Below are 366438 nucleotides of genomic sequence, written 5' to 3'. Positions count from 1 at the left end.
AGGCCGCACCAGCGCGCAGCGGTGCGGCGCAGGCCCTGCCCGGGACGGCTGTGCCTTCCGGGCAGCAGGCACGGCATGGCGCGGCTTTGAACGCGCCGCTGCCGGATGCTTCCGCCGCCGCTACGACGGCTTCTATGGCGGCGGATGAGCCGGCGGCCGCGATACGCGAGACGCTGAAGAGCGTGCTGATGCAGGTGCTGGATTCGGGGGACATGCCGCCGCAGCTTCAAGAGACGGCAAAACAGATGGTGAACCAGCTTACCGGTCAACAGCTGCTGATGAATACAGACCGGACAGCTCCTTTTGCCCAGTTCACAATGTTCCTGCCTTTTACTGGACCGGATGGGGATCAGACCGCTTCCGTGCATATTCAATCACGCCGGGGTAAGCGTGGGGAGCTGGATGCTGCCAACTGCCGGTTGTGGTTTGATCTCCAAATGAAACATTTAGGACAGGTCATGGTCGATGTTCAGGTCGCAGACAAGAAGGTCATTTTAAAGGTGCACAGCGATCAGGAAGCCGTGGGGGCTTTTATCGAGAGCAGACAAGATGAGATTAAGTCAGCTATTGAATCCTCCGGATATCGGCTGTTATCGCTAAAGGCAGAAGCGATGGAAGCTGCTTCTAAGGCAGGAGGGAGCGAGGCGATCCCACCACTGTATGTTCCGCAAGCCTATAAAGGAGTGGATTACCGGATATGAATCAGAAGCCTGAGGATCGAACTCCATCTATGAAGAGAGCGGTAGCCCTCAAGTATGAACCATCCGAGCATGAAGCACCAGTTATCGCGGCTAAGGGGACGGGGCTTCTGGCAGAAAGAATTCTTGAGAAAGCAAAGGAGCACGGCATCCCGGTCCAGGAAGACCCGGCTCTGGTAGAAGTCCTGTCAAAGCTCGACTTGGACCAGCAGATTCCCCCTGAGCTGTATGCCTTGGTGGCTGAGATTTTAAGCTTCATTTACCGCTCGGACCGTGCTGCTGAGAAAGGGCTGAACCGTGGAACATAAACGGGAATATAAGGCAGTCCGCAAGGACACACGCAAGGAGCAAGGGCGGTATGCGGAAGAACTGGCTGCCGACTACTTGAAGAATCAGGGCTACCGGATTTTAGCAAGGAATTGGCGCTGCCGGACTGGTGAACTCGATTTGATTGCGGAGTATAATCACGATATTATAGTGGTAGAGGTCCGCAGCCGAAGCAGCCGTTCTGTTGTTTTTGGCACAGCCGCTGAATCTGTGACCGCGAGGAAGATGAATCAGGTGAGAACGACAGCAGCTGTGTACCTGCACCGTGTGAACCGCTCAGATGCATCGGTCCGATTTGATGTCATTGCCGTTCAGTTCGGACAAGCCGGGCAGCTCGAATCACTTGATCATCTCAAAAATGCGTTTTGACAGGAACATACTCTGTTTGGCAAAGGAGCTTAGTGATCATGTTTACAACGATTAAAGCTTTTGAAGAAACCTGGCAGCGGGAGAGTGGGCTTACGCAGGCTATTCTGGATGTGCTCACGGATCAGTCGCTGTCGCAAGCCGTAACTTCTCAGAACCGCACTTTGGGACGTGTGGCATGGCATTTGGTTACTTCCCTCCATGAAATGCTGTCCCGTACCGGTCTTGACTTTGACGCCCCCCATCACGATGCGCCGCTGCCGGATTCTGCTGAGTTTATCGCACAGAGCTATAAGAAGGCCAGCAGCGCTCTGCTTCAAGCCATTTCTGAGAAATGGACAGACAGCAGCCTTCAAGAAAAGAACGATATGTATGGAGAGCAGTGGCGTAATGGCGCAACTCTTACGGTGCTGGTCTATCACCAGATTCATCATCGTGGACAAATGACTGTATTGATGCGTCAGGCAGGTCTGCCAGTTCCGGGCATTTATGGTCCTTCTCTGGAGGATTGGAACACCATGGGAATGGAGCCGCCGGAAATTTAATTGAAGTTCCTTGAAGGAAATCAAATTACATAACTGACGAATAAGTTGAAATAGAAGAGGCTGCCTACAGGTGGTCTCTTTTTGATATTCTAATCAAGATAGAATCACGGGTTGCACTGCTCAGTTCCTATCATCTATTAGATAGAACGGGGTATACTTCCTCGCTTCTCCAGAATCAATTCACCCTTTTGCTTATTCCTCGAACCTTCTTTAGTTCAACTTTATTAGTTGGGGAAAAGATAGAAATAGACCATTCACGGTGAATGGTCTGTTTCTATTTCTATTCTTAAGCTCTGATCGATGAAATGAGGGAGCTGGTTAATATAGATAATGCGTACCAAAAGGTCTTGAAATGTATCGCGGAATGCTGACCGGCAGATTCTGATTTAGCGATTAAGGCCGTTTTGGGGAGTGACGTGTTCTTTATTAGAACGATAGGCTGCCGACCATGAACAGACCTACAGTCCTGCCTGCGGTTCTTGTTAGCTCCAGCTCTAGCTTGTACTTCTTCTGTCGAGCTGCCTGTACTGAATAGCCTCAGCCACATGAACGGAAAGAATCTCCTCCGAGTTCTCAATGTCGGCAATCGTCCGGGACAATTTCAGAATACGATCATAAGCGCGCATGCTCAGTCCCAGTGCTTCAAAGGTTGCTTTCATCATCCCCTCTGCTTCCTTGTTAAGCCTGGTGAAGCGTCGCAGCGTTCTTCCTGACAGCTCGCTGTTCCAGGAGATGTTGTGCCTCCGGTAACGGTGCTGCTGCAAAGCTTGGGCAGCCAGAACCTTCTCTCTCATTGACGATGAAGAAAGAGGAGAGGGATCATACGGCCAATCCCCGGGCCTGGGCACTTCAACCTGCAGATCAATCCGGTCTAGTAGGGGACCGGAGATTTTGTCGCGGTAGCGCAGAATTTTGCCTGGTCCGCAGGTGCACATTGGCAAAGGCGGTTCAGCCCCTAAAAATCCACACGGACACGGATTCATCGAGGCAGCGAGGATGAAATGAGCTGGGAAAGTGAAGGCTGCCCTCGTCCGGCTTATAGTTACGGCCCGGTCTTCCAAAGGCTGTCTCAGTACTTCAAGCGCACCGCGTGAGAATTCGGGAAGTTCATCCAGGAACAGAATGCCTTTGTGGGCGAGGCTAACCTCACCCGGCTTGGGAATGGTGCCGCCGCCGACAATGCCTGCGGCTGAGATCGTATGATGCGGAGAGCGGAAGGGTCTTGTACGGATAAGCCCGGCCTCAGGCTCCTTAAGTTTGCCAGCCGCACTGAAAATTTTGGTTACTTCGAGTGACTCCTCTTGCGATAGAGGCGGGAGGATGGTGGGAAGACGGCGGATCAGCATGGTCTTCCCTGTCCCTGGGGGACCGATCAAAATGATGTTGTGCATGCCTGCGGCTGCAATCGTTAAGGCCCGTTTTACATGAAGCTGGCCTAGCACGTCGCTGTAATCCTCTTGCGCTGAGGATTGAACAGCCAATTGGGCTGGCGGAGCGGGGAGTGCTGGCACCTCCAGGTGCCGCATTGATTCCAGCTGATACGTTCCGCCTCCACTCTTCGAGAGCAGCAATTCCTGGTGGTCCTCGGGAACCAGCTCTCTTAAATGGCGCAGCCCATATACCTTAATCCCACCCAGCAGATGGGCTTCCTCCGCGTTTTCTCTCGGGAGCAGGACTGAAGTGAAGCCTTGGCGCTTCGCTAAGTCTACCATCGACAGCACGCCCGATACCGGACGGAGACGGCCTTCAAGGGACAACTCTCCTATCATAAGAACTTTCTCATCTTGGGGAAGCACGATTTGGCTGCTTGCAGACAGTAGGCCGAGGGCAATAGCCAGGTCAAATGCGGAGCCTTCTTTCCGCAGATCGGCAGGGGCCAGATTAATCGTGATTCGCTGGAGCGGAAACGTGAATCCGCAGTTTCTGACGGCCGAGCGGACACGTTCCACGGATTCGCGGACAGCTGAGTCAGGCAAACCAATGATGGAGGTCTGGGGAATTCCGCTCGACAAATCCACCTCAACTTCAATCAACACGCTGTCAATCCCGTAAAGACAAGCGCTGTATAGTTTGCTGTACATAACAAAAAAACACCCTTTCTCTGTTCATAATCAGACCTGCAGTGCAGACTGATATCTGAGGAAAAAAGGTGCTTCCTTAATATTTCCATATGTAATAAATTCTAGTTGGTTTTGGTTATAAGTCAAGATTTATTTATGGACTTTGCTACATAACTATAAAAATGCCTCGTATGATTTGGACACGCTGCTTCCACTGCCATATCAACTAGGTCGATGATGCATAGTGGTCTAAGACGTATTCGCGTCTGCACGTCTCAAGATATCAGGAAGTCGTAAAATGTAAAGGCAGTACTATCAGCATATCCCGAAAGGCATGTCCGTGTGTCTTATTACTTGTAAATTGACATGTAGTTTGGTTTTAAAAGTGCAGCAAAGTTCTTGAAGCAGCTGCAGTAAATTCATCATTGCCTTAACATTCGTGTTGGCCTTTTTGTGATGGCTGGGAAATTAGACTGGACTGGTAAATACCCCCTGCAGAAGCCTGTTTTTGCTCAAGATAGCCGTTAGTCTAGCAGGCTATAGTTATCCGTCCAAGCGAAACTTTAAGTAGACCCGTATTCTGTAGACAAATCTACAGGAGGTGTATATCATTGGATTGCTTAAAAAAGCGCCGCAAATGTAAAGTTGTTGTCCATCATCATAAAAAAAAGAAACGTCGCATCATTAAAAAAATCGTAAAGGTAAACTGTCCTCCCCCAAAGGTTAATGTTACGGCCCCGGCAGGTCCCCAAGGTCCTGCAGGTCCCCAAGGTCTCCCTGGAGCACAGGGCCTTCCCGGAGCACAAGGCCCGCAAGGTCTTCCTGGAATACAAGGCCCTGTAGGTCCACAAGGCGTGCCGGGACCCCAAGGTCCAGCAGGTCCAGCAGGAGTCGCTTCATTTGCGTTCTTATGCAGCACAGTTGATCAAACTGTTGCCCCAGCCCCAACTCCCGGAGGCCAAGGGGGCGCCGTCACCTTTAATGATTCTCTAATAAACGGACCGGCAACCTCCTTCACAAGTCCTTCTACCGTCAATATCCTGGAAACCGGCTTCTACAACATCAGCTGGGAAGTGTTCCCTACTGCCGGAAACAGTGCATTCGGCCTGTTCTTTGATCCGGATGCCGCCGGACCGCTGCCTGCCACACTGGTTCTTTGCAGCAACTATGGCTCCGGTGCAGGCAATAACCCTTATCAAGGTCAAGTTGTAGCGAGGTTAACGGCCGGAGGTACTCTGACTTTGAACCGGATTGATAATATGGGCACACAAACCCTTCAGGCAAGCATAGGCGGGGGAACGCCTACGGTGAGCGCTTCGATTGTTATAGAACAATTGGCGACGGCTTAAACAAGTTACTGACAACACTCAAAGATTATTTGTAGTATATGTACAAAAAATCGCTCTGCTACTAGCACAGCGATTTTTTGGCATTTGGTAGGGGATTTTCTTTTGATTCTTAAGGCGCTTTCCCAATATTTCCGTATGTAATAAATGCTAGATGGTTTTGGTTTTAAGTTAAGCTCTATTTCTTTATAGCCAGGGTATCGGCAACGAAATCATGCAGGGTCTGTTTCTTCGATGTCCAAATACACAACAAAAGCCCGATCCCTAGAGTTAGTAAAGAGAGAGGGGTGGAGAACGTTCTGGCAAGGGCTCGCAAAAAAGAAATACGTTGTCCTTTTGTATCCGTAATTTTGATTGACATGGCCATTTTTCCCAGTGTTCCTTGCGTTGAAGACGAGATCATCAACGCTTCGTAGAGTGTCAACACGGCTGACAGAATAAGATCGTACGGATTAAACCAAGAAGCTGTTGTCGAAGCAGGCTGATGTTCGAATAAATAACTAGAAGGTACGACTGGAGACGGAGTGCTTTTAAAGTAATTAAATATGATAATCAGAGGCAAGAAGACCACGAAGTAATCAATTAAGCTGGCCGCCACTCTCCTCCAAAATCCCGCGTAAGGGGTTCTGGATTTGTTTTTAGCAGCGGAATTAGGTCTTCTGATGTTACTCCCTTGGCTCTCAGAGCCTTTTGGGATTGCCGCCATTAAATCATTTGCGGTGTGGCTCGCAAACCGCCCGAATGGTTTAACATCTCCCTGATGAGTCTTTTTGGATTTAACATGGTTATACAGTTTAGTTTGATCTTCAGACAAGATCGCTTTTTGTACACGTTTAGGTTTAGGCTCAAGTAATGGCTCAGGTATAGGCTCATGCTCAAGCAGTTCTCGCTCATCACTTAAATCCAACGGCGCAGCACAGATCATACACAATTCATTGGATTGATCATTTTGGCCGCCGCACTCAGGACAAATTTTCATAGATTCCTCCGGACAATGACTTATAGAAGAGATTTCCTAAGCACATTGTACTATGGAACCAGGAATACGAATAGAAAAAAAGTCTTAAATCATTCTCAACACGCGATGAAACCGATATCAAAAACAGTGTAGAATTTATGAACTTTTTAAGGAAAGCGTTTTAAAAACATGATACAATATTGTGGGTTTGAAATTATATGGAATTTTCGTACCCTTAATAACCGCCCGTTGATAGGAGGATTCTAGAGTGAATATCCATGAATATCAAGGAAAAGAAGTCCTAAAGCAATATGGAGTGACCGTTCCGCAAGGACGGGTGGCATTTACGGTGGATGAAGCCGTGGAAGCAGCCGAAGCACTGGGCAGCCCAGTGGTCGTGGTCAAAGCTCAAATTCATGCAGGTGGCCGCGGTAAAGCCGGCGGTGTCAAAGTAGCCAAAAATTTGGATGAAGTGCGGACCTACGCAAGTGAAATTCTCGGCAAGGTGCTGGTAACCCACCAGACTGGACCGGAAGGTAAGGAAGTCAAGCGTCTCTTGATTGAGCAGGGCTGTGACATCCGTAAAGAATATTATGTCGGCGTGGTCGTTGATCGTGCTACAGGCCGTGTAGTCCTGATGGCGTCGGAAGAAGGCGGCACGGAGATTGAAGAAGTTGCAGCTGCGACACCGGAGAAAATTTTCAAGGAAGTTGTGGACCCGGCTGTAGGACTTCAGACGTTCCAAGCCCGCAGATTGGCTTATGCTATCAATATTCCTAATGAACTTGTGGGCAAAGCTGTGAAGTTTATGCAGGCCCTTTATACGGCATTTATAGAAAAAGACTGCTCCATCGCCGAGATCAATCCGCTTGTCGTAACAGGCGACGGTGAGGTTATGGCCCTGGATGCGAAGCTTAACTTTGATTCCAATGCGCTGTTCCGCCACAAGGACATTCTGGCGCTCCGCGATCTGGAAGAGGAAGATGCCAAGGAGATCGAAGCATCTAAATTTGACCTGAGCTACATTGCGCTTGATGGCAATATCGGCTGTATGGTTAATGGTGCTGGCCTTGCCATGGCAACGATGGATATTATTAAATATTACGGCGGAGACCCTGCCAACTTCCTGGATGTTGGGGGCGGTGCGACGGCTGAGAAAGTTACGGAAGCTTTCAAGATCATCCTGTCTGACAGCAAGGTGAAGGGGATCTTTGTTAATATCTTCGGCGGAATCATGCGCTGTGATGTTATTGCAGAAGGGATTGTTGAAGCCGCGAAGCAGGTGTCCTTGGACCGTCCGCTTGTGGTCAGACTCGAAGGCACCAATGTTGAACTCGGCAAAAAAATCTTGGCTGAATCGGGACTTGCTATCGTCTCTGCGGATTCCATGGCTGATGGAGCCCGCAAGATCGTAGAGCTCGTATCATAATACGGAATTTAGAAGGAGGCTTTGGATATGAGTATTTTGGTCGATAAAAATACAAAAGTTACCACCTCAGGTATTACGGGAGCAACCGGTCTTTACCATACAAGAGGGGGGCTTGAATACGGCACGCAGATGGTCGGCGGCGTAACTCCGGGCAAAGGCGGTACAAGCCTGGATATCACCCTTGAGAATGGCGAGACGGTAACCCTGCCGATCTTCAACTCGATTCGTGAAGCCAAGGCGGCTACAGGAGCAACCGCACACGTGATCTATGTGCCGCCAGCTTATGCCGCAGATTCCATTATGGAAGCTGTGGATGCGGAGATGGAACTGGTCATCTGTATAACAGAAGGTATTCCTGTACTCGATATGGTTAAGGTTAAACGTTACATGGAAGGCAAGAAGACTGTTCTGATCGGACCGAACTGTCCTGGAGTGATTACTCCTGGCGAATGCAAGATCGGAATCATGCCTGGATACATCCATACGCCGGGTCATGTTGGCGTAGTATCCAGAAGCGGGACCTTAACTTATGAAGCCGTTCACCAGCTTACTACCCGCGGGATTGGACAGTCCTCGGCGGTAGGTATCGGTGGTGACCCGGTTAAGGGCTCGGAGTTCATCGATATCCTGTCCCGGTTCAACGAGGATCCGGACACCTATGCTGTAATCATGATCGGTGAAATTGGGGGTACAGCTGAAGAGGAGGCTGCTGAGTGGGTTCGTGACAACATGAAGAAACCAGTTGTCGGATTCATTGGCGGAGTGACCGCGCCTCCAGGCAAACGCATGGGCCATGCGGGTGCGATTATTTCCGGTGGCAAAGGAACGGCCAAAGAGAAGATCGAGAAGCTTGAATCCTGCGGCATCAAGGTGGCTCCAACTCCAGCGGAGATGGGCTCCACTTTGGTCAGTGTTCTTGAAGAGCGCGGGCTTCTCAGCCAGTGCACAACACACTAAGATAAGATTGCCACGCGATATGGTTGAATACCCTGTATAACGGGTCACGAATCATAGAGTTTGGTCTTTTAAGGTAAGCAACCTTTTTCTCCTTCTGGAGAGAGAGGTTGCTTTTTTACATAAATACGAATTATTGGGCTGACTGCTGTGTTTAATAGAAGGAAGGAGCTTAGGATGAAACTAAATAGAAGAAGGATACTGCTTGGACTGCATGAGAGCGCAGGGCTCGGATGGAGAAGTATTGAGAAAATATTATTGGGGAACCAGGATTGGGAGCATGCGGCAGAATTTTCGGCCCGGGATTGGGTTCACTCAGGACTGACGGAAGTACAGGCGAAGCGGATGACAGAAAATTTCACTAACGAATGGATGGAACAAAGAGAGCAGCAGCTGCGTAATAAAGGAATAGACTGGATCACCTGTTTGGATGAAGATTATCCTATGTTAATGAAGGAAAGCAGCAGACCTCCTTGGGTTATGTACTTGCTTGGGCGCAGAGAACTGCTGTCCTCCTTCTCCATAGCCATGGTCGGAACCCGGGTGCCGACTGCTTATGGCCGCAAGGTGGCGGAGCAGCTGGCTGCCGATTTATGTCATAGTGGGGTGACGGTTGTCAGCGGACTGGCAAGAGGAATCGACGGGGTATGCCATGACTCGGCACTCCGCTGCGGAGGTCCGACAATTGCTGTGCTGGGGACTGCGATTGACAAGGCTTACCCTCCCGAGCATAGCGGGTTATACCGGAGAGTTGCGGAGAAGGGGCTGATTGTGTCAGAATATCCTATTGGAACGCCTCCTCATCCGGGATTATTTCCCCAGCGGAACCGCATTATTGCGGGACTTACCCGCGGGACCTTGGTCGTTGAAGCCGATGTCCGGAGTGGATCGCTGATCACTGCTGATGCGGCAATGGAAGCGAACCGGGATGTTTTTGCTGTTCCGGGGCAAATCACCTCGCCGAAGAGCTGCGGAACCTTGAATCTGATTAAGCAGGGGGCCAAAATGGTTACTTCTGCTCAGGATATTCTGGAGGAATACGGCAGAGTGGACCAGTTGAATGTGACGGGCTTAGCTAGTATGAACGAAGGAAACAAGTTGACAGAACCGGAGCAGCGCATATACCATATGTTGGAGCAGGGGAGCGCAAGCTTCGACGCCCTTCTGTTGGCGACAGGCTGGGACTTTGGACTTTTGCACTCAGTTCTGTTATCTTTAATCATAAAAAAACAGGTTGTGCAATTACCTGGTTCAATTTACAAATTAATATAGTTTAGACACAGGTGAGGATTACGTAATTTAACTATATATGGTGTGAACTTAAATAAGATGCACCCACATGGCTCTGCTGAGCCTCTAACTCTTATTTAGTAATGTTACGGAGCTTGTACCCTATGGAATGGATTTAAGTGGTTGTTTATTGTTTTGAGAGGAGGATGAACCTATGGCGGATTCACTTGTTATTGTCGAGTCGCCCGCGAAAGCGAAGACGATCGGCAAGTATTTAGGCAGTAAATATATCGTGAAAGCGTCAATGGGTCATGTTCGGGACTTGCCTAAGAGCCAAATCGGTGTAGAGGTTGAGAATGATTTTAACCCGAAATATATTACGATCCGCGGCAAAGGTTCTATATTGAAGGAACTGAAGGATGCCAGCAAAAAAGTTAAAAATATCTATCTGGCGGCTGACCCCGACCGCGAAGGAGAGGCGATTGCCTGGCATTTGGCGCATGTGCTCGATGTGGATGCATCCAAGAGCTGCAGGGTCGTCTTTAATGAGATTACTAAACAGGCGGTCAAGGATGCCTTTAAGACACCGCGCAAGATTAATATGGATCTGGTCAATGCCCAGCAGGCACGGCGTATTCTCGACCGTCTTGTGGGATATAAGATCAGCCCCTTGCTTTGGAAAAAGGTAAAGAAGGGCTTGTCTGCCGGGCGTGTTCAATCGGTTGCGGTCAAGATTATTCTGGACCGGGAGAATGAAATCTCCGAGTTCGTTCCGGAAGAATACTGGAGCATAACCGCTCTGCTGCAAATAGACGGCACCACCTTTGAAGCGAAATTTCACCGCTTCAAGGGAGAGAAGATGGACCTGTCTAATGAGGATCAGGTCAATGAAGTGCTTCAAAGCATTAAAGGAGCTTCTTTTAAGGTTAGCGAAGTTAAGGAGAAGGAGCGTCTGCGCCATCCTTCGGCACCCTTCACCACCAGCTCCATGCAGCAGGAGGCTGCGAGAAAGCTTAACTTCCGCGCTTCCAAGACCATGTCGGTTGCCCAGCAGCTGTATGAGGGGGTTGAGCTTGGCAAGGAAGGAACCGTTGGTTTAATCACCTATATGCGTACTGACTCGACACGTATAGCGGTTTCCGCCCAGGAAGAGGCCAAGGAATATATTGTAGGTAAGTTTGGCGAACAATTCGTTCCTGAATCACCCCGCCAGTATTCTAAGAAGGCGGCGAATGCGCAAGAAGCGCATGAAGCGATCCGGCCGACATCCGCACTTCGGGATCCAGAGTCTATTAAATCTTTTTTGAGCAGAGATCAATATAGATTATACAAGCTGGTATGGGAACGTTTCATGGCCAGCCAGATGGCTTCGGCTGTTCTGGATACGCTTTCCGTAGATATTGCCGCAGGGGAGGCAACCTTCCGGGCTGTCGGGTCTAAGGTGAGATTCCCCGGGTTTATGAAGGTATATGTGGAAGGCAATGACGACGGAACGACAGATGACGATAAGTTCCTTCCACCACTAAAGTCTGGAGATGATCTTAAGACTGAGAAGATTGAACCTAAGCAGCATTTCACCCAGCCGCCTCCAAGATATACGGAAGCACGCTTGGTGAAGACGCTGGAGGAGCTTGGCATTGGACGTCCAAGTACCTACGCTCCAACACTTGAGACGATCCAGAAGCGCGGTTATGTGGCCATTGAGGACAAGAAGTTCATGCCAACCGAACTCGGTGAGCTCGTTATTGAGCAGATGGAGCAGTTCTTCCCTGAAATCCTTGATGTGGAGTTCACCGCTCATATGGAGGGGGATCTCGACCATGTGGAAGAGGGCGAGGAAGATTGGGTCAGAGTCCTCAGTGAATTCTATGAGTCTTTTGAGAAGAGACTCGAGGTCGCTGAGGAAGAGATGAAGGAGATCGAAATTGAGGATGAGGTATCCGATGAGATCTGTGAGAAGTGTGGGAAGCCGCTCGTCTACAAGCTTGGCAGATTTGGCAAGTTCCTGGCCTGCTCGGGCTTCCCGGATTGCCGGAATACCAAACCGATCGTTAAGGACATCGGGGTAACCTGTCCTAAATGTAAGGAAGGTCATGTTGTGGAACGCCGAAGCAAGAAAGGGCGTGTGTTCTACGGCTGTGACCGTTATCCGGAATGCGATTTCGTCTCCTGGGATAAGCCGTCACCAAAGCCATGTCCAAAATGCGGCTCCATGCTGGTGGAGAAGCGTAACAAGCAGGGGACCAAGCTTCAATGCACGGGTTGCGACTATGTTGAAGCTGTGGAAGACAACGAAGACGAAGCATCCGAGTAACCATACACTTCTCTTAGTGGGTGGCTTGGGAATTATCTAGGAGGTTATGAATTTGACAGATCAGACAAGGGTTACCGTGATTGGAGCCGGTCTTGCAGGCAGCGAAGCAGCCTGGCAGATCGCCAGCCGCGGTGTCCCTGTGACTCTATATGAAATGCGCCCGGTTGTGAAGACACCGGCCCACCATACAGACAAGTTTGCTGAATTGGTGTGCAGTAATTCACTTCGGGCTAATGGCTTGACCAACGCTGTGGGTGTTCTGAAGGAGGAGATGCGCCGTCTGAATTCCCTGGTGCTGAGCTCAGCCGACAAGAATGCGGTTCCCGCGGGCGGCGCGCTTGCGGTAGACCGGGATGGGTTCTCCGGCGATATTACAAGAACTTTGCATGAGCACCCGCTGGTTACAGTCGTGAACGAGGAGCTCAAGGAAATTCCTTCTGAAGGGATTGTGGTGATCGCGACAGGACCGCTGACCTCACCTGCCTTATCCGAGCAGATCAAAGCGTTGACTGGTGAGGAGTATTTCTATTTCTATGACGCTGCGGCTCCTATCGTAGAGAAAGATTCCATTGATATGGATAAGGTATACCTGGCCTCCCGATATGATAAAGGGGAAGCGGCATATCTTAACTGTCCGATGAATGAGCAGGAGTTCGATGCCTTTTATGAGGCCCTGATCTCGGCAGAAGTGGCTCAAGTCAAGGAATTCGAGAAGGAAATCTACTTTGAGGGCTGCATGCCGATTGAGATCATGATGAGACGCGGCAAGCAAACGGCCTTGTTCGGTCCAATGAAGCCGGTTGGTCTGGTTAACCCGCATACCGGGACGCTTCCGCATGCGGTTGTGCAGCTCCGTCAGGATAATGCCGCCGGAACCCTGTACAATCTGGTCGGCTTCCAGACCCATCTGAAATGGGGCGAGCAGAAGCGGGTATTCTCGATGATTCCTGGACTGGAAAATGCAGAGTTTGTCCGCTATGGTGTAATGCACCGCAACACATTTATAAATTCCCCTACTTTGCTGGAGCCGACCTATCAGTCCATGAAGCGGCCTACGCTGTTTTTTGCCGGTCAGATGACTGGGGTGGAGGGTTATGTGGAGTCTGCGGCTTCCGGGCTTGTTGCCGGCATCAACGCGGCCAGAGCGGCACGTGACCAGGAGGGGATTGTATTCCCTGAGGATACAACCCTTGGCAGCATGGCGAGGTATATCACCACCGCTGACTTTAAACATTTTCAGCCGATGAATGCCAATTTTGGTCTATTCCCTAAGCTTGAGGGGAGATACCGGAAGAAGAGCGAGAAGAATGAGGCGCTTGCCCGCCGGGCCCTGAACAGCCTTGAGCAGTTTATAACTAGCCAATCCATATAAATACTATCCGGTTGCCGTCCTAATTCATTAGGACGGTGTATCTGTTTTGCGGTGTTGAAAGTATACATGTACTCATAAAGTAAGATGAGGTGATAACCATGGAAATGTCTTTTCATGCAACTACGATTTGTGCCGTTCGCCATAACGGTCAAGGGGCGATAGCCGGAGATGGCCAGGTTACTTTTGGTGAAAGTGTCATTATGAAACAGACGGCCAAGAAGGTAAGAAGGTTATACCGGGGGCAGGTATTGGCCGGATTTGCCGGTTCCGTGGCGGATGCCATTACGCTATTCGAGAAGTTTGAGGGAAAATTGGAGGAGCATCACGGCAACCTGCAGCGGGCTGCTGTCGAGCTGGCCAAGGACTGGCGTCAGGATAGAGTTCTGCGCAAGCTGGAGGCGTTAATGATTGTGATGGACAAAACCGGTATGCTTCTCATATCCGGAGGTGGAGAGATTATTGAACCGGATGATGACGTGCTTGCAATCGGTTCAGGGGGGAACTTTGCCTTGTCCGCGGCGCGGGCCCTTAAGCGTCACGCTGCGAGTCTGAGCGCTTCGGAGATGGCTAGAGAGTCGCTCAAGGTGGCTTCGGAAATATGTGTGTACACCAATGGTAACATCATCGTCGAAGAACTATAAGAACTTGAAGAGCCGGGAGGGAAATCGATGACAAATCAGGCTTTAACCCCAAGACAGATTGTAGCTGAATTGGATAAGTATATCGTCGGCCAAAAGCAGGCCAAAAAATCGGTGGCGGTCGCTCTGCGCAATCGGTACCGCCGGAGTCTGCTGGGTGAAGATGTCAGGGACGAGATCGTACCCAAAAATATTCTCATGATCGGGCCGACTGGGGTGGGGAAGACAGAGATTGCACGCCGGCTGGCGAAGCTGGTTAATGCGCCTTTTGTCAAAGTGGAAGCCACAAAATTCACCGAGGTTGGTTATGTGGGCCGTGATGTGGAGTCTATGGTGCGTGATTTGATTGAGACGTCCATCCGCATGGTCAAGCAGGAGCGTACAGAGAAAGTCAAAGACAAAGCTGAGGAGCTTGCCAACGAGCGGCTGGTCCAAATTCTGGTGCCGTCTCCGAGCAAGAACAAAAACCAGCGCAATCCGTTTGAGATGCTGTTCGGAAATCAGCAGGGGGGGACGCAGGCGCAAAGCAGCCAGGATGATTCTGAGGTGGAGAGCGGTGTAGCCGAGAAGCGAAGACAGGTGAGATTCAAATTGCTGGCCGGTCAGCTTGAGAATGATACCGTTGAGATCGATGTGGAGGACAATGCGCCTAACATGCTGGATATGTTCGCTGGCCAAGGCAACGACCAGATGGGAATGAACATGCAGGAGATGTTTGGCTCCCTCATGCCAAAACGGACCAAGCGCCGCAAGCTGACCGTTAAGGAAGCTCGTAAAGTCCTCACGCAGGAGGAAGCTAACAAGCTCATCGATCATGATGATGTGGTTCAGGAATCCATCAGCCGTGCGGAACAGTCAGGCATTATCTTCATAGATGAAATCGACAAGGTGGCCAGCCGTGGGCAGGGCTCGGGGCCAGACGTATCCCGTGAAGGGGTACAGCGTGATATTCTGCCAATCGTGGAAGGTTCCACGATTATGACCAAATATGGCCCCGTCAAGACGGATTACGTGCTGTTTATCGCTGCCGGTGCCTTTCATGTCTCCAAGCCTTCGGATCTGATTCCCGAGCTTCAGGGGCGTTTTCCAATCCGGGTAGAGCTCAGCAGCTTGTCCCTGGAGGACTTTGTATCTATACTGACCGAGCCGCAGAATGCGCTTACCAAACAGTATATTGATCTGCTTCGGACCGAGGACATCGAGATTGAGTTCTCCAGCGAAGCGATCCGGGAAATCGCCAGCATTGCGGCTTCAGTGAATGCGAGCACCGAGAATATCGGCGCGAGAAGACTGCATACGATCCTGGAGAAGCTGCTTGAGGACCTGAGCTTTGAAGCTCCGGAACTTACCCTGGATAAAATGGTAATTACCCCGCAATACGTAAATGAAAAGCTAGGGGATATTGCCAAAGACCGAGATTTGAGTCAATATATACTATAGTTCTTTTTTACAAGCAAGTTACCGACCAAGGTCCTGCACTCAGGACTAAAGGGTCGGTTTTTATTTTGCCGAAAAATGAAGGACTAGATATGTCAAAAATTAGCGATAAAGATAGAATTCCGATAAATTATAGCTATTATTATATTAAATTACCAAATTTTTTAAAAAAATAGGGCTTTTTTCTCATTGTATTCTAGGCCATTCTCTACGAAACTTAGGATATATGACATTATTGGATGTTTTGTTATAATAGGCCAATAGAAATAGCAGTAATTCAGATGATTTTGTCGAAAAAAAAGGAAAAATGACGTAGAATATGGTAATAGAATGTGGTAATAGATATACATGAAGATTACATCGATCTGGGGGGACATTAACGTGCAGTTATTAAATGGTGCAGGATTCGAACGATTGGAGGGGGCTCTGAAGGCAGCTAATACTAGACAAAGTGTTGTTGCCAACAACATTGCCAATGTGGATACACCCTACTTCAAAAGATCTGAAGTTTCTTTCGAGAGCTTGCTGCAAAGTCAGATGGAAGACGGTACAATGGTTCTTCGGGGGAGACAGACAGATCCGAAGCATTTTGCAATCGGTCCTGTAAATAATGTGCCTGATGCACTAGTCACCACAGACCAATCGACTTCTATGAACAACAACCTGAACAATGTGGATATTGACTCCGAGATGTCCTCACTCGCTGAGAACCAGCTTAGATATAATGCATACATTGAGCAGCTTAACAGCAGAATCAAAATGATGCGAACTGCCGTGGAAGGGAGAGCTTAAATTTGAAACTTAACAACAGCTTTGGAATTAGTTCTTCAGCACTAACTGCCCAAAGGCTCCGGATGGATGTAATTTCCTCGAATATTGCCAATGCGGAGACCACCCGGGCTCAGGTGGTAAATGGTCAAGCAGTCCCATACCGCCGGAAGATGGTAGTGATGAGTCCCAACGAAACCGAGTTCGGGCAGACGTTGAATACAGCTATGAACGGACAAAGCAAGGTAGGTCAAGGTGTAAAGGTAACCGCCATTCAGGAAGACCAGACAGCATTTAAGCCAGTATATAATCCTTCGAGTCCAGATGCGGATAAAGATGGTTATGTATATATGCCAAATGTGGACGTACTTAAAGAAATGGTAGACATGATCTCGGCAACCCGTTCTTATGAAGCTAACGTGACCGCGCTAAATGCTTCTAAATCCATGGAAACGAAAGCACTGCAGATTGGGAAATAGACAAAATAGAACAGGTTAGGAGAGTGTCACATGATTCAGAATACTGTAGCAAGTGCAATTAAGCCTCTGGAACTAGTCCAACCCCAAGCAAAGTCCACACCGGCTACTCCATCAGAGACGGTCAAGGACTTTGGATCCTTCCTCAAAGACGCCATAGACGGTGTCGCCAATCAAGAACAAAACGCCCAGAAGATGGGAGATAAGTATCTTACAGGCCAAGTCGACGTAGATCAGGTCATGATCGCCTCTGAACAAGCTCTATTGAGTTTACAGCTTACTTCGCAGGTCCGTAACAAGGTGATTGAAGCTTACCAGGAGATTATGCGAACGCAAATGTAATTCAATTTAGCAAAAGTTTCGGATGAGGTGACGATGTGAATGAGAGAATTGCCCAGTACAGAGATAAAATAAGCCAGTACTGGAACCATTTTACCAAAAAACAAAAAATCCTATTAATATCTACCGTTTCCATCATTCTGCTAGCCATCATTCTACTCACGATGCAGTTCTCGAAGACTCAATATGAGGTAGCATTTACTAATCTGGATTCAACGGATGCAGCAGGGATTATTAATTACCTAGAGACAAGTAAAATTCCGTACCAGCTGAGCGCGGATGGCAAGAGTATCTCAGTGCCAAGCACACAGGCTGCCCGTGCCAAAGTGGATGTCGGCTCACAGGGAATTGTGAAGAACGGATCCATCGGCTTCGCCGGGACGTTCGGATCAAGCTCATCTCCGATTGGAATGACGGACAATGAGTTTAATGTAAAGTATAAGACTGCCTTAAACGGTGAAGTCGAACAGCTGCTCACCAACATGCAGGGAGTAAGCGGGGCAAAGGTGTTAATCAACCTTCCTGCCGAAAACGTGTTTGCAAGCCCGGATGAGCAGGAGAAGGCTTCAGCATCTGTAGTGCTGAGTTTCAAACCAGGTTTTCGCCCTGATCAGAGCGCGGTAGACGGTTATTATAACTTGATTAAAACCGCGGTTCCTAATCTGCCGATTGATAATATCACGGTGACCAGCAGTGACGAGAATGAGCTTCTTGCCACAGGAAAAGGCGGTAAGGCGGGCAGCCTGACCGGAGCCGTGCAGGAGAATATGCAGCTTCAGAAGAAATTTGAAAACGATGTGCGCCAAAGCGTCCAACAGTTTCTTTTAAAGCTTACAGGACCTGACAAAGTAAACGTTCTAGTGGCTTCCAAGCTGAATTTCGACCAAGTGAGCCAGAAAGAAAATCTGGTGACTCCGGTAGATACGGAGAACATGAAAGGGATCGAGATCAGTGCTCAGAAGATCCAGAAGAGTTACACAGGTCAAGGCAGCCCCAACGGAGGGGTTGCAGGAACGGGTCAAACAGACGTACCGGCTTATCCTGGAACTTCAAGTTCCTCGAATACCTCATCAGATGAAAGCACATCAACAATCAACTATGAGGTTAACCGAATTAGCAAGGAAATTGTGCAAAGTCCCTATACTGTAAAAGATTTAACCATTAATGTGATGGTTGAACCACCTGCCGGGAAAAATTCTTTGGATACGACTACCCGGGATGCGATCCAAAATGTACTTAAGAATATTGTAGCCTCATATTTGGCTGATTCTGGTATTACTTATACAGACGCTGATTTGATAAAAAAAGTTTCGGTCTTCTCGCAAGCATTTGGTACAGACGCCGCAACAGCCAGTGGTTTAAGCTGGTCAAGCCCGATCGTATGGGGCATAGGTGCAGCTCTTCTTCTCGCCGGAGCAGGAATCGGATACTTAATTTATCGGCGCCGCCGGGCCAATCAGGAAGAAGAGATCGAAGAAGATGTTCCTCTTGCCATGCCAACAGAGTTTCCGTCCATTAATTTGGAATCTGTTACTAACGAAAATCATGTTCGCAAACAACTGGAAACGTTGGCGAAGAAAAAGCCGGATGAGTTCGTCAACCTACTTCGGACCTGGCTGGCTGATGAATAGAGGTGAGCGTAATGTCAAAAACACTTAATCAAGGAATGAACGGGAGACAGAAGGCGGCCTTGCTTCTGATCTCACTGGGACCGGAGGTCTCCGCCCAAATCTTCAAACATCTGCGTGATGATGAAATCGAACAGCTGACTCTCGAAATTGCGAACGTTCGTAACGTTAGCAGTACAGAGAAGGAAATGATCCTTGCTGAGTTCCATCAAATCTGCATGGCTCAGGAATACATCTCCCAAGGTGGTATCAATTACGCCAAAGAGATTCTGGAGAAAGCACTGGGCACACAGAAAGCTTACGATATTATCAACAGACTGACGGCCACGCTGCAGGTAAGACCTTTCGATTTTGCCCGCAAGGCTGAGCCGAACCAGATTTTGAACTTTATACAAAATGAGAACGCTCAAACTATAGCATTAGTTTTATCTTATTTGCAATTTGAACAGGCTGCTGTCATTTTATCTTCTCTACCTCAGGAGAAACAAGCAGAAGTGGCCCGCAGGATCGCTGTGATGGATAGTACTTCACCGGAGGTTATTGCTCAGGTTGAGCGTGTGCTGGAGCAAAAACTGTCGGCAACGGTAACTCAGGATTACACAAGCGCAGGCGGTATCGAATCGATCGTTCAGATTCTGAACGGTGTAGACCGCGGAACCGAGCGGACTATTCTGGATTCTCTGGAAATCCAGGACCCAGAGCTTGCGGAAGAAATCAAGAAGCGGATGTTCGTATTCGAGGACATCGTCAACGTGGACAACCGTTCTATTCAACGTATTATCCGGGATATCGAGAACGCGGATTTGCAGCTTGCGCTTAAAGTGGCAAGTGAAGAGGTTCGGGAAGCTGTATTCCGCAACATGTCGAAGCGGATGTCGGATACGTTTAAGGAAGAAATGGAATATATGGGCCCTGTAAGGCTGCGTGACGTTGAGGAAGCTCAGACCCGAATTGTAGCAACGATCCGCAGACTTGAAGAATCAGGTGAAATCATAATCGCCCGTGGCGGAGGAGATGACATCATTGTCTAATCTGATCAAATCTACTCAGTACGTTCCTGTCGAGATGCTGAAGCAGCTTGATCTATCCAAGCATTACCCGCATCCGGCGGATCAGGATTCCGTGGACAGTCAGCCGTATTCCTATGCGGCTGAGCTGAACCGCCTGAAGAATGAGGAAGCCGAGGAAACCCGCAGAGTAATGCTGAACGATGCCAAGGAATTTGCGGAAAGACAAATTCGGGAAGCGTCGGAGGAAGCGGAGCGGATTCTTGCTGAAGCCAAAGAACAGATTGAGCTTTGGTGGCAGGAACGCAGGGAGCAGGATGAGCATTTGGTCGAGGCTGTGAAGGCAGAAGGATTCAATCAAGGGTATGAGGAAGGCAAGGAACATGCGTTAAGCTCACTTGAGGCGGAAATTAACGGCATGATGGAAGAGGCTCGCAGTGTTCTGGAGCAGGCCTATCAGGCCAAAGAGCAGATCATTCAGGAAGCCGAACCATTCCTCGTCGATCTCAGCACTTCGATTGCCGAGAAGGTCATTGAGAAACAGCTTAGTCTGGAGCCTGATTATATGATGGATCTGATTAGGAGAAGTTTGGCAAGGAAGCGGGATCAGGGCATTCTGACCCTGTGTGTGGCTCCGTCACAGTTCAACTTTATCCAGAGCGCCCGCGAGGAACTGAGTCTTGCGATTGATTCCCAGGCCGAACTGCAGATTCTTCCGGATTCAACGGTGAAGGATCGTGGATGTGTAATCCGCTCCTCATTCGGAAGCATCGACGCAAGAATTGATACCCAGCTCACCGAGATTAAGAAAGAGCTGATGCGGATTTCACTCCAGGGAGATGAGCGGGGACAGCAGCATGAAGAAGCTTAATTCCGACCGGTATATCGAACACTTGAAGCAGTTGGATCCCGTAAGAGTTAACGGGAAGGTAACCCAGGTCATTGGGCTGATGGTTGAGTCTGAAGGCCCTGACGCCAGCATTGGGGATGTTTGTTACATCTATCCGACGAAATCTTCTGTCCCGCTTCAGGCTGAGGTAGTCGGCTTCCGGGACAATAAAGTGCTGCTTATGCCACTTGGGGAACTGCAGTCCATTGGTCCAGGCTGTGATGTGGTAGGGACTGGCAAACCGCTGAGTGTTCAAGTCGGTTCCGAACTGCTGGGAAAAGTGCTGGATGGTCTTGGACAACCGCTTGACGGTTCCATGCTGCCTTCCAGAATGGGTCATTATTCTACGTATAACAAGCCAACCAACCCTCTTAACAAGCCCAGGGTCAAAGATCCGATCAGCATCGGAGTCCGGGCGATCGACGGGCTGCTGACTATAGGCAAAGGACAGCGTGTAGGTATTTTTGCCGGCTCTGGGGTGGGAAAGAGTACCTTGATGGGCATGATTGCGAGAAACACTTCAGCGGATGTCAATGTTATCGCGTTAATTGGAGAACGCGGTCGCGAGGTGCTGGACTTCATTGAACGTGATCTCGGACCGGAGGGTCTGGAAAGGTCCGTGGTGATTGTGGCCACGTCCGACCAGCCTGCTCTGATCCGGATGAAGGGTGCCCTCATTGCAACGACCATCGCTGAGTACTTCCGTGACCGGGGAATGAACGTCATGCTTATGATGGATTCGGTGACCCGGTATGCGATGGCGCTTCGTGAGGTTGGGCTTGCAATCGGCGAGCCTCCGGCGATGCGTGGATACACACCATCCGTTTTTGCGGCGCTGCCGAAGCTGTTGGAGAGAGCGGGAACTGGGCCGACGGGTTCGATTACTGCCTTTTACACGGTTCTGGTCGATGGGGACGATATGAATGAGCCTATCGCTGACGCTGTGCGGGGGATCCTTGACGGGCATATTGTACTCAACCGGAATATTGCGAACAAAGGCCACTTCCCGGCGATTGATATTCTTGCAAGCATCAGTCGGGTGATGAAGGATATCTCTCCTGAGGATCAAATCGAGGCGGCCGACAATCTGAAACGTCTAATGTCGGTCTACAAGGATTCAGAGGACTTGATTAACATCGGTGCTTACCAAAGGGGCTCGAACGCGGAAATCGATGAATCCATTGATGCGATTCAGAGTATATGGGATTTCACCAAACAAAAGGTGCATGAGAAAGTTACGCTTGAGGAATCTGTGGAACGTTTGATTTCAGAATTTGTGGGGAGATGACCGTAAAACATGAATTTCAAGTATATGTATCAGAAAGTGGTCGATTTGAAATCGAATGAGAAGACTCAAGCGGAATGGATGCTGTCCGCAGCGATTGGTGAACTTCAAGCCGAACAGCGCACTTTGGAGCAACTGATGGAAGACAAGGCAAGAGCGAATGAGGCCATGCTGTCGGAAGGCGGATCCTCGATGCTTCGGCTGCAGGAGCTGCAGCGTTATGTGGAGCATTTGGACCGATGCATTAAGAAGAAGCTTGAGGATATCGAAAGTGCTGAGATCAATGTGGAACACAAGAAATCGCAGTTAAGCTCCCGGCTGCTCGACGAGAAGGTGTGGCTCAAGGCAAAAGAAAAAGCGAAAACCGCATTTGAGCAGCAGATCCTGCTCCGGGAACAAAATGAGCTCGACGAGATGGCCACCGTCCGCTTTGCCATGAAAGCCCGGTAAGACGGGCAGACTTGACTCAGGTAAAGGAGGGATAGAGTTGGCAAAAGTGGTAGTAGAAGAAGAGGAGAAGGAATCCGGCGGCAGAGGCTTTGCAAAATTTCTGTTTATCGTTACGCCGATTCTGTTCACTGTGGTTCTGGTTGGAGTTCTGCTGACCCTGTTTAATGTGAACTTTAAGAATGAATTTCTTAGAATCGGCAACAGTATTCCAATTGTGAAGGACTGGATTCCTGATCCGAGCACCAGTGCGAAACAGGCAGAAAGCTCAGAGGAAACAATCAAAGGACTCAAAGAGCAGGTATCCGAGAAGGATGCGAATCTCAAGAAAGCTAACGACGAGGCGAAAGCCCAGGCAGATAAGGTTAAGGAGCTTCAGGCCAAACTGGACGAAGCGAATCAGTCGGTCAGCGATAAAAAGGCCGAAGAGGCTGTTAAGCAGGCCAGTGATTATGACAAAGAAGTGAAAAAGCTGGCTAATCTGTATGGATCTATGAATCCAGGCAAAGCCGCAGCGATTCTAAATAATTTGACAACCGAAGAGACGGTTCAAATGCTTTCGGTCATGAGCAATGAGAGCAAGGCAGCGATCTTGGAGAAGATGGATCCTCAGAAGGCGGCTGATGTCTCCATTCTGCTTAAAGATGTCAAGCCGTCAGAGGACATGGCCATCGCAGCGCTTCAATCGAGATTGAAGAAGGATGCAGCCAATACTACAGACACCACAGCTAAGAGCACAACCGGACTCACGGATGACCAAATCGGCAAGACGTTTGCTGCAATGACACCAGATAGCGCCGCCAAGCTTCTGCTTGAGACGGATAAGACAAGTCCCGATAAGACACTGAAAATTCTCAGATCGGTGGATGATGCTTCCAGATCCAAAATTTTGGGAGCCATGAACGACGCGGATAAGACCCGGGCAGCCAAGATATTGAATAAGCTGTTGACCAAATAACAAATCATCCAAGACATCCAAATTGTTGAAAGGAGGTGAAAAATTACATGAGCTTAATTATGAATTCGTCTATGGGAAATACAGCACCTGCGTCAGCCCAAGGTCAAGCAGTTGGAAAGGCAGCCCAGGCAGCAGGTGGCAGTGATCAACCAGCGCAGGGAGCAGCTCCTACCTTTAATCAGACACTTGTTCAAATGCTGCTTGGAGCCTTAGGCGGACAAGCGGTACCTGTTCAGGCGACCAACACTGCCAGTCCCCAGGGGACGATGTCCTTAGGTACAGATGCCGCTGGACAGAGTGACTCTGAATCTGCGGCGCAGAATACAGGACTGCAAATGCTGTCGGACCTGCTTCAGGGAGTTGATAGTTTGGATGAGGCGATCGCTGCCGATCCATCTATGATGGCTATGCTCCAAGGCTGGCTTCAACAGCTGCAGAGTCTAATCCAGCAGATGGCCTCAGCAGGTGATCAATCAGCCAGTGGGGAATCTGATGCTTCGAATCAGGAACTTCCGGTTATTGCCCAGCATGCGGAAACTTTGCGGTTTGCTGTTCAGGATGGTTTGCAGCAGCTATTTGCGCAGATGCAAATGCAGCCGGAAACCGCCGGTAAAAATCTGCCACAGATCCAGACGCTTCTACAAACTCTTGGCAATGTACTGCCACAGAATTCGGGATTGAAACAGGGAACTGGCACTCAAGCGACAAGCTCATTAACTGGGCCAGCTATAACAGCAGCTGATCTTTCTAAAGTACTCCAAGGTTTAAAGGACCCGGCGAATGCGAACATGCAGGGCCAGACCAGCTCTGATATGGATTCTCAGGCTGCACCTGCTGTTGTCATGAACATGAGCAAGAATGCGGTTCACAAAACGGATAACGTTAATGCTGTGTCAGCTAAGGCGCAAAGTTTGACTTCTGCCGAAGAAGACTCTGCTGCGGAAGGCGTGGATAAAACCACGGATGCCAATGCCGTTGTAACCGCAGGACAGCTGCAGATGAAGGATAGCGGCGTTCAGCTTGCCAAGCCCGTGCAGGCGGCGGTGCATGTAGAGCAATTTGCCAAGGAAATGAGCGGCTTTGTGGTAAACAAGCTGGAGTTTGTGAAGCAGCATGGAATGACCGAAGCGACCATTTCTCTTTTCCCTGAGCATTTGGGTCAGGTTGATGTGAAGATTACGATGCAAAACGGACATTTGATTGCCCAATTTGCAACAGAGCATGCTTTTGCCAAGGATTCGCTGGAACAGCAGATGAATCAGCTTCGCTCCGCGCTTCAAGCTCAAGGCATCCAGGTCGAGAAGCTGGAGGTTACGCAGAACCAGTCTTTATCCTCCCATATGTATCATGATGGAAGACAACCTGGAAGCGGCACGGGCCAGCAGAAGAATAACGGCAAACAGCGTGAAGCCACAGGAGAAGATGCACTTGCTGCTGCAGATATGACCGAAGAGTGGAACGAGTGGATCCGCGAAGTCCGTTCCAAGGAAGAGGATTACGGAAGCTCTTTTGTCGCCAGAGCATAATAAGTCAGCACCCATCACACAGAAAGGAGGCATAACATGGCAGACATCACCCAGACCAATGTAACTTGGCCCAATTATTCCAAGGAAAATGTAGCAAAGGCCGCAACCAAGAACAACCAGACTATGGGCAAGGATCAGTTCCTTAAAATTCTTGTTACCCAGCTTGGCAATCAGGACCCGATGCAGCCTCTTGAGGACAAGGAGTTCATTGCCCAGATGGCGCAATTTACTTCCGTGGAGCAGCTGATGAACATCTCGGGCCAGTTAACCGCCATGAATCAGAATCTTGGCAACTTATCCGGGTTAATCGGTAAAGAGGTAACTTGGCTGGACAGCACTGAAATGGGCGAGTATGACATCGAGACAGGAAAGCCGATCGTCTCCACCACGACGTCCAGCGGGACTGTGGATTCCATCGTGATCCGAGGCGGTGTACAGTACGCTAAGGTTGGCGATAAGGAAGTGGCCATAGACAAAATCACCAAAATCAACAACGCAAAAGAGACGACACCGGCAGCAAATGCCAACGGGTCGGGACAATCATGAATGATCCGATTTCGGTAGGGCGCTTATACCCGGGCAAAATCCCGCCAAGTACGCTGCAGCGAAGCAAACCGGCAACGGGTGGCGGACAGCAGCAGGTATCGTTCCAGAATTTACTGAACGACCAGATTGTGAAGTTCAGCAATCATGCCGTCAAACGGCTGGAACAGCGGGGAATCAAGCTTAAACCTGAACAGTTGGAGCAGATTGGCTCTGCCATTGACAACGCGGCTGCGAAAGGATCGAAAGATTCATTGATTCTTATGAAAGATATGGCGCTGATTGTCAATGTAAATAACAGGACTGTAGTTACGGCCATGGATGGCAGCAGCATGAAAAACAATGTTTTTACACAAATCGATAGTGCCGTGATTATTCAATAGTCAACTGACTTGGCTGGCCCGGATTCGGAAGCCAAGCTAAGCTGCCGATCGACTGAAGCAGCTTACAAGGTCCAACACTTAAGGAGGAATTATTTAATGTTAAGATCCATGTATTCGGGTGTATCAGGTATGCGCGGTTTCCAAACCAAGCTTGATGTGATTGGTAACAATATTGCGAACGTAAATACCGTAGGTTTTAAATCGGGCCGGGTTATGTTCAAAGATATTATGAGCCAGACCGTGTCGGGGGTTACTACTCCAGAAGCTGGAACTAAGGGTGGGGTTAACTCCAAACAAATTGGTCTTGGTACTTCCATCGGTTCAGTGGATACCCTTCATACCGGGGGGAGCGCGATGACCACCAACAACCCGCTTGATATGCGTATTGATGGAGATGGTTTCTTTGCAGTGAAATTAACGGGTTCCCAAACTGATTTCTACCTCACCCGTGCTGGTGACTTTCACCTGGACGCTACCAGAAACCTGGTTACTTCGGACGGTATGCTGGTATGCAATTCAGATGGGGAGCCGATCAAGCTCGAAGATAACACAACTGCATTCACCATCGGGCTGGATGGAACGATTCAGCAGAAGCTGGATGACGGTACCACCAATGGCGATGTCAAAATCGGCGTTGTAAAAGTAACGAATCCAGAAGGGTTGGAGAAAATGGGTGGAAGCTTGTATCGTTACACACCAAATGCGAATGTGGATTTCCCTACCGCAGGTGTAGCTAACGATTCAACTACAGGCACCGGCGCAATTGTAGCCGGACAACTGGAAATGTCCAATGTGGACCTGACTGGTGAGTTCACCGAGATGATCGTCGCTCAGCGCGGCTTCCAGGCTAACTCCCGCATTATTACCACTTCCGATGAAGTGCTGCAGGAAGTAGTTAACCTGAAACGTTAATCTTAAGTACCGGGGGAGGGCACCCCCCTCCTTCGGGAACTTTTTATGGAGGGTCGCCATGATTGCTGTCACACGTTTAAACGGTTCACCCATGTGGCTTAACGCACTGTTGATTGAGACCGTTGAAGAAACCCCCGATACTTATATCACACTGGTTACAGGGAAACGGTTTATCGTATTGGAGAAGTCAGCCGAGATTGTGCAGATGGTGAAGACGTACTACTCGGAAATCGGCATCCATGCGGCAACAATTAAAGTGCAACAAACGGAGGAATTATTATGAAGAAAATGGCGCCATGGATAATCACGATTCTGCTTGCTTTGATTCTGGTCGTGATGGCAGCCTACCTGGTAATGACGATGAACAACAACAAGAACAGCAGCTCGTCAACTAATGCCGCTTCGAAGACTGAAGAGAAGAAGACCTTAAGTGCGGATGAACTCGTTGAAGTGACTAGCACGATGGAGGATGTTAAGACAAATCTTTCAGACCCGAACTATGTTGTAGTCATGAATTTTGCATTTCAAATGAATAATTCCAAGACTAAGGTAGCCTTCGACAAAATTAAAGATTTTAATGCTAAATCCATAATTATCAAAACGCTGGCGGATACGAAGCCGGCTGACCTGACTGGTGCCAAGGGAAAAGACCAGTTGGCTAACAAGCTTATGAATCTGATTAACCAGACACTCCCGGAAGGGAACATAGTTCAAATCGATATTACTAATTTTATTATGACCGCCATCTAGCATATCGATAGAATAGATCCTTAAAGGGGGTGAGATAGTTGGTAGATGTACTGTCCCAGAATGAGATTGACGCCTTGCTTGCAGCACTCTCTTCCGGCGAGATGGATGCAGAAGAACTTAAAAAAGAAGATACGCAGAAGAAGATCAGGGCTTATGATTTCAAAAGAGCCGTCAGGTTCTCCAAAGATCATATTCGCAGCTTAACCAGAATACATGAGAATTTTGCAAGGTACCTTACCACCTATTTCTCCGCCCAGCTAAGAACCTTTGTGCAGATCAATGTTGTTCAGGTCGAACAGCTGCCGTACGACGAGTTCATCCGCTCGATTCCAAAAATGACGATTTTGAACATTTTTGAAGCGGAGCCGCTCGAGGGCAGAATGGTGCTGGAGGTTCATCCCAACGTGGCATTTGCCATGCTGGATAGGCTGCTCGGAGGAATTGGAACGGCTCCTTCCAAAATTGGCAATCTGACAGAAATAGAAACGATCATTATGGAACGGATTTTCAGCAGAGCCTTTGAAAGTCTGCAGGAAGCCTGGAAGACGGTCATTGATATTTCACCGCGAATGGAAGCACTTGAGACCAACCCGCAATTTATGCAAATTGTGTCACCCAATGAGACCATTGCGCTGATCTCGCTGAGCACCAAAATCGGGGATACCTCGGGAATGATTAATCTTTGTATACCTCATGTTGTTATTGAGCCTATCATGCCGAAGCTTTCTGTACACCATTGGTTTGTATCACAGAAGAAATCCCGGGCTCCGGAAGAAGTAGATGCGTTGAAACATCGGGTTAGCAAAGCTGAATTACCGATTATTGCCGAACTAGGGGAGTCTCAGCTGTCCATACGTGAGTTCCTGGGACTTACGGTGGGTGATGTAATCACACTGAACAAACCGGTGCAGGAGGGGCTTTCCATCCGTGTTGGTGAGAGATTGAAGTATATCGGCAGTCCTGGCACACTGAAGGACCGTGTCGCCGTTCAAATTGATGAGATTGTCAATGAAGGAGTTGAAGGTTTTGACGAGTAAAGACTATTTGTCCCAGGAAGAGATCGATGCTCTGCTGAAGCAGGCTGGGCAGGGTGGTTCTGATGAGAAGTCGGTGGACGATTATTTGTCAGCACTTGAACAAGACGCATTAGGCGAGATCGGGAACATCACGTTTGGCAGTGCGGCTACCGCATTATCCACACTGCTAAGCATGAAAGTGGATATTACAACGCCTAAAGTTTCTATTATTACCAGAGAGCGCTTTGAGGCCGAGTTCCCTAAGCCGCATGTGGCTGTCCATGTTAATTATGTGGACGGATTCGAGGGGATTAACTCTTTGGTCATCAAGACCAGAGATGCCCAGGTTATAGCCGATCTTATGCTTGGAGGCAGCGGGAATCCGGCAGATGAAGAGCTTAATGAAATTCATGTGAGTGCCGTGCAAGAAGCGATGAATCAAATGATGGGCTCTTCAGCGACTTCCATGTCAACGATATTCAACCGGTTTGTTAATATTTCGCCGCCGGGTATTGATATATTGGACATAGAAAGTGGAGATGGAGTTAACAGCCTTCCGCCCGATGAGACGCTGATAAAAATATCTTTCCGGCTCACCATCGGAGATTTGATTGATTCGACGATCATGCAGCTTCTTCCGGTACAGTTCGCCAAGGATATGGTTAACAGCCTGATTGGCGGTGGATCATCCGAGTCAGCTCCGGCTAAGAAAGAAAGCGCACCTGCGGCCGAGGCTCCATCCGCACCCGTGAATCAAGCGCCGCCAGCCGCATATCAGCAGCCTGCACCTACAGGCCAGCCGCCAATGCAGCAGCAGCCGGTACAGCCGCCTTATCAGCCGCCGATGCAGCCGCAGCAGGATTATTACCCGGGGCCGCAGTATCCGCAGGACCGTCCTTATGCGGAGCCTCAACATTATGGCGGTGTACCGAACCGGAATTACAATGTGCAGCCTGTTCAATTCTCGAATCTGCAAGCGCCTTCCATGGGACATGTAGACGAAAATAATTTGAACTTACTGATGGACATTCCCCTTAAAGTCACCGTAGAATTAGGAAGGACCCAAAAACAAATAAAGGATATCTTAGAACTTTCACAAGGATCCATTATCGAATTAGACAAGCTGGCTGGTGAACCTGTCGACATCTTGGTGAACAACAAACTAATCGCTAAAGGTGAAGTAGTCGTTATTGATGAGAATTTCGGCGTACGCGTCACAGATATCGTAAGCCAGTGGGACCGCATTCAAAAATTACAATAGAGAAGGTTAGGGAGGATTTAAATCAATGGCAAATCGAATTCTTATCGTGGACGATGCTGCATTTATGCGTATGATGATCAGGGACATCCTGACTAAAAATGGTTTTGAGGTAGTAGGTGAAGCTCAAGATGGCGCTCAAGCCATTGAGAAGTACAAAGAGCTTCGTCCAGACCTGATTACTATGGATATCACGATGCCTGAAATGGACGGGATTGCCGCTCTTAAGGAAATCAAAAAGATGGATGCAGGCGCAAAAGTGATTATGTGCTCCGCGATGGGACAGCAGGCTATGGTTATTGACGCCATTCAGGCCGGCGCCAAAGACTTTATCGTTAAGCCTTTCCAATCCGACCGTGTGGTGGAAGCAATCAACAAAACACTGGGCGTGTAGGAACGGCCTATGAACCTGGCTACTCCGAATCAGACGGGTTTTGACAGCGGCAATTTCTACTCGAGCTTAATCACGGTCATTGTTGTGCTCGCCATTATTATCGTTCTGATTGTATTATTGATTCGTTTTTTGGGAAGACGCAACCGCTTCTTTTCCAAGACCCGCTCAATCCGTACGATTGGTGCTGTAGGTCTTGGCCCGAACAAATCTCTTCAGGTTATCGAGATCGGAAGTACTGTTTATCTTGTGGGTGTTGGTGAGGATATTTCATTGCTGGATAAAATTTCCGATCCCGATGAGGTTGCTGTTCTCTTAAGCTCCTTCGAAGAAGAGACGCAGGAGTTCGGCAGCCTCTCATCCGCCCTTTCCGGCTTAGTATCGCGGTTCCGTAAAGAGCCTCCACTTGAAGGGGAAGATTTGGAGGAGACGCCTTTTCACGAGGTATTCGAATCCAAGCTTCGCAAACTGCCCAACCGGAAGCAGCAAATGGAAGATCTGCTGCAGGACGACCAAACTAAAGATCGGTAGAGGGTTACATGAAGAAAAAGGTCATTATTATAGCTTTGCTTATGATGGTTCTAAGTGTTTTTTTCGCCACGGTAGCGTCGGCGGCTGATCCAATTCCTAATATTAATGTACAGATTGGGGATTCCGACGGCACGAAGCCAAGCACGAGCTCCCTATCCATCCTGTTGATCATTACGATACTCAGTGTGGCTCCGGCCATACTGGTATTGATGACAAGCTTCACCCGGATTGTGATTGTGCTCGGATTTGTAAGAAGCTCGCTGGGGACGCAGCAGATGCCTCCAAACCAGGTGCTTATCGGACTGGCCTTATTCCTGACTTTGTTTGTAATGAGCCCAACATTGTCGCAAATCAATGATGTGGCCCTTCAACCTTATCTGAAGGGTGAGATTTCACAGACGGTGGCTCTCGAGAAAGCGGCGGTGCCTATGAAGAAATTCATGTACTCCCACACAAGGAATAAGGATCTTCAGCTGTTCATGAGTTACACCAAAACGGAAAAACCGAAATCCTATGAAGACATTCCTATCACAGTTCTTGTTCCGGCTTATGCGATCAGTGAACTGAAAACAGCTTTTCAGATGGGGTTTATGATTTTTATACCATTCTTAATCATAGATATGGTAGTTGCCAGTACACTTATGGCAATGGGTATGATGATGCTCCCTCCGGTAATGATCTCACTGCCGTTTAAGATTCTGCTGTTTGTACTCGTGGACGGATGGTATTTGGTCGTCAAATCTCTATTAATGAGCTTTGGAACATGAGAACTCTATCAGTCGAATTGGCAGATTAACGCATACTAAGAGAACAAGGAGGACGGTTATGAGTTCGGAGTTTATTATCGGGCTGGCCGGACAAGCCGTATACACAGTCCTTAAGGTTAGCGCACCGATGCTGATTTTAGGATTGGTTGTCGGTCTGATCATCAGTATTTTCCAAGCTACGACCCAAATTCAAGAACAAACGCTTGCGTTTGTTCCTAAGATCGTAGCGGTCCTGCTGGCACTCTTGTTGTTTGGGCCCTGGATTCTAACAACCCTGGTAGATTTCACTTCTGGAATTCTAAGTAATCTGTCCAGTTATATTGGTTGACCGGTATGAACACGGATATGCTGCTGCAGGGTTTTTCTGTTTTTATGCTTATCTTTTGTCGAATCGCATCGTTTTTTGTGGTAGCGCCGATATTTGCCTCCCGGTCGGTGCCGGGAACCTTCAAGATTGGGCTCTCTGCAATGATTGCATTATTAGTGTATCTCGTAAGCGGAATTACACAGACTGTGCCGACAGACTTAAGCTATATCCTTTTAATTGTCCGGGAAATAATGATAGGTTTACTGATGGGCTATACGGCGTTTCTGATGTTCACGGTGATCCAAATGGCCGGAGCCTTTATTGATATTCAGATCGGGTACAGCATAGCGAGTGTCATTGACCCTATGACAGGGGCTTCCTCGCCAATCATCAGTAATCTTAAATATATGATCGCAACTCTATTATTCTTAAGTATTAACGGGCATCACTATCTGCTCCAGGCAATTATGCGAAGTTACAGTTGGATTCCACTGGACAACCAATTTTTTAACAAAATCTATAACGGGAATATATCTGAATTTTTAAGCAGAACTTTTAGTGAATCTTTTGTTCTTGCTTTTCAGATGTCCGCTCCTTTAGTAGTAGCTTTATTCTTAACCGATGTGGCACTTGGATTTCTGGCGAGAACGGCGCCGCAGTTTAACGTGTTTGTTATCGGGGTGCCGCTCAAAATTATTGTAGGGCTTCTGCTCATGGTATTCCTGATGCCAAGTTTGATCTACGCATTTGAATATTTGTTTCAAGTACTATTTAAATCACTGGAGAATCTGATGGGTGCCATCGGTCAAAGACCAGGTTAAACAAGGGGGAGGGAGTCACTTGCAGTTAAGGTATGCACTTGACCTGCAGCTGTTCGCTGGCGACAAGACAGAGAAAGCCACCCCGAAGAAAAGGCAGGATGCCCGTAAGAAAGGGCAGGTCGCCAAAAGCATGGACATCTCGGGAGCGCTGATTCTGCTCACTTCCTTTCTATGTTTAATGGCCTTTGGCGAGTTTATGAAAACAAGGATCTTAGCTCTATATACCGACGTTTTTATTAACCGGTTATCTATGGATGTCACAAAAGAGAATGTGATGGCCCTGCTGGGGGATTACGGGGTTCAAATTTTGCTCCTGCTTGCGCCGGTGTTTGTTGTAGTAATTATCGTTGGACTGGTCGCGAATTTTGCCCAGATCGGTTTTATGCTTAATGGTGAAGGCCTTAAGATGAAGTTCAGTAAATTGGATCCGATAAAAGGATTCAAGAATATCGCTTCAATGAAATCGCTTGTCGAGTTTCTGAAATCTATTCTTAAGCTCACTGTTATCACTTACCTAGTGTACACGACGATTTGGGGAGCCAGAGGGGATATCGCCAAGCTTGGGCAGCTGCCCGTGGAGGACACGTTTTCTTTTGCCGTCAAGCTGACTGTTGAGCTGGGGATTAAAACCGCATTTGGCCTTTTTATCCTCGCTGTCCTGGACTATGTGTATCAGAAATATGAGCATGAGAAAAGTCTTAAGATGTCAAAACAGGACATCAAGGATGAATATAAGAAAATGGAAGGCGATCCGCTAATCAAAGGAAAAATCCGTGAACGGCAGCGCCATATGGCCATGCAGCGGATGATGCAGGAAGTTCCCAAAGCGGACGTGATCATTACGAACCCGACCCATTTTGCGGTTGCGCTCAAATATGACGGCACGCAGATGGAGGCTCCACAGGTAGTCGCCAAAGGGCAGGATTTTGTCGCCTTGCGAATCAGGGAGATTGCCAAGGAGAATGGGGTTACTATTATGGAAAACAAGCCGCTCGCACGAGCACTGTTTCAAAGATCTGAGATCGGGGACAGCATCCCGGCGGATTTGTTTCAGGCCGTAGCTGAGGTACTGGCATATGTATATAAGCTTAAAGGAAAAGTCAAATAAATGGGGATCGGAGGCGGGACTACATGAAAATTAAAGATATTTCGATACTGCTCGGAATTATCGGCATCGTGCTGATGATGATCCTCCCGATCCCAACATGGCTGCTCGATGTGCTGCTCGTGATCAATATTTCACTAGCTATGATGATTCTCTTGGTTGCTATGAATACAAAGGAAGCTCTGCAGTTCTCCATATTCCCATCGATGCTGCTGATCACCACCTTGTTTCGTCTGGCGCTCAACGTGTCGACGACCAAGCTGATTCTGGGACAAGGCGAAGCAGGGCACGTCGTGGCAACGTTCGGAAGCTGGGTATCCCAGGGGCAGCCGGTTGTTGGATTTATCGTCTTTCTTATTCTGGTTGTCGTCCAGTTCATTGTCATTACGAAAGGGTCTGAGCGGGTTGCCGAAGTAGGCGCAAGATTCACACTCGATGCGATGCCAGGGAAGCAGATGAGTATCGATGCGGATCTCAATGCAGGATTGATCAATGAACAGCAGGCCCGGGAGAGACGCCGCAAAATTGAACGCGAAGCGGACTTCTATGGAGCTATGGATGGAGCCAGTAAATTTGTAAAAGGGGATGCCATCGCGGGCATCATCATCCTGGTCATTAACCTGATCGGGGGGTTCATTATTGGTGTCGCCATGCACGGGAAGCCGTTTATGGATGCTCTATCCACATATTCGCTGCTGACCATCGGGGATGGTCTCGTGAGCCAAATTCCAGCGCTCCTGATTTCAACTTCAGCGGGCCTTATCGTGACACGTGCTTCTTCGGAAGGCAATTTGGCTGACGACATTACGGGACAGCTCTTTATTTATCCAAAATTGATTTACATCGTTTCAGGTACAATCACCGCATTAGGTCTCTTTACACCGATCGGAGTTCTTTCTACTGTACCTCTGGCAGGACTCCTGGCTTATGCGGCTTGGCGTATGCAGAAGAATATGACTCAAAAACAGGTGGCACAGGAGCAGCAGGAGGAGGAACAGCAGATCGAGGAAGTACGCAGTCCGGAAAGCGTGATCAATCTTCTTCAGGTCGATCCGATCGAGTTCGAATTTGGTTATGGATTGATCCCTCTGGCAGATGCCCAGCAGGGCGGTGATCTGCTTGACCGGATTATTATGATCCGCCGGCAGTGCGCTCTGGAGATGGGGCTTGTCGTTCCGGTTATCCGCATCCGGGATAATATCCAGCTTAGGCCTAATGAGTATGTGATCAAGATCAAAGGCAATACCGTAGGCGGTGGTGAACTGCTGCTTAATCACTACCTGGCGATGAGCCCGGGTTATGACGACGATTCCATTACGGGCATTGAGACACAGGAACCGGCGTTTGGACTTCCGGCACTTTGGATCGATGAACCAACGAAGGAACGTGCTGAATTGTCCGGTTACACTGTGGTGGACCCTCCATCCGTTGTGGCCACACATCTGACCGAGATGATCAAGCGGCATGCGCACGAGCTGCTTGGACGCCAAGAGACGAAGACGCTGATCGACAATCTCAAAGAAAACTATCCTATTCTCGTGGATGATCTGATTCCATCTGTTCTTTCAGTGGGTGATGTTCAGAAAGTGCTGGCCAAGCTGCTTCGGGAGAAAATATCGATCCGCGATATGGTCACAATTTTTGAAACGCTTGGGGACTACGGCACTTACACCAAGGACCCGGATGTGCTCACCGAGTATGTAAGGCAGGCACTGTCCAGACAGATCACCCAGCAGTTTACCCAGCAGGGGGAGACAATGAGGGTAATTACCGTAGGTCCAACGCTTGAGAAGAAGATTGCCGAAAGTGTACAGCAGTCTGATCAGGGAAGTTATCTCGCGCTTGATCCGGTATCCACACAGACCGTATACCAGAAGCTTACAGAGCAAATCAACCGTCTTATCCAGTCGGGACAGCAGCCGATTGTGCTGACCTCTCCAACCATCCGCATGTACCTGCGTCAGGTGATAGAGCGGACGATGCAGGATATTCCGGTTCTGTCCTACAGTGAGCTGGAGCCGAATGTTGAAATCCAAAGTGTCGGAGTGGTGAACCTATGAGAGTAAAGAGATATATCGTTGAGACTATGCCCGACGCGATGCAGAAGATTAGAACCGAGCTTGGGAAGGATGCGGTGATTCTAAGCACCAAGGAGATGAAGGTGGGCGGCTTCCTGGGTCTGTTTCAGAAGAAAAAAATTGAAGTCATCGCGGCTACGGAGACGACGGATTCCGCACAGCAGCCGGCTGAAAGCAAACCGCGCCAAGCGGCTTACCCTACCGCCGCTCCCGTTGCAAGAGCTTCTGTTCCGGCCGCTTACCGCAAGTCGGCACAGATTCTCACTGAAGACAGAAGAAAGCAGCCGCCTGCTGTTCCGTCCACGCAGCCTTTAAGTGTAAAGGCTCCGTCGCAGATGGAAGCGGTGCCGGAGGAGTTCAGAAGCGGGACTTCGGAGATTGCGGCTGAAGCCTTGATGGCAGAGCGGCATGAGGAGTCCAAACCGATGGTCCAGATTGCCGCACGGGATGGATCTCATCTTCAGTCATCACCAGCCAAAGAGGACAAGCTCTTGGAGGAAATCCGGCAGATGAAAGCCATGATGACCAAGCTCACAGCACAGGGCAGCGGTGAACCCGAACTGCCTGAGCCACTGCTCAAAGTTCAGCACCGTTTGCTGGAGCAAGGGGTGTCATCCGAACTCGCGGAGGAATGGATTTCCAACGCGTTTTTGAACTGGACTGAGGATCGGCCGATGGAAGACCAAGACGCATTTGCGCTCATCCGTGAACAGGTTAGAGCTTTCCTGAATGGACGGGTCAGTGAAGGTATCTCAGATTCCACAAAAATTGTGTATATAGCAGGTCCGACTGGTGTAGGAAAGACAACGACCATTGCCAAGCTGGCGGCGGATCAAATTTTCCGTAAATCCAAAAAGGTTGGCTTCATTACGGCGGATACTTACCGGATTTCTGCCATTGAGCAGCTTCGTACCTACGCTTCCATTCTCAATGTTCCGATCGAGGTGGTTCAGTCTCCTGGGGATGTGCACAGAGCCGTTCAACGTTTCCAGCACTGTGATCTGGTTATTATGGACACAGCAGGCCGCAACTACTTAAATGAACTGTTCGTTGCAGAACTCCACAGCCTTCTCTCCACGGATGAACAAAGTGAAACTTATTTGGTGCTGAGCCTTACCTCGAAGAGTCAGGACATGATGAAAATCACCGAGAACTTCAGCCGGTATGGTCTGGATAAAGTGATTTTCACCAAACTTGATGAAACGGAGAGCTGCGGATCGATGTTCAATCTGGTTCGGGAATATCCGATGGAGTTTAGTTACCTGACTAATGGTCAGAACGTACCTGATGATTTGTTAATGGCCACGCCCGAATTGTTGATTGAAGAGCTTCTGGGAGAGCGATCCGAATGAACGATCAGGCCGAATCACTCAGACAATTAGTATCGTCAATGGAGCAGCAGGACACGCCGAGGACCCCAAGAAGCGCAAGAATCATTACCGTCAGCAGCGGAAAGGGCGGCGTTGGCAAATCCAATTTCACTTTGAATTTTGCCCTTGCACTGCAGGCTCTGAACAAAAAAGTACTTCTCTTTGATGCAGACATCGGAATGGCGAATATTGATGTGTTAATGGGGGTAAGGCCCAGATACAATCTCTATCATCTGTTAAAGGGTGAGAGAAGCATTCGGGAAATTATGGAGAATGGCACGAACTCGCTTCCCTTTATTGCGGGAGGTTCTGGACTGACGGAGCTGTTCAGCCTGTCCGAATCGGATCTGAACTACTTTACAAGCCAGATCGAATCGGTTTCGGACGAGATGGACTATATCATTTTTGATACCGGAGCAGGCCTGTCGAAGGAGACGCTGAAATTTATTACTGCGGCTGATGAGTGCCTGGTGGTGACAACACCTGAACCTACTTCTATCACAGATGCTTATGCGCTGATCAAGGTGGTAGGGGGAATGGAAGCTGCGGTGCCGTTCCAATTAATGATAAATCGGGTTGAGAATGAGAAAGAAGCAAGACAGGTTGCAGACAAAATATCCCTTGTTGCGCGTAAATTTCTGAATATCGAGATTCCGATGCTCGGGTTTATGAGCGACGACGCCCATGTTGTTCAGGCGGTGAAAAAACAGGTTCCGTTTTCGATCGCTTATCCTAACTGTTATGCGTCCCGCGATGTTGAGCGGATTGCAGCAGGTTACATTGCTAGCGGTACAACGCAAGATGCAGGTGCCTTGACGGGAATCAAAGGATTTTTACACAAATGGCTCAAGCGGACAAAATGATTCTTCAAGATGGGAACAGGAGGAGACGACATGAGGCCCTATCGCATTTTAGTTGTTGACGATTCGGCATTTATGCGCAAGATTATCTCGGATTTAATTGAGCAGGACCCCGATCTTAAAGTGGTGGGAACTGCGCGAAACGGACAAGAGGCCTTAAAGCGGATTGCTGAACTTGAGCCTGATCTTGTAACGATGGATGTGGAAATGCCGGAGATGAACGGGCTTGAAGCGCTCAGGCAGATTATGTCGGCAAAGCCGATTCCCGTGATCATGCTGTCCGGTATCAATGAAGAGGGCATGCGCGAGACGATTATGGCGCTTGAACTGGGTGCGTTTGATTTTATCCGCAAGCCTTCCATAACAACAAGCTCTCAAGGGGTTGGCGAGGTCGGGCAGGCGCTTAGAGAACAGATCAGGACGGCCATGCAGGCTGAGGAACGAAGACAGGCGAGAAAAGAGGCAGAGGCATCTGCCTTGAAGCAGCTTTCAAGCCCAGTCAAGCCATCCGTTCAACCACCGGAGAGCCGGCAGCGAATCGAATTATCCTCATCCGAGGCGGGTTCTCAACCCGTGCCGGATGGCTTGAAGACGGATAGCCTGAAGGAGCTTAAGGAGAACCCACCATGGCCGCCTGTGGCTGGAACATCCAAGCCGGCAGATTCCCAGGCATCGGCTGCGAAGCCCCCGGCGGTTCCAAAGCCGGAGCCTGGTAAACCGGCACCCAATCCATCAGCGCTTAGTCCTAAGCCAAGATCAAATAAGGATAAGCAGGAACCTGCACTTCCAAAGAGCAGACTGCCTTCTGTGGGAAGCGGCACGGCAGCTCAAGATCCCGCTGCTGTGCAGAACGGCAAATCATCTGATCTTCAGCCTGACGCCGCCAAGTTGGATAACCGGCCATCTAAGACGCAGAAGCGGACTTCGAGCTACAGTGATATCGTGGCCATCGGTTCTTCCACAGGCGGCCCTAAGGCGTTAAAGACCGTTTTAGAGATGATTCCAGCAGACTTTCCCGCACCCATTATCATTGTGCAGCATATGCCACCGAACTTCACACACTCCCTAGCCCAGCGGTTGAACAGCTTAAGCCCGCTTCAGGTAGTGGAAGCCAAGGATGGGATGGAGCTTCAGAAGGGCTGGGCCTATATCGCACCGGGCGGTTATCACATGACCGTCAAGGCGGGTCAGGGGAATGGATACAAGATTGTCTTGAACAAGGATGAATTGCGTAATGGTCATAGACCTTCCGCCGATGTTATGTACGAGTCACTTCTTCCCCTGGAAGCTCTCAAGAGGCATATCGTCCTTCTGACAGGGATGGGAAGTGACGGAGCTAGAGTCATGAAGCAGCTTTATGACGCTGGAGTGACCTCCACCTTTGCAGAGAGTGAGGAGACATGTGTTGTTTATGGAATGCCGCGATCTGCGGTGGAGTTGAAATGCGTAAGTTATGTTTTACCGCTTTATGAGATAGCACCGAAACTGGTACAGGTAGTGAAATAACGGGAAGATATCCTTGAGGAGGTGTCTCACGATGGACATGAATCAATATTTATCCATGTTTATTGATGAGTCGAATGATCATCTGCAATCGCTAAATGAAAAAATGCTGGAGCTGGAGGAAAGCCCGGAAGATATTTCGATCGTTCAGGTTATCTTCAGATCGGCCCATACACTCAAAGGGATGGCTGCAACGATGGGGTTTGAGGACCTTGCATCCTTGACCCACCAAATGGAGAACGTGCTTGACCTGGTTCGTAACGACAAGCTTAAGATGCAGGATTTCATTTTTGATACGTTGTTTAAAGGGCTGGATGCACTCCAATCCATGGTTCAGGATATTACCCAGGGCGGAGAGGGCAAGGAGGATGTGAGCTCAATTGTGGCGGCATTGCAGGCCATCGTCCGCGGGGAGAACCCGAACGCCTCATCGTCTGCAGCGCCCGCGCAAGCAGGCAGTGGGGCTGCCGTTGATAATTCCATTCAACTGGATGAATTTCAGTATTCCGTCCTCGAACAATCCATTTCTGAAGGGCACCAAGTGCTCTATATTGAAGTGTCCATCCGTGAAGATTGCCAGCTCAAGGCCGTGAGAGCCTACATGGTGTTTGACCTGTTGGAGCGGTTTGGCGAAGTGGTCAAATCCCACCCATCAGTCCAAGATATTGAACAAGAGAAGTTTGATCACAGTTTCTCGCTCTACTACATAACGCAGAAAGAGCCGGCTGAGCTGGAATCCATGATCCTGAACTTGTCCGAAATTGGCGGAGCGAAGGTCGTTGCGCTGGATTCGGAATCTCTGAGTCAAATGTCTCAAAGCGGTGCCGCTGAGGCCGCAGCTGCAACAGAAGCCCCGTCAGCAGCAAAACAAGAGACTGCGGCGCCTTCCACGTCCGAAGCATCTGCGGCCTCCAAACCGGCTGCCCCCGCTGAGAAGTCTCCGCGCAAGGCGGCAGCAGCGCCTTCGAGAACGATCCGCGTCGATATTGACCGGCTTGACGTTCTTATGAATCTATTCAGCGAGCTGCTGATTGACCGGGTCAGACTGGAGCAGCTTGCCGGTGAGATCAAGAGAACGGAATTGACTGAGACGGTTGAGCACATGAGCCGGGTCAGCACCGACCTGCAGAATATTGTCTTAAAGCTTCGTATGGTGCCGGTGGATACGGTGTTCAACCGCTTCCCGCGGATGGTCAGAGACCTTGCGAAGTCCTTGAACAAGAAGATCGATCTTGTCATTCTTGGCGCCGAGACCGAGCTTGACCGTACTGTCATTGATGAGATCGGGGACCCGCTGGTTCACCTTCTCCGCAATGCCGTCGACCATGGTGTAGAGACCACAGCTGACCGCCTGGCGGCAGGCAAGTCTGATACGGGAACGGTTCAGCTGAAGGCCTTCCACAGCGGCAACCATGTGTTCATCGAGATTGAGGACGATGGATATGGGGTTAACCGGGAGAAGGTCGTGGCCAAAGCCATCAAGAATGGGGTTATCCGTGCGGAAGAGGCCGATTCGCTTACCGATGACGAAGTGGCCCAACTTCTGTTCGCCCCCGGCTTTAGTACTGCGGAAGTCATTTCCGATATTTCCGGCCGTGGTGTAGGTCTTGACGTTGTCAAAACGAAGATTGAATCGCTGGGCGGCACAGTTGTCATTACTTCCAAGTGGGGCCAAGGCACGAAATTTTCAGTGCAGCTGCCGCTCACATTGTCGATTATCTCCGCCATGCTGATCAAGCTGGGCAGTGAGAAGTATGCAATTCCGCTCTCTTCCATTGTGGAAACGGGTCTTATCAAGCGGGAGCAGATCCGTTCTGTTCATGGCTATATGATGGTTCCTTACCGGGATGCACACATTCCGCTTTTGTCTCTGGCAAACATTTTCGATGTGGCTGATTTTGATGAGGATGCTGAGGAAGAGACAGAGATTGTTGTTATCCGCAAAGGGGAGCGTCTTGCGGCGTTAACGGTAGAGGAATTTATTGGCCAGAACGAAATCGTCATCAAAAACTTAGGCAAGTATCTTCCTTCCATACCTGGTGTTGCCGGTGCAACTATACTGGGTGACGGACAGGTTGCACTCATTATAGATCCGAATACATTTATTAAGTAACGGTCAGTCAAGCAGAGGAATACCGGACACCATCTAAGGAGGAAATCAACCATGGGACAAGACATTAAAGTAATTGTATTTAAGCTGGGACATGAGGAATACGGGATTGAAGTGGACAAGGTTCAGACCATTGAACGAATTATGCCAATTACACGGGTTCCTAAGACATTCGCGTTTGTAAAAGGGGTAATCAACCTTCGCGGGGTGGTCATTCCTGTCATTGACCTGCGCGGACGCTTTGGACTTCCGGAGGCTGAATTTACCGAGCAGAGCCGGATTATCATTGTGAACGCGGAGGAGCTGGAGGTTGGCTTCATCGTGGATTCTGCAAATGACGTCATTGACCTGAACACAGATATTATCGATTCCCCGCCAGAGGTCGTGGGTGGCATTAAGGCCAAATACCTGGACGGGGTGGCCCGCATTTCCGAGGAGCGTCTGCTGATTATGCTGAACCTTTCCGAAGTGCTTAACCGGAGCGAAATCATTCAATTGGAAAGTCTTGAGGGCTAAACTGTGGACTTGTTCAAGGATTTTGCCGAATTTAAAATGGATATTCTCAAGGAAATCGGCAATATCGGAGCGGGTAACGCCGCTACCGCATTGTCATGCCTCCTGGACAAGCCGATTGACATGGCTGTGCCAAAGGTCCAAATGCTTCCATTTGAAGCCATTGCGGAGAAGGTTGGGGGAGCAGAGACGATCGTCCTGGCGATTTTCTTCCGGGTTGAGGGGGATGCCCCTGGGAACCTCTTCTTTATCCTGAGCCCGGAGGCTGCCAAAAAGCTGCTTCACCGTTTGTCTACCCTCGAAGTGGAGAACGATGAGGAGTTTACAGAGATGGAGTGGTCGGCATTGTCCGAGATCGGGAATATCCTTGCCGGCTCTTACCTTTCTTCCCTTGCTGATTTCACACGCTTATCCATGTCTCCTACTGTACCCGCCCTGGCTATGGATATGGCTGGAGCTATTCTTAGCTACGGACTGCTGCAGTTCGGGGAAATGGGGGATGATGCCCTGCTGATCGATACGACCTTTATCGAGGGGCACCAAGAGGTGGAGGGTCAATTTTTCCTGATCCCTGACCCTGAATCCTTTGATCAAATTTTCACCGCGCTGGGAGTGCCTAAGAACCATGATTGACCAACAGCGTGTTGTTAAAGTGGGTATGGCCGAATTTGACGTCATTGAAAAAGAAGGGTTGATCCGCACGACTGGACTTGGTTCCTGTGTGGGAGTCACCCTTTATGATCCTCAGGTGAAAATTGGAGGCTTGGCCCATGTAATGCTTCCTTCATCGGATATTGCCCGTGAGGGAGCGCTAAACATCGCCAAATATGCAGATACAGCAGTTCCTGCAATCTATCAGAAGCTGATTGAACTCGGAGCATCGCCTAAACGTCTTGTGGCCAAGATGGCCGGGGGCTCCCAGATGTTCAGCTTCGCTGGTAAAGGGGATGCGCTGCGGATTGGTCCAAGAAATGTGGAATCGTGTAAATTGAAGCTGGATGAGCTTGGGATCCCTCTGATTGGGGAAGATACCGGAGGGAATTATGGTAGAACGATAGAAATGGATTGTGAAACGGGTATATTATTCATACGAAGCGTACAAATGGGTAAAAAGGAATTGTAGCCATGGCTGGAAAAATAGGGTTTAACTGGTTGTTTGGAGCAATAGGATTTATAATTACCTTTATAGTATCTTTTTCAAATAATATATTAGTTACGAGTGTGGTGCGCAGCTGCATTGCCTTTGTTGTATGGTTTGTATTGGCATTCGCCCTGCGGTGGCTTCTTGGGTTTCTAGCCTCTCCGCCCGCCGAGCCTGAGCTGCCTGTGATGGAGGCTGAGCAAGAGGAGGAGACGGACCGCGGAACCGTTCTGGATATGACTACGCCGGACGAAAGTGAAGAGTTGAATGATCTGTTGAAGCAAAAGCCGGATGCTCCTAGCGAACCCAGCGGATTCTCACCTTTGAACCCGCCGAAGCTCGTCAAGACATCGGAGCAAGATCCTGAAGAGCTGGCTAAGGCTCTTCGTCACCTGACAGAAAAATAAGGAGGGTGAGACCATTGAACGAGCGCAAATCCATGCCTCTGAACAACGCTGATCTCTGGGAGAGATGGAAAGAACACGGCGATATTGAGGCCAAGAAAATGTTGATCGAGAAACACCTCCCTATTGTTGACTATGTGTCGGGCCGCCTGGCTGTTGGACTCCCAAAGAATATTTCCAAGGACGACTTGGCCAGTAACGGTGTAATGGGACTTATCGATGCTGTTGAGAAGTTTGATTACAAGCGCGGACTGCAGTTCGAGACCTATGCCTCATGGAGGGTCCGCGGTGCCATATTGGACGGGCTGAGACAGGGGGACTGGGTTCCCCGATCTGTCCGGGAGAAAGCAAAGAAGATTGAAGAAGGATATCAGCAGCTGGAACAGCAGTATCTGCGCTCGGTATCCGATGCCGAAATGAGCCAATATTTAGATGTTACCGTTCAAGAGTTTCAGCACATGCTTCAGGAAGTTGCGGTAATGACCCTCTGTTCGTTGGAGGACCCGATACGGGAGGAAGACTCGGAAACCCGGTTATCCGTTCTCGTTGATGAAAAAGCCAAGAACCCGGACTATAAGGTTCGAGAGTTCCATTTAAGAGAATCATTGACTAAGGGAATCGAGAAATTGACTGAAAAAGAACGTACAGTCGTTTCTTTACTTTATTATGAAGATTTATCACTAAGTGAAATTGCGGAGGTTATGTCTTTATCCCCTTCGCGGATTTCTCAGTTACATTCCAAAGCGATCCTTAGGCTTCGTGGCACCTTGGATAAACAGCGGGATCTGTTGATGCAAGATGACTAGAGTATTGTATATGAAGGAATGGGGGACTTGGGATGGGCGAGCAGGTTGGTATAGATTTGAAGCAGTATGTAGGTTTGAGTTTTTCTAATGACAAAAGCGAGGCGTTCCTGCAGCTGATTAAGGATGAAGAAGGCTTAGCCTGCAGCCCGGAATCACTGGAACAGTTTTTGCTGGCGAATGGTGTGAATTTTGGTATCCAAAAGGATGCTCTAGTACGGTTTGCGGCCAATCCAGGAGGATATGCTTTCACGCCTCTGCGGGTAGCAATAGGTCAACCCCCGGTCAGCGGCGAGGATGGTTTCATCCGCTATGCCTTGTCCATCGATCAAGAACAGCACCGTCCCAATGAGAATGAGGATGGAAGCGTGGATTATAAGGATGTTATCCGGCTTAATAACCTGCAGAAAGGCCAATTGATCGCGGAGCTGGCGCCTCCTGTGCCAGGCAAGCCGGGCAGAGCGGTAACCGGTGAAGAAATACCTTGTAAACCCGGTAAGGAAGCAAGATTTAAAGTTGGCAAGAATGTCGTTCTGAACCCGGAACAGACGGCGATGTATGCCGCCATTGACGGATTGGTCACCAAAACGGACAAAGGGAAGATCAATGTATTCCCGATCTATGAAGTGAACGGGGATGTGGATTACACTACCGGGAATATAAGCTTTATCGGTACTGTAATTGTTCGTGGGAACGTGTTGACCGGATTTCGCGTTAGCGCCGCAGGAGACATCAGGGTTATCGGCGGTGTGGAAGGTGCGGAGCTTGAAGCTGGAGGCTCCATCGAAATTACGGGCGGTATTATCGGTTACAACAAAGGCCTTGTCAAAGCAGGCCACAATGTCAAAAGCTCCTTCATTCAAGATGGGAACGTACATGCAGCCGAGGACGTGATTGTATCTCAGAGTATTATGCACTCTAATATCCGTGCCGGACGGGACGTTCTCTGTAATGGAGCCAAAGGACTTATTGTCGGCGGCAACATTCAGGCCGGAGAGAAAGTAACCGCAAGGATTATCGGCAACCCGATGTCCACCACGACAACGGTCGAGGTAGGTGTCCTTCCGGAGCTCCGCAATGAGCTTGCGGACTTGAGACTGGCATTCAAAGAGAATATGGGAAGTCTCGATAAGACAGACAAAGCACTTGCTATTCTGGATCAGCTGGCTTCGGTTGGAAAACTGACAACGGAGAAGATGCAGATGCGAGCTAAGCTGAGCCTGACCAAGAAGCAGCACCTGAGAGAGCAAGCTGAACTTAAAGAGCGGATGCTGGAGATCGAAAAGTCTCTTGAAGATACGAGCAAGGCCAAGGTACAGGTGTTAAAGATGATTTATGGTGGCTCCAAAATAGTTATCGGCAGATACACGAAATTTATTAAGGACCCAGTCTCCCATATGACTTTTTATTACAGCGAGGGAGATATCTCGATGTCCTCTTATGTCTAGGCCTCCAATTTTAATAGTGGGGTGATTTCATGGATTTTAAAGCGGTTGAACTGCAAATTGCCGTCCCACGGACCAGTGAAGCAAGCCGGATTCAGCAGGAGGCTCAGCATAGTCCAATGCATCACCAGCATACTTTAGAGGGCCAGAATATGAAGCGCAGTGACCGCGAACGTAAGCGCAGCGCTCAAGTGGACGAATCGTCGCAAGCGGTGGTTCGGGACGGCCGTCAATCCTCTTCTGGGGAAGCAGGCCAGCAAGACAAGCAGGAAGCTTCCTCAGAGCAGGTTAAGGAACACCCTGCTGAACACCCGTTCAAAGGACACAACTTTGATCTTTCTTTATAATTTATTTGAACATGCTGATGATTAACTTATGTAAAGGCACCTAACGGTGCTTTTCTTATAACTACAACATAACAATAAAACGGGTGAACATTTATGCCATTAGGAAATGCATGGGTTTATATAGTCCTTCTAGGAGCCGCGGCGATTGGTTACGCTCTCTTTCTGCCAAAGCGCAAACCAGCGGCAGATCAGGCTTCGGGAGCTGCCGACGTGGAGGCCGCTCTTGAGCACTATATGTCTGAGATCGAACGGGAGAATAACGAACTCATCGAGCTTGTAGCCCAAATGAAGCAGGAGACGGCTTCCAAGATGATGTCGCTGCAGGAGCAGGTGGCTGAGCTCAGAGGACGGCTGCTTGATGTTGAGAAAACGGCTTCGCTGCAGGAAGCGAGGATGGAAAAGCTGGAATCCGTGCCTTCAGTACCTTCAGTGCCCGTCACATTAGAAGAACCGGGTGAAGTCCCGGTAGAGGAACCGAAGGCTCCTGCTGTTCCACGGAACACCGTGCGTGACCGGTATCCCGAGCTGTTTAATTTCTATGAGCATGGGAAATCGATTGACGCCATTGCGAAAGCGCTGGATATGCAGCGCGGTGAAGTTCAGCTGATTCTTCAACTTGCCAGCAAGGAGGAGAAGGCGGAATGAAGAACCGCACATTTTTGCTCGGACTAGGTGTCGGACTCATTGCCGGTGCCCTGCTGCTTCAGATCATGCTGATCGGACAGGGGACGGCGTCCAGCCAGCTTCTTACCGCGCAGCAGGTGAAGGAGGCTGCCCAGAGGTTTAACCTGAAGGTGTATGACGAAGCGGAAAAGGTGTACACAGCCCAGGAATGGGAAGCCAAAGCAAAGGAAGCAAAGCCGGGAGAACAGGCTTCTTCTGAAACCAAGAAGCCGGTAGAACCAAAGACACCGTCTTCCACCACGGACCCGGCTAAGCCGGATTCGGCATCAGCTCCGAAGGAGCCAGCCGCGCCAGACGGAGCGGACAAGTCTTCCACGGCGCCTGATACGCCTAAGACGACTACTCCTAAGCAAACGGAAGCTCCCAAGAAGCCGGAGACGATCTCTTTTAAAATTTCATCGGGGGACACCCTGAGCAAGGTCGCGGACAATCTTAAGAAATCAGGCATTATTGACGACAAGAGCGCCTTTATCCAAAAGGCAGTAGATAAGAAGTCCAATTACAGATTGCAGACCGGAACTTACAGCTTCGAAGAGGGGGAGTCCGCAGCCTCCATTATCTCCAAAATCACCTCAAAGCCGTCCGGGAAATAACATTCCCGGTGCGGCTTTATTCGTTTACCGAGATTTTATTGCAACGCTAATCTAATTGTGATATATTAGTTGACGGTGTTAAAACACACGCTGACTGATTCTGTTAACGGTGCTTCCTGCGGGAAGTTTTAATGGGAGATGACATCAGCGGAGGGCATCATACTAAAAAACCAACTAGGAGGTGTGTGAAGATGGGAGTTATCTCCATGAAACAACTGCTTGAAGCAGGGGTTCATTTCGGTCACCAGACACGTCGCTGGAACCCAAAAATGGATCGTTATATCTTCACTGAAAGAAACGGTATTTACATTATTGACTTGCAAAAGACAGTCAAGAAAGTAGAAGAAGCTTACAACTTCGTAAAAAGCGTGGCTGAAGAGAATGGTACTATTCTTTTCGTCGGCACGAAGAAACAAGCTCAAGATTCTGTTAAAGAAGAAGCTGAGCGCGCTGGTCAATTCTACATTAACCAACGTTGGCTCGGAGGTACTCTGACTAACTTCCAAACCATTCAAAAACGTATCGACCGTTTGAAGACATTGGAAAAATGGGAAGAGGATGGCACTTTCGCAGTTCTTCCTAAGAAAGAAGTTATCATTCTCCGCAAAGAGAAAGATCGTCTTGAGAAATTCCTTGGCGGTATCAAGAACATGAAGGGCTTGCCAAGCGCACTCTTCATCATCGACCCTCGCAAAGAGCGTATCGCGGTTGCTGAAGCCCGTAAATTGGGTATCCCAATTGTTGGTATCGTAGATACGAACTGTGATCCGGACGAAATCGACTATGTTATCCCAGGTAATGATGACGCGATCCGCGCTGTTAAATTGCTGACAGGTAAAATGGCCGATGCTGTGATCGAAGCGAACCAAGGCGAACAAACAACAGCGTAAGATAGAACGTTTAGACATGATCTGAATGAGATTCATTCAGGATGCATGACACAAACGATGAATTAAATGAAAAGGGTGGTTGGTAGGTGCTAAAACCTCTCACTACCCTTTTTTTAAAGGATAAAATTAAGGCTACACCCCAACTATACAATTGGAGGTAATACAAATGGCAGTAGATGCAAAATCAGTAAAAGAACTACGTGAAAAAACAGGCGCAGGGATGTTGGATTGCAAAAAAGCGCTGGAAGAAGCAAACGGAGATTTGACAAAAGCGGCTGAGCTGCTTCGCGAGAAAGGTCTTTCTGCTGCAAGCAACAAAGCAGGACGTATCGCAACTGAAGGTGTGGTTCAATCCTACATCCACGCTGGCGGACGTATCGGCGTACTTGTTGAAATCAACTGTGAAACTGACTTCGTAGCTATGACAGATCAATTCAAAGAGTTCGCGCGCGACATCGCTATGCACATCGCAGCTTCGAACCCTAAATTTGTCCGTCGTGAAGAGGTGCCTGCTGAAGAGATCGAAAAAGAAAAAGAAATCTTGAAAGCTCAAGCGCTTAACGAAGGCAAACCTGAGAAGATTGTTGAAAAAATGGTTGAAGGCCGTATCGGTAAATACTACGAGGAATACTGCTTGCTTGAGCAATCTTTCGTAAAAGATCCGGACAAAACCATCTCCCAATTGCTTAACGAGAAGATCAGCACGATCGGAGAGAACATCTCCATTCGCCGCTTCGCTCGTTACGAGCTTGGTGAAGGTCTTGAGAAGAAAGTCGACAACTTCGTTGAAGAAGTATTGTCCCAAGTTAAAAACTAATTTTTGTTTGCGGAGCTACCTAAAGAACATTAGTATGTTAGATCATTCCGCAAGAGCGTATAATATAACTAAATGCATGAACAAAAAGATTGGAACACGCCGTGTTCCTTCTTTTTTAACCAAATGGCCTTTAGAAATCGGTGATTTAAAGTGGAGGGTTTGCAATTGGAACAGCCTGTATTTAAACGTGTTGTCTTAAAGGTCAGCGGAGAGTCTTTAGCCGGACAGAACGGCTACGGTATAGATGCCGAAACCATTACCTCCATCGCAGAGCAGGTTAAGGAAGTTGTGGAGCTTGGCGTGGAAGTTGCGATTGTGTGTGGAGGCGGAAACATCTGGCGGGGGATTGCAGGCAGTGCTAAAGGAATTGACCGTGCCACTGCGGACTACATGGGGATGCTGGCTACTCTGATGAACTCGCTTGCCCTGCAGGACGCACTCGAACAGATTGATGTGCCAACCAGAGTTCAGACGTCTATCGCAATGCAGCAGATTGCTGAACCTTATATTCGCCGGCGGGCAATCCGCCATCTTGAAAAGGGACGTGTCGTCATCTTTGCGGCAGGTACGGGTAACCCGTTCTTCTCCACCGATACGACCGCGGCTCTTCGCGCAGCAGAGATTGAAGCTGAAGTGATTCTTATGGCTAAGAACAAAGTAGACGGTGTCTACTCTGCTGATCCATTTGTAGATCCGACTGCCGAGAAATTCGAGCAGCTGACTTATATGGAAGTGCTCAGCAAGAACCTGGGAGTTATGGATTCCACCGCTTCTTCGCTGTGCATGGACAACAACATTCCACTTATCGTATTCGCGATAACGGAGCAAGGAAACATTAAACGTGTCGTTCTTGGTGAGAGAATCGGCACAATCGTTAAAGGGAGTGTAGACTAATGCCACAATCGGTTAAGAAAAATGCCGAAGAACGCATGGAAAAAGCCATTCAATCTTTGAAAAGAGATCTGCTTACGCTTCGTGCAGGCCGTGCGACTCCGTCCCTGCTGGACCGGATCCACGTGGACTACTACGGTGCATCTACCCCGCTTAATCAATTAGCGAATATTAATACACCGGATTCCCGCACACTGCTGATTCAGCCTTGGGACAAATCCTCCCTGGCGGATATCGAACGTGCGATTCAGAAGTCGGATTTGGGATTAACCCCTGCCAATGACGGGTCAACCATTCGTTTGTCGATTCCTCCTCTGACAGAGGAGCGCCGTGTAGAGCTCGTGAAGACAACCAAGAAATATGGCGAAGAAGCGAAGGTTGCAATCCGCAATATCCGCAGAGACGCCAACGACGATATCAAAAAGATGGAGAAGACGGACATCTCTGAAGATGAATCCCGCCGCCACCAGGATGATATCCAAAAAACGACAGATAAATTTATCGCGGAAGTCGACAAAGTGCTCGCTGCGAAAGAAAAAGAGATTATGGAAGTTTAAGAGACGTGAGCGGCCCCTCCTTTTATGGTGGGGTTTGTCTCTTTTTCATCACCGCTTGGAGGAAAAGGAATGATCAAAGTATTTCAATCCTTGTGGAATAAAAAACAAGAGAAAACTCTTCCGAGCTTGTCCAAGGACAATGTTCCAAGTCATGTTGCCATCATTATGGATGGCAATGGGCGTTGGGCTAACCGCCGCGGTCTGCCGCGGATTGTCGGGCACCAGACCGGAATGAAGGCCGTTAAGCGTGCGGCGATCGCTGCGGACGAGATCGGTGTTAAATATTTGACGATGTATGCCTTCTCAACAGAGAATTGGAAACGTCCCAAGGACGAAGTGGACTTCCTGATGCGCCTGCCCGAGGAGTTCCTGGCGATTGAGCTCGAAGAGCTGATTGAGAAGAACGTGCGTATCCATATGATGGGGCATCCGGAGGATCTTCCTCCTCATACGATTGCCGCGATGGAGGAAGCGATCAGCCGTACCCGGAACAATACGGGGCTGGTGCTTAATTTCGCGCTTAACTATGGAAGCCGCCGTGAGCTCAAGGAGGCCTTCAGGAAAGCCGCGGAGGATATCGCTGCCGGAAGGCTGTCACCCGAGGTGTTCACGGAAGAATGGATTGATTCCCACCTGCAGACATCAGGAATCCCTGACCCGGATCTTTTGATTCGTACGGGCGGTGAACTCAGGCTTAGCAACTTCATGTTATGGCAGTTGGCCTATAGTGAGCTGTGGTTCACAGATATCTATTGGCCGGAGTTTGGGCGCGATCACTTCTATCAGGCGATTGCGGAATATCAGAGACGAACACGCCGGTATGGGGGACTATCTTAAGCGGACGGAGGTGGACATCAGTGAAGCAGCGCATCATTACCGGTTTAGTCGCAGCAGTTCTTTTTTTAGGACCTTGTTTGGCAGGTGGATTATGGTTTCATGGTTTGGTTCTAATTATGTCGGTCATTGGATATTATGAATTTGTCCGCATGACCAAGACATCACCTTGGAGCGGAGCGGGTCTCTTAGGCTTCATCGGTGTCATTTTACTTGTCTTCCCGTGGAAGCTGCTGGGCAGCCCTTTTGTTCCAGATACGCTTCAGCTGATATGGCCGCTCATGCTGTTATTTCTGTTTGTCACCGTGGTGTCGAAGAACCAAATTAATATTAACCAGGCTGCACTGCTGTTCTTAGGCGCGGTGTACATTGGCATCGGATTTTCCTACATCGCGGAGTCACGGAATACACCGGACGGACACGGCCTGTTCTGGACTTTTTTGCTCTTGTTCTCAATCTGGGCGAGTGACGCGGGAGCGTATTTCACAGGCCGGAGATGGGGACGCAATAAACTATGGCCGGCCATTAGCCCGAACAAAACCGTGGAAGGCGCATTGGGCGGTGTGCTGATTGCCATCGTTGTTGCGGTTCTGTTCGCCATTTTCTCAGGCGGGCTTCTTTCTATCGGACTAGCCATACTGCTTGGAGCTTCTTGCGCAGTGATCGGCCAAATGGGCGATTTAGTTCAGTCTGCTTACAAAAGAGTGTATGGTATCAAGGATTCCGGCACACTGCTGCCGGGACATGGCGGTATATTAGACCGGTGCGACAGCTGGATCACCGTATTTCCTTTTGTACATATATTGATGCTTCTTCCTTTTTACTAAGGAACAGAGATGAATGACAAGAGATGAGAGGGTAAGTGATGAAAAAACTGGCGGTCATCGGTTCAACCGGTTCGATAGGAACACAAACACTGGATGTGGTTTCGGCCCGTCCTGAGCATTTTCAGATTGAAGGGCTTGCTGCAGGCTCCAACCTAAAGCTGTTTCTGGAACAGGTGAAGCAGTTCAAGCCTAAAATAGCTTCTGTGGGAAGCAAAGCGCTAGCAGATGAAATCAAACCTTTCCTGCCCGCTGGGGTACAGCTGTGTTATGGCCCCGAAGGGCTTGTTGAAGTGGCGGCCGGGACGGATGCCGATACGGTAATTACCGCTGTTATGGGCAGTGCCGGTCTTCCAGCAACGCTGGCAGCGATAGCTGAAGGCAAGACGATTGGTCTTGCCAACAAGGAGACGCTTGTTACCGCTGGTCATATCGTGACCTCGCTGGCCAAGGAGAAAGGAGTTCCACTGCTTCCGATCGATAGCGAGCACTCGGCTGTCTTCCAGTGCCTAAATGGGGAGAATAGATCCGATGTTGCTCAAATTACATTGACGGCTTCCGGCGGCTCGTTTCGCGACTTAACTCGTGAACAGCTGGCCGATGTGACGGTAGAGGATGCGCTTAAGCACCCGAATTGGTTGATGGGAGCCAAGATCACTATTGATTCCGCCACCATGGTGAATAAGGGGCTGGAAGTCATTGAAGCTCATTGGCTGTTTGACGTGCCTTACGAGCAGATCGGCGTTTTGCTTCATCCGGAAAGTATTATTCACTCCTACGTGGAGTTTCAAGACAGCAGTATCATTGCACAGCTGGGCAATCCGGATATGCGGGTACCCATTCAATACGCACTGACTTATCCAGACCGCTGGACTTCTCCTTCACGAAGATTGTCACTTGCCGAGGTTGGCAGCTTGCATTTCCAAGAGATGGACTTCGTCCGCTTTCCGTGTTTAAGACTTGCCTTTGAATGTGGTAAAATAGGTGGTACCGCAACTTGTGTGTTCAATGCGGCCAATGAAGTCGCCGTTGCACGATTTTTGAGCAGGGAAATTCCGTTCCTGAAGATTGAATCCATCCTGGAAGAAACGGTATCCCGGCATGTTCCGGTGATGAATCCGGATTTGGATGAGATTCGTGAAGCGGACAGTTGGGCACGGGATATGGCTGCCCGCTTGTAAGCAGCTGCGCAGCGGGCTGGTAGTAGAGCGCGTGTACACTCTGATCCGGAAATAGTATGAATCAAGACAGGAAGACGAGGCTATCATACACGGCGACCTGTTAACCAAAGGAGGATGCGCTCGATTGGAAATGCTGCAAATTATAATTTTAACGGTGCTGATGTTCTTTCTCATCGTGACCGTTCATGAATGGGGACACTACTATTTCGCAAAACGCGCCGGAATTCTGGTGAGGGAATTTGCTATAGGCTTCGGTCCCAAGCTGTTCTCTTACAAAAAGGACGAGACTCAATTCACCCTCCGGCTGCTGCCTTTCGGTGGATATGCCCGGATGGCTGGAGAGGATCCAGAGCTGGTTGCCGTGCAGCCCGGTCAGACTGTGGCTTTGCGGCTGGTCGATAACGCTGTAACCAAGATCTATCTGGACCGGCTGGATAACCGTAAGAATGTTATTCGCGGAGAGGTTCAGTCCGCCGATCTGGAAGATAAGCTAAACGTGGTGCTGGATGTGGACGGAGAGAGTCAATCTTACAATGTTCACCCGAAAGCGGTTCTCGTCGCCAAGAATAAGGATACGCAGATCGCCCCGCGTGACCGGCAGTATGGTAGCAAGACGGTGGGGCAGCGGGCCTTGTCCATTTTTGCAGGCCCTTTGATGAACTTTATTCTTGCTTTTGTGTTGTTTGCGCTGCACACCCAAATGGCTGGGATTCAAATTGAGAACCCGTCCTATCTGGAGATCGGCGAGGTGACCAAAGGCATGCCTGCGGATGAAGCCCATCTGCAGAAAGGCGATATCATCGACACGATTAACGGGGTTAAGGTGGGTGCCGACCGTGACAATATGATCAAGCTGATTTCTGAATCCAAGGATAAGCCCATGAACTGGACGGTAATCCGGGAAGGGAAACCGCTTGAGGTTACCCTCACTCCAAGGTCAATGGCTGGCCAGGAAGGCGGCAAGGTAGGGGTAAGCCCGGTATTTCCGACCCGGAGTGCTGGGTTTGGGGAGACGTTTACAACAGCAGGCAAGGACATGGTAAATACAACGGATATGATTTTCCTCGGGTTCAAGCAGCTGATTAATAAATTTTCCATGAACGATCTTGGCGGTCCGGTCCGCACCTTTGAATTAACAGGACAGATCGCGAAGCAGGGCATTGAACAGCTTACGTATTGGGCGGCGATCCTGAGCTTGTACTTGGGGATTTTCAATCTCTTGCCGATTCCTGCACTTGATGGAAGCCGTCTGGTATTCTTGGGGGTTGAAGCTCTAAGAGGCAAGCCGGTGGACCCCAACCGGGAAGGTATGGTGCATTTTATAGGCTTTGCAATGCTGTTCCTGCTTATGATTGCGGTGACGTACAATGATATTTTACGTCTGATTAATGGATAGATAGATAATTTAGGGTTATTAACGGGAGGACAACGTTTCTTATGGCGAATGAAGATAAGCAGTTTGTGACTGAAATTACACCTCAGCAGGAGGATTTCTCCCGCTGGTATATTGACGTAATTAAGAAAGCCGATCTGATGGATTATTCACCGGTCCGTGGCTGTATCGTATTCAAGCCGGACGGGTATGAGATTTGGGAGCATATTCAGGATGAGCTTGACCGGCGCTTCAAGGAGACCGGACACCGCAATGCCTACTTCCCATTGTTCATCCCGGAAAGCTTCTTCCAGAAGGAGAAGGAACATGTGGAAGGCTTTAACCCCGAGCTGCCTTGGGTGACTGAAGCGGCAGGGGAGAAGCTGGAGGAACGCCTAGCGGTTCGCCCGACTTCCGAAACCATGATCGGACATATGTACGAAAGATGGATTCAGTCATACCGTGATCTTCCGGTCCTGATCAACCAATGGGCGAACGTTGTCCGCTGGGAGAAGCGGACCCTGCCTTTCCTTCGCACAAGTGAATTCCTGTGGCAGGAAGGCCATACGGCACACGAGAACGAACAGGAAGCCCGTGAAGAAACGATGAAGATCCTGGAAATATATCGCGACTTTGTGGAGAATTATCTCGCGATACCTGTAATCGTGGGACAGAAGACTCCTTCCGAGAAATTCGCCGGCGCGGTCGATACGTTCTCGATTGAGGCGATGATGAAGGATGGACGTGCCGTTCAAGCAGGCACATCGCATTACCTTGGAACGAATTTTGCCAAGGCTTTTGAAATTAAATATTTGAATCGTGAGAATGTGCAAGAGTATGTGCACACCACTTCTTGGGGCGTAAGCACACGCCTGATCGGTTCACTGATTATGGTGCATGGGGATGACCGGGGGCTTGCTCTTCCTCCGAAGGTGGCTCCGAAGCAGGTGATGATTATTCCGATTGGACCTCCTAAAACCCGTGATCAAGTGGTGGGAAGAGCCGATGAGCTGTTCAACGAGCTGAAGAAGGCCGGCATTCGCGTCGGCATAGATGACCGTGCGGATGTGCGTCCAGGCTGGAAGTTCAACGAGTATGAAATGCGCGGCGTACCTGTGCGGCTTGAGATTGGACCACGGGATATGGAGAACGGCGTATGTGTTCTCGTCTCCCGGATCAGCGGAGAGAAGAAAGTGATTCAGCAGGAGAATCTGGTCCAAGAGGTTGAGGCCATGCTGGATCAGGTTCACCATGAAATGTATGAACGGGCCAAGACGTTCCGTGAAGAGCATTTCTATTCCGTGGACACTCTCGATGAGATGAAGGCGAACATTGAAGAGCAGCGCGGATTCACGTTGGCTGGCTGGTGCGGATCTGAGGCCTGTGAGGATACAGTCAAGAAGGAGACGGGAGCTACAAGCCGGAACATCCCATTTGAACCACAGGTGAAGAAGCATACTTGTCTGGTGTGCGGGGAGAAAGCCGAGCATACCGTAGTATTCGCCAGAGCCTACTAAGCTGGCTGCTCTGTGAAGCGGGCAGACCGCTAAGAGCAACGATCGCATCACATATACGCCAAAAAAGGAGGCTTCCGGCAGTAGGTTGATAGGGCATCATAGGCCCGCAACTATCCGTCTGGAAGCCCTTTTTATTCCTTTTTTATAGAGGCAAAAGGGTGAAATGATTCCGGAGAAGCGCAGCGTCCGCCTTTGTCTCCGAAATGCCCCTACTTGGATATCTAGTTCAAGCATTTCGGAGACAACAGCGGCCTTAAAGAACACTCGGTATCGCAGCCGTCCGAAAAGAAATCCGTGCACAACAGTGACATTAAAGAACGTTTCACCTGGATGCCTTATTCGTACAATCATTTTTTCAAATTTATATAAGAAGGCAGTATGAGGGGGAGGGGAATATGAGCCAAGCGGGGGACAAAAGAACACGGTTTGAGCTCTTGATGAAGCAGACGGAAATTCCGGGCGCTTTAATTGATGCCCATTTCCTGGATGGTGTAATTGAGCAGGTTGAAGTAAGCCGGAGCAACCGGGCTTGGAAGATTGTAATCCATAAGGAAACCCTGGTACCTGGCCAGGTATACCGTACATTTTGCCTGCAAGTGCAGGAGAAGATGCAGCATATTTCCAAGATATCGTTTGAGTTCCGGTACGCCGGGTCGGTCACGAGTAATCAGATTGTCTCCGAGTACTGGAAATTGTTTCTCGAATGGGTGCAGCGTGAAGTACCGTCGGTCAATGGATGGATGTCCAGAGCCACCTTCGAGGTGGAGCAGGATCTGGTTGTCATCTCTATGACCGATGCCACCTCGCTCGAGCTGGCCAAGAAGAAGGGAATTGACCGTGCGGTGGTGACGTTCTTTGAAACGTATTTTGCCCTGCCGCTTAGAGTGAAGCTTCAGACTGCAGAAGGTCCAAATGAGGCGTTTGAAGAGTTCCAGCAGCGGATTGTTGAGGAGGAACGGGAAGTCATCCAGCAGATGATGACCAGCATGGAGCCGGAACCCGAGGAAGTCGACGAGAGCGGCGAAGTGGTCAAGCTGCAGGTGGGTTATGAGATCAAGGAACAACCGGTACCGCTTAAAGATATTCAGGATGAAGAGAAGAAGATCACAATCCAAGGCACGATCTTTGGCCTGGACAGCAAGGAGTTGCGTAACGGTAGCACGTTGTTCACCTTCTATCTTACCGATTTCAGCGACTCGCTTCAGATGAAGATGTTTGCGAAGACCAAGGAAGACTTGAAGATTATGAGCCTGCTGGCGAACGGCAAATGGGTGAAGGCACGCGGCCGGGTTGAATATGACCGGTTCATGCAGGTTCCCGAGCTGGTCATGATCCCTTCAGATCTGAGCGAGGTTAATGCACCTCCTGGACGCAAAGACAATGCGGCGGAGAAGCGGGTGGAGTTCCATCTGCACACCACGATGAGCACGATGGATGCCGTTACACCGATTGACCAATATGTGAAAATGGCTGCGAAATGGGGCCATAAGGCGATTGCGGTCACGGACCATGGCGGCGTTCAGTGTTATCCGGACGCGGCCAAAGCGGCCAAGAAGAATGGCATCAAGATGATTTACGGGCTGGAAGCAAACGTGGTGAATGATAATGTGGCCGTTGTGCTGGAGCCGCGTCCGATTGAGCTTAAGACAGCTACTTACATTGTGTTTGACATCGAGACCACAGGTCTATCCGTAACACAGAACAATATCATTGAGATTGCTGCGGTAAAGATGGTGGAAGGCAAGGAAATCGGCAGATATGCAACGTTTGTGAATCCGCATGAGCGAATCCCTTACAATATCCAGCAGCTGACGAATATCAATGATGAAATGGTGAAGGACGCTCCTGATGTGGAGCCGGTACTGAAGGAGTTCATAGAGTTCGCCGGCGATGGGGTGCTTGTGGCCCATAATGCCAGATTTGACGTGGGCTTTGTGAATGCTAAGCTGAAAGACCTCGGCATGGAGCCAATGCAAAATTCTGTGCTCGATACATTGGAGCTGGCCAGACTGCTGCATCCGACACTTAAGAATCACAGGCTGAACACGCTGGCTGCTAAATATAAAGTTTCGCTTGAGAATCATCACCGGGCGATTGATGATACCGTAGCCCTTGCAGAGATCCTGGTTGGTCTGCTTGAGGATGCAGCCAAAATCAAAGGAATCATGATGCTTGATCGCTTGAATGATCATGTCGGCAAGGACTTGTCCAACGTCCGTCCGTTCCACTGCAGCATCTATGCGCTGAACATGACAGGCAAGAAGAACCTGTTCAAGCTGGTCTCCATGTCCCATACCGAGTATTTCAAGCGGGTGCCTTGCATTCCGAAATCCAAGCTGGTGGAAATGAGAGAGGGCCTGTTGATCATCTCCGGCTGTGAGAAGGGCGAGTTCTTCGAAGCCGTGCTGAATAAGTCGGTGGAAGAGGCTGAGGAGGTTGCCCAGTTCTATGACGTGCTGGAAATTCAGCCGATCACGATGTATATGCACTTGGTAGAGAAGGGACTGGTCGGCAGTACAGCCGAGCTGGAAACCGCCATTCGCAAGGTGTGCGAGATCGGCCGCAAGCTCAGCAAGCCGGTCATTGCTACCGGCAACGTGCATTATCTTGAGCCACGTGACAAGCTGTACAGGGACATTACGATACACGGTATCACCGGCTTCAGTCCGCTGAAGGATATCCGCAAGCCAGATGCCCATCTGCGGACAACGGAGGAGATGCTGAAGGAATTTGAATTCCTGGGCGAGGATAAAGCCTACGAGGTCGTGGTTAAGAACACGTCGGAGCTTGCAGATTCCTTTGAAGAACTTGAATTGTTCCCTTCCAAGCTGTTCACTCCGATTATTGAAGGGGCGGATGAAGAAATCCGCCAGACCTGCTATGACACAGCGAAATCTTTATATGGGGAGGATCTGCCCGAAGTTGTAGTGGCTCGGCTGGAGAAAGAGCTGGAGCCGATCATCAAATACGGGTTCTCCGCCAACTACCTGATCTCCGAACGCCTGGTGAAGAAATCAAACCAGGACGGCTATCTAGTCGGTTCCCGGGGGTCTGTCGGCTCCTCGGTAGTGGCGACTTTCCTGGGTATTTCGGAGGTTAACCCGCTGCCTGCACATTATCTATGTCTTAATAAAGAGTGCAAATACAGTGAATGGTTCCTGGACGGAAGCATTCCGAGTGGATTCGACCTTCCCGATAAGCCTTGTCCGAAATGTGGGGAGAAGCTGAAGGGAGAAGGACAGGACATTCCGTTTGAGACGTTCCTGGGCTTTAAAGGGGATAAGGTTCCCGATATCGATTTGAACTTTTCCGGTGAATATCAGCCTCATGCCCATAATTACACCAAAGAGCTGTTTGGGGAGAAAAGTGTGTTCCGGGCGGGGACCATCGGTACGGTGGCGGAGAAGACCGCTTTTGGGTTTGCCAAGAAGTACGAGGAGGAACATGGAAAGAAATGGCGGGGGGCTGAACTCAACCGGCTCGCATCGGGCTGTACCGGGGTTAAGCGGAGTACGGGGCAGCATCCTGGTGGTATTGTTGTTGTACCGGATTATATGGAAGTCGACGATATCACGCCTGTCCAGTATCCGGCGGACGACACGTCTTCGGATTGGAAAACCACTCATTTTGATTATCATGCCTTTGATGCGAACCTGCTTAAACTCGATATTCTGGGACACGATGATCCGACAATGATGCGGATGCTGCAGGATTTGACGGGTGTGGACCCAACCACGATTCCGATGAATGATCCGAAGGTGATGAGCATGTTCAACTCGACGGAGGCGCTCGGTGTGACCCCGCAGCAGATTCGTACGCCGGTAGCCACTTACGGGGTTCCGGAAATGGGAACCAAATTCGTACGTCAGATGCTGGTGGAGTCACAGCCTTCGTCCTTTGCCGATTTGCTTCAGATCTCTGGACTCTCCCACGGGACCGGGGTATGGCTCGGAAATGCCCAGGAGCTGATCAAGAACAATACCTGCAACATCAAAACAGTTATTGGTTGTCGTGACGATATTATGCTCTATCTGATCTACAAAGCAGGTATGGACGCGAGTCTGGCTTTCAAAATTACGGAAAGCGTGCGTAAAGGGAAGGGGCTTCCGCCCGAGTGGATTGATGAGATGAAGAAATGCAAGGTGCCTCAGTGGTATATTGATTCCTGTCTCAAAATCCAGTACATGTTCCCGAAAGCCCATGCGGCCGCCTATGTTATTTCGGCTGTACGCACGGCTTACTTCAAGCTGTATCACCCTATTGAATTTTATGCCACATATTTCTCAGTCCGGGTCGCGGACTTTGAACTTGAGCTGATGTGTCAAGGGTATGAGGCGATTTACCGGAGAATCGAGGAGATTGAGCAGAAGGGGTTCCAGGCGCTGCCGAAGGAGAAGAATATGCTCCCGATGCTGGAAATGGCTTTGGAGATGACTGCGCGTGGCTTCCGGTTCAAGAATATCGACTTATACCGTTCAGATGCGCTTAAGTTTATCGTGGATGGGGATTCCTTGATTCCGCCGTTCTCCGCCCTGGCGGGGATTGGGGATAATGCGGCGCGCAACATCGCTGCTGCCAAGGAGCAAGGGGAGTTCCTGTCTATTGAGGACTTCCAACAGAAATCCAAAGCGAGTAAGACGGTAATTGAGCTGCTCAGCCAAATGGGCTGTTTCCGCGGATTGCCTGAAAGCAACCAGCTTTCCCTCTTTTAGGAAGAAATATCTGTGTATGGTCGCGGCTCAGACTGGAGCCTAAATGCGTACAAGCTCATGTGCCGCAAGGACTTTGGGCGGGTACAGTCAGGGTATCTTACTTGTCAGTGTTATCCGACTATGTTATAATTTTTTTGGTAATCATGAAGATAGAACCGTTGTGTAAAGAGTGGGGAAACCCACTCTTTACTCTTTGGTATATAGGAATGAAGTTTCTCTTGGAGGTATGAACGCTTGAGCACACCTAAAATCAAAGCGCATGTTGAACAATTGGTACAGCCTTTTCTGGAGGATAACGGCTTTGAATTGGTAGACATTGAATACGTGAAGGAAGGCAGCAACTGGTTCCTGCGTGTATTCGTCGATAAGGAAGGCGGCATCGATATTGATGACTGCGGCCGCATCAGTGAGTATCTCAGTGAGCAGCTTGATGCTAATGACCCGATTCCGACGGCTTATTTCCTGGAAGTGTCTTCTCCTGGAGCGGAACGTCCACTGAAGAAGCCTGAAGACGTGGCTAAAGCTGTTGGCAAAGATGTATTTGTGACTACATACGAGCCGATTGATGGTCAGAAGGAATTTGAAGGCAAGCTTCTTTCTTTTGAGAACGAGGAGCTGGTTGTGCAGTCGGGTAAGAAACAGACCGCCATTCCGTATTCGAAGGTTGCCAGTGCGAGACTGGCTATTATTTTCTAGAACAAATAGATGGGTGAATTATTGAAAGGGGGAGCTTGAGGCAAATGAGTATGGATTTTATCGAAGCTATGAATGAATTGGAAAGAGAGAAAGGAATCAGTAAAGACATTTTGTTTGAAGCCATTGAAGCTGCACTGATCTCCAGTTATAAACGCAACTTCAATACAGCACAGAATGTTCGTGTGGACATGAACCGTCACACCGGCGCAATCAAAGTGTTCGCCCGCAAGCTGATTGTGGATGAGGTGCTCGATTTGCGGACGGAGATTTCTCTCCAAGCTGCGCGTGAGATCAACCCGCATTTCCAACTGGATGACATTGCGGAGATTGAGGTGACTCCCCGTGACTTCGGGCGCATTGCGGCACAAACGGCGAAGCAGGTGGTAACCCAGCGGATTCGTGAGGCGGAACGCGGCCTCATTTATAACGCTTTTGTAGATAAGGAAGAAGATATTGTAACTGGAATTGTGCAGCGCCAGGATGCACGGAACATTTATGTGGACCTCGGCAAGGTTGAAGCGCACCTTCCGCTGAACGAGCTGATGCCTAATGAGAAGTTCAAGCACGGCGACCGTATCAAAGCTTTTATCACCAAAGTGGAGAACACGACAAAAGGGCCGCAAATTCTGCTCTCCCGTACACATCCGGGGCTGCTGAAGCGGTTATTTGAACTGGAAGTTCCTGAAATTTTTGATGGGGTTGTTGAAATTCGTTCAGTTGCCCGTGAAGCTGGCTTCCGCTCCAAAATTGCCGTATATTCCCGTAATCCTGAGGTGGATCCGGTCGGTTCCTGTGTTGGACCGAAGGGGCTTCGCGTTCAGACGATTGTGAACGAGCTGCGCGGGGAGAAAATTGATATTGTCCGTTATTCGGAGGATGTGCAGGAGTATGTAGCCAACGCGCTAAGCCCATCCAAAGTGCTTGAGGTTGAGGTGTTTGAAAACGAGAAGATGGCCCGCGTGATTGTGCCTGATTATCAGTTGTCGCTGGCTATCGGTATCAAAGGCCAGAACGCGCGCCTTGCGGCCAAACTGACCGGCTGGAAGATCGATATCAAGAGCGAGAGCCAGGCGGAGCAGGAATTTGGCAGACCTAAAACCGCAGCGGAAGAGCTGCCGCAAGATTCGGTTTCCATAGATTAACGCAAAGGCGGGGACATACAGATGAAGCCAAGAAAAGTACCGCTTCGTAAATGCGTCGCCTGCCAGCAGATGATGCCTAAGAAGCAGTTGATCCGCGTAGTAAGAACGCCTGAAGACGAGGTTCTGATTGATCTGTCCGGCAAAAAATCAGGCCGCGGTGCCTATCTCTGCGGCCAGGTGTCCTGCTTCAAGCTGGCGCATAAGAACCGCGCGCTTGACCGGGCGCTGAAGGCTCCGGTCAAGCCTGAAATTTATGAGCAGCTCGCCCGTGATTTCGTTGCAGTGGAAGAGGAATTCACCGCAATGGCAAATCAGGACGGCGGTGACGATGAGTAAAGTATTCTCCCAGCTCGGATTGGCCATGCGGGCAGGGAAGCTCGTTACCGGAGACGAGATCGTATTAAAGGCCATTCGTTCTTCCGAAGCTAAACTAGTCATTCTTGCCGGGGATGCGTCCCTGAACACACAGAAGAAATTTCGCGACAAATGCGGGACATATAAAGTCCCTTTAATCATCGGATTTAAACGGGATCAGCTGGGTACAAGCATAGGCAAACCGGAGAGGATTGTGCTGGCTTTGACGGATCAGGGTTTCGCAGCGATGATTCGAAAAACAGTGAGTAATTTGTCGGAGGTGGAGTATATTGAGTAAACAAGATAACAAGGATAAGCTCAGAGTATACGAATATGCTAAATCACTAAATATGAGCAGCAAAGAAATTATTACCATTCTTAAACGGTTGGACATTCCGGTCAACAATCACATGAGTGTGATGGAGAATGACGCGGTTTCCCGGGTGGAGAAATTCTTTAAGGATATCAAGACGAATGCGGCTGTCAAAAAGGAAGGTTCCGATTCCAGGGTTGCTCAGGCCAAATCGCCGGCCCCGGTCTCCGCAGGAGGGGACCCTAAGCCGAACACCCAGACTAGAGAACAAGGTGGACAGCGTTCCGAACAAGCTGTTCAGAGAAATGAAGATTCAAACAAAAATCAACAGGAAAAGCAGGTACGCATGAATAATAATAAATCCCAAAATCAATCGAATAGAAGTGCACAAGCGACTCAAGTCCGCAATAATCCGTCTTCAGGCGGAAGAGAACAGAACCAAGGACGTCCCCAGCAAGGAAACGGTGGACGCAATCAAACTTCTGCCGGCGGTCAAAGCCGTCCACAGGGCGGAGGACAGCATACTGCGAGTACACCGCGCCCTCAGCAGAACCAGAACCGCAGTTCCCAGCCGCAGGCGAGAACCGCATCTTCAGGCAATGATAACTACTCTTCGAACCGTGGCCAGGGTCAAGGTCAGGGGCAGAAGAGAAACAACAATAACGGCAGACCTGGACAAAAGCGGTTTGACGATAACAAACCAGGCGGTTATAAGAATAACCGCGGCGGGAAGAATAACCGTGGCAGAGGGCCTCAGCAGCCTGAACGCCGTGAGAAAATCGATAATACACCGAAGAAAATTATCGTTCGTGGTGAGATGACGGTTGGGGAAACCGCCAAGCTTCTTCATAAGGACGCTTCCGAGGTCATTAAGAAGCTGATTTCCCTTGGAGTAATGGCTACGATCAACCAGGAGCTTGATCTGGATACGATCCAGCTGCTGGCCGGGGATTATGGAGTAGAAGTCGAAATCAAGATCCACGTGGAAGACGACCGCTTTGAGAATGTCGAGGAGACGGATGATGAGGCGGATCTGAAAGAACGTCCACCAGTCGTTACCATCATGGGTCACGTTGACCACGGTAAAACGACCTTGCTTGATGCGATCCGTTCCACGAATGTAACTGGCGGCGAAGCCGGGGGGATTACCCAGCATATTGGTGCTTATCAGGTCGAGATCAATAACAAGAAAATCACCTTCCTTGATACACCGGGTCACGAAGCGTTTACAACGATGCGTGCCCGTGGTGCCCAGGTTACGGATATCACAATCATTGTTGTAGCTGCGGATGACGGCGTTATGCCACAGACGGTTGAGGCGATCAGCCATGCCAAAGCGGCTGGTGTTCCAATCATCGTGGCTGTCAACAAGATCGATAAGCCGGAAGCCGATCCAGACCGCGTCAAGCAAGAACTGACCAACTATGAGCTCGTGCCCGAGGAATGGGGCGGTGACACGATCTTCGTGAACGTATCCGCCAAGCAAAGAATCGGTCTGGAAGGACTGCTTGAGATGATCCTTCTGGTAGCTGAGGTCAATGAGTACAAAGCGAACCCGGACAAACGCGCACGCGGCACAGTTATTGAGGCTGAGCTTGACAAGGGCCGTGGCCCGGTTGCCCGCGTACTTGTCCAGCACGGCACACTCAAAGTCGGCGATGCTTTCGTGGCAGGTAACTATTTTGGCCGTGTCCGCGCTATGGTTAATGACAAAGGACGCCGTCTGAAAGAGGCTGGTCCATCAACTCCAGTTGAAATAACAGGTCTGACGGAGGTTCCGCTTGCCGGTGATCCGCTGATGGTGTTTGAGGATGAGCGTAAAGCCCGTTCTATTGCAGACAAACGTGCGATTACCCAGCGTCAATCCGAGATGGGCGCGAACTCCCGCGTAACCCTTGATGATCTGTTCAAGCATATCAAGGAAGGCGAGATCAAAGACCTGAACGTTATCATCAAAGGTGACGTGCAGGGCTCTGTTGAAGCCCTTAAAGGCTCCCTTCAGAAGATTGAGGTTGAAGGAGTCCGGGTTAAGATTCTTCACAGCAGTGTAGGTGCGATCACCGAGTCGGATATTATCCTTGCGGCGGCTTCCAATGCGATTGTGATCGGCTTCAACGTCCGTCCAGAGCCGCGTGCTAAATCCGTGGCTGATGAAGAGAAGGTTGATATTCGCTTGCACCGGGTAATTTATAATGCAATCGAGGAGATCGAGCAGGCCATGAAGGGAATGCTGGATCCGGTTTATAAAGAGAGTGTGATCGGCCACGCTGAGGTCAGAAACACGTTCAAGATCAGCAAAGTGGGTACGATTGCCGGCTGTATGGTAACCTCCGGCAAAATCACGCGTTCGGCTGAAATACGCCTGATTCGTGAGGGTATCGTTGTATTTGAAGGCAAGATCGACTCCTTGAAGCGTTTTAAAGACGATGCCAAAGAAGTGGCCCAAGGTTATGAGTGCGGGATCACAATTGAGGGTTATAATGACCTCAAAGAAGGCGACGTTATTGAAGCCTTCGTGATGGAGACAGTAGAACCGAAGTAAGTGAGGTGGCAGCATGGCTAAGAACCGTACAGGCCGCGTAGGCGAACAGATTAAGAAGGAACTCAGCGTCCTCATTCAAACGGAAATGAAAGATCCGCGGATTGGTTTCATCACCGTAACAGGCGTGGATGTGACAAACGATTTGTCCCAGGCTAAAGTATATTTGAGCGTATTTGGGGATGAGGAGCAGAAGAGCTCCTCCCTGAAAGGTCTGGAGAAGGCCAAAGGCTTCCTCCGGTCCGAGCTCGGCAAACGGATTATGCTCCGGCATACCCCGGAACTGATCTTTAAAATTGATGAGTCGATTTCATACGGCAGCCATATTGAGAAGCTGCTAGGGGATATATCTCACGAAGATAAATAAGAAGGTGACGGCCATGCAGACCCATGAACGGGAGCTCCAGGATGCCCATGCATTCCTGATGGAGCATGATGATTTCTTGGTAGTATCGCATGTACAGCCGGACGGAGACGCAGTCAGTTCCACCCTTGCGGTGGGCTGGCTTCTCTCATGTCTGGGTAAAAATTACGTGATGGTCAACGAAGGGCCGATTCCGCGCAGAATGTCTTATCTCTGGCATGCGGATCAGATCCTTGACTTGTCAGTGACGCCCCTTGAAACTACATACAAACATGTGATTTGTGTGGATTGTGCGGATTATCAGAGGGTGGGGCATACACAGAAATATTTTGCCAAGGATGCACTTATACTCAATATTGATCATCACCCGACCAACGATGCCTATGGGACCGTTAATCTTATTCATCCCCATGCGGCGGCGACGGCTGAAATTTTGCTTGACCTGGTTGAGTATATTGGAGTTGAAATGACAGAAGATATCGCTACAGCGCTGTATACAGGGCTGCTTACCGATACCGGAGGCTTCCGTTATTCCAACACAACACCAAAGGTTATGGCAGCAGCTTCCAAACTGCTTCAGCACGGGGTGGATGGCCCAGGTCTGTCTGAGCTTCTCCTTGAGCAGCTCACCTATCCTCAGCTGCTTATCCTGACCAAGGCCTTGAACAAGCTTCAGATGAGTGAAGACGGGAAGATAAGCTGGGTAAGCATTACTCCCGAAGATATGCTGGAGACTGGCGCAGCCAATGAAGACCTGGAAGGCATCGTGAACTACCCGCGCAATATTCAGGGTGTGGAAGTAGGCATGCTCTTTAAGGTGATTAACGATCAGGCGGTGAAGGTGAGCCTGCGTTCTGCGGGCAAAGTGGATGTGGCAGCCGTGGCTCAGAGCTTCGGAGGAGGCGGACATGTCCGTGCAGCCGGCGCCCGTATTGAAGGAGCTCTGGAGGATATTATTCCAAGGGTGTTAGAACGGGTGAAAGAGCAGCTATGAGTGAGTATGAAGGCGTACTGCCCATCCATAAACCGGCAGGGTTTACTTCACATGACGTGGTGGCCAAAGCGCGCGGCATATTGAAAATGAAGAGAATCGGCCACACAGGCACGCTCGATCCCCAGGTAACGGGAGTGCTTCCCCTCTGCCTTGGCCGGGCAACCCGTGTGGTTGAATATATGCAGGAGATGCCTAAAGAATATGAAGCTACCCTTGTTCTCGGCATTGCCACAGATACCGAAGACCTCACCGGAGCTATAGTTCAGGAGACGGAAGAAGTTCCGGTCACTAAAGATCAGGTACTTGAAACGCTTCGGAAATTTACGGGTACGATCTCGCAGGTCCCCCCTATGTACTCCGCATTAAAAGTGGATGGCAAGCGTCTGTATGAGCTTGCGAGGGAAGGCAAAACTGTAGAGCGCAAGTCCCGCAAGGTGGAGATCTATGAACTGGAGTTGACCGGATTTGAGCTTGATCTTCCAAGGCCAACCATTTCGTTCCGTGCTCTTTGCTCTAAGGGAACCTATATCCGTACCCTGTGTGTGGATATAGGCCGGGAACTAGGGGTTCCGGCCTGCATGTCTGAGCTTAAACGGACGATGTCTGCCGGAATTCCGCTTTCCCGGTGCCTGACACTGGAAGAGGTGGAACTGTGTGTCCGTGAAGGGAATCTGCAGCAATATTTGATTCCTGTTGATCAGGCGGTCTCTCACCTGGCTTCCCACCAGGTGTCCGCTGAGAAGGTCAAAGCTGCACTTCAAGGCCAAAGGCTTAGCTGGACAGCCGTTAAGCCTCAGGTAATGGGGAACGAACCAATACGCTTGTATGATCCTGATGGCAATTTTCTTGGGATTTTCCACAAAGAGCCTGAATCAGGAGCCATTGCTGCGGTAAAGGTTTTTCTGCCAGGACTGTAACAGGCGGCGAGCCGAGTGTCCGGCTTGAACCTGAATGAACACCAGGGCGCTTGGTAGTTCGAAGTAAGAGTAATTTAGCGGAAAATGCAGGTGAGAAATTTGGAGACAGTACACATATCCTATCCACTATCCCAGGATATTATTGAACGATATTCAGGTCCGCAGGTGTTAGCGCTCGGGCAGTTTGACGGTGTGCACCTGGGACATGCCAGCGTGATTCAGATGGCGATTAAGGAAGGGGCCTCACAGGGAATTCCTGTTTCGCTGATGACCTTTCACCCTCATCCCAAAGAAGTTATGAAGAAGGGGGATTATGAGGGGTACCTGACACCAACCCGCGAGAAAGAAAATCTGCTTCGTTCCATGGGGGTTGATTATCTCTACGTCGTTGAATTCAATCACGAGTTCTCGAAGGTGAGCCCACTGGAATTCGTAAACGAAATGCTCTTCCCGCTGCGGATTCATGCGGCAGTTGCAGGCTTTGACTTCCGCTTCGGCCATAAGGGAGAAGGGGATGTTGATATCCTTAAGCGTCTGGGGGAAGGGAACTTCCAGGTCTATACGGTCCCTCCTTTTGTTATGGGCGGGGAGAAGGTTAGCAGTTCAGGCATCCGCAAGCTGCTTCAAGAAGGGGATATCGCTCTGGCCAATGAATGGCTGGGACGCCGGTATGCTTTGTCCGGAACGGTCATCAACGGGGAGAAGAGAGGACGCACCATCGGCTTCCCTACAGCCAATGTCGAGCTTTCCGAACATTATGTCCTTCCCAGAAAAGGGGTCTATGCTGTAACGGTGGACTACGAGGGGAAAGTACTTCACGGCGTGATGAACATTGGTGTGAAGCCCACATTCCACAGCGGAGTCAGCAAGCCGTGGTTCGAGGTTCATCTATTTGACTTCAGTGGTGACTTATATGGCCGGACCTTAAGGGTTGAGCTTGTTTCTTACATCCGGGAGGAGCGCAAGTTCGGTTCGATCGATGAGCTGATCGCCCAGATCACCAAGGATGCCGACACAGCCCGCAGGTTGCTTGGAAGCCTTGGAACTGTAAGGTAGCTTCGGGTATTTGCATGATGATCTGAGGCAGTATATACAATGAACTTTAGACTTAACCGGTCTCAGCTTCGATCCCGAGTGATTCTGAAGAAGCGTAGCGTTCGCCTTTGTCTCCGAAATGCCCCTGTTTGGATATCTAGTTCAAGCATTTCGGAGACAACAGCGGCCTTAAAGAACACTCGGCATCGCAGCTCCACAAAAGCGTAACCTTCATAAGTTCATTTTATATAGAGTATAAGTTTACTTTTGTCCCAGAGGTATGATATACTAATTAACGTTATTCGCAGGCATGGCCTGTGTGATGACTATAACCTTGGCTTGGTTGTACGTTCTCACCGGCGGCAACGAGGCTGATGGCGATTATAATGAAGGAGGTGAAACAGGATGGCATTGACTCAAGAGCGTAAGCAACAATTGATCGACGAGCACAAAACTCATGAATCCGATACAGGATCACCTGAGGTGCAGATTGCTATCCTTACGGAGAACATCGTCAATTTGACGAACCATTTCCGTTCGCATAAGAAAGATCACCATTCACGTCGTGGTCTTCTGAAGATGGTAGGTCAACGTCGTAAACTTCTTGCTTATTTGAAGAAGAAAGACGTTCAACGCTACAGTGCGCTGATCGAAAAACTCGGCCTGCGTCGTTAATTTAATCTTGTTTAACACCCAAAGCAGCCTGGTTGCCGCCGGATGCGCTTAATCAAAGCGAATGGTGGCAGTCGGGTTGCTTTTTACGATAAAGCGTTTTCGTGAGGAACAGCTCATCATCTAATGTAAGTCTGCTCCAGAACGGAGCTTTTTGTTCTCTATGATCATCATGAATCAGGGACAAGCAGGAGATAATGAGAGATATCCCGAACATATATTTTTAGGATGAAGACAAGGAGGAATCTCATGGAAAACCATGTGAAAATGCAGCTCGGAGGTAGACCCCTGAGCCTCGAAACAGGCCGGCTTGCTAAGCAGGCTAATGCTGCAGTAACCGTTCGTTACGGGGATACGGTTGTCCTGTGTACCGTTACGGCTTCCAAAGAGCCAAAGGACCTGGATTTCTTCCCGTTGACGGTGAATTATGAAGAAAAGCTGTATGCGGTAGGGAAAATTCCAGGCGGATTTATTAAACGGGAAGGACGTCCAAGCGAGAAAGCGATTCTGGCCAGCCGTCTTACAGACCGCCCGATCCGTCCATTGTTCCCGGAAGGCTTCCGCAATGATGTACAGATCGTCAACTATGTAATGAGTGTGGACCAGGACTGCGAACCGGAAATTGCGGCAATGATCGGAACTTCCGCAGCACTCAGTATTTCTGACGTTCCATTCAACGGACCTATCGGCGGTGTTGCGGTTGGGCGTGTTAATGGAGAGTTTGTAATTAATCCGGATATTGCCCAGCAGGAAAGCAGTGACATCTATCTTGTGGTAGCCGGAACGAAGGACGCCATTATGATGGTTGAAGCTGAAGCAAATGAAGTTCCTGAGGAAATCATGCTGGAAGCTATTATGTTCGGACATGATGAAATCAAGAAGATTGTGCAGACCATTGAAGAGCTGGTTCAGATTGCAGGCAAGCCTAAAATGGAAGTTAAGCTTCATGCTGTCAACGCAGACGTGAACCGGGAAGTTCGTGAATATGCGGCCAAGCGCTTGGTTGAAGCGGTAAAAGTGGCCGAGAAGCACGCACGTCAAGAAGCAATTGATGCGATTAATGATGAGACTGTGGCCTTTTTTGAGCAAAAGTACATAGAATCACTGGAGCTCTTAAAGGATGTAAAAGAAGTTCTGCATGATATCGTGAAAGAAGAAGTCCGTCGTTTGATCACGCATGACAAAGTGCGTCCGGACGGTCGTAAGTTGGACGAAATTCGTCCAATTGAATGTGATATCAACCTGCTGCCTCGCACACACGGCTCCGGTCTGTTCACACGCGGCCAGACTCAAGCTCTCAGTGTATGTACACTTGGCGCCTTGGGAGATGTGCAGATTCTCGACGGGATTGATCTGGAAGAATCCAAACGGTTTATGCACCACTACAATTTCCCTCCGTTCAGCGTAGGTGAAGCGCGTCCGCTTCGTGCTCCTGGACGCCGTGAGATTGGACATGGTGCGCTTGGTGAGCGTGCCTTGATGAAGGTCATTCCTTCAGAAACGGAGTTCCCATACACGATCCGTCTGGTATCCGAGGTTCTTGAATCCAACGGTTCCACGTCTCAGGCAAGTATCTGCGCAAGCACACTGGCCATGATGGATGCTGGGGTGCCAATCAAAGCGCCGGTAGCCGGTGTAGCCATGGGTCTGATCAAAGATGGGGAGCATGTCTCCATCCTGACCGACATTCAAGGTATGGAAGATCATCTCGGCGATATGGACTTTAAGGTAGCTGGAACCAAGGAAGGCGTTACCGCCATCCAAATGGATATCAAGATTGACGGTATCGACCGCTCTATTCTTCAAAATGCGCTGGGACAAGCAAAGGAAGGCCGGATGTTCATCCTTTCCAAAATGATGGAAGTCATCCAAAAGCCAAAGGAAACTTTGTCGCCATATGCGCCTAAGATTCTGACCATGAACATCAACCCGGACAAAATCCGTGATGTCATTGGTGCAGGCGGTAAAATCATCAATAAAATTATTGAAGAAACCGGCGTAAAAATTGATATCGAGCAGGATGGACGTGTCTTCATCGCATCTGCCAACCAGGAGATGAATGAGAAAGCCCGTTCGATTATCGAAGGCATTGTTAAAGAAGTTGTCGTAGGTGAAATCTACACGGGTACGGTCAAGCGGATTGAAAAATTCGGGGCCTTTGTGGAAATTTTGCCTGGCAAAGACGGTCTGGTGCATATTTCACAAGTATCTACTGAGCGCGTGGCTAAAGTGGAAGATGTCCTGGCAATCGGCGATGTCATTACGGTGAAGGTAACGGAGATTGACCAGCAGGGCCGGGTTAACCTGTCCCGTAAAGCCGTACTTACAGCCGAAGCAGCTAAGTAAAATAAATAAATAAAGCTCCCTTTGATAAGGGCTAGCATGAAAAAAGAGGCAGAGTGAAATTGTTCTGGCTCTTTTTTTGTCTTTCCATCCAAGTGAGGTGTACAGGCGCATAATCTGAAGGCTATTCACATATGATGAGGACAAACTGGTTTGGAAGGATGAGCCTGTATCATGGATCGGAAAAAAACAACGGTGATCATCGTAACACTAAGCTCTATTTTGGTGCTGGGTCAGCTAAGCGGAGTCCAGTCCTTTGTGGACCGGTACGGGCCTGCCGCCAAGGGGCAGTATGCTTTCGAGCTGTTTGGAAGCGGCCAGGAGGATGGGGCACTGCTCTCTATGATTAAAGTGGAAGCTGAGAAACGCAGAGTCCCTCCTGTTGATGCGGTGAACGACCGGGTCTGGAAAGCCATTCCCGGTTATAATGGCCTTGAGGTCGATATTGATAAGACCTACCAGCGGGCACTCGGTTTAAAGAAGGAATCCGCGCGAGGGAACCTAGCCGTAGATCAGATCCCATTTGTATATAAAGAAATTCCGGCCAAGATCACACTTGATGATCTGGGTCCGCTGCCGATATACCGGGGAAATCCCAACAAGAAGATGGTCTCTTTTATGATCAATGTGGCCTGGGGGAACGAATTCATCGTTCCGATGCTGAATACACTGGATGCGGCAAAAGTGAAGGCCACCTTCTTCTTGGATGGAAGCTGGCTGAAGAAGAACGTGGAGCTTGCTAAGGAAATTCAGAAACGGGGGCATCAGATTGAGAACCATGCCTATTCCCATCCAAATATGAGCCAGTTAAATGAGAGCAGAGCTACCTTGGAAATCACCAAAACCAAAGACCTGCTCAAAGAATCGCTGGGGGTAGACAATAAGTGGTTTGCTCCGCCTTCAGGAGATTTCAATCAGAACACGGTTCAGCTTGCTGCCGCTCAAGGTCTGAGAACGGTGCTCTGGACGGTTGACACGGTTGACTGGATGAACCCGCTTCCGTCCAGTGTGGTCACCAAGATTGGCAAGAAGGTAGAGGCGGGTTCTCTCATTCTTATGCATCCGACCAAGTCTTCCATGAATGCTCTTCAAGGCATGATTGACGTGGTTCGTCAGAAGGGGCTGCAGCTTGGCACCGTGGAGGAGACTCTGTCCCCGGCAAGGCTTGGCAAGCCGCAGAGTTGAGCATTTTGCCTTTTTTTGATAGGATAATGGTGCATTTATAGAACTTGATTATAACCGCCTAACGGTGGTATGGATGTTTAGGAGGGCCTATCGTGAGAAGATTACAGCTGAAAAACGGCCTTCGGGTGGTTTTGGAGAAAATCCCCACTTGCCGCTCCGTCTCGTTTGGCATATGGGTGAAGACAGGATCGCGCAATGAAACGGCAGGGATTAACGGGATTTCCCACTTTATTGAGCACATGCTGTTTAAAGGCACGGAACGCTTTAGTGCCAAGGATATAGCAGAGCAGTTCGATGCAATTGGCGGGAATGTTAACGCATTTACATCCAAGGAGTACACCTGCTATTATGCCAAGGTACTTGATGAGCATCTGCCCATCGCTGTAGATGTACTCTCGGACATGTTCTTCCGTTCATTATTTGATGAGGGGGAGCTGGCCAAGGAGAAGAATGTCATTTTGGAGGAAATCTCTATGTATGAGGATACTCCGGATGATATGGTGCACGATCTGGTGACCGAGGCAGCCTACGGGAGTCATCCGCTGGCTTATCCGATTCTCGGGACAGAGGAAAGATTGTCTGGAATGGGACCCCGTGATCTCAGAGACTATATGAAAGAGAAATACACCATTTCGAATACGGTCATCAGTGTAGCGGGCAATTTCGACGATCAGCTGATCACCGAATTGCTTGAACACCATTTTGGCGCGTTCTCAGAAGAAGGCAGCCCCTCGGTCTTGGAAGCTCCTGATTTTCTAGGCGGACTTCGCTACCACAAGAAGAAGACTGAACAGAATCATATCTGTCTGTCCTTTCAGGGACTTCCGATCGATGATGACCGGCAGTATGCGATGGTTCTGCTGAACAACGCCCTCGGCGGCGGAATGAGCTCTCGCCTTTTCCAGGAAATCCGTGAGAAGCGCGGCTTGGCTTATTCGGTATATTCTTATCACAGCTCCCATGCGGACAGCGGATTGTTCACGGTTTATGCAGGAACGGCGCCGAAGCAGACCAAGGATGTGCTTGAGCTGACTAAAGAAATTCTGCATGAGACGGCCGTTAAGGGGCTTAGCGAGAGTGAGCTGAAGAAAGGCAAAGAGCAGCTTAAGGGCAGTCTGATCCTTAGCCTGGAGAGCACCGGCAGCCGGATGAACCGGCTGGGTAAGAACGAACTGATGCTCGGCAAGCACTATTCACTGGATCAGATGATTGAGCGGATTGAAGCTGTGCAGATGAGTGACATTCGCTATGTGATTGACAAAATGTTTGAACATCCGTACTCCCTGGCTATGGTGGGAGGATCGGACAAGGTAATACATGGATTGAGGAGAGATGAACTTGTCGTATCTGGTACAAATTAACCGTCTTCCAGGCAATGAGGACGTGGAGCTTCCGAAGAAAATGTCTGAGCTTGCTTCGGGTTTTGATCTGCATGCCGCAGTACAAGAACCCGTGGTTCTGGCGCCTGGTGAGCGTAAGCTGATCCCGACAGGAATCGCTATCGCGATGCCCGGCGGATTGGAGGCACAGATCCGTCCCCGCAGCGGACTGGCCTTTAAGCACGGGATTACGTGCTTGAATACTCCTGGGACTATTGACGCCGACTACAGGGGGGAAATTAAAGTCCTGCTGATTAATCTTGGACAGGATGCTTTTGCTATCAACCGGAATGAGCGCATCGCCCAGATGGTCTTCCAGACGGTTCCCGAGGTGGAGCTGGAGCAGGTGGATCAGCTGGATGATACAATCCGCGGTGCGGGTGGTTTCGGACATACAGGGAAATAGAAGTATATGGATGTTAAGAGCTTGCATGCCACGGTTATAACCTGGCTGCAGGCTTTTTTTTGCTTTCGGGCTTAGACGGCTTTCACCCCTTTCCCGGCAGGTGCATAAGATGCTCTATATGTGCTGTTAGGAAAGGAGTGATCTCCTTCATGTTTACCGGGCTGACTATTGTGTTCCTCGGTGGAGATGCGCGCCAAATCGAAGTGATCCGCAAATGTGCGGAGCTTGATGCCAATGTGAGAATTGTGGGTTTCGACCAGCTTGAGGAGCCTCCAGGAGGCGTCACTCTGGAGACACTCACCACCGGGCTGCTTGCATCTGCAGACGTGATTGTGCTGCCGGTGGTTGGAAGTGACGAGAAGGGATCGGTCCCGGTTCATTTCTCCAAGGACCCGATTATTCTTCTTGAAGAACATTTTGCGGCAATGCCAAAGGATGTCATGATTTACACCGGTATGGCCAAGGAGTTCCTGCGCAGGCATACGGCCAAGTATGGGCTGCAGCTGTTTGAGCTGCTGGACCGCGACGATGTCGCGATCTATAACTCCATTCCAACGGCTGAAGGTGCGTTAATGATGGCGATCCAGAATACGGATATCACCATTCATGGTTCCAATTGTGTGGTGCTTGGACTTGGCCGGACCGGGTTTACTTTAGCCCGGAATTTGCAGTCATTGGGTGCGGTAGTTAAGACAGGAGTCAGGCGGCACGACCATTTCGCCAGGGCGGTTGAGATGGGCTGGAAGCCTTTTATGACAACGGATTTGGCCGACCAGGCCTCGGATATCGACTTGATTTTTAATACAATTCCGACTATGATAGTCACAGCGCAAATCATTGCACAGATGCCCCGCCAGGCAGTCATTATCGACCTTGCTTCTGCTCCCGGAGGAACGGATTTCCGTTACGCGGAGAAGAGAGGCGTCAAGGCGCTCTTGGCTCCCGGCTTACCCGGAATCGTCGCTCCTAAAACGGCTGGAATTATTATGGCAAATTGTATTTGTCAGTCGATCATGGAACAGAAGATACGGGGGGATGTTCAATGAACTTGCAGGGAATAACGGTAGGTTATGCCATAACAGGCTCACACTGCACATTTGCGGAAGTGATGCCTCAAATTCAGCGTTTAGTGGATAGCGGGGCAAACGTGATTCCCATTGTGTCACAGTCGGTAATGACTACGGATACGCGTTTCGGCACTTCTGAGAGTTGGCAAAAACAGTTGAAAGATATTACAGGGAATGATATCATTTCTACAATTGTCGAGGCTGAACCGCTGGGTCCTTCCAAGCGGTTGAATGTGCTGGTCATTGCGCCGTGTACGGGCAATACTACCAGCAAGCTGGCGAACGCCATGACAGACAGTCCGGTCCTGATGGCGGCCAAGGCACAGCTTAGAACCGGCAGACCGGTGGTTCTGGCTATCTCCACGAATGATGGTCTTGGCTTCAATCTGGCCAACATCGCCAAGCTGATTGTAGCCAAAAATGTTTATTTCGTACCTTTCGGGCAGGACAATCCAACCGGAAAGCCAAATTCGCTTGTATCCCGTATGGATCTGGTCCCTGAAGCGTGCTACGCAGCATTGCAGGGGCAGCAGCTTCAGCCTGTCATCATTGAACACTCACAGCAAGCCTGACTACTGTAATAATGACTTATTATATATAGTAACGATTAGAGAAGGGGAGACGTGCCAGATGAGTAAAACGAAATTGAATGTCGCGGTTGTAGGCGCGACGGGTGCTGTAGGAGAACAAATTATCGGACTATTGGAGAAGAGAGATTTCCCGATCGATAAGCTGAAGCTCTTATCTTCGGCCCGTTCTGCAGGAACCCGCGTGACTTTTAAGGGACAGGAGATTACCGTTGAAGAAGCTGGCCCGGACAGTTTTGAAGGAATCGACATCGCTTTATTCAGCGCAGGCGGAGATGTGAGCAAGGAGCTTGCTCCCCATGCTGTACGCCATGGAGCTGTAGCTATTGATAATACGAACGCATTCCGTATGGATCCAAATACTCCATTGGTTGTCCCTGAGGTCAACGCAGACCAAATTGACGAGCATCAGGGAATCATTGCGAATCCGAACTGCTCCACAATCCAGATGGTAGCGGCGCTAAAGCCGCTGTATGACCGTTACGGTATTTCACGCATTATTGTATCGACTTACCAGGCGGTATCCGGCGCGGGCAGCCGTGCTATCGACGAGCTTCACCGTCAGACTGGTGAAGTTTTGAACGGAAATGCGGCAAATCCGGATATTTTGCCTGTAGGTTCCCTTCCTGTGAAGCATCAAATTGCTTTTAACGCGATCCCGCAAATTGATAAGTTCCAGGATAATGGATACACATTGGAAGAAATGAAGATGGTCCGTGAAACCAAGAAAATTCTGAACGATGAGTCCGTGCTTGTTACAGCGACCTGTGTCCGCATACCGGTTGTTTATGGGCACTCGGAGTCTGTCTATGTGGAACTCAAGGAAGATTACAACCTGGAGGAAGTCCGCTCTCTGCTCGAAAATGCGCCAGGGGTAACTGTTGTGGATGACCCGGCTAACCAAGTGTACCCGCTTGCGACGGATGCCGCAGGGAAGAACGATGTCTTCGTTGGACGTCTCCGCCGTGATCTTACCAATGAGCGCGGTCTGAATCTGTGGATCGTGTCCGATAACCTGCTTAAAGGCGCCGCTTGGAATGCGGTGCAGATTGCAGAGGTTATCGCTGCAAATAAATCGAAGTAACCTTATGTCATACGCTCCTTTCTTCGGATAGGTGGCGTATGTCTTCTTTTGACAACATACTGGAGGAATAGCAATGCGCATCATGGTGCAGAAATTTGGAGGCACATCTCTTGCAACTGCGGAAGCAAGGGAACATGTCGTACGTCATATCCGCAGAGAGCTGGAGACAGGATACCGTCTCGTCGTCGTTGTATCCGCCATGGGCCGGAAGGGAGACCCTTATGCGACGGACACCCTGCTGGAATGGGTAGCGGAGAATGGGGGGGATCTGCCGGTACGGGAGAAGGATCTGCTGCTGATCTGCGGTGAAATCATCTCTGCAACAACACTGTGCGGGCTGCTTGAACGGGAGTCGATCTCTTCTGTAGTTCTCACAGGAGCTCAGGCTGGATTCCGCACGGATGAGCAGTTCGGCAATGCACGTATTCTGGATGTGGTCCCGGCACGAGTACTCGATGAACTCAGCAGCAAGGATGTCGTGATTGTAACCGGCTTCCAAGGGCAGAGCCTGAACGGAGATTTCACAACCCTGGGCAGAGGAGGAAGCGATACTTCGGCAACCGCGCTGGGTGCGGCTCTGCATGCGGAGATTGTGGATATTTATACGGACGTTAATGGGATTCTGACAGCTGACCCCCGGATCGTAGAAGATGCCAAGCCTCTATCCTATGTGAGTTATGCGGAAATCTGCAACATGGCCCATCAAGGGGCCAAGGTCATTCACCCTCGGGCTGTAGAGATCGCTATGCAGTCCAGTGTTCCTGTACGTGTCCGCTCGACCTTCTCAGATAATGTGGGTACCCTGGTGGCAAATCCGGAAGGCTTCAAAGATGTTCAGACCGGCATTGTGGACCGTTTTGTGACAGGCATCGCCTATGTGAGCAACGTGACCCAGATCACGGTAGAAGCTGGCGAGCAGGGACCGCATCATCTTCAACTGGATGTGTTCAAGGCCATGGCTGAGAACTCCATTAGTGTGGATTTTATTAATGTAACCCCTGCGGGGGCAGTTTATACGGTATTTGACAGCGACAGCATCAAAGCGGTTGCCGTGCTTGAAGAACTGGGGTTCAAACCGAAGGTGCTGAATGGGTGTGCCAAGGTCTCGGTCATCGGCGGCGGAATTAACGGAGTACCGGGAATTATGGCCAAGATCGTTGAAGCCTTAACAGAGCATCATATCCAAATCCTTCAATCGGCAGATTCGAACACGACGATTTGGGTACTGGTTCACAAAGAGGATATGGTTCAGGCGCTCCGTGCCCTGCATACGAAATTTGAGCTTCATCGGTAGTTAACGTGTATTTCAGGCTGCATGCTTGTTAAATAATGAAGGCTTCATAACAATGCTTAAGGAGGAGTTAAGGTGGATTACGGAAGACTAATCACAGCCATGGTCACCCCATTTGATGAACAAGGGAATGTCAGCCTGGAACAAACGGCTAAGCTTATAGACTATCTGATCGAGGAACAAAAGTCGGATGCCTTGGTGGTATGCGGAACTACAGGAGAGTCTCCTACGCTCAGCGATGAGGAGAAGCTGCAGCTTTTTGAATTCACGGTCAAACATGCGGCGGGCCGCTGCAAGATCATAGCTGGAACAGGCAGCAACAATACGGCGCATTCTATCCATCTTACCGCTAAGGCTGAGAAGCTTGGTGTTGATGGAGTGCTTCTGGTTGTTCCTTATTACAGCAAGACCAATCAGGAAGGCTTATACCGGCATTTTGAAGCTGTTGCCGCTTCGACTAAGCTTCCAGTGATGCTCTATAATATTCCTGGCCGTTCAGTCATTAATATGACTGCTGAGACGATCCTTCGTCTGGCTGAAATTCCTAACATCACTTCGATCAAAGAATGCGCCCCGCTCGACCAGCTGGCCGAGGTGGCTGGCCTGGCACCAGAAGGCTTCAAAGTATATTCTGGCGATGATGCGGCTACACTTCCGGCACTTGCCGTTGGTGCATATGGAATTGTGAGTGTCGCGAGCCATTTTATCGGCGAGCCGATGCAGCAGATGATCCATGCTTACCTTGAGGGTGAGACTGCTGAGGCAGCCAAGCTCCATCAGAAGCTCTTGCCTATTTTCAAGGGCTTGTTTGAATGCCCAAATCCCGTTCTCGTCAAATCCGCTCTGAACGAGCGGGGAATTGAAGTCGGCTCTGTTCGCCTTCCTCTTGTGCCACCGACAGACGCGGAAGCTGCCCGTTTACGTGAAATTCTGTAGTCTTAGGACCGTTAAATCCGGTCTCAAAAGTTAAATAATTACCCGAATGTTAAAAACCGCTGCGCTCTTTCAGGCATCGGTTTTTTTGTTGTTGTGCAAGGTAACGTTAACGGGTGATCCTTGACTGACTTGTTTTTTGCCAATTTGATCATGTATAATGGGGTCAAGTGACTGGGTGCGGTATATTTTTGAATATTAATTATGTGCGGATTTGTTCTAAAGAGAATCTTTAGGATTTAGTTCAGTCTGCATAAATCGAAATGATACGACGTCCAATACATTTAGGAGGGTTAGATTCACTTGTCTAAAAAAAATAACATCGATAAACTAACGATCTTTGCACTGGGCGGCGTTGCAGAAATCGGGAAGAACATGTATGTGGTTCAGTATGCCAATGACATCGTTGTCATTGATGCCGGCCTTAAGTTCCCAGAGGAGGATATGCTGGGGATCGACATCGTAATTCCTGATATTACTTACTTAACGGAGAACCGTGATAAAGTAAGAGGCATTGTCCTGACTCACGGGCATGAAGATCACATTGGCGGATTGCCTTATGTTTTGAGGCATCTGAATGTTCCTGTGTACGGAACGAAGCTGACTTTGGGATTGGTGGAGAATAAGCTTAAAGAAGCCAACCTTCTCGGGGATACAAAGCGTATCCTGATCAACGCGGATTCGGAAATCCAACTGGGCTCAACACTGAAAGCCACTTTCTTTAAGACGAACCATAGTATTCCGGATTCCGTAGGCGTCTGCATCGAGACACCGGAAGGTAATGTTGTGCATACCGGGGACTTTAAGTTTGATCATACACCAGTCAATGGTCAATTTGCGGATTTGCAGCGTATGGCTGAAATTGGACAAAGAGGCGTACTTGCCCTGCTGTCCGATAGTACAAATGCGGAGAAACCGGGCTTTACGCCTTCGGAGAAGAATGTCGGCGTTGTTCTTGGAGATATCTTCCGTCAGGCACAGCAGCGTGTTGTAGTTGCAACGTTTGCGTCAAATGTCCATCGTATTCAACAGGTATTTGATGCCGCTTTCGCAACCGGCCGCAAGGTGACGGTTATCGGACGCAGTATGGTGAATGTGGTATCCATCGCATCTGAACTTGGATACCTGGATGTGCCAGACGGCATTCTGATTGAGCCTGAAGAAGTGAACAAGATGGCCAGCGACCGGGTTGTTATCCTGTCTACAGGAAGCCAGGGCGAGCCCATGTCTGCGCTGACGCGGATGGCCCGTTCCACACACCGCAAGGTTGACATTCTGCCGGGGGATACGGTAATTATTGCAGCTACACCGGTGCCAGGTAATGAGAAATATGTTGGACGCACAATTGATGAGCTGTTTCGTCTTGGGGCAGAGGTGATCTACAGCGGCTCCAACTCCGGGGTTCACGTCTCCGGTCACGGCAGCCAGGAAGAGCTTAAGCTGATGCTTAACTTGATGAAGCCGAAGTACTTTATACCTATCCACGGTGAGTATCGTATGCTTCGCAAGCACGCTCTGCTTGGGGAATCTGTTGGGATTCCGCGTGAGGATATTTTCCTGATTGAAATCGGGGATACGGTAGAAATCCAGAATGGTGTGGCACGCAAAGCCGGTAAGGTTCCTGCAGGCAATGTCCTGATTGACGGACTAGGCGTTGGGGATGTCGGCAACATCGTACTTCGTGACCGCAAGCTGCTCTCCCAGGATGGTATCCTGGTTGTAGTAGTTACGCTAAGCAAACAGGATGGCACAATCGTATCCGGTCCGGATATTATCTCCCGCGGATTTGTATATGTAAGAGAGTCGGAAGGTCTTCTTGAAGAAGCGAACCGCATCGTAACCAGCACCCTTGTACGGTTGATGAGCGAGAACGTCAATGAATGGGCTTCTCTCAAAACGAATGTGAAGGATGCGCTGGGCCGCTTCTTGTATGAGCAGACCCGCCGCAGACCTATGATTCTTCCAATTATTATGGAAGTATAATACAACTGATTAGACGGGCACACAGTCGCCCCCTTTCCTGCCGGTAATATTGGACGGTTCCTAGTGGGAAAGGGGGCTTTTCTATGCCCACAGCCGGGGAAGATGGGCCATGCATAGGGTGGTAAAGGTTGACGGCATACTACTCAGGAGACTGTAGATCATGCATACAGCAAACCAACAGAGCGGAAGGATGAAGATAATGTACAAACCGCAATTATCCCATGGTTATTCTGAGTTCCGGATGGAGCTTCCTCCACAGGAAGCCCCGGCTGAGAAGAAGCCACCCGTCATGGATTATATTCAGCAGTTAGGACAGACCTCGGTACCGGTAGCTGAGGTATCCAATCTTTATTGCCTTACCATAATCGGGCAGATTGAGGGACATATTGTGCTCCCTCCGCAAAATAAAACGACCAAGTATGAACACTTGATCCCTCAGCTTGTCGCTGCTGAACAGAATAGGCAGATTGAGGGCATTCTGATTATCCTCAATACTGTTGGCGGAGATGTGGAGGCAGGACTTGCCATAGCCGAGATGATCGCTTCGCTATCCAAGCCCACAGTCACGGTGGTGATTGGAGGCGGACACAGCATCGGAGTGCCTATTGCGGTTTCTTCGGACTATTCTTTTATCGCGGAGAGCGCCACGATGACGATTCATCCGATCCGTATGACGGGTCTGGTCATTGGGGTACCGCAGACCTTCGAATATATCGAGAAAATGCAGGAGCGGGTGGTGCGGTTTGTGACTTCACACTCCAGAATCTCTGCAGAGCTCTTCAAAGAACTGATGTTTAAAACCGGAGATCTGAACCGGGATATCGGCACCGCTGTCGGAGGGGCGGATGCGGTGAACTATGGTCTGATTGACGGCCTTGGAGGAATTGGTGAGGCTTTGAATCACTTAAATAAACTAATTAAGGAGCGTAAAGAAGTTCAGGCAGGGGGCTTGACCCAATGACCCATTATACTGTTATCCCCTGGGAGCTGATATGGGAAAATGCGGACGTGGAGGAGGTCTTCACCGAAGTAGAGATGAACGGAGTGCTTCTTCAGGTCCGTTTGGAACCCGGCAGCAGGGCGACCATTGTCCGTATCCTTCGTGGTGGTCTGGAAGATTATCTCAATCCCTGTTATGCGCCCGGCCAGGAAATTGTCTACCTTCCTACACTCCTGAATCGACGCTAAGCGACAGCTTATTTCTATAGGTAGCCCCGGAGGATTATGGTATAATAATCTTCTGGGGGTGGTCCTTTTGGCCAGAAAAAGAAAAAAGAAAAAAGCCACACTGGGCAGTGTGCTGAAGTATGAAATCTACGGGATCATCCTGATCACATTATCAATCATCGGACTTGCTGGAGAAGCCGCTGTTGGACATACATTGTTTAAGATGTCCGCGATGGTGCTTGGCAAGTTTTACTTTGTCATTCCCCTGATAGGAATATATGTAGGGCTTACCGTAATGATTCACCGGAAGTGGCCATCCAAATGGAGCTCAAGACGAACCGGGGGAGTTCTCCTCGTTCTTGCTTTTACATTGATGAGCACGATTTCGGCTATGCAGACCAAGCTTGCTCCTGTGCTGCCTTTGACTCCGACTAACATCTTACGTCAGATTCACCATGATCTTCAGTTTGCGCTGACCCAGGTAGGCACGGGAGTAGCGTCCATGTTCAATTTGGATATTAGCGGAGGTTATGTTGGGGCGCTGGAATTTATCTTGCTTTATGTTTTGTTTGGGATCACGGGCGCCAAGTTAATGATGCTGGTGATGTTTGCGATCAGTTTCATGTTAATTACGAACTTATCCTATGTTGAGCTGTTTAGTATCATTAAAGATCGTACAAGCCGCACGGCAGCACTTCTAAGCAAGAAGTATCGGCTGCTTCGCCCAACCCCGGTTGCTCAAGGCACTAAATCTAAGGAACGGCCGGTCAAAATTACTCCTGCTGTTGATGAGATGGAGGAAGATGAGGATCACTTCCCTGAGCAGGAACAGGAGGGCGTTCGCAAGAAGCCGGTGTTCTTCCAACTGCTCGGATTTAAGGAGAAGAACAAGCAGGAAGAGACGCCAGCTGCGGAGAACGGGACATCTGGGGATGCGCCTGAGGATGTGGACTGGGACGGGGTGTATACCTCGGAAAATGCGGGGCGGTCTCCTCTTGAAACGGAGACCGCCCATCAGAATCAGGAGCCGAGTCTCATCATCCGTGACTTCTTTGACCAGATTAAACGCGAGGATGTCCGGGAGGAAGACAAGGACGACCAGACGGCAGACATGGATGATAGGGAAGATTCCCATTCCTATACTCCATTTGATCCGGATGCTGGCGGATCGCCCTCTGCCCATGCGGAAGAGGGGCCTGAGAACGGTGATTTGCCGGGTGCGGTCCAAGGCCTTACCCCAATTCCCACACCACCTCCGAAGCCTGTACCTAAGCCGTACAAGCTTCCTTCCTTTAAACTGTTGTCTAAAGGCGTAAGCGGAGCCAAAGCAGGAGACCAGGCGGATTATATGCAGACGGCCCGCAAGCTCGAGGCTACACTTGAGAGCTTTGGGGTACGTGCCAAGGTGCTCGAGGTAGTTCGGGGTCCGGCAGTAACCCGTTATGAAATCCAGCCTGATATCGGGGTAAAGGTAAGCCGGATTGTGAACTTAACCGACGATATTGCGCTTGCTCTCGCGGCTAAGGATATTCGGATGGAAGCGCCTATCCCGGGTAAATCGGCGATTGGGATTGAGGTTCCAAACAGCGAGGTGTCGGTGGTCACCATGCGGGAGGTAATGGAAACTCCAACCTTCCAGGATGCGGAGTCCAAAATGTCCATTGCGTTCGGAAGGGATATTTCAGGTCAGACGATCGTTGGCAATTTGGCCAAGATGCCCCATCTCCTCGTTGCCGGTGCCACGGGTTCAGGTAAATCCGTGTGTATTAACGGCATCATCACAAGCATTCTGTACAAAGCCAAGCCGGATGAGGTTAAATTCCTCATGGTAGACCCGAAGATGGTTGAACTTAATATGTATAACGGAATTCCCCATCTGCTGGCTCCAGTCGTCACCGATCCCAGACGGGCTTCGCTGGCTTTGAAGAAGATCGTTGTTGAGATGGAGAAGCGCTACGAGATGTTCTCCAAATCAGGGGCACGTAATGTTGAGGGGTATAACAATATGATGAAGGACAATCCGGCAGCCGTTCTCCCTTATATTGTAGTCATTGTTGACGAGCTTGCCGACTTGATGATGGTGGCCGCCAATGATGTGGAGGATGCTATTGCCCGTCTGGCCCAGATGGCGCGGGCGGCTGGAATCCATTTGATTATTGCGACTCAGCGTCCTTCTGTAGATGTTATCACAGGGGTGATTAAGGCGAATATTCCATCACGTATTGCGTTTGGCGTGTCTTCGCAGGTTGATTCCCGGACGATTCTGGATATGGCGGGAGCGGAGAAGCTCCTGGGACGCGGCGACATGCTCTTCATGCCGATGGGCGCTTCCAAGCCGATTCGTGTACAGGGTGCGTTTATGAGTGATCAGGAGGTTGAAGCCATTGTTGATTATGTTCGCGGCCAGGCGGAAGCGGAATACGATGAGACTTTAATCCCTGAAGTGGACGACTCTGTCCAAGAACCTGAGGAACAGCTTGATGAACTGTATGATCAGGCGGTTCAAATCGTGCTGGAGGCGAAGCAGGCTTCCGTCTCCCTGCTTCAGAGACGCATGAGGGTAGGATACACACGTGCGGCCAGATTAATTGACTCCATGGAAGCCAGAGGCGTTGTAGGGCCATATGAAGGAAGTAAGCCGAGAGAAGTGTTAACCTCTATAGAGCAGTACAAACAGCAGAATAGAGTGAGCTCATAGGCTTGTATATCTAAGTTAGAGTGCGCATGAAGATGCGCGCTCTTTTTTTGCATATTCTTTATTTGCGAGAGCAGAGCCTAAGTCAGTGCATAGGAAAAGGCAGCTGTTGTCATACTAAAGTTACCATCTTACCAAACAAGAGAAAGGCGGACTTGACGTATGAACAACAAGAAAATCTGGTTGACAGCCGGGTTGGTCTTTTTATTGGTTTGCACCCTGTATGGAACCTACCAGCTTAGAAAGACAAATATGACACCGGCTGCGAGTGACAAGCAGGAGAATACCCTCCCGGCATTCAGCTCCCAGGTGATTAAGCTGGGGTCGTTCGGGCAGGATGTATATGAGCTGCAGGGCAGGCTTGCCTTCCTGGGATATTATCATGGGGAGCTTGACAGCCATTTTGGTGAAACCACCAAAAAAGCTTTGAAATGGTTCCAATCCGAATTCGGAATGACTCCGGATGGCTTGGCTGGTGCGAAAACAAAGCTGATGCTGTACAATGCGACCAAGGATTGGGTGCCGAAGGCGTCCTCCTACAATCCGAACCCAGACCAGAATACAAATGAGAATACGGAAGAGCAAAATGCGGGCAACAATCAGACAGGCAAGAACACAAGTAATAATGAGAGCAGCACAAGTAATAAGGAAAGCAACACGGGTGAGCTTTCTTCTTCCAACCCGCTTGGGCTTTCGGAGAATGACCTGAAGATTATGGCAAACGCGGTAAACGGAGAAGCCCGTGGGGAACCCTTTGAAGGACAGGTTGCGGTGGCCGCGGTTATTTTAAACAGGGTAAAATCCCCGAGTTTCCCGAATACCGTATCGGGTGTTATTTTTCAACCCGGTGCCTTTACAGCCGTGGCAGATGGACAGATCTGGCTTGAGCCGAACGAGTCATCACGAAAAGCTGTAAGGGAGGCCTTGAACGGCATGGACCCATCCGGAGGATGCCTGTATTATTTTAACCCGGAAACGGCTACATCGAAATGGATCTGGACAAGACCTCAGATCAAAACGATCGGCAAACATATTTTCTGTATGTAAAAGTAAAGCTTGACAACGAAGAGCAGCTCAGGGTTCCCCTGGTTGCTTCTTTACTTTGGAATGGTATAGAATGGATTTAAATTTGCCGTTATTATGCAGATGATGTGACAATATACTTCATCAACAGTCTCTCGTAAAGGGGTTTTGTCCTTGAATAAGATTTTGTTTGAGCGCGGAAGCGTAAACCATATCCGAATTCATGTAATGCCGACAAAAAGGTTTAAAACGTTTGCGATTTCTGTATATGCCGGGATTCCCCTTGAAGAAAAGACGGTGGCAACAACCGGTCTGATTCCGTTTGTTCTCCGCAGAGGTACGGTGTCCTATCCGGAAACAACACAATTCAGGGAGCGGCTTGAGAATCTGTATGGCGCCGGCTTCGGTTTCGATATTTACAAGAGAGGCGATCACCAGATCGTGCAGCTCCGCATGGATACGATTAATGACAGCTTTGTACAGAGTAATGAATCGTTATTGGAGCAGTCCTTCTCCTTTCTGGGAGAAGTGCTGACTGAGCCGGTAACTGAGAATGGAAGCTTCCGTGCCTCTTATGTAGCAGCAGAGAAGGAGACCGTGCGTAAGAAGCTGGAATCGATTATCAATGACAAGATCCGCTACGCGGCCGAGCGCTGTCTCGAAGAGATGTTCCGGAATGATCCTTACCGTCTGCATCCGCTTGGCAGCAGGGAAGAGTTGGCCGCCATTACACCGGAAAGCTTGTATTCCGCCTTTGGCAGCTGGGTGGAGAACGCAAATCTGGATCTCTATGTGGTCGGGGATACAACGCTTGAAGAAGTTACCCGGCTTGTGGAGAAGAGCTTTAAGATCAAACGGACGGAAGCCAGACAATACACTCCAACGAATGTGAGCTTTGAGACAGGGGATGTGCATACGGTCGAAGAGCGTCTTAACGTGAATCAGGGCAAGCTGAATCTTGGACTCAGAACCCCGATTACATACGGGGACGACAAATATGCTACCGCCTTGCTGTATAACGGCGTTCTTGGCAGTTATCCGCATTCCAAGCTGTTCATTAATGTGCGGGAGAAGGAAAGCCTTGCTTATTACGCCTCCTCAAGATATGACGGTCATAAAGGAATGGCGACGATCCAATCCGGGATTGAAATTGCCAATTATGAGAAGGCGCTTGAAATTATTAAGAATCAGCTTGAGGCTATGCGCCAAGGGGAAATCAGTGATTTGGAGCTGAATCAGACGAAAGCGATGATTCGGAATCATATTGTGGAGATGCAGGATTCCGCTTTTGAAATGATCGCTTATGATTTTAACAGGGTCATTTCAGGTAAGGAACGCAGCCCGGAAGAGCTGTTGGCCCAAATGGAGCAGGTTACAGCCAGCGATGTGAAGGAAGCGGCTCAAACGTTCCACTTAAATACGGTATACTTCTTAAAAGGCGAAAAGGAGGAATAGGCTGTGGACAAAATTCATTACGAACAGCTTCAAGAGACACTGTATCACGAAGTCATGGATAACGGACTTCAAGTCTACGTCCTTCCGAAGCCGGGCTTCAAGAAGACCTATGCCACATTTACAACTAAATACGGCTCTATAGATAATCATTTCCGGGTGGAGGGGCAGGAGGAAATCTCCGTGCCTGATGGAATCGCCCATTTCCTGGAGCACAAAATGTTTGAGGAGCCTGAAGGTGATATTTTTGCCACGTTTGCCTCTCAAGGCGCTTCAGCCAACGCATTTACCAGCTTCGACCAGACCTCTTATCTGTTCTCGGCCACTGAGAATATCCCGGCTAATCTGGAGACATTGATTAATTTCGTTCAAAACCCTTATTTCACAGACCAGAATGTGGAGAAGGAAAAAGGAATTATTGGCCAGGAGATCGGGATGTATGCGGATAATCCGGATTGGCGTGTATACTTCGGACTAATCGAGGCGATGTATAAGACGCATCCGGTTCATATTGATATCGCGGGAACGGTGGAGTCGATTGGTACGATTACCAAGGAAACTTTGTACACTTGTTATAACGCCTTTTACCATCCAAGCAATATGCTGCTCTTCATCGTTGGGGGAGTGGAGCCTGAGGAAGTATTCGAGCTGGTAAGAACTAACCAAGCGAAGAAAAACTATCAGCCGCAGGGCGATATCGATCGTCTGTTTGAGGATGAGCCTGCCGGAGTAAATGAGCGTCGCCGTGTTACCCGTCTCCCGGTATCACTTCCGAAGTGTCTCTTCGGGTTCAAAGAAACCCGCCTAGGGATTACGGGGGAAGAACGAGTCAAGCTGGACCTGACCACCAAGCTGGTGCTGGATCTGCTATTCGGTTCAAGCACGGAGCTGTATCAGAAGCTGTACGATATGGACCTGATCTCAGACAGCTTCGGCCACGAGTATAACAGCGATCCGAATTATGCCTTCTCCGCTATAGGAGGAGATACCCGTGATCCGGATGAATTGCTCCGCGTGGTGACTGAGGAGATCAATACATTGATGGAAGCCGGATTTAAGGCAGAGAACTTCGAAAGGGCCCGCAAGAAGAAGATCGGCGGTTATTTGCGGATGATGAATTCTCCGGAAAATATTGCTCATGAGTTTACCCGCTACCGGCTGCGGGGTGGGGACTTTTTTAACGTGCTTCCACTTTATGAGTCGATCACGCTTGAAGATGTTAATCAGCGCTTGAGAGATCACATTAATTGGGATCAGCTGGCGGTGTCGCTTGTGGTGAGTCCGGAATGATTTTGGAAGCTGGGAGAGAGAAGAGCATCAAGAATATGACCGTATTAATTACGGGAGCAAGTCGGGGAATTGGCGCGGCCATTGCTGAACGATTTGCCATGGAAGGATTAAGTGTGATTATCCACTATGGCAAGTCCCATGAGAAGGCGAATGAAACCGCCCGCAAATGTATGGCCCATGGAGTAAAGGTACTTACCCTTAGTGCTGACTTAAGATCGAAGGATGATATCCTGCGGATGAAAGAGAAGCTGGATGATCATGGTCTATACCCGGATATTCTGGTCAATAATGCAGGAATTGCGGGGTATGGCATGCTGGAGGACTTAACGGAAGAGCAGTGGGACGAAATGATGAAGGTGAATTTAAAAGGTGTTTTTCTGTGCACACAGACATTTATGCCTTTTATGATTCGGCAGCGGTTTGGAAGAATTATTAATGTATCCTCAATTTGGGGGATGTCGGGAGCATCCTGCGAGGTTGCTTATTCTGCGGCCAAAGGTGGCGTGAATGCATTCACCAAGGCGCTGGCCAAAGAGTTGGCCCCTTCGATGGTCACCGTGAATGCTGTAGCTCCGGGTGCGGTCCGCACGGATATGATGAACAGCTTTGAGGAATCCGAGATCCGCCGGCTGGAGGAAGAGATTCCGGCCGGCCGGCTTGCTGACCCAGATGAGGTTGCCTCGCTGGTGTATTTCCTGGCTCTTCCCGAATCAAGCTATATTACAGGACAGATTATCAGCCCTAACGGGGGCTGGATTACATAATCATATCCAGCCCCCGCATTGCATAATTAGGTTCCAAGAATCACATATTACAACTGTTGATCTTAAATCTTAACGCAGTGCGAAGGAGGATTTATCATGTCAACAGTGCTGAGCAATTTCGATTCATGGAAGAAGTTCCTTGGTGACAGGGTGAAACATGCGGAAAGAGCAGGTCTAAGTGAGGACAGCATTTCCAACTTGGCCTATGAAATCGGCGGATTTCTTGAAGAGAAGGTCGATCCTCAGAATGCATCCAACCGGGCTCTCAAAGAGATCTGGGATGTTGGTAATGAGGAGGAGCGCAGAACCATTGCCCGATTGATGGTGAAGCTTGCCAAGAAATACTCGTAGTTCAGCATTGGAAAAGCTCCCATTTGGGGGCTTTTCTGCCATATACTGAGCTGCACTTGCCTTTCATTTTTATTTTATATATCATTAACAAGTATATGTGTTCAATCCAAGATGGTTAGGAAATGAGCCATCGTTTTTGGCTGTTTTTAGCGATTGATGTAGAGATGGCAGGATTTGAATTAGGTTTTGTCGAAATATGCAGCAGTATGGATAGGGAGAGGTGAAGCCGGTTGAAACAAACTCAATGGTACATGGAGTACAAAATACATAGAAATCGGCCGGGACTTTTGGGGGATATTGCATCCATGTTCGGTATGCTTGGAGTAAATATCCTGACGATTAACGGGGTAGAAGGACAGACCCGCGGTATGTTGTTGGAATGTGAGGATGACGAGAAGATTGCGCTTCTGGGCCAGATGCTTGCGAAGGTAGAGAGTATCACGGTGTTAGCTTTGCGCAGTCCAAGGCTTGTGGATATTTTGGCTGTGAGACACGGCCGTTATATAGATAGGGACAGCGACGACCGCAAAACCTTCAGGTTTACCCGCGATGAGCTTGGGTTGCTTGTTGACTTTTTGGGTGAATTATTTAAGAGGGATGGACATCAGGTTATTGGCCTGAGAGGTATGCCCCGAGTGGGCAAGACGGAGTCGATTATCGCTGGCAGTGTGTGTTCGATGAAGAGATGGACATTTGTCTCGTCAACCCTGCTGAGGCAAACGGTTCGGAGCCAGTTGTCTGAGGATGAGAACAATCCTAACAACGTGTTTATTATCGATGGGATCATCAGCACGATCCGGTCCAACGAGAAGCATTACCAGCTGCTTGAGGATATCATGTCCATGCCTTCCACGAAGGTTATTGAACATCCGGATATTTTCATTAAAGAATCCAAGTATGAATACAGTGATTTTGACATTATTATTGAACTTCGAAACAATCCGGAAGAGGAAATCGTGTATGATACGTTCACCACACTCTATTCGGTTGATGAATAACAGCTTGATCAAATATTTACAGGAGGTGATGGCATGTCGGATCTGGGCCAGCAATTGAAGGAGGCCAGACTTCAAAAAGGTTTGTCGCTGGACGATGTTCAGGAAATGACAAAAATCAGGAAGAGATATCTCGAAGCCATCGAGGCTGGAGATTATAAGGTTCTTCCAGGAAGCTTTTATGTGCGTGCTTTTATTAAGACTTATGCGGAAACAGTTGGTGTGGATGCCGATGGGCTGCTAGAAGAACACCGCAAGGATGTGCCGGTAACTGAGCCGGAACCAACCATGGAACCGGTGATTCAGAAAAGAAGAAGCAGTCATGCGGCAAATGAGCGGAATTCGAAATGGCTGTCAACGACACTGATGTGGTCTTTTGCGGCGATTATCGTGATTGTAATTTACATTGTAATATCAAGTAATTACAGCTCGAAGGATAACAAAACCCCGGACCCAACACCGGTGACGACGAATACGAAGACCCCTAACACCGCTACACCACCTAAGACAGAGACGACCACACCACCGGCTCAGGGCGGTAATCAGAATACGGGGCAAGGCCAGACCGGAACCAATAACCAAGGTCAGACCGGGGCTAACCAAGGCCAGAATAATTCAGGTACTGGAACAGGCGACGGGACAAATGGAAGCCAGACGGGTACTGGAACGGACACTACAGGTACGGGAGCCGTAACAGTAACACCTGATGGCAAGAAGGGCAGCACGACTGTGTTCAAGGTTGCAAATACCGGGAATACACCGGTTAAAGTGGAAATCAAAGCTTCCGGTAAAAGCTGGATGGATATCCGCAAAGGAACTTCCCGCGGGGAGAAGCTTTATTATAAGAGTATTGAGGATGGAGAAGTGCAGACCTTTGATCTGGGACCGGAAGGGCTCTACATCAAGTCGGGTAACTCGAATAATACAGTCATCACTGTCGGTGGCCAAGTAGTCACAGACGGGAAGAACACGACCAGAATTCAATTAAAACTCGATAATGGTACAGGGGATCAAGGTTCGGGCGATGGAAGTACCCAGACATCTAACTCCACAACCGATGGCTCCACAACAGATGGCTCCACAAACAGCACGAATAACGGCACTGGAGGAACTGGGACAGGTTCCGGTACAGAGAGTGGGACAAATACTCAATAATTTAGCTGCGCATAACGGTGCTGGCGGACGGATATCCTAAAGCTAAGGTTGGCCGTACACAACATCTTATATCGGTACAAGAGGGTGTCCCCTTCATATGACTATTAGCTGGATTATCACAGGTCTTGGTATTATTCTCACTTTGCTGGGGTATTACTTAACACCTGATGCGTGGGGGTACGGACTGTCAGGCTTCGGTCTTGCCCTCGTACTATGTGGAGTGTTTGATCTACTTCTACTTCGCGGGATATCTAGGCAGCAGAAATATTAATCAGAACAGGCGTCCTTCACGGCTTAAACCGGGGGACGCCTGTTTGTTTTTATAATGTAGCCGGTGAAGCGCAAGAAATACGACCTTAGGGGAAACGGTTGGACTTCAAATCCAGTTTTTGTTTTAGATGAACAAGCAAAGCCTCGAAGTGAAGACAACGAGTGAATCGCAAGAAAAACAACCAGGAGTATCGGTTGGACTTCAAATCCAGTTTTTGTTTTAGATGAACAAGCAAAGCCTCGAAGTAAGGACGACAAGTGAATCGCAAGAAAAACAACCTTAAGAGTATCGGTTGGACTTCAAATCCAGTTTTTCTTATAATATTAAAACATAAGAGTAAGAAGGAGTTGTGATCAAATGAGTAATGAGAGTTCTTTTGATATCGTATCCAAGGTGGATATGGCAGAACTGACCAATGCGCTGCAGCAGACCGAGCGGGAAATCGAGACCCGGTTTGACTTCAAGAACAGCAAGAGCTCCGTAACCGTGGAGAAGGATGTCCTTGTAGTAGTATCCGACGATGAATATAAGCTGGCGTCGGTTATCGATATTTTGCAGACCAAAATGATCAAACGCGGCCTGCCAATCAAAAACCTGGAATATGGCAAGGTGGAGCCGGCTTCACTAGGTACCGTTCGTCAACGGATCACCCTGAAATCCGGAATAGACCAGGATAATGCGAAGAAAATCAATGTGCTGATCCGTGACTCCAAACTGAAAGTGAAGAGCCAGATCCAGGGAGATCAAATTCGTGTAACGGGCAAAAGCCGTGACGACCTTCAAAGTGTTATCCAAATGCTTCGGAAGGCAGACCTGCCATTGGACCTTCAATTTACAAATCTGAAATAAAGTATGAGGTCTCTTGATATGCTGCTTTTGCATATTTATGAGGCCCTGCTTCATTTTGACAGGGTATAGACCGTATATTATACTTGTAGGGATTAAATCTGGAACGGCATCAGATCATTGGGGGTACAAAATGACAGATAGATACGGTTGTACTGTGCAAAGAATTGTTGAAGGGAACTTTGTTCATTTTTTTACATATTCAATCGATGACATGCCAGGGGAGGGTGTCCAATGAATTTGCCCAACCGGATTACGTTGGCCCGTATATTTATGATACCGATCATGCTGGTCTTCCTGCTTGTGGACTTCGATTGGTGGTCCTACCCGTTAACATGGGGTTCTTACACGCTTCCATTAAATCATCTCATTGGAGCGTTGCTGTTTATTATCGCTGCAAGTACCGATGGAATCGACGGTTATCTTGCCCGCAAGAACAATATGGTGACCAATTTGGGGAAGCTTCTGGACCCTCTGGCAGACAAGCTGCTTGTGGCGGCAGTATTGGTTTCGTTGGTGGCAATAGGCAAATGTGATGCCTGGATTGCGGTAGTTATAATCAGCAGGGAATTTGCGGTTACCGGGCTTCGGGAAGTGGCGCTTCTTGAAGGTTCTGTTATTGCCGCCAGCAAGTGGGGTAAATTAAAAACGATAACCCAGATCATTGCGATTTCAGCGCTGATGCTTAATAACTTTCCGTTTGCGTGGGTATCTTTCCCGTTTGACGAGATTGCGATTTGGATTGCAGCCTTGATTACGATCTATTCGGGAATCGATTATTTTATTAAGAACAAGAAAATCCTATCTTTCTCCAAAGTCTAAACCAATTCAGAAGCGGATATTTGTGTGCCCTTCTTATGAAGGAGTTGTGACGTTCAAATGAAAGCAGAAATTATTGCTGTAGGAACAGAACTGCTGCTCGGCCAAATTGTAAATACCAATGCCCGGTATTTGTCGGCGGAGCTTGCCGCATTAGGAATCGATGTGTACTTTCAGACGGTAGTCGGTGACAATCTTGATCGTCTCCAGCAGGCAATCCGAATTGCCGAGGAACGTGCGGATCTGATTATTTTCTCCGGCGGGATCGGACCGACCCAGGACGACCTGACCAAGGATGCCTTGGCGGCAAATCTTGGACGCGGGCTGCATATTGACCGTCAGGCTATGGATCATGTTGACCGTTTCTTTAAGGACAGAGACCGTCCAATGACAGAGAATAACCGCCGTCAGGCGCTCGCTATCGATGGGGGAACCCCGCTTCCCAATGAGACAGGCCTTGCTGTCGGAAATGCGGTCTCTCAGGCCGGGAAACACTACATTGTCCTGCCGGGCCCTCCCAAAGAGCTGATCCCTATGTTCGAACAGCAGGCCAAGCCGTGGATTCTGAGCCATGTGCTTACGGATGAGACCCCGCTTTATTCCAAAATGCTGAAATTCGCCGGTATCGGGGAATCGGCCCTTGAGACACAGCTGCTGGATTTGATTGAAGCCCAAGGCGATCTGACGATTGCTCCTTACGCCAAGGAGAGCGAAGTGACTATACGCCTCTCTACCAAGGCTTCGCTTGAAAGTGAAGCGCTGGACAAATTAGATGACATGGAAAAGATCATTGAGCAGCGCTTGCCTGAATTCCTGTACGCCAACCGGGACGTGCCTATCGAGCAGGTCATCGTTGAAATGATGACGGAGATGAATTTGACCGTTAGCGCAGCCGAGAGTTGCACAGGGGGGCTTCTTATGGAAGCGATCACCTCGATTCCCGGGAGCGCAGCCGTTTTCTTTGGCGGAATTGTCTGTTATTCCAATGAAATGAAGAAGAAGCTGCTGAATGTGCCGGCCGAGCTGCTCGAAGGTGAGAACGCGCCGGGGGCAGTGAGCAAAGAAACCGCGGAAGTGCTTGCCGAGCAGGTACGGATCATTACCGATACGGATTTCGGTCTTTCGGTTACCGGGGTTGCCGGTCCTGCTTATTCGGAACGCAAGCCTGTGGGACTGGTGTATATCGGCATCTCGGAACGGAATGGAGCGACGAGATCCATTGAACTCAACCTTAAAGGAAACCGAGATACGATCCGTTTGAGATCAGCCAAATCTGTGCTGTATCACCTGTGGCGCCGTTTGAAAGAATTGAACACCCAGGCTGAATAAGCTCAAGGAACAGGGCTTGCCCTTTTCTTGCAGACGAAGTCATTCTAAGTTATAATCTAGATACGGAAGAACCGTGGCGAACGAATAGCGATTGCTGCGGTTCTTTTTTGTTGTTTATTTGAGAAGTGCGGCATCAGGGAGAGAGGTGTCCATTTCAAAAAAAACGAATGTATGTTCTAAAAAATGCTTGGCAAACGCTTCTAAACACGATACAATTATATATGTAAAGCTTTCCTGTATTTATCATTTTGAAGGATGTGAGCTAATGTCAGATCGTCGTGCAGCGTTAGATATGGCGCTTCGTCAAATAGAAAAGCAATTCGGTAAAGGATCTATCATGAAACTTGGGGAATCTACCCATATGCAGGTGGAAATTGTTCCCAGTGGTTCATTGGCTTTGGATATAGCACTTGGCACGGGAGGACTTCCTCGGGGCCGGATTATTGAAGTATATGGACCGGAATCTTCCGGTAAGACAACGGTTGCCCTTCATGCGATCGCAGAGGTGCAGAAGACCGGTGGACAAGCTGCATTCATTGATGCGGAGCATGCCCTTGATCCATCTTATGCGGGTAAGCTGGGCGTTAATATCGATGAATTGCTTCTGTCTCAGCCTGATACAGGCGAGCAGGCGCTGGAAATTGCCGAGGCTCTGGTACGCAGTGGCGCGGTTGATATTATTGTTATTGACTCCGTTGCCGCGCTGGTTCCTAAGGCGGAGATCGAAGGCGAGATGGGGGATTCCCACGTAGGGCTTCAAGCAAGATTGATGTCCCAGGCGCTGCGGAAACTCTCGGGTGCAATCAGCAAATCCAAGACGATTGCGATCTTTATCAACCAGCTTCGTGAGAAGGTGGGCGTAATGTTCGGAAATCCGGAGACCACTCCTGGTGGGCGCGCTCTGAAATTCTACTCCACGGTTCGTCTTGATGTGCGCCGTATTGAAACGATCAAGATGGGCAATGACATGGTAGGTAACCGTACAAGAATCAAGGTCGTTAAGAATAAGGTGGCCCCTCCATTCAAGCAAGCGGAGATTGATATCATGTATGGTGAAGGGATTTCCAAGGAAGGAAGCCTAATCGATATCGGTGTCGAACAAGATATTGTTGATAAGAGTGGTGCCTGGTATTCCTTCTCAGGTGAACGTCTTGGACAAGGCCGCGAGAATGCCAAGCAGTTCTTGAAAGAACATCCGGAAGTAGCGGATGTCATTGAGAATAAAATTCGTGAGGCCAGCAATTTGACGAATGTGGTGCCTGCAGCTTCAGCAAGTGAACTTGAGGAAGAGAGCAAGGAAGAACTTGCACTGTTCGCAGACGAATAAATCATAAATAACGGCGCTCTGATCGAAGGTATCTACCGGAGACAGGGCGTCTTCTATTTAATTTCGGGGAGACAGACTTATGGATGAGCGATTCAAGACAAGAGGCTGCGGCCAACAATCTCCGGTCAGCCGGAAATCAGAGCCTTCGCTTACCGAGCGGGGGATTTACGATATTTCAGAATACCTTCCTGATAGTCCGGAGGATACTGTTGAGGAGGAGAAGAGGGACGGTCTTGCTGATTTTCCTGAAGACGAGGCTCTGAGCATAACCTCTGTTGAAAGCTTGAAGAAGCAGAAATACCGTTATCTTATCCGGTTTGGCCCGCATGATCTTGAGGTTCATGAGGATGTCATGATTAAGTATAGAATGATTAAGGGGAACTCCTTTACCAAATATGATCTGCTGGAAATTATAGCCGCCGATGAGAAGCAGCAGGCTTATGTGGAGGCCCTGAACTACCTAAGCCGCAAGCCCCGGACAAGCAAGGAGATTTCGGTTAGGCTTAAGGAGAAAGGCCGGGAAGAAGGCATTATACAAGAAACGGTTGCAAGGCTAGAGAAAGAGGGTCTGATTAATGATGCCCTATACGCACAGGAATGGGCTGCTCAGCGTGTTCGGAACCGGGGCAAGGGTAAGATGTGGGTCAGGCAGGAACTTCGCCAGAAGGGGGTTTCCAAGCCTCTGATTGAGGAAGCTCTCGGGGGTGTTCCTGAAGAGGAGGAATACGATAGCGCCTTGGCGATGGGTGCCAAGAAGTGGCGACAGACCAGTGGGGAAGTTATGGATCGGAAGCGGAAGACGGGTGCTTATTTAATGAGAAGGGGCTTCTCGGGAGCACTTGTTTCCAGGGTGCTGCGCTCATTGATACAGGATCAGGCGGATTCGGAGGAAGAAGATGCCGATTTGGACAGGTTCGATTGACTCTACAGATAGCCAAAAGCCTGTCATATGCTTGACAATTTCTTTCACCAAATAATAAAATGAACATGAATCTGTAAGCATAGAGTCCCTTTTTCCTTCCAAAGAATGTGACTTCTATATGAGGATTCTAGTTACCAATTAGGATAGTATACTGCCTGACAGGTTCTGCGGGTTTTCCGCAGAATTCAACATGAGCAGCTTTCTGAAATTGGCATGTGTACATCGTTTTATTTGTATGATGATGAATGGAACATTATTGACAACTGCACACATCCCAGGGAATGCCTTGGACTAATCAACGAGGAGGTGAACAGAAATGGAACCTTGGATTTCGATTATTCTCGTTGTAGCCGCACTATTCTTTGGGTTCGTGATCGGATATTTTATTCGCAAATCTCTTGCAGAAGCTAAAATTTCCAGTGCTGAACATGCTGCCAGTCAGATCTTGGATAACGCAAGAAAAGATGCAGAAGCGCTGAAGAAAGAAACGGTTCTTGAAGCTAAGGATGAAATCCACAAGCTCAGAGCCGAAGCTGATAAGGACATTCGTGAACGTCGGAATGAAACCCAACGTCAGGAACGACGACTGTTGCAAAAGGAAGAGTCGCTGGATAAAAAATTAGAATCACTGGAACGCAAAGAAGAACAAGTGGCTAACAAAGAGAAACGAATTGAGGAGACTCAACAGCAAATCGATTTGATCTACAAAAACCAGGTCTCCGAGCTTGAACGTATTTCCAATCTCACAATGGAAGATGCACGCAGCATTATTCTGACTAACGTGGAACAGGAAGTGCGCCATGAATCAGCTCAACTGATCAAAGATATCGAACAGCAGGCGAAAGAGGAAGCGGATAAGAAGTCCCGAGAGATCATTACACTCGCGATTCAGCGTTGTGCTGCAGACCATGTAGCTGAAACTACAGTATCTGTTGTCACCCTGCCTAACGAAGAAATGAAGGGACGTATCATTGGACGTGAGGGACGGAATATCCGGGCTCTAGAGACACTTACGGGGATCGACCTTATTATCGATGATACTCCGGAAGCGGTTATACTGTCGGGCTTTGATCCGATCCGCCGTGAAATTGCACGGACTGCACTTGAGAAATTGGTTGCGGACGGACGGATTCACCCTGCGAGAATCGAAGAAATGGTTGAGAAATCACGCAGGGAAGTGGATGAGCGGATCCGTGAATACGGCGAGCAAGCCACATTTGAGGTAGGAGTACATGCTCTGCATCCGGATCTGATCAAAATTCTTGGAAGACTGAAGTTCCGGACAAGCTATGGACAGAACGTGCTGAAGCACTCTATGGAGGTAGCTTATCTGACTGGACTTATGGCAGCAGAGCTCGGCGAGGATATCGTTCTCGCAAAACGTGCCGGACTTTTGCATGATATTGGTAAAGCGCTTGATCATGAAGTGGAAGGCTCTCATGTTGAAATTGGCGTAGAGCTGGCGAAGAAGTACAAGGAACATCCGGTGGTGATTAACAGTATTGCTTCGCACCATGGTGATGTGGAAGCTACTTCAGTTATTGCTATGCTGGTAGGTGCGGCTGACGCCCTCTCTGCAGCAAGACCTGGAGCCCGCCGTGAAACCCTTGAAACGTATATCCGTCGTCTTGAGAAATTGGAGGAAATCTCCGAATCGTTCGAAGGCGTTGAGAAATCGTATGCGATTCAAGCCGGACGGGAAGTCCGTGTAATGGTTCAACCAGAGAAAATTGATGATGCCGAAAGCTTCCGCTTGGCCAGAGATATTACGAAGATGATTGAAAGTGAACTGGATTATCCGGGACATATTAAAGTAACGGTCATTCGTGAGACCCGGGCGGTTGAATACGCAAAGTAAAGGATATGCTGAGAAGTGGCCCTGTATGGGGCCGCTTTTTCATTGAGGGGGACTTGAGGGGTGATTCAGGTCTTCCTACATAGAAGGGAATGAAGTACATGAAAGTGCTGTTTATAGGGGATATCGTAGGGAATACAGGCCGTAAGGCACTTAAGGAGACACTGCCTTCGCTGAAGACGAAATATAATCCCCACATCATTATCGCCAACGGGGAGAATGCGGCAGCTGGACGCGGAATTACGGAAGCCATCGCCAAGGATTTTTTTGATATGGGGATTCATGGCTTGACCATGGGGAACCACACTTGGGACAATAAAGAAATCTTTGATTTTATCGATGATGAGCCAAGAATGGTCCGGCCGGCGAATTTCCCTCCGGGTACTCCAGGACTAGGAAGCACGGTCATTAAGGCAGGGGGCAAAGAACTTGCCATTGTGAACCTCCAGGGCAGAACTTTTCTTCCAGCGATAGATTGTCCGTTCCGTGCGGCCGATGAAATCGTCGACCGGTTGAGACAGAAGCATAAGAACATTCTTGTGGATTTCCATGCAGAGGCTACCTCCGAGAAGATTGCGATGGGTTGGCATCTCGAAGGAAGAGCGTCCATGGTCGTTGGGACGCACACTCATGTGCAGAGCAATGATGATGTGGTTCTCCCCTTAGGAACAGCCTATATCACTGATGTGGGCATGGTAGGTTCGCGTGAAGGCATTTTAGGTATGGAGAAGGAGGCTGTGCTGCGCAAGTTCAAGACCCAGCTTCCGGTCAGATTTCAGGTGGATTCGGGAAAATGGCACTTCCATGCGGTCCTTGTTGACATTGACGATGCCAGCGGGCGGGCCGTCAGCATCAAGAAGATCCGTCTACGTGAAGATGAATGGGTGATGGATTAGAGAAGCCGCCTTGCGGGTAAGTACTTTACTGGAAATAATAGGATGAATAAAGAAGGAATTTTTTCACTTTACCCGAATAGGATTAATTAGTGGAAGCAAACCATCATTCCCAGGAGGTACTTACCATGGAGGTATTAAAAGTTTCAGCAAAATCCAATCCCAACTCCGTTGCCGGCGCGCTAGCAGGAGTGCTCAGAGAACGTGGCGCTGCTGAACTTCAGGCTATCGGAGCGGGTGCCTTGAATCAAGCCATCAAAGCCGTTGCAATTGCCCGGGGATTCGTAGCTCCTAGCGGAGTGGATTTGATTTGTATTCCCGCCTTTACGGATATTGTCATTGATGGAGAAGATCGGACGGCGATTAAGCTGATCGTAGAGCCGAGATAATCCGTACAAAAATTCGGCCTGTTTACATTCGTAGACGGGCTTTTTTGCGTTTTGGCACACCCTGGCCTTAGAGTATAGGGGAAAGCGCCTAAATTTTGAATGAAAGGCTTGTGATTCTATTGTCTTACGAAGTTATCGATTTTCATTGTGATGCACTTTACAAAATGCAGTTCGACTCCGGGATTTCCTTCAGCCAAGACTCCCGGCTTGATGTGGATTTGGACAAACTGATCAAAGGCGGTGTACAGATCCAGACATTTGCAATTTATATTTCAGAGAGGCTGGGACCCGCGAGATTCCATCACGTGCTTGATCAGCTTGATATTTTCAACAAAAAGGTTGCCGGGGCAGGGGTAAGGCCACTATGCTGGGGGGAGGATTTGGACCAGCTTCGTCAAGTTAATCAGCCCTTGGGGCTGTTGTCCATAGAAGGCGCAGACGGCTTGGAAGGAAATATGCAGTATCTGCGCATTGCATTTGAGCAGGGTGTCAGGTTCCTCGGGTTAACCTGGAACTTTGCGAACTGGGCCGCTGACGGCGTGATGGAGCGGCGGGGGGCCGGCTTTACGAACAAAGGCCTGGAATTGATTTCCGAGTGTCACAGACTTGGGATAACGCTGGATATTTCGCATCTGTCCGTCCAAGGCTTCTGGGAGCTGGTGGATATGGCAAACAAGGCACAGAAGCCGTTTATTGCATCCCACTCGAATGCCTATCAAATTTGCGCCCACCCGAGAAATCTGAGGGATGATCAGATCCAAGCGATTATTGAGATGGATGGGAGAATAGGCATAACTTTCGTCCCGTATTTTGTCAAAGCGGGCGGCTCAGTCCAGATTCACGATCTGATTCGTCACATCGAACACATCTGTTCCTTAGGTGGAAGCGGGCAGCTTATGTTTGGTTCGGATTTCGATGGGATAGACTCTTATATAACGGGACTTGAGAATCCCGGATGTTACCCGAGTTTGATCGGGGAATTGTTAAGGTATTACCCTGAAACATTGGTTAAAAGTTGGCTTTTTGGAAATGCCGAATCCTTCCTGCGGACCCATCTTCCCAAAAGAAAGAAAACGCTTTAATCAATCTTTTGTAGAGATCGTTTCGATCGAAAACAACTATATGAAAATGTCGAGAAAACGCTTGCTTTTTAAACGCGGTAGACATAAAATTGACATGGTTATGAAACAGAATTTTCATAACTGGCATAGGTCTTTAGATATACCAATGCCTCTAATTCTTTGAATCAAGCAAATTTATATCTCCTAGTGATACGATTGAAGGGGTGGGCGATCTTGATTAGTCAATTATCATGGAAGATCGGTGGACAGCAAGGTGAAGGCGTTGAAAGTACCGACCGGATTTTCTCTACAGCTCTGAACAGACTGGGATACTATCTGTACGGTTACCGTCATTTCTCCTCACGGATTAAAGGCGGACACACAAACAATAAAATTCGCATCAGCACAAGCCCGATTCGTGCAATTTCAGACGATTTGGATATACTGGTCGCATTTGACCAAGAGAGCATTGACTTTAATGCCCATGAGCTTCGCGATGGCGGAGTTGTCGTGGCTGACGCTAAATTCAATCCGACTGTTCCGGAAGGAACAACGGCTAAACTGTTTGCAGTTCCAATTACGGCGATTGCCGAAGAGCTTGGAACATCTTTGATGAAGAATATGGTGGCTTCGGGCGCATCCTGGGCACTGCTTGGACTGCCTCTCGAAGTATTTAATAAAGCGGTTGAAGAAGAATTCGGACGCAAAGGTCCGGCTATTGTTGAGAAGAATATCGAGGCAGTGCGCCGCGGAGCAGAATACGTTCTGGAACTTGCAGGCGGACCGCTGGAAGAGTTCAAGCTCGAGCCTGCTGACGGCAAGCAGAAGCTGTTCATGATCGGTAACGATGCGATCGCACTGGGAGCACTTGCTGCCGGATGCCGCATTATGAGTGCGTATCCGATTACTCCAGCTTCCGAGATTATGGAGTATCTGATCAAGAAACTGCCGAAATTTGGCGGTACGGTTGTTCAGACCGAAGACGAAATCGCAGCCATTACTATGGCGATCGGCTCGAACTATGCGGGCGTAAGAACGATGACAGCTTCAGCAGGCCCTGGTCTTTCCCTTATGATGGAAGCTATCGGCTTGGCTGGTATGACAGAGACACCAGTCGTTATTGTTGACACCCAGCGCGGGGGACCAAGTACAGGTCTTCCAACGAAGCAGGAGCAAAGTGACATTCATGCTCTGATCTACGGAACACACGGTGAAATTCCTAAGATCGTGCTGTCCCCAAGTTCTATTGAAGAGTGTTTCTACGACACCGTTCAAGCTTTCAACCTCGCTGAGAAATACCAGGTACCTGTTATTATCGCGACAGATCTTCAGTTGTCATTGGGTAAACAGTCCTGCGAAATGTTGGACTACAGCAAAATCGTAATCGATCGCGGGGATATCGTGACTGAAATTCCAGCCCGTGAAGACGGATCTCTCTTCAAGCGTTACGAATTAACGGAAAGTGGCGTTTCTTCCCGCTCCCTGCCAGGAACGAAGAATGGAATTCACCACGTAACCGGCGTAGAGCACGATGAGACAGGACGTCCTTCGGAAAGTCCGGTTAACCGCATCAAGATGATGGATAAGCGTCTTGGCAAACTGGATAATATAGAAGTGGAGAACCCGGTTCATGTTCAGGCGCCTTACGAGGATCCGGATCTTCTGATTATCGGAATGGGTTCCACCGGTGGAACGATCGATCAGGCCCGCACGCATCTGGAAGCCGAAGGCGTAAAGACTAATCATATGACTGTTCGCCTGCTGCATCCGTTCCCGGTAAAAGAAGTTCTACCTCAGATTAAAAAGGCTAAGAAGGTTGTTGTTCTTGAAAATAATGCGACCGGACAACTTGCCAGCCTGATTAAGCTTAATGTTGGACACGAGAAAATCAACAGTGTTTTGAAATATGACGGTAATCCGTTCCTGCCTTCAGAGGTTTATGCTGAGAGCAAGAAAGTGCTGAGCGATGGACCATCTGCTCAGAAATTAAGTGAGGAGTTGGTGTAAGATGGCAACTTTTAAAGAATTCCGCAACAACGTCAAACCGAACTGGTGCCCAGGATGCGGCGACTTCTCCGTACAAGCGGCGATTCAACGCGCAGCTGCAAACGTTGGTTTGGAGCCTGAGCAGCTTGCCGTAATTTCGGGTATTGGCTGTTCCGGACGGATTTCAGGTTACATCAATGCCTACGGTCTTCATGGTATCCATGGCCGTGCGCTGCCAATTGCCCAAGGTGTTAAGCTCGCTAACCGCGATCTGACTGTTATTGCGTCCGGTGGGGATGGTGACGGCTTTGCGATCGGTATGGGGCATACCGTACACGCGATTCGCCGGAATATCAACATGACTTACATCGTCATGGATAACCAGATCTACGGCTTGACTAAAGGCCAGACATCCCCGCGTAGTGGTGAAGGGTTTAAGACTAAGAGTACTCCAGAAGGTTCAATCGAGACGACGCTGTCACCGCTTGAAATTGCGTTGTCCGCTGGAGCGACATTTGTTGCCCAGTCCTTCTCCAGCGACCTGAAGCAGCTCACTTCCCTTATCGAGCAGGGAATTCAGCACGAAGGCTTCTCCTTGATCAACGTATTCAGTCCGTGTGTGACGTTCAATAAAGTGAATACTTATGATTGGTTCAAAGAGAACATTATCAATCTGGAGACCGTGCCGGATTACGATCCGAGCAACCGGGTGATGGCCATGACCAAACTGATGGAGACAAACAGCATGATTACGGGCCTGATCTACCAGAACAAAGAGAAGAAGAGCTACGAGAACCTGGTTCCAGGCTTCCGCGAAGAGCCGCTGGTTAGTCAGAACCTGCAGCTGAGCGAGAGCGATTTCGACAAGCTTGTGGCAGAATTCAAATAATATTATGGCAAAAGGCGGCAGAATTCTCTGCTGCCTTTTCCTTTTGTTTAAGAAAGTTGTATAATGGGTATCGATTTGAAAGACTATAGAGATAAAAAGAGGAGTTGGCACTCTACCATGAGTAAAACTGTATCAGTAGGTGTATCTGCACGTCATATTCATTTAACCCAGGAGCACATTGAAGCTCTATTCGGACAAGGCTACCAGTTGACGGAATTTAAGCCTCTATCCCAGCCGGGACAGTTCGCTGCGAACGAAACTGTAGCAGTCATCGGTCCTAAGGGCCAGTTCGATAAGGTTCGTATACTTGGGCCGGCTCGTCCCGCGTCCCAGCTTGAAATCTCCCGTACAGATTCATTCGCGATCGGTGTGAAGGCGCCTGTCCGTGAATCCGGTAAAATTGAAGGTACTCCAGGCATCACCGTCAAAGGACCAGCGGGTGAAGTGGAATTGGAGCAGGGAGTGATTGTAGCTGCCCGTCATATTCATTTCCATACTTCAGATGCGGAAAAATGGGGAATCAAGGATCAGCAGCTGCTTAAAGTTCGCTTAAGCGGTGAGCGTGGACTGATTCTGGAGAATGTGATCGCCCGCGTATCGGATTCCTATGCGCTGGACATGCATATTGACACGGACGAAGCCAATGCGGCAGGAGCCAAGACTGGCGATACGGCTGAAATTATCGAGTAGAATGGAGAAGACGGGACTTTAGTGTCTCGTCTTTTTGTTTTACGTAGAGGTGGTGAGGTAGGCGTCATTGCAAGACGGATTTGGGCTTCCGATCGCTGTTATCCTCCGATTTCCTGATTGAACCAGGATTAGGCAGCGGATGAAATCGGAGGATAAAGGCGACCGCTAGCGCTTCTTCAGTCCCAAATCGCCTCTCCATGACTTCCCTCACCGGCTTCGGTGGACACAAAGAACAGACAGACGGAGAAATTCCGTCTGTCTTTATGTGGGGAAGAGGTGGTGAGGTAAGCGTCATTGCGAGTCGCGTTTGGGCTTCCGATCGCTGTTATCCTCCGATTTCCTGATTGAACCAGGACTAGGCAGTGGATGAAATCGGAGGATAAAGGCGACCGCTAGCGCTTCTTCAGTCCCAATCGCCTCTCATGACTTCCCTCACCGGCTAAGGTGACACAAAGAACAGACAGACGGAGAGATTCCGTCTGTCTTTGTGTATGGGAAGATGGTGAGGTAGGCGTCATAACAAGCCGTGTTGGGGCACACTTAACTTTCCTGCCGCTCAATCGCAACCGCGTGGGCGATACAAGGAATCGTTTCTTTTTGCTGGGAGGATAGAGGGGAAAGCAGGGCTCCGGTCGCTACAACCAGAATGCGACGAAGCTCACCCCTGCGCATTCTTCTTAGCAGATGGCCGTAGGTTACTACCGCAGAGCAGGCGCATCCGCTGCCCCCGGCCTGGACATTTTGCTTCTCATAATCATAGATCAGCATGCCGCAGTCCTGGTATGTCGTTTGTTCGATCGGGAAATTATGCTTTTTAAACAGCTCATTGGCAATAGCGTATCCAACCTTGGACAGATCCCCGGTGACAATTAGGTCATAGTAACCAGGCTCAAGCTGCATATCGCGGAAATGGGCTTGTATGGTATCAACTGCGGCCGGAGCCATAGCTGCCCCCATGTTGAACGGATCGCTGATGCCCATGTCCACTACCCGTCCAATTGTAGCCGAGGTAATCGCAGGCCCGTCTCCCGACCCAGCTACAACAGCGGCACCCGCTCCGGTAACCGTATACTGCGCGGTAGGAGGTTTCTGTGAGCCGTACTCCGTCGGATAGCGGAACTGCTTCTCAGCACTCGCGTTATGGCTGCAGGTTCCGGCGAGCACATAGTTGGCTCCTCCGCTGTTCGCTACTAACGCTGCGAGCGCTAGTGATTCCATCGAGGTGGAACAGGCACCGAACAAACCGAAATAGGGGATGGATAGCGTACGGGCGGCGAAGCTGCTGCTGATGATCTGATTCATTAAATCCCCGCCGAAATGGAACTGAATATCCTCTTTGGTTAGACCCGCATGTTCGATCGCAAGCTTACAGGATTCCTCGATAAGGGTCTTCTCGGCTTTTTCCCAGCTGTCCTGACCCAAATACAAGTCCCCATGAACAATGTCGAAATCTTTGGCCAGTGGCCCTTGTCCCTCAAATGGACCTACAATGGTCGAGGTGGATATGATGCGGGGTTTGTTCTCGAAAACCCAGCTTTGATGGCCTTTTAGCATAATTAGGAACCTCCAGTCGATCCAGGTATGAACAGTAAGTGGATTAAGGCAATAACAAAGGCAGCAACAGTACCGAAGACAATAACGGAGCCGGCGAGCTTAAACATGCCTGTTCCGATTCCAAGCACAATACCTTCTCTGCGGTGTTCGATGGCCGAGGAGGCCATCGAGTTGGCAAATCCGGTTACCGGCACAGCAGTTCCGGCCCCGGCCCACTGGGCGATTTTGTCATAGAAGCCAAGGCTGGTGATGACAACCGAAATCAGGATAAGCACAGCGACTGTCGGATCACCGGCTTTCTTTTCATCAAAGCCTCCATAGTGGATAAATGCCTGACGGATGCATTCTCCAATAAGGCAAATGAGTCCCCCAACAAGAAATGCCCGAATACAGTTGCTGAATACAGGACGTTTGGGTTCGTGTTTGTCCGACAGTTTTTTGTAATCTTGCTGGACAGGGGTCAGTTTTTTGTTTTGGTTTTTTTGTTTGTGCTTTTTATTCGACATGATCTCTGACTCCTAACTTTTAAGCAGCGGTTTGGTGTTCTGGATAACCTTTTCAAGCTTTGCCGCACATTGCTCGAACATCTTCTTGCTTGTCTCATCCTTAGTAGAGAGAGCGAACAGCTCCAGATCCGCTTCGCATTTCTTCAGATTGGCAAGCAGGACAGGCTTCTCCTGGGGCTGTGGAACTTTAATCTGATCATCGTATAAATCGACATACAATTGGCCATATGCATCCACCTGGCCCAGAAACACGTTATCCAAGGATACGCCAAGCTTATCAAGCTCTGTCTTCAGCCAGCCCATGCTTTTCCCGATTGTGGCCAGCGGCTCTTCCATAGCTACACCATCAAGAATTACGGCCTGAGGTTCAATCTCCGGTGCAACCTTGATCCCCAGCATGGAAGGGGTGAGCGGCTGGTTTTCTTTCTTCAGCAAAGCGTTAATTTCCCCATTTGGCTCCATCACCGCAAATTCAACCTCGGCTGCTTTAAAAATGCTTTTCTTCCGAAGCTGTTCCATCAGCTCTTCATTCGTTAGCTTTTCTTTCTTCAGATTGTCTTCAAGTATTTTACCGTCCTTGATCAGAACCGTGCCGCTACTGTCTATAATTCCCCGTACTTTCTTGCTCTTCAGCTGGAGATATTCTATACCTAAAGACACCGCAACCCAGACCGATAACGAAATTACACCAAGAGACCAATGGCCATCCAGCTCCAAGGAAATAGTGGCGGCCAGGTCCCCGATAGTGATCCCGGTAATATATTCAAAAAAGGAGAGCTGGGATATTTGTCTCTTACCGAGCAGTCTGGTCAGGATAAAGAGGAAGATGACGGCGGCGAGCGTTCTAACTATAACTTGTAACCAATCTGGCATTACAGTAACTCCCTTCCTACTTATGGCGGTGTTGGACTCTTCCTTTGCATTATTTGTTTTTGGGCGGCTTTCTAACAAAGTATTAAGTGGGTATCCATCAACTTTTTTCCATGGGATGAAAAGATGGCCGAGGGGGTAAATTATCACCTAGAAGAAGTCAAGGAGGTGATTCTAGGTGACCGTAGCATCCCAGGTAAAAACGACTGTTGCATCGCTGAAAAGCGCTCAAGCCAACCTTGAGCAGTTCGCATTGAACACACAAAATCAGGAAGCCAAAAACTTGTTCACAGAAGCAGCTGCGCAGACGCAGCAGATTGTGAATCAAGTGGAAAGCCGCGTACAACAACTTGAAAATGAAGAGCCTCAATATAAAGGATTTTAATCCGAGAATATGAGTTACTGTTCCAAAGAGCCGCCCGGTCACCGGGCGGCTCTTTGACTTGCGCTTAGGGGCTGTAACCTAGATTAGCGTTATCAGATATGGTATAATTTGATGCAATGCTTTTTTGCAGTATGATCCCCTCAAACAGGAAAAAGATAGATGATTTAAAGGAGTGAACCGGAGCATGACAGAGAATAAGAAGGATTACTCCAAATATTTCGATTTCTCGGATGCCAAAGTGATTTCCGAAGACGAAACCGGGAAGAAGATTCGGATTCGCGGTCGTGAAATTCATATTATGTCTGAACCTAACCACCGCCAGGAGAAGCAGCGGGGTAAGGAAGAGGTTAAAGTTCTATATGAGAATACGGTTCCTGAAGGATTCAGGGAGCTGGGCAAAGGTAAGCATTATCTGATTTATACTTACGGCTGCCAAATGAATGAGCATGATACAGAGACGATCAAAGGGCTCTTGGAAGAAATGGGCTATATGCCAACCGAAGAGCGCAAAGAAGCGGACATTATTCTGCTCAATACTTGTGCAATCCGTGAGAACGCTGAGGATAAGGTATTCGGTGAGCTGGGTCATTTGAAGACGCTGAAGCTCGAAAATCCCGAATTACTGCTGGGTGTATGCGGCTGTATGTCCCAGGAGGAGAATGTGGTTAACCGCATCCTGCAGAAGCACGGATTCGTGGACATGATCTTCGGCACCCATAATATCCATCGTCTTCCCCACTTGATCCAGGAGGCCATGTTCAGTAAGGAAATGGTGGTTGAGGTGTGGTCCAAGGAAGGCGACATCATTGAGAATTTGCCGAAAAAACGCGAGGGTATGCGCGCCTGGGTGAACATTATGTACGGCTGCGACAAGTTCTGCACGTACTGCATAGTTCCGTTTACCAGAGGCAAGGAGCGCAGCCGAAGACCAGAGGACGTTATTGCCGAAGTCAGGGATTTGGCTAGACAAGGGTTCAAGGAGATTACTCTGCTTGGACAGAATGTGAATGCTTACGGTAAGGATTTTACAGATATCCAGTATTCCTTCGCCAATCTGATGGATGATTTGAGGCTTATTGATATTCCCCGTATCCGTTTTATGACCTCGCATCCGCGTGATTTTGACGATGATTTGATTGCTGTGCTTGCTAAAGGCGGCAATCTTGTGGAGCATATTCATCTGCCGGTCCAATCCGGCAGCACGGAGATTCTGAAGAAAATGAGCCGGAAATATTCAAGGGAACATTATCTTGAGCTTGCCCGCAAGATCAAAATGGCCATTCCCGATGTGGTGCTCACTACAGACATCATCGTTGGTTTCCCGGGGGAGACGGACGAACAGTTTGAGGATACCCTATCCTTGGTCCGCGAAGTGGGATATGACTCGGCGTATACCTTCATTTATTCTCCCCGGGAAGGTACACCGGCGGCTGTGATGGAAGACAATGTTCCGATGGATGTGAAGAAGGCACGCTTGCAGCGCTTAAATGAGGTCATCAATGAGAACAGCCGCAGAAGCAACGACAAGGTTGCTGGTACGGTTGTGGAAGTGCTGGTCGAAGGCCAGAGCAAGAATAACGCAAATGTCCTTGCGGGGAGAACCCGCAGCAACAAGCTGGTTCACTTTGAAGGATCTGCCGATCTGATCGGAACCTTTGTGCATGTCGAGATTACGGATTCCATGACCTGGTATATCAAAGGGCATATCGTTCCCGAACAGGTTGAAGCTGTTTAATGAGCTTTACGAGAATTGGATATATTTAAGTTGGGGGGAGTTGTATGATGGAACAGGCTAATAATGTTAAATACAACGATTGCGGAATGCCGACATACGATACACGGGATCTGGTGATCCGGGAAGATATTATGGCCAAAGCCAAAGAGCTGGCTGAGCTGATCGGCACAAGTGAAGAAGTTCAGCATTTCAAAAAGGCTGAAGAGAAGATACGTCAGCACGAGCGGGTACAAGGCCTGATCCAGAGCATCAAGAAGAAGCAGAAGGAAATTGTGGCTTTCGAAAGCTTTGAGAACAAAGCGATGGTGGCTAAGATCGAGAAGGAAATTGAGGAGCTTCAGGATGAAATTGACAGCATTCCGCTGGTAACTGAATTCCAACAAAGCCAGAGCGACATCAACTACTTGCTGCAATTGGTGGTATCTGTGATCCGTGATACTGTGTCGGAGAAAGTTAATGTCGAGGCGGGAAGTGAAGCTGCGCCAAGCAGCTGTGATTAAGGAAGGAATGTGCGGGAGGATGCTTCCGCACTTTTTTGGCTATTAGGGATGATCTGACAGCTGGAGGGATGACAACTTGGAATGGGAAGAGATCATACAGCGGAGTGAGGATTCGTTCTGGGGACTGCTGGGAGGAAGAGTGCTCAGTGTCAGTCCAAGCAAGGTTGAAGCGGCACTTACAGCGCAGCCCAAGCATTTGAATTCAGTGGGTATTGTCCATGGGGGAGTCTTGTCGTCGTTGATGGATCAGGTTATGGGCTTTGCCGTAATAGCGGCAAAAGGTGGATTGCAGGGAGTAACCACTCACTTGAATGTGAATTTTTTAGCTCCTTTGGGTGTGGGTGAGCTAATAATTACGGCCTATCCGGTACATGAGACGCACAGAACAATGACCTTGCACGCCGAGATCAGGAATGCGAAAGGGGAGCTTGGCTGTATGGCTACGGGCACCTTCCGGCTGCCCCGAAGTACACCGAAGAAGCAGCCTGAAGCTTAACAAATAAGATGACGTGGTGATTGTAATGATAAGTGAACAGGAACAGAATACGCCAGCCTATGATGCGAAGAAATATAGAACGCCTGACGGAATTCCGGCCGATATCGTCATGTTCACCCTGACGCGGCAGGAGAGGAGGGCAGCGACCAAATCGCTTCCGAAGTTCGATCTTAAGGTTATGCTGATCCGGCGGAAGAGCTGGCCTTTTGCAGGGGCTTGGGCACTTCCGGGAGGCTTTTCCCAGGAGGATGAGTCTTTGTATGAAACCGCGAGCAGGGAACTCGAAGAGGAGACGGGAGTTGAAGCCAGACATCTGGAGTACTTAGGCGTGTACAGCAAGCCGGGACGTGATCCCAGAGGATGGATCATCTCCCATGCATTTTTTGCTCTGGTTGAAGAATGGGTGCTCGAGAAGCGGAAGGCGGCCGATGACGCTCAGCAGGTGGGTCTATTCACTATGAAGGAAGCGCTGGAGGAGCTTGAGCTCGCGTTTGACCATCGTGAAATTTTGCAGGATGCTTATAAAAGAATTCAGCAGCAGATGCTGCAGACGACTATTGCCAAGCAGTTTCTTCCAGAGCATTTTACTCTAAGCGAGTTGTATCAGGTTATACAGACGGTTGTGCCGGATTTTGCCGAGCTGAATTTCATCCGCAAAATCACCTCAACCCGCAGCAGACAAGGGATTCTGGAGGAAGCCAGGGACGAGAACGGTGAACCCCTGTTGTCCAATCAGTATTCCCAGCGTCCTGCACAGCTGTACCGGTTTACCGGGTTCACCCCGCAGCTGTCCATTTATACTTAAAATATTTATGGAACGAAGGTAAAATGAAGGGGATTTCATTCCATAGGTTTAAGGAGATGAGAACATGAGGGCCTTAATCGTGATTGATTTCACGAATGATTTTATGGACGGAAGCCTGCCTGTTGGGGAACCAGCTGTGGTGATTGAGCCCGTTATTACCCGGTTGACAGAGCAATATATGAACCAGGAGGACTTCGTTGTTATGGCGGTGGATCTTCATGAGAATAACGACATTTACCACCCTGAAGCGAGACTGTTCCCGCCGCATAATCTTCGGGGGACGAAGGGCCGTGACTTGTTCGGTTCTTTAAAGGATGTATATGAGAAGAACCAAGACCGGATTTATTGGATGGACAAAACAAGATACAGCGCCTTCTGCGGCACTGATTTGGAATTAAAGCTGCGTGAACGGGGGATTACGGACGTTCATTTGGTGGGGGTGTGCACGGATATTTGTGTATTACATACCGCGGTGGATGCCTACAATAAAGGCTTTAACATCACTGTGTTTGAGGACGCCGTCGCCAGCTTTAACCCGGCAGGGCATGTCTGGGCGCTGGAGCATTTTAAAGGCAGCTTAGGAGCCGAAGTACGCCGAAGTCAGGATTAACCACTCATGAACTGCAACAAATGCAATGGAAGCAGAGAGGAAGAGATCGATGCAAACAACCAGCTTGGCACTGCATACCGATAAGTATCAGATAAATATGATTTATGCCCATTGGCTAAATGGAACCCATCTTAGAAAAGCGGTGTTCGAGGCATATTTCCGCAAGCTGCCGTTTGGCAACGGATATGCCGTGTTCGCCGGACTTGAGCGAATTGTAAATTATATTACAAATCTTAAATTTACGGAACAGGACCTCCGTTATCTGGAGAAGCAGGAAGAGAACTATAAACCCGAATTCATCGAGCTGCTCCGCAATTTCAAATTTGGCGGAAATCTGTATTCCATGAAGGAAGGCGCATTGGTGTTTCCAGATGAGCCTTTGATCCGGGTTGAGGGAAATATTATGGAGACCCAGCTCGTTGAGACCGCCATACTTAATTTCATGAATTATCAGACCTTGATTGCGACCAAGGCGTCCCGGATCAAGCAGGTGGCGGAGCAGGATAGTCTGCTCGAATTCGGCACACGCAGAGCTCAGGAAGCAGATGCGGCCGTATGGGGAGCCAGGGCGTCCTACATATCCGGATTCGACGCAACCTCGAACATGCTGGCGGGGGAGCTGTTCAATATTCCTACAAGGGGAACGCACGCCCATTCCTGGGTACAGCTGTTTGATAACGAACAGGAAGCCTTCGAAATGTACGCCAAGGCTATGCCGGACCAGGTGACCCTGCTTGTGGATACGTTTGATACTCTAAGAAGTGGGGTGCCGCACGCGATACAGACGGGCAAGCATCTGGAATCGATCGGCAAAAAAATGGTCGGAATCCGGCTGGACAGCGGTGACCTTGCTTACTTGTCGATTCAAGCCCGCAAGATGCTGGATGAGGCTGGACTGGATTATGTGAAGATTGTGGCCTCCAATGACCTGGATGAGAACACGATCTTCAACCTTAAAGCACAGGGTGCCAAGATCGACATCTGGGGGGTCGGGACCCAGCTGATTACAGCAGCGGACCAGCCAGCCTTGGGCGGAGTGTACAAGCTGGTTGAGCGTGAGAAGGACGGCCGGATGGAGCCGACCATCAAAATCTCCGGGAACCCGGAGAAGGTGACTACGCCGGGCAAAAAAGAAGTGTACCGCATCATCAGCAGCAACAGCAACAAAGCCATTGCCGATTATATCAATCTGCCTCATGAGGACAATCCCCGGTCTGGTGGCAAGCTGAAGCTGATTAATCCGCTTCACCCTTATATCCAGAAGACGGTCAAGCACTTTTATGCGGTAAAAATGCTTGAGCCTATCTTCGTGGAAGGCAAGCTTGTGTATAGTCTGCCGGATCTGGATCAGATCAGACAATATCATAAAGAACAGCTTCAGCTGTTCTGGCCGGAATATCTGCGCAAGCTCAATCCGGAGATCTACCGGGTCAGCCTGAGTCAGATGACATTGGATTTGAAGCAAAAGCTGCTTGAAGAGCATATGAGCCAGCTGGATACCGAGGAATAACATATATAAAATAAAATTAGCTAGATCAGCAGAGTAGCTTCTGCTGGTCTTTTCTTATATGTCCATGAAATATTTCTCGGGAAAGCGCAGGATCTGCGAAATATCGGGTTTAACCGGAAAACGTAAACTTGTCCTTGTGCAAAAAAGCACCAATAGTGTGATATATTTTATAAGTAACCAATAGCAAATATGTTAATTTATAGCTATTCAAATCCCTATAAACAGTTTAAAATAACATTTATTGTTGGTGATAATGTTACAAAATGAACTTTAGAATTTACCGATCTGGGTAACCATTATAAGTTCATTTATATAGATTATTGGGAAAGGAGCTTGTGACAAATGGTTAGGGCAAACAATAAATTTGCGATAACTATACTAGTTTTATTCTTTTTAACATCTATAGCTGAATTATTGTTGGGGAGTGAATCGAAGGGCTTTATATATGGAGCCTTAGTCTACTTGTTCTTTATTTATTCATCCCAAATTACAAAATATGACTATATTTTTGCAGGTAGTTTGGTATTTGGTCTGATTATATATGTCTCCACTATTTTTTATAAAAATATAGCTCTAAATAATTGGATTTCAGTATGGATTACGGGGTTGGCGTTATTTATTTATTTTAAAAAAGGTATGAATCATAAGTAAGGTGAAGTTAGAAATGAGCAAGGCGATATAGTATCCATGGGCACTCATGAGGAATCCTGCGGCAAGCAGTCATTATAAAGAATTAAGTGAGAGTGATACCCTGTTCGTGTCCGTTTCCAAAATTATGAATAAGATTAAGCAGGCCAGTAGATTAATTTCTGCTGGTCTTTTCTTATATGCCCAAGAAATATTTCTCGGGAAAGCGCAGGAACCCTGATTTACCGGGTTAACTCGGCAGGGAGGATGGAGAGTTCACTCGATATGCCGAATTTTATGGCGGTTTGTGTCATAATTTGATATAGAGATGGAGTGAATAATTATGATTAGGGGGTATGAGAGATGCAATCAGCTTTTCGCGCATTTGTGGTAGCTAAGGATGAATCAGGGTTTAGAGCGGGGGTTGAGCAGGTGGGGATCAACGCCCTGCCGGAGGGCGATATATTAGTCCGCGTTCAATACTCCAGTGTGAATTATAAAGATGGTCTGGCAAGCATACCCGAAGGCAAAATCGTCCAGCGATATCCGTTCATTCCCGGAATCGACCTGGCCGGCGAGGTAATCGAGTCGGCAAACGGTGAATTTAGTCCCGGCGACCGGGTGCTCTGCACTGGCTACGGGCTTGGGGTCTCCCATGAAGGCGGTTATGCCGAATATGCAAGGCTCCCGGCAGCCTGGCTGGTCCGGCTGCCGGAAGGGCTTACCGCGAAGGAGGCGATGACCATCGGCACGGCGGGGTTCACTGCCGCGCTCTCAGTGGACCGCCTGCTGCGCGCCGGACTTGCGCCGGAGAATGGCCCGGTGCTGGTCACCGGGGCCTCCGGCGGTGTGGGCAGCATGGCCGTCGACATTCTCTCGAAGCTGGGCTTCGAGGTGACGGCCAGCACGGGCAAAGCCCCGAAGGAGGCGCTGCTGCGGGGCCTTGGCGCGGCGGAGGTGATCAGCCGCGTGGATCTGGTTGCGAGCGCGGCGGCGGGCGCGCTCGGGCGCGAGAGATGGGCCGCCGTCGTAGACCCGGTCGGCGGGCCGGGCACCGGTGAGCTGCTCAAGGTGGTCCGATACGGCGGTGCCATCGCCGTATCAGGGATGACCGGCGGCGGGAAGTTCGAGTCGACGGTGTTTCCTTTTATTCTGCGCGGGGTGCAGCTGCTTGGGATCGATTCTGTCATGTGCCCTGCCCAGCTGAGACAGAGCGTATGGGACCGGCTTGCCGGGGAATGGAAGCCGATTCGTGCATTGGAGCAGGCCGTTACGGAGGTAGAGCTTGAACAGCTGCCTCAGGCGCTGGAAGCTGTTCTTGCAGGAAAGTCTGTGGGCAGGCAGGTTGTCCGCATAAGCTAAAACGGACCGCCGGAAAAGACTTCCGCACAGGATAATTCCCTGTTCTCCGGTTCATCCTAATCTTGATCAGGATTATAATAGATCCCGTGTAAAGAGGGAGGAGCCGAGATGAGGAAGAAGGCAGCCTTCGTGCTGTTTTTAATATGCATATGCATGCTGGCTGTCAGCCTGGGCTGCAGCAGCAAGGTCAAAAATATTGCCCAAAGCGAGAATAACCGCTACAATATGGCGGATTACCAGAAGGGCAACCAGAGAGCAAAGAATGCGGGACATGGGCTGAATACCGCATTCCTGTCCAAGCTGAAGAGCGAGTTCGGCAGGGAAGGCATGCCGCTTACACACGAGACCTATGCTGAAGGTACAAACGGCCATATCAGCTACAGCTATTTTATTAACGGAGATCCGCGGCATTTTGTGATTGCCCATGCCTTCCCGTCCGAAGAGTTGAGGGTACGCAAAATGGCGGAAATGTACAGCGGTCTGGAAGCGAGCGGGGATGCGCATCACAAAGCTTCCAATGCTTCCGTATTATATGCCCGGTCTAATACAGCTCTTGTGTACGCTTCCCAAACTGAGAAGAACGGTCCGTTCAGCAAGCGGATTGAGCGGATCTTCAGGTTGTTAATGGGTTCATCCTAAGTAATGTACAGGTCTGGTCTATATAAAAATTCAAAGCAAACCACCTCCTTGTCCAGGGGTGGTTTGCTTTGTCATGCCTCCGTGATGCCCCATGTTGCCTTCGTGATGCCCCGTGATGCCCCGTGATGCCTCCGCTCCGTCATGCAACTACTCGCGTGCTGGGAGCTGTGCTCTTGAACAAGGCTCAGTTCTGTCCTATTTCTTATAAATCTCCCGCATGACATGCCTCAGCTCCGGGAGAATAATGCGCTGCATGGCCAGCTTAACCGCTCCTTTGGAACCCGGCATGGAGAAGACGGCGGTATTCCCGATTGTCCCGGCAATAGCCCGGCTTAAAATAGCGGCAGAGCCGATATCCTCTGTGAAGCTGAGATACCTGAATATTTCCCCGAAGCCTGGCAGTTCCTTGCTCAGGAGGCTGCGTACGGCCTCATATGTGGTGTCGCGCGGAGCAATTCCAGTCCCACCGGTAAGCAGCACCGCCTCTACCGAAAGGTCTGCGGCCGCTTCACTAAGCAGCCGGCGGATGTCTTCATAATCATCCTGCACAATTTGGTAGCTGTGAATGATGTATCCCTGCTCTTCCAGCAGAGTCTTCATTAGCGAACCGCTGGTGTCGGTATCCGGGGTTCGGGTATCAGAAACAGTAATGACTTTGCATCTCACCGTGTCCGGGGCTTGGCTCCGGTGTTCGTCTACGGATCTTAGCATGATCGAGTCCCACTTTCTAAGAAAAGATGATTAATCTACCTCATTTTAACACATTCCTTTTTGTGCCCTCAAAAAAAGGAGGTTTCTGTCGTAAGGGGAGGGCCCGCTTGCATCCAAGTGCAGCATATAGTAAACTCCCTTTCAAGGAATTGGAATAGTAATGGGGGAACTACCAAATGCGTGAGCAAGAGCACAAGCTGCCTGTATATATTTTATCCGGATTTTTAGGGAGTGGGAAAACTACACTGCTTCAGCAGTTGTTAACCTTCTGGAAGGAGCAGGGGCTGCGTCCTGCTGTCATTATGAATGAGATTGGGGACGTGAATCTGGATGGGCTGCTTGTCCAGCAGGAGGTCCCAATGGCCGAGATGCTCAGCGGCTGCATCTGCTGTTCGATCCGTGCGGACCTGGCTGGTGAAATGGCCGAGCTGATTATGAAGGAGCGTCCGGATGTGATTGTGATTGAGGCAACCGGAGCTGCCAACCCGATGGAGATCCTGGATGGGGTGGCCGAGGTGGCCCTGTATCAGAAGCTGGAGATCAAACCGATGATCACGGTGGTGGACGCCCCGCACCTGCTTGAACTGGCAAGGTCACAGAAGGGTAAGACGTTCCGGTTAATGCAGGATCAGATCCGCTGTGGCTCCATCCTAGTGCTTAATAAGACAGACCGGGTTAGCAAGGAGGAAGCGGTAGAGCTTGAGCGCCAAATCCGGAGCTGGAACCCGTATGCAGAGATCCTCCCTGCGATTCATTGCCAGATTGATCTGGAGCAGGTGCTTCAAATGAAAGGGCAGATCAGTTCACACGAGAGTGCCTTTAGTGGGAGTCAGGGGAAGCAGGACGCTGGCTTCAAGGATGCGGGTTCGAGCTTGAATCACGAGAGGGGCGATTGGGCGGAGCGCAATAATGGCTACACCTCGAACGCGGACAGCCATTCACATGGGGATGACCCGTCATCGCACGGTCACAGCCATGCTACGCATGACCATGTTACTGTGTACACCCATTATTTTAACGGGCCCATTCACAGTGAACAGTTTGAACAGCTGATACGGGACCTGCCAAGAGATATATATCGGGGCAAAGGGGTGTTAACCTTCTCGGACACGTCAAGCCGGTTCTTGTTCCAGTATGCTTACCGGGAATCGGATTACATGAAGATTAACCCGCAAGGAGATATCCCGGATGTCGCCGTATTTATTGGCGAGCATTTCGATAAGCAGGAGCTGGCGGATAAGCTGACTGCGTTGGAAGCCAGGGAGCATGCGGCTGGGAAACAGTGACAACAGCCTGATTTTCGTTTCAATTCACGCAGAGAACGGTAATTAAATATATACGAAACCGAGCATGTTCGAGAATATGAACTTTTCAGGAGGATGAATACGATGACTCATGATCTGCAATATCGGGAATATATCGAAGCCAGTCTTCAGTGCATGAATGCTTGTAATTATTGCTATGTCTCCAGCTTGAAGGAATATGAATTGGCCTCATTAAGAGATTGCATTCGCCTGGTTCGGGAGTGCGCGGATATATGTATGTTTACAGCCGATTCTTTGTCCCGGGGAACCATCTTTGCCAAGGAGATTATGGAACTCTGTGCAAAAGCCTGTGAGGCATGTGTTGCCGAGTGCTCCAAACATGAGCATGACCACTGTCAGAAGTGTGCGGAAGCCTGCAGACGCATGATCGAACTCAGCTGCCTACATACCGTTTAATTGAACCTTATATGCAGCCGATAGCCTGGAACCCCCTGAAGGAAGCGGGGTTTCAGGCTATTGCTTTTATTTATGATTCCTAAATACACTCACGAGTTGTCATTCCGATTTATTACGCCAATGCTCCATCATCTTCAGGGTCAGCAGTCGAGGCGAAATGGTTGATAAAACGCCTTGCACTTTTAGTTAAATAACGTTCTTTCATCCATACGATTCCAACATCAGAATGGAAATTAGCGTCAGTCAAGCGGATTGTACTAATCTGCTCTATAGGAAATGCACGCATGACGGACTCAGGCAGGACAGTGGCACCGATGCCTGCGGCCACCAAGGCGATTATAATTGCAACGCTGGAACATTCGCTGATAATCTGCGGCTCAAACCCGTGCCGGCGGCACTCCTCAAGCACCTGCTTATGCATCCGGATCGTATGATCCGTCTTCAAGGTGAGAAACGGCAGGCCCGCGAGTTCCCGCATCTTCATGCCTTCGGACTCATCCCGGGTAAATGCGGCGCTTGGAACCACAGCCACATAGGGGTCGGAAGGAAGGGGCATAATTTCTACAGGTTCGGAAAGCTTTGCCTCAAAGGGGAGGCGTGCAACGATAAGCTCAATGGCACCGCGGATTAACTGTTCACCCAGAAGAAAATGATCTCCTTCTATAATTTTAAAAGTAACCTGGGGGTATTGCTCGCGGAAGAGTTCGATCGGTTTAGGCAATAAGGAAATACAAGAGACGACGGAGCCGATAGATAGCGACCCGTGGATTCCTTCGTCAAGCTCTCTCACTTCCTTGAGCACCTCACTGTATTGGTTTAGCAGCGACTCGGCACGCTGCTGGAGCAGCTCGCCGGACGGGGTCAAACGCAGATTCTTGCCGCTGCGGTCGAATAAGGTTACGCCAAGCTCTTGCTCAATAAGCTTGAGCTGCCTGCTGAGCGGAGGCTGTTCCATATTCAAGGATTTAGCCGCTTTTGTAATCTGGCCTTCCCTTGCAATGGCAAGAAAATAGCGCATTTGCCTCAAGTCCATAAGCATTCCCCCTTAATATACTTAAAAGGTATGTAAACCCGACAAAATTAATCCTTTTCAATATGTATAAAGTAATGATACCATTTAACTAACTAAAGTGCAGCAGTGAAGGAGCGTTAAGAATATGGCATATACAATCAAAATTGAAGAATCCCATAGCAAGAAGCAGAAGCCTGCAGATCATGAGCTCGGTTTTGGCAAATATTATACGGATCATATGTTTATTATGGATTATGATGCGGGTCAAGGCTGGCACTCACCGCGCGTGGTTCCTTATCAGCCGATTACGCTGGACCCTGCCGCCAAAATCTTTCATTATGGGCAAAGTGTGTTTGAAGGCCTTAAGGCTTACCGTGCCGAAGACGGCCGGATTCTTCTGTTCCGCCCCGACCGGAATTTCAAACGGCTGAATCTGTCCAACGTCCGTCTGAGCATCCCACAGCTGGATGAGGAGCTGGCGCTTGAGGCGCTGCTCAAGCTGTTAAACGTGGACCGGGACTGGGTTCCGTCCTCAGAAGGAACTTCCCTGTACATTAGACCGTTCATCATTGCAACGGAAGCGGCGCTTGGTGTTGCTCCGTCCACCCAGTATAAATTTATGATTATCCTCTCGCCAGTCGGATCTTATTACGAAGAAGGTATTCATCCGGTGAAAATCCACGTGGAATCCAGTTATGTCCGTGCGGTAGCGGGTGGTGTTGGACATGCGAAGACCGCCGGCAATTACGCGGCTGGCCTGAGAGCCCAGGAGGAAGCGACGGACAAAGGGTATTCCCAGGTTTTATGGCTGGACGGGGTTCATAGGAAATATATCGAAGAGGTTGGCAGTATGAACGTCTTCTTTAAGATTAACGGCAAAGTCATCACGCCAGCATTGAATGGAAGTATCTTGGACGGCATTACCCGGAATTCAATACTTGAGCTGATCAAGCAGCAGCAGATTCCGGTGGAAGAACGCCAGATTTCTATGGAAGAGGTTTATGAGGCTTACCAAAATGGCACTTTGGAAGAAGCCTTCGGTACTGGAACTGCCGCTGTGATCTCACCGATCGGCGAGCTGCAGTGGCGGGATGAGAAGCTTGTCATCCATAACGGACAGACCGGAGAGCTTGCGGCCAAGCTTTACGATTTGTTGACATCCATCCAATTGGGACGTATCGAAGGTCCTGAGGGCTGGGTGGTTGAGCTTCCAAACTCATAATAGGTTGGTGACCCGTTTGCCATGATGGCGGACGGGTTTTTCTTTATTGATAAAATCATACGTTTTTGAAAAGGATAGGAACGGCTTCTCCTTCCTGTTATGATTATAGAAACTCTTGTAATTTGAAGGATGGTTCGGTAATGAAGGATGTTAATGGGATGGACAGCAGCCAGGCCAAAGAATTATTCTCCTATTTCGGCCTTGCCGTATATTATTCCCAGGCCTTGGAGCACCAACTGGCCAACTTGATTATGCTGATGAAGGTGGCGGATGGCAAAGTCTTTACAGAGAAGGACCTCGAAGAGCTGTTTCAGCTTAAGCTGAGCAATTCACTTGGGCAGCTGGTGAGAGAGATTCAGCATAACTTTTCGTTCTCTACAGAAGAGACAGAGCAGCTTACAAGACTGTGGAAGCAGAGAAACTATATCGTGCATGATTACTTCAAGGAGCGGATTCATGACACATTCACGGCGTCCGGAAGAGCCGCTATGATTGAGGAGCTTAAGGCGTTCAAGGATGAGGCCCGTGCTCTGGAATGTAAGCTGCAGCAGTATTCGGCCCAGCTGTATGAACTTGTCAAGGTGGAAGATTAATGCAACCTTTTGAATGGAAAAGCCGTTAGGAGGGTGGAGGTGTTCATAATGAAAAATAAAACTAAAACCTTGGCGGCACTGATCCTCAGCTGTTCGCTGCTCACCGTCTCCTCGGCTTCCGCATTCTCGGATGTTCAGGGACAGGACTCTGAGGTGATCAAGTCCTTGCAAAGCCAAAATATTATTCAGGGCATTACAAAGGATAAATTTGCCCCACAAGGGAAGCTGACTACGGTTCAAGGCATTCATTTGGTAGTAAAGGCGCTTCAGCTTAAGCCGAAGCAGGATTCGGAACCGAAGAAAGGGGCCCCTTGGTACAGTGAATCGGTTCAAATCGCCAAGGATAACGACATTCCGGTGGATTTGGCCTCGAATCCTTCAGCTGAGCTTACTAAGGAACAATTTGCGCATATTTTGTATAAAGGTATTCGGGCTACAGGAAATTATCCGCTGATTAAGATGTATATTAAGGTGGCGGATGAGTCGGATGGAAATCCGGAGTATCAAGGAAGCATTCAGAACCTGCTGCTGTCGAAGATCACAACGCTTGATAGCAAGTTGAATTTCCACCCTAAGCAGAAGATTACAAGAATTGAGGCTGCTGTTATGGTTTATAAAGCGATTCAATTTGTAAACAGTCATAAGGAGAACCAGACTGGCGAACAGCAGGAGGTCACTTTTACTTCTGAGAAAGTTAATGATGGGGTGAATAAAATTGTTCTGTCCCGTGGGATGCAGCCGAATCCAGGATATGGAATCCATATCAATAAAATTGAATTCAAGGATGAAGCTAACGCGGTCGTATACTATGAACTGACCTCTCCTAAACCGGGCATGGTGTATCCGCAGGTGATAACGGAATCAAAGGCGGAGACGTATATCTCCAGTCAATATAAAGTTGAAATTGCGCCTTCCAAATAAAGATAAGCCGCTCCGGCATGACCGGAGCGGCTTATTTATTTGCATCAGCCCATTAATATTGTATGAGTGCTTCTTTATCTATTTAGACTCCGCGCGGGACTGTATTGAGGGCCACCGGTTCCGGCTGAGCTGGCTCGGTAGCCTTCTCTGCGGCTGCGCCAAGCTGAAGCTGGTACATCTGATGATACTTGCCGCCCATGGACAGCAGCTCTTCGTGGGTGCCGCGCTCGACAATCTCACCGCGGTGCAGCACGAGAATTTGATCGGCACTGCGGATCGTGGACAGCCGGTGGGCGATAATGAACGTCGTCCGGCCTTTCTTCAGCACCTCGAGTGCGGATTGAATGAGGGCCTCGGTCTCTGTATCGATGTTGGCCGTAGCTTCATCCAGGATCAGAATGGCCGGATCAAAGGCCAACGCTCTGGCGAAGGAGATCAGCTGACGCTCCCCTGCCGAGAGGGTGCTGCCTTTCTCAATTACAGGCTCATCGATACCTCCTGGAAGATGGGAGAGAATGCGCTCAGCTCCAACGTCGCGAAGTGCTTTTTGCACGGTCTCTCTGGAGATCCTTGCATCTCCAAGACTCACATTCGAGGCAATAGTGCCTGTGAATAGGTATGGATCCTGGAGCACGATGCCCATATGCTGGCGAATCCACTGCTTAGGCAGCTCGGTGACGGGCTTGCCGTCAATCGTAATCATACCCTTTTGAGGGTCATAGAACCGGAACAGCAGGTTGATGATCGAGCTTTTACCCGAACCGGTATGACCGACAAGGGCTACCGTCTGACCTTGCTTGGCGGTGAAATTGATGTTCTTCAGCACATAGTCTTTTTTATAAGCGAAGGAGACATCCTTGAACTCCACATTGCCCTTGTAGCGGGGCATTGAACCGTCCGTTACATTTTCTCCCGGCTCGTTCATGAGGGTAAAGACGCGTCCGGCGGACACCATGGAGGAATCCAGCGCAGCCAGTTGGTTAACCATGCCTGTAATCGGCTGGAACAGACGGCCCAGAATGTCGACAAAGGCATAGAGGACACCGAGAGACACCACGCTTGATGCGCCGAGTGCGGAAGAGCCGAAGTACCACAGGATAATCGCGAACGAACCACTGCGCAGCACATTCACAAGATTATGAGAGGTGAAGGAGTTCAGATTGAGCATTTTGTTCTGATATTTCATATAATCGTTGTTCAGGGCTTCGAATTCGGCCTTGGTCTGTTTCTGCCTGCGGAACACCCGAATGATGGACATCCCTTGGATGGATTCATTAATGATTGCATTAATCTCACTAAGTCTGGAGCGGATAATGGTATTGTATTTGGTGGCAATTTTACGATACAGCACGATCCAGCCGATAAGGATCGGCACAACGAACAGACAGACGAGCCCAAGCCGGGCATCGAGCAGGAACAGGGCGACGTATACCCCAACGATGTTAATAATGCCGGTAAAGAAGTTGGACAATACAGCGATAAACAGATCCTTTACCGCCTCGGTATCATTGGTCACTCTGGATACGACCTTGCCCGCAGGCAGGTTGTCAAAGAAATGAACCGGCAGGCGCTGGATGTGGGCATATACGTCCAGTCTCAGCTTCTGAATGACCCGGTTGGCGGAGGACTGCAGCCAGTAGGTCTTCCCGAATTCCATCACAATGGTTACAGCCAGGAAAGCCAAATACCAGCCGAGAAGCTGAAGGACACCCGGAAATTCCGGCTTGTAAAATGCAAAAATCTCCGACCGGCTTAAGGGTACGGCCGTATAGGTATCGGTCTGTGATCCGTGAACGATGGAAAGCTTGCCGTTCTCATAACTCCGTTCGCCGTCCTTGGTGCTGACTTGGCCTGTCACGGCAACATATTGACTGCCCACCTGAAGAATTTGAATCGCCTGCCCGGAGGCTTCCCCAGGGGCAAATCGGTCTTCCCGTTTGTACAGCTGTTGGTTGAACGAGACGGTATACGCATCTGCTTTATCCGTCTGCAGGTAAGATTTCTCAATGGCAAGCACATGATCATCGATCATGGTCCTGGCGATGAACGGACCGGCCAGGTCGGCCGCAACTCCGATCGCCAGCATAATCAAAGCCAGAATAAATGTTTTCTTGGCGGTCAAAGCATATTTAAAGAGTGATTTTCCCGTGCTAGTGTGCAATTAAGACACCTCCTTAGTCTGTAAGATTGGATTCCACCTGCTGCCTATCGTACTGTTCACGGTACCAGCCGTTTTGTGCGAGCAGCTCTTCGTGGGTTCCTTGTTCAGTAATTTGTCCTTTCTCCAGGACAATAATATGATCCGCATGCTCGATAGCCGAGAGGCGGTGGGTTGAGATTAAAGTGGTTTTACCGGAACGCTGGCTCCGGATATTCTCAATGATCCGTGCCTCGGTCCGCGCGTCGACTGCGGATAACGCGTCGTCCAGGATCAGAATCTCCGGATCTGCGATGAACGCTCTGGAGAGGGAGACGCGCTGCTTCTGTCCGCCGGACAAGGCAACGCCCTTCTCTCCGACAAGTGTATCCAGTCCGTCCGACAGCGTCTGCAGATCCTGATCGAATGCAGCGGTGCGGATCGCTTCCATGATCCGTTCGTCTGAAGCTTCATTAAGACCGAACTGGATGTTCTGGCGTACGGTCTTGGAGAACAGAATCTGCTCCTGAGGCACGTAACCGATCCAGGAATGCAATTGATCTGCAGCGATGTTCTGCAGCGGCTTCCCGGAAATCAGAATCTCACCGGTACCCAGGGGATACTCGTGAAGCAACTGCTTAAGCAGTGTGGATTTGCCGCTTCCGGTCCGCCCTACTACGCCCAGCGTCTCACCAGGGCGAAGCGTCAGGTGAATATGCTTCAGGTTATCCGTGGATGATGTAGGGTAGCGGAAGGTTACATCCTTGAACTCAATTCCTTCAGGCTGCTGGACCTCTGCAGGCTGGGGTTGATCTTCCACATCCGGTTTGGTGAACAGAATTTCGTTCACGCGGTCCAGGGAAGCCCCGCCGCGCTGCATGATATTGATCAGTTCGCCAATGGCGAACATCGGCCAGATCATCATCCCAAGATACATATTGAACGAGACGAGTTCGCCAAGTGTGAGCTCATTGTGGAATACAAGATAAATCCCGTAAGCAAGCCCAATAGCATAACTGATTCCGACACACAGCCGGATGGTAGGCTCGAAATAAGCATCAACCCGGGCGACAGCCAGGTTCTTCTTGTATACATCATCCGTGACCTCTTCAAACCGTTTCTCATCATTGCGTTCCTGTACATAGGCACGGATGACACGGATTCCGGCAACCGATTCCAGCACCTGGTCATTCATATCCCCGAAAGCGTCTTGGGCAACTGTATAACGCTGGTGGATGACTTTACCATAGATGCTCATGGCAAGGGCAATGAACGGCAATGGAATGATGGCTGCTAAAGTCAGCTTCAGGTTGATCACCGTACTCATCGCGATGAAGATCACGGCCAGAAAGACGGTGGAATCGGCAAGCGTAAGTATCCCGAAGCCGGCAGTCTGCGCCACGGACCGAAGATCATTTGTAGCGCGGGCCATCAAGTCCCCGGTACGATTACGCTCGAAGAAGGGAGGCGTCATCCGAAGCAGATGGTCCATGAATCTTGAGCGGAGCAGCCGTTCGACCAGGTTAGATCCGCCAAACAATTCGCGCATCCATATGTACGTGATCAGATAAATAAATAGAAGCATGCCAATAATCATTAGAATGTACTGAGTTAATGAGGACCAGGTAATCGATCCGTTAACAATTTCATCGATGGCGTTCCCCAGAAGGCGAGGTGGGGCAAGCTCGGCAATCCCGGCAATAATCAACAGCACAAGACCGATGGTATACCGCTTTTTTTCCTTTCGGAAAAACCAGCCCAGGTTTTTGAGAACTGAGAACATAGGGTTCCCTCCTTTGGTTCATTTGTAATTTTTGTTGGTTTGAACACTGCAAAACGACGGAAATTACACAAAAAAGGCATATCGTCCGTAAACGATATGCCTTCTTAATTTAAGGTCACATAGCATGCGTACGTCACTTGACAACAAGTAACCGCCGCAGAACTATTAAGATGCCCGTGAGATGAGCAGGACTCAAGTTCAGCTAAAGCCATTCCGATCCATTGCAGGGTTACTTCCGGTATTCTGTTTTGAGTTGCCCGCATGTACAAATGCGCTCATATGTGCAATTCTAAACACCGTGATCACCCTTTCTTTTTTGGAAATTTGTTCAAATTGCTTCGTATGCAGACGATTTTATCAGAAAATTTGCAAAACTGTCAAACTTATTTTGTGTGTTTTTTAAAAAAGGACGTTTGGCATTCTTATCCCGATGGTCTAGAATAGAGGGGGAAGGCGCATGTAGGAACAGTTAGGAATAGTTCCATTACAGAGTGAAAACGAAGGAGATGAACTGATGATCCACGTGACCGAATCAGCAGCAAAGTGGTACAAAAAAGAGTTGGAGCTTCAGGAGGGGCAGGCGGTCCGTTTCTTCGCCCGCTATAGTGCCGGCGGCCATATTCATCCCGGATTTTCCCTAGGTATTGGAGTGGAGAACCCGGATACGCCGGGATGTGAGATTGAAGCGGAAGGCATCAAGTTCTATATGGAAGAACAGGACTTATGGTATTTGGAAGGGTACGATCTGAAGGTTACTTACGATGAAGCTTTGGACGATATCGCCTATGAATATGTAAAAGTCAAGGACAAAACAGCCTGATTATATTCTCGAAGCAGCCTTAACAGGCCCGCAAGCTGCGGGCCTGTTATCATGTCTGGCGGCTGTCACCCCACCGGTTCCTCCAACGCAAAGTGAAAGTCCTGAATATCATAGACCTGAACCGGGATTTCCGCCTCGATGATGCGGCTGATCATTTCCGGCTGGTCTGTTAGAACCGGAATTCCTTCCCTTTGGGCGGTCAGAACAATGACGGTTTCAATCGGGTCAAGGAATTCGCCGTATTGCTCGTTGTCCAGTGCATGTACGATGGTTAAGGTAACCGATGGTCCGAGCAGAACGGAAGGGCTTTTGGACCAGGGAATGCTGAGGGCCCGTTCCAGCTTTTTACGGTTCAGCGGTTCTTCCAGATAGGCTGTCAATTCAGCAATCTTGTTCTTCACATACTGGTCATCGCTCAGGTCCCCCATTAAGGGCTCCGGACTGCTTTGGAATTCGTATAATTCCATAATGGTAGGGTAAGGCACAATATATTCGACTGCGGCGGACGGAGCGGTCAGCTCCCCGTAAATCGCCAGCATGACGGCTTCAATTACAAATCGATGTGACATGAACATCCTCGCATTCTTCAATTTATCGACTAGAGTATAACATAACCCCGCTTCAAAAACAGCCGTGCCCGCATTTCGCGGGAAAGGCAGCCATGAGGACAAGTTGTTTATATAAAATGAACTTTAGAATTAACCGATCTCAGCGGAGAGGACGATGTATTCTGAAGAATCAAAGCGTCCGCTTTTGCCTCCGAAAATGCCCCTACTTGGATACCTAGTTCAAGGATTTCGAAGACAACAGGGGCGTAAGAACACTCGGCATCGCAGCGCCCGACAAGGGTAGCCTTCATAAGTTCATTTTATATAGATGCGGGAGTCTTTTGAATTCATCATAATTTAATGAACCCGATAAGGGAATGGGCCTCTATATAATTGGGTAAGGGCTGGGAGGGGTATTTCGATTTGCACGGGATTAAAATAATTCAACTGAGGGAAGTGCGCACCTTTTGAGTCATTGGAAATCATATTTTAGATTTGTGAAGCCTTATACGAAATGGATTATTGTAACCCTATTGATTGGAATTCTGAAGTTCGGGATTCCCTCGCTGCTGCCGCTTGTGCTTAAGTATGTGGTCGACGATGTGGTGCTTAATCATGGCTTAAGCACCGGGCAGCAGGTTCAGCATCTGCTGATTGTGCTGGGGATAACCCTGTTTTTGTTCGTGATCGTCCGCGGGCCGGTTGAGTATATGCGCCAATATTTTGCCCAGTACATCACGGCCCGGATTCTGTATGACCTTAGAAATAAGCTGTACGAGCATCTCCAGCGTCTGTCTCTGCGGTACTATCAGAATACGAAGGTTGGGGAGATCATCTCCAGGTTCATCAACGATGCCGAGCAGACGAAGAATATTGTGGAAGTTGGGATGATGAACGTATGGCTGGACTTGTTTACGCTCATATTTGTACTCGGATTTATGTTTTACCTGGATCCGGTGCTTACGCTTGTATCCATTGCAATTATGCCCTTATACGCATTATCGGTGAAAGTGCTGTACAAGCGCCTTAAGAAGCTCACCAAGGACCGGTCTGCGGCGCTGGCCGGGATTCAGGCTTATCTGCACGAGAGGATTCAGGGAATCTCTGTGATCCGAAGCTTTGCGCTGGAGAATTATGACCGCAAGCAGTTTGGGGGTACGAACGGCGCTTTCCTGGAAAAAGGGCTTGCTCAAAGCCGCTGGAATGCCTGGACCTTCGCCATCATAAACACGCTTACCGATATTGCTCCGCTGCTTGTCATCGGTTACGGGGGATATCAGGTGATCCAAGGACATTTGACCTTAGGTACTTTCGTTGCGTTCTTCGGTTATTTGGACCGGTTGTATGCCCCGCTCAAGCGTCTGATCAATTCATCTACTGTACTCACTCAGGCATCCGCTTCGTGGGAGAGGGTGAATGAGCTGCTGAAAGAGCCTTATGATATGGTTGACGAACCTGGATCGGGTATGCTGAAGGCAGATTCCTGCAGTGTGGCCTTTAAGCAGGTCTGGTTCAAATACCATGAAGATGGCGAGTGGGTGCTGAAGGATATTTCGCTGAACGTCAATCCAGGTGAGACGATTGCGTTTGTTGGTATGTCCGGGGGAGGCAAGTCATCCCTGGTGGGATTGATCCCCAGGTTTTATGACATCCAAGAGGGCTCCGTACAGGTAAACGGGAGGGATGTTCGTGAGTATACAATGCAAAGTCTCCGCAGCCATGTCGGCATGGTGCTGCAGGACAATTTCTTGTTCAGCGGTTCTGTAAAGGATAATATCCTGCTCGGGAACCCCGGAGCTGGTGAGGAGGAAGTGATGGCTGCAGCCAAGGCGGCCAATGCCCATGAATTTATCCTTAAGCTCCCTCAAGGGTACGATACTGAGGTTGGGGAGCGTGGAGTCAAGCTGTCGGGCGGACAGAAGCAGCGGATCGCCATAGCCCGTGTATTCTTGAAAGATCCGCCGATTCTTATACTGGATGAGGCGACTTCGGCGCTGGATCTGGAATCTGAGCATTTAATCCAACAGTCCCTTCGGGATTTGTCCACCAACCGGACTACACTGGTGGTGGCGCACCGTCTATCCACCATTACACATGCTGACCGGATTTATGTACTGAAGGATGGCGAGGTAGTGGAGTCGGGGTCACACGAAGCGCTAATGGCTGAGAATGGCGTTTACGCCGGTCTTTACAGCATTCAGAAACTCCAGGCTTAAGAAGCCGGATACAACAACTGAAGTGGATTACAAATAGCCTTCTCTGGCCGCACTGCGGAAGAGAAGGCTTATTCACTTTTTATAATTAATCGCAATTAGGATCTATATTAAATGAACTTATGAAGGTTCCCCTTTCGGACGCTCCGCTTCTTCAGAATCCCTCGTCCTCTCTGCTGAGATCGGTAAATTCTAAAGTTCATTTTATATATCGCAATTTAAGCTTACCCTCTGCCAATCAGCAGGGATAATAGTCCCGCCGCGATCAGCGGGCCAACCGGCACGCCCTTGAAGAAGGCGACACCGAGGACCGTGCCAATCAGCAGACCGGCCACAACCGTAGGCTGTGTGGTCATGAGAGAGGCGCCGCGTCCGCCAAGATAAGCGACCAGAACACCGACCCCGATCGCACACAGTGACTTCCAATGGAAGAAGGAAGCCCACAGCATCTGGGGAGACAGCTTGCCGCTGGCTACAGGGGACATCACTCCTATGGTGAGAACAATGATGCCAATAGTCAGCCCGTACTTATCCAGCCAGGGGAACACTTGGTTAGCCTTGGTAACCCTGAGCAGCAGCAGGACAATCATCGCGATGGTGATCGGGGCATTTCCGCTGAAGATGCCCAGGGCTGCCATAAGAAGCAGCAGAAGCGCTGTGATATCAATCGGGGCCATTTTGTTAATCCTCCGTATTGCGAATGGATGTGATGTGGCTTGCGATGAGCTTGCCGTGACCGCGTCCGGTTTCGATAAACACTTCATTGGCGTTGCGGCCTGAAGCTACCACACCGGCGATATACAAGCCGCGGATGTTGCTCTCCATCGTCTCAGGATTAAAGACAGGCTTATCCATATCCTCGGACATTTCAACTCCTGCCGAAGCAAGCAGCTTGCGGTCCGGCCGGAATCCGGTGAGGGCCAGTACGAAATCGTTAGCCAGCTCTGTGGTTGTCCCGTCCTGCAAGGACTCAATGATGACCCGGTCAGGAAGGATGGATGTAACCCGGGAGGAGGTGCGCATTTGAATGCGGCCTTTCTCAATCATGGCTTCGAAGATAGGCCTTACCCACGGCTTGATATGGCTTGAAATGCCCTCTCCCCTATACACGATCGTGACCTCCGCCCCTACACGGATGAGTTCCATAGCTGCGTCCACCGCCGAATTACTGCCTCCAATGATGGCTACCTTCATTCCGGTATACGGGTGGGCTTCCCGGAAATAGTGGGTCACTTTATCCGTTTCTTCACCCGGAATTCCAAGAATATTAGGATGATCGAAATACCCTGAGGATAGAATCACATGTTCTGCCGCATACTCCAAATCCTCACCTGAGCGGGTTCTTGTGCGCACGATGAAGGTCCCGTCCTGCTGACGGTCGATCGACACGGCTTCTTCATAACAATTAATACGCAAATTGTAATGAGAGGCGACTCTCCTGTAGTAGGCTAACGCTTCGTGGCGAAAAGGCTTGTCTGCCGGCGTCACAAAAGGAATGTCGCCAATTTCAAGCAGCTCTGACGTACTGAAGAACTGCATATGGGTAGGGTACAAGTAAATGGAATGTACCACATTGTATTTCTCAATTACGCGTACAGATAAACCTTGACGTTGACATTCAATTGCGGCCGAGAGCCCACAAGGTCCGGCTCCGATAATAATTACATCTTCCAATGGAAGTCCTCCTTCTTGGGTAAGTCAAATTCTAAACGTACATAATGAAACACTCTAATCCTACAGCAATTGAAAATGAATTTCCAGCGTTGACAGCAGTATACCGTTTAGATTAATATCTAATTAGATATATATCAAATTAATTTGTAATTCCACAAAAGGAGGAACAGGTCCATGCAGCTTGATAAACTCGTAGCTTACCATAAAGCGCTCGGAGATCCGACCCGGCTGCGGCTGCTGATGCTGTTGTCTGAGGGAGAAGCCAGTGGTCAAGAGCTTGCGCGAAGATTGAATTTATCCCAGCCAACGATCACGCATCATGCTGCCAAGCTCCGGCAGGCTTCGCTTTTGAACGAGAGACGGGATAAGAATACGGTCTACTTCTCGATCAATGCTTATTTTATGGATAGCTTTGCTGAGGCTACACGTCAGTTCATCTATAACAGAAAGGAGAAGGTGGAAGGGATGGAAGAGAAGAACGAAGCCCTGAGAGATACCGTGCTGCGCAATTTTATCGAGAAGAACGGGCGTCTGAAGCAAATTCCAGCACAGCTCAAGAAGAAGCTGATTGTCCTTGAGCATATGGTGTCCAGACTTGAACCAGGACGCAAGTACACTGAGAAGGAAATCAACGAATATATTAAACCGTATCATGACGACTATGCCACATTAAGACGTGAGTTGATCATGCATCAGTTCATGTACCGGGAGAAGGAACAGTATGAGCTCAATCCGAAAGAAATGTGGGCGTCCTGGGAGTCCTTAAAGTAGTCATTTCGGTGAACGCCTGTAAATAAATGGGTGATTTCGTACAATTGTGAGAACAATGGTTACAAGTTAGTCATATACCATATCCAAAACAGCCATTTCAGGATACAATAATAATGTAAGCGCTTCCTGATCAGACTTTTAATACAGGGAGGTATCCATGATGCTATTTTGGAGAAATAAACGAAAATCATCCGATCGTGCCGTCATTCATGCGTCACTGGAAGACATAAGAAGAGCTGTATTGAAGTATGAAGACGAAATGCCCGCTCCAATTAACCGTATTTCCCTGCTTCAGAGTGATGGAACGTTGGACGTATCCAGATTAAGCAGGTATCTGGGCGGAGTGCCTGATCAGAAGTTTTATCTTTCTAGAGAGACCTATGAGATCTTCCCAGAGGAAGAACGTCATATCCCGTATTACCTGGATATGGTGCAGAACGCCGTGGATGATTATTTGAACGAAACGGGCAAAATGCCGGTGGTCGAAGGCTCCCCAGAGCTGGAGGTTGATTTCAAGGTTCTGATGCAGGAGCACTATCTCAAGGAAATGCCAACCATTCCCTTGTATGTGACTGAGCAAGAATTGATGCTGACCCATCGGCCGGAAAGAGCAGGGGTACAAGGGAATCAGCAGGATTCCTCGGTAACGATCCTCGAACTGTAGACTTTGGACTGCAGGATAAAAGAAGGCGCACATGAGCAGTTAACCCTGCTTGTGTGCGCCTTGTTTATGTCCTTAAATTTTGTTATTTATTATTCATCGGGAGCCATTTAAGAACATCTCTGATCCGGGCATCCCAGTAATCCCAGTTATGTTCGCCAGGTCCCTCTTCATAAATATAATCCATCCCCGACGTGCTTAAGGCATTACGAAATGCCACATTCTCTACATAAAGAAAATCTTCGGTCCCACAGGCCTGATAAAGCTTTGGCTTGACTGAAGCCGTTGACGAGGTCCGCTCCAGCAGGTGGAACAGATCATCTCCAGTTCCGGTAATATCCTTATCCCCGAACAACTGGGTATACAGCTCTGGCATGCGCTGCTTAATTGTCCTTATGTCAAGGGCACCGGATAAGCTAGCCGCTGCCGCATACCGTTCCGGATGGCTGAGGGCCAGCTTGAACGCGCCATATCCGCCCATGGACAGGCCTGCCACAAAATTATCCTCTCTTGCTGCCGATATAGGGAAGAAAGATTGAGCGATTCTAGGCACTTCTTCACTGATAAAGGTCCAGAAGCGTCCACCGCTGACCATGCCCCCATTTGTCATATTCGTATAAAAGCTGTGAAACACCTGAGGCATGACCACAGCGATGCCAAGACCTGCCACATAACGCTCGATTGCTGTCTGCCGAACCCAGGCTGTGTCATCATCAGATAGCCCATGAAGCAGATAGAGGACCCGATATGGGCCGGATTGCTGCGGTGAATCTGCCGGACCCGGTTCCGGCAGGATTACGGACATTGAGGTGTTTAGCCCGAGGACCTCGGAGAAGAAGCGGCATTGAATATAAGCCATGTATAATCAGCTCCTGTCTATAGTGTATGTACAGTTCCATTATAAATCCTTAGAGTGAAATCTACTATTGTGTTTCTATTCACGTTTATATATGTTTATTCAATACATTATTTAGAGAGAGGGTGAACCCGGAAATGAAGGAATGGATTGAAGAAATGAATTTGAATGCTTGGCCTGCGCTGCAAACTGTGTTGTACGACGGTTGGGTGCTTCGCTTTGCGGAGGGCTATTCCAAACGGTCGAATTCGGTCACGCCTCTATACCCTTCAAGGATGGAAGACATAGCAGCCAAAATTGACGAATGTGAGTCTATGTACCAGCGTAACAATCTTCCCCCTGTATTTAAAATCACGCCGTTTGAAACCTCGGAACTGGACATGGCTCTCCATGAACGAGGATATCAATCCGTGGATATTACCCTGGTATTAACCCGTGACTTGACCGAAAATACGATTAGGGACCGGTGGCTGGGGGAAACCTTGCGGAAGCATGTTACAATAGAGAGTAGAGTTAGTCATTCCTGGCTGCAGCAGCTGTGTCAGTTCAACAGCCTGAAGCAGGAATATATGGACACTGCCTATCGGATGCTCACGGCAAGCCCTCTTCAGCAGGGCTTTTTCACTTTGTATGACGGGGAAGAGCCGGCAGCTTGCGGCTTTTGTGTTCTACAGGCTGGGCATGCGGGTATTTATGATATTGTAACCGATCCGCGCCGAAGAAGACGCGGGTATGCTGAGGAGCTGATTCAGCGAATGCTGATTTGGGCACAGTCAAACGGAGTGTCACACGCTTATTTGTTGGTGGTGGAAGATAATCTGGCTGCAAGAAAGTTGTATGAGAAGCTTAATTTCAGTGAGTTATACAAATATTGGTACCGAGTGAAATCGTCTAACTGATCCCCATGTTAGAGTCTGATTGAACGAGGAACTGCGAACAGCAGGAAGATCACACCGAGGTGAACAAAATGGAGTTTTCGTGGAAAAAGAATCTGTACGTTCTATGGAGCGGCGTATTCTTTTGCAGTATGGCATATTCAATGGTTATCCCTTTCTTGTCTTTATTCATTAGTCATGACCTGAAGGTGAGCACGAACGTGTCTTTATGGTCAGGTCTCACCTTTGGAATTACCTTTCTGGCCGGAGCATTAATCGCGCCATATTGGGGTTCGCTGTCCGATAAATACGGCCGCAAGCCCATGCTGCTGCGCTCGGGGTTTTGTCTCTGCCTGGTATATGTTCTGACCTCCCTGGTACAAGACCCTTATCAGCTGCTTGGAGTACGTATTCTGTCAGGACTGCTGGCAGGGTATGTTCCTTCGGCGATTGCCCTGGTGGCGACCAATACACCGGAGAAGCAGGTGGGCTATTCCCTGGGCATCATGTCAACGGCAAGTGCGGCTGGGAATATCGTAGGCCCGATGATCGGCGGCTTCCTGAGCAAGTATATTGGTTACAGGGAATGTTTTCTGGTTGCAGGCGGGGTGGTGTTGGTCTCCGCGCTGATCGCCCTGTTTTTTGTCAAAGAAGAGAACTTCCACAGGGACCAAGCCCGCTCGCATGTACTTGATGATTTCAGAGAGGCTGTGGCCAACCGGCCGCTGATCAGGCATCTGACGGTCGTGCTGATTGTAACTACATCCGTCATGGTGCTTGAACCGCTGCTGACCCTGTATGTGCTGGATCTTGGCGCTTCGATGGGCAATGCGTCCCTTAGCTCGGGAATTATATTCTCTGCCGTAGGTATTGCCACGGTCATTGCTGCCCCGATATGGGGAAAGATCGGTCAGAAGATCGGCTACCAGAACACCTTGATTATCGGTCTGGTCGGCGGAGGACTGGGTAATTTACTGCAGCTGTTGTTCCACAATCTTTACGGATTTGGTATTCTCAGATTTATGTATGGGCTGTTTTTTGCGGCAGTATATCCTTCTTTAAATGCCTTGATTGTGAAGACCACAACCCCCGATTTCAGGGGCCGGGCTTTCAGTCTGAATCAGTCCGCCAACCAGCTTGGAGGCATGGCTGGACCTATTGCCGGTGGAGCGGCGGCTGGCTTCATTCCAATCTCCGTCGTCTTTGTGTTGAATGGGCTGCTGCTTCTGATGACCGCTGGGGTGCTTAAGCTGAATCATACCCGAAGAATGGTGCTTAAAAAGAATACGGCTGCCAAGTTGTAAAAGACTAAACATCCGCTAACCTGGATTTAACCGATCCCGCAGACCAAGGCTGCGGGATTTTTGGTATATTCTCAGGTGGCATTCAGGCTTTATTAAGGAGACTCCTCTACAATGAACTTATTCAGGGAATATAGCCAGCGAGAGGAGCTTGAATATGGCAAAGCACAATAAATGGACAAAGTGGAAAGCAAGCGCGGCTGGAATCCTTGCGGCAGGACTTGCCCTGCAGTGGGTCAAATCCACGGCAGCCTTCGATACCGCGCAGCAGGCGGCAGCCGCTGGGGCCACCAGCAGTACACCCGCTCAAAATGATTCATCAAGTGATACTGCGATCAACGATTGGGACCGCGGTTTTGAAAATAACAATCAGGATAGTGGGGCCAGATTCCATGGGGGGCACCATAGAGGCGGCGATTTCGGGTCTGGCAGCAGCGACTCTGGCCTCGGAGGAAGCGACTCCGGCCTAAGCGGAAGCGATTCTAGCACCGATAACGGGGATTCAGGCAGCTCATCTCAGGGGAGTACGCCTTCATCGAATTTTGAGACTCATTCGGGTGGTTCATGAGAGGTTTGCTTCCTCAAGTGAAAGCATGGAAGACGTCGTTTCGGGCCATGAATACAGCGGTGGAGGTTCATTTGGCCGTTAGGGATGAACAACGCTTTAGAGATTTGGTGTTCAAGGTACAACATTGGTTCGAGATCCAAGAGAAGAGATTCAGCAGGTTTCTGCCTGATAGCGAGCTCTCCAGGCTGAACGGCTCCAGCGGCTGGGTCAGTGTATCCCTGGCTATGAAGGAAGTATTAAGCCTGTCCAGACACTTCTCCAGCTTAAGTGAAGGGATTTATGAACCGGCAGTCCTACCCGAGCTAAAGCGAGTCGGATACACTCAAAGCTTCGAGCAGCTCTCATCAGCTGATCAATCCCAAGATGTGTATGACAGCGAAGAGACAAGATTTGGATACAGAGAGTGGGCGTTTGATGCGGGCAGCAGAATGTTCAGGAGGGGATCTGGAACAGCGCTTGACCTGGGTGGGATTGTCAAAGGCTGGTGTGTGTACGAGATCGCACAATGGCTGAAAGGGCAGGAGGACGTTCAGGCTGCGTGTGTCAATGCGGGCGGCGATCTAACCGTGTGGAGCCGTTCGAACCAGCCGGTGGATTGGAGCATTCGGATTGAGAACCCGTTCAAGCCGGATGAAGACCTCGGAGGGCTGCAGATTAGAAACGGCAGCGCAGCAACATCAAGCCGGCTTAAGCGGCGATGGGTAAGGCGCAGCGGCAGGGAGGCTCATCATTTAATTGATCCGAGAACGGGTTCTTCCGCCGAAAGTGACATTGTACAGTGCACGGTAACCGGGGGCCGTCTGCCCGAGTGTGAAGTTATTGCTAAGTGCATGTGCATTCTAGGGGAAGTGGAGGGTTTGGCTTGGCTTGACCGCAGGAATATAACTCACGAGATGCTTTGGATGGATCTTAAGCAGCGCCTTCATTACCGGGGCAGCGAGCAGCAATGCCAGATGGCAGCGTTCCGGGCGACACCTGATGTCGTTCACTTTTACCCGGAAATATAGGCAGGATTACAGCAGGGAGGTTATTTTACTATGGCAGATTGGTTTATGTCCTTGCCCCTTTGGGGGATCATCAGAGTTTCAGGAATTTTATCTTATTTGCTTTTGTTTGCGGGGATGATGCTCGGGATTCTTCATGGAATGCCGGGAAATAGCGGAAGGACGAGGGCGGCGATGTTTAAATGGCATACCCGCTGCACCTGGTCGGGATTCCTGATCGGAATTGCCCATGGAATGATCATCTATGTGGATCAATACAGTCCGTCTACCTGGAGGGAGATCTGGATTCCATTTACCGCCCACATCCACCCGGTAGCTTCGGGCCTTGGCACACTAGCTGTGTATGGCATGCTGATTCTTCTATTAACCAGTGATTTGCGGAATAAAATAAAAAAACCTCTGTGGTATATGATTCACCTTTTGTCTTATCCTGTATTTCTCATGTCCTTATTCCACGGACTATTTACAGGAAGCGACACTGGCTCGGCTCCCATTAAATTGATGTATGCTCTTACTGCCATTGGATTGGCAGGGGTTACCGTATACAGATTCACGCTCAAGAGTGGACGTTCGAAGCCTGTCAAATTGTCGAGATAACCCGGTTTTTCCTTGCCGGACAAGGCGTTTAAAACCTAATAAAACGGTTAAATAACAAATAACCGGGCGGAAGGAAAATAGTTCCTTTGCCCGGTTTATCTAACTATAAGGAGAGGGTTGACGTGGCTATTGACCGTTTTATACTCAGAAAGCTGGAGAGCTGTCATCATGAGTCAGTCCGCCGTAATTTACTCGCATTATTCCTGATCCGTGTTGAGAAAGCCTGGAACAAGGAAGAAGCCCATAGAACAGCGGTATAACCAGTAACCAGCTTATCTATGGGCCTGTCCACAATGTATGGGAGTTTCTTATCATGCAGGTTCTATTAGTTTTTTAATACAACGATAATGCCAGGGAGTCAAATTCGCTTTTGCTGTGCAAAATGGCTTCAGAGCCTTCAATTTCAATACTGATTAAGGAAGTTAAGCATTTTTTAAGGGCTCTCTTTCCTGTTGTGAACTTCTTCTCAAGTGCGCTTGTCAAAAGTCGAAGTGTTCTTTGAATAGGCTGTTTGCTTTCAGCAGCGAAATAGACGGGAACCAGATTGTTTTGGAATTTAATCAAGATTTTCATTCTAATCACCTCTATACAGTGGTTTCATAATACAATACTAATTCACGATTATTAAAATAAGCTTAAAAGAACCTTATAAGTTTCTAAATAAATTGTGATCATCTTGGGGACGGCTTGCCGCCTCTTTTTGCTGTTTACCCGCATGGGCTATAATTGACTCTTTTACCCGTCTAAGTAGTCAACGTTAAAGTCATATTAAAGGTTTCGTACCGTGTTGAAACTAAGAGGAATTACCCATTTTTATGGGCATTTTGTAACAATTGGAGTTAGAGCACCAAGCCAGGGGGTGGGGAACAGTGCTATGATTAGAACAATAGGATCTTTTCATAGATTTTCATTAAGGAAGGAAGGTTCTTAACCACGTGATATTGACCGTATGCAGCGGCAGGGACCAGGCAAATTGGTTCGATATTGAACTCTCTTTGGAGACCAAGGCCATTGACCTGATCAGAGAGCTTCAGAGCGAATCTGGGCTTTCAGGCATTCTAGATGATGAGAAGGTTGGATGTATCCTTGAAGGCAGGCATCCTGATGGTACATGGTTCCGGGTTCAAGGGGACTGTGAAATAGGTCTTAGTGGTCTTACCGACGGGGATTACGTCCGAATTCAGCGGACCTACGGCACGGTTGACATGGAGCCTTAGCACCAGGTTGAATCCTGCTATACAAATGTAAAATGCAGCCAGGAGGAGTGTCATGAGCACGCTCTATCAAAGATCACCCAGAATAAAAAAATCGCTTGAAGCCGCCCGGTACGAAATTGTAAAGCCACCGGATCTCCCTGCAAGGCCAGTAATGTCACCACTGCTTTTTGTAGGGCCTTCGGTCATTGCTGCAGCCGTACTTTCATTCATAATATATATTAATTTCTCAAGGTCAGAAATCAGCGGGATGATGGTCATATCCGAAATCCTCGGCATCCTGCTGGCTGGCTCCTTGTTCGCGGTGCCCTTTCTGGTGCACCGGTCACAGCTTCGAAGGTACGCCCTGAGCGCAGGCGAAAGAGAAGCCAAGTATAGAAGACGTCTCGATAAAATAAAGCTTGAGCTTGAAGCGCTTGCCGATGAACAAAGACAGGTTATGCTCGAGGTCCATAATCATCCGGAATCCGCGATCCTCGTTGCGTCCGAAAGATCACCGTCTCTGTGGGAGAGGTCTCCTAGAGATTCGGACTTCCTTGAAGTGAGAGCAGGCACAGGGGACGTGCCTTTTAAAGTAGATATTCAACCGCCCCAGAAGGACGGCTTTACCGAAGACCCCTTAACTCATCTTGCCGGGCAGCTCGCCAGGGGCTTTAGCGTAATCCCGGATTGCCCTGTTACCCTGCCGCTGCCGGAAGCAAAGGTAATCGGTATTGTCGGGGAACCGGAGGATACCAGCAACCTGATCCGGGCTGTTGTTGCCCAGATTGCCATCAGTCATTCCCCGGACGAGGTCAAGCTTGCAGCATTTATTAACGAAGGCTTGCTTCAGGAGTGGAGCTGGCTGCGCTTCTTTCCCCATGTATGGAATGAGGGCAAAAAGCGGAGATTTCTGGCGGGAAACCGGCTGCAAGCCCACGAGCTGGCTGAGAAGCTGTACCATTTGATCCAGCCGCGTATAAGACAAGATCAGCCGGTCAAAACGCTGCAGGACGCGGGTCCATGGTATGTAACGGTAATTACAGATAGCCGTCTTGTTGAGGATGAAGCACTTTACCCGCTGCTGCTTGATCAAGATGAATCCCTGCAGGCATGCACCATAATTATGGCGGATTCTACCGAGAATCTCCCTAGACAGTGCAGACTGATTATCGAGTGTGACGGGGCTGAAGCGGAGTATTTGTACCGCAATCCGGATGGTACGGTGATGAACCGGCGGATGATAGTCGACCGTTTGTCTGTACAGCAAGCAGACACCCTTGCGAGAACGATGGCTCCCATTGAGCTCAAAAAATCCGCGGCAGGTGAAATTCCTTCAACGGTTACGCTCTTGGAGCTCCTGGGTGTGCATGAGACCGATGGACATCAACTTGCAGATGTCTGGGAGCGTCACCGCTTTCCCCAGCTGCTTCCTTTGCCGCTCGGAGTCAGAGCGGGTGGGAAGGTTATGCAGCTTCAACTTCATGACAAAATTGAGCGTCAGGGCCATGGACCCCATGGTCTGATTGCTGGGATGACCGGTTCGGGCAAGAGCGAGCTGCTCCAGTCCCTAGTCAGTGCGGCTGCGATGAATTATCATCCGCATGATATTAATTTCCTGCTGATTGACTACAAAGGCGGGGGAATGTCCAACAGCTTGGAGGCTTTCCCCCATGTGGTCGGCACTTTGACAAATCTGGATAAGCGGTTGATTCATAGAGCGAAAATTTCACTGCGTGCGGAGCTCGTCCGCCGGCAGATGATTTTGAAGGACGCGGGGAATCTTCAACATATTGATGAATATTACCAACTGAAGAGAGAGGAGCCGCTCCCGCATCTTATCGTTGTCATTGATGAATTTGCCGAGCTTAAGCGTGATCATCCTGATTTTATGGATGAGCTGATCAGTATAGCCGCGATTGGAAGAACCTTGGGGCTTCATCTGATTCTTGCAACACAGAAGCCGTCTGGTGTGGTGGATGACAAAATATGGAGCAATGCGAGGTTTCGCATTTGTCTCCGGGTGCAGGACGAGAGTGACAGCCGGGATATGATCAAGCTGCCGGATGCAGCCTGGATTCATACTGCGGGTCGCGGTTACTTTCAAGTGGGAAGCGGAGAGGTGTTTGAACAGCTGCAGTTCGCGTGGGCGGGTGCGCCGTATGAGGGATCAGGCGCGCCGAAGCAGACACAAATATCCAAAGTGGCTTTAAATGGGGAAAAGCTTCCTATCGGAAGCCAGACAACCCGGGAGGCAAATGCAAATCCCGCGCCGAAGCAGCTTCAGGCCATTATCGATTATGTCCGGCAAACCGCCGACCAGCTGGGAATTCAAAGGCTGAAAGGACCATGGCTTGAGCCGCTTCCCGAGATGATTGGGCCTTTGGTTGATTCCGGGGAAGAGTCTGGGGACCAGCCCCTTACTGCGGTTGTTGGCTTGGCCGATGATGTTGCCGAGCAGCAGCAGATTGCAGCACGTCTTGCTGTAAGCGAAGGTCATCTTCTGATTTATGGAATGCCAGGTTCAGGCAAGACGACATTCATTCAGACTTTCCTGATGTCCCTCGCCAGACGTTACACCCCTGAGAAATGGTCCGGTTATATTGTGGATATGGGAAGAACGATGCGGGAGTATGGCAATCTTCCACACATCGGCAATGTAATCACTCCTGAAGACCAGGACCGGATGGCGAGACTGTTCCGTTATTTGGCCAAGGAGTCCAACGAGCGCAGACAGCTGCTTATGGAAGCCGGTGTGAAGACGGCGGCTGAATACCGCAGGCTTGTCCATCAACCGCTCCCTGAAGTTGTTACGGTGATTGACGGTTACTATATGTTCAAGCTTTCGTTCCCCGCTCAGAATGAGCAGCTTGATGTTCTTCTGCGGGAAGGGCCGGCCCTGGGGTTGAGTTTCCTTGTTAGTGCAAACCGGCTTGGAGATATTCCTGAGAAGTTCAGAAGCAGCATCTCCCGGACCGCGGCTTTCCAAATTGCAGATCCGCATGATTATCCTTATATGGGGCTCCGGATTGCTGGAGCCGGATTGGAGTCCGCTCAGCCTCCGGGCAGAGGGCATTTTAAATTGGACGGCAGGATCATTGAATTCCAGTGCTCTCTCCCTGCGCCGGGAGGCACAGAGTCGGAGGTTAACGAGCAGCTGAAGCAGCAGATTGCTGAGCTCGACAGCAGTTGGAGCGGGAAGCGTCCACAGCCGATCCGCGAGCTGCCGGCATGGATTGCCCTGCACGGCTTATTAGAACAAGGCGGGAGGAATACCCAGGCTTCTCTTGGAATCCGGGTGGAGGATTTGAGCCCGCTTGCAGTGGATTTGGACTCAGGTCCCCACTATATTGTCGGGGCTCCGATGGAAGCCGGCAAAACCACCTTCCTGATCTCGTGGATTTTATCGCTTGCGTGGAGTCACACACCGGAGGAAATTGCTATATATGCTGTCGATGGCCGTCATTCCAGCCGGGAGATCAGCGGGCTCTCGCAGGTGCCTCATGTTAAAGGCTGTGCAAGTGGGGACAAGGGACTCGCAGCCATTGTGGATGAATTGCTGGACAGCGGGGAGTCCAATGCAGCCCCGGATTCTTCCGAATTAAATTCACCAGCTAGAAAAGTGCTGTTCATCGATGATGCGGATGTGCTGGCACGCCAGATGCAGGACTTCGCCCTGAAGGACAAGCTGACCAGTCTGGTCCGGAAATCCAGGGAGCTGGGTGTGCATATTATTCTCTCAGGTGTACTTTCGGATTTCCCGACTTTCGGGGCCGACTGGTTCAGCGAAATCAAAAACTGTCAGAGCGGGTTCCTGCTTGGCAGCAGGGATGCCAATGATTTATCCTTCTTCCGCATTCCAATTGCCGAGGCTCAGGCTGTTCCAGGTGAGCTGCCGGTCCTGCCTCCAGGCCAAGGGTATTATGTGAGAAGGAAATATGAGAAGTTCAAAGCAGCCCTGCCATTTGACAGTGTCTGGACTAGAGCTGACTGGATCAAGGCAATAAGCGAAAGATGGAAAGTGTTAGTCGGAGAGGAGGTGGGATAGATGGTGACGGCAAATGCCTCACAGAAAGCTGTAATTACACTAGAGACCAAAGAGCTGTTTTTCCTTGCGGGAATTCTGGGCTCAGACAGGCTGCTTGGCATCGATGATCCTTTCCGTGGTTATCTGTCGGAGGAAATTGCCGAGGAGTGGGAGAGTGCGAAAAATTCGCTATTAAGCAAAGGGTACCTGACTCAGGTAAATAACGGGGTGGAATTGGAAATGTCTCCCCAAGTATTCTCCCAGGTGGCCATAGCAGGGCTCGCCGAGCGCGCTTGCTGGGTTAGGTACACGAACGAGGATGACAGCTTTGAGGGATACCTTCATGTGACCGATGAGAAGGTTGTGGAGGTGCGCAAACTTTCTGATGCCGCGCGGGAATATCAGCTTGTGGAGATCGGAAATGTCAGACAGGCCAGCGATGATCTGGTTAACCGGATGCGGTGGAATATCGGGTCTCCAGAGAACATGCCAGCCCTTCTGTTATCCCGGAAGCAGTTCAACGAGCTATATGAGAACAGCGAGCACTTGAGCGTTGAAGAAATCAGCTCGGAGCTGGCGGAGTCCACGGATGACCAGGAAGGAGCGTGGGCGCTTGCCAAGTGTCTCAAGACAAGAATATCCGACGGGGAGCTCCAGCTGTCTGTATGGAGTGGTACCGATTGGGAGACTCAGGGCGCAGCGTTTGTGGTGAATGAATCCATGAACTGGCTCATTCGTATGAGTACTAAAGATGATGAGGACTGGTTGATCGCTACGCCGACAACTAGAGAGCAGTTCCAAAATATGCTGCTGATGTGGTTTGAACGACCTTCTGAAACAGAGGAAAGGTGATTATGATGCGTATAAGAATGGAACCCGAGCAAATGCGGACGCTTAGCAAAAACTTGTACCAATCCGCTGAACAGCTGCGCCAGATGGCCGCGAGCCTGAATCAATTGCTGTATCCCCTCAATCAGGAGAGTGGAACTCTCGGAACCGTTTCAGAGCAATGGCAGCATGCCCATCGTATATCCGAGCAGGTTCATGCCGAGCTTTACCGGATTGGCCAGTTTGTAGAGACGAAGGCTGACGCATTCCAGAGCCTGGAGAATGAACCAGGCACGCTGCAGAATGGGGCTCAGATAGCGGCTGTAGGTAGTGCTGCAGCGATGTTCGCCGGACTTTTTGCTGTAAGAAATGTCATTCTTCCCGGAAACTATGAGATGCAGGGTGTGATATCCAACCCGGAGTCTGCCGTGCAGGCTGTCCGCAATGAGAAACATCAGAGTTCGCCCGCAGGTCAGAGATGGGAGGTTCATCCGTCCTCGGCAGGTCATTCAGCCGGACATAAAGGGAATTCAAGCAATTCGTCCCTGCCGCATCCAGGCTTATCAGGCAACAGCCCAGGTTCTATGGACCGGGAGGAGCAGGAGCTTTTGCAGGCCGCGGTGAATAACCCTCATGCCTGGAAGTTTCTGAATCCGGCGGCGGCAGTTCCCGGGCCCTTGAAGCTGCGCAGAATTAGAGTTGTTCCAGGCGGAAAGAGACAGACAAGCATCAGACATTTGGACAAGCTGTTGGGTAAGCTGAACTCCAGCAACTTAATCGAGGATAACCGGAGCTCAGATCAACAATAAATTTCTTTAAATAGCAAGGAGGAACACACATGGCAGGACGTATCACAATTAGCCCCGAACATGTGGAGCAAATCGCCAAGCAATTTAAGATGAGCAGTGAGGAGAGCAGGCAGATTGTGTCTAATCTCGCGAATGCGGTGCAGGGAATGGAGCATGAATGGGAAGGTGTAACCAAGCAGCGCTTTATCAAGGAGTTTCAGGAAGCGGACAAGCAGATGAAATCGTTCGTGCAAATTCTGGACTCCATCAGTGAGGAGCTTATTGCTATTTCGCAAAAGTTTCGTTCCATCGATCAAAGCCATAATTAAGAACAATTTATTATAATTTATACGGAAGAAAGAGGGAGTATTAATGTCGTTTCAGCCTAACCCGGGGGATGCAATCGTTATTAATCAAATAAAATACGTGGTCGATCAGCATCCTGCAGCCCCCGGCATGGCATACGCCCAAGCCGGAAGGCAGGGTACGGTCTATAAACTTATGCCCGAATCAGGGGATATCCAGGGGGCCAAGGCGCTTAAAATATTCTATCCTAAGTATCGCAATCCAGCCTTGGTGTACCAATCAGAGAAGATGGAAGTCTTCAGCACCCTTCCCGGGCTCAAGGTGTGCCGGCGCGAGGTGATTACGCCTGAGAGGAACGGGGAGCTGATTGCACAGTACCCGGATATGTTGTATGCGGTTCTTATGCCATGGGTGAACGGGTCTACATGGATGGATGTGCTGGCTCATGGGGACCTGCTCACCGCTAAGGAAAGCTGGGAGCTGGCCAAAGGTCTTGCCGCGGTAGGCTCAGGTATGGAGCAGAAGGGTCTTGCCCACTGTGACTTGTCATCCCCGAACGTGCTCCTTCCAAGGCTGCGAAGGGGGAGCGATCAAGAGGAAGGGTCCGCCGTGGAGCTGGTTGATGTGGAACAGCTGTACAGCGCCAGGCTCGATCCTCCCGATATTTACTTTGCCGGCTCGCCGGGTTATGCTTCCGGGCTTCCGGTTCACCGCAGTACAGGAGGACCCTGGCATGCCTATGCCGACCGGTTCGCAGGTGCGATCATTCTGGCCGAGATGCTGAGCTGGTCTGATCCGCAGATTGTCTCGAATGCCTGGGGGGAAAGTTATTTTGACCCGGATGAGATGCAGACCCCAAGCGAACGGTATACGCTGATGACCGAGAGCTTGGAGAGCCGTTGGGGGAAAGGGGCTGCAGAACTGTTCACACGGGCATGGCAGAGTGATGATGTACGGAGCTGCCCAACCTTCGGTGAATGGCTTGTTGTCATTTCGGGAATGACCCCGCAAGAGTTGGACGAGACGCCAATACTGGCTGAGCAAGCCGGGCCCCCGGCTTATGAGGAGCAGCCGCTGGTCCTTGATCATAGGCCATCAGAGGTTCCCGATGATCTGACGCTCCCTGAATTGATTGAATGGTCAAGAAATCAGGAGATGAACGGGAATACGGTGCTTGCCCGGCAGGGCTATCAACAGGCTTTAGCGGATTCTTCCGCAAGTGAGGAAGTACATATAGAGCTTACGGCTGCTCTAAGCCAGATTGCGGCTGCTCAGGAACCCGCTTCCCCCAAGCAGCAAGAAGCTGCCGTACCTGTCAGCACGCCCAAGAACCGCCGTTGGTATTATGCGTATGCGGCGGGTGCAGCTCTGCTGTTGATTCTGGCCGGAATTGTGGTTACTCGTCCCTGGGCAGGTTCAGGCACAGGGGATGGCGTCACGAATCAGGCGGAGCAGTCGGTGAAACGCCCTGTACCGGCCGCTCCGGCCGCTAAGCCTTCCGGGGACCAGGTGGCTAAGCCGAATGCGGATGCAGAGAAGATCGCCGAGGCTGCCAGGGCGGAAGCTGCCGCAAAGGCTGCCAAGCTGGAGGAAGAACGTAAAGCCCAGGAGAAGAAAAAGCAGGAAGAGGCGGCTAAACAAAAGGCCCAGCAGGCTGCGGCCCAAAAAGCACAGCAGGAGAAATTCGACCGCCAGCTGCAGTATGAGAAATATTTGATTTGGAAGAAGGACAGGGATGAGCGGCTGGCCAAAGAAGCCGCACAGGCCAAAGCAGAGGCAGCCGCGCAGGCTAAAACAGAGGCCGCCCGTAAAGCTAAGCTGGAGCAGCAGAAACGCGAGAACGCGAAGAAGGCCCAAGCCCTGCAGGCCAAGAGGGACCAGCAGTCGGTGAAGCTGAATGCTTCGTTCAATCAGGCTTATAATGCTTGGAAGGGTGGCAAAGACGAACTGGCCCGGGCTTATGCCTGGCAGTTCTTCGATATTTATAATAACGATTCCGCCTACTTTGGTAAGAACGCCAAGCTTGCCAAACGGGCATCCGGGCTTAAGAAGTATCTGGCGAAGAGCAGTGCGGGAATCCCCGATATTTAAGTCCTAACTTGGAACGACTAAAGGAGATATATGTAGTATGAAGTATACGGTTCAGGCTTCACAGCGAACCCCTGCCTTGATCATTTACCTGATTGACATCAGCGCATCCATGAACCTGTTAATGGAAGGCCGCCGCCGGATTGATATTGTATATGAGGCGTTGTCTCTTGCTGTTAGACAGATGGTGTTCCGTTCGACCAAAGGCAACCGGCTTACTCCCAGATACCGCATAGCGATTCTAGCCTATAGTGATGAAGTTTACGACCTGCTTGGCGGGGTGAAGGGCATTGATGAAGTAGCGCTGCTCGGCAAACTGCCGGAGCTTTCCCCGAAGAGATTCTCAGATTCGGCGAAAGCTTTTGCCCAGGCTGAGAAAATCCTTAAGGCTGAGCTGCCTGATATGCAGGGCTGCCCAGCTCCTCTGATCTGTCATATGACGGATGGAGTGACCACCGGTGATGATCCTGAGCCGATTGTGAAACGGATTATGAGTATGGGCGTCGAGGACGGGAATGTGCTGGTGGAGAATATATTCATCTCGGACCATGTGTTGGAAGAGCCTATTCAGGAGCCACGAAGATGGAAAGGAATAGGCAGGGACACCCGGCTTAAGGAAGGGGCAGGTCTGAAGCTGCGGGAGATGTCATCGGTGCTGCCGGAGAGTTACCGAGAAATGCTGACTGAGGCGGATTATCAGCTTGCCCCAGGGGCTCTAATGCTTCTGCCGGGGAACTGCGCAGAGCTGGTATCTGTTGGATTCCAAATGTCCGCAGCAACGCCTGTCCGGTAAGGATAGATTTTGATGAAAAAAAATGCCCAAACGGATACCGCCAATTTTGTATGGACATGCAATCAGGCTAAGCCATGTCCTCCAGCTGCTGTGGAAACACCAAGGTTCAACTGCCGATACTCGTTCAGCCCATCTGATGAGAGCTGGGAATCGGGTGAGAACAGCCAGGATTATCTGGCTGTCGGCGTTAGAGGGAACGTCTGCTGGTTTGTCTTATGTGACGGGGTCTCCCTGTCTTACCGGGGGGACTTTGCCGCCAAGTACTTGGGAAGCCGGTTGTTCGAGTGGCTGGGGGGTACACAGGAGCTGTCCAGGCATGCTTTTGACCAAGTTCTTACGCAAATGGTGCCCGATGCCGCTGAAGAGACGGACCGGCTCAAGCTTCCGGCCGATATGCCAGCCTTACTGAGAGAGGTTCTTGAAGAGAAAAGGCGGCGAGGGGCGGAGACGATGTACCTCTGCGGACGAATCGAACTGCCTGAAGCGGGAAAGTCTGAAGGAAAGGTCTGGCTGGCCTGGCAGGGGGACAGTCGGCTCAGGTGCTGGTTATCCGGCAGAGAGCTTGTGATGGACCCTGCCCGTTTCCTCACCGGGGAGAGGTGGTCCGCCAAAAGAGGGACCATCGGGGGTGGACCCCACTTCCACCAGCAGCCGCTCGCTGGGGATAACCGGGAGTACAGGCTTATGGTCTACAGCGATGGGTTGAAACGGCTTGACCACTGTGAGACCCTGTCGGATATTTACCGCCGGATACAAGCCAAGCTGCCTTTGGAGGACGATGCCTCCTGGCTGGATATATCTTGGATTGCATAAGCAGCAGCACCTATTCAGATGGGTGCTGTTTTTTTTTATTTCTAGAAATTAGTGGATTGTTGATTTAATCCCTATCGTTTTTGGGTAATCTTGTGACAGAAGCTGGATGCTAACTAAGTCCATTTACTAAACCCCAAAATATAGATAGAAGGAGTGCAGAAATAATGCCCCATAATCAGAACAATCGACAACGTTTTCAAGGAAAAACGGCTATAGTAACAGGAGCGGGTTCCGGAATTGGAAAAGCTACGGCAATCCGGCTGGCTCAAGAAGGGGCCAAGGTCGCACTATTCGACTTGCAAAACGACCGCACCCGGTCGACCGAACATGAGATTAACCAGATCTTTCGAGGTGTATCGCGCTCCTTTGACGTGGATGTCTCCGATCCGCAGCGGATGGAGAAAGCTGTAAATGAGGCTGCCTCCTACTTTGGAGGAATTGATATCGTATTTGCCAATGCCGGGATCAACGGGGTGCTTGCTCCCATCGAAGAAATGGGATTCGAGGATTGGGAGCGGACGCTGCGCATTAACCTGAACGGCACTTTTTTGACGGTGAAATACACGGTCCCTTACCTGAAGGAAAAAGGGGAAGGCAGCATCATAATTACGAGCTCCATTAATGGAAGCGACCGCTTTGCCGGGTTTGGCATGTCGGCATACAGCACCACAAAGGCGGGGCAGGTGGGTTTCGCGAAGATGGCTGCGCTTGAACTTGCCAAATTCAAGATCCGGGTAAATGTGATCTGTCCGGGTGCCATTGCAACGAATATTGACCAGACTACGGAAGCAAGTGATGAATTGAAGGAGATCGTCATCCCTGTGGAATATCCGGAAGGCAGCCAGCCGCTGGCTGACGGACCGGGGCAGCCCGAGGATGTGGCCGATCTGGTAGCTTTCCTTGCCTCATCGGAATCCAAGCATATCACAGGTGCAAGAATCGTAATTGATGGAGCAGAATCATTACTGTAACCTTTTATGAAGAGAGGAGCTGTGAGGTTTCATGTTCTCCTGGCTGGCGGAACAGAGAATAACAGAGGCGATCGACAAGGGAGAGCTGGATGATCTCCCTGGACAAGGACAACCTTTGCACGTTGAAGACTTGTCACATATCCCCGAGGATCTTCGGATCGCCTATAAGGTGATGAAGAATGCGGGGTATGTCCCCGAGGAATTGACTCTGAGAGGTGAATGCCTCCATCTTGAAGATCTGCTGCAGGCATGTGAAGATCCACAGGAAAGGCAGCAGTTGTACCGGAAGCTGAATGAGAAGACCGTGCGGCTGAGGATGATGATTGCCGAACGGGGTATGTCCGATAATCCGGCGTACAGGCAGTATGAGCCTGCATTAACCGAACGTATGAAGTAACATAGTTATCCTAGGGCCGCTGATGTTGGTATAACCGCAGCGGTCTTTTTACTGTTCATTTTGACAGTTGGGATAAGCTCCCTTTATGATTAATTGAACTTATGTTGGTTGTACAAGCCTACGGAATATCAAGGAGAAGTGATCGAAAGTGAAGTTACCGATAGATGAGGTCATCCCCGGGCTGCAAGCCGCGCTTGCAGGTAACAATTCAGCCGTGCTGGTGGCTGAGCCGGGTGCAGGGAAGACAACCCGGGTGCCGCTTGCGCTGCTGGATGAGCCTTGGCTTAAAGGGCAGGGAATCATCATGCTGGAGCCCCGCAGGCTGGCCGCGAGATCAGCGGCGGCGTATATGGCCCGGCAGCTAGGCGAGCAGGTAGGCGAGACGGTAGGTTACCGGATCAGGTTGGACAGCCGGGTGAGTCAGCGAACACGAATTACTGTCGTGACGGAAGGCATTCTGACCCGTATGCTGCAGGCGGACCAGGCGTTGACTGGGATTGGGCTGGTTATTTTTGATGAGTTTCATGAACGCAGCCTTCACGCGGACCTGGGGTTGGCTCTGACCCTACAAAGTCAGGGGATTCTAAGGGAGGATCTGCGTATTCTGGTGATGTCGGCGACCCTCTCGGCAGAGCCGGTGGCGAAGCTGCTCCATGAAGCTCCTGTTATCCGCAGCCAAGGAAGAAGCTTCCCGGTGGAAACCGTTTATCTCAGCTCACCCACGCGGGAGGGTGTTGAGGTGCTGATGGCAGACACCATCCGTACCGCCTTGGCTAAGGAGGAAGGGAGCATCCTTGCCTTTCTTCCCGGCATCCGGGAGATTCGTCGTGTCCAGGCGGCACTCAGCGGCAGGATTCCTGGGGATGTCGACCTTGTGCCGCTGTATGGGGGCATGCCGCAGCAGCTTCAGGCCGAGGCGATCCAAGCACCGAAGTCTGGGAGGAGGAAGGTCGTACTTGCCACGTCAATTGCGGAGTCCAGCTTGACGGTGGAGGGGGTTCGTGTCGTGATCGACAGCGGCCTCCGGAGAACGGAGCAGTTCTCGGCACGCACCGGGATGGGACGGTTGGTGACGGTGAGAGCCGCCAGGGATTCGGCTGACCAGCGGCGAGGCCGGGCAGGCCGGACAGCTCCCGGAGTGTGCTACCGGCTGTGGACGGAGCCGGAGGACAAACAGCTGGCCGGGAAGACGGCGCCGGAAATTCTGGAGGCGGATCTCAGCAGTGTGGCCCTGGAGCTTGCGGTATGGGGCGTGAAGGAGCCTGCAGAGCTGAGCTGGCTTGACGAGCCTGGTGAGGCGGCCTTTAATTACGCCCGACAGCTGCTTGAACAGCTGTCAGCCCTGGAGGAAGCCGGTGTTATTACTGCGCACGGGCGGCAAATGGCGGCTTTGGGCCTTCATCCCAGGCTTGCCCACATGCTGCTGATCTCCGCCGGAATCGGCTATGGCAGGCTGGCCTGTTATCTGGCGGCCCTGCTGGAGGAGCGGGACATATTTCCGCGAAGCCAGCAAGGCCTGGACGCGGATCTGAGGCCGCGTCTGGAGGTGCTGGTTCGGGAAGCCGCGAGGAAGGGAGCTCCAAGCGGAAGCGGGGATCTTCGCGGAGCCGGGCCGCAGGATGTCCAGCGGCTGTTGACCCGTGCCCGTCAGTGGGCGTCCCGGCTTCCGGGCCATGAAGGCGAAGACGAAGTGGCTGTGGAAGCAGTCGATGAGCTATGCGGGCTGATGCTGTCTTTTGCCTATCCCGACAGGATTGCACAGCGCCGCACTGATGGCAGGTATCTGCTCCGCAGCGGGAGAGGAGCAGCTGTTGCTGGCGATAAATCCGTATTCCGGGAGCAATATTTGGTTGCCGCCGAGGTGGATGATGATGGGCCGGAGACTGCGGTTCAGCTGGCCGCTCCCCTGACAGAGGAGCAGCTGAATGAGTATTACAAGGAAGAGATGACAAAGCACCTTGAGATCAGGTGGGATGACTCAACCGGCTCTGTACGTGCGAAGAGTCAGCTTAAGCTTGGAGCGATAATCGTCAGGGAGAACTCCAACGTTCAGCCTACAGAGGAACAGATTCAGCATGCGTTATTGGATGCCATTAAGGACGGGGGAATTGCCCTGCTTCCATGGAATTCGAAATCGCGCCAGCTGCAGGCTAGAATCCGGTTTATGAAGGAGCATGGGCGTGGTGACTGGCCTGATGTCTCTGACACGGCACTTGAGCGGGAAGTTCATGAGTGGCTTGCCCCGTACATCGCTGGCTTCCGGAGGAAATCTGATCTGCAGAGGCTGAATTTACATGCAGTGCTTGAGAGCCTGCTGAACTGGGAGCAGAGGCAGGAGCTGGATAGGGAAGCTCCTACGCACATTACAGTTCCAAGCGGATCACGGATTCCAGTCCAGTATGAGGGTCCGCAGGCGCCATATGTATCCGTCCGTCTTCAGGAGCTGTTCGGCCTGATGGACACGCCACTTCTGGCCTATGGGCGGGCAGCGGTTACTATGCACATCCTCTCTCCGGCTTCCAGACCGGTGCAGGTGACATCAGATTTGCGAAGCTTTTGGGAGAGTACTTATTTTGACGTGAAGAAAGATTTGAAAGGCCGCTATCCTAAGCATTACTGGCCGGACAATCCATTTGAAGCGACGGCGACCCGGCGGGTCCGTCCTCAAGGTGGGCACAAATAAGAGGTTGACCTGGTTGATTGCTGCCTGAGCCGGGTAATGATGGGGGAACGATCAAATCAAAGGAGGCAGTTAAGATGGCTAAAAAAATTGTTGGTGTATTTGATACCGATCGTGAAGCAACTGCCGCAATTGAATCCCTTCAAGCTCAGGGGTTCCGTTCGGATGAAATTTCAGTAGTAACCAAGAACCGGGATGACCAGACAGCAATCAGTGAGGAGACAGGCTCTAAAGCACCTGAAGGTGTAGCCACCGGAGCGGCTACGGGCGGTGTGGTTGGCGGTGTAGCCGGACTGCTAGCCGGATTAGGACTGCTCGCGGTTCCGGGTGTTGGCCCGATCCTAGCGGCTGGGCCGATTGCGGCAACATTGACTGGCGCGGCAGTGGGCGCTGGTGCGGGCGGTCTTGTCGGCGGTTTAATTGGTCTGGGTATTCCTGAGGATGAGGCGAAGGAATATGGAGACTATGTGGATAACGGCAAAATTCTTGTCCTAGTGGACGAGGATGACCGTGGCCGTACGGTCTATGATACATTCCGGACGAACCGTTCCTTGAACGCGTCCCGTTATAATAATTATACGGATACTAATCCGAGACTCTAAATTTACCAAGCACCAAGAGACCCCGGCATTCACTTACGCTGGAGATCATATGAATATACAAAAAGAGTCCACCTGAATCTTGGCGGACTCTTTTTTGTATAACATTAGTGAATAATCCCGCTTTTTTTGGCTTTGCTTACCAGTGGAGCGGCGAGGCGGTTGATTTGCTGCTTTAAGCCGAGCCCAAGTAATAAGGCCAGCATGGCATAGATGAGGAGGATAAGGATATCCCTTATCACCAGATCAGGCACCATGCCGCCGACGGCCTCTCTTAGCAGTCCGATTCCGTAAGTGAATGGGAGGAAGGGATATATTTTTTGGAAAAAGAGAGGGGTTACCTGGATGGGAAAGGTTCCACCCGACCCTGCAAGCTGGAGCACCAAGAGTACGATGGCCATCGCCTTGCCCACATTGCCGAAGACGGAGACCAGGGTGTAAATCATCAGCATAAAGACTAGGCTGAGCAGCAGGCTGAACAGGACAAAGGCAAGCTTTTCTTTGGCATAAGTCCCGAGAATGAAGAGATCCCCCGTAGACACAAAGACAGACTGCAGCAGAGCCAGAGTGCCGAAGGTAAGAAAACGTCCCAGATAAACTTGATAACTTTGGAATTCAGAAGGAGAGTGGACTTCCACAGTTAGCATCGAGACAAGAAGCAGCCCTCCCACCCATAATGAAAGGGTTGTGAAGAAAGGGGACATTGCTGAGCCGTAATTAGGAATCGGGAACAGCTTGTGCTCAGTCAAAACGACCGGTTCTGCAAAAAATTCGCTCTCCTTCTGGTAATTCAACTGGAGCAGCCGGATCAGATCTTCCAGCCTCCCGTCTTTCTCAAACGCTTTGATCCGCTCGCTGATCTTCTTGATGCTTGCTTCCGCTGACGGAAGCTGGCCTCTGACCAGCTCCGCATTTCTTGTGCCGACAGCAAGCCCCTTGGACGCATCCGTCAAAATTTTCTGTACCTTAGGGAGCGAGTTCTGGGCATCGGTCAGCAGGGAACGGCTGGTTGCTGCAGTTTCCTTCGCCCGGCCTACAGCTCCGCTGATGGCTGGTACAATTTCGCTGTCATAGCTGCTGACGAGCTGGTCCAGGTCCCCGGAGAGCCGGTTGGATGTTTGAATAAAAGAATTAACGAGATCGTCGGCATTCGCACTGCCATTTTGTACCGCCTGCTTGAGCTGGCCCAGCTTCGTTCCCAGGGACTGTACGCTGTCCGAAATGCCCCGCATATGATCGGCAACGCGGCTGAGCGGGCCGCCTGGATTCAGCTGGCTTAGCCTGTCTATCAGGGAAAGGAAGGTCCCGGCAGCATCTCTCGCCTTCGCGAGATCCTGCGAGGCTATCTCAAGCTTCGGCAGCTCCGCGCTTAGCTCTTCAGGCTTCAGGCCTTTAAGGTCAGCAGCAATCCTGCTGGCTGCTCCGAGGCTGTCTCTGGTCTGAACAAGCGCATTCTTAATTTGAGGGGCGGCTTGATCCAGTGCAGAGCCGGTCTGGTCAAGGAAGTGTATGAGGCTGGATGCGAAGTCAACACCTTGACCCGCAAGCCGTACCGCATCAGGGATTTTTTGCTGCACTTGAGCAACGATTTTCTGGCCTTCTGCCAAATCCCGAACCGCAGTATCTGCCGCCTGGTTAATTTCCGGGAACATGGAGACAAGCTGGAAGATCAGCCCTTTCATTTTGTTCATTAAAGGCAGCTCTTTTTCCAACTCCACACCAATTTCATTAAAAATTTTGAAGATGGTGCCGTTTGCGGTTTTTACAAAGTTGCGGTTCACTTCCTCTGTAACGGAGCTTGCCCCCTTGGAGGTGATCTTAGGCGCGACGGCATTGATCTTCTCGTTAACACTGTACAGAATTTCAGCCTTGACCGGTGCGGGAGTCAGGACACTGGCGATGTGTGTGGAGAAGTCAGCCGGAATTTCAAGGGCGGCATAGTAATCCCCGTGTCTAAGCCCCTTTTGGGCTTCATCATGGGGGACAAATACCCAGCCTATGTTGGTGTTTTCTTGAAGTGACTTTTTGATTTCATCGCCCAGATTGAGGTGTTTGCCTTGGATGACGGCCCCCTGGTCCAGTGTGGTTACGGCAATCTGAACCCCTTGCGTGGAGCTGTAAGGGTCCCATGAGGCTTCGATGTTGAACCAGGCATACAGCGATGGGAGCAGCACAAGTCCCAGAATAATTACTGCTGAAGCCCAATTGGTTGTAATATTACGGATGTCCTGTTCGTAGATCGACCATATTTTTGACATGCTGACCGCCTATTTAGTAAGAATTTTGCATAGTATTGCTGAAATAGCCCCAGATCATTCCAATGTGAATGAAAAAGAAATCAATCTTACTGAAAATGAAGAAAAGGAGTGAACCCATTGGGTATTTCCGTTAAAAAGATATTTCTGGCCGCAGCCGTTCTTGGACTGAGCGTGACTGTCAGCGGGTTTACTTCATATTCTCACGCTGCTGCGGAAGCGTCCGGCCTGTCTATGAATCATTGGACTAAGCCCTCGGAGAAGGGAAGCCTCCGTCCATTATGGAGCATTCCCGCAGCTTCGCCTATTCCGGAGAATAAGGAACTGCGGGAATCCCGGGCCGCAGCAGGAGATGGTCAGTTCTATATCGTTCAGCAGGGTGTGCTCAAGGCCTTGGATGCGGCTGACGGACAGTTACGGTGGAGCTATGGAACGGATTTGAATCCCAAAATTGTTTACAGCCAGGGGAGCTTGTACGGCAGCTCTGAGGACGGGACTATATTTGCGGTAAATTCAAAAGGAAAGAAACTATGGGAATCGGCAAGAACGGTCACCAAAGCGGGCAAGCTGGTGCCGGCAGGTGATACGCTTTACGTTCTTAGAGGAATTGATATTTTTGCTTTTAATATTCACACAGGCCAGCTCAGATGGGAGAATCACGACACGTTCGCTGCGGATGGAGGAATGGAACTTGCCGTGCAGGAGGGTGTCGTATTCCGTTCATATACAGGGGGGATTACCGGATCTGCGGGTACGTTAAAAGCATTTGATGCCAGTACGGGTGTCAAGCTCTGGGAGCGAAGCGGAGTTAAAGTACCTATTCTGATTCGGGATGATGCGGCCTATGCCGTATGTGAACCGGGTCCGTTTGCCGAACCTGAAGCTGAACTAAAGCTGACGGCGCTTAATGTTAAAAGTGGGGAGATCAAGAACAATTATCTGTATAACTGGTCACCAAGACCGTTGTCGGGGATGCGCGGTTATACGGCAGAGGCTGTTATAGAGGGGGATTTACTGTATGCGAGCCACAACGGCCAGACTGTGATTTATGCGCTTTCCCAATACACCGGGGCCGGGGATCAGCCGAAAGAAATGTTTGCCGGGCAATTTCAAGACATTGTACAGCCTTTGCCGGGCAGCTACAGTGACCGGATTTTTTATGAAGCCAGATCAAGTCTGCCTTATCTGTTATTAAAGTCGATCCATATTAAAGACAAAAGTGCGGTGACATACAATATTGACAATCCTGCTGCCCAGATCAGTATCTTCGGGAACGGAGTATATGTGGGGCAGATGGATGGGAAATTCCGGGCGTTTGAACTGGGCAGCGGTGCAGGGGTGTTTACTGTGGAGACTGACTCACGCAATTATGGCCCTGTTTTGTTTGAGAAAGGGTATATGCTAATCCAGACTGATAGTCAATTTCTGGGGATTAAGATACCGGATAAACTAAAATGAAACACCTATATAAAATGAGCTTTAGAATTAACCGATCTCAGCGGAGAGGACGAGGGATTCTGAAGAAGCGGAGCGTCCGCCTTGGTCTCCGAAATGCCCCACTGAATAGTTATTATTTTATATATTCGCTAAATATTTAGGGATAAATTTGACTAAAAACTCATAGATTATGGCGCTAAAAATAGAAATTTATCCTTTTTTAGACGGGTCAATTATGTTTAAATGAAGATGTAAAAGCTACCAAGTTGAAGTGATGAAAGTCCTTTTAACGTTCGTAGCTTTTTTTCTGCCTTAATAGTGGCTAAGGTAGAATGTAAACGCATTCATAGTGGATATGAAAGGAGGCAGATACCGGGACAGGCACAAGTTGCCCGTGCTGTGAACAGGTTTAAACCGCTGCCGTGATGAGGCAGCTATTTTCTAATGAAAGGTGAGTTAATAACGAGAGAAAAGACGGGTAGTACAAGCTATATTAGTTGAACCAAAGAAAGATCAGGGGAAGAGGCAAAAGGGTGAGATGATTCTTTTAAGACGTTGCGTTCGCCTATGGGAACAGGATCCTACCGTATTGAGATGTTTAGATCAAGAAATCGGTGAACAGCAGCGATCTTAAAGAACAGTTCACCCGGACGCCTTTAACCGTATTAATCACTGTTCAAACTCTAGGTTGGCTTGATAGTGGCTTCTTTTTGTGCGCATTTTTTGCTCTATGAAGTTCATTCGTCCATTCATTTTATAGTTTACAAGGAGGATTTTGATGTCAAAAATTAAAACCAAAGGCGCTAAAACGGGCCGCTTTTTAGCTATTCTTGCTTTGACGGCTGCCCTCGTAATGCCTGTATTGTCGGCAGGCCCGCAAAGGGCGGAAGCGGCCGGTGGTTATAAAGTCGTTGGGTATTATCCATCATGGGGAGCCTATGGACGGAACTTTAATGTAACGGATATCGATGCCTCCAAGGTGGATTTCATCAATTACGCCTTTGCCGATATCGCCTGGAACGGACGTCACGGAAACCCAGATCCGACGGGGCCAAACCCGACTACTTGGCCGACACAGGACGAGAAAGGGCAGACGATCAATGTTCCTAACGGCACGATTGTTCTTGGCGATCCCTGGATCGATACCCAGAAGAACTTTGCCGGAGACACCTGGGATCAGCCTATCGCTGGTAATATCAATCAGCTGAACGTCCTTAAGAAGAAGAATCCTAATTTGAAAACGATCATTTCGGTTGGCGGCTGGTCTTGGTCCAACCGCTTTTCGGATGTGGCTGCAAGTCAATCTACCCGTGAGACGTTCGCCAAATCGGCCGTTGATTTCATTCACAAATTCGGGTTCGACGGTGTGGATCTAGACTGGGAATATCCGGTGGGCGACGGACTTGCTGGCAACAGCGTAAGTCCTGCGGACAAGACAAACTACACTCTTCTGCTGCAGGAAATCCGCAATAAGCTGGATGCTGCAGGAGCCAAGGACGGCAAGCATTACTATCTGACGATCGCGTCCGGTGCAGGCCCTAATTTTTCCAATAACACGGAGCTTGGCAAAATTGGCGCTATTGTTGACTGGATCAACATTATGACGTATGACCTCAACGGTGGATGGGTGAAGGTATCCGCCCACAATGCACCGCTGTACTATGATTCGGCTGCCCAAGCGGCAGGTGTGCCCAATGCTGACACCTTCAACGTGGATGCTGCCGTTAAAGGTCATCTGAACGCTGGCGTGCCAGCGAGCAAGATCGTTCTTGGACTTCCTTTCTACGGCCGCGGCTGGGATAGTGTAGGTTCTGCGAACAATGGCCAGTATCAGACTGCGAGCGGCGCTTCGCAAGCTGGAACTTGGGAGAATGGCGTATTTGATTTCAATGACTTGGAAGCCAATTATATCAACAAAAACGGATACACCAGGTACTGGAACGATACAGCCAAGGTTCCTTATCTCTACAATCCGTCCAACAAGCGGTTTATTTCTTATGACGATGTGGAATCCATCGGTTACAAGACGGCTTATATCAAGTCCAAAGGACTTGGCGGCGGCATGTTCTGGGAGCTGAGCAGTGACCGTAACAAGACACTTCAAGCCAAACTGCGCGCAGATCTCGGCGGTCCTGTGAGCCCTGGCGACACCCAAGCTCCAACGGCTCCAACCGGGCTGAAATCCACAGCCAAGACAGCAAGTTCTGTTACTCTCTCCTGGTCCGCTTCGACGGATAATGTAGGGGTAACTGGTTATGATGTATACAACGGTTCTACCCTTGCCGCAAGTGTAACTGGCACTACGGCCACAATCATCGGCCTCAAGGCTAATACGGCATATTCCTTCACGGTAAAAGCCAAAGATGCCGCAGGCAATGTGTCCGCTGCAAGCGCGGCCGTAAGTGTGACTACGGACAACACAAATACACCAGGCGACACAACAGCTCCTACGACTCCAAGCAATCTGGCCTCCACTTCCGTTACAGCTAACAGTGTGAGCCTGAGCTGGACAGCATCCACAGATAACGTGGGTGTGGTAGGATACGATGTTTACAACGGCAGCACACTCGCGGCAACTGTAACTTCACCAAGTGCAATGATCAGTGGTCTTGCGGCGAACACGGAATATACTTTTGCTGTTAAAGCGAAAGATGCCGCGGGTAATGTATCTACAGCGAGCAATGCGCTTAAGGTGAAGACAAGCGATTCAGGCTCTGCCATCAAGGAGTGGGCTCCGTACACAGCCTATACAGCAGGTCAACTGGTAACTTACAACGGTAAAACGTACAAAGCGCTTCAACCACACACTTCACTTCAGGGCTGGGAACCTAGCAATGTTCCTGCGCTGTGGCAGTTGAACTAACGGTATTTTTATTCCTGTAGACCCTGGTATATTGCGGAATATAGGCAATAAGAACCGTGAAAATGATGAACGCTTACATTTTTCTGTTGACGGATATGAGCGATTGATTTATGATTAGCTCATAAAAGAAAAACACTTAAATGGCGTGTTACCGTAACGGGCATGAGCCAAGGAAAGTAAACCTTATTTTATATGGTCCTCTTTCCTTGGCTCTTTTTGATTTTTCGTAATAAGGAGGGTTTCAAGATCATGAAAGAACCGGAACTTCTCCAAGTTCAACGTGTAATCGGTAACAATGTCGTTATGGCTCAAGGAGGGAAAAACGGCAAAGAATACGTTCTCTTGGGAAAAGGTATCGGATTCGCAGTAAAGGGCACAGGGACTATTGAAGCAGATGATCCCCGGATTGAGAAGCGCTTTAAACTTGAGGACAGGGAACAATGGAGCCAATATGAAAGCTTGATGGAGGACTTTGACCCCAAAGTGGTGCATATCACGGATGAGATCATTAATTATATCTCCACAAGTCTTCCAGGAAAGCTCAATGACAAAATATACTTGGCTCTGCCAAGCCATATTCAGTTCACCGTGTACCGTCTTCGCAACGGAATGGACATTATTAACCCGTTTCTGCAGGAAACGAAGTTGTGCTTCCCTAAAGAGTTTGAAATCGCTTCCAAGGCGGCGGGAATGATTAGTGAAGCTTTTAATATTCATGTGCCTGAGGATGAAGTGGGGTTTCTGACTTATCACGTGTACTCTGCTGTGAGCAATGTGCCTGTCGGTCAGCTTGTGAAGGCTTCCAATATCGTCAATCAGCTGCTAGAGATCATTCAGCAGGAGAAGAAGATTACTTTTCAACAGGGCAGCATGAGCCATGTTCGCCTGATGCTTCATCTGCGTTATTCGCTTGAACGTATCCTGCTAAATACCAAGGTGGATAATCCGTTTGTCAATCATATCCGCCTCGAGTACAGGGAAGAATATGCAATGGCAAAGCGTCTGGGGAAAGTGATGGAAGATGAGCTCGGCAAGAAAGTACCAGAAGAAGAGATCTGTTATATTGCTATGCATTTGTACCGATTGTACCGGACTACTAACTAAACATAAATACATGAAGGTAGGGGACGCAATATGTTTTCAAAATGGAGAAAGAAACATACTGAACAGCAAGTTTTGGAGATTTTAGCACCAGTGACAGGAACGGCCGTTACTCTGGAATCTGTACCGGACGAAGCATTTGCTGGAGGACATATGGGGAAAGGGATTGCTATTGAACCTACCGAGGGCAAGCTGATCGCTCCGTTCGATGGAACAATCGCACATGTCATCAAGTCTAAACATGCGGTGATGATGGAGCATTCCTCAGGATTGCAGTTTTTATTTCACATCGGCGTCAATACCGTCTCTCTCAAGGGAGAAGGTTTTATAAGTCATATACAGACAGGCGATGCGGTAAAAGCAGGACAGACCCTGATCGAATTCGACATCGAAAAGATCAAGGAAGCCGGTTACCCTGTAGTTACACCAGTTATAGTAACAAACGCTGATGAGCTGACAGATACACTAGAGGACAGCCTCGGACCGGTACAGGCCGGCAGAGATGTCGTTCTGAAAGCGATTTTAAAGGCTTAGGCCAATATATTTGAAAGGGTGAAGTAAGATGTTGGCATTTCTTCAGAAAATCGGGAAGTCCTTGATGCTCCCGGTTGCAACGCTCCCTGCCGCAGGTATCTTACAGGGATTTGCAAACATTAACTATGTTAAAGATTTGCCGTTTGGTTCATTCGGTGAGTTCCTGAACCAGTACTTTGCACCGTTCCTGAATGCAGGGGCGGGTGCGATCCTTGGCAACTTGGGTATCCTGTTCGCCGTCGGGGTCGCGATTGGTTTGGCAGGAGACGCCGTAGCGGCTCTCTCCGCAGTAATCGCTTATCTGGTTCTGGGTAAAGTGCTCGCTCAAGTACCACAATCGTTTGAATTCCTGGGTAAAGACACCAAGCTTGATATGGGGGTTATCGGTGGTATTATTTGCGGTATGGTTGCCGCTGCGATGTATAAGAAATATCATAATATCAAAATGCCGGATTGGCTTGGATTCTTTGCGGGTAAACGTTTTGTGCCGATGGTTACGGCGTTTGCCATGCTCATCCTTGGTATTATTTTTGGTCTGATCTGGGGACCTATCCAGCATGCTCTGGATACTTTCGGCCAATGGCTGGTTGATCTTGGCGGCCTAGGAAGCTTCCTATTTGGTGTGGCTAATCGCTTGCTCGTACCGTTTGGTCTGCACCACGTATTGAATAACTTCCCTTGGTTCCAAATCGGAAGCTTCACGAATGCGGCAGGTGAGGTTGTACATGGTGACGTAGCCCGTTTCCTGGCAGGGGATAAGACAGCAGGTATGTTCATGGCTGGATTCTTCCCGATTATGATGTTTGCGCTTCCGGGTGCGGCGCTTGCTATCATTCACTCTTCAAAACCTTCAAAACGTAAAATTGTAAGTTCTATCTTCATCGGTTCTGCTATCGCTTCGATCCTGACAGGTATCACAGAACCTCTTGAATTCTCATTTATGTTCGTAGCTCCACTTCTGTACGGTGTTCATGCCATCCTTACAGGTGTGGCTGGCTGGGTTATGTATGCTCTGAATGTGAAGCTTGGATTCAGTTTCTCAGCGGGCCTGATTGACTACCTGGTTAACTGGAAGAATGAAACGAATCCACTCCTGCTGATTCCAGTCGGTCTCGTATTTGCAGTCGTGTATTATCTGTTGTTCCGCTTCCTGATCAAGGCGTTTAAGCTCAAAACTCCGGGTCGTGAAGATGATGCCGACGATGTAATCGCTGATGCTTCTGTAGACAACAATGCTGCAGTTGTTAGTCAGGGTGACAGCAAAGCGGCCAAAATCTTGGCTAACATTGGCGGTGCGGACAACATCCAATCCATAGATGCATGTATTACCCGTCTGCGTCTGGTTGTAAAAGACGAAAAAGCCGTAAACGATGCAAATCTGAAAGCACTGGGTGCTTCCGGAGTTATGCGCCTGGGTAAAGGCGCGGTACAGGTTGTATTCGGACCTCAATCCGAGGCGATCAAAGACGATATTAAGAAACTGATGTAAGTTGATATAGCAGGGTACTCGAGAAACAGGGCGGATCAGCTCCGCCCTGTTTTTTTCGCTTAATAGCTAAAACGTGTGAACGACAAATAAGTTTCATTTATTTATCTTGCTTCACCCCAGGCCATATCGTATATTCGGACGAGAAGGTTATTTATACACGGTTAGGCAGGGGATTTATGTGTCATACAGGCAGATTAAATGGATTATATTGATTGTGCCTTCCATTATTGTAGGGTTGTGGGAGTTTGTTAGACACCAATTTTTAATACCATATATCTCAATGGGACTGGGTAACTTTATTACCCCGGTTATTTTATTTGTAGTCAGTATTACGCTTCTGTACCGTCTGTTTGCACTGCTGGAGCGGGTACAGGAGGAATTGAACGTGGAGCGGGCCCAGAAGGCCGAACTGGAAGCCAGAGAGCAGCTTGCAAGAGAACTGCACGATGGGATCGCCCAGTCCTTGTTCCTGCTGTCGGTCAAGATCGACAAGGCTGAACGCCAGATGACCCAGGCAGGAGCCGCAGGAGGTCTGGATGAACTGCGCAAAACCGTACATGAGGTGAACAGGTACGTGCGTCAGTCGATCTCCAATCTGAAATATCCTGGAGACCGCAGCGAAGACGGTCAAGTAACGATGGGACACCGGGTTGGCCATTTAGCTGAAGAGGCCCAGGTCCAAGCACAGGTAAGCTGGAACCTTGATGAGGCTGGATTCACAGCGAGAGAACAAGTGGAGCTACTGGCGTGTATCCGGGAAGCTTTGTTTAATGTAAGAAAACATGCTTCGGCTAGCAAGGTCATTGTGAATGGGGAAGGGAACAGGCAGGCGTGGCATGTGGACATCAGGGATAATGGGACAGGATTCAGAAATAAATCCTATCTGGAGGACCGCGACAAGTATGGGATCAAGATTATGCGCGAACGAACAGAGGAGATGGGATGGAATCTGTCCATAAGCTCGGAAGAGGGAAGCACGCTGGTTCGAATTGAGAGCAGAAAGGGGGAATGATGATGAAAGCACGTGTACTGGTGGTCGATGATCATGCCCATGCGAGGGAAGGAATCTGTGATATTTTGGCGGAGGACTCTTCATTTGAGGTTATTGGAATGGCATCTAGCGGGAAAGAGGCCGTGGAGCTTACGGAGAAATACATGCCTGATCTTATCCTGATGGATATTCATATGCCTGGTATGGATGGGCTGGAGGCAACCCGGACGATCAAGCTCAGGTTCCCCTATGTCAAAATTGTTCTGATCACCGTATCGGATGATGCCGCCCATTTGTTTGAAGCTTTAAAGCAAGGGGCTCAGGGCTTTCTGCTGAAGAACTTGTCTCCGTCCACCTGGGTTGAATATTTAAGAGCCATTATGACGGATGAAGCACCGATGTCCAGGGATTTGGCACATCAAATTCTTCAAGAGTTTCCGGCAGCCCCTAGGCAGGAGGTAGGAGATCATCCACTGACCAGCCGGGAGAGGGAGATTTTAGACTGGGTAGCCAGGGGATTAACCAATAGGGAAATTGCAGGAGAATTACAAATATCTGATCAAACTGTAAAAAACCACTTGAAAAATATTTTACATAAGTTACAATTGGAGAATAGGGTTCAATTAACCCGGTATGCTCTGGAGCAGGGCTGGGTTACTAAACGTACGACTAACTGAATCACAGTTGCAGGACTTGAAAGCATCAAGTCGCTTCCTTGGGTACAAGGTGGCGGCTTTTTTTGTTTTTACAGATATAAGAAGGACTGTATGCCTAAGCCATAGAAGTAATAAAGTACTATCCTATAATTTTCCATTTTGTAACCCATTTGGCTGATTATTTGAGATGTGAATACATATTTGAGGAGTGTGCAGGTATGAAAAAAAGGTTGGCATTATCTCTGTTGGCGGTAGGGTTTCTTACATCAGGGCTCACGGCTAGCCCTTGGATTGCAGCAGCTGAGGGCTCTAGCGGCTTCAAGGACAAGCTTCCAGGATGGGCCAAAGCCGATATCGAATATGCTGCGGGAAAGGGGTATATGAAGGGGAATGAGAAAGGAAATTTTCGTCCGGAAGCTACGATAAGCCGGGCTGAGTTCGCGGCGATTCTCGCACGTGTCTCTAATAATATGCCAGATGAGGGGAAGACAGGCTTCAGCAGTATTCCCGGATGGAGTCAGAATGAGGTCAATGTGGCGGTAAGCAAGGGATTTATCTCTCCTGGCGATTATCCTAATGGCTTCAACCCGGACACACCGCTGACTCGCAGGGAGCTGGCGAAATGGGTTGCTTCCGGCCTTGCGGCGAAGGACGAAGACTTCAAAAAAGCCTTGGCCGATACAGCGGATACCCTTGTTCCGGTGGCGGAGTATTACAAGGGTGGGCTGAATAAGGCCGACAATCCGTATGTTTCTGTTGCTTTAGGAACAGGCCTGATGGCAGGCTATCCGGACGGCCGGTTTGGTCCTGGTCAGACGACGACCCGGGCAGAGGCAGCGGTGATCCTGCGGAGGTTTGAAGCGATTCAGGATAAGAAGCCGGAGGCATTTCAAGATTTGAAAGAGATGCGGGAGGTTGGGCTGACGGGCACGAATGCGATAAGTTTGGGGTTTAAATATGCGAAAGATCAAGATGGTAGAGAGGCTAATTTGAATAGAATAAGGAATGTTCCATATTCTTTACGAAACAACATCGGGACAATTAAGGTGAATAGATTTATTATTGCAAATGCTTTCAAAGCTATAGATGTTAAAAACTTGTATGGAAAGATGTTTATTGATAAGAGTTATGGTACTGCTTTTAGAATGAATACCGATCATTATGAGGTTTTTCTAGAATACTCCTTAACTTCTAATTTGAATAATATGGATGCTGAAACTTATTTAAGTTCGACGACTTCTCCGTTCCTATGTCTTCCTGGGTTTAAAAGTGGAACAGTTGAAAAGTACGGGATCACATCATTGCCAATACTAGGTCTTATCTCGAAAAATAAATTCTTCAAAAAAGGAGTTGAGACTAGATATTGGGGAGCAGGTTTTGTTAATAGTAAGGTTCTTAAAAATGGTGGAATGAACGGGGCAACTATAACGATAAATAATAAAAACTTCGGTATCTACATGGAATGAAGTATTTCCAAAGTTGAGGGGACTAAAAGTGAAATATTTTAAACGGAGCATATTAGTATATGTAGTTTTTTTAATGTTAGCCTCTTCTTTTCATATCCCATCCTTATTTTTAATTACACAAATTGCAAATGCAGGGGGGATAATAAAAGCAGAATTAAAAGATGCAGGTGATCTTAAAGAAGAAATTAGTGAACCGAGAAAAGCAGAACAAACTTGGGTTAGGGATGGAGAAGTTGATGCGGACGCAAACCCAGGGGTCTACCTTTATCAGAATGATGATAAGGATTGGATTGCAGAGACTTATAGAGGAACAGTCATTTATAAATCAGTAGGCTCCCCCAGTTCACCATATCCAGAAAAAGGCCCGTACTTTGAAAATAAAATCAATATGACAAAACCAGAGTATCTTCCCAAAAGTGATTATAGACTACTCGATAAAGAGTATAAGAATGCAACTAAAATGACCGATCCAAAAATAGTTGGTGCAAATAACATCACTTCCTTAGAGGACCAGACAAGTACAACGCGTTCATTAATAATTCCCGATGGTGCTAACTTAATTATTACTTCGTCTATAGGAGGGGATGCAGACAGGTACTCTCCACCTGATGCCTATATCTGGAATAAACACGAGAAGTTTTCAGGTAGCAAATGGAGTGTAGGATACACTACTAGAGTCCACGTCACTTGGCGAGCTAGCTATGTTGAGAAAAAGAAAATTACTCTCACCGGTGCAGATAGAATTGCCGTAAATAAATCAACAAAATATAGAGCAGGAGTAGCCACATCGGAAGCCAAAAAACCATATGGTACTCCTGCAGATGTGTCATCGAGAAGTGATGTGGATTGGAAATCCAGTGACACAAGTGTGGCTACAGTAAGTCCTTTGGGAGAAGTGAGGGGGATAGCTAAGGGGACATCTACGATCAGTGTGGACTGGAGAAGCGGGAAATACTGGCTTCATACCGAGAAAGTTATAGCTGTGGATGTAGATGATAACACACACCCTGGGCAGCCATCTGGCAGCGGCTCCTGCACACCAGTTATCAATCCGCCCTCTATGGGAGCGAACCCAACAGCCTCGTTCATGAATCCTAACTCTACCGGCGAGATTTTGAGCGATGATGCCGCGAACGGACGGCATTTTGACGCTGTTAAGGCTATCCCGACCAGTGAGCATCTATATGCACAGGCCTGGGGCCTGAATTATTTATTCCAAAACTCCTTCGCAAACATGAAGGGAACTGTGGATTACCGCTGCAAGGTAGATGTGAAGTATATTCGCAAGTGGAAAGAGAAGGTTCCAGACACCAAAGGCCCTGACGGGAAACCGGTCAAGCATGATGATAAAGACAGGAATGACGAAGTCAACAAGCCCTATACCTTTGAATTGACTCCCCGAAACTACGCCTACTGGGAGATCAAAAAGCTGGAGGTCCTAGGGATCAATCGAGCGAAGCTCAAGAACTATGCTCTGCCTGGGGATGAAGTGACTTTAACACCTTCTGGATACACACCTCCAAGCGTAGAAGTTGAGAATCACAGTGACGTGAACGATCATGTATTTCCTAAGGAAACGGGAGCAATTAGCTATACCCCTCCGGTGCTAGAGACGACGGGTTATGACCCACCAGATGTTCCTAATGACGAAGGTACATTAAAAGGAATAGCCGAAGCCCAGACCAGTGAGCCTGATGTTAAGAACGACAAGTTGATTTTTAACGGACAGACCATCATGAACGATACTACCGTGAGCGGTTCAGGACCGGCCCCTGGAACTATTCCTGCCCCAACAAGAATTCCGGATAAAGTACTTTACCAGGATCGGCTGTTAATCAGCAGCAGCTTGCAGAATAGAGCTAATACTGAGAGCAGCGGAACTATATTTTACGAGCTGCTTCCCGAAAACGTAGACGGTGGAGAAGATAGGGGATTTTCGATAGAGCGTATTAACAATGTAACCGTACATACACCTGTCGTTAACTATTCTTCTGTATCGGATGACCAGGCACATAATCAGAAGACCGTGCCGAGCAAAGATAAAGCAGCTATAATTCTGGATCGGCCTTTTGTCATACATATGCCCACATCGGGTCAGCACATTAATGAGCCTGGCTATGGGAATCGTGATTTCGCTAAATATTTCAAAGCCAAGCAGGCGAGATTCCCGTTTGATGTCTACGATGCAAACAAGATGAGCTATATTTACAAAGGCACATGGATAGACATCCCGATAACCCAAGAATATACGACATTCCAAATGCCCGTATGGGTGGATGAGGGAAGCTATAATGTGGAATTACGGAGTATTGCCGAGAATGCCCCTGCTTCTTTTACGGAACAGAAAAATGCAAACCTTGATCTGGCCCATCATACGGCTTCCGAACTTATTCCAGTCGAGGTAATCGGGAGGGTGTATGATTTCCATGTCACTGATATTGCCGACTATTTATGGGAACAAGTATTTCGACTGCAGAAAGGAAGCACTGTGCCTACGGGGAATTCCTATTGGGTTGGTCTAAATGGAATTGATGGGGAGCGTAGAGGGAACAGTCCTCCGTTCACACTTCCTATCCGTCCTGGTAGCCACCCCGATTGGGGATATAAGAATGCAGCCGTCAAGACAGGCTATCATTTCAAATTTGATTTGAAGAGTAAGGGAAATATGTTTGACGTAAGTGACTCGGTTCGTATAAAACCAACCTTTTACTATACGAGCGAGAATGGGGAGACAAGGTTCCCGGTAGATGTATATTATCAGAGTGATACCCAGAATTTTGTAAAAATAGGCTCGCCGGATGATAAGGTTGAACGGTACGTTATTCTGAACGAACGCCTGCGAAACGTTCCGGTGGAAGAGTTAAATGATACGGCAAGGTATAAATTTGATCATTATTACAATTTTGGACAGGTTGCCGATATTGGCAGAGAGCTATTCATTCAAGAGTACAGGACTAAGGTGTCCATGAAAAAAACACCGATTGGAGGGTATGGAGCCTTGATCCTTCCAGATGGAGTCCGTACATTTATTGGTCCTAAGGAGGGCATCCCTACCAGAGTTGACCCGGATAGAGCAAATGCCTCAGTACAGAAATGGTATGGGGAATATAGTCTTCCTGCTGATATCTACGCGGTACCAGCCGGTACGAATCTGGCTGAGTATGGGCGGACTCACGGCGGGTTGACGAACAGAAGTCCGATATTCTTAAAGCATGGTTATTTGATCGTCAACTTTGATATTGAAACCATTGACCAGGGAAATATTAAGGAACCACGTTTACAGTATATTCACGCTCCTCTTATGAATCAGTGGCAGCTGGAGGGATATTCGCGAAATATTGTTAATCCGTATGGACAACGGTATTCGCTGCTTGATGGAGATGCCCTGTTCTACCATGTGGACAAGTCAAGCCGGGATGATTTCTGGTCAAATGTTACCCATTAGTTGTGGTCATCCTGCTGCGAATATGCCTGCAGAGCTTGAACTACACACCCCTTTCCTTACGGGAGAGGGGTGTCTTTAGTGATGTACCAAAGAACCAAAGAACCACGAACGACGAACCGATAAAACCAACCAACCAACCAACCAACCAACCAACCAACCAACCAATACTCAAACAAACAAATAACCACAAAATGAAAATTACAACATGTGAAAAATTCACAATGGAAAAACAATTTTAATTCCCTCCCTACTTACTATCACTCCTAACCCAACCAATCCACCTCCTCAATCATTTTCAATAAAGAAAAACAGTGAATTGACCACTATTATGAAAATTTCATATAATAACTCTATAGAGTCTCAACACTTAGATAAGGAGGGGACAAATATGGCATTTATGATTGCTCAAAGAGCTTTTTTGAAACTATACTTAATCAAAATGGTGGAAGAGCGCCGTGGATATGGATATCAAATGTTAGAGGATCTTAAGCTGGAGTTTAAGCCTTACGGTTATGTACCGCCCCAAAGCGAGATTTACCGGGCGCTTCATGAGCTTGTTCAGGAGGGCGTGCTGTACCGGACCAAGAAGCTTAAAGGTAACGATCCCAGTGTAGATTTTCAGGAGATCGTTCTGTATCATTTCACAACGGATGGAAAAGACAAGGCGGATCTCTACCGCAAACAGGTCAAGACGGATCTCGACCGGTGCCTGGGGATACTCCATAAAGCGGAGCAAGATAATTTCAGTTAACGGGCAATAGCGGTGAGTGAGAGATTTGAGCTATTTGGTTTGTTTGATTTTGCCGCAGCGGTACATTTAAGGAGATATAAACGTGAACAACAAATTTATACTGCTCCGTGACCGGATTCACGGATTTTCGAGCCGCTATATCCAAGCTGCCTTGGTAGTTTTTCTTATGAAATGGATTCTGATTGCGGGCATGGTAGGAATTTTAGCAGGAAGCGCCTCAGCCCTATTCCTGGCAGGCTTGGAGCTGGCTACGGACAGCCGGATGAGTCATCCATGGCTTCTGTACCTGCTTCCAGTCGGAGGAGCCTTCATGAGTTATTTGTACTATAAATATGGAAAAAATGCCGGGAAAGGAAATAACCTCATTCTGGAGACCATTCACCACGGCAAAGAAACTATTCCTCTTCGCATGGCGCCTCTGGTGCTTGGCGGAACGATCCTGACCCATCTGTTCGGCGGTTCAGCGGGGAGGGAGGGAACTGCGATTCAAATGGGCGGCAGCTTGGCAGCCCGGCTTGGACGCCTTCTTCGTCTGGATGCCGTAGATACCCGCATCATTCTGATGTGCGGAATCAGCGGCGGATTCGGCTCCGTCTTTGGCACGCCCCTGGCGGGAACCGTGTTTGCCCTGGAAGTGCTCGCTATCGGAATAATGCGCTATGAAGCACTGTTGCCTTGTTTTATTGCCGGATTCGTTGGCAGCGTGGTGACTGATGCCTGGGGGATTCACCATGTGCATTTCAACATAGGAAGTGTACCGGCGCTGTCATGGCTTGTACTGCTTAAGGTGCTTATCGCATCGGTTGCATTCGGGCTGACCGCCCTTCTGTTCAGCACACTAACTCATCGGGTCAAAAAAGTCTATGCCCACTGGATTAAACATCCTGCCCTGCGTAGCTTTGTAGGGGGGATTGTTATCATCCTGCTGGTCTTTATTTTCGGAAGCCGGGATTATTTGGGGCTCGGCATCCCTTTGATTGAGCAGGCTTTTGGTGGACAAGTGCCGGATTTTGCGTTTCTGGCCAAGCTATTGTTCACCGCTCTAACGCTCGGGGCCGGCTTTCTCGGCGGGGAGGTCACCCCGTTATTCGTAATCGGGGCAACGCTGGGCAGTACACTAGGCGCAGTGTTTCATGAACCGTTCGGATTCTTTGCCGCACTCGGGTTTATTGCCGTATTCAGCGGGGCGGCCAATACGCCGCTGGCTTGTTTTGTCATGGGAATCGAATTGTTTGGTTCTGGGGCTTCGGTCTACATGCTGCTTGCCTGTATCGTCGCTTACTTGTTCTCCGGGCACACGGGAATCTATACCTCCCAGCAGGTGGGTGCGTCCAAGTCTAAGCTGTTCATCTTGAAGGGCGGGGAGACGCTGTCTGATTTAAATAGGAAAGAATGAGTAAAAATCAATTGTATTGTGCAAAAGGTTGATGTATAGTTAATCCAAGTAAACATAATTGGATAAAAGGGAATAGGTGTCTTAAGCCAGACGGTTTAAGACTTAATAGGGAAGTCCGGTGTAAACCCGGCGCGGTCCCGCCACTGTAACAGGGGAGTCAAATACAATTGTTGCCACTGGCTTATACCATGAAGCTGGGAAGGTTTGTATTTGATGCTGATCCTGAGAGCCAGGAGACCTGCCTATTCTAACAGCACTGATGTACCTACGGGAGATAGGGAGGTGTTAAAGTTCAGCCACCCTTTCGTGCACTTATGGGGCTTTCTTTAACCTACCCTTGGTTAGAGAGAGCCCTTTTTTGATTATGTTTAACTACAAATATTACATGATGGGGGTAGGACATGGGTAACTTACGCAGCGGTAATCTCGGTTTTCCGCGTATCGGAGAGAACCGGGAATGGAAGAAGGCCATTGAGGCTTTTTGGGCAGGCAAGACAGATGAACAGGAACTTCATCAGCAGCTTGAAGCAATCCGTCTTGGCAATTTAAAGCTTCAGCAGGACAAGGGCTTGAACATCATTCCTGTGAATGATTTTACTTATTACGATCATATCTTGGACACCGCTTCGATGTTTGGGGTTATTCCGGAGCGCTTTGGTTATCAAGGTGGAGAAGTTCCATTGTCGACTTATTATGCGGTTGCCCGCGGGAACAAAGAAGCAGCAGCTAGCGAGATGACCAAGTGGTTCAATACTAACTATCATTATATCGTTCCGGAATTATCAGGCATTAAACCTGAGCTGACTGTGAACCGTCCTCTTCAAGCGTACAAGGAAGCCAAGGAGAAGCTGGGGATTGAAGGTCGTCCGGTGCTGGTAGGTCTGTATACTTTCCTCAAGCTGTCCAAGGGTTATGATACGTCCAAACTTCAGGAAGTCATTGATTTATATCTTCCTCTCTACATTCAGGTGCTTACAGAGCTCAAGCAGGAAGGCGTACAGTGGGTTCAGATTGACGAGCCGATTCTGGTTACCAGTGTCGATGATCAGGACCTTGCCTATATAAAATATATTTATACTGCAATAAATCAGCAGGTAACCGGGTTGTCCGTGCTGCTTCAAACTTACTTTGGAGCCCTCGAACATTATGCCCAAATTACGGAACTCCCCGTTCAAGGGATTGGCCTCGATTTCGTTCATGATAACGGCCATAACCTTGATTCACTCCGTCAGGTTGGCTTCCCGCAGGACAAGACGCTGGGTGCCGGGATTATTGATGGACGGAATATTTGGCGTGCGGACCTGGATCAACAGGCCGATCTTCTGGCGGAAATTAAGACTTTGGCCAAGGATGCCGACATTATCGTACAGCCTTCAAGCAGCCTTCTGCATGTGCCGGTAACCCTGCGCACAGAGAACAAGCTGGATTCAGTTCTGCAGGGGGCACTGGCCTTTGCTGAAGAGAAGCTAACCGAGCTTGTCCTGCTGACCCGCGAGGCGAATGGGGAGAAGGTTGAGGAAGCGTTCCAGGAAAGCCGTAACGCATTATCCGCCCTGGCATCCTCCCCAGCACGTAATAAGCCAAATGTAAGACAGCTGCTGGAGCACATCTCTGAACAGCCTTCGAAGAGAGAGCATGAGTTCTCCGTACGGAGAGTGGCTCAGGAGAAAAGATGGCAGCTGCCGTTTCTTCCGACCACAACGATCGGAAGCTTCCCACAGACCTCGGAGGTTCGCGCTGCCCGTCAGAAATGGCGCAAGGGGGAGTGGTCTCAAGAGAAGTACAGCGATTTCGTGAAAGAGCAGATCCGCGACTGGATAGAGAAACAGGAAGAGATCGGAATCGATGTATTGGTGCACGGGGAATTTGAGCGGACGGATATGGTTGAATTCTTCGGAGAGAAGCTGGCCGGGTTCGCATTTACAAGTGGGGGATGGGTTCAATCTTACGGCTCCCGCTGTGTTAAGCCGCCAATCATTTATGGGGATGTCGACTTCCTGGAGCCGATGACGCTGGAAGAAACCGTGTATGCCCAATCCTTGACCAAGAAGCCGGTCAAAGGAATGCTCACCGGTCCGATTACGATCCTGAACTGGTCCTTCGTAAGAAGTGATATCAGCCGCCAAAACGTCGCATATCAGATCGCTTTTGCCCTACGTCAGGAAGTAGAGGCATTGGAGCAAGCTGGCATTGAGATGATTCAGGTGGACGAGCCGGCTCTTCGTGAGGGTCTGCCGCTGAAAAGATCTGACTGGGACAGCTACCTGGAGTGGGCAGTACTCGCATTCCGTCTAAGCACATCCACGGTCAAAGATACAACTCAAATCCATACCCATATGTGCTACTGCGAGTTCCACGATATTATTGATTCCATTCGGGCTCTGGATGCGGACGTTATCTCGATTGAGACTTCACGCAGTCACGGGGAGCTGGTTCATAGCTTCGAGGAACACACCTACCCACTGGGAATTGGCCTCGGGGTATACGATATTCACAGCCCGCGTGTTCCTTCCGTGGATGAGATGGTTTCCATGATCGACCGGGCGCTTCAAGTGCTTGATCCGATGCTGTTCTGGATCAATCCGGACTGCGGACTCAAGACACGGGGGGCGGAAGAGACCGTCGCCTCCCTGCGGAATATGGTAGCCGCTGCCGAGAAGTTCCGCGAATCTTATGCGAAGGTTCAATTATAGAACCGCAGATGTGATCGTCCAGTATTACCGGCAGCGAAGCATGGCTCACTCAAGAGCCATGCTTTTTTACATTAACCAAGCCTACTACACCCGAATATCCGGGCAGGTTAAGGGCAAATTACTAAAGATGCTAATGAGGGCAAATTCTTTTGTTGACAAAATAGTAAAAATAACAGATACTTTATTTATGAAAGTTACATTATAAAGTTCAAGTTGTTGAACACATACATTTAGGAGGTTATTCGTAAATGGCACATGTATTATTTATCAAAGCAAACAACAGACCTGCCGAACAGGCTGTAACTGTAAAGCTCTATGAGAGCTTCGTGAAATCTTATAAGGAAAACCATCCTGACGATCTGGTTACTGAGCTTAACCTGTTTGAGGCAAATCTTCCTTACTACGACAACGATATGATGACAGGTCTATACAAGCTCGCTAACGGCTTTGAACTGACAGCTGAAGAGCAGCGTCTGGCTGATCTGGCAAATACTTACCTGGACCAATTCCTGGGTGCCGACAAGGTGATGATCGCCTTCCCGCTTTGGAACTTCACAATCCCAGCCCAGCTGCTTACTTACATGTTCTACCTGAACCAAGCTGGCAAGACGTTTAAATACACAGCAGAAGGTCCAGTCGGACTTGTTGGCGAGAAGAAGGTTGCGCTGCTTCAAGCACGTGGAGGCGTGTATTCCGAAGCTCCAATGAACGCTGTAGAAATGTCTATGAACCTGGTGAAGAATACGCTGGCGTTCTGGGGAGTGAAAAACCCTGAGTCGGTTATCGTGGAAGGGCATAACCAATTCCCTGACCGTGCGGAATCCATTATCCAGGATGGGGTAAAAAGAGCCGCTGAGCTTGCTGCGCAATTCTAATCATTTTCTAATCCCTAGCTGAATAGATTGATCATGAAAAAGAGCCGCTATGGCTCTTTTTTGTGTTTCAAATGACGTTGGGAGGTTTGAATTCAAGGAAGCATAACATGCTAATGAGCAAGAAGTGAAAGCGTATTAATTTCAGTTGCCAAAGTGACTTAATGACCGTATACTCTCACTATACCAACGAAGGGAATGCACACATATGACTGAAAGTGAAATGATAATTAAACTGTGTCTTGCGCTGTTGTTCGGTCTGTTTATCGGGATCGACCGCCAACTTAAACAGAAGCCGCTGGGGATCAAAACGAGTATGGTTATCTGCGTGGCGAGCTGCCTGGTGACGATTGTATCCATAGAGTCCTTTGAACGTTTTGCCGGTCCCAAACATCCGAATATGGACCCGATGCGGCTGGCCGCGCAGATTGTCAGCGGAATCGGTTTTCTGGGTGCCGGTGTAATCTTAAGAAGAAGCAATGATGCGATTTCAGGCCTTACCTCGGCAGCGATGATCTGGGCCGCCTCAGGGCTTGGAATTTCTGTCGGGGCCGGATTCTATGTTGAAGCGATAGTTGCCGTGATTCTACTCATCATTGCGGTGAACTTTGTGCCCTATCTTATCAAATCAATTGGACCCGAGAAGCTGAACAAGCGCGATGTCTCTGTCAAAATTGTGATGGAAACCAACGACTATATGACCGACCTGATCCGCTGCATTGAGCGCAAGCGGGAACGGGGCAAGCCCTCCGAAGGCCCCATGCACAAGATTAGACGTCTGCGGATTAAGGACCTTGAGGACGGCAGACAGCGGATTGATATGGTGATTGCCGCACCCGAGAAGGAGTACACAACGGAGATCTACTATTTTATTAAGAAGATAGATCATGTGGTTAGTGTGGAGATTGAGCAGTTGTAAGCTTGGGGAAAGCCAAGGTTTAAGTTCAGTTAATATTGATCGGTTATTCTTTTCCTGTGGGGGACCAGGTGCCTCCTGTTATGTGTAGGAAAGGAAGAGAGTTATGAACGATACAACTACAGTTCTTAAGAAAAAAAATTCATTGATGGGATTAATCCGGGAGACCAAACCTTCCATCCCCGCACTGACTTTTGCGATTATGCTCAGTGTTATTTCTACCTTGGTAGGGCTTGTTATCCCAATGTTCACCAAAAATCTGGTTGACGGCTTCTCGCTATCTACCATCAGTCCTGTTCAGATTGTGCTGATTGCCGCCGCTTTTATCGCCCAGACGATTGCGGGAGGCGTCTCCATCTTCTTGCTGAATTATGCCGGCCAGAAAGTGGTTGCCACACTTCGGGACAGGCTGTGGAAGAAACTGCTTGTCCTCCCGGTTTCTTATTATGACAATAACCGGACTGGCGAGACAAGCAGCCGGATGACGAATGACACCCTGATCCTCAAAACGTTGATTTCCGAGCATGCCACATCGTTTTTTAGCGGAGTCATTTCGATTGTGGGATCGATAGGCGTACTATTATACCTGAACTGGCGGATGACGCTTATTATGTTCACAGTGATTCCTATTGCTGCTTTGATTTTGGTGCCTTTGGGACGACAAATGTACAAAATCTCCAAGGGGATGCAGGATGAAACGGCTGATTTTACATCAACGATTAACCAGGTGCTGTCCGAGGTCAGACTGGTAAAGGCATCCAACGCCGAAGGGCGTGAGTATGCCAACGGGAAGGAAGGCATTAATAACCTGTTCCGGTTCGGGGTGCGTGAAGGCAAGGTCAGTGCCTGGATTGGCCCTGTTATTTCCCTTGTCCTGATGATGCTGCTTGTGGTCATTATTGGATATGGGGGCATGCAGGTATCCAGCGGCGCATTTACCGCAGGGGATCTGGTAGCTTTCATTCTTTACCTGATTCAGATTGTGATGCCGATGACGCAGCTCACCACATTTTTCACCCAGTTTCAGAAAGCCAAAGGGGCAACAGAACGGATCATTGAGACTTTAAATGCTGAAGAAGAAGATTACACCCAGGGCAAGGAGATTCTCGATGCTAACCAGCCGATCCGGGTGGAGAATGTGTCTTTTGGCTATAATGCCGAAGAGACCATTCTGTCGAATGTTTCTTTTGAAATGGAGCCTGGGAAAGTGACGGCCATTGTTGGGCCAAGCGGAAGCGGCAAGACGACCATGTTCTCCCTTCTGGAGAGGTTCTATATTCCGAGTGGGGGAAGAATTCGGCTTGGAGAGCAGAATATTGATGAATTCTCGTTAAGCGCTTGGCGCAGACAAATTGGATATGTGTCACAAGATAGTCCGATGATTGCCGGTACCATTCGGGAAAATCTGTGTTACGGCATTGAACGCGAGGTAAGCGAGCAGGAAATATGGCATGCCGCTGAGATGGCTTATGCAGATCAGTTTATCCGGGAGCTTCCCGACAAGCTGAATACCGATGTGGGGGAACGCGGGGTTAAGCTGTCAGGCGGCCAGCGGCAGCGCCTGGCTATCGCCAGAGCTTTGCTGAGAGATCCCAAGCTTCTGATGCTGGATGAAGCCACCTCAAGCTTGGACAGCCAATCTGAGGTTGTCGTTCAGAAAGCTCTCTTAAATCTCATGCAGGGGAGAACAACCGTAGTAATTGCCCATCGTTTGTCCACTGTGGTCAGAGCGGACCAAATTCTGTTCATCGATAAGGGCAAGCTGACAGGGAGAGGCACGCACAATGAATTGCTCGAGACACACAGCAAGTATAGAGAGTTTGCTGCCCAGCAGTTCCAGAACTCCCGTCTGGATGAGGAACCAATTACCGGGAAGACAGGTGAGTAATGATGGCACGGATTATGGTCGTTGATGATGACCCTCATATCAGGGAGCTGGTCAAGGTCTTTCTTGAAGCAGGAGGCATGGAAATTGTGGAGGCCTCGGACGGGCTTGAAGCATTGGCTCTCCTGGAGAAGGAAAGGATTGATATGGTCATTTTGGACATCATGATGCCGAATATGGATGGCTGGCAGCTGTGCAGGGAGCTTCGGGCTCACTATGATTTTCCGCTGCTTATGCTCACAGCCAAAGGAGAAACCTCTCAGGTTGTGCGAGGCTTTGATCTGGGGACAGATGACTACCTGGTCAAGCCTTTTGAGCCTCCTGTACTGGTAGCCAGAGTGAAGGCGCTGCTGAAGCGGTATCAAATTTCAACCTCCCAGGTGGTTGCCGCCGGCCGGGTTCAGATGAACCGGAGAACCTATGAGGTTACTTTGGGGAATGAGCTGTTGACGCTGCCGCTCAAAGAATTCGAACTGCTGTTCAAGCTTGCAAGCTACCCGGGAGTCACACTGACCCGGGATCAGCTGATTGAGGAAATCTGGGGGTACGATTTCGAAGGGAATGAGCGGACGCTGGACGTGCATATCAACCGGCTGCGGGAGAGGTTCGACGAAGAGAAGTGCGGTTTCAAAATACGCACGATTCGCGGGCTTGGCTACCGCCTGGAGGTTATAGATTGAAAAAGTTCAAACAAGTTATGAAGGACGTTCTCGGGTTAATTTTATTAGCAATATTGGCCGCCTGCTCAGCGACGGTCGCTCATTATATTATTGCAAAGTACGAAGGCCGGCCCTTTATTGAGGGATATGTGCTTGATTTAATCTTTTTTGGCTCGGGTTTATTCTTATTTATTATCACGATTGTTATCATCAGCCTCTTCTTCCGGAGGCGGGAGATTCGCAAGTTGAATAAAATTATTGAAGCAATGAAGCGTTTATCCAAGGGGGACTTCTCTGTCCGGCTGGACAGCAAGGAATATCATGATGAAGGATTCGAAAAAGTGGTTGAGATGATCAATGAGATGGCCAGCGAGCTGGGAAATATGGAGACTATGCGGCAGGACTTCATTTCAAATGTCTCTCATGAGATTCAATCCCCGCTGACTTCTATCGGAGGGTTTGCAAGGGTCCTTCTGGAACAGGATAAGATTAGCAGCGATACGAAACGGCATTATCTGGACATTATAGAGTCGGAGAGTCAAAGACTATCCAAGCTTAGTGATAATCTGCTTAAGCTGACTGCTCTGGAATCGGCAGAGCCTATTTTTGAGAAGATCCCCTATCGCCTGGATAAGCAGATCCAGCGGGTAGTGCTTGCATCAGAGACGCAGTGGAGCGCTAAAGAGCTGAATGTGGAGCTTGATCTGGAGGAAGCTACCATCAAGGCCGAGGAGGACCTGATGAGCCAGGTCTGGATTAATCTTCTGCACAACAGCATCAAGTTTACGAAGCCAGGCGGATGGATCAGAATTGAACTGAAGAAAACAACCGGTTCGATCAAAGTGAAGATATCTGATAACGGGGTAGGCATTTCGCCTGAGAATATGCCTCATATCTTTGAACGTTTCTATAAAGCGGACAAATCCAGAAACCGTGAAGCGGGGGGGAGCGGGCTGGGACTTTCCCTGGTGAAGAAAATTGTGGAGATTCACGAGGGAGAGGTGTCAGCAGCAAGCGTCCTGGGGGAAGGGACTCAATTTACAGTAACGTTATACAAGTAACAAGGCAAAAGAAGAGGGATAACCCTCGGCAAGCACACAAGCACCGAACGGTGCTTTTTTTATTGTTCCCATTGTTCAATTTTAGAAAATTGAGGGTTGTGTTTTCTGGATTAAGGAGATACAATTAGCTCATCATTAACTTGTACGTACAAATAGGTTATTTAATACATAATAAAATTACTTGTACGTACTTTCAGGGAATGACTTTAGCTATTTAAATGACTAGTAGGAGGCGTTAGTGAATGGCTTTGAAACCGCACTCATTTTGGTTGGTTACAGGTAGTCAGCATTTATATGGGCCCGAGACCTTAAAGGAGGTCGCCGAACATTCCCGAATCATTGCGGAGCAGCTCGACCAGGATCCAAGGTTCACCTTTCCCATCGTGTTTAAACCAATTGTAACTACACCGGACGAAATATATAAGCTGATTCTTGAAGCGAACAGCGACGAGTCTTGTGCCGGAATTGTGACCTGGATGCACACCTTCTCCCCGGCGAAGATGTGGATTGCCGGACTATCCCAGCTGCAGAAACCGCTGCTGCACTTCCATACCCAGTTCAACCGGGATATTCCTTGGGAGACGATGGATATGGACTTCATGAATCTGAATCAATCAGCCCATGGGGACCGGGAGTATGGCCACATTGGGGCAAGGCTGGGAATTACCCGCAAAATCATAGTTGGACACTGGGAGGACGATGAGGTCCGTGATGGAATCGCGGGTTGGATGCGAACAGCGGCCGCCTTTGCGGAGAGCCGCAAGCTCAAAGTCGCCCGGTTCGGAGACAACATGCGTGAAGTGGCGGTTACAGATGGCGATAAGGTAGAGGCTCAGATTAAGCTCGGATGGTCTGTAAACGGATACGGTGTTGGAGATCTGGTGCAGGTGCTGAATGACGTTAGTGATGCAGAGATCAATTCCCTCCTTGGCGAATATGCGGACCAATACTCGATTACCCAGGCGGGCTTAACTGCGGGACCCGTAAGGGATTCAATTGCTTATCAGGCCAAACTTGAAATTGCGCTGAAGCGGTTTTTGACAGAAGGTGGATTCGGAGCTTTTACCACGACGTTTGAAGATCTGCACGGACTCAAGCAGCTTCCTGGTCTTGCTGTGCAAAGGCTGATGGAAGCGGGTTACGGATTTGGCGGAGAAGGGGATTGGAAGACAGCCGCTCTGACACGAGTACTCAAAGTGCTGTCAGGCAACAAGAGTACATCCTTCATGGAGGATTACACGTACCATTTCGAGCCCGGCAATCATATGATCCTTGGTTCTCATATGCTTGAGGTATGTCCTACCATTGCAGCGACCAAGCCTTCTATCGAGGTTCATCCACTTGGAATTGGCGGCAAGGAAGATCCTGCGCGCATCGTCTTTGACGGACAGGATGGGCCGGCGGTCAATGCTTCCCTGGTGGATCTGGGACATCGGTTCCGTCTGCTCGTCAATGTTGTGGATGGTGTCAAAGTACAGCAGCCGATGCCAAAGCTTCCGGTTGCACGGGTGCTGTGGAAGCCGCAGCCGTCCCTTCGTGAATCGGCGGAAGCCTGGATTCTGGCCGGCGGTGCTCACCATACCGTTCTCTCGTACGCGATTAGTGCGGAGAATCTAAGCGATTTGGCAGATATGGCAGGAATCGAAGCGGTCATTATTGATAAGAACACAACGGTTCAGCAATTTAAAAAAGAACTGTTATGGAGTGACGCAGCCTACCGTCTGCAGCGATGAAATCTGCTTCGTTCACCCAGTCTGTGTTACAATAACCGGTAGATAACTAGAGCGGTGGCTGAGGTGACGTAATGAGTAATAGACGAATTCCTAAGTATTTGCAGTTGAAAGATGAACTCCTGTCCTGGCTGGAGTCCGGAAAGCTGGAGCCAGGCAAACAGTTCCCTTCGGAGAACGAGATCTCCGAACAATTCAATCTTAGCCGTCAGACTGTCCGTCAGACGTTCGGGGAGCTTGAGAAAGAAGGCTGGCTTGAGCGGATTCAAGGCAAAGGGACCTTTGCAAGAAATCCCGGCAGGCGTGAAGGGGAACAAGTCAAGACGATTGGGATTATTACAACGTATATATCAGACTATATTTTTCCGCACATTGTCCGTGGAGCTGAGGCAGAGCTTCGTAATCATGGATACCGTCTTTTACTGTCGAGCACAGACAATAAGAAGGAGAAGGAAATGGAGAGCCTTCAGCTTATGACAAGCCAGCCCTTAAGCGGGCTGATTATCGAACCGACGAAGAGCGCGGAAGGCAATCCAAATCTAAGTTACTTTCTGGATCTGCAGCAGAAGAACATTCCGTATCTCATGATCAATGAGAAGTATAGGGAACTGGAGTGCCCCAGTCTGAGAGTGAACGATGAGGCCGGAGGACATAAGGCCGCACTTCACTTGCTGGAGAACGGGCATACCCGGATTGCGGGTTTCTTTAAGAGAGACGACCTGCAGGGTGTCAACCGGTTAAAAGGCTTCCTGTCCGCTCACCGCGAATATGGAATCACCGTTTCTCCGCAGTGGGTAGTGACATACACGACAGAGCAGAAGCAGGATTTTCCTTTTCAAAAAGCAGTGGAGCTGCTGCAGAGCGGGGAACAGGACCGGCCCACAGCTATGGTGTGTTATAACGATGAGCTGGCTGTGAGTTTAATGGAGGCGGCAGTCTCGTGTGGGTTGCGCATTCCGGAAGATGTTTCTTTCATTGGCTTCGATGATTCCAGTCTGTCTTCGGGTACAAGGCTTACAACTTTAACTCATCCCAAAACAGCGATGGGGGAACTGGCCGCAAGACAGTTGATTGCTATGATTGAGCATGGAAGCTCATTTGAGGATACCGTATTTGACCCGGAGCTGGTTATACGGCAGTCGGTATATAAAAGGAACTAAATGGTTAACGAAGAAGTCCCGATGCGGACTTTTACACCAACTTGTACGTACAACATTTTAAGATAAAGGAAGTGTCTGTACATGCTTGAATCACTGAAACAACAGGTCTGGGAAGCCAACCTGGAATTACCGAAACACGGTCTGGTGACTTTTACCTGGGGAAATGTAAGCGGGATCGACCGGGACAAGGGACTCTTGGTTATTAAACCGAGTGGAGTGCCTTATGAGGAGCTCCGGCCAGAACATATGGTTGTTGTGGATTTGGAAGGTCGTGTGGTAGAAGGGAGCCTGCGCCCTTCCTCTGATACACCTACTCATGTCGTGCTGTATCGCTCTTTTGCGGATATCGGCGGTATTGTGCATACCCATTCTCCTTGGGGAACAAGCTGGGCACAGGCAGGAAGAGCGCTGCCAGCCTATGGGACTACGCATTCGGATTATTTCTATGGGGAAATTCCGGTAACACGTCCGATGACCAAAGCGGAAATCGAAGGGGAATATGAGCGGGAGACCGGAAATGTCATTGTGGAAAGATTTAAGGATCTTGACCCGAACCAGGTACCTGGGGTGCTTGTTCATGCCCATGCCCCGTTCGTATGGGGGAAGGATGCCCATAATGCTGTACACAATGCAGTAGTGCTGGAGGAAGTAGCCAAGATTGCCGGACGTATGCTTGCGTTGAATCCGGATTCAGCGCCTATGGATCAAGCCTTGCTGGACCGTCACTTTCTGCGTAAGCACGGGGTGAACGCTTATTACGGTCAGAAGTAGCTGTTATTATAATCTGTAATTTGTGAGGAGGAAGCCGACATGGGAACAAAATATACCATCGGAGTTGACTACGGGACACAATCCGGGCGAGCTGTTCTCGTTGATCTGTCGAACGGTAACGAAGTTGCCGATCATGTCACACCGTATCCGCACCATGTCATTGACGAGTACCTGCCTGGTTCGGGAATCAAGCTGCCGCATGACTGGGCGCTCCAGCACCCGGATGACTATCTGGAAGTGTTAAGAAAATCAGTGCCTGCGGTGCTTCAGCAATCAGGAGTCAATGCGGATGAGGTTATCGGGATCGGGATTGACTTTACGGCCTGCACGATGCTGCCAGTTGATGAGGCAGGGAAGCCGCTGTGCTTCCATTCGGAATATGCGGACCAGCCTCACAGCTGGGTGAAGCTGTGGAAGCATCATGCTGCGCAGCCTGAGGCAGACAAGATCAACCAGATTGCCGCTCAGCGGGGGGAGGCCTTTCTGCCGCGGTATGGCGGGAAGATATCCTCGGAGTGGATGATCGCGAAAATTTGGCAGATTCTGGATGAAGCTCCGGAAATTTATGACAAGGCAGATCTTTTTCTGGAGGCAACGGATTGGGTCATTGCTCAAATGACGGGCAAGGTGGTCCGCAACAGCTGTACAGCCGGTTATAAAGCGATCTGGCACAAGCAGGACGGATTCCCAAGGAGGGAATATTTCAAGGCGCTTGATCCACGGCTTGAGCAATTAACGGATACGAAACTTCGTGGAGAGGTGGTCCCGCTAGGATCTTCAGCAGGTGGACTTACGGAAGCCATGGCTGAGCTAACAGGCCTTAAGAAGGGGATTGCGGTTGCGGTCGGAAATGTGGATGCGCATGCGGCTGTCCCAGCCGTAGGCGTTGTAACTCCGGGCAAAATGGTGATGGCGATGGGCACCTCGATCTGCCACATGCTGCTTGGGACCGAAGAGAAGCAGGTGGAGGGAATGTGCGGTGTTGTTGAGGACGGCATTATTCCAGGATTGTATGGATATGAAGCCGGTCAATCCGCGGTGGGCGATATTTTCGAGTGGTTCGTAGAGGAATCTCTTCCGGCATATGTCCAAGAAAGTGCGGAGAAAGAAGGCATTGGAGTACATCAATGGCTTGAACGGGAGGCTGCGAAGTATCAGCCGGGCGAGACAGGATTGCTTGCGCTGGATTGGTGGAACGGGAACCGCTCTGTCCTGGTTGATACCGACCTGACTGGTCTTATTGTGGGCCTTACTCTGCTCTCCAAGCCGCAGGAAGTCTATCGTGCTCTACTTGAAGCTACAGCGTTCGGAACCCGTAAAATTGTGGATGCCTTCCACTTTAATGGGGTTCCGGTGGATGCTCTTTATGCATGCGGTGGACTGCCGCAGAAAAACCGCTTACTCATGCAGATTTATGCCGATGTCACGAACCGCGAAATCTTTGTTGCGGATTCCAAACAGACGCCGGCCCTCGGCGCCGCGATGTTTGCTGCAGTTGCAGCGGGAGCGGAAGCGGGCGGTTATGACACCATTCTTGAGGCTGCTGCAAGTATGGCCAGAGTGAAGGAAGAAACCTTCAGGCCTATTCCCGAGCACGTTGAAATCTATGAACGGCTGTATCAGGAATACAGCAAGCTTCATGATTACTTTGGACGGGGCGGGAATGATGTGATGAAACGGCTGAAAGCGATCAAGAAATCCGCAAAATAGAAGGGGGAGAATATCCATGAGCGGTATATCTGAGGAAACAGCTACGGCTATTAAACAGATATCATTACGCCGGGGAGCCATCCGGGAAGTACCTGGTTATCTGCTGGAACGGAACTACTTGAAGCCGCTGATGGTGGCTGACAAGAACACGTATCAGGCAGCAGGTGAGCTTCTCTCAGACCGCCTTTCCCAGTCGGGAGTTCAAGCGAAGATCATGCTGCTGACTCCCAATACAGCGGGGGATTATGCCGCTGACGAACAGACAATTGTAGAAGTGCTTCAGAGCTTGGAGCCGGATCAGAGGGATTGTCTGATTGCGGTCGGCTCCGGGACAATTCATGATATTGTTCGTTTTGTCAGTCACAAGACCCGAATCCCCTTCGTCTCTGTGCCGACAGCTCCATCCGTCGACGGGTTCACTTCATCTGGGGCCCCACTTATTCTTCGAGGTGTAAAAACGACCGTGGCTGCGGTTCCTCCTATTGCGATTTTTGCTGATCTGGGCATTCTTATAAATGCTCCCCAGCCGCTGATTGCCGCAGGATTCGGAGATATGCTGGGCAAATACACTTCCTTATTCGACTGGAAATTCTCCCATCTTACCGCCGGGGAACCCTATGATGAACAAGTAGCTGCCATTACGGAGCGCGCTTTAAAGTCGTGTGTGGATCACGTGGAGCAGATCGGCAGCCGGACAGAAGCGGGTATTCATACCTTAATGACCGCTTTAATTGAATCGGGAATTGCTATGCTTTTATTTGGCCAATCTCATCCTGCCTCTGGGGCGGAGCATCATCTGTCCCATTACTGGGAGATGGAATATTTAAGGCGGGGAAGCAGAGCTCATCTTCACGGAGCGAAGGTGGGGGTAGCTTGTGCGGAAATCTCCCGCTTGTATCATAATGCTGTGGACCAAGGCGTCTACCCTGGCAGTGAACCGGAGGAATTAAAGAAATTCGGTGCCCAAATTCGCAAGTGGGTGGATGATATCCCGTTAGAATCCGAGATTCGCCAGTTGCTGAATACGGTTCATGGGCCTGTAAGCAGAGTGGAGCTCGGCATCGATGACCAGCTGCTTGAGCGAAGCCTTAACGAAGCTCACAAGCTGCGCCCGCGCCATACTCTGCTTAGAGCTCTGAACGAGGCCTAACAATTAGCTGCTTATGTAATAAAGGATCACATCTCTTGTGTAAGTTGATGTGATCCTTTTATAAGATTACCTCATTTCGGCAGCATTGATCATGATTGATAACGATCTGCTTCAACTAACTGTTTGTCCATTTATTGCTCCTCGACGTTATACAAGATTCTTGCAGACAAGTCTTGGGCATAGTTGCCGAAATATTTGCCGTAGATGGTCAGACCCCGCTTATTCACCGAATTATCCGTGACGGCAATACGGAAAGTCAGCTCACTTTTGTAGTCTAACTGAATCTGATCCAGTGTTACATCCGAGATCCGGCAGCCGTCGATGAAGCTTCCTTCATTGTTGATGCGAATCAGCTTGAGCATGCCGTATTGGTTCAGGTGAGGCGGCCACCATTCGGGATTAAAGGTGCCACGGGTGTCTCCGAAATCGCCAGGACTTGTCCAGTATCCCAGCTCTACCCCGTTTAGGTAAAAATAAATGTCGGAGGGATAATTGTCGCAATAACCCGGAGCCTCGGAGCCAAGCTCCATGCAGAACTGGATCTCACGGAAGGTCTGGTTCGGCTTCAAATAGTTGGGTATGCGGTACTCCAAATATCCTTCAGACAGCCATATGATCTCGGAATCGATCCGCTGGGGATCGGCAAAATATCTTGGGTCATCAAAGTCCCCGATGATGCTGTCTTTGGTTGCAAGCCCACAGGTTGGCGTGACAGAATAGTCGCTGTAATGCCCAACCTTGATATCAACTTCGTAAAGGTTCTCCGTTTCTTTGCTTTGCAGATCGATAATCAGTTTATCTTTGTTCAAATAGCACATTTTCTGAATCCCGTGTTTGCCGACAGAGGTATTAATTTCAATGAGTCCGCTCTCTTCCAGCTTCTTGATATGCATAGTAATAGCCCCATTGCTTAAATTCAGCCTCGTAGCCAGGTCATTTAAGTTCAAAGCTTGGTTCTTAGACAGCAGTTCGAGGATCTGAATTCTAATTTCAGAGCTTAACGCCTTGAAAATATCAATTCCACTCATTAAGTCCTTGATGTATATCATGGTTCTTGAACCTTCTTCCAGTAATCATTTTAGATAATCATAAACTAAATTTTGATTAAAATAAAGATTAGGCTCTAAATTTATTATTTTCTTTAGAATCAGAGAATTTTTTTGAATTATTCTTCGATTTATTTTATATTTATCTAAATATAAAGATTTATAAAATGAGTAAATAACGAATAATATAAGATTATTCCTCTTTATTTCATAAATACATAAAATGTTTTAGATATTATTGTTTACAAGGAGGTGCATATGTGATAATTTATAAGTGTAAGCGGATTCATTAACTATATAATAAATCATTTTAAACTTCATTAAAATGGATGGTGAGCACATGTCATTATCAGAACTTAAAGCAGGAATGGTTGTGGACAAAGCCTTCCGGATCGCGGAGGTCGACAACCGTATATACGGTTCCTTCATAGAGCATTTGGGCCGGGCGGTCTATGGAGGTATTTATGAACCCGCTCATGTAACAGCTGACCCGGAAGGGTTTCGCGAGGATGTCAAACAGCTTGTCCAAGAACTGAATGTTCCCATCATACGTTATCCAGGCGGCAACTTTGTCTCAGGCTATAACTGGGAAGATGGCGTAGGACCTGTTGATCAGCGTCCCAAACGATTGGATTTGGCTTGGCGGACTACGGAGCCTAATGAGGTGGGGACCAATGAATTTATGAAGTGGGCCAGGGAAGTAGGTTCAGAGGTCATGATGGCAGTCAATCTCGGTACCCGCGGCGTGGATGCGGCGAGAAATTTGCTGGAGTATTGCAACCATCCAGAGGGCAGTTATTGGAGTGACCTGCGCCGCCGGCATGGATATGAACAGCCGCATGGCGTGAAGACTTGGTGCCTCGGGAACGAGATGGACGGCCCTTGGCAGATTGGTCAGAAGACCCCACAGGAGTACGGAAGACTCGCTTATGAGACTGGAAAGGCTATGCGGCTGGTTGATCCATCGATAGAGCTGGTTTCCTGTGGGAGCTCAAGCACGGGAATGCCGACTTTTCCTGAATGGGAAGCCATAACCCTCGATCATACATACGAGATTGCGGATTATGTGTCCCTGCATCAGTATTACGGGAACAGAGACAACGATTCGGCTAATTTCCTGGCACGGACGATGGATATGGAACATTTTATCCATACCGTCAGCTCGACCTGTGATTACATCAAAGCGAAGAAGCGGAGCAAGAAGACCATGATGCTTAGCTTCGACGAATGGAATGTCTGGTACCATTCGAATGATGCGGACGCCAAGCTTGAACCCTGGAGTGTAGGACCTCCCCAGCTGGAGGATATTTATAATTTTGAAGATGCGCTGCTGGTTGGGAGCATGCTGATTACTTTCCTCAGAAATGCGGACCGTGTCAAGATTGCCTGTCTGGCCCAGCTGGTCAATGTGATTGCGCCAATCATGACCGAGAACGGCGGTAGAGCGTGGAAGCAGACGATTTTCTACCCTTATCTGCATGCCTCGCAATACGGCAGGGGGGTGTCGCTAAGACCGGTGGTGGACTCTCCTAAATATGATGCTCAAGATTATACGGATGTTCCTTATTTGGACAGTGCGGTTGTATATAACGAAGAGCTTGAGGAATTAACCCTATTCGCGGTGAACAGGCATCTGGAAGAGGCGCTTGAACTGAAGTGTGATGTGCGCGGGTTTGAAGGGTACCGTATTGTGGAGCATATTGTCCTGGAACATGAGAATCTGAAGGCGGTTAATACGGCTGAAGAAGAGAGTGTAAGACCTCATACTCAAGGCAGCTCGACATGGAATGGCGGATATGTAAATGCCCGTTTGTCTAAAGCTTCATGGAATGTGATCCGCCTGCGCAAAGTCTAGGGAACAAAGGTATTGGCCTATTTGAATACGGTTCCAAATCTTTGATTTATTAGGAGGGGTTCTAGTGATAAAGAAAAAAGGTTGGTTAACATGGATCTCACTGATTCTTGTGTGCTCCACCGTACTAGCAGGTTGTGGTAAGGGAGGGTCAAGCAGTGCCGAAGGCGGGACTAAGGAATTGACGTTTATGTTCCGCGGAGGACCTGATGAACAAACTGCCTACAAGAATGTGGTTAAGCAGTTTGAAGCTGATCATCCGAATATCAAGGTCAAAACTGTAATTACAACAGGTGACCAATATGCAACCAAATTAAAAGCCGCCATCACAGGTAATAAACTTCCCGACGTGTTCTATTTTGAATCCGGCGATCTCAAGGCTTATGTCAACAGCGGAGTTCTTATGAACTTGACGCCATATATCGAGAAGAATAAGAACATCAATCTGAACAATATTTGGAAATATGGTGTTGATCTGTACCGCTATGACGGAAAAATGGCTGGTCAAGGTGATATCTATGGAATGCCTAAAGACGTAGGGCCATTTGCACTCGGTTATAACAAAACGATGTTCGAGAAGGCTGGAATTCCGCTGCCCGATAAGGATAAGCCGATGACCTGGGAAGAATTCCTGAAGGTTCAGAAGGAGCTTACCAAAGATACGGACGGAGATGGAAAGTTGGATCAGTTCGGCTCCGGTTTTAACATTAACTGGGCACTTCAGTCCTTTGTTTGGAGTAATGGGGCGGACTTCCTGGATTCCTCCAAGACCAAGGTAACGGTCGACGATCCTAAATTCGCTGAAGCGCTTCAATACCTTGCCGATTTACAGAACGTAAGCAAAGTTACTCCGACGATCGCAGATTCCCAGACGCTCGATACGTATCAGCGCTGGATGAAAGGGCAGCTGGCCTTCTTCCCTGTGGGGCCATGGGATATGTCTACTTATGAGAAGCTGCCTTTCGAATATGATCTGATTCCTTACCCAGCCGGGTCAACTGGCAAATCAGCGACCTGGACCGGTTCACTCGGGATAGGGGTATCGAAAAAGACCAAGTATCCGGATGAAGCAGTAGAGCTGGTTAACTATCTGACTACTTCCAAAGCAGGCATGGATGCGCTGGTCAAAGCGAAAGTCCAAATCCCTAACATGGTTGATATGGCCAAAACATGGGCGGCAGATACCTCAACCAAGCCGGCGAATAAAGAGGAATTCCTTCAAATCGTTGAGGAGTACGGAAGAGCGTTGCCAGGCAACTATACCTACAATGCGGAATGGTACAACTTGTTCTTTACGGATATCCAACCTGTTCTTGATGGCAAAATCACTGCAGCAGAGTACGTGAAGCAGGAACAGCCAAAAATGCAGAAGCTGCTCGATAAGGCGATTGAACAGGAGAACAGATCCAAGAAGTAATGACTACCCGGAGAATAAATGATGTTAGCTGCCGAATCCGGCTAACATCATTTTCAATTCCGGCATCCGAAATTGAGGTGAAGGCATGGAAACCAAATCAAATCTGCAGCTTCAAGACCCTGCAGCTCAGACGAAGCGTGGGGCAACCAAATCCAGATTGTATCGAAAAGAAAAGATATATGGCTATCTATTTATCCTTCCTCCTGTTCTGGGACTGTTGATTTTCACGCTGTTTCCGGTTATCTATTCCGTCTATGGGGCTTTCACTGATTGGGATGGCTTGGGACAGATGACCTTTATAGGGCTCGGTAATTTTAAAGAATTATTCTCGGATGAGTTGTTCTATAAGGCGGCTTTCAACACCATCTATCTCATGATCGGGATTCCGATCGGATTGTTCCTGGCACTGCTCCTAGCCCTTGGACTCAATCGCAAAATCCCAGGCACAACAGCTTTCCGGGTTATCTATTACGTGCCTGTAATCTCCTCCCTGGCTGCGATCTCCATTCTTTGGAACTGGGCCTACAACGGGGATTATGGCCTTGTGAACCAGTTTCTGGATCTCTTCGGTATTGACGGACCGAACTGGCTGGCCAATAAGTACACGGTGAAGCCGGCCATCATCATCATGACGGTCTGGAAGGGGCTTGGCTACACCATGCTTTTGTATTTGGCTGCGCTTCAGAGTATCCCAAGAACTTATTACGAAGCAGCAGAGCTGGATGGGGCCAGCGGCTTCAAGTCGTTCCGGCATATTACTTGGCCAATGGTTAAGCCGGTAACCTTCTTCATTGTGGTTACAAGCATAATCGGCGGATCTCAAATCTTTACGGAAATCAATATCATGACATCCACCGGGGGAACAGAATATTCTTCCGCATCTGTTGTCTTCTATATTTGGCAGAAAGCCTTTGGAAATCTGCAAATGGGTTACGCATCCGCTATGGCCGTCGTTTTGGGGCTTTTCATATTTGTTGTAACTCTGATCCAATTCAAAATGAACGAGAAATCGTCCTACGAGATGGACTGATCACAAGGAGATAGGAGCGAATATGAATATGTCCCATTCACAAAAGAGACGGCTGGCCAATACAATCATTTTTATCGTTCTGGCTATCGGCGCAATCGTAATGATTGCCCCGCTATTATGGATGCTTACCACCTCTGTTAAAGATAAGCAGGATGTATTTGCACTTCCACCCAAATGGATTCCGGATGTATTCCACTTTGATAAATACGTGGAGATCTGGGAGAAGGGGCCGCTGCTTACCGGGATTACAAACAGTTTAATCGTGGCGGTGAGTGTAACGGTCGTGGGCACTTTCACATCGAGTCTTGCCGCATTTGCCTTCGCCAAGCTCAAATTTCCGCATAAGAATAAGATTTTCTTGCTGCTGTTGTCTGCGATTATGATTCCATATCCGGCAGTCATGATTCCCCAGTTCATTATGTTCTCAGAGCTGGGATGGGTGGATACGCTGCTGCCTTTGATCGTACCGGGATTGTTCGGGAATATCGTGATGATCTTTTTCATCAGACAGTACCTGGTAAGTGTACCTAACGAAATTATTGAAGCTGCCAAAATCGATGGAAGCTCGTACTTCAGGCTGTTCTCCACAATTACGTTCCCCTTAATCAAACCTGCGGTTGCGGCCCAGCTTATTCTTTGGTTTATGGGGATATGGAATGATTATCTGGCACCTATTATCTATCTAAATTCACCGGAGAATCAGACCCTCCAGCTTGTGATTGCTAACTATAATGCAACCTATGCCATACAGACGGACTATCCTCTGATCATGGCCGCTTCAATTATCGCGCTGCTGCCTGTTCTTATTACATTCTTGGTGTTCCAGAAACAAATTATTGAGTCTGTAGCGATTTCCGGAGTTAAGGGATGAATCCTCAGGCTAAATGGAGGGCAATTATGGTTATTCCTATGCTTCTTTTGTTCGGGGCAAGCGGATGTACGGCGGATAATGCCGCTCAACCTGTATTTCCACCTTCCCCAGGGGAAATCAAAATGTACGATACCTCGGCCATCGATAACGCTGCTGCTTGGACGATCAACAACGCTCATGATCCAGGCATTGTTAAGACGGGTCAAGGATATTACGTATTCTCCACAGATGTGAAGGTAGGAGGTGAAGCGAAGCCGGGTGTGATGGTACGCAAATCTGACGATCTCATCCATTGGAAATGGGTGGGGCAGGCTTTCCCGGATGTGCCTTCTGAAGCCAAAGCATGGAGTGGTGCTGTTGGGCTGTGGGCACCGGATGTTGTGAAATATAAAGATACCTATCGTCTCTATTACTCAGCATCCACCTTTGGAAGTAGGCAGTCGATGATTGGTCTGGCAACATCTCCTTCCATTGAAGGGCCTTGGACCGATAAGGGTGCCGTCATACAGACCCGAAACGAGGACTCACTTAATGCCATTGATTCTAATGTAGTAACAGATGCGGACGGCAGAATGTGGATGGTGTATGGCTCGTTCTTTGGCGGAATTCACATCACTCAGCTCGATCCTGAAACTGGAAAGCCTGCGGAACCCGGCTTCGGCACCTTGATTGCGGCCCGTGACCGTGTTACTGAGGATGGGGCAGTGGAAGGCCCCTATATCATCTACAACGAGAACTATAAGAAATATTACTTATTCGTCTCGTATGACTCTTTATTTGAAGATTACAATGTGCGTGTTGCAAGATCGGACTCCATCACAGGTCCCTATGTGGACTACAACGGGAAGGAAATGACAGATACGTCTTACGAGCCGCAGTATGAGATAGGCAACAAAATTCTCGGTGGTTACAGGCTTGGTGAAGATGCCGGATGGATTGCACCGGGGCATAATTCAGTGCTCAAGGATGGGGACAATTACTTCATCGTTCACCATGCCCGAGGTGAGTTGGATAAGAACTGGTCCTATCTGCATGTGCGTAAAATTCTATGGACAGAAGACGGATGGCCGGTTGTATCGCCCGAACGCTATGCGGGAGAGACGCAGCAGGATATCCCTAAGTCTCTGATTCCGGGCGGATGGGAGTACCTGGTTATGGATAAGTTCGTTGATGGTCAGATCCAGTCCAGCCACATCAAGCTTGGAGCGGATGGCACAATCGAAGGATCGGTGGAACAGGGGAAATGGTCTTTTGATGGCAAGTTCACAATGACATTGACGTGGAATAACCCTGTGGAAGACCGGAGTAAGGTTCAGCGGGTTCAGCTGCTGCCATCTTGGGATTGGGAGAGGAATCGGCAGACGCTTGTTTTTACCGGAATGGATGGGAACGGGACTGCGGTCTGGGGCAAACAAGTAGATTCTAACCAATAAATATAGAGTGGGGAGGGCAACTAAAATGATTAACGTAAAGCTGAATGCCGGAGAGAAAAAGGGGACGATAAGCCGTCACTTGTACGGACATTTTGCTGAGCACTTGGGCAGATGTATATATGAGGGACTATGGGTGGGGCCAGACTCTCCAATACCAAATACGGAAGGAATTCGGAATGATGTGCTTGAGGCCTTGAAGCGCTTGAACATCCCGGTCCTACGTTGGCCAGGCGGGTGTTTTGCCGATGAGTATCACTGGATGGACGGTATTGGTCCTGCTTCAGAACGTGCAAGAATGATCAACAATAACTGGGGTGGGGTTGAGGAGAATAATCATTTTGGCACACATGAATTTCTGCGTCTGTGCGAACTTCTGAATACAGAGCCTTATATCAGTGGCAACGTAGGCAGCGGCACTGTTCGTGAAATGCAGCAGTGGGTGGAGTACATGACCTTTGACGGTGAGTCGCCGATGGCCAACCTACGCCGGAGAAACGGCCGTGATGAACCTTGGGCGCTACCTTTCTTCGGGGTAGGGAATGAGAACTGGGGCTGTGGCGGGAATATGCGTCCGGAATATTATGCGGATCTTTATCGGCATTACTCTACCTACGTACGTAACTATGGTGGAAATAAGGTATATAAAATCGCCTGTGGTGCAAATACGGATCATTTTCAGTGGACTGAAGTGCTGATGCGCGAAGCCGCCGGACTCATGGATGGACTCAGTCTCCATTATTACACCATCCCGTCAGGCAATTGGTTCGCCAGCAAAGGCTCGGCTACGGAATTTGACACAGATGAGTGGTTTGCCACTCTCAAAAACACGCTGTATATGGAAGAATTAATCATTAAGCATTCTGAAATTATGGATAAATATGACCCGGAACGCCGGGTAGGGCTTATTATCGACGAGTGGGGAACTTGGTGTGATGTGGAGCCTGGAACGAATCCGGGTTTCCTATACCAACAAAATACCCTGCGTGATGCACTTGTGGCAGGCATCAATCTGAACATTTTCCACAAGTACTGCAGCCGGGTGAAGATGGCCAATATTGCCCAATTGGTGAATGTGCTTCAGGCCTTGATCCTTACCGAGGGTGATCGTATGCTGCTGACCCCAACGTATCATGTGTTCGATATGTACAAGGTCCACATGGATAATGAGCTGCTCGAGCTGGAGTTCGAAAGTCCAAATTATATTTATAATGGCGCATCCATCCCGCAGATTAGCGCTTCAGCTTCCATGGATGGGGAAGGAGCGATTCACCTGACGGCATGCAACCTGCATCACGCAGAAGCAGCGAGCTTCAGCTGCCGTATTGAAGGTTTCAACTATAGCAAAGTGTATGGCAAAATTTTGACTCATACTTCACTAAACGCACATAACACGTTTGAGCAGCCGGACCTTGTGGCGCCTGCTTATTTTGAAGATGCTGAGCTGAAGGACGGGGTTCTTGAATTTGAACTGCCTCCCGCTTCCATTCTAGTGCTCACACTTAACTAAGATGACTATCAGTACTGGAGTCAAGCATGGCATTGATGGGTGCAAAGGCTGCTCAGCTAGTGTTCGGGTAAGCTCTGAAAAGCTGGAACAAATGATTCAAATGGCTGTCCAGAACCGTGCTGCCGTATCTGATGAGGAATATGCCCGGCGTCTGGATACGTGCTGGAACTGCCCGTCACTTCAATATGAATCAACCTGCAGACACTGTGGCTGTCTGGTTGCGGTAAGAGCCAAGCTAAGCGATTCCATCTGCCCGTATCCCGGGCAATCAAGATGGTAGAAACATAAAATTTCGCATGTATAAGGAGACAAGGGAAATGGACAGAACCAGAGAATACAACAATCCATTAGTGGAACAGCGGGCTGATCCATGGGTATACAAGCACAGTGATGGATATTATTATTTTACCGCCTCGGTTCCTCAATATGACCGGATTGAAATCCGGCGTTCGGCTACACTTGAAGGGCTGAGAGACGCCATGCCCGTAGTGGCTTGGCGTAAGTATGAGACAGGCATGCTGAGTGCCAACATTTGGGCCCCTGAAATTCATTATATTCAAGGGAAATGGTATATCTATTTTGCGGCTGCCAGAACTACAGAGACCCAGGATGGCCTGTTCGACCACCGGATGTATGCGCTTGAGAACGAATCGGCCAATCCGCTTGAAGGGCAGTGGGTCGAGAAGGGGCAAATCAAGACGGCTTGGGAGTCTTTTGCGCTTGATGCGACCACATTTGAGCATCAAGGAAGCTTGTATTATGTGTGGGCCCAGAAAGATCCGGAGATCGAAGGCAACTCCAACCTGTATATCTCCAGGATGAGCAACCCCTGGACGCTAAGCGGACAGCAGGTCATGATCTCGACACCGGAATATCCCTGGGAGATTGTCGGCTTCCGAGTCAATGAGGGAGCGGCTGTACTCAAGCGGAACGGACGGATCTTTATCAGCTATTCGGCAAGCGCAACGGATCATAATTATTGTATGGGTCTCCTGTATGCCGACGAATCCTCGGATTTGCTGAATCCGGCGTCATGGACCAAATCGCCGGTGCCCGTATTCCAGACCAACGAAGAGACAGGGCAGTATGGACCTGGGCATAACAGCTTTACGGTGTCAGAGGACGGCCAGGATGTCTTGATCTACCATGCACGAAATTATAAAGAAATTACCGGGGACCCGCTGTACGACCCGAACCGCCATACCCGGGCACAGGTATTTGATTGGAATGAGGATGGGATGCCGAATTTTGGTACGCCGGTTAAAGATACACAGATCAGATAAGCCTGGAAGATTGGCTCAACAGGTTATGAGCAGCTATAGCTATTAAATGAGATAAATATTATTCTGCAACAAGGAATACCTTCTCTTCTATGGGGCGAAGGTGTTCCTTTTTTTGTTAACTATGAAAAGAAGCTGAAGTCAATAGAGATGCATTTCATATGGGACAAAATGTATCTTTATTAGTTATTTTCTATATAATTTCACATATTTCCATATTATACAGTCTATATTTCTATTTCAGTGAATAACTATAAATTTGCGTTGACAAATACCAAGTAATCAAATAGGATATAATAAATTTAGTAGACAAATGAAAATATTGGGGGAGTTATTTTATGAAGAAATCGATCATGTTCATCTTCGCGGCAGTTCTGTTCATCTCCTTGGTGGGATGCTCATCTGGAGGTGCTGATACGAAATCCGATGCGAACGCTGCATCTGGAAAAGAAGACACAGGCAAGAAAAAGAAAATTGCCTTGGTACTCCCCGATAAAATCGGTGTCAATCCATTCTTTGAAGAAATGGACAAAGGGCTCAAGAAAGCCGGAGAAGAATTCAAAGTGGACACGAAAACCATCGAATCCACCGACCCAGCAGCATTTGAACAAAATCTGCGCACAGCGGTTGCGGAAGATTATGATCTGATCATTACTTCATTATTTACAGCTGAGGATGCTCTGAAGAAGGTGGCTGCTGAGAATCCAGACAAGTCTTTTGCCATTATTGATACGTCTATCGAGGCGCCCAACATTCGAAGCGTCGTATTCCGCGAATATGAAGCGTCTTATCTGCTTGGAGCCGCTGCGGGTCTTGCGACAAAGACCAACGTTGTAGGCTTGGTTGCGGCCCAGGATGTTCCGCTTCTGAAGAAATATACGGTCGGATTTGAAGAAGGACTGAAATCTGTGAATCCAAAAGCCAAGTATCTGGTTAACTATGTCGGCAGCTTTAATGACCCGGCTAAAGCCAAGGAGCTTGCTCTGGTGCAATTCGGACAAGGTGCTGACTTTATCGCCGGTGCGGCAGCTGTATCCGACCTTGGCGTATTCGAAGCTGCTAAGGAGAAAGGATTCTACACGAACGGTCAAGATACGGATCAGACCGTAGTAGACCCGGAACACGTGGTGCTCTCCCAGTTGAAAGAGACTTCAACGGCCGCATATGAGACCGTGAAGGATTTCGCAAGCGGAAGCTTTAAATTCGGTACTGTGGATTACGGTTTGAAGGAAAATGGAGTCGGACTGACCTATGTGACCCGTGACAGTCAGTCGCCGCTCAGCCCGTTTATCGGACAAAAGGTAGTGGACGACGTGAAGAAAATTCGTGACGATATCGTCTCCGGCAAAATTGTAGTCAAAAACCCACTGCAATAAGAATCCCTCTAAGGAAGCCGGCTGCTCATCCAGCAGATGGCTTCCTTTTTTGATGTGATCAAGCTTGAGAAGAAAGGAGACCAGAGGGCACATGCTGCTTGAGATGGAGAAGATGACTAAGAAATACGGAGCTCTGACGGCAAATCATGAGGTGGATTTCAACCTCCGCAAAGGAGAGATTCATGCCTTGGTTGGTGAGAATGGGGCAGGCAAGACAACGCTCATGCGAATTCTCTATGGCATGGAGCAGCCCACCTCAGGGGTTATTAAGGTAGACGGTAAAGAACGGCAGTTTGGGACTCCTGCTGATGCGATACAGAGCGGGATCGGGATGGTGCACCAGCATTTCATGCTGTTCCCGTCCTTCTCCATTGCGGAGAACATTGTGATTGGCCGGGAGCCGGGTACGGCTGGGAGGTTTGACCGCAAAGAGGCCGCTCAAGTGGTCAGAGAGCTGTCCCAGCAATATGGGATGCCTGTTGATCCTCTGATGAAAATCGGGGATTGTTCGCTTGGCGTACAGCAGCGCGTGGAAATTCTGAAGGTGCTGTATCAAGGGGCGGATATTATTGTATTAGATGAACCAACGGGCGTCCTGACACCACTCGAAGTGAAGGAACTGCTTGCAGCGATCAAGGGACTTGCGGCAAAGGGCAAGAGCTTTATTCTGATCACCCATAAATTGCACGAAATCATGGACGTGGCGGACAGGATTACCGTCCTGCGCGATGGGAAAGTAACCGGTGTGCTGAATACGGCAGACACCAATGCGGAGGAGCTGTCCCGGCTGATGGTGGGCAGGGAGCTTGCTGAATTTAAGAAGCAGCCGTCCGTTCCAGGAGATATCGTTCTGGATGTGGACCAGGTTACCCTGCAGGCGGGAAAAGGAAAGCCTCTGCTGGATCAGATCTCCCTCCAAGTCCGTGCTGGAGAGATTGTAGGGGTCGCTGGCATTTCCGGTAATGGCCAATCCGAATTAATACAAGCCATTACTGGGCTTGCCAGGATTGATAAAGGAAAGGTCAGGCTTGCCGGGCAGGATGTGACAGAGTCCTCTGTGCGGGAGATCCGGAATCGGGGGCTTGCGCATATCCCGGAAGACCGGTATATGTGGGGGGCTGCAGGCGAAGCTTCCGTGTTCGAGAACGGGCTGATGGGTTATCAGCGCAAGCATCAGCGGTTTGGCTTTATCCAAGGCAAGCGCAGCCGGAAAATGGTTGCGGATTTCATTCGGACTTTCGGCGTGAAGACAAGCTCTCAGGAGACTAAGGCCCGTTACTTGTCGGGCGGGAATCTGCAGAAATTAATCGTAGCCCGTGAGCTTGGACATGGAACGCCTTTTGTGATTGCGGCGGAGCCAACCCGGGGAGTGGATATCGGTGCGATGGAGACGATTCACGGGGAGCTATTGCGAAGAAGGGAAGAACGGGGCGGTATTCTGCTGATTTCCTCAGAGCTCTCGGAGATTCTCAAGCTTTCTGACCGAATTGTTGTCATGTACGATGGCCGCATTACAGGGGAGCTGCGGACCGAAGAAGCGACAGAAGAGAAGATCAGTTTATTGATGGCGGGGGGAGACATTCATGCACAATCTTAAGCAAAATGCCAAACAGCTGATCCATCCTCTGGTAGCCATTGTGCTCGGGCTTTTAGCGGGTGCCGCAGCGATCTTGGTAGTGGGAGGATCTGTGACTGAGACCTTCGCAGAAATGTGGAAGGGGGCTTTCGGTAATTTTTATTTCTTCACCAATACACTTGCCCGGTCAACTCCGATTATCCTTGTGGGGCTTGGCGTTGCGGTTGCGTTCAGAGCGGGGTTCCTCAATATGGGATCAGAAGGACAGATGCTGCTTGGCGCCTTGGCTGCCTCCCTGACAGCCATCTATATGCCAGGCCCTGTGTGGATCAAGATTCCTGTAATTTTTGCAGTGGGTATGATCGTAGGAGGGCTGTACTCGGCCTTTGCCAGCTGGCTGGATACCCGGTTCCGGATGAACCTGATCATTACCACGCTGCTACTTAACTATATTGCCCAGTATTTAACGGGCTATCTGGTGTCCTATCCTTTCAAGGATACAACAGGCTCGGCCGCGTTGGCACAGACTCAGATGGTGGACAAGAGCCTATGGCTCGACAAGCTGTTTAAGGGCATGAGCGTACATACCGGCTTCATTATCGCGATAGCTGCTACGCTGATCCTATATGTCTTTATGAAGTATACCGTATCCGGTTATGAGATCCGTTCCCTGGGCAGCAATCCCCGCTTCGCCGCCTACGGCGGAGTTAAACGGGGCCGCTTGATGCTGTTCAGCATGCTTCTCAGCGGCGCATTTGCGGGTCTGGCGGGTACGGTGGAAGTGCTGGGCACCCAGTATCGTTTCCTGGATGGGGCACTTTCGGCGCCCAACTATGCTTTCACCGGAATTATGGCCGCGATGCTGGCCAGTTCTAATCCTATTGGAACAGCCTTAGCGGCGGTTCTTCTTGCTGCTCTTCAGACAGGCGGAATGGGTGTGGAGCGAAATACGGATGTCCCTCTGGAAATCTCCAGTGTCATACAGGCCGTGTTGATCCTGTTTGTTACGGCCCGTATCAGTTACAGCTTTATTAAGCGCAGGAAGGGGGGAGCAGCGAGTGGATCAGTTTCTTGATATATCGTTATTTAATTCAACCATACGCATGGTGACGCCTATTTTGCTGGCGGCCTTGGGCGGGGCGTTGTGTGCACGCGTGGGCTTTTTCAATGTCGCTCTGGAGGGAATGATCCTGACCGGCGCATTTACGGCAATCGTAGGGAATCACTTCTTCGGGAACGTTTGGCTTGCCGTGCTGTTTGCTGCGGGTTGTGTAACTTTGTTCTCATGGCTGCTTGCTTTTATATCCCTTCATCTGAAGGCTAACGAAATTATTGTAGGGATTTCCTTCAATTTTCTGGCCGCAGGACTAACCACGTTTACACTAAGGGCGCTGTTTGATGTGAAGGGAGCCTATTATGACAAGAACATGACTGGCCTGCCTACCTGGAATATCCCCGAGGTTCAGGATATCCCGGTTCTTGGCGGAATTATCTCGGGCCATTCTCCGTTAGTGTACTTGGCTTTTCTGCTGGCTGCCGTGATGCAGTACTATTTGTTCAAGACCAAATCCGGCTTTCGTCTGCTGGCATCAGGTGAGAATCCCGTAGCGGCCCAGAGCCTTGGGATTAAGGTGAGAAGGATCCAGTATGGGGCCATTCTCGCAAGCGGGCTGTTGTGCGGCTTGGCTGGAGCCCAGCTCTCCCTCGGTCAGGTGACGATGTTCTCCGAAGGGATGACAGGTGGCCGTGGATTTATTGCACTCGTAGCGACCATGCTCGGACAGAATAATCCGCTTGGAGTGGTCGCATCCAGTCTGCTGTTTGGATTCATGGACGCGATAAGCATCCGGCTGCAAGGATTCTCGCTGCCTACTCATTTCACATTGATGCTGCCTTTTGTCGTGACCCTGATTGCTATGTTCTTCTTCAAGGATAAAAGTTACCTGCAGCACTCCAATAAAATTAATGGCAGGTCATAGGGAGGTTACTCATATGCACAACAAAGCGGAACGCCTGAAAAAAATGAAGTCCCCCGCCAAGGCAGCGCCGGTCAGCCAAGAGCTTGCCCATCGGCTGCCGCCTGGCCAGGCGTTAACGGACCGGTTCCCGATTTTGCATGAAGGTGATGTCCCGCATTATAATACTTCGACTTGGAAGCTGAGGGTATTCGGTGAAATTGAAGAAGAGAGGACCTTCTCCTGGGAGGATATCCTGTCCCTGCCGGTGACTAAGGTCCGGTGTGATATCCATTGTGTTACCCGGTGGTCCAAATTCGATACCGAATGGGAAGGTGTGAGATTCTCCGATCTGGTCCGTGAGCTTGGTGTGAAACCGGAGGCGGCGCATGTCATGATTCATGCGGATCATGATTATGACACCAACATCCCGGTTGCCGATTTGATGAGGGATGATGTTCTGCTGGCTTACCGGTATGATGGCAAGCCGCTGACCGAGAAGCATGGCTGGCCTCTGCGCCTGGTTGTACCGCATCTGTATTTCTGGAAAAGTGCGAAATGGATTCAGGGCATTGAATTTATGAAAGAAGACCGCCCGGGCTTCTGGGAGCGCAACGGGTTTCATAATACGGCTGATCCGTTCAAGGAACAGCGGTTCTCCGGCGAATCGATCCCGATTCCGGAAGATGAATGGACAAGAAAGGAGTTTGATTAAGATGGCCCTGCTGCCTATATTGCTAATTAACCCGGAGGATCTGCCGGAGCATGTGATTGTATGCGGAGATCCGCACCGCGCCAAGAAAATTTCGGAGAAGCTGGATAATGCGAAAGAGCTGGCGTTCGCCAGAGAATACCGGACATTTGTAGGCGAATATGATGGCGTTCGCCTCGGTGTTGTAAGTCATGGCGTAGGCTGCCCTGGAGCAGCGGTCTGCTTCGAAGAGCTGGCACAGGCTGGAGTCAAAACGCTGATTCGGGTAGGGACAGCAGGTTCCTTCAGTCAAAAGTTTCCGAAAGGAAGCTTGATCGTAAGCACAGCTGCCGTCCGTGAGGACGGATTGACCCGGCAGCTTGTTCCGTTGGCATTCCCGGCGGTATCCGACAGCACTGTGACGGATACGCTGTATGATACAGCCAAGGAATTAGGGGGAATCGTAGGCAAGGGAATTACGGCGACAATTGATGCCTTTTTCCCAGGAGTTCTGGAGCTGCCTACGGAAGTCTACAAGAGAGCCGGGGTTCTTGCGGTAGAAATGGAGATTTCAGCTCTGTTTGTTATTGCCTCTTTAAGAGGGATGAAGGCTGGAGCCATTGTGGCGCTTGATGGAAATGAAAGTGCGGAGCAGCAGCCATATAATCCTCATACCGACGAAGTGGTATTAGCCGTGGAGCGGGAGATCGATGCGGCTCTGATTACGCTTGCCAAGCTGGCACGGGCTGAGGGTGGGCAGTAATTATTTTGCCACTTGGGTAATGGTTAATATGAACATGAAATGACTTACTGAAATAGGGCTCTGATTTCGCATGTTGCGGATCAGAGCTTTTTCAATCAACCGGGAGCAGTAGGTAATCCGGGGCAGTCTGAAATAAAGATGAGCTTCAGCCGATATATAAGCTGTAGATGACACAGCAGTGAAGGAGTGGGGTAGGAAATGAGACTTAAACGGGGATTATTTGCGGCATTGCTGGTGGCCGTAATGGTTCTAATCAACGTGGCCTCCACAAGCCCGGTGGAAGCAAAGGCTAAAAAAATGACGGTGAAGTATCCTTCCGGGGCGGTGTACTACGGAGAAACAAAGAACGGAAAGCCAAGCGGCCAGGGAACCATGACTTGGAGCAAGAACAAAGTTTACACAGGAAACTGGGTGAACGGCCGCAGAGCAGGCTTTGGCAAGCTGACAGAGGTCAAGAAGGAGAACGGAATTCTCATTAAGCAGGAATACATAGGCAGCTGGGTGAATGACAAGAAAGAGGGTGAGGGCAGGCTCATCATGAAGAGCACCGAAAACTCTAGGCTTTCCGAGAATGCTGTTCAGCAGGGGAAATTCAAGCAGGATGCACTGGTATCGGGCTTTATCGTAAGGCATGGGGATTACGATCCGCCCTACTCCTTTGAGTACAAGGATGATAAGCTGCTCCTGCGGATAGACGGCGATCTGTCCGGGATCAAGCAGGTTTTGGACAAGCAGAACTTCTTCTCTTTTGAATATAAGAAAGGGAAGGTGTACCGGCAAGTGGGTGTTGGGGATGAGTATGATACCGTGGAATTCGGTAAATTTCTGAAGAGCATTAAGAAGGAAGTTAAACCGTATCTGGAGATGTTCCAGAAGCTCGGTGCACAAGTATAAAATCAGGTTAGACAGCAAGGAACACTTTCCACCATTCCGGCGGGGGGTGTTCCTTGTTTGCTAAGTTCAATAATCCAATCAGCGCTTAGACTCATTTTAAAGATCAGCGTTGGGTGTCAACTCCCGCCTGGCGCTCTCAAGATCACTTTATAAACTTCAATTGCGCGCATTCTAGACGACTTCAGGTCTACTATGGCATGAGGACGCGGCTGATGGATCTCTTTTGCTTTCAGAATGTATTTATTAAGAACTTCTTAACGCTTTCTTAACCTTTTGTTTGAGAACGCAATAGGGAATCATGTTATGATTATTTCAGACAAACTCAATGATAAGGGATGAAGAGTATGGATAGACACATACTGATCGTCGATGACGATGACAAAATTGCAAAGCTGATTGAAATTTACCTGCTTAATGAGGGTTACGTTGTCTTTAAAGCGGAGAACGGCTATAAAGCGCTTGAAATTATGCAAAACGAGGTCATACATCTCGTGGTGCTTGATATTATGATGCCGGGTATGGATGGGATCGAGGTATGCCTTAAAATCCGCGAGACCAACATGACTCCTATCCTTATGCTTAGTGCTAAGGACGGAGATATGGATAAAATCACCGGTCTGATGACCGGAGCGGATGATTACATGGTGAAGCCTTTTAATCCGCTGGAGCTTGTGGCGAGAGTGAAATCTCTGCTCAGGAGAGCATTCTACAGCGCCCAACCCGCGATTACGGCAAGGGACCATCTGATCGAACTGGGCTCTCTTCAAATTGATAAAGAGACCCATTCGGTTAAGGTGGATGACCGTACCGTTAAGCTCACCCCGATTGAATTCAGCATCCTCTTTCTACTTGCCAGCCAACCTGGCCGGGTATTCAGTTCAGAGGATATTTTTGAACTCATATGGAAAGACAAATACTTCGAGAACAATAATTCAGTGACCGTGCACATCAGCCGGCTCCGGGACAAGCTGGAGAAGGAAATGCACGGAGAAAAGCTGATTCGCACCGTATGGGGGGTTGGCTACAAAATTGAGATCTAGCTTAAGTTTTTTTAAGTGGTTCTTCTGGACCGTGGTGGTATCCGCAATCCTGTGCGGGCTCCTCTATGCACTGGTTAATTATTTATACTACAACAATGGGGCCCTGACATTGGGGAGGATTGTTCGCGGATTCTATTATGGAATCGGAAATCCGCAGATTTATTATGTTGCTTCCATTCCTGTGGTGGTGGTTACAGCCATTTATTTGTGGCGCAGGGAAAGCCGGCGGCAGGAGCAGCAGTATCTTACCTTATTGATCGAGGAGGTTCATGAGCTCGAAGAAGGCCAGCTTGACCGCAAAGTTACCGTCCGTTCAATTGGTAAGCTGGGTCAACTGGCGGCGGATATCAACCGGATGATGGAGCGGTTAAGAATCTCGCTTGAGGAGGAACGGCGTGCGGAGCAAACCAAGAATGAACTCATCACCAACGTATCCCACGATCTTCGTACACCGTTAACGACCATTACAGGTTACCTTGGGCTTATCGATCAGGATCGGTACCGGGATGAGGTGGAGCTCAGATATTATAACAATATGGCTTATGAAGAATCTTTGAGATTAAAGCAGCTGCTTGAGGACTTGTTCGAATATACCCGTCTACGGAACCGGGAGATGACGCTGAACAAGACCCGGATTAATCTGGTGGAGATGCTGCATCAGATCACAGCCCAGTTCCAATGGCAGTTTAATGAGAGCGGAATGGAAGCAAGATTATCATTCGAGAGTCCCCAGATGATCGTAATTGCCGATGGGGATAAGCTCAGAAGGGTGTACGAGAATCTCATTTCCAATGCGATACGTTATGGGAATGACGGAATCTATCTGGACATTAAGGGCCGGATTGAAGGGGGCGAGGCCGTTATTGATGTCATTAATTACGGCGAACCTATCCCGGATGCCGATCTGCCGCGGGTGTTCGAGCGGTTCTACCGGGTGGAGAAATCCCGGGACAAGAATACGGGGGGCTCGGGGATTGGGCTTGCCATTGCCAAGCATATTGTGGATTTGCACCACGGGACGATCCGGGTGGAGAGTGACGAGGAGAGGACTGTATTTACTGTAAGAATTCAGCAGAGTGAATAAGAATAAACGAGAATGTTAAGTTTGTAAAACGAAAAAGCATGGTTCACCGTTGTTAGGGTGAAGCATGCTTTTTTTGTTGGATTGCCCCGCTAAACGCCGCTTTTTGGGAATCGATACACTTTTAGAACTTTCTTAATATATTCTTAATATTTTCTTAGCTGGGCCGAAAGCTATAACCCTGATAATAAGGGTAACAAAAGGTTCGGGTTAAGGAGAGAGCACAATTGATAAACCGCAAAGTAGTGAGAGTCGGAGCCATTCTTATTCTTCTTTTGCTCATTATTGAAATCAGCTCAGGTAATCTGAAAACACATGTTTCAACTTTAGTGCACAAAGTCAATCAGCAATGGAACCATATATTCGGTCCTCCTCTGCAAGGGCTTGAGGGGGAAGGGCTGCTTCTAATGGATGAGGACACAGGGGACATCCTGTATGCCGAGAATGAGACCAAACGATTGTATCCGGCCAGCACAACTAAAATTCTAACGGCCCTGATCACCTTGGAGAAAGGAAATCCGGACGATCTGATTACAGTAGGAAAAGAAGCCCGGCTAAGAACGCCGGACGAAAGCTCGGCAGGACTGGAGGAAGGGCAGAAGCTCAGATTAAAGGACCTGGTTGCGGCGATGCTGCTTCCTTCAGGCAATGATGCGGCCAGAACCGCCGCATCCTACATAACACGTATTGATTCAGGCCAGCAGATGTCACCCGAAGAAGCCGAGCAGTATTTTGCAGAACTAATGAACCAGAGGGCACGGAAAATTGGGGCGGATTCGTCTCATTTCGCCAACCCGCATGGACTGCACAACGCGAACCATTATTCAACCGCCAAGGATATGGCTCTGATTGCCAGAGAAGCCATGAGAAATGAGGTCTTCAAGAGTATTGTGGCAGAGAAGCGTCATAAATCGTCTGAATCCGCTGTCTCGTATATGAATCGCAACAAGCTTCTTCAGAGCGGAAGCGAGTATTATTTCCAAGGCGCGGATGGAATTAAGACCGGACATACGGATGAAGCAGGTTATTGTCTGGCAGCTTCGGCAACCAGAGGGGGCCAAAGGCTTATCAGTGTAGTCCTGCACTCCACAGCCGAAGGGGTATGGAAGGACTCTGGCAAGCTGCTGGAGTACGGATTTAGCCAAGTTAAGAAAGGGAAAATTAGACATCACGCATGATTTAAGCAAAAGGGGAGAGAACGATGGACTGTATTCAATTCGAGAAAATATATAGAGACTACAAGAAGGATGTTTACCGGTATTTGCTGTACCTGGGCAAGAATCATCATTTGGCAGAGGACTTGATGCAGGAGACCTTTGCAAGAGCCTATGTTCATTTGAAACCGGAACACGCGGAAAGAGTAAGGCCCTGGCTGTTAAGAGTAGCCTACCGGGTATTCATTGACAAGATGCGCAAAGAGAGTCGTCTTCAGTATTTCGATACAGAATATTTCAATGATCTGCCTGAGGTGGAGACACCGGAGACGAGTTTTATCAAAAAAGAGAAACATGAAGCCGTATGTGAAATGCTGTGCTCTTTGACGGAAGTTCAGAGACAATCCGTTCTTCTCTATGACTTCAAAGGCTTCTCTTATCAGGAATCGGCCGATATGATGGGCATTGGATTATCGAGATTCAAAATCCTACTCTATCGTGCCCGGCAAAAACTTCGTAAAGAGCAGCATAATCAGAATGTATTTCAGAGTCTATATTCGGATGCAATCTAAAGATTTCGCATGTCCTTCTTAACGTGTATAATTTAATGAACCAAGCTAAGTTGATTTATGTAGTTGAGAGGAGGATATGGGTGAATCAGCAATTTGAAATTGTGTCCGTGAATACCGGCAAGGTACAGCCGCTCATGAACCACTCCAAACCTGCGAACTCGGCAATTGTCAAGCAGCCGACGAAGGAAGAACTGTTCTTGTCCGAGCTGAATTTACAGGGGGATGAACAGGCGGATCTGGTTTTCCATGGGGGAGTGGACAAAGCGCTTTGTGTTTATTCTTTTGACCATTACCCATTCTGGGAGAAGGAATTCGATATTGATCTGCCGCTCGGGGCCTTCGGTGAGAACTTAACTGTCAAAGGTCTGACTGAGGAGCAGGTATGCATCGGAGATACCTTCCAGTGGGGGGAGGCTGTGGTGCAGGTTAGCCAGCCGCGAAGACCCTGTTATAAGATTTCAGCCAGATATAATATTCCCCAGTTTACTCTTAAGGTGACAAACACGGGGTATACCGGATTCTATCTTCGCGTTTTGAAACAGGGGATGGTATCGGCAGGAGAAGCTTTGGTACGACTACAGCGTCATGATGCCGGGATTACCATTGCAGAGGTTAACCGCATTACGCTGCATGACAAGTTGGATCTTGAAGGAGCTAAGCGGCTGGTTGATCTCGAGATTCTGGCAGATTCGTGGCGTGATTCCTTGGCCAAGCGGCTCAAAGATTAAAATTCCAGCTTTGTTGTGGTATCGATGGGACGCGTGCTAACCTGGATACGGAAATCATTAATTTCCTACATAAATGATTAAGGGGACTATCCCTTGAGCCATTTGCGGCTTAGGGACAGCCCCCTTAATTTTGTTATGAGATAATATCATGCGGGATGTTATATACAAAATTTCATTGGTTTCAGTCTTCTGTTAATTGGCTGAAGGCTGCTGCTTGGCATCGTTCGTTCCCGGAGTGGACTCTGCAGTATCCGGCTGGGGATTATCTTGCCCGGATACGTTGTCCGCTGGCTTCGTATACGGCTTGACCACAATCACATTGGCGGTAAAGGTATGGCCTTGGTAAACCGCGGTAATTTGAGTCACGCCTTTACTTACGCCTACCAGGCTTCCATCCGGCTTAATGGTGACTACTTTTGGATTCTTGGAAGTATATACTGTATCTGAAGTCACATTGGTGATCTTGCCATTCTTATCCTTGAACAGCGCTACGGTCTCGAATTCCTCACCTACAAGCAGGGAGTAATCCTCAGAATCCAGGAAGAAAGTGCCTTCAGGATTGCCGGGGTCTGGAGTGCCCGGCTTGACAACGACCTGGACGCTGTTTAAGCCCTGAACCGGAACTTGCCCAGTTGGAGTCTTAATTACAGCAGAATCAAGTTTAACCTTGTAATCACCCGCCACAGGCGATTGGAAGCTCAAAGCTGCCAGTTGGCCCGTTCCCGTAAAGGTGCCCTTATTTAAAGTTACAGAGTAGTTGAGCTGTTTCCCACCAGCGGGTGTATTCACAATCTCCTGCTTGACGACAGCATCCTGTACATCCGGGAATGTGGCAGGGTCCAGCTTGACCTCGCCCAGCTTCAGATTATCCGGGTAAATCACGCTGAAGGAAGCCCCATTGGCGCTTGCAGTAGTTGAGAATTTGATTCCAACGTTGAAGCTGGTATTTGTCTTCACTTCCTGGACTGCAGGGTCTGCGTACAGGGTAGCTGGTTGCTGCTGTTCTTGCTTGACGATTTCAAATGGTGTCAAGAGACCGTTTGAAGCAGCATCGTATGCATAGACTTCATAGGTGTTGTTGCCACCTTCATAGACAGGCACCTCCACGCTGAAGCGTCCGTCATCCCCGATAACTCCATCGTATTGATTATAGTGGCCTTCCGGATCGGTGGCCAGGACGGCCACGCCGATGACTTCCGAATATTTCACATTCGGCAGCACATCGAGCAGAGTATCACCGAGAATTTGCCCAGAGATCGTTCCTGTCTTGCCATCATCGTGGATGACCAGCCCCGGCTTGTTCACAGCGGCTTTTGGAGCTTCCCGGTCAACGACAAACGGGGAGCTTTGCTTTTCCAAACGGGAATTTGAATCATGGATCACAGGAGTCAGCCAGTACAAGCCGTCCCGCAGCGTCTTTTCCTTGCCTTGGGCGGTGACCTTGGCATCCCAATCTATGATTTTATAGGTATCAGGGTTATGGACGGGCTTCTCATGAAGGCCGTTATAAAGAATCCCCTGATCGCCTTCTTTATCACTGCGGACTATGAGGTCGAAGTCCTTGACCGGGAACGTAACGTCAAAGGAAACATCCGTTGCGTCTGCCAGATAATCCCCATTTGGTGAGAAAATGTCGTTAGAGAAACCTATATTTGTGATTTCGTCAACCTTGTAGGACTCGCCTACATATACACTTGCCGGAAGACGCAGAGTATGACCATCACCTTGCTTCACCAGAAGTACTTGTCCTTCGAATTGGCCTTCCGGTGTTCCTTTCGGAATATCAAGCTTCACGGTGAAGGTGGTCTGATTCTGGCCGGGCTGTAAAGTAACCTGCTGCTTAGCCGACACAAGGGTAGGTGCATTATTGCCTTGCCCGTTCCATTTCACCTGCACATCATATGTTTGTTTGGTTCCGGCAATGTTCTTCAGTGTAATCTCCTTGGTTACCGACACACCTGCTGCCCGCTGTCCGAAAGACAGACTGCCGGTCTGATAATCCCGGGTGGACGAGCCCTGCAGATCAATAGGGAGCGTTTCTTTAACGGAAGCGATGGCTTCAGCAGAGAGAGCATTAGCCAGGTCTATTCGTCCAGCCCCTTGAAGCTGAACAGGGTATGGCGTGCCTGAACGATCGTGGATCTGTACGGCATTGTTCGTCAACAGGGCCTTGATCTGTTCAGGATCAAGATGCTTCTCTTTGCGTTCGGACTTGGAGCGTTCGATCAAGAGTGCAGCGGCGCCGGCAACATGCGGGGAAGCCATGCTGGTGCCTTGTAAGGATTCATAAGCTTTGCTGTAATCGCCGTTCCAGGAAGGCACGGAAGAAGTAATAGCTACGCCTGGTGCAGTGATATCCGGCTTAATGGTATAATCCGGCAGGGCAGGTCCACGTGAGCTGAAATCGGCAAGCAGATCCTGTTCTCTGACGGAGCCGATGTGGACACGATAGCCTGATTTCGAAGCCTTTTCTTTCAGCTTCAATCCATCTGCTTGAATGATCGTATAAGTTGGCACATATTCACCAGGATTGCCTAGTGTGGCCTGGATCTCGCCAGGGACATTATTGTATATAATGAGACCGGCCGCACCTGCGGCTTTGGCATTGACCGCCTTATCATGGAACGAGATGTCACCGCGGGACACAAGCGCGATTTTGCCTTTGACATCAATCCCGTCATAATCCGACGGCTTGCCAAGGCCTGCGGGAACAACCTCCCAGCCCTCTTTGGTATCCGTAAGCTCTGGCGAATAAGTGGTAAGGTAGGCGTACAGATCGCTCAATTCATCGGACTTGAAGATTGGAGTATCCAAAGGCGGTGTAGAAGCGCCAACGGAAATCGCCAGCTGCGAGCCGCCAGGGCTGCCTACAGTTGCGTCTCCGGGTCCGTCATTGCCGTTGGCCACGGCAACTTCGACACCTGCTTTGACCGCATTATCAAGAGCGATTGTATCCGCTGTATATTGGTTGTTATAGTCTGAGCCTAGCGACAGGTTCAGCACATCATTTCCGTCTGCCACAGCTTCTTCGACAGCAGCGATGACATTCTCACTTGTTCCGCTGCCGTAAGGTCCGAGCACCCGGTAGACATACAGATCCGCTTCAGGAGCCACACCTCTTGCCCAGCCTTCCTTGCCGCTTGGGTCCGAAGGATTCCCGCGGCCCACAATAGTGCCGGCAACATGGGTCCCGTGCTGGGTTTCATAAGGTTTGCCGTCCCTTGGAGGCTTAGTAGGGTCCGGTTTGGTTTCAAACGGGTCCTTGTCATTGTCAACGAAGTCATATCCGCCTTTATAGGCTCCTTTAATGCTTGGGTGGTTATAATCGATACCTGTGTCTATGACGGCGACTTTAACGCCTTTGCCTTTGTAACCCGCATCCCACCAGACGGGAGCTCCCGTGTGGGGAACACTGTTATCAAGAAGTGGTCCCACTTCTCCGGTTGACTCATCCGGAAGCGCGTGATATTCCAGATTCGGATATACCGCCTTGACGCCAGGAAGCTTGAGCAGGCTATCCACCTGATTGCCAGGGAGTTGAACGGAGTACCCGTTGAATGCTTTGGAATATTCACGTTTGATCGTCAGATTGCGGTACGCCTGGGCGGCGGTCTTGAACTTGTTATGTTCCACCCGAACCCGGCTGGCATGATCGGTGAGACTGGCTCCAGGGGACTGCTTCTCATAGACCTTAATCGGTTCGTTCTCCAATTGAACGATGACCGTCGTCAGGCTGCTGCTGTCACTGGAGGGCACAAAATTGCGGGGAGCAAGGTCTGAGGCTTCAGCTGCCTTAAGAGAGACCTCCACCTTCGACTGCGGCAGATTCAGTTTAGGATTAAGCCTAGAGTGTACTTTGGAGTTGGACGTGAGCTGAGGCTTCTGTTCAGGTGCCGCGAGAGCCGCTCCAGGGGAAGCCAAGCCAAGAATGAGCGATGCGCTAAGAATTCCGACTAACCATTGCTGACGTGAATGGGATTTCAATGGGTTTCCTCCTTCTTGAATTGAATTCTTGTAAATTTACAAGGCAGACATACGGCCAGGTATAACGCTGAATGAAGGGCACAGATTTTCTCTGGAGAGCTTATCCGCGTACGCTGGATAAGGAAGAAATCTGGGCATATTTCGCGGGTGCCTGGTATATGAATGGCTAGTTAAGATATAAAGAGTTTACATATTTTTGACAGAAACCGAATCCTACTGGTTAACTATGTTATTTATGGAAGCAGATAAGGGGAGAATTTAAGATTTATGCTCAAAAGAAGTCGAATACTCGGACTCTCTGGCTCGAAACGGCGGGCTCAACCTACCAAAGTCCCTTTTTTATACGAACTTGGTTGGACACTTTTCTTGCAGCTTTGAATAGGGAATTTAGGGGGGAGGTATCATTTTAAACTAGATTCATAGTTCCACAGGACCTTGGCAAGGGTCCATTGAAATAAGGGCGGAGAGCAAAAAAATTTACCAAAGGTAAATAAACAGGTGTCCGCTTAAACAAAATTAGACAGGAACTCTATAGATATTTCAGTTTGTTAGAGGTATGATAAATGATACAACTTTTAGGGAGGGATATTGTATGGTACCGCAGCGCGTCACCCTAGTGACTTTGGGAGCATTATCCATGCCGGAGCTCAGAGCCTTCTACCGTTCACTCGGCTGGGAAGAAACGCCGGCAAGCAATGATCAGATCAGTGTGTTTACTACTGCGGGAGTCCTATTGTCCCTAATCCCGCAGGAAGAATTGATACGAGATGCCGGGCTTGAGGCTGCTGCGCAGACAGGGCCAGGGCGGAGCTTCGGCGGTATGGTGCTCGCCATTCATGTCGAAGAGCCAGAAGAAGTTGATCAGGTGATGGAACAAGCCGCGAGTGCAGGAGCCAAGGTTCTGCGCAGTCCGCATGAAGCGTCGTGGGGCGGCCGAACCGCGTATTTTGCCGATCCGGAGAATCATGTGTGGGAGGTTTCTTGGAACCCTTCAGCCCTCTTTGACGAAAGCGGTGCCATGATCTCAATTTAACCCTATTTAAAAATGAGTAGAACGTCTGCCAAAACTGGTACTTTGGGGACGTTCTTTTTTTGTGTGTAATCGTATGAAATGAGATGTATAAATATCCCACCTCAATTTCGGACCATTTAAAGTCGTTGTCTTTTAAATGCCTGCCCCCTACTATGGGGGTTAGAAAGACCAGCTCAGCCGACTTTAAGATCAGATGAGGTGATTGGTAGTGAGAACAGTACCCGAATTGGAGAAGCGCTTAAGCGAACCGTCTGCTGAATTGGCCGCAGATCTGGCCCGGTTGGATGGAGATATTCTCGTGCTTGGTGTTGGCGGTAAAATGGGACCCAGTCTGGCGAAGTTAGCCAAGCGGGGAGCCGAAGCTGCCGGGGTGAAGAAGAGAATCATTGGAGTGTCCAGATTTTCTTCAGGATCTCTTCAACAGGAATTGGAACAGGCAGGAATTGAAACTTTGCAGGCGGATCTGCTCAATGACAAAGCTCTGAATGCGCTTCCAGATATACCTAATGTTATTTATATGGCGGGGAACAAATTTGGAACTACGGGAAAAGAATATTTCACCTGGGCCATGAATGCTTATCTGCCCGGCCGGGTGGCTGAGAAGTACCGTAATTCGAGAATCGTATCTTTCTCCTCAGGCAATGTCTACCCCCTTACCCCTATATCTCTTGGAGGGGCATCTGAGGAGCATCCGGCAGGGCCAATAGGCGAATATGCGCAGTCCTGCTTGGGCCGGGAAAGGGTGTTTGAATACTTCTCCAGGGAGAACGGCACACCGGTAGTGAATTTCCGCCTGAACTATGCAATTGATCTGCGTTATGGAATTCTGCTGGAGGTCGCAAGCGCGGTGAATGAAGGCCGCCCTGTGGATTTGAATATGGGTCAGGTGAATGTAATTTGGCAGGGGGATGCCAATGAAATGGCGATCCGTTCCTTGCTGATCAGTGATTCTCCTGCAGTTACTCTTAATGTAACCGGTCCTGAAACCGTTTCCATCCGCTGGCTTGCGGAGAGATTCGGGGAAGGGCTCGGGAAGACACCTGTCTTTACGGGTGTAGAGAAAGATACCGCTCTGCTGAGCAATGCGTCCAAAGCGCATAAATTATTCGGATATCCAAGGGTTTCCCTGCGGCAGATGATTGAGTGGACGCTTGAATGGGTGGAACATGGCGGCGAGACGCTGGGCAAGCCGACCCACTTCCAGGAAAGATCAGGTGCATTCTGATGGCTGGCGTGCGTGAACTCGAACCGTCTGTACACCGCCTGCTGCATCGGGGAACCGCAATTCCCGCTCACCCGCTGGCCTTGAATGCGGACCGGAAGCTGGATGAACGCAGACAGCGGGCCTTGACCCGGTATTATTTGGGCTCGGGGGCAGGTGGAATCGCGGTCGCCGTGCATACAACCCAGTTTGAAATCCGCGATCCATCCGTTGGGCTGCTGGAGACCGTGCTGCGGCTTGCAGCTGACGAGGTTGAGGCTGCGCGGCTGAACCGTCCGCTGATCAAGGTGGCCGGAATCTGCGGCCCGACTGACCAGGCGCTGAGGGAAGCGGAGCTTGCAGCCAAATACAATTATAACTTAGGGCTGGTAAGCACTGGGGGACTTCAGGATTACAGTGAAAGTGAGCTGCTGAGGAGAGCCGAGGCTATCGCTGATATCATTCCGGTGTTTGGTTTTTACTTGCAGCCGGCTGTCGGAGGAAGGCCGCTAAGTTATTCCTTCTGGAGAGAGCTTGCGGAGATTCCTGGGGTCCAGGGAATCAAAATGGCTCCTTTCAACCGATACCAGACGCTGGATGTGGTCAGGGCCGTAATGTCATCCAGCCGCAAAGATGAGATCGCCCTCTATACGGGGAACGATGACAATATCGTTGCGGATTTGCTGACTACCTTCCGCTTCACGGAAGACGGGACGGTGTATGAGAAGAAGATCGTCGGCGGTCTGCTCGGACATTGGGCGGTATGGACCAAGACCGCGGTTGAGCTATTGGAAGAGATTATCCAGCTGCGCGAGAGCGGAGCGGATATTCCGGCGGAGCTGCTGACCCGGGGAGCACAGATTACGGATGTGAATGCGGCTTTGTTCGACCCCTCCCATGGATTTCACGGCTGTATCCCGGGAATTCATGAAGTTCTGCGAAGACAGGGGCTTCTGGAAGGCCGATGGTGCCTGAATCCAGAGGAAGAGCTCTCGCCAGGACAAATGGAGGAGATTGACCGGGTGTACCGGCAGTACCCTGATCTTAACGACGATGCTTTCGTCAAGGGGCATCTGAAGGAATGGCTTGGCGATGAAATTTAAATCGGTGTTTGATATTATCGGCCCCGCCATGATTGGCCCTTCCAGTTCACATACTGCCGGGGCGGCGCGGATTGGCCGAATGGCCCGTCTGTTGTTTGGCCGCCCGCCCGCCAGAGCGGAGTTCATATTGTACGGCTCGTTTGCAGGAACGTACAGAGGCCATGGGACTGACGTGGCCCTCGCGGGCGGGGTCCAGCTGTTCGACACCTTTGATCCACGAATCAAAGATGCGCTTATCCTGGCCAAGGACACGAACCTGGATATTGTCATTACGACTGCAGATGATCCGGAGGAGCATCCCAACACTGCCCGGGTGATCCTGGAGGATGATCAAGGCAGCTTGGAGATCAAAGGCATCTCGATCGGCGGCGGCAAAATCGAGATCAAGGAAGCCGGTGGTTTTGAAGTTAATCTTACAGGAGACAGCTGGACTCTGCTGGTGTTCCACGAAGATCACTTTGGCATGATTGCCTCCGTGGCTCAGGTACTGGCCGATCACCAGATCAACATCGGGCGCATGCAGATGTCCCGCAAGGGCAAAGGCCAGGAAGCCTTGTTAATGATTGAGACCGACCAGCCTATGGATGACCTGATCGGGCAGCAGGTGGCCCAGTTCCCCCATGTCGCTGGGGCTCGGATCATTCCTCCCCTATAAACTTGCTGAAAGGAGCTGCGGAGTATGAACTTCAAGTCGATTGAACAGCTGGTCCAGCTCGCCGAGCAGGGGGGAATCCCAATCTCCGAGGTGATGATCCGGGAGGAAATGGGCGCTTCTGAGCTTACCCGTGAGCTGGTCATCGGCAAAATGCTTCAGCATTTGGATACGATGGAACAGGCGGCTCAGAGAGGAATCACCGAGGATGTCCGCTCGCGCAGCGGGTTGACCGGAGGAGAGGGCAAGAAGCTCTCCGCTTATGCCGCTGCTGGACAGAGCATTTCCGGCTCGCGGATGCTGAATGTGGTCAGCCGGGCTATTGCCACCAATGAGGTGAACGCCGCCATGGGCACGATTGTGGCTACCCCGACGGCGGGAGCTTGCGGGGTGATTCCCGGCTGTCTCTTCGGGCTGGCTCCAGAACTTGGCGCGAGCCGGGAGGCGATGGTTCGCTTCCTGTTCACGGCGGGTGCCATCGGCTTCGTGATTGCGAACCAATCGTTCATCTCGGGCGCGGCCGGCGGCTGTCAGGCCGAGGTTGGCTCCGCATCGGCCATGGCTGCGGCCGCTATTGTCGAAATGGCCGGCGGAACTCCCCGCCAGGCCGCCGCCGCCGCTGCCATCGCGCTGAAGAATACGCTCGGCCTTGTCTGTGACCCGGTTGCAGGCCTCGTTGAGGTTCCCTGTGTGATGCGCAATGCGATGGGAGCCGCCAATGCGATGGTGGCGGCCGACCTGGCGCTGGCAGGAGTTCACAGTGTGATCCCGGCGGATGAGGTCGTTGCGGCAATGTACCGGGTCGGCCAGGCGATGCCGGGTACCCTGAAGGAGACCGCCATGGGCGGGCTTGCGGACACCCCGACCGGAAGAGCAATCAAGCAGCAGTTATTTGGCGGCAGCAATCCGCCGGATTCATCGACTGAGAGAGAGGAGGGCTGACCATTCGTGCATAAGGATCTTGAAGAGGGAGGGCTTGCGCTGCCTCGATACTACTGGTCAGAGCAGGATCATGACTTTATGGTTGCTGCCAGTCTGGGAGACTGGCCGGATGAGGTGGCGGAGTTGCTGCAGCGTGCAGATCTAGCCGTAGATCAGACGTTTATTTTTACCCACCGCTGGGATATGGAGCGCTGTACGGAGCCCGTGCATTTTGAAGGGGAGATCAATTGGAATTACAGGCACCATGATGATCTGGAATGGCTGGTGATGCTGAACCGGGCCAGATATATGGGTGAGCTGGGTCAGGCGTACCTCCTGACCAAGGAAGATAAATATGCGGAAGGTTATATTCGCATTATGAAGGATTGGATTCGGCAGAACCCGCTTACGCTGGAGGAGCTGGAAGCCAGCGAATCCCGTTCCTTTAATGTAAAAGACACCTGGAGAAAGCTGGACAGCGGAATCCGCATCACCCACTGGCTCAAAGGATATTTCTGTATCCGCAGCTCTTCCTTATGGGGGGAAGAGGAAGAGGCTTTGTTCCGGTCTGCCGTACACCTTCACGGGGTATACCTGAACCGGGCATATACCTCCCATGACAGGCAGAGCAACTGGGGCTACCTGGAGACCAACGGTCTCTTCCAGCTGGCGCTTCTGTTTCCGGAATTTGAGGAGTCGGCGGTGTGGCGTGAAACAGCGGTCAGACGGCTTCATGAGATGGCCGAGATTCAGGTGTTCAGCGACGGCATGCATAATGAGCAGTGCACGATGTACCATCATGAGGTCCTTCACTGCATTTTCGAATCAGTATGGTTGGCTGAGCTGAACGACTACACCCTGCCGGACCGCCTGCGCTCGACGCTGGACCGGATGTATACAGCTACACTCGCCTTTGTACAGCCGGATGGTCATCAGCCGATGCTTGGTGACAGCGATGGCACCGATGTGCGGGATGTGCTGAGCCGGGGAGCCTGCCTGCTTGGACGGGGCGACCTCAAGAGCCAGGCATACCAGCATCTTGATCTTGATGGGATCTGGTATTTCGGAGAGACCGGGTATCAGCGGTATGAAGAGCTGAATCCAGTTGATCCAGCATTCTGCTCGGTGTGGCTTCAGGACAGTGGCTATGCGTTTATGCGCAGCGACTGGTCCAGGGATGCGAGGTATCTGCTGTTTGATGCCGGCCATATGGATGTGATCCGGGCCCACGGCCATGACGATCTGCTGCATTTCAGTCTATCGGCTTACGGCCAGCAGTTCCTCATAGATCCAGGCAGATGCACATATATGGAGAATGAGGATCGGCGGTATTTCAAAGAATCGCTGCAGCACAACACGATTTCCGTGGATGGCAAGACCATTTCCGAGTATGTGGACTCATGGAGATGGAAGCACGAAGCCCAGCCGCTCGGCGCAATCTGGCGCAGCAGTGATGCCTTTGATTATGCGGAGGCCGGACATGACGGTTATTGGCGGCTTGATCAGCCGGTTCAGATTAAACGGCAGATTGTGTTCGTCAAGCCGAATTACTGGTTGATCGTGGATACTCTCCGGTCGCACGGGGGTCACGAGTACGAATTGCCCCTGCATTTTGCTGAAGGTTTAACGCTTACCCAGCTCAGGGAGTCGGGGGAGATTATCGCTTCCGCCGATCTGAATGGAGCCTGCGCCAGCCCTGTCCTGCGGGTGATCCCGCTGACTCCGGTGAACCTTAGCATCGAGTCATCATGGGTATCACGGAATTATAACGAGAAGACGCCGGCCGTGAAGGCAGTTCTGGGGCAATACGGTCAAGGCACTACCCGGTTTATTACCTTGTTCTACCCGGAAAGGCCGGATGAACAGACGGATCTTGAAGCCCGGCTTGTCCAGTGTGCGGACAGCTATGGCCGTACGGTTGGAGAGGAGGATGCGTCGGTAATTGAAATCAAGCAAGGGAATAGGGTGGATACACTTTTATTCTCCCATCAGGGACCTAAAGGATTTCAGTTCGCCGGGGTTCACCTCACAGGGGAAGTGCTTGCCGCGCGGCAGTATGATGGCCAATTGCCGGAAAGCTGGGTTCTTAAGGTGTAGGAAGCAAGGGGAATTCGCCCATGTGGATAGATGCGGTGGAATGAACTATAGAATTTTACCGGTCTCAGCGGAGAGGACGAGGGATTCTGAAGAAGAGGAGCGTCCGCCTTTGTCTCCGAAATACCCCATTGGATATGTACTCCAAGGATTTTGGAGACAACAGTGGTCGTAAGAACATTCGGCATCGCAGCGCCCGAGAAGTATAACTTTCATAAGTTCATTCTATATAAAAGAGAACTTCAGATTGCGGTGGGAAGATTCTACACAAATGTTGACTTCAGATGGTCATCGTGAGGGGGCGAAGACTTCCTCTCTCTTTTCCTCTAAGATTTGGAAGCGCTTCATTCTCGGCATGTCCCATTTTACACGCTGCTGTCAGGGATCTCCATTCTCGTTAAAGACCGGTTCCCGGCATATTAGCGTACAAAAATATAGGCTTGGCACAGCTTCATTACGGTCTGATTATGGACCTCGACCCATAAATATGGATTAAAGCAAGTTTAGTGTCGTGGATAAAAGTAATTAACAAAAAAGTTTGGAATTACTTTTATTTATAAATTTATTAAGGGGGCTTACCATGAAACATCTGACTTACAAACGCGGTGTTCTCATCCTTGCGGTACTCATGTTATCATCCATGATCTTGTCAGCTTGCTCTGGTGGAGGCGATAAGAAAGGCGCCTCTGGGGATCAGGTGGAACTCAGACTAGGGTATTATTCTTCAGCACAGACCGATGCCAAGATGCAGGAGCTCGTTAAGAAGTTCCAGGATTCCCATCCCAATATCAAGGTCAAGACGGAGTCCTCTCCTTACGGGCAGTTCTTTCAGAAACTTGATACACAGATTGCTGCCGGTAATGCACCGGATGTCTGGCTGTCAGATGGGGTACTTGTCCCTAAATATGCGGAGCGTGGTGCGCTTAAGGACCTGACCGAGCTTATCGGCAAGGATTTGAAGCATGATGATTACTACGGACTCGATTTCAATAAAGACGCTGCGGGCAAATATTGGGGAGTGCCGCAAGGGATTCAAATCGGGGTTCTCTATTATAACAAGGACATGTTTGACGCAGCCAAGGTCACTTATCCAACCACAGACTGGACTTGGGATGATCTTAAAGCTGCCGCAGAGAAGCTGACGCTGGACGCAGCGGGAAAACCTGCGACAGATCCGCAATTTGACGGTAAAAAGGTAGCTCAGTACGGCTTGACCTTCTTCAGTATCACTGAAGGCTGGATGCCGGTGCTCAAATCGTTCGGTGGCGGGGTGCTTGATCCGACCTTGACCAAGTCAGTGATCAACTCACCAGAGAACAAGAAGGCCCTGGACTGGATTGTTGACGGAATGAAGCGTCATCTGCTCCCGACTCCGGCCGATCTCAAGAGCTTCCAGAGCAATATGGCACCGTTCCCGAGCAAAGCGGCAGCGATGCGAATCGGTATCTATGCGAGAACACTTGATGCGAACAACGCCGGTCTTAACTATGATGTGACGCTCCTGCCTAAAGGTCCTGATGGGAAGCGCTTCTCCCCGGTTATTGCGAACAGCTGGGTGATCAATAAGAAAGCAGAAGGCAAGCTGGGAGATGCAGCCTGGGAATGGGTGAAATACTGGGCTACGGAAGATGAGGCCCAGAAGGAATGGGCTTCTCTGGGTGAAGCCGTGCCGGTGAAGAAATCCGTTGCGAATTCCGAGCAGTTCCTGAACGGCAAGCCAGCCAACAAGAAGGCATTTCTGGACAGCTTTGAATTTGCGGGCACGCTGGACGTTAATGCGGTATGGAGTGAATGGGTGGGCAAATTCAATGACAATATCAACCGGGCCTTCCAAGGTGAAGTCCCTCCAGACCAAGCTCTGTCCTCAGCGGATAAAGATGTGCAGCAGGTGCTCGACGAATTCTATAAGAAGAAATGATGAATCCGTAATATCCCGGGTACCCGGCGGTCCTGTCACAAGCATCTGACAGGGCTGCCCGTATCCATTTAGGCATATGGAAGGATCTGCACGATCACTAAGCTTGAACATCAAGTTATATAAGATGAACTTTAGAATTAACCGATCTCAAACGGAGAGGACGAGTGATTCTGAAGAAGCGCAGCGTCCGCCTTTGTCCCGAAAAGCCCCACCGGATATCTAGTTCAAGCATTTCGGAGACCACAGTGATCGTAAGAACACTCGGCATCGCAGCGTTTCTAAAGGGTAACCTTCATAAGCTCATTTTATATAACCAAAGACCATACCACTCCATTAGGTGTCCGGCGGCTGCAGAATCAGCCGGTATCCTTAAGAAAGTGAGAGAATGTGATGGAAAATACAGAACTCGCGCCTGCCCAGGGCAAACCGGGAGTCCGCGCACGCAGAAAGAAGCTGAGTAACGACGGCAAATGGGGACTTCTGATGGTTGCCCCCTACCTGATTCACTTTATCGTGTTTGTTCTGGGATCGCTGCTGGCTTCCTTGTATTTCAGCTTCTCGGACTACGATATTCTTAACCCGCCGAAATGGACGGGACTCGATAATTATACGAGGCTGTTCAATGAGCCTATCTTCTGGAAGTCGCTGGGCAACACGCTCTATTTCGCTGTGCTTTTTGTTCCTCTACAGACCATTCTGGCGCTGATTCTAGCCACCGCGCTTAACCAGAAGCTCAAGGGTCTTAAGCTGTTCAGGCTGGCTCACTTTCTCCCGGTTATTTCTTCCTGGACCGTTATCTTGTATGTGTCGGATACGTTCTTCAATACACGGTTTGGTCTGGCGAATGATTTGCTGACCCGGATGGGTCTGAGCCCGCAGACATGGCTCCAGGATCCGCATCTGGTTATCCCGCTGCTTGTGCTGATTGCGGTATGGAAAGGGATAGGCTACATTATGGTTATTTTCCTGGCTGGCTTGCAGAATGTGCCTTCCGATGTGTACGAGGCCGCGGAGATAGATGGGGCAGGTACCCTGAAGAAGTTCTTCCACATTACCGTTCCGCTGATTTCAGGTACCACCTTCCTGGTCATTGTGCTCAGCACCATCTCCACCTTCCAGGCATTTGAGCAGATCTATGTGATGACGGGTGGTGCTCAGGATGCGACGGCGGCCGGGGGACCTAACAATTCTAGTCTTGTGCTCATGATCTACCTGTACCGTGAGGGATTCTCCTTCCTGCGGATGGGATATGCTTCTGCGATTGCCTGGGTGCTGTTCGTGATTCTATTTGTTCTAACGATCATACAGGTCACCCTGCAGAAGAAGTGGGTGCATTATGAATAAGCGCTTGACTACCGATGATGCAAGGAGGAGATTCCTCAAATGACCCAATCCAAGGTGCGCAAGACCGTCAGTTATCTTGTCATGACGATCAGCTCGTTAGTCATGTTTCTGCCCTTTCTGTCTACGGTGTTCAACTCATTGAAAACATATGCCCAATTTACCTCAGTGCCTCCCAAATGGTTTCCTAACCCGGTCCAGTGGAGCAATTACAGTGAGGTATGGAAGCTTGGGCCGTTCGCGCAATATATCTCAAATAGCGCGATCGTTACCGTATTGTCCGTAATTGGGGGGCTCATTTCCTGTTCCATGGTGGCCTACGCGTTCGCCCGGATTCAGTTCCCGTTCCGGAATACCTTGTTCATGGTTGTGCTGGGAACGATGATGATTCCTTCGGTAGTGCTGATCATCCCGCAATTCGTTATTTTCAAATCCATGGCGATGCTGGATACCCTTACTCCTCTATGGCTGCTGGAATGGCTGGCACAACCTTTTGGCATCTTCCTGATGCGCCAGGCGTTCCTGGCAATCCCCAAGGATTATGAGGAATCTGCCAAGCTTGATGGCTGCAATCCGTTCCAAATTTATTGGAAAATCTTTATCCCGATGTGTAAGCCAACCTTCGCAACCCTCGCCGTCTTCACATTCATGACCAAATGGAATGAGATTCTGTCACCGGCGATCTTCCTGACCTCCAAGGAGAACTTTACTCTCCCAATCGGGATTCTGTCTCTGGGGGGGCAATACAGCGGGGGTGAGCAGTACGTGGTTGCCGCTGCGCTGCTTAGTCTGATACCGATCCTGCTGGTGTTTCTGTTCGCAGAGAAGTATTTTGTGCAGGGCAGCAACTCCGCGGGAATTAAATAGGGGGGACAATTCATGGAATACAGGGTTGCGCTGGTGGGAGGAGGCATCATCTCCCGCAATCACTTGGATGCGATAGCCCAGCTGCCTGAGCTGGCAGGCGTGGCCGTAGCCGATCCGAATCTGGATAAGCGTCTGGCATTGGCCTCTCAGTACGGAGTCCGGGCGTATAAGGACTATCGGGAGATGATTGAGCGGGAGAAGCCGGACATTGCGGTGATTGCGGTCCCTCACCATCTGCACAAGGAATGTGCGATTTGGTGCTTGTCGCAGGGATGTCATATTTTGCTGGAGAAGCCGATGGCACTGAGTGTTCAGGAATGCGACGAGATTATTGATGCCGCCGCCCGTGCCGGAATGGCCCTCATGGTTGGGCATACCCAGCATTATCTGCCCGCGAATATCCAGGCCAGGCGGCTGATCCGGGGCGGGCAGCTCGGCAAGCTGATCGCGATTCAGGATACCCGTCACCTGTATTATTACCGGGATGAGCGTCCGGGTTGGTTTTTTGAGAAGATGAAATCGGGAGGCGGCATCATGATGAATCTGGGCGCCCACTCGATCGATAAAATCCAATTCCTGACCGGCAGCCGGGTCAGTCGGATCAGCGCGGACCTGACGTTCTATGGAACGAAAGGGGATGTCGAGGGCAGCGGTGTGGTGTTCCTTAAAACTACAAGCGGGCTTGCCGCCACTATTGTCCAATCCGGCTATGAGGGCGTATCCGGTGACAGGACGGAGCTGATCTTCACACAGGGCATGGCCAGATTAAGTCCGGGCAAGGGATTGTGGGTCTCACGCGACGGACAGTATGAGCAGGTGGAGCCTGAAGATCAGGAAGACCCGTTCGTCCTGCAGTTCCGTGACCTGCTTGAAGCCATCCGCTCTGGGGTTGACCCGGAAAGCTCCGGAATCTATGCCCGGTCCGTTATTGCCGCAATTGAAGCTGTATACCGATCAGCTGAGGAAGGAGTGGAACAATTCCTTGAGCCTGAATAATCCGCCTGTCTGGAAGTACAGTATGTGTTCGACAGGGCTGAAATCCCGTTCCCTGTCTGAGGTGATGTCCACTGCCCGGGATGTGGGGCTGGATGGGGTTGAATTATGGACCCAGCACGTTGAGGATGCGCTGAAGTCCGGGGAAAGTCTGGGCCAGATCAAGGCTCGGCTGCAGGAGACTGATCTTGAAGTGCCGGCTCTGGCCGCGTATACCAGCTTCTCCAAGGGACCCGAGGAGATCGCGGCAGACTTGCGCGAGATCGGGCGTGCAGCGGAGCTGGCCAGGGGGGTTGGAAGCCCGCGTATTCGCACCTTCGCAGGCCATGTGCCTTCGGCGGAAGCGGGATCGAAGGAGTGGGAGGCGGCTGTGGGCGGCATCCGGCAAGCTGCTTGTATATGTGCGGCTTCGGGAATCCGGCTCGCGGTCGAGATCCATAACCGTACCTATGTGGACCGGTTGGACTGGATCAAGCGCCTCGTGGATGACGTGAATGAGGAGAGCCTTGAGCTCATTTATGATCCTTTCAATCTGTTCGTGGACCACCAGGATACTCTCCCAGCACTGGAAGTATTGTACCCCTGGATTAAGCATGTGCATTTCAAGAATTACCGTTGGAATCATCAGAATTGGGGTCTGAGCGTACCGGTTCCGATTCTTCAAGGGGATTGCGATCATTCGCTGATCATTAGCCGATTGGTGGAGCTTCAATATGAAGGATTTATTTCATTTGAATATTTCGGAGAAGGCTGCGCGGATCTGGCCAGCCGTTCTCTTACAGAGATTCGTAATTTTCTGTCCTGCCCCCCTCGCCTATAGCCGACAAAGAAACGGAGATGACCACCATGTCACTTAATTTGAAGGTTGCTGTCATTGGTCCGCAGGATTTGGTACAGGCGGTTATGGAACTCGGCTCGAAATACGAGGGATTCACGATGATTCCAGCGGCTTATCAGCATGAGAGGGATACCGTGAAGCTGGTCGCGGATTTGGCTGACCAGGCCGACATTTTTCTGTTCACCGGTCCGATTCCATATCAGATGGCCTTAAAGATCATCAAGGATAAACCTATGGTTCATGTTCATTATTCCGGGACAGCTCTGTACAAGGTCCTGTTCGATCTTATCCGCAGTGGGGTGCTTCATGCCGGCGATACTTCAGGCCTTCAGATCAGTGTGGACGTACTGGAGCGGGAAGAGATTGAAGAGAGGCTCTCCGAGATCGGAATGAGTGACAATGAGCTGTATGTGAAGTCATATAAGGTTGGTCAGGAGACCGACGAACTTGTGTCTTTTCATCATGATCTGTGGACTGAAGGCAAAGTCAAGGTCACCGTGACCTCGGTTACCTCGGTCTATGAACGGCTGAAGAAGCTGAATATTCCGGTATACCGCGTCGTGCCGACCCGTTCCTCCATCCGGGACTGTCTGAACCGGGCCCTGCTTGAGGCAAAAAGCCTGAAGTTCAGCAGCTCGCAGATTGCCGTTGGAATTATGAATATTGATAATTTTATGAAGGTCTCCAAGGAAGTATCCTCGGAATATGAGCTGCAGCGCAAAAAACTTGTGCTTCAACAGATCCTGCTGGATTACGGGGAGGAAACGCAGGCGCTGATCAAATGGACGGACGGGGACGAGGTTTCCTTCATAACGACACGCGGAATTATTGAACAGACAACAAAGAGGTTTCAGGAGGCCCCGCTGCTGCTGGAAATCATGGAGAAGCTGCAGTGGAAAGCCAGCATCGGCATCGGCATCGGCCGCACGGCGAATGAAGCGGAAGGCAAGGCCAGGGAGGCGTTGCTGAAGGCGAAGCTGAGCGGTGGAGGCAACTGCTTCCTGATCATGCAGGATGGACTTGTATACGGTCCGATGGGATCTGAGCTGATTCTGGAATATTCCATCCGCAGCGAGGACCCCCGGCTGTTGTCCATTGCCAAAAAGGTAGGGCTCAGCGTGGGAACCATCAATAAGCTGCAATCCTTCTGCAACCGGCTGGGAACCACGACGTTCACGGCTTCGCAGCTTGCCGAAGGTTTCGGCATTACGCTGCGAAGTGCACGCCGTATCATGGCGGTGCTGGAGAAGTTCGGGATTGCCCGCATCGTAGGGGAAGAGCAGCCGGCCGGCCGCGGCCGGCCCCGTCAAATCTATCACTTAACCTTAGAAGGAGCAGGCCATGAACAGAAATAGTCTATGGGCACAAGCCGTATCACTAGGTGAAGAGATTACAGCGGCACGCCGCCATCTGCATAAATATCCGGAGCTGGGCTTCGAAGAAGTGCTGACCTCGGCCTACTTGGCTGAGGAGTTGAGCAAGCTTGGCCTGCTTGTGCGCACAGGGGTGGCGGGCACGGGAATTATCGCCCTGCTGGAAGGGGCAAGTCCCGGCCCGGTAATTGCCCTGCGGGCGGATATGGATGCTCTGCCCCTGGAGGAGCAGACCGGACTTGCATTCGCATCCGTCCATGAAGGCCGGATGCATGCCTGCGGCCACGACGGGCACATGGCCATGCTGCTTGGCGCAGCGAAGCTGCTGGCCGGCCTCAAGGGGGAACTTGCCGGAACGGTCAAGTTTATTTTCCAGCCGGCCGAGGAAATGCTGGGCGGTGCCCGGCATATGATTAGAGCGGGGGCTCTGGAATCGCCCCGCGTGGATGCGATTATCGGCCTACATCTGTGGCCGGATTTCCCGACAGGCCAGTTCGGCCTGAAGGAGGGCACGATCATGGCGAGCATGGACCATGTCGACATTACGGTTCACGGCCGGGCAGGTCACGGAGCTGCCCCGCATCAGGCCGTCGACGCAATCTATGCGGCGTCACAGGTTCTTACGGCGCTGCAGTCGCTGATCAGCCGGGAGAGTGATCCGGCTGATCCGGTTGTACTGAGCATGGGTTCCGTGCATGGTGGAAGCCTGCCGAATATTATTGCCGACCGGGTCGAGATGAAGGGCACGGTCCGTGCGGTGCGCCGGGAGACCCGGGAGTATATGGCGCAGCGGATTCCGGAACTGGCGGAGAGTGTCGCCAGGGGGTTGAATGCGAGGGCCGAGGTCCGCTATGAATTCGGGTACCCGCCAACGGTGAATGACGGGGAATTGGTCCGTCTTGCTGAGCTGACCTTGGAAGAAGGGCCTGGCAGGTCATCTGTGAAGCGCCTCGCCCATTCCCAAATGACAAGCGAGGACATGGCCTACTATATGGAGCGGGTGCCGGGAGCTTTTGTGCTTGTGGGGACCGGAGGGGAAGGTCCTGGAGAATTTCCGCTTCACCATCCCCGAATGATGATTGATGAGCGTTCGCTGACACTGGGAGCCGCATTCTTGGCGGACTATACGGTCAGGCTGCTCCGCGAATTTCAGAACAAATTTTCAGTAACGGAAGAAATTTCAGCCTCGGGGACAGGAGACAGCATGCAGCATGTGGAATAGAGTCTTCAAGGACCTTGATCATGTTACAGGGGGTTGAAGATGATGGATGGCCCTATCTTACCGGCCGAGCCGCTAATCGGCAGACAGACGGTATCCCGAATCGAGGCGGATTATGACCGCTTCCGGGAAGGTATGCCAGATCAAATTGAACAGTATATTTTGGAAAAGTATGGTGTGGATGTCTCATCACGATATGGAATGACCCGGATTAAGAATCCGTTTGGCAAAGCGTCCGGCCAACTGTCGGTAAATTTGGAGCAGGTCAAGGCGGATGCCAGAGCAGGTCTGGGCTTTGTTGTGCTCAAGACCGTGATTGCCGAGAATGAGGAAGGCCAGCGTTCCATGAAGGAATGGGCGGTGAAAGAAACGCGCATGGTGGTGAACCAGATTACCGGCAAGGAGACCGGCGAGCTGGGATGGAACGTAACCTGGAGGGGCAGAGGATGGTACGGTACGCTGTCGGCCTACCTGGACTTTTTCCGCTCTGCCCTTGCTGTAGGCAGGGCCCACGGAATGGTTGTGGTCCCGTCATGCAAGTATCATCTGCCCTGCCGGGAAGAGGCCGGCTATGCGCTGGATGAATACCGGCACACCACACGGATGCTTCTTCAAGTGTGGAATGAGCAGCCTGGAGCGGGACCGCTTCAAATGGAGAAGGATTTCAGCCCGACAGTAGCAGGGTCGGGACTGGCGAAGCAGCAGAATACAGTGCTGGAATGGCTTAGACAGGTGCCCTACCTCATCAAAACGGCCGCAGGGGACGCCGATCTCCAGTTGGGCATTAAGCTGATGAACACGATGTTTGACGACCGCTTTCAGCTCGAATCCATCCGCACTTTGCTTGAAGAGGGACCGGTCAGGCCTGACTATGTGATCTATGCCAACAGGCTCTACGACTCGCGTCTCAAGTTTCTAGGCAAGGAAGGCGCTGCCTACGGAGGACCGGACCTGAGCACACGGAATCTCCGCATTCTCTCCCGCTTGCGCAAGATGGAAGTGCTTGGGAAGCTGAAGCATCCGGTTCCCCCTCTGTCAGGCACAGGCAACATTCATTCTGGTAAAATGGCCGTGGAGTACGGGCTGCGGGGAGCCGAGAGCCTGCAAATGCATACGATATTCCAGCGTCCGAACTCCGCCTTTGGCATGCGCACCGGCAGCAAGACGGAACGTGCGCTGCATGAGCTGTATTTCCATCCGAAGGATGGGCTTATCACCTGGATGCTGCATGTGAAGGAGCATCAGGATATTACCGGTCCGGGAGGAGTTATAAGGTTCAGCGATGTGGCTTCGTGGTACCGAAATCAGGGTAAGGAATACTTTTTGTACTTGCTGTAGGAGGGATCAAGCCTATGCATGATTATCAGCGGATCAAAGAACGGATTATGGGGGGCCTGATTCCTGCTGTTCCCGTTCCCCGTTCGGCGGATGGCGCTATTCACCTGGAGGCCCATGACCGGTATGTGCGTTATATGGCCGGGCAGCAGGTTGCAGGGGTTGCCGTATGGGTTCATACAGGGCGGGGACTGCATTTGCCGCACCATGAGCGCGAGTACGTGCTTCGATCGTGGAGGAAGCAGCTCCGGGAGGAACAGCTGGTCATCGCGGGTGCCGGGGCAAGGATTGACCCTATCTGGCCCGAAGAAAGCAGAGTGGACCGATGGAAGGAATCTGCCCGCAGGATGGCGGAGGAGGCAATGAGGTGGGGGGCGGATGCGATCCTTGTCTTCCCCCCGGCCATCTTCCGGGACCTTTCGCCCGAGGTCCGAGATGAAGCGATCGTGGAGTACCACGTCAGTCTGGCAAATGAGGGCTTTCCTTTGATTCTGTTCTATCTGTATGAAGAAGCCGGAGGCATTGTGTATACCCCTGATGTATTGAGAAGATTGATGGAGCTTCCCCAGACTATCGGTATCAAAATGGCTTGCCTCGACAGTGTCATGACGATGCAGGATGTGGCATCCTTGCTGGAAAGGGAGTTTCCGGACAAGCTCTTCATTACCGGGGAAGACCGGATGTTTGGGTATTCAGTGATGCGCGGAGCCAAAGGGGCGCTAGCCGGTCTAGGCGCGGCCTACCCTAATATTCAAACGGATATGATTAAGGCGTATTTGAATGGAGAGGCAGATCGGTTTCTGGAGCTGTCTTCCAGGGTGGACGGATATGCGGAGGCGGCCTTTAAGGCCCCGATGGATAAATATATTCTGCGGATGTTATGGCTGCTGGTCATTGCGGAGGTCATACCGCCGGAAGCAGCGCATGATATCACGGGTTACGAGATGAGCCAAGATGAAGTGAAGTCCTTGCATGAGGCTGTCTTGGTGAACCGGCTGTATTGACCCACAATGGGATATATTTTACGATTGTGTATCGTCTGGCTGTCTTCTCCGGGATGCCGGCTTTCTTGTCCGGTCCAGGTCATCAACAATTTCATTCATTTGTTCTTTCAGCTGATCCAGTGCGCTGCGGAAGCGTTCCCAATGAAAAGGGTGCCCGACCGTGGCTTTTTCGGCTTTACCGATCAGCAGAAGAAGCTCGGAAAGCTCGTCTTTGAATTCCTTGCCGTGGCCTTCGCGTTCAATCCGGTACAGTTCCTTGCGGTAGGCTGAGGCCCCGTACAGTTCCTGAATCGGAGTATCCTTCAGGAACTGGCGGCCAGTCTCAGTCAGGCTGTATACCTTCTTGCCTTCAACCGCCTCGGCGGATATCAGCTTCCGTGCTTCAAGCATATTTAACGTAGGATAGATTGAACCGGCGCTGGGGACATAGATGCCTCCGGATTCTTCTTCAAGCGCTTTGATCATTTGATACCCGTGCTTAGGCCCCTGGCTTAACAGCTCCAGCAGGGCATATTTAACACCGCCTCTGCCAAAAAAACGTTTCTTCCGCTCGTGTTTGCGGGTATTTTCAGTCAAGTGGTCTTTTTTCTCCATGTTGCTGTTCCCCTAATTAATTACATTTTGATATATATTAAATGAACTTATGAAGGTTACCCTATTAGGGACGCTGCGACGCCGAGTGTCCTTACGACCCCTGTTGTCTCCGAAATGCTTGAAATAGCTATCCAGTGGGGCATCTTGGAACAAAGGCGGACACTCCGCTTCTTCAGAATGCCTCGTCCTCTCCGCGGAGATCGGTTAATTCTAAAGTTCATTTTATATCTAGTATAAATTATGAAAATCTCGTTTCATAGGTAAAATTATCCTTCTCACGGGTAAGTATCAAATATGTGCCTTCTTTTATTTCACCTATGGATTTCCTATAATAGACATGGCAGAACTAATGAAAACACTGAAGGAGGATTTACATGCCTAACCATTTACAAGATACAGTGGAACTAAACAATGGAGTACAAATGCCGTGGTTTGGTCTTGGCGTATGGCAGGTTAAGGAAGGCGACGAAGTGCTCAGCTCGGTGAAGGCAGCAATCCGTAACGGATACCGCAGTATTGATACTGCTGCTGCTTACAAGAATGAGGAAGGCGTTGGACAAGCCATTCGCGAGGCGCTGGAGGAGAACGGGCTTAAGCGTGAAGATCTCTTCATTACAACTAAAGTATGGAACTCCGATCAAGGATACGAATCCACTCTACAGGCGATTGACACCAGCCTTAGCAAGCTGGGCCTGGATTATGTGGACCTGTACTTGATTCATTGGCCTGTGAAAGGTAAATATAAAGATACATGGAAGGCGATGGAGAAGTTATATCAGGATGGCAAGGCTAAGGCGATTGGCGTATGCAACTTCCACGTTCATCATCTTGAAGATCTGCTTGCCGATGCTTCAGTAACTCCAGCCGTCAATCAAATTGAGCTTCATCCGTACTTGAGCCAGAAGGAAATCCGCGACTTCTGCGATTCCAAAGGAATTGTAGTGGAAGCTTGGTCACCGCTTGCACAGGGAAAGGCCCCTCAGGACGAGAAGCTGAAAGCAATCGGTGAGAAATATGGAAAAACTGCGGCCCAGGTCGTTCTCCGCTGGGATCTGCAGCACCGGATTATCACGATTCCGAAGTCGGTCCATGAAGAACGGATTATCAGCAATGCGGACATTTTCAATTTCGAACTGAGTCCTGAAGACATGGCTGCTATTGATGCGCTGAATCTTAATGAACGTACCGGACCGGACCCGGACAATTTTAACTTTTAATGCAGCTCAATTGCAAGAGGCTGTGCCTGAGATCGTAGAGATCTTGGGCACAGCTTTTTTGCTGAATCAGCGATTTACGTGGAGCGATGGTTTATTTACAGCTTGACCCAGGCAACAAGCCCATCGGGTTGATCCGGGTTGATGCCTTGGCGTTCGGCGCTGGCCAGAGCGGCGAGTTGCGGAATGAAAATGAACGGGATGCCGTCCAGCGGTTGTTCTGTCGTAAACGCGAGGTCGAGGAATTCATGCGGCAGTACCCCCGCACGATCGGCGAACCCGATGACGGTAGCTCCCCGCTCCTTAATATCACGCACCAGGTTGTGCTGATGCTGAATGCCGCTGTCTGAAAAGGCGGCGATAACCAAGGTGTCCGGGCCTACCGTCACCATCGGACCATGACGCACGTCAAGGAAATGGTAAGCATGAGCTTGGGTTGCCTCGGATGTTATGGGTGGATGAATCCAATCAATACCGCCGGGGCGCTGCTGCTCATTTAGCTATTAACCCTATGCTACAGCTAGAGTCCTTTCCCTCCAAGGGGGGTCAGCTGCACGGCCTCAATGCCTGCAATCAAGGGCTTGGCCCGCCCGATGGCAGCTTGAGTATCCTCCTGCTGAAGGGAGGCGTCATGTGCGACTTTACTGCTCCAGACCTCGGTGACCCACACCGTATCCGGTTCATTCTCTGTGACATGAATCGCGTAAATCAGACACTCGGGTACAGTTTGTAGGGAATCAGCCGCATTCAGAAGAATTTGGGCAAGATTGTCCCGTTCCCCGGGGACAGCCGTGAATTTCACATTCATCCCATATTTACTCATGATCGTCACTTCTCTCTTAAGAATTTTTGGATCATAGCATGCTCTTATGTATTATATCATTAGCCTAATCCTTCCAGAAGGAGTGGCTGCTCCCTGTGTAGAACTTGTTTGTAAACGGCAATTGTTAAAGGGGGGCATCATGAGAATAGAGCTTGCGGGGATATCGGATATTCCATATATTCTTGAGCGTGATAGGCATCTTCCGCCAATGCTGGTCCGTCAGAAGATTGAGCAGCAGGAAATCTACATGCTTCGTGACGAAGAAGATCAGGTAATTGGCTGGCATAGATATGGATACTTCTGGGATAACATCCCTTTTATGAACATGCTCTGGATCAATGAGGAATACCGGGGGCAGGGGATGGGCAGAAGCGTGGTTGCTCACTGGGAACGGGAGATGTATGCTAAGGGATTCCGACTCGTGATGACGTCAAGCTTATCGAATGAGCAGGCCCAGCATTTCTACAGACAGCTTGGATATATGGATGCGGGGAGCCTGCTGCTCCAGAACGAACCGATGGAAATAATTTTTACCAAAACATTAAATGCGATAATAAATTTTAATGAAGAGAAACTGTAAATTTATACAGTTTCTCTTTTCTTTGCTGCGAATTTGTGGCATGATTCCATTTAAAACCTAAAAATAGGCTGTATAAAATGAACTTTAGAATAAACCGATCTCAGCGGAGAGCCGAGTGATTCTGAAGAAGCGGAGCGTCCGCCTTTGTCTCCGAAATGCCCCTGCTTGGATATTAGTTCAAGCATTTTGGAGACAACCGTGGTCGTAAGAACACTCGGCATCGCAGCGCTTCAAGGGTAACCTTCATAAGTTCATTTTTATGGATTTTATTTACAGAGAGAAGGAATGGAGGGAGATTTCTTGAACAAGGCAGCTGCCGTTGTTAAGTCGGCCGTAAATCAGGCCACAGTGTATCCGATTTTGTTCGCCGTCAGTATCGTGCATCTGCTGAATGATGCTATGCAATCCGCCATACCGGCGCTGTTCCCGGTGCTTAAGGACTCGCTCTCACTGTCCTATGGACAGATCGGCTGGATTACGTTTGCCATGAATATTACGGCATCCGTTCTTCAGCCTGTAGTGGGTGTCTATTCAGACATCAGGCCGCGTCCCTTTATTCTTCCCTTCGGGGTCATCTTCACCCTGCTTGGGGTCGTGCTCGTTGCATTTGCTCCAGGTTACATATGGATGCTGCTTGCCGTGACCTTTATTGGGATTGGGTCCTCGGTGTTCCACCCCGAATCCTCGCGGGTTGCTTATCTGGCCGCAGGACCGCGCCGGGGGCTTGCCCAGTCGATCTTCCAGGTGGGCGGCAATTTCGGCAGTTCACTGGGACCGCTGATGACCGCGTTGATCTTTGTTCCGCTGGGGCAATTCAGCGTGATCTGGTTCAGCATCGCTGCGCTGATTGCCATTGGAATCCAATACCGGGTAGCCAAGTGGTACAGTGCTCAGGATCTACAGCCCCGTAAGAAAAAGACTTCTGTTGAGCATACGGGCACAAGACGAGCCTTATCCAAAGCGGCTGTGGTTGGAGCCATGATTATTCTGGTTCTGCTGGTCTTCTCCAAGAACGTTTATATGGTCAGCATCACGAACTTTTATTCCTTCTTCCTGATTGACAGCTTCGGAATCTCGAAGCAGACCGCCCAGTGGTTCTTGTTCGCCTTCCTGGCTTCCTCTGCGGTTGGAACCTTCTTCGGCGGGCCGCTTGCGGACCGTTATGGAAGACGGAAAATCATTTGGCTGTCCATCCTGGGAGCCGCGCCATTCTCACTGCTGCTGCCGTATGCCAGCCTGTTCTGGTCTGGAGTGCTTGTCGTGTGCGCCGGGTTCGTACTATCCTCAGCCTTCTCGATTATTGTGGTCTACGCCCAGGAGCTGCTTCCGGGCAAGGTTGGTTTGGTATCAGGCCTATTCTTCGGGCTTGCGTTCGGTCTTGCCGGAATTGGCTCTGCCGTACTGGGTCATTATGCCGATGCCACGAGTATTGAAACTGTAATGAAAATCTGCGCCTTTCTGCCGCTGATTGGTCTGCTTACGATCTTCCTGCCGAAGGACCATGAGCTGGCTTAAATAAAAGGGCTGAATCGGGTGGCTTAAAATTGCGTTTGACAACCGTTATGCCAGGCCACACCGCGCGTTGGGAGGCGGGGAGCTTCGCGTGGTACGGTTGTTGCCGCCCGAGCGGCACAGGCATGAGAAATAGTGAGCGTTTAAATATAGAGAGGAGGGAATGCCATGTTCAAATATTCCATCGACGATGATTTATTCCTAAAGCTGCTTGAGCCGCGGGATGCCGCGCGTTTATTTGAGCTGATCGTTCATGACCGGGAGATGCTGGGGGAATGGCTGCCTTGGGTGGCATTCACACGTGAAGCAGGGGATACGGAGAATTTTATCCGTTCCCAGCTTGAGGTGTATGCTAAAGGACTTGGTGTGTACTGTGGTCTTGTATATCATGGCCAGATCGCGGGCTGCATCTCGCTTCAGGATCTGAACCTGCCGAACCGCAAGGTGTCGATCGGGTATTGGCTGGGCTCCGACTATCAGGGCAAGGGCCTGATGACCAAAGCGTGCAGAGCCTTGATTAACTATGCCTTCCAAGAGCTTGAGCTAAATCGGGTGGAAATCCGGGCAGCGGTAGATAACAAGAAGAGCCGGGCGGTGCCCGAGAGACTGGGCTTTACCCAGGAAGGGGTAATCCGGGCTTCAGAGCTGATCGGGGACATCTATGTGGATCATGTGGTCTATGGTATGCTGGCAGGGGAATGGACGAGTTGACGGGGAGCGGGCGCTCGTTTTCAGAGCTTTCCGAACACAAGCCGAACTCCTAAATAAAATCAAGGGCCGTCTTTGGGGACGGCCCTTCGTATGATTAGGTCAACCAGATTACTGGTTGGCCTAATCTTTTGTTTTTTGCGCAGGGTATAGGTCATGCCAAATATCTGGCAAGGGAGATCAGACCCGTAATCGTGATTACATTAAGAATGGTCGAGATCAAAATTGTCTGCGCGGCAAAATCTGGTTCATTCTGATATTCTTCGGCGAGGATGGAGGTGTTGACCCCAACCGGCATACCGGAGGCAATGAGCAGGGCTTCCGCGGGAATTCCCCGCAGTCCAAGCAGAAGAATGAGAACGAATCCGACAGCAGGAGCGAACAGAAGACGCATGACCACGCTAAGGTATACCTCAATCCGGTCCAATCTTAGCGGATATTTAATGATCTGGGCGCCAAGTGTCAGCAGAGCAATGGCGACCATGGATTGTTCCCCGTACTGCAGCGGCTGGTAGATAAACATGGGCAGCGGCACACTGAAGATATGCATAAGCAGTCCCAGTACAAGCGCGTAAGGGACCGGCATTTTCAAAAATCCGATGACCGCCTGTTTATACAACCCCTCGGTCTTGGCGCCCTGAATGGAGATTACGCCATAGGTGAAGGTTAGCAGACTCTGCATCGACATGATCAGGGCCTGGATAGAACTGGCCAGGGGATCGCCCCGGAAAGCCAGATTATTAATCGGCAGACCGTAGTTGCCGGAATTGTCGAGAATCAGACTGTTGGTGAAGGCGGCCTTCATGCCGCGGCTGAACTTGCGTTGGCGGGAGATCAGCGTCCCGGCGCCATAGAGAACAAGGACATACAGCGTGTAGAATAGGGCCACACTTCCGAGCAGCGCCGGGGACATTTCCGAATGATACATGCTGATGAATACAGCAGCCGGCGTAATGTAATAAAAGTTGATTTTGGTTAACGTATATAGATCAAGCTTGAATACATACTGCATTACGGAGCCGATTCCAATCAGAATAAAGATCGGCAGAACAACTTGAACAAGGATGACGGCAATCATGGTGAGTTCAACTTCTTTCCTAATAATCAGGTGGGGGCAAGATCTGCCCGTGCGCTGATCATTATACCAGATATCCGGGTGAAGTGCCGGGGAATCATCTCGGCTTATTGGGGGCTGGTATGAGATTGCCGTGCGATCTGCCTGTATTGGTTTGGTGTCAGCCCGACGATCCGCTTGAACAGCTTGTTAAAATAAGCGGGATCATCATAACCAATCTCTGCGCCGATATGATGAATTTTCATCCATGGGGCCGTCTTTAACAGATGCTTAGCCTGATTGATCCGCACATCAATAATATAATCCGTCAGTGTGAATCCGGTCTCCTGCTTGAAGAGCTTGCTTAAATAGCTTGGAGTCAGATAGACCATCCGGGCCAGCTCATTTAGGTCGGCTTGCTGATTATAGTTGGCCGAGATCCACTGTTTCACCGTCTCAACCGCATTGCCTCCCATTAACATCCGTTTGTTCCGGATTTCTGTGAACACCGACAGAAAGGTGTCCATAATTTCTGATTCCAGTTCAGTGTAGCTCATAACAGCAGATAGCACCTGTTTTAGGTCAGAAGACGATTCGTATACCATTTGAAACTCTTGCAGTTCATTTGCGGCTGTCTCCCGAATCCATCCAACATATCTCAGGTAGCTTTCCGGCTCGGAATTTTCTGTCTTTAACAGTACCAAACCTTCCTTAATCCGTTTCATGATCTGGTTGATATTCAGAATTTGCAAATCATGGATCAGTTCAGATTTGTCACCGGTCAATCTCTGCAGCACATTTGTTGAAGGCAGGCTGATATCCTGGATGTGGGCAATATACCGGAATGATTCGCTGTATATTCCCTGGCCACAGGCCCTGATGGATTCCAGGTAAGCTGTGTACAGTTCAGATGCAAGGTGATAGGAGCGGCTTATGCCGATATGAACCAGGATTTTAGATGAGACAGAGGATAAGATGGCACTGCACATCACCTGAAGCTGATCATAACTTGGCTCCTTATCCGAGTAACAGATCAGAATATGCATATGCTCATGAAGCTCCAAGACATCCGTGTGCATTACGGTTTCCATTTTAAGAAGCGAGTCTTTAAATGCAGTTAAAGCGATGGAGCTGTTCATTTTTATGGCAAGCAGGGTGAAATAGGGACAGGGCAGTACCAACTCAGATAGAAGAAAATCGGAAGAAGCCCTGCTGAGTAAGACAGACAGCAGGATGCCTTTACGCTGCTGGTCCTCTTTCTTACGGGTATTCTTCCGTTCCTCATCCAACCGGTATAGAAGCGCGAACAGCTGGTCTTTGTTTATAGGCTTGAGCAAATAGTCGACAGCAGAATAACGTATCGCTTCCTGAGCATAGCTGAATTCTGTGAAGCCACTCATCAGAATAGACCGGATATGCGGATAACTGTCTTTAAGTTTGCGAATCAGTTCAAGGCCGCCAATTTGGGGCATGCGGATATCGGTAATGACCACATCGACAGCTTCAAGATTGAGATCATGAAGCACCTGTTCCCCGTCCGAGCAGCTGCCTGTGATTAGAAACTCGGGGTTCTCTTTCTGGATCATGCGGGCAAGTCCTTCCCGGATGAGTACCTCATCATCTACAATTACGATACGCAGCAACGTGTTGTCCCCCCTGGTTATTTAGTATTGTCTTCGGTCTCGCACAGGGTTGGCCCTTTAATCTGAAGTGTGACACTTGTACCGACGCCAAGCTCACTTTCAACCTGAAGTCCATAGGAATAACCATAATGCAGGCACAGGCGTTCATTTACATTCCGCAGCCCGATTCCGAAATTCTCTCCAGGCTCCGCGCTTTGAAGGTTGTTGTTCAGGGCCAGAAGCTTATCTTGGCTCATACCTACTCCATTGTCTTTGATCAGGAACATCGCGTTGTCATCCCGGCTCCAGGCCGTAATGGTAAGAAGCCCGGGTCCGGATTTCTTCTCCAGGCCGTGGAAGACCGCATTCTCCACGATGGGTTGAAATACAAGCTTGAGCACAGGCAGTTCCAGGAAAGCATCCGGGATGTCAAGCTCCAGCTCGAATTTTCCCGGAAAACGGATCTGAAGCAGCTGGAAGTAATTTGTCACATGCTCAAGCTCCTCAGCTATGGTGACAGCCTCTTCACTGCGGCTGATACTGTACCTCATTTGTAGTCCCAGCAAATAAGTAAGCTCGGCTACGCGGGGGTCATCATTACTCTCTGCCAACATTCGAATGGACTCCAGCGTATTATAAATAAAATGAGGATTGATCTGGTTCTGAAGCGCACGCATATCCGCCTTTTGTTTACGTTTCTCTGTAATAGAAACCTCCTCAAGCAGATCCTTGATCCTTGTAATCATCCGGTTGAATTGGTGGCCGAGCAGCCCGATTTCATCATTATATTTCGGCGTTAACGAGACTCCGAGATTGCCACGTTGGACTTGTTTCATCAGACGGACCATTGATTTCAGCGGCCGGGTCAGCGCGTAGGAAATGATCGTAGCTACGAGCAGGGCGAACGCCAGGATGATTAAAGTGGTCAGGATAAGTGCCGAACGGTTCTGTTCGAACGAGGACAAGATATGATTAAGCGGGATGCTGTGCAGCATGATCCACCCGGTTTCCTGTGATACCTTGTATACGGTTAAATACTCCTGTCCTCCAATCTCGGACTGGAAAGATCCTTGGTCAAGCTTGGCCTGCTTCAGAAGCAGGCTCGATTGCTTGGTCGGGTCGAATCCACCCTTATCGTTGTTGGCAAACAGGATCTTGCCCTGGCTGTCGACAATCATGGAGCTGCCTCCGGTAACTTGGTTTACCGGTTCGAAGGTTTGTTTGAATATTTTGATATCTGTATCAAACGCGATGATGCCTATATCCTTAAGGGTGCTGGCAGACTTGACGGTCCGCAGGACCGTAAATACCTCTTTGCTTCCATTGGAATTGGCGCGGATAGTATGCCTGCCTGTAATGATCGGGGCCGCACCATTATTTCGAATGAGGCTGTTCCACTGCGCAAGCTGCTCGTAGGGATACAGCTCGGTAATGGTCGTGTTCTTGTCATAGAAGACCGATCCGAATTTATCGACCAGATAGACAGCTGAGATCTCTTCCTTGGTATGGTTCAGATAGCTGAGAAACATCCCGATACTGACGTTTTTGTCCCAATTGGTACCCTTTTGCTCCAGGTAGTATTGAACTTCCTTGTTATATAACGGGAGAACCGTATATCTTTTTAGATCCGCCACATAGCTGTCCAATGTATTGGAGGCATTGGCAGTCATTTGTACGGCGTTGTTTGTCGCATTTTCAAGCACAGATTGGAGAGTTGAGCGCGCTGAAAGGTAGGTTACATAGGTGATCGGCATAGATATCAGAAAGACAAAGATGACGATCAGCTTTTTTTGCATGGAAAGGTTGGCAAGAAATAACCAGCCTTTGAGCAGATTACCCCGTATAAGTGAAAACATGGATGAACGACCTTCCTCTCCATTCCCCAAGCTACTTCACAGCGCCGCTGGTCACTCCCTCGAAGATATATTTCTGCAGGAATAAATACAGAATGACCGTAGGCAGCAGAATGAGCAGAATTGCTGCGCAGATCAGATTCCAATCCGCTGTATTCACACCCTGGAACCGCATGAGCACGGTGGTCACCACACCTAAACTTTGTTTAGGCATATATAGATAAGGAATATACATATCGTTGTAAATACTGATCGTCTTTAAGATGACCAGTGTAGCGGTCGCTGGAGTCAGCAGCGGGAAAATAATAGATCTATAAATCCTGAATAGGGATGCGCCTTCTACCATCGCGCTCTCGTCCAAATCCACAGGAATATTTCGGATGAATTGCAGGTACAGAATGATTTGAATGACGTCGGCACCAACATATAGAATGATAGGCGCTCCCAGGGTATTGTACAACCCCAAGCTTTTAATGATACCGAAAGTAGCTACCTGGGTCGTAATGCTCGGGATAATGGTTGCGACCAGATAAGCTCCGAACACTACGGGCTTCAGCTTGAAGCTGAAGCGTCCCAGAACGTAGGCTACCATTGTACCAAACAGAATGTTTAGCGCAAGCGCAACAACAATGATGACCAGTGTGTTGCTGAACCCGCTTAGCAGATGTCCCCGTTTGAACACGGTGACAAAATTCTCGAAATTAAAGAAGCTGTGGGGCAGTTCCATTGAATTGCTGGTATTGAACTCATCCTTGGATTTGAAGGCATTAACAATGACGACATAGGGAGGGAAGAGAACGACAAATACCCCGGCAAGCAAAGTTATATACTTGAGAAGGCTTATGAAGTTGAACTTTGTGCTTTTCATGTTATTTGTTACCTCCCCTGTTGAGAACAAGCTGCTGGATCAAGAGGACAAAGACGACAAAGAACAGCAGAATAATACTCATCGCTGAGGCAAGGCCATAATTGTTATAAGCAAAGGCGGTGTCCACAACCCGCTGCACATACGTCTGGCTGGCTCCGGCCGGGCCGCCTTTCGTAAGCACGAAGGGAAGATCAAACACTTCTAGGGCACCAGTGACGGTAAGGAACAGATTCAGTTGGATGACCGGCTTCATATTAGGAAGGGTAATTCTCCATAACGTTTGCATGGAACTCGCCCCGTCTATCTTGGCGGCTTCGAAGATATCCTGTGGAATAGCCTGTAAGGAAGCGATATAAATCACCATGTTATAGCCCATAAAACGCCATAAGCCGGTGGAAGCCAGTGAGTAATTCACCAGGCCTTCGGTTCCGAGCCAGCTGGTATCGGAAAGACCGCTAAGGCCCAAGCTGCCTAATAAAAGGTTAAGGGAGCCGTTAGTGGTATCAAATACATAACCAAACATGAAAGCTACGGCTACGCCGTTCATGATATAGGGAAGGAACAGGAGAATACGGAAGAAGTTCTTTCCCCGAAGTCTATTATTTAGAACGACGGCAAAATAAATGGCGATGATGTTCTGGATGATCCCCATGACAAAGTAGGCAAAGTTATGCTCAAATACTTTGAAAATATCCGGATTGGCGAACACCTCCCGGTAGTTGTCCAAGCCGACCCACGGCTTCTCAGGGCTGTAGCCGTCCCAGTTGGTGAAGCTGTAATAAACCAGCTTTATAGCCGGATAATAGGTAAAGGTGGCAAGCAGAAGCAGGGGGACGGTCAGGAAGGAGATGATAATGATCATTTTCTGTTTTGAGTAAGATAGGCTTCCAAACATCCTCAGACCTTCTTTCTATAGATCTTCAAAAGTTATAGGGAAAATGGATTATCCATCAGAAGATAATCCATTTTCCCTGGTTTTTCTGGAATTAGTGTTTCACTTCTTTTCTGGCTTTGGCCCATGCGGCATTCCATTTATCCAGCACTTTCTGCGGATCAGAGGCAAGTACAAATTCCTGTGCTACCGCTGGCAGATCCAGCTGTGCCTTGTTGCTGATGTCTGTTACAACAGGATCATCCACTGTACCTTCCTGGAGCTTCACGCCGCCCGACTGGAATTCCTTCAGCTGAGCCAGTTTGGATTCTTTGTTCTTAAGAGGCGGAATGAACCCGGCGAAATCCTCATAACCGGACTCTTCAATCATCCATTTCACAAATGCCTTGGCTGCGTCCACATGCTCACTGTCTTTGGCGACCGCATAGAAGAAGTCAGGACTTAGAGCAGCAGATGGTTTGCCAGAATTGTCATATGGCAGCGGGAAGAATCCGACATTGTCCGAAGTTGTTCCAGCCCCGATGACCTGGTTGATAACCCAGTTCCCGAGGAAATACATTCCGAATTTGCCTGCGGCAATATCCTTTTTGGACTGCTCCCAGTTCGTTGAATTGATATCCTTCTCCAGGTAACCTTTCTCGTTAAGCTGGCGAAGGAGTCCCATCGCTTTGCCGTAACCATTGTCCATGGTGAACGGGGTATCTGTGTTGAGTTTATCATTCGGGAAGTTCGGGTTGTTCTCAATTACCCTGGGAAGATCATACACCCAGTTGTTCAGCGGCCACTTATCCTTGAAGTTCGAAGCCAGCGGAACGATGCCTTTCTGCTTGAGCTTCTCACAAGCAGCCAGGAATTCATCCCAGGTCTTGGGTACCTCTGTAATTCCTGCATCTGCGAAAGCTTTTTTGTTATATACGATACCGGAAGTGGAGTTGCCGGAAGAAATTCCGTACAGCTTGCCATCGAAGGATTTAAAGTCTTTGAAGGTTACTTGATCATTAAGCCCGAGATCGTCTAGTGGAGCAAAGTACTTAGGAAGATCCGAGTTCGGGATTGTTGGAATGAACATTACGTCTGGCAGCTCCTGGCTGGCCATGCGAACTTTTGCCTGCTGATTGTAGTCTGTCTGGGAAGGCTCAAGCTCGACTTCGATATTAGGGTATTTTTCATTGAAGCGTTTCAGATACTCGTCGTATTCCTTGCCAATCATATCCGTACGGTTGGTCAGGAAGGTGATTTTGCCGCTGATGTCCGAAGCGTTTTTAGACGTTTCTTGATTGGATTTGCCCGGGTCTGCAGCAGGTGTGTTCCCGCTTCCAGAATTGTCCGAGCCGCAGCCGGAGAGAAGGAGGGACATGACCACAGCCATGGAAACTCCCGTTGAGAATAGCTTTTTCTTCAATTGATTCGCCCCTTTTCATGATTGATAGCGTTTACAAGGCAATTATATAGCTGGAGAGTTTTTCGTTTAAAGGTACTCAATTGTGATTTATTGTCTTCTGTTATCCTGTTTGCTTAAAGACCTTGATAGGCCCAAAGAATAACTATAACAAAGTACAACGAATCACAACATAGTTCAATAAAAGGGAAATGATGGGTTTCAGGTGGATCTGAAATGTAGGGCGATGGACGGAGGAAGGGATTCGGATCTAAATTAGAATTAGTGAGATAAGAAACAAACCTAACCCTCTGGCCATTATGGCTGGAAGGTTAGGTTTGTTGGGCAAGATTATTTGCTTGTACAGAAACGGTTAACGTCCTTGATAAGGATTTACGACCTGGACCTTTGCGGTGAACAGCTTGCCGCTATGTAGTGCGGTTACCCGGGCAAGGCCAGGCTTCAAGCCGGTGAGATTGCCTTGGCTGTCCACCTGAAGAAGGTCGGGCCGTTCGCTTATGTAGATTACGTCATTTGTAACTCTCTTCAAAGGGCCTTGACCGATCTTGATGTAGGCAGCGGTGTCCAGGGTGTCACCTACTGTAACCGAATACTCATCAGAGTCCAGAGTAAAGTGGAGTATCTCTGGCTGTGTGACTGGCGTTCCGTCTGGATTTTTAACTCCGCCCACGTCCGGTATTCCCCCTGGGTTGCCAGGAAATAAAATTATAACTTCGTCCGGATTTCCTACTCCACCGACATCAGGTATTCCCGGATTGCTTGGCAGAGTAGTCGCCCCTCCACCTCCGACAGTATAGTCCCCACCTGTAGTTGGCTGTCCAGGGAACGTAATGACCACAGTAGATGTATTGTTGGTACTGTTCTCGATCACAGGAATCTCGGCAGAGGCATATCCTGTTCCCGGCACAGCCATGGCGAGAATGAGGCCTGTGAGTAAGGCTGTGGTCTTGCTGCTGATGCGCCTGGCTGGTTTTTTCATAGAGCAAACCTCCTTTATATTTTTGCAAGGATAGTCCTCTACCCTTATTACAATTATGGATAATTTATCCTGGGATTTATAGGGACTATTCTATTATTTATTGGTATAAGTGCTTCCTCCCTAAGTTCCTAAACTCAGAAAATGCTATAATGGATAAGGTTGCCCTAATACAAACATAAATTCAGGAGGCGTTATCTATTACTACAATACTTATTCAAGAGCATTTGGAACCTGAAACTTTGCCAATGGAACTGCTGCTGCTGGCAGATCCGGATGAGCAGATGGTGCAGAGTTATATACATAAAAGTTCAGTGTACACCTTGGTTGTGGATCAACAGATTCTTGGTGTCTGTGTTCTGCTTCCGCGTTCGCCGGAGGAGGCGGAGATTGTCAATATTGCGGTGCATGAACAAGCCCAGGGAAGAGGGTTTGGCAAAAAGCTTCTTCAGCACACGATTGACTCTGCCCGGAAGGCGGGCTATCGTCTGCTGAAGGTAGGCACAGGCAACTCCAGCCTGAACCAGCTGGCATTTTACCAGAAGAACGGATTCCGCATCACTGGCGTGGAGCGGGATTATTTCGTGAAGCATTACAGTGAACCGATTATGGAGAACGGGATTGCCTGCAAAGACATGATTCTGATGGAAATGGAGCTTGGATAAACGATAGAGGTATTGAATGAAATGGAGGAATAAAGCAGTATGCTTAACTATAGACCGATGACACATGAAGATGTGAAGTTGATCTCTCATATTGACCGTTCGGAGTATATTGAGAAGATTTACCGTATGGAGAATGGAAGTGTGAAAGAAATCCCTGCAGGCCATGAGTGTGGAACCTGGGATCAGCACTACTTGGAGGAGCTGAAGACCCGGTATCTTGAGCAGCTGTCGGATGGAGGGTACGCCTATGGGGCTTTCGATGGCGATAGGCTGGCTGGTTTCGGCGTGCTTGCGAACAAGTTCCGCGGCAAGAATCAGGACCAGCTGCAGGTTGACCTGATGTATGTATCAAGAAACTACCGCAGACAGGGAATTGGAAGGACGCTGATGGATGAACTGAAACGGGAGGCGCTCCGCCGCGGGGCAGCCTATCTCTATGTCTCCTCCACGGAGACACAGTCTGCCGTTAATTTCTATACCCACTGTGGCAGTAAGGTAACCCAGGAGGTTGACCCGGAGCTATTTGAGCTTGAGCCTGAGGACATTCATATGCTGATCAAGCTTTAAGTGGATGAGGCTGTATTAAGATAAGGCGGTGAACCATGCAATTTTGGCGCAAGTTATGGGTTTTCGGCTGGAAAGAGGCTTTGTCCTGCGTGTTCCCGGTGATCATCTTCGCATCCCTGGCTGTCACCAAAGTCGTTCAAGTGCCTTATGTACCGAGGTACGATCTTATCCTTATGATCTGTATCGTAGCCCAGGTAGCAATGGTGGTGTTCAGCCTGGAGACTTTGGATGAGCTCAAGGTAATCTGTTTGTTCCATATTATTGGGCTTGTTTTGGAACTCTATAAAGTGCACATGGGTTCCTGGTCTTACCCTGAACCCGGGTGGAGCAAGTTCTATGGTGTTCCCTTGTACAGCGGGTTCATGTACGCGAGTGTGGCGAGCTACATCTGTCAGGCCTGGCGCAGGTTTGACCTGAAGATTACAGGCTGGCCGGGGCGAGTGCTGCCTTGGGTGATCAGCGGTGCGATTTATTTGAACTTTTTCACCCACCATTATATTGGTGATTACCGATGGATTCTAATTGTGCTGCTGTGTGTCATATTCTATAAAACACAAGTTTATTTCAAGGTAGAGGAGCGAACTCTCCGGATGCCGCTGCTGCTAAGCTTCCTGCTGGTGGGCTTCTTTATCTGGCTGGCGGAGAATATATCCACACTTCTGGGCGCGTGGCGCTATCCGGATCAGGAGCATGCCTGGCAGATGGTGCATCTCGGCAAGATCAGTTCCTGGTTCCTGCTCGTGGTAATCAGTCTGATTATCGTGGCTCAATTGAAGCATGTTAAAGGGCAACGCGACCGGAAGGAATATGTCATAAGCGGGACCCAGCAGCCGGAGTATAACTCGGAATCTATCAAGCGGGAGAGTTGACGAATGAAGAGAAAAGGATATCTGTATTATTTGATCTGGACGATAGGTGCTATTCTGCTGCTCTATTATGGCAATCAGTACCTGGACGAGATTGCCCGCAAAGGCCAGGTGGATTTCAACATTAAAAGAAGTTTATGGGCAGGCACCTTATTTGCCCTGATTCTTGGTATTTATCTAAGCGGCCTGTTCGGACTCCCTGGCAGGGCTAGTTTCAACAAGCCGATGTTTCTAGCCGTATTTCTGCCAAGCTTTGTCCTGCTGGTGTATGTTGTGGCTGCGTTCTATTTCAAGCTGCCTTTATATCCTAAGTATTTGAAGCTGATCGATCAGCACGGTCATTTCTATTTGGGGGTAATCAGTGGGATTTCCCTGATTAAGAGTCTGTTTGAGACACGAAGATAACAGAGCTTTCTTGCTATTGAAAAAACGGCCCCTCCCAATGATAAGTAATCATACAGCAGACTGGACGGCTTTTTTTGCCTTTGGGTTGGGATTTCATTCACCAAATAAATAATTCAAGAAATCCCAAACTAGCAGCGTTGGGAGCTGTCGTTCGTTCCCGGAGTTTTTTGAACACAAATCGAACTTTTATACGAAATCAGGTGCCGTCTGAGAAGACGGCACCTGATTTCGTTCTATCCATTATTTTGGCACAGAGGCACGGACCACTTGAACAAGCGCTCTGTACGAGTGTCCTTTGTATTCAGCGGTAATGTGAGTGATTCCCGCGTGCACCCCGATGATGTTGCCGTCCTCGTCATACTCCACGACTTTCGGATTGTCACTCTTAAAGGCTGCATCCTTGGTCACATCATGAATCTTCCCGTCTTTATCCTTGAAGAAGGCAATCGTGTCCAGAGAGGTCCCGGCAGTTAAGGAATACTCGTCCGAGTCCAGGTAGAAGGTGCCTTCACCATCCGGATTTCCATTGCCCGGGGTCTCGGATACCTCTACTTTCAACTGCGCCTGAAGCCCTTGATATACGGCAGTGATGGTGGCGCTGCCCGGCTTGATGCCGGTAATCTGACCTTTCCCGTCTACCACAGCGATATGCTCGTCATCCGAGGAGAACGTGACTTCATCCGTCAGTCCGGTTGCGCTTCCGTCGGAATAAACCGCATTCACTACAGTGGGGGCATGCTCGCCCACCGAAATTTTTTTGCTGGAGTCGGTGAATTTAATTCCGGTTAGAACCGGGTCTACCTGAGGCTGGTCCGGGGCAGCGAGCTTGGTCAGCTGCAGAAAATATTTGTTATTCTCATGAGCCTGCCCGGTAACCACAAACCCTCCGTCTGGAGCATAAGTCCCTTTGCCGATTCCATACAGGTTCGCATCACCAAAAATTAATCTATCCGCAATTTCCCCACTTTGATCCAGCAGCAGGATTTCAAAGCGGTTCTGCTCATCAGGATAGGAGCCTTTCTCATTCTGCCCAATCAGTGCATATCCGTTTTTGGTGCGAGCAAGCTCGGTAAAGAGTTCACGACCATCTGGCGAAGTGGAGCTTTTCTCCCAGATTACTTCACCGGAGGCGTCTGTCTTGGTCAGAAGGTTCACGTCATCTTTCGTTCTGCTGGCGATTAAATAACCGTCGTCATCCGAAGGAATGATGGCGTATGCGCTGCGCCCGGAATTCGGCTGGGCATATTTATGCGTCCAGACTTCCTCGCCGTTGGCATTCAGCTTCGTAGCAATGCCGGCGTCATCCTCACCAGTGCCAATAACAGAGTTAAGGGTGCCTACCGCAATCGTTCCGCCATCTGGTGTGGCAATCACATCGTTAAAATACTGATTGCTGCCGAATCTGAATTTCTTATACCATAGCTTTTTGCCTTGGGCATCTGTCTTAAGCACATAAGCCGGAGCTTCGCCATAGGAAGTTACACTGTATCCCGTTACAACAAATCCGCCGTCCTCGGCTTGAACCACAGATTCCCCATATTGATTGGTATATCCGTCACCATATTCATTCTCCCACTCCACGTTCCCTTGGGCATTCAGCTTGGCCAAGAAGACAACATTGTGTGGCCTGCCATCATAGTTTTTAGTCGCTCCACTGACAATATATCCACCGTCCTGGGTTGGAGCCGCTTGATGCGCATACGTATATTCCGAGTCTCCGTGCTGAATTTTCTGATCCCACTGCACCTTCCCAGAAGCATCAAGCTTAAGGACGTATGCTTTGGTGATTCCGTACCCTGAACCTGGGTCTTCTTCAATGTCACCGGTGACGATGTACCCGCCGTCCTCGGTGGCGGTAACACTGCGTCCGTTGGAATTTAACTGGTCCTTGCCATACTGGTGGGACCACTCAATTACTGGCTTATGAGCTGAAGCTGAGGCTGATACTGGAGAAGCGTAACCCGGGTTGATAACAATACCTGATAGGATGGCAAGACTTGCCACAGCATATGAAGTTTTTCGAATGATAGATTGGAACAAACTTCGACACTCCTCCCAAAATTTTAATTTACGGTGGGACAAAAAATAATACCTAATATCCATTATTAAGGAGTCCGAATTCTTTGACTATCCCACTATATACATAAATTTTCCGGGAAATGGTACTGGATTTTCATAACCTTAATTGATGCTTTGGTATCAAAACAACAAGTACTTAAGCATCAGAAGCAAGCAAGTGGGCAAGGGGGAGAACGCTTGCGGTGATTTGGCATAACAGCACATGCGGGTTTACTATTAGAATTACAACGTTGGTAATGGCGTATCTGTGGAAAAGTCAGTTTCGTTTTAAATTTAGAAATAAATATTGCGAAAGAGGGGTAAAGGGATGCGTAAAATATTGATTTTTGGTGGAACCCGCTATTTCGGTAAAAAATTAGTCGAGCTTCTTCTCCAAGAAGGCGAGCACGATGTCACCATCGCTACCCGGGGAAATTCACCGGTCATCTTCAGCAAGCGGATTAAACATCTTACACTCGACCGGACTAACAGGGCAGATCTGCTCGCCCTTACCTCTCAGGGGGATTGGGACCTTGTGTACGATAACATATGCTACTCATCTGATGACGCCCAAATTGCTGTCGACGCCTTCGAAGGTCGGGTCGGACAGTACATTATGACTTCGACGCTGTCTGTGTATGAGCCTGTAGGGCGGGCAGTTATAGAAGATGACTTTAACCCTTATATTTATCCCATCAAAAAAGGAGCTTCTTCGGACTTTACTTATTCTGAAGGTAAGAGGCAAGCAGAGGCCGTTTTGTTCCAAAAGGCTCATTTTCCTGTTCAGGCCATGAGAATACCCATTGTGCTCGGTACGGATGATTATACGAAAAGACTGCATTTTCACGTACACCGCATCCAGAAGGGCACTTCGATAGGTGTGCCCAATCTCGATGCGAGGCTCAGCTTTATTTCTTCGAATGAAGCAGCCGAGTTTCTGGCCTGGCTCGGTCAGGGCTTGGTGAAAGGTCCGGTTAACGCGGCATCCGAGGGATCGATTTCGGTGCGTCAGATTGTAAGGACCATAGAAGAAGCTACCGGGCGGACTGCCATAATTAAAGGGGAGACCGGGCCGGAGAACCAGTCCCCGTTCGGGGTCCCGGCTGATTGGCTTATGGATACCAGTAAGGCCGTTCGTGCTGGATATAGGTTCACTCCGCTTGCCAGCTGGTTTCCGAAGCTCGTACAAGCGATTACGGATGGGCGCGCATAATCGGCAAACTAGATAGCCTACCTTTATTCCTCGAACTAGAGAATTTATAATAGAGGGACTACGTTGACAATTGGAGGATTAAATCTATGAGAATCGGTATCGTCGGACTTGGGGGTATTGCTCAGAAAGCATACCTGCCTGTAATCACGGCCCGCGGGGATATTGAGCTTGTGTTCTGTACCCGGAATGAGGAGACTCTGCATAAGCTTAGCTCGAAATACCGGGTAGGGGAATGCGTAACCACGGTGGATGAGCTTATTGCTTCAAAGGTAGATGCTGCCTTTGTACATACCTCCACAGATTCCCATCCTGCAATCGTGGAGAAGCTTCTTCTGGCGGGAATTCATGTTTATGTGGACAAGCCGATTGCATACACCTATGAAGAGTCCCGCCGGATTGTGGAGCTCTCCGAGCAGACCGGGCGAATTCTAATGGTCGGGTTCAACCGCAGATTTGCGCCGATGTACGCTCAGGTTAAGAAGGAGCTGAAGGAGCCGGGGCTGGTCCTTTTACAGAAGAACCGCCTTCACCACCCAGATGTGGCGAGACGGTTTGTACTGGATGATTTTATTCATGTTGTGGATACTTTGCGTTTTCTGGCGCCCGGTGAGATTAAGAGAACCCGGGTATCCGCCCGGATCCAGGAAGGCAAGCTGTATCATGTCCAGCTTCAGCTTGATGGGGACGACTTCAGCTGCATTGGCATTATGAACCGGGACAATGGAATCGTGGAGGAGATTCTGGAGGTTATGAGTCCAGGGGATAAGCGGGTTGTCAAAAATTTAAACACAACCATCGAGTACTCTGGTGGAGAAGAGAAGCACCGGGGCTTTAACGACTGGGACCCTAATCTGTACCGCAGAGGATTTGATCAGGTGATTGAAGAGTTCCTGTCCGCAGTGAGAGAGGGAAGAGGCCCTTCACCTTCGGCAAGGGATGCGCTGCTTACCCATAAGCTGTGTGAAGAGCTTGTCGGGGAGCTTGAGGCTGAAGGTGCGGAGCCTTGGGATAAATAAGGACTATAAATCAATAGAAAAGAAGATAACTACGCCGCTCTCGGAGACGAGGGCGGCTTGTTTCTTATACACACAATAAACTGCCATAAACCACTATATTTATTGTTTACATTGACGTTGCGGACAATTGTCTGCTAATATACATCGTGCGGACAATTGTCCGCGACACGGAATTAAATCTCTTACTTTTTCCCAAGAAGGAGGCGGACGAGTTCCGAAGATAACCATACTGCGGAGATTTTCCTAAATAGAGATACATAGGGAGGAATAACAATGAATACAGGAAGTGCAGCGGTTGGTGCCGCACCCATAGAGAATATAAAGCGGCTGCCCATTGTCATTTCGATGATGATCGGGGCATTCCTTGCCCTGCTTAATGAAACGCTGCTCGGGGTAGCATTAACCGAGCTGACGAAGGAACTAAAGGTTCCTTACTCTACAATTCAATGGCTCACCACGGGCTACATGCTGTTAATCGGAATTCTTGTGCCTGTTACGGCGCTGCTTATTCAGTGGTTTACCACTAGACAGATTTTTATCAGTGCGATGGGCTTGTTCCTAGTCGGAACCTTGATCGCGGGCTTGTCACCAAATTTCACCGTTCTGCTGATTGCGCGTCTGGTTCAGGCGCTCGGCACAGGCCTGCTGCTGCCGGTCATGATGAATACGATTCTGACCATTTACCCGCCTGAGAAACGTGGAGCGGCCATGGGAACGATAGGACTGGTCATTATGTTCGCGCCGGCAACCGGTCCAACGCTGGCCGGCCTTATCCTGGATTCGCTTAGCTGGAGATGGCTATTCTTCTCGGTTGTGCCGCTTGCGGTATTTTCGATCATTTTTGCTTTCATTTATCTGCGGAATGTGTCTGAGGTTACACGGCCCAAAGTAGATCTGCTGTCCATTCTGCTCTCTACGATCGGATTCGGAGGCATTGTGTATGGATTCAGCAGTGCGGGAGATCCTGAGATCGGCTGGTCCAGCAGCTTGGTTATCATCTGCCTTGTTGCAGGTTTCATTGGTCTGCTGCTGTTTGTTCTAAGACAGCTGAAGCTGGCAGAACCGGTGCTGGATATCCGTTCCTTTAAATATCCGATGTTCTCGCTGGCCGTCATTCTGATGGTCATCCTGATGATGACCCTGTTCTCCACCTTGACTCTTCTGCCCATGTTTATGATCAGCGGACTTGCGCTGACGGCTTCCACCGTTGGTCTGATTCTCCTACCAGGAGGCATCATTAATGGATTGATGTCACCGATTACGGGGCGTCTGTTCGATAAATTCGGGCCTAGAGCCTTGGTCATCCCAGGGATTGTGATCATGGTGATCACCCTCTGGCTGTTCACCCAAGTCTCTACATCGACAGAGATATATGTGATCATTCTGCTTCATATTGCACTCATGATCGGGCTTTCCATGGTGATTATGCCGGCCCAGACCACAGGGCTTAACCAGCTGCCGCGTCATCTGTATCCGCATGGAACCGCGATTATGAATACGATTCAGCAGGTGGCCGGCGCTGTTGGGACTGCGCTCTTCATCAGCATCATGTCCTCAGGCCAAGCCCGCTATCTCAGCGGAGTGAAAGATCCTACCAATCCCAAGCAGATCGCAGAGGCGATGACCTCAGGAGTACACAGCGCATTTTGGGTTGGGGCAATTCTTACAGTAGCCGCCTTCATCCTGGCCCTGTTCATTCGTCGAAGTGCTATTCCTCAGGAGAAGTAAGAGGGATGCCGGTCCGGTGGAGGGATTGATCCTTCATAGGGGTAAGGGTTACAATATATAGATGTTCTGTTCATATGGATGGCATCTATCCATATCATACCTGCTTAGAAGGAGAACTATGTATATGCCGCTTCATGAAGAGAGTAGAGGCTCCCTGGAAATCAATGAATTAATTTTGAAGAACGCGAGACAGCTTATTGAACAGCGCGGCGTTGACAAGGTAAGCATGCATCAGATCGCCAAGGCATCAGGGATCGGGCAGGGCACCTTATATAGAAGGTATGCAAGCATTGGGGACATCTGCCTTAATCTCATTGAGGAGAAGCTGTGCGTGATCAAGGAGGATATCCGGCGTGGAATCGAGGAGCCTTCCCGGTCCACCGAAGAGCGGATCGGACAGGTTATTTTGAAGTGGGTCCGGTTTGTAGAGGATGCCATGGTCTGGATTGGCGCTCTGGATGAGAGCTGCCACAAGCTACAGAGAATGGGTTTTGAGTTCTCTGAATCTCATCCGTACGTGTTCATCTTTGGAACCTTGAGCCAGTTGTTAAATCAGGCTGCGGCAGCTAACGAGATCGGTCCATGTGATACCTGTTTTGTGGTGAATGCGTTCTTGTTCTTGTTAGAGCCGGATTGTTATATCTACCTTCGGAAATCCCGCGGTTATACACCAGATGAAATTGCGGATAAAGCTTATGATCTATACTTCCGCCCTTTATTTAAGAATGTGAAGCCATCTTAACCCCGGTCATATGATTTAAAATAAACAAAGAAGAAGCGCCAGGAGCATATCCGGCGCTTCTTCTTTGTTTCCGTTACAGCTTGGAGCGGTGCCCCGCCCGGCGGACAAGCACATAATAAAATCCGATTGCGCATACATCCGCTGCGGCGATTACAATGCCCATCGGGACCGCGGTATGGCTGCCTCCAATGCCAACCAGAGGCGCGCAGGCCGCGCCCAGCACGAAGGGCAGCAGCCCAAGCAGCGCCGAGGCACTGCCGGCGGAATCACCCTGTTCCTTCATGGCGAGCGGAAAGCTGGTGGTGCCGACAATCCCGACAGAGGCTACAACGAAGAATAGGGGGATCAGCACCGACAGCAGCTGCTGAAGATAAGTAATATCCAGCAGCAGGATGACGGATGCGGCAGCGGCCAGACTGAGGCCACAGACGAGCAGCTTCTCTTCGGAAATTCGTCCGGCCAAACGTCCGGTCAGCTGACTGGCCGCAATAATGCCGATGCCGTTGACTGCGAAGATGACGCTGTACATTTGAGGCGATACGCCAAATACCTCCTGCATGACAAACGGGGAGCCGGAGATGTAACCGAACATGGCTGCCGATACGAGGCCTTGGGCAATTGTATATCCCATGAATACCCGGTCTCTGAGCAGTCTGCCGAAGGTGGAGAAGGTCTGGCGAATGCCTCCGGTGGCTCTCCGGTGCTTCGGATGGGTCTCGGGCAGCCCGAAATAGACGGCGATCAGCATGATGACCCCAACCGCAAATAACACGACAAACACCCCTCGCCAAGGGAAAATGCGGAGCAGTTGCCCTCCTATTATTGGCGCGAGAATTGGGGCCGCCCCGTTAATTAACATGAGCAGGGAAAAGAACTTGGTAAGCTCTGTCCCCGAATATAAGTCCCTGACAATGGCCCGGGACAGAACAACTCCCGCTGCGCCCGACACCCCTTGAATCAATCTTAGACCGATAAGTACACCAATACTGGGAGCAAAGACACATAATATGGATGATACAGAATAAACCCCTAAGGAGATCAAGAGAGGGGAACGTCTTCCCTTAATATCGCTAAGCGGTCCAACAACCAGCTGTCCGAGTGCAAGCCCAAGCAGAAATGCGGTTAAGGTCAGCTGGGTCAGAGACGCTGTGGTATGTAAATCTGTCGCGAGCCGCGGCAGTGAAGGCAGATACATATCGATGGATAACGGTCCGAATGCGGATAATGACCCTAAAATTACCGCTGTCCATAACCTTCGGGAACGCGATAGCTGCAGCGAAGGCGCCGGGTTGTTAATAATTGTTTTATCCATGAGCCCTTCACCTTTCCTTTCTGAAAATAAATTGATACCGGAGTGGTTACAGTTGCCTGAACCAGATCTGATTATTATACAAAGATGAAGAAATGTAAAGGCTATTTATACAATTCACGTTGTTACCAGACGTTCCCCTGTTTAAAAGTATAGGACAGGGTACTGTGTTAGATAGATAAAGGAGGCTGTGTGAGATGAACCCGAAGTGGTGGAAAGAAAGTGTTGTATATCAAATTTATCCGATCAGCTTTAAGGATGCGAGCGGAGATGGTATAGGGGATCTGCGGGGAGTCACATCCAAGCTGGACTACTTGAAGGATCTCGGAGTAGATGTGATCTGGCTGTGCCCCATTTATAAATCACCTAACCACGATAATGGTTATGATATCAGCGACTATTGTGATATTCAGCCGGAATACGGCACGATGGAAGATTTCGACCGGCTCCTGCGTGAGGCTCACAGCCGAGGGATGAAAATTATGATGGACCTGGTTCTTAATCATACTTCGAACGAGCATCCCTGGTTTATTGAATCGAAATCGTCAGAGGATAATCCCAAACGGGATTATTATATTTGGCGCAAAGGAAAGAACGGAGGCCCCCCGAACAACTGGGAGTCCTATTTCAGCGGCTCCGTATGGGAGTATGACTCCACAACCGACAGTTATTATTTGCATTTGTATGCAAAGCAGCAGCCGGATCTGAACTGGGACAATCAGGCTGTTGTGGATGAGCTCCACGATATGATCCATTGGTGGCTGAAGAAAGGGGTGGACGGCTTCAGATTTGATGCGATTGCGCATATTGTGAAGGCCCAAGGTCTGCCTGATGCGGATAACCCGAACCGGCTGCCTACTGTCAGGGCGTATCAATTATTTTCAAATCTGGACAAGGTGCATACGCTGCTTCAGAATCTTCATGACCAGGTGCTGTTTCATTACGACATTATGACGGTTGGAGAAACGTCGGGGCTAGGCCCGCACCAAGCGCTTGACTATGTGGGTGACACCCGGCGCGAACTGAACATGGTCTTTCAATTTGAACACATGTATTTGGATGCCGAGTCACCCGGCAGCGGCAAATGGAATATCAAGCCATGGAACTTGCTTGAGCTGAAGAAAGTGATGAGTGAATGGCAGACGGTGCTCCATAATCAGGGCTGGAATGCCAACTATCTGGAGAACCATGATCAGCCCCGCTCAGTCTCCCGGTTCGGCAATGATTTGAACTATCGGGTTGAATCCGCCAAGATGCTTGCGACCTTTCTTCTGACTCTCGAAGGGACGCCTTATATCTTCCAAGGGCAGGAAATTGGCATGACCAACCCGTCGTTTGCCTCTATTGAGGATTACCGGGATGTAGAGACGCTGAATTTCTACCATGACATGCGGGAGAAAGGGATGCCGGAGGAGAGCATTATGAAGGCGATTCGCAAGAAGAGCCGGGATAACGCCCGGACTCCCATGCAGTGGGATAATAGCGAAAATGCCGGTTTCTCCAAGGCTCAACCATGGATTAACGTGAATTCCAATTATATGGAAGTCAACGTGGCAGCTGCCCAGAAGGACCCGAATTCCATTTATAATTACTATAAGGAGCTCATCGCCCTCCGGAAAAAATATAAAGTGATCGTTTACGGAGAGTACAAGCTGCTGCTCCCGCTGGACCCCGAAATCTATGCCTACACCCGGACATGTGAGGATGAGCGTCTCCTGGTCATTCTCAATTTCTTCGATAAGCAGCCGGTTTTTGAATGGCCGAGGGAGATCAACCCAGAGGGTGCCAAGCTGCTAATTTCAAATTACAAACCCTCTTCTAATGAGAACGTGAATAAGCTCACTTTGCGTCCCTATGAGTCAAGGGTATATTTATTAGACAGCTAACCTTACTTGCGCGGCGGGTATTTCCAAGTATGACATTCAAGGAGATACCTGCCGTTCTGGTGTTTTGTTCCCCAGGGAACGGTGTGATAACATGAAATAAGTTAGTAAATCTGGAAATTGAGGTGATTGTCGTATGAAAAGAATCCTGGATTGCCGGGCCTCTGACTTCCGCCAAATGAACCGGGAACAGTTGAAGCAGTCCATTATCGCAACGGAAGGAAGAACGATTATTTCCGAGAATGTGGTAACCTTGTCCCTGCTTCCGGAAATATCAAATGCGGAGCTGTCCAAAGCTTTTGGGGCGGATATGATCCTGCTTAATCTGTTTGATGTGTTCCATCCGCAGGTGAAAGGTGTGGTGCCCGGTAACTCCTTCCATCCGGATGCGGATGTGGAGGCCGGTCCTGACGAGGACATTGTGGGGAAACTTAAATCGATGACCGGCCTCCCCATCGGTTTGAATCTGGAGCCGGTGGACGACAAGGCGGACGCGGTGGAATCCCTTTTCAAGCTGCCGGAGGGGAGAAGAGCTACCGCCAAATCTCTGACGAAGGCTAAGGATCTGGGCTTTGACTTCATCTGCCTCACTGGGAACCCGAAGACAGGGGTTACGAATACACAGATTGAAGGAGCTATCCGGCTGGCTAAGGAACATTTCGGCGGCCTGATCATTGCGGGTAAAATGCATGGTGCGGGGACGAAGGGAAGGGTAACGGACCTGGATGCTTCGCTCCGGTTTGTAGAAGCCGGGGCAGACGTTATCCTGCTGCCTGCTCCGGGTACCGTTCCAGGACTTCGTGAGAAGGAGCTTGCGAAGATCATCACCGCTGTCAAAGACAAAGGTGCTCTAACACTGGCCGCGATCGGAACCAGCCAGGAGGGCGCGGATGAGGCGACCATCCGGGAGATTGCGCTTAGCGCCAAGCGGGCCGGGGCGGATATTTTCCATATTGGGGACGCGGGCTTTGGAGGAATTGCTGTTCCAGAGAACATCCAGGCTCTATCGATTGCAATCCGCGGCCGTCGTCATACCTACATTCGGATGGCTGCATCGCCATTAAGATAGGAGGGGATTTCCATGATCGTGGGCGTGGTATCTGATACACACATGCCAAGATCGGCCAAGCGGCTTCCTTCCGCATTAATCGAAGCCTTCCGGGGGGCGGATCTCATTCTTCATCTTGGGGACTGGGTCACGATGGATGTGTATGAACAGCTTGCCGCTCTGGCGCCTGTTGAAGGCATTGCGGGCAATAATGATCCAGAGGAGATTATCGGGCGGTTTGGCCACCGCAAAATCCTCAGCTTGGGTCAATACCGAATCGGTCTGGTGCACGGGCATACTCCCTATACGGGGCGGACCACGCAAGAGCGGGCCTGGTTATCCTTTAAGGGAGAGCAGGTGGATGCCATCCTATTCGGTCATTCCCACCAGCCTTACTTGAAGGAAGAGAACGGGGTCTTGTTATTCAACCCCGGTTCGGCTGCGGATAAACGGAGAGAGCCCCGTTATTCAGTGGGTATTCTTAAGATTAGTGAGAGTGGAATAGAAGCCGATCATATCTTCTACGATTCAAAAGAATAGACACCCCATTCAACACAAAAAGCCTGATTATCCAGGCTTTTTGTGTTGAATACGTTACGAACCTCGGCCGGGTTAATCCCCGTCACTCACCGTTGTCCGGTTCCGGCCGTCTAATTTAGACTGATAGAGCGCCCGGTCCGCTTGCCGGATCAGCTCATGAGCATCCAGCGCATGGTCTGGGAAAGTTGCAATCCCGGCCGAGATGGTAATGGCCTCGCCGGTTGGACTTTCCGTTGTGGCAAGGATCTTCCTGACCCGTTCCGCTGTTCTTAACGCATGGGATGTCTCCTCATGCTTCACGAGAATTGCGAATTCCTCTCCTCCGTAGCGGAATACGTGACTATCTTCCCCGCTTACCTCCTCCATGAGCCTTGAGAGGAATCTAAGCACTTCATCCCCGATCAAATGACCGTAAGTATCATTCACTTGCTTGAAATGGTCGATATCCAGAAGAACTAGAGAATATGGCACATGATTGCTGATCCACTTAGTCATGACTTTGTCAAAGGCTTTGCGGTTAGATAGCCCGGTTAGTCCGTCTACATGTACCTCGTCCCTTAGCTGATTCATATCTTCGTTAAAGTTATGAAAGGCAATTCTAACACTGCGGTATAACAGACGGACTTCATAATAGCTGGACCTGATTTCAGGAAGTTCCCTGCTCTTATCCAGATTAATGGTCGCTTCTTCCGAATAGTTAGCCAGCATATGCAAAGGCTTGGCAATCCGGCTTGCCATCCACCAGCCTACGAGCAGGATGGGGATGAGGAAGATCATAGATTGGGACAGCATCCTGCGGATTAGATCGGACAGAGGCCCGTCAATGACAGAGACCGGGGTCTGAGCTACGATCCCCCATGAGCTGATAGGGTCGAATGCATAACCCGCGAAGAAATCATGCTGCTTGGAATTGGTCACTCTTTCGGAACCATAATTCCCTTTGAGGACTTTTTGAACAACATGATTCTTGCTGACGGCTTGCCCCACACGGTTCTTGTCCGGGTGGAAAATGATATGACCGGTCTTCTCCACAACAAATACATAAGAACCGTTTCCGAAGAAATGCTCTTCAAGAAGGGTGTTCAGCACATTCTTCTCCTCAAGATAGATCGTTCCGCCAACAAAACCCTTATATACGCCTTTGGAATTAAAGATAGGCGCCGACACCAGAATAATATAACGCCCTGATTTGCTTAGGTAAGGTTCTGAAATGAAGGGAGCCTTAGCCTTTATCGCACGCTTGCTCACCTCGGATGTCAGTTTATCCCCTTGGTGAACCCCGGATGTGTTGGGGCTCGTGGCCTGAATCACTCGATCCTCATTTGCTATAAAGATCGAGTTGAAATACTGGCGGTTCTCCTGGAACAAATCATCCAGAAGAGCCGAGTTGGAATAAGAGCCGCGTTTAAGAATGGCGGTTATGGCAATCAGGTTCTGCCTCATGGTCGTTAGCAGATTGCCTGTATTGGCTGCAAGTTTTCTTGCGTATTGATCATTATTTTGCAGATAGCTTGAGATTAAGGAGGAACGATTCACCTGAATGGCAGAGATAATTTCAATGATCATAGTAAGCACTACCGCTGAAATTACAAGCACACTGATGCTGAAGCGAAGAGTAATCCCCTTTTTACTTAGAAATTTCAAAATTAAATCCCGCCTGTAATCATATTCTTAAGTATAAAAAGTGTCACTTTTTGACGATGATAATTCATTATACATGATCTTAGCACCGTGCAGGCAGATAGTTCGACGAATGAATCAAAGGTAATTTGAAAAGCTGAAGAAGCTCAAAAACGATTGGATAGAACAGGAGTTTGAATTTACCTGGAATGTTTAAATATAAGTTTGTAACTACAGCACATTGCTGCTTCATTAGAGACAGGAGGAAAGGGAGTGACCTACGACTGTATTATTGTCGGAGGAGGAATAGCGGGTCTTCAAGCCGCTATTCAGCTGGGGCGGTATTCCGCCCACAGTATCCTTGTCATTGACGCGGGCCGCGGACGGTCGAGCCTGTGCTTAAGTTATCATAATATTCTTGGATGGCCGGAGGGAATATCGGGAGCCGAGCTGCGCCAGAGAGGCCGTGCTCAAGCAGCCCTCGCTGGGGTTAAATTTACGAAGGATACCATTACAGAAGCGAACAAGACGGGGGGCTTGTTCTGTCTTAAGGGACAAGGGGGAGCGGCTTATGAGGCGCGTACGCTCCTGCTGGCAACAGGGCTGATGGACCGTTTCCCTGATCTTCCGGGACTTGTACCGACGCTGGGCAAATCTGTATACGTATGCCCGGATTGCGACGGCTTTGAAATACAGAATACCAGCACGGTGACGATGGGCTCCGGAGACAGCGGGGCGAACATGGCTCTGCTGTTATCGGAACGCGCCCGGACGATGGTCTATATCAACCACGAACGGGCTCCGGTAAAATCTGAGCTGCTGGCAGCCATGAGGCATAAAGGCATTAAGTATATAGAGTCACCTATTTACCGGGTGCTTGAGGAGGAAGGAAGGATTCAGGGTGTGCTGCTGGAGAATAAGGATCTGGTCCCGGTGGAACGGGGATTTATCTCATTTGGTGGTAATCATGTTCATTCTGAATTGGCTGAATCACTTGGCGCTGATCTCTACCATAACCGGCATGTAGAGGCAGACCCCCGCACACGAATGACCCGGGTTGACCATTTGTGGGTGGCCGGTGATCTTGGTGTTCATGCCGAGCAGGTCACGGTAGCTATGGGAGATGGGGTCATGGCAGCTATCTCAATTAATAAATCGCTTAGGGAAATGAAATCATGAATCATTCTGCTGGGCTTTTTGGTAATTTTTGAAACATATTTGCCGTCTCTACGTTTAAGAAATTGGATAACGAACATAGGGAGGCTGTGTTAATGAAAAAATTGCTACTGGTGCTCCTGACCGCCATGGTCATTGGAGGATGCTCTGGCAAGAACAGCGGCAGCGTGACGGATTCCGCACAGCAAAGCAATCAGAGTACCCAACAGGACAATAACCTACAAACAGATCAAACCAGTAATACAGAAGCGGCAAACCACACAGATCCTAGGGAGGAGAACAAACAAACCAGCAGCGCTTACATCTCCAAAGATACATCCGAAACTCCGACCGTCATAAGCCTGGACGAAAGCTCCGGGAAGATCAGGTTGGCATCGAGTTCCAAAGAACAAAGGAAGACATCCCAGGCCAGGAAAGCCCCAGCAGCTCAATTTTTAGACACAAGTAAGCTGCCAGACACATACAGCTTTGCCGACAAAACCGGCAAATATCTGATCCTCTATTCAAATACTACTGATACGAAGATGGACAGAGCCATTGGGGATGGCGGTAAAGTACTGACTATTAAATATGTGAGGAAGCAGGACTCGAATAGCAAAAATGATGGCAGGGAATGGGCGAAGAACTTCGATAATATGGCTGGTGTTATCTATCAGGTTGTAGGAGGCAAAGCGGTTCCAAACGACACCTATTATTTGGTGAACAGCAAAAAGGTGAATGTGAAAGCAGTTCTTCCGGTTACGAATGAGATTAAGGCGAAAGTGGAGCCTTCAGTCAAGATGAAGCTGGAGAAGCTGAAGTCCTTGAAGCTAAAGAACATTTGGGAGATAGCCCATTTTGGGAAGGGCAATAAGGTTTACGTGGCCGAGTTCAAGAAAAAAGGCAATAAAGTGACCGCCTCGATCATTCTTAAGACCGCTTCAAAGCTGGTCACTAAAGACTACGTAGCCGATTATGATCCAATAACAACATGGAGAGTCGATGATGGTGGGGAAATTGTGCCGGAGAGCTTCTCTTTGCTGTTCTCGGCAGTGACCAAGCAAGGTTATCTTATTGGAGTGAAATGGGCAGGGGCAGAGGGGGAGACTACTGATCTCCTGAACCAGACCTCCACAGAGCTCAAAGAAATTGAGCAGCAGACGAATGGCAGATATATGGTGCCATAAATGAATAATTCGAAGTAAACCCAATGACTGGATACGATTTAGTATCCGGTCCTTTTTTTGAGACCTGTCTGTCTGGTGCTGTATAATTGTGGAAAATGGACTAGGAGGTTTCTTATGGATTTAAGATGGCTTGAGTGGGCGAAGCAGATCCAGGCAATCAGTCAAAATGGACTGGCCTATTCCAAAGATATTTACGATCTGGAGCGGTTTGAACAATTAAGAGAGTTAAGCATTGAGATTTTAAATGAATACTCAGACGTAGAGCCAGCCGTAATTAGGGAGCTGTTCGCATCTGAAACCGGGTATGCAACGCCCAAGGTGGATATCCGTGGGGTCATCGTGAAAGAAGATCAGGTGCTATTAGTACGCGAGAAGACCGATGGGGGCTGGGCTCTGCCGGGAGGCTGGGCGGATATTGGTCTATCCCCGAAGGAAATCGTTGTTAAGGAAGTGGAAGAAGAGGCGGGACTGAAGGTTGCACCTGTCCGGCTGCTTGGTGTACTGGATAAGAAATTTCATCACCATCCGCCATCACCATACCATGTCTACAAAATATTTATATTATGTGAGGCGGTTAGTGGGGAAGCAGCATCAGGAATCGAAACGTCGGAAGTGGGTTACTTTGCGGAGGACCAGCTTCCAGAGCTGTCACTCGAGAGAAATACACCGGAGCAAATCAGACGCTTGCTTCAAATGGTAAGAAACCAAGAGACCGAGTCTTTATTGGACTAGAGCTCGAATCGGGTATGTCGTTATAGTTGCTTGTTCATACAAAGGTGTGCCCTATAATTTGTGAGTATAACCAGTTATTTAAGCTCTATTAGGTACCTAGCTGGATTATCAGAAGCGGATCTTGTTTATATATATCTTGAATAGGAGTACTTACTCGCCCCCGAGCTAAGTGATTCCGGTAAGGTTAATCTGTTCTATTGTTTGTGAGGCGGATTAACCTTTTATTTATATTAATCTTCTGAAAGAGGCCTAAGAAACGGCTCCAGGAGCATATTCATATTCTTATAACCGTTGCCGGAAGTCTGGACCGGACCCGGATTGTAGAGGAGGCTATTGTATGAACAAGAAAGAAGTGGTTGCCATGCTTCTGGCCGGCGGGCAGGGCAAAAGACTCAAAGGGCTCACCAAGACCCTGGCGAAACCTGCTGTCTATTTCGGCGGAACATACAGAATTATTGATTTCCCTCTAAGTAATTGTTCGAACTCAGGCATTGATACGGTGGGTGTACTCACCCAGTATGAGCCATTAGTGCTTCACTCGTATATTGGGGTGGGCAGTGATTGGGATATGGAACGAAAAGACGGCGGCGTATTTGTTCTTCCTCCCCATGAACGTGAAGATGGCAGCAGTTGGTATAGAGGCACCGCAGATGCTATTTTCCGGAATCTGAAATTTATTGAACAATACAATCCCGAGCACGTGCTGATTCTATCCGGTGATCATATTTATAAGATGGACTATGACGCCATGCTGGAGTACCACAAGGCTAAGAATGCGGACTGCACCATTTCGGTGATCAATGTCACCACGGAGGAAGCCAGCAGGTTCGGCATTTTGAATACAAACGAAGATCTGAGCATTTATGAGTTTGAGGAGAAACCGAAGCACCCGAAGAGCACGCTTGCATCCATGGGAATATACTTATTCAAATGGGATGTGCTGAAGAAGCATCTCTACGAGGATGAACGGAATCCGGAATCCTCCTTTGATTTTGGCAAAGATATTATTCCGCTGATGTTAAGCAACGGCAAGGTTCTCTATGCTTATCCTTTTGAAGGCTACTGGAGAGATGTCGGTACCGTACAAAGCTTATGGCAGAGCAATATGGATCTCTTGTCTGATGAGCCTCCTCTTGATCTGAACGATCCCTCTTGGCGAATTTATACCCGAAGCCCGAACCAGCCCGCCCAGTATATTGCACCGGAGGCCGAGGTCTCCAATAGTATGATCAATGAAGGATGTGTTGTACACGGCTTGGTGGACCATTCGGTTCTGTTCTACGGGGTGGAGGTCGGAACGGGCAGTGTGATTACGGACTCCGTCATTATGCCTAATGTGAAGATCGGGAACAACGTCCGGATACACAAGGCGATTATTAATGAGAATCTGGTTATCCCGGAGGGTACTGTTCTTGAGCCGAACCCCAAAGATTCCGATGAGATTCTGTTGATTACGAGCGAAGAATTAGGCACAGCCGGTTTAGCAGACGACCAAAAAACTCCAATCCCAATAAATCATTTATAATAAAGGCGGTGTTCTAGGCATGTCAGAATTAATGGGCGTTATCAATCTTGATCATGAGCTGGATCTATTAAACGAGCTGACGTATTTCCGCTGCGGCGCCGCAGTTCCATTTGCCGGAAGATACCGTCTAATTGATTTCGTGCTGTCGAATATGGTGAATGCGGAAATGCAGGATATCGCCGTATTTGTCCGGCGCAAATACCGTTCCCTGATGGATCACTTGGGTGAAGGCAGACCTTGGGGATTGGACCGCAAGAGAGGTGGCCTATTCGTTCTGCCTCCTGACTGGAACGATGCCTCCGATACCTCCCACGGCGATTTGCAGCATATACGCAACAATATGGATTTCTTCAAGCGGGGGAAGGCGAAGTACATTCTGCACTCAGGAAGTCAGCATATCAGCAAGGTGGATTTCTGCGATGCCTATGATTATCACCGCAAGATGGGGGCCGATGTGACGCTGATTTATACAAAGGTAGATCAGCTTGAGCCGGAGCATGATCCGTGTCTGAGACTTGAAGTGGATGGTCAAGGCTACGTAACCAATATACATCACGAGAAAGACCATCCCAACGTGTATATGGAAATGTTCATTATGGAGAAGCAGTTTTTTCTCGAGCAGGTCAGATACTGCATCGCCCATGGAGACAGCTATTTTTTCAGGGATGCGATTCAACGTAACCATAAGCAGCTTAAGATCGCCGCTTATGAGTATAAGGGTTATCATGCGGTAATTAACTCGGTCGAAAGCTACTATAAGAACAGTATTGAGCTTCTGTGCCCGGAAAATTACACAAGTCTATTCAAAGAACGCCCTGTAAATACGAAAATAAAATATGAGGCACCTACAAAATACCTCGACAGCGCGGCTGTTAACAATTCGCTGGTCGCTAACGGATGTGTCATTGAGGGAACTGTGGAGAACAGCATTCTCTTTAGAGGGGTTAAGGTGCACAAGGGTGCGAGAATTACTAACTCCATTGTGATGCAGAAGTGTGAGATTGGCGAGAACGCCGTAATCGAGAACGTGATTCTGGATAAGGACGTGAATCTTCCGCCTGACCGTATGCTGGTCGGAGATGTGAGGAGACCGTTTGTTATAGCCAAGAGCAGCACACTTTAATTACTTACAGAGTGCCCGACAGGAGGATTTATTTTGTTCACCGATAAGGAAAGCTTTAAGCAGGTATTCAGTGACAGTCTAATTGGAGAATTGGGGACACCACTTGAAGAAGCGACGAGCTCCGACGTATATAAGGTACTTAGCGGATTAATCCGTGAGTATGCAGGCAAGGATTGGGCGGCAACGAACCGCCAATATAAGCAGCGGGGAGAGAAGCAGGTTTACTATTTTTCCATGGAGTTTCTAATTGGACGCCTCTTGGGAAACAATCTGCTGAACCTTGGAATTCTGGACATCGTCCGTGATGGCCTTCAGGAGCTGGGCTGGAGTCTTGAAGAAATTGAGGAGCAGGAGGCCGACGCCGGGCTGGGGAACGGGGGGCTGGGCCGTCTGGCCGCCTGCTTCATGGATTCCCTGGCTTCGCTGCAATATGCGGGTCATGGATGCGGCATTCGTTACAAATACGGATTGTTCGAACAGAAGATCATTGATGGGGAGCAGGTGGAGCTTCCGGATTATTGGCTGCAGAAAGGAAACGAGTGGGAAGTCAGACGCGCGGACAAGACTGTTGAAGTCCGTTTCTGGGGCCGGGTGGAAGCGCATGAAGAGAATGGCCGTTGGATATTCGAGACACACGATTACGAATCTGTATTGGCCGTACCTTACGACGTGCCTGTGATCGGGGCCGGACACCATCATGTCAATACACTGCGGCTCTGGAGTGCGGAGTCTGCCATGCTCGGCAGCAGCAGGGGAATGGCTTCCAAGCACTATGATTATTATAAATTTCTGAACTATAACCGCTCAGTTGAACAAATCTCGGAATTCCTGTACCCGGATGACTCCCAGTATGAAGGCAAGCTGCTTAGATTGAAGCAGCAGTATTTTCTTTGCTCGGCTGGACTTCAGAGTATACTGAGAACCTTTGAGAAGCTCGGTCTTCCTTACGATCGGCTGCCTGAGAAAGTGTCCCTGCATATTAATGACACACATCCCACGCTGATTATTCCGGAGCTGATGCGCATCTTGGTGGATCAGAAAGGCTATGGCTGGGAACAGGCATGGGATATTACCGTACGGACGGTATCCTACACGAACCATACGACGCTGAGCGAAGCTCTGGAAAAGTGGCCAACAACCATGGTCAGAGAACTGCTGCCCCGTATCTATATGATTATTGAAGAAATCAACCGGCGTTTCTGCCTGATGCTGCATGAACAGAATCCGGACGATCAGGAACGGATTGACCGTCTTGCCATAATTGGTGGAGACCAGGTCAGAATGGCCCATCTTGCCATCGCGGGAAGCCATAGTGTGAATGGGGTTGCGGCTCTTCATACCGACATTCTGAAGAAAAGGGAAATGAGGTTATTCTATGAGCTGTATCCAGACCGGTTCAATAATAAAACGAACGGAATCACACACCGCCGCTGGCTGATGCATGCGAATCCGGGACTTGCTGAGCTGGTTACGGAGTCTGTTGGCAGCCGATGGATTAGGGAGCCGCGTGAGCTGATCCAAATCGAGAAATACCGGAATGACTCCGGCTTCCAGGATAGAATCCACCTGATCAAGCATCAGAATAAACTTAAGCTGGCGGCATATATTGAAGAGAAAAACGGAATTCGCGTGGACTCGAATTCGATCTTCGATGTTCAAGTGAAGCGTCTGCATGGTTACAAGAGGCAGCTGATGAATATTTTTCATATTATGCACTTATATAATCAGCTTAAGCTGAACCCTAACTATGATCTGGTTCCACGAACATTTATATTTGGAGCCAAAGCCGCACCAAGTTATTATCTGGCCAAGCGGATCATTAAGCTGATTAATACCGTGGCCGATACCGTTAACCGGGACCCTGATGTTCGAGATAAGCTGAAGGTGGTATTCTTGGAGAATTATTCGGTATCCTTGGCCGAGAAGATTATTCCGGCGGCAGATATCAGTGAACAGATCTCCACTGCTTCCAAGGAAGCATCCGGTACAGGGAATATGAAGTTTATGATGAACGGGGCTGTAACGATTGGCACGCTGGACGGAGCCAATGTGGAGATGCATGAAATGCTTGGGGATGATAATATGTTCATCTTTGGCCTCCATTCGGATCAAGTGCTCAATTATTATCAGTATGGTGGGTATGACGCCAGAGGCATTTATTTGAGTGATGAGCGTATTCACAGGGTATTGGACCAACTGGTGGATGAAGGTCCTTTCTGCACATCACCAAGAGAATTTGAGACCTTGTATGATTCTATTCTGAATCATAATGATGAATACTTTGTGCTTAAGGATTTCGCCCCTTATGCCGAAGCTCACCAGAGAATAGATGCTGCTTACAGGAATCCGAGGGAGTGGCTCAGCAAATCAATTATGAATATTGCCCACTCCGGCAAATTCTCCAGCGATTGTACGATAGAACAGTACGCGTCAGAAATCTGGAGAATCAACCCGGTTCACGAGTTGACCTTGAACTGATTCATTATATTTATAGAAAGGGGCTGTCCCTAAAGTCATTTTACTTAGGGAGGCCCCTTTGTCTGTTCTAAGGACGCTGCGGAACGAAGATTTCCTCCAATCGCTGTTGTCCCCGAATATCCTGAACTCCTTCTTAAAGGAAGATATATCGGGGACAAAGGCGACCGCTACCGCTTTTCCAGAAATGCTTCGTTCTCTCCGCTGCTTCGTGCGTCCCCAATAGAAACACAAAAAGAAACCGTTAAGTCATCATTTACGTCTATACATAGCGGATTGCTCCTCTCGGCAGATTGCCAAAGCCGTTCGTGAAAGGTCATGTCATGTAGTTCGCCCGCAGACAACGAGCGGATTTTCTGCCCTTGACCACTTTCGTTTCTGAGCGGGTGTAAGACACCCTCGAGACGGTCTTTACCCCCGCTTGCAAAAGTGCGGACTGGTATATAATAGGGTAAGTACCAATTCGGAAAAGAAAGGTTGGATGGAGCATGAGCTATACAAATACGTTCATTTATATAGCGGAAGACTGTCCGGTTGAAACAAGTGTAGTTCCGGTCTCAGGCAGGGCGAAGAAGACGGCTTATGAGATTGAGTACGAGCTTTTGTCAAAAAACCCTTATAAGTTCACTGAAGAGGATTTGCTCTACGAAATTCATATCCGTCATAAAGAGCTGCCTGAAGATTATGTAAGCAGTCATGCGGATGAAATTCGTGCTGAGCTGTTCAAGAAGCCGCATGCGTGCCTAAGAGCCTCCCAGCTGCCGAAGAAATACGGGTGGGGTATCCACTATGATGAGCAGGGCAGGATTGCAATATATGGAATGGAGACAGAGCAATACCGCGAGTTCACCCAACCAGGGGAAGGCAAGCCGTCCCTGCTCCCAGCTATGCGATCCAAGCGGGCCAAATGACTGGGCAGGGCAGGGGCTGACCGAACTTGTTAGACAAAAGGCTCGGCTGCTGCATCAGCTAGTATTCTTCGCTGCTTCCATTTGCGAAGAAGCACGCCATGCCGAGGGGAGAAGAGAAGGGCTATCACAAACAGGAACCCAGCGGTGCTGACCATGCTCCCAGCAATGGATGCATCCAGAAACTGGGCAGCATAATAGCCGGCAGCCGAGCTTATACACCCAATGACCACACTGTAGATCATCATCCGCCCAAGCCTGTCGGTCAGAAGATAAGCCGTTGCAGGTGGGACAACCAGCATGCCGACGACAAGTATGGCGCCCACGCTTTCAAAGGAGGCCACAGTGGTGACGGAGACCAGGCTCATTAAAAGGTAGTGGAACAGCGCCACAGGAATGCCAACCGCCGCTGCAAATGTCGGGTCGAAGGATGTAAGTTTGAACTGTTTGTAGAAGATGCCAATGAGTGCCACGCTTAACAGCAAGGCAAGCCCAATTCCCCAGACCGCTTTCGGACCCATGTCCAAACTGCCAAGTTGTAGGGTATTCCACGGAATATAAGCAATTTCCCCATAAAGCACACAGTCCAAATCCAGATCAATATCCCTTGTGTAGACGCTTACCAATATAATGCCGATGGCGAAGAGTGCTGTGAACACAACTCCGATGGAGGCATCCGACTGCAATCCGCTTTGATGGATGAGCTGGATCAGCAGGACGGTGACCAGACCTATGCCTGCGGCCCCCAGCAGCATGAACAACGAATCCCTCGATCCGCTGACCAGAAATGCGATTACAATCCCAGGCAGCACAGAGTGACTGATTGCATCCCCGATCATGGCCATTTTACGAAGAACCAGGAAGCAGCCCACAATCCCACACGCACTGGCTACAAGCGCGCCTGTAACAATAATCCATAAATCGCTCATAGGGCTTTCTCCTTCCGCTCCAGCTCGTACCCTGCTGTGGACGCAAGCTGTTGGGTGTATCTTCGCCTGGCGGTTCTGTGGATGAGCAGCTTCGATACTAGTCCTCTTCCCGGTGCAAAACCTAAGGAGACTAGGAATACGGCAGTAGAAGCAAGCACCGTTAACGGACCTGTAGGCAGGTTGCTGCCATTAGCGCTGATGAAGGTGCCTGCCATACCGCTGAGTGCCCCGAATAGACCGGCGAGTACCACCATAACACCGAGCTTCTCGGTCCAGTATCTTGCCGATACGGCAGGGGTAATCAGAAGAGCCGCCATTAATACGATGCCAACGGCCTGAATGCCGACCACCACCACAACGACCATAAGGAACATCATGAGCTGGTCCAGGAAGGCCACGGGGTAACCCAGTCCACGGGCGAACCCCGGATCGAAGCTGAGCAGCTTAAATTCCTTATACAGCAGGGTGCATATCCCTGCGAGCAGCAGGGAAGTTACTGACATGACCATGACATCATCCCCAACCAAGGAGGCAGCCTGACCGAATAGGAATTTATCTAGTCCACTCTGATTGCTGTTCCCGCTGTGTTGAATATGGGTCAGGAGGACCGTGCCTAAACCAAAGAATACCGAGAGTACGATGGCGAGTGCGCTATCCTGCTTAATCCGCGTATGTCTGGTAATGTACCCGATGCCGAAGGTAGCGATGAAGCCTGCGGCTGCCGCACCAATCAGGAACAACCCTATGGACTTGGAGCCGCTCAGCATGAATGCGATGCACACCCCCGGCAGTGCGGCGTGGGCTAGGGCGTCCCCCATAAGCGATTGTTTGCGCAGGTAGGAGAAGCTGCCTATGATTCCGCTGCTGAACCCGAGCAGCATGCATCCGAGGAGAATCCACCTGGCATTTGGGTCTAGAAAAATAATGAACCAATCGGGCACCTTGTTCATCCTCCTTGCTTCTTAAGTTTGGTTAATTAATTCGCTATGCGCGTCCCGCTCAAGAATGGCCAATCGCCCGCCATAAGTACGCTGCAGATTGTCAGCGGTAAATGTGCTGTCCACAGATCCAGAGGCGACAAGCTGCACATTCAGCAGAACAACCCAATCGAAATATTCCTTTACCGTGTTCAAGTCATGGTGAACCACAAGCACGGTCTTGCCCTGTTGCTTAAGTTCATTTAGCAGGGTGATGATCGCTTTCTCCGTGGCGGCATCTACCCCGACAAAAGGCTCATCCATAAAATACAGGCTGGCATCCTGGGCCAGAGCCCGCGCCAGAAATACCCGCTGCTGCTGACCACCGGACAGCTGGCTGATCTGCCGGCCGGCATAATCGGACATGCCGACCTTGGCAAGGCACTCCATGGCCATCCGCCTTTCCTGCCCACCTGGACGCCGGAACCAGCCTAAATGGCCGTACCGGCCCATCATGACCACATCCAGCGCGCTTGTGGGAAAGTCCCAGTCAATCGATTCCCGTTGGGGAACGTATCCGATAATCTTGCGCTGCTGAGCATAGGGCTTCCCATAGATGGTCACGTCACCCGACAGGCGGGGAATAAGACCCAGCACAGCTTTGATCAACGTGGATTTACCTGCCCCGTTCGGACCGATAATTCCGATCAGGCTGCCTTCAGGTGCGGTGAAGCTGATGTCCCGGAGCACCGGTTTCTTCTGATAAGCAGCCGACAGGCCGCGAATTTCAAGCGGACTATGATTCATTGTTGGAACCCTCCTTACTATAAAAGAAGATTATTTTAATGCGCTGACCATGGTCTCCACATTATGTCTGACCATGCCAATATACGTTCCTTCCGGGGAACCTTCTTTACCCATGGCGTCGGAGAACAGCTCTCCGCCGATCTTAATCTCATGTCCTTTTTCCCTGGCCCCTTGAATTACGGCATCGATCGCCTTGCGGGGCACGCTGGATTCGATGAATACAGCTTTAATTTTGTTCTCCACCAGGAAGTCCCTTAGGTCGGTTACATCTTTGGTGCCGGCTTCGGAAGCGGTGCTGATTCCTTGTAGCCCCATCACCTTAAGATGATAGGCGTCCCCGAAATAACCGAATGCGTCATGAGCAGTTACTAAAACCCGGCTTGACTCAGGAATTGTGCTGATTTTTTCGCTTATCTCTTTGTGAAGCGCATTCAGCTCGCTTAAATAGCGGTCAGCGTTCTTTTTGTAATCCTCTGCATGGGTCTGATCCTTCTGAATCAGCGTGTCCCGCACCGTACCAGCCGCTTTCATCCATAGACTGACATCAAACCAGATGTGGGGATCATACTCGGTGTTCATGAGCGCGCCAGATCGGAGCAGTGACCGGTCAATGGGATCAGACACGGCCACTGTGGTTTTCTTCTTTGCCATGTTTTCAAAGATTTCAACCATTTTTCCTTCCAGATGAAGTCCGTTGTATAGAATGATGTCAGCCTGATCAAGCTTGCGGATATCGCCTTGGGAAGCTTTGTAGAGATGCGGGTCCACGCCAGCGGACATTAGACCGGTAACCTGCACATGCGGGCCACCAATTTCCTTCGCAAGATCCGCTATCATACCGGTGGTGGCGGTGATTTTCAGCTTCCTGGTATCCGGCGAAGAGGAAGCGGAGTCCTTGCCGCAGCCTGAGACAAGAGCAGTCAGACTGATCAGCAGCGCCAGGGCTATGAGTTTGGGCCCGGCAGATCTCTTTTGGCGTGGGGAAGTAGATTTGTTCATTTTGTTCTTCATCTCCTTTGGATTTAAAGTAACTAGGTAGCCAAGCAGGTTTCCTATCTGCATATATGTTTCCTTAAGGAAACATTAAGGGCAAAAAAACACGTATGTATTTTGTTACAACCACAATATTAGCATACAGCAATAATTATGCGTGTACAACAAAATTTTTCCTTAGGGCAAAAAAGATTTCCTGTAATCCCCATATCACACACGGTTTGCGCTCTTTACCATCCACAATATCAAGGTATAATAATTTTATTGAACGAGGCTTCTTTCAAAATAACCTTACCGGAGGCGCATCATGTCTACAGCTTCATATTCAATAGAAGATGCTCAATTAAGCGATCTTGTACGGATCGTGGAAATCTATAATTCAACGGTTGCCGGCAGACAGGTTACCGCGGATCTGGACCCGGTCACCGTGGAAAGCCGGGTTCCGTGGTTCCATGAGCATTCTCCGGATTTTCGGCCGCTTTGGGTGCTTCGAATTCATGGGGAGACTGCGGCCTGGCTCAGCTTTCAATCGTTTTATGGCCGGCCTGCCTATAACGGTACAGCTGAAATCAGCATATATATTGCTGAAGAGTACCGGGGGCAGGGAATTGGGAAAATCCTGATTCAGAAGGCGATTGAGGAATCCCCCCGATTGTCCTTGTCCCGCCTTGTCGGGTTTGTTTTTGCCCACAACGAGCCAAGCCTGGCTCTCTTGAAGAAGTTCGGATTTGAACAGTGGGGGCATTTGCCTGAGGTGGCGAATTTGGATGGAGTGTTGAGGGATCTGGTCATTATCGGAAGAAAGATTTAATAGCTTTGAGAGAGCGAGAGCAGCCATTCAGTCCTGAACAGGCTGCTCTTTAATTCGGTCAGCAATCGTAACCGCAGTGTTCTACTCTTCTCTTGACCACATAATGATGGATTGGAACCGGTACAAGGTGAATGCGCTCTACCACTTCAATCTCATGAAGTACCGGTACGGGTTTAGGCTGATACACATCTTCATAGATCACCTTGCGGTCTCCTGCGATCGGTTTTGGACCTTGACAGTTGGAAGGTTGCAATGCCATTGTTGAACAACTCCTCTCCCTGGGATAATACACATCATATTATCCATAAGTCCAATTTGTATGGACGTTTGTAAGGGTTATCCCAGATAAATTGTTGACTATGAGAATCATTATCAATAAAATGAACTGTAGACTTTATAAGCTGCCAGCGTTGTGCACGACAGCAAGTTCTTGCATACGCTAAAAGGAATGATAGAATTGTCAATTTCAGCAAAAGATTCGGCTTTATCCGAGCTGCAGAAGAACAGCCGGCCTTGGATCGCAGGCATGGTCCTGCTCGGAGGACTGGCTGCTCTCACGGTGTTAACCTTTGTGTCGATCGCAACCGGCTCAGTACATATTCCACTGGAGACCGTCTGGCAGGCGGTTACCCATTTCAACCCGGAATCGCAGCTTCACCAAGTTATCCGTGAACTGAGGATTCCCCGGGCAATGACAGGCATCCTGGTTGGGGCTTCATTAGCTGTGGCAGGCGCCTTAATGCAGGGGATGACCCGCAACCCGCTTGCGGATTCCGGACTTCTGGGGCTCAATGCGGGTGCCGGCTTTGCGATTGCCCTAATTTTTGCTTTTGTTCCAACCCTGCATTCAGCAGGGCTTCTATTCTGTTCCTTTGCCGGGGCAGCTGCCGCTGGCGGAATGGTGTATGGGATCGGAGCGATGGCAAAAGGGGGATTAACCCCATTCCACCTGACTATGGCAGGAGCAGCTGTCAGCGCGTTGTTTGTCGCCTTAAGCACAGGCATTGCTGTATATTTCAATATTGGACTGGAGCTTTCTTTCTGGTATGCGGGGGGACTTGGGGGAGTGAAATGGACCCAGCTTGACATGATGTATCCATGGTCCATTGCGGCTCTGATCGCTGCGCTGCTTCTTTCACGCCAGATCACACTCCTGAATTTGGGAGATGAAGTCGCCTCAGGGCTTGGCCTGCGGACAGGGTGGGTGAGGGCGGCGGCCCTGCTCATCGTGATGGTTCTAGCGGGAGCCAGCGTTGCTGTAGCCGGTATGATCGCCTTCGTCGGTTTGGTGGTTCCTCATGTAGCCAGAGGTCTTGTGGGAGTGGATTATCGATGGATCATTCCTTGCTCGGCTGTGCTTGGCAGCCTTCTTGTGATCACTGCAGATGTTGCCGGCCAGTGGATAAATCCGGCTTATGAGACTCCGCTTGGTGCTGTGATCGCCCTCATCGGCGTCCCTTTCTTCTTCTATTATATCCGGCGGTCAGGAAGGGGATTGTGATGAAGAAGATGATGCTGTCTCAGGGAGAGACACGCAGGCATACCCGGGCCATGTGGGTGATGGCTGTTTTTGCAGTATTAATTGCAGTGATGTTTCTGATCAGTATGAATTTAGGCCAGATCCGGCTTACGCCAGCGGAAGTATTCCGTACTGTAGCCGGGCACGGAACGGCCAAGCAGGAATTGATTCTGTTTGAATTCCGATTACCAGAGATTATTATTTCCATTCTGGTGGGAGCCGGGCTTGCGCTTTCTGGCTGCCTGCTTCAAGGGGTTACAGGGAATGCCTTGGCAGAACCGGGGATCCTTGGGATCAATTCCGGTGCCGGATTAGCTGTACTCGTTTTTGTTTATTTTTATCCCGAGGAGCTGCTTGGTTCTGTCTATCTGATGCCGGTCTTGGCACTAGCGGGTGCTGCGGCTGCGGCCGTGCTCATCTATTCTCTTGCCTATAAAAAGGGGCAGGGGATGTCCGCCATGCGTCTTGTCCTTGGCGGAATCGGCACGGCTGCCGGAATCAACGCCCTTACGCTGGTGCTGTCACTGCGGTTAGATCCGCAGAGCCACCAGTTGATTTACACCTGGCTGGCCGGAAGCATCCGCGGCACGGATTGGACCTATGTTGCAGCGTTCCTGCCTTGGCTCATAATTCTTATCCCTTATGCGTTATATCAGGCTAGAGTGCTCAACATTCTGACGCTGGGCGATTCTTCTGCCATGGGACTCGGCACCTCTATAAACCGGGCACGCTTTCGGATTATGGCGCTTGCGGTTGCCCTTGCAGGGGCTTGTGTTGCTGTGGGAGGCGCCATTTCATTTGTAGGGTTAATATGCCCGCATCTGGCCCGGCGGCTGGTTGGTCCCAAGCATCAGCTGCTCATTCCCGCATCCATGCTGTGCGGAGCCCTGCTTATGCTTGTGGCCGATGCTGTGACCCGGGGGATCGCCGGCTCCGCGTCTTTACCGGTAGGTGTCGTCGTTGCGGTTATCGGTGCACCCTATTTTCTATATTTGCTGGCCAAATCAAGATCATAGACACTCCAATTTTCCAGGAAAAGAGTGGTGGACTTGCTCCGTCGATTTTTCAGCTATTACAGGCCTTACAAAGGTCTGTTTCTTATTGATTTCTGCTCAGCTATTGTGGCGGCTCTTCTGGAGCTCGGCTTTCCTATCGCAGTCAATTACGTGGTGGACAAGCTTCTTCCCAAAGGGGACTGGTCCCTCATCGTCATGGCTTGCAGTGCACTCCTGATTATATATGTTCTAAATTCGTGGCTCCAGTTTGTGGTGACCTATTGGGGACATAAGCTGGGGATCAACATTGAGACCGATATGCGCAAAAAGCTGTTTGAGCATCTTCAGAAGCTGAGCTTCCGCTTCTTCGACAATCATAAGACCGGCCATCTGCTGTCACGTTTCACAAATGATTTGTTCGAGATTGGGGAGGTTGCCCACCATGGCCCGGAGGATCTGGTTATCGCCATCATGACTTTGGTTGGAGCATTCCTGCTTATGCTGTCGATCAATTGGAAGCTGGCTGTGCTTACGTTTATCATCGTTCCAGTGATCCTCTGGCTGGCGCTATACTTCAACCGGAAGATGACCAGTGCTTTCCGCAGAATGTATACGGATATTGCTGACTTTAATGCCCGTTTGGAGGACAATGTGGGCGGAATCCGCGTAGTCCAAGCCTTTTCGAACGAGCAGCATGAGAAAGAGCTTTTTGCCATTAATAATCAGAGATTTCGTCTAACTAAGATTTTGTCTTACAAAATCATGGCTTTTAACACGTCCCTCAGTTATATGCTGATGCGGCTGGTATCGCTGTTTGTGATGATTTGCGGCGCTTGGTTTGTTATTCGCCATGAGCTGACTTACGGTGAGTTTATTGGATTCCTGCTGCTGTCCAACGTGTTCTTCCGGCCAATCGAGAAGATTAATGCGGTGATTGAGACCTATCCCAAGGGAATTGCCGGTTTCAAACGGTTCATCGAGATTATGGATACTGAACCGGATGTCCAGGATTCACCGGGAGCACGGGAGGTCAGCCATCTTAGAGGGGATATCGTTTATAGAGATGTTGTTTTCGGATATGAGGATAAGGAACCAGTGCTAAATAAAGTTAGCCTTTCAATCCGAGCTGGGGAGACTGTAGCTTTCGTAGGCCCTTCGGGTGCCGGCAAAACAACGCTCTGCAGCCTGCTGCCCAGATTCTATGAAGTTCAAGGAGGCTCAATATCCATTGATGGCACAGACATCAGGGATATGACCCTCTCATCCTTGCGCAGACAGATTGGAATTGTTCAGCAGGATGTGTTCCTGTTCTCCGGCTCCATCCGGGAGAATATTGAATATGGGCGGCTCGGTGCCTCTGAAGATGAAATATGGAGAGCGGCAAGGCACGCACGTCTGGATGATTTCATCCGGTCTCAGCCAGATGGCATGGATACGGTTATCGGAGAGCGGGGAGTTAAGCTGTCTGGAGGACAGAAGCAGCGGTTGTCCATTGCCAGAATGTTCTTGAAGAACCCGCCAATACTTATCTTGGATGAAGCAACATCCGCTCTGGGCACGGAGACGGAGGCGGCTATTCAGCAATCCCTGTCTGAGCTGTCTGCTGGACGGACCACACTTGTTATTGCGCACAGGCTCGCCACGATTAAGAATGCGGACCGTATTGTGGTGGTGACGGAGTCGGGCATTTCCGAGCAAGGGGCTCATGACGATCTGGTTGCGGCCGGGGGGATTTACAGCAGACTGCATCAGGCGCAGTTTGGATCATAGCGGAAACGATATGGGGTTGACGGAACATTATTATGGACCGGGCAGCCCCTTTGTATTATGTTTAAGATGTGATTTGCTTGATTTATTTGACTAATATATGAGCGGTTGGGCTGGAAATGGCCCGAGATGCAACTTAACTTGGAGGCGGATGAACATGAGTGCTCATGAGATTGATTACCGGATTATTGGGGAAGAAATGCAATGTGTGGAGATTCAGCTGGACCCTGCAGAAAGCGTGGTGGCCGAAGCCGGCAGCTTTATGATGATGGATCAGGACATCCAGATGGAGACGATTTTTGGTGATGGCTCCAGAGGCAATGGAATGATGGGGAAATTGATGGGGGCCGGCAAGCGGTTGTTGACCGGTGAAAGTCTGTTTATGACGGTGTTTACCAACGAGGGGCGTTATCGTCAAAATGTTACCTTTGCATCTCCTTATCCGGGAAAAATCATCCCTCTTGATCTGCAGCTGCTTGGCGGAAAAATCATTTGCCAGAAGGATTCCTTCCTCTGCTCGGCAAAAGGAAACAGCATCGGTATTGAGTTCCAGCGGAAGCTGGGAGTCGGCTTCTTCGGTGGCGAAGGATTCATTATGCAGAAGATTGAAGGGGATGGCTGGGCATTCGTACACTCGGGCGGTCTGGTGATAGAGCGGACTTTGAATCCCGGTGAGGTGCTTCGTCTGGATACAGGTTGTCTTGTGGCTATGACCGCCGGGATCGACTACGATATCGAATTTGTAAAAGGGGTCAAGAGCGCGCTCTTCGGGGGTGAAGGTCTGTTCTTCGCCACGCTTCGCGGGCCAGGTAAAGTATGGGTACAGTCCCTTCCGTTCAGCCGGATGGCAGATCGTGTCCTTTCAGCGGCAACTTTTGGCCGCAAGGATGAGGGAAGTATTCTTGGCGGTTTGGGGAATTTGTTTGAAAGATAATTTACAGTTTTTAACCGTATCCTTTGTGAAGACTTCTTCGTGTACTAATGAAGAAGGTTTGAAAAAGGAGGAAGACAAATGTCATATCATTCTAGCAGTGTAGAATTAAATGGCGTAAGGCCGAATTTGTCAGAGCTTCGGTCAACACTGCTCAGATACTGCCTTGCGCTTACAGGTTCGAAATGGGACGCTGAAGATTTGGTACAGGATGTATGCCTGAAGGTCCTTCCTATGATTCAGAATACTCCTGATAAGGAGTTTGCCCAAGCATATATGTTCAAAGCTGCACGAAACAGATGGATCGATCATGTCCGGCGCCACAAAGTACTGAGCCGTAAACTGGAGGACTTCAGACCTGACCCGGTGTTACAGGAAGAAGTGGACCAATCCGAGATTGCTGAAGCCGTGGTCCGGGTGCTGAGCTGTCTGTCACCATTGCAGCGCTGTGTATTTCTTCTCCGTGACGTTCTAGGTTATTCTTCACCTGAGGTGGCTTTGAAGCTGAATATGACGGAAGGAGCTGTCAAATCTGTGCTGTACCGGGCAAGAACAGCTCTTGCAGCCCTTCGCGGTCAACCTATCGAGATTTCCCATGAGTTGAATGAGGACAGGGAGCAACTCAAAGCAGAGGTGCAGCAGTATCTGCAGGCCCTCAGCCGGGAAGATGCCGCTATGCTGATTCAGCTGATGCACAACGAGGTGGGCGACCCATCCTCTGTAGTGAATGTGTTTAAGAACCGTCAGAGCCTCCGTCAAGGCGGCTTACAGAAGGCGCAAGGGATGGACACTGGCGCTCCTTCAAACGCCAGTTTCATGGCAGCATAAGTTCATTTCTGTTAGTATCACAGCCGCATAACCCGGTTATGTTGACCCATTTCATGGCACAATCCATCTTGTGCATGAGATGGGTCTTGTCATTATGGCTTATGTATGGATTCTGCTTCGCAATGTAAACAATATGAAAGATAGGTAGTTTGAAATAAAGTGGGTAATTTGAAAATTCATGGGCTGTGGATATAAAAGTCTTTAATTCACTGGCAACCTCCTTTATAATGGTAAATAGTTTGTTGTGCAAACGATTGCCGAAGCGAACAGAATGATTATTTTCGGGGAGTGAGTCTGCTTGTCCGTACAGCTCGAAAGGAATGTTCATATTGAATATGGAGATCCTGCAAGAACCGCAGGTATCTCTGTTTTTTCACCGGAGTTCGATGATCACTACTTTTATGATGGTGATGATCTGGGCTTCAGATACAGCCGGGAGCGGACCAAGTTCCGCCTGTGGGCTCCTACGGCCACTGAGGCTTTTGTTGTATTGTATCGCACGTGGGACGGGCGCTCTGACAGAATTATTGCTATGGAAGAGAGTGTTCAAGGAACCTGGACTGTTTCCATAGGAGAGGACCTTAATGGTTATCTATATACGTATCTTGTTCGCATCGGAGATCAGTGGAATGAGGCTGCCGATCCATACGCAACAGCGGTTGCGGTTAATGGGGACCGGGCGGCCATTATCGATTTGGCCCAGACCGATCCGGATCGCTGGACTGCGGATAAGCCTGAATTCGGTAAAGCTACGGACGCGATTATATATGAAGCGCATATCCGGGATTTCTCCATTCATCCAGCCAGCGGTATTACACATAAAGGAAAGTATTTGGGTTTAACCGAGAAGGGGACGCGGGGGCCGCAGGGAATCAAGACCGGTCTTGATCATATTGTGGATATGGGGGTCACCCATGTTCAGCTGCTCCCGTTCTATGATTACTCTACACAAAGTGTGGATGAGACCCGCCTTGACATTCCTCAGTATAACTGGGGGTATGATCCTAAGAATTACAATGCTCCAGAAGGCTCCTATGCTACCGATCCCTATACTCCAAAGACCCGTATTCGCGAGCTCAAGCAGCTGATTCAGACTCTTCATGATGAGGGACTCCGCGTTATTATGGATGTGGTGTACAACCATGTTTATGATGGATATGTCGTGAATTTTACAAAGCTCGTTCCCGGCTATTATCTGCGCTATAATGATCGGCAGGAGTTTTCTAATGGCTCGGGCTGTGGAAATGATGTGGCCTCCGAGCGCAAGATGATGTCCAAATTCATCGTGGAGTCGGTTGTACATTGGGCGACGGAGTACCATATCGACGGTTTCCGTTTTGACCTCATGGGCTTGCTTGATACAGCCACCATGAATGAAATCCGGCGCAGGCTGGATATGATCGATCCATCCATTCTGACCATAGGGGAAGGGTGGATCATGGAGACGGAGCTTCCTTCCCACCGCAGGGCCAATCAGCTGCAGGCGGGAGAAATGAAGGGGATCGGCTTCTTTAATGATGTTATCCGGGATGGTCTGAGAGGTCATGTGTTTGAGGCCAGGGATAGAGGTTTTGTAAGCGGGGGAGAAGGGCGCGAGCATGTGGTCAAAATAGGCGTAACTGCTTGTATCCCCTATGATGACTGGATCAAGGGATTTGCGCATGAGCCTTCCCAGACGGTCAATTATGCCGAATGTCATGATAATCATACGTTATGGGACAAGATCCTGGTATCAGTTGATGGCGAGGAGAATGAACTCCGGCGTCAAATGCACAGACTTGCTTCCTCTATTGTGCTGACAAGCCAGGGCATCTCCTTCCTTCATGCAGGCCAGGAATTCTGCAGAACGAAGTATGGATTCGAGAACAGCTATAATCTGCCTGACGAGGTCAACCGGGTGGATTGGGAACGCTGTGCTGAATACCAGGAAGATGTACAGTACATGAAAGACCTGATCAAGCTCCGCAAAGAGCATCCCGCTTTCAGGCTGGAGACGGCCGAGCTGATCCGGCAGCATCTAGTGTTTGAAGCCAGCCCTGGCAGAACGGTCGCGTATACCCTCCGCAATCATGCGGGTGGTGACTCGGCACAGCATTTATACGTACTGTACAATGCTAGACAGGATCTAGTTTCAATGGATCTCCCTGATTTAGGCGATTGGAAGGTGCTTCATGGTTCGGAGACGGTGCGCCATATAAGCGAAAGTAAGCTTGAGGTTCAAGGGATCGGCATGATTGTTCTTGCCGTTATCGGCTAAATCCGGTAGGTAAATAGTAAAGAGACAGCCCCAGCTATATCTGGGAGAGCTGTCTCTTTTATTTATGCAGGTAAGTTACACGGTTATAGCGTTTGGACCGCCTCTGGGTCTACAGCTCTGTTAAATCCAGTGATTCACCCGGTTTAAGCGCATGACCCTTCAGGCCAGCCTGCTGAAGCTTATTGACGAATTCTTCCCCGTTTTGCTCGATTGGAGGGAACGTATTATAGTGAATAGGAACCGTGTGTTTGGCATGAATCCACTGTGCTGCCAAGAGGGCATCGTCTGGCCCCATGGTGAAGAAATCCCCGATTGGGATCAGCGCCACATCGATCGGATGACGGTCTCCAATCAGCTTGAGATCACTGAACAGCGCGGTATCCCCGGCGTGGTAGAGAGTATGTCCGTTCAGTTGTACCAGAATCCCTGCCGGAGCCCCGAGATAAAGGTTAACCCCGTCTTTGGTTATAGATGAGGTGTGCAGTGCAGGAGTAAATTTAATGGTCCCAAACGGAAGCTTCAGAGAACCTCCCAGATTCATGCCGATTGTCTTAAGGCCCAGGCTTGTAAAATAATTAGCGAGTTCAACGATACCTATAATGGTTGCACCATTTCGGCGGGCGATCAACTCCGCGTCTCCGATATGATCCGAATGTCCATGAGTGAGTAGGACGTAGTCTACCTTGATGTCCTCGGCGCTTGCAGCTGCCAGCGGGTTTCCGGTAAGAAATGGGTCAATAATAAATTTGTGAGTTCCAGTGTCTACATGAATTGTAGAATGTCCCAGGAAAGTCATTTTCATTAATTCTCACCTCATCAGTTAAAATGTTAATTTTCAATCAATTTACTAAAATATAGTAGCACACCTTTGCCCATCGAATCAAAGAAGATAGATTTATGAAAGGGAGTAAGCGAATATGGAGAAACTAAGGCTCGGCGTGCTGGATCTTGCCCCAGTTCTAAACGGGTATGAAGTAGAGGATGCAATTCAGGAGACAGTTCGCCTTGCTCAAATGGCCGAGGAATGGGGCTACGAATGGTATTGGGCTGCCGAGCATCATGATCTGGAGGGACTTGCTTGTCCTTCTCCAGAAATACTTCTAGCCCACATTGGAGCTAGAACGAGCTCAATCCGCCTTGGATCTGGCGCGCTGCTGCTTCCTCATTACAGTCCCATGAAGGTTGCCGAGTCTTTCCATTTATTGTCCTGTTTGTATCCAGGAAGAATTGACCTTGGAATAGGACGGGCTCCAGGAGGGCCAGCTCATGCATCTATGGCTTTAAGTGGTAACTTTCTGCAGCATGTTGCCGAAGTGCCTGCTTCTTTAAGGTCTTTAACAGAACTATTAACGGGGGAGTACCGGTATGAGGGCGAACAGGTAACGGCTCGTCCGATGCCAAAAGAGCCTCCAAAGGTCTGGATGCTTGGAACAAATACGAAGAGCTGCGGGTACGCAGCAGAGTTCGGAACAGGTTTTGTGTTCGGGCATTTCATGAGTGATCAGGATGGCAGTGATATTCTAAAAGCCTACCGGGAGCAATTCAAACCCGGGAAGCTCAGGGCTTCTCCAGAGACTATGGTTGCGGTCTCGGTTATTTGCGCTGAGACGGATGCCCTGGCGGAAGCGTTGGGCCGGGCGTCCAAGGCTTCATTAGTTAGGACTCTGGTTGGCAGCCCTGAGCGGATACTAGACAGATTGAGGGAAGTGCAGTTCACACTCTCTAACGACAGTTTCCTCATTGTAAGTCCGCTGCAGGACTACAACCACAGACTCAATAGTTACAGGCTTATTGCCCAAGGGCTTTTTCTTTAGGTGATTATTTTCTTTTTGCCCGAACCAGTTTGATTTGCTTAAGCTGTTCAGCGGTTAAGGAACGGATGTACTTATTTTTATCTTTCGCAGGAATCTTTATAGTCTTTACAGTGCCTGTTCCGCTTGGGCGGGCTACCTCAGTGCTGAACCGCTGCATGAACCATCTGATTGGATAAGCGATGGACAGCCGTCCATCACTGGAGCCGGCGTAATTAACGGCTGCCGCATAATTTCCTTGTCTTGTCAGCCATACTGATCCGGAATCCCCAGGTAATGATACGGGGCTGCTGCCCTTCACCACGGTCTGGTCTTTGAAAGTGACTACGGATAGATCCGCGTAACCTTCATAAGAGATTTGCACATCGGTGTGAATGGAGTCCACGGTTCCATTGACGAGGCCAGTGGTACGGCCTACTTTTTTAAACTTGTCACCGACCCGGTAAGAGGTAACGTATCCGGGGATCACGCCAATTTGGGCATAAGTGGGGCTCAGCAAGCTGTTGCGGGTTGGAATGGAAGTGGCGGCATCCATAAAATTAGGCCTTGTGCTGCTTATTTTTACAAATCGGTCAAGGTGTCCTACCCGGTCCTTGGGTGAGGTTCCCCCATCAGCTCCCCCGGGTTGTATGGTTACGGAGTATTTGGATGAATTGGTTGCATTGAGTACGTGGTTATTGCTTAAAATGTATTTTTGATTACCTGAGCGGCTTCTTACAATAAGGCCTGCGGTACCGGATACGTTAGGGGTGCCCACACTGTAGCCTGCAACGACAGGCCGTATTCTTCCTGTAAGATCCTCTGTCGCTTTCGCATGTAGGCGGAATCTGGAGGTTTTTTTGTAGATCACAGGTACGGCTAGTTTCTTCCCCTTAGTGGTTACAGTCATATGAAGTTTCTTATTAGTATGCGCCGTAAATGCCTTGTCAGTATAGACAATAACGGCTGCTCCAGATTTAGGGTTCCGGGGATTATTCAGGCCGACACCTATTCCATGTACGCCTTTTTTCTTCAGCATCTGTCTAGAAAGCTGTTCTTTTAACTTTAAAGCCGCTGAAAAACTGGCCAAGTCGCATCACCTTTTCTATGGGTTTAGGATAGTTTATGTGGAGCAGCAGACAGGGTGATACAAATGACATCCATTTTACAAGTTGATCATGTTCTTAATAGCCGGCGATTTAAAGGTTGGATTTATTTAGAAAGATTCTTTTTTTGAAATAACACTTGCAATTCACTTGGGTTCCATGATATATTCTTATTCCGGCCGATTGCTTGGTAAGTAATTTGGCGGGAGCATGAGAGTAGTTCATACAGTTTCAACTTCGTAAGAAAAGATAAACTGGTAAAAATTATGACTTGCTTAAATGCTTGGTAACATGATAATATATAAGAGTTGCTGCTGAGACGCCGAATGGCAACTGAGTAAGCAACGAATGAGAAATTGATCTTTGAAAACTGAACAACGAGTGAGATACAAGGTTGAAGAACTTCGGTTCTTTAAATCGAATGAGAAGTAAAATTCTCGTCAGATTCAAAATGAGCAAGTCAAACACTTTAATGGAGAGTTTGATCCTGGCTCAGGACGAACGCTGGCGGCGTGCCTAATACATGCAAGTCGAGCGGACTTGATGGAGAGCTTGCTCTCCTGATGGTTAGCGGCGGACGGGTGAGTAACACGTAGGTAACCTGCCTGTAAGACTGGGATAACTACCGGAAACGGTAGCTAATACCGGATACGCAAGTTTCTCGCATGAGGGATTTGGGAAAGACGGAGCAATCTGTCACTTATGGATGGGCCTGCGGCGCATTAGCTAGTTGGTGAGGTAACGGCTCACCAAGGCGACGATGCGTAGCCGACCTGAGAGGGTGAACGGCCACACTGGGACTGAGACACGGCCCAGACTCCTACGGGAGGCAGCAGTAGGGAATCTTCCGCAATGGACGAAAGTCTGACGGAGCAACGCCGCGTGAGTGATGAAGGTTTTCGGATCGTAAAGCTCTGTTGCCAGGGAAGAACGTCCGGTAGAGTAACTGCTACCGGAGTGACGGTACCTGAGAAGAAAGCCCCGGCTAACTACGTGCCAGCAGCCGCGGTAATACGTAGGGGGCAAGCGTTGTCCGGAATTATTGGGCGTAAAGCGCGCGCAGGCGGCTATGTAAGTCTGGTGTTTAATCCCGGAGCTCAACTTCGGGTCGCACTGGAAACTGGATAGCTTGAGTGCAGAAGAGGAGAGTGGAATTCCACGTGTAGCGGTGAAATGCGTAGAGATGTGGAGGAACACCAGTGGCGAAGGCGACTCTCTGGGCTGTAACTGACGCTGAGGCGCGAAAGCGTGGGGAGCAAACAGGATTAGATACCCTGGTAGTCCACGCCGTAAACGATGAATGCTAGGTGTTAGGGGTTTCGATACCCTTGGTGCCGAAGTTAACACATTAAGCATTCCGCCTGGGGAGTACGGTCGCAAGACTGAAACTCAAAGGAATTGACGGGGACCCGCACAAGCAGTGGAGTATGTGGTTTAATTCGAAGCAACGCGAAGAACCTTACCAAGTCTTGACATCCCGATGAAAGCTCTAGAGATAGAGTCCCTCTTCGGAGCATCGGTGACAGGTGGTGCATGGTTGTCGTCAGCTCGTGTCGTGAGATGTTGGGTTAAGTCCCGCAACGAGCGCAACCCTTGATTTTAGTTGCCAGCACTTCGGGTGGGCACTCTAGAATGACTGCCGGTGACAAACCGGAGGAAGGCGGGGATGACGTCAAATCATCATGCCCCTTATGACTTGGGCTACACACGTACTACAATGGCCGGTACAACGGGAAGCGAAGTCGCGAGATGGAGCGAATCCTAGAAAAGCCGGTCTCAGTTCGGATTGCAGGCTGCAACTCGCCTGCATGAAGTCGGAATTGCTAGTAATCGCGGATCAGCATGCCGCGGTGAATACGTTCCCGGGTCTTGTACACACCGCCCGTCACACCACGAGAGTTTACAACACCCGAAGTCGGTGAGGTAACCGCAAGGAGCCAGCCGCCGAAGGTGGGGTAGATGATTGGGGTGAAGTCGTAACAAGGTAGCCGTATCGGAAGGTGCGGCTGGATCACCTCCTTTCTATGGAGAATCGCTTCCTGCGACGGAAGCATTCAAATATTGCGGTTAGCGCAAGCTGCCGTAACGCGGTTGACTGAAAGTCACCGTATCCCGCTTTGCATCGCAAAGCAACCTCTCACTCGTTGTTCGGTTTTGAGAGTTCAACTCTCACANCGAGGTAGATAGGCTGGGGGTGGAAGTGCAGCAATGCATGGAGCTGACCAGTACTAATCGGTCGAGGGCTTATCCAAAAAATACCCCGAAGGACGCAGTTCCTAGAAGGGTGCGCAAGTTCGTTTCGTATCTAGTTTTCAGGGAGCAAACCTCATTTCTATTCCGAAGCAAGCCTTCGGTTAGAAGGAACTAGCTTTCAGCATTTGGCGATGCTGAAACCTGAATTAGTTTTTCTGAAGTCAGAGATTCACCTGAGATAACTCAGAGAGCAATGACTCGGAAAATCATGTTTGGTGGCGATGGCGGAGGGGTTCCACGCGTACCCATCCCGAACACGACCGTTAAGCCCTCCAGCGCCGATGGTACTTGGACCGCAGGGTCCTGGGAGAGTAGGACGCCGCCAAGCAAAGTAAAACCATTGTTGGTAATCCAACAATGGTTTTTTTGTTACCAGGATATTTTTTTACAGGAATAAGGTTGTCAGGATATTGAGCGGCTGCTGAGGATTTGTACTTGTGATTAGCTCTTCACAGTGGTCATAACTGTTCACGGACCGCCATTAACCTGGGTGATGATGTTGTTCACCTGGAGATGCCCGGCTGCAGGGGTATCGGGAAAAACCTGAATCAATCGCACGCCACCAATCTTAGGATGATCCGAGGTAATTTGATTAATTCCAATCCAGCTTTTCCAAAACGTTGGGCGCTTATCAAGGGCATCTTCCAGTATGCTTTTTAGATTTGTTATGAATCGGTATGTACCGTACGCCAGAGATAGTGGGGGGAGAAAAACCGTGTAGACCGCCAGACTCTGATCATCCTATTTTAGGAGACTCCCCGTACTAAATAAAAGAAACCCTGCTCGCCAACAAAGATCAGGATTTCCCGATAATCTGAAGAAGATCTGCTAGAGGCAGATCTTCTTCTATACTTTAAGAGGAGGTAGTAGGTGGAGTCTGTCGACGTCCTCTTAAGGTATAATTACGAATGCGGCATTATCGGCAGGCACGGTAACTTCACGATATTGAGTACCGTCGCTGGAGAATGTGCGGACGATATAATCACGGTTAGTTGGTGTGGAAATACGGGAGAAGACGACCACACCGAAGCCGTCAAATCTTGCTCTTTGAATAAGTCTGCCGGAAGTGGTGCTGACTGTAGCGAAAAAGCCTGTTGTGTTGTATGGGTTGCCAGAGGTGTCGGCCCATACGATCGTCAGCCTGCGCAAGCGTTGAGTAGGCTTTAAAATTCGGCCGTATTTGGACGCATTAAGTTTACGGCCTTTTACTTTGAATAAAGAGCGGGAAGGACGTTTTGCCATTGGAATGTCACCTCCTTAATGTGGATGTGATATTACATGCTAATATGAAGCTTTTAGATTGTGCGATAGCCAGCAATTGATATAAATGGTCTATAGTAGTGTTGAAGAATTATAGTTTAGTAATTAAGGAACGATAACAAAAGCGTCATTGCCCCGAGGCACAACCACCCTGCGAACTAAGTTGCCTTCACAGGAATAAATTTTCACAACGTATGCTTGCTTGGTAGGTGTTTTGATTTTAGAAAAAATAACGACACCCCGACTGTTGAACTTGGCTGTTTGGATAAGCTCGCCTGAAAGAGTGGATGCGGTGGCCAGGAACCCGCTGGTTCTGTAAGGCTCCCCGGTAGAGCACGCCCAGATTACGGTAAGGCGGAGCAGCCGGCCCGAGGGTTTGCAGTGCTTATGTTTATTTACATCCAGTTTGCGGTGTTTTTTGCCTCTCCAATTACAGGATGAAGGATATACTGCCATTAGACTTCACCTCGCTTTAGATGGATTTAATATAATAGATGCTGGTGGGGAGAGAAGGGATTGTACATCTAAGTCGTGGGGATAGAAATGGATTTATAGCTGGATAAGAGATTTTTTTCACATTCTCGTAGATGTTGTCAGGGAAGTGGGGTAGAATATAAGCACAAAATTGTTGATGCCAATCAAGTCATTGGATTTGTGACGGCAGAGGGAGCTGCTTGTTATGAACAATATTAGTGTTTTACGCAATACGAAGCATCGGAAGCTCTTGTTCAGTGCAGGGTTAAGCTGGATGTTTGATGCGATGGACGTTGGGATTTTATCTTTTATCATCGCGGCGTTAACCGTAAGCTGGCATTTGACTCCCGGGCAGGTAGGTCTGCTCGGAAGTATCAATTCCATAGGAATGGTGTTTGGAGCGGCCTTTGCCGGTTATTTCGCGGACCGTTACGGAAGGAAGAATGTTCTACTGTGGACTCTGCTGATCTTCTCGGCAGCCAGCGGACTATCCGCACTTGCAGCAAGTTTTACCGTGCTGTGCGTACTTAGGTTCATATCCGGCGTTGGCTTAGGCGGGGAGCTGCCTGTTGCTTCCACACTGGTATCTGAATCCATGCCTGCCGAGGAACGGGGGCGGGCGGTTGTGCTGCTGGAGAGTTTTTGGGCGGCGGGATGGATATTAGCCGCGCTCATATCTTATTTTGTCATCCCTCAATATGGCTGGCAGGCGGCCTTTGTCATTGGTGCAGTCCCCGCACTCTATGCCATCTATCTTCGCCGGGCAATCGATGATTCGCCCAGGTATGAGAGGATGAAGTCCGAAGTCCGCTTGACCTTCCGTGAGAAGCTTGGGCTGGTCTGGTCTGCCGGTAACCGGAAGACCACCATCATGTTATGGATTCTGTGGTTCACCGTAGTGCTGTCTTATTATGGGATGTTCCTATGGCTGCCGAATATGATGGTGCTCAAAGGATTCAGCTTGATCCGAAGTTTTGGTTATGTGCTGATCATGACGCTTGCCCAGCTTCCAGGTTATTTCACAGCTGCTTATTTCATTGAGAAATTCGGCCGTAAATTTGTGCTTGTCACTTATTTGGTGTGTACGGCGCTAAGTGCCGTATGGTTTGGATATGCCTCATCCGAAGGCAATCTGCTTGCAGCCGGGATATGCCTGTCCTTTTTCAACCTTGGTGCTTGGGGAGGCTTGTATGCGTACAGTCCTGAATTATATCCGACAAGAATCCGCACAACAGGAGTTGGCCTGGCTACTTCCGTTGGCCGGATCGGCGGAGTGATCGGACCGCTGCTTGTGGGCAGCTGGGTTGGCGCAGGAACCAGCATTAGCACAATCTTTGTTTTCTTTTTTGTTGCGATCCTTGTAGGAGCTGCGGGTGTCCTTTTTCTGGGTAAAGAGACGAAGGGGCTTGAGCTGCAGGATTAATTCTAGGGTGGGAATCACCAGTAGACAGGACTTTAATTAGTGACAGGCTTCGCTAATGTGCGGAGCCTGTCTTTTGTATAAACTTATCATGCTAGGAGATACAATCGAGGACCGGTAGTATTTGTGTGCCAGGAATAGGCTGAAGATATCCTCCTTCCCTACCAAGTCATGGTGAACTAATGACATGGAATCCTAGTTCATAGTAAAATGTGATAGAAGATTTACATATTGAACTCCAATAACAATAAATTATGTCGGAGAGGAAAATTGGATCATGTCAGAACATGAAGAACCAAAGCAATCGTCCCAGACCGGGTTGAATACCGGTGAGTTGTTAAATGCTTTAATGGCTTTAAAAAAGGGAGATTTCTCGTACAGAATGCCGTATGATCACACAGGCATCGCCGGCAAAGTAGCGGATACATTTAATGAAATAATGGATATGCAGGAGAGTCTGGTTCAAGAGGTTCAGACTGTAGCCAAGGTTGTAGGCAAGGAAGGGAAATACAACCGCAGGTTTACGCACAAGAACACAGGCGGCTCCTGGGAAGTGGTTTCCGAATCGATTAATGGGCTTGTAGCCGATCTGATTCAACCTACCAGCGAGATGGTACGGGTAATCAACGCGGTAGCCCAGGGAGATTTATCCCAGAAGGTGGACTTGGAATTTGAAGGGAGACCGTTAACTGGTGAATTCCAGCGTACGGCTACCAACATCAACATGATGGTTACACAGCTCAGCACTTTTGCATCCGAGGTAACCCGGGTAGCCCGGGAGGTGGGTACTGAGGGGATGCTTGGCGGACAGGCTGATGTGAAGGGCGTATCAGGGACCTGGAAAGACCTTACAGATAGCGTAAATAACATGGCGACGAATTTGACGGACCAGGTGCGCAATATCGCTGCGGTGACAACAGCCGTAGCAAAAGGCGATCTGTCCAAGAAGATTACGGTTAATGCCAAAGGCGAGATTCTTGAACTGAAGGACACGATTAACACCATGGTCGATCAGCTTAGCACCTTTGCGTCCGAGGTCACGCGGATGGCGCGTGAAGTAGGTACCGAGGGTAAGCTTGGCGGTCAAGCCAATGTGAAGGATGTTTCAGGTACATGGAGAGACCTTACTGAAAGCGTTAACGACATGGCGTCCAATCTAACTGACCAGGTGCGGAATATCGCTGTGGTAACGACAGCGGTAGCGAATGGGGACTTGTCCAAGAAGATTACCGCAGACGTTCAAGGCGAGATTCTTGAACTGAAGAACACAATTAACACCATGGTCGATCAGCTCAGCACCTTTGCGTCCGAGGTTACCCGGATGGCCCGTGAGGTGGGCACTGAAGGGATTCTCGGTGGTCAAGCTGAGGTTAGCGGAGTGGCGGGAACGTGGCGTGATCTGACCGAAAGTGTTAACTATATGGCGAGCAATTTGACGAATCAGGTGCGTAATATCGCGGAGGTCACGACGGCGGTAGCCCAGGGAAATCTGTCCAAGAAGATCACCGTTGATGCCAAGGGCGAAATCCTTCAGCTGAAGAGCACGATTAATACGATGGTGGACCAGCTCAGCAATTTCGCTTCTGAGGTTACACGGGTGGCCCGTGAGGTATCCACTGAGGGCAAGCTCGGCGGTCAAGCCGATGTAAAAGACGTTTCAGGCACATGGAAGGATTTGACCGACAGCGTGAACTTCATGGCGGGTACACTTACTGATCAGGTGCGCAACATTGCGGAAGTGACCACTGCGGTAGCAAAAGGTGATTTATCCAAGCATATTACGGTCAATGCGAAGGGTGAAATCCTTGAGCTGAAGAACACGATCAATACGATGGTGGATCAGCTCAGCACGTTTGCGTCCGAGGTTACGCGTGTAGCCCGTGAGGTAGGCACCCTGGGGATGCTGGGTGGACAGGCCCAGGTTAAGGGAGTTGCCGGAACGTGGCGCGATCTGACCGAAAGCGTTAACTACATGGCGAGCAACTTGACCAATCAGGTGCGGAACATCGCGGTTGTGACAACGGCAGTCGCCAACGGGGATTTGTCCAAGAAGATTACCGCGGATGTCCAAGGGGAGATTCTTGAGCTGAAGATCACAATCAATACGATGGTGGATCAGCTCTCCACCTTTGCATCCGAGGTAACCCGTGTGGCCAACGAGGTTGGAACGGAGGGCAAGCTCGGCGGACAAGCCCAGGTTAAAGGCGTTGGCGGCACATGGAAGGACCTCACGGAAGGGGTTAACAGCATGGCCCGCAATCTGACCGATCAGGTGCGGAACATCGCGGATGTGACAACAGCCGTCGCGAAAGGGGATCTGTCGAAGAAGATCACCGTTGATGTGAAGGGTGAGATTCTCGAACTGAAGAACACCATGAATACGATGGTGGACCAGCTCAGCAACTTTGCCTCCGAGGTTACGCGCGTAGCGCGTGAGGTGGGCACGGAAGGTAAGCTTGGTGCTCAGGCTGAAGTGAAGGATGTTTCGGGAACCTGGAAGGATCTCACTGATACGGTCAACTATATGGCCAGCAACTTGACGATTCAGATGCGCAATATCGCCGGTGTAACCACAGCGGTAGCGAATGGGGATCTGTCGAAGAAGATTACGGTTGACGTGAAAGGTGAGCTGCTGGAGCTGAAGAACACGATCAACACGATGGTGGATCAGCTCAACTCCTTCGCATCTGAGGTAACCCGTGTGGCTTCCGAGGTAGGTACAGACGGCAAATTGGGCGGACAGGCCCAGGTTCGGGGAGTAGGCGGGATCTGGCGTGATTTGACCGAGAATGTAAACATCATGGCGACGAACTTAACCGACCAGGTGCGGGGCATTGCCAAGGTCGTAACCGCGGTCGCCAACGGGAATCTGAAGCAGAAGCTGACCGTGGATGCCAAGGGCGAAATTGCCGAGCTGACCGACACGATCAATAACATGATTGATACACTTGCAACTTTTGCCGAACAGGTTATAACGGTGGCCAGAGAGGTAGGGGCCGAAGGAAAGCTGGGCGGGCAAGCAAGCGTGCCGGGAGCAGCGGGAACGTGGCGTGATCTGACCGATAACGTTAACTACATGGCGAGCACGCTGACAACCCAGGTACGGGCGATTACCAACGTGGCCACTGCCGTGACGAAGGGCGACCTGTCGCGGACCATTGATGTGGCGGCAGCCGGTGAGGTTGCGGCACTCAAGGACAATGTGAATGAGATGATCCGTAATCTGAAGGAGACGACCCGGATTAATACGGAGCAGGACTGGCTTAAGACCAATCTGGCGAAATTCTCCCGTCTGCTTCAAGGACAGAGGGACCTCTATGCCGTCAGCCGGATGATTCTGTCCGAGCTTGCGCCACTGGTATCCATGCAGCACGGCGTTTTCTATATTAATGAGCCCGTTGACGGTGAACCGGTGCTCGAGTTGTTTGCAAGCTACGCTTATCAGCAGCGCAAGCATTTGTCTAATGAATTCCGCGCCGGACAGGGCTTGGTTGGTCAGTGCTTGATCGAGAAGCAGCGTATTCTGTTGACCAATGTGCCAGGGGATTACGTTATGATTTCTTCCGGTTTGGGAGAGGCCACGCCGCTTAATATCGTACTGCTTCCGATCATTTTCGAGGATCAAGTGCTGGCGGTGCTAGAGCTCGCCTCCTTCCGGCAATTCAATGAGATTGATCTTGCCTTCTTGGATCAGCTTACCGAATCCATCGGAATTGTTATTAACACAATGCAGGCGAATCAACGGACTGAAGAGCTGCTGATGCAGTCCCAATCCTTGACGGAAGAGCTTCAGAAACAGCAGATGGAGCTTCAGAATACGAACGAGGAGCTGGAGGACAAGGCCAAGCTGCTGGTCATCCAGAAGGCCGAGGTGGAGAGTAAGAACAATGAAGTCGAGGTAGCCAAGCGCTTCCTGGAGGAGAAGGCGGAGCAGCTCGCCCTTACTTCAAGATATAAATCGGAGTTTCTGGCTAATATGTCGCACGAGCTTCGGACTCCTCTGAACTCTCTGCTGCTGCTCGCCGAGCAGCTGGCTGAGAATCCCGATGAGAACTTGTCCGATGCCCAAGTGAAATATGCTAAGACGATACAGGATGCCGGTATGGATCTGCTGAATCTGATTAATGACATTCTAGACCTGTCCAAAATTGAATCCGGGACGGCTTCCGTTGATCTAAGTGAAGTTTCGCTTACCGAACTGCTTGAGAGTCTGGACCGCTCCTTCCGACCATTAGTTGGCGACAAAGAGTTGGAATTCAATGTGAAAGCCGACGACGATGTGCCGCGGAACATTGTAACGGATCAGAAGAGACTCCAGCAAATTCTTAAGAATCTGTTGTCCAACGCGTTCAAATTCACCGAGAGCGGACAAATTTCCTTACATCTGCGCAGGGCGGAGGAAGGGTGGAGCGAGGATCAGGAGGCCCTAAATCAGGCGGGTACGGTTCTGTGCTTCTCGGTAAGCGACACAGGTATTGGCATACCTGATGATAAGCAGGGAATTATCTTTGAAGCCTTCCAGCAAGCGGACGGCAGCACGAACCGCGAATATGGCGGCACCGGACTGGGTCTTGCGATATCGCGCGAAATCGCGGCCATGCTGGGTGGTGAGATCACTCTGTATAGTGTGGTGAACAAGGGAAGCATCTTCAATCTTTACCTGCCGGTCGATTCTGACACTCAGGAGCCCGCGCCGACCAAGAAATATGTGCCTGAAGTCATTGATGTGGCACCACCAGAGGTGATCCGTTTTACGCCGCGCAGCGAGATTATGGATGACCGGGACAGTATCGGACCGGATGACCGTGTCTTCCTGATCGTTGAAGATGATCTAAAGTTTAACGAAATCCTGCTTGGTGCCCTTCACAAGAAAGGGATCAAGGCGATTATCACCACCAAAGGCTCCAACGCACTGGAGCTGGCCCGCAAATATCTGCCTGCAGCGATCACGCTTGATCTTCGACTGAAGGACACGGATGGATGGCTTGTGATCGAGCATTTGAAGAATGACATGGACGTCCGGCATATTCCAGTCTGTGTAATCACCGTGGAGGAGGACGAATTTGAGCTGAAGCAAAAAGGAGTCCATGACTATCTGTGCAAGCCGGTAACGAATGAGGAGCTTGAGAGTACGCTGGACCGCTTGAATGCTTTTGCCGATAAGACCACACATACCTTGTTGATTGCCGTTCATGACGAGCAGCGCCGTCAAGATTTCGTGAATATGATCGGTAACAAGGATCTCAAGATTACTGCAGTGGATACTTCGAGAAAAGCGCTCAATCAGCTTAAATCAAAAGAATTCGATTGTGTCCTGATCGATAACGATATGCCGGATATGAACACGCTCCGCCTAATCCGGGAGATGTATATGAAGGTTCAGAACAAACATGTCCCTGTTGTAATTTACCGGAGCAAACGGTGGACTATCGAGGAAGAGAACGAACTGGAGGAAATGAATAAGACTGCGGTAATTAAGGAAGTCAAATCCATGAACCAGGTTATGGATGAGACCAGTCTATTCCTGCACCGCCGTACTATAGATTTGCCTGAAGGTTCCAGAGAGAAGCTTGTTAAGCTGCATCAGTCCGACGAGATGATTAAATATAAGAAAGTGCTTGTTGTAGATGACGATGTGCGGAATATTTTTGCCCTGATGTCTATCTTGGAGCGCCATAACATGAAGGTCATTGCGGCGGAGAACGGGCAGGAGGCCATTCGGATTCTGGAAGAGACACCAGATATCGAAATTGTGCTGATGGATATTATGATGCCGGTTATGGACGGGTATGAGACGACAAGAGCGATCCGGACAAAGCCGGAGTTCAAGGATCTGCCGATTATTGCACTTACCGCCAAAGCGATGAAGGGAGACAGGGAGGAATGTCTGGAAGCTGGGGCTTCAGACTATATTACCAAGCCGGTGAATAGTGCCCAGCTGTTGTCGATGATCCGGAGCTGGCTTGATGGGGGACAGAACTCATCAGAAGAAGAACAGAAATGAGTCTGGCCCTTTAGTAGCGGAGAATCTCCAAAGAACAAGATTTAGCAAAATAAGAAATCAAAAGCACCCACAGCGGATTCATGCCAGCTGTGGGTGCTTGTATGTTTAGGACTAGGCCAATAGTAAGTGAAATTGCCATGAAATTTTGTCCCACACGTGAGCCTTTATCCGCTTGTCCTGAAGCTGGAAGCCGAAACATAATTAAGTGTCAATAGACATATTAACTGAAGGAGGAGTAATAATAATGATCAGAACCGGCTTTGCAAGCAAGAACGTTCGGTGGATTTCCCATTCCTTGATCGCGCTTACCCTTAGTTTGTCTGCAGGCACGCTTGTTTCGGCTGAGGAGACTCAGCTAGGAGCAGCTACAGTGGTATGGGATAAAGATGTGGCGTTGGCTTCGGATTCAATTTATGAACATGGTTCAAATGAGATTCTGGCAGCCTCGGTTCAGAGTGACCAAGTCAACATTAGTTCGGTTAACAGCTCCGGCATCAAAAAGTCCAAACTCAGTTTTAACAAGCACAGCCTTGGGTATCTGGCCTCCTTCCATCAGACTAACGGCGGCGGATATATTTCAGTAGGCGGGGCTTCGGTACTTAAAGTGAATGCTCAGGGGGGCAAGGACTGGGAGTATAGTATTCCCAAGTCAAACACTTATCTGATGTCCGTGGATCAACTGAATAACGGAAATTACATTACGGTAGGGACCACACCGGGCTTAAACGGAGATAAAGACCAAATATTAACTAAATTTTCGGGCAATGGTACCGTAATCTGGCAAAAAACATGGAACAAACCTACGGAGGACTCCGTTAGCCGTGTCATGCATACGGCAGATGGCGGGTTTGTCGTGGTTGGAGAGTCCTCTGAGGCGGGCACCAATAACACCAATATTGTGATTTCCAAGTATACAAATACAAGCAAGCTTGAATGGGAAAAGACGCTCGTTCCTTCCCAGGACAGCCAGAACCTGTGGACGACAGGAATCATTCAGGATTCTGACGGTTATGTGCTGACCGGCTACTACAATCACCCGAATCCTGATGGCGGTGTCCGTTATCTTACTACTGGCTTTGTACTTAAGACCGATATGGCTGGAAATCTAATCTGGTCGAAACCTCTCGCCAGCCAGTGGGACCGCAGTCAAGTGAATGATATTGCACTGGATTCGGACGGAGGATACCTGATTACGGGCAAAGTGAATGAGGACTGGCATGGGACTACTTCCAAGGAATATGTGGCACATCTGGACTCTGCAGGGACAACTCAGTGGGAAACCATAGTCAACCGGACGAACTCTATTAACCGTGGAGCTGCAGTTCAGCCAATTCAAGGTGGAGTTCTGGCCATTGGCAGTGCAGATCAGACGGTTAAGGCTACCAAGCTGACAACAGGTCAATAACAACTCTAAATATACAACGTTAATCTTTGTTGCACCTTCATGAAACCAAGATAAGCTCTCCTACGTATATATTTAGATATATGAAATGGACGGGAACCGCCCTTCCAAGTTCATTTCATAGGACATAATTTATATTCATCAATTAAGGAGAAGATGTTTTGTGGAAAGTGACAGGTATGGCTTAAATTTAGTTCTTATTGCAATTTTAATTTTTCTAACCGCATTTTTCGTGGCTGTTGAATTCGCGGTGGTCCGGCTGAGAAGCAGCCGGGTGGATCAAATGATTGCGGAAGGCCGCAAGAATGCGACCGCGGTGAAGAAGGTGATCGATAATCTGGATGGTTATCTGTCAGCTTGCCAGCTTGGGATAACGATTACAGCGCTGGGTCTTGGTTGGCTGGGCGAACCAACGATGGAGAAGATTCTGCATCCTATGTTCGAGTACTTAAATGTATCCGAACAGGTAGCCGGGCCTGTATCCGTAATTATTGCCTTTGCGTTGATCACTTACTTACACGTGGTGGTTGGTGAACTGGCTCCAAAGACATTTGCAATCCGCAAGGCGGAAGGCATTGCGCTTATTACGGCCAAACCGATCATCTGGTTCAGCAAACTCATGTATCCTTTCATCTGGGCTCTAAACGGATCGGCTAATCAGCTCGTATGGATGTTCGGCGTTAAACCGGCTTCCGAGCATGAGGAAGCCCATTCTGAAGAAGAGCTGCGCATTATCCTAAGCGAAAGTTTGGAGAGTGGAAAGATTAATCAGACTGAGTTCGGGTATGTAAACCGGATCTTCGCATTTGATAATCTGATGGCTAAGGATATTATGGTGCCAAGAACAGATATGGTGTGTTTATATACAGGCAAGACCCGGCAGGAGAACCTGGAAATTATCAAGGAGCAGCAGTATACCCGTTTCCCTGTAGTCAAAGACAGCAAGGACAACGTGATCGGAATCATTAATACGAAACAGTTCTTTCTTGCTTACGAGGATAATCCGGATCTCGATATTTCTACCCTGATGCAGCCTGTAATGGCTGTTCCGGAGTTCATCCATGTCAATACGCTGCTCAAGAGACTGCAAAAGGATGGAACGAACATGGCCATTCTTATTGATGAATATGGGGGGACTTCGGGTCTTGTCACCATTGAGGACATCCTTGAACAGATTGTGGGCGAGATCAGGGATGAGTTCGATACAGAAGAAGAAGAGGATGTAAAAGTATGGTCACCCGGGCACTTGACGGTTAACGGCAAGGTGTCCGTTACGGAGGTCAGCAGCCATCTGACCAGCGAGATTGATTCTGGGGATTGGGATACCATCGGTGGATGGCTGTTTGCTCAGAACAGCGAACTGGCAGTAGGTGAAAGCTATGTTCATGATGAGTACCGGTTTACTGTGCGCAGACGGAAGAAGAACAGGTACCTTCAAATTGAAATTATGCATAAGGACGCGGTTCCGATTGAATTAGACGCAAAAGTATAGGCAAGCGAAAGACACCCGGCCTATATTGAATGTACAATAGAAGCGGGCGTTCGTTCTTGGGGCATTTCGAACACAAACCGAACTTCTCAACAAAATCAGGGGCCGTCTTTTGGACGGCCCCTTGTTGTTTTATAACTAGTCTTCGTCTTGCAGTTCCGGGAGATCCGGGAGTTCTGACGAATCTTCATCAGTTCCAGTCTCGATTTGATTTTGATCCTGCCCATCTACTCCATCATCAGGATTGAACTCATCCGGTACCGTTCCGGATTCAGGTTCAAACGGCTGTAATTGTTCCTCGGTCAGAGCCTTTGGCTGTGCCGGCCATACTGCGGTTGCAGTGTGCGGGGTGTCATAGGCGGAAGCCCAGTAGTAGCCTGGGGAGAGAATCCGCTGTGGTGCAAAGCCCGCTTGGCCTGCGGCTGTAGGGACTGCTTCGGAATCCGCATAGGCAGTTTTGCCTGGAGCTACTTTGAAGTTTACATATTTACCTCCCATATAGGTGAACCTTCCAAATACCTGTGCCGCAAGCTCTTCTTGGGTTGCGTAATCCTTCATTTTGAGGGTGACTCTGGCTTTGCCTGCGTTTAGAGCAACCTGCATCGATCCAATAACCATGGGTTTTAAATGTGTTTCAGCTGTGGTGGCTGAGGTTATTCTAGAGTATGGGCCTATATTTCCACTGATATCGACCGCTGCAACCCTGTAATAATATGTGGTGCCTGGAAGCAGTCCCTTATCTGTGTAATCCAGGTTATACGATTTCCCGGCATAATTGGACGGCTTCGGTGTGAAATTAGGCGAAGTGCTTCGATAAATCCGGTATTCCTCAACGTCGGAATTATCATAAGCTCTACCATAAGTCAATTTAATGGTTTGGTAATCAAAAGTCTCTGCCACCGGCCTTTTGTTTATAGGAGTAGGTGGTTTGGTATCTGCGATCTGCGGTTTCCAGAACACAGCATTAGGTCCCCACTCAGTTGGCAGCCAGCGGATAGAGTCATAATGGTGCATTGCGATTCCACCAAAGCCTGGGCTGTCTTTGAATTTCTGATATACGGCCGCCAAAGCACTCTCCATATAGGTTCTACCCTCTTCCCGGAACGTAATGCTCTCCGGGTCACCACCGTTTGCAATATCGAGTGTCTCAACACCGACGATGACGGAGTTGGGTTTCCCAATCGAATCTGCATACGCGATTTCACCTTCCGCTCCGGCGATAATCCCTGTACTTGAATCGGTATAGTCCATAATGGAGATATAATCGGTAATGTCTTGAACATGCTGGGATAACCACTTGGTCTGCCCGTTCCACGTAATATCATTTGTGGCAGCCGAGGTGTCATACCATCTTGGAATTGCGGGACCAACAGGAAGGTTCAAGCCGGAAAAGTTCCGGCGGTCCATCATCGTCTGGAGCAGATCGAGATATTCCAATTGGAGCTTAGGTTTCTCAGTGCCAAACTCACCAAGAATATAAGGCTCAACGTCCACATTCACGCCATCGAATCTTTCGGAAGGTGAGGAGGAGAGGTTGAAATTAATGACCTTTTCAATTTCATTGATTGCGTGTTTCTGATACCGCTTATAACTTCCGAAATAAGGAGGGACAGTTCCACCGGCAATACATGCCTGGACTTTCAAGCCTCGTTCATGTGCCCACTTCAGGAACTTTCTCACTTCCTTGCGTTTATCTTCAAGCATATCCACCCCTTCATGAGGGAAGACACCCATATAAATGGTGGTAATGGCTCCTGAGTTAAAGGTAGATGTGTCACTGGTCATCTGATCCAGGGCGGTTCTTGAGCCAGGATTCAGGATGAGATTGTAGGCCGCTTTCTCCCACAGCCACATCGCCCGGTCCTGCTTCTCCACAACAACCTGCTCATGGATTCCTTCACCTGTGTATACATATCGCGTGGAGCTTTTGCCGGTATTTTTCTGGTTGTCCGTGGCCCTAGCCTCAATACTTAGCGTCTTATCTCCAGCATTCTTGGTATTGTAAACGTATTCATAAATTTCGCCTTTAAGTTTTGCTTTTTTCCAGGAGCCTCCGTTAATACGAACTTGGACCGAACTTAGTGGATTTCTTGCCGTGGCTTTGACTTGAATGGCAGCTTTGCCTGTAAGCGTGCTTCCGTCTTCCGGACTGATGATTTCGACTGCGGGGATGTTTGCTTCAGGGTGGTCTACATGAATGGTTACGAATGGGGTGGATATGCCATACCGGGTATCCGGGCGAGTCCCTCCGGCAACAATTTCGATTGGACCGTCATAGGAACTTGTATCCAAATCGTAATACCAGGTTCCCGATTCGGTTCCGGTGGAGTCGTCTTCCATGTGCGCGTCAACTCTTTTGGCACCGTTAATGATTAGGCTGATCTCGTAGACGTCTGAGTAATGGCCGGTTACACGTACAATGGTGTCTTCAGGGGATGAGCCGTCCGTGGGTGAATCAATGGTGATGGATGATTCGGCATAGGTAGTGGGGAGATTAGGCAGGTATATTGGGAGAAGGGTAATGATTAGGGAAAAGACGACAACGAGTTTCATGAGCTGGGGGACCGACAGCAACTTTCTGGACGCCGTTCTGACCTGCAGCATATAAAGCCGCCTCCTTTTTTATTCAGTTGGGGTTCATAGAAGATGTGTACCGTTATCATAGAGCCATCCTCTACTAACAACAATCTCCGTATATCGTCCTTTTAAGTCAAAAAAAAACCGGGTCTTTCACTTGGAAAGTACCCGGTTCCTCAGCCCTTTATATATGATTCTTCACTTAATTGGTATACGACTTCTCAACAAGGGCCTTCCAGCCGGTATAATCATGAACCGCTAATCCACCAAAAGAAGAATACGTCTGAGCGAGCTCCTGGAGCTTAATGAGCTCCTGATTCATAAAGTCGGCTCCTTCTTCGTAGAAGGAAATGGCATCTCCTTCAGGCGTATTGTTCGTTTCAACACCGGTAAGGACTTTCTTGCCCAAGGCTGCACCCTCTGCAAGAATTGCTTTGGCAGCGTTAAACACTCCAGAGCCGGTATCCCTGTAAGACATGAGGGTAACAGAACTGTACTGCTTGAGCATCCAGCTGCTGAGAGTGGATGTACCGTCCGGAACCTTGAAATTATTCAGCCAGAAAGGAAGATCGGCAGCAATGGGAAGCTTCAGTTCGTTAGCTTGTTGGACCATATACTGTACGTTACCCTGCCATTGGCTGATTACTGACTTTTGATTCGTAGTCCACTGGGACAGCAGATAAGGTTCAATGTCCACGTGGATGCCTGCAAATTTCTCATTTGTGCCGGCAGATGCCTGGTAATTTGCAATCCATTTAAACAGGGTAGTCAACTTATCGCGTTGAGTGAGAAGTGCCCAAGCCGAATTTCCGTCCAGTGCATGAACTTCAATGTTTTGTGCAGCTGCTTGACGTATAAAGTTTCTATAGTACAGACTGTTCAGCTTGCGGTCAATTTGCAGATAAATGACATTGACGCCTTGATTTTTGTAGAAGCTTATAACATCCGGTCCTGAAGCTTTGATCAGGCTGGTATCCCATAACCAGGATGCTTTTTGATTCGTGGTCTCCGCGTTCGCTTGTTTCAATGTGGAGCCTCCCAGAGTGAAGGTCAGCAGTAAGACGGCAATAAGCAGGTACAAAGGCCGGACTAATTTTACTCTCATCATAGCTCTCTCCTTTAGATGTGGTAAATCCTTCATAAGAGTCAAATTTAACTAACCGAAAAGTCCACCTTTCTGATGTAATAGTATGATTCTGCCTCCCTACTCCTAATCCCAAATTTGGAAGATACTTAAGTCGAAAGAAGCGTTATTTATAATTTCGTCACAATTTTGTACCGTATTTATAGGCCTTTGGAATCAATATATCGCATTGCTTTGTATTTTGATTTAATATATGTCGTATAGTCTAAAAAGTGATTATAAAAATCATAGAAGAGAGGTTATGAATTTTTGACTAAATCCATTGCATGGGTTACTGACAGCACTTGCACCCTAGACCCCGTTTATGCCAAGGAGAATCATATCTACATCGTTCCGCTCCGGCTAATGCTTGGAGATGGATGTTACAAGGAGTCCGTGGATATCACCGCGGAGGAGTTCTACGATAAGCTGAGGCTGCATGATAAGGCTGGCAGCTCACAGCCCCCTATTGGAGAGTTCGTGGAGTTATATGAATCTTTGAAAGACCGGTATGATGAGATTATTGCTATACACTGCTCATCAGAACTGAGCGGAACGCTGAGCACGTCCATTCAAGCAGCGGAAATGGCGGAGGTTAAGGTTACTGGCATTGATTCCAGGGCTGGAGCTTTTCCACTGCGGGAAATGATCAAGGCAGGGATTCATTGGCACAAATGCGGCAAGACTGTTTCAGAGATCAAGGAAAAAATTGAGCATATGGCTCACAACCTTGCATTCTATGTAATACCCAGCAGTCTTCAAAGACTGCATCGCAGTGGTAGAGTATCGGGAACCCAGCTGCTGGTCAGCCAGCTCCTGAAGATCCATCTGCTGCTTAAGTTTGAGAAGGGCAAGGTTCTTGCCATAGACAAGATCAGAACCTTCAAGAAAACCAAACAAAAAATGCTGGATCATCTAAAGCATGATCTTGGCAAGATTAAAGATGTCTGTATTATGCACGTGAACAACCAGGCGGAAGCCGAAGAGCTGGAGCGGGAAGTGACCGTTCTTGATCCAAACTTAAGGACAGAGATCATGACCTTTATTCCCGTGGTAGGCATACTTGCCGGCGAAGGAACGGTGGCCATGTCGTGGATCCGGGAGCAGCCGGTCGTTTAGTGTTTTAGATATAGGAATTCAATGAGGAGCCTTCTAGTAGGGCTTCTTTTGTTTGCTCGTTTACTACTGAACAGGCGGGTAAATACATAAAATTGCTTCGTTGTAGCATACTTCTGGTAAACCAAAGAGAAATGGGGATTCCAAAGCAGATGGTTACCTTTGGCGTGCAGCATTTTTCCAAACTACTGATCTGTGCCAGCATTCTTGGTCTGTGCATCTCATGCAGCAGCGGCAAAGCACAAAATCAGTCTGAAGTTAAACCGAAGACCCTCGGAAAGGGCGCTTCACTTATCAGAAAGGACATTTATACAGATGCGAAAGGCAGCAGATGGGTGCCCTTACGATCAGTAGCCGCTTCGCTGGGGCTGAACTACAAAGAACGGGGAGGTATAGCTGAAATGGGTTATACCGACGTCATGTACCGGGTAAAGGTGGACCGTGGGAGAAGCAGTGCGATGGGAAAAAACGTCAGACTGACAAACCCGGCGATCATGCGGGACAATCAGGTCTGGATCACGCTTGAGGACGCCTCCAAGCTGCTGGGCACTACGGTGAAGGTAACCTCTAAACCCGGCCGGCTTGAAATCGGTCATCTGCCGTCGATTCAGGGTCAGGGGGCACCACAGAAGGGAAGCTTTCAACCGTTCAGCTCGGTGGACGCTCAGGAGCTTATCGCTTACGCTAAGCGATTCCTTGGGGTGCCTTATGAATTTGGTGCGGGTGACTACAGCGTAACTAAGACATTCGACTGTTCTTCATTTACGCGTTATGTGTTCAAGCATTTCGGAGTGAACCTTCCAAGACTTGCAAGCGAGCAGGCAACGATGGGCACAGCTGTTAACCGCAGTGAGCTTAAAGCAGGAGACCTGGTGTTTTTCACCGTTCCGGGACGCTTTGAGAATGATAAAATCCCTGGTCATGTAGGCATTTATGCCGGAAATGGGTCGTTTATTCATACCTGGGGAGCGCCCGGAGTTCAGATTAGCAGCTTGGATACGGGATATTGGAAGGGTGTTATTTTATCGATGCGAAGAGTATTATGAGACTTGCAAGTGTATTCAGCTTAGCCGTTCCCTTTCCGGAGCGGCTTATTCAGGTTAATTTTTTTTGGAGTAACAGTATCTGTATTTTGCAGGATATTTGAACTAATTTCGGAAGATAGAGTCCTGCATCTTTTAGGTCTATACGATCAAAAATAGGATCGAATTGTGTTTTACGCATTGTCGAATAGGTTAATATTGGTATATGCTAGCTTTTGTTATTTTATTTTTTAAGTATTTTAATATTTTGTGAAGGGACAGGTGTATTTTGAGGCGAAGAAGAGGGCTTACACAGAGGCTGGGGGCAGCCGTAATTGCTGTAATGTTACTAGGGATGAGTGCCCCATATCAGGTGAGTGCGGAAGAAACACAGAGCACTTCATCAGATTTGAATTATATTGAAGGTAAAGGCCAAATGGTTAATATTGGGAGCAACCTGGCTGAGCTGAAGCTTGAACGGGGTTTTTATTTCTTGAACGCGGAAGACACGAAAAGAGCAGTGCGTGAAAGTGGTGGGATTGTAGACGGAACAGAGGCAGGAATGCTCATACCGGAAGATGACAGCTGGACGCTCCTGTTTGATTATGAAAAAACCGGACATATTCCAGATAGCGAAAAGAATGAGATTGACGCTGATGACCTATTACAGAGCTACAGGGACGGCGTTGCGGAACAAAACAAGAAACGTTCTGCCGAGAAACAGCTTTTTGTGGATAAGTGGGAAACACCGCCGAAATACAATGAGACCTTACATAGCTTAACCTGGACTATTCAAGGACATGATGCCAAGAACGAGCCAATCATTAATCACAACATCCGGCTGTTAACCCGTGAGGGTACGATTTCCGCAGTCATCGTTACGGATCCAAACATGCTGTCCGGCGCTAAATCCGTGGTGGAGAGCCAGATCATTCCGGCGCTGAAACTGAGACCCGGCAGCAAGTACGAAGATTACGATAAATCAACAGACAAAACTGCAGAATATGGTCTTGCAGGGTTGGTGCTTGGCGGGGCAGGAGTATATGTAGCCAAAAAGACAGGCCTGCTCGCCCTGCTGCTCGTCTTCCTTAAGAAAGGATGGATTCTTATTGTAGCTGCCCTTGCGTTCGTGTGGAATCTGATCCGGGGTAAACGCAAAAAGAAAAATGAAATGCAGCAGGAACCTCCTCAGCAGGATCCACCTTCGGAGAATCCTCCAGATCATGGAATGACGATTAGATAGAACGTATTCATCAACCGACATACAAACAAAGACCGCTTATGGGTAACATGCCCGTAAGCGGTCTTCTTGTTCCTACCCGGTTTATTCCTCTGTGCCACTGTCACTGATTAATCGGATCATCTCGGAATTGGATAGGTCGTTACGCTCCACGTACTGCTGATCTCCCCGTTCGAACCGGTACCTAACACCTACCTGGGCTACGAAGAAGGAGGATGTGGTTAAGGATTCCACCTCAAATAACAGGGACACCGTCAATTCGCCGCCAGCTGGCAAGGAGCCAAGCGGGATTCCAGCCGCAAGATTCGGGGAAGGAAGACTGCGCCCGTTAAGTGCTGCCGTCTTCAGGAAGATCGGATTTACAGCCACGAATGGTCCGGTAAGAAGCAAATCCTCCATGACGACATTACCCTGGTTGGTAATTACAACCGTCAATGCAAGCAGGTTGTATTCCTCTACTTCATGGGCACTAACTGCAAGGACAATGACGGGCCGGGCATCCCGCAGGATAATTGTGGAGATGGTAGAAACAGCGGATTCACTTAATATTGCCCCATCATCCAAGCGCACCGTATAGGAAACCACCGCTTGATTGGACTGCGCGGCCTCTTGGGGGATGGAAACAGCTTCAACTTGGAAAGAGACGGCTGTATTCTGACCAGGCCATAATGTTGCGATGGAGATGCCGGCGTTAAGGGCGGATGAGAATTGGGCATTTCCGCTTACCGTTACACTTCCCGGCTTAAAGGCCAGGCCATCAGGCAGTGTGTCGGTTAACAAAAGATTCTCTGCAGGGACACCGCCAACATTTGTAATGGTTATCGTGTAGGATATCAAGTCTCCTAAAAGCGCGAACTGACGGTCTGCCGATTTAGCAACACTTAGCAGCGGTGACACGACAGGTACTCTGGAAGTATTGGATGCCTGTACGGAGGTGATCACTCTGCCGCTCGGCAGAGCAAATGAAATTACCGCTTCGGCGGTGTTGTTAATGATTCCGGCAGTATTCTGGTCGGACAATCTTGCCTGGAAGACCACCACTGCCGAGGTGTCCGGCCAGAGGGAACCTATTGGAATCCCTAAGGACAGATCGGTCAGGGAGGAAGCAGCCCCGCCTATCGTCAGACTTTCCTGCTCGAAGACAAGACCTTCCGGCAGGGCATCTTTTAACACGATCTCGGCTCTGACGTTCCCTTGATTCACAATGTTGATTGTGTACGTTAGAGGCTGACCCGATCGGATAAATTCAGTACTGGTCTGTTTGGTTACGTTTAGATTCGGGCTAAATAACGGGAGAGTAACCAGGTTGGTAAGGAGTTCAAGCCGATCGCTGCCCATTGTATAGTGGATTACGGGCTGATTCTTGATAAGGAAGCCGGCCTCTGGGTTGCCTTGAACGGTATCGTATTGGATAAGCAGAGTCTGACCTGGTTCGATAACTGAAGCAATTTGTACCTCCCCGAACACGTTAGGATCGGCAACCACCACACCGTCTACAGCGAATGTACCCTTCACAAGAGTGGCGCCAGAAGGGATGAACCCTGAAATTGCAATGTTTGCTGCCTGAGAACCTGCTTGGTTGGCTAAAGAGATAGACCAAGGGATACGTTCACCCGGTATGGCTTCAGTCAGGGGAGTCTGAAGAACGGCGGTGACCCCTGAGCTAAGCACCTCAACTTCGATTGGCTCAGAATAAGCGTTCTGTGTGATCTGCCTTCCGTCAGGGAGCTGGAAGGAGAACACTGCCTGAGCTTGGCTGGTAATGCTGCCGACCGCATGCCGATTCAGCACAACTACCTGATAGGTTACAAGAGCCTGATCCCCAGGATATAGGGTGCCCAGAACAACCTCACTGGCCATGGAGGCCCCTGCTTGCAGGACGCCATTGATTGTTAGACTGTTTGGCACAAACGAAGTACCTTCCGGTAAGAGATTCATCAGGAGGACAAAGGCCCCTATGTTACCCGAATTTAGAACCGTGAGGGTATAAGTCACCTGATCCCCTGGAGCTGCAATCAGTACGCTGGCCTGCTGCGTAATAGAGATAATCGGCTGATACAGCGGCATGCTGACTATGTTGGAGAATACCGTGCTAAGTGCTTCATCTTCCTGAAATGACAGGGAGGCCTGATTGCTTAGCTGCAGTGAAGCAGGGATCGAGACCACATCGGCTTGGAAAATAATCTCGGTACGATCCCCGGATTCAAGCGTACCGAGATAGAGTCCGGTTTCGGGATCGGCACCCGGCACGGATATGCCGTTAATAATAACACTGTTCGGCACCGTCTTTGTGCCTTCCGGCAGGAGATCCTGAACCACAGCTTCCGCTAAGTTGTCTTGGTCCTTATTGCTGACGAATAACGTGTAGGTGATCCTGTCGCCCAGAACGGCAAAGGAAGCGCTCGCCTGCTTGGTTAGAGACGCATCGGCGGATGGAACCGCAACTTCGACCGTATTGGATAGAAGCTCGCCGCTTGGAGTTCTTCCATCAGGCAGAGCAAACTGGAAGCTTGCAAGAGCCTGGTCAATAAGCAGGGAAGATGGCGGAATTGACGTGACCAGAACCTGGAACTGCACAGTAACCGATTGTCCCGGCCCAATAGGCGCAGTAGGCACGCCGGACTGAGGATTTAATCCCGGCTGCGGAATGCCGTTAACGAGTACACTGTTTGGCACAAGTGTGGAGCCTGTCGGTATTGGGTCGGAGACCACTGTGGAGGCGGCAATGTTGCCGGTATTAGTGACCACAATTTTGTAGGTCACAAGATCTCCAACAGTCGCATTCGAAATACTGCTGGACTTGGCAGCAGTAAGGATCGGCTGGTAGATCTGCACGGTAACCGTGTTGGATACTGAACTGCCTGAGAAGGATCCACTGGTAAAGCTGGCCGCAGCTTGATTGGCAAGAATGTAATTGCCTGGGAGCGAGGTGACACGCACCTGGAAGGTAACGAGCACTGTAGCTCCAGCGGCAATACTTGAGATTGGGATGCCAAGAACTGGCGAGACTCCGGCTCTTGCCGCCCCACCAACAGTTACGCTCCCCTCAATAAATATCGAGCCGGCGGGAATTGGATCTGACACGACCACATTGGTTACCTGAGAAATTCCATTATTCGTCAGAGCAATCGTATAGGTTAACACATCTCCGACTACAGCTGTTGTCGAGGTCACACCCTTGACGATGGACACATCTGGTGAAGACACAGGAATGGACAGTACGGGTGAAACGGCATTTCCTGTTAGTGTTCGTCCATCAGGCGGTTGGAAGCTGAATTGGGCACTCGCTTGATCGGACAGGAATTGTGGACTTGGAAGCGAAATGACAACCGTCTGAAAGGCCAAGATGCCGCTGGCTCCAGGTTGTATTATGCCAACGGAAACCCCGGCGGCTGGGTTAGCTCCCGGAGTGGGAATCCCATTGACCAGTACGCTGTTCTCAATAAACTGGGAACCGGCCGGAATGTTATCACTCAATGTGACGGAAGCAGCCAGATTTCCTGTATTGGTTACCGTCAAGGTATAACCGAGAGCGTCTCCCACAGAGACTTTTTGTACACCTGCTTGTTTTGCCACTGTAATAATGGGCTGGTATACAGGTACGGTCACATTTTCCGAATAGGATGTTCCGGTGAAGGCACCGCTTGTATAGGTAACCGCAGCCTGATTAAGCAGCTGCAGGGGAGCCGGCAGTGCATTCACAGCAAACTGGAAGGTTACAGCTAGCGAAGCTCCAGGTGCAAGACTGTCGGCCGGGATTCCCTCAATTGGACTTGCACCCGGGAGCGGGCTTCCGCCCAGCGTTACACTTCCAGGCACAAATGCGCTTCCGGCAGGTGCCGGATCTGTAATCAGAAGATCAGTAACCGTATCGGTACCATTGTTGGTGAGGAGCACGGTGTAGGTTACCTTATCGCCAACTACCGCATCGGCAGCCCCCGCACTCTTAACGACATTGATATTAGGAGCGGAAGTGGTAACAGATACCGGGCCTGAAGCGGCACTGCCCGTTATCGTTCGCCCATCCGGGGGACTGAAGGTGTAGGTTGAGGTTGCCTGATCCGTCAGCACCGGAGGTGAAGGAACTGAGGTGACTTCTGTTTGGAACGTGATCGTTACAGAACTACCGGGATTGATCGGCCCGACAACAATTCCCTGTACGGGGCTGGCACCTGGGACAGGGGTGCCGTTCACCAGCAGACTGTTCTCAATTAGGGTCGAACCAGCTGGAATATTGTCGAAGATGGTTGCCATAGCAGGCACATTGCCTGTATTTTGGGCTGTAATTGTGTACAGAATTCCTGTACCCACCTGGGCTATAGTCTTGTTCGCCGTTTTCGTAAGGCCAAGGATAGCTTGATAGACGGGAACTGTGGTCTGGTTGGACAACGAGCGGAAGGGCAGAGCTCCGCTGGAGTATCCGACAGCAGCTTGGTTCACCAGCACAGCTGGTGATGGCAGGGAGATGACTCTGAATATAAAACTGACAATAACCGAGGCTCCCGGTGCAAGTGTGCTAACCAAGATTCCATTGATTGGCGAGCTCCCGGGGGAGACAATCCCGTCAATCAGCACACTTCCCAAGACAAATTCTGAACCGGTTCCGGGCAGATCGGTAATGACTATGTTTGTAACTTGTTCAATTCCGGCGTTAGTAATGTTCAGTGTATAGGTAATAGAGTCACCAACGACTGCATCCTGTGCGGAGGTACTCTTGACAACGGTCACATTTGGCGCGGATACCGGTGTGCTGAGCAGCGGTGATACTACACTGCCCGTAAGTGTCCTTCCGTCCGGAAGCAGGAAGGTATAGGTTATGGTTCCTTGATTATTCAGATATGGTGGCGAAGGGACGCTGCTTACCACAACTTGATACGAGACGGTGATACTCCCGCCTGCAGGAACAGTACCAGTGTTAATGCCTGACGACGGATCAGCTCCGGCCGAAGACTGGCCGTTGATCACAACACTGTTTGGTACAAAGGCCGCTCCTATCGGGATAGGGCTGGTTAGAACTGCGGACGCCGGTGTATTTCCTGAATTGTTGACTGTGAACGTGTAAATCACCGTATCCCCAACCGTCGCATTGGCCGTGCTGCTGGCCAGTGTTACATTCAGAATCGGCTGGGATACCGGAATGTTCACTACATTCGAAAGCGATGAGCCTGTGAACGCACCTGAATTAAAACTAACGGTTGCCAGATTGCTGAGACTTCCTGATACCGGAATACTGGTGGTGGTTACTTTGAACTGAACCGTAACGGTAGCTCCAGGAGCGATCAAGAGGATTGATATACCCTGAACCGGGTTCGCGGCGGGGCTGGGTACCCCATCAATTGTGACGCTTCCAGTTACGTAGGTGGCACCTTCAGGGATCGGGTCCGTTAGAATCACATTTGTTACATTTTCAAATCCCGTGTTGGTAGCCTGAATCGTATAGGTTACTACGTCGCCGAATGCGGCATTGGTTAGATCAGCTGATTTCATCACGGACACATTCGGTGCAGAGACAGGCACACTTACAACCGGTGAGAGCGAAGAACCTTCCCGTACTGCGCCGTCTGGAGGGATGAAAGTGAAGCTGGCGTTAGCCTGATTCACCAGATTGGCCCCAGCCGGAACACTTGTGACCGTCACGGTAAATGATAATCCAAGTGTGGAATTGGGAGAGATCGTGCCTAAATAGATGCCTATGGCTGGATCGGCTCCCGGAACGGAAGTTCCCCCAATAATCACGCTGTTCTCAATAAACTGGCTGCCGGGTGGGATGGGATCACTCAGAAACACCTGCGCCGGATAGTTCCCAGTGTTCGATACACTCAGCATATACGCAAGAGTATCCCCAACTGTCGTCCGGGCCAGACTTGAAGATTTGGTTACCGTAATCAAAGGCTGATATACCGGAAGCACCGTTTGATTTGATACAGATGACCCGGTGAAAGACCCGGAAGTATAGGCTACCGTCGCCTGATTGGCAAGCTGTGCCGGGGTTGGCAGACTGGAGACCTGTACCTGGAAGGTCAGCACGGAGGTGCCTCCAGGAGGAATTATGCCTACTGGAACTCCAACACTTGGATTGGCTCCTGGCACAGAAATGCCGTTGACCGTGACCGAGTTCACAATGAAAGCTGCTCCAGAAGGAATTGGATCGGTAATTACGGTCGCCGTCACATTCTCGAGACCGTTATTCACAGCTGTAACCGTATAAGTGATGATGTCCCCAACAGAGGCATCCGGATCGCTGGTGGTTTGCGTTACCCTCACATTCGGTGCCGAGACTGGAATAGCTACGGGATTGGATTGGGCAGAGCCGTTAAGCGTCCGCCCGTCAGGCGGCTGATACGTGAAGAAGGCTGTTGCCACGTCTCTTAGGGTGCTGTCTCCAGGAATAGAATTGACCACGGTCTGGAATGTGACAGTGGCATTCCCGCCTGGGGCTAAGGTGCCGATGGAAATGCCGGAGGCCGGATTCGCACCCGCAGCTGGTGAGCCGTTGACCGTTACACTATTCGGAACCAGACTTGAGCTGCTGGGAATAATATCAACGATCGTGATCATTGCGGCAAGATTCCCGCTGTTATGGGCTTGAACAGTATAGGTGACTGTGTCGCCAAGTGTGGCGTTCACAGAGTTTACAGACTTAACAAGACTGATAATCGGCTGATATACAGGTGTAGCTACCGTATTTGATACGGAAGAGAAAGAAAGGGTCCCGCTGGTAAAGCTGACGGTTGCCTGATCATTTAGTACAGTTGTTGCCGGGAGGCTGTTAACCACAACCTGAAATGAGACCGTGGCAGGCGCTCCAGGTGCGAGAGTTCCTATAGGAATACCCGACACCGGGCTTGAAGGGCTTGACGTCCCGTTAATGACCGTGCTGCCTGGAACAAAGGAAGCTTCAGCGGACACGATATCGGTAAGTATGACGTTCGTGACATTCTCAATTCCGTTATTGGTGATGGTCACGGTATAAGTGACGGTATCCCCAACAACGGCATCCTGGGCTGAGGCACTCTTCAAAACGGTCACGTTCGGTGACGAAACCGGAATACTTACTGTGTTGGAGAGTGAGGAGCCAGGCACTGTACGACCATCTGGAGGCTGAAATGTATAATTCACCGTTGCCTGATCGAGCAGTAAGGGTGGGGTTGGCATGGTTGGAATCACCACCTGAAAAGTTATGGTTGCCGCTCCTCCTGGAGCGATAAGGCCTGCTTGAATTCCCGATGCCGGATCAGCACCGGGCACAGGGAATCCGTTCAGGGTAACACTATTCACCAGCAGCGTCGAGCCAGCGGGAATCGGATCAGTGACAACAGCCTTAACGGCAATATTGCCGTCGTTGCGGGTGTTAAGCGTGTAGGTCAGAATATCACCGACGGTCGCTTTCGCTTGAGAGTTTGTTTGGCTGATCGTGATAACGGGTTGATAGACATTCAGACTTACGCTATTTGATACGGTACTTCCCTGAAAGGCTCCGTTCGTATAACTTACGGTCGCCTGGTTGGTGATCGTAGTAACGAACGGTTGCCCTGTTACTCTTAATTGAAAAGTGACTGCGGCACTTGCTCCGGCGGCCAAGCTGCCAACCGGGATGCCGGTTACCGGATTGGCTGATGGAATGACAATACCATTCACGGTCACACTACTGCTCACAAATTCCGTTCCTGCAGGTATGGGATCATTGACCACCACACTTCCAACCGTCCCTGATGCGTCCCTGTTGGTGACGGAGACTGTATAAGTCAGTATATCGCCTACAATCGCATCGGCTGCCCCGGTGCTTTTGATTACCCCGATGTTCGGAGCGGCTGCGGCAACGGAGACCTTATTAGAAGCAGTGGAGCTTGAGAAGATCCGTCCATCGGGCAGGGTAAAACTTGCTGCCGCAACGGCCTGATTGGTAAGTGTTGGCGGGGCAGGCAGGGAGGTAATCACTGCCTGAAAGGTCACCACGGATGAGCTTCCACTGCTTACGGTTCCGATCATAATGCCTGTCTGCGGATCTGTTCCAGGCTGTGGAGTTCCGTTCAGGGTCACACTGTTGGTGACGAAGACCGCTCCAGAGGGAATGGGATCGGTAACTGTCACATTTGTGTTGAAGTTCCCGGTATTGCTGACAGTTATAGAGTAAGTGATGGTGTCCCCTACTGTAGCACTGGCAACACTTGCCTCTTTGACAGCACTGATCACAGGCAGGTACACGGGAATGGTAACGGGGTTCGACAAGGTTGTGCCCGTGAAGGTTCCACTAGTGAAGCTGATGCTGCATGTGTTGCTGAGCTGACCAGAAGCAGGGACCGAGACGACATTCACGGCGAAGGTTAGTGTAATGCTGCTGCCCGGAGCAAGCGAACCCACCGCAACTCCCGCCGCCGGATTGGCGCCAGGAACTGCGCTGCCCCTCACTGTAACACTCCCCTGGACCAGGGAGGAGCCTGAAGGAATCGGATCTGTGATCACCGCATTGGTTATGGTGGCTGCTCCTGAGTTGGTTGCTGTGATTGTATACACCACGGTATCACCCGGAGTAACCGATGTATGGTTCGCGCTCTTGGCAATAGCCACATTAGGCAGACCCACAGGCAGTGTAACAGTGTTTGAGCTGGATGCTCCACTTAAGGTTCTTCCATCCGGCAGCTGGTAGCTGTAGCTCGCATTGGCCTGGTTCACAATTTGCGCCGGCGATGGGAGAGAGGTGACATTAACTTGAAAGGTAATAACTGCTGTTGAGCCAGGGGCCAAAGTTCCCGCCGCAATACCCGCAGCCGGACTGGCGGATGGCTGGGAGATCCCGTTCAGGGTCACGCTGCCTGCAACAAATACCGCCCCGGGAGGGATGTTGTCGGTGATCACAGGAACGACCGATATACTGCCAGGATTCGCTGCTCTAATGGTATACGTGATGGTGTCTCCTACTGTGACTTTGGTCACGGCGGTTGTCTTGGTTAAAGTCAGCACGGCCTGATAGACCGGCAGTGTGACCGTATTAGAGACGGAGAACCAGTTAGACGGTCCTGTTGAGAAGCTGGCGGTGGCCTGGTTGCTGATCTGGGCGGAGGAGGGCAAGCTGCCTACCAATACACGGAAAGCTATGACTACCGTACGGCCCGGAAGAATGGAAGTTATGGAAATACCCGTGGCAGGATTCGCATCACGAGTGTTTCCGTCCACGGTCACACTACCGGCAACAAGAGACGTCCCGGATGGAATTGGATCGGTTACAATCACGTTGGTTACGGATGATCCGCTATTGTTGGTTATAGATACCGTATAGGTGATGGTGTCCCCGAGGACAGCATCTATGGCAGAGGCGCTTTTGACAACAGAAACGCTGGGATTAGACACCGGGATTTGCAGGGTGTTGGAAGCTCCGCTGCCGGACAGTGTCCGGCCGTCCGTAGGAAGATAAGTGTAGGTATAAGCAGCCTGATCCACCAGCTGGGAGCCGGCTGGAATCGAGGCTACAACGGTCTGAAACGTTAGCGTTACGCTTCCGCCAGCGGATACAGCTCCGATATTAACTCCGGCCGCCGGATTGGCGGAAGGCAGAACCGTCCCGTTCAGTGCGACACTTCCCTGGACAAAGGTTGAACCTGGCGGGATCGGGTCCGTTAATACCGTATTGGCCGAGATGCTGCCGGAGTTGCTGACGACAATCGTGTATGTCACGGTATCCCCAACGGTTGCAGCCGCTGTGCTCGCACTCTTCACCGCTGACAGCACGGGCAGGAACACCGGCGTCGACACCGTATTGGACGGAATTGAGCCGGAGATCACAGGACTTGACGGCAGGCTCTGGAACGAGAAAGCAACCTGTGCCTGATTCGAAAGCTGGGGAGGGCTCGGCAGCGATGTTACCTTAATCTGAAAGGTTACCGTCACAGAGCTCCCGGCGGTAATTGTGCCAAGCGAGATGCCCGCATTCGGGTCGGCAGCCGTTTGTGTGGTTCCTCTGACCGTCACACTTCCTGCGACCAGAGTAGCCCCGGAAGGGATGACATCCGTCAGGACAGCGCTTGTGGCACTGGCAGTACCTGTGTTGGATATCGTAATTCTGTAAGTGATCGTGTCGCCTGGAACGGAGACGGATACATTTGCACTTTTCACAACGTTAAGCAGGGGAGCATTGATGTCAATTTGAATCCCATTCGCATTGACCAGATACGTATCTCCGGAGGTGGTCAGCTGTAAAATGGCACTGGTCTGATTGTTAATCAAGGTTGAGGAGATATCGACATTGGTGATATCCCACCCCTGTCTGCCTCCATTTACATTTGTCCCAGGAGTGCCATTGATCGCATTTACGTTTCCGAAGGAGCCGCTGGTGTCGAGTGTGCCATCATCCTTGTTAATCTGGGATGCAAAAAAGTTGTTCGCAAAGTTGTTGGGACCGGAAAGCGCGGTAAGATTGCTTGTGGTCGGACCAAATAAAGCCTGGTCTCCAGTCCGGTTCGCATCCCCCTCTTGGGAACTTATCATGGTCCTTCCGCGTAATATTCCTGAGGTTGGGGTCGCAAATCCACTCACCACGACATTGACTGCGCCTGAGGTGGAGCGTATGAGTTCAGCCCCGACCCGGAAAGACAAATTACGGAAGGGCAGCGCGGGATTCTGATACACAACCGCGAGCGTCCATCCCGCATGATTGGCTGTTGTAGAATCCGGAACAGCAACCGTTCCGACAATGCCTCCGGCCGCGTACACCCCGGCTCCCGCTGCGGCGACAATCGATGTCACATTAGCTGAGCGCACATAGGCATAACTGGCCGGGGAGGTGCTGAGTACGACATTGGAAGAGGTTGCAGAGTCCGGTGATACTGAGGTGGAACCAGCGGGAGTGCTCAGACTAATCGGATTATTGATATTCTCAGTCAGGTTGACACCGTTGTTTACGTAAGTCCCTCCCCAGATCAGCTCCGCATACAGAACCGTACTGCCTATGGGCAGTACCAGCACAGCGGACGAGCTGTTCAGGGTATAGCTGGAAGTTGTTCCTGCAGGATAGGAGCCATACTTTAGCGAGGTGTTGGTTGTAATGAACGCCCCGATGCTGTCAATAGTACCGGGAACTCCGGCGCTGTTGGAACTGCTTAGTCCAAGTGTATTGCCGGTGAAGGTGATTGCCCCTGTCTGGTTCGTCACATACCTTTGGATAAAAGCCATTTCAAATTCCTGCTTTCAGAGAGGAGTAATAAGTTCTTAAGAAATCTATATGTTCATAAGGAATAAGAAATGTGACATAAGGCTGCATTAATCGAATTTAGACAAATGGTCTTATCTGGTTCAAGCCGGGTCCGTATCCCCTGTACATGCATAATCTGAAGAGAAGCGTATCTCTAAGCAAATGGGGGAGTGAGTAAAATGCTAGATTCGGAGTTTCGTGGAGTTTACGATGCGGTATTCAGTCTGGGCTCCAACTGCCAGACCGCATATCAGCTGCGACGGCTTGGTCTGAGGCAGGAGGCGGGGCCGCTGGACTGGTTCATTTCTAATACACATAAAGGTCTGGTCTCTGTATTGGAGAATCGTTTCGAAGATTTCATGGAACTGGAACATATGACATTGGTTGGGCAATTCCAGACTTGCTATTGTATTAAAGATGAGAAATATCAGATCTTCTCCTATCACGACTTCCCGGTAAAGCTTCCCCGGGACCGATGGTCCGAGGCCTACCCGGAATTCCATGAACGCCAGCTTCGCAGGCAGACAAGATTCCTGGAGGCCGCACGCAGTCTTGAACGTCTGTTGTTCGTCCGTCTGAACTGTTCCCCGGATGAAGCTCTGCAGCTTAATGATCTATTGACCAGTCTTGTGACTCACCAATTCACACTGCTCGTAGTAAATACCCGGCAGGAGCTGGGCTGTGAATCGGCTCCAACGATTAAGGACGCCATTGTTACTGCGGAATTATACAAAGGAGAGGATTGGCGGGGGGATGATGTCAGCTGGGGAGGGCTGATGCAGCATATTAGACTGCGAAAAAAGAGTATATAAAATGAACTTTAGAGTATACCGATCATAGTGGAGAGGACGAGTGATTCTGAAGAGACGGAGCGTCCGCCGTTGTCTTTCAAAATGCCCCCCTGGATATTTATTTCAAGGGTAACCTATATAATGTTTTATGGAGGAAATTCTTATATATGATCTATGGTTCCAATGATAGAGGTGGTATAATCAGAAATTGGTAGAATTGGTATAGAGGACTTATAGAACTAGAATCAGTTTGAAGAGAGGCATGTGATTGTTATTTTATTCCCACTCAGTTATCAGGAATGGTCCGAAGAGCAGTCAAAGGTAATACGGACCGTAGAGTCTCTAGACATCTCTGCTGATGAATTGTTTGTTCATAAGCTTGTGGACGGCACACTGCTTCATAACAGGCTGTGGGCTCACATTTCCAATGAAACAGAAGACGACAGGATGCATTTTATTTATGTCAGTCCCTATGAACCGGATTCACTGCCGGTCTACGGTCACACGATCAATCAAACAGCACTTGGCCAGGTGAAAGTTACGAGCCTGCTTGGAGCTGAGTTCGTCTATTGGAATGGCCGGGGTTTTGAAACCCGCGATCAAACCGGGACGCTGACGCTTGGCAATATGGAACTCGCGCGTATGCTTCTGGATCACTATATGGTTCGCGGAGGAATTACCTATGAGGTGATTTATTCGGTATTCGATATGGACCGGAGGAAGGTTTTGTTCTACTTGAAAGATGAGGTGGAGGCTTAAATGCATCAGGAGCAGCACATGAAGAAAGATAAGGGGCGGGCTGGAGATGTGGTGAACAAGGGCCGAATGCTAGCGTTCGCCCTTCTTCTCACGGTACCCGCAGTGCTGTCCGGCTGCGGTCAGCAGGATGAGTGTGATCCGGACTATGATTCCAACTGTGAGTATGATTCTAGCAGCGGCCATTATTACTATGGCGGAGGCGGGGGCGGGGGCGGAGGATATTACAGCGGTTCCTCGAGAAGCTCCGCAAGCCACAGCGGCAGCCATAGCGGTTTTGGGAGCGGGTCCCACTCCTCGTTCGGCGGTTGACACGATGATCAGGATATATACGCCCGATGTCAACGGCGAGGAAGTATTTGATTCCGAAATTACCGGGGTCATCCCCTATTACCGGATGTATGGGGCACAGTACTGCCTTCCCTCATTTGTCCAATACACGTCTTGCGAAGCCGAGAAGCTGAGGTCTGCCTCGCAGGCAGTCCACCGGATTTATACCAAAGTGCTGCGATTTGCCCAGATGTACCTTCCTGACAGCTATCTGATCGGACAGCTAGGGCTTGAGCCCGCAATGATTCCTGCAGCCCGCATTGCGCTGCCGTTTACCGGCATCGAGCGGCAGGATTGGATTATGAGTGAGCAGGGCATGCGATGCATTGAGAATAACACGGAGACCCCGTCAGGAATTCCGGAAGCAGCCTTTCTCGAGCGGGTTCTGCTGTCGCGTTATATGAAGAACCCACAGCATACACCAGGTCCCTCAGCCGGGATGGATGCTTTACTATCCAGGGTGTTTGTTGAAGCTGTGGATTTCTTCGAGAAAGAGGGGTTGGGCAGAGCGGTCACATTTACTTGTCCCGAGGGCATTATTGAGGACTTGCATAACACCCAATATCTGCTCCAGCGCTGTGAGGAAGCCGGTCTGCAGGCGAAATTTGTCCCGCTGGAAGAGCTGAGGATCATTCCGGAACAAGGACTGTACCATAACGGGGAACAGATTAGCATTCTGTACAGGCTCTATCCGCTCGAATTTCTCGTTCACGACAAGGATGAGACCAGCGGGGTTCTTGTAGGGCAGGAGCTCCTCAGGCTCGCTGAGCAGGGCAAGATTGGGCTGATTAACCCTCCTCAGAATATTATTTCCCAGAGCAAGGGGTTCATGGCTACCATCTGGTCGCTTTATGAACGAAATGAGTTGACACGGGATTACCTCGGCTTCACTTTGTTTGACGAAGAGGACGTCCAAGCGATTGAAGATTACCTGCTGCCGACCTATTTCACCCCCGAGCCGTTTCTCCGCTCCGGAATTCCATTTGCCGCCAAGGGCTATTGGGGAAGAGAAGGCAAAGGCACAGTTCTGCATGACAAGGAATACTCTGCTGATGAATCCCCCTGTTTGCCTGATGGGACAGTTTCCGCGCAGGCAGCTGAGAATGAGGATGAATCTTCCTATTATGATTCCCAACCGAAAATATTCCAGAAGCTGCACCCGATGATGCAGGTCACTGTACCCACTGAAAAGGGCGATTATGCAGGTTATTTATTAACGGGAGTTTACGTGCTTAACGGAAGATATGCAGGGGTGTTGTCCCGTATTGGCGCCAAAGTTACTGGAGATATGGCTTATTACTGCCCCGCTGTAGTAAAAGATTGAAGGCTGCATAACGAACTTGGTGATTACATATTCAGGAGGAATGGATGATGAAGGATTTCGTCGGGGATTTGGCCGACCTTGGTATAGGTCTGCTAATTTTACTTGTTATTCTGCTGTTTGGTTATGCGGTATTTAGCCTGCTGACCCGGTTCAAGGATAACGAGGAGATTGCTAGGGGCAACGAAGCCGCTGGCATGTATATGGGCAGTAAAATGCTGGGACTGTGCATCATCGTAGCTATGGTCTCGTTCAGCAGTCATTCTTGGGTTCAAATGCTGATTTGGTCCGCTGTCGGCATCGTTGCCTTGTGTATTGTCTATCTGCTCTTTGATCTGGTGACCCCTAAGACCAAGCTTGGGGAAGAGATCGCCAAGGGCAACATGGCGGTTGCCCAGCTTCTTAGAGGGATTATTATCGGTGTATCTCTGGTTCTTGGAACCTTTCTAATGTAAAAGAGATTGGGAACCAGCCCGAACTGCGGCTTCCAGTCTCTCCTCTTCAAGATTGCGGCCGATGAAGACCAAATAAGGCTTTACGTTTAATGAACTAATCTGCCACACATACCGTTCATTGGAGCCTTGAACCAGATACAGATTTCCGTCTCCTGCGGGTACGTAGCCTTTGACCCGGACCAGACCGGAGCCTAACGCGGCGAGCGATTGCGTGAGCGCCTCGCGGTCATAGGATTTGTCCGGCAGTGAAAGGGTAACACTGCTTAAACTGGAATAGGAGGCAGCTTGTGACGGAGCTGCTGGTGAGACCATCTTGAAGGGGGAGCAGGATGCTTCGTAATCTTTAGCGAATGCTCCTCCCTGCTGCGGTTGGCTCGCAGTGCTAGGAGAAGGCAAGAGTGCCGCTTCGGCTGGCCATATTTCTTCGAGTTCGATCCGGCAGTGCCGGGCAGGGACTATCTCCGCCTGCGGATTCAGCTTCCGGACCGCTCTTTGAATCTTCTCCAGATTGGAATCACTCACCGTATCTATTTTGTTAATGATCACGGTTCCGGCAGTTTTAACCTGGCTGCGGAGCGTATGGATCAGCTCCCGGTCCGAGGAGAAGAAGCTGCTATATTCCAAGTAGCGCTCCGCATCGATCACAGTCAGGATATGGCTGATATGAACCCGTGAGCGAAGCGCAGGCTGAAGTAGAGCCCGCCGGATTTGATCAGGGTCCGCTACTCCGCTGAGCTCCATGACCAGAAAATCGGGGGAGGCCTGAAGCAAGCGGGTGACCCCGCCTTCAATTTCACTTCGCTGTGTGCAGCAGATACAGCCATCCAGGAGCCGGTTGATTTGTATCCCGGGCATTTCCTCTTCCAATATGCGGCCGTCCACATCATGCCGCCCCATCTCATTCATCAGAACTGCCGCTCTGATCCCTCTCACTTCAGCTTCAGCAAGGATTCTGAGCAGCAGAGTGGTTTTGCCGCTCCCCAGAAATCCGCTCAGAACAACGACAGGAATATCCTTCATTTCTTATTCAGCTCCTTGGTTAGTTTGGCCACAGAATCATCATTAGGATAAATATACGGGGTTTTCGGTTGATGAATGGTGCGGATATTGTCCGCTTCTATACTCATCAGCTCTTTGCCTTGACTAGTGGTGATGTGAATTCTGCCCTCAATCTCCACCCAGGCATCCTTGGCGAATTGAACGGGCTTCTTGGGTTTAATGAATACTCCGAACGGGGAGGCGTCTGCTGTACAGCACAGAACCAGGAATCTGCCCAAGGCAAAAGCGCCATGTTGATCCAAGGAAGTGTCTGAATAGACAAATCCGCTTAGACGGACTCTTTTGCCTTCAAACTGCTTTTTGAACAAATCCAGCGCTCCGATCGTTTCGTAGAAAATATCCGGCCTAACCTCAATCACCGGCTCGGTATACAGAAGCCGAGCAAGCTCGGTGAATTCCTCGTTGTAAATATCCGGGGACTTGAATTTTTCCTTCAGAGTCTGTTCCGCACTGTACTGGCCGGTCAGCGCCATTCCTTTCTTCCGGGCCGCCGCCGTGCCCAACGCTTGATTAGGGAGAAGGAAGCCGAGCAGCAGAGGGATAAGGAATATCCCGTAAATCAATGTATTTCTGAATAGGGAAGGCGATAACGGATGGTCACAGTCACACAGATTTCTGCTGCGGCCAAAGAAGGCTTGAAACAGCAGCGTAAGGGCAATTATGACTAGTGGAATAGGGCACAGTCTGACCCATACCTCCATTTTTGGCGCTATGAAGTAGTGCAGGGACTCATTCCGGTCAAGCATATAGATATAACATGCGATTCCAGATAAGACGATGGCGCGAATCAGGTAGTGGGTCCGGATGACGGCGGGTTCATTCAAGGAGCTTCCCTCCTGACTAATTCAAATGGAGCAGTACCCGATCCGTGAGAAAGCTCAGCACAAACACCAGTGAGAGGATCAGGAATGCCAAGAAAGCAACAAATCTGGCTTTAAACGCGGACAGCAGCAGCATCAAATTTTTGAAGTCCAGCATGGGCCCAAGTACCAGGAATGCCAGCAGGGAGCCGGAAGAGAAGGAATGCAAGAAGGTGGATGCCACAAAAGCGTCCGATGTCGAGCACAGCGACAGCACGAAGGCAAATCCCATCATGAACGCGTATGATCCAAGCGGATGTGAGCCGATGGAAGTCAGGCTGTCCTTGGCGATGAAGGTCTGGATACCTGCGGTCAGAAGGCAGCCGAGGATCAGATATTTCCCCACCGCGAACAGTTCGTCCGCCGTATGGACAAACACTGCTGTAATGCGGCCGCCCTGGTGGCGGTGGCGGGGCATGGATTGACCGTTGATTTGGGCCAGCGACATCTTGAGTGGTGAGCTTCTCATGGTTGCATACAAGATCAGGCCGATGGCGGTGGCCACGATCAGGGCCAGTCCCATTCGGGCATACACCATCTCTGGATGGGACCGGAAGGCGGCGTAGGTTGATCCGTAGACAACCGGATTCAGGATAGGCCCGGCTAGAATGAACACCATAGCCATGTAGACCGGCATGCCTTTCTGGATTAACCGGCGGACAAGCGGGATCATGCCGCATTCACAGATTGGAAAAATAATACCTGCCGTGCAGGCAATCAGAATCGCGAGCAGCGGATTGTTTGGAACCCAGCGGCTGATCATCTGCTCCGGGATCCAGAGATGAAGCAGGGAGGAGAGCAGGGCTCCCGCAAGAACAAACGGAATGGACTCCAGAAAAATTCCGTTAAAAATATTTTTGAAGGTCACCGCCGACTCCGTGTTTAGCATGCGAAAAGCCGAGGGGGCAAACAGGATTACACAGACGAGCAAAAAGGAGAAGGGGACGAGTACGGTCATATATTTGGGAACGGCGTATTTTTTCATTGGAAAGGCTCCTCGGCTGGGTTAGAATTCATACTGTCCGTATAAAGCGGATTCTCTCTTAACGGTTTTCTATATCAATCTATGTGGGACAAGAGTGGAATAGTACTTTAAAACCGAGGGGAAAAGGCTAATAGAAACGTCTATACTACAGATGTGTTTCTAATAAATTAGGAGAGGTGCTTCCAATGTTCACTGTACTTATTATAGAAGATGATTCGAAGCTTACAGAGATGCTTCGTTCCCATATTGAGAAGTATGAATACCGTACTGTCATCGTTACCGATTTCAACCGGGTCATGGACACTTTTCATGAGACTAAGCCAAGTCTGGTGCTGCTGGATGTGAATCTTCCAAGCTATGACGGATTCTATTGGTGCAGACAGATCCGCTCGGTCTCCAATTGTCCGATTATCTTCATCTCCGCAAGGGAAAGCCAGATGGATCAGGTGATGGCGCTGGAGAATGGGGCTGATGATTACATTACCAAGCCGTTTCATTACGAGGTGGTTATGGCTAAAATTCGCAGCCAGCTAAGAAGAGCCTATGGGGCCTATTCCACGACTCAGGAGGAACGAACGGTCATTCTGGATGGGCTCGTGCTTTATCCTGAACGTCTGCTTATGGAATTGTCGGACCGTAGAGTGGAGCTGACGCATAAGGAGGCACTGCTGATGGAACTGTTGATGCAGCGGAAAGGAAGGGTAGTCAGCAGGGACAAGCTGCTTGACCGGATGTGGGAGGATCAGCATTTTATTGATGACAATACACTTAATGTCTATATCACCCGTATCCGCAAAAAGCTGAAGGAGCTCGGGGCGGGGGAAGCGATTGAAACGGTCAGAGGTGCGGGTTATATGCTAAGACCCCTATGGGTGGAGGAGCCATGAGACTTTTCTGGAAGGATCAACTCCCGGTAATTTTGGTCTTTGTTGTGCAAACTCTGCTGGTTCTCTCCATTTACTGGCTGTCCGGGAACCGTCAGCCTCGCATTGCGCTCTACAGCTTGATCGTAAGTATAGCTGTGCTTGCCCTCTACTTAATTTTGCGTTATATCCAGCAGCGAAGGCTGTATCACCGTCTCACGAAACCTGCCGGTACATTGGAAGAGATGCTTACCGGGACCGGAGACAGCCCGATGTCCGAGGCATTCAATGAACTGATGAAATCCCAGTACACCCTCTATCAGAATGAAATATATACCTATACACGCAAGATGGATAACCATACCGCATTCATGAACCGCTGGGTGCACCAGATGAAGACACCGGTGTCCGTACTGCAGCTGATGCTGAAGGATCGGGATGACGAGCTGTCTGACAGCATGCAGGATGAAGTAGACCGGATTCAAAAGGGGCTTGAAATGGTACTGTACAATTCCAGACTGGAAGAGTTCAGTCACGATTTTCACGTCGAGCAGGTGAATCTGTTGCATGCTGTGAATGGCGCGATCGCCGAGAACCGCAGATTGTTTATCCGCAAGGCAGTTTACCCGGATATTCAGATAGAACCGTCCATTCAAATCTACAGTGACAAGAAATGGTTGATGTTCATCATCGGGCAGATTCTGACGAATGGAGTGAATTATTCAGCCGGAATATCGGACAAAATCTCCTTATCCGCTTATGAAAGAGGCAGGTTCCAGGTGCTTGAGATTACGGACTATGGAATCGGAATAGCTAAGGAGGATCTCCCGAGGGTGTTTGAGCCGTATTACACGGGTCAAAGGGGAAGGCAGTATAGCGAATCCACAGGAATGGGACTTTATCTTGTCCAAGAGATTTGCAGCCAGCTGGGTCACCGGGTGGAGCTGGAGTCAGAGCCTGGAGCAGGCACGACCCTCCGCCTTATTTTTGAACCCGAACATAACCTTACAGGATCGTAAGATTCCGTTAAGTTAAATCCATGGTAGCGGCACCAAGGGTTCTGTAAAGTATAGACATAAGAAATAAAACCGGGGGGCCGTAAGGCACCGTTGTTAGAGAAAGGGGTTATCTTATGGATATGCTTCAAATTAAAGGATTAAGCAAGGTATATGGCGGCGGAGTCACAACCCGCGCTCTAAGTGATATTGATTTAAGGATTGCAAAAGGAGAGTTTGTTGGTATTATGGGTCCTTCAGGCAGCGGGAAGACAACCCTGCTCAACATGGTCTCCACCATTGATGTGCCAAGCTCTGGAGAAGTGCTCATTAACGGCAGCAATCCCTATCTTCTGAAAAAGAAAGACCTCGCCATATTCCGGCGGCGCCAGCTTGGTTTCGTATTCCAGGATTTCAACCTGGTGGACACGCTGACCATCGGGGAGAATATTGTGCTCCCGCTTACCCTCGACAAACGTCCGATCCGGGAGATGGACGCCAAGCTGGCAGCGATCGCGGAGCGCCTTGGAATTACAAGCATTCTGAAGAAGCGGGTATATGAAGTCTCGGGAGGCCAGCGTCAGCGGGCGGCGATTGCCCGTGCAATCATCTCTTCGCCGTCCCTGCTGCTTGCGGATGAGCCGACAGGGGCACTTGATTCCAACTCGTCAAGAATTGTGATGGAGACACTGGAGGGAATCAATAATTCCGAAGGCACGACGATGATGCTGGTCAGCCATGATCCACTGGCTGCGAGCTACTGCCACCGGGTCGTCTTTATTAAGGATGGCCAGTTCAGCAGTGAGATCCGGCGTGGGGACAGCCGACAGGCATTCTTTCAGAAGATTATAGACATGCTTTCTTTCCTGGGAGGTAACGCTAATGAGCTTTCTTCAATTCGCGTTTAATAATGTAAGGCGCAACGCGAGGGCTTATTTTGCTTATTTTCTCAGCAGCGCCTTTATGGTGATGATCTTTTTCACGTATGCCATGTTCATCTATCATCCGGTTATTTCACATACAGAGATCGGCCGGATGGTTGGCATTGGCATGGTGATTGCCGAGTACATTATTTTCGTTTTTTCGTTTTTGTTTGTGATCTACTCGATCAGCACCTTTCTCAAGGCGAGAAATAAGGAGTTCGGGATTCTGACCATTCTGGGTACTTCCTCCGGGCAGTTGAACAAGCTGGTGCTGCTCGAGAACATGCTGATTGGCGCATTCTCGATTGTCGTCGGAATTCTGTGCGGTATGGTGCTCTCCAAGCTGTTTCTGATGCTGTGTGAAAGTGTGGTTCAGATCGGACATCTGCCGTTCTATTGGCCTGTGAAGGCGATGCTTCTTACCTCGGGAGCGTTTCTCGGACTATTCCTGGTTATCTCCTTGTTCACACTCATCTTCATCCGGCGCAACCGGGTTCTAGAGCTTCTGCAAGGAAGCAGCAAGCCGAAGAAGGAGCCTAAGGTTTCCATTCTCTTGGCGCTAATTGGGGTTGTGCTCTTAGGGATTGCAGTATTCGCGCTTCTACCATCGAAGCTCACTGAGAACAGCTTGATGGTGGCCGCTTTTACAGGTATCCTCGGGACCTACTTCTTCTACACCCAGATTACGGTGCCACTGTTAAGGATGATCAAGAGGAACCGGAGATGGGTATGGCGCGGAACCCGCTTGTTATGGATTTCAGAAATGAGCTACAAAATTAAGGACAATGCGCGAATGCTGTTTATGGTCACTGTAGTTACGGCGCTCGCCTGTATGAGTGTCGGGATTGTCCTGGCCGAGAATATCCAGATTAATGATAAGTTTACGAGAAATCCTTTTGCCGCTTCTTATTCGGTTTATAAAGACAAGGATGTCGAAAATGATCTTCGCATATATGAGGCGGAGTTTAAGAAAGCGGGTATATCTTTCGAGAAGATTAAAACACATTCTCTTAGTACTTATGTGGAGGGAGTCCAGAAAGGCAGCTCTGAAATCATCTCGCTGGATGAAATGAACCGTCTGCTTGAAGCCATGAATTTGCAGCCAATAGGGGCACTCGCTTCTGGAGAAGCTGTACTTGTCTATTCCAAGGCTCAAGACCTTCCTGAGGAGTATAAGACATTGAAGAAGGTAAGCTTATCGGAACCTGTTAAGAGTGAATTTAAGGTGGCGTCTCACCTTCAGACAGATCAATACTTCTTATATGATCCCGTGATTGTCGTAAACGGGGAGACGTTCAAAAAGTTCCAGAAGGAGTACAGCAGTCTCAAGTCGTACACGAGATCAACCCGGTACTTCTATCATGTACCCGCATGGCCTTCCAGCCGCGGGGGACTTAGTCTGACAGATCCGGAAATGGTAATTGGAAGTAAAATAGACAGCTTGAATTCAGAGCGGATGCAGAGCGGACAATCGGAAAACTTCATGTCAACAAGAGGGGGAGAATACGCGCAAAACAAGGAAGTAACCTCACTGATCAGCTTTGTTGGAGTCTTCATTGCCGCGATCTTCTCCATCTCTTCGGCAAGCTTTCTGTATTTCAGATTGTTCAGTGATCTGAACCAGGATCGGAAGATTGTTCATAGTCTGTCCAAGGTGGGGCTGAGTATGAATGAGATGAACCGGTCAGTAACCCTGCAGATTGCAGTATTGTTCTTTGTTCCAGTGGTTATAGCGATTCTCCAGACGCTGCTGGTGCTGTCCCTGCTGGGCAGCCGGTTTGGCCTTGGCGAAATGATGACCCCGGTCGCATTAACCGGAGCGGCTTTTCTTGGAGTGCAGTGCATCTACTACTGGATTGTCCGGTCCAGATATATGTTCCAGCTTAGAAAAGTTATGGTGTAACCTCCGGATACGGATGAAGAACTTCAAGGACACATATACTTATGAATAAGATAACAAAAGAGTCGGAAAACCGGCTCTTTTTGCTATTGCATGATGTGCAAGATCAGCATAAAATAAAAAAACCGGCCAAAAGGCCGGAATAATTGTAAAACAAAAGTTGAAAAAAAGTAAGTTATTTGTTACAATTAAAGATATGTCATAAACATATTTTTCAAAAAATAATGTAATTTCATATTACCATAATTTTTCCGGTTTGTCAAATGAACAAGGGTGAAAAATTAGGTAACTATTGTTAATTTTCATACGTTGTTTTGGTTGAAGGGAGCGGGATGATGGAGAACGGACAGCATACTGAACTAGACACAGATCTAACACTTGAGCAGGTGAAGGATCAACTGCTTGTACAAGGCAAGAAGGAATCCTCGCTAAACTATAAAGAAATTCTGAACAAGCTCGCCCCGTTCGATCAGGATCAGGATCAAATTGACGAGTTTCTTGAACAGTTAGCCGAGAATGGGATTGACTTGGAGAATGATGCTGATGAGAATGTCAGCTTCAATTCCGATGATGCGAAGAACGATGACATGAATTTTGATGATGATCTTTCTCTTCCGCCGGGGATTAAGATTGATGATCCTGTGCGCATGTATTTGAAGGAGATTGGCCGTGTGCCTCTCTTGTCCGCAACTGAGGAAGTAGAGCTTGCGAAGCGTATTGAACAAGGGGATGAGGCGGCCAAACGGCGGCTCGCGGAAGCTAACTTGCGGCTTGTTGTCAGTATCGCACGCCGTTATGTCGGGCGCGGAATGCTGTTCCTTGACTTGATTCAGGAAGGCAATATGGGTCTGATTAAGGCGGTAGAGAAGTTCGATTACAACAAAGGCTTCAAGTTCAGTACCTATGCCACATGGTGGATTCGTCAGGCTATTACCCGGGCGATTGCCGATCAGGCAAGAACCATCCGGATTCCTGTCCATATGGTGGAGACCATTAACAAGCTGATCCGTATCTCCAGGCAGCTGCTGCAGGATCTGGGGCGCGAACCCACGCCGGAAGAGATCGCCAAGGAGATGGATCTTAGCGTGGAGAAGGTCCGCGAAATTATGAAGGCCGCCCAGGAACCGGTATCTCTGGAGACTCCGATCGGGGAAGAGAACGATTCCAATCTGGGGGACTTCATCGAGGACCATGATGCGATGGCCCCGGCGGACGCGGCGGCTTACGAACTGCTCAAGGAGCAGCTCGAGGAAGTGCTAGATACACTGACTGAGCGTGAAGAGAACGTGCTTCGTCTGCGGTTTGGCATTGATGATGGCCGTACCCGTACGCTTGAGGAAGTCGGCAAGGAGTTCGGCGTAACCCGTGAACGGATCAGACAGATTGAAGCCAAAGCGCTCCGCAAGCTGAGACATCCAAGCCGAAGCAAGCGCCTTAAGGATTTTCTGGAATAGACCATTGACAGGGAAGGTGTAAATATGGGCACAGGATTTTTGATCCGCTGCTTGAAGTGTGGGCAGGAGCATACCATCACACCAGGCCGTCGCAGTCATCGTAATGAGGCCATTGAATTCGGCACGGACAATTATGGGGCCGACCAGATTTCCTGTAAGTGCGGGCATGCTCTTGAGGAGGTCAGCCGCTTTGAGGGCGGAGACTTTGAAGGTGAGTTTATTGTGGAGTGGAAAGAGCTTCCGTAAACTTTCGCAAATATTAGATAAGCCATGGATCTCCCTGACGGGAGACCCATGGCTTTATTTGTTTACAGGGAAGCCAGACGAACCGAGCGGGCCGAGCTGGGAAAGCCGGGTATTAATGATGGCCATTTCTTCGGGAGTCTCGACCATGCCTCTCTCGAACCAGCGCTGAAGAATGCCCATATTGACCGACAGCACATATTCATTAATATAATCTGCCGGAACAAGGCAATCTTCGTCTTTAATCTGCAGCTTGACTCTTTTATTCTCCAAGTGTTCAAGCATCGATCTTTTCATCTTGAGGGGGAAGGAAGGGTCGCCCTTTGGCCCCAGAATGACTTTGAAAAACCAGGAATTTGTCCTGAAGTACTCATATACCCGGGTGACATGGGGGTTGGGATCGCAGAGATATTTGTTGTTCTGGATTTCAACGGGATTAAACTCCCTCATAATCTGCATCCAGCCCTGGATCATGTCCTCCGCACATTGGTCCAACAGATCCTGTAAATCGCGGTAATGCAGGTAGAAGGTTCCCCGGTTCAGCCCCGCTTTCTCCGTTAGCTGCCGTACACTGATCCCGTCATAACCCTTGATTTCAATGAGCTCAATCAGCGCTTCCCGCAGCATCTGCCTCGTTCTTAGAATACGCCGGTCCACTGTTTCTTCCAATGATTCTCGCCATCCTTTCATATAAATCAACACATAGATATCCTTGTGTTCATTAGTTGACATATTGTTCCACACTGATTATTGCTTTTCAATACCCTGCTATCTACAATAACAAAGTGAGTGTTAATCAACATACCGTCTATTATCATTATACATATTTTAGTATGCGGGCATAGATAAACACTCACACTTCATAGAGAGAAAAAATCAGGAGATGATGGAGGGATTTAACAATGAGTTCATCAAAAACTTCCGCCGTTCAAGGCGAAGTTACAATCAGGCAATTGATCGCGCCCCTTATGGCCGTCATTGTAGGGATGTTCATGGTTATTTTGGACAGTACAGTGGTTAATGTAGCCCTGCCTAAACTGGTAGAAGATTTCAACACCACTGTTTCGACAATACAGTGGACTGTGACAGGATACACACTTGCTCTGTCCGCGGTAATTCCGCTTGCGGGCTGGATGACAGACCGGTTCGGAGCCAAGCAAATTTTTCTGATCACGATAGCCTTGTTTACCCTAGGCTCCGTATTATGTTCATTGGCTACATCGCCGGAACAGCTGATTCTGTACCGGGTAATTCAAGGTCTCGGCGGCGGCATGGTCGCGCCGATCGGGATGGCTATGGTATTTCGCTTGGCTCCTCCAGAGAAGATGGGTTCCATCATGGGGATGCTCGGCGTACCAATGCTGCTTGCGCCCGCACTGGGGCCGGTTCTGTCCGGCTATCTGGTTGAGTATGTATCGTGGCATTGGATCTTTCTGATCAACCTTCCTGTAGGAATCCTGGCAATGATTGTGGGTATTAAGTTCCTGCCGAAAGTTGAACGTAAGACAGTGCCTGCTTTGGACATTCTGGGTATTATTCTTGCTCCAATCGCATTCTCCATGCTTGCTTACGGTGTCAGCGAAGGTGGGAAGAGCTGGACATCTACCGAGACCTTGATTGGACTGATTGTAGGAGGCGCAGCCCTGCTGATCTTTATCTTTGTTGAGCTTCGCCAGAAGCAGCCTCTGCTTGAACTACGGGTGTTCGGGTCAAGTGATTTTACCCGGGGGATTATTATCGCCTGGATCTCACAGATCGCACTCTTCGGCGCCATAATGATTATGCCGCTCTACTTGCAGCAGGTCAGAGGGTACAGTCCGCTTGAGAGCGGCCTTACTGTGCTCCCCCAAGCGCTGGCGTCAGGGCTGTTCATGCCGATTGGCGGCCGTCTGTTCGATAAAATTGGAGCCAGACCTCTCGTTATTACGGGCCTGTCCATTATTACCGCCGCACTTATGCTGCTCTCAAACATCGCTGTGGATACAGCATCGTGGTACATTATTACCGCGCTGACCATGATGGGAGCGGGAATGGGCTTGTCCATGATGGCGATTAATACCCATGTGCTTCAATCTGCTCCAAGAAAGCTTGTAAGCCGGGTTACTCCGCTTACCACTGCAGCTCAGCAGGTGATGGTGTCGTTTGCGGTAGCCGGATTGACAGGTTATCTTACTTCGAGAATCACGGATCATGTTGCTGAGCTAAAAGACCCCGTTAAAGGTGCCGTTGCTGCTTATGGGGATACATTCATGGTGGCAGGTTGCATAGCTGTGCTCGGCGCGCTGATTGGAATCATACTTCGCAGACCTAAGCGGCAGGAAGATGCCCCGGCACCAGATGCCGAGCAGTCTAATTCTGCTATGATGATGAATCATTAACGTTTTATGGAAACATAAGTCACGGAATAGTCGTGAACGAATGTGATAAATGTCATTGAATTTAGAAATTTTTTATTTCAATTTGATAATATCAATTTAACGCTTACACTCCTTTTGTCATAAGGCAAGAGGAGTTTTTTTTATTCCAAATCGTTCCTTTTCCTCATGAAATCTTAGCGGGGAAGGACCTTTGGGGTTATTGACGATTATTTTCGGCGGGTGTAAACTAGCTAAGTTGAGTTTGATCGCTAACAAGATGTAACCTTATATACTTTTTATAGAGAGATGATCTGGAGGGATAGTTGTGGATGCAATGACATTTGTGTTATTTGGAGCCACTGGGGATTTGGCTAAAAGAAAAATTTACCCTGCGCTCTACAATTTGTTTATCGATAATAAGCTGCCGGAAGGTTTCTCAGTCTTCGGACTCGGAAGAAGAGAAATATCCAAGGAGGACTTTCAGGCCAGTGTTAGGGATTCGCTCCATAAGTTCTCCAGACGACTCGGTATCGGTGATCGTTTGGAGGCTTTTTTGAGTTCGTTCCGCTATTGCTCTCTGGACGTGAACAAGTCTGAGGACTACAGCAGGCTGTTACAAGCTGTACAGGAACGTGAAAATGAGCTGGAAATTCCGGAAAACCGCATGTTTTATCTTTCGGTATCCCCGGAATACTTTGGGACAATTGCACAAAACATAGATCAAAGCGGACTTGGTTCGGGTAAAGGATGGAGAAGGCTCATTATTGAGAAGCCGTTCGGTCATGATCTGGAGTCCGCACGAGCTTTGCATGACAGTCTAAGCCAGGCATTTACGGAAGATGAGATTTTCCGTATCGACCATTATCTCGGCAAGCCGATGGTTCAGAACTTAGAGGTATTAGGATTTGCTAATCCGGTGCTGCAAGCACTGTGGACAAACCGGTATATTGCGAACGTGCAGATTACGGCTAACGAGCTGGTAGGTGTTGAAGACCGGGCCGGTTATTTCGACCAGGCCGGCACCATACGGGACATGTTCCAGAATCACATGCTTCAAATTTTGATGATGGTTACCATGCATTTGCCTAAGCGCAGCACGCCGGATGAAGTGCGGATGAAGAAGCGGAACATTGTGGAGTCGCTTCGTCCTATTCCGAAAGAAGAAGTCATGAATCAGGTGGTTCGTGGGCAATATAGCGCTGGTGAATTGAATCAGCAGGTCCTCCCCGGGTACCTGGAGGAGAACGGAATCAAACCGGGTTCCCGCAATGATACTTACGTGGCTGCGCGGCTTTGGATCGATACCCCATTCTGGAGCGAGGTTCCATTCTATATCCGTACGGGCAAAAGAACCCACGAGAAATCAACACGTATTGTGGTTGAGTTCAAAGAGCCGCTCAAGATTGCCTCTGAGAGCGGGGAAGAGACAGCGCCAAACCTGCTGACGATTGAGATTAATCCTTCGGAGAGCATTACGCTGCAGCTTAATACGAAGAATGCCGAGAACGGCGGCAAGCTTGAGCCTGTGCACATGCATTTTACCTCAAGCTCCAAGGATGCGCCGGAGGCTTATGAGAACCTGATCTTTGACGCGATGCGCGGGGATTCCACGTTCTTCGCCCATTGGGACGAAGTGGAGCTCAGCTGGAAATGGATCCAGCCGGTTCTGGAAGCTTTTGAAGAAGATATCATTCCACTGCATCTGTATCCTGCTGGTACGAACGGACCGGAGGCGGCCCATAAGCTGCTAGCTGAAGATGGATTCAAGTGGTGGTAATAGATAAAGATATAACAAACATTTCAGGAGGAACATGACATGAAAATCGGTCTTATTGGACTAGGCAAAATGGGACTTAATCTGGGTAAAAACCTTATCGATCACAAACACGAGGTTGCGGCGTTCGACTTGAACGCGGCAGCGGTAGCTGAAATGAAAGAATACGGAGCTGAAGGTTATGCTAATCTGAATGAGCTTGTTCAGTCGCTTCCAGCTCCCCGGGTGCTCTGGATCATGGTTCCCCATGGTGTGGTGGATTCGGTTCTAAGTGATGTTAAACCCCTTCTCAGCGAAGGCGATATTGTAATTGAAGCGGGCAACTCCCACTACAAGGAATCGATTCGCCGTGCAGAGGATTTGAAAACATCCGGCATCTACTATATGGATGCAGGAACCTCAGGCGGTATGGAAGGCGCCCGCAACGGCGCATGTTATATGATCGGTGGCGATGCGAAAGCCTGGAGTATCGTTGAACCTGTCTTCCGGGATACAGCGGTGGAGAATGGATATCTTTACGCGGGTCCATCAGGCAGCGGCCACTATCTGAAGATGGTCCATAACGGCATTGAGTACGGAATGATGGCTGCGATTGGTGAGGGCTTTGAGGTGCTGGAGAAGAGCTCTTTCGACTTTGATTATGAGAAGGTAGCCAAGGTTTGGAACAATGGTTCGGTTATCCGCTCCTGGCTGATGGAGTTGACTGAGAATGCGTTCTCGAAGGACAGCAAGCTTGAGGGTATCAAAGGGGTTATGCATTCTTCCGGCGAGGGCAAATGGACTGTGGAGGAAGCTATGGACCTTCAGACTGCAACTCCGGTTATCGCCATGTCCTTGCTGATGCGTTACCGTTCCATGGACAACGATACGTTTACAGGTAAAGTCGTTGCCGCGCTTCGTAATGAGTTCGGTGGACATGCTGTAGAAAAAAAATAACTCTATTTCATAAAGGGCCGTCCTAATGACCGCCCTTCGTATTATTAGGTCAACCATATTACGGGTTGGCCTATTTCTTTTAGATGCTCTGCGACGGTGACAGCCGGGAGAACGTATTTGAATATTCAAAATAGTTTTAAATTGTAGCTATTAGAATCCTCAACATTGATGTTCACGGCCACCTGATCAAGTTCAAACCGGCGTATGATCGGTCTTTGCCCATGGCCGGGCAGCTTTTTCCACAGTTTATTGTTCCTCCGGTACAGGATTTCCTCCAGTCCATACAGATCCAGGTCTTTGTCTTTGCACAGCTCAAAGTTCCGGATGATCTGCTGTTTGATCTTGCTCCTGCTGAGCTCTTTAATCTTCTCCTTGGAAATGCCGGAGTTGTGGTCAATCTCATTAATTTTCCCTGTGATGCCGAGCTCGATGGAGGTGTGAATGACTCCCCGGCTTTCAGCCAGGGTAATCTTGGGTTTAGGCTTTGTTAAATAAACGACAGCCTTTCCTTGGACCGGGTCATTGATTTCAAGTGGGAACTGCTTGAAACCGTCGAAATTCACATACCGGGCTCCGTCAAGCTGCTCTCCCTCGGCGCGGCCCCAACTCTTCCCTTTGGATATGACATATAGCCCGTTCATGCTTGAGAGGCTAAGCAGCTTATTGTTCATGGTCCAGGTCTTGTTGCTGCTTGATATGGCAGGCAGCAGCACTGTGGATCCGGGCTCACGTATTCCCTTCATGAGGTGAATGACCCGGATCGGCGGTACATAAGACAGCTGATAATAGCCCCGGACAGGGTCGAACAGATTGGTGCTGAGAGCAGAGTGATTCAGCAGGGTCTTGGAAGAAAGAATGGAGCTGATATCCTCATCTGTGCCATATACCCATGACGTATAACGCATTTCTCCAGAGCGGAACAGGCCGTTAAATACCTCGGACAGCTTGGTATCCAGCACGGATTTGGAGAGGACCACGGCCTTCACATGAGTCCAGAGCGTCTGCTGCTGGGAGGTTGGATATAATTGATTAATGGCCGACAGAATGGAGCTGCCTTCTCCCCTGCCTATGACCAGAGCCGATTCCTGGGGTGAATCGGATGGCCCTTCCTGTTTGGACAGATTGGCGAAGTCCAAGATTTGCGCATATACCACGTAGTTGTGATGGACATAATCAATTCCCATCGCGGTTACAAAGTTTATGCTTTGAACCTCCTTGCTGTCCCAGCAGCCCCCCAGGAGGAGGGGGAGAAGGAGCAGGATCAGAGCTTTTTTGAGTTTCATGAGCGGTCTTCCTTCCTTGTATCATCCTGAGTTTGAAGATACTCAGGCCGCTTCTTCATATCTCTGGCCGGCTTCCTGAAGAATGCCGGAACGAAGTCACTCTTATTAAACGGGGATACCGACGATAAATAAGGAACCCCAAAGTTCTCCAGACCAGCAAGGTGCAGTACAAGGCCGATTACTGCGATCAGGAATCCATACATGCCAAATAATGCTGAGAGGATTAGAATCATAATCCGGATAATCGCAGTAGTCCCGCTTAAAATCTGGTTGACGAGTGAATGTGTGGCGATGATCGTGATTGCGACCATAACAATCATCGTGGGAGAAGTGATTCCTGCCCGGATGGCGGCATCTCCGATAATGAGCCCCCCCACTACGGTAATGGTCTGGCCAACAGCCTTGGGTAGACGCCGGCCCGCTTCGCTGAATATCTCGAACAGAAAGAGCATCATAAACGTCTCCATAGTAACGGATAATGGAAGTCCGTTCCGCACGTTGTTGATGGTGGCCAGAAGTGGAAGCGGCACCTGTTCCAGGTTGAAGCAGGTCAAGGCCAGGTAGAATCCCGGGAAGAAGAGGGCAATAAATAGTCCAGTAAACCGCAGCAGTCTCTCGAGGGTCACAATATGAGAAGGGGTATTCGCATCCTCAGCGGATATTAACAGATTCAATATACTTACAGGAGCGATAAGGGCCATGGGTGAACCTTGAAACATGACGGCAAACCGGCCATTCAAAAGCGCATTTACCACATAATCAGGTCTTCCTGTATAGTCAGCCAAAGGAAACACAGTATATTTATTGTTCTTTAGAATATCCTCGATATATGCAGTTCCAATAATAGCATCCGTATCGATACTCTGGAGTATGCCCCGGACCTCATCAACAATAGCCGGATTAATTATGTCATCCACATAGAAGAGTGCGATGCTCGTATGTCCCCGGCCCTCAATTACAAACTGCTCCACACAGAAAGAAGGTGAGCGGAGGCGTTTGCGGATCAATGCCGTATTAACAGTCAACTCTTCGGTGAACCCGTCACGAGGGCCGCGGATCGGGGCCTCTGTTGCCGATTCTTCTGGTGTTCTAGCCGGTGGGTTGGCGATATCTATGCTCAGAAATACTTGGAGCCCGGCAGCATAGATCACCAGACTGCCGCTGAATATCTTAAGGGTGAGTTCATTGAGCAGATTATCTTCACCTATAATGGTGAGCGGCAGGGCGTGTCCTCCTTCGATAGACTCCCGGCTTTGGAACTGTTTATCTGTGAACATCGTCTCCAATCGGGGCAGAATAAACTGGTTCAGCTGCTTAATATCTGCAAGTCCGTCGTTGTAGATTAATAGAAGCTGCAGACTGTCCGACTCGCTGCTGACATGGAACCGGTGAAAGACCACATCGGCATTGTTGCGGAAATAGTCTGTCAGGAATTGTTCATTCATGTTCTCCATGCTGGGAACAGTTTCAGCTTGACGCATGAGGCTCCTCCTTTTTGCGGCTCCCTACTCGTACCACAATCCAAAGAATGAGAGTTATACTGGCAATAAAAACGGTATTAAACGGAAACACCAAGCTAAACATTAGGTGATTGAAATTAACATCACTGATGGGCATAATGCCCAGTAGAATCAATCCTCCTGCCATCACTGCCCAAAGTCTGACCTTTAACGGTCTGCTCTTAATATTCCATACATTAAGTGCAGCATACATGGCTAGAGAGATTCGGATAAACGCTCCTGACAGCCATTGGTAGATGGAGAAAAAGTCTGTCTGAGAGATATACTTGCCCAGACGGACAATCCGCCACTCCTCATATGCGGGGTATCTGAGCATCTGCGCCTCATAAGGATTAAATTCGACAATGGCGCCCGTCAAAGGGCCGAGGGTCAGTCCGACCACAATTAAGCTTAGAATCAGGAGCTGCTTCCTCTTGAAGGCGGACCTAAGCTCCGGTTGAATAAACAACAGAAAGAAAATTTCGAAGGAACCGGAATTCGCGTAAATTATACCTTTCAACACTGGTGGCCATCCGTTCTCCAGCATAGGGAAGAGTTGGTGATAGTCCTTTAATTGGAGGTTGGCCATCGCAACATAGAACCCGAGAATCACTACAAAGGGAAGGAGTATTCCGGAAGCGAGTCCTAGCGCTTTAATTCCCTTGATTGCGCCAAAGTAACACAGGACAACCAGGCAGCTCACGGTAAATATTTTTGGAGTAAGCGGCAGAAACGTTATTTTAGTCCACATTACGGTTTCAAACAGCGTGCAAAATGCCACACCAAAGAAAAATAGCATGATTAGGCACTTGAATAGATACCCAGGCAGACGGCCAAGATGGTTGTCAATCCATTCAGATATAGTATGTCCCCGGGTGAGGTGCGAAATGGCAAACAGGAGCAGCGAAATTACGAAGAGGGGCACGGCGGACAGTAAGACAGAGATCCAGGCATCTCTCTTGGCTGAGCTTAACAAGGCAGGGATAATAAATACATGATTGCTTAGTCCTACCGCAAGCATGAGCATCATGCTGGCTTGCAAAACGGAGGGTTTATAGGCGTTCATTTATGGCAACCTTCTTTCCATCCTGTTGTGGAGCTGATGCAGGGTATTTCTGTATTATGCTGAGAATGATGTGATTTAAGTCATGTTTTGTTAAATAAACCAGATGGTTCATGGCATCTTTTGTGAATTGTTACCTTTTTGTTTAACTCTTCACGGCTAGATAAGATATAATGGGATATATTGCTGGTTCATGCAGGGCACCCTGCCGGCTGTTTTTGGCTCCGGCGGGGTGTTTTGTTTTAGTGGGGCATATGCAGCGGGAGAGCTTGGGAACAAACTAAGAGATAGGAGATTCATGGGGATGAATTTAAAGAGATATCATTATATTCTGATTATTGGAAGTATCATTATCCTGTTGTCCATCATCAATCATATCGCTGTTCTCCAGAGAGAGGCGGCCAAGAATGAGGCGAGCAAGACGGTGGTGGTAAAGAAGCCGGCACAGAAGCCACAGGAGCCTGTTCAGGAGAAGTTTAAGTTCCGTGAGATTTATGATGTTAAGATGGAGAGCAAGAAAGTTGCTTTAACTTTTGACGATGGTCCCGACAGCCGGTATACGCCTCAAATTCTGGACATTCTTAAAGAAAATGATGTAAAAGCAACGTTCTTCCTTGTTGGCCGGCAGATCCATAAAGATCCGGATATGGTACGGCGGATTTATGATGAAGGACATGAAATTGGGAATCATACGATTAATCATCCTAATCTTAATAAAATGAGTCCGGAAGAAATAAAAGAAGAAATCGAGGGTAACAATGAGAAGATTAAGGAACTGACGGGTCATACCCCGGTATTGTTCCGTTCCCCTTATGGCAATGCATCTGATGAGGTTAAAAAGGTGCTTGAGGAGAATAAGATGCTGCTGATCAACTGGTCTGTAGATACCCGCGATTGGAAGGCGGTAACCCCGGCCACCATTCTGGCCAACCTCAAGAAGGAGGTCGGACCCGGCGGCATTATTTTGCAGCACAGCTTTGGCGGCAAGAAGGTCCGGAGCACGGTAAAGGCGCTTCCCGAAGAGATCAAATGGCTTAAGGAACAAGGCTATACTATGGTCACAGTTTCTGAGTTAATTGCCGGAGAGAACAAGTAAAGAGAACAGTGAATAACAAAGAAGAGGTAGGATAGTTCTTATGTCAGGAAAAAGGTGGTTTACATCGGCTTTCGCAGCGGGGCTGCTGTGTATGGTTGGATTTGTGCTTATTGCCTACTGGATCAGTGATCATCAGATCCATGTGTTTGATGATAAGGTGATTGGTTGGGTTCAGGGTATGGAATCTCCTGGGCTAACCGTGGTAATGAAATCTTTCAGCTGGATCGGTTCAGGCATCCCGGTTGCGGTAATAACGCTTGCCGCTATCGTCATTTTATATTTTGTGCTGAGGCACCGAAGTGAACTTGTTTTTCTTGCTGCGTTGGCCATCAGCTCGTCCTTAATCAACTCGATTATTAAAGCAATCTTTAGAAGAGACAGACCCACACTGCACCGGATTGCGGAAGCGAACGGGTTCAGCTTCCCGAGCGGCCATGCCATGGCAACGATAGCCTTGTATGGGGGGCTTGCTTTCCTGCTGTGGAAGCATGCCCCCAAGCTGATTGGGCGGATTCTTATCATCCTGATCAGTCTGGTCTTCATAATTGGAATCGGGATCAGCCGAATCTATCTGGGTGTTCATTACCCGAGTGATGTCCTTGGTGGTTATCTGCTCACCGGCGCTTTATTGGCTATTTTCATTTGGTATTACCAGGGCTACCTGGAGCGCAGGGGCAAGAAGCGTCCCTAACCTTTCTCGGGAATACGCACACAAGAGCATGGCTTGCAGACTTCCGTAAACTGCGATAGTATTCTTCATAGCGATAGAGACATGATCTATATATGATAGACACCCGTAGAGAATTGGAGTTCAGCTATGAAAAAATTCAAAAAGTTCTATATTGAAACAACAAGTATTTGCAACCTGGCCTGCACCTTCTGTCCACCGACGAAAAGGCAGGCCGGTTTTCTGAAATTGGAAGATTTCAAGAAGACACTGGATGAAATTAAGCCGCATACGGATTATATTTATTTCCATGTTAAAGGTGAGCCGCTGCTTCATCCGAAGATTGACGAGATGCTTGATATTGCCCATGAGAAAGGGTTCAAGGTCAATATTACAACGAACGGTACCTTGATCAACAAGAACCGCCATAAGCTGCTTGGCAAGCCGGCTCTCCGGCAGATGAACTTCTCCCTTCACAGCTTTGACGGCCATGAAGGCTCAACCGACCGCGACGGCTATATTATGAGTGTTCTGAATTTTGTGAAAGAGGCCGTGGCGCAGTCGAATATCATTATCTCGCTCCGGCTGTGGAATCTGAATGAGGATAACATTACGAATCTTCAGCGGAGCCGCAACCGGGAGACGCTTGAGTATATTGAGCGGGAATTCAACCTGGATTTCAAAATTGTGGAGAAGGTGAGCCCTGGCAGCGGGGTTAAAATTGCCGACAGAATCTATTTGAATCAGGATTATGAGTTCAAGTGGCCTGACCTGAAGGAGGAAGAGGATCACGGTCCGGGCTTTTGCCATGGTCTTCGGAACCAGGCGGGCGTTCTGATCGATGGCACTGTGATTCCGTGCTGCCTGGACGGTGAGGGAGTAATCAAGCTGGGGAATATTCATCAGAAGCCCTTCTCTGAAATTATTGAGGGTGAGAGAGCCAATAACATGTATGACGGCTTCTCCCGGCGCGAAGTGGTGGAAGAGCTGTGCCGCAAGTGCGGATACCGCAAAAGATTTGACCTGGCTCCCGGAGAAGTGGGAGCGCTAAGTTCATAGAATATGAACACGTCTGAACTAGCCGCCCTTGAAGTGCTGCTGATTGATAAACTATAACCGGGCTTTAATAAGCCGTTTTGATGTGGTGTGGTAGGCTGTCTCTGAAACCAGGGACGGCCTTTTCTTTTGTGAGATGGTACAGAGCCGATTTTCGGGTGGCCGGAAATTTGTGCTATGATGTCTAAAGATGTAGGAAAAGAGAACGAGTTAAGCGAGGGAGAACGATGGCACTCAAAACGACAAAACCTAAACAAAACTATATAGCGGGAATTTCACTTGGGGTCATGGGAGTAGGGTTTGCAGCCACTCTTCCGTTCCACGACGGGTCATTGGGGCTGCGCCTGCTCCAAGGCGGCTTTGAGGCGGGTTTGGTGGGAGGATTGGCTGACTGGTTCGCAGTGACAGCGCTGTTCCGTCATCCGCTGGGTATCCCCATTCCCCACACAGCGCTTCTGCCTAAGAACCGGGAGAAGCTTACCGGAGCGGTAATTTCCATGATTGAGACCGAGCTGCTCCGCAAAGAAAGCATCGGAGAGAAGATCAGAAGCATCCGCATTGCGGAGCTCGGACTGGCTAAAGTCAGAGAAGGTGTCGAGGCGGGAAGTTACAATCAAGTGATCTCCGCAGTGCTGGCAAATGTTATACAGCATATGCCTGTGGCAGAGATCAGCAGGGTTTTCTCCCAAGAGATCCGTCAGTTGGCGGACCGTTTGGATGAGAAGTGGATTATACATAGGCTGATGGAAGAAGTCACTGTACGGGGCTATGATGAGAAGCTTCTTGATCTGGTGCTTGAGCGGGCTCATGATTGGGCTGCCCGGATTGAAACGCGGGATATGCTCGGAAGGATAGGCATAGAGCAGATCCAGCAGCTTAAGATGGGCGGCCTTATGCAGTTCGCGGTTAACGCATTTATTGGCTACTTGAGCGAGGACAAGCTGGGGGATATGATCCAGAACTTCATTCTTGGACATATCATAAACTATAAAGATCCGGACAATCCAAATCGGGCGAAGCTGCTTGCGCTTCTGCATGCTGAGCTGAGAGAAGCGGTGGATCGTCCAGGCTTCCTAGAGGAGGTTAGGGGGGCGAAGCATCGCCTGTTGGATCAGTGGGTATCTGAAGACAAGATTGAGGGTTATATTCAGGGTCTGCTGAATCGAGCTGGACAGTTCGTAATGAGTAGTGAATTTCATACAAAATGGCTGACCCCATTTCTGCTCAAACTGCTGGGAAATCTAGAGGGCAGCCCAGAGCGGATTCAGCAGGGAGAAGAATGGATTCAACGGCAGATCATCGGATTCATTGAGAAGCATTATTCCAAGATCGGCGCATTGGTCAGAGAGAACCTGGATAAGCTGAGCAATGAGGAACTGGTCACTTTTATTGAGGGAAAAGTGGGCCGGGATCTGCAGTGGATTCGGATAAATGGTGCGATATGCGGCTTCCTAGTTGGAGTCGTGCTGAGTGCGGTAAGGGCGCTCGTATAAGCCTTAAAGCTTCCGTCTAACTTAGGGTTAGGCGGTTTTTTAGGCCGTTATTCTTGAAATTCGGTTTGTGTTTTGAGGTAGGGCATGTAATAATTGAAATTTGCTGCCGCAGAGCGCGGCGGTCAAAGATTATGCGGGTTATTTTATTTATTGGGGGCAAAAAAGAGTGGAGCGTTACCCTTTTCAATACGATCCATCACAGCCGTTCATTCCACAGCTGGGTGAATGGGTTGCTGACGTGTTCTATGACATACTTCCGGAAGCAGGCTTTGAGATCCGGGACGAACAGATTTTTATGGCCTATCAGCTGGAGAGAGCCTTTGCCGAGAAGAAGACCATTTTTGCTGAAGCCGGGGTAGGTACCGGAAAGACGCTGGTATACCTGCTGTATGCCGCGGCATATGCCCGCTATATGCGCAGGCCAGCGATCATTGCATGTGCGGATGAGTCCTTAATTGAACAGCTGGTCAAACCGGAAGGTGATGTGGCCAAGCTGATCCGCCACTTGAATTTCGCCATTGACGCACGGCTCGGCAAATCGCCGGATCAATATGTATGTCTGGTTAAGCTGGATGAAGCCAGGGCCAAAGAGATGGAAGCAATGCATTATGAGGAGATCTATCAGGGGTTTCCAAGGTTCGTTACGCACCCTGGGACAATGCAGGCTTTCCATGCTTATGGAGACCGCAAAGACTATCCGCATTTGAATGATGAGCAGTGGGAGAAGATCAGCTGGGACCCGTTTCAGGACTGCTTCGTCTGTGACCGGAGACATCGCTGTGGGCAGACTCTATCCAGGGACCATTATAGAGCTTCGTCCGATTTGATCATTTGTTCGCACGATTATTATATGGAGCATGTGTGGACCTATGAAGGCCGCAAGCAGGAAGGCCAGCTGCCTCTTCTGCCTGAACACTGCGCAGTGGTATTCGATGAGGGTCATCTGCTGGAGACGGCCGCCCAGAAGGCACTCAGCTATAATCTGAAGCATACCGTATTTGAGGAGATTATTACCCGGCTGCTGCAGGGGGAGATCAGGGAAAGCCTGGCCGTACTTATTGATGAGGCTATTCAGCAGAGTGAACTTTTGTTCATAAGCCTGGAGCAGAGCAGCAGGGCCGTAGCAGGCTCAGACCGGATGCAGGTGGATTTAAACAACCGGGTGCTCAGTGGGATCGCAGCCTTCCGAGGGCTGCTTGACCGGATTGAAGAAGAGCTGGTCTTCGAGAGCGAGCTGTACACGCTTGATGACTATCAGCTCCGGATTGTAGAGGAGCATTTGGAAATGATGCAGAAGGCCTTGAGCCTGTTCCAGCGTCCAGAGCCGCCGATCTGCTGGACAACCCTTCAGAGGGGGGAACTCACCCTTTCCATTATGCCGAAGACGGTTAAGGAAGTGCTCCGGGACCGGGTATTCAATCTGAACATTCCCATTGTGTTCTCGTCGGCAACCCTGTCCGTAGACGGTTCATTCCATTATGCGGCCGACAGTCTGGGCATTTCCGACTATCTCTCCTTCTCGGTGGATTCCCCTTATAACTATGAGGAGAAGATGAAGGTGTTTGCCCCTGCCTGGGAACAGGAGGGGGATTTTGCGCAGAAAATGAGCCTAACCGCAAATGCCCTAAAGACAGCTCAGGGCGGAGCTTTAATTCTGTTCCGGACCATGGAGGAGCTGCGCCAGTTCAAACAGGAAGCTGGACGAAGACCGGAATTAGCCGGCCGGACCATCTACTATGAAGGGGATCAGGAGATCAGTCATCAGATCGCCAGGTTCCAGGCGGACGAATCCTCCATACTGTGCGCGGTAAGTCTATGGGAAGGACTGGACGTGCCTGGACCATCGCTCTCATGCGCGATCATCTGGTCGCTGCCCTTCCCGCCGCAGGATCCGGTATTTATGGCCAAACGGCAGTCCGCCAGAGACCCGTATGCGGAGGTTGATCTTCCGTATATGAAGCTTCGGCTTAGACAGGGGCTTGGCCGCTTGATCCGGACCTCATCTGATGAAGGATCAGCAATTATCCTTGGCGGAGCACTGCATGTGCAGGACTCGGAGTTGGCGGGACACGTGCGTTCTTTGCTGCCAGAAGGGGTTATACTTCAGGAGTTGCATGGATAGAACTGCATGAATAGAACGGCATGGATAACCGAAAGGACTTAAGCGAACAGATCCAAGCTATGCGAAACGAAGGTGTGGGTAGAAGAGAGGACTGCGTCTATAGATTCGGTCACAGGCATCATCATTACATGAGCTGTGTCGGAATACACTTATAATCTGACAAACTCTTTATGTTCACTACCTATATGCCCCTTAGCGCGCTGCCGGAATCAGATACAAGAATACGCAGATCTGCGTATTTAACAAGAAGACTCCCTATCCGTTTTGATGGAAGGGAGTCTTTGTTGCAATCATAGAACCGGGTTACTCTGATGGCCACTGAAGCTTGGCCGGATCGATTCGCGGCACTAATCCTTCATCAGCAGCAAGGCTTAAGAGGTGGCTAACCGCGTTGTAGCCATCCTCGCCCAGATTGGCGGTGAACTCATTGACGTACAGGCCGATATGGGCCTGAGTAACTTCTGGCGCCATCTCCTGGGCATGGTTTGCGACATAGGAAGCGGATGCTTCCGGGTGCGCCCAGGCATACTGTACGGAAGCGCGGATCCATTCCGCAATGCGGGGCAGGTCCAGGGAGCGGCGGGCGATGATGGCGCCAAGCGGGATCGGAAGACCTGTGGTCTCCTCCCACCAGCTGCCCAGATCTGTCATCAGCGAGAGTCCATATTCGGGATAGGTGAAACGGGCCTCGTGAATAACCAGTCCCGCGTCGATCTGCCCATCGCGTACCGCAGGCATGATTTGATCAAAGGGCATCACTACAATTTCGCCCACACCACCTGGCACATTCTTGGCGGCCCAGAGACGGAACAGCAGATAAGCGGTGGAGCGTTCACTCGGGACAGCTACCCGCCGGCCGCTAAGTGTAGACGGATTGGCAGGTCCGGCTGTGCCGTCCTTTGTCAGCACAAGGGGGCCGCAGCCGCGTCCCAGGGCTCCTCCGCAAGGCAGAAGCGCGTAATCGTCAAGCACCCAGGGCAGTGCGGCGTAAGAAATCTTGAGGATCTCCGGACCAGTCTTGTCGATCGCCCAGTTGTTAGTGATGTCAATATCCGCATAAGTGACCTCAAATTCTGGCACATCCGGGATTAGACCGTGGACCAGAGCATGAAAGACAAACGTGTCGTTCGGACACGGGGAGAATGCAATGTTCATTGAAGTACCTCCTGAAGCTTAGTAAAAGCGCTCTCCAGCGCCGCCAGCGCGTCGCCGATCCGCCAGGCGGCACGATCGCGCGGGCCTACCGCATTTGAGATTCCCCGAATCTCAAGCACGGGAAGGCCCGCCTGCTGCGCCGCAATGGCCACGCCGTAGCCTTCCATGGCTTCGGCGGCGGCGCCAGGGACACGGCCGACCAAGTCATCGGCCGTGCCTGCGGTTCCGGTTGCGGTCGTTACCGTCAGTATCGGTCCAAGATGGACCGTGACTCCCGCAACCTGCACCGCTTCCGTCCAGCGGGCGGCAAGCTCCGCTGGAACAGCTATGCGGGACGAGCCGAAGCCGAGCTCGTCCACACTGGTGAAGCCGTCCTGGGTTTCTGCGCCCAGGTCGGCTGCAACAATGCTGCTGGCCACAACAACAGTTCCCGTGGCCGCCACATCCGCGAAGCCGCCGCCGATTCCGGCGCTGATCACCAGATCATATACGCCGTCAGATTCGGCGAGGATTCTTGCGGTGCTCGCGGCAGCGGCTGCCGAGCCGACTCCGGCCAGATCTACCTTGAACACCGTCTGGCCGTTCTTCTTCTGCAGCCCCCGCAGGACGGCTTCCTGTTCGGAGGCAACCGCCGTCATGACCAGGACACGCCGGATTGGGGTGTCGATTGAATGATTATTCATAGGGAAGTTCTCCTTAATTCTGATGACGGTACAAGGCTATTTATTTAGTGTAAGCCAATTTTCATCAGCCGACAACTCCGGGAAGAATATATATGTATTGACATAGGGATAGGCGGAAGGGATATAATATGCGAGACCAATACAGAGAGATTTACATTGGATAGGGTGCAGCGGGGTGAGGTATCCACCTGCTGCAAGATGAGGAGTGATGTTAGTTATGTTATCGCGCTCACGAACAGCGCTGCTTTTAGCATTTCTGGTTCTGGTGTGGGGGATCAACTGGCCGCTGTCCAAGCATGCCTTATTGTACTCACCACCCCTCCTGTTTGCCGGGCTGCGTTTAATTATCGCAGGAGTGCTGCTGCTTATAGTTGCGATTCCGAGGTTCAAGAAGCTCCGGTTCAGGGAGACCTGGCCGCTCTATTTAATCTCATCCTTGTTCAACATCGTGCTTTATTACGGTCTTCAGACCGTCGGGCTTAATTATCTTCCAGCGGGTCTGTTCTCAGCGATTGTTTTCCTTCAGCCGGTGCTGCTGGGAATCTGCGCCTGGCTGTGGCTTGGCGAGAGGATGTATGGCCTCAAGATTGCGGGTCTCGTTCTTGGTTTCCTTGGTGTAGCCGTAATCGGCGGGGGAGGATTGACAGGAAGCTTGTCTCCTGTGGGTGTAAGCCTTGCGCTTGCAAGTGCGGTAAGCTGGACCTTGGGAACAGTATACATGAAGAGGATTACAGACAAGGTGGACGTGATCTGGATTACAACGCTTCAGATTCTGATCGGCGGCATTGTGCTGCTCGGTTATGGCTTAATCACCGAGAAATGGTCTGATATTCAGTGGAATACCTCTTTCATCAGTGATATCTTGTTCATCTCGGTTTTTGTGATCGCCATCGGATGGCTGATCTTTTTCAAGCTGGTTGGATCGGGCGAAGCCAGTACAGTAGGGTCCTACACATTTTTAATTCCGGTGATTTCGATCATCTGCAGTGTATTATTTATGAATGAGTCCCTTACCATGAATCTGATTGCCGGGTTTATTATGATTGTGGGAAGTATCATTCTGGTTAACGCTACCGGTAAACGAAGAGCGAAGCAGTTAACCCGTTAGGCGATCCGTATTTGGATGTGAATCATAAAAGGGTGTCAACCGCCAGCCAGCGGAAGACACCCTTTTGTTTTGTGCTTGTTATGGATTGATGAGAAGGCAAATACTGAGGATGCTTCTATGATTTCGTTTGTGAGAATGAAATCAAGCTGCCGCTTTGACAGGACGTGCCGACCGTTCCCGGAACATGAAGAAATACATTAAGGAAGCGATGATATATAACCCTCCAGTTATGCTGAATGTGTAGGCATATCCCCAATAGGTTCCATACGTAGTCACAAAATAGGATTGAACCGGTCCCATGGTTGCCCACCCCAGCATAAACGCCGTCTGCATCAACGAATTGGCCACGCCTCTGCGTCGGTCTGAGACCCTATCGATCATAATCGAGGATTGGATTGGATTGGCCGCATTCATTAGCGCCTGTCTGAACAGAAAGCTGATGGAAGCCACTGCTAGCAGATTGGTGAAGCCGGTCAGCATCAGGAACGGCAGGGATAGCAGCTGAAAGATCACCACGGCCTTCACAGGCCCCACCCGGGCGGCGAGTGAGGGTCCAATCAGCATGGATACGATGGTCATTACCTGACCCAGGGAGATCAGGATACTCATCGCGCTGAGGGAGACGGAGAAGCGGTTGGTGAAGTATAAATTAAGATAAGGAACGACGAGGCCCGATCCGAGTCCAATGAGCAGCTGGGCAATGATGAACTGGGAAATGAATTTGAAGTCCTTGGTGCGGCCATGGGTCCCGATTCCCTCTTTCAGCGGAGACCGATCATCATTTCCGGCTCGTGCTGCATCTGGGCTCTTGGAAGCTGCCGAGGCATCCGGGCTTGCTCCCCGTGGTGATTCCGTGATGAACAACAGGGGAATGACAGCGGCAAATGTAGTGAGGCTGCCGATAAGCAGCACGATCCGGAGACTCACGAGTCTTGTCGTGCCCATGGCTTGAAACAGGTCGGCCAGAAAGCCGCCGCCCATGCTGCCAAATACCTGGGATGCGAGCACTACCGATGAGAAGAAGCTGAACATGCGCAGACGCTGGGCTTTGCTGATGTTCTCCGCGAGAAAAGGAATGGCCAGCACCTGAAAGATGGAAGCAAACAAGCCGACGGCTACGGACAAAGTGATCAGGCTGCTCTCAGATCCTAGGAAAGAGCGGCCGAGGAACAGGATGCCGCTGAACAGGCTTCCAATAATCAAGAGCCGCTTGCGGCTCGACCGGTCCCCGATCAGCCCGATAGGGACGAACATCAGAGCCGTGGCCAAGGATTGGACGCTGACCACTCTCCCGTTCATCGTATCCCCGTACCCCAGGCCCTGGATGTACAGGTTATATAACAAGGAGAACAGCCCGCTGCCGATCTGATAAAATATATTCGCAAGAAAAAACAACCGAATATTACGAGACCAGCCTCGGACTTCAGCGACGGTATTAGGTATGAATTGCACAAAGGTTCCTCCATTTGCCATTTTCAGTTTGCTGTATGTCATTGGAGACTGAAGAGGACATCAGTCTAAGACTTATTGACCGGTTGATAATTAATAAGATTAATATACCAGAAATAAACGGAGTTTAGGCAACCTTGTGTCAAATTCGGTGAATTCATGACAATGAGGCTTCATTTACGGTATGCTTGCAAGGAAGGCTACGGAATGAGGAGGACGCTTGACGCCCTATGGATACATCAGAACTATTATCATATATGACAGAAGAGAATCTGACAGGCTGGATTGAACGGTTCAGAAGCTTAGGCCCACTGCCGGGAATTCTGCTGCCCTTCTTGAAATCATTTGTCCCGCCCCTACCTACGCTTGTAATTGTGGGGGTAAATGCCGCCGTTTACGGAATGTGGCAGGGGTTCATCTATTCCTGGATCGGTATGGTTGCCGGTTGTCTTCTTACGTATCTCATTGTAAGACGAATCGGGAGCCACCCTTGGCTTGAGAGGCTGGCGAACAAGCCCAAGGTGGCCAAAGCCCGCAAGTGGATCCAGTACAACGGGTTCAGCTATGTGTTTCTGCTGAGTTTATTTCCGGTAGGGCCCTTTGTGGTCATCAATATTGCCGCCGCATTGTCCGGAATGAAGCTGCGTCCTTTCCTGCTGGCTGTGCTTGTTGGCAAGGGAATTATGACTTTTGCCGTATCCTGGATTGGAGCGGATATCGCAAATTATATGGAACATCCGGTGGAGCTGCTGTATATTGTTTTGTTTGTAGTTTTATCGCTTGTCGTTATGAAGAGAATCGAAGCCTGGTTTGCAAAGCAGGAGCAAACCCGGATAGCAGAGCAGCCTGGAAGACAGGGGTTGGATCAGTCCTAGTCGAGGCAGGGACAACTGAATTTCATGGATAAGAGACTGGGGAAGATGGGCTTCCACAGTCTCTTTAATTTTAACGTTCCACAAGAGGTTGACCAGGTAAGCTCATGGTATCAGCACCCTATTGAGGGAAGAGGTCAGAATCAAGACTGGTCCCTAAGAGGTTCCGCCGATTGTTGAATTGTAGAAAGCATAATAAGTATCCAAGAAGATTGATGAAGTTGAATTCCTATGAAGCGAAGACCCAGAGGCTGCCGTGTATATTGGTTCCTCTCTCACTACCAATTTTGGCTTAAATGGTATAAATTATAATGGTAGTTTAATAGAGAGATGAATCGGAGGAATCAGGTTTTATGTACAAAAAAATTACAGCATGGTGTGCGCTCGTCTTTTGTCTTGTTTTTGCCCAGACTGCTGCGGCGGCAGGAAGTTATACCGCGGTGCTCGGAATTAACGATGACCTCGCGCCGTTTCAGCCCGAGATGAAAGAGGGGACCTACTATACACCGGTCAGAGACCTGGCTTCGGCTCTTGGCCTGAAGGTATCAGGAACATCGGAGGAGATTCTCCTGACCGATTCCAATAGCAACACGCTCCTGTTGAAGCCGGCGGAAAGTAAGGCAGTGAAAGCAGATGGCACGGTGCAGGCGGTTAAAATTCCTGTAAGTCAGGGTAAGACTCTGGTCCCGGTTGCTTTAATTGCCAGAGATTTCGGATACATAGTCTCCTATCAGCCGGGAATTAGACTGCTTAGACTGGTTGGTTCCCAGGCCTTGTTGAGTGATCAGGAATTCACAGCGAAGTTTGATGAGGCAGTGGCTCTGAATAAAGCCAAGAATACGCAAACAGAGAAGGAAATCAAGGCGGAGAAGGACCGTGCTGCCCAGCAGGCCAACAAGGGGAAGCAGAGCAAGCCGGTTGACAGTTCTAAGAACGGTCAGGTAAAGAAGCCGGTCAAACAAACAGCCAAACAACCCGTGTACCTTACCTTTGACGACGGGCCTACGGCACATACCGGACAGCTTTTGGACATACTGAACAAATACGATGCCAAAGCCACCTTTTTCATGTTAGGCAATCATATGGATACTTATTCGGCTGCGGTAAAACGTCTTGTTCAGGAAGGTCATCAGGTTGGTCTGCACGGAATGACTCATGTGAAGAACAAATTCTACAAGTCTCCGGCTTCCGCACTCCAGGAGATGGAGGATGATAATGCTCATCTGTACAAGGCAGCCCAGGTGAAGACCAGCCTGGTCCGTTCACCTTACGGCAGCAAGCCTTATTTGACCCAGTCGTTCCGGGATAAGCTGGTCTCCAAGGGCTATCATATCTGGGATTGGAATGTGGATTCCTTGGACTGGAAGTACAAGAGCAACAGCAAAGCGATCTATAACGGGGTCATGAAGCAGGTTCACGCACAGCATCAGAAAGGCGCCGCACCGATTATTTTGATGCATGATCAAGTGGATACGCTAAAAGTGCTTCCAAGCATATTGGCGGCTCTGAAGAAAGAAGGCTACAGCTTTGAGCTGATTACTTCTGATATGACACCTCATAATTTTTGGCATGATGAGCGTTAAGCTTTAAACGTTACTGAAGACAGAGTATGCAGCCCTGGGCGCATACTCTGTTTTTGTATATGAACATATATATCTTGTCGACAGCTAATGCAGTGCCAGAAACCAAGATCAGGATGATAGCTTGAATGAAGTGAAAGGCGTGGGAACTCTCCGTGCATAGGGTGTGGTGATTTTCCCGGGATTGCACTATAATTTCATACTGGAACATCTATAGAGAGCGGGTGACGAACTATGTTGGCTATCGAAGTTGAGGATTTAAGGAAAACTTTTAAAGTACAGCGCAGCCGCCAGGGCCTCAAAGGGGCATTTCGGGATTTATTCAAGCGTGAATATCAGGAAGTGGCTGCGGTTAAAGATATCTCTTTTCAAATTCCCCAAGGGGAGATTTGTGGATATATCGGTGAGAATGGGGCAGGCAAATCCACTACGATCAAGATGCTGACCGGAATTCTGGTTCCTACTTCAGGACAAATCTCCGTCGGCGGTTATGTGCCGTATTTGGAGCGGGAGAAATTCGTGCGTAATATCGGAGTGGTATTCGGTCAGCGGAGTCAGCTATGGTGGGATATCGGTGTCATTGAATCCTTCCAGCTGCTTCGCAAAGTATATCAGGTCCCCGAGCAGGAATATAAAAAACGGCTGGACGAGCTGGTTGAACGCCTTCAGCTTCAGGATCTGCTCAGCCGCCCTGTGCGCAAGCTCAGCCTGGGGCAGCGGATGCGCTGCGAGCTGGTGGCGGCGCTGCTGCACAATCCATCTATCGTCTTTCTGGACGAGCCTACGATTGGCTTGGATATTGTTGTGAAATCCGAAATCCGGGATTTCCTGAAGGACATGAACCGGGAGCACGGTACAACAATTCTGCTGACTACGCATGATTTACAGGATATTGAGGCGCTCTGCTCCCGGGTTATCATGCTGGATGATGGAAGCATTATTTATGACGGCGGGTTGGAAGAGCTAAAGACCCGGTGGGGAACAGGACGAGAGGTGCTGTTCCAGTTCGGGCGCAGCACGAAGAAGACGCTGCTGGAATCATGGACCGGGGACATGCCGGTCAAATGGTCGGCAGAGAATGACCTGAATGCAAAGGTATGGATTCCTCTGGAAATTAACGTGTCGGATGTGCTTGGCCGAGTGGTGGGACAAGCCGACATTACGGATATTAAGATCATTGAGACGAATACGGACGACATTGTCCGCAGCATTTACCAGTCGGGATCTGCGGAGAAGAGCGAAGCGGACTCAGCTGGTTCGGCCAAAGATCAGGTGGCCCATGTCTAGACTCCAGTTCAGCGCTTATTTTGACTTCATCCGCATCCGGTTTCTGACGATGCTCGCATACCGCGTTAATTATTACTCGGGCATTCTGATCTATACATTGAACATTGGGGTGTATTATTTCACCTGGAAAGCGATTTATGGAAGCGGCGGGGAGCTCGGCGGGTTCAACGCAGTGCAGATGACCACCTATATTGCGGTATCCTGGATGGCCCGAGCCTTTTACTTCAACAACCTGGATCGGGAGATCTCTGCGGATATCCGTGACGGAAGCATTGCGATCCAATTCATCCGGCCGTACAACTATATGCTGGTCAAAATGATGCAGGGACTCGGGGAAGGCATATTCCGGTTCTTCCTGCTGATGATCCCGGGGATGGCCGTCGCCCTGCTGCTGTATCCGATTGAGCTGCCGACGGCCCTGTCTTCATGGGCAGGATTCCTGACTATGCTGTTCCTGAGCTTTCTGATTAACTCCCAGCTTAATATCATTACGGGAATTATGGCCTTTTTCGTGGAGAACAACGAAGGGATGATGCGGATGAAGAGGGTCATCGTGGATTTGTTCTCCGGCCTCATCGTGCCGATCAGCCTGTTCCCAGGCTGGCTTGCCAAAGTGCTTGAATTTCTGCCCTTCCAAGCGATTACCTATCTGCCTGGCTCGGTGTTCACCGGCCGCATTCAAGGCGTGGGCATCTGGAATGTGCTGGGGATACAGCTCATCTGGTTTGTGCTGCTGCTGATTCCGATGATCTGGCTGTACAAGCTTGCCCGGCAGCGCTTGTTCGTTCAAGGAGGTTAATAACGCGATGTACTATTTAGGCCTGATCGGAGAGTATTTGAAGAACTATATGAAATCACGGCTAACCTACCGTGCTGACTTCTGGGTGGAGGTTATATCGGATCTGCTGTTCCAGGCGACCAATCTGATCTTTATTTTTGTCATCTTTATGCATACGAAGAGCCTGGGGGGCTGGAGCGAGAACGAAGTGGTTTTTGTGTACGGGTTCTTTATGGTTCCCTACGGAGTTTTCAGCTGTTTCATTAACCTGTGGGGATTCAGTGAGCGGTATATTGTAAAAGGGGAGATGGACCGGATCATGACCCGTCCGGCTCACAATCTGTTTCAGATTTTCCTCGAAAATGTGGACCCGCCAGCTCTGGTTGGATCGGTCATTGGCATCATCATTATGCTCATCAGCGGCACTAATCTCGGTCTTGGCCTAGAGTGGTGGACGATTCCAGCTATGATCATCCTGACCTTAAGCGCGGTGGCGATCTATACTGGGATTTACACGACGCTAACTTCGCTGTCCTTTTATTCGGATGCGCCAACGGGGATTCTGCCTCTGATGTACAATATCCAGGGCTATGGGCGCTACCCGGTCACGATTTACAACCGGGCGATTCAGGTTCTGCTGACCTGGATTATGCCGTTTGCCTTTGTGGGCATCTACCCGGCGTCTTTGTTCTTGCAGCGGGAAGAGATGCAGCGGATGGCGTATATAACTCCTGTCATGGGCGCCATATTTCTGGCTATTGGACTGACTGCTTGGAATTACGGGGTTAAGAAGTACAGGGGAGCCGGATCTTGATAGCCTGAATAATCTCCGAACCACAATTGTAAGCTCATAATATCTGGCCGTTCCTATGGAGGAGCGGCTTTTCATTAGGGGTCAAATTGACACTTAATATAAAATAACATAAACTATCAAAAGTTATTAGGTACATATTAATCTTGGGGAGTGAGCCAGATTGACTTCAGGTAATCAACAGGTTATGGGGCTTCGGGAACGAAAAAAGGCTAAAACGATGGCCTCGATTCAGAAGCACGCGCTCCGTTTGTTTCGTGAGCAGGGATACAATGAAACTACGGTTGAACAGATCGCGGAGGCGGCTGAAATTTCGCCTAGTACGTTCTTCCGTTACTTCGCGACCAAGGAGGAAGTGGTAGTCCGCGACAACTACGATCCGCTGCTCGTCACTTCCTTTGAAGCCCAGCCTGAAGAGTACAGTCCCCTTCAGGCCATAAAGAATGCCATGTGCGGCGCTGTATCCCGATTCTCTGAGGAGGAGCTTGCCGCAATCAGGGAGCGTAATCAGCTGATTATGGGCATACCTGAGCTTCGGGCAGCTTTGATTGGGAATATGACCCAGACTATGGAGCTGGTCTCGGGTTTATTGGCGAAGCGTTCTGGACGAAGCGAGGATGATTTTGCGGTTAGAACGATGGCTGGTGCGATCGTTGGCGTCAATATTTCGGCGATGATGCAGTACGCCGAGGAGCCGGAGACGAGCTTTGCCCAGCTGCTGGATGAGGCCCTGACCAGCCTGGAGACCGGGCTTCATCTGTAATCAGATGAGCCTAAATAAAATTAGGTATGTTAATCTCAAAGGACCCGGCGGCAAGGCTGCTGCCGGGTTCTTTCTGTTCGCGAAATTAGGGCAGTGACAAGCCAAGCTAACCCTTCATTTGCCAAAGCTCCTCCGCGTTGATGGGAGATTGCGTAAGTTTGGTGACTGAAGGATTGAGATTATAGGCACTTTAATTCGTTTAATAAAAAGTAGATGCTGTATAAGCTTGAGAGTACCAAGGGAGTTTAAGGAAGAGTCTGAATTCAGCTAACTATCATAAGAAATGAGGTAACCAATATGAACAATAAAGTAAAGCTGGAGCCGGCAGCAGAGAAATTTGTGAAGGATACCGCGAATCCGCCCTTCCTGTTCGATCTGGGTCCCGAGAAAGGAAGGGAGCAGGTGAATCAGGTACAGTCCGCGGAAATTGAGAAGCCCCCGGTCAAGGTGGAGGATCTGGAGATTCAAGCAGGACCTGGAGGCAAGCTCTCCCTTCGGATCGTCCGGCCTATTGATGCGCCTGACAATCTTCCAGTAATTGTCTACATCCATGGCGCGGGATGGGTGTTCGGCAATGCCCACACCCATGATCTGCTGATCCGCCGGTTGGCGGTCGAAGCCGGGGCGGCCATCGTGTTCCCGGAGTACAGCTTGTCACCGGAAGCCAAATACCCAACGGCAATCGAGGAGATTTACGCGGCAGTAGAGTGGGTGGCGGCTGAAGGACGGGAGCACGGGCTTGATCCGGATACACTTACGGTGGCTGGCGACAGTGTCGGCGGCAATATGACAGCGGCCATTACCCTAATGGCCAAGGAGCGGAAAGGGCCATCCATCAAGCAGCAGCTGCTCTTTTATCCGGTGACGGATGCTTCCTTTGATACGGATTCGTATCATCAGTTCGCTGAGGGGTATTTCCTTAGAAGAGACGGAATGCAATGGTTCTGGGATCAATATATTCCGGACCAAGAGCAGAGAAAGGAGATTACGGCCTCCCCGCTGCAAGCTACCACGGAGCAGTTGAAGGGGCTTCCTAGGGCTCTGATCATTACGGGAGAAGCGGATGTGCTTAGAGATGAAGGAGAAGCCTATGCCGCCAAGCTCAGAGAAGCCGGCGTGAAAGTCACCGCGGTCAGATTCCAAGGCATCATCCATGACTTCGTTATGCTTCATGCCTTGGCGGAGACGGAGGCGGCCAAAGGCGCCATCACTTTGGCAGGGGCCTGGCTGAAGGAAGGCTTCAGATAAGTGATTAAAGAGTGATACTAAAGTGAGAGGGGGCTGTGCCCTCCTTTTTCATTTTAAGCAATCCAACAATCGGGCCCGAAACTTGCCCGAATAATTGAAACCTTTTGCTCCAGAATGCGTCTGACAGTTAGGATTAATTTGGAGCTTCAGGAGGAGAGAGAGAATGAGTAATAAACATGTTAGTTCGATAACCAAAGCTTGTCTCGCTGTAGGCTTGTCCGCAGCGGTTACGGTTGGAGCAGCCGGGGCTTCCCTGGTTTCGGTAAACCCGGCATCCGCAGCTGGCTCAAAGACCGCGGTAAGGGTTTCGCCGACCGATGTATACCAGACTTTTGAATCTTATGTTAAGAAATCATCCAAGCTTGCCCAGGCAAGACAGTATTTGATCAAAAATATCGGCAAGGTTAGTCCTGCACGGGCGACCACTATGGTGCTTCATCTGGAGAATGCCCAGAAAGCCCAGCTGGAGTCAGTAAGTGAGAAATTCTATCCTTCAAATGTGCAGAAAGTGCTGGATTCCGCTTACCGGAAGAAGAAGGACCTGAGCTACACGGCGCTCCTTGGACAAATTAAGGATTCCAAGACACGCAAGCTGCTTGCGGAAGCCCGGGACAAGGGATATAAGGTGGGCACGGGTGAAGGCATGTATTTCCTGACGATGGATTATGCCGGGTTCAAGCAATTCGGGCGGCATGTAACCAAGGATATTGCCGCTTATATTGACATTATGGCTGAAGAGACGAACAAACCGGCGTTGTCGGATGCGGCGGTTGTCATTAGTTGGAGTGAGCTGATCAAGCGTGGGCTGGCTATGGAGAGCTTTGTGAGCAAGTATCCAGGCTCGAACAGGGCTAAAGCTGTTGCCCTCGCTTATAACGGAATAAAGTTTAATATCTTCTACGGTTCAAGCAATACTCCTGTGTATAAGGAGAACAGCAAGAACGAATACACTACATTGAAGCCTGAGATCCGCAAAGCCTATGAAGCGGCTGTGAAGCAGGGAACGAAGAACAGCAAGCTGCTGGCTTCCATCGGACATGTGCTGGAAATGCTTAAGAAATCGGATGAACTGTGGACTAAGGAATTGGATCGTTATCTTAAGAAGCAGGTTGGCGAATAACTGTAATGGCCGTCAAGGTCTTTATAACTTGATTCATCATAGGCCTGAGTGGACGGTGTCCGCTCAGGCCTTTTTACAATTCCGAATATCCAGGACACCCTGAGCTTTGCGCCCGGAAGCCTGGTATAATAACATAGACTATGAATTTTACCTGAAGCGGGGATGATGGATATCCTCTTATGGTAATAGATCAGCCGTGGATTGGAAAGGATGTAGAACATGGATAATATCACAGAGTACAGTGTGGAACAAGTTAAAGACCCTTTTGGGATTCTGCCAGGGAAACGTTATGAATTTATCATGGATATCCAGGTGGATGAGGACGATGAGCTCTACTCTGAGCATGGGATATATTTGAGAGTGATTTATGGCGTTGAAGAGAGTACACAGGGGATCGTCAAGTACCATATTCATGAACGGGTAACGGATAAGTATCTGGATTTTGACCTGGAAGACGATGAGCTTGCCGAGGTTGAGGCCTTTTGCAGGGAGCATTATAACGAAGCAGACAACTAATCGATAAGGGCGGTGGTCAATATGAGCAGGAACAACATCTCTGTACCTTTTGGGTATGAGCCGCCGGTGGAGACGAGAAAAGGCACTCTGATCTACTATGATACTTTTGAACACGTTTCCGAGCAGGAGCTTGATCTTGCAGCAGACGTTTCCGTGAAATTGAACTTCGTCAAGCTGGTGCTGTACCCCTTGCATGAAGAAACTGTGCGAAGAATGAGCAAAGAACCTGTGGCCCCCTATCATAAACGGGAGAAGCAGCTGATAGATTGGAAGAGCTCTTCCGGCAGACAGGGCGTCGTACTCGAGACATTGGAAGGGAAGCGGAAGAAGTATACACCTGTCGAGGCAGCTCTCCGGCATTTAACCGAAAAATATGCCGCGCCTTTCTTTCTGTATATTACACCCGAGACAGCTAACCAGATTGCAGGCTATTCCTCTTTCGAGGAATGGATTGTCAAGCTTCGGCTGCTATTAACAGCCGCGCCAGCCCATCCGCATCCCAGACTTGAAAAGTACCGTCACCGCTGGAAGACCCTTGAAGAGGCTCTTACAGAACAATAAACACACTAAGGAACAGCGGGAGATTACACATCTCCCAGCTGTTTTTTTGTTGGAAAAACCGGACTTGGGCAGGAGTTGTTCTACGTCTGAAGGATGAGATCAGATTCAATCTCCAGGCTCTGTCAATTTCATGCCAGAGAATGGCGCGCCGGGGACACGGTCCATTTATGATAATATTTGGAAAGTAAAAATATAACATAGAAAGGATAGAACTGAAAGTTATGAAAATGTCTGTACCCGTTCGGGTAACATTAAAATCGTTTCTAGCGGCAAGTGTCCTGGGAGCATCCATCCTTGGAGGGTCTATTAAGAGCACGGCGGCAGCTGCCGCCGGTAAGGGGCCAGAGACCGCACAAGAGGTTGAGGCATTCGCTGATGAGTTCTTTAAACGGCCTGAAATTCAGTCCAAGCTCACAGGGGCCGCATTTGTCGTAGTATCAGGAGACAAGGTTCTTCTGAACAAAGGCTTCGGCTACGCAAACTTGGAGAATAAGCAGCCGATCAAACCGGATGAAACGGTGTTTCGGATGGCATCCATCACCAAGGTGTTCACTGCAGCCGCAGTTATGCAGCTTGTTGAGGAAGGGAAAGTGGATCTTGAGGGAGAGGTAGCCCCTTACCTCAAGGGAGTAAAGATTCCTAACCAGACGGGAAGTCCGCTCAAGGTCAAACATCTGCTTACACATACTACAGGTTTTGATTTTACAGATAACTTGCTGCCAAACAGCACGGATCTGTCCAAAACCAGTTCTTTGGAGGGCTTTATTAAGGATTGGATGCCGTCAGTTGTCCGAACACCAGGCGAAGCCTACCGGTATGATAACTTTGCCTCGGATTTACAGGGATATCTGGTTCAGTCTGTTACCGGACAGTCGTTTGAAAAGGTGGTTCGTGACCGGATCTTTAAGCCCCTACATATGAATCACAGCTCTTTTGAGATTGGAAAATTGGATCTGAAGCAGTTGGCAACCGGATACGACAGCAATAATAAGCCGATATCTCCTTATACGTTTACCCCAACCATCTCCCCAGCGGGAGGAATGCTGGCCACCAGCAGCGATATCGCCCAGTTCATGCTGGCCCAGTTGAACGGGGGAAAGCTCGGGAGTTCAACCATTCTGAAGCCTGAGACCGTGGCGAACATGCAGAAAGTGCATGTTGGCATCAGTCCCGAGCTGCCGAATATGGGCTATGGATTCGAAATGTTCTATCAGAAGTATTACAATGGCCAAAATGTTGTCGGTAAAAGCGGGGATCTGCCGGGGTATCATTCCTACATGTGGCTGCTGCCGGATAAAAAAGTGGGCGGATTCGTTGTCACAAACGGCGAAGCGGTTGATGTGCGTACTGATTTGTTCAAAGCATTCATGGATCGTTACTATCCGGCGGACGGTAAGCCGGCAGTTGAGCTGCATTCGACGAAGCAGGAGCTGGCCAGGTTTGAGGGCTCATTCCGGTATTTACGGATTCCGATGCTGATTTTTGATGTGAAGCTTGAAGATGATCATTTGATCCTAACCACTCCGCTGGGAGACGTGAAGCTGAAACAAATAGGCAAACTGCTGTTCCAGGATGAGAACGGACGGCTCGCCGCATTCAAGGAAGATAATAAAGGGAATATTACTCATCTATACTATCTGCTTCCTGATGCATGGTCCGAAAGAATTCCGAAGACGGAAAATTATTCTGATGTCAAGCCAGATAGCCCATATGCGGCATTTATTCAGGATTTACAAAAGCGTAGAATAATGAAGAACACTTCCTCTACCTTTGAACCACAGCGTCCAATCACCCGGGGGGAATTCTGTGCTGAGCTGGTGGGATTGATTGGCATTAAACCATCTGTTAACCCGGTCCAATTCAACGATGTTCAAGGGCATCTCTATGCGCCGCAAATTCAGATGCTGGCGGAATTTGGTGCTGCGACGGGAACGGCGCAAGGAAAATTTGAGCCCGACCGTGCCATTACCCGTCAAGAAGCGGCTCAGTTAGTTATGAAGACCTTCCAGATCTTCGTTCATTCCCCGGTAAAAGCAAAGCTAAGTGGTGAGACGGACCCTTGGGCCATAGAAGCCGTGCAATTTGTGGCTGGAGCTGGACTGTACGGTCCTGAGGTTAAGCAGGAAGCGGATGGATCGGTAAATTACCGTTCGCGGGATGTCATGCTGCGTCAGGAAGCGGCTGCGCTGCTTACCAAGGCAGTACCTTTTCTGCTTGTTGAGATGACCAAAGGCAAAAACCTGTAATTCAATAATAGATCTGTGTATGAGAAAGAACCTCTCTATCCATGATGTGGATGGGGAGGTTCTTTTCTGGTCATCTTGTAGGGATCAATGTCCTGTAAGGATCAATGTCGCCTTAGTCTTCCGTGCCTTTCAGCCGGGTATTGAGGGATTAATCTTGTGTGGATGATTTGGAGTCCTCTTCAACGTAAGCCACGGGCTTGGCCACCCATTCATCAGCTTCCGGTTCTATATCAACACCATTCTCCATTTTCTTCTGCTCGGCAAGAGAATCCCTATCGTTGTCTTGTTGGTTACGAAGCTTATCTTCAGATTGTTCTGGCATGGTAATTCCTCCTTGTAATGACTGATCTGTACAACCTTTATTTATAATTACCCGAAAGACAATTTTGCAAACGTAAGATCTGATTAGAGGGAGAAAAGGCTATTGAATGTTGAAGATGTTAGGCTATCTAACCTGGGTGTCCGCCGTGCTTGAAATAGCCCCAGTGCATACAATGTGGGTGTATACAGGGTGAATATCCCCCAATGTGGGAAGGGGTGACTGAATTGAGCCTTCAGGTAAGAAGAAGAGTCATGAATAAAAAGTATCGGATACGTCAATTGAAGAAACAAATCGAGCGGCTTACGAAGCTAGGTGGCTGCGATCATACAGGGCACCGTAACCATGGAGTTGACCAGGCTAACCGCTTCATGGAAGCGAACGTGGACAAAGTGTCCAGAGTGAGAGGTGTACGGGCTTTCTGAGGATTTTTAATCTAGAAGCAACATTGCAACCACATTGGACGTCAACTAACTTGGACATAACCGGTGGTCATTTTCGCTTTTCGATCATACAGCCGGTGTATGTTCTACATATTCAGGTAACATCCAGAAACGGCCGCTTGAGATCAAATCACAGAAAGAGACTGCGGTAGCGAAAGACCCAGCGTGTTATTTCCAAGTCACATGATATATAAAGTAATCAGCATGAAGCGGCTCCAAGAAATAGGGAACGCTTTGTTGAGATTGGAGGGGTTATGATGTACAGGCTCTTTATTCGGTCCTTGTTGGCAAGCTGTTTAATATTTGTTCTGTCTGGCTGTGTAAGCCACGATGAGAAGCCTAAGCTGCCTGGCCCCACGACGCTGTCCAAGGTTTATCCTGGGGATATCGATAAAGTGGATCAGATTATTCTTCGCGACGGTTCAACAGGAGGGAGGATATACGTCCAGGATAAACAGGAGATTAGGGAATTTCTCGATAGGATTAAGGATGAAGTGCTCAGTCCTGACCCTAACCAAGAGGATCGGGTTGGTTTTATATACGGTATTACCCTTCAAGAAAAAGAAGAGACCAAGCTTGCTTTTACCCTAAATTCCATTCAGGGAATTTACTATCAGGATAATCCCGGTTTCAGAGAGGTTGTTAGGGGGATCTTTGAGAAGGCGTTCAATAAGAAGTTCGGGTACTGAGACATTGTGTAGAGTGGATGCAATGCTGAAGAGAATTTTTGAAAGGGAGACGGACTGTACATAAGAGGTGATTTGGAAGCTGATTCAAGCTGATTAGGTTGATTAATGCTGGACAAAAATGTGGTTGTTGGAAGCTAAAAGAAGGGGCTCCTCCATCGTCATGATTACGACGGGGCAGGCCCTTGCCTTGGTTATAAACCTTCAACCGTGATGTTCACAGGCTTACGTAAAGGAAGTGTTCGTCTTTGTGACCGGACTTCAACCTTTTAAATTTAATCCAGAAATCCGGGAACAACTCTACATCATAGCATGAAGAACAAAGTTAGCTAAGAACAACGCGGTGATTACATACATAACCACCTTGACTTCCTTGCCCCGGCCAGCAGCAAGCTTGGCAGCAGGGTAAGCAATGAAGCCAAAGGCCATTCCGTCTACAATACTGTAAGTGAACGGAATCATAACCATGACCAGAAAGGCGGGGAACGCCTCGGTGAAATCCGTAAAGTTCATGTCCTTTACGTTCTGCACCATCAAGCTGCCTATAATGATTAGAATAGGCGCAATTGCGCTA

Annotated in this window: 317 protein-coding genes, 2 rRNA genes, 1 pseudogene and 1 riboswitch (1 of these 321 running past the window's edge); of the genes and pseudogenes, 266 read left to right on the top strand and 54 right to left on the bottom strand. The window is 49.5% G+C overall.

All coding sequences use genetic code 11. The annotated features are described in order from the left end of the window. The 4 genes and pseudogenes from BN6628_RS16690 to BN6628_RS16675 form a co-directional block, all read left to right on the top strand. Positions 1 to 701: pseudogene (locus BN6628_RS16690) on the top strand (flagellar hook-length control protein FliK); the annotation flags it as partial. Next, positions 698 to 1006, top strand: coding sequence for an EscU/YscU/HrcU family type III secretion system export apparatus switch protein (locus tag BN6628_RS16685; RefSeq protein ID WP_068619386.1), 309 nt, complete (start codon positions 698 to 700; stop codon positions 1004 to 1006). The pseudogene BN6628_RS16690 and the gene BN6628_RS16685, both read left to right, overlap by 4 nt. Next, positions 996 to 1394, top strand: coding sequence for a YraN family protein (locus tag BN6628_RS16680; RefSeq protein WP_068619384.1), 399 nt, complete (start codon positions 996 to 998; stop codon positions 1392 to 1394). Before BN6628_RS16685 ends, BN6628_RS16680 begins: the two co-directional genes overlap by 11 nt. A gap of 38 nt (positions 1395 to 1432) precedes the next feature. Further along, positions 1433 to 1936, top strand: coding sequence for a DinB family protein (locus BN6628_RS16675; protein ID WP_068619382.1), 504 nt, complete (start codon positions 1433 to 1435; stop codon positions 1934 to 1936). 494 nt (positions 1937 to 2430) lie between these two features. On the opposite strand, the gene BN6628_RS16670 is transcribed toward BN6628_RS16675, so the two are convergent. After that, on the bottom strand, positions 2431 to 4017 hold the full coding sequence (locus BN6628_RS16670) for a YifB family Mg chelatase-like AAA ATPase (protein ID WP_068619380.1): 1587 nt from the start codon (positions 4015 to 4017) through the stop codon (positions 2431 to 2433). A 590-nt stretch (positions 4018 to 4607) separates the two neighbouring features. Between BN6628_RS16670 and BN6628_RS16665 the strand changes: the two genes are divergently transcribed. Further along, positions 4608 to 5345, top strand: a complete 738-nt coding sequence (locus tag BN6628_RS16665; RefSeq protein WP_068619379.1) for a collagen-like protein — start codon at positions 4608 to 4610, stop codon at positions 5343 to 5345. A 175-nt stretch (positions 5346 to 5520) separates the two neighbouring features. On the opposite strand, the gene BN6628_RS16660 is transcribed toward BN6628_RS16665, so the two are convergent. Further along, positions 5521 to 6321, bottom strand: a complete 801-nt coding sequence (locus BN6628_RS16660; protein WP_068619376.1) for an RDD family protein — start codon at positions 6319 to 6321, stop codon at positions 5521 to 5523. Between the two features lie 247 nt (positions 6322 to 6568). On the opposite strand from BN6628_RS16660, the gene sucC reads away from it, so the two are divergent. From sucC to pduL, 96 genes are all read left to right on the top strand, one after another. Further along, complete coding sequence (gene sucC / locus BN6628_RS16655) at positions 6569 to 7729, top strand: ADP-forming succinate--CoA ligase subunit beta (RefSeq protein WP_068619374.1); 1161 nt, start codon at positions 6569 to 6571, stop codon at positions 7727 to 7729. A gap of 27 nt (positions 7730 to 7756) precedes the next feature. Continuing rightward, positions 7757 to 8686, top strand: a complete 930-nt coding sequence (sucD, locus tag BN6628_RS16650; protein WP_068619372.1) for a succinate--CoA ligase subunit alpha — start codon at positions 7757 to 7759, stop codon at positions 8684 to 8686. Positions 8687 to 8860: 174 nt separating this feature from the next. Further along, positions 8861 to 9955, top strand: coding sequence for a DNA-processing protein DprA (gene dprA, locus BN6628_RS16645; RefSeq protein ID WP_068619370.1), 1095 nt, complete (start codon positions 8861 to 8863; stop codon positions 9953 to 9955). Between the two features lie 172 nt (positions 9956 to 10127). After that, the gene (topA, locus tag BN6628_RS16640) at positions 10128 to 12227 is read left to right on the top strand and encodes a type I DNA topoisomerase (RefSeq protein WP_068619368.1); all 2100 of its coding nucleotides are present in this window, start codon (positions 10128 to 10130) and stop codon (positions 12225 to 12227) included. 46 nt (positions 12228 to 12273) lie between these two features. Continuing rightward, positions 12274 to 13599 (top strand): methylenetetrahydrofolate--tRNA-(uracil(54)-C(5))-methyltransferase (FADH(2)-oxidizing) TrmFO, encoded by a 1326-nt coding sequence (gene trmFO / locus BN6628_RS16635; RefSeq protein ID WP_392397644.1) that lies wholly within the window; start codon positions 12274 to 12276, stop codon positions 13597 to 13599. A gap of 98 nt (positions 13600 to 13697) precedes the next feature. Continuing rightward, complete coding sequence (gene hslV, locus BN6628_RS16630) at positions 13698 to 14240, top strand: ATP-dependent protease subunit HslV (protein WP_068619363.1); 543 nt, start codon at positions 13698 to 13700, stop codon at positions 14238 to 14240. Between the two features lie 27 nt (positions 14241 to 14267). Next, entirely contained in the window at positions 14268 to 15677 is a 1410-nt protein-coding gene (gene hslU, locus BN6628_RS16625) for an ATP-dependent protease ATPase subunit HslU (protein WP_068619361.1), read from the top strand. 378 nt (positions 15678 to 16055) lie between these two features. Next, on the top strand, positions 16056 to 16466 hold the full coding sequence (flgB, locus tag BN6628_RS16620) for a flagellar basal body rod protein FlgB (RefSeq protein WP_068619359.1): 411 nt from the start codon (positions 16056 to 16058) through the stop codon (positions 16464 to 16466). 2 nt (positions 16467 to 16468) lie between these two features. After that, positions 16469 to 16921 carry a flagellar basal body rod protein FlgC gene (gene flgC, locus BN6628_RS16615; RefSeq protein ID WP_068619357.1) on the top strand — a complete coding sequence of 151 codons (453 nt, stop codon included), beginning with the start codon at positions 16469 to 16471 and terminating at the stop codon, positions 16919 to 16921. 30 nt (positions 16922 to 16951) lie between these two features. Then, the gene (gene fliE, locus BN6628_RS16610) at positions 16952 to 17260 is read left to right on the top strand and encodes a flagellar hook-basal body complex protein FliE (protein ID WP_068619356.1); all 309 of its coding nucleotides are present in this window, start codon (positions 16952 to 16954) and stop codon (positions 17258 to 17260) included. Positions 17261 to 17295: 35 nt separating this feature from the next. Then, entirely contained in the window at positions 17296 to 18888 is a 1593-nt protein-coding gene (fliF, locus tag BN6628_RS16605; protein WP_068619354.1) for a flagellar basal-body MS-ring/collar protein FliF, read from the top strand. An 11-nt stretch (positions 18889 to 18899) separates the two neighbouring features. Next, on the top strand, positions 18900 to 19916 hold the full coding sequence (gene fliG, locus BN6628_RS16600; protein ID WP_068619352.1) for a flagellar motor switch protein FliG: 1017 nt from the start codon (positions 18900 to 18902) through the stop codon (positions 19914 to 19916). Next, complete coding sequence (locus BN6628_RS16595; protein ID WP_068619350.1) at positions 19909 to 20763, top strand: FliH/SctL family protein; 855 nt, start codon at positions 19909 to 19911, stop codon at positions 20761 to 20763. The genes fliG and BN6628_RS16595 overlap by 8 nt, the downstream gene beginning before the upstream one ends. Continuing rightward, a complete protein-coding gene (gene fliI, locus BN6628_RS16590; RefSeq protein ID WP_068619348.1) occupies positions 20750 to 22069 on the top strand; it encodes a flagellar protein export ATPase FliI in 1320 nt (439 codons plus the stop codon). The genes BN6628_RS16595 and fliI overlap by 14 nt, the downstream gene beginning before the upstream one ends. A gap of 9 nt (positions 22070 to 22078) precedes the next feature. After that, positions 22079 to 22516, top strand: a complete 438-nt coding sequence (gene fliJ, locus BN6628_RS16585; RefSeq protein WP_068619346.1) for a flagellar export protein FliJ — start codon at positions 22079 to 22081, stop codon at positions 22514 to 22516. A 46-nt stretch (positions 22517 to 22562) separates the two neighbouring features. Then, the gene (locus tag BN6628_RS16580; RefSeq protein WP_316245823.1) at positions 22563 to 23471 is read left to right on the top strand and encodes a MotE family protein; all 909 of its coding nucleotides are present in this window, start codon (positions 22563 to 22565) and stop codon (positions 23469 to 23471) included. A 47-nt stretch (positions 23472 to 23518) separates the two neighbouring features. Next, complete coding sequence (locus BN6628_RS16575; RefSeq protein ID WP_068619342.1) at positions 23519 to 24997, top strand: flagellar hook-length control protein FliK; 1479 nt, start codon at positions 23519 to 23521, stop codon at positions 24995 to 24997. A gap of 36 nt (positions 24998 to 25033) precedes the next feature. Next, on the top strand, positions 25034 to 25543 hold the full coding sequence (locus BN6628_RS16570) for a flagellar hook capping FlgD N-terminal domain-containing protein (RefSeq protein ID WP_068619339.1): 510 nt from the start codon (positions 25034 to 25036) through the stop codon (positions 25541 to 25543). Continuing rightward, a complete protein-coding gene (locus tag BN6628_RS16565; protein ID WP_068619337.1) occupies positions 25540 to 25923 on the top strand; it encodes a TIGR02530 family flagellar biosynthesis protein in 384 nt (127 codons plus the stop codon). Before BN6628_RS16570 ends, BN6628_RS16565 begins: the two co-directional genes overlap by 4 nt. 96 nt (positions 25924 to 26019) lie before the next feature. Continuing rightward, the gene (gene flgG, locus BN6628_RS16560; protein WP_068619335.1) at positions 26020 to 26835 is read left to right on the top strand and encodes a flagellar basal body rod protein FlgG; all 816 of its coding nucleotides are present in this window, start codon (positions 26020 to 26022) and stop codon (positions 26833 to 26835) included. Positions 26836 to 26893: 58 nt separating this feature from the next. After that, the gene (locus tag BN6628_RS16555; RefSeq protein ID WP_068619333.1) at positions 26894 to 27118 is read left to right on the top strand and encodes a flagellar FlbD family protein; all 225 of its coding nucleotides are present in this window, start codon (positions 26894 to 26896) and stop codon (positions 27116 to 27118) included. Beyond that, the gene (locus BN6628_RS16550; protein WP_068619331.1) at positions 27115 to 27585 is read left to right on the top strand and encodes a flagellar basal body-associated FliL family protein; all 471 of its coding nucleotides are present in this window, start codon (positions 27115 to 27117) and stop codon (positions 27583 to 27585) included. Before BN6628_RS16555 ends, BN6628_RS16550 begins: the two co-directional genes overlap by 4 nt. 38 nt (positions 27586 to 27623) lie before the next feature. Further along, positions 27624 to 28622, top strand: a complete 999-nt coding sequence (gene fliM / locus BN6628_RS16545) for a flagellar motor switch protein FliM (protein WP_068619329.1) — start codon at positions 27624 to 27626, stop codon at positions 28620 to 28622. After that, positions 28612 to 29862: a flagellar motor switch phosphatase FliY gene (gene fliY / locus BN6628_RS16540; protein WP_068619326.1), complete on the top strand. Its 1251-nt coding sequence runs from the start codon at positions 28612 to 28614 to the stop codon at positions 29860 to 29862. The genes fliM and fliY overlap by 11 nt, the downstream gene beginning before the upstream one ends. 25 nt (positions 29863 to 29887) lie before the next feature. Further along, the gene (locus BN6628_RS16535) at positions 29888 to 30253 is read left to right on the top strand and encodes a response regulator (protein ID WP_068619324.1); all 366 of its coding nucleotides are present in this window, start codon (positions 29888 to 29890) and stop codon (positions 30251 to 30253) included. 9 nt (positions 30254 to 30262) lie between these two features. Next, positions 30263 to 30781 carry a flagellar biosynthetic protein FliO gene (locus BN6628_RS16530; protein ID WP_068619322.1) on the top strand — a complete coding sequence of 173 codons (519 nt, stop codon included), beginning with the start codon at positions 30263 to 30265 and terminating at the stop codon, positions 30779 to 30781. Positions 30782 to 30822: 41 nt separating this feature from the next. Beyond that, complete coding sequence (gene fliP, locus BN6628_RS16525) at positions 30823 to 31548, top strand: flagellar type III secretion system pore protein FliP (protein WP_392397667.1); 726 nt, start codon at positions 30823 to 30825, stop codon at positions 31546 to 31548. A gap of 58 nt (positions 31549 to 31606) precedes the next feature. Next, positions 31607 to 31876, top strand: a complete 270-nt coding sequence (gene fliQ / locus BN6628_RS16520; protein WP_068619318.1) for a flagellar biosynthesis protein FliQ — start codon at positions 31607 to 31609, stop codon at positions 31874 to 31876. Positions 31877 to 31893: 17 nt separating this feature from the next. Continuing rightward, complete coding sequence (fliR, locus tag BN6628_RS16515; RefSeq protein WP_068622377.1) at positions 31894 to 32676, top strand: flagellar biosynthetic protein FliR; 783 nt, start codon at positions 31894 to 31896, stop codon at positions 32674 to 32676. A gap of 19 nt (positions 32677 to 32695) precedes the next feature. Beyond that, the gene (gene flhB, locus BN6628_RS16510; RefSeq protein WP_068619316.1) at positions 32696 to 33784 is read left to right on the top strand and encodes a flagellar biosynthesis protein FlhB; all 1089 of its coding nucleotides are present in this window, start codon (positions 32696 to 32698) and stop codon (positions 33782 to 33784) included. A 23-nt stretch (positions 33785 to 33807) separates the two neighbouring features. Then, positions 33808 to 35841, top strand: a complete 2034-nt coding sequence (flhA, locus tag BN6628_RS16505; protein ID WP_068619315.1) for a flagellar biosynthesis protein FlhA — start codon at positions 33808 to 33810, stop codon at positions 35839 to 35841. After that, positions 35838 to 37211 (top strand): flagellar biosynthesis GTPase FlhF, encoded by a 1374-nt coding sequence (gene flhF, locus BN6628_RS16500; RefSeq protein WP_068619313.1) that lies wholly within the window; start codon positions 35838 to 35840, stop codon positions 37209 to 37211. The genes flhA and flhF overlap by 4 nt, the downstream gene beginning before the upstream one ends. Beyond that, the gene (locus BN6628_RS16495) at positions 37208 to 38092 is read left to right on the top strand and encodes a MinD/ParA family protein (RefSeq protein ID WP_068619311.1); all 885 of its coding nucleotides are present in this window, start codon (positions 37208 to 37210) and stop codon (positions 38090 to 38092) included. Before flhF ends, BN6628_RS16495 begins: the two co-directional genes overlap by 4 nt. 30 nt (positions 38093 to 38122) lie before the next feature. Next, the gene (locus tag BN6628_RS16490; protein ID WP_068619309.1) at positions 38123 to 39595 is read left to right on the top strand and encodes a protein-glutamate methylesterase/protein-glutamine glutaminase; all 1473 of its coding nucleotides are present in this window, start codon (positions 38123 to 38125) and stop codon (positions 39593 to 39595) included. Positions 39596 to 39626: 31 nt separating this feature from the next. Beyond that, the gene (locus tag BN6628_RS16485; protein WP_068619307.1) at positions 39627 to 41705 is read left to right on the top strand and encodes a chemotaxis protein CheA; all 2079 of its coding nucleotides are present in this window, start codon (positions 39627 to 39629) and stop codon (positions 41703 to 41705) included. A 51-nt stretch (positions 41706 to 41756) separates the two neighbouring features. Beyond that, positions 41757 to 42218: a chemotaxis protein CheW gene (locus BN6628_RS16480; protein WP_068619305.1), complete on the top strand. Its 462-nt coding sequence runs from the start codon at positions 41757 to 41759 to the stop codon at positions 42216 to 42218. 36 nt (positions 42219 to 42254) lie between these two features. Then, positions 42255 to 42848: a chemotaxis protein CheC gene (locus BN6628_RS16475; RefSeq protein WP_374706275.1), complete on the top strand. Its 594-nt coding sequence runs from the start codon at positions 42255 to 42257 to the stop codon at positions 42846 to 42848. Continuing rightward, complete coding sequence (locus BN6628_RS16470) at positions 42841 to 43338, top strand: chemotaxis protein CheD (RefSeq protein ID WP_068619301.1); 498 nt, start codon at positions 42841 to 42843, stop codon at positions 43336 to 43338. Before BN6628_RS16475 ends, BN6628_RS16470 begins: the two co-directional genes overlap by 8 nt. A 2-nt stretch (positions 43339 to 43340) precedes the next feature. Continuing rightward, positions 43341 to 43763 (top strand): hypothetical protein, encoded by a 423-nt coding sequence (locus BN6628_RS16465; protein ID WP_068619299.1) that lies wholly within the window; start codon positions 43341 to 43343, stop codon positions 43761 to 43763. Positions 43764 to 43777: 14 nt separating this feature from the next. After that, a complete protein-coding gene (locus BN6628_RS16460; RefSeq protein WP_068619297.1) occupies positions 43778 to 44566 on the top strand; it encodes a FliA/WhiG family RNA polymerase sigma factor in 789 nt (262 codons plus the stop codon). A gap of 32 nt (positions 44567 to 44598) precedes the next feature. After that, entirely contained in the window at positions 44599 to 46011 is a 1413-nt protein-coding gene (locus BN6628_RS16455) for a FapA family protein (RefSeq protein ID WP_068619295.1), read from the top strand. 29 nt (positions 46012 to 46040) lie between these two features. Beyond that, complete coding sequence (locus BN6628_RS16450) at positions 46041 to 46355, top strand: hypothetical protein (RefSeq protein WP_068619293.1); 315 nt, start codon at positions 46041 to 46043, stop codon at positions 46353 to 46355. 93 nt (positions 46356 to 46448) lie between these two features. Next, positions 46449 to 47000, top strand: coding sequence for a DUF6115 domain-containing protein (locus tag BN6628_RS16445; protein WP_068619286.1), 552 nt, complete (start codon positions 46449 to 46451; stop codon positions 46998 to 47000). Beyond that, a complete protein-coding gene (locus BN6628_RS16440; RefSeq protein WP_068619285.1) occupies positions 46997 to 47632 on the top strand; it encodes an endolytic transglycosylase MltG in 636 nt (211 codons plus the stop codon). Before BN6628_RS16445 ends, BN6628_RS16440 begins: the two co-directional genes overlap by 4 nt. A 191-nt stretch (positions 47633 to 47823) precedes the next feature. Then, positions 47824 to 48522, top strand: a complete 699-nt coding sequence (gene rpsB / locus BN6628_RS16435; RefSeq protein WP_068619284.1) for a 30S ribosomal protein S2 — start codon at positions 47824 to 47826, stop codon at positions 48520 to 48522. Between the two features lie 166 nt (positions 48523 to 48688). Then, entirely contained in the window at positions 48689 to 49339 is a 651-nt protein-coding gene (gene tsf, locus BN6628_RS16430) for a translation elongation factor Ts (RefSeq protein WP_068619282.1), read from the top strand. A gap of 165 nt (positions 49340 to 49504) precedes the next feature. Beyond that, positions 49505 to 50233: a UMP kinase gene (gene pyrH / locus BN6628_RS16425; RefSeq protein ID WP_068619280.1), complete on the top strand. Its 729-nt coding sequence runs from the start codon at positions 49505 to 49507 to the stop codon at positions 50231 to 50233. Continuing rightward, positions 50233 to 50787: a ribosome recycling factor gene (frr, locus tag BN6628_RS16420; RefSeq protein WP_068619278.1), complete on the top strand. Its 555-nt coding sequence runs from the start codon at positions 50233 to 50235 to the stop codon at positions 50785 to 50787. Before pyrH ends, frr begins: the two co-directional genes overlap by 1 nt. A 69-nt stretch (positions 50788 to 50856) precedes the next feature. Then, complete coding sequence (locus BN6628_RS16415) at positions 50857 to 51624, top strand: isoprenyl transferase (RefSeq protein ID WP_068619276.1); 768 nt, start codon at positions 50857 to 50859, stop codon at positions 51622 to 51624. A gap of 20 nt (positions 51625 to 51644) precedes the next feature. Next, the gene (locus tag BN6628_RS16410) at positions 51645 to 52448 is read left to right on the top strand and encodes a phosphatidate cytidylyltransferase (RefSeq protein WP_068619274.1); all 804 of its coding nucleotides are present in this window, start codon (positions 51645 to 51647) and stop codon (positions 52446 to 52448) included. A 38-nt stretch (positions 52449 to 52486) separates the two neighbouring features. Further along, positions 52487 to 53626, top strand: a complete 1140-nt coding sequence (locus BN6628_RS16405) for a 1-deoxy-D-xylulose-5-phosphate reductoisomerase (RefSeq protein ID WP_068619271.1) — start codon at positions 52487 to 52489, stop codon at positions 53624 to 53626. Between the two features lie 124 nt (positions 53627 to 53750). Then, a complete protein-coding gene (gene rseP, locus BN6628_RS16400) occupies positions 53751 to 55022 on the top strand; it encodes an RIP metalloprotease RseP (protein WP_068619269.1) in 1272 nt (423 codons plus the stop codon). A 41-nt stretch (positions 55023 to 55063) separates the two neighbouring features. Beyond that, on the top strand, positions 55064 to 56515 hold the full coding sequence (proS, locus tag BN6628_RS16395) for a proline--tRNA ligase (RefSeq protein WP_068619267.1): 1452 nt from the start codon (positions 55064 to 55066) through the stop codon (positions 56513 to 56515). 395 nt (positions 56516 to 56910) lie between these two features. Beyond that, a complete protein-coding gene (locus BN6628_RS16390; RefSeq protein ID WP_068619265.1) occupies positions 56911 to 61227 on the top strand; it encodes a PolC-type DNA polymerase III in 4317 nt (1438 codons plus the stop codon). A 234-nt stretch (positions 61228 to 61461) separates the two neighbouring features. After that, complete coding sequence (gene rimP, locus BN6628_RS16385; RefSeq protein ID WP_068619264.1) at positions 61462 to 61923, top strand: ribosome maturation factor RimP; 462 nt, start codon at positions 61462 to 61464, stop codon at positions 61921 to 61923. A gap of 44 nt (positions 61924 to 61967) precedes the next feature. Then, a complete protein-coding gene (gene nusA / locus BN6628_RS16380; RefSeq protein WP_068619263.1) occupies positions 61968 to 63065 on the top strand; it encodes a transcription termination factor NusA in 1098 nt (365 codons plus the stop codon). A gap of 21 nt (positions 63066 to 63086) precedes the next feature. After that, positions 63087 to 63401: an RNase P modulator RnpM gene (gene rnpM, locus BN6628_RS16375; protein WP_068619262.1), complete on the top strand. Its 315-nt coding sequence runs from the start codon at positions 63087 to 63089 to the stop codon at positions 63399 to 63401. Then, on the top strand, positions 63394 to 63717 hold the full coding sequence (locus BN6628_RS16370; protein WP_068619256.1) for a L7Ae/L30e/S12e/Gadd45 family ribosomal protein: 324 nt from the start codon (positions 63394 to 63396) through the stop codon (positions 63715 to 63717). The genes rnpM and BN6628_RS16370 overlap by 8 nt, the downstream gene beginning before the upstream one ends. After that, positions 63710 to 66274 (top strand): translation initiation factor IF-2, encoded by a 2565-nt coding sequence (gene infB, locus BN6628_RS16365; protein ID WP_068619253.1) that lies wholly within the window; start codon positions 63710 to 63712, stop codon positions 66272 to 66274. The genes BN6628_RS16370 and infB overlap by 8 nt, the downstream gene beginning before the upstream one ends. 13 nt (positions 66275 to 66287) lie before the next feature. Next, positions 66288 to 66638 carry a 30S ribosome-binding factor RbfA gene (gene rbfA, locus BN6628_RS16360; protein ID WP_068619251.1) on the top strand — a complete coding sequence of 117 codons (351 nt, stop codon included), beginning with the start codon at positions 66288 to 66290 and terminating at the stop codon, positions 66636 to 66638. Between the two features lie 13 nt (positions 66639 to 66651). Beyond that, on the top strand, positions 66652 to 67629 hold the full coding sequence (locus BN6628_RS16355; RefSeq protein ID WP_068619249.1) for a DHH family phosphoesterase: 978 nt from the start codon (positions 66652 to 66654) through the stop codon (positions 67627 to 67629). Continuing rightward, positions 67626 to 68546 (top strand): tRNA pseudouridine(55) synthase TruB, encoded by a 921-nt coding sequence (gene truB, locus BN6628_RS16350; protein ID WP_068619247.1) that lies wholly within the window; start codon positions 67626 to 67628, stop codon positions 68544 to 68546. The genes BN6628_RS16355 and truB overlap by 4 nt, the downstream gene beginning before the upstream one ends. 99 nt (positions 68547 to 68645) lie before the next feature. Next, positions 68646 to 69602, top strand: a complete 957-nt coding sequence (locus tag BN6628_RS16345; RefSeq protein WP_068622375.1) for a bifunctional riboflavin kinase/FAD synthetase — start codon at positions 68646 to 68648, stop codon at positions 69600 to 69602. A 384-nt stretch (positions 69603 to 69986) separates the two neighbouring features. Continuing rightward, positions 69987 to 70256, top strand: a complete 270-nt coding sequence (gene rpsO / locus BN6628_RS16340) for a 30S ribosomal protein S15 (RefSeq protein ID WP_068619245.1) — start codon at positions 69987 to 69989, stop codon at positions 70254 to 70256. Positions 70257 to 70502: 246 nt separating this feature from the next. After that, the gene (pnp, locus tag BN6628_RS16335; protein ID WP_068619243.1) at positions 70503 to 72599 is read left to right on the top strand and encodes a polyribonucleotide nucleotidyltransferase; all 2097 of its coding nucleotides are present in this window, start codon (positions 70503 to 70505) and stop codon (positions 72597 to 72599) included. Between the two features lie 171 nt (positions 72600 to 72770). After that, a complete protein-coding gene (locus BN6628_RS16330) occupies positions 72771 to 73781 on the top strand; it encodes a polysaccharide deacetylase family protein (RefSeq protein ID WP_082926940.1) in 1011 nt (336 codons plus the stop codon). A 92-nt stretch (positions 73782 to 73873) separates the two neighbouring features. After that, positions 73874 to 75142 carry a M16 family metallopeptidase gene (locus tag BN6628_RS16325; RefSeq protein WP_068619239.1) on the top strand — a complete coding sequence of 423 codons (1269 nt, stop codon included), beginning with the start codon at positions 73874 to 73876 and terminating at the stop codon, positions 75140 to 75142. Then, entirely contained in the window at positions 75114 to 75566 is a 453-nt protein-coding gene (gene dut / locus BN6628_RS16320; RefSeq protein ID WP_068619238.1) for a dUTP diphosphatase, read from the top strand. Before BN6628_RS16325 ends, dut begins: the two co-directional genes overlap by 29 nt. A gap of 149 nt (positions 75567 to 75715) precedes the next feature. Continuing rightward, complete coding sequence (gene dpsA, locus BN6628_RS16315; RefSeq protein ID WP_068619237.1) at positions 75716 to 76612, top strand: dipicolinate synthase subunit DpsA; 897 nt, start codon at positions 75716 to 75718, stop codon at positions 76610 to 76612. Then, entirely contained in the window at positions 76609 to 77205 is a 597-nt protein-coding gene (locus BN6628_RS16310) for a dipicolinate synthase subunit B (RefSeq protein ID WP_068619235.1), read from the top strand. The genes dpsA and BN6628_RS16310 overlap by 4 nt, the downstream gene beginning before the upstream one ends. Before the next feature lie 58 nt (positions 77206 to 77263). Further along, positions 77264 to 78304, top strand: a complete 1041-nt coding sequence (locus BN6628_RS16305; protein WP_068619233.1) for an aspartate-semialdehyde dehydrogenase — start codon at positions 77264 to 77266, stop codon at positions 78302 to 78304. Between the two features lie 73 nt (positions 78305 to 78377). After that, the gene (gene dapG, locus BN6628_RS16300; RefSeq protein ID WP_068619232.1) at positions 78378 to 79598 is read left to right on the top strand and encodes an aspartate kinase; all 1221 of its coding nucleotides are present in this window, start codon (positions 78378 to 78380) and stop codon (positions 79596 to 79598) included. A 72-nt stretch (positions 79599 to 79670) separates the two neighbouring features. Further along, a complete protein-coding gene (dapA, locus tag BN6628_RS16295) occupies positions 79671 to 80531 on the top strand; it encodes a 4-hydroxy-tetrahydrodipicolinate synthase (protein ID WP_068619230.1) in 861 nt (286 codons plus the stop codon). 300 nt (positions 80532 to 80831) lie between these two features. Then, a complete protein-coding gene (locus BN6628_RS16290) occupies positions 80832 to 82511 on the top strand; it encodes a ribonuclease J (RefSeq protein ID WP_068619228.1) in 1680 nt (559 codons plus the stop codon). Positions 82512 to 82752: 241 nt separating this feature from the next. Then, positions 82753 to 83472, top strand: coding sequence for a ClpP family protease (locus BN6628_RS16285; RefSeq protein WP_148449328.1), 720 nt, complete (start codon positions 82753 to 82755; stop codon positions 83470 to 83472). Beyond that, positions 83469 to 83699 carry a YlzJ-like family protein gene (locus tag BN6628_RS16280; RefSeq protein WP_068619227.1) on the top strand — a complete coding sequence of 77 codons (231 nt, stop codon included), beginning with the start codon at positions 83469 to 83471 and terminating at the stop codon, positions 83697 to 83699. Before BN6628_RS16285 ends, BN6628_RS16280 begins: the two co-directional genes overlap by 4 nt. Before the next feature lie 67 nt (positions 83700 to 83766). Next, complete coding sequence (locus BN6628_RS16275) at positions 83767 to 86376, top strand: FtsK/SpoIIIE family DNA translocase (protein WP_068619226.1); 2610 nt, start codon at positions 83767 to 83769, stop codon at positions 86374 to 86376. Positions 86377 to 86535: 159 nt separating this feature from the next. Further along, positions 86536 to 87420: a spore cortex-lytic enzyme gene (gene sleB / locus BN6628_RS16270; RefSeq protein ID WP_068619225.1), complete on the top strand. Its 885-nt coding sequence runs from the start codon at positions 86536 to 86538 to the stop codon at positions 87418 to 87420. A 150-nt stretch (positions 87421 to 87570) separates the two neighbouring features. Continuing rightward, positions 87571 to 88851, top strand: a complete 1281-nt coding sequence (gene yfmF, locus BN6628_RS16265) for an EF-P 5-aminopentanol modification-associated protein YfmF (protein WP_068619224.1) — start codon at positions 87571 to 87573, stop codon at positions 88849 to 88851. A 3-nt stretch (positions 88852 to 88854) separates the two neighbouring features. Beyond that, positions 88855 to 90138: an EF-P 5-aminopentanol modification-associated protein YfmH gene (gene yfmH / locus BN6628_RS16260; RefSeq protein ID WP_068619223.1), complete on the top strand. Its 1284-nt coding sequence runs from the start codon at positions 88855 to 88857 to the stop codon at positions 90136 to 90138. Next, the gene (gene ymfI, locus BN6628_RS16255; protein WP_068619222.1) at positions 90135 to 90902 is read left to right on the top strand and encodes an elongation factor P 5-aminopentanone reductase; all 768 of its coding nucleotides are present in this window, start codon (positions 90135 to 90137) and stop codon (positions 90900 to 90902) included. Before yfmH ends, ymfI begins: the two co-directional genes overlap by 4 nt. 96 nt (positions 90903 to 90998) lie before the next feature. Next, complete coding sequence (locus tag BN6628_RS16250; protein ID WP_068619221.1) at positions 90999 to 91253, top strand: DUF3243 domain-containing protein; 255 nt, start codon at positions 90999 to 91001, stop codon at positions 91251 to 91253. A gap of 230 nt (positions 91254 to 91483) precedes the next feature. After that, the gene (locus tag BN6628_RS16245; RefSeq protein WP_068619220.1) at positions 91484 to 92251 is read left to right on the top strand and encodes a YmfK family protein; all 768 of its coding nucleotides are present in this window, start codon (positions 91484 to 91486) and stop codon (positions 92249 to 92251) included. A 33-nt stretch (positions 92252 to 92284) separates the two neighbouring features. Then, positions 92285 to 93403 (top strand): helix-turn-helix domain-containing protein, encoded by a 1119-nt coding sequence (locus tag BN6628_RS16240; RefSeq protein WP_068619219.1) that lies wholly within the window; start codon positions 92285 to 92287, stop codon positions 93401 to 93403. 628 nt (positions 93404 to 94031) lie between these two features. Then, positions 94032 to 94523, top strand: a complete 492-nt coding sequence (locus tag BN6628_RS16235) for a YajQ family cyclic di-GMP-binding protein (RefSeq protein WP_068619218.1) — start codon at positions 94032 to 94034, stop codon at positions 94521 to 94523. A gap of 231 nt (positions 94524 to 94754) precedes the next feature. Continuing rightward, positions 94755 to 95342: a CDP-diacylglycerol--glycerol-3-phosphate 3-phosphatidyltransferase gene (gene pgsA, locus BN6628_RS16230; protein WP_068619217.1), complete on the top strand. Its 588-nt coding sequence runs from the start codon at positions 94755 to 94757 to the stop codon at positions 95340 to 95342. A 57-nt stretch (positions 95343 to 95399) separates the two neighbouring features. Continuing rightward, positions 95400 to 96668, top strand: a complete 1269-nt coding sequence (locus BN6628_RS16225; RefSeq protein ID WP_068619207.1) for a competence/damage-inducible protein A — start codon at positions 95400 to 95402, stop codon at positions 96666 to 96668. A gap of 265 nt (positions 96669 to 96933) precedes the next feature. Next, positions 96934 to 97995 (top strand): recombinase RecA, encoded by a 1062-nt coding sequence (gene recA / locus BN6628_RS16220; protein WP_068619205.1) that lies wholly within the window; start codon positions 96934 to 96936, stop codon positions 97993 to 97995. 79 nt (positions 97996 to 98074) lie between these two features. After that, positions 98075 to 98917 carry a regulatory protein RecX gene (locus BN6628_RS16215; protein WP_082926939.1) on the top strand — a complete coding sequence of 281 codons (843 nt, stop codon included), beginning with the start codon at positions 98075 to 98077 and terminating at the stop codon, positions 98915 to 98917. A gap of 316 nt (positions 98918 to 99233) precedes the next feature. Then, entirely contained in the window at positions 99234 to 100775 is a 1542-nt protein-coding gene (gene rny, locus BN6628_RS16210; RefSeq protein ID WP_068619203.1) for a ribonuclease Y, read from the top strand. Positions 100776 to 100873: 98 nt separating this feature from the next. Beyond that, on the top strand, positions 100874 to 101668 hold the full coding sequence (locus tag BN6628_RS16205; protein WP_187386143.1) for a TIGR00282 family metallophosphoesterase: 795 nt from the start codon (positions 100874 to 100876) through the stop codon (positions 101666 to 101668). 125 nt (positions 101669 to 101793) lie between these two features. After that, positions 101794 to 102054: a stage V sporulation protein S gene (locus tag BN6628_RS16200; protein WP_006286829.1), complete on the top strand. Its 261-nt coding sequence runs from the start codon at positions 101794 to 101796 to the stop codon at positions 102052 to 102054. Between the two features lie 95 nt (positions 102055 to 102149). Then, entirely contained in the window at positions 102150 to 103136 is a 987-nt protein-coding gene (locus BN6628_RS16195) for a dipeptidase (RefSeq protein ID WP_068619199.1), read from the top strand. Between the two features lie 213 nt (positions 103137 to 103349). Continuing rightward, entirely contained in the window at positions 103350 to 105122 is a 1773-nt protein-coding gene (locus BN6628_RS16190) for a 2-oxoacid:acceptor oxidoreductase subunit alpha (protein ID WP_068619197.1), read from the top strand. Between the two features lies 1 nt (position 105123). Beyond that, positions 105124 to 105990 (top strand): 2-oxoacid:ferredoxin oxidoreductase subunit beta, encoded by an 867-nt coding sequence (locus BN6628_RS16185; protein WP_068619195.1) that lies wholly within the window; start codon positions 105124 to 105126, stop codon positions 105988 to 105990. A gap of 117 nt (positions 105991 to 106107) precedes the next feature. After that, positions 106108 to 106680: a phosphate propanoyltransferase gene (gene pduL / locus BN6628_RS16180; protein ID WP_068619193.1), complete on the top strand. Its 573-nt coding sequence runs from the start codon at positions 106108 to 106110 to the stop codon at positions 106678 to 106680. A 540-nt stretch (positions 106681 to 107220) separates the two neighbouring features. Here the strand turns inward: pduL and spoVAD are convergent. Genes spoVAD through BN6628_RS16165 form a run of 3 tightly spaced genes read right to left on the bottom strand, consistent with a single transcriptional unit; the run spans position 107221 to position 109613 of the window. Next, positions 107221 to 108234, bottom strand: a complete 1014-nt coding sequence (gene spoVAD, locus BN6628_RS16175) for a stage V sporulation protein AD (protein ID WP_068619191.1) — start codon at positions 108232 to 108234, stop codon at positions 107221 to 107223. A 2-nt stretch (positions 108235 to 108236) separates the two neighbouring features. Next, positions 108237 to 108740: a stage V sporulation protein AC gene (spoVAC, locus tag BN6628_RS16170; RefSeq protein ID WP_068619186.1), complete on the bottom strand. Its 504-nt coding sequence runs from the start codon at positions 108738 to 108740 to the stop codon at positions 108237 to 108239. Between the two features lie 12 nt (positions 108741 to 108752). After that, on the bottom strand, positions 108753 to 109613 hold the full coding sequence (locus BN6628_RS16165; protein WP_068619184.1) for a DUF421 domain-containing protein: 861 nt from the start codon (positions 109611 to 109613) through the stop codon (positions 108753 to 108755). 175 nt (positions 109614 to 109788) lie between these two features. Here BN6628_RS16165 and BN6628_RS16160 point away from each other — a divergent pair, with 175 nt between their 5' ends. The 9 genes from BN6628_RS16160 to BN6628_RS16115 all read left to right on the top strand — a co-directional run bounded on the left by BN6628_RS16160 (position 109789) and on the right by BN6628_RS16115 (position 118279). Further along, positions 109789 to 109995 carry a DUF1657 domain-containing protein gene (locus BN6628_RS16160; protein WP_068619181.1) on the top strand — a complete coding sequence of 69 codons (207 nt, stop codon included), beginning with the start codon at positions 109789 to 109791 and terminating at the stop codon, positions 109993 to 109995. A 184-nt stretch (positions 109996 to 110179) separates the two neighbouring features. After that, positions 110180 to 111730 (top strand): tRNA (N6-isopentenyl adenosine(37)-C2)-methylthiotransferase MiaB, encoded by a 1551-nt coding sequence (miaB, locus tag BN6628_RS16155; protein ID WP_068619179.1) that lies wholly within the window; start codon positions 110180 to 110182, stop codon positions 111728 to 111730. 44 nt (positions 111731 to 111774) lie between these two features. After that, complete coding sequence (locus BN6628_RS16150; protein ID WP_187386142.1) at positions 111775 to 112230, top strand: YlbF/YmcA family competence regulator; 456 nt, start codon at positions 111775 to 111777, stop codon at positions 112228 to 112230. A 76-nt stretch (positions 112231 to 112306) separates the two neighbouring features. Continuing rightward, the gene (locus BN6628_RS16145; protein ID WP_068619177.1) at positions 112307 to 112726 is read left to right on the top strand and encodes a PaaI family thioesterase; all 420 of its coding nucleotides are present in this window, start codon (positions 112307 to 112309) and stop codon (positions 112724 to 112726) included. A gap of 25 nt (positions 112727 to 112751) precedes the next feature. Then, on the top strand, positions 112752 to 113531 hold the full coding sequence (locus tag BN6628_RS16140) for an NUDIX domain-containing protein (protein WP_068619176.1): 780 nt from the start codon (positions 112752 to 112754) through the stop codon (positions 113529 to 113531). 64 nt (positions 113532 to 113595) lie between these two features. After that, the gene (locus BN6628_RS16135) at positions 113596 to 114141 is read left to right on the top strand and encodes a cysteine hydrolase family protein (protein ID WP_068619175.1); all 546 of its coding nucleotides are present in this window, start codon (positions 113596 to 113598) and stop codon (positions 114139 to 114141) included. 49 nt (positions 114142 to 114190) lie between these two features. Next, a complete protein-coding gene (locus BN6628_RS16130; RefSeq protein WP_068619174.1) occupies positions 114191 to 115651 on the top strand; it encodes a nicotinate phosphoribosyltransferase in 1461 nt (486 codons plus the stop codon). A gap of 990 nt (positions 115652 to 116641) precedes the next feature. Further along, a complete protein-coding gene (locus tag BN6628_RS16120) occupies positions 116642 to 117640 on the top strand; it encodes an acrylyl-CoA reductase family protein (RefSeq protein ID WP_068619167.1) in 999 nt (332 codons plus the stop codon). Between the two features lie 108 nt (positions 117641 to 117748). Beyond that, positions 117749 to 118279, top strand: coding sequence for a hypothetical protein (locus BN6628_RS16115; protein ID WP_068619166.1), 531 nt, complete (start codon positions 117749 to 117751; stop codon positions 118277 to 118279). Between the two features lie 195 nt (positions 118280 to 118474). Here the strand turns inward: BN6628_RS16115 and BN6628_RS16110 are convergent, their stop codons facing one another. Next, complete coding sequence (locus tag BN6628_RS16110) at positions 118475 to 118990, bottom strand: MogA/MoaB family molybdenum cofactor biosynthesis protein (protein WP_392397643.1); 516 nt, start codon at positions 118988 to 118990, stop codon at positions 118475 to 118477. Between the two features lie 176 nt (positions 118991 to 119166). Between BN6628_RS16110 and BN6628_RS16105 the strand changes: the two genes are divergently transcribed. Together BN6628_RS16105 and BN6628_RS16100 are read left to right on the top strand one after the other, a co-directional pair. Then, on the top strand, positions 119167 to 120276 hold the full coding sequence (locus BN6628_RS16105; RefSeq protein WP_068619162.1) for a CobW family GTP-binding protein: 1110 nt from the start codon (positions 119167 to 119169) through the stop codon (positions 120274 to 120276). A gap of 102 nt (positions 120277 to 120378) precedes the next feature. After that, positions 120379 to 120711: a four-helix bundle copper-binding protein gene (locus tag BN6628_RS16100; protein ID WP_068619160.1), complete on the top strand. Its 333-nt coding sequence runs from the start codon at positions 120379 to 120381 to the stop codon at positions 120709 to 120711. A gap of 112 nt (positions 120712 to 120823) precedes the next feature. Here the strand turns inward: BN6628_RS16100 and BN6628_RS16095 are convergent, their stop codons facing one another. Continuing rightward, the gene (locus tag BN6628_RS16095; protein WP_068619155.1) at positions 120824 to 121744 is read right to left on the bottom strand and encodes a LysR family transcriptional regulator; all 921 of its coding nucleotides are present in this window, start codon (positions 121742 to 121744) and stop codon (positions 120824 to 120826) included. 124 nt (positions 121745 to 121868) lie between these two features. On the opposite strand from BN6628_RS16095, the gene BN6628_RS16090 reads away from it, so the two are divergent. From BN6628_RS16090 to BN6628_RS16080, 3 genes are all read left to right on the top strand, one after another. Next, positions 121869 to 122945 carry a branched-chain amino acid aminotransferase gene (locus BN6628_RS16090; protein WP_068619153.1) on the top strand — a complete coding sequence of 359 codons (1077 nt, stop codon included), beginning with the start codon at positions 121869 to 121871 and terminating at the stop codon, positions 122943 to 122945. A 140-nt stretch (positions 122946 to 123085) separates the two neighbouring features. Next, on the top strand, positions 123086 to 123538 hold the full coding sequence (locus BN6628_RS16085) for a hypothetical protein (RefSeq protein WP_068619148.1): 453 nt from the start codon (positions 123086 to 123088) through the stop codon (positions 123536 to 123538). A 48-nt stretch (positions 123539 to 123586) separates the two neighbouring features. Then, positions 123587 to 124459: a protease complex subunit PrcB family protein gene (locus tag BN6628_RS16080; RefSeq protein WP_068619146.1), complete on the top strand. Its 873-nt coding sequence runs from the start codon at positions 123587 to 123589 to the stop codon at positions 124457 to 124459. 82 nt (positions 124460 to 124541) lie between these two features. Here the strand turns inward: BN6628_RS16080 and BN6628_RS16075 are convergent, their stop codons facing one another. Together BN6628_RS16075 and BN6628_RS16070 are read right to left on the bottom strand one after the other, a co-directional pair. Continuing rightward, positions 124542 to 126620 carry an ABC transporter ATP-binding protein gene (locus BN6628_RS16075; RefSeq protein ID WP_068619144.1) on the bottom strand — a complete coding sequence of 693 codons (2079 nt, stop codon included), beginning with the start codon at positions 126618 to 126620 and terminating at the stop codon, positions 124542 to 124544. Positions 126621 to 126633: 13 nt separating this feature from the next. Beyond that, positions 126634 to 128379, bottom strand: coding sequence for an ABC transporter ATP-binding protein (locus BN6628_RS16070; protein WP_068619142.1), 1746 nt, complete (start codon positions 128377 to 128379; stop codon positions 126634 to 126636). 514 nt (positions 128380 to 128893) lie between these two features. Here BN6628_RS16070 and BN6628_RS16065 point away from each other — a divergent pair. Next, a complete protein-coding gene (locus tag BN6628_RS16065) occupies positions 128894 to 129199 on the top strand; it encodes a HesB/YadR/YfhF family protein (protein ID WP_374706267.1) in 306 nt (101 codons plus the stop codon). Positions 129200 to 129264: 65 nt separating this feature from the next. On the opposite strand, the gene BN6628_RS16060 is transcribed toward BN6628_RS16065, so the two are convergent. Continuing rightward, positions 129265 to 129768 (bottom strand): ADP-heptose synthase, encoded by a 504-nt coding sequence (locus BN6628_RS16060; RefSeq protein ID WP_068622367.1) that lies wholly within the window; start codon positions 129766 to 129768, stop codon positions 129265 to 129267. A 446-nt stretch (positions 129769 to 130214) separates the two neighbouring features. Here BN6628_RS16060 and BN6628_RS16055 point away from each other — a divergent pair, with 446 nt between their 5' ends. Beyond that, on the top strand, positions 130215 to 131963 hold the full coding sequence (locus tag BN6628_RS16055; RefSeq protein ID WP_068619138.1) for an ABC transporter ATP-binding protein: 1749 nt from the start codon (positions 130215 to 130217) through the stop codon (positions 131961 to 131963). A gap of 221 nt (positions 131964 to 132184) precedes the next feature. On the opposite strand, the gene BN6628_RS16050 is transcribed toward BN6628_RS16055, so the two are convergent. Continuing rightward, positions 132185 to 132637: a DUF441 domain-containing protein gene (locus BN6628_RS16050; protein WP_374706268.1), complete on the bottom strand. Its 453-nt coding sequence runs from the start codon at positions 132635 to 132637 to the stop codon at positions 132185 to 132187. Between the two features lie 4 nt (positions 132638 to 132641). After that, the gene (locus tag BN6628_RS16045) at positions 132642 to 133634 is read right to left on the bottom strand and encodes a YpdA family putative bacillithiol disulfide reductase (RefSeq protein ID WP_068619136.1); all 993 of its coding nucleotides are present in this window, start codon (positions 133632 to 133634) and stop codon (positions 132642 to 132644) included. A gap of 174 nt (positions 133635 to 133808) precedes the next feature. Between BN6628_RS16045 and BN6628_RS16040 the strand changes: the two genes are divergently transcribed. Further along, positions 133809 to 134405 (top strand): DUF2087 domain-containing protein, encoded by a 597-nt coding sequence (locus BN6628_RS16040; protein WP_068619134.1) that lies wholly within the window; start codon positions 133809 to 133811, stop codon positions 134403 to 134405. Positions 134406 to 134562: 157 nt separating this feature from the next. Next, positions 134563 to 135069 (top strand): DUF3939 domain-containing protein, encoded by a 507-nt coding sequence (locus tag BN6628_RS16035; RefSeq protein ID WP_316245811.1) that lies wholly within the window; start codon positions 134563 to 134565, stop codon positions 135067 to 135069. 82 nt (positions 135070 to 135151) lie between these two features. Here the strand turns inward: BN6628_RS16035 and BN6628_RS16030 are convergent, their stop codons facing one another. Next, on the bottom strand, positions 135152 to 135925 hold the full coding sequence (locus BN6628_RS16030) for an alpha/beta hydrolase (protein WP_068619130.1): 774 nt from the start codon (positions 135923 to 135925) through the stop codon (positions 135152 to 135154). A gap of 134 nt (positions 135926 to 136059) precedes the next feature. On the opposite strand from BN6628_RS16030, the gene BN6628_RS16025 reads away from it, so the two are divergent. From BN6628_RS16025 to BN6628_RS26445, 6 genes are all read left to right on the top strand, one after another. Further along, positions 136060 to 136821 (top strand): GNAT family N-acetyltransferase, encoded by a 762-nt coding sequence (locus tag BN6628_RS16025; protein WP_068619129.1) that lies wholly within the window; start codon positions 136060 to 136062, stop codon positions 136819 to 136821. Positions 136822 to 136889: 68 nt separating this feature from the next. Next, the gene (locus tag BN6628_RS16020; protein ID WP_068622363.1) at positions 136890 to 138101 is read left to right on the top strand and encodes an MFS transporter; all 1212 of its coding nucleotides are present in this window, start codon (positions 136890 to 136892) and stop codon (positions 138099 to 138101) included. 154 nt (positions 138102 to 138255) lie between these two features. Next, on the top strand, positions 138256 to 138666 hold the full coding sequence (locus tag BN6628_RS16015) for a hypothetical protein (protein WP_068619128.1): 411 nt from the start codon (positions 138256 to 138258) through the stop codon (positions 138664 to 138666). 17 nt (positions 138667 to 138683) lie between these two features. After that, positions 138684 to 139673: an FAD:protein FMN transferase gene (locus BN6628_RS16010; RefSeq protein WP_157692483.1), complete on the top strand. Its 990-nt coding sequence runs from the start codon at positions 138684 to 138686 to the stop codon at positions 139671 to 139673. Positions 139674 to 139703: 30 nt separating this feature from the next. After that, positions 139704 to 140267: a ferric reductase-like transmembrane domain-containing protein gene (locus tag BN6628_RS16005; protein ID WP_068619122.1), complete on the top strand. Its 564-nt coding sequence runs from the start codon at positions 139704 to 139706 to the stop codon at positions 140265 to 140267. A 122-nt stretch (positions 140268 to 140389) separates the two neighbouring features. After that, entirely contained in the window at positions 140390 to 140527 is a 138-nt protein-coding gene (locus BN6628_RS26445; RefSeq protein ID WP_187386141.1) for a hypothetical protein, read from the top strand. A 73-nt stretch (positions 140528 to 140600) separates the two neighbouring features. Here BN6628_RS26445 and BN6628_RS16000 read toward each other — a convergent pair whose 3' ends face one another. Next, positions 140601 to 140840: a hypothetical protein gene (locus tag BN6628_RS16000; protein WP_068619119.1), complete on the bottom strand. Its 240-nt coding sequence runs from the start codon at positions 140838 to 140840 to the stop codon at positions 140601 to 140603. A gap of 362 nt (positions 140841 to 141202) precedes the next feature. Here BN6628_RS16000 and BN6628_RS15995 point away from each other — a divergent pair, with 362 nt between their 5' ends. The 12 genes from BN6628_RS15995 to BN6628_RS15940 all read left to right on the top strand — a co-directional run bounded on the left by BN6628_RS15995 (position 141203) and on the right by BN6628_RS15940 (position 155753). Beyond that, the gene (locus BN6628_RS15995) at positions 141203 to 141484 is read left to right on the top strand and encodes a hypothetical protein (protein ID WP_068619117.1); all 282 of its coding nucleotides are present in this window, start codon (positions 141203 to 141205) and stop codon (positions 141482 to 141484) included. 52 nt (positions 141485 to 141536) lie between these two features. After that, the gene (gene essC / locus BN6628_RS15990) at positions 141537 to 145508 is read left to right on the top strand and encodes a type VII secretion protein EssC (RefSeq protein WP_068619115.1); all 3972 of its coding nucleotides are present in this window, start codon (positions 141537 to 141539) and stop codon (positions 145506 to 145508) included. Next, positions 145509 to 146339, top strand: a complete 831-nt coding sequence (locus BN6628_RS15985) for a hypothetical protein (protein WP_068619113.1) — start codon at positions 145509 to 145511, stop codon at positions 146337 to 146339. It begins immediately after the preceding gene. 2 nt (positions 146340 to 146341) lie between these two features. Then, positions 146342 to 147124 carry a WXG100 family type VII secretion target gene (locus tag BN6628_RS15980; protein ID WP_068619111.1) on the top strand — a complete coding sequence of 261 codons (783 nt, stop codon included), beginning with the start codon at positions 146342 to 146344 and terminating at the stop codon, positions 147122 to 147124. A gap of 29 nt (positions 147125 to 147153) precedes the next feature. Further along, entirely contained in the window at positions 147154 to 147432 is a 279-nt protein-coding gene (locus BN6628_RS15975) for a WXG100 family type VII secretion target (RefSeq protein ID WP_068619109.1), read from the top strand. Between the two features lie 43 nt (positions 147433 to 147475). Further along, positions 147476 to 149500, top strand: a complete 2025-nt coding sequence (locus tag BN6628_RS15970; RefSeq protein WP_068619107.1) for a protein kinase family protein — start codon at positions 147476 to 147478, stop codon at positions 149498 to 149500. Positions 149501 to 149537: 37 nt separating this feature from the next. Next, positions 149538 to 150290, top strand: coding sequence for a vWA domain-containing protein (locus BN6628_RS15965; protein WP_068619105.1), 753 nt, complete (start codon positions 149538 to 149540; stop codon positions 150288 to 150290). A 12-nt stretch (positions 150291 to 150302) separates the two neighbouring features. Beyond that, positions 150303 to 151103, top strand: coding sequence for a hypothetical protein (locus tag BN6628_RS15960; protein WP_068619104.1), 801 nt, complete (start codon positions 150303 to 150305; stop codon positions 151101 to 151103). Between the two features lie 164 nt (positions 151104 to 151267). Next, positions 151268 to 152074 (top strand): SDR family oxidoreductase, encoded by an 807-nt coding sequence (locus BN6628_RS15955; RefSeq protein WP_068619103.1) that lies wholly within the window; start codon positions 151268 to 151270, stop codon positions 152072 to 152074. A 31-nt stretch (positions 152075 to 152105) separates the two neighbouring features. Further along, the gene (locus BN6628_RS15950) at positions 152106 to 152471 is read left to right on the top strand and encodes a DnaJ family domain-containing protein (protein WP_068619100.1); all 366 of its coding nucleotides are present in this window, start codon (positions 152106 to 152108) and stop codon (positions 152469 to 152471) included. A gap of 148 nt (positions 152472 to 152619) precedes the next feature. Then, positions 152620 to 155154, top strand: coding sequence for an ATP-dependent helicase HrpB (gene hrpB / locus BN6628_RS15945; RefSeq protein WP_068619098.1), 2535 nt, complete (start codon positions 152620 to 152622; stop codon positions 155152 to 155154). A gap of 74 nt (positions 155155 to 155228) precedes the next feature. Beyond that, positions 155229 to 155753, top strand: a complete 525-nt coding sequence (locus BN6628_RS15940) for a general stress protein (RefSeq protein WP_068622361.1) — start codon at positions 155229 to 155231, stop codon at positions 155751 to 155753. A gap of 104 nt (positions 155754 to 155857) precedes the next feature. Here BN6628_RS15940 and BN6628_RS15935 read toward each other — a convergent pair whose 3' ends face one another. Further along, positions 155858 to 158008, bottom strand: a complete 2151-nt coding sequence (locus BN6628_RS15935; RefSeq protein ID WP_068619096.1) for a YhgE/Pip domain-containing protein — start codon at positions 158006 to 158008, stop codon at positions 155858 to 155860. A 117-nt stretch (positions 158009 to 158125) separates the two neighbouring features. Between BN6628_RS15935 and BN6628_RS15930 the strand changes: the two genes are divergently transcribed. Then, entirely contained in the window at positions 158126 to 159463 is a 1338-nt protein-coding gene (locus BN6628_RS15930; RefSeq protein WP_068619094.1) for an outer membrane protein assembly factor BamB family protein, read from the top strand. A 757-nt stretch (positions 159464 to 160220) separates the two neighbouring features. After that, complete coding sequence (locus tag BN6628_RS15925; RefSeq protein WP_068619093.1) at positions 160221 to 162305, top strand: glycosyl hydrolase family 18 protein; 2085 nt, start codon at positions 160221 to 160223, stop codon at positions 162303 to 162305. Here BN6628_RS15925 and BN6628_RS26960 read toward each other — a convergent pair. Then, positions 162271 to 162369, bottom strand: coding sequence for a hypothetical protein (locus tag BN6628_RS26960; RefSeq protein ID WP_392397666.1), 99 nt, complete (start codon positions 162367 to 162369; stop codon positions 162271 to 162273). The two genes, BN6628_RS15925 and BN6628_RS26960, sit on opposite strands and share 35 nt — an antisense overlap. Before the next feature lie 185 nt (positions 162370 to 162554). On the opposite strand from BN6628_RS26960, the gene BN6628_RS15920 reads away from it, so the two are divergent. From BN6628_RS15920 to BN6628_RS15820, 20 genes are all read left to right on the top strand, one after another. After that, positions 162555 to 163409, top strand: a complete 855-nt coding sequence (locus BN6628_RS15920; protein ID WP_068619091.1) for a BglG family transcription antiterminator — start codon at positions 162555 to 162557, stop codon at positions 163407 to 163409. Positions 163410 to 163439: 30 nt separating this feature from the next. After that, positions 163440 to 163940: a PTS sugar transporter subunit IIA gene (locus BN6628_RS15915; RefSeq protein ID WP_068619089.1), complete on the top strand. Its 501-nt coding sequence runs from the start codon at positions 163440 to 163442 to the stop codon at positions 163938 to 163940. 28 nt (positions 163941 to 163968) lie between these two features. Then, positions 163969 to 165429 (top strand): PTS transporter subunit EIIC, encoded by a 1461-nt coding sequence (locus BN6628_RS15910; RefSeq protein ID WP_068619087.1) that lies wholly within the window; start codon positions 163969 to 163971, stop codon positions 165427 to 165429. 178 nt (positions 165430 to 165607) lie between these two features. Beyond that, entirely contained in the window at positions 165608 to 166441 is an 834-nt protein-coding gene (locus BN6628_RS15905; RefSeq protein WP_068619086.1) for a sensor histidine kinase, read from the top strand. Between the two features lie 2 nt (positions 166442 to 166443). Beyond that, on the top strand, positions 166444 to 167097 hold the full coding sequence (locus tag BN6628_RS15900; RefSeq protein WP_082926938.1) for a response regulator: 654 nt from the start codon (positions 166444 to 166446) through the stop codon (positions 167095 to 167097). A gap of 149 nt (positions 167098 to 167246) precedes the next feature. Further along, a complete protein-coding gene (locus tag BN6628_RS15895) occupies positions 167247 to 168542 on the top strand; it encodes an S-layer homology domain-containing protein (protein ID WP_148449287.1) in 1296 nt (431 codons plus the stop codon). A 28-nt stretch (positions 168543 to 168570) separates the two neighbouring features. Beyond that, positions 168571 to 171987, top strand: coding sequence for a DUF5704 domain-containing protein (locus tag BN6628_RS15890; protein WP_235847656.1), 3417 nt, complete (start codon positions 168571 to 168573; stop codon positions 171985 to 171987). Positions 171988 to 172375: 388 nt separating this feature from the next. Next, positions 172376 to 172738: a replication termination protein gene (locus BN6628_RS15885; RefSeq protein ID WP_068619078.1), complete on the top strand. Its 363-nt coding sequence runs from the start codon at positions 172376 to 172378 to the stop codon at positions 172736 to 172738. Positions 172739 to 172904: 166 nt separating this feature from the next. Continuing rightward, positions 172905 to 174134 (top strand): voltage-gated chloride channel family protein, encoded by a 1230-nt coding sequence (locus BN6628_RS15880; protein ID WP_082927120.1) that lies wholly within the window; start codon positions 172905 to 172907, stop codon positions 174132 to 174134. Positions 174135 to 174191: 57 nt separating this feature from the next. Then, positions 174192 to 174394, top strand: a riboswitch (cobalamin riboswitch). A gap of 141 nt (positions 174395 to 174535) precedes the next feature. Next, positions 174536 to 176827, top strand: coding sequence for a 5-methyltetrahydropteroyltriglutamate--homocysteine S-methyltransferase (metE, locus tag BN6628_RS15875; protein ID WP_068619075.1), 2292 nt, complete (start codon positions 174536 to 174538; stop codon positions 176825 to 176827). 248 nt (positions 176828 to 177075) lie between these two features. Beyond that, the gene (locus BN6628_RS15865) at positions 177076 to 177702 is read left to right on the top strand and encodes an FMN-dependent NADH-azoreductase (RefSeq protein WP_068619071.1); all 627 of its coding nucleotides are present in this window, start codon (positions 177076 to 177078) and stop codon (positions 177700 to 177702) included. 205 nt (positions 177703 to 177907) lie between these two features. Then, complete coding sequence (locus BN6628_RS15860; RefSeq protein ID WP_068619068.1) at positions 177908 to 178618, top strand: MgtC/SapB family protein; 711 nt, start codon at positions 177908 to 177910, stop codon at positions 178616 to 178618. A gap of 103 nt (positions 178619 to 178721) precedes the next feature. Further along, positions 178722 to 180503: an ABC transporter ATP-binding protein gene (locus BN6628_RS15855; protein WP_068619067.1), complete on the top strand. Its 1782-nt coding sequence runs from the start codon at positions 178722 to 178724 to the stop codon at positions 180501 to 180503. A 2-nt stretch (positions 180504 to 180505) separates the two neighbouring features. Then, positions 180506 to 181180, top strand: coding sequence for a response regulator transcription factor (locus tag BN6628_RS15850; protein ID WP_082926937.1), 675 nt, complete (start codon positions 180506 to 180508; stop codon positions 181178 to 181180). Next, entirely contained in the window at positions 181177 to 182220 is a 1044-nt protein-coding gene (locus BN6628_RS15845) for a sensor histidine kinase (RefSeq protein WP_068619063.1), read from the top strand. The genes BN6628_RS15850 and BN6628_RS15845 overlap by 4 nt, the downstream gene beginning before the upstream one ends. A 242-nt stretch (positions 182221 to 182462) precedes the next feature. Further along, positions 182463 to 183953: an L-arabinose isomerase gene (gene araA / locus BN6628_RS15840; protein WP_068619061.1), complete on the top strand. Its 1491-nt coding sequence runs from the start codon at positions 182463 to 182465 to the stop codon at positions 183951 to 183953. Between the two features lie 71 nt (positions 183954 to 184024). Next, positions 184025 to 185110 (top strand): GntR family transcriptional regulator, encoded by a 1086-nt coding sequence (locus BN6628_RS15835; RefSeq protein WP_068619060.1) that lies wholly within the window; start codon positions 184025 to 184027, stop codon positions 185108 to 185110. A gap of 81 nt (positions 185111 to 185191) precedes the next feature. Then, on the top strand, positions 185192 to 185881 hold the full coding sequence (gene araD / locus BN6628_RS15830) for an L-ribulose-5-phosphate 4-epimerase (RefSeq protein WP_068619058.1): 690 nt from the start codon (positions 185192 to 185194) through the stop codon (positions 185879 to 185881). Between the two features lie 39 nt (positions 185882 to 185920). Then, positions 185921 to 187591: a ribulokinase gene (locus tag BN6628_RS15825; protein ID WP_068619057.1), complete on the top strand. Its 1671-nt coding sequence runs from the start codon at positions 185921 to 185923 to the stop codon at positions 187589 to 187591. A 16-nt stretch (positions 187592 to 187607) separates the two neighbouring features. After that, positions 187608 to 188741: a sn-glycerol-1-phosphate dehydrogenase gene (locus BN6628_RS15820; RefSeq protein ID WP_068619055.1), complete on the top strand. Its 1134-nt coding sequence runs from the start codon at positions 187608 to 187610 to the stop codon at positions 188739 to 188741. Positions 188742 to 188872: 131 nt separating this feature from the next. On the opposite strand, the gene BN6628_RS15815 is transcribed toward BN6628_RS15820, so the two are convergent. Next, on the bottom strand, positions 188873 to 189790 hold the full coding sequence (locus tag BN6628_RS15815) for an ArsR/SmtB family transcription factor (RefSeq protein ID WP_068619053.1): 918 nt from the start codon (positions 189788 to 189790) through the stop codon (positions 188873 to 188875). A gap of 337 nt (positions 189791 to 190127) precedes the next feature. Between BN6628_RS15815 and arfA the strand changes: the two genes are divergently transcribed. From arfA to BN6628_RS15720, 20 genes are all read left to right on the top strand, one after another. Then, a complete protein-coding gene (gene arfA / locus BN6628_RS15810; RefSeq protein WP_068619052.1) occupies positions 190128 to 191642 on the top strand; it encodes an arabinosylfuranosidase ArfA in 1515 nt (504 codons plus the stop codon). 64 nt (positions 191643 to 191706) lie between these two features. Continuing rightward, positions 191707 to 193056: an ABC transporter substrate-binding protein gene (locus BN6628_RS15805; RefSeq protein ID WP_068619051.1), complete on the top strand. Its 1350-nt coding sequence runs from the start codon at positions 191707 to 191709 to the stop codon at positions 193054 to 193056. A gap of 85 nt (positions 193057 to 193141) precedes the next feature. Beyond that, on the top strand, positions 193142 to 194086 hold the full coding sequence (locus tag BN6628_RS15800; protein ID WP_068619050.1) for a carbohydrate ABC transporter permease: 945 nt from the start codon (positions 193142 to 193144) through the stop codon (positions 194084 to 194086). Positions 194087 to 194114: 28 nt separating this feature from the next. Beyond that, positions 194115 to 194957 carry a carbohydrate ABC transporter permease gene (locus tag BN6628_RS15795; RefSeq protein WP_068622353.1) on the top strand — a complete coding sequence of 281 codons (843 nt, stop codon included), beginning with the start codon at positions 194115 to 194117 and terminating at the stop codon, positions 194955 to 194957. Between the two features lie 32 nt (positions 194958 to 194989). Then, positions 194990 to 196390 (top strand): arabinan endo-1,5-alpha-L-arabinosidase, encoded by a 1401-nt coding sequence (locus BN6628_RS15790; RefSeq protein ID WP_068622355.1) that lies wholly within the window; start codon positions 194990 to 194992, stop codon positions 196388 to 196390. Between the two features lie 25 nt (positions 196391 to 196415). Then, on the top strand, positions 196416 to 197897 hold the full coding sequence (locus BN6628_RS15785; protein ID WP_068619048.1) for an alpha-N-arabinofuranosidase: 1482 nt from the start codon (positions 196416 to 196418) through the stop codon (positions 197895 to 197897). A gap of 91 nt (positions 197898 to 197988) precedes the next feature. Continuing rightward, positions 197989 to 198177, top strand: a complete 189-nt coding sequence (locus BN6628_RS25695; protein WP_235847655.1) for a DUF6171 family protein — start codon at positions 197989 to 197991, stop codon at positions 198175 to 198177. A gap of 37 nt (positions 198178 to 198214) precedes the next feature. Continuing rightward, positions 198215 to 199180, top strand: a complete 966-nt coding sequence (locus BN6628_RS15780) for a glycoside hydrolase family 43 protein (protein ID WP_068619046.1) — start codon at positions 198215 to 198217, stop codon at positions 199178 to 199180. A gap of 335 nt (positions 199181 to 199515) precedes the next feature. After that, a complete protein-coding gene (locus BN6628_RS15775) occupies positions 199516 to 200553 on the top strand; it encodes a BMP family lipoprotein (RefSeq protein ID WP_068619044.1) in 1038 nt (345 codons plus the stop codon). Positions 200554 to 200644: 91 nt separating this feature from the next. Beyond that, complete coding sequence (locus tag BN6628_RS15770; RefSeq protein ID WP_068619042.1) at positions 200645 to 202150, top strand: ABC transporter ATP-binding protein; 1506 nt, start codon at positions 200645 to 200647, stop codon at positions 202148 to 202150. Beyond that, positions 202137 to 203204, top strand: coding sequence for an ABC transporter permease (locus BN6628_RS15765; protein WP_068619040.1), 1068 nt, complete (start codon positions 202137 to 202139; stop codon positions 203202 to 203204). Before BN6628_RS15770 ends, BN6628_RS15765 begins: the two co-directional genes overlap by 14 nt. 28 nt (positions 203205 to 203232) lie before the next feature. Further along, positions 203233 to 204108 (top strand): ABC transporter permease, encoded by an 876-nt coding sequence (locus tag BN6628_RS15760; RefSeq protein WP_187386173.1) that lies wholly within the window; start codon positions 203233 to 203235, stop codon positions 204106 to 204108. A 13-nt stretch (positions 204109 to 204121) separates the two neighbouring features. Next, positions 204122 to 204799 (top strand): sulfite oxidase-like oxidoreductase, encoded by a 678-nt coding sequence (locus BN6628_RS15755; protein WP_068619036.1) that lies wholly within the window; start codon positions 204122 to 204124, stop codon positions 204797 to 204799. Between the two features lies 1 nt (position 204800). Further along, complete coding sequence (locus BN6628_RS15750; RefSeq protein ID WP_068619034.1) at positions 204801 to 205538, top strand: nucleoside phosphorylase; 738 nt, start codon at positions 204801 to 204803, stop codon at positions 205536 to 205538. 198 nt (positions 205539 to 205736) lie between these two features. Beyond that, positions 205737 to 206432 carry an MORN repeat-containing protein gene (locus BN6628_RS15745; protein WP_068619033.1) on the top strand — a complete coding sequence of 232 codons (696 nt, stop codon included), beginning with the start codon at positions 205737 to 205739 and terminating at the stop codon, positions 206430 to 206432. Positions 206433 to 206776: 344 nt separating this feature from the next. Beyond that, positions 206777 to 207472, top strand: coding sequence for a response regulator transcription factor (locus BN6628_RS15740; RefSeq protein WP_068619031.1), 696 nt, complete (start codon positions 206777 to 206779; stop codon positions 207470 to 207472). After that, on the top strand, positions 207462 to 208556 hold the full coding sequence (locus tag BN6628_RS15735; protein ID WP_068619028.1) for a sensor histidine kinase: 1095 nt from the start codon (positions 207462 to 207464) through the stop codon (positions 208554 to 208556). The genes BN6628_RS15740 and BN6628_RS15735 overlap by 11 nt, the downstream gene beginning before the upstream one ends. 224 nt (positions 208557 to 208780) lie before the next feature. Further along, complete coding sequence (locus tag BN6628_RS15730) at positions 208781 to 209731, top strand: D-alanyl-D-alanine carboxypeptidase family protein (protein WP_068619027.1); 951 nt, start codon at positions 208781 to 208783, stop codon at positions 209729 to 209731. Positions 209732 to 209754: 23 nt separating this feature from the next. Then, a complete protein-coding gene (locus BN6628_RS15725) occupies positions 209755 to 210279 on the top strand; it encodes a sigma-70 family RNA polymerase sigma factor (protein ID WP_068619024.1) in 525 nt (174 codons plus the stop codon). A gap of 80 nt (positions 210280 to 210359) precedes the next feature. Next, positions 210360 to 211007, top strand: coding sequence for an MOSC domain-containing protein (locus BN6628_RS15720; protein WP_235847654.1), 648 nt, complete (start codon positions 210360 to 210362; stop codon positions 211005 to 211007). 192 nt (positions 211008 to 211199) lie between these two features. Here the strand turns inward: BN6628_RS15720 and BN6628_RS15715 are convergent, their stop codons facing one another. Further along, positions 211200 to 214991 (bottom strand): S8 family serine peptidase, encoded by a 3792-nt coding sequence (locus tag BN6628_RS15715; RefSeq protein WP_068619020.1) that lies wholly within the window; start codon positions 214989 to 214991, stop codon positions 211200 to 211202. Between the two features lie 592 nt (positions 214992 to 215583). On the opposite strand from BN6628_RS15715, the gene BN6628_RS15710 reads away from it, so the two are divergent. The 15 genes from BN6628_RS15710 to BN6628_RS15640 all read left to right on the top strand — a co-directional run bounded on the left by BN6628_RS15710 (position 215584) and on the right by BN6628_RS15640 (position 232883). Further along, positions 215584 to 216024, top strand: a complete 441-nt coding sequence (locus BN6628_RS15710) for a VOC family protein (RefSeq protein ID WP_068619019.1) — start codon at positions 215584 to 215586, stop codon at positions 216022 to 216024. Between the two features lie 208 nt (positions 216025 to 216232). Beyond that, entirely contained in the window at positions 216233 to 217249 is a 1017-nt protein-coding gene (locus BN6628_RS15705; protein WP_068619017.1) for an NAD-dependent epimerase/dehydratase family protein, read from the top strand. After that, positions 217249 to 218328, top strand: coding sequence for a dihydrodipicolinate synthase family protein (locus BN6628_RS15700; protein WP_068619015.1), 1080 nt, complete (start codon positions 217249 to 217251; stop codon positions 218326 to 218328). Before BN6628_RS15705 ends, BN6628_RS15700 begins: the two co-directional genes overlap by 1 nt. Then, positions 218318 to 218983 (top strand): L-serine ammonia-lyase, iron-sulfur-dependent subunit beta, encoded by a 666-nt coding sequence (sdaAB, locus tag BN6628_RS15695; RefSeq protein ID WP_068619013.1) that lies wholly within the window; start codon positions 218318 to 218320, stop codon positions 218981 to 218983. The genes BN6628_RS15700 and sdaAB overlap by 11 nt, the downstream gene beginning before the upstream one ends. A 24-nt stretch (positions 218984 to 219007) precedes the next feature. Further along, a complete protein-coding gene (gene sdaAA / locus BN6628_RS15690; protein WP_068619011.1) occupies positions 219008 to 219922 on the top strand; it encodes an L-serine ammonia-lyase, iron-sulfur-dependent, subunit alpha in 915 nt (304 codons plus the stop codon). A 6-nt stretch (positions 219923 to 219928) separates the two neighbouring features. Further along, entirely contained in the window at positions 219929 to 221998 is a 2070-nt protein-coding gene (locus BN6628_RS15685; protein WP_068619009.1) for an alginate lyase family protein, read from the top strand. Positions 221999 to 222584: 586 nt separating this feature from the next. After that, on the top strand, positions 222585 to 223913 hold the full coding sequence (locus BN6628_RS15680; protein ID WP_407944642.1) for an ABC transporter substrate-binding protein: 1329 nt from the start codon (positions 222585 to 222587) through the stop codon (positions 223911 to 223913). Between the two features lie 390 nt (positions 223914 to 224303). After that, complete coding sequence (locus BN6628_RS15675; RefSeq protein ID WP_068619004.1) at positions 224304 to 225257, top strand: carbohydrate ABC transporter permease; 954 nt, start codon at positions 224304 to 224306, stop codon at positions 225255 to 225257. Positions 225258 to 225296: 39 nt separating this feature from the next. Then, on the top strand, positions 225297 to 226121 hold the full coding sequence (locus tag BN6628_RS15670) for a carbohydrate ABC transporter permease (protein WP_068619002.1): 825 nt from the start codon (positions 225297 to 225299) through the stop codon (positions 226119 to 226121). A 12-nt stretch (positions 226122 to 226133) separates the two neighbouring features. Then, a complete protein-coding gene (locus BN6628_RS15665) occupies positions 226134 to 227117 on the top strand; it encodes a Gfo/Idh/MocA family protein (RefSeq protein WP_068619000.1) in 984 nt (327 codons plus the stop codon). Continuing rightward, positions 227104 to 227934 carry a sugar phosphate isomerase/epimerase family protein gene (locus tag BN6628_RS15660; protein ID WP_068618998.1) on the top strand — a complete coding sequence of 277 codons (831 nt, stop codon included), beginning with the start codon at positions 227104 to 227106 and terminating at the stop codon, positions 227932 to 227934. The genes BN6628_RS15665 and BN6628_RS15660 overlap by 14 nt, the downstream gene beginning before the upstream one ends. A 26-nt stretch (positions 227935 to 227960) precedes the next feature. Further along, the gene (locus BN6628_RS15655; protein ID WP_068618996.1) at positions 227961 to 229307 is read left to right on the top strand and encodes a helix-turn-helix domain-containing protein; all 1347 of its coding nucleotides are present in this window, start codon (positions 227961 to 227963) and stop codon (positions 229305 to 229307) included. Next, complete coding sequence (locus BN6628_RS15650; protein ID WP_068618994.1) at positions 229294 to 230547, top strand: M20 metallopeptidase family protein; 1254 nt, start codon at positions 229294 to 229296, stop codon at positions 230545 to 230547. Before BN6628_RS15655 ends, BN6628_RS15650 begins: the two co-directional genes overlap by 14 nt. A gap of 39 nt (positions 230548 to 230586) precedes the next feature. Further along, positions 230587 to 231882, top strand: coding sequence for a beta/alpha barrel domain-containing protein (locus BN6628_RS15645; protein WP_068618992.1), 1296 nt, complete (start codon positions 230587 to 230589; stop codon positions 231880 to 231882). Positions 231883 to 231896: 14 nt separating this feature from the next. Next, a complete protein-coding gene (locus BN6628_RS15640; protein WP_068618989.1) occupies positions 231897 to 232883 on the top strand; it encodes a dihydrodipicolinate synthase family protein in 987 nt (328 codons plus the stop codon). Between the two features lie 18 nt (positions 232884 to 232901). Here BN6628_RS15640 and BN6628_RS15635 read toward each other — a convergent pair whose 3' ends face one another. Next, positions 232902 to 233477, bottom strand: a complete 576-nt coding sequence (locus tag BN6628_RS15635) for a PadR family transcriptional regulator (protein WP_068618987.1) — start codon at positions 233475 to 233477, stop codon at positions 232902 to 232904. Positions 233478 to 233851: 374 nt separating this feature from the next. Here BN6628_RS15635 and BN6628_RS15630 point away from each other — a divergent pair, with 374 nt between their 5' ends. Then, positions 233852 to 234694 (top strand): aldo/keto reductase, encoded by an 843-nt coding sequence (locus BN6628_RS15630; protein ID WP_068618986.1) that lies wholly within the window; start codon positions 233852 to 233854, stop codon positions 234692 to 234694. Between the two features lie 95 nt (positions 234695 to 234789). Here BN6628_RS15630 and BN6628_RS15625 read toward each other — a convergent pair whose 3' ends face one another. Both BN6628_RS15625 and BN6628_RS15620 read right to left on the bottom strand, forming a co-directional pair. After that, entirely contained in the window at positions 234790 to 235083 is a 294-nt protein-coding gene (locus tag BN6628_RS15625) for a phosphoheptose isomerase family protein (RefSeq protein ID WP_068618984.1), read from the bottom strand. A 128-nt stretch (positions 235084 to 235211) separates the two neighbouring features. Then, positions 235212 to 235514, bottom strand: coding sequence for a putative quinol monooxygenase (locus BN6628_RS15620; protein ID WP_068618982.1), 303 nt, complete (start codon positions 235512 to 235514; stop codon positions 235212 to 235214). Between the two features lie 139 nt (positions 235515 to 235653). Between BN6628_RS15620 and BN6628_RS15615 the strand changes: the two genes are divergently transcribed. From BN6628_RS15615 to BN6628_RS15605, 3 genes are all read left to right on the top strand, one after another. Further along, positions 235654 to 236094, top strand: coding sequence for a GNAT family N-acetyltransferase (locus BN6628_RS15615; RefSeq protein WP_068618980.1), 441 nt, complete (start codon positions 235654 to 235656; stop codon positions 236092 to 236094). Between the two features lie 300 nt (positions 236095 to 236394). Then, positions 236395 to 237609 (top strand): MFS transporter, encoded by a 1215-nt coding sequence (locus tag BN6628_RS15610; protein ID WP_235847653.1) that lies wholly within the window; start codon positions 236395 to 236397, stop codon positions 237607 to 237609. Positions 237610 to 237774: 165 nt separating this feature from the next. After that, on the top strand, positions 237775 to 238317 hold the full coding sequence (locus tag BN6628_RS15605; RefSeq protein WP_068618976.1) for a GNAT family N-acetyltransferase: 543 nt from the start codon (positions 237775 to 237777) through the stop codon (positions 238315 to 238317). 151 nt (positions 238318 to 238468) lie between these two features. On the opposite strand, the gene BN6628_RS15600 is transcribed toward BN6628_RS15605, so the two are convergent. The 7 genes from BN6628_RS15600 to BN6628_RS15570 form a co-directional block, all read right to left on the bottom strand. Further along, complete coding sequence (locus BN6628_RS15600; RefSeq protein ID WP_068618974.1) at positions 238469 to 239392, bottom strand: AEC family transporter; 924 nt, start codon at positions 239390 to 239392, stop codon at positions 238469 to 238471. Positions 239393 to 239496: 104 nt separating this feature from the next. Beyond that, positions 239497 to 241011: a response regulator gene (locus tag BN6628_RS15595; RefSeq protein WP_068618972.1), complete on the bottom strand. Its 1515-nt coding sequence runs from the start codon at positions 241009 to 241011 to the stop codon at positions 239497 to 239499. Positions 241012 to 241028: 17 nt separating this feature from the next. Beyond that, a complete protein-coding gene (locus BN6628_RS15590; protein ID WP_068618970.1) occupies positions 241029 to 242846 on the bottom strand; it encodes a cache domain-containing sensor histidine kinase in 1818 nt (605 codons plus the stop codon). A 31-nt stretch (positions 242847 to 242877) separates the two neighbouring features. Continuing rightward, positions 242878 to 243711, bottom strand: coding sequence for a carbohydrate ABC transporter permease (locus tag BN6628_RS15585; protein ID WP_068618967.1), 834 nt, complete (start codon positions 243709 to 243711; stop codon positions 242878 to 242880). Between the two features lies 1 nt (position 243712). Continuing rightward, positions 243713 to 244606 carry a carbohydrate ABC transporter permease gene (locus tag BN6628_RS15580; protein WP_068618965.1) on the bottom strand — a complete coding sequence of 298 codons (894 nt, stop codon included), beginning with the start codon at positions 244604 to 244606 and terminating at the stop codon, positions 243713 to 243715. A gap of 91 nt (positions 244607 to 244697) precedes the next feature. Beyond that, positions 244698 to 246005 carry an ABC transporter substrate-binding protein gene (locus BN6628_RS15575; RefSeq protein ID WP_082926934.1) on the bottom strand — a complete coding sequence of 436 codons (1308 nt, stop codon included), beginning with the start codon at positions 246003 to 246005 and terminating at the stop codon, positions 244698 to 244700. Between the two features lie 349 nt (positions 246006 to 246354). Then, a complete protein-coding gene (locus BN6628_RS15570) occupies positions 246355 to 246981 on the bottom strand; it encodes a hypothetical protein (protein ID WP_068618964.1) in 627 nt (208 codons plus the stop codon). Between the two features lie 245 nt (positions 246982 to 247226). On the opposite strand from BN6628_RS15570, the gene BN6628_RS15565 reads away from it, so the two are divergent. From BN6628_RS15565 to BN6628_RS15550, 4 genes are read left to right on the top strand one after another with little or no spacing between them, the layout of a single operon-like run. Continuing rightward, positions 247227 to 247643, top strand: a complete 417-nt coding sequence (locus BN6628_RS15565; protein WP_068618962.1) for a GNAT family N-acetyltransferase — start codon at positions 247227 to 247229, stop codon at positions 247641 to 247643. 39 nt (positions 247644 to 247682) lie between these two features. Further along, positions 247683 to 248210, top strand: coding sequence for a GNAT family N-acetyltransferase (locus tag BN6628_RS15560; protein WP_068618960.1), 528 nt, complete (start codon positions 247683 to 247685; stop codon positions 248208 to 248210). 35 nt (positions 248211 to 248245) lie between these two features. Beyond that, positions 248246 to 249079: a DUF817 domain-containing protein gene (locus tag BN6628_RS15555; RefSeq protein ID WP_068618958.1), complete on the top strand. Its 834-nt coding sequence runs from the start codon at positions 248246 to 248248 to the stop codon at positions 249077 to 249079. A 3-nt stretch (positions 249080 to 249082) separates the two neighbouring features. Continuing rightward, positions 249083 to 249481: a hypothetical protein gene (locus BN6628_RS15550; RefSeq protein WP_068618956.1), complete on the top strand. Its 399-nt coding sequence runs from the start codon at positions 249083 to 249085 to the stop codon at positions 249479 to 249481. Positions 249482 to 249721: 240 nt separating this feature from the next. Here BN6628_RS15550 and BN6628_RS15545 read toward each other — a convergent pair whose 3' ends face one another. After that, positions 249722 to 251521, bottom strand: coding sequence for an Ig-like domain-containing protein (locus tag BN6628_RS15545; protein WP_068618954.1), 1800 nt, complete (start codon positions 251519 to 251521; stop codon positions 249722 to 249724). Positions 251522 to 251867: 346 nt separating this feature from the next. Between BN6628_RS15545 and BN6628_RS15540 the strand changes: the two genes are divergently transcribed. The 4 genes from BN6628_RS15540 to BN6628_RS15525 all read left to right on the top strand — a co-directional run bounded on the left by BN6628_RS15540 (position 251868) and on the right by BN6628_RS15525 (position 256238). Next, positions 251868 to 252752 (top strand): NAD-dependent epimerase/dehydratase family protein, encoded by an 885-nt coding sequence (locus tag BN6628_RS15540; RefSeq protein ID WP_068618952.1) that lies wholly within the window; start codon positions 251868 to 251870, stop codon positions 252750 to 252752. An 86-nt stretch (positions 252753 to 252838) separates the two neighbouring features. After that, entirely contained in the window at positions 252839 to 253768 is a 930-nt protein-coding gene (locus BN6628_RS15535; RefSeq protein ID WP_068618950.1) for a Gfo/Idh/MocA family protein, read from the top strand. Positions 253769 to 254041: 273 nt separating this feature from the next. Next, the gene (locus BN6628_RS15530) at positions 254042 to 255496 is read left to right on the top strand and encodes an MDR family MFS transporter (RefSeq protein ID WP_068618948.1); all 1455 of its coding nucleotides are present in this window, start codon (positions 254042 to 254044) and stop codon (positions 255494 to 255496) included. Between the two features lie 124 nt (positions 255497 to 255620). After that, the gene (locus BN6628_RS15525) at positions 255621 to 256238 is read left to right on the top strand and encodes a TetR/AcrR family transcriptional regulator (protein ID WP_068618946.1); all 618 of its coding nucleotides are present in this window, start codon (positions 255621 to 255623) and stop codon (positions 256236 to 256238) included. 73 nt (positions 256239 to 256311) lie between these two features. Here BN6628_RS15525 and BN6628_RS15520 read toward each other — a convergent pair whose 3' ends face one another. After that, positions 256312 to 257550, bottom strand: coding sequence for a multidrug effflux MFS transporter (locus BN6628_RS15520; RefSeq protein WP_068618944.1), 1239 nt, complete (start codon positions 257548 to 257550; stop codon positions 256312 to 256314). A gap of 194 nt (positions 257551 to 257744) precedes the next feature. Between BN6628_RS15520 and BN6628_RS15515 the strand changes: the two genes are divergently transcribed. The 3 genes from BN6628_RS15515 (at position 257745) to BN6628_RS15505 (ending at position 261018) form a co-directional block, all read left to right on the top strand. Then, entirely contained in the window at positions 257745 to 259433 is a 1689-nt protein-coding gene (locus BN6628_RS15515) for a glycoside hydrolase family 13 protein (protein ID WP_068618942.1), read from the top strand. A 133-nt stretch (positions 259434 to 259566) separates the two neighbouring features. Further along, positions 259567 to 260499, top strand: a complete 933-nt coding sequence (locus BN6628_RS15510) for a DUF7916 family protein (RefSeq protein ID WP_068618940.1) — start codon at positions 259567 to 259569, stop codon at positions 260497 to 260499. Positions 260500 to 260511: 12 nt separating this feature from the next. Next, positions 260512 to 261018: a metallophosphoesterase family protein gene (locus BN6628_RS15505; protein ID WP_068618938.1), complete on the top strand. Its 507-nt coding sequence runs from the start codon at positions 260512 to 260514 to the stop codon at positions 261016 to 261018. Between the two features lie 72 nt (positions 261019 to 261090). Here BN6628_RS15505 and BN6628_RS15500 read toward each other — a convergent pair whose 3' ends face one another. Continuing rightward, positions 261091 to 262662 carry a sensor domain-containing diguanylate cyclase gene (locus BN6628_RS15500; RefSeq protein ID WP_068618932.1) on the bottom strand — a complete coding sequence of 524 codons (1572 nt, stop codon included), beginning with the start codon at positions 262660 to 262662 and terminating at the stop codon, positions 261091 to 261093. A gap of 249 nt (positions 262663 to 262911) precedes the next feature. Between BN6628_RS15500 and BN6628_RS15495 the strand changes: the two genes are divergently transcribed. The 7 genes from BN6628_RS15495 (at position 262912) to BN6628_RS15465 (ending at position 271746) form a co-directional block, all read left to right on the top strand. After that, the gene (locus tag BN6628_RS15495; protein ID WP_068618930.1) at positions 262912 to 263817 is read left to right on the top strand and encodes an NAD(P)/FAD-dependent oxidoreductase; all 906 of its coding nucleotides are present in this window, start codon (positions 262912 to 262914) and stop codon (positions 263815 to 263817) included. Positions 263818 to 263909: 92 nt separating this feature from the next. Continuing rightward, positions 263910 to 264980, top strand: coding sequence for a putative periplasmic lipoprotein (locus tag BN6628_RS15490; protein WP_068618928.1), 1071 nt, complete (start codon positions 263910 to 263912; stop codon positions 264978 to 264980). 114 nt (positions 264981 to 265094) lie between these two features. Continuing rightward, positions 265095 to 265712, top strand: coding sequence for an NUDIX hydrolase (locus tag BN6628_RS15485; protein WP_068618927.1), 618 nt, complete (start codon positions 265095 to 265097; stop codon positions 265710 to 265712). A 337-nt stretch (positions 265713 to 266049) separates the two neighbouring features. Then, on the top strand, positions 266050 to 267237 hold the full coding sequence (locus tag BN6628_RS15480; protein WP_068618925.1) for a glucose-1-phosphate adenylyltransferase: 1188 nt from the start codon (positions 266050 to 266052) through the stop codon (positions 267235 to 267237). 19 nt (positions 267238 to 267256) lie between these two features. Further along, positions 267257 to 268360: a glucose-1-phosphate adenylyltransferase subunit GlgD gene (glgD, locus tag BN6628_RS15475; protein WP_068618923.1), complete on the top strand. Its 1104-nt coding sequence runs from the start codon at positions 267257 to 267259 to the stop codon at positions 268358 to 268360. Between the two features lie 33 nt (positions 268361 to 268393). Next, positions 268394 to 270838, top strand: coding sequence for a glycogen/starch/alpha-glucan phosphorylase (locus BN6628_RS15470; protein ID WP_068618921.1), 2445 nt, complete (start codon positions 268394 to 268396; stop codon positions 270836 to 270838). A 485-nt stretch (positions 270839 to 271323) separates the two neighbouring features. Then, positions 271324 to 271746, top strand: a complete 423-nt coding sequence (locus BN6628_RS15465) for a DUF6157 family protein (RefSeq protein WP_068618919.1) — start codon at positions 271324 to 271326, stop codon at positions 271744 to 271746. A gap of 29 nt (positions 271747 to 271775) precedes the next feature. Here the strand turns inward: BN6628_RS15465 and BN6628_RS15460 are convergent, their stop codons facing one another. From BN6628_RS15460 to BN6628_RS15445, 4 genes are all read right to left on the bottom strand, one after another. Beyond that, entirely contained in the window at positions 271776 to 272672 is an 897-nt protein-coding gene (locus tag BN6628_RS15460; protein ID WP_068618917.1) for a metal ABC transporter permease, read from the bottom strand. Next, positions 272669 to 273553 (bottom strand): metal ABC transporter permease, encoded by an 885-nt coding sequence (locus BN6628_RS15455; protein ID WP_392397664.1) that lies wholly within the window; start codon positions 273551 to 273553, stop codon positions 272669 to 272671. The genes BN6628_RS15460 and BN6628_RS15455 overlap by 4 nt, the downstream gene beginning before the upstream one ends. 81 nt (positions 273554 to 273634) lie before the next feature. Next, on the bottom strand, positions 273635 to 274396 hold the full coding sequence (locus BN6628_RS15450) for a metal ABC transporter ATP-binding protein (RefSeq protein ID WP_068618912.1): 762 nt from the start codon (positions 274394 to 274396) through the stop codon (positions 273635 to 273637). A 30-nt stretch (positions 274397 to 274426) separates the two neighbouring features. Beyond that, complete coding sequence (locus BN6628_RS15445) at positions 274427 to 275395, bottom strand: metal ABC transporter solute-binding protein, Zn/Mn family (protein ID WP_068618910.1); 969 nt, start codon at positions 275393 to 275395, stop codon at positions 274427 to 274429. A gap of 301 nt (positions 275396 to 275696) precedes the next feature. Between BN6628_RS15445 and BN6628_RS15440 the strand changes: the two genes are divergently transcribed. Beyond that, complete coding sequence (locus BN6628_RS15440) at positions 275697 to 276200, top strand: GNAT family N-acetyltransferase (RefSeq protein ID WP_068618908.1); 504 nt, start codon at positions 275697 to 275699, stop codon at positions 276198 to 276200. A gap of 58 nt (positions 276201 to 276258) precedes the next feature. Here the strand turns inward: BN6628_RS15440 and BN6628_RS15435 are convergent, their stop codons facing one another. Next, positions 276259 to 276459: a hypothetical protein gene (locus tag BN6628_RS15435; protein WP_068618906.1), complete on the bottom strand. Its 201-nt coding sequence runs from the start codon at positions 276457 to 276459 to the stop codon at positions 276259 to 276261. 189 nt (positions 276460 to 276648) lie between these two features. Here BN6628_RS15435 and BN6628_RS15430 point away from each other — a divergent pair, with 189 nt between their 5' ends. From BN6628_RS15430 to pulA, 6 genes are all read left to right on the top strand, one after another. Further along, positions 276649 to 277701, top strand: a complete 1053-nt coding sequence (locus tag BN6628_RS15430; protein WP_068618903.1) for a FecCD family ABC transporter permease — start codon at positions 276649 to 276651, stop codon at positions 277699 to 277701. Then, positions 277701 to 278735, top strand: coding sequence for a FecCD family ABC transporter permease (locus BN6628_RS15425; RefSeq protein WP_068618901.1), 1035 nt, complete (start codon positions 277701 to 277703; stop codon positions 278733 to 278735). The genes BN6628_RS15430 and BN6628_RS15425 overlap by 1 nt, the downstream gene beginning before the upstream one ends. Positions 278736 to 278768: 33 nt before the next feature. Beyond that, entirely contained in the window at positions 278769 to 280484 is a 1716-nt protein-coding gene (locus BN6628_RS15420; protein WP_068618899.1) for an ABC transporter ATP-binding protein, read from the top strand. 154 nt (positions 280485 to 280638) lie between these two features. Continuing rightward, on the top strand, positions 280639 to 281415 hold the full coding sequence (locus BN6628_RS15415; protein WP_068618898.1) for a TIGR00266 family protein: 777 nt from the start codon (positions 280639 to 280641) through the stop codon (positions 281413 to 281415). Positions 281416 to 281493: 78 nt separating this feature from the next. Beyond that, positions 281494 to 282240 carry an RNA polymerase sigma factor gene (locus tag BN6628_RS15410; RefSeq protein WP_068618896.1) on the top strand — a complete coding sequence of 249 codons (747 nt, stop codon included), beginning with the start codon at positions 281494 to 281496 and terminating at the stop codon, positions 282238 to 282240. Positions 282241 to 282538: 298 nt separating this feature from the next. Next, entirely contained in the window at positions 282539 to 284497 is a 1959-nt protein-coding gene (pulA, locus tag BN6628_RS15405) for a type I pullulanase (RefSeq protein ID WP_068618894.1), read from the top strand. A 109-nt stretch (positions 284498 to 284606) separates the two neighbouring features. Here pulA and BN6628_RS15400 read toward each other — a convergent pair whose 3' ends face one another. Then, on the bottom strand, positions 284607 to 285299 hold the full coding sequence (locus tag BN6628_RS15400) for a metal-dependent hydrolase (protein WP_068618891.1): 693 nt from the start codon (positions 285297 to 285299) through the stop codon (positions 284607 to 284609). A gap of 115 nt (positions 285300 to 285414) precedes the next feature. Between BN6628_RS15400 and BN6628_RS15395 the strand changes: the two genes are divergently transcribed. After that, on the top strand, positions 285415 to 286311 hold the full coding sequence (locus BN6628_RS15395) for an MsnO8 family LLM class oxidoreductase (RefSeq protein WP_068618890.1): 897 nt from the start codon (positions 285415 to 285417) through the stop codon (positions 286309 to 286311). 4 nt (positions 286312 to 286315) lie between these two features. On the opposite strand, the gene BN6628_RS15390 is transcribed toward BN6628_RS15395, so the two are convergent. After that, complete coding sequence (locus BN6628_RS15390) at positions 286316 to 287377, bottom strand: hypothetical protein (RefSeq protein WP_068618888.1); 1062 nt, start codon at positions 287375 to 287377, stop codon at positions 286316 to 286318. A gap of 485 nt (positions 287378 to 287862) precedes the next feature. Between BN6628_RS15390 and BN6628_RS15385 the strand changes: the two genes are divergently transcribed. Then, positions 287863 to 289415: ribosomal RNA gene (locus BN6628_RS15385) — 16S ribosomal RNA — on the top strand. A 442-nt stretch (positions 289416 to 289857) separates the two neighbouring features. After that, positions 289858 to 289974 (top strand): 5S ribosomal RNA (rrf, locus tag BN6628_RS15380). A 563-nt stretch (positions 289975 to 290537) separates the two neighbouring features. Here the strand turns inward: rrf and BN6628_RS15375 are convergent. Further along, complete coding sequence (locus BN6628_RS15375) at positions 290538 to 290888, bottom strand: hypothetical protein (protein ID WP_068618886.1); 351 nt, start codon at positions 290886 to 290888, stop codon at positions 290538 to 290540. Between the two features lie 697 nt (positions 290889 to 291585). On the opposite strand from BN6628_RS15375, the gene BN6628_RS15365 reads away from it, so the two are divergent. The 4 genes from BN6628_RS15365 to BN6628_RS15350 all read left to right on the top strand — a co-directional run bounded on the left by BN6628_RS15365 (position 291586) and on the right by BN6628_RS15350 (position 301698). After that, on the top strand, positions 291586 to 292803 hold the full coding sequence (locus tag BN6628_RS15365) for an MFS transporter (protein ID WP_068618882.1): 1218 nt from the start codon (positions 291586 to 291588) through the stop codon (positions 292801 to 292803). A gap of 274 nt (positions 292804 to 293077) precedes the next feature. Beyond that, complete coding sequence (locus tag BN6628_RS15360) at positions 293078 to 298804, top strand: HAMP domain-containing protein (RefSeq protein ID WP_068618879.1); 5727 nt, start codon at positions 293078 to 293080, stop codon at positions 298802 to 298804. Positions 298805 to 299048: 244 nt separating this feature from the next. After that, complete coding sequence (locus BN6628_RS15355) at positions 299049 to 300209, top strand: hypothetical protein (RefSeq protein WP_068618877.1); 1161 nt, start codon at positions 299049 to 299051, stop codon at positions 300207 to 300209. Between the two features lie 160 nt (positions 300210 to 300369). Further along, positions 300370 to 301698 carry a hemolysin family protein gene (locus BN6628_RS15350; protein WP_068618875.1) on the top strand — a complete coding sequence of 443 codons (1329 nt, stop codon included), beginning with the start codon at positions 300370 to 300372 and terminating at the stop codon, positions 301696 to 301698. A 135-nt stretch (positions 301699 to 301833) separates the two neighbouring features. On the opposite strand, the gene BN6628_RS15345 is transcribed toward BN6628_RS15350, so the two are convergent. Both BN6628_RS15345 and BN6628_RS15340 read right to left on the bottom strand, forming a co-directional pair. Next, positions 301834 to 304299 carry an Ig-like domain-containing protein gene (locus tag BN6628_RS15345; protein WP_068618873.1) on the bottom strand — a complete coding sequence of 822 codons (2466 nt, stop codon included), beginning with the start codon at positions 304297 to 304299 and terminating at the stop codon, positions 301834 to 301836. Between the two features lie 175 nt (positions 304300 to 304474). Next, positions 304475 to 305380: a hypothetical protein gene (locus BN6628_RS15340; RefSeq protein WP_162272657.1), complete on the bottom strand. Its 906-nt coding sequence runs from the start codon at positions 305378 to 305380 to the stop codon at positions 304475 to 304477. Positions 305381 to 305665: 285 nt separating this feature from the next. On the opposite strand from BN6628_RS15340, the gene BN6628_RS15335 reads away from it, so the two are divergent. The 3 genes from BN6628_RS15335 (at position 305666) to BN6628_RS15325 (ending at position 308776) form a co-directional block, all read left to right on the top strand. Next, on the top strand, positions 305666 to 306514 hold the full coding sequence (locus tag BN6628_RS15335; protein WP_068618869.1) for a DegV family protein: 849 nt from the start codon (positions 305666 to 305668) through the stop codon (positions 306512 to 306514). 131 nt (positions 306515 to 306645) lie between these two features. Continuing rightward, entirely contained in the window at positions 306646 to 307557 is a 912-nt protein-coding gene (locus BN6628_RS26695) for a C40 family peptidase (RefSeq protein WP_082926931.1), read from the top strand. A 265-nt stretch (positions 307558 to 307822) separates the two neighbouring features. After that, complete coding sequence (locus tag BN6628_RS15325) at positions 307823 to 308776, top strand: DUF2167 domain-containing protein (RefSeq protein WP_148449286.1); 954 nt, start codon at positions 307823 to 307825, stop codon at positions 308774 to 308776. An 81-nt stretch (positions 308777 to 308857) separates the two neighbouring features. On the opposite strand, the gene BN6628_RS15320 is transcribed toward BN6628_RS15325, so the two are convergent. Next, positions 308858 to 319939 carry a DUF7507 domain-containing protein gene (locus tag BN6628_RS15320; RefSeq protein WP_068618865.1) on the bottom strand — a complete coding sequence of 3694 codons (11082 nt, stop codon included), beginning with the start codon at positions 319937 to 319939 and terminating at the stop codon, positions 308858 to 308860. A 198-nt stretch (positions 319940 to 320137) separates the two neighbouring features. Here BN6628_RS15320 and BN6628_RS15315 point away from each other — a divergent pair, with 198 nt between their 5' ends. The 5 genes from BN6628_RS15315 (at position 320138) to BN6628_RS15295 (ending at position 323611) form a co-directional block, all read left to right on the top strand. Further along, complete coding sequence (locus tag BN6628_RS15315; protein ID WP_068618863.1) at positions 320138 to 320770, top strand: DUF1796 family putative cysteine peptidase; 633 nt, start codon at positions 320138 to 320140, stop codon at positions 320768 to 320770. 243 nt (positions 320771 to 321013) lie between these two features. Beyond that, positions 321014 to 321508 (top strand): hypothetical protein, encoded by a 495-nt coding sequence (locus BN6628_RS15310; protein WP_082926930.1) that lies wholly within the window; start codon positions 321014 to 321016, stop codon positions 321506 to 321508. Positions 321509 to 321526: 18 nt separating this feature from the next. After that, on the top strand, positions 321527 to 321817 hold the full coding sequence (locus tag BN6628_RS15305) for a hypothetical protein (RefSeq protein ID WP_068622346.1): 291 nt from the start codon (positions 321527 to 321529) through the stop codon (positions 321815 to 321817). A 4-nt stretch (positions 321818 to 321821) separates the two neighbouring features. After that, a complete protein-coding gene (locus BN6628_RS15300) occupies positions 321822 to 323159 on the top strand; it encodes a glutathionylspermidine synthase family protein (RefSeq protein WP_068618861.1) in 1338 nt (445 codons plus the stop codon). Between the two features lie 47 nt (positions 323160 to 323206). Beyond that, a complete protein-coding gene (locus BN6628_RS15295) occupies positions 323207 to 323611 on the top strand; it encodes a DUF350 domain-containing protein (protein ID WP_068618859.1) in 405 nt (134 codons plus the stop codon). On the opposite strand, the gene BN6628_RS15290 is transcribed toward BN6628_RS15295, so the two are convergent. Genes BN6628_RS15290 through BN6628_RS15280 form a run of 3 tightly spaced genes read right to left on the bottom strand, consistent with a single transcriptional unit; the run spans position 323603 to position 326515 of the window. Continuing rightward, the gene (locus BN6628_RS15290; RefSeq protein ID WP_068618857.1) at positions 323603 to 324631 is read right to left on the bottom strand and encodes a CobW family GTP-binding protein; all 1029 of its coding nucleotides are present in this window, start codon (positions 324629 to 324631) and stop codon (positions 323603 to 323605) included. The two genes, BN6628_RS15295 and BN6628_RS15290, sit on opposite strands and share 9 nt — an antisense overlap. Next, entirely contained in the window at positions 324628 to 325494 is an 867-nt protein-coding gene (locus BN6628_RS15285; RefSeq protein ID WP_068618855.1) for a TIGR03943 family putative permease subunit, read from the bottom strand. Before BN6628_RS15285 ends, BN6628_RS15290 begins: the two co-directional genes overlap by 4 nt. A 16-nt stretch (positions 325495 to 325510) precedes the next feature. Continuing rightward, positions 325511 to 326515: a permease gene (locus BN6628_RS15280; RefSeq protein WP_068618853.1), complete on the bottom strand. Its 1005-nt coding sequence runs from the start codon at positions 326513 to 326515 to the stop codon at positions 325511 to 325513. Between the two features lie 185 nt (positions 326516 to 326700). On the opposite strand from BN6628_RS15280, the gene BN6628_RS15275 reads away from it, so the two are divergent. The 6 genes from BN6628_RS15275 to BN6628_RS15250 all read left to right on the top strand — a co-directional run bounded on the left by BN6628_RS15275 (position 326701) and on the right by BN6628_RS15250 (position 332896). Beyond that, a complete protein-coding gene (locus BN6628_RS15275) occupies positions 326701 to 327402 on the top strand; it encodes a response regulator transcription factor (protein WP_068618851.1) in 702 nt (233 codons plus the stop codon). Then, positions 327399 to 328397: a sensor histidine kinase gene (locus BN6628_RS15270; protein ID WP_068618850.1), complete on the top strand. Its 999-nt coding sequence runs from the start codon at positions 327399 to 327401 to the stop codon at positions 328395 to 328397. The genes BN6628_RS15275 and BN6628_RS15270 overlap by 4 nt, the downstream gene beginning before the upstream one ends. Positions 328398 to 328510: 113 nt before the next feature. Beyond that, positions 328511 to 329281, top strand: coding sequence for an ABC transporter ATP-binding protein (locus tag BN6628_RS15265; RefSeq protein WP_068618848.1), 771 nt, complete (start codon positions 328511 to 328513; stop codon positions 329279 to 329281). Further along, positions 329256 to 331199 (top strand): FtsX-like permease family protein, encoded by a 1944-nt coding sequence (locus BN6628_RS15260; RefSeq protein WP_068618845.1) that lies wholly within the window; start codon positions 329256 to 329258, stop codon positions 331197 to 331199. The genes BN6628_RS15265 and BN6628_RS15260 overlap by 26 nt, the downstream gene beginning before the upstream one ends. A gap of 332 nt (positions 331200 to 331531) precedes the next feature. Then, on the top strand, positions 331532 to 332650 hold the full coding sequence (rpoD, locus tag BN6628_RS15255; RefSeq protein ID WP_068622344.1) for an RNA polymerase sigma factor RpoD: 1119 nt from the start codon (positions 331532 to 331534) through the stop codon (positions 332648 to 332650). Between the two features lie 24 nt (positions 332651 to 332674). Continuing rightward, a complete protein-coding gene (locus BN6628_RS15250; RefSeq protein WP_068618843.1) occupies positions 332675 to 332896 on the top strand; it encodes a hypothetical protein in 222 nt (73 codons plus the stop codon). A gap of 54 nt (positions 332897 to 332950) precedes the next feature. Here BN6628_RS15250 and BN6628_RS15245 read toward each other — a convergent pair whose 3' ends face one another. Then, positions 332951 to 333562: a TetR/AcrR family transcriptional regulator gene (locus BN6628_RS15245; protein ID WP_162272656.1), complete on the bottom strand. Its 612-nt coding sequence runs from the start codon at positions 333560 to 333562 to the stop codon at positions 332951 to 332953. Positions 333563 to 333795: 233 nt separating this feature from the next. Here BN6628_RS15245 and BN6628_RS15240 point away from each other — a divergent pair, with 233 nt between their 5' ends. The 3 genes from BN6628_RS15240 (at position 333796) to gnd (ending at position 337960) form a co-directional block, all read left to right on the top strand. Continuing rightward, on the top strand, positions 333796 to 335271 hold the full coding sequence (locus BN6628_RS15240; protein ID WP_068618841.1) for an MDR family MFS transporter: 1476 nt from the start codon (positions 333796 to 333798) through the stop codon (positions 335269 to 335271). A 304-nt stretch (positions 335272 to 335575) separates the two neighbouring features. Further along, the gene (gene zwf / locus BN6628_RS15235) at positions 335576 to 337027 is read left to right on the top strand and encodes a glucose-6-phosphate dehydrogenase (RefSeq protein WP_068618839.1); all 1452 of its coding nucleotides are present in this window, start codon (positions 335576 to 335578) and stop codon (positions 337025 to 337027) included. Positions 337028 to 337066: 39 nt separating this feature from the next. Further along, on the top strand, positions 337067 to 337960 hold the full coding sequence (gene gnd / locus BN6628_RS15230) for a phosphogluconate dehydrogenase (NAD(+)-dependent, decarboxylating) (protein WP_068618838.1): 894 nt from the start codon (positions 337067 to 337069) through the stop codon (positions 337958 to 337960). Between the two features lie 125 nt (positions 337961 to 338085). Here the strand turns inward: gnd and BN6628_RS15225 are convergent, their stop codons facing one another. The 3 genes from BN6628_RS15225 to BN6628_RS15215 are packed head-to-tail and all read right to left on the bottom strand — an operon-like array spanning position 338086 to position 341808. Then, entirely contained in the window at positions 338086 to 339243 is a 1158-nt protein-coding gene (locus BN6628_RS15225; RefSeq protein ID WP_068618836.1) for a Ger(x)C family spore germination protein, read from the bottom strand. After that, positions 339240 to 340724: a spore germination protein gene (locus BN6628_RS15220; RefSeq protein ID WP_068618834.1), complete on the bottom strand. Its 1485-nt coding sequence runs from the start codon at positions 340722 to 340724 to the stop codon at positions 339240 to 339242. Before BN6628_RS15220 ends, BN6628_RS15225 begins: the two co-directional genes overlap by 4 nt. Further along, a complete protein-coding gene (locus BN6628_RS15215) occupies positions 340711 to 341808 on the bottom strand; it encodes a GerAB/ArcD/ProY family transporter (protein WP_068618832.1) in 1098 nt (365 codons plus the stop codon). Before BN6628_RS15215 ends, BN6628_RS15220 begins: the two co-directional genes overlap by 14 nt. 301 nt (positions 341809 to 342109) lie before the next feature. Between BN6628_RS15215 and BN6628_RS15210 the strand changes: the two genes are divergently transcribed. The 5 genes from BN6628_RS15210 (at position 342110) to BN6628_RS15190 (ending at position 348239) form a co-directional block, all read left to right on the top strand. Beyond that, positions 342110 to 342901, top strand: coding sequence for a polysaccharide deacetylase family protein (locus BN6628_RS15210; RefSeq protein WP_157692482.1), 792 nt, complete (start codon positions 342110 to 342112; stop codon positions 342899 to 342901). Between the two features lie 40 nt (positions 342902 to 342941). After that, entirely contained in the window at positions 342942 to 343592 is a 651-nt protein-coding gene (locus BN6628_RS15205) for a phosphatase PAP2 family protein (protein WP_068618830.1), read from the top strand. Between the two features lie 126 nt (positions 343593 to 343718). Next, positions 343719 to 344627: a radical SAM/SPASM domain-containing protein gene (locus BN6628_RS15200; RefSeq protein WP_068618828.1), complete on the top strand. Its 909-nt coding sequence runs from the start codon at positions 343719 to 343721 to the stop codon at positions 344625 to 344627. Between the two features lie 224 nt (positions 344628 to 344851). Further along, complete coding sequence (locus BN6628_RS15195) at positions 344852 to 346117, top strand: DUF445 domain-containing protein (RefSeq protein ID WP_068618826.1); 1266 nt, start codon at positions 344852 to 344854, stop codon at positions 346115 to 346117. 166 nt (positions 346118 to 346283) lie between these two features. Further along, positions 346284 to 348239 carry an ATP-dependent DNA helicase gene (locus tag BN6628_RS15190; protein WP_068618824.1) on the top strand — a complete coding sequence of 652 codons (1956 nt, stop codon included), beginning with the start codon at positions 346284 to 346286 and terminating at the stop codon, positions 348237 to 348239. A 303-nt stretch (positions 348240 to 348542) separates the two neighbouring features. Here BN6628_RS15190 and BN6628_RS15185 read toward each other — a convergent pair whose 3' ends face one another. Both BN6628_RS15185 and BN6628_RS15180 read right to left on the bottom strand, forming a co-directional pair. Beyond that, complete coding sequence (locus BN6628_RS15185; protein WP_068618822.1) at positions 348543 to 349394, bottom strand: 1,4-dihydroxy-6-naphtoate synthase; 852 nt, start codon at positions 349392 to 349394, stop codon at positions 348543 to 348545. Then, positions 349391 to 350077: a futalosine hydrolase gene (locus BN6628_RS15180; RefSeq protein ID WP_068618819.1), complete on the bottom strand. Its 687-nt coding sequence runs from the start codon at positions 350075 to 350077 to the stop codon at positions 349391 to 349393. Before BN6628_RS15180 ends, BN6628_RS15185 begins: the two co-directional genes overlap by 4 nt. Positions 350078 to 350294: 217 nt before the next feature. On the opposite strand from BN6628_RS15180, the gene BN6628_RS15175 reads away from it, so the two are divergent. Further along, positions 350295 to 351185, top strand: a complete 891-nt coding sequence (locus tag BN6628_RS15175) for a DMT family transporter (RefSeq protein WP_392397641.1) — start codon at positions 350295 to 350297, stop codon at positions 351183 to 351185. Positions 351186 to 351326: 141 nt separating this feature from the next. On the opposite strand, the gene BN6628_RS15170 is transcribed toward BN6628_RS15175, so the two are convergent. After that, positions 351327 to 352637 (bottom strand): MFS transporter, encoded by a 1311-nt coding sequence (locus BN6628_RS15170; RefSeq protein WP_068618815.1) that lies wholly within the window; start codon positions 352635 to 352637, stop codon positions 351327 to 351329. Positions 352638 to 352864: 227 nt separating this feature from the next. Between BN6628_RS15170 and BN6628_RS15165 the strand changes: the two genes are divergently transcribed. From BN6628_RS15165 to BN6628_RS15115, 11 genes are all read left to right on the top strand, one after another. Further along, positions 352865 to 353509: a TVP38/TMEM64 family protein gene (locus tag BN6628_RS15165; protein WP_068618813.1), complete on the top strand. Its 645-nt coding sequence runs from the start codon at positions 352865 to 352867 to the stop codon at positions 353507 to 353509. Between the two features lie 350 nt (positions 353510 to 353859). After that, positions 353860 to 355089 (top strand): polysaccharide deacetylase family protein, encoded by a 1230-nt coding sequence (locus BN6628_RS15160; protein ID WP_068618811.1) that lies wholly within the window; start codon positions 353860 to 353862, stop codon positions 355087 to 355089. Between the two features lie 231 nt (positions 355090 to 355320). Further along, positions 355321 to 356373 (top strand): ABC transporter ATP-binding protein, encoded by a 1053-nt coding sequence (locus BN6628_RS15155; protein ID WP_068618809.1) that lies wholly within the window; start codon positions 355321 to 355323, stop codon positions 356371 to 356373. Next, complete coding sequence (locus tag BN6628_RS15150; RefSeq protein WP_068618807.1) at positions 356366 to 357172, top strand: ABC transporter permease; 807 nt, start codon at positions 356366 to 356368, stop codon at positions 357170 to 357172. The genes BN6628_RS15155 and BN6628_RS15150 overlap by 8 nt, the downstream gene beginning before the upstream one ends. 7 nt (positions 357173 to 357179) lie before the next feature. Beyond that, positions 357180 to 357965 (top strand): ABC transporter permease, encoded by a 786-nt coding sequence (locus tag BN6628_RS15145; protein WP_068618805.1) that lies wholly within the window; start codon positions 357180 to 357182, stop codon positions 357963 to 357965. A 160-nt stretch (positions 357966 to 358125) separates the two neighbouring features. Then, positions 358126 to 358725: an acyl-CoA-like ligand-binding transcription factor gene (locus BN6628_RS15140; protein WP_235847652.1), complete on the top strand. Its 600-nt coding sequence runs from the start codon at positions 358126 to 358128 to the stop codon at positions 358723 to 358725. Between the two features lie 297 nt (positions 358726 to 359022). After that, entirely contained in the window at positions 359023 to 359973 is a 951-nt protein-coding gene (locus BN6628_RS15135; protein WP_068618803.1) for an alpha/beta hydrolase, read from the top strand. 163 nt (positions 359974 to 360136) lie between these two features. Then, entirely contained in the window at positions 360137 to 361093 is a 957-nt protein-coding gene (locus tag BN6628_RS15130) for a hypothetical protein (protein ID WP_068618801.1), read from the top strand. Between the two features lie 219 nt (positions 361094 to 361312). Beyond that, entirely contained in the window at positions 361313 to 361609 is a 297-nt protein-coding gene (locus tag BN6628_RS15125; RefSeq protein ID WP_068618799.1) for a DUF6509 family protein, read from the top strand. A 21-nt stretch (positions 361610 to 361630) separates the two neighbouring features. Further along, positions 361631 to 362170, top strand: a complete 540-nt coding sequence (locus BN6628_RS15120; RefSeq protein ID WP_068618798.1) for a hypothetical protein — start codon at positions 361631 to 361633, stop codon at positions 362168 to 362170. Between the two features lie 221 nt (positions 362171 to 362391). Further along, the gene (locus BN6628_RS15115; protein ID WP_068618797.1) at positions 362392 to 364416 is read left to right on the top strand and encodes a serine hydrolase domain-containing protein; all 2025 of its coding nucleotides are present in this window, start codon (positions 362392 to 362394) and stop codon (positions 364414 to 364416) included. 148 nt (positions 364417 to 364564) lie between these two features. Here BN6628_RS15115 and BN6628_RS15110 read toward each other — a convergent pair whose 3' ends face one another. After that, entirely contained in the window at positions 364565 to 364738 is a 174-nt protein-coding gene (locus BN6628_RS15110; protein ID WP_187386139.1) for a hypothetical protein, read from the bottom strand. 251 nt (positions 364739 to 364989) lie between these two features. Here BN6628_RS15110 and BN6628_RS15105 point away from each other — a divergent pair, with 251 nt between their 5' ends. Then, entirely contained in the window at positions 364990 to 365160 is a 171-nt protein-coding gene (locus tag BN6628_RS15105; protein ID WP_157692481.1) for a hypothetical protein, read from the top strand. Between the two features lie 413 nt (positions 365161 to 365573). Further along, positions 365574 to 365867, top strand: coding sequence for a hypothetical protein (locus tag BN6628_RS15100; RefSeq protein ID WP_148449285.1), 294 nt, complete (start codon positions 365574 to 365576; stop codon positions 365865 to 365867). A 297-nt stretch (positions 365868 to 366164) separates the two neighbouring features. Here BN6628_RS15100 and BN6628_RS15095 read toward each other — a convergent pair whose 3' ends face one another. Further along, a protein-coding gene (locus tag BN6628_RS15095; protein ID WP_068618789.1) for an NCS2 family permease crosses the window boundary here: on the bottom strand, positions 366165 to 366438 show its 3' end. It continues 1031 nt past the right edge of the window; only the last 274 of its 1305 coding nucleotides appear in the window; the start codon falls outside the window, past its right edge; it ends in the stop codon at positions 366165 to 366167.

It is taken from the genome of Paenibacillus tuaregi, from assembly GCF_900086655.1.
Lineage (GTDB): Bacteria > Bacillota > Bacilli > Paenibacillales > Paenibacillaceae > Fontibacillus > Fontibacillus tuaregi.
The sequence above is the reverse complement of the archived record's forward strand: the minus strand, read 5'-3'. Positions and strand labels throughout refer to the sequence as shown.

What these genes read in the sequence shown, in the direction of transcription:
- BN6628_RS16685 (WP_068619386.1), top strand. Translation starts at nt 698, where the DNA reads ATGAATCAGAAGCCTGAGGATCGAACTCCATCTATGAAGAGAGCGGTA.
- BN6628_RS16675 (WP_068619382.1), top strand. Translation starts at nt 1,433, where the DNA reads ATGTTTACAACGATTAAAGCTTTTGAAGAAACCTGGCAGCGGGAGAGT.
- BN6628_RS16670 (WP_068619380.1), bottom strand. Translation starts at nt 4,017, where the DNA reads ATGTACAGCAAACTATACAGCGCTTGTCTTTACGGGATTGACAGCGTG.
- BN6628_RS16660 (WP_068619376.1), bottom strand. Translation starts at nt 6,321, where the DNA reads ATGAAAATTTGTCCTGAGTGCGGCGGCCAAAATGATCAATCCAATGAA.
- sucD (WP_068619372.1), top strand. Translation starts at nt 7,757, where the DNA reads ATGAGTATTTTGGTCGATAAAAATACAAAAGTTACCACCTCAGGTATT.
- dprA (WP_068619370.1), top strand. Translation starts at nt 8,861, where the DNA reads ATGAAACTAAATAGAAGAAGGATACTGCTTGGACTGCATGAGAGCGCA.
- topA (WP_068619368.1), top strand. Translation starts at nt 10,128, where the DNA reads ATGGCGGATTCACTTGTTATTGTCGAGTCGCCCGCGAAAGCGAAGACG.
- trmFO (WP_392397644.1), top strand. Translation starts at nt 12,274, where the DNA reads ATGAATTTGACAGATCAGACAAGGGTTACCGTGATTGGAGCCGGTCTT.
- hslV (WP_068619363.1), top strand. Translation starts at nt 13,698, where the DNA reads ATGGAAATGTCTTTTCATGCAACTACGATTTGTGCCGTTCGCCATAAC.
- hslU (WP_068619361.1), top strand. Translation starts at nt 14,268, where the DNA reads ATGACAAATCAGGCTTTAACCCCAAGACAGATTGTAGCTGAATTGGAT.
- fliE (WP_068619356.1), top strand. Translation starts at nt 16,952, where the DNA reads ATGATTCAGAATACTGTAGCAAGTGCAATTAAGCCTCTGGAACTAGTC.
- fliG (WP_068619352.1), top strand. Translation starts at nt 18,900, where the DNA reads ATGTCAAAAACACTTAATCAAGGAATGAACGGGAGACAGAAGGCGGCC.
- fliI (WP_068619348.1), top strand. Translation starts at nt 20,750, where the DNA reads ATGAAGAAGCTTAATTCCGACCGGTATATCGAACACTTGAAGCAGTTG.
- fliJ (WP_068619346.1), top strand. Translation starts at nt 22,079, where the DNA reads ATGAATTTCAAGTATATGTATCAGAAAGTGGTCGATTTGAAATCGAAT.
- BN6628_RS16575 (WP_068619342.1), top strand. Translation starts at nt 23,519, where the DNA reads ATGAGCTTAATTATGAATTCGTCTATGGGAAATACAGCACCTGCGTCA.
- BN6628_RS16570 (WP_068619339.1), top strand. Translation starts at nt 25,034, where the DNA reads ATGGCAGACATCACCCAGACCAATGTAACTTGGCCCAATTATTCCAAG.
- BN6628_RS16565 (WP_068619337.1), top strand. Translation starts at nt 25,540, where the DNA reads ATGAATGATCCGATTTCGGTAGGGCGCTTATACCCGGGCAAAATCCCG.
- flgG (WP_068619335.1), top strand. Translation starts at nt 26,020, where the DNA reads ATGTTAAGATCCATGTATTCGGGTGTATCAGGTATGCGCGGTTTCCAA.
- BN6628_RS16555 (WP_068619333.1), top strand. Translation starts at nt 26,894, where the DNA reads ATGATTGCTGTCACACGTTTAAACGGTTCACCCATGTGGCTTAACGCA.
- BN6628_RS16550 (WP_068619331.1), top strand. Translation starts at nt 27,115, where the DNA reads ATGAAGAAAATGGCGCCATGGATAATCACGATTCTGCTTGCTTTGATT.
- BN6628_RS16535 (WP_068619324.1), top strand. Translation starts at nt 29,888, where the DNA reads ATGGCAAATCGAATTCTTATCGTGGACGATGCTGCATTTATGCGTATG.
- BN6628_RS16530 (WP_068619322.1), top strand. Translation starts at nt 30,263, where the DNA reads ATGAACCTGGCTACTCCGAATCAGACGGGTTTTGACAGCGGCAATTTC.
- fliP (WP_392397667.1), top strand. Translation starts at nt 30,823, where the DNA reads ATGATGGTTCTAAGTGTTTTTTTCGCCACGGTAGCGTCGGCGGCTGAT.
- fliQ (WP_068619318.1), top strand. Translation starts at nt 31,607, where the DNA reads ATGAGTTCGGAGTTTATTATCGGGCTGGCCGGACAAGCCGTATACACA.
- fliR (WP_068622377.1), top strand. Translation starts at nt 31,894, where the DNA reads ATGCTGCTGCAGGGTTTTTCTGTTTTTATGCTTATCTTTTGTCGAATC.
- flhA (WP_068619315.1), top strand. Translation starts at nt 33,808, where the DNA reads ATGAAAATTAAAGATATTTCGATACTGCTCGGAATTATCGGCATCGTG.
- flhF (WP_068619313.1), top strand. Translation starts at nt 35,838, where the DNA reads ATGAGAGTAAAGAGATATATCGTTGAGACTATGCCCGACGCGATGCAG.
- BN6628_RS16495 (WP_068619311.1), top strand. Translation starts at nt 37,208, where the DNA reads ATGAACGATCAGGCCGAATCACTCAGACAATTAGTATCGTCAATGGAG.
- BN6628_RS16490 (WP_068619309.1), top strand. Translation starts at nt 38,123, where the DNA reads ATGAGGCCCTATCGCATTTTAGTTGTTGACGATTCGGCATTTATGCGC.
- BN6628_RS16485 (WP_068619307.1), top strand. Translation starts at nt 39,627, where the DNA reads ATGGACATGAATCAATATTTATCCATGTTTATTGATGAGTCGAATGAT.
- BN6628_RS16480 (WP_068619305.1), top strand. Translation starts at nt 41,757, where the DNA reads ATGGGACAAGACATTAAAGTAATTGTATTTAAGCTGGGACATGAGGAA.
- BN6628_RS16475 (WP_374706275.1), top strand. Translation starts at nt 42,255, where the DNA reads ATGGATATTCTCAAGGAAATCGGCAATATCGGAGCGGGTAACGCCGCT.
- BN6628_RS16470 (WP_068619301.1), top strand. Translation starts at nt 42,841, where the DNA reads ATGATTGACCAACAGCGTGTTGTTAAAGTGGGTATGGCCGAATTTGAC.
- BN6628_RS16465 (WP_068619299.1), top strand. Translation starts at nt 43,341, where the DNA reads ATGGCTGGAAAAATAGGGTTTAACTGGTTGTTTGGAGCAATAGGATTT.
- BN6628_RS16455 (WP_068619295.1), top strand. Translation starts at nt 44,599, where the DNA reads ATGGGCGAGCAGGTTGGTATAGATTTGAAGCAGTATGTAGGTTTGAGT.
- BN6628_RS16450 (WP_068619293.1), top strand. Translation starts at nt 46,041, where the DNA reads ATGGATTTTAAAGCGGTTGAACTGCAAATTGCCGTCCCACGGACCAGT.
- BN6628_RS16445 (WP_068619286.1), top strand. Translation starts at nt 46,449, where the DNA reads ATGCCATTAGGAAATGCATGGGTTTATATAGTCCTTCTAGGAGCCGCG.
- BN6628_RS16440 (WP_068619285.1), top strand. Translation starts at nt 46,997, where the DNA reads ATGAAGAACCGCACATTTTTGCTCGGACTAGGTGTCGGACTCATTGCC.
- rpsB (WP_068619284.1), top strand. Translation starts at nt 47,824, where the DNA reads ATGGGAGTTATCTCCATGAAACAACTGCTTGAAGCAGGGGTTCATTTC.
- tsf (WP_068619282.1), top strand. Translation starts at nt 48,689, where the DNA reads ATGGCAGTAGATGCAAAATCAGTAAAAGAACTACGTGAAAAAACAGGC.
- frr (WP_068619278.1), top strand. Translation starts at nt 50,233, where the DNA reads ATGCCACAATCGGTTAAGAAAAATGCCGAAGAACGCATGGAAAAAGCC.
- BN6628_RS16415 (WP_068619276.1), top strand. Translation starts at nt 50,857, where the DNA reads ATGATCAAAGTATTTCAATCCTTGTGGAATAAAAAACAAGAGAAAACT.
- BN6628_RS16405 (WP_068619271.1), top strand. Translation starts at nt 52,487, where the DNA reads ATGAAAAAACTGGCGGTCATCGGTTCAACCGGTTCGATAGGAACACAA.
- proS (WP_068619267.1), top strand. Translation starts at nt 55,064, where the DNA reads ATGGCGAATGAAGATAAGCAGTTTGTGACTGAAATTACACCTCAGCAG.
- BN6628_RS16390 (WP_068619265.1), top strand. Translation starts at nt 56,911, where the DNA reads ATGAGCCAAGCGGGGGACAAAAGAACACGGTTTGAGCTCTTGATGAAG.
- nusA (WP_068619263.1), top strand. Translation starts at nt 61,968, where the DNA reads ATGAGTATGGATTTTATCGAAGCTATGAATGAATTGGAAAGAGAGAAA.
- rnpM (WP_068619262.1), top strand. Translation starts at nt 63,087, where the DNA reads ATGAAGCCAAGAAAAGTACCGCTTCGTAAATGCGTCGCCTGCCAGCAG.
- BN6628_RS16370 (WP_068619256.1), top strand. Translation starts at nt 63,394, where the DNA reads ATGAGTAAAGTATTCTCCCAGCTCGGATTGGCCATGCGGGCAGGGAAG.
- rbfA (WP_068619251.1), top strand. Translation starts at nt 66,288, where the DNA reads ATGGCTAAGAACCGTACAGGCCGCGTAGGCGAACAGATTAAGAAGGAA.
- BN6628_RS16355 (WP_068619249.1), top strand. Translation starts at nt 66,652, where the DNA reads ATGCAGACCCATGAACGGGAGCTCCAGGATGCCCATGCATTCCTGATG.
- truB (WP_068619247.1), top strand. Translation starts at nt 67,626, where the DNA reads ATGAGTGAGTATGAAGGCGTACTGCCCATCCATAAACCGGCAGGGTTT.
- rpsO (WP_068619245.1), top strand. Translation starts at nt 69,987, where the DNA reads ATGGCATTGACTCAAGAGCGTAAGCAACAATTGATCGACGAGCACAAA.
- pnp (WP_068619243.1), top strand. Translation starts at nt 70,503, where the DNA reads ATGGAAAACCATGTGAAAATGCAGCTCGGAGGTAGACCCCTGAGCCTC.
- BN6628_RS16330 (WP_082926940.1), top strand. Translation starts at nt 72,771, where the DNA reads ATGGATCGGAAAAAAACAACGGTGATCATCGTAACACTAAGCTCTATT.
- dut (WP_068619238.1), top strand. Translation starts at nt 75,114, where the DNA reads ATGAACTTGTCGTATCTGGTACAAATTAACCGTCTTCCAGGCAATGAG.
- dpsA (WP_068619237.1), top strand. Translation starts at nt 75,716, where the DNA reads ATGTTTACCGGGCTGACTATTGTGTTCCTCGGTGGAGATGCGCGCCAA.
- BN6628_RS16310 (WP_068619235.1), top strand. Translation starts at nt 76,609, where the DNA reads ATGAACTTGCAGGGAATAACGGTAGGTTATGCCATAACAGGCTCACAC.
- BN6628_RS16305 (WP_068619233.1), top strand. Translation starts at nt 77,264, where the DNA reads ATGAGTAAAACGAAATTGAATGTCGCGGTTGTAGGCGCGACGGGTGCT.
- dapG (WP_068619232.1), top strand. Translation starts at nt 78,378, where the DNA reads ATGCGCATCATGGTGCAGAAATTTGGAGGCACATCTCTTGCAACTGCG.
- BN6628_RS16285 (WP_148449328.1), top strand. Translation starts at nt 82,753, where the DNA reads ATGGAGCTTCCTCCACAGGAAGCCCCGGCTGAGAAGAAGCCACCCGTC.
- BN6628_RS16280 (WP_068619227.1), top strand. Translation starts at nt 83,469, where the DNA reads ATGACCCATTATACTGTTATCCCCTGGGAGCTGATATGGGAAAATGCG.
- sleB (WP_068619225.1), top strand. Translation starts at nt 86,536, where the DNA reads ATGAACAACAAGAAAATCTGGTTGACAGCCGGGTTGGTCTTTTTATTG.
- ymfI (WP_068619222.1), top strand. Translation starts at nt 90,135, where the DNA reads ATGATTTTGGAAGCTGGGAGAGAGAAGAGCATCAAGAATATGACCGTA.
- BN6628_RS16250 (WP_068619221.1), top strand. Translation starts at nt 90,999, where the DNA reads ATGTCAACAGTGCTGAGCAATTTCGATTCATGGAAGAAGTTCCTTGGT.
- BN6628_RS16240 (WP_068619219.1), top strand. Translation starts at nt 92,285, where the DNA reads ATGTCGGATCTGGGCCAGCAATTGAAGGAGGCCAGACTTCAAAAAGGT.
- BN6628_RS16235 (WP_068619218.1), top strand. Translation starts at nt 94,032, where the DNA reads ATGAGTAATGAGAGTTCTTTTGATATCGTATCCAAGGTGGATATGGCA.
- pgsA (WP_068619217.1), top strand. Translation starts at nt 94,755, where the DNA reads ATGAATTTGCCCAACCGGATTACGTTGGCCCGTATATTTATGATACCG.
- BN6628_RS16225 (WP_068619207.1), top strand. Translation starts at nt 95,400, where the DNA reads ATGAAAGCAGAAATTATTGCTGTAGGAACAGAACTGCTGCTCGGCCAA.
- recA (WP_068619205.1), top strand. Translation starts at nt 96,934, where the DNA reads ATGTCAGATCGTCGTGCAGCGTTAGATATGGCGCTTCGTCAAATAGAA.
- BN6628_RS16215 (WP_082926939.1), top strand. Translation starts at nt 98,075, where the DNA reads ATGGATGAGCGATTCAAGACAAGAGGCTGCGGCCAACAATCTCCGGTC.
- rny (WP_068619203.1), top strand. Translation starts at nt 99,234, where the DNA reads ATGGAACCTTGGATTTCGATTATTCTCGTTGTAGCCGCACTATTCTTT.
- BN6628_RS16205 (WP_187386143.1), top strand. Translation starts at nt 100,874, where the DNA reads ATGAAAGTGCTGTTTATAGGGGATATCGTAGGGAATACAGGCCGTAAG.
- BN6628_RS16200 (WP_006286829.1), top strand. Translation starts at nt 101,794, where the DNA reads ATGGAGGTATTAAAAGTTTCAGCAAAATCCAATCCCAACTCCGTTGCC.
- BN6628_RS16185 (WP_068619195.1), top strand. Translation starts at nt 105,124, where the DNA reads ATGGCAACTTTTAAAGAATTCCGCAACAACGTCAAACCGAACTGGTGC.
- pduL (WP_068619193.1), top strand. Translation starts at nt 106,108, where the DNA reads ATGAGTAAAACTGTATCAGTAGGTGTATCTGCACGTCATATTCATTTA.
- spoVAD (WP_068619191.1), bottom strand. Translation starts at nt 108,234, where the DNA reads ATGCTAAAAGGCCATCAAAGCTGGGTTTTCGAGAACAAACCCCGCATC.
- spoVAC (WP_068619186.1), bottom strand. Translation starts at nt 108,740, where the DNA reads ATGTCGAATAAAAAGCACAAACAAAAAAACCAAAACAAAAAACTGACC.
- BN6628_RS16165 (WP_068619184.1), bottom strand. Translation starts at nt 109,613, where the DNA reads ATGCCAGATTGGTTACAAGTTATAGTTAGAACGCTCGCCGCCGTCATC.
- miaB (WP_068619179.1), top strand. Translation starts at nt 110,180, where the DNA reads ATGACAGAGAATAAGAAGGATTACTCCAAATATTTCGATTTCTCGGAT.
- BN6628_RS16150 (WP_187386142.1), top strand. Translation starts at nt 111,775, where the DNA reads ATGATGGAACAGGCTAATAATGTTAAATACAACGATTGCGGAATGCCG.
- BN6628_RS16140 (WP_068619176.1), top strand. Translation starts at nt 112,752, where the DNA reads ATGATAAGTGAACAGGAACAGAATACGCCAGCCTATGATGCGAAGAAA.
- BN6628_RS16135 (WP_068619175.1), top strand. Translation starts at nt 113,596, where the DNA reads ATGAGGGCCTTAATCGTGATTGATTTCACGAATGATTTTATGGACGGA.
- BN6628_RS16130 (WP_068619174.1), top strand. Translation starts at nt 114,191, where the DNA reads ATGCAAACAACCAGCTTGGCACTGCATACCGATAAGTATCAGATAAAT.
- BN6628_RS16120 (WP_068619167.1), top strand. Translation starts at nt 116,642, where the DNA reads ATGCAATCAGCTTTTCGCGCATTTGTGGTAGCTAAGGATGAATCAGGG.
- BN6628_RS16115 (WP_068619166.1), top strand. Translation starts at nt 117,749, where the DNA reads ATGAGGAAGAAGGCAGCCTTCGTGCTGTTTTTAATATGCATATGCATG.
- BN6628_RS16110 (WP_392397643.1), bottom strand. Translation starts at nt 118,990, where the DNA reads ATGCTAAGATCCGTAGACGAACACCGGAGCCAAGCCCCGGACACGGTG.
- BN6628_RS16105 (WP_068619162.1), top strand. Translation starts at nt 119,167, where the DNA reads ATGCGTGAGCAAGAGCACAAGCTGCCTGTATATATTTTATCCGGATTT.
- BN6628_RS16100 (WP_068619160.1), top strand. Translation starts at nt 120,379, where the DNA reads ATGACTCATGATCTGCAATATCGGGAATATATCGAAGCCAGTCTTCAG.
- BN6628_RS16095 (WP_068619155.1), bottom strand. Translation starts at nt 121,744, where the DNA reads ATGGACTTGAGGCAAATGCGCTATTTTCTTGCCATTGCAAGGGAAGGC.
- BN6628_RS16090 (WP_068619153.1), top strand. Translation starts at nt 121,869, where the DNA reads ATGGCATATACAATCAAAATTGAAGAATCCCATAGCAAGAAGCAGAAG.
- BN6628_RS16085 (WP_068619148.1), top strand. Translation starts at nt 123,086, where the DNA reads ATGAAGGATGTTAATGGGATGGACAGCAGCCAGGCCAAAGAATTATTC.
- BN6628_RS16080 (WP_068619146.1), top strand. Translation starts at nt 123,587, where the DNA reads ATGAAAAATAAAACTAAAACCTTGGCGGCACTGATCCTCAGCTGTTCG.
- BN6628_RS16070 (WP_068619142.1), bottom strand. Translation starts at nt 128,379, where the DNA reads ATGTTCTCAGTTCTCAAAAACCTGGGCTGGTTTTTCCGAAAGGAAAAA.
- BN6628_RS16065 (WP_374706267.1), top strand. Translation starts at nt 128,894, where the DNA reads ATGATCCACGTGACCGAATCAGCAGCAAAGTGGTACAAAAAAGAGTTG.
- BN6628_RS16060 (WP_068622367.1), bottom strand. Translation starts at nt 129,768, where the DNA reads ATGTCACATCGATTTGTAATTGAAGCCGTCATGCTGGCGATTTACGGG.
- BN6628_RS16050 (WP_374706268.1), bottom strand. Translation starts at nt 132,637, where the DNA reads ATGGCCCCGATTGATATCACAGCGCTTCTGCTGCTTCTTATGGCAGCC.
- BN6628_RS16040 (WP_068619134.1), top strand. Translation starts at nt 133,809, where the DNA reads ATGCAGCTTGATAAACTCGTAGCTTACCATAAAGCGCTCGGAGATCCG.
- BN6628_RS16035 (WP_316245811.1), top strand. Translation starts at nt 134,563, where the DNA reads ATGATGCTATTTTGGAGAAATAAACGAAAATCATCCGATCGTGCCGTC.
- BN6628_RS16030 (WP_068619130.1), bottom strand. Translation starts at nt 135,925, where the DNA reads ATGGCTTATATTCAATGCCGCTTCTTCTCCGAGGTCCTCGGGCTAAAC.
- BN6628_RS16025 (WP_068619129.1), top strand. Translation starts at nt 136,060, where the DNA reads ATGAAGGAATGGATTGAAGAAATGAATTTGAATGCTTGGCCTGCGCTG.
- BN6628_RS16020 (WP_068622363.1), top strand. Translation starts at nt 136,890, where the DNA reads ATGGAGTTTTCGTGGAAAAAGAATCTGTACGTTCTATGGAGCGGCGTA.
- BN6628_RS16015 (WP_068619128.1), top strand. Translation starts at nt 138,256, where the DNA reads ATGGCAAAGCACAATAAATGGACAAAGTGGAAAGCAAGCGCGGCTGGA.
- BN6628_RS16005 (WP_068619122.1), top strand. Translation starts at nt 139,704, where the DNA reads ATGGCAGATTGGTTTATGTCCTTGCCCCTTTGGGGGATCATCAGAGTT.
- BN6628_RS16000 (WP_068619119.1), bottom strand. Translation starts at nt 140,840, where the DNA reads ATGAAAATCTTGATTAAATTCCAAAACAATCTGGTTCCCGTCTATTTC.
- essC (WP_068619115.1), top strand. Translation starts at nt 141,537, where the DNA reads ATGAGCACGCTCTATCAAAGATCACCCAGAATAAAAAAATCGCTTGAA.
- BN6628_RS15985 (WP_068619113.1), top strand. Translation starts at nt 145,509, where the DNA reads ATGGTGACGGCAAATGCCTCACAGAAAGCTGTAATTACACTAGAGACC.
- BN6628_RS15980 (WP_068619111.1), top strand. Translation starts at nt 146,342, where the DNA reads ATGATGCGTATAAGAATGGAACCCGAGCAAATGCGGACGCTTAGCAAA.
- BN6628_RS15975 (WP_068619109.1), top strand. Translation starts at nt 147,154, where the DNA reads ATGGCAGGACGTATCACAATTAGCCCCGAACATGTGGAGCAAATCGCC.
- BN6628_RS15970 (WP_068619107.1), top strand. Translation starts at nt 147,476, where the DNA reads ATGTCGTTTCAGCCTAACCCGGGGGATGCAATCGTTATTAATCAAATA.
- BN6628_RS15965 (WP_068619105.1), top strand. Translation starts at nt 149,538, where the DNA reads ATGAAGTATACGGTTCAGGCTTCACAGCGAACCCCTGCCTTGATCATT.
- BN6628_RS15960 (WP_068619104.1), top strand. Translation starts at nt 150,303, where the DNA reads ATGAAAAAAAATGCCCAAACGGATACCGCCAATTTTGTATGGACATGC.
- BN6628_RS15955 (WP_068619103.1), top strand. Translation starts at nt 151,268, where the DNA reads ATGCCCCATAATCAGAACAATCGACAACGTTTTCAAGGAAAAACGGCT.
- BN6628_RS15950 (WP_068619100.1), top strand. Translation starts at nt 152,106, where the DNA reads ATGTTCTCCTGGCTGGCGGAACAGAGAATAACAGAGGCGATCGACAAG.
- BN6628_RS15940 (WP_068622361.1), top strand. Translation starts at nt 155,229, where the DNA reads ATGGCTAAAAAAATTGTTGGTGTATTTGATACCGATCGTGAAGCAACT.
- BN6628_RS15935 (WP_068619096.1), bottom strand. Translation starts at nt 158,008, where the DNA reads ATGTCAAAAATATGGTCGATCTACGAACAGGACATCCGTAATATTACA.
- BN6628_RS15925 (WP_068619093.1), top strand. Translation starts at nt 160,221, where the DNA reads ATGTCAAAAATTAAAACCAAAGGCGCTAAAACGGGCCGCTTTTTAGCT.
- BN6628_RS15920 (WP_068619091.1), top strand. Translation starts at nt 162,555, where the DNA reads ATGAAAGAACCGGAACTTCTCCAAGTTCAACGTGTAATCGGTAACAAT.
- BN6628_RS15915 (WP_068619089.1), top strand. Translation starts at nt 163,440, where the DNA reads ATGTTTTCAAAATGGAGAAAGAAACATACTGAACAGCAAGTTTTGGAG.
- BN6628_RS15910 (WP_068619087.1), top strand. Translation starts at nt 163,969, where the DNA reads ATGTTGGCATTTCTTCAGAAAATCGGGAAGTCCTTGATGCTCCCGGTT.
- BN6628_RS15900 (WP_082926938.1), top strand. Translation starts at nt 166,444, where the DNA reads ATGAAAGCACGTGTACTGGTGGTCGATGATCATGCCCATGCGAGGGAA.
- BN6628_RS15885 (WP_068619078.1), top strand. Translation starts at nt 172,376, where the DNA reads ATGGCATTTATGATTGCTCAAAGAGCTTTTTTGAAACTATACTTAATC.
- BN6628_RS15880 (WP_082927120.1), top strand. Translation starts at nt 172,905, where the DNA reads ATGAAATGGATTCTGATTGCGGGCATGGTAGGAATTTTAGCAGGAAGC.
- metE (WP_068619075.1), top strand. Translation starts at nt 174,536, where the DNA reads ATGGGTAACTTACGCAGCGGTAATCTCGGTTTTCCGCGTATCGGAGAG.
- BN6628_RS15865 (WP_068619071.1), top strand. Translation starts at nt 177,076, where the DNA reads ATGGCACATGTATTATTTATCAAAGCAAACAACAGACCTGCCGAACAG.
- BN6628_RS15860 (WP_068619068.1), top strand. Translation starts at nt 177,908, where the DNA reads ATGACTGAAAGTGAAATGATAATTAAACTGTGTCTTGCGCTGTTGTTC.
- BN6628_RS15855 (WP_068619067.1), top strand. Translation starts at nt 178,722, where the DNA reads ATGAACGATACAACTACAGTTCTTAAGAAAAAAAATTCATTGATGGGA.
- BN6628_RS15850 (WP_082926937.1), top strand. Translation starts at nt 180,506, where the DNA reads ATGGCACGGATTATGGTCGTTGATGATGACCCTCATATCAGGGAGCTG.
- araA (WP_068619061.1), top strand. Translation starts at nt 182,463, where the DNA reads ATGGCTTTGAAACCGCACTCATTTTGGTTGGTTACAGGTAGTCAGCAT.
- BN6628_RS15835 (WP_068619060.1), top strand. Translation starts at nt 184,025, where the DNA reads ATGAGTAATAGACGAATTCCTAAGTATTTGCAGTTGAAAGATGAACTC.
- araD (WP_068619058.1), top strand. Translation starts at nt 185,192, where the DNA reads ATGCTTGAATCACTGAAACAACAGGTCTGGGAAGCCAACCTGGAATTA.
- BN6628_RS15825 (WP_068619057.1), top strand. Translation starts at nt 185,921, where the DNA reads ATGGGAACAAAATATACCATCGGAGTTGACTACGGGACACAATCCGGG.
- BN6628_RS15820 (WP_068619055.1), top strand. Translation starts at nt 187,608, where the DNA reads ATGAGCGGTATATCTGAGGAAACAGCTACGGCTATTAAACAGATATCA.
- BN6628_RS15815 (WP_068619053.1), bottom strand. Translation starts at nt 189,790, where the DNA reads ATGATATACATCAAGGACTTAATGAGTGGAATTGATATTTTCAAGGCG.
- arfA (WP_068619052.1), top strand. Translation starts at nt 190,128, where the DNA reads ATGTCATTATCAGAACTTAAAGCAGGAATGGTTGTGGACAAAGCCTTC.
- BN6628_RS15800 (WP_068619050.1), top strand. Translation starts at nt 193,142, where the DNA reads ATGGAAACCAAATCAAATCTGCAGCTTCAAGACCCTGCAGCTCAGACG.
- BN6628_RS15795 (WP_068622353.1), top strand. Translation starts at nt 194,115, where the DNA reads ATGTCCCATTCACAAAAGAGACGGCTGGCCAATACAATCATTTTTATC.
- BN6628_RS15785 (WP_068619048.1), top strand. Translation starts at nt 196,416, where the DNA reads ATGATTAACGTAAAGCTGAATGCCGGAGAGAAAAAGGGGACGATAAGC.
- BN6628_RS25695 (WP_235847655.1), top strand. Translation starts at nt 197,989, where the DNA reads ATGATTCAAATGGCTGTCCAGAACCGTGCTGCCGTATCTGATGAGGAA.
- BN6628_RS15780 (WP_068619046.1), top strand. Translation starts at nt 198,215, where the DNA reads ATGGACAGAACCAGAGAATACAACAATCCATTAGTGGAACAGCGGGCT.
- BN6628_RS15775 (WP_068619044.1), top strand. Translation starts at nt 199,516, where the DNA reads ATGAAGAAATCGATCATGTTCATCTTCGCGGCAGTTCTGTTCATCTCC.
- BN6628_RS15770 (WP_068619042.1), top strand. Translation starts at nt 200,645, where the DNA reads ATGCTGCTTGAGATGGAGAAGATGACTAAGAAATACGGAGCTCTGACG.
- BN6628_RS15765 (WP_068619040.1), top strand. Translation starts at nt 202,137, where the DNA reads ATGCACAATCTTAAGCAAAATGCCAAACAGCTGATCCATCCTCTGGTA.
- BN6628_RS15760 (WP_187386173.1), top strand. Translation starts at nt 203,233, where the DNA reads ATGGTGACGCCTATTTTGCTGGCGGCCTTGGGCGGGGCGTTGTGTGCA.
- BN6628_RS15755 (WP_068619036.1), top strand. Translation starts at nt 204,122, where the DNA reads ATGCACAACAAAGCGGAACGCCTGAAAAAAATGAAGTCCCCCGCCAAG.
- BN6628_RS15750 (WP_068619034.1), top strand. Translation starts at nt 204,801, where the DNA reads ATGGCCCTGCTGCCTATATTGCTAATTAACCCGGAGGATCTGCCGGAG.
- BN6628_RS15745 (WP_068619033.1), top strand. Translation starts at nt 205,737, where the DNA reads ATGAGACTTAAACGGGGATTATTTGCGGCATTGCTGGTGGCCGTAATG.
- BN6628_RS15740 (WP_068619031.1), top strand. Translation starts at nt 206,777, where the DNA reads ATGGATAGACACATACTGATCGTCGATGACGATGACAAAATTGCAAAG.
- BN6628_RS15725 (WP_068619024.1), top strand. Translation starts at nt 209,755, where the DNA reads ATGGACTGTATTCAATTCGAGAAAATATATAGAGACTACAAGAAGGAT.
- BN6628_RS15710 (WP_068619019.1), top strand. Translation starts at nt 215,584, where the DNA reads ATGGTACCGCAGCGCGTCACCCTAGTGACTTTGGGAGCATTATCCATG.
- BN6628_RS15700 (WP_068619015.1), top strand. Translation starts at nt 217,249, where the DNA reads ATGGCTGGCGTGCGTGAACTCGAACCGTCTGTACACCGCCTGCTGCAT.
- sdaAB (WP_068619013.1), top strand. Translation starts at nt 218,318, where the DNA reads ATGAAATTTAAATCGGTGTTTGATATTATCGGCCCCGCCATGATTGGC.
- sdaAA (WP_068619011.1), top strand. Translation starts at nt 219,008, where the DNA reads ATGAACTTCAAGTCGATTGAACAGCTGGTCCAGCTCGCCGAGCAGGGG.
- BN6628_RS15675 (WP_068619004.1), top strand. Translation starts at nt 224,304, where the DNA reads ATGGAAAATACAGAACTCGCGCCTGCCCAGGGCAAACCGGGAGTCCGC.
- BN6628_RS15670 (WP_068619002.1), top strand. Translation starts at nt 225,297, where the DNA reads ATGACCCAATCCAAGGTGCGCAAGACCGTCAGTTATCTTGTCATGACG.
- BN6628_RS15665 (WP_068619000.1), top strand. Translation starts at nt 226,134, where the DNA reads ATGGAATACAGGGTTGCGCTGGTGGGAGGAGGCATCATCTCCCGCAAT.
- BN6628_RS15655 (WP_068618996.1), top strand. Translation starts at nt 227,961, where the DNA reads ATGTCACTTAATTTGAAGGTTGCTGTCATTGGTCCGCAGGATTTGGTA.
- BN6628_RS15650 (WP_068618994.1), top strand. Translation starts at nt 229,294, where the DNA reads ATGAACAGAAATAGTCTATGGGCACAAGCCGTATCACTAGGTGAAGAG.
- BN6628_RS15645 (WP_068618992.1), top strand. Translation starts at nt 230,587, where the DNA reads ATGATGGATGGCCCTATCTTACCGGCCGAGCCGCTAATCGGCAGACAG.
- BN6628_RS15640 (WP_068618989.1), top strand. Translation starts at nt 231,897, where the DNA reads ATGCATGATTATCAGCGGATCAAAGAACGGATTATGGGGGGCCTGATT.
- BN6628_RS15635 (WP_068618987.1), bottom strand. Translation starts at nt 233,477, where the DNA reads ATGGAGAAAAAAGACCACTTGACTGAAAATACCCGCAAACACGAGCGG.
- BN6628_RS15630 (WP_068618986.1), top strand. Translation starts at nt 233,852, where the DNA reads ATGCCTAACCATTTACAAGATACAGTGGAACTAAACAATGGAGTACAA.
- BN6628_RS15625 (WP_068618984.1), bottom strand. Translation starts at nt 235,083, where the DNA reads ATGGTGACGGTAGGCCCGGACACCTTGGTTATCGCCGCCTTTTCAGAC.
- BN6628_RS15620 (WP_068618982.1), bottom strand. Translation starts at nt 235,514, where the DNA reads ATGAGTAAATATGGGATGAATGTGAAATTCACGGCTGTCCCCGGGGAA.
- BN6628_RS15615 (WP_068618980.1), top strand. Translation starts at nt 235,654, where the DNA reads ATGAGAATAGAGCTTGCGGGGATATCGGATATTCCATATATTCTTGAG.
- BN6628_RS15605 (WP_068618976.1), top strand. Translation starts at nt 237,775, where the DNA reads ATGTTCAAATATTCCATCGACGATGATTTATTCCTAAAGCTGCTTGAG.
- BN6628_RS15600 (WP_068618974.1), bottom strand. Translation starts at nt 239,392, where the DNA reads ATGATTGCCGTCATCCTTGTTCAAGTTGTTCTGCCGATCTTTATTCTG.
- BN6628_RS15590 (WP_068618970.1), bottom strand. Translation starts at nt 242,846, where the DNA reads ATGTTTTCACTTATACGGGGTAATCTGCTCAAAGGCTGGTTATTTCTT.
- BN6628_RS15585 (WP_068618967.1), bottom strand. Translation starts at nt 243,711, where the DNA reads ATGAAAAGCACAAAGTTCAACTTCATAAGCCTTCTCAAGTATATAACT.
- BN6628_RS15580 (WP_068618965.1), bottom strand. Translation starts at nt 244,606, where the DNA reads ATGTTTGGAAGCCTATCTTACTCAAAACAGAAAATGATCATTATCATC.
- BN6628_RS15570 (WP_068618964.1), bottom strand. Translation starts at nt 246,981, where the DNA reads ATGAAAAAACCAGCCAGGCGCATCAGCAGCAAGACCACAGCCTTACTC.
- BN6628_RS15565 (WP_068618962.1), top strand. Translation starts at nt 247,227, where the DNA reads ATGGAACTGCTGCTGCTGGCAGATCCGGATGAGCAGATGGTGCAGAGT.
- BN6628_RS15560 (WP_068618960.1), top strand. Translation starts at nt 247,683, where the DNA reads ATGCTTAACTATAGACCGATGACACATGAAGATGTGAAGTTGATCTCT.
- BN6628_RS15555 (WP_068618958.1), top strand. Translation starts at nt 248,246, where the DNA reads ATGCAATTTTGGCGCAAGTTATGGGTTTTCGGCTGGAAAGAGGCTTTG.
- BN6628_RS15550 (WP_068618956.1), top strand. Translation starts at nt 249,083, where the DNA reads ATGAAGAGAAAAGGATATCTGTATTATTTGATCTGGACGATAGGTGCT.
- BN6628_RS15540 (WP_068618952.1), top strand. Translation starts at nt 251,868, where the DNA reads ATGCGTAAAATATTGATTTTTGGTGGAACCCGCTATTTCGGTAAAAAA.
- BN6628_RS15535 (WP_068618950.1), top strand. Translation starts at nt 252,839, where the DNA reads ATGAGAATCGGTATCGTCGGACTTGGGGGTATTGCTCAGAAAGCATAC.
- BN6628_RS15530 (WP_068618948.1), top strand. Translation starts at nt 254,042, where the DNA reads ATGAATACAGGAAGTGCAGCGGTTGGTGCCGCACCCATAGAGAATATA.
- BN6628_RS15525 (WP_068618946.1), top strand. Translation starts at nt 255,621, where the DNA reads ATGCCGCTTCATGAAGAGAGTAGAGGCTCCCTGGAAATCAATGAATTA.
- BN6628_RS15520 (WP_068618944.1), bottom strand. Translation starts at nt 257,550, where the DNA reads ATGGATAAAACAATTATTAACAACCCGGCGCCTTCGCTGCAGCTATCG.
- BN6628_RS15515 (WP_068618942.1), top strand. Translation starts at nt 257,745, where the DNA reads ATGAACCCGAAGTGGTGGAAAGAAAGTGTTGTATATCAAATTTATCCG.
- BN6628_RS15510 (WP_068618940.1), top strand. Translation starts at nt 259,567, where the DNA reads ATGAAAAGAATCCTGGATTGCCGGGCCTCTGACTTCCGCCAAATGAAC.
- BN6628_RS15505 (WP_068618938.1), top strand. Translation starts at nt 260,512, where the DNA reads ATGATCGTGGGCGTGGTATCTGATACACACATGCCAAGATCGGCCAAG.
- BN6628_RS15490 (WP_068618928.1), top strand. Translation starts at nt 263,910, where the DNA reads ATGAAAAAATTGCTACTGGTGCTCCTGACCGCCATGGTCATTGGAGGA.
- BN6628_RS15485 (WP_068618927.1), top strand. Translation starts at nt 265,095, where the DNA reads ATGGATTTAAGATGGCTTGAGTGGGCGAAGCAGATCCAGGCAATCAGT.
- BN6628_RS15480 (WP_068618925.1), top strand. Translation starts at nt 266,050, where the DNA reads ATGAACAAGAAAGAAGTGGTTGCCATGCTTCTGGCCGGCGGGCAGGGC.
- glgD (WP_068618923.1), top strand. Translation starts at nt 267,257, where the DNA reads ATGTCAGAATTAATGGGCGTTATCAATCTTGATCATGAGCTGGATCTA.
- BN6628_RS15465 (WP_068618919.1), top strand. Translation starts at nt 271,324, where the DNA reads ATGAGCTATACAAATACGTTCATTTATATAGCGGAAGACTGTCCGGTT.
- BN6628_RS15460 (WP_068618917.1), bottom strand. Translation starts at nt 272,672, where the DNA reads ATGAGCGATTTATGGATTATTGTTACAGGCGCGCTTGTAGCCAGTGCG.
- BN6628_RS15455 (WP_392397664.1), bottom strand. Translation starts at nt 273,553, where the DNA reads ATGCTGCTCGGGTTCAGCAGCGGAATCATAGGCAGCTTCTCCTACCTG.
- BN6628_RS15450 (WP_068618912.1), bottom strand. Translation starts at nt 274,396, where the DNA reads ATGAATCATAGTCCGCTTGAAATTCGCGGCCTGTCGGCTGCTTATCAG.
- BN6628_RS15445 (WP_068618910.1), bottom strand. Translation starts at nt 275,395, where the DNA reads ATGAACAAATCTACTTCCCCACGCCAAAAGAGATCTGCCGGGCCCAAA.
- BN6628_RS15440 (WP_068618908.1), top strand. Translation starts at nt 275,697, where the DNA reads ATGTCTACAGCTTCATATTCAATAGAAGATGCTCAATTAAGCGATCTT.
- BN6628_RS15435 (WP_068618906.1), bottom strand. Translation starts at nt 276,459, where the DNA reads ATGGCATTGCAACCTTCCAACTGTCAAGGTCCAAAACCGATCGCAGGA.
- BN6628_RS15430 (WP_068618903.1), top strand. Translation starts at nt 276,649, where the DNA reads ATGATAGAATTGTCAATTTCAGCAAAAGATTCGGCTTTATCCGAGCTG.
- BN6628_RS15425 (WP_068618901.1), top strand. Translation starts at nt 277,701, where the DNA reads ATGAAGAAGATGATGCTGTCTCAGGGAGAGACACGCAGGCATACCCGG.
- BN6628_RS15415 (WP_068618898.1), top strand. Translation starts at nt 280,639, where the DNA reads ATGAGTGCTCATGAGATTGATTACCGGATTATTGGGGAAGAAATGCAA.
- BN6628_RS15410 (WP_068618896.1), top strand. Translation starts at nt 281,494, where the DNA reads ATGTCATATCATTCTAGCAGTGTAGAATTAAATGGCGTAAGGCCGAAT.
- BN6628_RS15400 (WP_068618891.1), bottom strand. Translation starts at nt 285,299, where the DNA reads ATGAAAATGACTTTCCTGGGACATTCTACAATTCATGTAGACACTGGA.
- BN6628_RS15395 (WP_068618890.1), top strand. Translation starts at nt 285,415, where the DNA reads ATGGAGAAACTAAGGCTCGGCGTGCTGGATCTTGCCCCAGTTCTAAAC.
- BN6628_RS15375 (WP_068618886.1), bottom strand. Translation starts at nt 290,888, where the DNA reads ATGGCAAAACGTCCTTCCCGCTCTTTATTCAAAGTAAAAGGCCGTAAA.
- BN6628_RS15365 (WP_068618882.1), top strand. Translation starts at nt 291,586, where the DNA reads ATGAACAATATTAGTGTTTTACGCAATACGAAGCATCGGAAGCTCTTG.
- BN6628_RS15360 (WP_068618879.1), top strand. Translation starts at nt 293,078, where the DNA reads ATGTCAGAACATGAAGAACCAAAGCAATCGTCCCAGACCGGGTTGAAT.
- BN6628_RS15355 (WP_068618877.1), top strand. Translation starts at nt 299,049, where the DNA reads ATGATCAGAACCGGCTTTGCAAGCAAGAACGTTCGGTGGATTTCCCAT.
- BN6628_RS15345 (WP_068618873.1), bottom strand. Translation starts at nt 304,299, where the DNA reads ATGCTGCAGGTCAGAACGGCGTCCAGAAAGTTGCTGTCGGTCCCCCAG.
- BN6628_RS15340 (WP_162272657.1), bottom strand. Translation starts at nt 305,380, where the DNA reads ATGATGAGAGTAAAATTAGTCCGGCCTTTGTACCTGCTTATTGCCGTC.
- BN6628_RS26695 (WP_082926931.1), top strand. Translation starts at nt 306,646, where the DNA reads ATGGGGATTCCAAAGCAGATGGTTACCTTTGGCGTGCAGCATTTTTCC.
- BN6628_RS15320 (WP_068618865.1), bottom strand. Translation starts at nt 319,939, where the DNA reads ATGGCTTTTATCCAAAGGTATGTGACGAACCAGACAGGGGCAATCACC.
- BN6628_RS15315 (WP_068618863.1), top strand. Translation starts at nt 320,138, where the DNA reads ATGCTAGATTCGGAGTTTCGTGGAGTTTACGATGCGGTATTCAGTCTG.
- BN6628_RS15305 (WP_068622346.1), top strand. Translation starts at nt 321,527, where the DNA reads ATGAAGAAAGATAAGGGGCGGGCTGGAGATGTGGTGAACAAGGGCCGA.
- BN6628_RS15300 (WP_068618861.1), top strand. Translation starts at nt 321,822, where the DNA reads ATGATCAGGATATATACGCCCGATGTCAACGGCGAGGAAGTATTTGAT.
- BN6628_RS15295 (WP_068618859.1), top strand. Translation starts at nt 323,207, where the DNA reads ATGAAGGATTTCGTCGGGGATTTGGCCGACCTTGGTATAGGTCTGCTA.
- BN6628_RS15290 (WP_068618857.1), bottom strand. Translation starts at nt 324,631, where the DNA reads ATGAAGGATATTCCTGTCGTTGTTCTGAGCGGATTTCTGGGGAGCGGC.
- BN6628_RS15280 (WP_068618853.1), bottom strand. Translation starts at nt 326,515, where the DNA reads ATGAAAAAATACGCCGTTCCCAAATATATGACCGTACTCGTCCCCTTC.
- BN6628_RS15275 (WP_068618851.1), top strand. Translation starts at nt 326,701, where the DNA reads ATGTTCACTGTACTTATTATAGAAGATGATTCGAAGCTTACAGAGATG.
- BN6628_RS15270 (WP_068618850.1), top strand. Translation starts at nt 327,399, where the DNA reads ATGAGACTTTTCTGGAAGGATCAACTCCCGGTAATTTTGGTCTTTGTT.
- BN6628_RS15265 (WP_068618848.1), top strand. Translation starts at nt 328,511, where the DNA reads ATGGATATGCTTCAAATTAAAGGATTAAGCAAGGTATATGGCGGCGGA.
- BN6628_RS15260 (WP_068618845.1), top strand. Translation starts at nt 329,256, where the DNA reads ATGAGCTTTCTTCAATTCGCGTTTAATAATGTAAGGCGCAACGCGAGG.
- rpoD (WP_068622344.1), top strand. Translation starts at nt 331,532, where the DNA reads ATGGAGAACGGACAGCATACTGAACTAGACACAGATCTAACACTTGAG.
- BN6628_RS15250 (WP_068618843.1), top strand. Translation starts at nt 332,675, where the DNA reads ATGGGCACAGGATTTTTGATCCGCTGCTTGAAGTGTGGGCAGGAGCAT.
- BN6628_RS15240 (WP_068618841.1), top strand. Translation starts at nt 333,796, where the DNA reads ATGAGTTCATCAAAAACTTCCGCCGTTCAAGGCGAAGTTACAATCAGG.
- gnd (WP_068618838.1), top strand. Translation starts at nt 337,067, where the DNA reads ATGAAAATCGGTCTTATTGGACTAGGCAAAATGGGACTTAATCTGGGT.
- BN6628_RS15225 (WP_068618836.1), bottom strand. Translation starts at nt 339,243, where the DNA reads ATGAAACTCAAAAAAGCTCTGATCCTGCTCCTTCTCCCCCTCCTCCTG.
- BN6628_RS15220 (WP_068618834.1), bottom strand. Translation starts at nt 340,724, where the DNA reads ATGCGTCAAGCTGAAACTGTTCCCAGCATGGAGAACATGAATGAACAA.
- BN6628_RS15215 (WP_068618832.1), bottom strand. Translation starts at nt 341,808, where the DNA reads ATGAACGCCTATAAACCCTCCGTTTTGCAAGCCAGCATGATGCTCATG.
- BN6628_RS15210 (WP_157692482.1), top strand. Translation starts at nt 342,110, where the DNA reads ATGAATTTAAAGAGATATCATTATATTCTGATTATTGGAAGTATCATT.
- BN6628_RS15205 (WP_068618830.1), top strand. Translation starts at nt 342,942, where the DNA reads ATGTCAGGAAAAAGGTGGTTTACATCGGCTTTCGCAGCGGGGCTGCTG.
- BN6628_RS15200 (WP_068618828.1), top strand. Translation starts at nt 343,719, where the DNA reads ATGAAAAAATTCAAAAAGTTCTATATTGAAACAACAAGTATTTGCAAC.
- BN6628_RS15195 (WP_068618826.1), top strand. Translation starts at nt 344,852, where the DNA reads ATGGCACTCAAAACGACAAAACCTAAACAAAACTATATAGCGGGAATT.
- BN6628_RS15185 (WP_068618822.1), bottom strand. Translation starts at nt 349,394, where the DNA reads ATGAACATTGCATTCTCCCCGTGTCCGAACGACACGTTTGTCTTTCAT.
- BN6628_RS15180 (WP_068618819.1), bottom strand. Translation starts at nt 350,077, where the DNA reads ATGAATAATCATTCAATCGACACCCCAATCCGGCGTGTCCTGGTCATG.
- BN6628_RS15175 (WP_392397641.1), top strand. Translation starts at nt 350,295, where the DNA reads ATGTTATCGCGCTCACGAACAGCGCTGCTTTTAGCATTTCTGGTTCTG.
- BN6628_RS15165 (WP_068618813.1), top strand. Translation starts at nt 352,865, where the DNA reads ATGGATACATCAGAACTATTATCATATATGACAGAAGAGAATCTGACA.
- BN6628_RS15160 (WP_068618811.1), top strand. Translation starts at nt 353,860, where the DNA reads ATGTACAAAAAAATTACAGCATGGTGTGCGCTCGTCTTTTGTCTTGTT.
- BN6628_RS15155 (WP_068618809.1), top strand. Translation starts at nt 355,321, where the DNA reads ATGTTGGCTATCGAAGTTGAGGATTTAAGGAAAACTTTTAAAGTACAG.
- BN6628_RS15150 (WP_068618807.1), top strand. Translation starts at nt 356,366, where the DNA reads ATGTCTAGACTCCAGTTCAGCGCTTATTTTGACTTCATCCGCATCCGG.
- BN6628_RS15145 (WP_068618805.1), top strand. Translation starts at nt 357,180, where the DNA reads ATGTACTATTTAGGCCTGATCGGAGAGTATTTGAAGAACTATATGAAA.
- BN6628_RS15135 (WP_068618803.1), top strand. Translation starts at nt 359,023, where the DNA reads ATGAACAATAAAGTAAAGCTGGAGCCGGCAGCAGAGAAATTTGTGAAG.
- BN6628_RS15130 (WP_068618801.1), top strand. Translation starts at nt 360,137, where the DNA reads ATGAGTAATAAACATGTTAGTTCGATAACCAAAGCTTGTCTCGCTGTA.
- BN6628_RS15125 (WP_068618799.1), top strand. Translation starts at nt 361,313, where the DNA reads ATGGATAATATCACAGAGTACAGTGTGGAACAAGTTAAAGACCCTTTT.
- BN6628_RS15120 (WP_068618798.1), top strand. Translation starts at nt 361,631, where the DNA reads ATGAGCAGGAACAACATCTCTGTACCTTTTGGGTATGAGCCGCCGGTG.
- BN6628_RS15115 (WP_068618797.1), top strand. Translation starts at nt 362,392, where the DNA reads ATGAAAATGTCTGTACCCGTTCGGGTAACATTAAAATCGTTTCTAGCG.
- BN6628_RS15110 (WP_187386139.1), bottom strand. Translation starts at nt 364,738, where the DNA reads ATGCCAGAACAATCTGAAGATAAGCTTCGTAACCAACAAGACAACGAT.
- BN6628_RS15105 (WP_157692481.1), top strand. Translation starts at nt 364,990, where the DNA reads ATGAATAAAAAGTATCGGATACGTCAATTGAAGAAACAAATCGAGCGG.